Source organism: Streptomyces sp. NPDC030840, assembly GCF_055572015.1.
The window spans coordinates 57,672-486,532 of sequence record NZ_JBVIEE010000003.1; the positions used below are offsets into that span (position 1 = coordinate 57,672).

Annotated in this window: 367 protein-coding genes, 11 tRNA genes, 1 other RNA gene and 17 pseudogenes (1 of these 396 only partly in view); 216 read left to right on the top strand and 180 right to left on the bottom strand. The window is 70.4% G+C overall.

Annotation, left to right across the window (positions count from 1 at the left end; genetic code table 11):
* The 3 genes in view from purL to purS are tightly spaced (each overlapping or abutting the next) and all read right to left on the bottom strand, a layout consistent with a single transcriptional unit that may run on beyond the window.
* A protein-coding gene (purL, locus tag ACZ49J_RS07530) for a phosphoribosylformylglycinamidine synthase subunit PurL (protein ID WP_467446561.1) crosses the window boundary here: on the bottom strand, window positions 1–203 show its start. The gene continues 2,056 nt to the left of window position 1, outside the view; 203 of the gene's 2,259 nt are visible here — the first part of the coding sequence; the start codon lies at window positions 201–203; its stop codon lies off the left edge, out of view.
* The gene (purQ, locus tag ACZ49J_RS07535) at window positions 200–880 is read right to left on the bottom strand and encodes a phosphoribosylformylglycinamidine synthase subunit PurQ (protein WP_467446562.1); all 681 of its coding nucleotides are present in this window, start codon (window positions 878–880) and stop codon (window positions 200–202) included. The genes purL and purQ overlap by 4 nt, the downstream gene beginning before the upstream one ends.
* Window positions 877–1,143: a phosphoribosylformylglycinamidine synthase subunit PurS gene (gene purS / locus ACZ49J_RS07540; RefSeq protein WP_467446563.1), complete on the bottom strand. Its 267-nt coding sequence runs from the start codon at window positions 1,141–1,143 to the stop codon at window positions 877–879. The genes purQ and purS overlap by 4 nt, the downstream gene beginning before the upstream one ends.
* Before the next feature lie 362 nt (window positions 1,144–1,505).
* Here purS and ACZ49J_RS07545 point away from each other — a divergent pair, with 362 nt between their 5' ends.
* From ACZ49J_RS07545 to ACZ49J_RS07580, 8 genes are all read left to right on the top strand, one after another.
* Complete coding sequence (locus ACZ49J_RS07545) at window positions 1,506–1,823, top strand: histone-like nucleoid-structuring protein Lsr2 (RefSeq protein ID WP_467446564.1); 318 nt, start codon at window positions 1,506–1,508, stop codon at window positions 1,821–1,823.
* 214 nt (window positions 1,824–2,037) lie between these two features.
* Window positions 2,038–2,109, top strand: a tRNA-Gly gene (locus tag ACZ49J_RS07550).
* Between the two features lie 80 nt (window positions 2,110–2,189).
* A tRNA-Gly gene (locus ACZ49J_RS07555) sits at window positions 2,190–2,265 on the top strand.
* A 165-nt stretch (window positions 2,266–2,430) separates the two neighbouring features.
* Window positions 2,431–3,423: an ABC transporter ATP-binding protein gene (locus ACZ49J_RS07560; RefSeq protein WP_467446565.1), complete on the top strand. Its 993-nt coding sequence runs from the start codon at window positions 2,431–2,433 to the stop codon at window positions 3,421–3,423.
* Window positions 3,420–4,235, top strand: coding sequence for an ABC transporter permease (locus ACZ49J_RS07565; protein WP_467446566.1), 816 nt, complete (start codon window positions 3,420–3,422; stop codon window positions 4,233–4,235). Before ACZ49J_RS07560 ends, ACZ49J_RS07565 begins: the two co-directional genes overlap by 4 nt.
* Window positions 4,217–5,503: a sensor histidine kinase gene (locus ACZ49J_RS07570; protein ID WP_467447178.1), complete on the top strand. Its 1,287-nt coding sequence runs from the start codon at window positions 4,217–4,219 to the stop codon at window positions 5,501–5,503. The genes ACZ49J_RS07565 and ACZ49J_RS07570 overlap by 19 nt, the downstream gene beginning before the upstream one ends.
* Window positions 5,500–6,108, top strand: coding sequence for a response regulator (locus ACZ49J_RS07575; protein WP_467446568.1), 609 nt, complete (start codon window positions 5,500–5,502; stop codon window positions 6,106–6,108). The genes ACZ49J_RS07570 and ACZ49J_RS07575 overlap by 4 nt, the downstream gene beginning before the upstream one ends.
* Before the next feature lie 23 nt (window positions 6,109–6,131).
* Window positions 6,132–6,204: transfer RNA gene (locus ACZ49J_RS07580), tRNA-Gly, on the top strand.
* Between the two features lie 134 nt (window positions 6,205–6,338).
* Here the strand turns inward: ACZ49J_RS07580 and ACZ49J_RS07585 are convergent.
* The gene (locus tag ACZ49J_RS07585; RefSeq protein ID WP_467446569.1) at window positions 6,339–7,238 is read right to left on the bottom strand and encodes a phosphoribosylaminoimidazolesuccinocarboxamide synthase; all 900 of its coding nucleotides are present in this window, start codon (window positions 7,236–7,238) and stop codon (window positions 6,339–6,341) included.
* Window positions 7,239–7,380: 142 nt separating this feature from the next.
* Between ACZ49J_RS07585 and ACZ49J_RS07590 the strand changes: the two genes are divergently transcribed.
* Window positions 7,381–7,533, top strand: coding sequence for a hypothetical protein (locus ACZ49J_RS07590; protein ID WP_467446570.1), 153 nt, complete (start codon window positions 7,381–7,383; stop codon window positions 7,531–7,533).
* 18 nt (window positions 7,534–7,551) lie between these two features.
* On the opposite strand, the gene ACZ49J_RS07595 is transcribed toward ACZ49J_RS07590, so the two are convergent.
* The 5 genes from ACZ49J_RS07595 to ffs form a co-directional block, all read right to left on the bottom strand.
* The gene (locus ACZ49J_RS07595) at window positions 7,552–9,084 is read right to left on the bottom strand and encodes a N,N-dimethylformamidase beta subunit family domain-containing protein (RefSeq protein ID WP_467446571.1); all 1,533 of its coding nucleotides are present in this window, start codon (window positions 9,082–9,084) and stop codon (window positions 7,552–7,554) included.
* A gap of 493 nt (window positions 9,085–9,577) precedes the next feature.
* The gene (locus ACZ49J_RS07600; RefSeq protein WP_467446572.1) at window positions 9,578–11,671 is read right to left on the bottom strand and encodes a hypothetical protein; all 2,094 of its coding nucleotides are present in this window, start codon (window positions 11,669–11,671) and stop codon (window positions 9,578–9,580) included.
* Window positions 11,672–12,002: 331 nt separating this feature from the next.
* On the bottom strand, window positions 12,003–13,268 hold the full coding sequence (purD, locus tag ACZ49J_RS07605) for a phosphoribosylamine--glycine ligase (RefSeq protein ID WP_467446573.1): 1,266 nt from the start codon (window positions 13,266–13,268) through the stop codon (window positions 12,003–12,005).
* Window positions 13,269–13,487: 219 nt separating this feature from the next.
* A complete protein-coding gene (locus ACZ49J_RS07610) occupies window positions 13,488–15,995 on the bottom strand; it encodes a DNA polymerase III subunit gamma and tau (protein WP_467446574.1) in 2,508 nt (835 codons plus the stop codon).
* Window positions 15,996–16,106: 111 nt separating this feature from the next.
* An RNA gene (ffs, locus tag ACZ49J_RS07615) (signal recognition particle sRNA small type) lies at window positions 16,107–16,203 on the bottom strand.
* Between the two features lie 96 nt (window positions 16,204–16,299).
* Here ffs and ACZ49J_RS07620 point away from each other — a divergent pair.
* Both ACZ49J_RS07620 and ACZ49J_RS07625 read left to right on the top strand, forming a co-directional pair.
* Window positions 16,300–16,387 (top strand) — tRNA-Ser (locus tag ACZ49J_RS07620).
* 603 nt (window positions 16,388–16,990) lie between these two features.
* Window positions 16,991–19,579, top strand: coding sequence for a SpoIIE family protein phosphatase (locus ACZ49J_RS07625; protein WP_467446575.1), 2,589 nt, complete (start codon window positions 16,991–16,993; stop codon window positions 19,577–19,579).
* A gap of 30 nt (window positions 19,580–19,609) precedes the next feature.
* On the opposite strand, the pseudogene ACZ49J_RS07630 reads toward ACZ49J_RS07625, so the two are convergent.
* Window positions 19,610–19,959, bottom strand: a pseudogene (locus ACZ49J_RS07630) (tyrosine-type recombinase/integrase); the annotation flags it as partial.
* A 52-nt stretch (window positions 19,960–20,011) separates the two neighbouring features.
* Window positions 20,012–20,836: an IS5 family transposase gene (locus tag ACZ49J_RS07635; RefSeq protein WP_467446577.1), complete on the bottom strand. Its 825-nt coding sequence runs from the start codon at window positions 20,834–20,836 to the stop codon at window positions 20,012–20,014.
* 890 nt (window positions 20,837–21,726) lie between these two features.
* On the opposite strand from ACZ49J_RS07635, the gene ACZ49J_RS07640 reads away from it, so the two are divergent.
* From ACZ49J_RS07640 to ACZ49J_RS07650, 3 genes are all read left to right on the top strand, one after another.
* On the top strand, window positions 21,727–22,572 hold the full coding sequence (locus tag ACZ49J_RS07640; protein ID WP_467446578.1) for a MerR family transcriptional regulator: 846 nt from the start codon (window positions 21,727–21,729) through the stop codon (window positions 22,570–22,572).
* A 321-nt stretch (window positions 22,573–22,893) separates the two neighbouring features.
* On the top strand, window positions 22,894–25,329 hold the full coding sequence (locus tag ACZ49J_RS07645) for a helicase C-terminal domain-containing protein (protein WP_467446579.1): 2,436 nt from the start codon (window positions 22,894–22,896) through the stop codon (window positions 25,327–25,329).
* Window positions 25,330–25,390: 61 nt separating this feature from the next.
* Window positions 25,391–26,812, top strand: a complete 1,422-nt coding sequence (locus tag ACZ49J_RS07650; protein WP_467446581.1) for an ATP-binding protein — start codon at window positions 25,391–25,393, stop codon at window positions 26,810–26,812.
* A 501-nt stretch (window positions 26,813–27,313) separates the two neighbouring features.
* Here ACZ49J_RS07650 and ACZ49J_RS07655 read toward each other — a convergent pair.
* From ACZ49J_RS07655 to ACZ49J_RS07685, 7 genes are all read right to left on the bottom strand, one after another.
* Window positions 27,314–27,661, bottom strand: coding sequence for a DUF1330 domain-containing protein (locus ACZ49J_RS07655; RefSeq protein ID WP_467446582.1), 348 nt, complete (start codon window positions 27,659–27,661; stop codon window positions 27,314–27,316).
* 128 nt (window positions 27,662–27,789) lie between these two features.
* Complete coding sequence (locus ACZ49J_RS07660; RefSeq protein WP_467446583.1) at window positions 27,790–28,206, bottom strand: hypothetical protein; 417 nt, start codon at window positions 28,204–28,206, stop codon at window positions 27,790–27,792.
* A 95-nt stretch (window positions 28,207–28,301) separates the two neighbouring features.
* On the bottom strand, window positions 28,302–29,921 hold the full coding sequence (locus ACZ49J_RS07665) for an ABC transporter substrate-binding protein (RefSeq protein ID WP_467446584.1): 1,620 nt from the start codon (window positions 29,919–29,921) through the stop codon (window positions 28,302–28,304).
* A 5-nt stretch (window positions 29,922–29,926) separates the two neighbouring features.
* Complete coding sequence (locus ACZ49J_RS07670) at window positions 29,927–32,185, bottom strand: hypothetical protein (protein WP_467446585.1); 2,259 nt, start codon at window positions 32,183–32,185, stop codon at window positions 29,927–29,929.
* Between the two features lie 252 nt (window positions 32,186–32,437).
* Window positions 32,438–33,748, bottom strand: a complete 1,311-nt coding sequence (locus ACZ49J_RS07675; RefSeq protein ID WP_467446586.1) for a cryptochrome/photolyase family protein — start codon at window positions 33,746–33,748, stop codon at window positions 32,438–32,440.
* A gap of 24 nt (window positions 33,749–33,772) precedes the next feature.
* Window positions 33,773–35,284, bottom strand: a complete 1,512-nt coding sequence (locus ACZ49J_RS07680) for an SDR family oxidoreductase (RefSeq protein ID WP_467446588.1) — start codon at window positions 35,282–35,284, stop codon at window positions 33,773–33,775.
* A 430-nt stretch (window positions 35,285–35,714) separates the two neighbouring features.
* The gene (locus ACZ49J_RS07685; RefSeq protein ID WP_467446589.1) at window positions 35,715–36,503 is read right to left on the bottom strand and encodes an Fpg/Nei family DNA glycosylase; all 789 of its coding nucleotides are present in this window, start codon (window positions 36,501–36,503) and stop codon (window positions 35,715–35,717) included.
* 255 nt (window positions 36,504–36,758) lie between these two features.
* On the opposite strand from ACZ49J_RS07685, the gene ACZ49J_RS07690 reads away from it, so the two are divergent.
* Window positions 36,759–36,896: a hypothetical protein gene (locus ACZ49J_RS07690; protein WP_467446591.1), complete on the top strand. Its 138-nt coding sequence runs from the start codon at window positions 36,759–36,761 to the stop codon at window positions 36,894–36,896.
* A gap of 15 nt (window positions 36,897–36,911) precedes the next feature.
* On the opposite strand, the gene ACZ49J_RS07695 is transcribed toward ACZ49J_RS07690, so the two are convergent.
* Window positions 36,912–37,352, bottom strand: coding sequence for a hypothetical protein (locus ACZ49J_RS07695; RefSeq protein WP_467446592.1), 441 nt, complete (start codon window positions 37,350–37,352; stop codon window positions 36,912–36,914).
* Between the two features lie 124 nt (window positions 37,353–37,476).
* Between ACZ49J_RS07695 and ACZ49J_RS07700 the strand changes: the two genes are divergently transcribed.
* Entirely contained in the window at window positions 37,477–38,148 is a 672-nt protein-coding gene (locus ACZ49J_RS07700; RefSeq protein WP_467446594.1) for a helix-turn-helix transcriptional regulator, read from the top strand.
* Window positions 38,149–38,424: 276 nt separating this feature from the next.
* On the top strand, window positions 38,425–42,393 hold the full coding sequence (locus tag ACZ49J_RS07705; protein WP_467446595.1) for a glycoside hydrolase family 2 TIM barrel-domain containing protein: 3,969 nt from the start codon (window positions 38,425–38,427) through the stop codon (window positions 42,391–42,393).
* Between the two features lie 65 nt (window positions 42,394–42,458).
* Here the strand turns inward: ACZ49J_RS07705 and ACZ49J_RS07710 are convergent, their stop codons facing one another.
* From ACZ49J_RS07710 to ACZ49J_RS07725, 4 genes are all read right to left on the bottom strand, one after another.
* A complete protein-coding gene (locus ACZ49J_RS07710; protein WP_467446596.1) occupies window positions 42,459–44,390 on the bottom strand; it encodes a copper resistance CopC/CopD family protein in 1,932 nt (643 codons plus the stop codon).
* A gap of 765 nt (window positions 44,391–45,155) precedes the next feature.
* Window positions 45,156–45,956, bottom strand: a complete 801-nt coding sequence (locus ACZ49J_RS07715) for an SDR family NAD(P)-dependent oxidoreductase (protein ID WP_467446598.1) — start codon at window positions 45,954–45,956, stop codon at window positions 45,156–45,158.
* The gene (locus ACZ49J_RS07720) at window positions 45,953–46,432 is read right to left on the bottom strand and encodes a cupin domain-containing protein (protein ID WP_467446599.1); all 480 of its coding nucleotides are present in this window, start codon (window positions 46,430–46,432) and stop codon (window positions 45,953–45,955) included. The genes ACZ49J_RS07715 and ACZ49J_RS07720 overlap by 4 nt, the downstream gene beginning before the upstream one ends.
* Before the next feature lie 10 nt (window positions 46,433–46,442).
* Window positions 46,443–49,247 carry a GNAT family N-acetyltransferase gene (locus ACZ49J_RS07725; RefSeq protein WP_467446600.1) on the bottom strand — a complete coding sequence of 935 codons (2,805 nt, stop codon included), beginning with the start codon at window positions 49,245–49,247 and terminating at the stop codon, window positions 46,443–46,445.
* 74 nt (window positions 49,248–49,321) lie between these two features.
* On the opposite strand from ACZ49J_RS07725, the pseudogene ACZ49J_RS07730 reads away from it, so the two are divergent.
* The 5 genes and pseudogenes from ACZ49J_RS07730 to ACZ49J_RS07750 form a co-directional block, all read left to right on the top strand.
* A pseudogene (locus tag ACZ49J_RS07730) lies at window positions 49,322–49,519 on the top strand (siderophore-interacting protein); the annotation flags it as partial.
* Window positions 49,520–49,659: 140 nt separating this feature from the next.
* Window positions 49,660–50,244: an HhH-GPD-type base excision DNA repair protein gene (locus ACZ49J_RS07735; protein WP_467446601.1), complete on the top strand. Its 585-nt coding sequence runs from the start codon at window positions 49,660–49,662 to the stop codon at window positions 50,242–50,244.
* Between the two features lie 176 nt (window positions 50,245–50,420).
* A complete protein-coding gene (locus ACZ49J_RS07740; RefSeq protein ID WP_467446602.1) occupies window positions 50,421–51,116 on the top strand; it encodes an HdeD family acid-resistance protein in 696 nt (231 codons plus the stop codon).
* Window positions 51,117–51,488: 372 nt separating this feature from the next.
* Window positions 51,489–51,785, top strand: coding sequence for a type II toxin-antitoxin system VapB family antitoxin (locus ACZ49J_RS07745; RefSeq protein ID WP_003999914.1), 297 nt, complete (start codon window positions 51,489–51,491; stop codon window positions 51,783–51,785).
* 156 nt (window positions 51,786–51,941) lie between these two features.
* On the top strand, window positions 51,942–52,586 hold the full coding sequence (locus ACZ49J_RS07750; protein ID WP_467447179.1) for a LytR C-terminal domain-containing protein: 645 nt from the start codon (window positions 51,942–51,944) through the stop codon (window positions 52,584–52,586).
* A gap of 182 nt (window positions 52,587–52,768) precedes the next feature.
* Here ACZ49J_RS07750 and upp read toward each other — a convergent pair whose 3' ends face one another.
* Window positions 52,769–53,404, bottom strand: coding sequence for a uracil phosphoribosyltransferase (gene upp, locus ACZ49J_RS07755; RefSeq protein ID WP_467446603.1), 636 nt, complete (start codon window positions 53,402–53,404; stop codon window positions 52,769–52,771).
* A gap of 138 nt (window positions 53,405–53,542) precedes the next feature.
* Between upp and ACZ49J_RS07760 the strand changes: the two genes are divergently transcribed.
* The 9 genes from ACZ49J_RS07760 (at window position 53,543) to ACZ49J_RS07800 (ending at window position 59,344) form a co-directional block, all read left to right on the top strand.
* Window positions 53,543–53,725, top strand: coding sequence for a hypothetical protein (locus ACZ49J_RS07760; protein ID WP_467446604.1), 183 nt, complete (start codon window positions 53,543–53,545; stop codon window positions 53,723–53,725).
* A 360-nt stretch (window positions 53,726–54,085) separates the two neighbouring features.
* The gene (locus ACZ49J_RS07765) at window positions 54,086–54,622 is read left to right on the top strand and encodes a tRNA adenosine deaminase-associated protein (protein ID WP_467447181.1); all 537 of its coding nucleotides are present in this window, start codon (window positions 54,086–54,088) and stop codon (window positions 54,620–54,622) included.
* Between the two features lie 83 nt (window positions 54,623–54,705).
* Complete coding sequence (gene tadA, locus ACZ49J_RS07770; RefSeq protein ID WP_467446605.1) at window positions 54,706–55,137, top strand: tRNA adenosine(34) deaminase TadA; 432 nt, start codon at window positions 54,706–54,708, stop codon at window positions 55,135–55,137.
* Window positions 55,138–55,305: 168 nt separating this feature from the next.
* Window positions 55,306–55,390 (top strand) — tRNA-Ser (locus tag ACZ49J_RS07775).
* 149 nt (window positions 55,391–55,539) lie between these two features.
* Window positions 55,540–55,716 (top strand): hypothetical protein, encoded by a 177-nt coding sequence (locus ACZ49J_RS07780; protein ID WP_467446606.1) that lies wholly within the window; start codon window positions 55,540–55,542, stop codon window positions 55,714–55,716.
* A gap of 25 nt (window positions 55,717–55,741) precedes the next feature.
* Window positions 55,742–56,035, top strand: a complete 294-nt coding sequence (locus ACZ49J_RS07785; protein WP_467446607.1) for a Dabb family protein — start codon at window positions 55,742–55,744, stop codon at window positions 56,033–56,035.
* A gap of 171 nt (window positions 56,036–56,206) precedes the next feature.
* The gene (locus ACZ49J_RS07790) at window positions 56,207–57,136 is read left to right on the top strand and encodes an RNA polymerase sigma factor SigF (protein ID WP_467446608.1); all 930 of its coding nucleotides are present in this window, start codon (window positions 56,207–56,209) and stop codon (window positions 57,134–57,136) included.
* A gap of 406 nt (window positions 57,137–57,542) precedes the next feature.
* Window positions 57,543–58,469 (top strand): RNA polymerase sigma factor SigF, encoded by a 927-nt coding sequence (locus ACZ49J_RS07795; RefSeq protein WP_467446609.1) that lies wholly within the window; start codon window positions 57,543–57,545, stop codon window positions 58,467–58,469.
* Window positions 58,470–58,564: 95 nt separating this feature from the next.
* Window positions 58,565–59,344, top strand: coding sequence for a hypothetical protein (locus ACZ49J_RS07800; protein ID WP_467446610.1), 780 nt, complete (start codon window positions 58,565–58,567; stop codon window positions 59,342–59,344).
* 56 nt (window positions 59,345–59,400) lie between these two features.
* Here ACZ49J_RS07800 and ACZ49J_RS07805 read toward each other — a convergent pair whose 3' ends face one another.
* Window positions 59,401–59,592, bottom strand: a complete 192-nt coding sequence (locus ACZ49J_RS07805) for a hypothetical protein (RefSeq protein WP_467446611.1) — start codon at window positions 59,590–59,592, stop codon at window positions 59,401–59,403.
* Between the two features lie 246 nt (window positions 59,593–59,838).
* On the opposite strand from ACZ49J_RS07805, the gene ACZ49J_RS07810 reads away from it, so the two are divergent.
* The 4 genes from ACZ49J_RS07810 (at window position 59,839) to ACZ49J_RS07825 (ending at window position 64,459) form a co-directional block, all read left to right on the top strand.
* On the top strand, window positions 59,839–60,408 hold the full coding sequence (locus tag ACZ49J_RS07810) for a MarR family winged helix-turn-helix transcriptional regulator (RefSeq protein WP_467446612.1): 570 nt from the start codon (window positions 59,839–59,841) through the stop codon (window positions 60,406–60,408).
* A 96-nt stretch (window positions 60,409–60,504) separates the two neighbouring features.
* On the top strand, window positions 60,505–62,943 hold the full coding sequence (locus ACZ49J_RS07815) for an MFS transporter (protein ID WP_467447182.1): 2,439 nt from the start codon (window positions 60,505–60,507) through the stop codon (window positions 62,941–62,943).
* Between the two features lie 104 nt (window positions 62,944–63,047).
* The gene (locus ACZ49J_RS07820) at window positions 63,048–63,872 is read left to right on the top strand and encodes a YceI family protein (protein ID WP_467446613.1); all 825 of its coding nucleotides are present in this window, start codon (window positions 63,048–63,050) and stop codon (window positions 63,870–63,872) included.
* Between the two features lie 116 nt (window positions 63,873–63,988).
* Window positions 63,989–64,459 (top strand): PPOX class F420-dependent oxidoreductase, encoded by a 471-nt coding sequence (locus ACZ49J_RS07825; RefSeq protein WP_467446614.1) that lies wholly within the window; start codon window positions 63,989–63,991, stop codon window positions 64,457–64,459.
* A 160-nt stretch (window positions 64,460–64,619) separates the two neighbouring features.
* Here ACZ49J_RS07825 and ACZ49J_RS07830 read toward each other — a convergent pair whose 3' ends face one another.
* The 8 genes from ACZ49J_RS07830 to ACZ49J_RS07865 all read right to left on the bottom strand — a co-directional run bounded on the left by ACZ49J_RS07830 (window position 64,620) and on the right by ACZ49J_RS07865 (window position 75,019).
* Window positions 64,620–65,411, bottom strand: coding sequence for a TetR/AcrR family transcriptional regulator C-terminal domain-containing protein (locus ACZ49J_RS07830; protein ID WP_467446615.1), 792 nt, complete (start codon window positions 65,409–65,411; stop codon window positions 64,620–64,622).
* A 190-nt stretch (window positions 65,412–65,601) separates the two neighbouring features.
* Window positions 65,602–67,092, bottom strand: coding sequence for an MFS transporter (locus ACZ49J_RS07835; protein WP_467446616.1), 1,491 nt, complete (start codon window positions 67,090–67,092; stop codon window positions 65,602–65,604).
* Between the two features lie 173 nt (window positions 67,093–67,265).
* Complete coding sequence (locus ACZ49J_RS07840; protein ID WP_467446617.1) at window positions 67,266–69,488, bottom strand: ArnT family glycosyltransferase; 2,223 nt, start codon at window positions 69,486–69,488, stop codon at window positions 67,266–67,268.
* Complete coding sequence (locus tag ACZ49J_RS07845; RefSeq protein WP_467446618.1) at window positions 69,485–70,939, bottom strand: bifunctional glycosyltransferase family 2/GtrA family protein; 1,455 nt, start codon at window positions 70,937–70,939, stop codon at window positions 69,485–69,487. The genes ACZ49J_RS07840 and ACZ49J_RS07845 overlap by 4 nt, the downstream gene beginning before the upstream one ends.
* A 14-nt stretch (window positions 70,940–70,953) precedes the next feature.
* Window positions 70,954–72,549 (bottom strand): sensor histidine kinase, encoded by a 1,596-nt coding sequence (locus tag ACZ49J_RS07850; RefSeq protein WP_467446620.1) that lies wholly within the window; start codon window positions 72,547–72,549, stop codon window positions 70,954–70,956.
* Window positions 72,546–73,286: a response regulator transcription factor gene (locus ACZ49J_RS07855; RefSeq protein ID WP_467446621.1), complete on the bottom strand. Its 741-nt coding sequence runs from the start codon at window positions 73,284–73,286 to the stop codon at window positions 72,546–72,548. The genes ACZ49J_RS07850 and ACZ49J_RS07855 overlap by 4 nt, the downstream gene beginning before the upstream one ends.
* Before the next feature lie 350 nt (window positions 73,287–73,636).
* On the bottom strand, window positions 73,637–74,518 hold the full coding sequence (locus tag ACZ49J_RS07860) for a DUF2797 domain-containing protein (protein WP_467446622.1): 882 nt from the start codon (window positions 74,516–74,518) through the stop codon (window positions 73,637–73,639).
* Between the two features lie 87 nt (window positions 74,519–74,605).
* Window positions 74,606–75,019: an HGxxPAAW family protein gene (locus tag ACZ49J_RS07865; protein WP_467446623.1), complete on the bottom strand. Its 414-nt coding sequence runs from the start codon at window positions 75,017–75,019 to the stop codon at window positions 74,606–74,608.
* Between the two features lie 110 nt (window positions 75,020–75,129).
* On the opposite strand from ACZ49J_RS07865, the gene ACZ49J_RS07870 reads away from it, so the two are divergent.
* The gene (locus ACZ49J_RS07870; protein ID WP_467446624.1) at window positions 75,130–75,606 is read left to right on the top strand and encodes a MarR family winged helix-turn-helix transcriptional regulator; all 477 of its coding nucleotides are present in this window, start codon (window positions 75,130–75,132) and stop codon (window positions 75,604–75,606) included.
* A gap of 66 nt (window positions 75,607–75,672) precedes the next feature.
* Here ACZ49J_RS07870 and ACZ49J_RS07875 read toward each other — a convergent pair whose 3' ends face one another.
* Window positions 75,673–76,497, bottom strand: coding sequence for a DUF2637 domain-containing protein (locus ACZ49J_RS07875; protein WP_467446625.1), 825 nt, complete (start codon window positions 76,495–76,497; stop codon window positions 75,673–75,675).
* A gap of 587 nt (window positions 76,498–77,084) precedes the next feature.
* Between ACZ49J_RS07875 and ACZ49J_RS07880 the strand changes: the two genes are divergently transcribed.
* Window positions 77,085–77,546 (top strand): hypothetical protein, encoded by a 462-nt coding sequence (locus ACZ49J_RS07880; RefSeq protein ID WP_467446626.1) that lies wholly within the window; start codon window positions 77,085–77,087, stop codon window positions 77,544–77,546.
* 372 nt (window positions 77,547–77,918) lie between these two features.
* Here ACZ49J_RS07880 and ACZ49J_RS07885 read toward each other — a convergent pair whose 3' ends face one another.
* The 6 genes from ACZ49J_RS07885 to ACZ49J_RS07910 all read right to left on the bottom strand — a co-directional run bounded on the left by ACZ49J_RS07885 (window position 77,919) and on the right by ACZ49J_RS07910 (window position 86,596).
* Window positions 77,919–78,569: a hypothetical protein gene (locus ACZ49J_RS07885; RefSeq protein ID WP_467446627.1), complete on the bottom strand. Its 651-nt coding sequence runs from the start codon at window positions 78,567–78,569 to the stop codon at window positions 77,919–77,921.
* Between the two features lie 72 nt (window positions 78,570–78,641).
* Complete coding sequence (locus tag ACZ49J_RS07890; RefSeq protein WP_467446628.1) at window positions 78,642–80,201, bottom strand: type I restriction-modification system subunit M; 1,560 nt, start codon at window positions 80,199–80,201, stop codon at window positions 78,642–78,644.
* Entirely contained in the window at window positions 80,198–81,700 is a 1,503-nt protein-coding gene (locus ACZ49J_RS07895; RefSeq protein ID WP_467447184.1) for a restriction endonuclease subunit S, read from the bottom strand. Before ACZ49J_RS07895 ends, ACZ49J_RS07890 begins: the two co-directional genes overlap by 4 nt.
* A gap of 14 nt (window positions 81,701–81,714) precedes the next feature.
* Window positions 81,715–85,278, bottom strand: a complete 3,564-nt coding sequence (locus ACZ49J_RS07900) for a DEAD/DEAH box helicase family protein (protein WP_467446629.1) — start codon at window positions 85,276–85,278, stop codon at window positions 81,715–81,717.
* 101 nt (window positions 85,279–85,379) lie between these two features.
* Window positions 85,380–85,850 (bottom strand): NUDIX domain-containing protein, encoded by a 471-nt coding sequence (locus ACZ49J_RS07905; RefSeq protein ID WP_467446630.1) that lies wholly within the window; start codon window positions 85,848–85,850, stop codon window positions 85,380–85,382.
* Between the two features lie 2 nt (window positions 85,851–85,852).
* The gene (locus ACZ49J_RS07910; RefSeq protein WP_467446631.1) at window positions 85,853–86,596 is read right to left on the bottom strand and encodes an XRE family transcriptional regulator; all 744 of its coding nucleotides are present in this window, start codon (window positions 86,594–86,596) and stop codon (window positions 85,853–85,855) included.
* 95 nt (window positions 86,597–86,691) lie between these two features.
* Between ACZ49J_RS07910 and ACZ49J_RS07915 the strand changes: the two genes are divergently transcribed.
* The 3 genes from ACZ49J_RS07915 to ACZ49J_RS07925 all read left to right on the top strand — a co-directional run bounded on the left by ACZ49J_RS07915 (window position 86,692) and on the right by ACZ49J_RS07925 (window position 88,544).
* Window positions 86,692–86,946: a hypothetical protein gene (locus tag ACZ49J_RS07915; RefSeq protein ID WP_467446632.1), complete on the top strand. Its 255-nt coding sequence runs from the start codon at window positions 86,692–86,694 to the stop codon at window positions 86,944–86,946.
* A 247-nt stretch (window positions 86,947–87,193) separates the two neighbouring features.
* The gene (locus ACZ49J_RS07920; protein WP_189818398.1) at window positions 87,194–87,637 is read left to right on the top strand and encodes a glycine-rich domain-containing protein; all 444 of its coding nucleotides are present in this window, start codon (window positions 87,194–87,196) and stop codon (window positions 87,635–87,637) included.
* Window positions 87,638–87,707: 70 nt separating this feature from the next.
* Window positions 87,708–88,544 carry a protein kinase domain-containing protein gene (locus ACZ49J_RS07925; protein ID WP_467446633.1) on the top strand — a complete coding sequence of 279 codons (837 nt, stop codon included), beginning with the start codon at window positions 87,708–87,710 and terminating at the stop codon, window positions 88,542–88,544.
* A gap of 1,057 nt (window positions 88,545–89,601) precedes the next feature.
* Here ACZ49J_RS07925 and ACZ49J_RS07930 read toward each other — a convergent pair.
* Window positions 89,602–90,051 (bottom strand): GntR family transcriptional regulator, encoded by a 450-nt coding sequence (locus ACZ49J_RS07930; protein ID WP_467446635.1) that lies wholly within the window; start codon window positions 90,049–90,051, stop codon window positions 89,602–89,604.
* 160 nt (window positions 90,052–90,211) lie between these two features.
* Between ACZ49J_RS07930 and ACZ49J_RS07935 the strand changes: the two genes are divergently transcribed.
* The 7 genes from ACZ49J_RS07935 to ACZ49J_RS07965 all read left to right on the top strand — a co-directional run bounded on the left by ACZ49J_RS07935 (window position 90,212) and on the right by ACZ49J_RS07965 (window position 96,215).
* A complete protein-coding gene (locus ACZ49J_RS07935) occupies window positions 90,212–90,598 on the top strand; it encodes an SCO3933 family regulatory protein (RefSeq protein WP_467446636.1) in 387 nt (128 codons plus the stop codon).
* A gap of 162 nt (window positions 90,599–90,760) precedes the next feature.
* Window positions 90,761–92,173 (top strand): FtsK/SpoIIIE domain-containing protein, encoded by a 1,413-nt coding sequence (locus tag ACZ49J_RS07940; RefSeq protein WP_467446637.1) that lies wholly within the window; start codon window positions 90,761–90,763, stop codon window positions 92,171–92,173.
* Between the two features lie 13 nt (window positions 92,174–92,186).
* Complete coding sequence (locus tag ACZ49J_RS07945; protein WP_467446638.1) at window positions 92,187–92,357, top strand: hypothetical protein; 171 nt, start codon at window positions 92,187–92,189, stop codon at window positions 92,355–92,357.
* 47 nt (window positions 92,358–92,404) lie between these two features.
* On the top strand, window positions 92,405–93,163 hold the full coding sequence (locus tag ACZ49J_RS07950) for a DUF2637 domain-containing protein (RefSeq protein ID WP_467446640.1): 759 nt from the start codon (window positions 92,405–92,407) through the stop codon (window positions 93,161–93,163).
* A 132-nt stretch (window positions 93,164–93,295) separates the two neighbouring features.
* Complete coding sequence (locus ACZ49J_RS07955) at window positions 93,296–94,753, top strand: replication initiator (RefSeq protein WP_467446641.1); 1,458 nt, start codon at window positions 93,296–93,298, stop codon at window positions 94,751–94,753.
* Window positions 94,750–94,932 carry a helix-turn-helix domain-containing protein gene (locus ACZ49J_RS07960; protein ID WP_043407193.1) on the top strand — a complete coding sequence of 61 codons (183 nt, stop codon included), beginning with the start codon at window positions 94,750–94,752 and terminating at the stop codon, window positions 94,930–94,932. The genes ACZ49J_RS07955 and ACZ49J_RS07960 overlap by 4 nt, the downstream gene beginning before the upstream one ends.
* Window positions 94,932–96,215 (top strand): site-specific integrase, encoded by a 1,284-nt coding sequence (locus tag ACZ49J_RS07965; protein ID WP_467446643.1) that lies wholly within the window; start codon window positions 94,932–94,934, stop codon window positions 96,213–96,215. Before ACZ49J_RS07960 ends, ACZ49J_RS07965 begins: the two co-directional genes overlap by 1 nt.
* Window positions 96,216–96,511: 296 nt before the next feature.
* On the opposite strand, the gene ACZ49J_RS07970 is transcribed toward ACZ49J_RS07965, so the two are convergent.
* Window positions 96,512–97,129, bottom strand: a complete 618-nt coding sequence (locus ACZ49J_RS07970) for a GNAT family N-acetyltransferase (protein WP_467446645.1) — start codon at window positions 97,127–97,129, stop codon at window positions 96,512–96,514.
* Window positions 97,110–97,868, bottom strand: coding sequence for a GntR family transcriptional regulator (locus ACZ49J_RS07975; protein ID WP_467446647.1), 759 nt, complete (start codon window positions 97,866–97,868; stop codon window positions 97,110–97,112). Before ACZ49J_RS07975 ends, ACZ49J_RS07970 begins: the two co-directional genes overlap by 20 nt.
* Before the next feature lie 400 nt (window positions 97,869–98,268).
* Between ACZ49J_RS07975 and ACZ49J_RS07980 the strand changes: the two genes are divergently transcribed.
* The 12 genes and pseudogenes from ACZ49J_RS07980 to ACZ49J_RS08035 all read left to right on the top strand — a co-directional run bounded on the left by ACZ49J_RS07980 (window position 98,269) and on the right by ACZ49J_RS08035 (window position 107,485).
* The gene (locus tag ACZ49J_RS07980; RefSeq protein WP_467446648.1) at window positions 98,269–98,538 is read left to right on the top strand and encodes a DUF6284 family protein; all 270 of its coding nucleotides are present in this window, start codon (window positions 98,269–98,271) and stop codon (window positions 98,536–98,538) included.
* A complete protein-coding gene (locus ACZ49J_RS07985; protein WP_467446649.1) occupies window positions 98,535–98,870 on the top strand; it encodes a DUF6303 family protein in 336 nt (111 codons plus the stop codon). Before ACZ49J_RS07980 ends, ACZ49J_RS07985 begins: the two co-directional genes overlap by 4 nt.
* A complete protein-coding gene (locus ACZ49J_RS07990; RefSeq protein WP_467446650.1) occupies window positions 98,867–99,718 on the top strand; it encodes a protein spdB in 852 nt (283 codons plus the stop codon). The genes ACZ49J_RS07985 and ACZ49J_RS07990 overlap by 4 nt, the downstream gene beginning before the upstream one ends.
* A complete protein-coding gene (locus tag ACZ49J_RS07995) occupies window positions 99,718–100,110 on the top strand; it encodes an RRQRL motif-containing zinc-binding protein (RefSeq protein WP_467446652.1) in 393 nt (130 codons plus the stop codon). Before ACZ49J_RS07990 ends, ACZ49J_RS07995 begins: the two co-directional genes overlap by 1 nt.
* Window positions 100,110–100,427, top strand: a complete 318-nt coding sequence (locus ACZ49J_RS08000) for a hypothetical protein (RefSeq protein ID WP_467446653.1) — start codon at window positions 100,110–100,112, stop codon at window positions 100,425–100,427. The genes ACZ49J_RS07995 and ACZ49J_RS08000 overlap by 1 nt, the downstream gene beginning before the upstream one ends.
* Window positions 100,428–100,532: 105 nt before the next feature.
* A pseudogene (locus tag ACZ49J_RS08005) lies at window positions 100,533–102,660 on the top strand (FtsK/SpoIIIE domain-containing protein).
* 207 nt (window positions 102,661–102,867) lie between these two features.
* Window positions 102,868–103,332: a hypothetical protein gene (locus tag ACZ49J_RS08010; protein ID WP_467446655.1), complete on the top strand. Its 465-nt coding sequence runs from the start codon at window positions 102,868–102,870 to the stop codon at window positions 103,330–103,332.
* A gap of 86 nt (window positions 103,333–103,418) precedes the next feature.
* Entirely contained in the window at window positions 103,419–104,327 is a 909-nt protein-coding gene (locus ACZ49J_RS08015) for a bifunctional DNA primase/polymerase (protein ID WP_467446656.1), read from the top strand.
* The gene (locus ACZ49J_RS08020; RefSeq protein ID WP_467446658.1) at window positions 104,324–104,680 is read left to right on the top strand and encodes a hypothetical protein; all 357 of its coding nucleotides are present in this window, start codon (window positions 104,324–104,326) and stop codon (window positions 104,678–104,680) included. Before ACZ49J_RS08015 ends, ACZ49J_RS08020 begins: the two co-directional genes overlap by 4 nt.
* Entirely contained in the window at window positions 104,677–105,822 is a 1,146-nt protein-coding gene (locus tag ACZ49J_RS08025; protein WP_467446660.1) for a DUF3631 domain-containing protein, read from the top strand. The genes ACZ49J_RS08020 and ACZ49J_RS08025 overlap by 4 nt, the downstream gene beginning before the upstream one ends.
* A 182-nt stretch (window positions 105,823–106,004) precedes the next feature.
* Window positions 106,005–106,202 (top strand): helix-turn-helix domain-containing protein, encoded by a 198-nt coding sequence (locus tag ACZ49J_RS08030; protein WP_467446661.1) that lies wholly within the window; start codon window positions 106,005–106,007, stop codon window positions 106,200–106,202.
* Window positions 106,202–107,485 carry a tyrosine-type recombinase/integrase gene (locus ACZ49J_RS08035; protein ID WP_467446662.1) on the top strand — a complete coding sequence of 428 codons (1,284 nt, stop codon included), beginning with the start codon at window positions 106,202–106,204 and terminating at the stop codon, window positions 107,483–107,485. Before ACZ49J_RS08030 ends, ACZ49J_RS08035 begins: the two co-directional genes overlap by 1 nt.
* Window positions 107,486–107,565: 80 nt before the next feature.
* Here ACZ49J_RS08035 and ACZ49J_RS08040 read toward each other — a convergent pair.
* A tRNA-Arg gene (locus tag ACZ49J_RS08040) sits at window positions 107,566–107,638 on the bottom strand.
* Between the two features lie 262 nt (window positions 107,639–107,900).
* Window positions 107,901–107,991, bottom strand: a tRNA-Ser gene (locus ACZ49J_RS08045).
* A gap of 251 nt (window positions 107,992–108,242) precedes the next feature.
* Here ACZ49J_RS08045 and ACZ49J_RS08050 point away from each other — a divergent pair.
* Both ACZ49J_RS08050 and ACZ49J_RS08055 read left to right on the top strand, forming a co-directional pair.
* On the top strand, window positions 108,243–108,755 hold the full coding sequence (locus ACZ49J_RS08050; RefSeq protein WP_467446663.1) for an SSI family serine proteinase inhibitor: 513 nt from the start codon (window positions 108,243–108,245) through the stop codon (window positions 108,753–108,755).
* Between the two features lie 297 nt (window positions 108,756–109,052).
* Window positions 109,053–113,951 carry a PAS domain-containing protein gene (locus ACZ49J_RS08055; protein WP_467446664.1) on the top strand — a complete coding sequence of 1,633 codons (4,899 nt, stop codon included), beginning with the start codon at window positions 109,053–109,055 and terminating at the stop codon, window positions 113,949–113,951.
* Between the two features lie 96 nt (window positions 113,952–114,047).
* Here ACZ49J_RS08055 and ACZ49J_RS08060 read toward each other — a convergent pair whose 3' ends face one another.
* The 7 genes from ACZ49J_RS08060 to ACZ49J_RS08090 all read right to left on the bottom strand — a co-directional run bounded on the left by ACZ49J_RS08060 (window position 114,048) and on the right by ACZ49J_RS08090 (window position 121,420).
* Window positions 114,048–115,703 carry a long-chain fatty acid--CoA ligase gene (locus tag ACZ49J_RS08060; RefSeq protein ID WP_467446665.1) on the bottom strand — a complete coding sequence of 552 codons (1,656 nt, stop codon included), beginning with the start codon at window positions 115,701–115,703 and terminating at the stop codon, window positions 114,048–114,050.
* Window positions 115,704–115,914: 211 nt separating this feature from the next.
* Window positions 115,915–116,469, bottom strand: coding sequence for a SigE family RNA polymerase sigma factor (locus ACZ49J_RS08065; protein ID WP_467446667.1), 555 nt, complete (start codon window positions 116,467–116,469; stop codon window positions 115,915–115,917).
* Between the two features lie 177 nt (window positions 116,470–116,646).
* The gene (locus tag ACZ49J_RS08070) at window positions 116,647–117,813 is read right to left on the bottom strand and encodes a lipid-transfer protein (protein WP_467446668.1); all 1,167 of its coding nucleotides are present in this window, start codon (window positions 117,811–117,813) and stop codon (window positions 116,647–116,649) included.
* Window positions 117,810–118,205: a MaoC family dehydratase gene (locus ACZ49J_RS08075; RefSeq protein WP_467446669.1), complete on the bottom strand. Its 396-nt coding sequence runs from the start codon at window positions 118,203–118,205 to the stop codon at window positions 117,810–117,812. Before ACZ49J_RS08075 ends, ACZ49J_RS08070 begins: the two co-directional genes overlap by 4 nt.
* Window positions 118,202–119,272: an acyl-CoA dehydrogenase family protein gene (locus tag ACZ49J_RS08080; RefSeq protein WP_467446671.1), complete on the bottom strand. Its 1,071-nt coding sequence runs from the start codon at window positions 119,270–119,272 to the stop codon at window positions 118,202–118,204. Before ACZ49J_RS08080 ends, ACZ49J_RS08075 begins: the two co-directional genes overlap by 4 nt.
* A gap of 1 nt (window position 119,273) precedes the next feature.
* Entirely contained in the window at window positions 119,274–120,260 is a 987-nt protein-coding gene (locus ACZ49J_RS08085) for a bifunctional MaoC family dehydratase N-terminal/OB-fold nucleic acid binding domain-containing protein (protein WP_467446672.1), read from the bottom strand.
* On the bottom strand, window positions 120,257–121,420 hold the full coding sequence (locus ACZ49J_RS08090; RefSeq protein WP_467446674.1) for an acyl-CoA dehydrogenase family protein: 1,164 nt from the start codon (window positions 121,418–121,420) through the stop codon (window positions 120,257–120,259). Before ACZ49J_RS08090 ends, ACZ49J_RS08085 begins: the two co-directional genes overlap by 4 nt.
* A gap of 170 nt (window positions 121,421–121,590) precedes the next feature.
* On the opposite strand from ACZ49J_RS08090, the gene ACZ49J_RS08095 reads away from it, so the two are divergent.
* Complete coding sequence (locus ACZ49J_RS08095) at window positions 121,591–122,460, top strand: bifunctional DNA primase/polymerase (RefSeq protein WP_467446675.1); 870 nt, start codon at window positions 121,591–121,593, stop codon at window positions 122,458–122,460.
* 257 nt (window positions 122,461–122,717) lie between these two features.
* Here ACZ49J_RS08095 and ACZ49J_RS08100 read toward each other — a convergent pair whose 3' ends face one another.
* From ACZ49J_RS08100 to ACZ49J_RS08115, 4 genes and pseudogenes are all read right to left on the bottom strand, one after another.
* Window positions 122,718–122,933: a zinc ribbon domain-containing protein gene (locus ACZ49J_RS08100; RefSeq protein ID WP_467446676.1), complete on the bottom strand. Its 216-nt coding sequence runs from the start codon at window positions 122,931–122,933 to the stop codon at window positions 122,718–122,720.
* Between the two features lie 62 nt (window positions 122,934–122,995).
* Window positions 122,996–123,862, bottom strand: a pseudogene (locus ACZ49J_RS08105) (transposase); the annotation flags it as partial.
* 384 nt (window positions 123,863–124,246) lie between these two features.
* Window positions 124,247–124,333, bottom strand: a tRNA-Ser gene (locus ACZ49J_RS08110).
* Between the two features lie 42 nt (window positions 124,334–124,375).
* Window positions 124,376–125,920, bottom strand: coding sequence for a S1C family serine protease (locus ACZ49J_RS08115; RefSeq protein WP_467446677.1), 1,545 nt, complete (start codon window positions 125,918–125,920; stop codon window positions 124,376–124,378).
* A 274-nt stretch (window positions 125,921–126,194) separates the two neighbouring features.
* Between ACZ49J_RS08115 and ACZ49J_RS08120 the strand changes: the two genes are divergently transcribed.
* The 3 genes from ACZ49J_RS08120 (at window position 126,195) to ACZ49J_RS08130 (ending at window position 129,080) form a co-directional block, all read left to right on the top strand.
* Window positions 126,195–127,004, top strand: a complete 810-nt coding sequence (locus ACZ49J_RS08120) for a glycerophosphodiester phosphodiesterase (RefSeq protein WP_467446678.1) — start codon at window positions 126,195–126,197, stop codon at window positions 127,002–127,004.
* Between the two features lie 201 nt (window positions 127,005–127,205).
* Window positions 127,206–127,838 carry an ATP-binding protein gene (locus ACZ49J_RS08125; RefSeq protein WP_467446679.1) on the top strand — a complete coding sequence of 211 codons (633 nt, stop codon included), beginning with the start codon at window positions 127,206–127,208 and terminating at the stop codon, window positions 127,836–127,838.
* 252 nt (window positions 127,839–128,090) lie between these two features.
* A complete protein-coding gene (locus ACZ49J_RS08130; RefSeq protein ID WP_467446680.1) occupies window positions 128,091–129,080 on the top strand; it encodes a DUF5926 family protein in 990 nt (329 codons plus the stop codon).
* Between the two features lie 244 nt (window positions 129,081–129,324).
* Here the strand turns inward: ACZ49J_RS08130 and ACZ49J_RS08135 are convergent, their stop codons facing one another.
* Window positions 129,325–129,945, bottom strand: coding sequence for a hypothetical protein (locus ACZ49J_RS08135; RefSeq protein ID WP_467446681.1), 621 nt, complete (start codon window positions 129,943–129,945; stop codon window positions 129,325–129,327).
* 289 nt (window positions 129,946–130,234) lie between these two features.
* Window positions 130,235–130,900 carry a bifunctional DNA primase/polymerase gene (locus ACZ49J_RS08140; RefSeq protein WP_467446682.1) on the bottom strand — a complete coding sequence of 222 codons (666 nt, stop codon included), beginning with the start codon at window positions 130,898–130,900 and terminating at the stop codon, window positions 130,235–130,237.
* 495 nt (window positions 130,901–131,395) lie between these two features.
* Between ACZ49J_RS08140 and ACZ49J_RS08145 the strand changes: the two genes are divergently transcribed.
* The 3 genes and pseudogenes from ACZ49J_RS08145 to ACZ49J_RS08155 form a co-directional block, all read left to right on the top strand.
* The gene (locus ACZ49J_RS08145; RefSeq protein WP_467446683.1) at window positions 131,396–132,964 is read left to right on the top strand and encodes a PP2C family protein-serine/threonine phosphatase; all 1,569 of its coding nucleotides are present in this window, start codon (window positions 131,396–131,398) and stop codon (window positions 132,962–132,964) included.
* 93 nt (window positions 132,965–133,057) lie between these two features.
* Window positions 133,058–134,536 (top strand): aminopeptidase P family protein, encoded by a 1,479-nt coding sequence (locus ACZ49J_RS08150; RefSeq protein WP_467446684.1) that lies wholly within the window; start codon window positions 133,058–133,060, stop codon window positions 134,534–134,536.
* Between the two features lie 78 nt (window positions 134,537–134,614).
* Window positions 134,615–134,892, top strand: a pseudogene (locus tag ACZ49J_RS08155) (PLP-dependent aminotransferase family protein); the annotation flags it as partial.
* Window positions 134,893–134,997: 105 nt separating this feature from the next.
* Here the strand turns inward: ACZ49J_RS08155 and ACZ49J_RS08160 are convergent.
* Window positions 134,998–135,414, bottom strand: a pseudogene (locus ACZ49J_RS08160) (triphosphoribosyl-dephospho-CoA synthase); the annotation flags it as partial.
* Between the two features lie 11 nt (window positions 135,415–135,425).
* Window positions 135,426–135,878, bottom strand: coding sequence for an ATP-binding protein (locus tag ACZ49J_RS08165; RefSeq protein ID WP_467446686.1), 453 nt, complete (start codon window positions 135,876–135,878; stop codon window positions 135,426–135,428).
* A 287-nt stretch (window positions 135,879–136,165) separates the two neighbouring features.
* Between ACZ49J_RS08165 and ACZ49J_RS08170 the strand changes: the two genes are divergently transcribed.
* The 9 genes from ACZ49J_RS08170 to ACZ49J_RS08210 all read left to right on the top strand — a co-directional run bounded on the left by ACZ49J_RS08170 (window position 136,166) and on the right by ACZ49J_RS08210 (window position 147,220).
* The gene (locus ACZ49J_RS08170) at window positions 136,166–136,987 is read left to right on the top strand and encodes a hypothetical protein (RefSeq protein WP_467446687.1); all 822 of its coding nucleotides are present in this window, start codon (window positions 136,166–136,168) and stop codon (window positions 136,985–136,987) included.
* A gap of 272 nt (window positions 136,988–137,259) precedes the next feature.
* Complete coding sequence (locus tag ACZ49J_RS08175; RefSeq protein WP_467446688.1) at window positions 137,260–138,012, top strand: YcnI family copper-binding membrane protein; 753 nt, start codon at window positions 137,260–137,262, stop codon at window positions 138,010–138,012.
* Window positions 138,013–138,240: 228 nt separating this feature from the next.
* On the top strand, window positions 138,241–138,930 hold the full coding sequence (locus ACZ49J_RS08180) for an SCO family protein (protein WP_467446690.1): 690 nt from the start codon (window positions 138,241–138,243) through the stop codon (window positions 138,928–138,930).
* Window positions 138,927–139,475: a copper chaperone PCu(A)C gene (locus ACZ49J_RS08185; protein ID WP_467446691.1), complete on the top strand. Its 549-nt coding sequence runs from the start codon at window positions 138,927–138,929 to the stop codon at window positions 139,473–139,475. The genes ACZ49J_RS08180 and ACZ49J_RS08185 overlap by 4 nt, the downstream gene beginning before the upstream one ends.
* 23 nt (window positions 139,476–139,498) lie before the next feature.
* Entirely contained in the window at window positions 139,499–141,616 is a 2,118-nt protein-coding gene (locus ACZ49J_RS08190; RefSeq protein WP_467447186.1) for a copper resistance CopC/CopD family protein, read from the top strand.
* 8 nt (window positions 141,617–141,624) lie between these two features.
* A complete protein-coding gene (efeB, locus tag ACZ49J_RS08195; protein WP_467446692.1) occupies window positions 141,625–143,169 on the top strand; it encodes an iron uptake transporter deferrochelatase/peroxidase subunit in 1,545 nt (514 codons plus the stop codon).
* Between the two features lie 167 nt (window positions 143,170–143,336).
* Window positions 143,337–144,272 (top strand): prephenate dehydratase, encoded by a 936-nt coding sequence (gene pheA / locus ACZ49J_RS08200; protein ID WP_467446693.1) that lies wholly within the window; start codon window positions 143,337–143,339, stop codon window positions 144,270–144,272.
* An 855-nt stretch (window positions 144,273–145,127) separates the two neighbouring features.
* Entirely contained in the window at window positions 145,128–146,405 is a 1,278-nt protein-coding gene (gene serS / locus ACZ49J_RS08205; RefSeq protein WP_467446694.1) for a serine--tRNA ligase, read from the top strand.
* On the top strand, window positions 146,402–147,220 hold the full coding sequence (locus ACZ49J_RS08210) for an HAD family hydrolase (RefSeq protein WP_467446695.1): 819 nt from the start codon (window positions 146,402–146,404) through the stop codon (window positions 147,218–147,220). Before serS ends, ACZ49J_RS08210 begins: the two co-directional genes overlap by 4 nt.
* A gap of 750 nt (window positions 147,221–147,970) precedes the next feature.
* On the opposite strand, the gene ACZ49J_RS08215 is transcribed toward ACZ49J_RS08210, so the two are convergent.
* The 5 genes from ACZ49J_RS08215 to ACZ49J_RS08235 form a co-directional block, all read right to left on the bottom strand.
* The gene (locus ACZ49J_RS08215; protein WP_467446696.1) at window positions 147,971–148,252 is read right to left on the bottom strand and encodes an SGM_3592 family protein; all 282 of its coding nucleotides are present in this window, start codon (window positions 148,250–148,252) and stop codon (window positions 147,971–147,973) included.
* Window positions 148,253–148,344: 92 nt separating this feature from the next.
* Window positions 148,345–149,064, bottom strand: coding sequence for an ABC transporter permease (locus tag ACZ49J_RS08220; protein ID WP_467446697.1), 720 nt, complete (start codon window positions 149,062–149,064; stop codon window positions 148,345–148,347).
* A gap of 10 nt (window positions 149,065–149,074) precedes the next feature.
* Window positions 149,075–149,986, bottom strand: coding sequence for an ABC transporter ATP-binding protein (locus tag ACZ49J_RS08225; protein ID WP_467446699.1), 912 nt, complete (start codon window positions 149,984–149,986; stop codon window positions 149,075–149,077).
* Entirely contained in the window at window positions 149,983–150,891 is a 909-nt protein-coding gene (locus tag ACZ49J_RS08230) for an ABC transporter permease (RefSeq protein ID WP_467446701.1), read from the bottom strand. Before ACZ49J_RS08230 ends, ACZ49J_RS08225 begins: the two co-directional genes overlap by 4 nt.
* The gene (locus tag ACZ49J_RS08235; RefSeq protein WP_467447187.1) at window positions 150,881–151,843 is read right to left on the bottom strand and encodes an ABC transporter ATP-binding protein; all 963 of its coding nucleotides are present in this window, start codon (window positions 151,841–151,843) and stop codon (window positions 150,881–150,883) included. Before ACZ49J_RS08235 ends, ACZ49J_RS08230 begins: the two co-directional genes overlap by 11 nt.
* A 334-nt stretch (window positions 151,844–152,177) precedes the next feature.
* Here ACZ49J_RS08235 and ACZ49J_RS08240 point away from each other — a divergent pair, with 334 nt between their 5' ends.
* The 5 genes and pseudogenes from ACZ49J_RS08240 to ACZ49J_RS08260 all read left to right on the top strand — a co-directional run bounded on the left by ACZ49J_RS08240 (window position 152,178) and on the right by ACZ49J_RS08260 (window position 157,432).
* Window positions 152,178–153,959, top strand: a complete 1,782-nt coding sequence (locus tag ACZ49J_RS08240; protein WP_467446702.1) for an SDR family oxidoreductase — start codon at window positions 152,178–152,180, stop codon at window positions 153,957–153,959.
* Window positions 153,960–154,107: 148 nt separating this feature from the next.
* A pseudogene (locus ACZ49J_RS08245) lies at window positions 154,108–154,326 on the top strand (MerR family transcriptional regulator); the annotation flags it as partial.
* A gap of 616 nt (window positions 154,327–154,942) precedes the next feature.
* On the top strand, window positions 154,943–155,491 hold the full coding sequence (locus ACZ49J_RS08250) for an RNA 2'-phosphotransferase (protein ID WP_467446703.1): 549 nt from the start codon (window positions 154,943–154,945) through the stop codon (window positions 155,489–155,491).
* A 46-nt stretch (window positions 155,492–155,537) separates the two neighbouring features.
* Complete coding sequence (locus tag ACZ49J_RS08255) at window positions 155,538–156,440, top strand: LLM class flavin-dependent oxidoreductase (RefSeq protein WP_467446704.1); 903 nt, start codon at window positions 155,538–155,540, stop codon at window positions 156,438–156,440.
* A 116-nt stretch (window positions 156,441–156,556) separates the two neighbouring features.
* Window positions 156,557–157,432, top strand: a complete 876-nt coding sequence (locus ACZ49J_RS08260) for an HAD family hydrolase (protein ID WP_467446705.1) — start codon at window positions 156,557–156,559, stop codon at window positions 157,430–157,432.
* An 87-nt stretch (window positions 157,433–157,519) separates the two neighbouring features.
* Here the strand turns inward: ACZ49J_RS08260 and ACZ49J_RS08265 are convergent, their stop codons facing one another.
* The 5 genes from ACZ49J_RS08265 to hisC form a co-directional block, all read right to left on the bottom strand.
* Entirely contained in the window at window positions 157,520–158,584 is a 1,065-nt protein-coding gene (locus tag ACZ49J_RS08265; RefSeq protein ID WP_467446706.1) for a M23 family metallopeptidase, read from the bottom strand.
* Window positions 158,585–158,792: 208 nt separating this feature from the next.
* Window positions 158,793–162,299, bottom strand: coding sequence for a thiol reductant ABC exporter subunit CydD (gene cydD / locus ACZ49J_RS08270; RefSeq protein WP_467446707.1), 3,507 nt, complete (start codon window positions 162,297–162,299; stop codon window positions 158,793–158,795).
* 97 nt (window positions 162,300–162,396) lie between these two features.
* On the bottom strand, window positions 162,397–163,401 hold the full coding sequence (cydB, locus tag ACZ49J_RS08275; protein WP_467446708.1) for a cytochrome d ubiquinol oxidase subunit II: 1,005 nt from the start codon (window positions 163,399–163,401) through the stop codon (window positions 162,397–162,399).
* Between the two features lie 20 nt (window positions 163,402–163,421).
* On the bottom strand, window positions 163,422–164,930 hold the full coding sequence (locus ACZ49J_RS08280; RefSeq protein WP_467446710.1) for a cytochrome ubiquinol oxidase subunit I: 1,509 nt from the start codon (window positions 164,928–164,930) through the stop codon (window positions 163,422–163,424).
* Between the two features lie 316 nt (window positions 164,931–165,246).
* Window positions 165,247–166,326 (bottom strand): histidinol-phosphate transaminase, encoded by a 1,080-nt coding sequence (gene hisC, locus ACZ49J_RS08285; protein WP_467446711.1) that lies wholly within the window; start codon window positions 166,324–166,326, stop codon window positions 165,247–165,249.
* 417 nt (window positions 166,327–166,743) lie between these two features.
* Here hisC and ACZ49J_RS08290 point away from each other — a divergent pair, with 417 nt between their 5' ends.
* The 3 genes from ACZ49J_RS08290 (at window position 166,744) to ACZ49J_RS08300 (ending at window position 170,238) form a co-directional block, all read left to right on the top strand.
* Window positions 166,744–167,856 (top strand): LacI family DNA-binding transcriptional regulator, encoded by a 1,113-nt coding sequence (locus ACZ49J_RS08290; protein ID WP_467446712.1) that lies wholly within the window; start codon window positions 166,744–166,746, stop codon window positions 167,854–167,856.
* Window positions 167,857–168,077: 221 nt separating this feature from the next.
* Window positions 168,078–169,172 (top strand): metallophosphoesterase, encoded by a 1,095-nt coding sequence (locus ACZ49J_RS08295; RefSeq protein WP_467447189.1) that lies wholly within the window; start codon window positions 168,078–168,080, stop codon window positions 169,170–169,172.
* Window positions 169,173–169,365: 193 nt separating this feature from the next.
* Complete coding sequence (locus ACZ49J_RS08300) at window positions 169,366–170,238, top strand: hypothetical protein (RefSeq protein ID WP_467446713.1); 873 nt, start codon at window positions 169,366–169,368, stop codon at window positions 170,236–170,238.
* Window positions 170,239–170,394: 156 nt separating this feature from the next.
* Here ACZ49J_RS08300 and thiC read toward each other — a convergent pair whose 3' ends face one another.
* Window positions 170,395–172,206, bottom strand: coding sequence for a phosphomethylpyrimidine synthase ThiC (thiC, locus tag ACZ49J_RS08305; protein WP_467446714.1), 1,812 nt, complete (start codon window positions 172,204–172,206; stop codon window positions 170,395–170,397).
* A gap of 220 nt (window positions 172,207–172,426) precedes the next feature.
* Between thiC and ACZ49J_RS08310 the strand changes: the two genes are divergently transcribed.
* The gene (locus ACZ49J_RS08310) at window positions 172,427–173,959 is read left to right on the top strand and encodes a YibE/F family protein (RefSeq protein WP_467446715.1); all 1,533 of its coding nucleotides are present in this window, start codon (window positions 172,427–172,429) and stop codon (window positions 173,957–173,959) included.
* Between the two features lie 72 nt (window positions 173,960–174,031).
* Here the strand turns inward: ACZ49J_RS08310 and ACZ49J_RS08315 are convergent, their stop codons facing one another.
* The 4 genes from ACZ49J_RS08315 to ACZ49J_RS08330 form a co-directional block, all read right to left on the bottom strand.
* The gene (locus ACZ49J_RS08315; RefSeq protein WP_467446716.1) at window positions 174,032–174,469 is read right to left on the bottom strand and encodes an SsgA family sporulation/cell division regulator; all 438 of its coding nucleotides are present in this window, start codon (window positions 174,467–174,469) and stop codon (window positions 174,032–174,034) included.
* Between the two features lie 99 nt (window positions 174,470–174,568).
* On the bottom strand, window positions 174,569–175,360 hold the full coding sequence (locus ACZ49J_RS08320; RefSeq protein ID WP_467446717.1) for an IclR family transcriptional regulator: 792 nt from the start codon (window positions 175,358–175,360) through the stop codon (window positions 174,569–174,571).
* A gap of 421 nt (window positions 175,361–175,781) precedes the next feature.
* Window positions 175,782–175,994: a DUF5326 family protein gene (locus ACZ49J_RS08325; protein ID WP_467446718.1), complete on the bottom strand. Its 213-nt coding sequence runs from the start codon at window positions 175,992–175,994 to the stop codon at window positions 175,782–175,784.
* A gap of 163 nt (window positions 175,995–176,157) precedes the next feature.
* A complete protein-coding gene (locus ACZ49J_RS08330) occupies window positions 176,158–176,475 on the bottom strand; it encodes a cupin domain-containing protein (protein WP_467446719.1) in 318 nt (105 codons plus the stop codon).
* Window positions 176,476–176,535: 60 nt separating this feature from the next.
* On the opposite strand from ACZ49J_RS08330, the gene ACZ49J_RS08335 reads away from it, so the two are divergent.
* From ACZ49J_RS08335 to ACZ49J_RS08355, 5 genes are all read left to right on the top strand, one after another.
* Window positions 176,536–176,913 carry a phage holin family protein gene (locus ACZ49J_RS08335; RefSeq protein ID WP_467446720.1) on the top strand — a complete coding sequence of 126 codons (378 nt, stop codon included), beginning with the start codon at window positions 176,536–176,538 and terminating at the stop codon, window positions 176,911–176,913.
* 9 nt (window positions 176,914–176,922) lie between these two features.
* The gene (locus ACZ49J_RS08340) at window positions 176,923–177,414 is read left to right on the top strand and encodes a low molecular weight protein-tyrosine-phosphatase (protein ID WP_467446721.1); all 492 of its coding nucleotides are present in this window, start codon (window positions 176,923–176,925) and stop codon (window positions 177,412–177,414) included.
* The gene (locus tag ACZ49J_RS08345; RefSeq protein WP_467446722.1) at window positions 177,411–178,547 is read left to right on the top strand and encodes a cystathionine gamma-lyase; all 1,137 of its coding nucleotides are present in this window, start codon (window positions 177,411–177,413) and stop codon (window positions 178,545–178,547) included. Before ACZ49J_RS08340 ends, ACZ49J_RS08345 begins: the two co-directional genes overlap by 4 nt.
* 211 nt (window positions 178,548–178,758) lie before the next feature.
* The gene (locus tag ACZ49J_RS08350; protein WP_467446723.1) at window positions 178,759–179,664 is read left to right on the top strand and encodes a LysR family transcriptional regulator; all 906 of its coding nucleotides are present in this window, start codon (window positions 178,759–178,761) and stop codon (window positions 179,662–179,664) included.
* Between the two features lie 105 nt (window positions 179,665–179,769).
* On the top strand, window positions 179,770–180,252 hold the full coding sequence (locus ACZ49J_RS08355; RefSeq protein ID WP_467446724.1) for an NUDIX domain-containing protein: 483 nt from the start codon (window positions 179,770–179,772) through the stop codon (window positions 180,250–180,252).
* Between the two features lie 29 nt (window positions 180,253–180,281).
* On the opposite strand, the gene ACZ49J_RS08360 is transcribed toward ACZ49J_RS08355, so the two are convergent.
* Both ACZ49J_RS08360 and ACZ49J_RS08365 read right to left on the bottom strand, forming a co-directional pair.
* Window positions 180,282–181,721, bottom strand: coding sequence for a globin domain-containing protein (locus ACZ49J_RS08360; RefSeq protein WP_467446726.1), 1,440 nt, complete (start codon window positions 181,719–181,721; stop codon window positions 180,282–180,284).
* A gap of 418 nt (window positions 181,722–182,139) precedes the next feature.
* Window positions 182,140–182,772: an HAD family hydrolase gene (locus ACZ49J_RS08365; protein ID WP_467446727.1), complete on the bottom strand. Its 633-nt coding sequence runs from the start codon at window positions 182,770–182,772 to the stop codon at window positions 182,140–182,142.
* Between the two features lie 186 nt (window positions 182,773–182,958).
* Here ACZ49J_RS08365 and ACZ49J_RS08370 point away from each other — a divergent pair, with 186 nt between their 5' ends.
* Window positions 182,959–183,825, top strand: coding sequence for a GNAT family N-acetyltransferase (locus tag ACZ49J_RS08370; protein WP_467446728.1), 867 nt, complete (start codon window positions 182,959–182,961; stop codon window positions 183,823–183,825).
* An 86-nt stretch (window positions 183,826–183,911) separates the two neighbouring features.
* Here the strand turns inward: ACZ49J_RS08370 and ACZ49J_RS08375 are convergent.
* A pseudogene (locus ACZ49J_RS08375) lies at window positions 183,912–184,133 on the bottom strand (MFS transporter); the annotation flags it as partial.
* Between the two features lie 55 nt (window positions 184,134–184,188).
* Here ACZ49J_RS08375 and ACZ49J_RS08380 point away from each other — a divergent pair.
* Window positions 184,189–184,640 (top strand): annotated as a pseudogene (locus ACZ49J_RS08380) (GNAT family N-acetyltransferase).
* A gap of 97 nt (window positions 184,641–184,737) precedes the next feature.
* Here ACZ49J_RS08380 and ACZ49J_RS08385 read toward each other — a convergent pair.
* Window positions 184,738–186,126, bottom strand: a complete 1,389-nt coding sequence (locus ACZ49J_RS08385) for a serine hydrolase domain-containing protein (RefSeq protein ID WP_467446729.1) — start codon at window positions 186,124–186,126, stop codon at window positions 184,738–184,740.
* A 580-nt stretch (window positions 186,127–186,706) separates the two neighbouring features.
* Here ACZ49J_RS08385 and ACZ49J_RS08390 point away from each other — a divergent pair.
* A complete protein-coding gene (locus ACZ49J_RS08390) occupies window positions 186,707–187,036 on the top strand; it encodes a DUF805 domain-containing protein (RefSeq protein WP_467446730.1) in 330 nt (109 codons plus the stop codon).
* 58 nt (window positions 187,037–187,094) lie between these two features.
* On the opposite strand, the gene ACZ49J_RS08395 is transcribed toward ACZ49J_RS08390, so the two are convergent.
* Both ACZ49J_RS08395 and dnaB read right to left on the bottom strand, forming a co-directional pair.
* On the bottom strand, window positions 187,095–187,247 hold the full coding sequence (locus ACZ49J_RS08395; RefSeq protein ID WP_467446731.1) for a hypothetical protein: 153 nt from the start codon (window positions 187,245–187,247) through the stop codon (window positions 187,095–187,097).
* A 310-nt stretch (window positions 187,248–187,557) separates the two neighbouring features.
* Entirely contained in the window at window positions 187,558–189,033 is a 1,476-nt protein-coding gene (gene dnaB, locus ACZ49J_RS08400; RefSeq protein ID WP_467446733.1) for a replicative DNA helicase, read from the bottom strand.
* 444 nt (window positions 189,034–189,477) lie between these two features.
* Here dnaB and ACZ49J_RS08405 point away from each other — a divergent pair, with 444 nt between their 5' ends.
* A complete protein-coding gene (locus ACZ49J_RS08405; RefSeq protein ID WP_467447190.1) occupies window positions 189,478–190,830 on the top strand; it encodes an MATE family efflux transporter in 1,353 nt (450 codons plus the stop codon).
* Window positions 190,831–190,978: 148 nt separating this feature from the next.
* On the opposite strand, the gene rplI is transcribed toward ACZ49J_RS08405, so the two are convergent.
* The 4 genes from rplI to rpsF all read right to left on the bottom strand — a co-directional run bounded on the left by rplI (window position 190,979) and on the right by rpsF (window position 192,698).
* A complete protein-coding gene (gene rplI / locus ACZ49J_RS08410) occupies window positions 190,979–191,425 on the bottom strand; it encodes a 50S ribosomal protein L9 (RefSeq protein ID WP_467446734.1) in 447 nt (148 codons plus the stop codon).
* An 18-nt stretch (window positions 191,426–191,443) separates the two neighbouring features.
* A complete protein-coding gene (gene rpsR / locus ACZ49J_RS08415) occupies window positions 191,444–191,680 on the bottom strand; it encodes a 30S ribosomal protein S18 (RefSeq protein WP_003949403.1) in 237 nt (78 codons plus the stop codon).
* Between the two features lie 81 nt (window positions 191,681–191,761).
* Window positions 191,762–192,334 carry a single-stranded DNA-binding protein gene (locus tag ACZ49J_RS08420; protein WP_467446736.1) on the bottom strand — a complete coding sequence of 191 codons (573 nt, stop codon included), beginning with the start codon at window positions 192,332–192,334 and terminating at the stop codon, window positions 191,762–191,764.
* Between the two features lie 73 nt (window positions 192,335–192,407).
* Window positions 192,408–192,698 (bottom strand): 30S ribosomal protein S6, encoded by a 291-nt coding sequence (rpsF, locus tag ACZ49J_RS08425; protein ID WP_100827172.1) that lies wholly within the window; start codon window positions 192,696–192,698, stop codon window positions 192,408–192,410.
* A 268-nt stretch (window positions 192,699–192,966) separates the two neighbouring features.
* On the opposite strand from rpsF, the gene ACZ49J_RS08430 reads away from it, so the two are divergent.
* The 3 genes from ACZ49J_RS08430 to ACZ49J_RS08440 all read left to right on the top strand — a co-directional run bounded on the left by ACZ49J_RS08430 (window position 192,967) and on the right by ACZ49J_RS08440 (window position 195,739).
* Window positions 192,967–193,281 (top strand): hypothetical protein, encoded by a 315-nt coding sequence (locus ACZ49J_RS08430; RefSeq protein ID WP_467446737.1) that lies wholly within the window; start codon window positions 192,967–192,969, stop codon window positions 193,279–193,281.
* A 209-nt stretch (window positions 193,282–193,490) separates the two neighbouring features.
* On the top strand, window positions 193,491–194,609 hold the full coding sequence (femX, locus tag ACZ49J_RS08435; RefSeq protein ID WP_467446738.1) for a peptidoglycan bridge formation glycyltransferase FemX: 1,119 nt from the start codon (window positions 193,491–193,493) through the stop codon (window positions 194,607–194,609).
* Between the two features lie 98 nt (window positions 194,610–194,707).
* The gene (locus ACZ49J_RS08440; protein WP_467446740.1) at window positions 194,708–195,739 is read left to right on the top strand and encodes an alanine racemase; all 1,032 of its coding nucleotides are present in this window, start codon (window positions 194,708–194,710) and stop codon (window positions 195,737–195,739) included.
* A 130-nt stretch (window positions 195,740–195,869) separates the two neighbouring features.
* Here the strand turns inward: ACZ49J_RS08440 and ACZ49J_RS08445 are convergent, their stop codons facing one another.
* Both ACZ49J_RS08445 and ACZ49J_RS08450 read right to left on the bottom strand, forming a co-directional pair.
* A complete protein-coding gene (locus ACZ49J_RS08445; protein ID WP_467446742.1) occupies window positions 195,870–197,378 on the bottom strand; it encodes a glycosyltransferase family 87 protein in 1,509 nt (502 codons plus the stop codon).
* A 154-nt stretch (window positions 197,379–197,532) separates the two neighbouring features.
* Entirely contained in the window at window positions 197,533–200,178 is a 2,646-nt protein-coding gene (locus tag ACZ49J_RS08450; protein ID WP_467446744.1) for a transglycosylase domain-containing protein, read from the bottom strand.
* A 372-nt stretch (window positions 200,179–200,550) separates the two neighbouring features.
* Here ACZ49J_RS08450 and ACZ49J_RS08455 point away from each other — a divergent pair, with 372 nt between their 5' ends.
* The 3 genes from ACZ49J_RS08455 (at window position 200,551) to ACZ49J_RS08465 (ending at window position 203,740) form a co-directional block, all read left to right on the top strand.
* Entirely contained in the window at window positions 200,551–201,231 is a 681-nt protein-coding gene (locus tag ACZ49J_RS08455; protein WP_467446746.1) for a PadR family transcriptional regulator, read from the top strand.
* A gap of 44 nt (window positions 201,232–201,275) precedes the next feature.
* A complete protein-coding gene (locus ACZ49J_RS08460) occupies window positions 201,276–202,358 on the top strand; it encodes an inositol-3-phosphate synthase (protein ID WP_467446748.1) in 1,083 nt (360 codons plus the stop codon).
* Between the two features lie 119 nt (window positions 202,359–202,477).
* Window positions 202,478–203,740, top strand: a complete 1,263-nt coding sequence (locus ACZ49J_RS08465; protein ID WP_467446749.1) for an MFS transporter — start codon at window positions 202,478–202,480, stop codon at window positions 203,738–203,740.
* A gap of 172 nt (window positions 203,741–203,912) precedes the next feature.
* Here the strand turns inward: ACZ49J_RS08465 and ACZ49J_RS08470 are convergent, their stop codons facing one another.
* A complete protein-coding gene (locus tag ACZ49J_RS08470; protein ID WP_467446750.1) occupies window positions 203,913–205,379 on the bottom strand; it encodes a CCA tRNA nucleotidyltransferase in 1,467 nt (488 codons plus the stop codon).
* A 221-nt stretch (window positions 205,380–205,600) separates the two neighbouring features.
* Between ACZ49J_RS08470 and ACZ49J_RS08475 the strand changes: the two genes are divergently transcribed.
* The 7 genes from ACZ49J_RS08475 (at window position 205,601) to trxA (ending at window position 215,344) form a co-directional block, all read left to right on the top strand.
* Complete coding sequence (locus ACZ49J_RS08475; RefSeq protein ID WP_467446751.1) at window positions 205,601–207,991, top strand: DUF6049 family protein; 2,391 nt, start codon at window positions 205,601–205,603, stop codon at window positions 207,989–207,991.
* 46 nt (window positions 207,992–208,037) lie between these two features.
* Window positions 208,038–210,272 carry a murein biosynthesis integral membrane protein MurJ gene (gene murJ, locus ACZ49J_RS08480; RefSeq protein ID WP_467446752.1) on the top strand — a complete coding sequence of 745 codons (2,235 nt, stop codon included), beginning with the start codon at window positions 208,038–208,040 and terminating at the stop codon, window positions 210,270–210,272.
* Window positions 210,273–210,390: 118 nt separating this feature from the next.
* Window positions 210,391–212,118 carry a protein kinase family protein gene (locus tag ACZ49J_RS08485; protein ID WP_467446753.1) on the top strand — a complete coding sequence of 576 codons (1,728 nt, stop codon included), beginning with the start codon at window positions 210,391–210,393 and terminating at the stop codon, window positions 212,116–212,118.
* Window positions 212,119–212,145: 27 nt separating this feature from the next.
* Window positions 212,146–212,859: an RNA polymerase sigma factor SigM gene (gene sigM / locus ACZ49J_RS08490; protein WP_467446754.1), complete on the top strand. Its 714-nt coding sequence runs from the start codon at window positions 212,146–212,148 to the stop codon at window positions 212,857–212,859.
* Window positions 212,860–212,972: 113 nt separating this feature from the next.
* A complete protein-coding gene (locus ACZ49J_RS08495) occupies window positions 212,973–213,821 on the top strand; it encodes a hypothetical protein (protein WP_467446755.1) in 849 nt (282 codons plus the stop codon).
* Between the two features lie 175 nt (window positions 213,822–213,996).
* Window positions 213,997–214,968 carry a thioredoxin-disulfide reductase gene (trxB, locus tag ACZ49J_RS08500; RefSeq protein ID WP_467446757.1) on the top strand — a complete coding sequence of 324 codons (972 nt, stop codon included), beginning with the start codon at window positions 213,997–213,999 and terminating at the stop codon, window positions 214,966–214,968.
* 43 nt (window positions 214,969–215,011) lie between these two features.
* Window positions 215,012–215,344, top strand: a complete 333-nt coding sequence (gene trxA / locus ACZ49J_RS08505) for a thioredoxin (RefSeq protein ID WP_366826018.1) — start codon at window positions 215,012–215,014, stop codon at window positions 215,342–215,344.
* A 129-nt stretch (window positions 215,345–215,473) separates the two neighbouring features.
* Here the strand turns inward: trxA and ACZ49J_RS08510 are convergent, their stop codons facing one another.
* The 9 genes from ACZ49J_RS08510 to rpmH all read right to left on the bottom strand — a co-directional run bounded on the left by ACZ49J_RS08510 (window position 215,474) and on the right by rpmH (window position 222,466).
* Complete coding sequence (locus ACZ49J_RS08510) at window positions 215,474–216,091, bottom strand: GNAT family N-acetyltransferase (RefSeq protein ID WP_467446758.1); 618 nt, start codon at window positions 216,089–216,091, stop codon at window positions 215,474–215,476.
* 327 nt (window positions 216,092–216,418) lie between these two features.
* Window positions 216,419–217,516, bottom strand: a complete 1,098-nt coding sequence (locus tag ACZ49J_RS08515) for a ParB/RepB/Spo0J family partition protein (protein ID WP_467446760.1) — start codon at window positions 217,514–217,516, stop codon at window positions 216,419–216,421.
* A complete protein-coding gene (locus ACZ49J_RS08520) occupies window positions 217,513–218,586 on the bottom strand; it encodes a ParA family protein (RefSeq protein WP_467447191.1) in 1,074 nt (357 codons plus the stop codon). Before ACZ49J_RS08520 ends, ACZ49J_RS08515 begins: the two co-directional genes overlap by 4 nt.
* A gap of 309 nt (window positions 218,587–218,895) precedes the next feature.
* On the bottom strand, window positions 218,896–219,615 hold the full coding sequence (rsmG, locus tag ACZ49J_RS08525) for a 16S rRNA (guanine(527)-N(7))-methyltransferase RsmG (RefSeq protein ID WP_467446761.1): 720 nt from the start codon (window positions 219,613–219,615) through the stop codon (window positions 218,896–218,898).
* A gap of 118 nt (window positions 219,616–219,733) precedes the next feature.
* Window positions 219,734–220,246 carry a Jag family protein gene (locus ACZ49J_RS08530; protein WP_467446763.1) on the bottom strand — a complete coding sequence of 171 codons (513 nt, stop codon included), beginning with the start codon at window positions 220,244–220,246 and terminating at the stop codon, window positions 219,734–219,736.
* A gap of 19 nt (window positions 220,247–220,265) precedes the next feature.
* Window positions 220,266–221,570, bottom strand: coding sequence for a membrane protein insertase YidC (gene yidC / locus ACZ49J_RS08535; RefSeq protein ID WP_467446764.1), 1,305 nt, complete (start codon window positions 221,568–221,570; stop codon window positions 220,266–220,268).
* 3 nt (window positions 221,571–221,573) lie between these two features.
* Window positions 221,574–221,939, bottom strand: a complete 366-nt coding sequence (gene yidD / locus ACZ49J_RS08540) for a membrane protein insertion efficiency factor YidD (RefSeq protein WP_467446766.1) — start codon at window positions 221,937–221,939, stop codon at window positions 221,574–221,576.
* Window positions 221,936–222,307: a ribonuclease P protein component gene (rnpA, locus tag ACZ49J_RS08545; protein ID WP_467446767.1), complete on the bottom strand. Its 372-nt coding sequence runs from the start codon at window positions 222,305–222,307 to the stop codon at window positions 221,936–221,938. The genes yidD and rnpA overlap by 4 nt, the downstream gene beginning before the upstream one ends.
* A gap of 21 nt (window positions 222,308–222,328) precedes the next feature.
* Window positions 222,329–222,466: a 50S ribosomal protein L34 gene (gene rpmH, locus ACZ49J_RS08550; RefSeq protein WP_003956500.1), complete on the bottom strand. Its 138-nt coding sequence runs from the start codon at window positions 222,464–222,466 to the stop codon at window positions 222,329–222,331.
* Between the two features lie 416 nt (window positions 222,467–222,882).
* On the opposite strand from rpmH, the gene dnaA reads away from it, so the two are divergent.
* The 10 genes from dnaA (at window position 222,883) to ACZ49J_RS08600 (ending at window position 236,544) form a co-directional block, all read left to right on the top strand.
* On the top strand, window positions 222,883–224,880 hold the full coding sequence (gene dnaA / locus ACZ49J_RS08555) for a chromosomal replication initiator protein DnaA (RefSeq protein ID WP_467446769.1): 1,998 nt from the start codon (window positions 222,883–222,885) through the stop codon (window positions 224,878–224,880).
* A 987-nt stretch (window positions 224,881–225,867) separates the two neighbouring features.
* Window positions 225,868–226,998: a DNA polymerase III subunit beta gene (gene dnaN, locus ACZ49J_RS08560; protein ID WP_467446770.1), complete on the top strand. Its 1,131-nt coding sequence runs from the start codon at window positions 225,868–225,870 to the stop codon at window positions 226,996–226,998.
* Between the two features lie 209 nt (window positions 226,999–227,207).
* A complete protein-coding gene (gene gnd, locus ACZ49J_RS08565; protein ID WP_467446772.1) occupies window positions 227,208–228,083 on the top strand; it encodes a phosphogluconate dehydrogenase (NAD(+)-dependent, decarboxylating) in 876 nt (291 codons plus the stop codon).
* 53 nt (window positions 228,084–228,136) lie between these two features.
* On the top strand, window positions 228,137–229,261 hold the full coding sequence (gene recF / locus ACZ49J_RS08570; protein WP_467446773.1) for a DNA replication/repair protein RecF: 1,125 nt from the start codon (window positions 228,137–228,139) through the stop codon (window positions 229,259–229,261).
* Window positions 229,258–229,815, top strand: coding sequence for a DciA family protein (locus tag ACZ49J_RS08575; protein WP_467446774.1), 558 nt, complete (start codon window positions 229,258–229,260; stop codon window positions 229,813–229,815). Before recF ends, ACZ49J_RS08575 begins: the two co-directional genes overlap by 4 nt.
* Window positions 229,816–230,237: 422 nt before the next feature.
* Window positions 230,238–232,301 carry a DNA topoisomerase (ATP-hydrolyzing) subunit B gene (gene gyrB, locus ACZ49J_RS08580; protein ID WP_467446775.1) on the top strand — a complete coding sequence of 688 codons (2,064 nt, stop codon included), beginning with the start codon at window positions 230,238–230,240 and terminating at the stop codon, window positions 232,299–232,301.
* Between the two features lie 42 nt (window positions 232,302–232,343).
* Window positions 232,344–234,956, top strand: a complete 2,613-nt coding sequence (gene gyrA / locus ACZ49J_RS08585; protein WP_467446777.1) for a DNA gyrase subunit A — start codon at window positions 232,344–232,346, stop codon at window positions 234,954–234,956.
* An 18-nt stretch (window positions 234,957–234,974) separates the two neighbouring features.
* A complete protein-coding gene (locus ACZ49J_RS08590; RefSeq protein ID WP_467446778.1) occupies window positions 234,975–235,847 on the top strand; it encodes a DUF3566 domain-containing protein in 873 nt (290 codons plus the stop codon).
* Window positions 235,848–236,000: 153 nt separating this feature from the next.
* Window positions 236,001–236,077: transfer RNA gene (locus ACZ49J_RS08595), tRNA-Ile, on the top strand.
* Between the two features lie 113 nt (window positions 236,078–236,190).
* Window positions 236,191–236,544, top strand: coding sequence for a VOC family protein (locus ACZ49J_RS08600; RefSeq protein WP_467446779.1), 354 nt, complete (start codon window positions 236,191–236,193; stop codon window positions 236,542–236,544).
* A 115-nt stretch (window positions 236,545–236,659) separates the two neighbouring features.
* Here ACZ49J_RS08600 and ACZ49J_RS08605 read toward each other — a convergent pair whose 3' ends face one another.
* Window positions 236,660–236,998, bottom strand: coding sequence for a DUF6344 domain-containing protein (locus ACZ49J_RS08605; protein ID WP_467446780.1), 339 nt, complete (start codon window positions 236,996–236,998; stop codon window positions 236,660–236,662).
* A 337-nt stretch (window positions 236,999–237,335) separates the two neighbouring features.
* On the opposite strand from ACZ49J_RS08605, the gene ACZ49J_RS08610 reads away from it, so the two are divergent.
* Complete coding sequence (locus ACZ49J_RS08610) at window positions 237,336–237,464, top strand: DLW-39 family protein (protein WP_003999697.1); 129 nt, start codon at window positions 237,336–237,338, stop codon at window positions 237,462–237,464.
* 241 nt (window positions 237,465–237,705) lie between these two features.
* Window positions 237,706–239,205 carry a hypothetical protein gene (locus tag ACZ49J_RS08615; RefSeq protein ID WP_467446781.1) on the top strand — a complete coding sequence of 500 codons (1,500 nt, stop codon included), beginning with the start codon at window positions 237,706–237,708 and terminating at the stop codon, window positions 239,203–239,205.
* A 16-nt stretch (window positions 239,206–239,221) separates the two neighbouring features.
* On the opposite strand, the gene ACZ49J_RS08620 is transcribed toward ACZ49J_RS08615, so the two are convergent.
* Window positions 239,222–241,123: a serine/threonine-protein kinase gene (locus tag ACZ49J_RS08620; protein WP_467446782.1), complete on the bottom strand. Its 1,902-nt coding sequence runs from the start codon at window positions 241,121–241,123 to the stop codon at window positions 239,222–239,224.
* A 408-nt stretch (window positions 241,124–241,531) separates the two neighbouring features.
* Window positions 241,532–242,080, bottom strand: a complete 549-nt coding sequence (locus tag ACZ49J_RS08625; RefSeq protein ID WP_467446783.1) for a helix-turn-helix domain-containing protein — start codon at window positions 242,078–242,080, stop codon at window positions 241,532–241,534.
* A 182-nt stretch (window positions 242,081–242,262) separates the two neighbouring features.
* Here ACZ49J_RS08625 and ACZ49J_RS08630 point away from each other — a divergent pair.
* A tRNA-Ala gene (locus ACZ49J_RS08630) sits at window positions 242,263–242,335 on the top strand.
* Window positions 242,336–242,745: 410 nt separating this feature from the next.
* On the opposite strand, the gene ACZ49J_RS08635 is transcribed toward ACZ49J_RS08630, so the two are convergent.
* Entirely contained in the window at window positions 242,746–243,447 is a 702-nt protein-coding gene (locus ACZ49J_RS08635) for a DUF5324 family protein (protein WP_467446784.1), read from the bottom strand.
* Between the two features lie 523 nt (window positions 243,448–243,970).
* Here ACZ49J_RS08635 and ACZ49J_RS08640 point away from each other — a divergent pair.
* Window positions 243,971–244,504, top strand: a complete 534-nt coding sequence (locus tag ACZ49J_RS08640; RefSeq protein ID WP_467446785.1) for a peptidylprolyl isomerase — start codon at window positions 243,971–243,973, stop codon at window positions 244,502–244,504.
* A 179-nt stretch (window positions 244,505–244,683) separates the two neighbouring features.
* On the top strand, window positions 244,684–245,598 hold the full coding sequence (locus ACZ49J_RS08645; RefSeq protein ID WP_467447192.1) for a rhomboid family intramembrane serine protease: 915 nt from the start codon (window positions 244,684–244,686) through the stop codon (window positions 245,596–245,598).
* A 312-nt stretch (window positions 245,599–245,910) separates the two neighbouring features.
* Here the strand turns inward: ACZ49J_RS08645 and crgA are convergent, their stop codons facing one another.
* A complete protein-coding gene (crgA, locus tag ACZ49J_RS08650) occupies window positions 245,911–246,165 on the bottom strand; it encodes a cell division protein CrgA (protein WP_467446786.1) in 255 nt (84 codons plus the stop codon).
* A gap of 143 nt (window positions 246,166–246,308) precedes the next feature.
* Here crgA and ACZ49J_RS08655 point away from each other — a divergent pair, with 143 nt between their 5' ends.
* The 6 genes from ACZ49J_RS08655 (at window position 246,309) to ACZ49J_RS08680 (ending at window position 251,055) form a co-directional block, all read left to right on the top strand.
* Window positions 246,309–247,121, top strand: coding sequence for a DUF881 domain-containing protein (locus tag ACZ49J_RS08655; protein ID WP_467446787.1), 813 nt, complete (start codon window positions 246,309–246,311; stop codon window positions 247,119–247,121).
* A gap of 26 nt (window positions 247,122–247,147) precedes the next feature.
* Entirely contained in the window at window positions 247,148–247,870 is a 723-nt protein-coding gene (locus tag ACZ49J_RS08660) for a class E sortase (protein WP_467446788.1), read from the top strand.
* A gap of 9 nt (window positions 247,871–247,879) precedes the next feature.
* Entirely contained in the window at window positions 247,880–248,086 is a 207-nt protein-coding gene (locus ACZ49J_RS08665; protein ID WP_467447221.1) for a hypothetical protein, read from the top strand.
* Complete coding sequence (locus tag ACZ49J_RS08670) at window positions 248,083–248,721, top strand: aminodeoxychorismate/anthranilate synthase component II (RefSeq protein WP_467446789.1); 639 nt, start codon at window positions 248,083–248,085, stop codon at window positions 248,719–248,721. The genes ACZ49J_RS08665 and ACZ49J_RS08670 overlap by 4 nt, the downstream gene beginning before the upstream one ends.
* Before the next feature lie 269 nt (window positions 248,722–248,990).
* Window positions 248,991–250,235, top strand: a complete 1,245-nt coding sequence (locus tag ACZ49J_RS08675) for a class E sortase (protein ID WP_467447193.1) — start codon at window positions 248,991–248,993, stop codon at window positions 250,233–250,235.
* 37 nt (window positions 250,236–250,272) lie between these two features.
* Window positions 250,273–251,055: a class E sortase gene (locus ACZ49J_RS08680; RefSeq protein ID WP_467446790.1), complete on the top strand. Its 783-nt coding sequence runs from the start codon at window positions 250,273–250,275 to the stop codon at window positions 251,053–251,055.
* 138 nt (window positions 251,056–251,193) lie between these two features.
* Here ACZ49J_RS08680 and pknB read toward each other — a convergent pair whose 3' ends face one another.
* From pknB to ACZ49J_RS08710, 6 genes are all read right to left on the bottom strand, one after another.
* The gene (pknB, locus tag ACZ49J_RS08685) at window positions 251,194–253,173 is read right to left on the bottom strand and encodes a Stk1 family PASTA domain-containing Ser/Thr kinase (protein ID WP_467446791.1); all 1,980 of its coding nucleotides are present in this window, start codon (window positions 253,171–253,173) and stop codon (window positions 251,194–251,196) included.
* 170 nt (window positions 253,174–253,343) lie between these two features.
* Window positions 253,344–254,810, bottom strand: coding sequence for a peptidoglycan D,D-transpeptidase FtsI family protein (locus ACZ49J_RS08690; protein ID WP_467446792.1), 1,467 nt, complete (start codon window positions 254,808–254,810; stop codon window positions 253,344–253,346).
* Complete coding sequence (locus tag ACZ49J_RS08695) at window positions 254,807–256,246, bottom strand: FtsW/RodA/SpoVE family cell cycle protein (protein WP_467446793.1); 1,440 nt, start codon at window positions 256,244–256,246, stop codon at window positions 254,807–254,809. The genes ACZ49J_RS08690 and ACZ49J_RS08695 overlap by 4 nt, the downstream gene beginning before the upstream one ends.
* Before the next feature lie 27 nt (window positions 256,247–256,273).
* Complete coding sequence (locus tag ACZ49J_RS08700; protein WP_468348435.1) at window positions 256,274–257,800, bottom strand: Stp1/IreP family PP2C-type Ser/Thr phosphatase; 1,527 nt, start codon at window positions 257,798–257,800, stop codon at window positions 256,274–256,276.
* Window positions 257,801–257,920: 120 nt separating this feature from the next.
* Window positions 257,921–258,442, bottom strand: a complete 522-nt coding sequence (locus tag ACZ49J_RS08705) for an FHA domain-containing protein FhaB/FipA (RefSeq protein WP_467446795.1) — start codon at window positions 258,440–258,442, stop codon at window positions 257,921–257,923.
* A gap of 10 nt (window positions 258,443–258,452) precedes the next feature.
* A complete protein-coding gene (locus ACZ49J_RS08710) occupies window positions 258,453–259,295 on the bottom strand; it encodes an FhaA domain-containing protein (RefSeq protein ID WP_467446796.1) in 843 nt (280 codons plus the stop codon).
* Window positions 259,296–259,918: 623 nt separating this feature from the next.
* Here ACZ49J_RS08710 and ACZ49J_RS08715 point away from each other — a divergent pair.
* Window positions 259,919–260,002, top strand: a tRNA-Leu gene (locus ACZ49J_RS08715).
* A 382-nt stretch (window positions 260,003–260,384) separates the two neighbouring features.
* On the opposite strand, the gene ACZ49J_RS08720 is transcribed toward ACZ49J_RS08715, so the two are convergent.
* A complete protein-coding gene (locus ACZ49J_RS08720; RefSeq protein ID WP_467446798.1) occupies window positions 260,385–261,038 on the bottom strand; it encodes an FMN-dependent NADH-azoreductase in 654 nt (217 codons plus the stop codon).
* Window positions 261,039–261,289: 251 nt separating this feature from the next.
* Between ACZ49J_RS08720 and ACZ49J_RS08725 the strand changes: the two genes are divergently transcribed.
* From ACZ49J_RS08725 to ACZ49J_RS08740, 4 genes are all read left to right on the top strand, one after another.
* On the top strand, window positions 261,290–261,658 hold the full coding sequence (locus ACZ49J_RS08725; protein WP_467446799.1) for a winged helix-turn-helix transcriptional regulator: 369 nt from the start codon (window positions 261,290–261,292) through the stop codon (window positions 261,656–261,658).
* 204 nt (window positions 261,659–261,862) lie between these two features.
* Window positions 261,863–263,293: a DUF2252 domain-containing protein gene (locus tag ACZ49J_RS08730; protein WP_467446801.1), complete on the top strand. Its 1,431-nt coding sequence runs from the start codon at window positions 261,863–261,865 to the stop codon at window positions 263,291–263,293.
* A gap of 324 nt (window positions 263,294–263,617) precedes the next feature.
* A complete protein-coding gene (locus ACZ49J_RS08735; protein WP_467446802.1) occupies window positions 263,618–264,649 on the top strand; it encodes a J domain-containing protein in 1,032 nt (343 codons plus the stop codon).
* A 105-nt stretch (window positions 264,650–264,754) separates the two neighbouring features.
* Window positions 264,755–265,084: a rhodanese-like domain-containing protein gene (locus tag ACZ49J_RS08740; protein ID WP_467447196.1), complete on the top strand. Its 330-nt coding sequence runs from the start codon at window positions 264,755–264,757 to the stop codon at window positions 265,082–265,084.
* A gap of 58 nt (window positions 265,085–265,142) precedes the next feature.
* Here the strand turns inward: ACZ49J_RS08740 and ACZ49J_RS08745 are convergent, their stop codons facing one another.
* The 6 genes from ACZ49J_RS08745 to paaA form a co-directional block, all read right to left on the bottom strand.
* Window positions 265,143–266,282 carry an acyl-CoA dehydrogenase family protein gene (locus ACZ49J_RS08745; protein ID WP_467446803.1) on the bottom strand — a complete coding sequence of 380 codons (1,140 nt, stop codon included), beginning with the start codon at window positions 266,280–266,282 and terminating at the stop codon, window positions 265,143–265,145.
* 130 nt (window positions 266,283–266,412) lie between these two features.
* Window positions 266,413–267,477: a 1,2-phenylacetyl-CoA epoxidase subunit PaaE gene (gene paaE, locus ACZ49J_RS08750; protein WP_467446805.1), complete on the bottom strand. Its 1,065-nt coding sequence runs from the start codon at window positions 267,475–267,477 to the stop codon at window positions 266,413–266,415.
* A complete protein-coding gene (gene paaD, locus ACZ49J_RS08755; RefSeq protein WP_467446806.1) occupies window positions 267,477–268,052 on the bottom strand; it encodes a 1,2-phenylacetyl-CoA epoxidase subunit PaaD in 576 nt (191 codons plus the stop codon). Before paaD ends, paaE begins: the two co-directional genes overlap by 1 nt.
* A complete protein-coding gene (gene paaC, locus ACZ49J_RS08760; protein WP_468348444.1) occupies window positions 268,046–268,828 on the bottom strand; it encodes a 1,2-phenylacetyl-CoA epoxidase subunit PaaC in 783 nt (260 codons plus the stop codon). Before paaC ends, paaD begins: the two co-directional genes overlap by 7 nt.
* Window positions 268,829–268,860: 32 nt before the next feature.
* Complete coding sequence (gene paaB, locus ACZ49J_RS08765; RefSeq protein ID WP_467446809.1) at window positions 268,861–269,148, bottom strand: 1,2-phenylacetyl-CoA epoxidase subunit PaaB; 288 nt, start codon at window positions 269,146–269,148, stop codon at window positions 268,861–268,863.
* On the bottom strand, window positions 269,145–270,155 hold the full coding sequence (paaA, locus tag ACZ49J_RS08770) for a 1,2-phenylacetyl-CoA epoxidase subunit PaaA (protein ID WP_467446811.1): 1,011 nt from the start codon (window positions 270,153–270,155) through the stop codon (window positions 269,145–269,147). The genes paaB and paaA overlap by 4 nt, the downstream gene beginning before the upstream one ends.
* A 739-nt stretch (window positions 270,156–270,894) precedes the next feature.
* Here paaA and ACZ49J_RS08775 point away from each other — a divergent pair.
* The 3 genes from ACZ49J_RS08775 to ACZ49J_RS08785 are packed head-to-tail and all read left to right on the top strand — an operon-like array spanning window position 270,895 to window position 273,790.
* Complete coding sequence (locus ACZ49J_RS08775) at window positions 270,895–271,737, top strand: DUF5819 family protein (protein ID WP_467447197.1); 843 nt, start codon at window positions 270,895–270,897, stop codon at window positions 271,735–271,737.
* Window positions 271,734–272,999, top strand: a complete 1,266-nt coding sequence (locus ACZ49J_RS08780) for an HTTM domain-containing protein (RefSeq protein ID WP_467446812.1) — start codon at window positions 271,734–271,736, stop codon at window positions 272,997–272,999. Before ACZ49J_RS08775 ends, ACZ49J_RS08780 begins: the two co-directional genes overlap by 4 nt.
* Complete coding sequence (locus ACZ49J_RS08785) at window positions 272,996–273,790, top strand: TrmH family RNA methyltransferase (protein ID WP_467446813.1); 795 nt, start codon at window positions 272,996–272,998, stop codon at window positions 273,788–273,790. Before ACZ49J_RS08780 ends, ACZ49J_RS08785 begins: the two co-directional genes overlap by 4 nt.
* A 7-nt stretch (window positions 273,791–273,797) precedes the next feature.
* Here ACZ49J_RS08785 and paaN read toward each other — a convergent pair whose 3' ends face one another.
* Window positions 273,798–275,504 (bottom strand): phenylacetic acid degradation protein PaaN, encoded by a 1,707-nt coding sequence (gene paaN / locus ACZ49J_RS08790; RefSeq protein ID WP_467446815.1) that lies wholly within the window; start codon window positions 275,502–275,504, stop codon window positions 273,798–273,800.
* A gap of 168 nt (window positions 275,505–275,672) precedes the next feature.
* Here paaN and ACZ49J_RS08795 point away from each other — a divergent pair, with 168 nt between their 5' ends.
* Together ACZ49J_RS08795 and ACZ49J_RS08800 are read left to right on the top strand one after the other, a co-directional pair.
* Window positions 275,673–277,190, top strand: coding sequence for a 3-hydroxyacyl-CoA dehydrogenase (locus ACZ49J_RS08795; RefSeq protein WP_467446816.1), 1,518 nt, complete (start codon window positions 275,673–275,675; stop codon window positions 277,188–277,190).
* Window positions 277,187–277,774, top strand: a complete 588-nt coding sequence (locus ACZ49J_RS08800; protein ID WP_467446817.1) for a TetR/AcrR family transcriptional regulator — start codon at window positions 277,187–277,189, stop codon at window positions 277,772–277,774. The genes ACZ49J_RS08795 and ACZ49J_RS08800 overlap by 4 nt, the downstream gene beginning before the upstream one ends.
* A gap of 64 nt (window positions 277,775–277,838) precedes the next feature.
* On the opposite strand, the gene ACZ49J_RS08805 is transcribed toward ACZ49J_RS08800, so the two are convergent.
* On the bottom strand, window positions 277,839–278,324 hold the full coding sequence (locus ACZ49J_RS08805; RefSeq protein WP_467447198.1) for an Lrp/AsnC family transcriptional regulator: 486 nt from the start codon (window positions 278,322–278,324) through the stop codon (window positions 277,839–277,841).
* A 188-nt stretch (window positions 278,325–278,512) separates the two neighbouring features.
* Between ACZ49J_RS08805 and pdhA (ACZ49J_RS08810) the strand changes: the two genes are divergently transcribed.
* From pdhA (ACZ49J_RS08810) to ACZ49J_RS08835, 6 genes are all read left to right on the top strand, one after another.
* Window positions 278,513–279,652: a pyruvate dehydrogenase (acetyl-transferring) E1 component subunit alpha gene (gene pdhA / locus ACZ49J_RS08810; RefSeq protein WP_467446819.1), complete on the top strand. Its 1,140-nt coding sequence runs from the start codon at window positions 278,513–278,515 to the stop codon at window positions 279,650–279,652.
* Window positions 279,652–280,656 (top strand): alpha-ketoacid dehydrogenase subunit beta, encoded by a 1,005-nt coding sequence (locus tag ACZ49J_RS08815; RefSeq protein WP_467446820.1) that lies wholly within the window; start codon window positions 279,652–279,654, stop codon window positions 280,654–280,656. The genes pdhA (ACZ49J_RS08810) and ACZ49J_RS08815 overlap by 1 nt, the downstream gene beginning before the upstream one ends.
* A complete protein-coding gene (locus tag ACZ49J_RS08820) occupies window positions 280,656–282,179 on the top strand; it encodes a dihydrolipoamide acetyltransferase family protein (protein WP_467446821.1) in 1,524 nt (507 codons plus the stop codon). The genes ACZ49J_RS08815 and ACZ49J_RS08820 overlap by 1 nt, the downstream gene beginning before the upstream one ends.
* Window positions 282,180–282,204: 25 nt before the next feature.
* The gene (locus ACZ49J_RS08825; RefSeq protein ID WP_467446822.1) at window positions 282,205–283,122 is read left to right on the top strand and encodes an NTP transferase domain-containing protein; all 918 of its coding nucleotides are present in this window, start codon (window positions 282,205–282,207) and stop codon (window positions 283,120–283,122) included.
* On the top strand, window positions 283,119–284,501 hold the full coding sequence (locus ACZ49J_RS08830; RefSeq protein WP_467446823.1) for a molybdopterin molybdotransferase MoeA: 1,383 nt from the start codon (window positions 283,119–283,121) through the stop codon (window positions 284,499–284,501). The genes ACZ49J_RS08825 and ACZ49J_RS08830 overlap by 4 nt, the downstream gene beginning before the upstream one ends.
* Window positions 284,502–284,577: 76 nt before the next feature.
* Entirely contained in the window at window positions 284,578–285,675 is a 1,098-nt protein-coding gene (locus ACZ49J_RS08835) for a potassium channel family protein (RefSeq protein WP_467446825.1), read from the top strand.
* A gap of 69 nt (window positions 285,676–285,744) precedes the next feature.
* On the opposite strand, the gene ACZ49J_RS08840 is transcribed toward ACZ49J_RS08835, so the two are convergent.
* Entirely contained in the window at window positions 285,745–286,593 is an 849-nt protein-coding gene (locus ACZ49J_RS08840) for an ABC transporter permease (protein ID WP_467446826.1), read from the bottom strand.
* Window positions 286,590–287,594, bottom strand: a complete 1,005-nt coding sequence (locus ACZ49J_RS08845) for an ATP-binding cassette domain-containing protein (protein ID WP_467446827.1) — start codon at window positions 287,592–287,594, stop codon at window positions 286,590–286,592. Before ACZ49J_RS08845 ends, ACZ49J_RS08840 begins: the two co-directional genes overlap by 4 nt.
* A 295-nt stretch (window positions 287,595–287,889) precedes the next feature.
* On the opposite strand from ACZ49J_RS08845, the gene ACZ49J_RS08850 reads away from it, so the two are divergent.
* Window positions 287,890–288,870 carry an NAD(P)H-quinone oxidoreductase gene (locus ACZ49J_RS08850; protein ID WP_467446828.1) on the top strand — a complete coding sequence of 327 codons (981 nt, stop codon included), beginning with the start codon at window positions 287,890–287,892 and terminating at the stop codon, window positions 288,868–288,870.
* 32 nt (window positions 288,871–288,902) lie between these two features.
* Here ACZ49J_RS08850 and ACZ49J_RS08855 read toward each other — a convergent pair whose 3' ends face one another.
* The gene (locus ACZ49J_RS08855; protein WP_467446829.1) at window positions 288,903–289,379 is read right to left on the bottom strand and encodes a hypothetical protein; all 477 of its coding nucleotides are present in this window, start codon (window positions 289,377–289,379) and stop codon (window positions 288,903–288,905) included.
* Window positions 289,380–289,603: 224 nt separating this feature from the next.
* Here ACZ49J_RS08855 and ACZ49J_RS08860 point away from each other — a divergent pair, with 224 nt between their 5' ends.
* Window positions 289,604–290,143, top strand: coding sequence for a bacterial proteasome activator family protein (locus ACZ49J_RS08860; protein ID WP_467446830.1), 540 nt, complete (start codon window positions 289,604–289,606; stop codon window positions 290,141–290,143).
* A gap of 60 nt (window positions 290,144–290,203) precedes the next feature.
* Here the strand turns inward: ACZ49J_RS08860 and ACZ49J_RS08865 are convergent, their stop codons facing one another.
* Window positions 290,204–291,892 carry a Stk1 family PASTA domain-containing Ser/Thr kinase gene (locus tag ACZ49J_RS08865; RefSeq protein ID WP_467446831.1) on the bottom strand — a complete coding sequence of 563 codons (1,689 nt, stop codon included), beginning with the start codon at window positions 291,890–291,892 and terminating at the stop codon, window positions 290,204–290,206.
* Window positions 291,893–292,250: 358 nt separating this feature from the next.
* Here ACZ49J_RS08865 and ACZ49J_RS08870 point away from each other — a divergent pair, with 358 nt between their 5' ends.
* The 4 genes from ACZ49J_RS08870 (at window position 292,251) to ACZ49J_RS08885 (ending at window position 297,976) form a co-directional block, all read left to right on the top strand.
* Window positions 292,251–293,804: a protein kinase domain-containing protein gene (locus ACZ49J_RS08870; protein ID WP_467446832.1), complete on the top strand. Its 1,554-nt coding sequence runs from the start codon at window positions 292,251–292,253 to the stop codon at window positions 293,802–293,804.
* Window positions 293,805–294,307: 503 nt separating this feature from the next.
* A complete protein-coding gene (gene pdhA / locus ACZ49J_RS08875; RefSeq protein ID WP_467446834.1) occupies window positions 294,308–295,534 on the top strand; it encodes a pyruvate dehydrogenase (acetyl-transferring) E1 component subunit alpha in 1,227 nt (408 codons plus the stop codon).
* A 26-nt stretch (window positions 295,535–295,560) separates the two neighbouring features.
* A complete protein-coding gene (locus ACZ49J_RS08880; protein ID WP_467447199.1) occupies window positions 295,561–296,526 on the top strand; it encodes an alpha-ketoacid dehydrogenase subunit beta in 966 nt (321 codons plus the stop codon).
* A 10-nt stretch (window positions 296,527–296,536) separates the two neighbouring features.
* Window positions 296,537–297,976: a dihydrolipoamide acetyltransferase family protein gene (locus tag ACZ49J_RS08885; RefSeq protein ID WP_467446835.1), complete on the top strand. Its 1,440-nt coding sequence runs from the start codon at window positions 296,537–296,539 to the stop codon at window positions 297,974–297,976.
* An 84-nt stretch (window positions 297,977–298,060) separates the two neighbouring features.
* Here the strand turns inward: ACZ49J_RS08885 and ACZ49J_RS08890 are convergent, their stop codons facing one another.
* A complete protein-coding gene (locus ACZ49J_RS08890) occupies window positions 298,061–298,963 on the bottom strand; it encodes a D-alanyl-D-alanine carboxypeptidase family protein (RefSeq protein ID WP_467446836.1) in 903 nt (300 codons plus the stop codon).
* Window positions 298,964–299,180: 217 nt separating this feature from the next.
* Here ACZ49J_RS08890 and ACZ49J_RS08895 point away from each other — a divergent pair, with 217 nt between their 5' ends.
* The 3 genes from ACZ49J_RS08895 to ACZ49J_RS08905 all read left to right on the top strand — a co-directional run bounded on the left by ACZ49J_RS08895 (window position 299,181) and on the right by ACZ49J_RS08905 (window position 302,122).
* Entirely contained in the window at window positions 299,181–299,852 is a 672-nt protein-coding gene (locus tag ACZ49J_RS08895) for a GntR family transcriptional regulator (protein WP_467446838.1), read from the top strand.
* Window positions 299,849–301,156 carry an MFS transporter gene (locus tag ACZ49J_RS08900; RefSeq protein ID WP_467446839.1) on the top strand — a complete coding sequence of 436 codons (1,308 nt, stop codon included), beginning with the start codon at window positions 299,849–299,851 and terminating at the stop codon, window positions 301,154–301,156. The genes ACZ49J_RS08895 and ACZ49J_RS08900 overlap by 4 nt, the downstream gene beginning before the upstream one ends.
* Window positions 301,157–301,354: 198 nt before the next feature.
* A complete protein-coding gene (locus ACZ49J_RS08905; RefSeq protein ID WP_467446840.1) occupies window positions 301,355–302,122 on the top strand; it encodes a hypothetical protein in 768 nt (255 codons plus the stop codon).
* Between the two features lie 18 nt (window positions 302,123–302,140).
* On the opposite strand, the gene ACZ49J_RS08910 is transcribed toward ACZ49J_RS08905, so the two are convergent.
* Window positions 302,141–302,965: a maleylpyruvate isomerase family mycothiol-dependent enzyme gene (locus ACZ49J_RS08910; protein WP_467446841.1), complete on the bottom strand. Its 825-nt coding sequence runs from the start codon at window positions 302,963–302,965 to the stop codon at window positions 302,141–302,143.
* A 240-nt stretch (window positions 302,966–303,205) separates the two neighbouring features.
* On the opposite strand from ACZ49J_RS08910, the gene ACZ49J_RS08915 reads away from it, so the two are divergent.
* A complete protein-coding gene (locus tag ACZ49J_RS08915; RefSeq protein ID WP_467446842.1) occupies window positions 303,206–304,006 on the top strand; it encodes a carbon-nitrogen family hydrolase in 801 nt (266 codons plus the stop codon).
* A gap of 453 nt (window positions 304,007–304,459) precedes the next feature.
* Here ACZ49J_RS08915 and ACZ49J_RS08920 read toward each other — a convergent pair whose 3' ends face one another.
* Together ACZ49J_RS08920 and ACZ49J_RS08925 are read right to left on the bottom strand one after the other, a co-directional pair.
* Window positions 304,460–304,957: an LURP-one-related/scramblase family protein gene (locus ACZ49J_RS08920; protein WP_467446843.1), complete on the bottom strand. Its 498-nt coding sequence runs from the start codon at window positions 304,955–304,957 to the stop codon at window positions 304,460–304,462.
* Entirely contained in the window at window positions 304,954–305,961 is a 1,008-nt protein-coding gene (locus ACZ49J_RS08925; RefSeq protein WP_467446844.1) for a GlxA family transcriptional regulator, read from the bottom strand. The genes ACZ49J_RS08920 and ACZ49J_RS08925 overlap by 4 nt, the downstream gene beginning before the upstream one ends.
* 51 nt (window positions 305,962–306,012) lie before the next feature.
* Here ACZ49J_RS08925 and ACZ49J_RS08930 point away from each other — a divergent pair, with 51 nt between their 5' ends.
* A complete protein-coding gene (locus tag ACZ49J_RS08930) occupies window positions 306,013–306,438 on the top strand; it encodes a cupin domain-containing protein (RefSeq protein ID WP_467446845.1) in 426 nt (141 codons plus the stop codon).
* Window positions 306,439–306,532: 94 nt separating this feature from the next.
* Here ACZ49J_RS08930 and ACZ49J_RS08935 read toward each other — a convergent pair whose 3' ends face one another.
* Window positions 306,533–306,718, bottom strand: a complete 186-nt coding sequence (locus tag ACZ49J_RS08935; protein WP_467446846.1) for a hypothetical protein — start codon at window positions 306,716–306,718, stop codon at window positions 306,533–306,535.
* Window positions 306,719–306,869: 151 nt separating this feature from the next.
* On the opposite strand from ACZ49J_RS08935, the gene ACZ49J_RS08940 reads away from it, so the two are divergent.
* Window positions 306,870–308,732 (top strand): NHL domain-containing thioredoxin family protein, encoded by a 1,863-nt coding sequence (locus ACZ49J_RS08940; RefSeq protein WP_467446847.1) that lies wholly within the window; start codon window positions 306,870–306,872, stop codon window positions 308,730–308,732.
* Between the two features lie 17 nt (window positions 308,733–308,749).
* Here the strand turns inward: ACZ49J_RS08940 and ACZ49J_RS08945 are convergent, their stop codons facing one another.
* From ACZ49J_RS08945 to ACZ49J_RS08960, 4 genes are all read right to left on the bottom strand, one after another.
* On the bottom strand, window positions 308,750–308,986 hold the full coding sequence (locus ACZ49J_RS08945) for a DUF6458 family protein (RefSeq protein ID WP_467446849.1): 237 nt from the start codon (window positions 308,984–308,986) through the stop codon (window positions 308,750–308,752).
* Window positions 308,987–309,089: 103 nt separating this feature from the next.
* Window positions 309,090–310,727, bottom strand: a complete 1,638-nt coding sequence (locus ACZ49J_RS08950; RefSeq protein WP_467446851.1) for a hypothetical protein — start codon at window positions 310,725–310,727, stop codon at window positions 309,090–309,092.
* A 112-nt stretch (window positions 310,728–310,839) separates the two neighbouring features.
* Window positions 310,840–312,228, bottom strand: coding sequence for a M18 family aminopeptidase (locus tag ACZ49J_RS08955; RefSeq protein WP_467446852.1), 1,389 nt, complete (start codon window positions 312,226–312,228; stop codon window positions 310,840–310,842).
* A 177-nt stretch (window positions 312,229–312,405) separates the two neighbouring features.
* Window positions 312,406–314,232, bottom strand: a complete 1,827-nt coding sequence (locus ACZ49J_RS08960) for an acyl-CoA dehydrogenase (protein WP_467446853.1) — start codon at window positions 314,230–314,232, stop codon at window positions 312,406–312,408.
* 153 nt (window positions 314,233–314,385) lie between these two features.
* Between ACZ49J_RS08960 and ACZ49J_RS08965 the strand changes: the two genes are divergently transcribed.
* The 4 genes from ACZ49J_RS08965 (at window position 314,386) to ACZ49J_RS08980 (ending at window position 318,992) form a co-directional block, all read left to right on the top strand.
* Window positions 314,386–314,853, top strand: a complete 468-nt coding sequence (locus ACZ49J_RS08965; protein ID WP_467446854.1) for an SseB family protein — start codon at window positions 314,386–314,388, stop codon at window positions 314,851–314,853.
* A 150-nt stretch (window positions 314,854–315,003) separates the two neighbouring features.
* Window positions 315,004–315,975 carry a pirin family protein gene (locus ACZ49J_RS08970; protein WP_467446856.1) on the top strand — a complete coding sequence of 324 codons (972 nt, stop codon included), beginning with the start codon at window positions 315,004–315,006 and terminating at the stop codon, window positions 315,973–315,975.
* Between the two features lie 265 nt (window positions 315,976–316,240).
* Window positions 316,241–317,440, top strand: coding sequence for a hypothetical protein (locus tag ACZ49J_RS08975; RefSeq protein WP_467446858.1), 1,200 nt, complete (start codon window positions 316,241–316,243; stop codon window positions 317,438–317,440).
* A gap of 319 nt (window positions 317,441–317,759) precedes the next feature.
* Window positions 317,760–318,992, top strand: a complete 1,233-nt coding sequence (locus tag ACZ49J_RS08980; RefSeq protein ID WP_467446859.1) for a hypothetical protein — start codon at window positions 317,760–317,762, stop codon at window positions 318,990–318,992.
* Window positions 318,993–319,221: 229 nt separating this feature from the next.
* On the opposite strand, the pseudogene ACZ49J_RS08985 reads toward ACZ49J_RS08980, so the two are convergent.
* A pseudogene (locus ACZ49J_RS08985) lies at window positions 319,222–320,244 on the bottom strand (ISAs1 family transposase); the annotation flags it as partial.
* 142 nt (window positions 320,245–320,386) lie between these two features.
* Complete coding sequence (locus tag ACZ49J_RS08990; protein WP_467446860.1) at window positions 320,387–320,971, bottom strand: hypothetical protein; 585 nt, start codon at window positions 320,969–320,971, stop codon at window positions 320,387–320,389.
* A 221-nt stretch (window positions 320,972–321,192) separates the two neighbouring features.
* On the opposite strand from ACZ49J_RS08990, the pseudogene ACZ49J_RS08995 reads away from it, so the two are divergent.
* Window positions 321,193–321,339: pseudogene (locus tag ACZ49J_RS08995) on the top strand (AI-2E family transporter); the annotation flags it as partial.
* A 1-nt stretch (window position 321,340) separates the two neighbouring features.
* Here ACZ49J_RS08995 and ACZ49J_RS09000 read toward each other — a convergent pair.
* Window positions 321,341–323,455, bottom strand: coding sequence for an ATP-binding SpoIIE family protein phosphatase (locus ACZ49J_RS09000; RefSeq protein ID WP_467446861.1), 2,115 nt, complete (start codon window positions 323,453–323,455; stop codon window positions 321,341–321,343).
* Window positions 323,456–324,297: 842 nt separating this feature from the next.
* Here ACZ49J_RS09000 and aspS point away from each other — a divergent pair.
* The 3 genes from aspS to ACZ49J_RS09015 all read left to right on the top strand — a co-directional run bounded on the left by aspS (window position 324,298) and on the right by ACZ49J_RS09015 (window position 328,163).
* A complete protein-coding gene (aspS, locus tag ACZ49J_RS09005; RefSeq protein WP_467446862.1) occupies window positions 324,298–326,061 on the top strand; it encodes an aspartate--tRNA ligase in 1,764 nt (587 codons plus the stop codon).
* Window positions 326,062–326,557: 496 nt separating this feature from the next.
* Window positions 326,558–326,971: a YciI family protein gene (locus ACZ49J_RS09010; protein ID WP_467446863.1), complete on the top strand. Its 414-nt coding sequence runs from the start codon at window positions 326,558–326,560 to the stop codon at window positions 326,969–326,971.
* A 1-nt stretch (window position 326,972) separates the two neighbouring features.
* Window positions 326,973–328,163 (top strand): RNA polymerase sigma factor, encoded by a 1,191-nt coding sequence (locus ACZ49J_RS09015; RefSeq protein WP_467446864.1) that lies wholly within the window; start codon window positions 326,973–326,975, stop codon window positions 328,161–328,163.
* A 90-nt stretch (window positions 328,164–328,253) separates the two neighbouring features.
* Here the strand turns inward: ACZ49J_RS09015 and ACZ49J_RS09020 are convergent, their stop codons facing one another.
* Window positions 328,254–328,706, bottom strand: coding sequence for an ATP-binding protein (locus ACZ49J_RS09020; protein ID WP_467446866.1), 453 nt, complete (start codon window positions 328,704–328,706; stop codon window positions 328,254–328,256).
* A gap of 242 nt (window positions 328,707–328,948) precedes the next feature.
* Here ACZ49J_RS09020 and ACZ49J_RS09025 point away from each other — a divergent pair, with 242 nt between their 5' ends.
* Window positions 328,949–329,791, top strand: a complete 843-nt coding sequence (locus ACZ49J_RS09025; protein WP_467446868.1) for a helix-turn-helix domain-containing protein — start codon at window positions 328,949–328,951, stop codon at window positions 329,789–329,791.
* A gap of 3 nt (window positions 329,792–329,794) precedes the next feature.
* Window positions 329,795–329,986 carry a DUF397 domain-containing protein gene (locus tag ACZ49J_RS09030; protein WP_467446869.1) on the top strand — a complete coding sequence of 64 codons (192 nt, stop codon included), beginning with the start codon at window positions 329,795–329,797 and terminating at the stop codon, window positions 329,984–329,986.
* On the opposite strand, the gene ACZ49J_RS09035 is transcribed toward ACZ49J_RS09030, so the two are convergent.
* The gene (locus ACZ49J_RS09035) at window positions 329,955–330,407 is read right to left on the bottom strand and encodes a GNAT family N-acetyltransferase (RefSeq protein ID WP_467447200.1); all 453 of its coding nucleotides are present in this window, start codon (window positions 330,405–330,407) and stop codon (window positions 329,955–329,957) included. The genes ACZ49J_RS09030 and ACZ49J_RS09035 overlap by 32 nt on opposite strands.
* Window positions 330,408–330,448: 41 nt before the next feature.
* The gene (locus ACZ49J_RS09040) at window positions 330,449–331,048 is read right to left on the bottom strand and encodes a TetR/AcrR family transcriptional regulator (RefSeq protein WP_467446870.1); all 600 of its coding nucleotides are present in this window, start codon (window positions 331,046–331,048) and stop codon (window positions 330,449–330,451) included.
* A gap of 153 nt (window positions 331,049–331,201) precedes the next feature.
* On the opposite strand from ACZ49J_RS09040, the gene ACZ49J_RS09045 reads away from it, so the two are divergent.
* Both ACZ49J_RS09045 and ACZ49J_RS09050 read left to right on the top strand, forming a co-directional pair.
* Window positions 331,202–332,224 (top strand): aldo/keto reductase, encoded by a 1,023-nt coding sequence (locus ACZ49J_RS09045; RefSeq protein ID WP_467446872.1) that lies wholly within the window; start codon window positions 331,202–331,204, stop codon window positions 332,222–332,224.
* 51 nt (window positions 332,225–332,275) lie between these two features.
* A complete protein-coding gene (locus ACZ49J_RS09050) occupies window positions 332,276–333,112 on the top strand; it encodes an LLM class flavin-dependent oxidoreductase (RefSeq protein WP_467447201.1) in 837 nt (278 codons plus the stop codon).
* A 137-nt stretch (window positions 333,113–333,249) separates the two neighbouring features.
* On the opposite strand, the gene ACZ49J_RS09055 is transcribed toward ACZ49J_RS09050, so the two are convergent.
* The gene (locus ACZ49J_RS09055; RefSeq protein WP_467446874.1) at window positions 333,250–334,080 is read right to left on the bottom strand and encodes a nucleotidyl transferase AbiEii/AbiGii toxin family protein; all 831 of its coding nucleotides are present in this window, start codon (window positions 334,078–334,080) and stop codon (window positions 333,250–333,252) included.
* Window positions 334,081–334,454: 374 nt separating this feature from the next.
* On the opposite strand from ACZ49J_RS09055, the gene ACZ49J_RS09060 reads away from it, so the two are divergent.
* The 3 genes from ACZ49J_RS09060 (at window position 334,455) to ACZ49J_RS09070 (ending at window position 337,212) form a co-directional block, all read left to right on the top strand.
* Entirely contained in the window at window positions 334,455–335,798 is a 1,344-nt protein-coding gene (locus ACZ49J_RS09060) for a pectate lyase family protein (protein WP_467446876.1), read from the top strand.
* 676 nt (window positions 335,799–336,474) lie between these two features.
* The gene (locus tag ACZ49J_RS09065) at window positions 336,475–337,059 is read left to right on the top strand and encodes a hypothetical protein (RefSeq protein ID WP_467446878.1); all 585 of its coding nucleotides are present in this window, start codon (window positions 336,475–336,477) and stop codon (window positions 337,057–337,059) included.
* Between the two features lie 15 nt (window positions 337,060–337,074).
* The gene (locus ACZ49J_RS09070; protein WP_467446880.1) at window positions 337,075–337,212 is read left to right on the top strand and encodes a hypothetical protein; all 138 of its coding nucleotides are present in this window, start codon (window positions 337,075–337,077) and stop codon (window positions 337,210–337,212) included.
* 449 nt (window positions 337,213–337,661) lie between these two features.
* Here ACZ49J_RS09070 and ACZ49J_RS09075 read toward each other — a convergent pair whose 3' ends face one another.
* Together ACZ49J_RS09075 and ACZ49J_RS09080 are read right to left on the bottom strand one after the other, a co-directional pair.
* On the bottom strand, window positions 337,662–338,927 hold the full coding sequence (locus ACZ49J_RS09075; protein ID WP_467446881.1) for a hypothetical protein: 1,266 nt from the start codon (window positions 338,925–338,927) through the stop codon (window positions 337,662–337,664).
* Window positions 338,928–339,185: 258 nt separating this feature from the next.
* On the bottom strand, window positions 339,186–339,338 hold the full coding sequence (locus ACZ49J_RS09080) for a hypothetical protein (protein ID WP_467446883.1): 153 nt from the start codon (window positions 339,336–339,338) through the stop codon (window positions 339,186–339,188).
* Between the two features lie 445 nt (window positions 339,339–339,783).
* Here ACZ49J_RS09080 and ACZ49J_RS09085 point away from each other — a divergent pair, with 445 nt between their 5' ends.
* From ACZ49J_RS09085 to ACZ49J_RS09095, 3 genes are read left to right on the top strand one after another with little or no spacing between them, the layout of a single operon-like run.
* Window positions 339,784–340,389: a tyrosine-type recombinase/integrase gene (locus ACZ49J_RS09085; RefSeq protein WP_467446884.1), complete on the top strand. Its 606-nt coding sequence runs from the start codon at window positions 339,784–339,786 to the stop codon at window positions 340,387–340,389.
* A gap of 30 nt (window positions 340,390–340,419) precedes the next feature.
* Entirely contained in the window at window positions 340,420–340,947 is a 528-nt protein-coding gene (locus ACZ49J_RS09090; RefSeq protein WP_467446885.1) for a hypothetical protein, read from the top strand.
* Window positions 340,948–340,960: 13 nt separating this feature from the next.
* Complete coding sequence (locus ACZ49J_RS09095) at window positions 340,961–341,200, top strand: hypothetical protein (protein ID WP_467446887.1); 240 nt, start codon at window positions 340,961–340,963, stop codon at window positions 341,198–341,200.
* A 29-nt stretch (window positions 341,201–341,229) separates the two neighbouring features.
* Here the strand turns inward: ACZ49J_RS09095 and ACZ49J_RS09100 are convergent, their stop codons facing one another.
* Window positions 341,230–341,745 (bottom strand): hypothetical protein, encoded by a 516-nt coding sequence (locus tag ACZ49J_RS09100; protein ID WP_467446888.1) that lies wholly within the window; start codon window positions 341,743–341,745, stop codon window positions 341,230–341,232.
* Window positions 341,746–341,849: 104 nt separating this feature from the next.
* Between ACZ49J_RS09100 and ACZ49J_RS09105 the strand changes: the two are divergent.
* Window positions 341,850–341,999: pseudogene (locus ACZ49J_RS09105) on the top strand (GntR family transcriptional regulator); the annotation flags it as partial.
* A gap of 28 nt (window positions 342,000–342,027) precedes the next feature.
* On the opposite strand, the gene ACZ49J_RS09110 reads toward ACZ49J_RS09105, so the two are convergent.
* From ACZ49J_RS09110 to ACZ49J_RS09145, 8 genes and pseudogenes are all read right to left on the bottom strand, one after another.
* Entirely contained in the window at window positions 342,028–342,783 is a 756-nt protein-coding gene (locus tag ACZ49J_RS09110) for a hypothetical protein (RefSeq protein WP_467447222.1), read from the bottom strand.
* 487 nt (window positions 342,784–343,270) lie between these two features.
* Window positions 343,271–343,690 carry a DUF7919 family protein gene (locus ACZ49J_RS09115; RefSeq protein ID WP_467446889.1) on the bottom strand — a complete coding sequence of 140 codons (420 nt, stop codon included), beginning with the start codon at window positions 343,688–343,690 and terminating at the stop codon, window positions 343,271–343,273.
* Window positions 343,691–343,708: 18 nt separating this feature from the next.
* Window positions 343,709–348,460, bottom strand: a pseudogene (locus ACZ49J_RS09120) (putative T7SS-secreted protein).
* Window positions 348,460–349,065 (bottom strand): hypothetical protein, encoded by a 606-nt coding sequence (locus ACZ49J_RS09125; protein ID WP_467446891.1) that lies wholly within the window; start codon window positions 349,063–349,065, stop codon window positions 348,460–348,462. Before ACZ49J_RS09125 ends, ACZ49J_RS09120 begins: the two are co-directional and overlap by 1 nt.
* Complete coding sequence (locus tag ACZ49J_RS09130) at window positions 349,062–349,493, bottom strand: SseB family protein (protein ID WP_467446893.1); 432 nt, start codon at window positions 349,491–349,493, stop codon at window positions 349,062–349,064. Before ACZ49J_RS09130 ends, ACZ49J_RS09125 begins: the two co-directional genes overlap by 4 nt.
* A gap of 186 nt (window positions 349,494–349,679) precedes the next feature.
* Window positions 349,680–350,579 (bottom strand): hypothetical protein, encoded by a 900-nt coding sequence (locus ACZ49J_RS09135; RefSeq protein WP_467446894.1) that lies wholly within the window; start codon window positions 350,577–350,579, stop codon window positions 349,680–349,682.
* 58 nt (window positions 350,580–350,637) lie between these two features.
* A complete protein-coding gene (locus tag ACZ49J_RS09140) occupies window positions 350,638–351,546 on the bottom strand; it encodes a helix-turn-helix domain-containing protein (protein ID WP_467446896.1) in 909 nt (302 codons plus the stop codon).
* 159 nt (window positions 351,547–351,705) lie between these two features.
* The gene (locus tag ACZ49J_RS09145; protein WP_467447202.1) at window positions 351,706–352,158 is read right to left on the bottom strand and encodes an ATP-binding protein; all 453 of its coding nucleotides are present in this window, start codon (window positions 352,156–352,158) and stop codon (window positions 351,706–351,708) included.
* A 333-nt stretch (window positions 352,159–352,491) separates the two neighbouring features.
* Between ACZ49J_RS09145 and ACZ49J_RS09150 the strand changes: the two are divergent.
* Both ACZ49J_RS09150 and ACZ49J_RS09155 read left to right on the top strand, forming a co-directional pair.
* Window positions 352,492–352,614, top strand: a pseudogene (locus ACZ49J_RS09150) (transcriptional regulator); the annotation flags it as partial.
* A pseudogene (locus tag ACZ49J_RS09155) lies at window positions 352,611–352,807 on the top strand (DUF397 domain-containing protein). The pseudogenes ACZ49J_RS09150 and ACZ49J_RS09155, both read left to right, overlap by 4 nt.
* On the opposite strand, the gene ACZ49J_RS09160 reads toward ACZ49J_RS09155, so the two are convergent.
* Window positions 352,785–353,150, bottom strand: a complete 366-nt coding sequence (locus tag ACZ49J_RS09160) for a PH domain-containing protein (protein WP_467446897.1) — start codon at window positions 353,148–353,150, stop codon at window positions 352,785–352,787. The pseudogene ACZ49J_RS09155 and the gene ACZ49J_RS09160 sit on opposite strands and share 23 nt — an antisense overlap.
* Window positions 353,151–353,253: 103 nt before the next feature.
* On the opposite strand from ACZ49J_RS09160, the gene ACZ49J_RS09165 reads away from it, so the two are divergent.
* Window positions 353,254–354,330 carry a protein kinase family protein gene (locus ACZ49J_RS09165; RefSeq protein ID WP_467446898.1) on the top strand — a complete coding sequence of 359 codons (1,077 nt, stop codon included), beginning with the start codon at window positions 353,254–353,256 and terminating at the stop codon, window positions 354,328–354,330.
* 42 nt (window positions 354,331–354,372) lie between these two features.
* Here the strand turns inward: ACZ49J_RS09165 and metG are convergent, their stop codons facing one another.
* The gene (gene metG, locus ACZ49J_RS09170) at window positions 354,373–356,094 is read right to left on the bottom strand and encodes a methionine--tRNA ligase (RefSeq protein ID WP_467446901.1); all 1,722 of its coding nucleotides are present in this window, start codon (window positions 356,092–356,094) and stop codon (window positions 354,373–354,375) included.
* Window positions 356,095–356,217: 123 nt separating this feature from the next.
* Window positions 356,218–357,834: a VWA domain-containing protein gene (locus tag ACZ49J_RS09175; protein ID WP_467446902.1), complete on the bottom strand. Its 1,617-nt coding sequence runs from the start codon at window positions 357,832–357,834 to the stop codon at window positions 356,218–356,220.
* A 246-nt stretch (window positions 357,835–358,080) separates the two neighbouring features.
* On the opposite strand from ACZ49J_RS09175, the gene ACZ49J_RS09180 reads away from it, so the two are divergent.
* Entirely contained in the window at window positions 358,081–360,177 is a 2,097-nt protein-coding gene (locus tag ACZ49J_RS09180) for a PhoX family protein (RefSeq protein ID WP_467446903.1), read from the top strand.
* A gap of 106 nt (window positions 360,178–360,283) precedes the next feature.
* Here ACZ49J_RS09180 and ACZ49J_RS09185 read toward each other — a convergent pair whose 3' ends face one another.
* The 4 genes from ACZ49J_RS09185 to ACZ49J_RS09200 form a co-directional block, all read right to left on the bottom strand.
* Window positions 360,284–360,481: a hypothetical protein gene (locus ACZ49J_RS09185; protein ID WP_467446905.1), complete on the bottom strand. Its 198-nt coding sequence runs from the start codon at window positions 360,479–360,481 to the stop codon at window positions 360,284–360,286.
* Window positions 360,482–360,642: 161 nt separating this feature from the next.
* Complete coding sequence (locus ACZ49J_RS09190) at window positions 360,643–361,635, bottom strand: endonuclease/exonuclease/phosphatase family protein (RefSeq protein ID WP_467446906.1); 993 nt, start codon at window positions 361,633–361,635, stop codon at window positions 360,643–360,645.
* 142 nt (window positions 361,636–361,777) lie between these two features.
* Window positions 361,778–362,632, bottom strand: coding sequence for a hypothetical protein (locus tag ACZ49J_RS09195; RefSeq protein WP_467446908.1), 855 nt, complete (start codon window positions 362,630–362,632; stop codon window positions 361,778–361,780).
* Window positions 362,633–362,744: 112 nt separating this feature from the next.
* On the bottom strand, window positions 362,745–363,206 hold the full coding sequence (locus tag ACZ49J_RS09200; RefSeq protein ID WP_467446909.1) for a hypothetical protein: 462 nt from the start codon (window positions 363,204–363,206) through the stop codon (window positions 362,745–362,747).
* Between the two features lie 301 nt (window positions 363,207–363,507).
* Here ACZ49J_RS09200 and ACZ49J_RS09205 point away from each other — a divergent pair, with 301 nt between their 5' ends.
* Window positions 363,508–365,136, top strand: coding sequence for a hypothetical protein (locus tag ACZ49J_RS09205; protein ID WP_467446910.1), 1,629 nt, complete (start codon window positions 363,508–363,510; stop codon window positions 365,134–365,136).
* 203 nt (window positions 365,137–365,339) lie between these two features.
* Here the strand turns inward: ACZ49J_RS09205 and ACZ49J_RS09210 are convergent, their stop codons facing one another.
* Window positions 365,340–366,665: a sensor histidine kinase gene (locus ACZ49J_RS09210; protein WP_467446911.1), complete on the bottom strand. Its 1,326-nt coding sequence runs from the start codon at window positions 366,663–366,665 to the stop codon at window positions 365,340–365,342.
* Complete coding sequence (locus ACZ49J_RS09215; protein ID WP_467446913.1) at window positions 366,653–367,384, bottom strand: response regulator transcription factor; 732 nt, start codon at window positions 367,382–367,384, stop codon at window positions 366,653–366,655. Before ACZ49J_RS09215 ends, ACZ49J_RS09210 begins: the two co-directional genes overlap by 13 nt.
* Before the next feature lie 609 nt (window positions 367,385–367,993).
* Here ACZ49J_RS09215 and ACZ49J_RS09220 point away from each other — a divergent pair.
* The 6 genes from ACZ49J_RS09220 (at window position 367,994) to ACZ49J_RS09245 (ending at window position 374,129) form a co-directional block, all read left to right on the top strand.
* The gene (locus ACZ49J_RS09220; RefSeq protein ID WP_467446914.1) at window positions 367,994–369,346 is read left to right on the top strand and encodes a helix-turn-helix domain-containing protein; all 1,353 of its coding nucleotides are present in this window, start codon (window positions 367,994–367,996) and stop codon (window positions 369,344–369,346) included.
* A 192-nt stretch (window positions 369,347–369,538) separates the two neighbouring features.
* A complete protein-coding gene (locus ACZ49J_RS09225; RefSeq protein ID WP_467446915.1) occupies window positions 369,539–370,570 on the top strand; it encodes a permease in 1,032 nt (343 codons plus the stop codon).
* The gene (locus tag ACZ49J_RS09230; RefSeq protein ID WP_467447203.1) at window positions 370,567–371,328 is read left to right on the top strand and encodes a TIGR03943 family putative permease subunit; all 762 of its coding nucleotides are present in this window, start codon (window positions 370,567–370,569) and stop codon (window positions 371,326–371,328) included. The genes ACZ49J_RS09225 and ACZ49J_RS09230 overlap by 4 nt, the downstream gene beginning before the upstream one ends.
* A gap of 360 nt (window positions 371,329–371,688) precedes the next feature.
* Entirely contained in the window at window positions 371,689–372,192 is a 504-nt protein-coding gene (locus ACZ49J_RS09235; RefSeq protein ID WP_467446916.1) for a SigE family RNA polymerase sigma factor, read from the top strand.
* Entirely contained in the window at window positions 372,182–373,078 is an 897-nt protein-coding gene (locus ACZ49J_RS09240; RefSeq protein WP_467446917.1) for a L,D-transpeptidase, read from the top strand. The genes ACZ49J_RS09235 and ACZ49J_RS09240 overlap by 11 nt, the downstream gene beginning before the upstream one ends.
* 175 nt (window positions 373,079–373,253) lie before the next feature.
* Entirely contained in the window at window positions 373,254–374,129 is an 876-nt protein-coding gene (locus tag ACZ49J_RS09245; RefSeq protein ID WP_467446919.1) for a hypothetical protein, read from the top strand.
* Window positions 374,130–374,141: 12 nt separating this feature from the next.
* Here the strand turns inward: ACZ49J_RS09245 and ACZ49J_RS09250 are convergent, their stop codons facing one another.
* Window positions 374,142–375,266, bottom strand: a complete 1,125-nt coding sequence (locus ACZ49J_RS09250) for a hypothetical protein (RefSeq protein WP_467446921.1) — start codon at window positions 375,264–375,266, stop codon at window positions 374,142–374,144.
* 327 nt (window positions 375,267–375,593) lie between these two features.
* Here ACZ49J_RS09250 and erm point away from each other — a divergent pair, with 327 nt between their 5' ends.
* On the top strand, window positions 375,594–376,394 hold the full coding sequence (gene erm / locus ACZ49J_RS09255; protein ID WP_467446922.1) for a 23S ribosomal RNA methyltransferase Erm: 801 nt from the start codon (window positions 375,594–375,596) through the stop codon (window positions 376,392–376,394).
* Here the strand turns inward: erm and ACZ49J_RS09260 are convergent.
* From ACZ49J_RS09260 to rpmF, 4 genes are all read right to left on the bottom strand, one after another.
* Window positions 376,391–378,949 (bottom strand): SpoIIE family protein phosphatase, encoded by a 2,559-nt coding sequence (locus tag ACZ49J_RS09260; protein ID WP_467446923.1) that lies wholly within the window; start codon window positions 378,947–378,949, stop codon window positions 376,391–376,393. The genes erm and ACZ49J_RS09260 overlap by 4 nt on opposite strands.
* Before the next feature lie 302 nt (window positions 378,950–379,251).
* Complete coding sequence (locus ACZ49J_RS09265) at window positions 379,252–379,644, bottom strand: SCO5389 family protein (RefSeq protein ID WP_467446924.1); 393 nt, start codon at window positions 379,642–379,644, stop codon at window positions 379,252–379,254.
* 80 nt (window positions 379,645–379,724) lie between these two features.
* On the bottom strand, window positions 379,725–380,684 hold the full coding sequence (locus ACZ49J_RS09270) for an ATP-binding protein (protein ID WP_467446925.1): 960 nt from the start codon (window positions 380,682–380,684) through the stop codon (window positions 379,725–379,727).
* Between the two features lie 147 nt (window positions 380,685–380,831).
* A complete protein-coding gene (rpmF, locus tag ACZ49J_RS09275) occupies window positions 380,832–381,002 on the bottom strand; it encodes a 50S ribosomal protein L32 (RefSeq protein WP_467446927.1) in 171 nt (56 codons plus the stop codon).
* 258 nt (window positions 381,003–381,260) lie between these two features.
* On the opposite strand from rpmF, the gene ACZ49J_RS09280 reads away from it, so the two are divergent.
* The 7 genes and pseudogenes from ACZ49J_RS09280 (at window position 381,261) to ACZ49J_RS09310 (ending at window position 387,011) form a co-directional block, all read left to right on the top strand.
* Window positions 381,261–381,647 carry an effector-associated constant component EACC1 gene (locus ACZ49J_RS09280; protein ID WP_467446929.1) on the top strand — a complete coding sequence of 129 codons (387 nt, stop codon included), beginning with the start codon at window positions 381,261–381,263 and terminating at the stop codon, window positions 381,645–381,647.
* 1 nt (window position 381,648) lies between these two features.
* Window positions 381,649–382,965: a caspase family protein gene (locus ACZ49J_RS09285; RefSeq protein WP_467446930.1), complete on the top strand. Its 1,317-nt coding sequence runs from the start codon at window positions 381,649–381,651 to the stop codon at window positions 382,963–382,965.
* A pseudogene (locus ACZ49J_RS09290) lies at window positions 382,965–383,615 on the top strand (Clp protease N-terminal domain-containing protein); the annotation flags it as partial. The gene ACZ49J_RS09285 and the pseudogene ACZ49J_RS09290, both read left to right, overlap by 1 nt.
* Window positions 383,616–383,810: 195 nt before the next feature.
* Entirely contained in the window at window positions 383,811–384,470 is a 660-nt protein-coding gene (locus ACZ49J_RS09295) for a UvrB/UvrC motif-containing protein (RefSeq protein ID WP_467447204.1), read from the top strand.
* 421 nt (window positions 384,471–384,891) lie between these two features.
* Complete coding sequence (locus tag ACZ49J_RS09300; RefSeq protein WP_467446931.1) at window positions 384,892–385,824, top strand: LAETG motif-containing sortase-dependent surface protein; 933 nt, start codon at window positions 384,892–384,894, stop codon at window positions 385,822–385,824.
* Window positions 385,825–386,016: 192 nt separating this feature from the next.
* Window positions 386,017–386,445, top strand: a complete 429-nt coding sequence (locus ACZ49J_RS09305) for a nuclear transport factor 2 family protein (RefSeq protein WP_467446933.1) — start codon at window positions 386,017–386,019, stop codon at window positions 386,443–386,445.
* Between the two features lie 98 nt (window positions 386,446–386,543).
* Window positions 386,544–387,011 (top strand): hypothetical protein, encoded by a 468-nt coding sequence (locus tag ACZ49J_RS09310; protein ID WP_467446934.1) that lies wholly within the window; start codon window positions 386,544–386,546, stop codon window positions 387,009–387,011.
* Window positions 387,012–387,044: 33 nt separating this feature from the next.
* On the opposite strand, the gene ACZ49J_RS09315 is transcribed toward ACZ49J_RS09310, so the two are convergent.
* Window positions 387,045–387,671, bottom strand: coding sequence for a Uma2 family endonuclease (locus ACZ49J_RS09315; RefSeq protein WP_467446935.1), 627 nt, complete (start codon window positions 387,669–387,671; stop codon window positions 387,045–387,047).
* A 138-nt stretch (window positions 387,672–387,809) separates the two neighbouring features.
* Here ACZ49J_RS09315 and ACZ49J_RS09320 point away from each other — a divergent pair, with 138 nt between their 5' ends.
* Window positions 387,810–388,760 carry a hypothetical protein gene (locus ACZ49J_RS09320; RefSeq protein WP_467446936.1) on the top strand — a complete coding sequence of 317 codons (951 nt, stop codon included), beginning with the start codon at window positions 387,810–387,812 and terminating at the stop codon, window positions 388,758–388,760.
* Between the two features lie 20 nt (window positions 388,761–388,780).
* Here the strand turns inward: ACZ49J_RS09320 and ACZ49J_RS09325 are convergent, their stop codons facing one another.
* The 4 genes from ACZ49J_RS09325 to ACZ49J_RS09340 form a co-directional block, all read right to left on the bottom strand.
* On the bottom strand, window positions 388,781–389,647 hold the full coding sequence (locus ACZ49J_RS09325; protein WP_467446938.1) for a carbohydrate ABC transporter permease: 867 nt from the start codon (window positions 389,645–389,647) through the stop codon (window positions 388,781–388,783).
* A 2-nt stretch (window positions 389,648–389,649) separates the two neighbouring features.
* Window positions 389,650–390,648 carry a carbohydrate ABC transporter permease gene (locus ACZ49J_RS09330; protein ID WP_467446939.1) on the bottom strand — a complete coding sequence of 333 codons (999 nt, stop codon included), beginning with the start codon at window positions 390,646–390,648 and terminating at the stop codon, window positions 389,650–389,652.
* Between the two features lie 80 nt (window positions 390,649–390,728).
* Entirely contained in the window at window positions 390,729–392,081 is a 1,353-nt protein-coding gene (locus ACZ49J_RS09335; RefSeq protein WP_467446941.1) for an ABC transporter substrate-binding protein, read from the bottom strand.
* Window positions 392,082–392,176: 95 nt separating this feature from the next.
* Entirely contained in the window at window positions 392,177–393,199 is a 1,023-nt protein-coding gene (locus ACZ49J_RS09340; RefSeq protein WP_467446943.1) for a LacI family DNA-binding transcriptional regulator, read from the bottom strand.
* 204 nt (window positions 393,200–393,403) lie between these two features.
* On the opposite strand from ACZ49J_RS09340, the gene ACZ49J_RS09345 reads away from it, so the two are divergent.
* Entirely contained in the window at window positions 393,404–394,765 is a 1,362-nt protein-coding gene (locus ACZ49J_RS09345) for a glycoside hydrolase family protein (protein ID WP_467446944.1), read from the top strand.
* A 592-nt stretch (window positions 394,766–395,357) separates the two neighbouring features.
* Here ACZ49J_RS09345 and ACZ49J_RS09350 read toward each other — a convergent pair.
* On the bottom strand, window positions 395,358–395,996 hold the full coding sequence (locus ACZ49J_RS09350; protein ID WP_467446946.1) for a PucR family transcriptional regulator: 639 nt from the start codon (window positions 395,994–395,996) through the stop codon (window positions 395,358–395,360).
* A gap of 786 nt (window positions 395,997–396,782) precedes the next feature.
* Between ACZ49J_RS09350 and ACZ49J_RS09355 the strand changes: the two genes are divergently transcribed.
* From ACZ49J_RS09355 to ACZ49J_RS09365, 3 genes are all read left to right on the top strand, one after another.
* Entirely contained in the window at window positions 396,783–397,337 is a 555-nt protein-coding gene (locus ACZ49J_RS09355; protein ID WP_467446947.1) for a hypothetical protein, read from the top strand.
* Window positions 397,338–397,392: 55 nt separating this feature from the next.
* Window positions 397,393–397,758 carry a DUF4180 domain-containing protein gene (locus ACZ49J_RS09360; RefSeq protein ID WP_467446948.1) on the top strand — a complete coding sequence of 122 codons (366 nt, stop codon included), beginning with the start codon at window positions 397,393–397,395 and terminating at the stop codon, window positions 397,756–397,758.
* 234 nt (window positions 397,759–397,992) lie between these two features.
* Complete coding sequence (locus tag ACZ49J_RS09365) at window positions 397,993–398,844, top strand: calcium-binding protein (protein WP_467446949.1); 852 nt, start codon at window positions 397,993–397,995, stop codon at window positions 398,842–398,844.
* A gap of 65 nt (window positions 398,845–398,909) precedes the next feature.
* Here the strand turns inward: ACZ49J_RS09365 and ACZ49J_RS09370 are convergent, their stop codons facing one another.
* On the bottom strand, window positions 398,910–399,827 hold the full coding sequence (locus ACZ49J_RS09370) for a MerR family transcriptional regulator (protein WP_467446950.1): 918 nt from the start codon (window positions 399,825–399,827) through the stop codon (window positions 398,910–398,912).
* A gap of 128 nt (window positions 399,828–399,955) precedes the next feature.
* Between ACZ49J_RS09370 and ACZ49J_RS09375 the strand changes: the two genes are divergently transcribed.
* A complete protein-coding gene (locus tag ACZ49J_RS09375) occupies window positions 399,956–401,485 on the top strand; it encodes an alpha/beta hydrolase (protein ID WP_467446952.1) in 1,530 nt (509 codons plus the stop codon).
* Window positions 401,486–401,501: 16 nt separating this feature from the next.
* On the opposite strand, the pseudogene ACZ49J_RS09380 reads toward ACZ49J_RS09375, so the two are convergent.
* The 6 genes and pseudogenes from ACZ49J_RS09380 to ACZ49J_RS09405 form a co-directional block, all read right to left on the bottom strand.
* Window positions 401,502–401,971, bottom strand: a pseudogene (locus ACZ49J_RS09380) (NUDIX hydrolase).
* A 198-nt stretch (window positions 401,972–402,169) separates the two neighbouring features.
* Window positions 402,170–403,711, bottom strand: a complete 1,542-nt coding sequence (locus ACZ49J_RS09385; protein WP_467446953.1) for an MFS transporter — start codon at window positions 403,709–403,711, stop codon at window positions 402,170–402,172.
* A 180-nt stretch (window positions 403,712–403,891) separates the two neighbouring features.
* Window positions 403,892–407,017 (bottom strand): beta-N-acetylglucosaminidase domain-containing protein, encoded by a 3,126-nt coding sequence (locus ACZ49J_RS09390; protein ID WP_467446954.1) that lies wholly within the window; start codon window positions 407,015–407,017, stop codon window positions 403,892–403,894.
* 109 nt (window positions 407,018–407,126) lie between these two features.
* Window positions 407,127–407,774 (bottom strand): glyoxalase, encoded by a 648-nt coding sequence (locus ACZ49J_RS09395; protein WP_467446956.1) that lies wholly within the window; start codon window positions 407,772–407,774, stop codon window positions 407,127–407,129.
* Window positions 407,775–407,834: 60 nt separating this feature from the next.
* Complete coding sequence (locus tag ACZ49J_RS09400) at window positions 407,835–408,029, bottom strand: DUF397 domain-containing protein (protein ID WP_467446957.1); 195 nt, start codon at window positions 408,027–408,029, stop codon at window positions 407,835–407,837.
* Window positions 408,030–408,040: 11 nt separating this feature from the next.
* Window positions 408,041–408,892, bottom strand: a complete 852-nt coding sequence (locus ACZ49J_RS09405; protein ID WP_467446959.1) for a helix-turn-helix domain-containing protein — start codon at window positions 408,890–408,892, stop codon at window positions 408,041–408,043.
* Between the two features lie 223 nt (window positions 408,893–409,115).
* On the opposite strand from ACZ49J_RS09405, the gene ACZ49J_RS09410 reads away from it, so the two are divergent.
* The 6 genes from ACZ49J_RS09410 to ACZ49J_RS09435 all read left to right on the top strand — a co-directional run bounded on the left by ACZ49J_RS09410 (window position 409,116) and on the right by ACZ49J_RS09435 (window position 412,521).
* Complete coding sequence (locus ACZ49J_RS09410; protein ID WP_467446961.1) at window positions 409,116–409,625, top strand: ATP-binding protein; 510 nt, start codon at window positions 409,116–409,118, stop codon at window positions 409,623–409,625.
* Between the two features lie 68 nt (window positions 409,626–409,693).
* Window positions 409,694–410,053: a hypothetical protein gene (locus ACZ49J_RS09415; RefSeq protein ID WP_467446962.1), complete on the top strand. Its 360-nt coding sequence runs from the start codon at window positions 409,694–409,696 to the stop codon at window positions 410,051–410,053.
* Complete coding sequence (locus ACZ49J_RS09420; protein WP_467446964.1) at window positions 410,050–410,199, top strand: hypothetical protein; 150 nt, start codon at window positions 410,050–410,052, stop codon at window positions 410,197–410,199. The genes ACZ49J_RS09415 and ACZ49J_RS09420 overlap by 4 nt, the downstream gene beginning before the upstream one ends.
* Before the next feature lie 241 nt (window positions 410,200–410,440).
* Window positions 410,441–410,668 (top strand): hypothetical protein, encoded by a 228-nt coding sequence (locus ACZ49J_RS09425; RefSeq protein ID WP_467446965.1) that lies wholly within the window; start codon window positions 410,441–410,443, stop codon window positions 410,666–410,668.
* Window positions 410,669–410,827: 159 nt separating this feature from the next.
* Window positions 410,828–411,523: a type 1 glutamine amidotransferase domain-containing protein gene (locus tag ACZ49J_RS09430; protein ID WP_467446967.1), complete on the top strand. Its 696-nt coding sequence runs from the start codon at window positions 410,828–410,830 to the stop codon at window positions 411,521–411,523.
* Window positions 411,524–411,636: 113 nt separating this feature from the next.
* Complete coding sequence (locus ACZ49J_RS09435; RefSeq protein ID WP_467446968.1) at window positions 411,637–412,521, top strand: NAD(P)-dependent oxidoreductase; 885 nt, start codon at window positions 411,637–411,639, stop codon at window positions 412,519–412,521.
* Window positions 412,522–412,524: 3 nt separating this feature from the next.
* Here ACZ49J_RS09435 and ACZ49J_RS09440 read toward each other — a convergent pair whose 3' ends face one another.
* Window positions 412,525–413,808: a PP2C family protein-serine/threonine phosphatase gene (locus ACZ49J_RS09440; protein WP_467446969.1), complete on the bottom strand. Its 1,284-nt coding sequence runs from the start codon at window positions 413,806–413,808 to the stop codon at window positions 412,525–412,527.
* 234 nt (window positions 413,809–414,042) lie between these two features.
* Between ACZ49J_RS09440 and ACZ49J_RS09445 the strand changes: the two genes are divergently transcribed.
* The 4 genes from ACZ49J_RS09445 to ACZ49J_RS09460 all read left to right on the top strand — a co-directional run bounded on the left by ACZ49J_RS09445 (window position 414,043) and on the right by ACZ49J_RS09460 (window position 418,035).
* Window positions 414,043–414,822, top strand: coding sequence for a YsnF/AvaK domain-containing protein (locus ACZ49J_RS09445; RefSeq protein WP_467446971.1), 780 nt, complete (start codon window positions 414,043–414,045; stop codon window positions 414,820–414,822).
* Window positions 414,823–415,103: 281 nt separating this feature from the next.
* Window positions 415,104–415,850: a phosphotransferase family protein gene (locus ACZ49J_RS09450; protein ID WP_467446973.1), complete on the top strand. Its 747-nt coding sequence runs from the start codon at window positions 415,104–415,106 to the stop codon at window positions 415,848–415,850.
* 350 nt (window positions 415,851–416,200) lie between these two features.
* Window positions 416,201–417,517 (top strand): serine hydrolase domain-containing protein, encoded by a 1,317-nt coding sequence (locus ACZ49J_RS09455; protein WP_467446974.1) that lies wholly within the window; start codon window positions 416,201–416,203, stop codon window positions 417,515–417,517.
* A 155-nt stretch (window positions 417,518–417,672) separates the two neighbouring features.
* The gene (locus ACZ49J_RS09460; RefSeq protein ID WP_467446976.1) at window positions 417,673–418,035 is read left to right on the top strand and encodes a DUF952 domain-containing protein; all 363 of its coding nucleotides are present in this window, start codon (window positions 417,673–417,675) and stop codon (window positions 418,033–418,035) included.
* A gap of 59 nt (window positions 418,036–418,094) precedes the next feature.
* Here the strand turns inward: ACZ49J_RS09460 and ACZ49J_RS09465 are convergent, their stop codons facing one another.
* The gene (locus ACZ49J_RS09465) at window positions 418,095–419,027 is read right to left on the bottom strand and encodes an SCO2400 family protein (protein WP_467446978.1); all 933 of its coding nucleotides are present in this window, start codon (window positions 419,025–419,027) and stop codon (window positions 418,095–418,097) included.
* Between the two features lie 412 nt (window positions 419,028–419,439).
* Between ACZ49J_RS09465 and ACZ49J_RS09470 the strand changes: the two genes are divergently transcribed.
* Window positions 419,440–421,134 carry a lysyl oxidase family protein gene (locus tag ACZ49J_RS09470; RefSeq protein ID WP_467446979.1) on the top strand — a complete coding sequence of 565 codons (1,695 nt, stop codon included), beginning with the start codon at window positions 419,440–419,442 and terminating at the stop codon, window positions 421,132–421,134.
* An 85-nt stretch (window positions 421,135–421,219) separates the two neighbouring features.
* On the opposite strand, the gene ACZ49J_RS09475 is transcribed toward ACZ49J_RS09470, so the two are convergent.
* Genes ACZ49J_RS09475 through ACZ49J_RS09485 form a run of 3 tightly spaced genes read right to left on the bottom strand, consistent with a single transcriptional unit; the run spans window position 421,220 to window position 424,847 of the window.
* A complete protein-coding gene (locus ACZ49J_RS09475) occupies window positions 421,220–423,820 on the bottom strand; it encodes an FtsX-like permease family protein (protein WP_467446980.1) in 2,601 nt (866 codons plus the stop codon).
* A gap of 2 nt (window positions 423,821–423,822) precedes the next feature.
* On the bottom strand, window positions 423,823–424,575 hold the full coding sequence (locus tag ACZ49J_RS09480; protein ID WP_467446982.1) for an ABC transporter ATP-binding protein: 753 nt from the start codon (window positions 424,573–424,575) through the stop codon (window positions 423,823–423,825).
* Window positions 424,572–424,847, bottom strand: coding sequence for a hypothetical protein (locus ACZ49J_RS09485; protein ID WP_467446983.1), 276 nt, complete (start codon window positions 424,845–424,847; stop codon window positions 424,572–424,574). Before ACZ49J_RS09485 ends, ACZ49J_RS09480 begins: the two co-directional genes overlap by 4 nt.
* A 193-nt stretch (window positions 424,848–425,040) precedes the next feature.
* On the opposite strand from ACZ49J_RS09485, the gene ACZ49J_RS09490 reads away from it, so the two are divergent.
* The 4 genes from ACZ49J_RS09490 to ACZ49J_RS09505 all read left to right on the top strand — a co-directional run.
* Entirely contained in the window at window positions 425,041–426,318 is a 1,278-nt protein-coding gene (locus ACZ49J_RS09490; protein WP_467447205.1) for a sensor histidine kinase, read from the top strand.
* Window positions 426,319–426,355: 37 nt separating this feature from the next.
* Window positions 426,356–427,015, top strand: coding sequence for a response regulator transcription factor (locus tag ACZ49J_RS09495; RefSeq protein WP_467447207.1), 660 nt, complete (start codon window positions 426,356–426,358; stop codon window positions 427,013–427,015).
* Window positions 427,016–427,132: 117 nt separating this feature from the next.
* Complete coding sequence (locus tag ACZ49J_RS09500) at window positions 427,133–428,089, top strand: CPBP family intramembrane glutamic endopeptidase (RefSeq protein ID WP_467446985.1); 957 nt, start codon at window positions 427,133–427,135, stop codon at window positions 428,087–428,089.
* A 72-nt stretch (window positions 428,090–428,161) separates the two neighbouring features.
* A partial coding sequence (locus ACZ49J_RS09505) for a DUF4328 domain-containing protein (RefSeq protein WP_467447209.1) occupies window positions 428,162–428,861 on the top strand: 700 nt, incomplete at its 3' end.

The window sequence follows — 428,861 nt, forward strand, 5'->3', positions numbered from 1 at the left end:
AGGTGGACCTTGGAGGACTTGTACGAGCAGTGCTCGGACCACATCACCGAGTACATGGCGAGCTCGGCACCGGTGGGCCGGCGGCCGAGGATCTCCACGATCCGCTCGTACTCGTCCTTCTTCAGGCCGAGTTCGGCCCAGGGCAGCTCGACGTCGGGGGTCGCGGCCGCGTGCTCGACCGTGTCCAGAGGCGTCCGGCTCATGCGTTGACCAGCTTCTTGAGGATCGAGGTGAAGAACGGGAGGCCGTCGGTGCGACCGGTGCCGATGAGCGGCTCGACGGCGTGCTCCGGGTGCGGCATGAGGCCCACGACGTTCCCGGCCTCGTTGGTGATGCCGGCGATGTCCCGGAGCGAGCCGTTGGGGTTGAAGTCGAGGTAGCGGAACGCGACCCGGCCCTCGGCCTCCAGCATGTCGAGGGTGCGCTCGTCGGCGACGTACCGCCCGTCCATGTTCTTCAGGGGGATGTGGATCTCCTGGCCCTCGCTGTAGTCGCTGGTCCAGGAGGACGTGGCGTTCTCCACCCGCAGCTTCTGGTCGCGGCAGATGAAGTGCAGGTGGTCGTTGCCGAGCATCGCGCCGGGCAGCAGGTGGGCCTCGGTGAGGATCTGGAAGCCGTTGCAGATGCCGAGGACCGGCAGGCCCGCCTTCGCCTGCTCGATCACGGTCTCCATCACCGGCGAGAAGCGGGCGATGGCCCCGGCGCGCAGATAGTCGCCGTAGGAGAAACCACCGCACAGCACCACGGCGTCGACCTGCTTCAGGTCCTTGTCCTTGTGCCAGAGAGCGACCGGCTCGGCACCGGCGAGCCTGATCGCGCGCTGCGTGTCCCGGTCGTCCAGGCTGCCCGGAAAAGTGACGACGCCAATACGTGCGGTCACTTTCCTGCCTCCGTCTTCTCTTCCTCCACCTTCACGGTGAAGTCCTCGATCACGGTGTTGGCGAGGAAGGATTCCGCCAGTTCGTGGATGCGGGCGAGCGCGGCGTCGTCGACCGGTCCGTCCACTTCCAGTTCGAAACGCTTTCCCTGACGTACGTCGGAGACGCCCTCGAAACCGAGGCGCGGCAGCGCGCGCTGCACCGCCTGGCCCTGGGGGTCGAGGATCTCCGGCTTGAGCATGACGTCGACTACGACGCGTGCCACTGGCACTCCCGGTGTGTGGTGCTGAGCAGGTTCCTTCAGACTACCCGCACAAAATTTCTACGCGGGTAGATTCGTAGGAATCTACGTGAGCACCGTCACGATCCGGTATCGAGCGGCTGCCATGACGGAAAGTTCTGGGAAAGATCCGGGATACCTATTGTGCAACGGACGCCCGGACGGTTTTAGTCGGGGTTCACATTGCAATGCCGGGCTCTGTACAAATGAATTGGCAATAGCCGATACTTTGCCCAATAGCCCAATTACTGCCGGACAGCCGACATCTCGTCCGACTCCCCATGACGTACCAGCACGTCATCGAGGTGATCGCAGCAACGAGGTGTCGCACGAAGGGACCGATATTCGTGGCGCAGCGTGTCGTAGTCACTCTCTTCGACGACATCGACGGCTCGGAAGCGGCGGAAACGATCGCCTTCGGACTCGACGGCACGTCGTACGAGATCGACCTCAACCCAGCCAATGCCGAGGGACTGCGCAAGGCCCTGGCCCCCTACGTGGAGGCCGGCCGCAAGCGCTCGCGGTCCGGCAAGGCCTACAAGCAGACCGACGTCGCCCCCGACCCGTCCGCCGTCCGCGCGTGGGCCCAGTCCCACAAGATGGATGTCCCCGCACGCGGGCGGATCCCCAAGAGGGTTTACGAGGCGTTCGCGGCGGCGCACTGATGCGCGCGGCGTACTGATGCGCGGCCGTGCACTGAGCCGACTCACGTCTCCCGGAGCCGGGTGCCTGCGGGCCCCGGACCCCGGGGGCCCTGCGAGCTCCGACGACCGGTCATCCGCCCCTGGCGGCAACCGACTTGCGCAGCACCCCCGCTGATCAGCTAGAGTCTGGAGCACGCCGAGGGGCGAGGCCGAAAGGCCCGGCTCACGGAGTCACGCGGGTGTAGTTCAGTAGTAGAACATCCCCCTTCCAGGGGGAAGGCGCAGTGTGCAATTCCTGTCACCCGCTCTGCATCGCCGGTCCGACCACCTTTGTGGATCAGGTAGGCTGGTGCTCGCGCCGATCGGTGAGAGCCGGTCGGATGCAATGCGGACGTAGCTCAGTTGGTAGAGCGCAACCTTGCCAAGGTTGAGGTCGCGAGTTCGAGCCTCGTCGTCCGCTCCAGGAAGTAAGGCCCCGGCCACTCGGCCGGGGCCTTTTCGTGTGCGCCCGTTCATGCCCCTTCATGCACACATGCGCGCCCACCGGCAGTTCGCGACTGACATTTGTCATGGGGAGTGATGACAGGTCCCACTGCCGCCGACGCCGGACGGCGGGGATGCTGAAGGCATGAACACGAACGGGCACGAGGACGTGATTGAGGTCACTGACCTGCGGCGCGTGTACGGGGGCGGTTTCGAGGCCGTGCGGGGGATCACGTTCTCCGTGGGCCAGGGGGAACTCTTCGCGCTCCTGGGCACGAACGGCGCCGGGAAGACGTCGACGGTCGAACTGCTGGAGGGCCTGGCACCACCGGCCGGGGGGCGGGTGCGGGTCCTCGGGCACGACCCGTACGAGGAGCGGTCGGCCGTCCGGCCGCGCATCGGCGTGATGCTGCAGGAGGGCGGCTTCCCCTCCGAGCTGACCGTCGCGGAGACCGTACGGATGTGGGCGGGCTGCACGAGCGGGGCGCGCCCCACGGGGGAGGCCCTGGAACTCGTCGGTCTCGGGAAGCGGTCCGGGGTGCGGGTCAAGCAGTTGTCCGGAGGTGAGAAGCGGCGCCTCGACCTGGCGCTCGCGCTTCTCGGTCGCCCCGAGGTCCTCTTCCTCGACGAGCCGACGACCGGGCTCGACGCCGAAGGACGCCAGGACACCTGGGAGTTGGTGCGGGAGCTTCGCCACGGGGGTACGACGGTCCTGCTCACCACGCACTACCTGGAGGAGGCCGAGGGCCTGGCCGACCGCCTCGCGATCCTCCACGAGGGCCGTATCGCGGCGACCGGCACCCCGGCGGAGGTCACCGCGTCCCAGCCGTCACGCATCTCCTTCGACCTGCCCGACGGCTACTTCCTGGGCGACCTGCCCCCGCTGGCCGAACTGGGTGTGACCGACCACGAGACGACCGGCCGCACGGTCCGGCTCCGTACGCAGGAACTCCAGCGCACCGCCACCAAGCTGCTGTTGTGGGCCGAGCGCACCCGCGTCGAGCTGGGCAGCCTCGACATCCGCTCGGCGTCCCTGGAGGAGGCGTTCCTGCGGATCGCCCGTGAGGCCTCCGGTGCGTCAGGCGGCGTCGAAGGGGCGCGTGGTGACGCGAAGTCCGGGAAGGCGGCCACGGTATGAGTGCGGCGACAGGAGTGCGGGCGGGTGCTCCCGCGGGGACGGCGGGGAGGACCACCCCCGCCGGACGCATGGCCGCCCTGGCGCGGGCCGAGTTGACGCTGCTGGGCCGTTCGAAGGCGACGCTGGTGACGGCGCTGCTCGTGCCGTTGGTGATGCCGTTCAGCGTGCGCTCGGCCGTCAACGAGAGGGACCTGGAGGCGGCCGGACTCTCGGTGGGCTCCGTGCTGTTGCCGGCCGCCGTCGGCTTCTCACTGCTCTTCGCGGTCTACAGCTCCCTGGTGAGCGTGTACGCGGCGCGGCGCGAGGAGCTCGTGCTGAAGCGGCTGCGCACCGGGGAGTTGCGGGACGTGGAGATCCTCGCCGGTGCCGCGCTGCCGGCGGTCGTCATCGGCCTCGTCCAGTGCCTGGTCCTGGTGGCGGCCTGCACCGCGCTTCTCGACGTCGGGGCGCCCGAGGCACCTCATCTCGCCCTCCTCGGGTTGCTGTTGGGGCTCGTCACGTGGCCCGTGCTCGCCGCCGTCGTGTCGAGCTTCAGTAGGAGCGTGGAGGGCGCCCAGGTCGCCGCCATGCCGCTGCTGTTGGTGTCGATGCTCGGGTCGGGCACGATCGCGCCGCTGGAGGTCATGCCCGACCGCCTGGCCTCGGTGTGCGAACTGCTGCCGCTGACACCGGTGATCACACTGCTGCGGGGCGGCTGGACCGGGGAGTTGTCCGCGTACGACGCCCTGGGCGCCGTCGCCACGGCGGTGGCCTGGATCGTGGTCGCGGTGTTTGCTGTACGGCGGTGGTTCCGTTGGGAGCCGCGGCGCTGACGTACGGGGAGCAGGGGGACGAGCAGGGGATGCGCATGCCGGGGGGATGGTGGCGGCGGAAGAACACGCCGGCGAAGGTCGAGACCTACACGCGCTGGACGTTCCACTCCTTCGTGGTCATCGAGTTGGCCACGATCGGGCTGACGGCGCTGACCGACGCCGACGTGGACGCGCGGACCGCGAGCTGGGTGGTGCCGATGGGGTGCGCGCACGCCGCGGCCTGCGCCGTGACCGCGTCGCGAGCACTCGACTGGACGCGTGGCCGCCGCAAGCAGCCCGTGGAGCTGCTGTGGATACTCGCATTCGTCACCGCGGTGATCGCCGGGGCAGGGCTCCTGATCGTGGAACACGGCCCGGGTGACGACAGCGTCGACACCGCGACGGGCACGCTCGTCGGGGTCGTGCTGACCTTCGGCCCCGGCACCATGGCCCTCGGGATCCGCACCCGGCGGCGCATGGCCGCGACGGTCGCGGGCTTCGCGGCGGGCACGGGAGCCGTGGCGCTGGCGATGGGCCGCCCTGCCGTCGGCTCCCTGGTCACCGCGGTCATGGTTCTGCTCGGCGCCGGGTCCATCGCCTTCACCTCCGCCTTCTCCGTCTGGCTCCTCAACGCCGTCTACGAACTCGACGAGGCCCGCGAGACCCGCGCCCGGCTCGCCGTCGCCGAGGAGAGACTGCGCTTCGGGCGCGACCTGCACGACGTGATCGGCCGGAACCTGGCCGTGATCGCGCTCAAGAGCGAGCTGGCGGTGCAGCTGGCACGCCGGGAGCGGCCCGAGGCCGTGGAGCAGATGATCGAGGTGCAGCGGATCGCGCGGGAGTCGCAGCGCGAGGTCCGGGACGTCGTACGCGGATACCGGGAGGCCGACCTGGGGGCCGAACTCGCCGGTGCGCACGGGGTGCTGACCGCCGCCGGAATCGCGTGCGAGGTGCGCGGGGAGACGGCCGGGCTGCCCGCCGAGGTGCAGTCGGCCCTGGGATGGGTCGTGCGGGAGGCCACCACGAACGTGCTGAGGCACGGGGACGCCGGACGGTGTGAGGTGGGGATACGGGTGCTGGAGGGGCGCGTGGTGCTGACCGTGGAGAACGACGGGGCGTCCGACGTCCCGCCGGAGGGCCGGGGCTCCGGGCTCGTCGGCCTGCGGGAGCGGCTCGCCGCGGTGGACGGGACGCTGGAGGCCGGCCGGGTCCGCGAGGGTGTGTTCCAGGTGGTGGCCGAAGTGCCGTTGGCAGTGAGCGAGGTCTCGGCGAGCGAGGTCACGGCGTGAGTGTGCGGCTGCTGCTCGCCGACGACGAGCACCTGATCCGGGGCGCCCTCGCGGCCCTGCTCGCGCTGGAGGACGACCTGCTGATCGTCGCCGAGGCCGCGTCCGGACCGGAGGCGCTGGCCATGGCCCTGGCGCACGAGCCCGACGTCGCCGTCCTGGATCTTCGGATGCCCGGCGCGGACGGTGTGAAGGTCGCCACATCCCTGCGCGCCGAGCTGCCCGATTGCCAGGTGCTGATCGTGACCAGCCACGGGCGGCCGGGACATCTCAAGCGGGCCCTGGAGGCGGGAGTGCGCGGCTTCGTCCCCAAGACCGTCAGCGCCCAGCGCCTCGCCGAGATCATCCGCACCGTGCACGCCGGGAACCGTTACGTGGATCCGGAGTTGGCCGCCGACGCGATCTCCGCCGGGGACTCGCCGCTGACCGCGCGGGAGGCCGAGGTGCTGGAGCTGGCCGCCGACGGGGCGCCCGTCACGGAGATCGCCGAGCGGGCCGGGCTGTCACCGGGAACCGTACGGAACTACCTGTCGTCGGCCGCCACCAAGCTCGGGGCCGAGAACCGTCATGCCGCGGTACGTCTCGCACGTGAGCGAGGTTGGGTATAGTTGCTCTCGCGCCACGGCGCAGTGCGGACGTAGCTCAGTTGGTAGAGCGCAACCTTGCCAAGGTTGAGGTCGCGAGTTCGAGCCTCGTCGTCCGCTCGGTTTTCGAAGGCCCCGGTCATCCGACCGGGGCCTTCGTCGTGCGGCCTGCGCCCCCTGCGGGCAGGGCTCAAGGGGGCAGGGCGTCAGGGGGGCAGGGGGTCAGGGGGGCAGGGGGTCAGGGGGTCAGGGGGTCAGCTCCAGGTCGTGCCCGTCAGTCGTTCGTACGCCTCCACGTACTTCGCGCGGGTCGCGGCGACGATCTCCTCGGGCAGGGGCGGCGGGGGCTGCTCACTGGCGCGGTCCCAGCCGGAGGCCGGGGAGGTGAGCCAGTCCCGTACGAACTGCTTGTCGAAGGACGCCTGGGGGCGGCCCGGCTGCCACTGGTCCGCCGGCCAGAAGCGTGAGGAGTCCGGGGTGAGGACCTCGTCGGCGATGACCAGGGTGTCGTCCTCGAAGCCGAACTCGAACTTGGTGTCCGCGAGGATGATGCCGCGGTCGCGGGCGATGTCGCGGGCACGGTCGTAGACGGCGAGGGTCACCTGGCGCAGCTGGGCGGCGGTGTCGGCGCCGACCTGGCGGGCGACCTCCTCGTACGAGACGTTCTCGTCGTGGTCGCCGACCGCGGCCTTGGTGGCGGGGGTGAAGATCGGGGCGGGGAGCTCCGAGCCGTCGACGAGGCCTTCGGGCAGGGCGAGACCGCAGACCGTGCGGGTCTGCTGGTACTCGGCGAGGCCCGAGCCCGTGAGGTAGCCGCGGGCCACACACTCCACCGGCACCATGCTCAGGGACTTGCAGACCAGGGTGCGGCCCTCCCACTCGGCCGGGGCGCCCGCCGGGAGGTTGGTGCTCAGGACGTGGTGGGGGACCAGGTCGGCGATCTGGTCGAACCACCACAGCGAGAGCTGGGTGAGGATGCGGCCCTTGTCCGGGATCTCGGTCGGCAGCACCCAGTCGAAGGCGGACGTACGGTCACTGGCGACCATCACGAGGTCGCCCGCCTCGTTCTGGTACAGCTCGCGCACCTTGCCGGTGTGCAGATGCACCAGACCCGGAACCTGGATCGGCTCGGGCTTTTCAACGAATCCGGACACGGTTCCTCCCCGTGTTGATGTCCAAGTGGCTCGATTCTCCCGTATGCGGAGGGGCGGTCGAGCTGGGGGCGGGGCGGGGGGCGCGGAAGAGGGGACGGAAATGGATGTAAGGGGATGTAAGGGGATGTAAGGGGACGAAAGGATGCGGAAGGGGGCCGGGGAAGGCGCGGGGAAGGCGCAGGGAGAAGGCAGGGAGGCGCGGAACGGAGCCGGGGAGATCCGGAACGGAGCCGGGCAGGTCCGGAACGGAGCCGGGGAGGTCCGGAACGGAGCCGGGCAGGTCCGGAGGAGGTGATGCGCGCTTGCAGTTGGGTCATTCGCGCTTGCAGATGCGGTCCAGGAGGTTCGCGGTGGCTCGCTGGACACGGGTGTCGACGTGGCCGGGGCGGTCGAGGGCCGGGGACCAGGCGAACGTTCCGGACGCGAAGACCCAGGCGCCGGAGGGGGCCCGGTAGAGGGAGGTCTCCTGGTGGCGGATGACGCCCTCGCTGTCCCGGTACGGGGAGTGCGCGAGGAGGATGCGGCCCTGGTGCTCGGGGAGCGGGGCGCGCGGGAAGTACCGGTCGGCCTCGCCCGCGACCATGCCCTCCAGTTCGTCACCCTCCTGGGTGCCGGTCGCCTCCCACAGCCAGTGGTCCGCGTTGCGTACGACCAGCGGGTGGGCCTCGGGCACCCTCCCCTCGTACTGGATCCCGATGACTTCCTGCTCGGCCCGGTCGATCTCGCGCCACAGGACGGGCTTTCCCGGCCCCTTGCGCTTACGGCAGGTCAACAGCCGGTCGGGGACGCCGGACGGGGACGGGGCCAGCTCCACCTGCCAGTACATGGTGTTGGCGGAGAGGAAGACGAGGGAGGTGCCCTGCTCGCGGGCGAGTTCCACGGTGCGTCGCATGGCGTGCGACCAGTACTCGTCGTGGCCGGGGAAGACCAGGCCGCTGTAGCGGGTGGGGTCGACGCGGCCGGCGTGCAGGTCGCGGGCGTCGGCGTAGGCGAGGTCGTAGCCGTAGCGCTCGGCCCAGCGGATGAAGTCGTAGGCGTGGCCGACGTGGAGGGGGAGGCCCGCGCCCGCGTACGGGCGGTCGAAGGACACCGTCGTCGCGGCGTCCGCCTCACCGAGGAGACGGCCCTCCTCGTCCCAGGCGTGGTACAGGCTGGCGCCGGTGCGACCGTCCTCCGGGTAGAGGTTGTACGCCTGCCAGGTGACGTCCGGCAGGACGAGGAGCAGGTCGGCCGGATGGTTGGCGCGGATGGTGAACGGGACGTGCGAGCGGTAGCCGTCGGCAGTGGTGAGGACGGCCACGTACGCGCCGGCGTTCCAGTAGCTCGGGACCTGCAGACGCCAGGAGAGCCACCAGTGGTGACAGGAGACCGTGCGGTCGGCGGTCAGTGGCGGAGGCTGGACGATGCCGGAGAGGCGCGGGCTGGTGGTGATCTTGCTGGCGCCGTCGCCTCCGTAGTGCCCGATCCGGTAGATGTCGACGCTGAACTCCTGGGGCGGGTCCACGGTGATGTGGAAGTCGATCGACTCGCCGGGGGCCGCGGCGCCGGTCGTCGTGAAGCCCTTGATCTGGCGGCGTACGTCGTCGGCGGCGCGAGGGCCGTTGACGTGCTCGGGTTCCCTCCGGGGGCCGGGGACCCGGGTGCGGCCTGCTCCTTTGTGCGGTGAGGAGCGGGGCGGGGCGTCGTACTGGTCCACCTGGTCCACGTACCAGGGGACGATCTGGCCGCTGTCGTCGAAGTACGTCTCGGTGCCCCGGAGCCAGGGGACGGGACCCTGGCCGAAGGGGTCCGTCACGGCGTGTGCGAGTGCGCCCGACTCCCAGCGGCGGATCTTCTCAGATCCCATACGTGCTCCCCTCCCTGGTGCCCCCGTAGTCCTGCGCTGACGTTCGTGGTGGTGGCTGTGTTTGTGGGTATCTGTGGCCGTGTTTGTCGCTGTGCGTGGTGGCTGCGCTTGTGGCTGCTGGGTGTCTTTGCTTGTGGTTCTGCGTGGTGTCTTTGTTGGTGTGGTGCGTGGCGCCTGTGCTTGTGGTTGTGCGCGGTGGCTGTGCTTGCGGTGTCTGGTGCTTGTGGGCCGCCGCCGGTGGTGGGGCCACTTGCTCCGAGCTCTTGAGGGCGGCTTGCGGCGCGGACGGCGGGTCGTCGTACTCCGATCCGTCTATGCCCGTGCCATGTGCTCGAACGGTCCCAGCACATCACATTAAGCACGCGCTCCGTCACCGTTCGTCGTGAATTGACGTGAACGGACCGTGGGGCTCCGCCCAAAGGTGATGTCTCGCTTGCCCCGTGGGGGCGGTGGGGCGCGTTGTACTCGCGCTCAGAGGGCGGATCGCTGTCGTTCAGACGAGGCGGACCGGCTTCTCCGGGCGGACGCCCAGGTGCCGGAGCCAGTCCCGGAGCGGGTCCGGATCACCGTCCTCGACGAGGGTCAGGACCCGGGGGGCGAGGTCGACGGCTCGCTCGCCGTTGATCAGCAGGGACGGGCCGTCCAGCCAGTCCAGCCCCGGTGTCGCGCCGGCCGTGTCCATCGCCGCGCAGCACACCATCGCCGTGACGTGGTCGGTGAGGAGCTCGCGGCCCGTGCGAGGGGGCTGCATGGGGAAGAGCGGGAGTATGTCGTCCCACAGGGCTCGGTCCGGGCCCTGTGGTTCCGCCGCGCCGCCGTTCACCGTGGGCGTGCCCGCCGACGCCTCTTCCCGGGCCACCTCGGCGCTCAGCCCGGCCGCCAGCGCGGCTGCCTGCTCACTGCGCAGGCCCGGCTCGTCGCTCGGGCCGAGGTCGTCCGGTCCGGCCTCGGCGGGGGTGGCCTTCGAGGTGGGGGGCTCGGCAGCGGGGGGATTGAGAGCGGAGGGCTCGGCAGCGGGGGGATTGGTTATGGGAGGCGGGGATGGGGCTGGCCCACCTTGCAGGGGCTTGGGCTCGGGGTCGGGCTCGCTGTCTGCCGTTCCCGCTGACCGGCTGCCTCCTGCCCAGGTCAGGTGGTTGAGCACGCGGGCCAGGGTCGGTCCGCCGGGGTCCGCCTCCCCCGAACCCGCCGCCTGCCGGACTCCAAGGGCGTCCAGGACACGGTGGAGCCGGGCCGCGTCCGTGCGCCACTTCCGGTCGACGACCTCGTCGGGGTACTCGCGCCAGTCCACCGGTGCCCAGTCGGGCCCCGACTCGGCGGGGCCGCCGTGGAAGAGGCGGGCCGCGAGCAGGGACGCGGCCTCGTCGACCACGCCGGGTTCCTCCAGCAGGTCGCAGGCCGGCCGCTCGCCCAGCCGGGAGGCGAAGCCCTCGGCCAAACGGTCCCGACGGGACAGCTCCGTGAGGGCCGCGACGACGCCCGCGTCGAGGCGGGACGGCCAGCGGCCCATCCGCCAGGCGGGCAGCGCGACCCGGGTGAGCAGCCGGTCCCAGCCCGCGTACGCGAGGCCCACCTGCTCCTGGGCGACGATCCGCAGACCGTAGTCCACAGTCTGTGCGCGCTCGGCCGCGGCGGCCGCCACGCCCCGCTCCATCTCGGCCGCGTGACCACGGCAGCCGCGCAGCAGCAGGCGGGCCACCCAGCCCACCCCGTCCATCGCCGTCCGGGCCAGGGGCCCCCGTGCGGGTGCCGCCGTCACCGCCACGGCCGCGTCCAGCCCTCGTACGAAACGGCGCGCGGCGGCTATGTCCGGGTGGGCCGACGGGCCCGTACCCGCCACCACCGGGGCGAGAACCGCGCGCAGCTCCCCAACCCGCATCCACCACAGGAAGGGGGAGCCGATCACGAGCACGGGTGCGGTGGCCGCGTCGCGTCCGTTGGGCATCGTCGTGTCTCTCCCCATGCCACCGCTTCCGCCGCTTCCGCCGCTGATGGCCGACAGGCCGTCACCTATGCCCTCCAGGCCCGTACTCTCACCCGCGTCAGCTCTGCCGGCCCAGGGCCCCTGGCCACCCCGGGCACCCCGGGCACCCCGGGCACCCCGGGCACCTCGTGCACCCCGCCGGTCCCTGTCACCCCTGTCGGCCCTGCGCTCCCGCGTCGGCCGCGCACCGTGCGAGCGGTGGGTGCGGTCCTCCAGCCAGCTGTCGCAGTCAGGGGTCAGCGCTATCGCGGAGGGGGCCGGGACATCGAGTCTGTCGGCCAGGTCCCGCACCAGGCGGTACAGGTCGGGGGCCGACTCCTCGTTGATCGGGACCGTCGGACTCGTGGCGGGCCTGGCGCGGGCGACGACGAGCGAGACGCCCGCGGCGCAGAAGAGGACCACGGCCGCCAGCACCGCCATGATCCAGCGCGTCACCGGCCAGCCACCGCCGGTGATGTGGCCGGTGCTCCCGCCGACGAACAGCACGACGGCGACAGCAGCCGGCAAAAGGGCGAGGGCCACCGCCCGGCTGCGGACGCGCAGCACGGCGACGGCCCGGGAGCGCGCTGCCTGCGCGCCCACCTCCACACCCATACCGGTCACGACCGGCCCTCACCCCCTACCGTCCCGACTGTCCCGTACACCGCGGGGCGTCCGCCGTGACGGTCTACGTCACCGCGCTCGCCTCCGGATGGCCTGGCGTTGCTCACTCCCCCACTGTGGCACCCACCACTGACACCGCAATGCCGGGTGGGCCAAGTGCCGGACCGCTTGCGCCGCACCCTAGTTGGGGCTTTTGGGCCCCGTCAGCCGGATGGGCCATCGGTCACTCGATGGAATGGCTCTGGGGAGAGGTGGATGACGCTGAGCAAACATGGGGCCCCGGATTCCCAGAGGAAACCGGGGCCCATGAGAGGGGAGGGAGCACCCGGGGTCACGCAGACCCGTGCGCTCCGGCGGCCGCCTTCGCCGCGATGTCGGTCCGGTGTTGCGAACCGTCGAGCCCGATGCGCCCGACCGCCGCGTACGCCCGCTCGCGCGCCTCGGCCAAGTCCGTGCCGACCGCCGTGACGGACAGCACCCGGCCGCCCGCGCTCACCACCGCGTCACCGTCGCGCTTGGTGCCGGCGTGGAGGACGTACGCCTGCGGGGCGTCCTGGGCCGCGACCTCGTCGAGCCCGGTGATCGGGTCGCCGGTGCGCGGGGTGCCGGGGTAGTTGTGCGAGGCCACGACCACGGTGACGGCCGCGTCGTCGCTCCAGCGGAGGGGTTCGAGGTCGGCGAGGGTGCCTCGGGCGGCGGCGAGCAGGACGCCGGCCAGCGGGGTCTTCAGGCGCGCCAGGACCACCTGGGTCTCGGGGTCGCCGAAGCGGGCGTTGAACTCGATGACCCGTACGCCACGGCTGGTGATCGCCAGACCCGCGTACAGCAGGCCGGAGAACGGTGTGCCGCGGCGCCGCATCTCGTCGACCGTCGGCTGCAGCACGGTCTGCAGCACCTCGTCGACCAGCTTCGGGTCGGCCCAGGGGAGCGGGGAGTACGCGCCCATGCCGCCTGTGTTCGGTCCTTCGTCACCGTCCAGGGCGCGCTTGAAGTCCTGGGCGGGCTGGAGCGGGAGGACGGTCTCGCCGTCGGTGATCGCGAAGAGCGACACCTCGGGCCCGTCGAGGTACTCCTCGATGACGACGCGCTCACAGGCGTTCGCGTGTGCCGTGGCCTGCTCGATGTCGCCGGTGACGACGACGCCCTTGCCCGCGGCGAGACCGTCGTCCTTCACGACGTACGGCGCGCCGAACGCGTCGAGCGCCTCCTCGACCTCAGCAGGCGTCGTGCAGACGTACGAGCGAGCCGTGGGAACGCCTGCTCCGGCCATCACCTGCTTGGCGAAGGCCTTGGAACCCTCCAGCTGAGCGGCTTCCTTGGACGGGCCGAAGCAGGGGATGCCGGCCTCGCGCACGGCGTCGGCGACACCGGCGACGAGCGGAGCCTCCGGCCCCACGACGACGAGTTCGGCACCGAGCTCCGTGGCCAGCGCGGCCACCGCCCTGCCGTCCAGGGCGTCGACCTGGTGCAGCTCGGCCACCTCCGCGATGCCGGCGTTGCCGGGGGCGCAGTACAGGGCGGTGACGTCGGGGTCGAGGGACAGGGAACGGCACAGGGCGTGTTCGCGGGCGCCGTTACCGATGACGAGGACCTTCACGGGGTCAGCCTAACCGGCGCGGGAGGCCGCGCTTGTGGGGGATGCCGAAGGGGGTGGGGTGGGAAGCTTGTGCGTTCGTCCAAGTCCTGTCACTTGAGCCTTCGTTCAGTCCCCTTATTTCAGCGTCCTGCGTTCAGTTCCCTTTCCTTGGTTCCCTTCCGTCAGCCCCCCTGCGTGCAGCCATCTCCTTCAGTTCAGTCCCCTTGCGGCAGCGGCCCGCTACTCGTTGGTGAACTCCTCCACCACCGTCGCGCCCAGCTCCCGCACGATCAGCTCGTGCCCGGAGAGGACGGACTCGTCGAGGTCGGGATCGTCGTCCTCGGGCATGTCGTCCTCGATCGAGACGGGCGGAGGCTCCGGGGCGGGGCGGGTTGGCATGGGCGCCGACGCGGTGGCCGGAGCCGGTCCGCCCTGCCCGGCGGCGGATCCCTGGCCCGCCTGGGACGAGGGGCGCGATGCCGGTGCCTGTCCCGATGCGGGGGCCGGGGACTGGGGTGGGAACGGACGCGGGGACGAGCCGGGCGCCCCGCCGTATCCGCCACCGCCGCCGGCCCCGCCCCCTCCGCCGTAACCACCAGGACCTGCCGAACCACCCGCGGGACCCGGCGACGGCGCCGAGCCACCCGACGGATCGACGACCGCCTCGATCTTCCAGTGGACGTTGAACTGCTCGGCCAGCGCCTGCCGCAGTACGTCCTCGCTGCCGCTGCTCGCGAAGTTGTCCCGGGCCCCGGCGTTGACGAACCCGATCTGCAGGGTGGTGCCGTCGAAGCCCGCCACCTGTGCGTTCTGGCTGAGCAGGATCCAGGTGAAGCGGCGGCGGTTCTTCACCGCCTCCAGGATGTTGGGCCAGAGCATGCGGGGGTCGAGCCCTCCGCCGGCGGGACCGGCGGGACCGGTGGGAGCGGCGGGAGCGGGAGGTGGGGAAGCAGGGGGCGTGGAACCCCCGGGCGTGGATGCCGGCCCTGAGCCGGGACCGGCCGCGGCAGGGCGTCCCCCCTGGCCGCCGTTTGCTCCTGGCGTCCCGCCCGATCCCCCACCCGCAGGGGTAGCCGTGGGCCAGCCACCGGGCCGTCGGCCGCTGCCCGCGGGGGCCGCGGTGGGCCAGGCACCAGGAGCGGCCGGAGCGGCAGGAGCGGCAGGAGCGGACGGCTGCTCGGCGGTCGGCGCAGCCCCCGGTGCCGCAGCAGGCGCCCCCGGGCCCGGGCCCGTGTCGGCGCCCGCAGGCGCGGTGGCCGCCCCGGCAGCGGCCGGTGCCCCGGCACTCCCAGGCCCACCAGCGCCCCCAGCTCCACCGGGCCCGTTGGGTCCGCCGGGTCCGTTGGGTCCGCCGGGTCCGTTGGGTCCGCCGGGTCCGCCGGGTCCGCCGGGCCCACCCGCCGACCGCACGGCGGCGCGGGCCGCCGCAGGCCCGCCCCCCGGCGGGACCACAGGCTCGGCTCCAGCCGCGGCGGCACCAGCGGCACCCGGCCCAGTGGGCCCCATGGCGGGCGCCGCCCCCGCGTACCCGTGAGCGTCTGGCCCTGGCACGTAGCCCATGGCGGGCCCGGCACCGCCCCCGGCGAAGTTCACACCGCGCTCGATCCGGTCGAGGCGGGCCATGACGGAACGCTCGTCGCCGTACGCCGCCGGCAGCATCACACGCGCGCAGATGAGCTCCAGCTGCAGCCGGGGCGAGTTCGCCCCGCGCATCTCCGTCAACCCTTCATTGACGAGATCGGCGGCCCGGCTGAGCTCGGCGGCACCGAAGACCCCCGCCTGCGCCTGCATCCGCTCCACGACGTCGGCGGGCGCGTCGATGAGCCCCTTCTCGGCCGCGTCCGGGACGGCGGCCAGGATCACCAGGTCCCTGAGCCGCTCCAGAAGATCCGCGACGAACCGCCGTGGATCGTTCCCGCCCTCGATGACCCGGTCCACGACCTCGAAAGCGGCTGCCCCGTCCCCCGCCGCGAACGCCTCGACGACGGAGTCGAGCAGGGAGCCGTCCGTGTACCCCAGCAGCGACGTGGCCATGGCATACGTGACGCCGTCCTCGGTCGCCCCGGCCAGGAGCTGGTCCATGACGGACATCGAGTCACGCACGGACCCGGCCCCCGCCCGCACCACCAGCGGGAGCACCCCCTCTTCGACGGGGATCTTCTCCCGCCCGCACACATCGGCGAGGTAGTCCCGCAGGGTCCCCGGCGGCACGAGCCGGAACGGGTAGTGGTGCGTACGCGACCGAATGGTCCCGATGACCTTCTCGGGCTCGGTGGTCGCGAAGATGAACTTCAGATGCTCCGGAGGCTCCTCGACCACCTTCAGCAGCGCGTTGAACCCGGCCGACGTGACCATGTGGGCCTCGTCGATGATGTAGATCTTGTACCTACTCCCGGCCGGCCCGAAAAAGGCCTTCTCCCGCAGCTCACGAGCATCATCGACACCACCGTGCGAGGCGGCGTCGATCTCGATCACGTCGATCGACCCCGGCCCGTTCCGCGCGAGGTCCTGACACGACTGGCACTGGCCGCAGGGCGTCGGCGTGGGCCCCTGCTCGCAGTTCAGACACCGGGCGAGGATCCGCGCACTGGTCGTCTTGCCGCACCCACGCGGACCGCTGAACAGGTACGCGTGATTGACCCGGTTGTTCCGCAGCGCCTGCTGCAGCGGATCAGTGACATGCTCCTGTCCGATGACCTCGGCGAACGACTCCGGGCGATAGCGGCGGTACAGCGCGAGAGACGACACGCATACGAGGTTATAGCCGCCCACTGACAACCCGGCCTGCCCAGGGCCCACCCCGGAAACCGCCGCAGGTCAGCCCCGCGCCGAGGTTCTTCGACGGGCCCCCGCGGCCCAACAGAAGACCCCCCACGCACCCGCCAGAGCCAACCTACCCTTGCTGCCTTCCGGCCCTGGGGGAGTTCAGTCAGATAGCGCCGCGTGAGGGGCTGCCCCCAGCCTACCCGATCCACCGACCCCGCCCGTCCCCCTCCCCCGGCCCCTCGAACGAGTTCGCAAGCACTCCCCGCCGTCATGTAATGTTTCCGGCGGAGGATTCGCCTAGAGGCCTAGGGCGCACGCTTGGAAAGCGTGTTGGGGGCAACCCCTCACGAGTTCGAATCTCGTATCCTCCGCCAGTGCCTCACCGGGCACGATGTCGAAGGGCCCCACCTCACGGTGGGGCCCTTCGACGTTGTCCTCAGCCCTCGTTGTCCTGGTTTTTGTCCACAGCGGGTGTGATGCGAGCCGAGGCAGATCGGTTCGGCGCATGAGAGCCGGGGTCGGCCAGCGAGAGCTTCGAAGATGCGGAGGCGCTGCTGCCGAGACCGGTCGGCCCGAGGAGGCCGGTGTAGTTTAGCTATATGGACGTTTTGCCCGTTTATAGATGCATGTGAGCCGCGCATCGAGAGCAGAGGCGACGTGGCATGACAGATCGGGCAGCAGCGGACTCGGAAACCACGGAGTTCACGCAGCGCGGGCGGCTTCATACGCTCCGTGCGGTCTGTGCCGGGCTCACGGCCCGCGAGATGTTGTGCTGTGTTGCGGACCAGGCGATGGCCGAACTCGGCGGGTTCGCGGGGATGGTCCATTGGTCTAGCGGGCCGGGACGCAGTCGGGGCCTGCGCTTGGTGACCGTCAGTGGACTGCCCCGACCAGCCCTCCAGGAGTGGGCGGAGATCGCCGAGGACGACCCTCAGAGTGCTCCCGCCAGCGCGCTCCGTGACGGTAGGTACGTGTGTATGCCCGCCTCCTGCGGCATCCGGTCGCTGGACGGGGAGCCGCTCGCCGCCATGGTGGCGGCAGTCCCGCTGGCCGGATCGGATGCACAGCTGGGGACGCTGTCCGTCCTGACGGCGCAGGGCGAGCCGACACTCGAGCAGCGGGCGTTCCTCGATGAGACAGCCCGTTGGGTGATGACGCATATCTCGCCCGAAGGAGTGGACGACCTGCCATGGCGGCACACGCAGCCCGACGGCTCCCACCTCCGGATGGCGCGGGACGCTGTTGAGGTCGGTTCGTGGCAGTGGAGCATCCGCACCGGAGACATGTTCTGGGACGAAGTTGGGCTCAGGCTGCTCGGCGTGTCCGGCAAAGGCGTCCGCCGGATCGGGAGCTGGCCCGACTTCGTACACCCCGATGACCTGCCAAAGGTGATGGCCGCCGTCGAGGAGTCGCTGCACACCGGTGACATCTACGAGGCGGAGTACCGAATCCGCCAGCCGGACGGGACCACGCGTTGGGTGCAGAGCCGGGGCCGGCCGGTACCCGGCGACCGCGGCGCAGCGGAACACGTGGTCGGCACGGTTTGGGACACCACCAAAAGCCGAGTCGCCCGGCAGGCCGTCGGCGACGCGATGAGGCACATGGGCGATGCCTTCCTCGGGGTCGACCGGGACTGGCTGATCACCTTCCTCAATGGCCCGGCCGAACACCTCCTCGGCCGGGCCGAGGACATCGTGGGCCGGGGACTGTGGGAAGGCCCGGCAGGGCAGGTGGCGGGCCTGGAGGAGCGGTGCCGTCAGGCCGCTGCGGACAACGTACCCGTGGGTGTCGACGTCCGGTGGCCGACGGACGGGCACTGGTACCACATGCGGCTGGCCCCTTATCCCGAAGGACTGACGGCGTACTTCACCGACGTCACCGACAACCGGGCGCGCGCCGTGCGGCGCGAGGCCGGGAGACGAGCTCACGCCGTGCGGCAGGATGTCGCCGACCAGGCGGGTCCGATCGGCGCACTGGCCATCGCCTTGTCCGAGGCGGTGACGATGCAGGACGTCGTCGATGTCCTCGCCGACCATGTGATGCCGCGGTTCGGGTCGGCCGGGCTGCTGGTGCAGGCGGTGGAGGGCGGCCGACTGGACGTGGTCGGATCCGTCGGGTACTCCGAGGACCACATCCGCAGCCTCGAGAAGCTGCCGCTCAGCGGCAGCGGGCCGGTCGAGGAGGTGGCCCTTACCCGCAAGCCGCAGTTCATCGGTTCACCGGCCGAGTGGGCCGCGCGGTATCCGTGGCTGGCCCACCTGCTGGGCACCTCCGGCAAGCAGGCATGGGCGTTCCTGCCGGTGGTCGCCTCGGGCCACCCGGTCGGCTGCTGTGTGTTGTCCTACTACGAGCCCCGCCGCTTCACCCGCTATGAGCGGGACCTGCTCACCGCGTTCAGCGGAATGTTCGCCCAGGCCCTGTCCCGGGCCCGGTTGTACGACACCGAGCATGCCCGCGCCCAGACCCTGCAGCGCGCTCTGCTCCCGCGCGCCCTGCCCTCGACGCCCGCGCTGACCACGGCGGCCCGCTACCTGCCCGCCAGCAGCACCGAGGTCGGCGGCGACTGGTACGACATCATCCCCCTGTCCGCGGACCGGGTCGCTCTCGTCATCGGCGATGTCATGGGCCACGGACTGGCCGAGGCCGCGACCATGGGGCGGCTGCGTACCGCCGTACACACCCTCGCCGACCTGGATCTGCCGCCCAGCGAGATTCTCGCGCACCTCAACGACCTCTGCACCGACCTGGGCGACGAGTTCTATGCGACCTGTCTGTACGCCGTCTACGACTCCGTCACCGGCGACTGTTCCATAGCCCGGGCGGGCCATCCGCCGCCGGGCATCATCCTGCCCGACGGCTCGGTCAGCTTCTCCGACCTGGTGCCGGACCCGCCCCTGGGCGCCGCCGAACCTCCGTTCACCAGCCTGCGGACCCGCCTGCCCGAGGGCAGCCGCCTCGTGCTCTACACCGACGGTCTTGTGGAGTCCGCCTCCCGGGACCTGGACAGCGGCATGGCCGAACTCGCCAAGGTCCTCACCGAACAGCCCGGCCGAACCACCACCGAGGGCGACAGCCAAGCACAGCTGGAGCAGCTGTGCGACGCCGTCACCGGCGCGCTCCTGCCCGCCGAGCAGCCGACCGCGGACGACACCGCGCTGCTCATTGCGTGTACCCACCGGCTGTCTCCCGACTCCGTGGCCTGCTGGGAGCTGCCCGACGGACCGGTGGCCGCCGCTGTGGCCCGCGCCCATGTCCGCGAACAACTCAGTGTCTGGGCGCTCGACGACCTGGTGATGACCGCCGAACTACTGGCCAGCGAACTGGTCGGCAACGTGGTGCGGCACGCAAAGGGCCCCGCGCGGCTGCGTCTGCTGCACAGCCGGACCCTGGTCTGCGAGGTCTCCGACGGCAGTGCGACCACACCCCGGATACGCCGAGCCACCGACACCGATGAAGGGGGACGCGGCCTGCAGCTGGTGGCCGCGCTCTCCGAGCGCTGGGGCACCCGCTACACGCCCGACGGCAAATGCATCTGGACCGAGCTGCCTCTCCCCACCCAGCCGTAACCGACCACCCGGAGACCTGGTGCCGTGACTGGAGCCGTTCCGGCGCTTGTTGGCTTCGAGCAACAGGCACTGAACCTCTTCCACGGAGTAGGGCTCTACCTCGAATTCGTTTTCTTCCATCCGAGGCGGTTTCGCCAGCGCGGCGGCGTTCTTCGCCGCGTAGCCTCCCCCAGCGCGGTTCGGGCGGTGCGGTGGGCCTGATGAGCCGTGCCCGCCTTGCGCTCCCCATTCGCCTGCATACGGCGGTACAGACTTTCCAGGTGTTCGGGCTGCAAGCGGTCAAGGCGGTGCTTGCCGACACCGGGCACGAGGTGGACGCGAACGGCGACCTCGTAGCCGTCGTAGGTGTTCTCGCTGACGGTCGGTTTGGCGATGTTCTCAAATCCCAGTGCTGAGTGAGCGTTTGGTTCTTGCTTGTCCGTTTCATTGGGCTTAGCTGTAGCGCCAGTTCGGGGTGGCTTCATGGGTGAGGCGGCGGGTCATGAGGTTGATGGCGGCGAGCTGGATCATTGCGGCTGAGCGGTGGGGGTGGGTCTCATGGTCGCGGGCCAGGCGGCGGTGGTTCATGAGCCAGCCGAGGGTGCGTTCGATGACCCAGCGGCGGGGTTGGACGCGAAAGCCGCGGACGGCGGGGTCGCGTTGGACGATTTCCAGGTCGATGCCGAGCTGGGCGGCATGTTCGACGGCTTTGGTTTTGTAGCCGTTGTCGGCCCAGGCTTTGGTGACGGTGGGGTGGCGTCGGCGGACCTGGCCGAGGAGCTGAGTGCCGGCGGCGGAGTCGTGGACGCTGGCGGCGGTGACGGCGACGGCCAGCAGGAGGCCGAGGGTGTCGGTGACGATGTGCCGTTTGCGTCCGATGATTTTCTTGGCCGGGTCGACTCCGTGGCTGGTCAGGTGGACGGTGGCGGAGGTTTTGATGCTCTGGCTGTCGATCAGGCAGGCGGTGGGTTCGCTGGTGCGGCCTTCGGCCTGGCGGACCTTGCCGCGTAAGAGGCCGGTGAGCTGGTCGAAGATGCCGTCGGCTTCCCAGTGGGCGAAGTAGCCGTAGACGGTCTGGTGGGGCGGGAAGTCGTGGGGCAGGTAGCGCCAGGGGATGCCGGTACGGTCGACATAGAGGATGGCGTTGATCAGGGTGCGCAGGTCGTGGGTGGGTTTGCGGATGCCGTTGCGGGCCTGGCGCCAGGCTTCGAGGGTGGGGCGGATGAGTTCCCAGCGGGCATCGGACAGGTCGCTTGGGTAGGGCCGTGAGGACTGCATGATGCCTGGGTATGCGGTGGCGGCCGGCCTGGGCAGGGCGTGTGCGGGGGTGTCCGGCCTGGGCAGGGCGTGTGCGGGGGTGTCCGGTGCACAGGGGCGCGGGTTCGCGGTCCCATATGAACTGGGTGGTTTCTAAATGAGATGGGAGCTCTTGTAAGGAATCCGGCGCATTGCCAGTCTTCTCATTGCCGCATAAGCCGTTTTTCCGGCAGATCGACGGACCGACCCCCACACGTGGCCGCCCAGAACTATCCCAGAAATCCCGAAAAGCGAATCAAACGCCCACTCAGTTTCCTTCTCATTCAGCAGCGTTCATGCTCGTTCAAGGGAGACCCGCCCGCGTACACGTCCCGAGTTCGAATCTCGTATCCTCCGCAGCCGCCTGCACAGGCGAAACGAAGAGCCGAGCCACGAATGTGGTTCGGCTCTTCGGTGTGGGATTGATTGCCTTTTTGGTTGCGTTTACAGCAGGTACTCAGGACATCTCGGCGAACAGTCAGACGCACGCTCCCGCATGGATGGCTCGATGTGGAACCCAGTCGCGGACCCCAGCATCCATCGCCTTCTGGGGTTCGGCTAGGTGGTCCAGGGGTGCGCGGGGAGTCCGGGCACGGGATCCGGTCGGGCGTCTCGCGCCGAGTCACGTCCGCGGTTGAGGCGAACCCACGCCGGTGGTGATGGGGTTTCTTGAAGATTCCCGACCCCTGCTCGGGGTGTCATCAGACGCGCTCGACGGATCTCCCCACCCATTCCGGGCCTGTGCTGGGACGGGACACCGATGGCGAGGGGCCGCCCGACAGCCCGTCAGGTCCGGGTGGTGTGTTGTTGCACATGCCGTAGCGGCATGTGGTGTCGTCGAGGGCACCACAGCACGAAAGGCCCTGTCTGCGATGTACCCCTTCGTCACGCCTCCCCGCGAGGTCAGGATCGGCGATGCCGCCGCCTTCGCCGGAACCACCCCGCGCGCCATTCGTCACTACCACCAGATCGGTCTGCTGCCGGAGCCCGAGCGAGGCGGAGACGGACGCCGCCGCTACGGCTACGACGACATGGTCCGCCTGCTGTGGATCCGCAAGATGTCCGAGGCCGGCATCAGCCTGGACGACATGCGGGCCGCTTTCGACGAAGCCCGTGACGTCGAGGACGTCCTGGGCCGACTGGAGGAGACCCTGGCCGCCCAGGAGGCCGACATCAAGCGTCAGCGCGCGGCAGTCCAGCGCCTGCGAGCCGTGGGCAGCCCACTGGGCCTGCTCTCCCCGCTGGTCACGGACCGGCTCAGCCACCTGCCCCCGGGCGCACTGCGCCCCTCCGACCTGGACGACCTGCTGGTCACGGAACGGATCTTCGGGCCGCTGGGCGCCGCAATTCGGGCCGGCCTGTTCATCACCCTGGCGACCCATCCCGGCCTACGGGCCGAGGCAGACCGCCTCGACGCGGCCGACGCCGCCCTCGATGACACCGTCGACCCCCACGACCCGCAGGTCGAGGAACTCGCCGCGCAGCACTGCGCCCACCACAAGGCCCTGGAACAGGCCATGGAAGCGGCCGGAATGGACGAGGCCGAGGAGAAGCTCTTCGAGATCTACGACGGCGACCTGACGGGCGACGAGGAGGACACCCCGATGAGTGCCTTCGAAGCGATAACCAAGATGCCCTATGGCTTCTCCGCCGCCCGGACGCGGTGCATCGAACTCACGGGCCGGCTCCTTTACGGGGACCTCTCTGCCGGCAGCTGATCGCTGGTGCGGCCGTGCGCGAGGATCCCGGATCGGCCACCGACACGAAGCCGGCGTCTCGACGTCTCGACACGGCCGGCACGCTCACGAGCGGGAAACCCAAGCCGACGACCCGGGCCACGCTCCTTGAAACTCCCCACTTCGTTGAACACCAGAGCGAGCGATCCGAGGAGCATCCCTGGCCGTTTTCAAGAATCCCCATCAGTGGAGGAACCTGCCCCCAGGCGGCACCCGCTGATCACGGGGTTACGCCATTCTTGAACCCGGCGCCGAGACTCCGGCCCGCTGCGACACTCCCTGGCTCAACGAGGTGCATACCGCGTGAAGTCCCGATCAACGCTGGCGACATGGCTGGGCAGCCTCGACAGCTCTCGTCTGGCACGCGTGCTCAGAGCGCGAGAGGACGCCATGTCCCCTCCGGAGCCGCGCTCGGTGGGGGAGCTGGCGGACCGTCTTCAGCGCCCCGGATCGGTGGCCCTGTCCCTGCCGCGGCTCGCGCTGCCGCATCTGCAGGTGGCCGAGGCGCTGGCGGCGCTGGGTGCGCCCGCGTCGCGCGAAGCCCTGGCGGAGCTGTTGGGGGCGTCGGACGGGGAAGCCACTCGCGCACTGGACGCCGTGCTGGAAGTGCTGGCCGATCATGCTCTGGTCTGGCCGGACGGCGCGGGGACGCTCCGCATGGCCGGGCCGTTGCGGCAGGCGTGGGACGCGCCCTTGGGACTGGACGCTCCGTTGGAGCAGCTGCTCACGGGCGCGACCTCCGACGAGCTGCGCGGCATGCTGGCGGCACTGGGCGTCAAGCCGCCGCGCACCAAGCCGCAGCGACTGGCCGCACTGGTGGAACACCACAGCGACGCGGAACAGGTTGTCTCTGTGGTTGCCAGAGCCCCTGCGGCGGCCCGGAAGCTACTCGAACGCCGAGCGGAGGGTGAGCAAGGGCAGCCACAGTTCATCGTGTTCCGCACTACCGGCCGCAGCCTCGATCCGGGCGAGCGATGGGCGCTGGACCGGGGCCTCCTGGTCCAGGACCGTCACGGCTACGGTCCGGCCCGTATGCCGGCCGAGGTGGCGCTCGCGCTGCGCGGGCCGGGCTGGCACGCTCCGTTCGAGCCCGTACCGCCTACGGCGCGATTGGTGTCTGTCACCCCGGCAGAGGTGGACCGCGAGGCGTCCGCCGCGGCCACGGTGTTCGCTTCGCACGCCGCTTCGGTCCTGTCGGCGTGCTCTGCGGCCGCGCCGGCCCGGCTGAAGTCCGGCGGGATCGGTGCGCGTGAACTGGCCCGGATCGGCAAGGCCGCCCAGGCCGATGACGCCGTCGTGCGCCTTGCTCTCGAGACCGCTTACGCTGCCGGGCTCCTGGGGCGGGACGGCGATCGCGTGGCGCCCACCGACGCGTATGACACCTGGACGCAACAGGAACCCCCGGACCAGTTCGCCGTGCTGCTTCAGGCATGGCGGAACCTGCCTCTCACCCCGACCCAGGCGCGTGACGAGGACAACAAGACGCTTCCCGCTCTCGCGGGAGCACCGCCCTGCAATGGCTGTGTGCAGGCTCGCCACGGGTTGTTGGACGCAGTCGCACAGCTTCCGGCAGGGCAGGGCACGGCGGTCACGTCGGATCTGGGGCCCCTGATCACCTGGCACCGCCCGCTCGCCCACCCGTCGCCCCCGGACGGGGCACCGTTCGCCATCGTGATCCGTGAGGCCGAAATCCTCGGCGTACTCGCTCGCGGTGCCCTGTCCGCCTTCGGCATCCACCTGCGCGCCGGCGACACGGAGGGGCTGGGAACCGAGTGCCGGCGGCTGCTGCCCTCGGCCACCGCGACGGCACGGATCGGCGCCGACCTCACCGCCGTCGTCACCGGCGCACCGTCCGCGCGGCTGGCCTCCCTGCTGGACTCCGTCGCCGACCGGGAGACCAGCGGCACGGCATCGGTGTGGCGGTTCAGCTCCGACAGCATCCGCCGGGCACTGGATGCCGGCCGTGTCCCCGACGCCATCGCCGCCGACCTGGCCGCTGTCGCAGCCGGGCCCCTGCCGCAGCCTCTGTCGTACCTGATCACCGACACCGCACGTGGCCACGGGCGCGTGCGCGTCGCCCCCGCCGCCTGCGTCCTCCACGGCGACGAGCCCGCGCTCTTGGCGGAACTCGCTGCCCACCGCAAGCTCGCCAAGCTCGGGCTACGGCAGCTGGCGCCGACGGTGCTGGTCAGCCGCAGCCCGCTCGACACGACTGTCGCCGCACTCCGGGCCGAGGGATACGCCCCCGTCGCCGAGACCGCCGAGGGCACGGCACGGATCGAGAAGACCCGGCTTCAGCGGGCCGCCGCTCCTGTGCCGGTTCCGCGCCGCACGGGCGCAGGAGGCAGTGGCCGGATCGCTGCCACAGGCGTGGCGAAGACAGCCTCCGCGGCAGAGCCGGGCAGCTTGGCAGCCCGGCTGCTGAAGGCTCCGCCGACGCCTCCCGAACCCGCGCCGTTCGACGGAGGAGCGGCCTTCGCCACGGACACCGAGGAGATCGTCGCAGGGTGGGCGAAGCAGCTGCCGTACAGCGACGTCCGTCAGCTCGCCCATGCCATTGATACCGGTGAACCCATCACCGTCGAGTACGTCGCCGCCTCGGGGAACAGGACGGTGCGCACCCTCAGCCGCCTCATGCTCGACCCGCCCTACCTCGAAGCCTGGTGCCACCTGCGAGACGACGAGCGCGTTTTCACCCTCTCCCGCGTCCACAGCGTCGTGAGCTACATGCCCGAGTGAGAGAAGATGGTATCGATGGAGATACTATCCCTGCCGATACTATCTCCGTCGGGGGGTTGAGATGCGTCGCTTCATCGGGCGGGACCGTGAGCTGCGCGTGCTCGGCAACGCTTTGCAGGCGGTGCAGGATGCCGTCGGGTCGGCGAAGCCGGGGCAGTGCGTCCTCATGCGGGGGAGACGGCGGGTGGGCAAGTCCAGCCTCGTCGAGGAGTTCCTCCGGCGGACCGAGACTCCGTACCTCTTTTTCACCGCTGCGGGCGGCACGGCGGAAGACGAGTTGTCGGAGCTGCTCGACACCGTTGCCAGGTCCACTCTGCCGGAGCGGGGGTTGTTCGCGGAGGAGACCCCCGATCAGTGGAACGCAGCATTCAGACTCCTTGCGGAGGTCCTGCCCGACGACACCCCCAGCGTCGTCGTCATCGACGAGGTTCCGTATCTCATGGACCGCATCGACGCCTTCGAGGGGATGCTTCAGCGGGCATGGGACCGGCTGCTCAGCCGCAAACCCGTGCTTCTCCTCCTGGTCGGATCCGATCTGTCGATGATGGAGGCCCTGAACAGCTACGACCGCCCCTTCCACCAGCGGGGCCGGGAAATGATCGTGGGACCGCTGAACCCTGCTGACATCGGCGAGATGCTCGGCCTGTCACCGGCAGCCGCGTTCGACGCCGCTCTGATCACGGGGGGTCTCCCCCTGATCTGCGCCGAGTGGCGGGCCGGAGCGGATGTCTGGGAGTTTCTCGGCGACTCGCTGGACAACCCGATCTCGGCGCTGCTGGTCTCCGCCGAGCGCTCTCTGGCTGCGGAGTTCCCACCACAGGCGATGAGCAGGGAGGTCCTGCGTGCCATCGGATCCGGGGAGCGAACCTTCACCAACATCGCGCGCGCGGCCGGCGGCATCGCCCACACCACACTCACCCGGGCCACTGACGTCCTGACCGAGAAACGGGTCGTGGCCGCCGAGCTGCCCCTCTCACTGCGACCCTCGAAGGAACGTCGCTACCGAGTGGCCGACCCCTACCTGCGGTTCTGGCTCGCGTTCCTGGATCCGCACATGGCGGAGATCGAACGGATGCGGGGAGACCTCACACTGAGCCGGATCAAGGAGCAGTGGACGAGCTGGCGTGGCCGCGCGATCGAGCCCCTGGTCCGGGAATCCCTCGCCCGCCTCCTGCCGGACGGGCTCCTGCCCGCCGCCCCGGCGATCGGCGGGTACTGGACCCGAAGCAACGACGTCGAGATCGACTTGGTGGGCGCCGACCGGCAGCCGGTGGCCAAGCAGTTGCTCTTTCTCGGCTCGGTCAAGTGGCTGGAGAACTCCGCGTTCGACAACCACGACCTGGCCGCGCTGCAGAAGCACCGGGCAGCGATCACCGACGAGCCGGTGCCACTCGTGGCGGTCTCCCGCAGCGGGATCGGTTGTTCCGGCCTTCAGGCGGTGTACGGCCCCGAGGAACTGCTCAGCGCCTGGCGCAGGGCGTGAGCAGGAACTGATCCCTGGTTGCAGTTCCGGTTGCATTCACTGCTGTTCAGCACCGTCCACCGCCTGCCGTCAGCCGCATTCCGTCGCAGGTCAGGACCCCGCTGATCAATCCCGAACCCTCAGGCGAACAGGTGGAAAGCGTGTTGGGGGCAACCCCTCACGAGTTCGAATCTCGTATCCTCCGCAGCCGCCGAACTGGGCGAGCCGAGATGGTCACCTCTCCGATGGCGCTGGTCGAGGCATACGACGGCAGAACCACCGAGCAGCGCTGGGACTGGGTACTCTCGCTCCTCAAGGTTCCCGAGGTCGGGAAGGACGACTTTCGTGTGACCTCATCGGCGTTGTCCGTCCGCCATCCTTGAATCCTGTGTGTGGCGGCGCCGTTGCGGACCCATCGTGCTCTTCGACGGCGAGGTGTTCCCCATCAGTGAGCCCAGCGGATCAACACTGGCTGCCCGGCTGCTCAGCCTTGACGCAGAGCGGCTGGAGACGGGCCCAGGGCTACTCCGCAGCCAGTGACTCGCGCATCGCCTTCGCGGTGGTCGCCGGGTCGTAGCCCTCGGGGACGCCTTCGACCAGGATGATGTCGCCCTTGATGTGGCGGGAGCGCAGCGGGGCGATCTCCTGGTAGGCGGGGGAGTCCCACCAGGCACGCGCCTCGGCGATGCCGGGGAAGCCGATCATCACGACGCTCCCGGGCCAGCTGCCCTCCTTCACCTCGTGCGGGGTGACGTGCACGAGGAAGCGGCCGCCGTACGGCTCGAAGGTGGCGGGGATGCGCTCGATGTACTCGGCGATCTCCGGGTGCGGGGCGGCGTCCTGCAGGTGGGCTATGGCGTACGCGGGCATGGTGTCGGTGTCCTTCCCGGTCGGTCGAGCTCCGTATGCCGAGAGCGTCGCACGGCGGTGCGGCGGGGTCGATTACCTCACGGGTAATCGACCCCGGTCGCCGTCGGGGAGCACGGCGGGCGCCGCCGTCAGGCTCCGGCTCGTCGTCCGTCTCCTCGCACGGAGGCGATCACGCCGGTGGCGACGGCGGTCGCGGCGAGGCTCCCCAGCATGACCATTCCCACGCCGATCACGAAGAGGCCGCTGGCGTCGTCGGACCAGTCGTAGTACGCGGCGGCGGTGAGGCCGGCGGTGGTGCCGAGTACACCGGCCGCCATGTAGCGCCGGGACGCCGCCCAGTACACCGGGACGAGAAGGGTCAGCACCAGTCCGATCACCTGCCACGCCTCGTACGGGCCGGTCGTCGTACCGTCGGGCTGCACGTCACGCTGCTGGTCCCAGCCCAGCCAGGCAGCCCACATCGTCAGCGTCACCGCGGCCAGCGCGAGGGTCGACAGCAGCTCTCGACCGGGCCGGTGACCGGGGTTCACAAGTCCTTGGCTCATGGTTCAAGCCTTCCGGCCCGGCCCGTGGACGGACAGAGCTCATGTACTCAGCTTCATCCGAGTACATGAGCCCTGAGTACCTGTGCTCCCCGCCTTCAGGGAGTGCTGCTGGGGATCACGCAGTTCTTCGGCTGTTCCCGGCCCGTGGGCCAGCCCAGGCCGACGAACTTCAGCTTGCCGGAGCCCTCCCGGCCGGGGTCGAGTTCGACGACCGCGGCCGGCTTGTCGTACGCGTTCCCGCCGCTGGTCAGGCATATCAGGCCGCTCGTGCCGGGTACCCGGTGGCGGGAATGGAGCAGGGACCACTGCCTGCCCACGTCCTCACGGCCGGGCACCGCCTCGGCGCCGCCCCTCTGCGCCTGGTGCAGGGCCTTGCCGATGGTGACGAGGCCGTCGTACACGAGCATCGTCCGGGAGTCCTCCAGGTTGGGGACGGAGCCGAGGTTCGTGCCCTCGCCGCGCGTGGTGCGGATCCGGTTCCTCAGGGTCTCCAGGGCCTGCTGGGGTTCCGTGAGGTACTGGGGGAGTTCCTGATCAGTGGGTTTGCGGTTGTGGTCCGTCTCCCACTTCCTGCTCCAACGAGCCAGCTCGGTGCTCCAGGCGTCCGGGTGGGCGGGGGCGGCGTACTGCACCGTCACCTTCGCGAGGCCGTCCTCGCCGCGCAGCCGCGCCCAGTCCTTCTCCGTCATGATCTGCCGCAGTGAGGCCGCGTCCGAACCGCTGACGATGGTGTAGTGCCGGTCCTTGCATCCCACCTGGGCGAGCTTGAGCGCGAAGATCCGCAGGTGCAGGGTGCGTCCCGCGAAGTAGACGGTGTCGGCCTCGGAGTCGCAGATGTTGTTGGCCGTCTGCGTGAACTGGTTGCCGGTCGAGCCCGGCTCGTCGATCGCCGGGGACTCGAAGGACATCGCGGCGGGGCCGGGCGGGCCCTGCTCCTCGATCCCGCTGAACGCCTTCGCCAGCGACTCGGTGTAGGCGTCGGGGCGCTTGTCGTAGACCAGCACGGTTCTCAGGTTCTGCCGGCCCCGTTCACCGTTGAAGTTGGCCAGTGCCTGGGCCGCGTCGTGGTTGGTGGCGATGATCCGGGCCAGGCCGGGGAAGCGCAGCTTCGCCATCCCGTCCGCGGCGTCCTCGTTCGCGATCCGGTCCCCGCTGATCCGGGAGGCGAGCACCGGGACCTTGTGTTCGGTCAGGCGTTTGACGGCCGCCTCGGTGGCGTCGAGGCTGAGGTTGAAGCCGGTGACCGCGCGCAGCCGGTCCTCGGGTGAGGAGGCCATCCGCAGGAGGGTGTCGACGACCTTCGCCTGATGCCCGTAGTTCCGCCCGGGGTTGGCCAGCACCAGCCGGATCTTCGGCGGTTCGCCCTCGCCCTCGTTGGCCTGCCGCTGGCCCAGATAGGCGCCCTGGAGGTCACTGCGCATCTGCCGGCGCAGCGCCGGTCTGTCCGACTGGAGCGGCAGCATCATCGCCACCGTGACGTACGGCTGGTCCTCGATCCTCTTGTTCTCGCGTGCGATGGCCCGGGAGACGTCGCGGATCTCGGGGGTGCCGAAGTCGTAGCCGTCGCCGTTGACGCCGACGCACTCGCCGTCGATCCGCTCGATGCCGTCGGCGCAGGTGTCCGGTTTCTGGAGGACGGAGGTGAGGAGGAGGACGCACGCCACCGCGGCGCCCGCGCCCAGCAGCGCGTAGAGGAACTTCTTCCATCTGGGCATCCCCGTTACCTCCGTCGCCCGAGCTGTTGGGTACAGGTGCAGCGCAGCAACGGCTGCTCGTTCTCCGCCAGGCCGCTCCATTCCGTGGCCGTCCTGCTGAGTTGTCCCGCGCCGTCGAACTCCATGATCGAGAGGAGGTCCAGCAGCTTGGCCAGGGTGCGGGCCGTCTCCCTGCCGGTCGGCCTGGTCCGCTCCTCGCACAGCCACACCGCGTGCAGCAGCTGGTCGACGGTGCGGCGCAGTGCCGGTCCGCGCGGGGTCGTCAGGCCCTGGGCGCGCTCCCGCCGGGCGTCCGCCCCGCCGGGATACGGCGCCTGGGCGATCTCCAGCAGCTCCGCGCACCACTCGCGGGGGCGGCCGGGCAGGGTGGCGGCCAGATGGCGGACCACGTCGCCCACACCGCCGGACACCAGGTGGTGGTTCATCCGGTGCGCCGTGACCGAGCGGAACGCCTCGCCGCCCGGGGCCCCGTCGCCGCCCGGCGACGCCACGCCGTCCGGCACACTCCCGCCGCCCGGCGCCCCCTCGCCGCCCCGCACGTTCCCGCCGCCCGGCGTCCCGTCGCCCTCCGCCGCGCGGCCCGCGTAGTGGTCCCGAAGCAGGTGGTGGTCGGCGTACCAGGCGGCGCCGTCGGGGCGCAGCCCGTACAGCCGGTGCACCAGCAGCTGGCGCAACCCGAAGTCCCCGATGAAGTGCCGCTCGCAGCTGGGCCACCCGGTGTCGACGAGCAGCTGGGAGACGTGGTGTGCCGTCAGATGGTGGACGCGGCCCGACTGGTGGTGGCTGAGCAGGACGCCCGCGCACTCCTCGTCGTGCGCCACCGACAGATGGGTGAGCAGATCGAGCCACTGGTCGTGGTGCTCTTCCGGCAGCCGCACCGGCATCTGGTCCAGGACCAGCTCCCTCAGCAGGATGTCCGCCACCGGTCGCTGGTCGGACGCGCCGTCCCCGGAGAGTCGTAAGGGGGCGTCCAGGATGTCCCGGTCATTGGCGTCCGCCGGCATGCGGAACGCGGCGGCAGCGGCGGCCAGCCGGATCACGGTGTGCGGTCGCCCGCCGCTCAGCCGTGCCACGGCGGCGTCGACACGGCGGCGGTTCATGCCGCCCTCGGGCTCCGTGCGCCCCTGTCTTCGCTCGGTCTCCCGGCGGATCTGGTCGCCGGTGAGAAGGGGCATGCGCAGCAGGAGCACCCCGTCGGCCAGCGTCGGCAGGCCCGCCGCCGCGTCCATGGGCCGGGTCCACGCGGGAGGGCCGCCGTCGGCGGGCCGGAACTCCGCCGGGGGCGCCAGCGGCGGCAGACCGCCGTGCAGGAAGGCGCCGCCGTCCGCGCGGCGGGCCGTGCCCACGACCACCACGCGGTCGCGCTGACCGCCCCGGCGGTCGGTGAGGACGGCGCGCAGCAGCCGCTCCCCCAGGGGCGACTCGGCGTGGTCCAGCAGCAGTCCTGGCCGGCCGACCCGGCGCATGTAGCCGGACAGCGAGGCATACGCGGCCTCCAGGTCCTCGCGCAGCGCCCGGAAGAGGAAGCTCTCCGCGAGCTCGCGGTCCTCGCCTCCGGCCTGGAAGTCGGCGGCGAGGATGCGCAGCCCGTGCAGGGGCTGGCCGGCCGCGCCGGGATACGCGCCGTAGATCCGCTCCAGTTCCGCCCTGCCCCGGGGCGCGAGGCGTTCGAACAGGGCGTCCAGCAGCGCGTTGCTCACCGCCGCCGAGTACGGGTCGAGTGCCTGCCCGGACAGGGTCGTCATCAGGTTCCGGATCGTTCCGCGGAGTACGCCCCGCCAGAAGTCGCCCGTCCTCAGGCCGGGCAGGCGCTGTTTCTGGGGGAGCTCCTCGTACCGTTCGACCTCTGTGGCGACCGCCTCGGGGGTGCCCTCCGCGACGCCGGTGGCGATCAGCGCGAGGCCCGCGAAGAGGCGCGGGAAGGCGAACGAGCCGCCCGTCCCCTGCCAGGTGCTCAGCCGCCGGGCGACCTCGACCAGGACCTCGGTCGCCTCCGAGCGGGCGCCCGGCTCCGGCTGGGCCCGGTCCCCGTACACCGGTGAGCCGCAGTCCAGGTGGATGACGGGCACCTTGGTGGCGAAACGGTCCCGCACCGCACGCAGCAGCCGGCCCTTGCCCATGCCCGGGCCGCCGGTGAGCAGCACCACGGGAAGGTCGGGGCCGTACAGCGGCTCGCGGCCGGCGCCCGACGGTGATCGCGCGAACAGACGCGCGAAGAAGCCGTCCTCGCTGAGGAGTTTCTCGAACCCCAGGTCTTCACACACGGACCCCCCACGTATCGCTCGTCCGCCCGGGGACGGATGACCGGTGACCGATGTGCCAGAAAAGAATCAGTGGAACACGAACCCATCTGGTCGGACAACGATGCTGACGTGAAGAGGGAGTTGGGGGGCGGTGAGTGCGGCCGGACCCTGGCGCGCCACGGCGACGGGCTCGCTCGGTTCCGGTCGTCGGGTCGGCCCGGACCGCCTCAGCCGGGCCCCCGGGCCCCCGGACTCCCGCGCGCGAGGGTGGCCTCAGCCGGACTCCCGCGCGCGCTGGAACCGGGCGGCCGCCTCCGCGAGGTCCACGATCGGGGCCGGGTGGCCCGTACCGGCGGCGTCGGGAAGCCAGCGGCGTACGTACTGCCCGTGGGGGTCGTGGCGGCGGGCCTGGGCCAGCGGGTTGAGGACGCGGTTCGGGCGGGTGTCCGTGCCGGTGCCGGCGGCCCACTGCCAGTTGAGCTGGTTGTTGGCGATGTCGCCGTCCACGAGGAGGTCCAGGAAGTGGCGGGCTCCCACCCGCCAGTCCACGTACAGCGTCTTGGTGAGGAAGCTCGCCGTGAGCAGCCGGGCGCGGCCGGGCATCCAGCCCTCGTGGCTCAGCTGCCGCATGGCCGCGTCGACGACGGGGTAGCCCGTGCGGCCCTCGCGCCAGGCGTCGATCTCCTTCGTGACGTGGCGCCAGCGGTCGTGGTGGGGGCGGTAGTCGTGACGGGCGGCGTCGGGGCGGGCCGACAGGACCTGGTAATGGAAGTCCCGCCAGGCCAGTTGGCGGACGAAGGCGCGTGCCCCGGGGTTGTCCTGTGCGCGGGACCGGTCCAGCAGTTCGGCCGGTGAGAGGCAGCCGAAGTGCAGGTACGGGGAGAGCCGGGAGGTCGCGTCGGCGGCCAGGTCGTCCTGCCGGTCCTCGTAGTCGGCGAGCGGGCCGGAGAGCCAGCAGCGCAGCCTGCGGCGGGCCTCGGTCTCCCCGCCCGCGGGCAGGCCCGGCGACGGGGGCCCCGGCGCGAGGGACCGCGCGCTCGGCAGGCCGGCCGAGCGGACGTCCGGCACCCGTACGGTGTCCGGTGCCGGCAGGACGTGACGTACGGCGAAGCCCTCCCAGCGGCGGAAGTACGGGGTGAAGACCGCGAAGTGGTCCTTGCCCGCGGGTGTCAGCGCCCCTGGGGGGACGGCGGTGACCGAGGCGTCGTGGACGTGCAGGACGCGTCCGTCGCCCGACAGCCGCGCGCGCAGCCGGGTCTCGCGCCGCGCCGCGTACCGGCTCACCCCGCCCGCGAGGTGCACCGCCCGGGCCCCGGTCTCCGCCGCGACCCGGCAGGTCTCCTCGACCACGTCGCCCGCGCGCACCACCAGCCGGCCGCCCCGGGCGCGCAGGGCCGCGTCGAGGTCGGCCAGGCTGTCGGCGAGGAACGCCGCCCGGTTCGGTACGACGAAGCCGGTGCGGCGGATGCCGGTGTCGACGACGAAGAGGGGGACCACGCGTTCGGCTTCCTTCAGGGCGGCCCACAGCACGGGGTTGTCGTGCACCCGCAGGTCCTGGGTGAACAGGGCGACCGACACACTCACCCTTCCTCGCCTCCTCAGTGCCCCTCAGTCCGTACGGGCCGGGTCCGGAACCGCCGTCTCCGCCGCGGTGGCGATGTTGCGGGCCATGCCGCCGAACACCGTGGCGTGGAAGGGCGCCACGCCCCACCAGTACGCGTGTCCGGCCAGGCCGCGTGGGTGGAACAGGGCCCGCTGCCGGTACACCGTGCGCCCGCGCGGGTCCTGGTCGACGGTCATCTCCAGCCAGGCCAGGCCCGGCAGCCGCATCTCCGCGCGCAGCCGGAGCAGCCGGCCCGGTTCGATCTCCTCGACCCGCCAGAAGTCCAGGCTGTCGCCGATCCGCAGCCGGGTGGCGTCCCGGCGGCCCCTGCGCAGGCCCACGCCGCCCACCAGCGTGTCCAGCCAGCCCCTCAGGGACCAGGCGAGCGGCGAGGAGTACCAGCCGTTCTCGCCGCCGATCGCCTCCACCACCCGCCACAGTGCCTGCGGCGACGCCGCGACCGTGCGTTCACGGTGATCGGTGTAGAGGCTTCCGCCCGCCCAGTCGGGGTCGGTGGGCAGGGGATCGCTGGGGGCGCGGGGAGTGGAGGCCGAGGACCATCTGGTGGCCACGTCCGCGTCCTGGACGCGCCGCAGCGCCAGCCGGATCGCCCGGTCGAGGGTGACCGGTCCCTCCGGCGGGTCCGGCACGTACCGGACGATGTCCCGCTCGGTGGCGACCACCTCGTGCTTCAGGGACTCGACGAGCGGGCGCGCGAGGGCGCCCGGCACCGGGGTGACCAGACCCACCCAGAGGCTGGACAGCCGGGGGGTGAGCAGCGGCACGGGCAGGATGACCCGCCTCCGCAGCCCGGCGACGGCCGCGTACCGCCGCATCATGTCCTCGTACGTGACGATGTCCGGCCCGCCGATGTCGAAGGCGCGGTTCACGTCGTACGGCAGCCGCGCGCATCCCACGAGCAGGCGGAGCACGTCCCGCACGGCGATCGGCTGGATGCGGACGCGCACCCAGCTCGGGGTGACCATCACGGGGAGCCGTTCGGTCAGGTACCGCAGCATCTCGAACGAGGCCGAGCCCGAGCCGATGATCACGGCGGCCCGCAGGACGGCGGTGGGCACGCCCGAGGCCAGGAGGACGCGGCCCACTTCGGCGCGGGAGCGCAGATGGGGCGACAGGGTGTGCTCGGGCACTCCGGAGGGGGTCAGCCCGCCGAGGTAGACGATCCGCCGGACTCCCGCGGCGCGCGCCTGCTCGCCGAAGATCCTGGCGGCGCGCCGGTCGGTCTCCTCGAAGCCCCGCCCGGTGCCCAGCGCGTGCACCAGGTAGTACGCGACGTCCATGCCCTCCATCGCGGCGCGCACGGACGCCTCGTCCGTCACGTCACCGCGCACGGCCTCCGCCCGCCCGGCCCACGGGTGGTCGCGCAGCCTGCCCGGGGAGCGCGCCAGGCAGCGCACGGAATGCCCGGCGGCCAGCAGCTCGGGCACCAGCCTGCCGCCCAGGTAACCCGTGGCCCCGGTGACCAGACACCGCAGCGGCCGGCCGTCCCCGGTCATATCGGCTCCGGACACCGTGTCCGGTGGCGGCCGCGGCCCCGGGCCACCTGCGGACTCCGTGTCCGACGGGGCCCGCGGGACCGGGCCAGGCGAACGTCCATGTCTCTCCCGGGCGGGCGCTGACGGGCGGGCGCGAAGAGGCGGGCGCTGACGCGGACCTCTCAGCCCATGCTTGGGCGGGGGGCCGGGGCGCGCAACCCGATCGGGACGCGGTCGGGCCTTCGCCCGCGCCAGGGCCGTCCGGTCACATCAGCCATACATCCGCTCACGTCAGCAACCATCTGGTCACTCCACGAACCTTCCGGTCACGTCACGAACCCTCCGGTCACGTCACGAACCTTCCGGTCACGTCACGAACCCTCCGGTCACGTCACGAACCCTCCGGTCACGTCACGAACCCTCCGGTCACGTCACGAACCCTCCGGTCACGTCACGAACCCTCCGGCTGGCAGCGTGGGCACCACACCGTGCCGCGGCCCGCGACGCGGGAGCGGCGCAGGGGGGTGTCGCAGCGCGGGCAGGCCGGGTCGGGGTCGTCGCGGTGGCCGGTCAGCCAGGAGTCGCGGGGCGGGACGCAGCCCGCGGCGACCGCCGAGCGCAGGGTGCGGCGCATCTGGGTGTAGAGGCGGCGGCGGTCGGGCTCGGTGAGATCGTTCGCGGGGAGGGTGGGGCGCAGCCTCGCGCGCCACAGGATCTCGTCGGCCAGCAGGTTGCCGAGTCCGGCCAGGACGGCCTGGTCGGTGAGGACCGTCTTGACCCGGCCGCGGCGTGCGCAGAGCGCGGCCGTGAACTCCGCGCGGTCCACCGCCAGCGCGTCGGGCCCCTGGTCGTCCAGCAGCCGCGCGACCTCGGAGTCGTCGTGGGCGAGCCAGAGGCCCCGGAGCTTGCGCTGGTCGCGGTAGCCGAGCCGGCGCCCGCCGCTCAGGGTGAACAGGACGCGGTCGTGGGCCTCGACCGGGTCGTCGGGAGAGCCGCACACCAGACTGCCGGTCATCCCGAAGTGCAGCAGGAGCGTGGGGCCGTCGGTGCGGGCGAGCAGCCACTTCCCGTGCCGCTCCGGCTCGGTGAAGCGGCGGCCCACCAGCGCGTCACGCAGCCGCCGTGCGCTCACGCCGTGCAGCACACCCGTGTCACGTACGGCGACGTGCTCGATGGCCCGGCCCTTCGCGCAGGCCCCGAGCGCCTTCCGGAATCCCTCGACGTCTGGCAGCTCGGGCATGGAGGCCGTCCTTCCGTCACGGACCGGGCGGGAACCCACAGGTCCATGGTGGCCTCCCCGGCGCGATCCCTCTCGCCGGGCCCTGTCCGGCTCCTGCGCACGTCCCTACGGTTCTTCGTGCCCGGTTCCTCGTGCTCGAAGGACAGCGCGTCCAGGTCCCCGTCGAAGCCGTCCGCGCCCAGGAACATCAGCTCCAGGGCGTCGGACGGCCGGTCCCCTCGGCTGTCCGAGCCGTGCAGTGCCTGCTCGGTCCGGATGCACTTGCCCTTGGCGGTCGCCGGCACCAAGGGGATCATGCTGGTGTTCGACGACTTCCTCGAAGGCATCGACGACTTCGGCACGCGTGTCCAGCCGTTGATGAGGTCGAGGCAGGGCCACTCGGCCGCGGCCTGAGCCCTCGCCCGGGCCTCACGACCACCGCCGCTCGTCCCGGTAACGCCGGGCCAGCCGGGCGAGGGCGACCGCGCCGAGGAGCAGACCGAAGTCACGCAGCGCGATGTCGTAGTAGCCGGGGATGGACAGCAGGTTGACGATGATGCCGCCCAGCCAGGCGGCGACCAGCCAGCCGCCGAAGCGCGGGGCCACGGCGACGACGAGTCCTGCCACGATCTCGATCGCGCCCACCGCGTACATGGCTGTCTGGGCGCTGCCCGGAACGATGTCGTCGATCCAGGGCGCGAGGTAGACGGGCCAGTCCACGAGCAGGTTGGCGAACTTGTCGAGCCCGAACAGGATCGGCGCCACCGTGAACCCGGTGCGCAGGATCAGGAAGGCCTGGTAGCCGGGGTCGGCGAGCCGTGACCGGCGGTTGGCGGGTGTGGTGGTCGTGGTGGTGGTCGTGGAAGTCATGACCACTCCTCCTGTCGGTGTCCCTGAGCTTCTGTGAGGACGAGGCTCTATCAACAACTTCTATTAACGATAGAAGCGCGCATCGGTTCTTTAGTCAAGAAGAGTGGGTTTTAGACTGGGGTGCGTGAGCGACCCGAAGCAGCCACACGACACCGACGTCTCCGCCGTCGCCGCCCTCGACGAGCCGACCCGCCGGCGGCTGTACGACCACGTCGTGCGCCGGCCCGACCCGGTCAGCCGCGACGAGGCGGCCGCGGCCCTGGGCCTGGCGCGCCAGACGGCGGCCTTCCACCTGGACCGGCTGGCCGACGCGGAGCTGCTCGACGTGGTCTACGAGCGCCGCAGCGGGCGCACCGGCCCGGGCGCGGGCAGGCCGGCCAAGCTGTACCGGCGCTCACCGAAGCAGGTCGCCGTGAACCTCCCCGACCGGCGCTACGAACTGGCCGGACGGCTGCTCGCCCAGGCCGTGGAGGAGTCCGACGCGACCGGCGAGCGCGTACGGGACGTACTGCACCGCAAGGCCGGGGAACTGGGCGAGCAGCTCGCCGGGCAAAACGACGCGGACACCTTCGAACTGCTGGAGCGGTACGGGTTCGAACCGTGCCGTGAGGGCGACGCCGTCGTCCTGGCCAACTGCCCCTTCCACGCACTGGCCCGCGAGCACACGGACACGGTGTGCGGCATGAACCTCCACCTGCTGCGCGGCATGCTGCACGGCCTCCACGAGAGCGACCTCGAAGCGCGCCTCGCCCCCGCACCCGGCCGGTGCTGCGTCCGACTGGAGCCGACGGCCTGACGCCCCGGGCGGAGCGCGTGTTCGACCTGCGGAACACCCGCCCACCAGAACCGAACAAAGTCCGACGGAGACATTGCTCGGGTTCTGTTCGAAGTCCTAGGGTGAGCTCGCTCAGTGCTCAACAGTTGTTCCCCTCTCACCAGTTGCGATCTGACTCGACATCAACTTCCGCCCCGCACGGCGAGTTGAGCCCCGCCAGTTGAGCCCTGCCGGCTCCGTTGCTCCCGCTCGCCTCAGCCCGTGCGGCGCGCCGTCGTACCGAGGAAGGCCACGGTCATGCCGCACCCGCACGACTCGCACACCTCGCACAGCCAGCCCAGCTCGCACGTGTCTCCCCTCCCTCGGCCGGTGGTCAGCCGCCGGCGTCTGCTGGAGGGCGGAGCCGCCGTCCTCGGTGCGCTCGCCCTGGCCCCGTCGCCCGCGTCGGCGCTCCCGGCCGGCACCCGCGCCGCGGCGGACGGCACCCCGGAGTGGAACGGCCACATCGACCTCTTCCAGGTCGGCACCCAGCCACCCCACACCACCCTCATGCCGTACGCGGACGTCAAACAGGCGCTGGACGGTGACCGCACGCGCTCCCCGTACCGGCTGAGCCTCGACGGGAAGTGGAAGTTCGCGTACGCGGACCGGCCCGACGACCGCGACGCCGACTTCCACCGCACCGACGTCGACGACAGCGACTGGGACACCATCCCCGTCCCCTCCGCCTGGCAGCTGCACGGCCACGACTTCCCGATCTACGTCAACATCACCTACCCGTGGTGGGGACCCAACGGGCTCGGCGAGGAGGCGCAGCCGCCGGCGGCACCGACGCGCTACAACCCGGTGGGGCAGTACCGGCGGACCTTCACGGTGCCGCGCGGCTGGGCGGGGCGGCGGACGTTCCTGCACTTCGAAGGGGTCAAGTCCGCCCACTACGTCTGGATCAACGGGGAGTTGGTGGGGTACTCCGAGGACTCGTTCGCCCCCGCCGAGTACGACATCACCCGGTACCTGAAGTCCGGGACCAACCAGATCGCCGTGGAGGTGTACCGCTACTCCGACGGGGACTGGATGGAGGACCAGGACATGATCCGGCTGAGCGGGATCTTCCGCTCGGTCTACCTCTACTCCACGCCCGAGGTCCACCTGCGCGACTTCAAGCTGGACACCCCGCTGAGCGACGACTACAAGGCCGCTGAGCTGTCCGTGACCGCGAGTGTGCGCTCTTACGGGGATGGGGAGCGGAACGAGGGCCGGTACTCCGTCGAGACCCAGCTGTACGACTCCCGCGGCCACGCCGTGTGGCCCAGGCCGCTGCAGCAGGCCGTCGACCTCGCGTCCTCGCCCGCCGGTGAGGACGTGACCGTCCGGGCGAGCAGGGCCGTGCCCTCCCCCAGGCTCTGGTCGGCCGAGCATCCGAACCTCTACACCGCCGTGCTGCGGCTGCGCGACCCGGCCGGCAAGGTGATCGAGACCCTCTCGCACCGGGTCGGGCTGCGCGAGTTCGCGCTCAGGGACGGGCTGATGCGGATCAACGGCAAGCCCGTGTCCTTCCGCGGCACGAACCGGCACGAGATGCACCCCGACGTCGGCATGTCGCTGACCCGTGCGCACATGGTCAAGGACATCGAGGTCATCAAGCGGATGAACATGAACACCGTCCGCACCTCGCACTATCCCAACAACCCGCTGTGGTACGAACTCGCCGACGAGTACGGCCTGTACCTCGTCGACGAGACGAACCTGGAGACGCACGGCATCCGCGACAAGTACCCCGGCGACCACGCCGACTGGACCAAGGCCTGCGTGGCCCGGGCGCAGGCCATGGTCCACCGCGACAAGAACCACGCCTCCGTGGTGATCTGGTCGCTCGGGAACGAGGCCGGGGGCGGCAGCACGTTCGTCGCCATGCACGACTGGATCAAGTCCTACGACCCGACACGCGTCATCCAGTACGAGGGCGACGACCGGCCCGCGATCAGCGACATCCGCTCGGAGATGTACGACAGCCCCGCCCGCGTCGAACAGCGGGCGAAGGACACCACCGACACCCGGCCGTACGTCATGATCGAGTACTCCCACTCGATGGGGAACTCGACCGGCAACTTCAGGAAGTACTGGGACCTCGTCCGCCGTTACGACGTCCTCCAGGGCGGCTGGATCTGGGACTTCGCCGACCAGTCGCTCAGCTGGCCCACCCCCGTGCGCAAGCTGTTCACCGAGACCGGGCCGCGGGGGGTGCGCGGTGAGCTGCTCGCCTCCAGCGGCTCCTTCGACCGCGCCAAGGGAGTCTCCGGGGGCACCGTCTTCGAGCGGGACCCCGGCCTCGACCTCACCGGCTCACTCACGCTGGAGGCATGGGTCACCCCGCACGTGACCGGAGGCCACCAGCCCATCCTCGCCAAGGGTGACACCCAGTACGCCCTCAAGCAGACGAGCAAAACCCTGGAGTTCTTCATCCACGGCGAGGGCCAGTGGGTCACCGCGAGCTGGGCCCTCCCGGACGGCTGGACCGGCAGCGAGCACCACATCGCCGGTGTCTTCGACGCGGACGCCGGCACGCTGACCCTCCACGTCGACGGTGCGGTGAAGGCCACCAGGACCACCTCGCGCAAGCCCAGCAGCAACACCGCGCCCTTCGCCCTCGCCGTCGACGTGGACAACCACACCCGGGAGTTCAGCGGCACGATCCGCCGGGCACGCGTGTACGCCCGTGCGCTCAAGCCGGGGGAACTGGCCTCCGACAGCCGCGGTCCCGGTGACGAGGGCGTACGGTTCTGGTTCGACGCGGCCACCGTGGAGGTCACCGAGAAGCGGCCCCGCGAGAAGACCTTCTTCGCGTACGGCGGCGACTGGGGCGACCTCCCCAACGACGGGGCCTTCGTCGCGGACGGCATCGTCACCGCCGACCGCGCGCACACGGGCAAGGCCGCCGAGGTCAAGCAGATCTACCAGGCCGTGGGCGTGGCACCCGCCTCCGGCGACTCGCTCACTCCCGGCGCCCGGGGAGCGGCGGTCACCCTCACCAACGAGTACCTGTTCACCAACCTCCGCGAGTTCGACGGCCACTGGTCCCTCGTCGCCGACGGGAAGGCCGTCCGGCGCGGCAGGCTGAGCCGCTCCCAACTGGACGTCCCGCCGCTCAGCAGCAAGGACGTCACGGTGCCGGTGAGACTGCCGGACGATCCGGCTCCGGGCACCGAGTACTTCCTCCAGCTGTCCTTCACCACCAGGGAATCCGCCCCGTGGGCGAGGGCCGGCTTCGAGGTCGCCAAGCAGCAGCTGCCTGTCGACGCCGGCAGCCCGGCCGTGAAGCCCGTACCGCTGGAGAGCGTCCCGGCACTCCGCCACGAGGACGGCGAGGAGTCCGTCACGGTGAAGGGGAAGGGCTTCTCCGTCACCGTCGACAAGAGCAGCGGCGTCATCACCTCGTACGAGGCCCGGGGCACACGGCTCATCACCTCCGGGCCCGCGCCCAACTTCTGGCGGGCGCCCACCGACAACGACCTCGGCAACGGCCAGCACACCCGCAACCGGACCTGGCGCGACGCGGGCGCCCGGCGGAAGGTGACGGCGGTGGGCGTGCGCGCCCTGCGGGACAAGGCCGTGGAGATCAAGGTCAGCGGCACGCTGCCGACGACCGTGGAGTCCACCTACACCACCACGTACACGGTGTTCGGCAACGGCGAGATCAAGGTCGACAACACCCTGCACCCGGGCGCCGCGTCCCTGCCGTACATCCCGGAGGTCGGCACGCTGCTGTTCCTGCCGGGGCGTTTCGAGCGGCTGCGCTACTACGGCCGCGGCCCCGAGGAGAACCACTGGGACCGCAACGACGGCACGGACGTGGGCGTGTACTCCGGAACCGTCTCCGGCCAGTGGACCCCCTACATCCGCCCCCAGGAGAACGGCAACAAGACCGACGTCCGCTGGATCGCCCTCACCGACCGCGGCGGCTCGGGCCTGCTCGTCTCCGGTGAACCGCTGCTGGAGGTCAACGCCTCGCACGTCACCCCGGAGGACCTGTCGTGCGGGGTGCGCCACGACTACCAGCTCACGCCCCGCGACGAGGTCGTCCTGCGCGTCAGCCACCGGCAGATGGGCGTCGGCGGCGACAACAGCTGGGGCGCCCACACCCACGACGAGTACAAGCTCTTCGCGAACCGCGACTACGCGTACACCTACCGGCTCCGCCCCCTGACCGACGTCGACGAGGCGATGAGGGCCTCGCGACGGCCCACGGCCGGGGACTTCGCCGACTAGCTGTGCTGTGAGGGGATGGTGCCCGTCCTGGGACAGGCACCATCCCCTCACGGACAGGAGCTCGGCTAGGAGACCTTCACGTCCTTCTCCACGGTGACCTGGTCGATGTCCGTCGTACGGATGGTGATCCTCATCGTCCAGGTCCCGGGGAGCGGCAGCTGGAGGGTGTCGGTCGCCCAGTAGCCGCCCCTGTTCTCCATCCTGGCGTCGATGGGGCCGACGTCCTGGGACTTCAGGGTGAAGGTCACCCGCACCTCGGGGACGGTGGCGACGCCGCCGTCGGGGCCGAAGATCACGGCCTGGATGGAGTTCTTGCCCACCGTGCCGGGCGCGACGTCGATCTGGATCTTGCCGTGGCCGTTCGGCGTGCCGACGTCGAACGGGATGAGGTTGCTGGAGGCGGTGGGTTCGCCGGGCGCCGTCGTCCTGCCCGAGGCCGCCGACTCCGCCTCGGCGCGGCCGGGAAGCGTCACGGTGAGCACCGTCGTGATCACCATCACCACGACGGCGACGGCGAACTCCGCGAGGACCGACCGGCGGAGGGCGAGGCGGTGTGCGTCGGCGTCGTCGGTGTTCTCGGGGCCGTCGGCGTCGGCAGGGGTGCCGGTGTCCGTCGCATTCCCGTCCGCCGCCCCGTCCGTTGTCCCGTCCGCCGCCTCGGTCGTCCGTACGGTGATCCCGTCGCCCTCGGCCCCGGGACCATCGGCCGCGCTCGTGTCCGCCGAACCGCCGCCCACCCGCTCGGGCACCCGCACCTCCACCCGCGTCTCTTCGCTTTCGGGCTGCCGCTCCCGTACGCCCGCCGTCGCTCCCGCCGTCACCCACCGGGCCGTCCAGCGCCGGGAGAAGCCCGCGGCCGCGAGCAGCAGGACCACCGCGCACAGCTTGGCGACCAGGAGCCTGCCGTAGTTCGTCCCCGTGACCGCGTCCCAGGAGCCGAGGCCGCGCCACGACTGGTACACGCCGGTGACGACCAGCACGCTCACCGAGAGGAGTGCGAGCCGGGAGAAGCGGGCGACCACGCCGGCCGAGAGGTCCGCCGGGGCGCGGTGCAGCACGGTGAGCAGTGCCGTCAGACCGCCCAGCCAGGCCGCCATGGCGAGCAGGTGCAACACGGAGGACGTCATCGCGGCGGGCACCTGGATGCCGGCGGAGGCGTGCTCGGCAGCCGCCCAGGTCAGCGCCAGGCCGACGGAGAGGGCGACTCCGGCGGCGAGGACCGCCTTCTGACGGGGCCCGGTCTCCCTTACGGTTCCGACGGCCTGGACGGCGGTACCCGCACCGCGTACGAAGAAGAAGGCCCCCGCCAGCAGGACCAGCCGGGCCAGCAGGGCCAGGCCCGGCCTGCTCGTGACCGTGTTCCCCAGGACGGACATGTCGAGGATCTCCGTGATGCCGGTGCCCCGTTCGTAGGCGCCGCGCAGGAGGAGCAGGGCCACCGTGGAGACGAGGAGGGCCGACCAGCCGGCCAGGAGCAGCATGCGGAGCGCCGCGCTCCGACCACCGAGCAGCGCGGTGAAGACGGTCACGCCGATGAGGAGCGCGAGGCCGCCGTACGCGACGTACCGGGCGATGTTGTAGAAGGAGGCGACGATCGGGTCTTCCGTGGGCGTGGTGGCGACGGCCTTGGTCTCCGACCGCTCGCCGACCGAGAAGAGCAGCGCACCGGAGACCGGGTGGCTGTCGGCCGAGACGACCCGCCAGGCGATCGTGTAGGTGCCGTTGTCCAGGTCGTCGGGCAGCGTCACGCGGACCGTGTCGGAGCGTTTGCCCGCGCGTCCCGGTTCGCCCGTCTCCACGGGGCGGTTGTCCGGGTCGACGACGCGGATCGAGTCGTCGAGGAGGCTCACGTTCTCGGTGAAGCTGAGGGTGATCTGCCGGGGCGCGGACTTGAGGACTACTCCGTCGCGGGGGTCGCTGTCGCGGAGTGCGGCGTGCGCGGACGCCGTCCCCGCGCCGCCGAGGAGGAACAGGACCAGCACGGTGCCCAGCAGCACCAGGCGCTGAAGCCCGCGGCGCCGGCACCGGGCGCCGGGAAGGCCTCGGAGGTCTCGGCTGCCTCGAATGTCTCGGCGGTCTCGTCGGTCTCGGGAGTCTCGGATGCCTCGGGCGTCTCGGAGGTCTCGCTGGGCATGGGCTCCGGGGGCGCGGCAGGTGACGGCACCGCTCCCAGCAGATCCGCCCTCCGGGCCGCTCCCCTCTCGTTCAGGACTGCGCCGGCTTCCGAGTGGCCCGCTGGTGGCGACACCGCCGTACGTCCCGTCGTCCCGTCGCCCACCATCTCGCCCTTCGCCCCTCGACTGGCCCACGTCGTGTCTCCGGATCCGTCGTTCATGGCTGTCACATACATACGGATGGGGAGGGCCGCGTGCTCAGAAGGGGCCCGGGGGGTTTCGCCCCCGCCGCCCCTACCCATTCCCGTCCCCTGAGGGCTGAGCCCCCAGCCCCCCGCTGGCTGAGATTTCAGCCCCTCCGGCGTTCGAGGAGCGGGGTCCGGGCGGAGCCCCGAAACGGGGCCCGAGGGCTGGCCCACAAATGGGGCCCGGGGGCTGACCCCCGAAGACAGAGCCCGGGGACTCACCCCCGAAACAGAGAGCCCGGGGCGGAGCCCCGAAAGGGTGGAGGTTCAGGGGGCGCAGCCCCCTCAGCCGCGGTCCAGAAGGGCGCAGCCCCCTCGATGGGGGTCGAAGGGGCGGAGCCCCTGGGGATGGGACGGGTAGGGGCGGCGGGGGCGAAAAACCGGGCCGGTCCAGGGACTCCCGTCACCAGCTCGGCCGCGCCGACACCCCACCATCCACCACGAGGTCGTGCCCACTGATCCAGGACGCCATCGGTGAGGCGAGAAAGACGCACGCGTCGCCGACGTCCTCAGGCCGGCCCAACCGCCCGGTAGGGACGGCCCGCCGCCAGCGCCGCACCCCCTCCGGCCAGTCCTCCTCCAGCCCGTGGCGGTCGATCAGCCCCGGAGAGACGGTGTTGACGCGGACCCCGTACGCCCCGTACTCCAGCGCCGCCGACCGGGCATGCATGACGACGGCGGCCTTGGCGGCGGAGTAGTGGGCGTGCAGCGGGGCAGGGCGACCCGCCTCGATGGAGGCGATGTGCGTCACCGACCCCCCGCCTCCGGCGCCTCCCGCACCTCCAGCGCCTCCCACGCCCTGCGCCCGCATCACCTCGACCGCCGCCTGCGTACACGCGAACACGCTCGCCAGATTCGTGTCCACCACGGCCCGCCAGTCCGCCGCGGTCATGCCGGGCAGGGCCTGCACGGGCTGTACCCCGGCGTTGTTGACCAGGGCCGTCAGCCGCCCGCCACCCCACTCGGCCGCGTCGTGGACCAGCCGGGCACACGCGTCCTCGTCCGTCAGTTCGGCCCGCAGGGCGATCGCGCGCCCGCCGGACTCCCGTACCCGCTCGACCAGGTCGTCCACGCCCCGCGTCCGGTGGTGGAGGGCGACCGCCGCCCCCTCGGCGGCGAACCGCAGCGCGATCCCCCGGCCGATGCCTCCCCCGGCGCCCGTCACCAGCGCGACCTGCCCGGCCAGCAGCCCGCCGCCGCTCAAGGCCGCCCCAACTCGGCGATCCGGGCGGCCTGTTCCGGGTACCGCGCCGCCAACTCGGCGGCGTCCCCGTGCTCGTACCCCTCGTACGTGAAACCCGGCGCCATCGTGCAGCCGAAGAGCGACCAGGCACCGCCCGCGAGGACCCGCGCGCCCATCCAGGTCCCCGCGGGCACGGTGTACTGCACCCACTGCCCGCCGACGACGTCCGGACCGAGCAGGACCGTACGGGACGAGCCGTCCGGGGCGAGGAGCAGGACCTCCAGCGGGTCGCCGAGGTAGAAGTGCCAGACCTCGTCGGAGGGCAGCCGGTGCAGCGCCGAGTAGTCGCCCGGCTCGGCGGTGAGCAGGGCGACGATGGCGGTGCCCTCCGGCCGGCCGTCGGATCGCTCGGGCCCCGCCCACGTACGGCGGAACCGGCCGCCTTCGCGGGGGATGGGCTCCAGTCCGTAGTGGGCGACGAGGTCTTCGGGGGTCACCCGGCCCAGGTTAGCGACCGGCGGCCTCGTCCCTTCTCAGGAAGGCGAGTCGCGCCCGCTTCCGCGGCAGGTACACATCCGGCAGGTCGACCTCCGGCAGGACCACGACCGGCCCGCGTTCGAAGCCCTGCCGGACGAACCGGTCGATCGCCTTCTCGTTGCGCACGTCGGGGTCGACGACGACCCGCCGTCGGCCCAGCCCTGCGAAGACGTACGTCGTGAAGGCGGTCAGCAGTGCGGCCGACCAGCCGGAACGCCCACCGCCCGGCCCGGCGGGCGCGAGCAGCACGTGCATGCCGATGTCGCCGGGCTCCACGTCGTAGCACTCGCTGACCCGGTCGGCGTCCGGCTCGTACGTCTGGAACAGTCCGACGGGTTCGCCGTCCCGCAGGGCCAGGAAGGCGTGATGGGTGTCCAGCGTGTCCATATGGGCGTAGATCTCCTGGACCTGCTCCTTCGTCAGCCCGTTCATGCCCCAGAAAGACGCGCGTTCCGCGCTCACCCAGCCGTGGACCACGTCGATGTCGGCGTGCGGGTCGAGCGGCAGGACGCGGACGGTGCCGAAGCCGTCGATCACTTGCTCGTGCACGGCTTCGCGGGCGCCGTAGGGGAGGGTCACCTGGGTCTCCTTGGTCAGCCGGGCCCAGTCGGTGACGACCGGGACGAGGTCCCCCGTGAGCCACCGGGGGAGTTGGTCGCGGTGGTGGGCCGAGCCCGGGACACCCGAGGCGCCGAACGGCACCACCCACAGGCTGTCCTCACGGCGGGCCAGGTCCCAGACGTAGCGGGCGGCGGGCCCGCGCGCGGCCAGGTCGGTGACACCGGGCACGGCCGAGGTGCACAGCACGCAGTCGTGGTCGCCGGACAGGCCCGGCTCGGCGACATCCGGGGAGCCGGGGAGCGCGCGCCACGGGGCCAGACGGTGGGTGTCACCCCAGGTGCCCGACCCATTCCCACCCGACCCGTCCCCGCCCGACCCGCTGGCGGCCGCCTCCTCGACCGCCTCCCGCACGATCGCGGCCCGGTCGATGCCGTACAACTCCTTCGCACCGAGCAGGTGTTCGAGGGCGAAGCCGATGCGGACGGTGAGGGACAGCCAGGGCGAGAAGACCTCCGGGTACGCCGGAGGGACGGCCAGGGCGGCGAAGGCGGGGTGGGCGGCGAGACGCCGTACGACCGCGCCGCGCACCACCGCGTACGCGGCCGCGTCGTGGCTGGCGGCCTCCATCCGGCGGTCCCAGCGCAGGAGCCGCAGGCGCAGTGTGTGGGCGGCCGGGGTCAGCTCGTCGAGGGCGGCCAGGTGGTCCAGCAGGGGTCCGGCGGAGGCGAGCAGGGTGTCCATATGGACGGCGGGCATGCCGGGGGCCGACCACACGGGCCTCTCGGCGAGCACCGCGCGGATGCGCTCGGCGCGGTGCGGCGGAGCGAACTCCACGCCGAGGGGGGTGGCGAGGCCGCGCGCGTTCGCCATCACCGCGATGCCGCCGTCGACGGTGCCGCGCGGCGGCTCGTGCCAGCCGCGCCACTCGTGGCCCGGCTCCCAGGCGGGGACGATCCGGACGCGGTTGTCCTCGGCGCGCACCGGAACCCGGCCGGCGACCCGGTGCAGCAGGCCGCCCTCGGTGTCGGCGGCCTGGACGACGTTCACGGGCTCGGCCCAGTCGTCGAACGCCCGGTCCACGTCGGCGACCCGGCGGGCGCGCAGGAGGGGGAGGAGGGCGCTGATGCCGAGGTCCTCGGTGACGCGGGGAGGGTAACGGAGGCTGATGGGGCCGGGCGGGTCACCGGCGCGGCCGGTGCCGGGCCGCTCCGCACGATCACCGTCCGGTGTCCGTCCTTGCCCGTCCGGTGTCCGTCCTGGCCCGTCCTCCGGCCGGTCCGCCGACCCGTCCTCCGGCCCGCCGATGACGACGGGCCCGCGCGCGGTCTCGATGACCTCCACCTCGACGGGCTCGCCGCCCGCCACCTCCACGACCTCCGTGTGCCGCGCGGCGACCCGCCATGCCCCGTCCGGGTCGAGGGCCTCGACGCCCCCGTCCTCCGTACGCCTCAGCCGCTCCCGGTACAGGTCCTGATAGTCCGCCATCGCGTTGGTGATCGCCCAGGCGACCGTGCCCGTGTGCCCGAAGTGGGCGATGCCGGGCAGGCCGGGCACGGCGAGGCCCACGACGTCGAACTCGGGGCAGGAGAGGCGGATCTGCTGGTAGACGCCCGGGTCCTCGATGAACCGATGGGGATCTCCCGCGATGACTGCCTGCCCGGAGGCGGTCCGCGCACCGCTCACGAGCCACCCGTTGCTCCCGGACGTACCCGGCCCGTCGGTGGCGAACAGACCGACGGCGTCCGCACCGAGGTGCCGTACGACCTCCTCACGCCAGAGCTTGGCGGGGAACCCGGCGAACAGGATGTGGGTGGAGAGCCAGACGCCGAGGGGATGCCAGGGCTCCCAGACGCCGGGGGCGAGGCCGACGGCCGCGAACTCGGGTGCCCGCAGCGCCCCTTCTGCCAGCCCGGCGTTGACGCCGTCGACGTACGCCCGTACCCAGCCGGCCGTCTCGGGGTCGCGTCTGTCCAGGGCGGCGAAACAGCGCCTCGCGGTGTCGTCGAGTCGCGCCCGTCTCGCGAACCGGTCCCAGGCGATGGCCCCGGCACCGAGGAAGGCGGCCGTGGTGCCCTGGGCGCGGTGGCGCTCCGTCTCGAGCTGCCAGGCCCGGTCAAGGGCCGTGGCCAGGCCCTGGGCGTGGGCGAGTTCGCGTGCGTCACCCGCACGCAGGTGCGGGATGCCCCAGGCATCGCGGTAGATCTCGACGGTCATCCCTGCGACTCCCTTGAACATTAGGTTAGGCTCACCTAAATGACAGTGATCTGTGGCGGAATCGTACGCGAAGGGTGAAAACCCATGGGCAGGGGCGGCACGGCTGGGAGGGCGCGGTCCTCCGACTGTCGCGTGCGAAGGTTCCGTGTTCACCCGTGACGGGCGCCGAGGACGCCACCCCGCACCACCGGCGGCTGCGCCTCACCGACGGGGGCATGCCGACGGAGACCAGGGCCCGTCCGACCATGTCGGTGCGCGGACACGGCCGACCCTGGTGAACGTGGCCTGGTACTTGGGGTACTGGCGGACGGGGTGGCCCGGCGCCCGAGGCCTTCGGCATCCCCGGAGGACACTCGGTGAACATGCGCACCCCCGCCGGGCGATCACCGGCGCCCCGAGCGATTATCGAGGCATGAACGTCACCCTGCACCTCGCCCAGGACCCCGAGGCCGACGAGCTCCTCGGGCGCAGTCCGCTCGCCGCGCTCGTCGGCATGCTGCTCGACCAGCAGGTCCCGATGGAGTGGGCGTTCAGGGGCCCGGCCACCATCGCCCAGCGGCTCGGCACGGACGACCTCGACGCGCACGAGATCGCCGTGCACGACCCGGAGGCATTCGCCGCCCTGCTCGCGCGGAAGCCGGCGGTGCACCGTTACCCGGGCTCCATGGCGAAACGGATCCAGCAACTGTGCCAGTACCTCGTGGAGCACTACGGCGGGGACGCGAGCGCGGTGTGGGACGGGGTCGCCACGGGCCGGGAACTCCTGGCGCGCCTCCGTGAACTCCCCGGCTTCGGCGCCCAGAAGGCCCAGATCTTCCTCGCCCTCCTCGGCAAACAGCTCGGCGTACAGCCCGAGGGCTGGCGCGAGGCCGCGGGCGCGTACGGCGAACGCGACTCCTTCCGTTCGGTCGCCGACATCACCGGACCGGAGTCCCTGGCGAAGGTCCGGGCGCACAAGCAGCAGGTCAAGGCGGCGGCGAAGGCCTCCGGCAAGTAGGCGAAGGCCTCCGGCATATCCGCCATATCCGCGAAGGCCTCCGGGGGGCAGGTCAGCGAAGGGTGGGCGGAGGCGTCCGGCAGGCAGCCGGGCAGCCGACCGGGCGAGCCACGCTCCCTCCACCGCATGGCCCGCCCCGGATGGCACCCCGCTCTCCCCCGGCCCGACCATGGACCATGACCGAGCCGCCGAGCAGTTCCCCCTGGGGCCCGGAGTACGACGACCGCCGGGTCCACGCCGCCCGTGACCCGTACGGCCCCGGCCCCACGGCCCCGTACGACACCTCCGGCAGGCCGCCGGAGGCCCCCTTCGAAGGCCCCCTGCACCTGCTCGCGCGCACGGCGTGGCAGACGGTCATGCTCGCCGGTGCCGCCTCACTCGTCCTCGGCGTACTGGTCCTGGTCCGGCCGTGGGCCTCCCTGGCGGCCACCGGGGTGCTCTTCGGCCTCTACCTCCTCGTCAGCGGCGTCCTCCAGCTGGCGTCCGCCTTCGGCACCCACACCACGACCTCCCTGCGGGTCATGGCCTTCGTCAGTGCGACGCTGTCGGTCCTGCTGGGCCTGTTCTGCTTCCGGGACGCGATGCGGTCGGTCCTGCTGCTCGCCCTCTGGATCGGCATCGGCTGGCTCTTCCGGGGGCTGACCCAGACGCTGGCCGCCGCGTCCGACCGGACGATGCCCGCCCGCGGCCCGCAGATCCTCCTCGGCGCCGTCGGCTTCGTGGCCGGTGTCGTCCTGGTCGCCTCCCCCTTCGCGTCGGTCGCCGCCCTCGCCCTCGCCGGCGGCTGCGCGCTCCTCGCGGTAGGTGCCGCCGAGATCCTCACGGCGGTCCGGATCCGCGAGCGTGTTCACCGGGGTCCGCGCGCGGTGTGAACGGTGGGGCCGGTGCGTCGCGTCCGGCGCACCGCACCACCACGCGCCCCGCGCCCGGTACGCGCACCAAGGCAACACCGACGCGCAGGCGCCCGGCCGACGACGGACCCGACACCCCACACCGCACCTTCACCCGCACCGCACCTTCACCCGTATCCGTATCCGCACCCGCACCCGCACCCGCACCGGCACCCGCCATGTCACCCCCTCTTCCCCTCGCGTCAGCCCTCCGTCAACGGTGTCGGCGCCCCCGTGGACGCCACAGCACCTTGCAGGATTCACACACTTCGCCCAAGTTCCTCATGTCTTTTCCGGCGCCACACTCCGCCGCCATGGCTGCGCCCGGAACGTCTGGGCCGGTAGGCTTTCCGTGTGATCTTCAAGCGCATCGGAAACGGCCGGCCGTACCCCGACCACGGCCGGGAAAGCACCCGGCAGTGGGCGGACGTCGCGCCGCGCCCGGTCCGCCTCGATCAGCTCGTGACGACCAAGGGCCAGCTCGACCTGGAAACACTGCTGGCCGAGGACTCGACGTTCTACGGCGACCTCTTCGCGCACGTCGTGAAGTGGCAGGGCGATCTGTACCTGGAGGACGGTCTCCACCGAGCCGTCCGCGCGGCCCTGCAGCAGCGCCAGGTCCTGCACGCCCGCGTCCTCGAGCTCGACTGAGCCCGACCGGGCCGGCGGGGCGGCACGCGGCGACCCGCCCGCCACCACCCCCGGTTGGCCCTTTCGGGTTGGACCGGCCTCGGTAATGATCATCTAGTAGGAATCGCCGCCCGGGCGCACTACGCTGCGTCCATGAGCATGCTGACTCCTCCCGGCATGGGCGGCCAGTACCGGATCACGGGGGACAAGTACCCGCGCATGCGCCGCCCCCGGAAGCGCCGCAGGCTCGTGCTCACGGTCATCGCGTCCATGACCGTGGTCGGGCTGATCGGCTGGGGAACACTGCAGCTCATCGACGTCTTCACCGGTGGCGACAAGACGTCCGCGGCCGGCGCGGGGACGGACTGCCCGCCGGAGTCGACGACGAAGGCGAAGCCGGGCACCGAGGCGAGCCCGTCCCCCACGGGGACCACCACCCTGCCCCGCCCGGACGGGATCACGGTGAACGTACTGAACGCCACGCCCCGCAGCGGCCTCGCCAAGAAGACCGCCGAGGAGCTGAAGAAGCGCGGCTTCCGCATCGGCGACGTGGGCAACGCGACCAAGGAGTACGACAAGAAGGTGGACGGCCCGGCCGTACTGCTCGGCGCGAAGACGGCCACCGGGTCGGCGCTGCCCGTCCTGCGCACCCAGCTGCCGGGCGCCGAGCTGAAGACCGACGACCGCGCGAAGGCCACCGAGGTGGACCTCGTCATCGGCACCGGCTTCAAGGCGCTCCTGCCGGAGAAGGACGCCGCCAGGGCACTCACCGCCCTGGCCAAGCCGTCCCCGACCCCCACCGCGACCCGAAAGGGCTGCTGAAGCGCGCCACCGAACAGCGACTTCGCCGAGGAGCCGCCGAGGGGCTGCTCGCTCACCGCTCGGCGGAGCCACTGACTACTCGGCGGAGCCAGAGCCACTGACTACTGGACGGAGCCACTGACTGCCGGGCAGAACCCGCTGACTACTCGGCGGAAGCGCTGCCTACTCGGCGGAACCGCCGGCTACTCGGCCGCCCCGTACAGCCGGTCCCCGGCGTCCCCGAGCCCCGGCACGATGTACCCGTGCTCGTTGAGCCGCTCGTCGACGGACGCCGTCACGACCGTGACCGGAGTGCCCGCCAGCTCGCGCTCCATGACCTCGACGCCCTCGGGGGCCGCGAGGAGCACCACCGCGGTCACGTCGTCCGCGCCGCGCTTGATCAGCTCCTGTATCGCCGCGACCAGGGTGCCGCCCGTGGCGAGCATCGGGTCGAGCACGTACACCTGGCGCCCGGAGAGGTCCTCGGGCATGCGCGAGGCGTACGTGGAGGCCTGGAGCGTCTCCTCGTTGCGGATCATGCCCAGGAAGCCCACCTCGGCGGTCGGCAGCAGGCGGACCATGCCGTCGAGCATGCCGAGACCGGCGCGCAGGATCGGCACCACCAGCGGGCGTGGATGGGAGAGCTTCACCCCGGTGGTGGGGGCGACCGGGGTCACGATGTCGACCGCCTCGGTGCGCACGTCGCGGGTGGCCTCGTAGGCGAGGAGGGTGACCAGCTCGTCGGCCAGCCGACGGAAGGTCGCGGAGTCGGTGCGCTGGTCGCGCAGCGTGGTGAGCTTGTGGGCGACCAGAGGGTGGTCGACGACGTGGAGACGCATGCCCATCAGAGTATCCGGGCCCTCGCTGCACTCCACCGGCGCGCTCGGCAAGAGCGGGACCGCGAACGTCACCCCTCGGTTCGCATCAAACCGCCCATCCGGGGGAATGCGGGAAGAACTGACTGGGGTGGTGTGTCTATGCCGGACGTGGACGAGGGGTCGCCGGAGCAGCCGGAGACCGAGGCCGAGCGCAGGAGGCGCCGGGCCCGGTTCCTGAGGGAGCTGGCAGAGGCCCGGGAACTGCGCGACCGTGTCCAGCCCCGCCGCGCCAAGGTGGCCCGACTGCGCCACGTGATGCGTATGCGCACGTTCCGCTGGTAGCAACACGCCGTACCCGCCGGTCCACACAGCCGTACCCGAAGGAGCCGCGTGCGGTCCCGGTGCCCGGAGCCGCGTACGATCACCACGGCAGCAGCAAGCGCCCAGGTACACCCCTTCTCCAAGCCGGTGAGCACTGGTTCTCCGAGCCGGTGCGCACAGGTTCCCGCCTCCCGCAAGTGGTCGAGCGATCAGCGACGCGCGATCGGCAGTGTGGGGACACAGCGGGGCGAAGACGTCCCCAGAGCGCTCTGTTTCTGCCACGATTCCGAGTGGGTGGGGCTCGGAGCACGCACTCCCCGCCCGCAACCTCCGCCGGGGGGAACCCCAACCGGCACGCCTATGACCAGTGGGAGAGTCACGGTGTACTTCGCCGCACTGCTCGCGCGCACCGAAGACGGGTGGGAAGCGAGCGACACAGAGCTCGACGATGTGGAAACGCTGTCGGATCTCGCCGACCTGGCCCGTGAAGCCTCCCCCGAGGACGACACGGTGCTGGTGCTCATCGAGCAGGAGGACGCCTGGTTCGGTGTCGTCCGCGTCGACGGCGAGGACGACCCTCGGATCTACGTCTCGGACGCCGCCGCAGCCGCCCGCAGCTCGTACGGCGAGATCCTGCTCACCGACGAACTGCTCGGAAGGGAGCCCGGCGACGACGGCGCCGACCTGGACTCCCTCGACCTCGACGGCACCGAGGACGGTGAGCCCGAGAACGACGACGACGATGACGACGGCGCGGCCTCCGACGCCGCCGTGCCGCACGGTCCCGTCGGGGACAGCGAGGTCCTCGACGACCTGGGCGTCAGCGAGAAGGAGCTGCGCTCCCTCGACGCGGACGACGCGCTGAACACGATCGCCGAGGCCCTGGGCGCCTCGGAGGTCCTGGAGACGGTCCGCTGAGCCCCTGCCCGGCCCACCGGACCCCACAAGCGGAGGAGACACCGGTCGCCACGGACCCGGTACGTGACCGCTGGCGGGCCGCGATGCGGCTCGCCCTGGACGAGGCGGAGCGCGCGACCGCGGGCGGAGACGTCCCGGTCGGCGCTGTCCTGCTGGCCCCGGACGGCACGACCGTGCTGGCCGCCGGGCACAACGAGCGGGAGGCGACCGGTGATCCGACGGCCCACGCCGAGGTGCTCGCCCTGCGCCGGGCGGCGGCCGGACTGGGAGAGTGGCGGCTGACCGGCTGCACACTGGTCGTCACCCTCGAACCCTGCACGATGTGCGCGGGCGCCCTCGTGCAGTCCCGGGTCGACCGGGTCGTCTACGGCGCCCGCGACGAGAAGGCCGGCGCGGCGGGCTCCCTCTGGGACGTCGTACGCGACCGGCGCCTCAACCACCGCCCCGAGGTGATCGAGGGCGTGCTCGCCACCGAGTGCGCCCAGCTCCTCACCGACTTCTTCCGCACCCGCTGAGACCCGCGGCCACTGGGACCCGCGGCCACGGACAACCGCACCCACTGACAACCGCACCCACTGAGACCCACACCGCTGAACCCGCTCGGTACCCCGGCGCCGAGCGGGAACCCCGGCCCACGGATACCGATTTCAAACCAGGGCCCACCTTGGGGTAGTGTCTCCCTCGGTAGCGTGTCCGAGCGGCCGAAGGAGCTCGCCTCGAAAGCGAGTGTGGCGCAAGTCACCGAGGGTTCAAATCCCTCCGCTACCGCTGATGAAGGGCCCCGTCGAGAGATGGGGCCCTTTGTGCGTGGACCTCGTGAGCATCAGGATCAGCACAATTCCCCCGAACACATGCCCGGGATACACTCACCGCCGTCAATCAGAGGCCCATGGGGCGCAGGAGACGGGGGAGGCCTCGTGGCAGTGCAGGGAAAGAAAGTCGCGGTGTACGTGCTGGTGGTCTTCGTGCTCTACGTGATCATCACCGACCCGGCCCAGGCCGCCAAGTACGTCCAGATAGGGTTCGAGGGCATCTCGAACGCCGCCCAGGCCATCGGCGACTTCATGACGTGGATCGCCAACGGGGCGAAGTGACCGACCCGAATCCCCCGGAGCATCCATGATCCGCCACCTGGTCCTCTTCAAGCTCAACGACGGTGTCGAGCGCGACGACCCCCGCGTCGTGGCCGGCGTCGAGGCCTTCCGCGGCCTTGGCGGGCTGATCGAGGAGCTGCGCTTCTGGGAGCTGGGCTGGAACATCTCCGAGCGGCCCATCGCGTACGACTTCGCGATCAACTCGGCGGTCGACGACACGGACGCGCTGAAGCGGTACCTGGAGCACCCGGCGCACCAGGCGGGCGTCGCGCTGTGGCGCGAGTTCGCCACCTGGGTGGTCGCCGACTACGAGTTCTGAGCCGTCACTCTCCACTGCGTCGTACGGCCCAACCGCCGTCCCTCGTCCCCGCGCATCCTCAACACGGCGATATGCGGTGCTTGATCGCAACACGCATTACTTGTGATGCTATGACCGGTTTTGCCGGATGCGTTGACGGATTGCGAGGTGGAGTCGGAGGTGGAGTTGACCGTGCCGGCCAGCACTGCGCCTCAAGCACCACCCCGGTCGGCAGACGAAGCGTCCCGCCTCCAGGGCGAGCCTCCCGAGCCGCCGGCCGAGCCCTCCGAGCCACCGCCCAAGCCTCCCGGGCCGCCGGCCGAACCACCCCCGGAACCCGAACCCGCTCCGCAGCGCAGCCGGGGCGCCGACACCCGCGCCCTCACCCAGGTGCTCTTCGCCGAGCTCAAGCACCTGGAGCCCGGCACCCCCGACCACGACCGCGTGCGGTGCGCCCTCATCGAGGCGAACCTCCCCCTCGTCCGCTACGCCGCCACCCGGTTCCGCAGCCGCAACGAACCCATGGAGGACGTGGTCCAGGTCGGCACGATCGGGCTGATCAACGCCATCGACCGGTTCGACCCGGACCGGGGCGTGCAGTTCCCCACCTTCGCGATGCCGACCGTGATCGGCGAGATCAAGCGCTACTTCCGCGACAACGTACGAACGGTCCACGTCCCGCGCCGCCTGCACGAGCTGTGGGTGCAGGTCAACAGCGCGACCGAGGACCTGACGACCTCCTTCGGGCGCACCCCCACGACCGCCGAGATCGCCGAACGGCTGCGGATCACGGAGGACGAGGTCCTCTCCTGCATCGAGGCCGGACGCTCGTACCACGCGACCTCACTCGAGGCGGCCCAGGAGGGCGACGGACTGCCGGGCCTGCTCGACCGGCTCGGCTACGAGGACCCGGCACTCGACGGCGTCGAGCACCGCGACCTCGTACGCCACCTCCTCGTCCAGCTTCCCGAACGGGAGCAGCGCATCCTTCTCCTGCGCTACTACAGCAATCTGACCCAGTCGCAGATCAGCGCCGAACTCGGCGTCTCCCAGATGCACGTCTCGCGGCTACTCGCCCGTAGCTTCGCCCGGCTGCGGTCGGCGAACCGGATCGAGGCCTGACCACCGCCAACGGTGGTGTCCAGCATCCGGGACGACCTGCGAAAGCGGAGGTGGCACGCGGGGCACGCGGGGCGCACAAAGGCAGACGGGGCGCACAGAAAGGCCGGCTCCGACATGGTCCCAGGCCATGACGGGTAACCGAAAGTAAGACCGGGTCATCACCGGCCCGAGCGAATCGCACATCGGGCCACATACTGGAACTTGGGGGCTGAAACCCCCTCAGACCAGCACCAACCAGGGCTTATTCCCCTTTGGCATGTCGACATGTCACTACAGCGTGTTGCCGACATGTGACATTCTCCCGGAAGCGCGTTTGCCGCGGCCTCGCAGCCGGTATTCAGGTGGAGGCTGCGTTCCTTACGACGGAGCGTCCGCCGCGTTCCGTCCGCGACCCAAAGGGGGTGGCATGTCCGCAGACCAGGGCAGCTCGAAGGTGCTCACGCTCGACAAGAGCGAGTCCGCGCCCGGCGCTCTCCAGGCCCCTCAGGACCCGCAGGACCTTCCGGGTCCTCCGGTCCTCCCGGCTGCTGATGTTCCGGCCACTGATGTCCCGGCCGCGCCGGCCTCGGCGGACATCGACACCCGCACCCTGTCCCGCTCCCTGTTCCTGCGGCTGGCCGCACTGGACGAGAACAGCCCCGAGCGCGCCTACGTCCGGGACACCCTCATCGAGCTCAACCTCCCGCTGGTGCGTTACGCCGCCGCCCGCTTCCGGTCGCGCAACGAACCGATGGAGGACATCGTCCAGGTCGGCACGATCGGCCTGATCAAGGCGATCGACCGCTTCGACTGCGAACGGGGCGTGGAGTTCCCGACGTTCGCGATGCCGACGGTCGTGGGCGAGATCAAGCGGTTCTTCCGCGACACCTCGTGGTCGGTCCGGGTCCCGCGCCGCCTCCAGGAGCTGCGCCTGGCCCTGACCAAGGCGAGCGACGAGCTCTCGCAGAAGCTCGACCGCTCCCCGACGGTCACCGAACTCGCGGCCGTGCTGGGTGTGTCCGAGGAGGACGTGGTCGACGGCCTGGCCGTGGGCAACGCGTACACGGCGTCCTCGCTGGACTCCCCGGCCCCCGAGGACGACGGTGGCGAGGGCTCCCTGGCGGATCGCCTCGGCTACGAGGACACCGCGCTGGAGGGAGTCGAGTACCGCGAGTCCCTCAAGCCCCTGCTCGCCAAGCTGCCGCCCCGCGAGCGCCGCATCATCATGCTCCGCTTCTTCGCGAACATGACGCAGTCGCAGATCGGCGAGGAGGTCGGCATCTCCCAGATGCACGTCTCCCGCCTCCTCACCCGCACGCTGGCCCAGCTCCGGGACGGCCTGATCTCCGACTGACCGAGGGGCCTTCCCCCCTCCTCGCCAACAGGGCCTCACGCGCCGGCTGCTGCCTACGGGTTCCTCATTGACGAACCGTCAGTCACACTGGCGCGATGCCTCACACGACGTGGACACGGGACCGCCGGGCCGCCGTCATCGGCGCCTCGGCGGTTCTCGTGTGTCTGGCCGGCGCGGTGGCGTCCTGCGGGAGCGCCGGCGGCGACGGTTACGTGGCCGTGGACTCGGGGACCGGCTCGCCCCGGCCGGCCGTGGCACCGACGGGGGACGTGACCTTCGTACCGCTGGAGGGCGAACGGCCACCGCCGGATTCCAGGCGCCCCGACTCGTCCGGACCACCCGACGGGAAGGGCGCTTCGGACACGCGGAACGGACCGGCTGCCGAACCGGCCCTGCCCAGCGCACAGGGCGACTCGGGCTCCGGCTCCGGCTCCGCGGCGGACGGCACAGGTCCCGGCTCCGGCTCCGGCTCCGGTCGTACGACGACGGACGCGCCCTCAGCGTCACCGCCGACGGCCTCCTCCGGCCCGCCCACCGGCGGCGCCACGACGGCACCCTCTCCCACGGCCCCCGCCGGACTGAGCCTGAGCGAGCCCGAGCGGGAACCCACCGACAGGCGCTGGTGCGAGAAGGTCACCGTCGAGTTCCACAACACCGGTGGCACCACGGTGCGTTCGGGCAGGGTCACCTTCGGCACGCATGTCATCGGCCCGCTCGGCGTCGACTGGGCGACCGTGGAGTCGACGAGGAAACTCCCCGCACCCATCGGCGCCGGAGCCCGCCGCGAGAAGACCTGGACGGTGTGCGTCGAGGAGTGGCGGGTACCCGTGGGCATGCACATCGAGACGCAGGACGTCTCGGCGAAGTGGAAGTGACGGCCGAGGTGACTACGGTCCCAGTGACTGGAGCCGAAGTACCGCTGCCGAAGTGACTACTTCAGCGCGAGCCAGGCGACGGCCACGACGACCGCCACGGCCGCGATGACGCCGACGATCAGGCCGATGCGCGGGCCGGAGGACGCGGCGGCCTGCTGACGGCCCTGCGGCTCGTCGACGAAGGCGCGGAACATCTGGGTGCTGCCGGCGGGGTCGTGGTTGCCCTGGGGGCCCTGGATGTTAGCCATGGCCCAGGACCCTAGCGAACGCGGGGGACACTCCCAACCGTGGGTGCGCTGTCCCGCTTGATGCGGTAAACGCCGTGGCTGGACCGAGTGTTCCGCACCCGGGACCTTCCGCGCCATCTGCACATTTACGCTCGCCAATACTTGTCTTTGCCAAGCTTTTATCACCAGCACCCTCGAATCCATTTGCCTGCAGCAACCAATCACTCGTACGGTTGCCTTAAGCAACAAAGGTGGGAGGCAACTTCGATGGCCGAGAAGGCGCAGTACGAGGAGCTGGCGCGTTCGCTCAGTGCCATCGGGGTCGTCAAGCGGGACATGGAGCGCACCATGCCGCCGGACTGCCCGGGCGGTTCGGCGGGCGTGCTCACGCTGCTCGGGCGCCACGGCGACATGCGGATGAGCAGGCTCGCGGAACTGCTCGCCGTGGACATGTCGGTGACCAGCCGCCATGTCGCCCACGTCGCCGGGCGCGGCTGGATCGAGCGGCTCCCCGACCCGGCAGACAAGCGCTCCCGCATCCTGCGCCTGACCCCTGCGGGCCGGGCCCGGCTCGACGAGCTCTACGAAGCCACCACGCACCTGCTCGCCGAGCGGCTGGGCGACTGGTCGGACGACGAGGTCGGGCAGCTGATCCGGCTCATGAACCGGCTGCGCGCGAGCTTCGGCGACTGCCGGACGGGCCCGCGGGTCCCGCAGACCGCATCCGTCACCGCATCCGTGGCCGCACCCGTCACCGCACCCGTTGCAGAAGAGACCACCACCGAAAAGATCGTCACCGGGCACAGCTCCGGTAACACCCCCCGTACACCCGCATAAGCAGCAACGAAGAGAAGGAAGTCCATGGCAACGACCACACCAGCCGGTGTGCGGGCCCATGCCAAGCACGCGGGTACCGCCCCGGGCGGCGCCCCGATGTCGCACCGGCAGATCATGGAAGCGCTGACCGGGCTGCTGCTCGGCATGTTCGTGGCGATCCTGTCGTCGACGATCGTGTCCAACGCCCTGCCCCGGATCATCGGCGACCTGGGCGGCGGCCAGAGCGCCTACACCTGGGTCGTGACCGCGTCGCTCCTGACGATGACCGCGTCCACCCCGCTGTGGGGCAAGCTCGCCGACCTGTTCTCCAAGAAGCTGCTGATCCAGTGCGCCCTGATCATCTTCGTACTGGGCTCGGCGGCGGCCGGCCTGTCGCAGAACCCCGGCATGCTGATCGGGTTCCGCGCGGTCCAGGGCATCGGCATGGGCGGCCTGTCCGCGCTGGCCCAGATCATCCTCGCCGCGATGATCTCCCCGCGTGAGCGGGGCCGTTACAACGGCTACCTCGGCGCCACCTTCGCCACCGCGATGGTCGGCGGCCCGTTGATCGGCGGTGTCATCACCGACACCAGCTGGCTGGGCTGGCGCTGGTGCTTCTACGTCGGCGTCCCCTTCGCCGTGATCGCCCTGATCGTGCTGCAGAAGACCCTGCACCTCCCCGTCGTCAAGCGGAAGGTCAAGGTCGACTGGGCGGGCGCCTTCTTCATCACCGCCGCCGTCTGCCTGCTGCTGGTCTGGGTGACCTTCGCCGGCGACAAGTACGACTGGCTGTCCTGGCAGACCTACGCGATGACCGGCGGCTCTCTGGCGCTGCTGCTGCTCTTCGTCCTCGTCGAGGCGAAGGCGAGCGAGCCGATCATCCCGCTGCGGCTGTTCCGCAACCGCACGATCACGCTGGCCTCGCTGGCGTCGCTGTTCGTCGGTGTCGCGATGTTCGCGGGCACCGTCTTCTTCAGCCAGTACTTCCAGCTGGCCAGGGACAAGTCGCCCACGATGTCCGGCGTCATGACCATCCCGATGATCGCCGGCCTGTTCGTCTCCTCCACCGTGTCCGGTCAGGTCATCACCCGGACCGGTCGCTGGAAGGCGTGGCTGATCGCCGGTGGCGTGCTGGTGACCGCGGGCCTCGGCCTGCTGGGCACGATCCGGTACGACACCGAGTACTGGCACATCGCGGTCTTCATGGCCCTGCTGGGCCTCGGCGTCGGCATGATGATGCAGAACCTGGTGCTGTGCACGCAGAACCAGGTGGCCCCCACCGACCTGGGTGCCGCGAGCTCGACGGTGACCTTCTTCCGGTCCCTCGGCGGTGCCATGGGCGTCTCGGCGCTCGGCGCGGTCCTCGCGAACCGGATCACCGACTACGTCAAGGACGGCCTCGCGGATCTCGGTCCCCGGGGCTCCGCCCTCGGCCACGCCGGTACGGGCGGAGGGGGCATCCCCGATCTGGCCGCCCTTCCCGCACCGGTGCGCACGGTCGTGGAGAGCGCCTACGGCCACGGCGTCGCGGACGTCTTCCTCTACGCCGCGCCCCTGGCACTGGTCGCACTCCTGGTGTCCTTCTTCATCAAGGAGGTCCCGCTGAAGACCAGGGTCGCGTCCGCCGAGCCGGCCGAGGCCGAGGAGTTCGCGCCGGTGGCCGAGGCGGCCGCCCGTCCCGAGGGGCAGGCGCCGGCCGGCACCACCGCGACCACCGCGACGGCGCCCGCTCCCGACGGCACCCGGCGGCTCGCCGCGGTCGCCACCGTGGCCACCGACGAGCGCCCCTCCTCCGGCGGCACCCCGATCCACGGCCACGTCCGCGGCGCCGAGAGCACACCCGTGCCGCAGGCCTCCGTCACGCTGATCTCCCTCGGGGGACGTCAGCTGGGACGCGCGGTCGCCCAGGCCGACGGCGCCTACGCCGTGGACGCGCCCGGCTCGGGCAGTTACGTCCTGATCGCCGCCGCCGACGGCTTCCAGCCCCAGGCGTCCACGATCGTGGTGGACGGCGAGCCGGTCACGTACGACATCCTGCTCAGCGGGACCAGCGGGCTGAGCGGCGCGGTCCGCGACGCCGGGACGGCCCTGCCGGTCAAGGACGCGATGGTCGTCGTCACGGACGTGCGCGGAGACGTGCTGGCCACCGGGACCACCGGCGAGCAGGGCGAGTTCACCTTCGCCGACCTCGTCCCCGGCACGGTGACGGTCGCGGTGACCGCGGCGGGCCACCGCCCCCGCGCCCTCCCCGTCGACATCAGCGGCACCGGCGTCACCCGGGTCGAGATCGACCTCCCCTCCGGGGCCCGCCTCCAGGGTGTCGTACGGGCCTCCGGCGGCCCCCTGACCGACGCCCGCGTCACCCTGGTCGACGCCGCGGGCAACGTCGTCGGCACGGCCACGACCGGCACGGACGGTGCGTACGCCTTCACCGACCTGGACGGCGGCGAGTACACCGTCATCGCGACGGGCTACCCCCCGGTGGCGACCGCCCTCACGGTCACCGGCCCGGGAGTCGACGGTCACGACATCGAACTGGCCCACCCCGGCGAGTAGTCCACCGGCGGGTTCCCGAGCCATCCACCGAACCCCGGCCCGTGGAGCACGCGCAGAGCGGACGCGCGCTCCACGGGCCGGCCTCATCCAAGGAGTGACCCACGATGGGACTGACCGCGAAGATCCTCACCCGTGACGGTTGGGCCGTGTCCCACGCGGTCGTCACGCTGATCGACATGACCGGAGCGCAGGTGGTGCGGGCGGCGGCCTGCGAGGAGGGCACGGTGCACGACACCACCGCCCTCACGCCCGGCGCGTACACCGCGATCGTCACGGCCGTCGGCTACGCGCCCTCCGCCTCCACGGCGATCGTCACGGCGAGCGGACGGGCGGAGATCGGCACCGTGACCCTGACCCGCCAGGGCGGCACCGAGCTTCCCCCGCCCGGTCCCTGGACCATCGATCCGGCCCATTCCTCGGTCACCGCCGTCACCCGCCACCTGGGGATCTCCACCATCCACGGCCGTTTCACGGACTTCTCCGGCCGGATCGAGGTGGCCCCCGACGACGTGGCCACGTCCCGTGTGGAGGCCGTCATCACCGCTGCCTCCATCGACACGGGCAACGGGATGCGGGACGACCACCTCCGCTCCCCGGACTTCCTGGACGTCTCGGCCCACCCGACGATCACCTACCGCTCGACCGGCCTCACCCCGGCGGCCGGCCCCGACCAGTGGACGCTCCACGGCGAACTCACGATGCACGGCGTCGCCCGCCCCGTCGACCTCTCCCTCACCTACCTGGGCACCGGCAAGGACGCCTGGGGCGGCATACGAGCCGCCTTCCACGCCACGGCCCAGCTCCACCGCGAGGACTTCGCGATGAACTACAACCAGGTGCTGCAGGCCGGGATCGCCGCGATCGGCACCACCCTCAAGGTGGAACTGGACATCCAGGCGGTCCAGGGCGAGACACTGCCGCAGATGTAGACCTTCCGGAGATGTAGACCTTCCGGAGATGTAGACCTTCCGCAGACGGAGGACTGCCGCAGACGTAGGAACGGCAGGGTCAGGCTCGGCGGGCTCCGAGGGCCTAGGCTGCGACCATGGCACCGAACATCGCGACGAACACCGCCGTCGGCCTCGACGAGCTGCTGGACTTCGTACGCCCGCGCCACCGCGCGATCCTGCTCACCCGCCGCTCCGACGGCAGCCCCCAGGGTTCGCCCCTGACCTGCGGCGTCGACGACTCGGGCCGCATCGTGGTCTCGACCTACCCCGAGCGCGCCAAGACCCGCAACGCCAAGCGCGACCCCCAGGTCAGCCTGATCGTCCTCAGCGACGACTGGGACGGCCCCTGGGTCCAGATCGACGGCACGGCCGAGGTGATCGACTCCCCCGACTCGGTCGAGCCCCTCGTCGAGTACTACCGGAACATCGCGGGCGAGCACCCGGACTGGGACGAGTACCGGGAGGCCATGGTCAAGCAGGGTAAGTCGATCATCCGCGTCACGCCCGTGAAGTGGGGGCCGGTGGCGACGGGCGGGTTCCCCGCGCGGCTTGCTCCGCAGGATTAGCGGGGTAGCGTCTGCCCCGCTGGGGCGGTGGTCGGGTGCGGGTGCGTCGTGGCTGGTCGCTCCCCCACTCTCGGCTTCGCTCGAGCGGGGGGACCCCCTTCGCGGCGGAGCCGCATATCGATACAGCCCCGCGCCCCAGCGGTGGCAAGCCGGCTCGAACTCAGCCGGCCCGTGCCACCCTCGCCTCGATTCCCCCGATCACGATCTCCAGCGCGGTGGAGAAGTCGCGATCGAACATCTCGGCCACCGTGTCGCCGCCACGGGCATCCATGATCGCCTTCGATCCCTCGATGACGTGGCTGATCTCCGGAAGCCGCGTCACCACGGCCATCGCATCGCTGAGGAACTCGTCGCGGCTCACCCCGGCCGCGGCGCAGCGCTCCACGAAGTGCCCCTCGATCGTGCCGAACCCGTACACGAACTGGAAGACCGCCGAGATCGCCCCCGTCTGCTCGGACAGCGGCAGCCCCGTCCGGCGGATCACGCGTTGCACGGCGAAGGAGAACTCCAGGTAGTTCGGCCCGATGTTGAGGAAGGTCCCGGCGAGCGGCGACACCCACGGATGGCGGACCAGCACCGACCGGTAGTCCACGGCGAGCTCCCGCAGCAGATCGCGCCAGTCCGCCGTGGAGTCCTCCTCGTCGCCCGGGATGCGGGCCGGCGTCCGCATCTCACCGAACACCGCGTCGAGGGCCAGTTCCAGCAGATCGTCCTTCGTGTCCACGTACCAGTACACGGACATCGCGGTCACGTTCAGCTCCGCGGCCAGCCGGCGCATCGAGAACTTCGCCAGCCCCTCGGCGTCCAGCAGGGCCGCCGCCGCCGCGGTGATCCGGTCCCGGTCGAGGCCGGAGGGCTGCCCGCCGCGTGCCGTCCCGCCGCGCCGCGCCCTGTCCTCCAGCCAGACACTGGCCCGCGCCGGACGGCGCTTCGCCCCCTCGGCTGCCACCATGGCGCACCTTCCTCGCACTTCAACAGCAGATCACGATGCTAGGCGCCGCGCGCCCCGAAGGGGCGCGTGGCGCTGTCGATATGCGGCTCCGCCGCGATGGGGGTCCCCCCGCTCGAGCGAAGCCGAGAGTGGGGGAGCGATCAACCACATCGAACCCCGCAGCCGCCCAAGCACCGCACGACCCGAGTTCCTAGGCGCCCGCCCTCTCAGCCCTGCGCAGCAGCATCGCCGCGACCACACCCCCGAGCAGCACGGCAATCGCCCCCACCAGCTGACTCGCCGACAAGCCGGAGGCGAACGCGTCGGTGATCCGCGCCCGCTCCCGCGCCGACGACGCCGAGGCCAGCGCCGCCGGCAGCGAACTCGCCGCCACCGGAATCAGCGCCGCGAACCGCGAGTTCAGGACGGCGCCCAGCACCGCGACGCCCAGCCCCTGCCCGAACTCCGCCACCGTGCCGTTGATCCCGGCCCCGGTCCCCGCCTTCTCCGGCGGAATCGCGCTCATGATGGCGTGCGCCATCGCCGGGTTGGCGATCGCCGCGCCCGCGCCGATGAGCAGCAGTCCCAGCAGGGTCCCGGCGTAACCGCCGGAGGCGAGCGTGGCGATCGACGCCAGGCCCGCGGCCATCAGCGTCATGCCCAGGCCGATGGCGGCCGGGTTCCCGAGCCTGGTCGCCCACTTCGCCGCCAGGCCCGAGAAGTTCAGGGCCACGATCGTCAGCGCGAGCGGTGCCGTGCGCAGGCCCGCCTCCAGGGGGCCGTATCCCAGGACGAACTGCATGTGCTGGGTGAGGAGGAAGAGCGAGCCACCCATGCCGAAGGTGATCAGGACCGCACCGGAGACGGCTCCGGTGAACCGGCGGTCCCTGAAGAAGTGCATGTCGAGCATGGGGTACGGGATCCGGCTCTCCCAGTACGCGAACGCCGCCAGCACCACGACCGCGACGGCCGCCGTCACCAGGACGCGGCCCGAGGTCCAGCCGTGCTCGGGACCGGAGATGATCGCGAACACCAGGGAGACCATGCCGACCGTGGACAGCAGGGCACCGAACAGGTCGGGCCGGTCGCCCCGCGGGTTCTTGGACTCGGGGACGAGGACCACGACCGCCACCAGGGCGAGCGCCGCGACCGGCAGGTTGATCAGGAAGATCGCGCCCCACCAGAAGTGGTCCAGCATGAAGCCGCCGAGCAGCGGGCCGCTGGCGAAGCCGAGGGCGTTGACCGCGGCCCAGATGCCGATCGCTTTGGGCTGCTCCTCGGGCGTGAAGATCTGCATCGCGACGGCCAGGGTGGTGGTCATCAGCAGCGCCCCGCCGACGCCCATGCCGGCCCGCGCCGCGATCAGCTGGGCCGTGGAGTCGGCCAGCCCGGCGACCAGCGAGCCCACACCGAACAGGGCCAGGCCCGCGGCCAGCATCTTCTTGCGGCCGTAGCGGTCGGCGGCGCTGCCCAGAGTGAGCAGGAGTCCCGACTGCACCAGCGAGTAGGTGTTGATCATCCACTGGATGTCGGAGGTGGCCGCGCCGAGTTCCCTGGTGAGTGAGGGGATCGCGACGTTCAGGACGGTGTTGTCCAGCACCACGGTGAGCAGCGCGGTCGAGATGACGCCGAGGATCAGCCAGCGCTGGGGGTGCCCTTGTGGGGCGGTCGGGGAGGTCTCGGCGGTCGCCGGCGCCGTCATGGATGGGCCCTTCTACGGTGTACGGGGAGAGTGCCATACAGCGTAGAACGCCTCCCATACGCTGTACAAGGCAGTATCGGCCGTGGCAAAAGGCGGTGGCCCGAGGCGCCATGCCCCGGGCCACCGCCTTGATCAGGGGAACTGTCTCCCCGCCGAACCCCCGGAGGGAACCGTCAGTTGCCGCCGCTCGTCGGCTGCGTCAGGTCGTAGAAGGTCGAGCTGCCCACCGTGACCTCCCTGAAGTTCTCCTGGACCCAGGAGCTGATCTGCGAGGAGGTGCCGTCGCTGTTGCCGCCCATGCCGCCGCGGGTGCCGCTGGAGATGAAGTAGTGGATCTTTCCTTCCTCCACGTACTTCTTGAACTCGGCCAGCGTCGGGGACGGGTCGGTGCCATTGAAGCCGCCGATCGCCATCACCGGCTCGCCGGTGGAGAGCTGGTAGCTCGCGGCGTTCTGGGCACCGATGGCCGCGGCGGCCCAGGTGTAGTCACTGGCGTCCTTCTCCAGCAGTTCCCTGGCCTCGGAGCTGACGGACGCGCCGTTGAGCAGGCCGCCCATGCCGCCACCGCCGCCCACACCGCCCCGGCCGTCCTGCTGGGTCTGGCCGCCGCCGGGGAAGCCACCGCCGTTGCCGGGGAGGCCACCGCCGTTGCCGCCGGTCGGGGGCCGGCCCATCTGACCGTTCTGACCGCCCTGCTGACCGTTCTGCTGGCCCTGCTGGTTCTGGCCGCCCGGGAAGCCGCCGCCACCGCCGGGGCCACCGCCCATGCCGCCACCGCCGCCGGGGCCGCCGCGACCACCCGCGACCGCCGGACCGGCCGTGACGATCGAGCCGGTGTGGCCCTCGTTCAGGGTGGTGAGTGTGTAGGCCGTCGGACCGGCCAGCGCGGCGACGAAGCCGAGTCCGAGGACCCCCATGGTGAGTTGACGGCCGAGCTTGTTGACGAAGATCAGGCCCAGCGCGGCGACGAGACCGCCGACGAGCACCAGCCACTTCAGCCAGGGCAGGTAGTCGGAGGAGCGGTTGAGGAGGACGTACCCCCACACCGCGGTCGCCGTCATCGCGCCCGCCAGCGTCAGCGACGCCCAGGCCCTGCCGCGTTCCTCCCACAGGACGGCCGCGCCCATGCCGATCAGCGGCGCGACGTAGGGGGCGAGGGCGACGGTGTAGTACTCGTGGAAGATCCCCTGCATGAAGGTGAAGATCACCATGGTGATCAGCAGCGAGCCGCCCCAGAGGAGGAAGGCGGAACGGGCCGTGTCGGTTCGCTTGGCCTTCCGCGTCATCCACAGGGCGGCCACCAGCATGATCAGCGCTGCCGGGATCAGCCAGGAGATCTGGCCGCCGATGCTGGAGCTGAACATCCGGTCCCAGCCGGTCTCGCCCCAGTTGCCGCCGCCCCTGCCACCGCCGCCTCCGACGCTGCCGGTCTCCTCGCCGTTGATGCGGCCGAGACCGTTGTAGCCGAAGGTCAGCTCCAGGAAGGAGTTGTTCTGCGAGCCGCCGACGTACGGGCGCGACGACGCCGGCCACAGCTCGACGATCGCCACCCACCAGCCGCCCGCGACGACCACCGCGAGCCCGGCGAGCAGCACCTGGCCGACGCGCTTCTTCCAGCTCGCCGGCGCGAAGACGACGTACACCAGCGCGAGAGGCGGCAGGATCAGGAAGGCCTGCAGGGTCTTGACCAGGAAGGCGAGACCGATCGCGACACCGGCCCACACCAGCCACTTCGTCCGGGCCTTCTCCAGGGCGCGCAGCGTGCAGTAGACCGCGGCGGCCATCAGCAGCGCGAGGGCCGCGTCCGGGTTGTTGAAGCGGAACATCAGGGCGGCGACGGGCGTGAGCGCGAAGACCGCCATGGTGACGAAGCCGGCCGCGGCACTGAACCGGCGCCGCACGGCCCCGTACAGGACGGCCGCCGTGGCGACCGCCATCAGAACCTGCGGGAACAGGATCGCGAAGGAGCTCAGACCGAAGACCCGGACCGACAGGGCCATCGGCCACAGCGAGGCCGGGGGCTTGTCGACCGTGATGGCGTTGGCCGAGTCGAGGGAGCCGAAGAAGAACGCCTTCCAGGACTGGCTGCCGGCCTGGACGGCCGCGGAGTAGAAGGAGTTGGCGTATCCGGAGGCCGTGAGGTTCCAGGTGTAGAGGCCGCCGATCACCAGCAGCGCGAGGAGGAAGGCCGGACGCACCCAGCGGTGGTCCTCGGGGCGGCCCCTCCACAGGCGTCGGCCGAACGGCTGCTTCGGCTCACCGGCGCCGGGGGCGGTCGGGGTGCCGGGGGTCTGCGGAACCACCGGCTCCTGGAGGGCTGTTCTGGTGGGCGGCGCCCAGGCCTGCGCGGCGGGGCTCACCCCGTGCTGGGGTGTCGTGTCGTACTGCGCGGTCATCGTGCGTTCCTCGAATCGTGATCGTGCGGGCGCACCGGCTGCATCGGCGTGGTTGCGTCCCCCCAGGTGCGGTCCGCGGCGTCACCGGCGCGGAACTGGGATGCGGAGTAAGGGGAGTAAGGAGTGGTGACGTACGGCGCGGGGGCCGTCGCGTACGTCGGTGAGGAGGGGGTGTGGGAGGCGGCGACGGTCGAGGACACGGGGGCCTCGTCACGCCGGTCGGGGAACACCCACGCCCGGAAGAGCAGGAACCGCAGCACCGTCGCCGCGAGGTTGGCGGCGATGAGGACCGCCAGTTCCGTGGAGTGGGAGGGGCTGGACGTCGCCGCGTTCAGGGCGGCGAGCGAGCCGCTGGTGAGGGCGAGCCCGATCCCGAACACCACCAGGCCCTGGGCCTGGTGCCGTACGGCTCGGTCCCGGCCGCGGACGCCGAAGGTCAGGCGCCGGTTGGCCGCCGTGTTGGCGATCGCCGAGACGAGCAGGGCGAGCGCGTTGGCGAACTGCGAGCCCATGAAGGGACGGAAACCGCTGTAGAGCAGGAGATAGAAGAGGGTCGACATGCCGCCCACGACACAGAACCCGACGAGTTGGCGGGCGAGGCCGCGCGGCACGTCCTTGATCTCCCCGTCGCGGGGGTCGTCCCCGAAGGGCCGGGCGAGCCGGTCCAGCGGCAGCGAGCCGGTGGCCAGGGCCCTGCCCACCCGCCACACGCCCTTGAGGTCGTCGGTCGCGGTCCTCACGATGTGGACGGTCGAGTCCGGGTCGTCGACCCAGTCGACCGGCACCTCGTGGATCCGCAGGCCCGCGCGCTCGGCGAGGACCAGCATCTCGGTGTCGAAGAACCAGCCGGTGTCCTCCACCAGCGGCAGCAGCACCTGCGCGACGTCACGGCGTATCGCCTTGAAGCCGCATTGGGCGTCCGAGAAGCGGGCCTGCAGCGAGCCGCGGAGGATCAGGTTGTACACGCGGCTGATGAACTCCCGCTTGGGGCCGCGCACCACCCTGCTGCTGCGGCTGAGCCGGGAGCCGATCGCCAGGTCGGAGTGGCCCGAGATCAGCGGCGCCACCAGCGGCAGCAGCGCGTTGAGGTCGGTGGACAGGTCCACGTCCATGTAGGCGAGGACCGGCGCGTCGGACGCGGACCACACCGTCCGCAGGGCCCGCCCGCGCCCCTTCTGCTCCAGCCGGAAGGACATGACCTCCGGGAGCTCCGCCTCCAGCCGCGCGGCCACCAGCGGGGTGGTGTCCGTCGACGCGTTGTCCGCGATCGTGATGCGGAACGCGTACGGGAAGGTGCGCGCCAGGTGCTCGTGCAGTCTGCGGACGCACGGCTGGAGGTCCTTCTCCTCGTTGTAGACGGGGATCACTACGTCCAGGACAGGCGTACCGGCGTCTCCGGCCGGGAGGTGCTCCCGCGCCGGCAGGTTGCCGGGAGAAGAGTCGGTTCGCATGGGAACGACTCTCGTCAGGCCCCCTGTCGTGCCCATGTGGTGGTGCTGTGCTGTGCCTGTGAGTCCGATTCCCAGTTCGTCGCCTGGTCGAGCGAGGGCATGGGCCGGGCAAGGGCAGGCAGGTGAACCGTGAAGACGGTCCGCCCGGGAACGCTGTCGACGGTCACGGCACCGCCGTGCGCGGTCGCCACGGCCTGCACGATGGCGAGGCCCAGACCGGTCGACCCGGAGGCGCGGGAGCGCGAGGAGTCGCCGCGCGCGAACCGTTCGAAGACGTGCGGCAGCAGAGACTCCGGGATGCCCTGCCCGTCGTCCTCGACGTCCACGCACATCCACGGCCCGCGCCGCTGCACGCGCGCGGTGACGGTCGTCCCCGGTGGGGTGTGCGTACGGGCGTTCGCGAGCAGGTTGACGAGGACCTGTTGGAGGCGTGCGGCGTCGGCCGGCACGAGCGCGGGCTCGTCGGGCAGGTCGAGCCGCCAGTTGTGCCGGCGTCCGGCGGCCCGGGCGTCGCTGATGGTGTCCACGACGAGCGGGATGAGGTCGGTCTGCTCGAACTGCAGGGGCCGGCCCGCGTCGAGCCGCGCGAGCAGCAGCAGATCCTCGACGAGCAGCGTCATACGGCCCGACTCGGACTCGATCCGCCCGAGCGCGTGCCGGGTATCGGGCCCGATCTCCTCTCTCCCTCGCCTGGTCAGCTCGGCGTAGCCCCGGATGGAGGCGAGCGGCGTCCGCAGCTCATGACTGGCGTCCGCGACGAACTGCCGTACGCGCGTCTCGCTCTGCTGACGTGCGTGCAGGGCGCTGTGGACGTGGTCGAGCATGCGGTTGAGCGCCGCGCCGACCTGCCCGACCTCCGTGTGGGGGTCGGTCTCGGACTCGGGGACCCGCTCGTTGAGGGTGACCTCGCCGGTGTGCAGGGGCAGTTCGGAGACGCGGGTCGCGGTGTGGGCCACCTTGCGCAGGGGACGCAGGGCGACACCGACCATGACGGCCCCGGCGATACCGGCGGCCACGAGACCGGCGGCGGTGACGCTGACTTCTACGAGGATGAGGGTGTTGATGGTCTCGGTGACGGACGTGGTGGGCATGGCGACGTAGAAGTCGCCCTTCGGGCCCTTCGTGTACTTCACACGGTACTCACCCAGGCCTGTGAGGGTGATCGTGTGCATGCCCCGGTCGCGTGGGACCTTGGCGAGTTCGTCCTTCTGCGTCTCGGTGAGAGCGATGGCCGCGGATTCGCCGTTGAACGTGTTCGTCGACTCCGCGCTGCGGAGCGCACTCGAGATCTGACCGTTCTCGACCACGGCGCCGATCGTGCCGAGCTCCTGCGGGCCCTTGGTGACGAAGTCGAGCGGTTCTTCGGGCCTCTGGAAGTTCGGGTCCTTGGCCATCTCCGGCGGACCACCTGCGCGCTTCGCGACCTCCGACACCGTGTCGTTCAGCTGCTCGTTCAGGCGCTGCTGCATCGCTATGGTCGTCACCGTGCCGATCACGGCGGCCACCACCGCGATCAGCGCCACCGCGGAGACGACAAGTCGCGTGCGCAGCGTACGCGGCCGGCTCACTCGCCCCTGTCCCTGCGTACGCGACCGTCGTCGTCCGCTCATGACACCGCGGGCTTGATCAGGTAGCCGGCCCCGCGCCGGGTGTGGATCATCGGCTCGCGCCCGGCGTCGATCTTCCGGCGCAGGTACGAGATGTAGAGCTCGACGACGTTGGCCTGGCCACCGAAGTCGTACGACCACACGCGGTCGAGGATCTGCGCCTTGCTGAGCACGCGCCGCGGGTTGCGCATCAGGAAACGCAGCAGCTCGAACTCGGTGGCGGTCAGGTGGATGTTCTCCCCGCCCCGCGACACCTCGTGGCTGTCCTCGTCGAGCGTGAGGTCACCCACGACGAGCACGGAGTCGGAACGCCGGTCCGCCGCACCCGAACGCCGGATGAGCCCGCGCAGCCGGGCGACGACCTCTTCAAGGCTGAACGGCTTGGTGACGTAGTCGTCACCGCCGGCGGTGAGCCCGGCGATACGGTCCTCCACCGCGTCCTTGGCGGTCAGGAAGAGCACCGGCACGTCCGGCAGCTCACGGCGCAGCCGCCCGAGAACGGCCAGGCCGTCCATGTCCGGCAGCATCATGTCGAGGACGACGGCGTCGGGCCGGAACTCGCGAGCGGTCTGCACCGCCCCCTGTCCGTCCCCCGCGCTGCGGATCTGCCAGCCTTCGTAACGAAGGGCCATGGACAGCAGTTCGGTGATCGACAGCTCGTCGTCCACCACAAGCACTCGGACGGGGCTCCCGTCCGGCCTCAGCAGTTCGGTGCGCCCCTGGGGCGAGGTCGTGGTCATGCCGGAAACCATGGCGCCCCGCTCTGAGAGCACCCTTTCGGCAACCTGTGATTTCCCTGAGAAACTCACAGGCGTCTCTCAGGCAGCCCCTGGGGACCGCTCGTTCCGCCTCCCCTCCCCGATGCGCTGTCCATTCGCCGCCATACCGAGCTGACCAGTCCTTTCGCCCTGCTGGTGCGTCCTGCCGGGACTCCGCCGCGTGCGACACCGGCATCCTGTGCTTCTGCTGGGTGAACCCGATCCCCGGACACAGCATCCTCAGACGGCACTCACTGCTCGCCCGTCCCGTCGGGTCGGGACGGGCCGGGGCGGGCCGAGGTCAGCCGCCGAGCCGACCTTCGGCCGGACCGTCAGAAAAGCCCGTCCTGAACACCTCCCCCGTTCCTCCTCACCTCCCGTACCGGCACTCCGAGGACCCCTTCTTCCCCCGCCTCCACCGCCACCAGCTCCCACCCCGTCGTCAGCCGCGTGTCGAGGACGACGACCCCGCGCCCGGTGGCCAGATGCAGATCGGGCCCGGCGGCGGCGAGGACCACACCGCCCACGGTCCCGCCCGCGACGAGCTCGCTCACCACCGCGTCGGCGCCCGGCAGACCGTCCAGCCCGAACACCTCCGCGTGGTCGACCGTCCGGCACGGCAACCGCTCCAACGACTCCGGCCAGCCGTCGAGTGCCACCGCCCGCGCGTGCAGCTCCGCCACCTCCGCCGCCCGCTCCCCGGCCGCGGGCAACGCGGCCCGTACGACCCGCTTGTCGGCGTACGGAATCCGGTCCGGCACCCCGAGCGCGGCCCGCAGAACCTCCTCCGCCCGCCGAGCCGCCATCAACGGCCCGCGCCCCAGCAGGCTGAAGCAGACGGCCCCCTGCTCCAGCAGTCGTGCGGCCCCCCGCTCGACCGCGGTGATTCCCACCTTCACCATGCCGGGCCCGAACCACGCGAGGTACACGTGGTACGGCCGCGGATCGTCCGCGATGGTGTCCGCGGCGACGGAGTGCGCCCGATCCAGCCGCGCACACTCCTCACACCGCGCGCCAGTGCTCCGCCCCGACACCCCCGCCCGTGTGGGGCACCCGTGCCCCCGTGCTCCCACACACGTGCGCACACCCCCTGTCACCACCCCAAAGGCCACCTTCTTCCCCCGTGGCAGAGCACTCCCGCGCCCGCCTTCCCACACCAGTACGGGCTCCACGCCGACCCACCGCAGACCCGCGCATCTCCACGCCTGTGCCATCACCCACGAGACTACGTGCTGCCACTGACAATGCGCCTGACCTGGGTAAATGGCCTCACGGAACGGCTGTCCGGGCCCAGAGCGCGATCAGCCGACGACCTCGACGCTCCCCGGGGTGCTCCCGTCGGCGGCCCCGGAGCCCGGGAGCGGCGACGCCTCAGCGGGCACGACGACGACCACGGCTTCCTTCGGCACATCCTTCGGCCCCCGTCCGGCCAGCCGGCATCCCACGCACCCGGGATGGCCCTTCCGGGCGGAGAGGTCCCGTACCCGCATCCCCCACTGGTCCGCGGGCCGCACCCCAGGCGGTTTGCCCCACCCCGCCAGATGCAGCACCCACGTGACGATCACACTCGCCCCGACGACGGCGACCCCGCCCCCCAGCCCCACCGCGTTCCCCGTACACATGCCGACCCCTGCCACCGCCGCGCCGGCAGTGGCGATCCCGAACCCGGTCCACCCCGCGACCGTGTGCCCTTCGTCGTACTGGTGCGCGCCCACGATGTACCGCCCCCTCCGCGTCGACCCTTTAGAATCCCTCGGCCCCTCACTACCTAAGAGATTAATAACATAAACCTCTCACGCACTAAGAGAAATGCCGAGGAACCGCCATGCAGGGCAAGCCGCGACCGCCCGCCACCCCCGAGCAGACCCTGTCCGCGATGGACCACCTGATCGCGACGAGCATGATCGGCCAGCAGGAAATGGCCCAGCGCCTGGGCCTGACCGTCACGGACCTCACCTGCTTCGCGTACGTCCTGGAGGCAGGCGACGACCTGCTCACCGCCGGCGACCTGGCAGCCCGGGCGAACGTCACGACGGGCGCGGTGACCGGCGTCCTCAACCGCCTCGAACGCGCCGGCTACGTCACCCGCCGCCCCGACCCGGAGGACCGCCGCCGTGTCCGCGTGGCCGCCACCGCCTGCGCCGCCGAAGAGGTCCAGGCCCTCTACGCACCGTTCTACGCCCGCCTCGCGGAGGTGTTCGCCGACTACTCCCCGGACGAGATCGCCGTCCTGCACGACTGGTTCACCCGCACGGGCAGTGTGCTGAAGCAGTACCTGGCAGAGCTGCGCGAGGGTCGGTGACGCCCGTGACGCCCCGCGGCGCGCCGGGGCTCGCCGCCGGGGATCAGTGGACGCGGTCAGGGGAGCTCAGGCACCGGTCTTCTGCTGTGGGGGACGGTAGGCGGTGAAGGGCGGCGTGGACGTACGGTGCCGGCGGACGGTCTTGCGGGGCGGACGGGTCAGGGTGATCTGGCGGACGAGCTGCTGGAAGCAGGCGAGGGCGGCGAGAGAGGGAAGAGCCGCGGTCGCCACACCGGTGATGGTCCTGGGCGCCTCGGCGATGCACAGGAGCATGGCGATGCCCGAGAAGAAGAGCACGACGGACCAGGAGTGCGCGGCACGACGCCGATGGAGAGCGGCCCGCAGAATGGACAAAGTGGCCACCGTCCAGGGGCCGTAGACAAGCAAGGGCCACAAAGCTCCGGCTCCATACGCGGCATGGGGGCCGGGAAGACGGCGGAGCGGATCGTACGTGATCACCCCGCCGAGCACGCTGACCATCGAAACGACGACAGCCGCAATGGCGACGATCAGATAACTGGTCTTCTGCAGCGCACTGAGCGTGGGTTTTCGCGGTGCGACACGGCGATGGCCGGGCACCGGACGCACGCGCGTCAGTTCGTCGCTGACCTGCGCCAAACCGGCGAGACGTTCGGCCGCGGGAATTTCCTCGCCGGATTCGCCCGCGGCCGGTTCCGGGGGAAATACACCGCTCTCGGCCGCCGCCTGATCCCGCAGCAGATACGCGAGTTCCTCCGCCGGATCCCATGACGCGTCCAGAGGGGCGAACGGTGGAAAGGGCTGCTGCACGGGCGCCGGGGAGGAACTCTCGTAATCCGTGTACGGCCACGCCCGCACGCCCGGCTCGAGGTGGGCCCCACCGATCCCATGGCCGCTGTACGTCTCAGACATGGCGGCTCTTCCCCGCCCAGCCACGATGATGTGAGCCGACCGGTTCCCCGGTCCACAGGCGCTCGAACTCGTTCTGAATCGCGCCCATCTCCGCCAGGAAACCCTCAAGGACAGTGGACGAGTACAGCAATTCAATGCGATTACCGCGAAAACTCAGGTAGGCGTTCGTGTCCGGGGCGGACGTCGGTCGCGGTGTGAAGGTCCACCCTCCCTTCAAGAGCACACGCGCATGGAGACGGGAATCCGCGCTGCTTGAAGAACCCCATGGCGCCGGAGAGGACGTTGCTGCAGTCATACCCCTCCAACGCGGGACACAATGCTGCAGATGCGTGGCAATCAGGTGATGGGGTTGGGCCATACAGGCGTTTCACGGGAAGGAAAGGCCGGTTCCGCATGGCGCAGCGCCACTGATGTGATCTTGGGTGTTAGTGGGACGGTTCTGGTCGACAGGGACGACAGGCCGAGGTCCGTCGGGGAAGATGCGCGTCGCCCGGTGTCAGCAGGAAGGGAGCGGTCCGTGAAGAGGCTGCGGCGAGCGTTCCTGGAGTTCGAACCGACGCCACGGCGGTACCGAGCCTCCCCCCAGGGTGCAGGTGTTACTGGCCCGGCATCCCGTGGCCACCGGAGTAGTGGCCGGCGCCGTGAATGGACTGCTGCTCGCCTGGGTGCTCTCCGCCTTCGGCGATCTGGTGCTCATGGTGCAGGCGATGCTGTGGGGGCTGGGTGCCGGGCTGTTCTTCTGGCTCGTGTGCCGGCTCGAACGCCGGCGCCAGGCTCACTACGAACGCACCGGAGGGTGGCAGTCGGCTCCGCCGTCCGCCGCCGCACAGGACGCGCCGCCCCTGTGGTTCGAGGGCGTCCATTGGATCAGCGTCTGGTCGATCTGCACAGCGGTCCTGTGGCTCGGTGGCCGACTGAGCGATCCGCACCGCAGCTGGCTCTGGAGCGCGATCTTCGCCGGGTTCGTAGTCGTCGGGGGCTGGGTCGCCCGACTGCTCCGGGAGCGCAGACAGCGCCGCCCTCCTTCTCGGCGACCGGGCCGGGGGTGACACGAATCGAGTCCGCGCCGGTTCTCGCGTGGGCAGGCAGGGGGGCCGAGATGGGCGCGCTGACACGCTCTCAGGTCACGGCGATCACCAGCGAGGTTTCCCGGAAGGCTGTGCGCCGCCGCTGTACGGCCCGAAAACGCCAGAGGCCCCGGATCTCTCCGGGGCCTCTGGCCTGTGCGCACTCGGCAGGATTCGAACCTGCAACCTTCTGATCCGTAGGATCGGGCACCCCGCCGTGAGGAGTGCCGGCGGCCTCCTACACCGATCGCCTAGCTAAGCGATCATACGCCTCTGTGTGCCGTCGTTGCCGTCAGAGCTGCCGTCAACTCCGAGCGGTGGCGTTGCCGCAATGACGGTGCCTGAGAGGTCGACTCATCCCAGCACAGTGGCGATGGCGAGGGCGATTCGCTCGATCCAGTCGATCGCGTCGGTAACGTCGGCGTCGGAGATGGGGCGGCGACGCTTGAGGTCGCCGTCCAGCAGGTCCGCGTCGTGGGCGATCCTGTTGCGGCGATCGGTGATCGAGTTGTACTTCTGCTTCAGTGTCTGCGCGTTCATGGACGTACGGCCGTGGTTCCACTCGTTGAGCTGGACGGCGGCCTTGGCCCAGATGTCCTCTTCCGTCACCAGCTTCAGCGCCTCGCTGATCTTGCGAGGGTTCTGCAGTGCCGCGTTGCCCCACTTCGCCTTGACATGCTCAGAGACGGCGTCGGCGAGCGTGGTCGTGCCGCGCCGGACTTCCTCCACCTTGACCAAAGGCAGCTCGAACTTCGTTAACTGGTAGGGCATTCCGGGACCGTCCTCTGCGGCCAGCTCGGCCACGCGCCGGTACAGCTCCTCGTGGAACCAGTGGTCGATGGCGCTGACGGCCTGTACCCAGGCGGCCCGGTAGAAGTCGCCGATGTCGATGACCGGGGACTGGAAGGCAGCCAGGCTCTTGCCCGCCACGATCATTTTCCGGGCGTACTCGAGGTTGGTCAGGAACGCCCGGAACTCGCGTGTCTGCGGATGTGCGGCCGACATGGAACTCCCCCGTCTCGCTGGACTGAGAATCAGGATTCCGGCGGGACGGGGGAGGGGCAACCCAGTTGTGGATCAACCACTCTCAGTTGGCTCAATTGCGTCGGTGTCGGCCGATACCTCACCACCGAGGGCCTCGGCGATGGCCGCGAACTCGCTCAGCGCGGCCTGCAAGTCCTCGACGATCTCCTGGGCGATCACCTCGGGCGGCAGAAGGCTGTCGGCGTCGTCGAGCGCCGGATCCTTCATCCACGTGATGTCGAGATTCACCTTGTCGCGAGCGATGAGCTCGTCGTAGTCGAAGGACTTGAAACGCTCCGACTCCACCCGCTCGCTGCGCGGCCTGCCGGGCAGGTACGCCTCGACGAACTCGTCGAGAGCCGCACGGGTCAGCGGGTGTTGCTTAAGCGTGAAGTGCTTGGCGGTGCGGAAGTCGTAGACCCAGAGCTTCGAGGTGTTGTGGGCACCCCCGCTGCGGGGCGGCTTCTTCTCGAAAAACAGGACGTTGGCCTTCACGCCGCCCGCATAGAAGATGCCGGTGGGCAGGCGCAAGATCGTGTGCAGATCGAACTCGTCGAGCAGGCGTCGGCGCACCTTCTCGCCCGCGCCACCTTCGAAGAGCACATTATCCGGAAGGACCACGGCCGCTCGGCCGTTCATCTCCAGCAGCGACATGATGTGTTGGAGGAAGTTGAGCTGCTTGTTGGTGGTGGTAGCGCGGAAGTCGTCCCGCTCGTATGAGATGTCTTCCTTCTCGGCCTTGCCGTCTGTGCCGACGATCGTGATCGCAGACTTCTTACCGAAGGGCGGGTTGGCGAGCACGAGCGACGCATGACGGTCAGGCTTGTCGGCGAGAGCGTCGCCCACGGTGATGAGGGACTTGCCATCAGCGTCACCGATGCCGTGCAACAGCATGTTCATGGCGGCCAAGCGGGCAGTGCCTGTGACCAACTCATTGCCCCAGATCTTGCCGGACCCGAGCTCGAGCCGCTGCTCCCGTGACAGGTGCTGTATGTGGCGCCTGCGGATGTAGCTGTGCGCGGCGATCAGGAAGCCGCCGGTACCGCAGGCGGGGTCGGTGATCGTGTCCTCGGGCCTCGGCTGCATCACGTCGACCATCGCATCGATGAGTGCGCGCGGCGTGAAGTACTGGCCAGCACCCGTCTTGGTGTCCTCGGCACCCCTGGCGAGCAGACCCTCGTAGGCGTCACCCTTCAGGTCCGTCCCTTGGATCGTCCAGTCCTCCTTGCCGATCAGATCGATGACCAGCTTTTCGAGGAGGGCGGGCTCGGTGATTCGGTTCTGGGACTTGGCGAAGATGGTGCCGAGGGTGGTGCCGGGCTTCTTGGCAAGCTCTTCGAGGATCTTGCGGTAGTGGACTTCGAGGTCGATGCCCTTGAGGCGGGCGAGGGACTGCCAGTCGTACTGGGGGGGTACAACGGCCTTTGCCTCCTGCTCAGTGAAAGGATCGGAGGCGATCTCGTCGGCCATCTTGAGGAAGAGCAGGTATGAGAGCTGCTCAACGTACTCGATGGTGGACAGCCCGTTGTCCCGCAGGACATTGCAGTAGTTCCAGAGCTTGGCGACCAGCGTGTTGGTCTGCGCGTGTGCCAAGGCGAGGGATGCGGGGGTCACAGCGGAAGCTCCTGCTGAACGGCGGCGACGGGGGACGGAGATGAGGAAGCGGGGGGCGGGGGTGGGGTGTCTGGGGCGGCCGTCTTGTGGACGCGGCGTGCGGCCCCCCTGGACTTGGCTCCCTGCGCCTCGCGCTCGCTGCGGATGCGGTCGAGAAGTACGGAAGCGGGCTCGTCGGCGGGGTCCTGGGAGACGAGCTGTCCGGAGAATGCATGGCTTAGCAGAGACCGTCGAAGGTGCGCGGAACGCTTCAGCGCGCGCTGGGCGATGCTTGCTGTTCGTTCGACGGTTTCGCGCCATTCATGCAATTCTGCGAGCAACCTGAGCTGTTCACCGTGGGGTGGCACGGGGATTGGGAAGGCCGCCAGTTTAGTTCCGTTCACGTTTGCCTGCCCTACCTGCTGAGCAGCGACAGAATTGATGTAGCGTCGCCCCTCAGGACTGTTGATGCACAGGTTCACCCATTCTGGCTCGATACCTTGGGCGAGCTGGCAGCGAATCAGATACGAGGCGAAGGTAGCAGGGCCCTTCATGGAACGATAAACGGCCGCCTTGCCGACCAACTCCGCACTATTCGTGCGATTGAAAAGAAGGTCGCCATCACTAAGCGCTAGCTTTGATGTGTCGAGATGGTCGGCAGGCAGGTATTTCAGGTTTTCGAAATTCAGGCGGCCATCCTGAATATTCCCCATGCGCAAAACGGGTACATCCGTGGCGGCCGGATGGGCATGGGCCTTGGCGGATGTCCCGTACTCGATCTTGCGGGCTAGTGATCCGAGCGGCTGCACGGCCCAGTGTGCGGGCACGCGTGCATGCGGGCTGAGTTTCGCAGGCTCTGGGGCACTCCGACGCCTCCCCTTTGTTGCCTGAGAGACTTCAGCCTCGACTCTCCCGAGAAGGACGTCAACCGGTTCGTCATTGTCACTCTGGGCAGCGAATTCTCCGTTCATTGCCCTCTCGAGAGCGGACTTCTGAAGAGACTTGGCGCGGACTTGCGCAGTATTGAGATCCTGTTCCCCTGCATCAAGGCGGGAGAGGTGGGATTCGAGGGCCTCGACGATTCGATACTGCTCCGCGATCGGCGGCAAAGGAACCGGGATCGAAGCCATTGACGACTTTGTGAGTTTTAGGCGAGTTGTCCCATTTGCGTAGCCCTCATAGTCAAAGCTGTTCAGATAATGGACCACGAAACGGCTGAGCGTGACACCCTCACGCACTCGCAGGACATGTGCATGATTATTTACCCATGAGGGACCTGAAATTCTGTATGCCTTGGATTTGTGGCCGTCGAAGAATTGCACACCGTCTTCGCCGAGGAGCACCAACTCCTCGTTGAATAGCGCGGTATCGATCCAGCCGACCTGTCCAGTGGCTCCGTAGTAGGGAACTCTTCCAGGGCGCTGTGCCCGTTCCTTTGCACTGACCGGAACTCGCTGATGGTCGAGTACCTCAACGATCTCGTCAAGGCGGGCCCAAACCCACCCCACCGGAAGCTCCACGTCACTCAACCCGCTCAAGCCAACTCTCGATTCAGCTCACTCAACAACGACCGAACATCCCGCCCCGGAAACGCATGAGCGAACCCCCGCCCCCCGCCCTTCCCCTTAAAGGGCTCGGCGTTGAACTCCGCTGTACTAATTCCGACGTCGCTCGCCACTACGTCCCGTATGGACCGCAGCCACCACAGCTGCTCCTTCGAGAAGTCCGCTCCCGCCTGTTGCTGCTTGAGAAGCCACCCCTCGAAGCGCTCCTCCACCGTCTCACGGTAGGGACGCAACTCCTCATCCACCCCAAGCTCGTACCGTATGAGCGAGATCAGGTCAGGGACGCCCGCCTCCCGGCCGCCGTCGGAGTGGGCCGCCGCGCCCAGGTCCTCGTAGTACGTCCACAGCACCTGCGGTGTCCACGCGTATTGCGGGCGGCGGATCTCCAGTGCCAGTTCCTTCAACGCGGCGTACGTCTCCGCAGGAGAAACCGACCGGGGGCTCGTCAGCGCGATACTGACCGCCGCGATGCGGTCACGCTCATCCTTCAGGAGCTGGCTCCAGCGGCCGACCTCTTCCCGGGCCCGCTCCTCGCGCGGGATCTCGTCGAGGTCCGTCACCTCGACGGCTGTGAACTCGTCGAAGAGGTAGTCCTTGTCCCGCCGGATCTCGATGATGTGGCGTCGCAGATCGGGATAATCCGTCAGCGGTGCGATCGCGTCCTCCACGAGCCGCCTGGCCGCCGCCTGGCCGCCCTCTTCCAGCGCACGCTCCTGCCGGTCCGGGTCCACTGCCTTCACGATGGCGCCAGCGATCTCCGACAGGGTGCGGCCACCCGACGCCCGCGTCAGTTGCTCGCGTTCCTCGTCCGTCAGCTGCTGGTTGAGCCGGGCCAGTCGTCCCGCAAGAATCTCGGCCTCACCAGTACTGATCGACTTCGTACTAGCCTTGTCCAGCAGCTTGGCCAGCGAGACCTGCCGCTCGCCCGCTGGCACCAGTGGCTTGGCATCCACCAGCGGGGAGTCCGTCACGCCGACCGCGTCGACGAGTACGAACCGGTCTTTGCGGACTGATACGTCCGCGTCCGGCGTGACTTCCTGGAGCTCGGTCGCGTCGATGGTGCGGGCGCCGCGGCCCTTCATCTGCTCGAAGAGGACGGCGCTGCGCACCTCGCGCAGGAAGATCACGCACTCCAGGGCCTTCACGTCCGTACCGGTCGCGATCATGTCGACGGTGACGGCAACCCGCATCCGGGGCGACGTCCGCAGGGCGCGGATCAGCTCGTCCGGGTCCTCACCGGCCTGGCGGCTCTTGTACGTGATCTTCTTCGCGAAGTCGTCGCCGCGCCCGAAGACCTCTTTGACCTGGGCGAGGACATCTTCGGCATGGTCTTCGCCGACCGCGAAGATAAGGGTCTTCGGCAGTTCACTCCGGCCAGGGAACCAGCGCCGCCAGTTGTCCCGGTACGCGGTCAACACCGCTCGGATCTCGTCCACCGTCACCACCGAGCGGCCGATCTGCCCGGTCGTGTAGGTGAAGTCGTCGTCCAGTTCCTGGTAGCGCTGCCGACGCGTCTTGCGGTCTTTGACCCGTACCGTCGTCCCCGACTCGATGGTCGCAGCGCCCTTCTCCCGCAGGTCGGTGCGCATTCGGACGACGTCAAAGTCGACGTTCACCCCGTCCGCGACGGCCTGCGGATAGGTGTACTCGGACACCAGGTTGCGACCGAAGAAGCCGAGGGTCTGGAGTGTTGGGGTGGCGGTCAGGCCGACCAGGTGTGCGTCGAAGTACTCCAGCACGCCCCGCCACAGGCCGTAGATCGAGCGGTGACACTCGTCCACGATGATCAGGTCGAAGGACTCGATCGGGACCTTCGGGTTATAGGAGACCTCGATAGGCAGGTCCGTCGCGTACGTGTCCTCAAACGCCGTGCTGTCCGAGGCATCGTCCGCCTGCTCGTCATTGACGAGAGTCTCGCCGCGCAACAGCGAGTACATCTTCTGGATTGTGCAGATGACCACCGACGAGGTGCCTTGGAGGCCGGCCGCCCCGAGCCGGTCGACGTTGTAGATGTCGGACAGCTTGCGGCCGTCGTCTGGTGTCGTGAACTTGCGGAACTCGTCGTACGCCTGCCTGCCCAGGTTGTTGCGGTCGACGAGGAACAGGACCCGGCGCGCCTTGGCGTGCTTGAGCAGCCGGTAGGTCTGTGCCACGGCGGTAAAGGTCTTACCCGCACCCGTCGCCATCTGGATCAGTGCCCGCGATCGGTCCTCGCCCAGGGACTTTTCGAGGCCGCTGATGGCATCGATCTGGGCGAGACGCAGCCCATTCGGCTCCAGTACGGGCATTCGACGCAGGGCAGCCCGAAACGTCGGGGCAGCCGGTGTCTCGTCGGCGCGACGCATCCAAGCGGCCACCGTCTCGGGGCGGTGGAAGGAGAACACCTCGCGGGATCGGGCATCGGGGTCGAGGCGGTTAATGAAGTAGGTCTCGGTGCCGGTCGTCGCGTAGCGGAACGCGAACGGCTCCGTCTCCCGCCACACGGTGAGCCGGTACTCCTTGAGGACACCGGCCGCGTACCGGTCGTTCTGCTCCACGGCGCTGGAGAGGTGGTCGCCCTCCCGCTTGGCCTCGATCACACCGACGATCCTGCCGTCGACATACAGGACGTAGTCCGCGCGGCCGGTGGCCAGCGTGAACTCACGTACAGCCACGCCCTGGCTCTCTCCCGGGTTGACCTGGTCGCGGTTCTGGACGACCCAACCCGCCGCCTGCAGCATCTCGTCAATGGCCTCGCGGGCCTGCACCTCGTTGAGTGCGGCGGGCCGCTGGGCGCGGTGGATGATCGCTTCGCGCCGCTTGGCGTCGACCGTGCGCGGCTGCCTGCGAGCGGCCTCGTACTTAGCCTGCTGGGTGGCGCGCAGCTCCTCGATTTGGGTGCTCAACTGCTCGACCTGTGCGAGCAGTTCAGTCTTGTTGGCGTCGGCGCTGGCGATCAGGTTCTCGGCCTCGGCCCGCGCCCTACGCTCGGCTTCCAGCGCGTCGCTGGCCTCGGCGAGCCGCATGCGGGCCTGCGTGAGCGCCTGGCGGTGGCCGTCGAGGGCCTCGCGCAGCTCGGCCAGCTCGGCCGGGTCCGTGATCTGAGCGCTGTCACCGGGGTCCGTGGGCGGCACGAACTCGGCGACGGTCCGCCGGCCGTCGATGGCATCGTGGAACCAGAGGCCGAGCCGGTAGCAGATCCGCACGGCGGCCAGAGCCCGCGCCGTGTCGAAGAGGTGGCTGTGGGCGGCCTTGTTCCGGTCGCGGCGCAGCCGGTCGAAGTCGTCGCGGATCTCCGGAACGAGGACTCCGGCCCTGGTCAGAGCGGTCAGCCGGTCGATCTGCCGGTCGCCCTCGATCCGCATCCCGATACGGGCGACCAGTTCCTCGGCGAGGACTTCGCCGAACTGGCCCGCCTGGACCAGGGAGGAATTGGGGTTCGTGAACACGGTCGCTTCGGCGGAAGCCCCGTACAAGCAGAGCAGCGGCTGGTGCAGATACAGCAACCCAAAGTTGGGTGAGCCCTTCGCGAAGTCGCGAAGCCGGTCGTCCATGCTGCCCTACCCCCCGCTATCCCGCCTTACCAAGGTGGCTCTAGCTTACGCAGCGGCATGTGGGGCGGGCTGAATATCGTCGGAGATCTATACCTACGAGGTCAGCCGAGATAGGGCTGCTCACGGTGCTCCAAGAAGTGACGGATCCGGAGGCGCTGCGTGTGGTGCATCGGTAGCTGATCGATCTCCTTCGGCTGAACGAACCGCAGCTCCGTGGACTCATCCGAGATCGCGAGCCGGCCCCCGACCACACGGGCGGTGAAGCAGACGTTGAACTGCCTGCGCACCTCACCGTCCGAGTAGGCGATGACGTGGCGAGGGTCGGTGTACGTGCCTACAAGCCCAGTGATCTCTACGTCCAGACCGGTTTCTTCCTTCACCTCGCGGACGGCCGTTCCTGGGAGTGAATCGGTCATCTCCATGCCGCCGCCAGGTAGCGCCCAAAGATCGTTATCCCTGCGGCGCTGAAGGAGTACGCGCCCTTCGTCGTCGGTGACCACGGCGGACGCGGCGACCACCAGGTTGTTCGGCTCCGGTGCCGCTGGGTCGTCGTAGTACTCGGTCCGTGCCATGGTCACCCTTCTCGTACCGGCGTCGCGGTTTCCCACACCGCGTCGAAGCTGCTGGCGTAGGTGTCGAACATGCCGCCCTCACCGCTGCGACGGAGATGCCACACGGGAGCACCGTAAGCGTTCACGCCCCAGACATGGGCATTGACCAGTGCCTGGTCATCCGCACGATAGATCGAGTTGTAGAGCGTGGTGGCATGGGTTCGAACCTCGATGCCAGGTACCCCGGCAAGCGGGCGGTAGTGCAAGAGGGCGAGTCGGCAACGGGACTCGATCCCGTGGCCGAACCTCTCCTCCGCGCCGCGCTGTTGGACATTCGTACTGTCCGGGTCGCCAATCGCGATACGGACCGCGCACCCGTCGTCCGCTCGCTCTCGCAACAAGTCGTTGAGCCGCGGGTACGCCTCGTGCAGGAAGACGGCGGCGTACACCAGCACGTCGATGTGCTCGCGCGCCTGGGTCAGCATGTCCACGAAGGTGGACACGGGGATGTCCGCCCGCTGATCGTAGAGAGCCACAAGTTCCGGACTGACAGCGCGGGCAGGGCGTGCCTGCCGGAGCGCGGGCCATAGAGCGTGCACGTCTTCTCCTAGTATTTCCGCTGCCAGCATGGCCGTGGCCCGGCGCGGCGTACGCCCCAGATTGACCCATCGTTCAACGGACTTGGGGTCGACTTCGACCTTGTCCGCAAGGGCGGCGTAAGTCCAGCCGCCGACCGCCATGGCAGCACGTAACCTCTCGTTCGGCATCCCAATCTCTCCTAACAGCCGGGGACGGCACTAGGGACGTTCTACCCGACGCGGGACGTCCCGAAGTGGGGTTTGTCGGAGGTTCCGACGTCCTGATGAGCGGCAGGATCCTCGTCCGCATGGCGAGCAACCAGCAGACCAGACCAGGCATCGGTGAACTGGCGAAGGACACTGCCAGTGGACGTATCGGCGTCGTCATGGGCGAGGTCGGCGCCCGGGTGCAGATAAGGCCGGTCGGCGGCGGCGTCGAGTGGGATGCCCTGCCGGACAACGTGGTGGCCCCGACCGCGCGGGAAGAACTGAGCGCCCGCCTGGCCATCAAGAACGGCAACAGCCGGGACGGCCTGTGATGCGCGCCATCGGCCGGTATGCCGGGGTCCTGTTCATCATCATGATCAGCGGATCGTGTGGCCTGGTGATCGGCATGGCCCTCGGCACTAGCCAGTAGACCGGCCGCCCCGAACGGGGTGCCACCTTCCCTGGCTCCCCTTTCCCCGTTCGGGGTCGGCCTTCCATCCCTCGGTCGCCATAGGCCGTGCCTCGGCGACCGATGCGGGCGCAAGTGCCAGAGCACAGCGACACTCAAGGAGTATTCGCATGACGGCAACGGCCAACGATCAGAAGACCGGTCGCGCGGTGGCTGGTGAGGAACTGTTCGACAGCCTCACCCACTTCGTGATCGTCCACAACGGGCAGTCCCGCGAACGGGCCGAGCGGATCGCGGACCAGGCGGTGGCCTTCGTGGTCACCGCCGCGACCGCGACCGTCCCCATGGTCCCGTCCGACGACGTGGACCTCGGTCTGCACGCACTCATCCTGCACACGAAGGAGTACGCCGCGCTCTGCGACCGGTACGCGGGCCGCTTCCTCCACCACAACCCCATGCCGGGTGGAGGGCCCCGTGACCCTAAGAAGGTCGCCGCATCCGCACACGCGATGAAGGCGGCCGGGTTCATGGTCTTCGACGACCTCTGGACCGTGGACGGCACGAACCTCGCGCAGTGCGACGCGGACTGCGGCCGTCCGTACGGTCAGGCGTAGCGACACGACACCAGCGACGCGGCCGGCCTCGATGCGGGGTCGGCCGCGCCGCCCGGAAGGAGAACAGACGTTGTCCGGGACACCCCCTGAACTGCCGATCGTCGTGCTCGACGCACTGATGCCCAAGGATCAGCGCCTGGTCGTCAATCGTCGGGGCTCGATGGTCTGGGAGGTCGAGAGCCATCGGGGGCAGTACGCCGTGAAGGTCGGTTACCCGATCGAGGCCACGGCCGGCTGGCCCGCACAGCCTTGGACGGCACTTGCCCCCGCGCGCGAAGGGGCCGTGCTGTACCGACTCGGCCTCGATGACTTCGCGTATGGCGAATGGGAGCTGGGCACCTGGAACTTCCAGCCGTGGCGCGAAGGGCCCGACCTGTACGAGCTGTGGAAGCCCTGTCGTGAGCCGGACTCTCGTACGGAACCTCATACCAGCGCGGCCCTCGGCTGCGTAGAGGCGCTGGCCGAGCTACATGGCAAGGGCTGGGCCCACGGTGACGTGCAGCCCGCACACTTCATCATCGGCCCGGATCGCACGCACCTCATCGACCTGGCCTTGGCGCGCGGCGGACACGTCCCCGAGGGGTACGACTTCCCGTTCCGCGGCTGCCTCGTCCACTACGAGGCGCCGGAGATCGCGCGCAGCGTGCTTGCGACCGGAGAGGCGCAGCCTACGCAGGAAGCGGACATCTATGCGCTCGGCGCGTCCCTGCTCATTTCCGCCACGGGCTGGCGGGCCGTCGAGTACCCGGACGACGCACCGCGCCCCGAGCAGAGACAAGCCGTCGCGAGTGGCAAGCGCCGGCCTGTGAAGGTGCATGGCGAGCTGGGCGAACTGATCGACGCCATGCTCAGTCCGGCGCCCGAGGACAGGCCCACGATCTACGAGGTCGGTAAGACCCTGAGCTGAGCCGTAGATCCACAAGCAGAAGACCGGACCACCCCCCGCCTGGACAGCATTCAGGGTGGCCCGGTCGCGGAATCCCTGGTCAGGACCCCGGTGCCGATGGTACCGGGGCGGTTGGCGTGCTCGTGTGCGGGTGCTGGAACCCCTGTTCCTCGTTGTCGAGTTGGAGAGGAGTTCTGACCTGAGCCACCGAAAGTCAGCCACGACGGCGGGTGCGCCGAACGAGCACCCGTCACGTGTGTTTCCAGCAACCACCCGCCGGCCTCGACCACGCTTCTTCAATGCGTCACGGTCCTCGGTCCCATTCCGGCCAGAGCGTTGTCAGCGCTGCATGACGCATGGGCACTGCCTGCGGCTCTGCGACCCATCCGGCTTGGAACGATGGCCGGTTGGGCGGTGTGGTCACGCTTGGTCGGCGTCGGCCTGGTCCTGGTGCTCGGGGAGGTCGGGTTTCCTCCTGGCCTGGTCGACCGCCTCGGCGGTGCTGCGCGCTGAGCGGCGGGGGGCCGCCGGAGCGGTGGCGGAGACAGGTAGCGGCGGCGGCCACGGGCCGCCAGCGCGCGCGGCCCGCCGCAGGCGGGCCGCCTTGAACCAGTAAAGAAACTTTGGACAGCTCGAGCCCCTTCGGCCTGTCCGATCCCGGGTGATGCTTGACAGTTCTGTCCCAGCTGATGGTTGACAGTGCCGGGGATGGATGGCGGTCTGCGCCAGTCGCAGCAGTTGATTGCTTCCCGCCAGGCGGTGCGGTGCTGCGTCTCCGCCGCCCGCACGACGGGAAGGCACGAGGGATTTCCCTGCCCACTCCCGCCCGACGGGCACATGGGTTGCGGCAGGAAGACCGGATTCAGCAGGCTTCCCGGACGAGCGGCCGAATGGTGCACGCGCGCTTCACCAGGGCGGGCCACCGAGGGGTTTTACGAGGCGATACGGAAGAACGACACAGCGATGGACGGGGAAACAGTGGACGAGCGGGAGATCGCAGCGCTGGAAGCGGACCTGAAGCAACTGGCTGGCGAGATAGCCGAGTTTGCGAAACTCATGCAGCAGGCAGCGCGGGAACTCAACTCTCTTGCCCGTCGATGTGGTCTGCCATCTTCTGCATCAGAGTGAACATCTTGGCCATGTCCTGCTTCAGGCCCGCCAGTTCATGCTTCAGCTCCTCAACGTCCATGGCGAGGTTGAAGTAGCGAGTCTCGGAAGGCGTCGGCTTGGGGGGCGCACTCTCGGGTGCACCCTCTTCGGCCTGTTCGTCCTGAGCCTGCTCGGGTTCACCTTCAGGCCGGCGCACGAAACTGCCCCTGCCCTGGACGCCGTAGATGAGCCCCTCGTTCTTGAGCATGCGGAACGCGTTCTGCACGGTGGCGCTGGCGATGCCGAACTTCTCCTGCAGTTCCCGCGACGGGGGGATCTGGTCACCGGGCTTCAGGACGCCGGTCTGAATCTGGCGTCGCAGGTACTCGGCGACCTGCACATAGGGAGGCCGGTGGTCCCGATCGAGGGGCAGTGTCATAGCCGCAGGATACGGCCACCCAGCTAGATCACGCGGGAGTACCAGCAAACTCCCACCCCAGCGTTTCAGTTGTCTAGCGTTGCAGCCAACTGAAACATGTGGTTGTATCTGATCCTGGCCGGAGATCACCGGCCACCCCTACAGAAAGGGCCTCTCTGTCATGGCCAGGACCGTTATCCGCGTGCACGTGCTGGACTCCACGAACGTCATGGTTGGCACGCCGACGGTGCCGAAGTGGAAGGACCAGGAGAACGGCGTCCGCGCGGTGGACTTCGAGACCGGTGCGCCGCTGTGCACGCTGACCCTCTTCGTGATGGAGGGCGAGCGCGCCGAGGCGATCAAGGTGACCGTCCCGCAGACCGGTCTGCCCAACGGCCTGCACCCGGGCCGGTTCGTCCGCCCGGTGGACCTCTTCGCAAGCCCGTGGGCGCGGATCTTCAACGATCAGCTTCAGGAGGGCGTGGCGTACCGCTGCTCCGCGCTGGAGCTCGTCGACGGTCCGCACGTGCAGCAGGACAAGGCCGCGCCCGAGTCCGCTGCGGCGTGATGCCGCTCCCCGCACGGCTGGGGTGAGGCCCCAGATGGCAGCCGCCCGCTCGCAATCTTCATCGACGGAGCGGCTGCCCGCCCGGGGCGCGCGCCCGCATCCCTTGTGCTTCTCCGCGCGTCCGGTGCCGCGCGATTTCCCGAACGACACGAAGGAAGACCGGTGAACGAACTCAACGAAGCGTTTGGTTGGCTCCGCGGAGCGATGTGGCTGGGCATCGGACTGATCGCCCTGTGGGCCGTGGTCTGGGTCGTCCGCTACCTGCGGGCGTCGCCCATGGAGCGGATCAGTATCCGGCAGGCGATACGGATTCGCTGGGGATGGAACCGGCTCGCGCAGATGTGCGGACTATCCGTCACGGACAAGATGCCCACCCCGCTGGCCTCGCTCGCGAACACGGACGGCACGCCGCCCAAGCCCCGGGTCCTGGTTCCGGCCCTCAAGGTCACGCCGGACGCCTTCGGGGTGATGGCGTGGGCGAACTGCTTGCCGAAGGTGGGTCTGGCGGAGTTCCAGAAGGCAGCTCCCTACCTGGCGGACGCCTGGCGCATGACGCGGGTGTCCGCGCTCCCCGGGGACAGGCCGGGACAGGTTCTGCTGCGCGGGGTGCGGGTGGACCCGCTGATAGTGCCGACCGTGCACGTGCCCACCGGCCGCCCGCCGGAGGAGTACGCGAAGTGGAACCTGGGGGTCGACGAGTTCGGTATGCCCGTCGTCGTGCCCCTCAGGGAGGTACCCGGCATGGCTGTCGGCGGCCTGCCGGGCTTCGGGAAGACCTCGTGCGTGAACCGGCTGGTGTGCGACTGGGCACCCTCGCCGTCCGTACAGTTCGTCTTCTTCGACGGCAAGGTCTCCCATGCTTATGAGGGCGACTACTCCGACCTCGTCCAGCGGGCGTTCGCGTTCTGCGGCGACGACCTGGAGCAGGCGAACAAGCTGCTGAAGGAACTGGTGCAGCTGCGCCGCGCCCGCTCCGCCTCCATCCGCAGCGTCCTGGGCGTGAAGAACATGTGGCACGTCGGCCCGTCCGCCGACTGGCCACTGATCGTCATCGTCATCGACGAAGCCCACACCTACTTCCGCGATCACAAGGGCTCCGACCCGGCCACCAGGAAGCTCGCCGCGTTCGCGGCGGACAACGCCCGCTTGACGGAGGACCTGGTGAAGAAGGGCCGTTCGGTCGGCTTCCTGACCGTGCTGACCACACAGAAGACCACCGGGGACGCCATCCCCACCTTCATCCGGGACGTGTGCCCGGTCGGGCTGTCCTTCGCGCAGAAGACCGCGGATGCCGCCGTGGCCGCGCTCGGCGACGACATCCGCGAGTGGCCCGACGCCAGCCCGGTCAACCTCCAGGACCCCGCCTACGTCGGTGTCGCGGTCATGTCCCAGCACGGGCGCCCCGGCTTCGTACGCATCCGTACCCCCTACGTCGCCGACGAAGACGCCGCCCGCATCGCCGAGCAGACCGCCCACCTGACGCAGCACCCGGCCCAGCTGCTGGAGAACCTGACCGGCCGCCCGGTCGTGGACCTCACCAAGCCCGACCCCGAGCCCCCGACAAAGGCAGCCTGACATGCGCCGCGTCATGAGGATCTACATCCGGCACATGCGCAAGGCGATCACCGCCCAGGACTACGACCAGGCCGGTCGGATCGGCATCGCCGCACACCGCGTCGCCAACGCCAGCGAACGCCGGGGTCTGGGCACCTACCTCGGGCCGAATGTCGCCCACTGGGCCGGCTTCGACCGTGACTGACCCCCTGCTCTTGCCCCCAACTCGTCCTGGGAGAGGTGAAACCCCTCATGTCAGAAGACCAGATCACTCAGCGCACGATCACCGTGGTCATGGCGGTCATCGCCCTGCTGGCGTTCGTGTTCTCCTTCGGCAACGTCTGGAACCTCGCCCTGCGCCTGGGCGTCCCCAACTCGATCGCACCCCTGATCGCCCCCATGGTTGACCTGTCCGTCCTCGGTCTCCTGGTCGCCCTGCGCTATCTGTCCCTGCACGGCGTCCCCGCTGACGACCTCAAGGGCGCAACCCGGCTGATGCACATCTCCGGCCTCTTCACTCTCGCCCTCAACATCGCCGAACCCATCATCGCCGGGCACTACGGCCGCGCCTGCGTCGATGCTGTCGCCCCGCTGCTTCTCCTCGGCTGGGGCGCTGTCGGCCCCGCACTGCTGCGCCACTTCCATGCCGTCACCACCCCCGCCCCCGCCCCCGCCGGTGTACCGTCTGGGCACCCGGCCCCCGTAGCTCTTCCGGAGCCGAGCAGGGAAACCGCACCGGAAGACGACCCGACCGAAGCCGCTCCCGCCTCGGAGCCTGCCCCGGAACCGGCGATGCCCTCGGCTCCCGCTCCGTTGGCCCCCGCCCTTTCCCCAGACGCTGCGCCGCATTCACCGGTCAAGGTGGCCCCGGCCCTGCTGGACGCCGCCCGCGAGATCGCCGACGCCCACCGCGCCGCACACGGCCAGCCGATCACCGCGGCCCAGCTCAAGGCTCGCCTCGGCGTAAGTCTGCCTCTGGCCACCGCCGCACACGCGGCCCTGACGGCCTGAACCTCCCGCCGGCCTCCCGGCGCTTCCCCTCCCTGGCCCCCTGGGCCTGACTCGTCACGCCCTCGGGCAGCACTCGGCCCCCGTCTCGGTGCTGCCCTGGGCCCTCCATCAGCGGAAAGGATGCACCTGCCGATGCCCCGCGACCTCGACCTACGGCACGTGATCAGCCCCGCAATCCGGGACCTGATCGAGCTGGCCAACCTCGGCGACTTCGACCGCACCCGCGAGCAGGTCTCCCGCCTGCGTGGCTGCACCCGCCCCGTCAACCTCGTCGGCCACAGCCACACCCGCGACGCTGCCACCGGCGAATCGATCCGCTCGTACTCCACCAGCGACGAACCCACGGGACGCCTGCTGACCACCTGCGGCAACCGCCGCGCCTCCCGCTGTGCCACCTGCTCCCGCGTCTACGCTGCCGACACCTACCACCTCATCCGCGCCGGACTCTCCGGCGGCAAGAGCGTCTGCGAAACCGTCCGCTCCCATCCCCGCGTCTTCGCCACCCTCACCGCCCCTTCGTTCGGGCCCGTCCACAACCGGCCCACCACCAAGGACGGCAAGCCGCACGCCTGCCGCTGCGGCCAGCACCACGCAGACGACGCCCCCGAACTCGGCACACCACTACACCCAGCCACTTACGACTACACCGGCGCCGTGCTGTGGAACGCCCACGCCGGAGCCCTGTGGGCTCGCTTCACCCTCAACCTCCGTCGCGCCCTGGCCGCCCACTTCGGCATCACGCAGAAGGACATGAAACAGGTTCTGCGGGTGTCCTTCGCCAAGGTCGCCGAGTACCAAAAGCGCGGCCTGGTCCACTTCCACGCCGTCATCCGCATCGACGGCCCCGACGGCCACACCAGCTCCCCACCGTCCTGGGCCACCGTGGACGACCTCACCCACGCCATCCACAACGCCGTCCCCCGCACCGCGCTCACCGTCACCTCCGACACCGTCGGAGACCACGAGATCCGCTGGGGACAGATGCTCGACGTACGGGAAATCACCGCGCTCGGCGACGGCGAACTCACCGACGCCGCCGTGGCCGGATACGTCGCCAAGTACGCCACCAAGAGCGCTGAGGACTCCGGCACCGTCGACCGTTCCCTGGTCTGCCGCACCTGCTCCGGCCGCGGCACCGTCGGCGGCCGTATTCGGGACCTGTGCCCCGACTGCGAAGGCACCCGCCAGGCCGAACCTCTGCGGGATCTGCCTGTCCACCAGCACGTTCGGCAGATGATCCGCACCGCCTGGGACCTCGGTGGCCTGCCCGAATTCGCGGACCTCAAGCTCTGCAAGTGGGCCCACATGCTCGGCTTCCGCGGCCACTTCTCCACCAAGTCCCGCGCCTACTCCACCACCCTCGGCGCCCTCCGCGACGTACGCCGAGCCTGGCGCCTCGCCCAGGCCGAAGCCGCCCGCACCCGCGCCGGCCTCCCCGTACCCACCCCGGACACCGTCCTCGTCACCGAAGCCTCCTGGGCCTACCTCGCCTCGGGCTACCGCCCCGGCGAAGAACTCCTCGCCAACCAGACCCGCCACGACATCAACCAAGCCCAACGCCGCAAGCACGAAGGGGCGGAGCCTGCATGACGACCGCCGTACTCACCGTGGACCAGGTCGCGACGCGCCTCGGCATCAGCCGCTGGAAGGTCCACGACCTGATCCGCTCCCGCGAACTCGCCTCTTTCAAGATCGGCCGCTGCCGCCGCATCAGCGAAAAGGCACTGGACACCTACGTATCCCTCCGCACCGAACAGGAAGCCGCCTGATGGCAACGCCGAAGAAGAACGCCAACAACGAGGGCACCATCTACCAGCGCAAAGACGGGCGTTGGGAGGGCAGTGCGTACGTCCTGACGACGGACGGCACGTACAAGCGGCGCAGCGTCTATGGCAAGACCTGGGACGAGGCGCACGAGAAGCTGACCAAGCTCAAGGCTGACTCCCTCAACGGCCTGCCGGTCGCCACCAACAAGATGACGATCGCCGAGTACCTGACGTACTGGCTTACGAATGTCGCCAAGGGCAAGGTCCGCAGGACGACCTACGTCAACTACGAATCCCTCGTCCGTAACTACGTCACCACGGAGTTCGGCAAGAAGAAGCTGGTCCGGCTCACCGCCCGCGACATCCGCGCCTTCCTCGCGAAGACGGCGGTCACCTGCCAGTGCTGCGCACAGGGCAAGGACAAGAAGCGACCGGAGCACAAGCGGCGCTGCTGCGCCCTCCGGAAGTGCTGCAAGAAGCTCCCGTCTGACCGGACCGTGCGCTTCCTGCTGGTGATCCTGCGGGCCGCCCTTCAGCACGCCGTACGCGAAGACGAGTTGCCCCGCAACGTGGCCCGGAACGTGGAGCTGAGCATGGGAACCAAGCGCGAGATCGAACCGCTCACCGCCAAGGAGGGGCGTCAGCTCCTGGCGGCGGCCCGGGACAACCGCCTGTGGGCCGCGTACGAACTGGCGGTCCGCATCGGCCTCCGGCGCGGTGAGCTGCTGGGGCTGCGCTGGTCGGATGTGGACCTTCACGAAGGCGTGCTCACCGTTCGGCAGGCTCTACAGCGCGTCGGCGGTGAACTGCTGATCGTCGCGCCGAAGACTCAGCGCTCGGCCCGTCGCGTGGCCCTGCCGTCCGAGTGCGTCACGGCGCTCCGTGCCCAGCGTGCACAGCAGATCGCCGACCGGAAGGGCGCGGGGGACAACTGGAAGGGCACGGGCCAGGGCCTCGTCTTCACCACCAAGAACGGAACCCCCATAGAGCCGCGCAACCTGAACCGCTCCTTCGAGGTGCTGTGCGTCCGCGCCGGCGTCCGTAAGGTCCGCTTTCACGACCTGCGCCACACCTGCGCCTCGCTCCTGCACGAACAGGGAGCCGACGCCCGCATGATCATGGAAGTCCTCGGCCACAGCTCGATCCGCGTGACCATGGACATCTATACCTTCGTCCGGCTCGACTCTCAGCGCTCCGCGTTCGACCGCGTCGACGACGCGCTGAGGGGTGACGGCAACGATCCGGACGACGATGACGGCGCGGCCGGTGTCCCCGTAGCCGTCTGATCGGCTCCCGAATCCGGTTGCCGTCAAACACTGCCGTCAGGACATAAAGCAGAGGGCTTGTGGAGTGATCCACAGGCCCTCTGCCATGCTGTGCACTCGGCAGGATTCGAACCTGCAACCTTCTGATCCGTAGGCGCGTGCGCCCCCGATGCGCGCTCCATCAGCCAGCCATTCAGTGCCGTTGAGCCACGCTGTCGATCCCGTGTCGGTCCATGCCTGTGCCCTGTTGTACGTGGCTGTTGATGTCAGGAACTGATGTCAGACGACAGGGTCTTGCCTTCCGGCTGACCAGCGCGTTAGCGCCTTGGAAGCGGCACCGCGACGCGCGCAGCCACGTCCGCGTGCCGCCCCTCGGGGAGGCCGACGGGCAAGAGGTCGTCGGGCATGGCCAGTTCGCCCGCCGGGCGCTGCGCGAGCCACCCGGAGCGCCTATGTGACGGAGCCTCAGTGCGTACGTGCTTGAAGCCAAGCCGTTCGTAGTAGGCGTGCAGCCCCGTGTTTGTGCGCCATGTGTCGATGCGCACCCAGGTTCGCCCTTCCAGCGCTGCAAGGCGAGACATCCAGTCGATGACCCGTGCGCCAAGCTGTCGCCCGGACGCGTTGCGCGCGACCATCAGCTTGTACAGGTACAGCGCTGTTTCGGGGCGGTCGTCGTCCGTCCAGAAATCCCGGTCGACGGGGCCCCGACTGACCGTTGCGAGCACTTCGTCAGACTCGCCGACGACGACCCATGCGCGCCCCTCGTCTATGCTCGCGCGCCATTTCGAGATGGCCCGCTCGCCGGTTTCAGGGTCACTCCACTGGTCGGTGCCCTTGGTGCGTAGCCACCCCTCAGCCTCTGCGCGCAGAGCCAAGAGGGCGGGTACGTCCTCCGCCGCCGCAGGGCGGAGGTACTCAGTCTGTGTCGACTTCATAAAGGATCTTGTGCCTGTCTCCGGGAAGAATGGTGACCATGCAGCGGAGGGGACGCCCGTCCGCGTCGTAGCCCGTTCGGGTGTGCTCCGCGACCGGCGTTGCCGCTGGAAGGGCAAGTAGCTCAGCCTCCTGATGAGTTGGCATTCGGACTGAGATTTCGTCCCTGTACTTGGCTTGGACAAGGCCCACGGAAGCCAGTACCCCGCCAGGCGCCGATACGTCACGCGGCTCCATCAACGGTGTGCCGCTGACGAGTTCCTGGGGGAAGTATGAATCAGCCAGTGCGTACGGCTGGTTGTCTATGAACCGGACGCGCTTGCGCGCCACGGCCAGGCCGTCAGCAGGGAGTTCGAGACATTCGCGCACGTGGGGCGGGGGTTCCACGATCGAGACCGTGATGTCTTGGCGGGGGGCGTTCCCGTTCTCGGCAATCGCACTTGCCCACTGGTCACCAGCGGTTCGCCCTTCGACCGCCGTGGCGTGGCGGCTCCGGCTCTCCAGAGTCGTCCAGTTCCACACGACCGGCGGATAGTCCTGCCGGACGTACTTCCCCTGCCCCTGTCCCGTGACGACTAGGCCCTCTTCAATCAAGAGGCGGACGCCGGCGCGAACAGTCTCGCGGCTGTAGCCGTACTGGCTCATCATCTTCGACTCACTGGGGAGGGCCTCACCCCCCGACAGTCGACCCGACTGGATCTGTTCGCGCAGGTCATAGGCGATTTCCTGCGCCTTCGTCATACCGCGTCGCACCGGCAATGTGACTCCTCTGCTCCGACTCCTCCGTACAAGTTAGACCAGGGGGCTTGACTCTCCAAGCGCGACTCATGCAGTCTCTTGCTCAGCGGCACTCCTCCAGACAAGCCGGACGGGGTGTCACGTACGGTTCCGCCGTACAAGAACGCCCGGAGGAAAGCCCAGCTGGGGCGAGTACGAGGGAAGCGTCCGTTGCTTGAGAACTGAACACAGGGAACTGCCGGTAACCCGTGGTCCGCCTGCCCGAAGGGGTCGGAAACAAGGCGGAGAAGACCGGCGTGCCGCGTACCTCGCGCGGCTATCCACCCACAACGGCGCGCACCCCCGGAGTTGCAGCTCCGGGGGTGCTGTTCGGGCCGTTCACCTGCTAGGGAGACCACGACCCATGAACCACATCGTCACTGTTCAGGACGCTGTTACCGCGTTCGCCGACTTCATCGAGCCGACGGACGCCGAGCTCGACGCGATCGAGCAGGAGATGCCCGCGATCCTCGCGGAGGTCGACCTGTTGGACGCGCAGATCATCACGCTCGACCGCACCCCGACCGAGCTGGACGCGCGGCGCATCCGCCGGGCCCGGAACCGGGTGCTGGCCGCCCGGCGGGACCTGGTCAACCGCACGTCGGGCGCGAGCCTTGCGGGGGGTGCGGCATGACGACCCCGACAGGGCGTGTGCTGCGTGCGCAGATCACGATCCGCTGCTGCGGCACCACGGCCCCGGTTCACATCGCTGGGCCGTGCTGGCAGTTGTTCGTAGTGATGACCGGGCGAGTGGATGACTGGCCTGTGTTCACGTGGCCCACGTCGTCCCAGGTACCGACGGTCGACGAGCGCGCGGCGGCGCTGGCTGGGCTCGGCTACCGGCTCGCCGATGGTGCCGAGTGGGAGTGGTGCGAGGACACCACTCCGGACTATCACCCGCACCCGGTGCGAGTGGCACTGATTGCCGCTGCCGAGATCCGACCGCTGAACGGGGGTGCAGTATGAGGGGCAAGACCGTTCTTCCCGCCGTCGCGATGACGGCTGTGTCCATGGTGCTCACCCTCGCGGTGGTCGTGATGTGGCTCGGTACGGCGGTGCCGTGGCCCGTCGCCCTGGTCGTCGGTCTGGGGATCGACGGCGGATGGCTGGCCACCCTCGCCTATGAACGCCGTCTCGCCGCGCAGGGCGACCACAACCGGACGGTGACCGGTGTGGGCTGGTTCTTCGGCGCGGTGGCAACCGGCGTCCTGGTCGCCCACGCGCTGAGCGAGGAGTCCGCCGCCGCGTGGCTGGCCGTGGCGTGGCTGCCCCTCGCGGCTAAGGCGCTGTGGCTCGTGCATGGGCTGTGGGAGCGCACCGCGCTCACTGCAACAGCGCTCGGGGCGATTCGCGGTATCCAGCAAGAGGCCCGCGACGAAGCGGCCGTGGCCCGTGCCCGGCTCCGTGCCGAGGCGGTGACCGAGGAGACGCGGCTGACGGCCGTGACGCAAGCCGGAGCACGCGTCGCACGCGTCCAGGCCAAGACCGCCGCCACCCTCGCCGAAGCGTGGTCGACGCTGGAGACGGCGCGGGATGGAGAGGACACCGGACGCGCGCTGACCAGCGTGACGGCCCGCGTCACGCCCGGCGTCACACCCCGCTGGGAACTGCCGGTGTGGGGACCCATCGAGCCGGTTGCCGCGCTGGAGGCGGGGCCCGCGCTCACCGATGAGGCACTTGACGTGCTGGTCGACGAGATCCGGCACAGCCAGGTCCCGGCCCTGTCCTACCGGGAGATGGCCGCCCGCTTCCGCGCTGCTGGCCACTCCGCTTCTGAGGTCCGGTTGCGGGCCGCGTGGAAGCGGGTGGCCTGATGTCCGCCGCGTGGGGCAAGTGCTACGACCCCTCCGGCGCCCGCTACGGGGTGCCCACCTACCCCTGGAAGCTCGCCCCGGACGGGTTGGCCACGCGCCGACAGTTACGGGCGCAGGGTCTGCGTCCGGGGGGTCAGGAGGTAGCGGCGCAGCTCATGCGGGTCAACCGCCGCCAGGGCGGGGTGCGCGTCGCCTACCTGTACCGCGTCGACCTCGCCCGCCCGGTGCGGCCGATGACCTCCCGGAAGTGGGGCGCGCTCGCCCTGGCGATGCTCGCCCGCCGCACCTGCCCGAAGTGCCAGATCACCTACAGCTACTGCATGCCGCGCTCGCTCGGCTGCTGCGTGCTGTGCGCCTACCCCGACCCCGACCACGCTCCGAGGAGTACCTGATGGGCAACGCCGACATCCGCCGCCTTGACCGCGCGATCCGGGCGACGACGAAGAAGCTGGAGGCCGTGCGGCGGGGTGAGTGGTGGCCGCTGACCAGCCGTGAACGGCTCTCGATGGCCCGTGCGATGGCGGGCGGCGCCCGCAGCGTGCACCGGGGCCGCAGCACGAGTGGCGCGGAGGACCGGATGGACTCCATCGGCTCCGCCGCCGAGACGCGGCTGAACGCGGAGCTGACGGCCCTGCACGGCGAGCGTCAGCGCCTGATCACCGAGGCCGCCCGCGCCAAGGCGAAGAAGAAGTCTTCCGGCTGGTTCTGACCAGCCACGGGCGCCCGGGGTGACCGCCTCTTTCCACGGACACGGCCACCCCGGCTCTCCCTCCACAATCCCGCCCCACATGGGGCAGTCAGGAGAACTGCCAGCATGACCGAGAACGTCGTCCACCTCCACAAAGACCCGCAGCCCACCGCCGACGTGCCTGCTGAGGACGTGGCACCGACGGTGCTGACCGTCGTCCCGGACGCCCCGCCGACCCCGAACCCGCCGCTGTGGGTGCGCTCCGGGCGAGCGGTGAAGCACGCTGTCACCCACGAGACCACCAAGACGACCGTCCGCGCGGCGGCCCGCCACAGCCTCTACACCCTCAACGGCGGGCGGATCGTGGCCCGCCGCGCGTGGGACGGCCGTACCGGCGCCCGCTACGAGCGGATGATCCGGGCGGCGGAAGCCGCGGGGAACCTGGAAGCGGCCGAAGAGTGGGAGGAGCGCCTGCAGCGCTTCCGTGCCGCCCGCCACCACCGCCGCATGGACCTGCTGCACTCCCCGGTGGAGGCCGCCAAGGGCGTGGCCGTCGGCGCCGGTATGAGCGTTGGCGTGCTGGTCGCCCTCGGAGTCGTCATGGCCATCAACACCGGCCACGTCGGCGACGTGGTCACGCCCCTGTCGGCCACCATCGACTTCATTCGCCCTGCTGATCCGAATCGTGCAAGTCGTGTGGGGTCCGGCGCTCACCATCGGCCCGTTCCTGGCCCTGCTCGCCCTGTGGTCGGTCGGCCGTAAGCAGCAGGCCGCACCTACCTGGGCACTCCCGGCGAACGTCCGCAACGGCGAGGGCGAGCCGATCACGCCGTCGATCGTGGTCAAGGCCCTGCGTGACCTCGGGGTGCCCGCCCTGGCGCGAGCCATCAAGGAGATGGGCGACGCCGGCGCATCCATGCTCGGACCGATCACCATCGCCGGATGCGGCGTGGAAGTCGACGTGACCCTGCCCTCCGGGGTGGCGACCAACGAAGTGCAGAACAAGCGCCGCAAGCTCGCCGAGAACCTGACCCGGCACGAACACGAAGTGTTCATCACCATCCCCCAGGCCGCCCGCACGGTGCGGCTGTGGATCGCCGACTCCGGCGCGCTGGACGAGCCGATCGGCCCGTCTCCGCTGGTCACCGACGACACGATGACCGCCGACTACGCCAAGGGAAAGGCGCCCTGGGGGCAGGACCTGCGCGGCGACGCCGCCGCGCTGAGCCCCTACCAGCGCCACCTCCTCATCACGGGCCTGTCGAACCAGGGCAAGACCGTGGCCCTGCGCTCCCTGGCCCTGTGGCTCGCGCTGGACAAGTCGGTGCAGTTCCTGATCGGTGATCTCAAGGGCGTGGGCGACTGGGCCATGTTCGACGGCCTCGCCACCACCCTGATCCAGGGTCCGACGGACGAACACGTGATCCAGGTGACCGAGATGGTTGAGGGCGCGGTGGACGAGATGAACCGCCGTATCCAGGCGCCCCCCGGCACCACCTTCCCGCCGCTGATCGTGCTGGTCGACGAAGCGCAGGTGGCGTTCATGTGCCCCGCCAAGGACGAGGACAGGCGCCCCTATGGCGGGTCCAAGGCCAACTCCCGGTACTTCATGGCCGTCCGGAAGATCCACAACCAGGGCCGTGCGGTGAACGTGCTGATGTGGCAGGGCACCCAGGACCCGACCAACGAGAACCTTCCCAAGCTGGTCCGCGAGGGCGCCCACACCCGCGCATCCCTCGCCCTGGGCACCGAATCCCAGGCCCGCATGGCCCTGGGAGACAAGGCCGTCGACGGCGGGGCGGCTCCGAACCTGCTGCGTCCGGGGCTGGATAGGGGAACCCTGGTCGTCGCCTCCGACGGCATCACCATCCCGGCCGGACAGTCGTCCATCACGGTGCGCACGCACTACATCGACGACGACGCCGCCGAGGCCATCACCGACCGGGCCAAGGCCCTGCGCGACGGCGTCACCACGCTGCACGCCATCGAGCGGGGCGAAGAGCGTGACCCGCTCGCCGACATCGCCGCTGTCATCGGCGACGCGCCCCGCGTGCGGACCAAGGATGTGCTGGCGCGGCTGGCCACGCGGAACGCGGACGCCTACGGCGGCTGGTCGTTCATCGACCTCAAGCGCGTCCTGGACGACGCCGGAGCCGAGCCGTACAAGTCCGACGGCGTCATGGTCGTCGCCCGCGACCGGCTCGCCCGCGCCCTCGCCAACCGCGACAACGAGGGTTCCGCTTCCGCCGACTGACGGCAGGGAGCGCACCGCCGACGGGTCAGGGATGCAGGGAGAACTCCCTGACCGCCTCCCTGACCCGCCTCCCTCGCGCTGACCTGCACGAATGATCGTTCAGGGAGTCAGGGAGGCCCGCAGGTCAGACCCCCCGAACACCCCTCCACACGGCACCCCGAAGGGGGTGTCTCTGCCTCCCTGACCAACGTTCGGAAGGGATTCCGCATGCACCCCGAACAGTCCCGCCCCGCGCCCCATGAGCGGGCCGTAGAGGTCCACCAGCCCACCCCCATCACCCCCGCCCCCGTCCAGTCGGCACCGATGGTTCCCGTCCAGCCGGGCCCCATCCCGACGGTGGCGAGCGTCGTCCTGCCCGACGGGCGAGTCGTCACCGGCTACGCCATCGAGCCCACCAAGCCCGAACCTGTGACCGCCAAGCCGCCCGTCTCCCGCGCGGCGGTCAACGTCGCGCTCGGGGGCGTGGGGTTCCTCGCCGTGTGCGGCGGGCTGCTGCTGCTCACCACGTTCATCACCGCGCTGACCGCGCTGATTACTCAGCTCATCACCCTCGCCGCCGTCATCTTCGGCGGATGGATCGCCGTTCAGGTGTTCAGCGCGTCCGGCCACAAGGGCGGAACCACGGTCAACATCCGCAAGGCCGTGATCAAGCGCAGCCACTTCCACGGCTAGCTACGCCAAGGGCGGCCCCCCTCTCGCCAAAGACCGGGGCCGCCCTTGCTCGCCAGCATCCACCCAAGGAACTGGAGACACCCAGCATGACCCATGACCCCCGTTCCGCGCTGCTGCGCGCGGCGCTGGACGCCGCCGAACGCGGCTGGCACGTCTTCCCCCTGCGCCCCGGCACCAAGCGGCCCGCCCTCCACGGCGAGACCGCATGCCCCCGCACCGGCGAGTGCGCGAGCGGGCACCGCAAGTGGGAGCAGCGCGCCACCACCGACCCCGACCGCATCCGCGCCGCCTGGTCGCAGGCCCCGTTCAACGTCGGCATCGCTACCGGCCCCTCGGGGCTGGTCGTCGTCGACCTCGACATGCCCAAAGACAAGGGCAGTTCGGACGCGCCTGACGGCGCGACAACCTTCCGAGCGCTCTGCGAGCGCGCCGGGCACGCCGTCCCCGACACCTACCGGACGCGGACCGCGAGCGGCGGTGAGCACCTGTACTTCACCGCCCCCTCGGGTGCGCGGCTGACCAACACCGCAGGAACCGTGGGCGAGTTGATCGACACCCGGGCGGGCGGCGGGTACGTCGTCGGCGCCGGTTCCCGCACCCCCGCCGGACCGTACGAGGCGCTGTGCGGCTCTGTGGTGGCCTCTCTGCCCGCGTGGCTGCAAAGCATCCTGGGATCGCCCCGCAAGCCGTCTCAGGCGCCCTCAGTGGCCATCACGGCGCAATCCCGCCGATATGCGGATGTAGCGCTCGCCAACGAGGTGCGGGCCGTGGCGACGGCCGCCGACGGCACCCGCAACACGACACTGTTGCGGGCCGCCCGCGCCCTGGGTCGGTTCATCCCGTCCGGCGACCTCACCCGGACGGCGATTGAGCAGGCTCTTAGTGAGGCGGCGGGGGCCAACGCCACCGAATCCCAGCGCTACTACGACGACGTGATCCGGCGAGCGCTGGACTGGTCCATCGCCCGCAACTCCCCACGCGGGAGGGCCGCATGAACCACCCCCTCACCTCCTCCCCTAAGAGCCTCACCACCACCCCGAACGGCCCGCGCCCCGCCGAACCGGCCGCACCCCGTACGGCCGTAGGCGAGCCGACAGGCGCCGCCCGCAAGGGCGTCCGAACTGCCCTTGGTTCTGACCCGCAGCAGGGTGACGGCCGCTACCCCGTGGCGTGGCTGCACATCGTGGCACCGCGCGGTGCCACCCCCACCGCCACCTCGAAGTGCCTGTGCGGCCGTGACCGCAGCGCCGTAGGCCACCGCCGCGTACTCGCCCTGATCACCGACCACGAAGCCCACCGCGACACCTGCCCGCTCCGCACCCCCCAGGAAGGGAGGTCCGCCGCATGACCGACACCATCGACGGCGCCGCGCTGCTGGACGAGGTGGAAGCCTTCCACCGCCGCTTCAACGTCTTCCCCACCGAGGCCGCCTACGTCGCCGTCACGCTGTGGGACGCGCACGCTCACCTGCTCGACTGCTTCGACTCCACCCCGCGTCTGGCGTTCCTCAGCCCGGAGCCGGGATCGGGGAAGTCGCGGGCACTGGAGATCGTGGAAACCCTCGTTCCCCAGCCCATGACGGCCGTGAACGCGTCCGCCGCCGCCCTGTTCCGGTCCGTGTCCAACCCCAACGGACGGCCCACGATCCTGTTCGACGAAATCGACACGATCTTTGGTCCGAAGGCAGGCGACAACGAGGAACTGCGCGGGTTCCTCAACGCCGGACACCGCCGCACCGGCGTCACCTACCGGTGCATCGGCGACAACGGCAACCAGACTGTTCAGGCCTTTCCCTCCTACTGCGGGGTGGCCGTCGCCGGACTCGGTCACCTGCCGGACACGATCATGACCCGCTCGGTCATCATCCGCATGCGCCGGCGGGCCCGCAACGAGCACATCGAACCCTTCCGGGCCCGCATCCACGAGGCCGAAGGGCACAAGCTCCGTGATCGGCTCGCTCAGTGGGCCGAACACGCCCGAGGGTTCGTCATGGGCGCCTGGCCGGACATGCCCGACGGCGTCAGCGACCGCCCGGCCGATGTGTGGGAACCCCTGCTCGCCATCGCCGACGCGGCCGGCGGCGCCTGGCCCGAACGGGCACGCGCAGCATGCGTGACCTTGGTGACCGCCTCGAAGGTCAACGACAAGGGCAGTCTCGGTGTCCGGCTGCTGACCGATCTGCGCGATCACGTCATGGTCGGCATCGACCGCCTGCCCACCGTCGCGATCCTCGACCGGCTCAACGCCCTCGACGACGCCCCGTGGGCCGACCTCAACGGCAAGCCGCTCGACAACCGGCGCCTGTCGAAGATGCTCGCCGAGTACATGACGGCCGACAACGAGCCCATCGCCTCCCGCAACATCAAGACCGCCGGAAGCGTCCTCAAGGGCTACTACGCCGCCGATCTCTGGGACGCGTGGGCCCGCTACTGCCCCCCACCCCCGGAAAGTCCGCTACCTCCGCTACCCGGCACAGAGAACGTGGCCTGACCAGCGACAACGGGGTAGCGGCTAGCGCCACGGCGCCCCGCTACCCCGCCGCTACCCATCCGCTACCGCTACCCCTTCCCGCTACCTCGAACAGGCTCCTGACCTGCGCGGTAGCGGCGGTAGCGGAGGTAGCGGCCCTCAGAGACCCCCTCCGAAGGACTGCCCTAAGAGGAGTCACCCGCATGACCACCGCCACGCCCCCGAGCCACGAAGCGCTCAAGGTCCCCGAAGTCATGTCCGCGCTGCGTCTCAGTCGCAGCAAGGTCTACGACCTCATTCGATCGAAGCAGCTCGAAAGCTTCACGTCCGGACGTGCCCGCCGCGTTCCGGTCGACGCCGTACGCCGGTACATGCAGAACCGCATCGAGGAGAGCGACTGATGGCCAAGCGCCGCGCCAACGGCGAAGGAACAATCACCAAGCGCGCGGACGGCCGTTACCACGCCGCCGCCTACGTCTACCGCCCCGACGGGACGCGCACCAGGAAGTTCGTCTACGGCAAGACCCGTGAGGAAGTGGCCTACAAGCTCACGGAGTTGCAGGAGAAGACCCGTCAGGGCATCCCGGCCGCAGAGTCCACGATGGCGTTCGGCGACTACCTCACGTACTGGCTCGCCGCCATCGCGCCGGAGCGACTCAAGCCCGCCACGCTGAACAGCTACGAGGGTTTGACCCGCCTGTACATCCGGCCCGCCCTCGGCAAGAAGCGGCTCAACCGGTTGTCGCCGACAGACGTGCGCCGGTTCCTCCTGGAGTTCAAGAACTCCTGCCTGTGCTGCCTCCGGGGTGCGGACAAGGAGCGCCCGGAGGAGAAGCGCTCGTGCTGCGCCGTGGGCCGTTGCTGCGAGCGCCGTCCGTCGGCCCGCACCGTTCAGTACATCCACGCCGTCATGCGGTCCGCGCTACAGCAGGCGATCCGAGAGGAACTGGTCGCGCGGAACGTCGCTCGGGTCGTAGAGACTCCCACTGTCACCCCCAAGGAGGTGCGTCCGCTGGACGCCGCCGAAGTCCGCCTGTTGCTCAAGATCGCCCGGTCCCACCGTCTCTATGCCCTCTGGCTGCTGCTCGTGTCGACCGGCCTGCGTCGGGGAGAGGCGCTGGCGCTCACCTGGTCGGACATCGATCTCGCGAACGGTCAGCTCCGCGTCCGTCGGAACGTGCAGCGCATCCGGCGTGAGCTGATCTTCGGCACTCCGAAGACCAAGCGATCCATCCGTACGGTGTCCCTGCCGAAGCACTGCGTCCGGGCGCTCAGGCAGCACCGCGACCACCAGGAGTGGGAACGCAAGATCGCTGGCAAGAAGTGGCAGCCTGCTCCGGGGCAGCCGGACGGACTGATCTTCACCACAACGACCGGTCGTGTCACGGACCCCCGAAGCCTGAACCGGATGCTCACCATCCTGTGCCGGAATGCCAACGTGCGGCGTGTGCGGGTGCATGACCTTCGGCATACGTGCGCGTCGCTCTTGCTCGCTCAGGGTGTCGATGCCCGCACGATCATGGAGACGCTCGGGCACAGCACGATCACCATGACGTTGGACACCTACGCGCACGTGATGGGGACGACGCTGCGGGCAGCCGCCGATCAGATGGACGACGCCCTTGGGTTGGACGACTCGGAGGAAAGTTCGGACGGCGAGACGGAGCCGGACACCGAGGAGTGAGCCCCGTTTCCAGCCGCGTTGATGTCACGCGCTGATGTCAAAGGCCCTCCGGGGTAATCCCGGAGGGCCTTTGACCTGTGCGCACTCGGCAGGATTCGAACCTGCAACCTTCTGATCCGTAGTCAGATGCTCTATCCGTTAAGCTACGAGTGCTTGCGTGTTCTGTTGTGTTGGCGCTTCCTTCCGGGCTTTTCGGCCCGGTCGGCGTTGCGGGAACAACATTACATGACTGGCGGCGTGAGGCGAAATCCGTTTGCCGCACCCGGCCTGACCTGCGAAAACGTTCCTGGGGCGGCCCTGACGTCGTCGGCCTCATAGGGTCGGCTCCCCGTCTCCCGTCCCGTCCTGCACCCGCGTCGGCCCGCGGAACGACCGAAGCCCCGGTCGTCGGGGACCAGGGCTTCGGGATCAGACGCGGAGGCGGAGGGATTTGAACCCTCGATGGGCTTTAAGGCCCAAACCGCATTAGCAGTGCGGCGCCATAGACCGGACTAGGCGACGCCTCCAGCACAGCCGCCCGCGCGAGCGCGAGTGGTGCGTGCAGATGATGACACAGCCCAGTGGGCCGTCACCAATCGCCCCCCACGGTACTAGGCGGAGAGGCCGCAGAGCAAAGCCGTATGGCGGCGGTTCGGCGGGGCGGGGGATCTTCGGCGCGGATGATCGGATTGTCGTCACCGGTGATCGCCGCGAGCCGGGAGCCGAGGGCCCGCAGCCGGTGGCGCAACCGTGCGCGCACGCCTGCGTTAGGCAGATCATGGTGCGCCCCGCTTCCTCCGTTCCCCGTCGTCCCGCCGCCGCTCTCCGGCGGTTCCTCGTCGGCGCCGCCGCTCTCGGCGCGGTCACCGGGCCGGCCTTCGCGCCTCCGGCGGCGTACGCCGAGAGCGGTGGACCGAGGCCGCTGCCCGCGCCGGCCCCCGTTCCCCCGCCGGCTTCCGAACATCGGCTGACCATCACGATCGAGGGCACGGGCCGCGCCGCCGACGGGACGGTCGCCCTGGAGTGCCGCCCTGAGGGCGGGAACCACCCGGACGCCCGAGGCGCCTGCGGGAAGCTCGAACGGAGCACGGTCTGGGGACGCGACCCCTTCGCCCCCGTGGCCCCTGGAACCATGTGCACGATGCAGTACGGCGGTCCGGCCACCGCCCACGTCACCGGCACCTGGGCCGGCCGCCCCGTCGACGCCCGCTTCGACCGCCGGAACGGCTGCGAGATCGCCCGGTGGGACGCCCTCGTCCCCGTGCTGCCCAGGCTCGGCCGGCGCGGCTAGCCGGGACAGGGGGGCGGGGAAGAGGTCCGTCGCCGCGCATCCCCCGAATCGCACACAGGTACGGCCAATCGCCCAGAGCCGAATCTTCACGAAGTCGATCATCCCGCCCCCGTGAGGCGAAACACACGGTCACAGGTCCGTCGCAGATCCCCATGAAGATCCACGTGCGACCTCCCTCTCATCCGGCGTCGCGAGCGCAACCACTGCCCGTAGACTCCCTCGCGTGACACGTTGCGGGCCGGTTGGCAAGATGGCCCAGGCGGTCGGCAGGATGCGGTAACAGGGAGGAAGCGTCTCGTGAGCAGCAGGCCATCCCGAGGCGCTGCTCGCCTCGCAGCCATACTCGACGCGCTTCCCGATGCGTTGGTGCTGGTCAACGCCAACGGGACCGTCGTCAACGCGAACACCATCGCCCTGGAGGCCTTCGAGACCCCGGGGACCGCGCTGGTGGGGCGCGGGCTGCTCGATCTGCTGCCCGAGTTCGACTCCCGGCTCATCCCCGGCTCCATGCGGCGGCCCGACTCCGTCGATCCACGCGGACGCACCAAGCCGGCCCGCATGATCGCGCGGCGGACCGACGGGAGCGAGTTCCCGGTCGAGGTCACGAGCGCGAACCTGGAGAACGGCCAGCAGGCGTACGACGGATACGGCTACACCGGCGACGAGCTGCTCATGATCGTCGTGCGCGACCTGTCCGGCACGGTCGACACCGAGGCCGAACTCGCGCGTGCGCAACGCCAGACCGAGATGATCCTCCGGGCCGCCTCCGAGGGTGTGGTGGGCACGGACACGGACGGGCGCATCGTGCTCGTCAACCCGGCCGCCGCTCAGATACTGGGCTACCGGGCCAGTGATCTCGGTGGGCGCGAGCTGCACACCCTCGTCCTGCACTCCCGTGAGGACGGCGCCCCCTTCCCGTACGCGGAGTCGCCCCTCGCCGACACCCTGCGCTCGGGTCGCAAGCACCGGGTGCGCGGGCAGGTGCTGTGGTCGAAGAGCGGCGACAAGGTGCCGGTCGACCTCACGACCGCGCCCGTGCGCGACGGTGACCAGCTCGTCGGCGCCGTCATGACCTTCACCGACCGGCGGCCGTACGACGCGCTCGCCGAGGAGAAGCAGGGCGAGGCCGCCAAGCACGCGGAGGAGATCGAGAAGCTCTCCGCCGAGCATGCCGACGAGCTGGCGAAGCTGCGCGAGGAGCACGCCCGTGAGCTCGACGAGCTGCGCGAGCGCCATGCCGAGGAACTCGCCGCCGGCGACGAGCGGTACGCGGCGCTCGGCGAGCGCGAGAAGGACCGGTTCGAGGCGCTCGCCGCCCGGCACGACCAGCTCCTCGCCGTGCTCGGGCACTCCCTGCGCGGCCCGCTCGACCAGCTCCGCGGCGAACTCGGCAAGCTCGCCGCGGACGACGCCGGCCAGCTCTGGCCGGAGGCCAACCAGGTCCTGCACCATCTGGCGGCGGGGTACTCGCGCATCACCACGCTCGTCGACAACGTCCTCGGCTACCAGCTGCTCGACTCCGGCGACGACGATCTCGTACGGACCGCGGTGATGCTCGACGCGGTCGTCGCGGCCGGTGTCGACGGGGCCGTCGAGCTGATCGGGCCGGGGCGGGTGCAGTTCGCCGTGCACGCGCCGCCCATCGAGGCCGAGGTCGACCAGCGGCGGCTCGCGACCGCGCTCGCCCACCTCATCGCGGACGTGGCGGGGGTCGACGCGACGGGCAACTCGCCCATGTCGGTCGGTGGGTACATGGACAACACGGTGGTCGTGGCCGCCGCCCAGCGCGGTGAGGGCGTCCGTATCGAGGTGCGTGGCCCGTATGCCGGGGGAGACCCTGTGCACCAGCCGATCGTTCGCGGGATCGTGCGGGCGCACGGCGGTGTGCTGCAGACGCACGAGGTGCCCGGCATGAGCGGCAGCGCGTACGTGCTCGAGGTACCCATCGGTGGCGCTGCCGGGGCGGTTCCCGCTCAGCAGCAGCCGGCAGCCGACGTGGCCGCTGCCGCCGAGGGCGTGGGTGCCGACGTTGCCGGTGTTCAGGGCGTCGGTGCCGAGGTCGCGCTGCCCGAGCAGGCCCCGGGCGCTGCTGCGGGGAACGCCTCCCGGCGCGGCCGGCGGCGGGCTCAGCGGTCGTCGGTGGACGCGTTCCTGGAGAGCGAGGAGACCGAGGCAGAGGCCGCGGCGGAGGCGGAGGCGGAGGCCGCCGCGCCCACCGGACGGCGCAGGCGGCGGACGGAGTCCGCGGACGGTGAGCCCGAGGCCCTTGAGGTGCGGGGCGACGGGCACGAGGAAGTGTCCGGCGCCGAACCCGGTGCCGGGTCCGGTGGTACGGGGCGGCGGCGTGGGCGGCCCAGCCCCGCCGAGAGCGGCGGCCAAGGGGTCTCCGAGGGATCGGTGGTCACCGCTGCCGAGCATGCGGCGGGTGCCGCGGCCACGGGACTGGGTGAGACGGTGCCGCCGCAGGGTGTGCCCGTACCCACCGGGCGACGGGCACGCCGGAACCCCGAGCCGCACGCCCTGCCGCCGGCCCTGCCCGCCGCCCAGAGCACGTCGGCGGCCGACGGAGCGGGCGCCGCCGACCGACAGCCCCAGCCGACCGGGCGCCGCCGCCGGGCACTCGCCAACGCGGAGGAGCGCGCCGCCGCGCAGGCCCAGAGTGCCCCGGGCCGCACCGTGTTCGCCCTGCCGCCGGCCGAAGCCGACCGCACGCCCGAGTACGAGGCCGCGCACGGCGCAGCCGCCGCCGGGCAGGGGAGTGGCGTTCCCGTGGCGCCCGCCCAGGCCGCCGGGCAGGCCCCGGGGCAGCCGGTGGGACAGGCTCCTTCCGCCGGGCCCGGAGCAGGTGCCGGCCAGGTGGCCGACGTGCCGGGCGCGCCCGGTGCCGGGATGCCCGCTGCCGGGCCGCACGGTGGGGGCCAGGTCGACGACGGGCGCCACGACCCGGCGCTGCGTGATCCGTCCGACGACCACACTCCGCCGCAGCCGCACCCCCTGCCCGCACCGACAGGTCGCCGCCGGGCACGCCGTGCTCCGGAGCAGGCCGAGACGGCACCCGCGCCCGCGCAGGGTGTCCCTGCGCAGATGCCCTCCGTGCAGGGGCCGGTGTCGGGAGGCCCGGCCGCGCAGCGGCTTCCGGCTCAAGCGGCAGCCCCACAGGCCGTAGCCGCGCAGGCGGCTCAGGGGCAGTCGGCCCCGGGGCAGCAGCCCGTGCCGCCGCACGGAGTGCCGGCTCCGGCCGCGCTGCCGGTCGGCGCGCACGGAGTGGCCGTGCCCACCCAACAGCCTGTGCCCGCGCAGGGCGTGCCGGGTTCCGCCCAGCCTGTGCCCGCGCAGGGAGTGCCAGGAGCCGCCCAGCCCGTGCCCGCGCAGGGCGTGCCGGGTTCCGCCCAGCCTGTGCCCGCGCAGGGAGTGCCAGGAGCCGCCCAGCCCGTGCCCGCGCAGGGAGTGCCAGGAGCCGCCCAGCCCGTGCCCGCGCAAGGGATGCCCGGCGCGCCCGCGGAGGGGCAGCCCATGCCTGTTCAGGGCGTTCAGGGTGTTCAGGGCGTGACTGTCCCCGCCCAGTTCCCGCTGCAGCTCGGCCCCGACCCGGCGCTCGCCGCACAGGCGGCTCCCGCGGGCGCCGCGTTCGTACCGCCGAACGCCCAGCCGCAGCCCCCGCCCGCCGCCGGCCCGGCCCCGCAGGCGTGGCCGGGTGCGCAGGGCGCACAGGACACCCCAGCCCCGGGCACCCCCGCCCAAGGCGCCGGCCCCGTACCAGCCGCCGCTCCTGCACCGGCCGCGTCTCCCGCTCCGGCGGAGCAGGCCGCCCCGGCGCCCGGCACCCCGCTCCCGCCCGAGCAGCCGCAACAGCAAGGGCAGCAGCAGGGGCAGGCACCGGCGCAGACGCAGGCGCAGACACAGGCACAGGCACAGCGGACCGCGCAGCCGCTGCCCGCCGAGGCCGCCGCCCCGGTCGACCCCAACTCGACCCAAGGGCGGGCGATCAGTGTGCGCACGCTCGGCCAGGGCGTGCCGTTCGCCCGCCAGCCCCAGCCGGGTACCCCCGGCACGCCTCCCCCGCACCAGAGCAACGGCTCCGGCCGCCGCCGCAAGCTGGGCACGCCTCCGGAGCCCGGCGCGCGTCCGGAGACGGCGGCACGCCCGCACCCGCAGCCGGGGCAGGCCCAGACGGTCTCGGCCCCGTCCGCGCAGGCACCCGAAGCCGCACAGCCCTCCCTGGCCGGACAGTCCTCTCTGGCCGGACAGTCGTCCCTGGCCGGACAGTCGTCCCTGGCCGGACAGGTCCCGCTGCCGCCGCAGTCCTCGCTCGCCGGCCAAGCCCGTCCGGCCGGTGTCACCGAGGGCGCCGGGCGCTCGTACGCCATAGGCGCGCCCGACGAGAACGCCGACGAAGGCCCCGAGCCGCTCGACGGTCCCGGTGGTGCCGTGGAGGTCTCCGACCAGCCGCTCCCGCAGCCGATGGACGACGAGCTCCCTCCGGAGCCGCTGGACAACCCGCGCCGCCTCCTCGTCTGGCCCGCGCCCGACGTCACCACCCAGCAGGCGCTGAGCGACCGCGGCTACCGACCCGTCATCGTGAACTCGCGCGAGGAGGTCGACGCACAGATCGCCGCCTTCCCGGCAGCCCTCTTCGTCGACCCGCTCACCGGCCCGATCACGCGTACGGCCCTGCAGTCGCTGCGCCAGGCGGCCGTCGCCGCCGAGGTCCCCGTGCTCGTGACGGCGGGCCTCGGGCAGGCGTCGCGGGACGCGGCGTACGGCGCCGACCCCGCCGTACTGCTGAAGGCCCTCGCTCCGCGTGACTCCGAGCAGCACCCGCCGCGCGTTCTGCTCATCGAGGAGCACGCGGAGATCGCGCTGGCGTTGACCGCGACGCTGGAGCGGCGCGGGATGCAGGTCGCGCGGGCGGCCTCCGACGCGGACGCGGTCACACTCGCCGCCCAGATGCGGCCGAACCTCGTGGTGATGGACCTGTTGCAGGTGCGCCGCCGCCGTGCCGGAATCGTCGACTGGCTGCGCGCGAACGGCCAGCTGAACCGGACGCCGCTCGTCGTCTACACCGCCGCGGTCGACCAGACGGAACTTCCGCGCCTGGCCTCGGGGGAGACGGTCCTGTTCCTCGCGGAACGCTCGACGAGCCCCGAGGTGCAGACCCGGATCGTGGACCTCCTGGCCCGCATCGGCACGAACTGATCGCTGATCACGAGCCGGGCACGCCCCGCACACGACTGGGGCGCTGTTTCACGTGAAACAGCGCCCCAGTGACCTGTGCTCAAGCCGTGCGACACATCAGATCTGTGTGACGTCCAGCTCTCCCTCGGCGTACTGCCGGCGCAGCACCTTCTTGTCGAACTTGCCGACGCTCGTCTTCGGCACGGACTCGATGATCGTCCAGCGCTCGGGGAGCTGCCACTTGGCGATCTTTCCCTCATCGGCGAGGAAGGACCGCAGGACCGCGAAGTCGGCGGTCGCGCCCTCCTTCAGCACCACCGTGGCGAGGGGGCGCTCGCCCCACTTCTCGTCCGGTACGGCGACGACGGCGGCCTCGGCGACGTCCGGGTGGGCCATCAGGGCGTTCTCCAGCTCGACCGACGAGATCCACTCGCCGCCCGACTTGATGACGTCCTTGGCGCGGTCGGTGAGGGTCAGGAAGCCCTCGGGGCTGATGGTGCCGACGTCACCGGTCTTGAGCCAGCCGTCCTCGCTGAACTTGTCGGCGGGACGCAGGGGTTCGGCGCCCTCCCCGCCGTAGTACGCGCCCGCGATCCACGGCCCGCGCACCTCCAGCTCGCCCGCCGACTCCCCGTCCCAGGGCAGTCGCTCGCCGCCGGGGCCGGTGAGCCGGGCCTCGACGCCGGCGGGGAAACGCCCCTGGGTGAGCCGGTACTCGAGCTCCTGCTCGGTGCCGATGACATGGGCCGGCGGACGCGCGATCGTGCCGAGCGGCGAGGTCTCCGTCATGCCCCAGGCGTGGCAGACGCGCATGCCCAGCTTGTCGAACGCCTCCATCAGCGAGGGCGGACAGGCCGAGCCTCCGATGGTGACCTGGGTGAGCGAGCTGACGTCCCTGGGGCGTGCGCCGAGCTCGACGAGCAGCCCCTGCCAGATGGTGGGGACGGCGGCCGCGTGCGTCGGCTTCTCCTTCTCGATCATCTCGGCGAGCGGCCCGGGCTGCAGGAACCGGTCCGGCATCAGCATGTTCACACCGGTCATGAAGGCGGCGTGCGGCAGGCCCCAGGCGTTGACGTGGAACTGCGGGACCACGGCGAGGCTGGTGTCCTGGTCGGTCAGGCCCATGGACTGGGTCATGTTGACCTGCATGGAGTGCAGGTAGATCGACCGGTGCGAGTAGACGACGCCCTTGGGGTCGCCGGTCGTGCCGGAGGTGTAGCACATGGCCGCGGCACTGCGCTCGTCCAGCTCCGGCCAGTCGTACGTCGTCGGCTTGCCGGCCACCAGCTCCTCGTACTCGTGCACCCGCGCGCTCGCCCCGTCCAGCAGCGAACGGTCGCCCGGTCCGCAGACGACGACGTGCTCGACCGTCTTGAGGTGCAGGAGCAGCGGGGCGAGGAGGGGGAGCAGCGAACCGTTCGCGATGACCACACGGTCGGCGGCGTGGTTGACGATCCACGCGAGCTGCTCGGGTGGGAGGCGGAGGTTGAGCGTGTGCAGCACGGCGCCCATGGAGGGGATCGCGAAGTACGCCTCGACGTGCTCGGCGTTGTTCCACATGAGTGTGGCCACGCGGTCGTCCCCGTCGACCCCGAGGTCCTCCAGCAGGGCGTGCGCCAGCTGGGCCGCGCGCGTCCCGATCTCGGCGAAGGAACGGCGTTCCGGTTCGCCCTCACCGGTCCAGGTGATCACCTGCGATGTCCCGTGCAGGGCCGAGCCATGACTCAGGATCCTGGAGATCAGCAGCGGTACGTCCTGCATCGTGCTCAGCACAGGGGGCCTCCTCATTGAAGCGGCTACGCGAGGGTAGGTGTCCCGCGATTGTGCTGGCATACCGCGCAGTATGTCACTAGGTCATGGTGGATTTGTTCGCCAGTGTCGGAGCTTGGCGGGAGGCGGTGAACGAGTGAGCGAGTGTGTGCGGTCCGGGGCGCGGCTGCCGGACAGGCCCCGGCCCACAGGCGCCCGCGTCGCACGGGCTCCCCTACCGCACGGGCTCCAGCTCGGGGTCCTCGCGCAGTTTGCCCAGGGCGCGCGACACCGCCGACTTGACGGTGCCCACGGACACGCCGAGCACCTCGGCGGTCTGCACCTCGCTCAGGTCCTCGTAGTACCTGAGGACGACCATCGCCCGCTGCCGTGCCGGCAACCTCATGATCGCCCGCCACATCGCGTCGTGCAGCGCCTGCTGCTCGGCGGGATCCCCGGCGGGCGCCGCCTCCGGCTCCGGCAGCTCGTCGCACGCGAACTCGTCCACTTTGCGCTTGCGCCACTGGGACGTCCGCGTGTTGACAAGAGCGCGCCGGACGTAGCCGTCGAGGGCCCGGTGGTCCTCGATCCGGTCCCAGGCGACATACGTCTTGGTGAGCGCGGTCTGCAGCAGGTCCTCCGCGTCGCTCGGGTTCGCGGTCAGCGACCGGGCGGTACGCAGCAGCACCGGCTGGCGGTCCTTCACGTACGACGAGAACGACGGGTACGAAAGGGTCTGCCTCGCCGGCGTGGCGGCGTTCGAAGCGCTGGTGCAGACGGGTGTGGTCATGGCTCCACGCTATGAGCGACCCCCGTTCGAGCGGATCGGCCGGAGGTCCTGAAGGCGGGTCCCCCTCAGGTTGTAGGAGGGGGGCGGGCTCCACCTCCTGGAGGTGGACGAGCGGCCCTCACGTACTGAGGGTGCACCCCTGAGAAGCGCCTGCCGTCGCAGTAGGCGCCGCACCGCTCACCCCTCCGCTCCCAGCACCAGCCCGGACGTCGGCACGCCCGTCCCCGCCGTGACCAGCACGCTCCGGGCACCCGGTATCTGGTTCACCGCCGTACCCCGCACCTGCCTCACTCCCTCCGCGATCCCGTTCATCCCGTGGAGGTACGCCTCCCCGAGCTGGCCCCCGTGCGTGTTGACCGGCAGCCGCTCCTCGGCCACGAAGTCGGCGGCCTCCCCCGCCCCGCAGAACCCGAACTCCTCCAGCTGCATCAGCACGAACGGCGTGAAGTGGTCGTACAGGATGCCCACGTCGATGTCCGCCGGGCCCAGCCCCGACGTCCGCCACAGCTGCCGCGCCACCACCCCCATCTCGGGCAGTCCGGTGAGGTCGTCCCGGTAGAAGCTGGTCATCTGCTCCTGCGCCCGCCCCGCGCCCTGGGCGGCCGCCAGGATCACGGCGGGCGGGTTCGGCAGGTCGCGCGCCCGCTCCACCGAGGTGACGACGACCGCCTGGCCGCCGTCCGTCTCCTGGCAGCAGTCCAGCAGCCTCAGCGGCTCGACGATCCACCGCGAGGCCGCGTGGTCGGCGAGCGAGATGGGCCGACCGTGGAAGTAGGCCGCCGGGTTGGTCGCGGCGTACCTGCGGTCCACCACCGCCACGTGCCCGAACGCCTCGGGGGTCAGCCCGTACGCGTGCAGGTACCGCTGGGCCGCCATCGCCACCCACGACGCCGGCGTCAGCAGCCCGAACGGCAGCGACCAGCCCAGCGCGGCGCCCTCGGCCGAGGGTTCGCGGTGCTGTACCCCCGAGCCGAAGCGCCGCCCCGACCGCTCGTTGAACGCCCGGTAGCAGACCACGACCTCGGCCACCCCTGTCGCCACCGCCAGCGCCGCCTGCTGGACCGTGGCGCACGCGGCCCCGCCGCCGTAGTGGATCCGCGAGAAGAAGGACAGCTCCCCGATCCCGGCGGCCTGCGCGACGGTGATCTCCGGGCTGGTGTCCATCGTGAACGTGACCATCCCGTCCACATCGCCCGGCGTCAGCCCCGCGTCGTCGAGCGCGGCCCGCACCGCCTCCACCGCCAGCCGCAGCTCACTGCGCCCCGAGTCCTTGGAGAACTCGGTCGCCCCGATCCCGACGACCGCCGCCCGCCCGCCGAGGGCGTCCCGCGCCGTGACGCTCATGAGGAGCCCCCGGAGGACAGGGTGACCGTCACCGTGCCCGTCACATGTCTGCCGATGCCGTTCTCCCCGACGACCCTCAGCGTCGCCGTACCGTCCTCGACCGACATGACCGACCCGGTCAGCACCATCGTGTCGCCCGGGTAGTTGGGGGCGCCGAGCCGTATGGCCACCTTGCGCAGGACGGCGCCCGGGCCGCAGTGGTCCGTGACGTACCGCCCGACCAGGCCGTTGGTCGTCAGGATGTTCATGAAGATGTCCGGCGAGCCCTTCTGCCGCGCCAGCTCCGCGTCGTGGTGCACGTCCTGGTAGTCGCGCGAGGCGATGGCCCCCGCGACGATCAGTGTGCGGGTGATCGGGATCTCCAGCGGTGGCAGTTCCTCACCCGTCCTCATGCCGCCTCGCCTCCCCCGGCTTCGCCGGTGCCCTCGATGCCGCTCGCGATCAACTCCCCCAGCTCCTGCAGCGCTTCGCTCCCGCACCCCAGGTACGCGTCCAGCTGCCGACCCCACAGGAAGTGCCGGTGGACGGGATGCTCCAGGTCGGCCCCCGTGCCGCCGTGCAGATGCTGTCCCGTGTGGACCACCCGCTGCCCCGCCTCGGACGCCCACCAGGCGGCGGTCAGCGCGTGCGTGGCGCAGGGCAGGCCCTGGTCGCGGCGCCAGGCCGCCTCGTACGCCGTGACGCGGATCGTCTCCGTGTCCATGTACGCGTCGGCCGCCCGGAGTTGGACGCCCTGTTTGACGGCGAGGGGACGCCCGAACTGCTCCCGGGTGTTCGTGTGGGTCACGGCGCGCGCCAGCGAGCCCGCGCACACCCCGGCCTGCAGGCCGGCGAAGGCGGTACGGGCGGTGGCGAGCACGTCGTCGTAAGCGGCGCCGTGAGCCCCCGGTGTCCCGAGCGGCTCCCCCGGCGCCCCGTCCAGCGTCAGCCGCCCCGCCGCCCAGGGCGCCGTCGACTCGACCGGCTCGCAGCCCGCGTCTGCGGCCCGCACGAGCCACAGTCGCCGCCGCTCGTCGGGCACGAGGACATGCGTGGCGTCCCTCAGCCAGGGCACGAGCGGCACCGTGCCCGTCAGCGCACCCCGCTCCGACGCCCGTACGCCCCCGGCGGCCGGGAACGCACCGCACACCACCACCGAGCCGTCGCGGATACCCGGCAGGAGCCGCCCCCGCTGGTCCGGTGAGCCGTGCTCCCGCACCGCCAGCAGCCCGTACACGCAGCTCGCCGCGAACGGCACCTGGGCCGTGGTGCGGCCCTGCTCCTCCAGCACGAGGACCAGGCCGAGCAGGCCGATCTCCTCCACGGCGCTCACCAGTCCGGCCGCGCACAGCGCCTTCCACAGCTCCATGTCGCTGCCGGTCCCGGCGGCGGTGAGCCGCTCGTGCGTGGCGAGATCGCCGAAGATCCGCGCGGCCAGGTCACGGGCGGCGGTCTGCTCCTCCGTGGGCGTGAAGTCCATGTCAGCCCTCCCCACCCTCCTGGACCCGGAAGACGGGCAGCACCAGCACCCCGTCATCCCTGTCCTCCCCGCCCGCCCCGTCCTCGTCGCCGAACCGCGCGAACTCCAGCCGCACCGGCAGCCCGATCCGCACCTTGTCGTACGGCACCCCCACCACGTTGCTGACGATCCGCACGCCCTCCGCCAGCTCGATCAGTCCGACCGCGTAGGGAGGGTCGAACGCCTCGAAACGCGGGTGGTGCATGACGACGTACGAGTAGACCGACCCCTCGCCGCTCGCCTCGACCGTGTCCCACTCCGGGGAGCCGCACGCCGCGCACCCCGGCAGCCAGGGGAAGCGGAGCGTCCCGCAGTCCCCGCAGCGCTGGATGAGCAGCCGGCCACGGGCCACGCCCTCCCAGAACCCGGCGTTGTCCCGGTTGACCACCGGGCGTGGGCGCCTGGCCCGGGGGCTCTTCGGCTTCCGCCGCGCGGGCGCGTACTTCAGGATCCGGAACCGGTGCGTCCCCGCCGGTTCGCCGCCCGCCCGCACGTCCGTCCGCGTCGTGACGAAGTACCCCGTCCCCAGCTTGGTCGTCTTGCGTTCCGAGACCGACTCGATCACCGAGTCGAAGCTGATCTCGTCCCCCGGCCGCAGGGGACGCAGATACTCCTGCTCGCAGTCGGTGGCGACCACCGAGGTGTACCCCGAGGCGTCCAGGAGCCCCAGCAGCTCGTCGTACGCCTCCGAGCGGCCCGTGTGCCCGGACAGGCCGCCCATCGTCCACGCCTGGAGCATGGTGGGGGGCGCGACGGCGTCCGGCCCCGCGTACGCCGGGTCGGTGTCGCCCATCGCCTCGCACCAGTGGCGGATCATCGGCTCGTTGACCGGGTCCTTGCCCACACCACCGACCGCCGCCGGACGCCCCTCGTACGCCTTCAGCCGCACGGACAGCTCGTCCTGCTCCGCGGACTCCGTCCGTACCCGCCGGCGCGACTCGGCGCTCACCGCCGCCCCCTCGTCATCCCGAGCCGCATCGTCGCGACAATCTCCCGCTGCACCTCGCTCACCCCGCCCCCGAACGTGTTGATCTGCGCCGCCCTGTTCATCCGTTCCAGCTCGCCGTCCCCGAACGCACCCGGCGAACCGGAGCGGATCAGCGCGTCCGCTCCGACGATCTCCTGACACATGCGATACGTCGCGACTGCCGATTCCGTTCCCGCGAACTTCACCCCGCTCGCGTCCCCGGGGGCCAGTCGGCCGGCCCCCACGTCCCCCACCAAACGCCAGCTGAGCAGGCGCGATGCCGCCAGCCGTGCATGCACCTCGGCCAGCCGGAAACGCACCCACGGCTCGTCAACCCTGCGCCTGCCCGTCACTGGATCAGGTGTACGGGCCGCTTCCAGCGCCGCCGCGTAGAAGTCCTCCGCCTGCATGCCGATCGCGGCGAGGGCGACGCGCTCGTGGTTCAGCTGGTTGGCGATGAGCCCCCAGCCGCCGTTCTCCTCGCCGACGAGGTGGGCGGCGGGCACGCGGATCCCGTCGTAGTACGTCGCCGTCGTCGTCAGCCCGCCCACGGTCTCGATCGGCGTCCACGAGAACCCGGGCGCGTCCGTGGGGACGAGGAGGATGGAGATGCCACGGTGCTTGGGCGCGTCGGGGTCGGTCCGGCAGGCCAGCCAGATCCAGTCGGCGTTCTGGGCGTTCGAGGTGAAGATCTTCTGCCCGTCGATCAGCCAGCCCTCGCCGTCACGGACGGCCCGGGTCCGCAGCGCCGCGAGGTCCGTGCCCGCCGACGGCTCGCTGTACCCGATGGCGAACACGAGGTCCCCGCTGAGGATGCGGGGCAGGAAGAACGCCTTCTGCTCCTCGCTCCCGTACTTCATGAGGGTCGGCCCGACCGTGTTCAACGTGACCATCGACACGGGCGCGCCCGCCCGGTAGGCCTCGTCGAAGAACACGAACTGCTCGTCCGCGCCGCGCCCCTGGCCCCCGTACTCCTCGGGCCAGCCGAGCCCCAGCAGACCGTCGGCGCCGATACGGCGCAGCAGGGCGCGCTGCCCCTGCGGGTCGTCCTGACCGGGAGGCCCCTCCGGCATCAGGTCCCGGAAGTACGTACGGAGTTCGGCGCGCAGCCGGCGCTGGCGCTCGGTGGGGGCGAGGTGCACGGCTTAGGGCCTCCAGGACCTCGACGAGCAAGAGTTTCTGACTGTCCGTCAGATAGTGTCCGCTGTCAAGGTCGTCGGGCACGTGCGCGTGGGGCGCGAAACAGGGTGTGCGACCCGCGCCCCGGCCAAGCCCTCTTCCCTTTTTCGAACACAAGTACGAACATGGAGTCATGGCCACCACAGACCGGCAGGCCACGACCCTGGCCCTGGCGCACGCCCTGTCCGCCGCCGAACGCGGACTGGCGGTGATCCCCCTGACCCGGACGAAGCTCCCGGCCCTCCGTTCACCCCATCGCGACAACCCGACACCGACCCCCTGCCACGGCGAGTGCGGCAGCTTCGGACACGGCGTGTACGACGCCTCGACCGACCCCCACCGGGTCCGTGAACTCTTCGCCGCGGCTCCCTGGGCGACCGGCTACGGCATCGCCTGCGGACTGCACCCGCACCATCTGATCGGCGTGGACCTCGACACCAAATCAGGCACGGACTCGTCCGCGGCCCTGCGCGAACTGGCCCTCAGACACCTCTTCACGATCCCCGAGACAGTCGTCGTCCTGACCCCCAGCGGCGGCCGCCACCTCTGGCTCACCGGACCACCGGACGTGGTCGTCCCCAACTCGGCGAGCCGCCTGGCCCCCGGCATCGACATCAGGGGCGCCGGCGGCTACCTGGTCGGGCCCGGCTCCCGCACCGACCAAGGCGTCTACAGCACCGCCCCGGGAACCGCCCACCTGGCCCCCGCCCCCTGCCCACCGGCCCTGCTGCGCCTCCTGCTCCCCCCACCACGCACCCACCACCCGACCACCTCCACCCCCACCGCGCACCACGGCCAGGGCCTGGTCCAGTTCGTCCTCGCCGCACACCCGGGGCAGCGCAACACCCGCCTCTTCTGGGCAGCCTGCCGCGCCTACGAGAACGGCATCGGCCCGGACCTCGCCGACGCCCTGACCGACGCGGCGGTCCGCACAGGCCTCACGGAACGCGAGGCCCGCTCGACCATCGCCTCGGCGGCACGGATGTCGGGGCGGCAGCCTTGAGCATGTGAGGGCTCGGCAAGGGCGGGCGAGCCGGCCTGCGCCGGGCTCCTGGCCACGCGGGCCCGGCCGTCCACTCATCGACCATCAAGCTCTCGCCCCTGGAGCAGTGTTGTACGCCATCGGTCGGACCTGCCAGGGTCAGGTCCGACAAGGGTCTGCATAAGGGTGGGTGTGGGATGTCAACTGCCTGAGACCGAGATCCCGGCTTGCAACTCGGTGGGCGTCGATGGCTTCGACGCATCGGCCGCGTCCAGCCCTCAAGCAACCAGCTTGAGAACAGGGGCCGTTGGCGGAGCCTCGCCGACCCACGTCCACCAGCCTCTTTGACCGATGTTGTGGGACGCGTTCAGGTCGGCGTGCTCAACGAAGCCGCAGGACCTGCAAGCGAACACAGCCTGTGAAGGCCGGTTCCGTCTGTCGATGTGGTGACAGTGCGAGCATTGCCTGCTGGTGTACCGAGGGTCCACATACACCAGCGAACCCCGGCGAGCCTCGCTTTGTAGGCAATGAACTCGCCGAGCAGCTGCTGGAATGTCCAGGAGTGCAGCGTGACACGTTGGGGCTTCTTGAGCCGTACCCGCTCACGGACGCCCGTCAGGTTCTCCAGGGCGATCCCGCGACCGGTGCGTTGAGCCTCTGCCACGATGCTCTTACTGATCTTGTGATTGATGTCGCGAGCTCGTCGTGCTTCCTTGCCCGCGTGCTTCCTGGCCCGCCGCTTGGCTGACTTGGTGCCCTTCTTCTGAAGCTTTGTACGCAGCCTCCGGTCATTCTCACGGCGGCGGTTCAGGCGTCGTCCACTGTGCCGCGTACCAGTCGACGTCGTGGCGATGTTCACGATCCCGAGGTCCACCCCGAGAAACGCCACCGGCGTGGCATTCAGCTCAGGTTCGGGAACTTCACACGTCGCGACCAGGTACCACTGCCCGTTCCGGCACAACAGGTCCGACTCACCTTGCCGGTAACGACGCAGCGCCTCGAGCTGGTCGGCATGGCCGGTGAACTCCACACCCTTCAGTCGACCGGTGGTCGTCCAGATCGACACGGTGCAGACGTCCATCTGCCAGGACAGGCAGCGGTCGTCGAAAGGCTGAGCCGCGTCCTGGCGAAAGGAAATCGGCTTGCTGGTGGCCCTGACGTACCGCTTGCAGCCGATCTTGCCCAAATTCCCTGCACTCAGGTTTCCCCTCAGGGTGGTGTAGGCATCGGCAACCTTCCGCAGCACATGCAACGAGGGCTGTGCCGACAGCCCTCGTGCGCGCAGGGCGGCGTATGCGAGTCTCTGCAGCCCCTTGCGGGAAGTCACTTGCCGGTTGAAGGCCTCTACCGACAGCCAGTTCGCCGCCTCGTTACAGGTACGAAGGGTCGCTTCCAGCGCCAACGCCTGCTCGAGCGTTGGCATCAACCGGACTTGCACGACCAGCTTCACAGGTCACGACCCTAGAGGGCCGCACCCCCTCGGGTCGGCCAACGCAGGCGCTTCACCCGAACGAATGATCGCATCTCGAGCATGCACACTCGGACAACCGGAGGCTCTATCGAGTACTCGCCCTTCATTCACGAAATGCGATATGTCTCGCGGCGTCCCGTCGAGCCCGCCATGCGCCCCGTATGACCGTCACTGGCCGATCCACATAGAGCTACGGATCAGAGGTTGCTCGCACGCCCCAGCCGTGCCCGCTACAACGGGGACCCACAGGAAGCACCGGGCAGCCACCATAGTCGGATACAAGAACGGCCCCCGACCAAAAACCCAGGTCAGGGGCCGTTCTCACTGCTCAGCGAGCGGAGGCGGTGGGATTTGAACCCACGGTGACATCGCTGCCACGACGGTTTTCAAGACCGTTCCCTTAGGCCGCTCGGGCACACCTCCCCGCGCGCCCACGATCGTAAGCGCGCGGGACAAGACTAACCGTTAGCTGTCGCCCTCGCGTTGGCCCAGGGTTACCTCGGCCGTGCGGGTCTTGCCGTCGCGGGTGTAGGTCAGGGTGACCTTGTCCCCGGGCTGGTGGGTCCAGATCTCGCCGATGAGGGTGGGGCCGCTGTCGATCGGGGTGTCGTCGAGCTTGGTGATCACGTCACCGGGCTTGAGGCCCGCCTTGTCCGCGGGGCCGCCCGGGGTGACCGAGTCGGAACCGCCCTCGCCCTGGTTGGTGATCGTCGCCCCGCCGGCGCCCTCCGAGAGGGAGACCGACGCGCCGATCACCGGGTAGACCGGCTTGCCCGTCCTGATCAGCTGCTGGGCGACGTTCTTGGCCTGGTTGATCGGGATCGCGAAGCCCAGTCCGATCGAGCCGGACTGGCCGGTGCCGCCGAGGCCGCCGTTGCTGGAGGACTGGATCGCGGAGTTGATGCCGATGACGTTGCCCTGCGCGTCCAGGAGCGGGCCGCCGGAGTTGCCGGGGTTGATGGACGCGTCCGTCTGCAGGGCGCTCATGTAGGACGCCTTGCTGCTGGAGCTGCCGTCGCTGGAGGCCACGGGGCGGTTCTTGGCGCTGATGATGCCCGTGGTCACGGTGTTGGACAGCCCGAAGGGCGCGCCGATCGCGATGGTCGAGTCGCCGACGGCGACCTTGTCGGAGTTGCCGAGGGTCAGCGGCTTCAGGTCGGAGGGGGCGCTCTTGAGCTTGATGACCGCGACGTCGTAGCCCTGTGCGTGCCCGACGACCTCGGCGTCGTACTTCTTGCCGCTGGGGAAGGTCGCGGTGAGCTTGCCGCCGTCGACGGCGCCCGCCACCACGTGGTTGTTGGTGACGATGTGGCCCTGCTTGTCGAAGACGAAGCCGGTGCCGGTGCCGCCCTCGCCGCTGCTGCTCTCGGCCTCGATCGTGACCGTGCTGGGCAGTGCCTTGGCGGCGACGGCGGCCACGGTGCCCGCGTCGCGCTTGAGGTCGCCGCCGCTCTGGGTGGCGGAGACCGTGGTCGAGTCGGTGGCGCTCTCGTTGCGGTCGGCCAGCGTGTAGCCGATTCCGCCGCCCACGCCGCCGGCCACGAGGGCGGCCACGAGGACCGCGGCGAGGAGCCCGCCGCGCTTGCCGGACGGCTTCGCGGCGGGCTGCTGGTAGGCGGTGCCCCAGCCGGCGCCCGAGCCGCCGCCGTCGGCGTACGACGGCGTGGCCGGCGGGGGAGGCGGAGGCCAGCCGGCGGCCGCGGGCGAGGGGGGCCCGCCGGCGGGCGCTCCGGGGGCTCCGTGCGGCTGTGTGTGGCCGTCGGCGCCCTGACCGCCGGCGGCCCCGTACACCGGCGCCCCGGAGTGCACCAGTTCCTGCTCGGTGGTTCCCGGAGCGCTCGGGGGCACCGCCGGGATCGGGGCCTGCGGCGCGCCCTGTGCGGCGGTGTCGCCGGCGGGCGCGCCCGGCTCGGGCGCCTGGGCCGGCGTGGAGGCAGCGGGAGATTCCACCGGCACGGGAGGTGCGGACGGGGCGGGGGGTACCGCGGTGCCCTCGTTCTCGGTGCTCACAGCTCTTCTCCTCGATCCACGGCTGTTGATTCTCGGTCGCACTCGGTCACACGCGCTCACGCTTCGACGGTCCGGCGCGATGAAGCTGTGCATCTGTGCATGTGCTTGTCATGTGTTGGTGTCTGCCGTCAGCTTTTCCCATGGACCGTCAGAGCACCATAAGCGGTGACTGTGGGTCCGCAGCCATCCTTTATATAGGACCTGTCGGACTAAACAGACCGTTTGTGACGCGATCGACCAGACGCGTACCCCGCCACGGTGGCACCATGACGCGGTGACCCACGCACGACAGCATCCGATTCAGGTGGTGGCCCACCGCGGCGCCTCCGAAGAGGCCCCCGAGCACACCCTGGCCGCGTACACGAAAGCGATAGAGGCCGGTGCGGACGCCCTCGAATGTGATGTACGGCTGACCGCGGACGGCCATCTGGTCTGCGTGCACGACCGTCGCGTCAACCGGACGTCCAACGGTCGCGGCGCGGTCTCCGCCCTGGAGCTCGCCGACCTCGCCACCCTGGACTTCGGCTCCTGGAAGAGCCGCGACGAGGAGCCCGACTGGGAGCACCGCCCCGAGGACCGGGAGCACACCTCCGTGCTCACTCTGGAGCGCCTGCTGGAGCTGGTCGCCGACGCGGGCCGCCGGGTGGAGCTGGCCATCGAGACCAAGCACCCGACGCGCTGGGCGGGCCAGGTGGAGGAGCGGCTGCTGCTCCTGCTGAAGCGGTTCGGCCTGGACGCACCGGAGTCCGCCGCCGACTCGCCGGTGCGGATCATGAGCTTCTCCGCGCGTTCGCTGCACCGCGTCCGGGCCGCCTCACCGACGCTGCCCACGGTCTACCTGATGCAGTTCGTCTCGCCCCGGCTGCGCGACGGACGACTGCCCGCCGGTGTCCGGATCGCCGGCCCGTCCATCCGGATCGTGCGCAACCACCCCGCGTACATCGAGCGCCTGAAGCGGGCGGGCCACCAGGTGCACGTGTGGACCGTGGACGATCCCGAGGACGTCGACCTCTGCGCCGGCCTGGGCGTCGACGCCATCATCACCAACCGCCCGCGCGCGGTGCTGGAGCAGTTGGAGCGCTGACACCGGCGCCCGGCCGCGCGAGTCGACCAATATCACCCTCCGGACAGCACGCCGATAAAGGAAAAACTCTCCCAAGAAGATCCTTCGGAACCGCCAAGAGGGCCGGAAAGCACCCCGAGAAGCCACAGAACACCACCGAAATCCAGCCATGCGGTTACGGGGAGTGCACCGGCGCGTTCGGTCCGTATTTGATCGTTACGAGTGCGTCAGCGGACGTGGATTGGCCGGTTTCCAGTCCAGTCCAATGGGGCATTCACACCGTGGCGTGGGGCAAAGGAGGTCTCGGGGGTGGCGTTGGTGGTGGCACAGGAGGTGCCCACGTCGTCGAGCATGGCCGTACCCCATGGCCCTGCGGGCGTGGGGGAAGCAAGACACAGGATGCGTGACCAGCTGCGCACCGGTGGTGTGGCCGAAGCGGTCATCGACGATGCCGTACTGATCCTTTCCGAACTACTCAGCAACGCCTGCAAACATGGCAGACCACTGGGTGACGACACACTTGCCGGGGACGGCGACGTGCGCGCGGCGTGGTGCGTCGACCCGTCGGGCCGGCTCACCGTCGAGGTGACGGACGGAGGTGGTCCGACCCGCCCGGTTCCGGCCACGCCCTCGGTCACCGCACATGGCGGCCGTGGGCTGAACATCATCACCGCGCTGGCCGACGACTGGGGCGTCCGGGACGACGCGCGCGGGGAGGTCACCGTGTGGGTCGTCGTCCAGGACAACGTGGACCGCGCCCGCCGACGCGACGACTTCGTCACCCGGGTCACGGCACCACCGGTCTCCGCGATACCCGGCCTGGAACTGGCGGACGCCTTCGAGGACATGGACTAGAGGCCGTGGCCCCAGTGGCCATGGATCAAAGGCCGGGGCCCCAATGGCCATGGATCAAAGGCCGTGACCCCAGTGGCCATGGATGAGAGACCGTGGCCCCGACCACCTCGTCCCCCGGCCCGCGACCACCCCGCCGCGAACCGGTGGTTCCGGTGACGGCCCGGTGCGTTGTCCACAGGGTCCCGTCGGTTGGCGTACGAGCGGCTAGGCTCGCGATCGTACGAGACGAGCCGTAACCGGGAGACACCCACGATGGCCAAGAAGCGACCCCAGACGAAGGCCAAGCGCCCGCAGAACACGGGCGGAGCCGGCGCCGCAGGCGCTGACGGCCAGGTTCCGGTTGTCGGCGCGCGCGAGCCCTGCCCCTGTGGCAGCGGCCGCCGTTACAAGGCCTGCCACGGCCGGGCCGCCGCCCACGCGGTGACCGAGCTGGTGCAGCGTCCCTTCGAGGGCCTGGCGGGGGAGTGCGACTGGATCGCGCTGCGCGAGCTGGTGCCGGCCGCGACCGTCGAACTGACGCTGAAGGAGGGCCTCCCCGAGAGCGTCCCGTCGGTCACGCTCGCCACCGTCCTGCCGATGGCGTGGCCCGCGCTGCGCCGCGACGACGGCTCGGTGCTGCTCGGCCTGCAGAACGACACGGCGTCCGGTGACATCAGCCGCGACCTGGCCGACACCCTCCAGCGCGCGCTCGTCGCGGAGCCCGGCACTCCGGTCCAGGGCCGCCGCGCCCCGGCCGAGTCACCGAGGCTGCAGGATCTGCTCGATCCTGAAGGCGCGTTCGAGCCAGTTGTGCACACGGGCTTCGAATTCTGGGTTCCGGACGCGGAGAACGCGGCTCCGGACGTGGCCGCGTCCCTGGAGCGGGCCAACGCCGCCGCCATCCCGACCGTGAAACTGCAGGGTGTGGACGCCGCGTACTGGTGCGAGACGCCCGACAAGAACCACCTGCGCTGGGTCATGCCCCACGCCGAGGAGCAGCTTCTGGACGCCCTGGCGCGGCTGCACGCGGCCGGGCAGTCGGGGCTCGGCGAGGGCACCCGTCTGGTGGGTTCCTTCCGTGCGCACGGCCTCACGGTCCCGGTCTGGGACCTGCCGAGCGGCATTGGAGCGGACGACATCGAGAAGCCGGCCGCCGAGTTCGCCGAGCGCCTCGCCACCGCGCTGGCCTCGGACGCACCGCTCACGGCGGACGAGCGGCGGGCCCGGGGCGGGCTGACCAACCGGCAGGTCACGCTCAGCTGACGCGCTGGGTCGGCTCATTACTCGGTGCAGCCGACCCGGCAGTCACAGAACAGGTGACTCCTGTCACAACTCCCCTCCGTGACAAGGAAATCGGTGTCTGAATAGCCGAGATCGAATTTGCTAACCGCCGATCTCTTGTTACCGTTCCAGTAGCCCGGTTGCTGGTGCATCCCCCGTCGCCAGCAACCGGGTCTTCTCATGTCCGGCTTCGGGACAGGTCAGTCGTACGGCACCGGGGCGGACGTCAACCGCCGCTTCGCTGGGGTGAGTTGCTCCCGGAGCGCAGCAGCAGGGGCCCCTGCCCGTCGCTCGACGCGAACTCCGCGACGGCCGTGTACGTCTCCAGATCGCCGCGTGTGCGCTCCCGAGGTGTCTCGCACACCCCCGGCTCGTCCTGCGCGCCCACGACGCAGTGCATCCGTACGGAACGCCCGTCGGGGGCCAGGAGGCTGAGGGCCGAACTCAGCTCTCTTCCCGTCGCGTTGCGGTAGTACGTGCGTGCCCAGGTCTCCTCGTCCCGCTCCAGCACACAGGTCTGTGCCTCGATGCCGTCGGGCGACGAGAGGTCGGGGCCGCAACGGGTGAGGGTGGCCAGGGCACTGCCGAGCGCCAGGTGCGACCACGAGGGGGCCGATGCCTCCTCGCCGCGCGCATCCTCGCCGCGCGCCTCGCTGCCGCGCTCTTCGTCACCGCGCACCTCGCCCACGCGGGGCTCACCGGCTCCATCCGCGGCCCGCGCCCTGTCGCCCTCGTCCGCGGTTGGCACCTCGCCGTCCGTGAACCCCGACATCCGGGCGACCATCCGCCCGGCGTCGCCGACAGGCCCAGCGGAGGCGACGGCGAGCGGCAGGGCGACCGCGGCCACGGCGCCGGCGATCAGCGCCGCAAGGCGGACCCACCGGGCACCCGGACCACGACGGCGCGGCCACGAGGCGGCCCTGTGCCGGCCTGAACGACCGGAGGGGCCGTATCGACCGGAACGAGTAGACCGACCGGATCGGTTGGACGGAGCGGACCGACCGGATCGAATGGAGGGAGCGGACCGACCGGATCGAATGGAGGGAGCGGACCGACCGGATCGGCCGGAATGAGACTGCATGAACGGAAGATAACGACCCACAACGGGCGCCCGGTTCCCCGCGCGCCCGACACCCTCACAACTCGGGTGCGCTCACACCCGTACGAGTGAGGGCCTCCACCACCGCGTCCACGACGGCCTCCACATCGGGCACCCAGGGCGCGGCCGAGCCGGGCAGCGGCGCCCGCTCCCAGCGGACCTGGCCGAGGCCGGTCTCGGACGGAGGCAGCGCCAGATAGCCGCCCTCGCCGTGGAAGCGCAGGGAACCCGGCACGAAGTCCTTGGCGTACAGCAACTCGCCCAGCTGCTCCATGGAGTAGGGCGCCACGAGAATCGCCCAGCGCGCGGGGGTGGCGACGACCGGGCCGAGACGCATCCCCTTGTGGTCGAGCGCCTCCAGGGCGCGCGCCGCCGCGAGGGCCGGCAGGCTCACCGCACAGGGTGCCCGGCCGCCCGTGGCCAGCACGATGGGCGCCGCAGGCCGGTTGCCCCACCACCAGCGCACCATGCGCTCGTCGGTGGTGGCCGCGAGGAGTCCGGGATCGAAGGGGTGGGCGCCGGGCACCACGCACTCCGCGTCGGGGCACTGGCAGCGGGCCCGCCCCTGCGGGTCCGGAGCCACACCCGGGAGTACGGGCCACTGCCATTCGGTCGCGAACGTCAGGGCCTGGTGGAGCATCTCAGACCTCCCGCCGTTCCGCTTGGACAGGAGCCTGCGTCGCTTTCCGGGGATCTCGCGCATGAGCGCTCGTCCTTTCCGTTGCACGCCTGGCAACACCGCGGTCCAGATCACACCATGTGTCGATCACTTCACTGTGCGTACCTGCTGGCGCATCACGCCCCTGCCCGAGACAAGGAGAACCCCTGAAGGAGAACCCCTGCGGGTCGAACTCTGGCAGCTTCCGTGTCCATACTGCGTCTGCTCTCAAGCATGAGCATGGCGTAGGGGTGGCGACGCCTGGCGTTTTGCCGTCCCGCTGTTGCTCGCCGCCTCCGCCACGGGAGGATGGGGCACGGTCGTCGGTGGATAGGACGCCCGGTTCCGGTGCCGGGTTCCGGGCGGCCCCCGTCACCTCTGGCTTTCACCGAGTACGTACCCATCACGACCGCTGTGACGCTCTGTCGAACAAGGCCAGTCGACCGCAATACGCCGTTCCCTGAGGCAGTTTTAAGCCAATTTTATTGTTTCGCAATCAACTCGGACAGCCCCTCGGACACCAGATATCCCAGCAGGACAATGCTGGACATCCCCTTACGAGTGCGTGTACATGTGGAGACACCGCTAGCGGCGCAAAATGACATGGGGGTTTGCGATGCTATGGAGCAGAACGCGCCGGTCCGGAAGCCGCACACCATGAACGCCCCTCACCTTCCGAAAGTGGCCGGAATCGATTCAACCGTTCCTTCGCCCGCACACACTGTCGCGCCCGCGACCACCGCCACGGGCGCCGCCACAGGCGTCCCTCCGGCCGCGCCGCCCCTCGCCCCCGGGGCCGTTCTCCAGGACAGACTCGCGGGATGGGTCTCCGATCTCACGACCCTCCACGAACTCACCGAGCGCCTGGCACGCACCGGCTCACTCCCCGACGCGCTCCAGGAGCTGCTGCGCGCCGGAGCGGCGCTCGTGGGCGCCCGGCGCGGTCTCGTCGTACTCGAACCGGGCGACGGACTAGGCCCGGACACGACCATCGGCCTCGGCCTCGGCCGGGCCGATCTCGGCCACATCGAGACGGTGCCGCGCGCCTCCATGTCGTACGGACGGCTCCTCGACACGCCCGCCGGACTGCCCGGCGGCGACGGCGGGATCACACAGCCCGACCTGTTCGCCGAGGACGGGCTCGACCCCCGCCACCGCGAGGTGGCCGCCCGGCTCGGCTACGCCGCCAGCTACGCGCTGCCCCTCGCCACGGAGAGGGCGGGCCGCCTGGGTGCCGCCGTCTGGCTCTACGACGAACCGGCCGAGCCGGTCGAGCGGCAGCGCCACCTGGCCGGCCTCTACGTCCGTTACGCCACCGAGCACCTGGCCCGCACCGTCGAAACAGAGCGCACGCGCGCGTGCGTCAGGACGATCTCCGAGGAACTGCTCCCCTCACGGCTGCCCCGGGTCGCGGGCGTCCAGATCGCGGCGCGCCACCGCACGGGGCCGCGCGGCGGCGGCGACTGGTACGACGCCCTGCCGCTGCCCGACGGCGGGCTCGGGCTCGCGGTCGGCTCCGTGACCGGGTCGGGGCCCAGCGCGGTCGCCGCGATGGGGCGGCTGCGGGCGTCGCTGAGGGCGTACGCCGTGATGGAGGGCGAGGACCCCGTCGCCGTCCTGTCCGACCTCGAACTGCTCCTCAGGCTCACCGAACCCGCCCGCTCGGCCACCGCCCTCTTCGCCTACTGCGAACCCGCCCTGCGAAGGATCACGCTGGCGGGGGCCGGGCACAGCCCGCCGCTGGTGATCGGCGAGCGGCGCACCGAGTTCGTGGAGACGTCCCTGTCGGCCCCCTTGGGGATGCTCGCCTGCTGGGAGGCGCCCAGCGTCGAGCTGTGCGCCGAGCCGGGCGAGACGGTGCTGTTCTACACGGACGGACTGCTGCGGCGCACGGGCGACCCCATGGACCGTGCCTTCGCCCGGCTGCACGCCGCCGCCGCGAGCGCGCCCAGAGCGGTGCGCGCCGACGCCGGAGCGGTCGCCGACCACATCCTGCGGAGCGTGCTGCCCGACGGCCTGGACGTGCGCGCGCCCCACAACCGGGCGGAGCCGGGACCGGCCGACGACAGCGAGGAGGACGTGGTGCTGCTGGCGGCCCGCTTCGAGTGACCGGACGACGAGGCCCGCCCACGTGTCCCAAGGCCCGGGGCCCTCTTCCGTACGACCGTACGATGGAGGAGGTCCAGCGCCGTATCGAGGAGGATGACCGTGGCGGACGAGCTCGAGCCGGAGACCCCGGAGACCGAGGCGGCCGAAGCCGAGGAAGAGCCGATCAAGCAGCGCAAGAACGGCCTGTACCCGGGCGTGTCCGACGAGCTGGCCGAGAACATGAAGTCCGGCTGGGCCGACACCGAGCTGCGCGACCTGGAGCCGATCGCCCAGGCCGCCGAGACCGCCGCCCGACGCGCCGCGCTCTCCGCGCGCTTCCCGGGCGAGCGTCTGGTCGTCCCCGCGGGGAACCTGAAGACCCGCTCGAACGACACGGAGTATCCCTTCCGCGCCTCCGTCGAGTACGCGTACCTCACCGGCAACCAGACCGAGGACGGCGTCCTGGTCCTGGAGCCGACGGCCGGGGGCCACAAGGAGACGATCTACCTCCTGCCGCGCTCCGACCGGGAGAACGGCGAGTTCTGGCTCTCCGGCCAGGGCGAGCTGTGGGTCGGCCGCCGCCACTCGCTCGCCGAGGCGGAGAAGCTGTACGGCATCGAGGCCTCGGACGTGCGCGAGCTGGCGGACAAGCTGAAGGAGGCCACGGGCCCGGTCCGGGTGGTGCGGGGCTACGACAAGGGCATCGAGGCGGCGCTGCACGACAAGGTGACCGCCGAGCGCGACGAGGAACTGCGTGTCTTCCTCTCGGAGGCCCGGCTGGTCAAGGACGACTTCGAGATCGGCGAGCTGCAGAAGGCCGTCGACTCGACCGTGCGCGGTTTCGAGGACGTGGTGAAGGTCCTCGACAAGGCGGAGGCCACCTCCGAGCGCTACATCGAGGGCACGTTCTTCCTGCGGGCGCGTGTCGAGGGCAACGACGTCGGCTACGGCTCCATCTGCGCCGCCGGCCCGCACGCCTGCACGCTGCACTGGGTGCGCAACGACGGCCCCGTCCGCTCCGGGGACCTGCTCCTGCTGGACGCGGGCGTGGAGACCCACACCTACTACACCGCGGACGTCACGCGCACGCTGCCGATCAACGGCCGCTTCAGCGAGATCCAGAAGAAGATCTACGACGCCGTGTACGACGCCCAGGAGGCCGGTATCGCGGCCGTGAAGCCGGGCGCCAAGTACCGGGACTTCCACGACGCCGCGCAGCGCGTGCTGGCCGAGCGGCTCGTCGAGTGGGGCCTGGTCGAGGGTCCGGTCGAGCGCGTCCTGGAGCTGGGCCTGCAGCGCCGCTGGACCCTGCACGGCACCGGTCACATGCTCGGCATGGACGTCCACGACTGCGCCGCCGCGCGCGTGGAGTCGTACGTCGACGGCACGCTGGAGCCCGGCATGGTCCTGACGGTCGAGCCGGGGCTGTACTTCCAGGCCGACGACCTGACCGTGCCCGAGGAGTACCGGGGCATCGGCGTCCGCATCGAGGACGACATCCTGGTGACCGAGGACGGCAACAGGAACCTGTCGGCGGGGCTGCCGCGCCGCTCCGACGAGGTCGAGTCGTGGATGGCGTCGCTGAAGGGCTGAGGAAGTGCTGAGGCCGCCGGGGTGATCCGAGGGGGCCGGGTCAGTAACTCGGTAACCGGCTTCTGGTCCGGCGTCGGAGTGGACCTGCGTCTGGAACCGGACGCGGCGGCGGGCCCGCAGGGCCGGTCTGGAGCGGCCCTGCGGGCCCTGTGGGGCGCCGTGGGCGACGGCCGGCGTCCCACAGGGCCCCGCCTGCCCGCCACCCGGCGCCTGACGGCCGAGCTCGGCATGGCGCGGGGCGTGGGGGCACGGCGAATGCCGTGTACGACCGGCTGGGCGCCGAGGGCTGCCTGACCGCCCGCCAGGGATCGGGCACGCAGGTGGCGCCGCTGCCCCGGCCCGCTGCCCCCGGCCCGCTGCTCCTGACGGGATGGGCCCGGCGGTGGCATGGGCGGAGAAGGGGCGCGGTGGCCCCTGAGCGGCACGGGCGTCGGCCGTGCCGCTCACAGCACCGCCGGAGGTCACGCAGCCGCGGCCGGCGCTCCCACCACGACCGGCATCGCGTCCGCGAACAGGGCGCCCGCCAGCAGGGAGGCGCTGCCGCGCGGGCTCCACGCGCGCGCGTGCAGGTCGGCGTCGAGGGCGGTCAGCGCCTCGCGGCCGGCGCCCGTGGACGCACCGCCCGCCTCCAGGACCGCGCGGGCGCCCGCCTGCACATGACGGAGGCCGTGCGGGCCCGCCGTGTAGAGCAACTCCGTGTCCTGGAGGGTGGACATGACGGTGAGGAGGGCGTCGAGCCGGGCGTGCTCCTCGGGCGCGCCCGAGGAGCACGCCTTGGACAGGGCGTCCAACGCCCGCCGGACGTGCGGGAATCCAGCCCGTGCCTCGCCCCGCGCCCCGGCCGCGCCGTACTTCGCGGAGACGGACGAGCCCCGGGTGTGAGGGTGTCCTAGACCGCCATCAGCGGAGCGGCGCCCTCGCGCCACTTGAGGATCTTGTCGAAGCTCACCACGGCGCCACCCCGGCCCGGCTTGTTGCCGATGTGGACGTGGTCGGCGAGTTCATGGATGAGACAGAGGCCACGGCCGTGCTCGGCCTCAGTACGGGCCGGGCGGATCGGCGGGCGCTCTCTCGTGGCGGGAAACCCCGGCCCGGAGTCGGTGACCTCGATGCGGCACTTCTCGCCGTCGAGGTACGCGGTCACCCGGAACGCCTCGGACGAGCCGGGCGCCTCCCCACCGTGTTCGACGGCGTTGGCACAGGCCTCGCTCAGGGCGACGGAGAGGTCGTAGGAGATGTCCGGGTCGACGCCGGCGGTCTCCATGGTGCCGATCAGGAGCCGTCGGGCGAGCGGCACGCTGGCGGCGTCACGCCGCAGATGCAGTGACCACCAGATGCTCATGCTCCAGCCTCCTGGCCGCGGCTCGACATACCGTTACGTATTGCCCCCGCTACGGTTGTGTAAGCGCACGGATCGCGTGATGCCGCCCATACAGCGGATGCGCGGAGGGCGGACATGGGTGTATGCGGGCTCCTCGGGCGCACGATCCGCCGGTTTGCCGTGCCCGGGAACACCCAGCTCACGACAGGTGCCGGGCTTCCACTGAACGCGCCCCCCCTTCCGGCCGTACGTCACGTCGTGGACCTGCCGAATGGGGCGAGTCGGGCCAGTGCGATGATGAGCCGGCCATGACTGCCCCCCACGAGCGCACGGCGCGCGCCGGAGGTGATCTCCGGGTTCTGAGGGCCGCGGTGTTCGCCGCGGTCTGCGTCGTGCTGGCCGCGGGAGGTCATGCGCTCGCCTCCTGCGCCACGGTCCCGCTGTGGACTCTGGGCGCCGGGTTCGCCGCCGTCTTCGCCGTCGCGGCCCCGCTCGCCGGGCGCGAGCGGTCGCTGCCGGGCATCGCGACCGTGCTGGCGCTGGGGCAGACCGCGCTGCACACGCTGTTCGGGCTCGGCCAGCACCGCACGTCCATCCCGTCCGGCGCCTCCGACGCCCTGGACGCCTCCCTCGTCGAGCGCGCCGCGCGCCTGGTGTGCGGGGCGACCGCGGCGGCGATCAGCCCGGCACAGGCCCACCGCATCCTCATGGACGCCGGCCTCGCCCCGCACGCCGCGCACGGCCCCTCGGGCGGCACGACGGGCATGGCGGACATGACGGACATGACGACGGCAACGGGCTCCTCGGCGTCCGTCCTTCCGACGCTGCCCATGCTGCTCGGCCACGTCCTGGCGGCCGTCGCCGCCGGATGGGTGCTGCGGCACGGGGATCTGGCGCTGCTGCGGATCGTGCGGCTCTCCGCGAGGGGGACGCTCGTACGGTCCCTGCGCGCGGCTCTCGCACTGATACGTGCCCTGCGCTCCGGGCTCCCGGGCGCACCGGACACCACGCCCGGCACTCCGCCGGGTGCCCACGCGGCGCCACCGGCACCGCGTACGGCCGCGCTCCAGCACACGGTGATCCGGCGCGGCCCGCCCTCCCTCACCGCCGTGCTCATCCTCGCTGCCTGACGCGACGCGCCGCTCCACCGGAGGGGACGTAGCCGTCGGCACGCGCGCGTGCCCGTCGTTTTCGGCGTTCCGGGGCTCCGGCTGTTCTTCGATGCCCCGGGGACCTCGTTTTCGACAGGCCTCCTTGTGGAGGCGGCTTTCCAAGGCCACCTCCCAGGAGAGCGACGTTCCGGGCCCGCTCGGGAGCCGTTTCCGCGGTCCCGATGGCACCGGCACGAACGCGCATCCCTCTTCTTCTCCGGACCATCCGTCACTGTGGAGTGTCATCCGCCATGAAGGCTTCTCGTTTCGCCGCCGCCGGTGCCGTCGCCGCCTCGGCCGTCGTCGTCCTGTCCTCCCCCGCGTTCGCCCACGTCAGCGTCTCGCCCGAGGGCACCGCCGCCAAGGGCGGGTACGCGACCGTCAACTTCAAGGTCCCCAACGAGCGCGACGACGCCTCGACCACCAAGCTGGAGGTGACCCTCCCGACCGACCACCCGCTCGCCTCGGTGCAGCCGGAGGCGATCGACGGCTGGAAGGTCGAGGTCACCCGCTCCAAGCTGGCCAAGCCGGTCGATCTGCACGGCGAGAAGATCGACGAGGCCGTCTCCAAGGTCACCTGGACCGCCACCGGCAAGGGCATCGAGCCGGGCTTCTTCCAGAAGTTCCCGCTCTCCATCGGCCAGCTCCCCGAGGACACGGACGACCTGGTCTTCAAGGCCCTCCAGACGTACTCCAACAAGGAGGTCGTGCGCTGGATCGAGGTGCCGAAGGAGGGCGAGGAGGAGCCCGAGAACCCGGCCCCGGTACTCGCTCTGTCCGCCGCCACCGAGGACCACCACGGCACGTCCGGCACCGACGCCGACCAGGCCTCCGACTCCAAGGACTCCGACGGCGCCGAGGCCTCCTCCGCCAACACGTCCGCCGCCGAGCCCGCCGACAGCTCCGACACCACGGCCCGCGTCCTCGGCATCGTGGGCATCGTCGTCGGCGCCGCGGGCGTTGCCTACGGCGTGCTGGCCGGTCGCCGCCGTACGAGCGCCTGACCTCTCCGCCTCCGGCAGGCGCACCGGGGTCGTACGGCCCAGTCGGAACGGTGGCGCGTCGCGTCACGGGTGGCGCATCACCGCCCGAGTCACGGGCGGCGCAGCCCTCCGTGTCACGGGCGGTGCAGCTCTCCGTGTCACGGGCGGCGCATCGCTGTCGCACCACCGCCGACCGCCGTCGTACGACCCCGGTGCGGGCCGGACAACGAACATCTGGGACATTTTTCTATGCGCACCAACAGCCCCAAGAGCACGAAGAAGACGTACGCGGCGGCCGCCCTGGTCGCTGTCGCCGCCCTCACCCTCTCCGCCTGCGGCAGCAGCGGTGACGACGCCAACGCGCCGGTCGCCGAGGTGTCCGCGGAGTCGGGAACGGCCAAGGCGGCGACGGTCCTCGACAAGCCGTTCGAAAAGCCGGACCTCGTCCTCACCGACACGCACGGCAAGTCGTACGACTTCCGCAAGGAGACCAAGGGCAAGCCCACGCTGGTCTACTTCGGCTACACCAACTGCCCCGACGTCTGCCCGCTGACCATGAACAACATCGCCGTCGCCAAGAAGGAGGTGTCCAGGAAGCTGCCGAAGTCGGAACTGGCGAACCTGCGCATCGTCTTCGTCACCACCGACCCGGAGCGGGACACCCCGAAGGCCCTCGGCGAGTGGCTCAAGGGCATCGACTCCGACATCGTGGGCCTGACCGGCGACTTCGACACGATCCAGGCCGGCGCCCGCACCATGGGCATCTCCATCGACCCGCCGACGAAGGGCAAGGACGGCAAGGTCACCTCCATGCACGGCACCCAGGTCATCGCGTTCTCACCGAAGACCGACGGCGGCTACGTGCTGTACGGGGAGGACGCGACGGTCGAGGACTACGCCAAGGACCTGCCGAAGCTCCTCAAGGGTGAGAAGCCGTGAGGAACCTCACCGGGGCGGCCGTGGCCATGGCCGCCGTACTCACCCTCGCCGGCTGCGGCGGGGACGACACCGGCGGGAGCGAGGGGGCCGGCCTGAAGGTGGAGTCCGCCTACATGCCCCAGCCGGTCACCGCCGCCATGGCGGCCGGCTACCTGGTCGTCGAGAACGACAGCGACACCCCCGACACCCTCCAGTCCGTCACCAGCGACATCGCCCAGGACGTCACCATCCACACCACGTCCGGGCAGACGATGGAGAGCGCCGGCAGCAAGGACCGCGGCGTCCCCGCCCACGGCAGGCTCGTTCTGGAGAGCGGCGGCACGCACCTGATGTTCGAGAAGCTGAAGCGCAAACCGGAGGAGGGGGAGACGGTGTCCGTGGAACTGCACTTCGCCAAGGCCGATCCGGTCGAGGTCGAGATGCCGGTGAAGTCGGCCACCTACCGGCCGGCTTCGGCCATGTCGTCGACATCTTCGTCTTCGTCGTTGTCGTCCTCTTCCTCGTTGTCATCCTCTTCGTCTTCGTCGTCGTCTTCGCATCAGTGAGGGAGGGACCACCGTTGAGCCCCGTGAGACAGGCCACCGTTCCCCGTTTCCGGGCGCTGTTGCTGCTGTTCTTCGCCGTGACCGGCGCCCTGTTCGCCGGCGCCGTGCCGGTCTCCGCGCACGCCGCGCTGACCGGGAGCGACCCTCAGCAGGGGGCGGTGGTCAAGGAGGCGCCGAGTCAGGTGTCGCTCACCTTCTCCGAGAAGGTCGCGATGTCCGACGGCTCGGTGCGGGTGTACGACCCCAAGGGCAAGCAGGTCGACACCGGCAAGACGTCCGACCTGGGCGGCAACAGCTACGGGGTGGAGCTGCACTCGGGGCTGCCCGAGGGCACGTTCACCGTCACCTACCAGGTGGTCTCGGCGGACAGCCACCCCGTCTCCGGCGCGTTCACGTTCTCCGTGGGCGCGTCCTCGAAGACCACCGCCGCGGTGCCCGACCAGACGGCGGGCGGCGGGGTCGTCGGCGGTCTCTACGGGTTCGCCCGCTACACCTCGTACGCCGGTTTCGTCCTTCTGGTCGGCGGCGCCGCATTCGTGCTCGCCTGCTGGCAGCGGGGCGCGGCGGTACGGCCCGTGCAGCGGCTCGTGGTGTCCGGCTGGCTCGCGCTGACCGCGGCCACGCTCGCGATGCTGCTGTTGCGCGGCTCCTACACCGGGTCCGGCAAGCTCGGTGACGTCTTCGAACTGAGCCTGCTCGGGACCGTGCTGCAGACAAAGGCGGGCGCGGCACTGGTGTCCCGGCTGCTGCTGCTCGCTGCGGCGGCTCTGTTCATCGCGGTGCTCTTCGGGGCGTACGCGCGACGGGACGAGGCGGAGGAGAACGTCGGCGGTGACGCCGGTGCGGACGGCGACGACGCCGAACGCGAGGACGCCGATGCCGAACCCGCCGACGCCGAACCGTACGCCGACAAGAAGGACCTCACCTTCGGGCTCGCGATCGGCGGGAGCGTGGTGGCGGCGGGTCTGGCCGCGAGCTGGGCCATGGCCGAGCACGCCTCGACGGGCATCCAGACCGGGATATCCATGCCCGTCGACGTGGTGCACCTGCTGGCGGTCGCCGCGTGGCTGGGCGGGCTCGCGGCACTGCTCGTCGCGCTGTTCCGGGCGCCCGCCGAGGCCCCGATCGAGGCGGCGGCCGTACGCCGCTTCTCGCGCGTCGCGTTCACCAGCGTGCTCGTGCTCGCGGCGACCGGCATCTACCAGTCGTGGCGTCAGCTCGGCTCCTGGTCGGCGCTGACCGGTACCTCGTACGGACAGCTGCTGCTGGTGAAGCTCGGGCTCGTCGCGGTGCTCGTGGGCATCGCGTGGATCTCCCGGCGGTGGACCGGCAGGCTGGCGGACGCGCCGGCGGAGAACGCGATTCTCCCTGCGTCGGTGGCGGTCGGGGCGGCGCGGCCTACGAGCGGGACCCGTACGGCCGTGACCTCGGGCGAGGGCGCGAAGTCTCCGAGCGCGCCCCTGGAGGACTCCGCCACGGAGGACTCCGCCCTGGACGTGGAGGACGAGGGCCGCGGATCCGCGGACTCGGGGGACTCCGGGCAGGACTCCGAGGACCCCGAGCGCGCCGCTCAACTCGCCCGGCAGCGAGCCGCCATGGCCAACGCGCGCGAGAAGCGCATACGGGACGCCGATCCGGGACGCGCGGGACTACGACGGTCCGTGCTCGCCGAGACGGGGGTGGCCGTCGTCCTGCTGGCCGTCACGACCGTGCTGACGTCGACCGAGCCCGGGCGCACCGTGGAGGAGGCCAAGGCGGCCACGTCCGCGGCACAGCAGTCCGACGTGGCCGGGGACTCGGGGGCACTGGCCCTGGACATTCCGTTCGACACGGGGGGCCAGGACGGCAAGGGCGTCGTACGGGTCGACATGGACCCCGCCACCGTGGGCGCCAACGAGATGCACGTCTACGTCCAGCGGCCCAACGGCAGGGTCTTCGACGTCCCCGAGGTGAAGGTCGCCTTCACGCTCAAGGCGAAGAAGATCGGTCCGCTGCCCGTGGCCCCCGACCGCATCGCCACCGGACACTGGACGGCCACGGGGGTGCAGATCCCCATGGCGGGCAACTGGGAGATCGCGGTCACCGTACGGACGTCCGACATCGACCAGGTGACCGTCACCAAGAACGCGCAGATCGGCTGAACCACACCATGGCTGACCAGTCCACACCCGAGGCTCCGGCGACGGGACCGGACCCCACGGACGCTACGGACGCCGCGACTCCCGAACGCTCCGCGACCTCTGTGGGCGCCACGGACACCGCGATCACCGTCGGTGCCGGGGACACCGCGAGCACCGGGGACACCGCGAGCACCGGGGACACCGCGAGCACCGGGAAAAGAGGCTCCGTGGGCTCCGCGGGCGCTCCCGCGAGGGCGGCTTCCCGGCGGACCGCTCCGAGCGCTGCCGCCGGGTCCGTCCCCGGCGCGCCCTCCCCGAAGGGGGCGCCTTTCCGGGAGGTGCCCCCAGAGGGAGCCATCTCACGGCGGCGTCTGCTGGGCACCGCCGGAGCGACCGGGCTCGCGTTCGGCGCCGTGGGCGGAGCCGCCGGATACGCGGCCGCGCCCACGGCCGACAAGACCACCCCGCTCAGCTCCGTGGGCGCCGGCCAGGTGATGTTTCACGGGAAACATCAGCCCGGAATCACCACCGCCCTCCAGGCCCGCGGGCATCTCGTCGCCTTCGACCTGACCGCGGGCGCGGGCCGCAAAGAGGCGGCCGCGCTGCTGCGCCGCTGGTCGGAGACCGCACGGCGGCTGATGGCGGGCGAGGCGTCCGCACAGGACGACACGGACGTGGCGCGCGACGCGGGCCCCTCGTCCCTGACGGTCACCTTCGGTTTCGGGCACAGCTTCTTCGCCCGTACGGGACTGGAGAAGCAGCGTCCGGACTCCCTGGACCCGCTGCCCGACTTCTCCTCCGACCACCTCGACAAGGCCCGCAGTGACGGCGACCTGTGGGTGCAGATCGGCGCCAACGACGCGTTGGTCGCCTTCCACGCCCTGCGCGCGATCCAGAAGGACGCGGGCAGGGCGGCACGCGTGCGCTGGCAGATGAACGGCTTCAACCGTTCCCCGGGAGCCACCGCCCAGCCCATGACGGCCCGCAACCTGATGGGCCAGATCGACGGCACCCGCAACCCGAAGCCGACCGACAAGGACTTCGACCAGCGCGTCTTCGTGCCCGCGTCCGGCTCCGGCGACCCGCAGTGGATGGCGGGCGGCTCCTACGCCGTCGTACGCCGTATCCGCATGCTCCTCGACGACTGGGAGAAGCTCTCGCTCAAGGACCAGGAGGACGTCATCGGACGCAGGAAGTCCACCGGCGCACCCCTGACCGGCGGCAGCGAGACGACCGAGCCGGACCTGGAGAAGACCGACGCCGACGGCAGGCTGGTCATTCCGATCAACGCCCACGCCCGGATCACCCGTCCCGACCAGAACGGCGGTGCGGCCATGCTCCGCCGCCCGTTCTCCTTCCACGACGGCATCGACACGGACGGGGTGCCCGACGCGGGCCTGCTCTTCGTCTGCTGGCAGGCCGACCCGCTGCGCGGCTTCATCCCGGTACAGCGCAAGCTCGACCGGGGAGACGCCCTGTCGAAGTTCGTCCGCCACGAGGCGAGCGGCCTGTTCGCGGTGCCGGGCGGGGCCGCGGAGGGCGAGTACGTGGGGCAGCGGCTGCTGGAGGGATAGACGGTACTCCTGCGCTTCCTGTGGCAGGGCAGGGACATGACCGGCCGCCGTGCGTGCGTCCTCGCGGCCGTACCGGCGGGTGCGCTCTCACGGCCGTGCATCGCCCTCAGGAGTGGTGGAGAGGAGAAGCGTGCGCCGGGCCCCGCAAGGCCCATTAGGGTGAGGCCATGCCAGCCAGCTACGCGTACCTCGGTCCCGAGGGCACCTTCACCGAGGTCGCCCTGCGCACCCTGCCGGAGACGGCGACCCGTGAGCTCGTGCCCATGGTCTCCGTCCCCGCCGCGCTCGACGCCGTCCGCAACGGCGAGGCCGAGGCCGCGTTCGTACCGATCGAGAACTCCGTCGAGGGCGGCATCACGACCACGCTCGACGAGCTGGTCGCGGGTGCCCCTCTGATGATCTACCGCGAGGTACTCCTCTCGATCACCTTCGCCCTGCTGGTCAGGCCCGGGACGAAGATCTCGGAGATCAAGACCGTCACCGCGCACCCCGCCGCCCAGCCGCAGGTCCGCAACTGGATGAAGGCCAACCTGCCGCCCGACGTCGTCTGGGAGTCGGCCGCGTCGAACGCGGACGGCGCCCGGCTGGTCCAGGAGGGCCGGTACGACGCCGCTTTCGCCGGCGAGTTCGCGGCGGCCCGCTACGGCCTGGAGGCCCTGGAGACCGGGATCCACGACGCGGAGAACGCCCAGACCCGCTTCGTGCTCGTCGGCCGTCCGGCCCGCCCGGCGGCGCCGACCGGCGCGGACAAGACCTCGGTGGTCATCTGGCAGCGCGACGACCACCCCGGTGGGCTGCGCGACCTGCTGGGCGAGTTCGCCGTGCGGGGCGTCAACCTGATGCTGCTGCAGTCCCGCCCCACCGGCCAGGGCATCGGCAACTACTGCTTCGCCATCGACGCGGAAGGGCATATCTCCGACCGGCGGGTGGCGGAGGCCCTGATGGGGCTCAAGCGGATCTGCCTGGAGGTGCGATACCTCGGGTCGTACCCGCGCGCGGACGCGACGGCGAAGGACGTCCGCGTCCCCCTGCCAGGGACGTCCGACACCGAGTTCGTCGCGGCCGCGGACTGGGTGGCGCGCTGCCAGGACGGCAGGTTCTAGACCACGGACAGGCCACCGGCGGGCCACCGGGCCGGTCATCGACAAGCCACCGAGCCCGGCACCGAAGGCCACCGACAGACCGGGGGCAGGCCGTGGACGGTCATCGGCAGGCCCTCGGCAGGCCCTCGGCCGGCTCTCGGCAGGCCCTCGGCAGGCCGCCGGGCCGGTCACCGCAAGCCACAAGCCCGGCCACCGGCGGCTGCGGCCCGTACCCACAGCTCCCCGGCCACCTCACAGCCGGGTGAGCGCCGCTTTCAGGCCACCTCCAGGCCGTTTCCGCGAGGAGGCGATTCCGGTTGTGCACAGCCCCTCACAACCGGTCCTACCTGCTGATTTTCTCCGTCCACAGAAGTTATCCACAGGCTGGCGTCTCGACCTGGGGACAAGTCGACAAGGCAGTGCCACCCAGTCGACAAATCTCCCTATTGACCCCATCTGCGTCCACAGACCGGTACATCACCCTTCGTCCACCCGTTTCCCTCGGGCAATCCTTTGGAGCTACCCGTTTCCACTCGAAAGTGGGCATGAAGACGGTTTGAGTCGGGAATTCCCCACTTCGCCCGCCACCTTCGAAAGGAGCGCCCCCGAAGTCCACAGATCTTTCGCACAGCCTGTGGATAACTTCCCAAGGGCTGTGGATTCCTGTGGACAGCCGACGCCAAGTCCCGTTGTCCTCAAGGAAATAGAGTCAACGCGAGACATCGGGCCTGCCACCTTTCAGGGAGGCCGCTCCCCTTTCGATTGACGGTCCGCAGCGGTTCTCGCAGGGATCGATATTCCGGGCAAAGATCCATAAAAGCCGCGTACTGCAATTCTGAGTCGTGGGCCGGAACCGTGCACCGGTAGCCTTGAGGGGTGATTGACCTTCGCCTGCTCCGTGAGGACCCCGACCGTGTGCGTGCGTCGCAGCGCGCCCGTGGAGAGGACGTCGCACTCGTCGACGCCCTCCTGTCTGCCGACGAGCGGCGCAGGTCGTCCGGCGTCCGCTTCGACGAGCTCCGCGCCGAGCAGAAGTCACTCGGCAAGCTCATCCCGAAGGCCTCCGGCGACGAGAAGGCCGAGCTGCTGAAGAAGGCGAGCCAGCTGGCGGCCGACGTCAAGGCGGCCGACGCCGAGCGCGACGAGGCCACGGCCGAGACCCAGCAGCTCCTCCTCCAGCTCGGCAACCTCGTCCACCCCGACGTGCCCGTCGGCGGCGAGGAGGACTTCGTCACGCTGGAGACCCACGGCGAGATCCGGGACTTCGACGCCGAGGGCTTCGCTCCCAAGGACCACCTGGAGTTGGGCCAGATCCTCGGTGCGATCGACGTCGAGCGCGGCGCGAAGGTCTCGGGCTCGCGCTTCTACTTCCTCACCGGTGTGGGCGCCCTGCTGGAGCTGGCCCTGGTGAACGCGGCGATGGCCCAGGCCACGGCCGCCGGTTTCACCCCGATGCTGACCCCGGCGCTGGTCCGCCCGCAGTCGATGGCCGGCACCGGCTTCCTCGGCCAGGCCGCCCAGGACGTCTACCACCTGGACAAGGACGACCTCTACCTGGTCGGCACGTCCGAGGTGGCGCTGGCCGCCTACCACTCGGACGAGATCCTCGACGGCGACCGCCTCCCCCTGCGCTACGCCGGCTTCTCGCCGTGCTTCCGCCGCGAGGCCGGTTCGCACGGCAAGGACACGCGGGGCATCTTCCGGGTCCACCAGTTCGACAAGGTCGAGATGTTCTCGTACGTCGCTCCGGAGGACTCGCAGGCCGAGCACCAGCGCCTGCTGGAGTGGGAGAAGCAGTGGCTGACGTCGCTGGAGCTGCCGTTCCGCGTGATCGACGTGGCGAGCGGTGACCTGGGCTCCTCGGCCTCGCGCAAGTTCGACTGCGAGGCATGGATCCCGACCCAGGGCAAGTACCGCGAGCTGACCTCGACGTCGGACTGCACCGAGTTCCAGTCGCGTCGGCTGTCGATCCGCATGCGTGACGGCAAGACGGTCCGCCCGCTGGCGACGCTGAACGGCACGCTGTGCGCCGTCCCGCGCACGATCGTCGCGATCCTGGAGAACCACCAGCAGGCCGACGGCTCCGTACGGGTGCCCGAGGTGCTGCGCCCCTACCTGGGCGGCCGCGAGGTCCTGGAACCGGTAGCCAAGTGAGCGAGGCCGCCTCCCACGACCTCCCGTACAAACTGATCGCGACCGACCTCGACGGGACACTGCTGCGCTCCGACGAGACGGTCTCGGAGCGCACGCGCGCTGCGCTCGCCGCCGCCACGGCGGCGGGCGCAGCGCACATCGTGGTCACGGGCCGCGGGGTGCCGTGGACGAAGCACATCCTGGACGACCTCGGCTACCGCGGTCTCGCGGTCTGCGGCCAGGGCGCGCAGGTGTACGACGCGGGGGAGCACCGGCTGCTGACCTCGGTGACCCTGGACCGGCAGATCGCGACGCTGGCCCTGGCCAAGATCGAGGCGGAGGTCGGGCGTCTGCTGCTGGCCGCGAGCCGTGACGGCCTGGACGGCGAGGTGCTCGTCGGACCCGGCTACCGGGTCCACGACGGTCCTCTGCCCTACGAGCCGATCCGGGACCCCGCGGACCTCTGGGCCGCTCCCCTGAACAAGGTGTACCTCCAGCACCCGACCCTCTCCGACGACGAACTCGCCGACGCGGCCCGCCAGGCCGCGGGAGGCCTGGTGGGTGTCGTCATGGCGGGCGAGGGCATCGTGGAGATCCTCCCCCTCGGCCTGACCAAGGCCACCGGTCTCTCCCTGGCCGCCCGCCGCCTCGGCTTCCGCGCCGGCGACACCGTCGCCTTCGGTGACATGCCCAACGACATCCCCATGTTCGCCTGGTCGGCACACGGCGTCGCCATGGCCAATGCCCACGAGGAACTCAAGGCTGTCGCCGACGAGGTGACCGCCTCCAACGAGGAGGACGGCATCGCGGTGGTCGTGGAGCGGTTGCTGGGCTGAGGCCCCTGAGGGTCAGGCGTGTTGAGGAGGCGACGCGTGCCTCCTGCCCGTCCGCAATGTCTGGCGCGCGCTTGTTGCCACCCGCGCGCCTGAGACGTGCTTGTTCCTCACCCGCGTGCCGGACGCGTACTCGTCCCACCCGCGACGGCAGGGCGCGCCGGGTCGCGGGCACGTGGAACTGGCAGGTGGGACACGCCGCTGTGGCCCGGCGGAGCCGAGTCCGCCGGGCCACAGGGGCCAAGCCCGGGTGGGGCGGCCCGCGCGGGATCGCGCGCTCGAAGCGGCCGCCCCGGGCAGCTCCCCCGTACGGAACGGGCTCGACGGAGAGGTGCCTCTCCGGAGCCCACCGCGGGCTGCCCTGCCGGGAGCCCGGCGCAGGACGCGCCTGGCCCCGCTCCCAGATCGTGACGCCGGCTCACACCGGCGTCGGGGACGGATCCACTGTGCATGCTGGGCCAACCCGGACGCCACCGAATAAAACGGCACCCACCGGCACCCAACGGAACTCAGCGGCTCCCAATGGATCCCGGCGGAACCCGGCGGCCCACATGCTCCTGTGGCCGGCCCACACGCTCCGGGCCGAACACCCGGCCTGATCGGCCAAGTCCCAGTCGGCCACGCCCAGTCAGCCAAACCCAGTCGGCCAACCCCATTCGCACAGGGGCCAGTTCTCCCGGCCTCAGCCGACGGAACTCAGCCCCGGCCGGCCGCCGATATCCGGTGGCTTGTAACCGGGGCCTGTGGCCAGAGTTACCGGCGGCGCCACTTCCGGCGGCGCGCCTTGCTGAAGAACCAGCCCGCGGGCGGCTCGTCGGACCGCCAGGGCTGGGGATCGGGGGCCTGGTCGCGCCAGCGGGCGGCGAGCATCCGGGCCCGCGCGGACGGCTCGGACGTCTCCGCCGACCGTATGAAGTCCTCGTCCAGCTCCACGCCGTCCCAGACGTCACCGGCCCCGGACCCGGACCCGGGGCCGTGACCAGCACCGGCTCCCGCGGCCCCCTCGCCCTCGCCCTTCGACTCCTCCGCTGCCATCCCCGATCCTCCTGGTCGTCCGTCCCCTTTGCCCAGTGTGCCCGGACACGTGTGAAGCCACCGTCAAGACCGGGAGGCCCCCGGGCGTCCGGTCACTCCTCCCCGGCCAGCTTCAGCGTCCGCAGCTTCTGGCCCGCGTACCAGGTCGCTCCCGCGGTGACCGCGGCCAGCAGGATCACCGCGGTCGGCAGTCCGACGTCCGAGGTGACGAGTTCCCCGCCCGCGACCTTCTGAGCGACCGCCAGGGCCCACTGCTGGACGCTGAGCGTGCGCGCACCGGCCACCAGGGAGCCGAAGAGGGCCTCCCAGACGAGCGCGTAGACGAGGCCGAAGACGACCGCGTGCCGTGTCACCGTGCCCAGCAGCAGGAAGATCGCCGCGTACGCGATCGAGGCGACCAGGGCCGCCACCGTGTAAGCGACCGCGATCTGCTGGCCGTTGCCGTTGAGGATCAGGCCCGCGACGAGCGTCGGGACCGCCGAGAAGACCATCGTCACGGCGATCGCCACGATCAGTTTGGTGAAGATGATCGTCGGGCGCTTCACGGGCTTGGACAGCAGGTACACCACCGAGCCGTCGTCGATCTCGGGTCCGATCGCGCCGGTTCCCGCGATGACGCCGATGATCGGCACCATCGTGGCGAGTGCGAACCCGCCGAGCACGTCCGCGGCCACCTGGTCGTCGGCGCCGCTGAAGCCGCGCACGGCCACCGAGATCACGATCAGCAGCAGGGGCAGCGCGCCCAGGATGAGGGCCCGGCGGCGGCCTAGCAGGGCCCGGTACGTGAGCCGGGCGACTGTGGGGTCGTACATCTTCGGCCTCCTACGCCGCGACCAGATACGAGAAGACGGACTCGAGGGACTCGTCCGACGGCGAGACCGTCAGCAGACGGATGCCGTGGTCCCTGGCCACCCGGGGCAACAGCGCGGTGAAACGGGGGAAGTCGACGGCCTGGATGCGCAACGCGCCCTCGGCGAGGTCGACTTCGATGCCCGAGGTCGACGGGTCCGCGATCAGCGCGGCCGCCAGGGCACGGTCGTCGCTGGAACGCACCAGGTAGCGGTGCGGGCGGTCGGTCATCAGGCGGCGGATGCGGCGGAAGTCGCCGCTCGCCGCGTGCCGCCCGGCGACGATCACCTCGATGTGGGCGGCGAGTTGCTCGACCTCTTCGAGGATGTGGGACGAGAACAGCACCGTGCGGCCCTCGTCGCCCATGCGCCGCAGCAGGTCCATGAGCTGCATCCGCTGACGCGGGTCCATCCCGTTGAACGGCTCGTCGAGCAGGAGCAGCGACGGCTCGTGGACGAGGGCGCTCGCCATCTTCACGCGCTGGCGCATGCCCTTGGAGTACGTCGAGATCTTGCGGTCCTGCGCGTACTCCATCTCGACCGTGGCCAGGGCCCGCGCGGCGGCCTTCTCGCCGAGGCCGTGCAACTCCGCGTTGGCGACGACGAACTCGCGGCCCGTGAGGAAGTCGTACATCGCCTCGCGCTCGGGGACGATGCCGATGTGCTGGTAGATCTGCTCGTTGCGCCAGACCTGCTCGCCGTCGAGTGTGATGGAGCCCGTGGAGGGGGCGAGGAAGCCGCCCATCATGTTGATGAGGGTGGACTTTCCGGCGCCGTTCGGGCCGAGCAGGCCGGTGACGCCGGGGCCGACCGTCATGGTGATGTCGTTGACGGCGACCACGTTGCCGAACCAGCGGGAGACGTGGTCGATGGACAGTGTGGTCACAGTCCCACCTTCTTGTAGCGGCGCATCAGGAGGCCGTAGCTGGCGGCGATGAGCCCCAGGACGACGAGGACGTAGACGACGCCCTCACCGGTGCCGGGGCCGGCCCCACCGGGGAACGCCGAGCTCGCGCCCAGGAAGGCGGTCTGTACCCCGTCGATGAGCGTGATGGGCGAGAACAGGCCGATCCAGGGGATCGCTTCGGTGCTCGTCTGGGCGTCCGCGATGGCCTGGAGCGTGGACACGGCGCCGTAGGAGATGGTCAGTACGGCGATCACGGCCGCGATGCCGAAGCCGCGGCGCGGGGTGACCGACGCGATGACCAGGCCGATTCCGGCGAAGAGCAGCGAGAGCAGTGCCACGGACACCAGTCCCTGTGCGAATCCCTTGGTCTGATCGGTGAAGTCGAGCTTGGCCAGCAGCGCGCCCACATAGAGCACGACCAGCGGCGCGGCCGTCAGGACGAACAGCGCCGAGGCCAGCGCCGCGTACTTCGCGCGCACGTAGTCGGCTGTCTCGATGGGGCGCGAGAAGTACAGCGGTACGGTCTTGAAGCGCAGGTCGCGTGAGACGGCCTGGGGCGCCTGGGAGGCCACGTACAGGCCGATCATGGCCTGCATGATGACGGCGTAACCCGTGTACTCGACGGGCAGGTCGTTCGCCTTGGTGGTGACCGCGACCGCGACCATGATCAGCGCGGGGGCGCACATCACCACGAAGAGCAGCATCGGCAGGACCTTGGACTTGGCCGAACGGCCCAGCCCGTACGCGCCGCGCAGGGACTGCGAGTAGAGGGAGCGGCGGGCGTAGGCGCGGCCCAGGCGGGGGCCGTCGTAGTTGCGGTAGCCGATGTCGTGGATGCGGGTCTGTTCACCCGGCTGTGTGACAGGGGGGTGCTCAACCGCCATGGCCGACCGCCTCCTTCGCTCGCGCGTCGTCGTCCTTGAAGACCTCCGCGATGTGGTGCCTGCGCTGCTCCATGCGGACCAGGCCGAGGCCGAGGTCGGCCACCACGTCGCGCACCAGGTCGTATGTGTCCTCGCCCTGCGCGGTGATCAGGAGGATGTGTCCCGCACCGGGGAGCCCGTCGCCCTGGTGGGTCTCCAGCCCACGCGCGTGGAGCGCCTCGCGCATCACCCGGGTGCCGTCGGGGTGCTCGTCGGTGTCGGTGACCTCGATCGCGAGCGTGGTCGTGGTCTGCGTGAAGTCCGTGGTGGAACTGGAGCGCAGGAGCTTGCCGCCGTCGATGACGACCACGTGGTCGCAGGTGCGCTCCAGTTCGCCCAGCAGGTGGGAGGTGACCAGGACCGAGATGCCGAAGTCCGTGTGGATGCGGCGGATCAGGCCGAGCATCTCGTCGCGGCCGACGGGGTCGAGGCCGTTGGTCGGCTCGTCCAGGAAGACCAGCCGCGGGTCGTGGACCAGGGCCTGGGCGAGCTTCACGCGCTGCTTCATGCCCGTCGAGTAGCCGCCGATGGGACGGTACCGCTCCTCGTACAGGCCGACGTGGCGCAGTGTGTCCGCGGTGCGCTCGCGCGCGGCGGTGGGCGGGAGGCCGGACATGCGGGCCATGTGCACGACGAACTCGGTGGCCGAGACGTCGGGCGGCAGGCAGTCGTGCTCCGGCATGTACCCCACCCGCTCGCGGATGGCGCCGCCCTTGGTGGCGACGTCGAGTCCGAGCACTTCGGCACGGCCCTCGGTGGCGGGGGACAGACCCAGCAGGATCTTGATCAGTGTGGACTTGCCGGCCCCGTTGGCTCCGACGAGGCCCGTCACACCGGGTCCGACGTCCACGGAGAGCCGGTCAAGCGCGGTCACCCTCGGGAACCGCTTGCTCAGGCTTTCGGTCGCGATCACAGTCACGACGTCGACGGTAGTGGCGCGGACCACAGCCGGTCGTCAGCCCGCAGAGCTGTCTGTGGGTCACTCTCGAGTATTACGGCCCCGTAGGGGTCACCCTGAGGTCGAACAACCGGGCGTTGTCCAGGGGCATCGACGACGGGCATCGACGACGGTGCTCACGGGCACGGAGTTGTCCACAGGCGCTCGGCACGGCTCTTGACGCAGCCGCCGGCCATTGTCACATTCGTCAGTGTCAGGTTACGGACGCGTAGCGCAGTCAGGCCACCGCGAGCGGGGACGTCGCCGTACGGGTTCCGCGGCCCTGGCGCCGGGCCGAGAAGGGACACGCATGAGCGACAGGGGACAGGTGCCGGGCGGCGGCCTCGACGGCGCGCGCGAGCGCCGGGTGCTGTCGGGTGACGTCGAGCTGTGCGTCGCCGAGCTGGGCGACCCGCGTCGGCCCACGGTCGTCCTCGTGCACGGCTACCCCGACTCGAAGGAGGTCTGGTCCGAACTCGCGCCGCGGCTGGCCGGCCGCTTCCACGTCGTCCTGTACGACGTTCGCGGGCACGGCGGTTCGACGGCTCCGCGGCCGCTGCGCGGCGGGTTCACCCTGGAGAGGCTGACGGACGACTTCCTGGCGGTCGTGGACGCGGTCAGTCCCGGCCGGCCCGTGCATCTGGTGGGACACGACTGGGGTTCGGTGCAGGGCTGGGAGTTCGTGACGACCGGGCGTACCGAGGGCCGGATCGCCTCCTTCACCTCGATGTCCGGCCCGTCCCTCGACCACCTCGGGCACTGGATCAGGCAGCGCGTGAGGCGTCCGACACCGCGCCGGGCGGGCCAGCTCCTCGGCCAGGGCGCCAGGTCCTGGTACGTCTACCTGCTGCACACCCCGCACCTGCCCGAGCTCGCCTGGCGCGGCCCGCTCGGCAGGCGGTGGCCCCGGATGCTGCAGCGGGGTGAGAACCTCCGGGCGGGCGGCTACCCGACCCCGTCGGTGGGCACGGACGCGGCGCACGGCGCGTGGCTGTACCGGGACAACGTCCGGGCCCGGCTGTCCCGGCCGCGCGACGACGCGTACGCGCACGCGCCCGTGCAGCTCATCACGCCCTCGGAGGACACGTTCCTGTCGGAGCGGCTCTACGACGGGCTGGAGAAGTGGGTCCCCCGGCTGACCCGTCGCACGCTCCGGGCCCGGCACTGGCTCCCGCTCACGCGCCCCGATCAGCTGGCCGCCTGGATCACCGGGTTTGTGACGGCCACCGAGGACGGCACGCCCGTTCCGGCGGGCACCGGGACGTACGGCGACCGGTTCGGCGGGCAGCTGGTGCTGGTCACCGGCGCGGGCAGCGGCATAGGGCGGGCCACCGCCCTCGCGTTCGCCGAGGCGGGGGCGCGCGTGGTGGCCGTCGACCGGGACGCGGAGAGCGCGGCCCGTACGGCGGAGCTGTGCCGGTCGGCCGGCGCTCCTGAGGCGTGGGCCGAACCGGTCGACGTCTCCGACCAGCAGGCCATGGAGAGGCTCGCCCAGCGGGTCGCCACGCGGTACGGCGTGGTGGACGTCCTGGTGAACAACGCCGGGATCGGGCTGTCGGGGCCCTTCCTCGACACCACTCCCGACGACTGGAGGAAGGTCCTCGACGTCAATCTGTGGGGCGTCATCCACGGCTGCCGGCTCTTCGGACGGCAGATGGCGGAGCGCGGCCAGGGCGGCCACATCGTCAACACCGCGTCGGCGGCGGCCTACCTGCCGTCGAAGTCGTTGCCCGCCTACAGCACGTCCAAGGCCGCCGTCCTGATGCTCAGCGAGTGCCTGCGCGCGGAGCTGGCCGGGCACGGCATCGGTGTGTCGGCGATCTGCCCGGGGTTCGTGAACACCAACATCACCTCGACCGCGCACTTCGCGGGCGTCGACGCCGACGAGGAGAAGCGGCGCCGGAAGAAGGCCGCGCGGCTGTACGGACTGCGCGACTATCCGCCGGAGAAGGTCGCGGACGCCGTCCTGCGCGCCGTCGTGCGCGACGAGGCCGTCGTCCCGGTCACCCCTGAGGCGCGCGGCGGCCGTCTCCTGTCCCGCCTGTCACCGGGGACGGCGCGCGCCCTCGCACGACTGGAGCCACCGCTGTGAGCGGTCCGGGAGGACCGGGCCGGCGGCGACGGACGAAAGAGCTTCGCGCGGGAGCACCGAGCGGGACCGCCGAACGGCATCACGCGGGGATCAGCGCACCAAGTCGCATCACGCGGGCACCACGCGGGGATGCGGAAAGGCAGGGGCCGTGAACGACGAGCCGGTCGGCGTCTCGTACCGCATAGAGGACCTCGCGCACCACAGCGGCGCCACGGTCCGGACGATCCGCGCCTACCAGGACCGCGGACTGCTCCCCCGTCCCGAGCGCAGGGGCCGGGCCAACGTGTACGCGGACGCCCATCTGGCCCGCCTCCGCCAGATCGCCGGTCTGCTGGACCGCGGCTACACGCTGGCCTCGATCAAGGAACTCCTGGACGCCTGGGACATGGGCCGCAGTCTCGGCGGGATACTCGGCCTGGTCGCCGGGACCGAGGGGCCGTTCTTCGAGGGTGCGTGGACCGACGAGCAGGCCCCGCGGATCTCGCGGAGCGAACCGGGCGAGCGGTTCGGCGGCCGACCGGACGACGGGGCGGTGGCGGACGCCATGGAGCCGGGCGCACCGGAGCCGGGCGCACCGGAGCCGCGCGTAGTGGAGCCGCGCGTACTGGAGCAGGGCGTTCCGGAGCCGGGCGCCCCGGAGCCGGTGCCCTGCCGCGACGGCGTGCGATCGGTGCCGCTACCGGAGGCCACCATGAGGGCGGTGGAGGAACTGGTGGGCGCCGAGCGGGCCGCCGAGTTCGTCGCGATCGCCGCTGAACGGGAGGTGCGGGCGAGGACACTGGACTCACTCGCGGCACATCACACCAGACATGCCAATTCATGCGAAATGCCCTGAATGACCGGTCGAGTTGTCCACAGGATCGCCAATTCCCCTGTGGATAACCGCACTTGGCTGTGGATCAAACATCCGGAACAAACTCACGTGCGTGATCCACGTCTCTCCCGGCACCCTGGCGGGATGATAGAAGGAACGGACGAAACGGATGGATGACCGACGCACCGTCAAGGTGTCCAAGTACCTTTCGAAGCACCTGCGCCACCAGCCCGGGAGGATCGGGCTGACACTCGCGGACGGCGGCTGGGTCGAGATCGACACCCTGCTCGCGGCGGCCGCCTCGCACGGGTTCCGGATCACCAGGGCCGAGCTCGACCATGTGGTCGCCGCCAACGACAAACAGCGCTTCGCCGTCGAGGGCACGCGGATCCGCGCCAACCAGGGCCACACGGTCGAGATCGACCTCGGCCTGCCCACGGCGGCACCGCCGCCGTACCTCTACCACGGCACCGTGACCCGCAACCTGGACGCCATCCGCGTCGAGGGGCTGCGCGCCATGAACCGGCACGACGTGCACCTCTCGCCCGACCGCGAGACGGCCACCCGCGTCGGCGCCCGCCGCGGCCGACCGGTCGTCCTCTCCGTGGACGCCGGCGCCATGCACCGCGACGGCCACGTGTTCCACGTCAGCGCCAACGGTGTGTGGCTGACCGAGGCCGTGCCGCCGCGGTACCTGCGTTTTCCCCAACCTCACTGACCTGCGCACTCCTCACCCCACCGCACCGCGGCTTAGGCTCTGAGCCATGAGTCTGCGTCTGAGCACCGTGATCCTCCCGTACGTCCGCTGGCAGGAAGGCGGGCGTGCCGCGTGGCAGCGGGCCGAGCAACTCGGATTCCACGCCGCGTACACGTACGACCATCTGTCGTGGCGGAGCTTCAGGGACGGCCCGTGGTTCGGGGCGATCCCGACGCTGACGGCAGCGGCCTGCGCCACCGAGCATCTGCGTCTGGGCACCCTCGTCACCTCGCCGAACTTCCGGCACCCGGTGACCCTCGCCAAGGAGCTGATCTCCCTCGACGACATCTCCGGCGGCCGCCTCACGCTCGGCGTCGGGGCCGGCGGTACGGGCTTCGACGCCACCGCGCTCGGCCAGGATCCGTGGGCGCCGCGCGAGCGCGCCGACCGCTTCGCCGAGTTCGTGCGCCTGCTCGACCGGCTGCTGTCCGAGGACTCCGTGTCGTACGAGGGCGATTTCTACTCCGCGCACGAGGCGCGCAACATTCCCGGCTGTGTGCAGCGCCCCCGGCTGCCCTTCGCGGTGGCCGCCACTGGACCGCGCGGGCTGAGGCTGGCGGCCCGGTACGGCCAGGCGTGGGTGACCACCGGAGACCCCCGGCTCTACGAAACGGGTACGCCCGAGCAGTCGGTCCAGGCCCTTCGCGGACAGACCGAGAAGCTGGCGGACGCGTGCGCCGCGATCGGCCGGGACATGGCGGACATCGACAAGGTCCTGCTCACCGGCTTCACCCCGGACCGCGGTCGCCCGCTCGAGTCGCTGGACGCCTTCGTGGACTTCGCCGGCCGCCACGCGGAGCTGGGCTTCACCGACATCGTGATCCACTGGCCGATCCCCGGATCGGACTTCGCGGCGGACGAGAAGGTCTTCGAGCGCATCGCCATGGAAGCGGCGGCACAGCTGGGGTGAGCACGCACGGAACCGGTTCGGCCATACCGGGCGGTAACGGCGCTGATGGGGACAGTGGTCACTCAACCGTGCGGGCCCCCGCACGGGCGTGCGCACACCTGCGCGAGAATGAGGCCGTGACCTCAGCGACGAGACAGCCCGCGACCCCGGCCCCGACCGTCCCGCCCCGACTGATCGCCACGGACCTCGACGGCACCCTCCTGCACGACGACAAGACGGTGTCCCCGCGCACGGTCGACGCGCTCGCGGCCGCCGAGGAGGCGGGTATCGAGGTCTTCTTCGTCACCGGCCGGCCGGCCCGCTGGATGGACGTCGTCAGCGAGCACGTCCACGGCCACGGCCTGGCGATCTGCGGGAACGGGGCCGCCGTGGTCGACCTGCACGGCGGTCCCGGCACCCACCGCTTCGTCAAGGTCCGCGAACTCGCCCGCGAGAACGCGCTCGACGCGGTACGGCTGCTGCGAGCGGCCGCGCCGGGAACCGTGTACGCCGTTGAGCAGACGTACGGCTTCCATCAGGAGCCCGAGTACCCGAAGCTGCACATGGAGATTCCCGACACCCTCGCGCCCGCGGAGAAGCTACTGGCCCAGGACGGGGTCACCGCCGGCGAGCCCGTGCTCAAGATCCTCGCCTACCACCCCGAGATCGACCCCGACGACTTCCTCACCACCGCTCGCATCGCCGTCGGCGACCGGGCCACGATCACCCGCTCCAGCCCCAGCGCGCTGCTGGAGATCAGCGGCCCCGGCGTCTCCAAGGCCAGCACGCTCGCGCTGTGCTGCGCCGAGCGCGGCATCTCCCACGAGGAGGTCGTCGCCTTCGGGGACATGCCGAACGACGTCGAGATGCTGACGTGGGCGGGCCGGTCCTACGCCATGGGAAACGCCCACCCCGATGTGATCGCCGCGGCCTCGGGACAGACCGTCGCGAACAATGACGACGGAGTCGCGGTCGTGATCGAGCGACTGGTGGCGGAGCGGTTGCGGGCGTAGCGGGAGCGGGCGCGGCGGGGAGGACTCAGCCGGGGGCGGGCGCAGAGTGGGCGGGCGCAGAGGGCATCTCACAGCTCCGCTCCCTCTCTAAAGCTCCACTCCGCGCTTGAGCAGCCACGGCACCGGATCGACGCCCGACCCCAGCTCCGGCGTCACCCGTACTTCGAAGTGCAGGTGCGGGCCGGTCGAGTTGCCGGTCGTGCCCGCCTGTCCGATCCACTGCCCGGGAGCCACCCTCTCGCCCTGGTCCACGGCCACGGAGGCGAGGTGCGCGTACTGCGTGTAGTAGCCGTTGGTGTGCCGGACGACGATCTGGATGCCGAAGGCGCCCCCGCAGGACACCCGCACGACCCGCCCCGCCCCCACGGCCCGGACCGGCGTTCCGATGGGCACCGCGAAGTCCTGCCCGGTGTGCCGGTTCGCCCAGCGGGCACCGCCGCTGCCGAAGCCCGCGGAGAGCACGTACTTCTCCAGGGGGGCGACCCACGCGCGCCCGGCACGCGTGGGCGGCTGGTCCAGCCGGGTGGCGCCCGGGCACGCACCCGCTGCCGCGGACCGGTCAGCCTGTCTCTGGAGCGTCCACCGCGCCTCTTCGAGCTTCTTCTCGATGGCCCGCCTCGTCCCGGCGAGTTCGGCGTTGCGCCGCTTCAGTTTCCGCCATATGGCTGCCGCCTGCTTCTCGTCGGCCGCGAGCCTCGCCTCCGCTCGGCGGCTCCTGGACACCGCCTCGTCGGCCTCCAGGTGCGCCTGCCGCACGACCCGGTGCCCGCGCATCAGTTCCTCCGGGCTGTCCGCGAGCAGCAACCGCACGGTGTGCGGCAGTCCGCCGCCCTCGCGGTACCGGGCACGTGCGATCCGCCCGAGATCCTCGTGCAGCACCTCGATCTGGTCCCGTTCGCGCGCCAGGAGCCTTTCCAGCCGCTGTGCCTTCGCCCGCTGCGCCTCGGCTTCGGTCCGGCCCAGTTCGTACTGCTGCGTCGCCACGGCCGCCTCCTCGTACAGGGCGGCCACCCGGGCGCTGTACCCGGAGCCACCGGAGATCCGCGTGCCTCCCCTGTCGCCCTCGGCAGCCGCCGTCGGTGCGGCCAGGACCGCGCAGGCGCTGAGCAGCACCGGGACGAGCAAGGGGTGACGTCGACAAGTTGAGCGCATGCCAGCGATCGTGGCGCGCTCCAGGGCGCGAGGTCGTGCTCGAGTCGTACGGCCGGGGGATCCAATGCCACGAATGGACCAGCCACGCTGAGCCGAACAGGGCCCCACCACGGGGAGTTCCGCACGGCGGCTTGCTACGTACGCGTGTGCGCATCCGTCAGCGTCCCGACGGCCGTGCACGACCGTCGGCCACGCGCCCTCGCGACGGTCAGTGTGCCCGCGCTCCGGCCAGCAGTTCCCCGGCCGTCTCCCGCTCCATCATCGACCGCAACACCCCGTCCACGGCAGCCAGTTCCGCGAAGGGGCCACGCTGCGCCACCCGTCCTTCCGCAAGGACGACGACCTCGTCCACGGCTTCCAGTCCGGCCAGCCGGTGGGTGATCAGCAGGGTCGTACGGCCCTCGGTCGCGGTCAGCAGGTCCGCGGTGAGCGCGTCGGCGGTCGCCAGGTCGAGGTGTTCCGCGGGCTCGTCGAGGACGAGGACGGGGAAATCGGCGAGCAGCGCACGAGCGAGGGCGAGCCGCTGGCGCTGGCCGCCGGACAGCCTCGCCCCGTGCTCGCCGATGAGGGTGTCGAGCCCGTCGGGCAGTTGGTCGGCCCAGTCCAGGAGCCGCGCCCGTGCGAGCGCGTCCCGCAACTCGGCCTCCGTGGCGTCCTTCCGGGCCAGCAGCAGGTTCTCGCGCACCGAGCTGTCGAAGAGGTGCGCGTCCTGGGCGCACAGTCCGACGAGTCGCCGTACGGCGTCCCCGTCGAGCGCGTGGGCGTCCACACCTCCCAGCGTGTACGTCCCCTCACGCACGTCCAGGAACCGCAGCAGCACTTGCGCGAGCGTCGTCTTGCCCGCCCCCGAGGGGCCGACCACGGCGATCCTGCGGCCCTGGTCGAGAGTGAGGTCGAATGCGGCGAGGGCGTCCCGGTCCTGCTCGGCGTACCGGGCGGCGAGCCCGCCGAGGACGAGGGGGAACGGCGACCGTGGAGGAGGCACGGGCCGTTCGGGCTCGCGTACGGGATCGGGAGCGTCCACCACCTCGTACACGCGCTCCGCGCTCTTGCGCACCCGCTGCCGGAACTGCACGGCGAGAGGCATCCCCAGGGCGGCTTCGAAGGCGGCGAGGGGAGTGAGGACGACGACCGCCATCGCGACCCCGCCGAGCCGGCCGTCGGCGACTGCCTGCGCCCCCACGAGCGCGGCGGCGGCCACAGTGAGGCCGGTGACGAGGGCGGTGAGTCCGTCGCCCAGCGCGGTGGCGGTGGCGGCACGGGACGCGATCCGGGTCAGTGCCGCGTCTGCCCGGCGTGCCTGAGCGGTACGGGTGGGCAGGGCGCCCGCCACGGTCAGCTCGGCGGTTCCGGTGAGCAGATCGGCCACGCGGGTGGCCAGCGTGCCCCGGGCGGGGGCGAGTCGGCGTTCGGCTCGCCGCGCCACGGCTCCGGTGACCAGCGGCACCCCGGCCCCCGCGGCGAGCAGCCCCAGCGCGAGGACCACGCCGGCCTCGGGCAGCAGCCACGCCGTGAAGCCGACCGAGGCGGCCGACACGACGGCCGCGGCTCCGGCCGGCAGCAGCCACCGCACCCAGTAGTCCTGCAGCGCGTCCACATCCGCGACCAGCCGCGAGAGCAGGTCCCCGCGCCGGGTGCGCCGCAGACCGGCGGGCGCCAGCCGCTCCAGCCGCCGGTAGACGGCGACCCGGGTGTCGGCGAGCATCCGCAGCACGGCGTCGTGCGACACGAGCCGCTCCGTGTACCGGAACACCGCCCGCCCGATCCCGAACGCCCGCGTGGCCGTCACGGCCACCATCAGATAGAGCACCGGCGGCTGTTGGGAGGCCCGCGAGATGAGCCACCCGGAGGTCGCCATCAGGCCGACGGCACTGCCGAGTGCGAGGCTGCCGAGCAGCAGGGCCAGGGCGAGACGGCCACGACGGGGGCCGGCCATGGCGCGGACACGGGCCAGCACGGAGTGACGCCCAGCCGGCAGCGGCTCGTCCTCGCGAGCGGGCGGCAAGGGGGCCCCCTCTGCTCGCGCGGCTGTCTGCGTCCCACTGGTCCGCGCGGCAGCGGGGACCGTTGCGGGTGCCCCGGGCTCCAACCGGACCACCCGATCGGCCACCTCCAGAAGCGCCGGCCGGTGCACCACCAGCAGCACGGTCCGGCCGACCGCGAGTCGCCGCACCGCGTCCACGACCTCCGCCTCGGTCTGCCCGTCCAGGGAGGCCGTCGGCTCGTCGAGCAGCAGCACCGGCCGGTCCGCGAGGAACGCCCGCGCCAGGGCCAGACGTTGGCGCTGCCCGGCGGAGAGCCCGGCGCCGTCCTCGCCCAGGACCGTGTCGAGCCCGGCGGGCAGCGCGTCGACGAAGTCCAGCGCTTCCGCGTCGGCCAGGGCCCGCCGCACGTCCTCGTCGTCCGCGCCCGGCCGCGCGAGCCGTACGTTCTCCGCGACGGTCCCGGCGTAGAGGTGGGGCCGCTGCGGCACCCAGGCCACCCGTGAGCGCCATTCCTCCAGATCGAGGGCGGCCAGGTCGGCGCCTCCGATCCGTACCCGCCCCGCGGTCGGCTCCACAAAACCCAGCAGCACGTTCAGCAGCGTGGACTTGCCCACCCCGCTCGGCCCGACCAGCGCCACCGTCTCCCCGGGTGCCACCTCGAAGGTCACGTCGGCGACGGCATCGTCGGACCGGCCCGGGTACCGGACGGTCACCCCTTCGAAGCCCACCCCGCCGTCCGGCACTGGCAGCGACCCGGAGGCCCGTACCGGCGTTTCGAGCACCTCGAAGATCTCCTCGGCTGCCGCGAGTCCCTCGGCAGCCGCGTGGAACTGCGCCCCCACCTGTCGCAGCGGCAGATACGCCTCGGGCGCGAGGACGAGGATCACCAGTCCGATGTACAGGTCCATCTCACCGTGCACGAGCCGCATTCCGATCGTCACCGCGACCAGCGCGACGGAGATCGTGGCGAGCAGCTCCAGCGCGAAGGAGGACAGGAACGCGATCCGCAGCGTCCGCATGGTCGCTCGCCGGTACTCACCGGTGATCCGCTTGATCGACTCGGCCTGCGCCTTGGCCCGGCCGAACACCTTGAGCGTCGGCAGCCCGGCGACCACGTCGAGGAAGTGCCCGGACAGCCGGGACAGGAGCCGCCACTGGCGGTCCATCTGTGAGCGCGTGGCCCAACCGATCAGCACCATGAAGACGGGTATGAGCGGCAGGGTGCCGACGATGATGGCCGCCGAGACCCAGTCCTCGGTGACGACTCGCGTCAGCACTGCCGCCGGCACCGCCACCGCCAGCCCCAGTTGCGGCAGGTAGCGGGAGAAGTAGTCGTCGAGAGCGTCCACGCCCCTGGTGGCGAGGTTGATCAGCGAACCCGTGTGCTGCCCGCTCAGCCAGCCGGGCCCCAACGCGGCGGCCCGCTCCAGCAACCGCCCCCGGAGCTCCGACTTCACCGCCGCACTCGCCCGGTGCGCGGCGAGCTCGGTGAGCCAGGAGACCACCGCCCGGCCACCCGCGACAGCGACCAACAGCAGGAGAGAGGTCCGGAGTTCAGCGACTCCCATCCCGTGCTGGAAGGCGCCGACGACGACTTCGGCAATGAGCATCGCCTGCGCGATGACGAGTGCAGCACCGGCGACACCCAGGCCGACCACCGCCCCCAGAAAGAGGCGAGTGGCGCGGGCGTACCGGAGCAGTCGCGGGTCGATCGGTTTCACGTGAAACACACCCTCTTCTCAGCAGGCGCGTTCCACGTGAAACACGCCCTTCGGCCCGGGGAGGTGTGTTTCACGTGAAACCGTGCTCCACACCTCCCTGCCGGTGTCAGTGCGCGAGGTCGGCGATGTGATGCGTACCGATCCGCTTGCGGAACACCCAGTACGTCCAGCCCTGGTAGAGCAGCACGATCGGCGTCGCGATCCCCGCGCACCAGGTCATGATTTTCAGGGTGTACGGGCTCGATGAGGCGTTGGTGACCGTGAGGCTCCAGTCCGCGTTCAGCGAGGACGGCATGACGTTCGGGAACAGCGTCAGGAAGAGCATCGCGACGGCCGCCACGATGGTGAGCCCCGAGAGCGCGAATGCCCAGCCCTCACGGCTCGCTTGAGCAGCGCCCAGCGCGGCGACGAGCGCGACCACCGCCACGATCAGGGCGACCAGTGACGCGGTGTCGCCCTTGTCGGCCTGCGTCCAGAGCAGGAAGACGAGTGCCAGCCCGGCGGTCACCAAGCCGACTCGCAGCGCGAGCTTGCGCGCCCTCTCCCGGATGTCCCCCACGGTCTTGAGCCCGACGAACACCGTCCCGTGGAAGGTGAACAGCGACAGGGTGACCAGACCGCCCAGAAGGGCGTACGGGTTGAGCAGGTCCGCGACACTGCCCACGTACTCCAGGTCGGAGTCGATCTTCACTCCGCGCACGATGTTGGCGAAGGCCACGCCCCACAGGAACGCGGGGAGCAGCGAGGTCCAGAAGATCGCGGTCTCCCAGTTGCGCTGCCAGCTCTCCTCCGGCCGCTTCGCCCGGTACTCGAAGGCGACGCCGCGGATGATCAGGCAGACCAGGATGAGCAACAGCGGCAGGTAGAAGCCGGAGAAGAGCGTGGCGTACCACTCGGGGAAGGCGGCGAAGGTGGCGCCGCCCGCCGTGAGCAGCCAGACCTCGTTGCCGTCCCAGACGGGTCCGATGGTGTTGATGAGGACCCGCTTCTCCGGGCGGTTCCGGGCGAGCAGCTTGGTGAGGACGCCGACCCCGAAGTCGAACCCTTCCAGGAAGAAGTAGCCGATCCACAGGACCGCGATGAGGACGAACCAGACGTCGTGAAGTTCCATGACTGTGCAGCTCCCTCGGCCTAGTAGGAGAAGGCCATCGGCTTGTCGGCGTCACGGGAGTCGCCGCCGATCTTCGTGGGCGGGTTGAGGTCGGCCTCGGTGAGCTCGGGCGGCCCGGCCTTGACGTACTTGGCGAGCAGCTTGACCTCGACGACGGCGAGGATCGCGTACAGCGCCGTGAACACGACCATCGACGTGAGGACCTCGCCCTGCGAGACACCGGGGGAGACCGCGTCACGGGTGCGCAGCACTCCGTAGACGACCCACGGCTGGCGGCCCATCTCGGTGAAGATCCAGCCCCAGGAGTTGGCGATCAGCGGGAAGCCCAGAGTGAGGATCGCGATGCGCCAGTACCACTTCGTGAGCGTCGGACCGAGAGCCTTGGTGGGCAGCAGCACGAGATGGGGCACCTCGTCGTCGCCCACCCTCAGGTGCTGGGGCAGCAGGAACTTCTTGCGGGTCAGCCAGAGTCCGGCCAGACCCAGGGCGAAGGACGCCATGCCGAACCCGATCATCCAGCGGAAGCCCCAGTAGGCGACGGGGATGTTGGGCCGGTAGTCGCCGGGTCCGTACTTCTCCTGCTCGGCCTTGTTGACGTCGTTGATGCCGGGGACGTACGAGCTGAAGTCGTCCTTCGCGAGGAAGGACAGCAGGCCCGGTATCTCGATGGCGACCTTGTTGTGGCCCTCGTCGACGTCGCCGACGGCGAAGACGGAGAACGGCGCGGGGGCCTCCCCGTCCCACAGCGCCTCGGCAGCGGCCATCTTCATGGGCTGCTGCTCGTACATGACCTTGCCGAGGAGGTCACCGCTGATCGCGGTGAGCATGCCACCGATGACCACGGTGACCAGACCGAGCCGCAGCGAGGTCTTCATCACCGGTATGTGCTTCTTGCGGGCCAGGTGGAAGGCGGCTATGCCGACCATGAACGCGCCACCGGTGAGGAAGGCCGCGGAGAGGGTGTGGAAGACCTGGGTCAGCGCGGTGTTCTGGGTCAGGACGAGCCAGAAGTCGGTGAGCTCGGCCCGGCCCTTCTGCTCGTTGATCCGGTAGCCGACCGGGTGCTGCATCCACGAGTTGGCGGCGAGGATGAAGTACGCGGACAGGATCGTGCCGATGGAGACCATCCATATGCAGGCGAGGTGGATCTTCTGCGGCAACTTGTCCCAGCCGAAGATCCACAGGCCTATGAAGGTCGACTCGAAGAAGAAGGCGATCAGGGCCTCGAAGGCCAGCGGGGCGCCGAAGACATCGCCGACGAAGCGCGAGTAGTCGGACCAGTTCATACCGAACTGGAACTCCTGCACGATGCCGGTGACGACACCCATCGCGATGTTGATCAGGAAGAGCTTGCCCCAGAACTTGGTGGCCTTGAGGTACTTCTCCTTGTTCGTGCGGACCCATGCGGTCTGCAGGCCGGCGGTGAGCGCGGCGAGCGAGATCGTCAGCGGGACGAAGAGAAAGTGGTAGACGGTGGTGATGCCGAACTGCCATCGCGCCAGAGTCTCCGGCGCCAAAGCGATGTCCACGTCTTCTCCTTACGTGCCGTGGTCATGGCGGCAGTTTTGCCCTGCGCATCCCTGGCAGACCGGGAGCAACCGAGCGAGCTTGTGAACGCGTTCACATTCACAAGCAATTATGCCCCATGGCCATTCCTCGCTGGAGGGGTGGGGGGTCCCCTTGACTGGCCCGATGGACCCCTGGCCAAAAAAGGTCTCTCCGCCTATGCGGTCACGGCGCCGCCACGCCCCACCACCCCACACCACCACGTCCGTCCCACGGCCTGGAAGGCCGAGCGGTCTCCGGAGGCGACCGACCCTCGCGGCCCACCGGAGCCCGCAGGACCTACATGTCCTTGCGGACCGACTCCGTCGTCTTCAGGAAGATGTCGTTCGCCTCGGGTTCGCCGATCGTCACGCGAACGCCCTCACCGGGGAACGGCCTGATGACGACGCCGGCCTGCTCGCACACCGCGGCGAATTCGGCCGTGCGGTCCCCCAGGCGCAGCCACACGAAGTTCGCCTGCGTCTCCGGCACCGTCCAGCCCTGCGCCCGCAGGCCCTCGGTGACCCGCGTGCGCTCGCAGACCAGCGAGCCGACGCGTCCGAGGAGTTCGTCCTCCGCGCGGAGCGAGGCGATGGCCGCCTCCTGTGCGAGCTGGCTCACTCCGAACGGCACGGCGGTCTTGCGCAGGGCGGCCGCCACCGGCTCGTGGGCGATCGCGAATCCCACACGGAGCCCGGCGAGGCCGTACGCCTTGGAGAAGGTCCGCAGCACACAGACGTTGGGCCGCTCACGGTAGAACTCGACCCCGTCCGGGACCTCGCTGTCGCGGATGAACTCCCGATACGCCTCGTCCAGCACCACCAGCACGTCGCCCGGCACCCGGTCGAGGAAGCGCTCGAGCTCGGCCCGGCGCACTACGGTGCCCGTCGGGTTGTTCGGGTTGCAGACGAAGATCAGCCGCGTCCGGTCGGTGACGGCGTCCGCCATCGCGTCCAGGTCGTGCACCTCACCCGGCGTCAGCGGGACCTGCACGGACGCGGCCCCGCTGATCTGCGTGATGATCGGATACGCCTCGAAGGACCGCCAGGCGTAGATCACCTCGTCGCCGGGGCCGGAGGTCGCCTGGATCAGCTGCTGGGCCACGCCGACCGAGCCCGTGCCCGTGGACAGGTGGGAGACCGGCACTGCGAAGCGGTCCGACAGCTCGTTCACCAGGGCCGTGCACATCATGTCCGGGTACCGGTTGAAGGACCCGGCCGCCGCGGTCACTGTCTCCAGCACGCTGGGCAGCGGCGGGTAGGGGTTCTCGTTGGAGGACAGCTTGTACGCCACGGGGCCACCCGCCGCGGCAGCCCTGCCGGGCTTGTAGGTGGGGATTCCCTCCAGCTCGGCTCGCAGCTTGGGGCTCGTCTCGCTCACCGCAGTCCTCCTCGTCGACACCTCGTGCCCCTCACCTTATGAGGAGGGGGCGCCGCTGCGAACGGCCTGTGGACAACCCCCTGACGTCCCCGTCTCTCATGTCCCCTCGGTCACGCATGCCCCAGGAGCATCACCGTACGAAGGCGTACGAAACGGGGGGCGCGCCACTCACCGTCGCACGCGCCGGTGGCTCGCGCCGTGGCGCGCATCCCCCGTGAAGGTGAGTTGAGACCTCTTCGAGACATGAGCTACTTGGCAGGCCCATGCGCGCCGACAAGTCACCTACTGATATTGGTGAGGTCAAGTCCCTTGTATTCCAAGGCATTTGATGGAGACTGACCTTGCAGAAACGTGCCTGTCAACGTGTGCATATGCGTCCGCACTACCCCACCGCATGAGCCCTACTATCGGCTCGCCATGACAGCAGCAGGGAAGCACCAGGTGAGCCGGGCAAAGACTCCCCGCCGGGGCAACCGGCCTGGCCGGGCGGGCATCAGAGACGTGGCCGCAGCAGCCGGGGTCTCCATCACGACCGTCTCCGACGCCCTCAACGGCAAGGGCCGGCTCCCGGACGCCACCCGACGCCATGTCCGTGAGGTCGCCGACCGGCTGGGCTACCGCCCGTCGGCCGCGGCCCGGACACTTCGTACCGGCAAGTCGGGGCTGATCGGCCTGACCGTGACCACCTACGGGGATGAACCTTTCACCTTCACCGAGTTCGCGTACTTCGCGGAAATGGCGCGAGCCGCCACCTCGGCCGCGCTCGCCCGGGGCTACGCCCTGGTCATCCTCCCCGCGACCTCACGCCACGACGTCTGGTCGAACGTGGCCCTGGACGGCACCGTGGTCATCGATCCCTCCGACCAGGATCCCGTGGTCAGCGAGCTGGTCCGTCAGGGGCTGCCGGTCGTCTCCGACGGCCGCCCCGCCGGATCGCTCCCGGTCACCGCGTGGGTCGACAACGATCACGAGGCCGCCGTCCTGGGCATCCTCGACCACCTGGCCGACGCCGGCGCCCGCCGGATCGGCCTTCTGACGGGGACCACGACGGACACGTACACCCATCTGTCCACCACCGCGTACCTGCACTGGTGCGAGCGCGTCGGACAGGATCCCGTGTACGAGGCCTACCCGGCACACGACCCGTGCGCCGGAGCCGTGGCCGCCGACCGGCTGCTGGCCCGCCCCGACCGCCCGGACGCCGTCTACGGTCTCTTCGACCCGAACGGCACCGACCTGCTGGCCGCGGCCCGGCGGTACGGCCTGCGTGTCCCCGACGACCTGCTGCTCGTCTGCTGCAGCGAGTCGACCGTGTACGCCAGCACCGAGCCGCCCATCACCACGCTCTCCCTCAAGCCGCGCCGGATCGGCACGGCTGTGGTCCAGCTCCTCATCGACGCGATCGAAGGAGTGGAGGGCGACCATCCAGTCGAACAGGTGATACCGACGGAGCTGATCGTGCGGACCTCTTCCGAGCGACGTTCGCCGCGCACGACGGTCAGCCCACCCCGGTCACCCGAGGAGGGATGAGCACCGAACGAGGATCCGGTGAGGGCCCTTCGGGGATCCGATGAGGAGTTGGGCGGGAGAAGCCCCGCCCAATTCGGGAGAAATCCGTGGTGAAACGGGGTCCAGCGCCATTTCACCACCCCTGGGTCATCACATGGCGCGATCCGCATTCCTATGATGGGCGCACGACACCGCGGGCCGCCACGACCAGGCAGTCCGATCCGGTGCAGATGCGGGCGATGGTGGTGGAGGGGTCGATGACTCAGGGGGCCGGTCAGGGACCCGAGGTGCGGACGCCGACGGCGCGCGACTTCCGCGTGCCCGCGTACGTCCACGAGGCCGGTCCGTACGCGCACAGCACGCACCCCGGCGACGTGGCCCCACCACTCGACCAGTCCGAGGGCTACCCCGACGGGTACACGCCGACCCAGCGCGACCTCCCCGTGATCAACCGCGGTGACACCGTTCTGGTCTCCGTCGATCCCGAGGCCGTGGAGGCCGGCCAGCCCGTGACCGGGCCGGGCCCCCTGTACGTCGTCGGGGATGTGCACGGCTACCTCGACCAACTGGTCGCCGCGCTCCAGGCGAAGGGTCTCGTGGACGCCGCGGGCAACTGGTCCGCGGGCACCGCGCGGCTGTGGTTCCTGGGCGACTTCACCGACCGGGGCCCGGACGGCATCGGGGTGATCGACCTCGTGATGCGGCTGTCCGCCGAGGCGGCGGCGGCCGGCGGCTACTGCAAGGCCCTCATGGGCAACCACGAGCTGCTGCTGCTCGGCGCCAAGCGGTTCGGCGACACGCCCGTCAACTCCGGCGCGGGCACCGCCACCTTCCAGGCGGCCTGGCTGCTCAACGGCGGCCAGAAGACCGACATGGACCGCCTCCAGGACCACCATCTGCAGTGGATGGCCCGTCTGGACGCCATGGAGCAGGTCGACGGCCACCTGCTGGTGCACTCCGACACCACCGCCTATCTCGACTACGGCGACTCCATCGAGGCGGTCAACGACACCATCCGCGAGACCATCGCCCGCAACGACGCGGACGAGGTCTGGGACCTCTTCCGCAAGTTCACCAAGCGCTTCGCCTTCCGCGACGAGGGCGGCGCCGACGCCGTCCGCTCCCTCCTCGACGTCTACGGCGGCACGCGGATCGTTCACGGCCACAGCCCCATCCCGTACCTCCTGGGCGAGGTCGGCTCGGAGGACGGCGAGGACGAGTCGGGCCCCGTCGTCGACGGACCGCACCTCTATGCCGACGGTCTGGCCATCGCCATGGACGGTGGAGTGACCATGGCCGGAAAGCTGCTGGTCCAGCAACTGCCGCTGATTGGCTGAACGTACTCGGGGCAGGCGTCCTGTCACCGAGGAACGTCGACGGACTGTGCTGGCCAGGGGTCATTTTCTTCAAACCCCCTGTCACCGCCTGCCTTCATCGCTCTACCATCGGCTTATCCGTAGCAGGCTCCCCTCCGTTTCTGCCCGACGGCTCGTCAGCATGCCGAGCCCCAGCCCTACGGAGCATCGGGGGATGCACATGAACAGCGTTCCGCAGCACCTGCTGAGCGAGGACCGCCAGGATTTCGAGCGGCTCCTCGGCGAGGCGCTGCGCTCCGCACCACACCATCCGGAACTCGCCGCTGTCGGTCAGCGGCTCAACGCGGAACAGCTGCGCACCATGGCGCTCAACGCCACCGCGCTCATCGCGGCCGCCGCAGCAACCGAATACCAGTACTACGTGAAGGTCCGCGAGGAACTGCGCCATCCGGCGTCGTCCACCCCGCCGTCCCGCGAAGGCACCTCCGGCTCGGCCGAGCCGGGCGGCGCCGCGGTGGGGCTCGCGACCACCATGGGAGAAGTGACCGAGACGGCCGGGGCGGGCGCCGGAGCCGTCGTCGCCGTCCTCGCTCCCGTCCTCGCCGGCACCGCCGCGGCGATCTTCCTGCTCGTGGGGTACGTCCTGAAGGTGCTCGACCCCGAGCCGGGCATCGCCCAGACCCTCACGACGACCGGGTGGATCTTCGGGGCCGTCACGGCAGCGGCCATCCTCGTGGCCGCGGTCGGCCTCCTCCTCGCCGCCCTGCGCAACGGCGCCACCTCGCTGGACGCCGAGGCCCAGGGCGAGTTGAACGAAGAGGTGGCCCGGGCGAGGAAAGCCTGGCTCGAGGCCCTGCTGGAGCGCGGCATCCTGCCGTTCCTCCGCGAGGCCCTCACCGACCCGGGCTCCGCCGTCATGGGCCGTACGGTCCCGTCACCCCCGCCCAGCCGCATCCCGCACCTGGGCTACAACCGGCCGGGCTTCAGCAGCCCCGACGGCGGCCCCGCCGCGGGCCCTCGCCCCAGTTTCTCCAGCCCGGACTTCACGAGCCCGGACTTCGGAGGACCGGAGCACCAGCCGGAGTGACGCGCCGGGGACCGGGCCGCCGCCAAGCCGGAGCCACACTCCGGCCCCGGCGGCCGCCCCGGAGCGTTGCTCCGGCCTGTCGGCCGAGACCGACAGGCCGGCCGGCCACCGCGTGGAGCCACCCGAGCTGCGCAGGAGGCTCTCCTGGTCCGCCGCTCAGTCAGCGATCGGCAGGTACACCCGGTTCCCACTCGCCGCGAACTCCTTGGACTTCTGCACCATGCCTGCCTCGATCTCGGCCTGGGACCCACCGTGTTCTCGACGGATGTCCTGGGAGATCTTCATCGAGCAGAACTTCGGCCCGCACATGGAGCAGAAGTGGGCCGTCTTGGCGGGTTCCGCGGGAAGCGTCTCGTCGTGGAACTCGCGGGCGGTGTCGGGGTCGAGGGCGAGGTTGAACTGGTCCTCCCAGCGGAACTCGAAGCGGGCGTCCGACAGCGCGTCGTCCCACTCCTGTGCGCCAGGGTGTCCCTTGGCGAGGTCCGCCGCATGCGCCGCGATCTTGTAGGTGATGACGCCTGTCTTCACGTCGTCACGATTGGGCAGGCCCAAATGCTCCTTGGGCGTGACGTAGCAGAGCATCGCCGTGCCCCACCACGCGATCATCGCGGCACCTATGCCTGAGGTGATGTGGTCGTACGCCGGTGCGACGTCGGTGGTCAGCGGGCCGAGGGTATAGAACGGAGCCTCATCGCAGATCTCCTGCTGAAGGTCGATGTTCTCCTTGATCTTGTGCATCGGGACATGTCCCGGGCCCTCGATCATGGTCTGTACGTTGAAACGCTTGGCGATCCGGTTGAGTTCCCCGAGCGTGCGGAGTTCCGCGAACTGCGCCTCGTCGTTGGCGTCCGCGATCGAGCCGGGCCTGAGTCCGTCGCCGAGCGAGTACGTGACGTCGTACGCGGCGAGGATTTCGCACAGTTCCTCGAAGTTCTCGTACAGGAACGATTCCTTGTGGTGCGCCAGGCACCACGCCGCCATGATCGAGCCGCCGCGCGAGACGATGCCGGTCTTGCGGTTCGCCGTCAGCGGAACGTAGGGGAGGCGCACGCCCGCGTGGACCGTCATGTAGTCCACGCCCTGCTCGGCCTGCTCGATGACCGTGTCCTTGTAGATCTCCCAGGTCAGTTCCTCGGCCCTGCCGTCGACCTTCTCCAGTGCCTGATAGAGCGGCACGGTGCCGATGGGCACAGGGGAGTTGCGCAGCACCCACTCGCGCGTGGTGTGGATGTTGCGCCCCGTGGACAGGTCCATGACCGTGTCGGCGCCCCAGCGGGTCGCCCAGGTCATCTTCTCGACCTCCTCCTCGATGGAGGACGTGACCGCCGAGTTGCCGATGTTGGCGTTGACCTTCACGAGGAACCGCTTGCCGATGATCATCGGCTCGATCTCGGGGTGGTTCACGTTGGCCGGCAGTACCGCCCTGCCCGCCGCGATCTCCTCGCGGACGACCTCGGGCGAGACGTTCTCCCGGATCGCCACGAACTCCATCTCAGGCGTGATCTCGCCGCGCCGCGCATAGGCGAGCTGTGTCACGGCCTTGCCGTCACGACTCCGGCGCGGTTGCCTCGGCCGCCCAGGGAAGACCGCGTCGAGGTTGCGCAGCCCGCCGCGCGGGGACGTGTGCTTGATCCCGCCGTCCTCGGGCCGGACAGGGCGGCCCGCGTACTCCTCGGTGTCTCCGCGAGCGATGATCCAGCTCTCGCGGAGAGGGGGTAGCCCGCGGCGGACGTCGGTGTCGACGCTCGGATCGGTGTACGGGCCGGAGGTGTCGTACAGGGTGACCGACTGCCCGTTGGTGAGGTGTACTTGCCGGACCGGCACCCGCAGGTCGGGACGCGCTCCCCCGACATACGCCTTGTGCCAGCCGATGGACTTCCCGGCCTCTTGCGGCTCTTCGCCCGCAGATGCGGCGGACGAGCCGTTCATCTGCTGGGAGGCAGGCGTGCGTGTGTCCTTGTTGGTCATGAGACCTACTCCCTACGCCGGCATTACCCGGTAACAGGTTCAGCGGTCGACGCAGCGGTTTCCGCCCGGCGATGTTCCACGTGAAACATCGCGTCTGCGGAGGTCAGCGCCCTCTCAGCCCGGTGCTCCGAGCTCCCGCGTGTGCAAAGGTGCCTCCACGCTAGCGTCCAATGTGGCGCGGTGAACAGTGGGCCCCCGCGGTTCTTGCGATGATCGGTCGGTGACCACGATGCGACAGCCCCCACTCCCGCCCTCGGAACCCCCACACGGACACGGTCCCGGCTACGGCCAAGGACACGGCGCCGGGGGCGGCCACGGAGGTCCCGGTGGCGGGCATGGATCCGGTGGCGGCTGGGGTCCCGGCGGAGGCGGCGGGCCTGGTGACGGCCAGGACCCCGGTGACAATCACGATCCCCACGACGGGCAGGGGCGTGGCCACGGCCCGGGTTCCGGCACGAGCCACGGGCACTCCCACAGCCACAGCCACGGCCCCGCCACCCCCGTCTCCCAGCACCTGCGCAAGGTCATCGCCGCGGTGCTGATCCCCTTCGCCACGGCGGTCGTCGTGGGCCTGGTCGTGCTCTGGCCAGGGGGCGCCCCACCGCACGAGCGCACCGGCGTCGGCTTCGACCGGCAGACCCAGCAGGCAACGGTCACCAAGGTCGTGGAGGTTGACTGCAAGTCCGTGAACGCCTCGGGGGAGACGCCGACCGGCGACACGTCGACCGCCGAGGGCTCCTCCGCCCAGCAGCAGGCGAACGGCACCTGCAAGAAGGCGACGATCAGGGTCGACACCGGCAAGGACAAGGGCCGCACGTTCACGGAGATCGTCCAGCCGGACCAGTCACGGCAGTTGGAGCAGGGCCAGGAGGTCGTGGTCGCGTACGAGCCCTCGGCGCCCAAGGACCTGCAGTACTCCGTCACCGACGTGAACCGGAAGTTCCCGATGGCGTTGCTCGCCGGAATCTTCGCGCTCGCCGTCGTGCTGGTGGGCCGCATGCGCGGTGTCATGGCGCTGGTCGCCCTGACCATCAGCTTCCTGGTGCTGACCTTCTTCATCCTGCCCGCCATCCTGCAGGGCTCGAACCCGCTGGTCGTGGCGGTGGTCGGAGCGAGCGCCATCATGCTGATCGCGCTCTACATGTGTCACGGTCTCTCCGCCCGCACCTCGGTCGCCGTGCTCGGCACCCTGGTTTCGCTGCTGCTGATCGGAGTGCTCGGCTCGCAGTTCATCGGATGGGCCTCACTCACCGGCAACACGGACGACAACACGGGCCTGATCCACGGCCTCTACCCGTCGATCGACATGAGTGGTCTGCTGCTCGCGGGCGTCATCATCGGTTCGCTCGGTGTGCTTGACGACGTGACGGTGACGCAGACCTCGGCGGTCTGGGAACTGCATGACGCCAATCCCTCGATGGGCTGGCGCGGCCTGTACCGCGCCGGCATCCGCATCGGCCGCGACCACATCGCCTCCGTCGTCAACACACTCGTCCTCGCCTACGCGGGTGCCGCGCTGCCCCTGCTGCTGCTCTTCTCGATCGCGCAGAGCAGCGTCGGCACGGTCGCCAACAGCGAACTTGTCGCCGAGGAGATCGTTCGTACGCTCGTCGGCTCGATCGGCCTCGTGGCCTCGGTTCCGGTGACCACGGCCCTGGCCGCGCTGGTGGTCTCGGCCGATCGCCCGGGTGATGAGCCGGCAGCGGCAGCCGCGCCCGCCCGCGCGGGGAGGGGCCGCCGCCGCAAGCGGTGACACGGGCGTACGGAAGTGCGGCAGCGCTCACGCAGAAGCGTTACGGCACCCCCTGGGCGCGCGGCGCGCGGCTCAGCCCGCGCTCTGCTCCTCCGCGAGAATGCGGTCCAGCGCCTCGTCGAGGTGTGTCTCGAAGTCGGCGAGGGAACGCTCCTGCCCCAGTGGCACCAGTTTGTCCGTACGGTCCAGGAAGGCCACGAGCGGTGCCGTCCCGGAGCGGAACAGCGCCTGGTCACAGCCCACCTGAAGTCGGATCAGCACCTCTCCGAACGACTCCGGATCGGCGGGCGCGATGTGTACGTCACCATCACCGCACGGCCGCCCCACGCCGTCGACCAGCAGCTCCCGCCCGAAGGCCCAGGTAACGGGGGCATCTCCGGGGAGATGGAAGGTCAGCCGTACGGCATAGGGATCACACGTCTCGTAGCGCAGCTCCACCGGGATCCGGAAGGAGAGCTCATCCGAGACGAGGAAGCTCATCATGACCTCTGCCTGTACTGACTCGCGCATTCGCCTACCTCGTCAGTTGCCGTCGACTGGCCGGGAATCAGCCCTGACACTGTCCCGCAGTTTGCTGAAAGTACACGGGAGATCACAAGGAGTGATTTTTCAGATGCTGATAGAGAGCGCGAGTGTTCCCAGCAGCCTTCCGATCTCGTCCTGCAACTGCTGCGCCGCGGGCAGCAGTCGATCGGCCTGGTGGGACGGCAGGGAGATGGCCATGGTCGCGGCGGTCGTTCCGAGCGTGAGGGGGATCGCGGCGCAGACCGTACCCAACGCGTACTCCTGGCGCTCGACGACCGGTTCCATCCGGCCGATCCGGTTGAGGCGCCGCAACAGGGTCTGCTCGTCACGCACCGTGTAGGGAGTGAGCGCCCGCACGGGATAGCGAGCGAGGTGGTCGCGCCGTGCCTCCTCGCTCAGCTGGGACAGCAGACACTGTCCGATTGCGTGCGCGTGCCCGGTCTCGCGGAAGTCGGCCCACTCCTCGACCGCTGGGTTTCCCGGGCTGTCGGCGACGCACATCACCTCGATCTCGCCCTCGCGGTAGATCGCGTAGTACACGGGCACGCCGATGGTGTCCCGCCAGTGCGCGAGGACGTCGCTCACCGTGCTGCGACGTTTCTGCTGCGCCCCGCTGCTGCTCAGCCTCTCGGCCGCCTCACCGAGGAAGAACAGCCCCTTGTCCCGGCGGAGATAGCCCTCGTGCGTCAGCGTGCGGAGCAGGTGATACGCCGTGGGCAGCGCGAGTCCTGCGTCCCGGGCCAGCTGCTTGGCGGGGGCCCCGTGCTGACGTGCGGCCACGGCCTCCAGCAGTCGCATCGCACGCTGCACCGAGCCGATGAGGGTCGTGGGATGCGACTCCGCGGCCGCTTCCGCAGCCGACGCCGAGGTCGACACCGGAGGCGGCTTCGGGGCCGGAACACGCACCACGGGTGCCGTCCCGACGCGCGACGAACGCGGCTCTGCCGGTCGAACGGGGGGCTCCCCGGGTGACGAACGAGGCTGCACGGGGGGAGCCGGGGCCCTGGTGGGTGTCGTGGGTCGGGTCAGCGGTTCCGCGGGTGCGGTGTCAGCCGTGGCCAAGGGTCACTCCCGAAGCGCGAGGAGGGCCGCCCGTGCGAGGGAACACGGGAGGGATGTGCGCCGCCCGCGGGGTCGCCCCCGCAGCGAGTTCCGGACTTTAACGGCCCGTCACCACCCGCAGACGGTCGCGCTGGGAAACTTCCCTCCCCCGAGGGAACCTCGGGTTCCTGTAGGCACCTCGCCCGTTACCGGCCGCTCACCCGGTTCGTGTCACTCGGGGCCGCGTGCTGACGCGTCACCAGTCACTGCGCGACGACGACCCCGCCATGAACTTCCGGACGACGTAGATCAGCCCGCCGACCAGTGCGACGAACACCAGCACCTTGAAGAGCAGCGCCACGACGACCTGCAGCACGCTCAGTATCACGCCGCCGAACACGACCAAGGCGATGATCGGCACCGCGACCCACTTCACCCACCACGGCAACCCCGCGAAGATCTCCCGCATCGCCCTTGTCCTTACGTGTCTCCACCCGTGACCCCGTGTTCGGGGCCTGCGTCCGGGTTCTCTGTGTCCTGCCTTCGATGCTAGGGCGGCGCAGGGCGGGTGCGGGGGTCTCGCGCCCCTTGTCCGTCCCTGATCGTTCCCCTAGGGAACCCTGAGGCCCGGCTCAGCTCTCGGGTGGAGAGAACACCACCATGACCCGCAGGTCCTCGGTGATGTGATGGAACTTGTGGGCGACCCCGGCGGGCACGTACACGACACTGCCACGCGCCACCTGTGTCGTCTCCATACCGACCGTGAGCGAGGCGCGGCCGCTCACGACGAAGTAGACCTCGTCCTGCTTGTGCGGGTTCTGTGGGTCGTGCTCGCCGGCATTGAGCGCGTACAGACCGACCGACATGTTGCGCTCACGCAGAAACTGCAGGTAAGCCCCGTCATGGGCGGCGCGTTCCGCCTCCAGTTCGTCCAGCCGGAATGCCTTCATCGTCCTTGTCCGCCCCTGCCCCGGTCCTCGTGTCCGATCTCGTCTGCCACGATCAGACACATGAAGAATTTCGTAGTCAAGACGATCGCCAACGCGGGTGCCCTCGCGGTCGCCGTATGGCTCCTCGACAAGATCACTCTGACCGGTGACAGCACGGGCAAGAAGGTCGGGACGCTCCTGCTCGTCGCACTCGTATTCGGCCTCGTCAACGTCGTGGTCAAGCCGATAGTCAAGCTGCTGACCTTCCCCTTGTTCATACTGACACTCGGCTTGTTCACGCTGGTGGTCAACGCACTGATGTTGTTGCTGACCTCGTGGCTGGCCGACACACTCGACCTGAGCTTCCATGTGGAGGGCTTCTGGACCGCGGTCCTGGGTGGCCTGGTCATCTCGGTCGTCGCCTGGGCGCTCCACGTCGTCCTCCCCGACGAGGACTGAGCACCGGTTATGACCTACCGCGTCTGTTTTGTCTGCACTGGCAACATCTGCCGTTCCCCGATGGCCGAGTCCGTTTTCCGCGCGCGCGTGGAGGAGGCCGGACTCGGTGGCCAGGTCGAGGTCGACAGTGCGGGCACGGGCGGCTGGCACGAGGGCGACGGCGCCGACCCGCGGACCGTCTCGGTCCTCGAGGTGAACGGTTACGGCAGCGAGCACACCGCCCGCCAGTTCCAGGACTCCTGGTTCGCCCGCCTCGACCTCGTGATCGCCCTCGACTCCGGCCATCTGAGGGCCCTGCGCCGTCTCGCGCCCACCGCGGAGGACGCCGCCAAGGTCCGGCTCCTGCGCTCGTACGACCCCGCCGCGGGCGACGACCTCGACGTACCCGACCCGTACTACGGAGGCATGGACCGCTTCGAGGAGTGCCTCGAGATGGTGGAGGCAGCGAGCCCCGGCCTGCTCGCCGCCGTGCGGGAACAGGTGGAAGGACGGGCGGCATGACCGATTCGGCGGCGTTCGGTGACGGCACACGCGCCGTGCGGGCGGGACTGCCCGAGCCCGTCAAGCACGAGCCCAGCGTGCCGGGGCCGGTCTTCGCCGCTCACTACCACCTGCCGGGCGACGCGACGGGCCCGTACACCTACGGCCGCGACGAGAACCCCACCTGGACGCTCCTGGAGCGTGCCATCGCCGAGCTGGAGGCTCCGGGACGGGACAGCGCCGAGACGCTCGTCTTCTCCTCCGGCATGGCGGCCATCTCCGCCGTTCTCCTCTCGCAGCTCCGCGCCGGTGACGTCGCCGTGCTGCCGAGCGACGGCTACCAGGCAATGCCGCTGGTCATTGAGCAGATGCGGGCGTACGGCATCGAGGTGCGCACCGCGCCGACGGCCGGCGACGCGCAGCTCGATGCCCTCGACGGCGCGAAGCTGCTGTGGATCGAGACGCCGTCGAACCCGGGGCTCGACGTGTGCGACGTCCGGCGGCTCGCCGAGGCGGCCCATGGGCGCGGGTGTCTTGTCGCCGTCGACAACACACTGGCGACCCCTCTCGGGCAGCGGCCGCTGGAGCTGGGCGCCGACTTCGCCGTGGCCAGCGGCACCAAGCAGCTCACCGGGCACGGCGACCTCCTGCTGGGGTACGTGGTGGCCCGCGACGCCGGCCTGATGACTGCTGTACGGCGCTGGCGCAAGATCGCCGGGGCGATTCCGGGGCCGATGGAGGCCTGGCTCGCCCACCGTTCGCTCGCGACGCTGCACCTGCGCGCCGACCGGCAGTGCGCCAACGCCCTGGCCGTCGCCGAGGCGCTCAAGGGCCGGCCGGAGGTGACCGGCCTGCGCCACCCGGGACTGCCCGACGATCCCGCGCACGAGGTCGCCTCCCAACAGATGCGGCGCTACGGGTGTGTGGTGTCGTTCTCGCTTCCCACGCGCGCGCGTGCCGACCGCTTCCTGGGCGCCCTGCGCCTGGTGGACGAGGCCACGAGCTTCGGCGGAGTACGGTCCACCGCCGAGCGGCGCGGTCGCTGGGGCGGGGACGCCGTTCCGGAGGGCTTCATCCGGTTCTCGGTGGGCGTCGAGGACACCCACGACCTGGTGGCCGATGTGCTGCGCGCGCTCGACGAGTCGGCGGGGTGAGTCGGCAGTTGTTACCAACTAGTACCCCACTCTGCGCAGCGGACGGTCCGAGCCTCCCCCCTCGTGGCTCGGACCGTCCCGGTTCTGCGCGCGAAGAACCGCGCCAACAAGGCTAGTTGACTCTGTGTCAGTGTCCAATCACAGTAGCGACAGAGACCTATCGACTTATTTATAGTTGGGCGCTCCGGGGAGGGGAGGGGAGGGGAGGATCATGGACTTGGCCCTGCTGCGCACGTTCGTCACCGTGCACCGGGCCGGCTCCTTCACCCGCGCCGCCGCGCTGCTCGGTCTCTCTCAGCCGGCCGTCACGTCGCAGATCCGTACGCTGGAGCGGCAGCTGGGCCGCCCTCTGTTCCTGCGTCAGGCGCGGGGCGTGACACCCACGACCATAGGCGACGAGCTCGCCCACAAGGCGGCCCCTCATCTCGACGCCCTGGTCGAGATCGCCGAGACGGGGCTGGACGAGGACTCCTCCTTACGCACGCTGCATCTCGCCGGCCCACCGGAGTTCACGGCCGAGCGCGCCCTGCCCGCCCTTGCCGAGCTGACCGGGGACCACGGGCAGGGTTTTGCGTTGCGGGCCTCGTTCGGGAACGCCGAGGAGACGCTGGAGGGACTTGCCGCCGGACATCATGATCTGGCCATCACCACGGCCCGGCCCCGGGGCACTTTGCTCACCTCGACTCCGCTCTGCGACGAGGAGCACGTTTTGATCGCGGATCCGCGCTGGGCTTCCCGCGTCAGCGCGGCCCGGTTCCGCCGCAAGGGCGCTCGTGCCCTGGAGAACCTCCCCGTGGTCGAGGTGCACGAGTCGCTGCCCTTCGTCACCCGCTACTGGGCCTCCGTCTTCGACTCCCGGCCCGCCGCCTCGGGCACTGTCATCGTGCCCGACCTCCGCGCGGTCCTCGCCTGTGCCGCCACCGGCGCGGGGCTGGCCGTACTGCCCCGCTATCTGTGCGCCTCCGCCCTGGAACGTGGTGACGTCGTGGCGCTCCTCGAGCCCGCGGTGCCCCCGCTGCGTACGTACTTTCTGGTGGTCCGGACGGGAACGCTGGCCATGGGGCACATCGCGCGGGCGCACGAGCAGCTGCTGCGGACGGCCTCGGGCTGGTCATAGCGCGACCGGCATGCGGGCCCAGTCCTTCTCTCATGGATCGTCCGGCCCTTCTTTTCCGGGCCCGTGCGATGTTTCACGTGGAACCAGCCGGGCCACATTTCTCCCATGACCGTCCGACCCGTGGTCAAGCGCACCGCCCGCGCCATCCTGCTCGATGGCGACGACCTGATCCTGATCAAGCGGACCAAGCCTGGCGTCGATCCCTACTGGCTCACACCGGGTGGCGGGGTCGAGCCGGAGGACACCACCGTCGTCGACGCGCTCCATCGCGAGGTGGACGAAGAACTCGGTGCCAAGATCACCGATGTGGTGCCCTGCTTCGTGGACACCGTCGAGCACATCGGCGAGGACGGCGGCGCGACCGGTGTGAAGGTCCAGCACTTCTTCGTCTGCCGTCTTGAGTCCATGGACACCTCCCAGCGGCACGGTCCCGAGGTCGACGCACCGCAGGGCGAGTACGAGATCGTTCGTGTGCCGTTCACCCGGGTGGGCATCGCGTCCGTCCACCTCGTACCGCTGTCCCTGCGGCACTACCTCGACGGGAACATCGAGGGCGTACGGGCGATGCACGCGCCCGACCTGGGCTGATCCTGGCTCCGGGCTGGGGCCGACGAGTCTCAGTCCCCTGCCGCGACCAGTTCCTCCACCGAGTCGTGCCGTATGCGGTTCCACGGAATGCCGATGTCCTTCAGCGTCTCCACGCCGCTGCGGATCATGCCGGGCGGACCCGAGAGGTACGCGTCGTACTCGTTCCACGGCCCGTACTCGCGTACGGCGTCGGTGAGCCGCAGCAGCCCGTGCCGGTCCACCACTGCGCGGATCTCCAGCCATGAGTGGCTCTGCGACAGCCGCAGCAGCGTGTCGATGTCGTACAGGTCGTGATCGGTACGGGCGCCGTAGAACACTTCGACGGGACGCCGTTCACCGTGCTCCGCGACGTCCTCGATCAGCGCCTTGATGGGCGCTATACCGGTGCCACCCCCCAGGCACAGCAGTCCGCTGTCGGTGGTGTGGTCGACAGTCATCGAACCCGCCGGTGGCCCGAGCCGGACGACATCGCCGGGGCGAGCACGGTGCACCAGCGCATTGGACACCCAGCCTGCCGGGATCGCCTTCACGTGGAACGACAGCAGGCCGTCGGAGCGGGGCGCCGAAGCGAACGAGTAGTGCCGCCATATCCGCGGCCACCAGGGCGTCTCCAGGCTCGTGTACTGCCCGGCGAGGAAGGGGTACGGCTGGTCGGGCCGGACGGTGATGACCGCGATGTCCGGCGTTCTGAGATCGTGCGAGACGACCTCGGCCATCCACCAGGGTGGGGACCGCAGCTCGTCCGCGGCCGCCGCATCGATCATGACCTGGGAGATCGTCGTGTACGCCCGCACCCAGGCCGCCTCGGTCTCGTCGTCCCAGACGGGCTCGGCGAACCGGCTCAGCGCCCCGATGAGGCACTCGCCGACAGCCGGATAGTGCTCGGGTCGAGTGCCGTACTTGCGGTGCCCCCGGCCGAGACCCTGGAGGTAGTCGACCAGAACCGCGGTGTTGTCGATGTGCTCGGCCGCGGTCAGCAGCGCCTTGAGCAGGCGGTCGCGCTGCGTGTCCATGGCCGCCGGGAAGAGTGAGCGCAGCTCGGGGTGGCGCACGAAGAGCATGGCGTAGAAGTACGAGGTGACCTTGTCGGCGATCGGGCCGACCTCCGCCATGGTGCGGCGGATGAGCACGGCGTCGGGGGAGGCCTGGGAAGCGGAGACGGCGCGCTGGGCGAGGACGCGTTCCTGCTGGAAGATCGACCCCGGCGCCGGATCCTCGGCGGGTGTCGGCGCGCCCGCGCCCGGTATTCGTTCCTCGGCGCCGTCGCTTCCGCCTGCTGCGAGACTGCCGCCGCCGGACGCGGGCTCACCCTCGGCGGGCCGGCCCACAGTGTGCAGCCCGGCCAGGCGGCTGCCTTCGCTCTGCTGTTCTCCGGTGGGTGCGGGCTGCTTACGGGGGGTGAACCAGCCGCCCACGCCGTCGCCGCCGGACGTGCCGTTGTCGGCCGACGTGGTGGTCGGAGCGTCCATGCTGTGCCTCGCCTCGAACTTCTTTCGGTCGTTCCGCGTACTCCCCTGCGGGGAGTTGCCTGCTGTCCCCCCGCAGATGGCCTTGCGTTCCCCGTTCGCTCCCAGTCGGCCAAGCGGCCACATTCAACCCGGATTTCCACTGTGTACGGACAAGTAGGCGAGAGTGTGAGATGGACCGCAGTACTCACACCGCAGCGTCCCACCGCGCACCCGGCAGCCCGGTCGGTTAACACAGAATGCGGGTCTTCGATCTCTCCGTCCCGTTATGCTGCATTGGCCTGCGCTCCTGCCCTCATGAGGTCAGCGCATCTCACACTGGACAGGAACCGGACTCGACCATACCGGCAGGCGTCGCACACACAAGTCCCCCCTTCCTCCCTCACGATCAGGACGGGGAGCGAACCTTGCGTTCCTTCAACTACCGGCCGTGGCGCACCAGTTCATAGGCATCCCAGAGATCGCGTCCCACGTAGGAGTGCGTGGCGAGACCCATCAACTGCTGGTCCGCGTTGACGGCGACCGATACCGGTACGGCAGCGAAGAGCTCGGCATCGGAGAGGGAGTCCCCGTACGCGACGCAGTCGGCGCGGGCCACGCCGAACTCGGCGCAGAGCTGTTCCGCGATCCGCACCTTGGCTGCCGGCGTCAGTATCCCTTCGGGGGCGACAGGTTCGGTGAACGGCACGGCCGGGAACCGGGACCCGTACGCGGCATGCGCGCCCCACGCCATGAGCCTCTCCACGAAGAAGGAGGGCGAGAGCGAGACGACAGCGCAGTATTCCCCTCGTTCCCTGATTTCCGCCCAGGTGTCCCGGATGCGCCGTAACCAGGGCGCGCCCTCGAAGGCAGCCACGACGTGAGCCTCGGTGAGCCCGCCCCACAGGCCATGCACCCGCCGCGCGTAGTCCCAGGTGTCGATGCGCCGCGCCACGAAATCCCGTTCGAGATCGATGATGTGCGTGTCCAGGCCGAGCTGCCGAGAGATCTCCACGGGGGCCGCTGTCCCGTGCAAGAGAGTCCCGTCCAAGTCGAAGAGGTGCAGTCGGGTCATGAGGGTTGAGGCTATCGGTGCGTTCTGTGGAGGAGCCCAAGCACGTCGGTGCGCCAAACCCGCCCGTTGTTTCACGTGAAACACTCCCCGCCCTGCCATGGATTTGGGCACGACATGGCCAAAAGCTCATGCATCGTCCCGCAAACCGGTAGACGTCGGGCACGCAGGTCAGACAGCCTGATCTGCGTGCCGACACCTTCCCTCACCACTCTGCCCATTCGCCGTCTGACGCCTCGCGATCTCACCGCCTGCGCCGACTTGTCCGAGGACCGGGGGTGGCCCCGTGAGGAACACAAATGGGGGTTGCTTCTCGCGGCAGGCCAGGGATACGGCATCGACGACCCCGGCGGCGGCCTCGTCAGCGCCTGTGTCGTGACCGAGTACGGCCCGCCAGGCCGCCCCGCTCTGGGGGCGATCGGCATGGTCCTGGTGGCCGAGCGTCATTCCCGCCGGGGGGTCGGCCGCCGCCTGATGCACCATGTCATCACGACGATGGGCACGACCCCTCTGACCCTCCATGCGACGCCCTACGGCCGGCCTCTGTATGAGGAACTGGGATTCAAAGTCACCGGCCGGGCCGAGATGGTCAGCGGGGACTTCACCCCTGGCGGCAGGCCACCCGCGATCGCCACCCGGCCCGCCACGGCGGAGGACGTCGCCACGGTCCTCCGACTCGACGAAGAGGCTTTCGGCGCCGACCGCACTCATGTGATCACGCGCCTTCCGGCCTTCGCCGACCACCTTCACGTCGCCGTGGAGAACGACCGGATCATCGGATACGCGGCTGCCTGGCCGAACATGGCCACCCATGTCGTCGGCCCACTCATCGCACGGGACACGGAGACGGCGAAGGCGCTCATCGCGTCCCTGGCGGCTCGCACCGACCGCCCCCTGCGGACCGACATCGACGTACGTCACGAAGAGCTGTTGACGTGGGTGAAGGAACGCGGTCTGACGTCGGTTGCCTACAACGCGGTAATGACATACGGGATCGCTGAACTGCCGGGAGACTGGACCCGGCGGTTCGCTCCCCTGACGGTGGCAGCGGGCTGAGGGCATCCACGAGCAGCGGCGCGAGGGCCGGTCCTTCCTCCGCGCCGCCGCTCGTGAACCGGGATATGGCCGAGCCGACGCAGCTATCAGCTCCGAGCGGCCTGCTGTTGCCCGGCCGGGCTCACGCCCACCCCTCCGTCGCCTGCTCCTGCCCCGGCCACGATCGTGCCGGGTCCACTCTTCCGGCGTTCCAGAGCGGCTGACAGGACGGCCAGGACGACGGCCGTCCCGGCGAGTGCGGAGCCGACCCAGTTGGGAGCCGTGTAACCGAGACCCGCGGCGATGACGAGGCCGCCGACCCCCGAACTGGCTCCCCTCGTCCGGGTCGTCGAGTCACTGAGCACGCCCGCATAGGCTGCGGCCATGGGAGATCTTGAGATACGTCCCGCCATCACCGACGACGTTCAGGCCATCGTCGCCATGCTCGCCGACGACCCCCTCGGCGCCGAGCGGGAGTCACCGGACGATCTGGCGCCTTACCTGGCAGCTCTGGAACGCCTCAGCGGCGACCCGAACCAGCACCTGGTTGTCGCCGTACGCGAGGGCCGCGTCGTCGGCACGCTCCAGTTGACGATCATTCCAGGGCTGTCCCGTAAGGGGGCGACCCGCTCGGTCATCGAGGGAGTCCGCGTCCACAGCGACGAGCGTGGCAGCGGCCTCGGCACGAGGCTCATGCACTGGGCTGTCGAAGAGTCCCGTCGCCAGAACTGTCAGTTGGTTCAGCTCACCTCCGACGCCAGCCGCACCGACGCCCACCGCTTCTACGAGCGACTGGGCTTCCAGGCCTCACACGGGGCTTCAAGTTGGTGCTCTGACGTGCCGTCCGTATGACGGTGCTGACGTCCTGCCCGCATGCCGGTGGGGTGCTGTTTCACGTGAAACAGCACCCCACCGGCATGCCCTCGTCCGGGGCTACGAGACGCCTCGCCACCCCTCAGGATGAATCCCACCCGGCACCGAAGCCCCCTCGTCGTACGGCTGCCTCGTGAACACGAACGACCCGATGTCCAGATGGTCCACGGACCCGTCCGGCCGCCTCAGGGCCCGCAGGCACTCACCCGCGAAATAGCCGTCGAGTCCGGTCCACGTGCCGTCCCCGTTCACCCTGAACCGTGTGCTCCTGCCACCGCTGCCCGACAGCGGATCCAGCGAGAGGCCTCCGCCGGCCACTAGCCGCAGCGCGAAGGCATGCGTACCCCAGTACCACTGGCCTGCCAACTCCAGCACGGACCGGTCGACTTCAGGCAGTGGCCGCCACGGCTCAGGAATCCGGGGCTCGGCCTCCGCCACGATGCGGACGAGGTCGGCGGCGACGTTCGACGTGACCGGGCCTGACGTGCAGTTGACCAACACGACAGCCGCCACGTCGTCCTCCACGCTGATCGTGACGTTCGCGAGGAAGCCTGGCACAGATCCGGAGTGGCCCACGAGGAGGCGACCCTCACGCTGCTGGAGTTGCATGCCGAGTCCATACGCCGCTCCCGCTGCCACATCCGCCACTTCTGCCGGCGCAGCGGGCGTCCGCATCTCCAGAAGGGACTGCGTACTGAGCACCCGGTCGTCGCCGTTGGCGAGGAATGCCGCGAAGCGGGCCAGGTCTCCGGCCGTGGACCAGAGTTGTCCGGCGGGTGCCATGCGTCCGTAGTGTTCGATGGGCTCGGGCAGCATCACGTCCGCCCAGGGATGGACGGCCCAGCCACCAGCGTGGGGTGCCTGCGGCTCGCAGCTCGTACGGTGCAGGCCCAGCGGTTCGAGTACCTCGCGCAGCAGCACATCCTCCCAGGACGCGCCCCGCAGCTCCTCGACGAGGGCACCCAGGAGGCCGTAGCCGGGGTTGGAGTAGTGGAAGCGGCGGCCGACGGGATGCCGGTGGGGCTGTTCGCCCAGGACATCAGCGAGTTCCGGACGCAGCGAGCCGGGTGTGCGCTCCCACCAGGGCGCGGGTGTCTCCGCCGCCAGCCCACCCGTATGCGCGAGCAGTTCGGCAACGGTGGCCTCCCCCGCGCCGGTTCCCGGCAGATGCTTCTCCAGCGGGTCACCGAGGTCCAGTGCGCCCTCGTCGCGCAGCCGAAGCACCAGGACGGCTGTGAACGTCTTGGTGATCGACCCGATTCTGTACTGCGTGTCCTCGTCCGGCGCGTGTCCCTCCACGCAGGCCCGTGCCCCCGTCCAGACCGTCCGGCCCTCACGGACGACCGCCGCGACCAGCGACGGCGCCCGCCCCTCGGTCTGCGCCACAGCGATGCGGTGCAGCAACGCGCGACGGGTGGCGGGCAGCAGCTCTTCCTGTGGTGTCGTCATGCGGCCAGTCCACCGGGCCCGAAACCGCAAGTCGAGCGGATTTGCAGGTTCTCGCGTTCGACGGCACCAGACAGACCGTTGACCTGGTGCTGGGCAGCCTGTCTCACCAAGCGGCCCGGTACATCTGTCTCACCAGGTCGTCCACTTCCTCAGCCCAGACGGCAGACGGCAGCGGAGGCTCTGGTCCAGGTGAGCCGGGCGCGGCCAGCTTCGTGCCGGCCAGTACCCATGTGCCGTCAACGCCGCGACACCGGCCGGTCGCTCAGTGCTGTTTCCCGGTCGCGGGGGAGCTCATGCCGTGGCTGGCACGGCGCATGGCCTCGTACAGCGCGGGGTCCTCCGGCGGCTCCGGTAGCGGCCTGGGGCCTGGGGCCTGGGGCCTGGGGCCTGGATCATGACACCAACATGACCCAATCGACCGGAACGGGGCTATCCGGATCAAGATGTGGGTCTTTGCGAAAGGATCGCCATGACCAGCATGTCGTTCGCCGGCGCGGTACGCGTGTGCCGCACCGCCAAGTACGCAACGTTCTCCGGTCGCGCCCGACGCGCGGAGTACTGGTGGTTCTCACTGCTGTAAGTGATCGCCGCCGGCGCCGTCCTCGGAATCAGCTTCGCGACCAGGGCCCCGCTGCTGAGCGTCCTCCTTGTGCCGTTCGCCGTGCCCATGCTGAGCGTCTCCATCCGCCGCTTGCACGCCACCGGCAAGCCGGGGTGGAGGATGTTCGTCGCCCTGATCCCCGTCGTCGGCCTGATCATGTACCTCGTGGCCATGGCGGCGGACGGCGCCCCGGCCGCCAACCAGTACGGCCCTCCCCCCAAGGCCGTCGGCCAGTCCGCCGGCTGCCAGGTGAACGAGGGATCCGTTGTCGGTACGGCGATGCTGCCCCTGCGTCGTCGTGACGGGTGACCGGGTCTCGCTCGCAGCGCATGAGCGCGACCCGAACCGATGAGGCCATTCGACCTGGCTACGTCCGTTCAGTCCATACGGTGGGGAGCGCACTCGCGGCTTCGGCGGGATCGCCCTGGCCGTCGTACTGGGCGACGAAGGGGTACGCGTACACGGGCCGGCTCATCGTGCCCTCGCCGATCCCGGGGTCGTAGGTCTGACCGAGGATCACCTCGGGGGCCTCGCGCTCTTACCCCTTGCATCAGCGCGGCCATGCCGCCGCTGGGGGTCTACGCGATGTCCACGGGTGCACTCGACCAGCTCACACTGCACCTGGCCCGGCACCTCACCCCTCGGCCGGGGCGCTTCGCTCCCGGCTGTCGTGGTTCACCGTCAGTCTCTGTGCGGCGTCGTCAGCGCGCGAGGCCGATCGCTCGGGAGATGACCGTGTCGAAGGCGCGGTCGGGCAGGTATGTACGCCATCGCTCGGCCATCGCTCGTGAGATCTGGCCACGACATCCGAGCTTCTACAGGGTGATGGCTCAGGTCTGGGCCATGTCCACGAAGCGTGAGTAATGGCCCTGGAAGGCCACGGTGATCGTGGCCGTCGGGCCGTTGCGGTGCTTGCCCACGATGATGTCCGCCTCGCCCGCGCGCGGGGACTCCTTCTCGTACGCGTCCTCGCGGTGCAGAAGGATCACCATGTCCGCGTCCTGCTCGATCGACCCGGACTCACGCAGGTCGGAGACCATGGGCTTCTTGTCCGTGCGCTGCTCGGGGCCACGGTTGAGCTGGGACAGCGCGATCACCGGCAGTTCCAGCTCCTTGGCCAGCAGCTTGAGGTTTCGCGACATGTCGGAGACCTCCTGCTGGCGGCTCTCGGACCGTTTGCCACCGGACTGCATCAGCTGCAGGTAGTCGATGACGACCAGCTTCAGGTCATTGCGCTGTTTGAGACGGCGGCACTTGGCACGGATCTCCATCATCGACAGGTTCGGGGAATCGTCGATGTACAGCGGGGCGGCCGAGACGTCCGGCATACGGCGCGCGAGGCGGGTCCAGTCCTCGTCGGTCATCGTGCCGGAGCGCATGTGGTGCAGGGCCACGCGCGCCTCGGCGGACAGCAGGCGCATCGCGATCTCGTTGCGGCCCATTTCGAGCGAGAAGATCACGCTCGGCATGTTGTGCTTGATCGAACACGCCCGCGCGAAGTCCAGCGCCAACGTCGACTTACCCATGGCGGGACGGGCGGCGATAATGATCATCTGGCCCGGGTGCAGACCGTTCGTGAGCTGGTCGAGGTCGGTGAAGCCGGTCGGCACACCCGTCATCTCCCCCGACCGCGAACCGATCGCCTCGATCTCGTCGAGCGCGCCCTCCATGATGTCGCCGAGCGGCAGATAGTCCTCGGTGGTGCGCTGCTCGGTGACCGCATAGATCTCCGCCTGCGCCCTGTTCACGATCTCGTCGACGTCGTCGTCGGCCGCGTATCCCATCTGAGTGATGCGCGTGCCCGCCTCGACCAGACGGCGGAGGACCGCCCGCTCATGGACGATCTCGGCGTAGTACTCGGCATTGGCCGCCGTCGGCACCGTCTGTACGAGAGCGTGCAGATACGCGGCGCCCCCCACCTTGGTGATCTCGCCGCGCTTGGTGAGCTCGGCGGCGATCGTGATGGGGTCGGCCGGCTCGCCCTTGGCGTAGACGTCGAGGATGGCCTGGTAGATGGTCTCGTGCGCGGGCTTGTAGAAGTCATGGCCCTTGAGGACCTCGACCACGTCCGCGATGGCGTCCTTGGACAGGAGCATGCCACCGAGGACGGACTGCTCGGCATCGAGGTCCTGCGGCGGTACCCGCTCGAACGACGGCCCCGCGCCGTCCCATGCACTGTCCTCACGGCCCCGGTCGTGCTGTTCGTCGCGTCCCCGGCCACCATTGCCGTGGCGACGGGAGGCCGGCAGACGATCGCTGGGTCCGCTGCCGGCCCACGGCTCGTCCAAGGGCTCGGAAATGCTCACCGGCCACCTCCTCGCGTCCGCCCCCGCGGACTTCGCCGTGCCCCTCTTTCTTACGGCACGGCACTGACAAATAAGAGGCCCAACTCCGCTTCCGGCACGTCGGTCCTTCACCGATCCCGAGCCCGGAAGACAGGGCGGGCGCCGGACCACGGTAGGCCCGTCGGCAGCGTCAGCCAATCTGGTTATCCACAGGCCATGTGGACGACGGGCCCAATGCTGTGGAGAACCCCGCGAAACCTGTGCACGACACGGTGGACAGGCCTGTGAACAAGCCTTGAGCGGCCCGACATTCAGGTCCCTGACCTGCGCATTTCCGATCCACCGGCTGTGCAGAAGAAAAACTTGCGCAGCCGGGCCAAGATCCGCTCGGAAGAGCCGCCGCGACACGCCCACACAAGACATGGGTAAGGGTCACAGACCCATTGCATCTCTTACCTGTGGACGATTAGATTGGTGGCCATGACACACGCTCCCGCGGCAACCAGGGCCGCCCGGCGACAGCACGACCGAGAGATCGTCGCGCTGGCCGTTCCGGCCTTCGGCGCACTCGTCGCCGAGCCTCTCTTTCTCATGGCGGACACCGCCATCGTCGGCCATCTCGGCACCGCCCAGCTGGCCGGCCTCGGTATCGCTTCCGCCCTCCTCACCACCGCGGTGAGCATCTTCGTCTTCCTCTCGTACGCCACGACCGCCGCGGTCGCCCGACGTGTGGGCGCCGGCGAACTGCGGTCCGCCATCCGCCAGGGCATGGACGGCATCTGGCTCGCTCTTCTTCTCGGTGCGGCCGTCGTGGTCGTCGTCCTGCCCGGAGCGCCCGCTCTGGTGGACCTGTTCGGGGCCTCTGACACCGCGGCCCCGTACGCGACCACGTACCTCCGCATCTCGGCACTCGGCATTCCGCCGATGCTGATGGTGCTCGCCGCCACAGGCGTCCTGCGAGGGCTCCAGGACACAAGGACCCCGCTGTACGTCGCCATAGCGGGCTTCGTCGCCAACGCCGCACTCAACGCGGGTCTCGTCTACGGCGCCGATCTGGGCATCGCGGGCTCGGCGTGGGGCACGGTCATCGCCCAGTGCGGTATGGCCGCCGCCTACCTCTGGGTGGTCGTCCGCGGTGCACGCAGGCACGGTGCCTCGCTGCGGCCGGACGTCGCAGGGATACGAGCCTGCGCCCAGGCTGGAGCCCCGCTCCTGGTCCGTACGCTCTCACTGCGGGCCATCCTGATGATCGCCACCGCGGTCGCAGCGCGCCTCGGGGACACGGACATCGCAGCCCATCAGATCATTCTCTCCCTGTGGAGTCTGCTCGCCTTCGCACTCGACGCGATCGCCATCGCAGGGCAGGCCATCATCGGCCGTTACCTCGGCGCGGGTGACGCCCAGGGTGCGCGAGAAGCGTGTCGCCGCATGGTGCACTGGGGCATCGCCACCGGGGTCGGGCTCGGCCTGTTGGTACTCATCAGCCGCCCCCTGTTCATCCCGCTCTTCACAGGCGATCCGGTCGTCCAGGACGCCGCCTTGCCCGCCCTGGTGGTGGTGGCACTCTCCCAGCCGATCTCCGGCATCGTGTTCGTTCTCGACGGCGTACTGATGGGTGCGGGGGATGGTCCCTATTTGGCATGGGCGATGGTGCTGACCCTCGCGGCCTTCGCCCCGATAGCCCTGCTCGTTCCGGCTCTTGGCGGTGGACTGACCGCGCTCTGGGGAGCCATGACCCTGATGATGGCAGTGCGCATGCTGACGCTGTGGCTGCGTTCCCGCTCGGGTCGCTGGATCGTCACCGGGGCGACGCGCTGAGCAAGGCGACGGCACCCGGTTCGCCTGCCTCGGCATGTTGTCGTACGAGTCGACCCGCCCGTGTTTCACGTGAAACACGGCCAAGCACGGATCCGGGGCCGCACCCCGAAGGGTGCGGCCCCGGATGCCGCTTCAGCAAGCGCGACGCTTACGCCGCTACGACCTCGACGCTGACCTTGGCGGCCACCTCGGGGTGCAGACGCACGGACGTCTCGTGGGCGCCCAGCGTCTTGATCGGCGCGGCCAGCTCGATGCGACGCTTGTCGACCTCGGGGCCACCAGAAGCCTTGATCGCCGAAGCGATGTCGGCCGGGGTGACGGAACCGAAGAGACGACCGGCGTCACCGGAGCGGACGGCCAGGCGGACCTTGACACCCTCGAGCTGCGTCTTGACCTGGTTGGCCTGCTCGATGGTCTGGATCTCGTGGATCTTGCGAGCGCGACGGATCTGCTCGACGTCCTTCTCGCCGCCCTTGGTCCAGCGGATCGCGAACTTCCGCGGGATCAGGTAGTTGCGGGCGTAACCGTCCTTGACGTCGACGACATCGCCCGCAGCGCCGAGGCCGGAGACCTCGTGGGTGAGGATGATCTTCATGAGTAGGTCACCCTCCCCTTAGCGCGCGGTGGACGTGTAGGGCAGCAGCGCCATCTCACGGCTGTTCTTCACGGCCGTGGCGACGTCACGCTGGTGCTGCGTGCAGTTGCCGGTCACGCGGCGGGCACGGATCTTGCCGCGGTCGGAAATGAACTTCCGCAGCATGTTCGTGTCCTTGTAGTCCACGTACGTGACCTTGTCCTTGCAGAAAGCGCAGACCTTCTTCTTCGGCTTGCGCACAGGCGGCTTCGCCATGGTGTTTCTCCTGTGTGATCAAGAAGTTTGGGGTGCGGCCCCGCCCTCGCCACAAAGGACCGGCCTCCCGGTCCCCAGGGCCTAGAAGGGGGGCTCGTCCGAGTAGCCGCCACCGCCGCCGGAGCCACCGCCCCAGCCGCCACCACCCTGGTTGCCACCGGCGGGAGCGCCGGTCGCCCAGGGGTCGTCGGCAGGAGCGCCGCCGCCCTGCTGGCCGCCGCCGGGGCCACCGCCCCAGCCGCCACCACCCTGGCCGCCACCGCCGCCGTAACCACCCTGGCCACCGCGACCGGCGGTCTTGGTGACCTTGGCCGTGGCGTTGCGCAGGCTCGCGCCGACCTCGTCGACGTCGAGCTCGTAGACCGTGCGCTTGACGCCCTCACGGTCCTCGTAGGACCGCTGCTTCAGCCGACCCTGCACGATGACGCGCATGCCTCGCTGGAGCGACTCGGCGACGTTCTCCGCCGCCTGACGCCAGACAGAGCAGGTCAGGAAGAGGCTTTCGCCGTCCTTCCACTCGTTTGTCTGGCGGTCGAAGGTGCGGGGAGTGGACGCGACACGGAACTTCGCGACCGCCGCACCGGAAGGGGTGAAGCGCAGCTCGGGATCGTCGACAAGATTGCCGACGACCGTGATGACGGTCTCGCCTGCCATGGGGAACCTCTCGGCGGGATTGCTGCTGGCTGCTGGTGCTACTCGAGTCCCGAGATCAGCTGAGCGGAAGCGCTCAGTGGGTCTCGGGGCGGAGGACCTTGGTCCGGAGGACCGACTCGTTCAGGTTCATCTGGCGGTCGAGCTCCTTGACGACCGCGGGCTCGGCCTGCAGGTCGATGACCGAGTAGATCCCCTCGGGCTTCTTCTTGATCTCGTACGCGAGACGACGACGGCCCCAGGTGTCGACCTTCTCCACCTTGCCGTTGCCCTCGCGGACCACCGACAGGAAGTTCTCGATCAGGGGGGCGACAGAGCGCTCCTCCAGATCGGGGTCGAGGATGACCATCACCTCGTAGTGACGCATGTGGAACCCACCTCCTCTGGACTCAGCGGCCACGGTCGTTCCGTGGCAGGAGGGTTGTGATGCGTACGCAACGGTATAGGCCGCCACTGACAATCGGAGATCCCGGCCGGGACTCCCCGGCGTGGCCAGCGCGGACAGACACCAATGCAGACGGTACAGAGTACCCGCACCCGCCCTCCCGGTTGAAATCAGGCGGCGCGGGCCGTCAATCTGTACGGATCGGGTGTGTAAGGCGCTACGATGCGCCGCCTTCCGCAGGAGGTGCCCTATGGCACAGACAATGCGACCCAACATCGCCGGATCCCTGTTCGCCACCGATCACAAGCCCCACCCCGTGCAGGACACCCTGCTTGCCGTGACACTCGTGCTCGGGGCGGTCTCCTTCGTCACGGCGATGTTCCACCATCTGCACCTGCTCAGTTCCTGGACAGGTCTGGTGGGAATCCTGACCGGCGCGTACGGGCAGTTCATCTCCGAGACGACCCGTGAGCGCTTCGGTCTGATCCTGGGTCTCGGCGCCTCGGCCGTCGGCTTCTTCCTCGGCATGGCACACGGGGGACTCTTCGGCGGGCTCATCGGCTGATCCCGTCGCGGGGCTGACGGGGCATCGGCCGCTGCCTCGCCGACGACCCGTCAGCCGGCCGACCACACCTCCCGGCGCCCCGGCCGCGTACCGGTCGGAGCCCAGGTGGCCTACGGCCAGACGGCGCGCTCGCAGGGCGCAGTAGGCTTCGGCGCTAGAGCCGGAGCCCCTGTACCCATGGGGACACACCAGCCCGAGGAGCGCCCCGAATGAGCCTGACCCTGAGGACGATCAGCCGAGAGCAGCATCTGGCGTACATCCAGAGCCTGCCGTCGGCGAGCCACATGCAGGTCCCGGCCTGGGCTGACGTCAAGGCGGAGTGGCGCTCCGAGAACCTCGGCTGGTTCGACAAGACGGGCCAGATGGTGGGCGCGGGCCTCGTCCTGTACCGGCAGCTGCCCAAGATCAAGCGCTATCTCGCCTACCTGCCCGAGGGCCCGGTCATCAACTGGTTCGCGCCGAATCTGGTCGACTGGCTGGAACCGATGCTCGCGCATCTCAAGCAGCAGGGCGCGTTCTCCGTGAAGATGGGCCCGCCGGTGATCATCCGGCGCTGGGAAGCCACGTCCATCAAGAAGGGCATCCAGGACCCGGACGTGAAGCGACTGCGCGACATCGAGGCCGACTTCATCGAGCCGCGTGCCTTCGAGGTCGCCGACAAGCTGCGCCGCATGGGCTGGCAGCAGGGCGAGGACGGCGGGGCCGGCTTCGGTGACGTCCAGCCCCGCTACGTCTTCCAGGTGCCGCTCGCGAACCGCTCCCTGGAAGAGGTCCACAAGAACTTCAACCAGCTGTGGCGGCGCAACATCAAGAAGGCCGAGAAGGCGGGCGTCGAGGTCGTCCAGGGCGGCTACCAGGACCTGGCGGAGTGGCAGCGGCTCTACGAGATCACGGCCGTGCGCGACCGCTTCAGGCCCCGCCCACTGTCGTACTTCGAGCGCATGTGGACGGCCCTCAACACAGAGGACCCCAACCGCATGCGGCTGTACTTCGCGCGGCACAACGGCGTGAACCTGTCGGCGGCGACGATGCTGGTCGTCGGCGGACATGTCTGGTACTCGTACGGCGCCTCGGACAACATCGGGCGTGAGGTCCGGCCATCGAACGCGATGCAGTGGCGGATGCTGCGCGACGCCTACGCCCTCGGTGCGACCGTGTACGACCTGCGCGGCATCTCCGACTCGCTGGACGAGACGGACCACCTTTTCGGTCTGATCCAGTTCAAGGTGGGCACGGGCGGGCAGGCCGCCGAGTACCTGGGCGAGTGGGACTTCCCGCTCAACAAGCTGCTCCACAAGGCCCTCGACATCTACATGTCGCGTCGCTGACCCAGCCTTGTATCGCCCCGCCGGTCCGGCGGATGCACCACAATTGCGCTTCACACCCCTGACAGACGGCAGCCACGAGAAAGGTTCCGGGACCGGCCATGGCGCTCACGCTCTACGTCGACACCGCGCGCTGGCGGGCACACCACAAGCACGTGCAGGAGCAGTTCCCGGGGCTCGTCCCCGTCTGCAAGGGCAACGGCTACGGCTTCGGCCACGAGCGGCTGGCGGAAGAGGCCACGCGCCTCGGATCGGACATCCTCGCCGTCGGCACCACATATGAGGCCGCCCGGATCAAGGACTGGTTCAGCGGCGACCTGCTGGTGCTCACGCCGTTCCGGCGAGGTGAGGAGCCGGTGCCGCTGCCCGACCGTGTCATCCGCTCCGTGTCGTCCGTGGACGGCGTGTACGGCCTTGTGGGCGCCCGCGTGGTCATCGAGGTCATGTCCTCGATGAAGCGCCACGGTGTGAACGAGCAGGACCTGCCCCAGCTCCACGCCGCCATAGAGAACGTCCGTCTGGAGGGATTCGCCCTCCACCTGCCGCTGGACCGCACCGACGGCTCGGACGCCGTCGAGGAGGTCATCGGCTGGATGGACCGTCTGCGTGCGGCCCGTCTTCCGCTCCACACGATGTTCGTCAGCCACCTCAAGGCCGAGGAGCTCGTCCGCCTGCAGCAGCAGTTCCCGCAGACCCGGTTCCGCGCCCGCATCGGCACGCGGCTGTGGCTGGGGGACCACGAGGCGACCGAGTACCGCGGTGCCGTCCTGGACGTCACCCGGGTCTCCAAGGGCGACCGCTTCGGCTACCGGCAGCAGAAGGCGGCCTCGGACGGCTTCCTGGTGGTCGTGGCGGGCGGTACGTCGCACGGGGTGGGCCTGGAGGCCCCGAAGGCGCTGCACGGCGTCATGCCGCGCGCCAAGGGCGTCGCACGTGCCGGCCTCGCCACGGTCAACCGGAACCTCTCTCCGTTCGTCTGGGGCGGCAAGCAGCGCTGGTTCGCGGAGCCGCCGCACATGCAGGTGTCGATCCTCTTCGTGCCCGCTGACGCCCCGGAGCCGAAGGTCGGCGAGGAGCTGGTGGCCCACCTGCGGCACACCACCACGCAGTTCGACCGGATCGTCGACCGCTGACCCGGCGGCCGTCGGCAGCGCTGAGCGAGATATCGGCTGCCGGCTCGCTCTCAGGAGGCATCACTACGCCGAAGGCCGTGCACGGAGTCCGTGCACGGCCTTCGGCGTACGCCTCCTCCAGGGTGTTCGCTCAGGGCGAACTCTCTGTCGTGCCACAGCTGCCCCACTCCACGTGCGGCCCGTCGACGTGCGCCGCGTGGCGCGGCGGGTGAGCCGCCGCACCGAGGACGAAAACGTCTTCCGCGCCGTCCAGTACGCCACCCGCGGGATCGTCGTCGCCGGTCCGGCGCACCACGTCACGTTCCGGCAGGTAGATGTCCCGTACGACGACGGCGCACAGGTACAGCGTGCCCAGTAGATGGACGGCGATGGCGAGTTGGTAGCCCTCGGTCGGCAGTCCCTTGTGGGCGTCCCCGCTGGTCGTGTACGCGAGGTACATCCAGATCCCGAGGAAGTACGCCACCTCGCACGCCTGCCAGATCAAGAAGTCCCGCCAGCGCGGCCGGGCCAGCACGGCGAGCGGGACCAGCCAGAGCACGTACTGGGGCGAGTAGACCTTGTTGGTGAGGATGAAGGCCGCGACGATCAGGAAGGCGAGTTGGGCGAGGCGTGGGCGGCGCGGGGCGGTGAACGCGAGCGCCGCGATACCCCCGCAGACGAGCACCATCATGATCATCGCGGAGGTGTTGGCCGCGTCCGGGGTGATCTGGATGTCGAACCGCTGCGAGAGGATCAGGAAGATCGAGCCGAAGTCGACTCCCCGTTCATGGCTGAAGCTGTAGAACTTCGCCCATCCCTCCGGCGCGAGAATCATCACCGGAAGGTTCACGGCGAGCCAGGCGCCGACAGCGCCGAGCAGTGCCGTACCGAACTCACGCCATTTGCCGGCCCGCCAGCACAGGACGAAGAGCGGCCCGAGCACCAGGAACGGATAGAACTTCGCGGCCGTGGCGAGCCCCACCAGCACGCCGAAAGCGAGGGGGCGCCGCCGTGACCACATCAGCATCGCGGCGGCCAGCAGGGCCACAGCGAGCAGGTCCCAGTTGATGGTCGCCGTCAGCGCGAACGCGGGCGCGAGGGCGACCAGCAGGCCGTCCCAGGGGCGTCGACGCTGAGTACGCACGGTGCAGACGGCGATGACAGCCGCACACACCATCAGCATCCCGGCATTGACCATCCAGTACCACTGCTCCTGGTGCTGGATGCTGCCGCTGCCGGGGGTGAGCCAGGAGGCGACCTCCATGAACACACCGGTCAGCACCGGGTACTCGAGGTACTCCATGTCACCGGAGAGCTTGTCGAAGTACGGCACCAGGCCGTCGGCGAAGCCGCGTCCCTGATAGAGGTGCGGGATGTCCGAGTAGCACGCGTGCGTGTACTGGGAGCTGGCCCCGAAGAACCAGGCACCGTCGTAGCAGGGCAGCTTCTGGACCATGCCGAGGGCGAACATGCCGATCGCGACAAGCGCGACCACCCGCACGGGAGTCCACCAGGACGTCCCCAGCAGTGCGCGCTGCCCGATGGGGCCGCCGATCAGCTCACTGCCGCTCGCGGCGACCTCGTCCTCCTTGGTCGGCCGCACGGGCTCCGGCTCGTCCACGCTCACTGGCGTCGTGTCTGCACTGGGCATGTCGCACATCCTGCCGTACGCACCTAGGTATACGCCGAGGGCCGCCGCACCCGGTCAGGTGCGACGGCCCTCGTTTCACGTGAAACACCTCACGGCGGGTCACGAAGGATGTTTCACGTGAAACACCCTTGACGGTGACCACCGGCCGGTAGCCGGCGTTCGGTCATCCGAAGATGCCTCCGCCGTTGCCATTGCCTCTCGTGCCGCCCTCGGATTCGGTCGGTGACGGACTCACACCGCCGTCCGTGCCGCCGGCATCCGTACCACCCGTATCGTTGCCGCCCACGTCGTTGCAGGTCGGGTCGAACGGGTTGCTGCAGCTCTGGCTCGGTGTGGGCGACGGCGAGACCTCGGACTCACTCGGCGACGGGCTGGGCGAGGTGGCCTCCTCCTCGGACTCGGTCACCGACGGGGTCGGAGTCGGGTCCGGCTCGTCATTGATGACCTCACCGATGGGCTCGGGCTCGGGGAAGTCGATGGCCTTCTTGCCCTTGAGCGCCTGCTCCATGTAGTCGTGCCAGATTTCTGACGGGAACGAGGCACCGTGGATCGACTTCTGACCGCCGGTTCCGTACATCTGCAGGAACTCGCGGTTCTTGATCTTCTCGTTGTCGTCCATGCGGTACATGCCGATGGCCGTCGACAACTGCGGGGTGTACCCGACGAACCAGGCGGACTTGTTGCCGTCGGTGGTGCCGGTCTTACCGGCCACCTCACGACCCGGCAGCCGGGCGTTGGTACCGGTTCCCTCGTCGACCACGGTCTTCAGGACATCGGTGACGTTGTCGGCCACCTTGGCGGTGAAGGCCTGCTTGGTCTTGGCGATGTCCTGATGGTTGAAGACGACACCGTCCTCACCCTCGATCTCCTTGACCGAGTAGATGTCGCGCTGCTTGCCGCTGTCGGCGAAGGTGGCGTACGCCCCGGCCATGCGGATGGCACTCGGGTCGGAGATACCGATCGAGAAGGACGGGTAACTGGTGCCCGTCAGGCTGCTCTCCAGGAGGCCCGCGTCCATGGCGGACTCCTTGACCTTGTCCAGACCGACGTCCATGCCGAGCTGGACGAACGCGGAGTTCGCCGAGACCCTCATCGCCTCACGAAGGCTGATGTCGTAGTTCGGCGGGCTGCCGTACGACTCGTCCCCGTCGTTGGCCTGGAGCCACTCCTCGCCCTTCTCGTTCGTCCAGACGTCGCCGTTGTATTCCTGGATCTTGAGGTTGTTCTTGCCGCTGAACAGGCTCTTCGGGGAGACGATGGTCCGCTCGTCCTGAGGCTGCTCCTCGTCGCCGTCCTTGTCGCGCACGCCCCACTTCATGGCGGCCGCCAGCACGAAGGGCTTGAACGTCGAGCCCACCTGGGCACCCGTCTGGTCGGCGTTGTTGGTGAAGTGCCGGGTCGCGTCCGCGCCGCCGTAGATCGCCCTGATCGCACCGGTGGCCGGATCGACCGAGGCCCCGCCGAACTCGACGTGGGTGTCCGTCTTGGGGCGCTCCTTGGGCTTGATGTTCTCCTTGCGGACCTTCGTCACGGCGTCCGAGAGCTGCTTGACCATCTTCTTGTCGAAGGTCGTGTGGATCTCGTAGCCGCCCCGCCGCAGCTCGGTCTCCGAGATCTTGGTGTTCTTGATGATGTACGCCTTGGCGAGGTCGACGAGGTACCCGACCTGACCCTTCAGGTCCGTGTTCGAGCGAGGGCTCTGGACCTTGGGGAACGTCGAGTACTTGGCCGCCTCCGCCCGGCTGAGGTGACCGTCCTTGACCATCTCGCCGAGGATCCACTCCCAGCGGTCCTCGGCCCGCTTGCGGTTGGCCTGAGGAGTGGCAGCGGGGTCGATCTCTACCGAGCCCGCCGGGTCGTAGTAAGTCGCTCCCTTGAGCACGCCGGCCAGGAAGGCACACTCACTCGGGTTCAGGTTCTCCGCGTCCTTGTTGAAGTAGGCGCGGGCGGCAGCCTGGATGCCGTAGGCGTTGCGCCCGTAGTAGGCGGTGTTCAGGTAGCCGCTCATCACCTCCTCCTTGGACTTCTTCGCGCCCACCTTGATCGAGATGAAGAGCTCTTTGAACTTCCGGGACAGGGTCTGCGACTGGTCGTCCAGCATCGCGTTCTTCACGTACTGCTGGGTGATGGTCGAGCCACCCTGGGTGTCGCCGCCCTTGGCCATGTTGAACAGGGCGCGAGCGATACCCATCGGGTCGACGCCGCTGTCGGTCTCGAACGTCTTGTTCTCGGCCGAGATGACCGCGTACCGCATCGCCTTGGGGATCTTGGAGTACGCGATGATCTGCCGGTTGGTCTCACCACCGGTGGAGACCATCTGGCTGCCGTCGTCCCAGTAGTAGACGTTGTTCTGCGCCTGGGCCGCCTTGGCCGGGTCAGGAACACCCACGAGCGCGTAGCCGATCCCCGCCACCGCCACCAGGCTCCCGAAGAACCCGATGAACAATCCGGTCACGAGCCGCCACGACGGCACCCAGCGGGCGGCCCCGTACTTCCCCGCGCGCGGGTAGTCGATGATCCGCTTTCTGGAAGGCGGCGCGGCACGCCCTCTCCCTCGCCCGGGACCACGCCCCGCGCCCTCGGGTGCAGCTCTGCGGCGGCTGCCCCCTGTGCTTCTCTGCGCCGCCCGCCGGGCCTCGGCACGGCCGCCGTACGGGCGCTCCTCACCTCCCGCCCCATAGGAGCCGGAAGGAGACCCGGTGGCGCCTCGCGGTGCCGCGCGGCGGCCGGAGGACGCCGACTGGCCGCGTCGGGCCGCGGCACGTCCGCCTCCCTGCGGCTGCGGCGGTTTGCGACGGTGCTCGCTCATCGAACGACTACTCCTCGGGCAGGCGCACCCTTGCGCGCCTGGAAACGGCGGCTGGTTTCCTGTCCCCCCGAAGTACGGATGCGGTCGTGTTGGCATTCATCCGTACTGCACCAAGGACGACGACGTGCTCAGACGTCACTCGGTTCCCGGTGGTGTGCATGGCGCACAGACTACGCACCGCCAAAACCCCCGAGGACCGAACTTCACCCCAAACCAGGCAACTTGCCTGCAACGAAACGGTGATGTGATCCCGTTCACCGTGCACCCTCTTGTCGCATCCGGAGGGGCGTTCTATCGTCGTGATGTATCGAGTCGATACATCAGCTCGGAATAAAGACGTGAAGACGAGGCTGCGGCAGAGAGGAGGCGACGATGAGCCGGCGCTCCGGAATCCTCGAGTTCGCCGTACTCGGCCTGCTCCGCGAATCTCCGATGCACGGCTATGAGCTGCGCAAACGACTCAACACGTCACTGGGTGTGTTCCGCGCCTTCAGCTACGGGACGCTCTACCCCTGTCTCAAGACGCTGGTCGCCAACGGCTGGTTGATCGAGGAATCGGGGGGCGCGCAGGAAGAATCTCCCGCCGCCCCGCTCACCGGGCGCCGGGCAAAGATCGTCTACCGGTTGACGGCGGAAGGTAAGGAGCACTTCGAGGAACTGCTCTCGCAGACGGGCCCCGACGCGTACGAGGACGAGACCTTCGCCGCTCGTTTCGCCTTCTTCGGGCAAACCTCCCGCGACGTGCGCATGCGCGTCCTGGAGGGCCGTCGCAGCCGCTTGGAGGAGCGGCTGGAGAAGATGCGCGCCTCTCTGGCGCGCACCCGGGAGCGCCTCGACGACTACACGCTTGAGCTCCAGCGCCACGGGATGGAGTCCGTGGAGCGCGAAGTGCGCTGGCTGAACGAGCTCATCGAGAGCGAGCGGGCGGGCCGGGACCTCAGGGGACGCGCCCACGGAGAACCCGCTCGCGACACCACAGAGGGAGCGCCGGGCGTCCTGCCCCGGACCGGGGACGACCCCGGTCCGGATACGCCCGGCGACACTGCCACGTGAGACCCCTGCCAGGGCCTCACTCGTACACACAGGGAGCAACCGGAATGGGTTCGGTTCGCGTAGCCATCGTCGGCGTGGGCAACTGCGCCGCTTCGCTGGTGCAGGGAGTCGAGTACTACAAGGACGCCGACCCGGCGTCGAAGGTCCCCGGCCTGATGCACGTCCAGTTCGGCGACTACCACGTCCGTGATGTCGAGTTCGTCGCCGCGTTCGACGTCGACGCCAAGAAGGTGGGCCTGGATCTCGCCGACGCCATCGGCGCCTCCGAGAACAACACCATCAAGATCTGCGACGTGCCCAGCACCGGCGTGATCGTCCAGCGCGGCCACACCCTCGACGGCCTCGGCAAGTACTACCAGGCCACCATCGAGGAGTCCGGGGAGGAGCCGGTCGACGTCGTCAAGATCCTCAAGGACAAGCAGGTCGACGTGCTCGTCTGCTACCTGCCGGTGGGGTCCGAGGACGCGGCGAAGTTCTACGCCCAGTGCGCCATCGACGCCAAGGTCGCCTTCGTCAACGCCCTCCCGGTCTTCATCGCCGGTACCAAGGAGTGGGCGGACAAGTTCACCGAGGCAGGCGTCCCGATCGTCGGCGACGACATCAAGTCGCAGGTCGGTGCGACGATCACGCACCGCGTCATGGCGAAGCTGTTCGAGGACCGGGGCGTCATCCTGGACCGCACGATGCAGCTGAACGTCGGCGGCAACATGGACTTCAAGAACATGCTCGAGCGCGAGCGCCTGGAGTCCAAGAAGATCTCCAAGACGCAGGCCGTCACCTCGCAGATCCCCGACCGGGACCTCGGCGAGAAGAACGTGCACATCGGCCCGTCCGACTACGTCGCCTGGCTCGACGACCGGAAGTGGGCGTACGTCCGTCTGGAGGGTCGTGCGTTCGGTGACGTCCCGCTGAACCTGGAGTACAAGCTCGAGGTGTGGGACTCCCCGAACTCGGCCGGCGTCATCATCGATGCCCTGCGTGCCGCGAAGATCGCCAAGGACCGCGGCATCGGCGGCCCGATCCTGTCCGCCTCGAGCTACTTCATGAAGTCCCCGCCGGTCCAGTACTTCGACGACGAGGCCCGCGAGAACGTGGAGAAGTTCATCAAGGGCGAGGTCGAGCGCTAGCAGCGCGGCCACCGCTGCGCGCCCGCGCAACAGGGCCCTGAAGTACTTCACTTCGAGTCCTACGGGGGTCCCCGGGTCGCATGACCCGGGGACCTTCCCCGTATGTGAGGCTGTGCCCCATGTCCGTCGTGCGTGACCTGCGCGTCCTGCTCCGCTTCCGGAACTTCCGGCGCCTGCTCGCCGTACGGCTGCTCTCCCAGGGCGCCGACGGCGTCTATCAGGTAGCGCTCGCCACATATGTCGTCTTCTCACCGGAGAAGCAGACGTCGGCCGCCGCGATCGCCTCGGCGATGGCTGTCCTGCTCCTGCCGTACTCGCTCGTCGGCCCATTCGCCGGAGTCCTGCTGGACCGCTGGCGACGCCGTCAGGTCTTCCTCTACGGCAACGTGCTGCGCGCCCTCTTGGCCGGTGTGACGGCCGTCCTGATGCTGAGCGATGTGCCGGACTGGCTCTTCTACGTTTCCGCGCTGTGTGTCACCGCGGTCAACCGCTTCGTCCTGGCCGGGCTCTCTGCCGCCCTTCCACGCGTGGTGGACGCCGATCGCCTGGTGATGGCCAACTCCCTATCGCCGACAGCAGGAACGCTCGCCGCCACCGCCGGCGGCGGAATCGCCTTCGTCGTACGACTGGTGGTGGCGGACTCCGACGCCGTGGTGGTCCTCGTCGCCGCGGCCCTGTACCTGTGCTCGGCCCTCGCTTCCCTGCGCATGGCACCGGAACTGCTCGGGCCCGAATCCGACCTGGTGCGCGTACGGCTGCGAGCGGCACTCACCGGCACCGCACGGGACCTGGTGGCGGGCGTGCGGCATCTCGCTGAGCCCCGAAGGCGGGAGGCGGCCTGGGCGCTGGCCTCCATGACGCTGATGAGGTTCTGCTACGGCGCTCTGACGGTCATGGTGCTGATGCTGTGCCGGTACGCCTGGTCGTCCGGCTCCGACGAAGGACTGGCCCTGCTGGGCCTCGCTGTGGGGGTCTCGGGCGCTGGTTTCTTCGCCGCAGCCGTGGTGACCCCGTGGGCAGCGGGGCGGCTGGGCCCAGGCATGTGGATCGTCACCTGTGCGGCTGCCGCTGCCGTCCTCGAGCCCGCGCTGGGACTGCCGTTCGCTGAAGTTCCCATGCTGATCGCAGCGTTCGTTCTGGGCCTCGTCACCCAGGGAGCAAAGATCGCCACCGACACGATCGTCCAGTCCTCGGTCGACGACGGTTTCCGCGGCCGGGTCTTCTCGGTCTATGACGTGCTGTTCAACGTCGCGTTCGTCGGAGCCGCCGGAGTCGCTGCCCTGATGCTTCCGCCTGACGGCCGCTCGGCCGCTCTGGTGATGACCATCGCCGTTATCTACGCGACGGTCGCTTCGGGTCTGGCTCGCTATGAACGGCGGTAAGTGCCACGTCAAAGACGGCCGGTGAGCCCCCAGCAGCCACACACCACTCGAGGAGCGATGTTTCACGTGAAACATCGCTCCTCGACCCGTGTGCGTCCCGCTTGTCCGGGGCGATGTTTCACGTGAAACATGGCCCCGGTCTTTCGGCGCGCCCTCCAGGTCTGCCCAGGTTTCAGTCCTGCCCGGCCCACCACTCCTTGAGCGCCGACACCGCCGCATCGTGCTCCATCGGACCGTTCTCCAGTCGCAGCTCCAGCATGAACTTGTAAGCCTGCCCGACGACCGGGCCGGGACCGACGCCCAGGATCTCCATGATCTGGTTGCCGTCGAGGTCCGGGCGGATGGCTTCCAACTCCTCCCGCTCCTGGAGCTGAGCGATGCGTTGTTCCAGGCCGTCGTACGCCCGGGAGAGAGCGGCCGCTTTGCGCCTGTTGCGCGTGGTGCAGTCGGAGCGGGTCAGCTTGTGGAGGCGGTCCAGGAGCGGGCCCGCGTCACGTACGTACCGGCGGACCGCCGAGTCCGTCCATTCCCCGGTCCCGTAGCCGTGGAAGCGCAGGTGGAGCTCGACCAGACGCGAGACGTCCTTGATGAGCTCGTTGGAGTACTTGAGGGCGGTCATCCTCTTCTTGGTCATCTTGGCGCCCACCACCTCATGGTGGTGGAAGGAGACCCGGCCGTCCTTTTCGAAGCGGCGCGTCCTCGGCTTACCGATGTCGTGCAGCAGCGCGGCGAGCCGAAGTGTGAGATCGGGACCGTCCTCCTCCAGCGCCATCGCCTGCTCCAGCACGATCAACGTGTGGTCGTAGACGTCCTTGTGCCGGTGGTGCTCGTCACGCTCCAGACGCAGCGCCGGAAGCTCGGGCAGCACATGGCCGGCGAGCCCGGTCTCGACCAGCAGCGTCAGACCCTTGCGCGGATACGCGGACAGGATCAGCTTGTTCAGCTCGTCCCGGACCCGCTCAGCGGAGACGATCTCGATCCGCCCTGCCATCCCGGTCATCGCCGAGACCCCGTCAGGAGCCACCTCGAAGTCGAGCTGGGCGGCGAAACGCGCGGCCCGCATCATCCGCAGCGGATCGTCGGAGAAGGACTCCTCAGGAGTGCCAGGCGTGCGCAGCACCCGCTCCGCGAGGTCCTTCAGACCACCGTGGGGATCGATGAACTCCTTCTCAGGGAGGGCCACGGCCATCGCGTTCACCGTGAAGTCGCGCCGTACGAGGTCCTCCTCGATGGAGTCTCCGTAGGACACCACCGGTTTGCGTGAGGTTCGGTCGTACGCCTCCGACCGGTACGTGGTGACCTCGATCTGAAAGCGCTGAACAGCCTCTCCGACGCGGGCGTCCTTCTGAGCCCCCACCGTGCCGAAAGCAATGCCGACCTCCCACACGGCGTCCGCCCAGGGTCGCACAATCTTCAGTACGTCCTCAGGACGCGCGTCCGTCGTGAAGTCCAGGTCGTTGCCGAGTCGGCCGAGGAGCGCGTCCCGTACCGAGCCGCCGACGAGGGCGAGTGAGAACCCGGCCTCCTGGAAACGGCGGGCGAGATCGTCGGCGACAGGAGACACCCGCAGCAGTTCACTCACCGCGCGGTGCTGCACCTGGCTCAGGGCACTGGGCTTGTCTTCGTTGGCGTTCGGCACAACAGAAAAGGGTACGTGCCCCCGGCCACCGGAAGCGCCTCCATCAAACGTCCACAGTCGTCTCCACCGTCGCTCCCCTTAATACGTGCACATACGGGGCACGGTGGCTCTGTCCGTCGATCTTGTGAGGCAGACCGCGGCACTTCCCCTCGGCGCACATCGTTACCATGCGTGGACGCACATTCCGACGACCACTGACACGACAAGGGACGGGCGAGCGCGTGGCCGAGGCGGCAGACACCCAGGGGATGAGTGCCTCACCTGCCCGTCGGTGGCTCCGGCGTACCGGAGCGCTGTTCGCCGGGGCGCCTCTGCTGGCCTGTCTGCTCCAGCTGCCCACCGCCCCGGAGGCCCACTCCGCGGAGAAGTCCTCGCCGACCGAGGCCACCGGGTCGAACACGGTCGACGTCTCCTTGGACTCGCTCGCCCCCAGCGTCCCCACGGACGGCGACACCCTCACCGTCTCCGGCATGGTCAGGAACAACGGCAAGCAAGCGGTCACGAGCGCCCACGTGGGCCTCCGTATCGGCGGGACCGTGTCCGGCCGTACGGCGATCGACGAAGCCGCCAAGCGCGGCGGCTTCAACCCGTACGCGGACGGGACGGAGGTCGGAGGCAAGTACGTCGAGAAGTTCTCCCGGCTCGCCCCCGGCGTCGCCCAGTCCTTCAGCATCTCGGTGCCGGTCGAGGAGCTGGACCTGAGTGCCGACGGCGTCTACCAACTCGGTGTCTCCCTCTCGGGCCGGACCGCGTCCGCACCGTACGACCAGGTACTCGGCATCGAGCGGACGTTCCTCCCCTGGCAGCCGGAAACGGCGGACACCAAGACGAAGACGACATACCTATGGCCGCTGATCTCCACCTCCCACCTGACGGCGGAGACGGGACCGAGCGAACAGCAGACGCCTGTCTTCCAGAACGAGGACCTGGCCGACGAGATCTCTCCAGGCGGCCGTCTTGGCCAGATGCTGAGCCTGGGCAAGGCGCTCAACATCACCTGGGTGATCGACCCGGATCTCCTTGCCTCCGTGGACGCGATGACGCGCAGCTACCGCGTCAAGAGCGGCACCGAGACCGTCGCGGGCAAGAACCAGGCGGTCGCCAAGCGGTGGCTCGGCGAACTGGAGGAAGCCGTCCAGGGCGAGGAAGTCGTCGCCCTTCCCTTCGCCGACCCCGACATCGCCTCGCTGGCACACAACGGCAGGAACGTCTCGGGCTCGCTGAGCCACCTGAAGGACGCCACCGACGTGGCCGCCGACACCGTCGAAACCGTGCTCCACGTGAAACCGGAGACGGACTTCTCCTGGCCCGTGAACGGTGCTGTCGACCCCTCGATCGTCAAGGTCGCCACCTCGGCGGGCGCCGACAAGGTCATCGCCCGCAGTGACAGCTTCCAGGAGAACGGAAGCCTGACCTACACGCCGAACGCGGCCCGCCCCATCGGTGGCGGGACCACGGCGGTCGTCGCGGACGCACGGCTGTCGACGGCGTTCCAAGGCGATATGACAAAGGCCGGCAACGCGACCCTGGCCGTGCAGAACTTCCTCGCACAGAGCCTGGTGACCAACCTGCAGACCCCGGACAAACAGCGCAGCGTGGTGGTCGCCCCACAGCGCATGCCGTCCGTGAGTCAGGCCCAGACGATGGCGCAGGCCCTGGCAGATCTCCAGAACGGAAACTGGACCCAGTCGCAGGAACTGTCGGCGGCCGCCGACGCCAAGCCCGACCCCAGCGCCGCCACGAAGGTCCCGGCGGCATCCTCGTACCCCAGGTCCCTGCGCAAGCAGGAACTGCCGACCTCGGCCTTCGAGACGATCCTGGGCACGCAAACGGATCTCGACCGTTTCAAGATGATCCTCGACGACAAGTCCCGGGTCGTCACCCCCTTCGGACGGGCCATGAACCGGGAGATGTCCACCTCCTGGCGCGGCCGTGCCACCGAGGCCGGCGCCTACCGCGACAGCGTGCGGTCGTACCTCGGCACGCTCACCGACCAGGTCAGGCTGATCAAGAAGTCGGAGACGAAGCTCTCCGGCCGCAGTGCCACGATCCCGGTGACGGTGCAGAACAACCTTGTGCAGGGCGCCGACAAGCTGGTGCTGCGCCTGACGTCGTTGCAGCCGAAGCGCCTGGAGATCGACGGCGAGGACTACGCGGAGAAGACCATCAAGGTCTCCGGCGGACACAGCCAGTCAGTGAAGTTCGACACCAACGCCAACGCCAACGGCGAGGTCGAGGTGGTGGCGCAGCTCTACACGGAGGACGGTCAGAAGTATGGTCCCTCCGTCAGGTTCGACGTGAACGTCACCGAGTTCACGCCCACGGTGATGCTGGTGATCGCCGGCGGAGTCCTGCTGCTCGTGCTCGCCGGCTTCCGGATGTACACGCAGCGCAAGCGCGCGGCTGCGCGGCAGGCCGAGGAGGACGGTGCCGCGGAAGAGACCGCGGCCGAGAAGCCCGGCGACACCGCAGGCCTCGCCGCGGACGAACCCGAGGTGGAGTCCCGCGTGCTGTCCGGGGCAGGCGATCCGGAGCACCCGAGTGACCCGCCCGCGGACACCGCACAGGAAAGCGCCGACCCGTCCGGCACGGGTGAGAGAGTGGACCGTTGAGCGATGTCGTGGCCAATGGGCCAGGGGACGATGAGGTGGGGCAAGGATGAACGCGCCGTACGACGGTGACCACGGTCAGGGCGCGGCCGACTCGGGACATCCCGAGCGTCCGCAGCCCGGGCCGGGCCATGTCCCGCCGCAGCCCCACACCGACATGTACCTGCAGGACGCCCCAGGACCGGACGCCTACGGCCAGGACCCCTACCGGGCGCAGGACCTCTCCGCCCAGGACCCCGTCGCCGAGGCGTTCTACGACCGCGCCGCCCACCCCCCGCCGCCCCCGGGCACCTACCAGCCACCGCAGCCGCTCTACGGCCGGCCTCAGTCCTCCCCCTACGCTCCCGACCCGAGGGTGTGGGCACAGACCCCACCGCCGGAGCCCGAGGGGCCGTCACAGCATCTGCCCTACGGCGACGATCCCCGTACGACGCAGTTCGTCGGCGTGGACGATCTCGTCACACGGGCCGGGGAGCAGCGACACGAGCCGGACGCCTTCGCCCACCTCTTCCGCGACCAGCAGCAGAGCGGCGCACACACCCCCATGGAACAGCCCTCCGTACCGGGCCCGGCCCAGCCGCCGAGGCCCGCCCAGAGCGCCGAACCCCAGCAGACCGCCCCTGCGCCCGCTCCCGCCCCTGCGGCCAAGAAGGGCGGCCGTGCCTCGGGGCTGCTGAAGTCCAGCGCCGTGATGGCGGCCGGCACCATGGTGTCCCGTCTCACCGGGTTCATCCGCTCGGCGATGATCGTCTCCGCCCTGGGCCTGTACCTGCTGGGCGAGTCCTTCCAGGTGGCGTACCAGCTGCCGACGATGATCTACATCCTGACCGTCGGCGGCGGCCTGAACTCTGTCTTCGTGCCCCAGCTGGTGCGCTCCATGAAGGAGGACGACGACAACGGGGAGGCCTACGGCAACCGGCTGCTGACCCTGGTCATGGTGGCCCTCGGCGCGCTCACCGTAGCCGCCATGTTCGCCGCGCCGCTCCTTGTCCGTGCCCTGTCGAACCCGCTCGCGACGAACGCCTCGGCCAACGAGGTGGCGGTCACCTTGACCCGCTACTTCCTGCCGTCGATCTTCTTCATGGGCATCCACGTGGTGATGGGGCAGATCCTCAACGCCCGCGGCCGGTTCGGCGCGATGATGTGGACCCCGGTCCTGAACAACATCGTCATCATCGTGACCCTGGGAGCGTTCCTGTGGGTCTACGGCAGCGCCGCCAACTCGCACATGACCGTCGAGAACATCCCCCCGGAGGGGGTGCGGCTCCTCGGCGTCGGTGTGCTCCTCGGCCTCGTCGTCCAGGCCCTCGCGATGATCCCGTACTTGCGGGAGACCGGCTTCAAGCTGCGCCTGCGCTTCGACTGGAAGGGCCACGGCCTGGGCAAGGCCGCGATGCTCGCCAAGTGGACGATCCTGTTCGTCCTCGCCAACCAGGCGGGCGCCCTCGTCGTCACCCAGCTCGCCACCGCGTCGGTCACGGACTCGCAGGTCGACGGCACCGGTTACAGCGCCTACGCCAACGCCCAGCTCATCTGGGGCCTGCCGCAGGCGATCATCACGGTCTCCCTGATGGCCGCCCTGCTGCCGCGGATCTCACGCTCGGCCGCCGAGGACGACACGGGCGCCGTCCGCGACGACATCTCCCAGGGCCTGCGCACGACCGCCGTCGCGATCGTGCCCATCGCCTTCGGGTTCGTCGCGCTCGGCATCCCGATGTGCACCCTGATCTTCGGCTCCTCCGGCACCAGCTCCGCGACGAACATGGGCTACATGCTGATGGCGTTCGGCCTCGGCCTGATCCCGTACTCCGTGCAGTACGTCGTGCTGCGCGCCTTCTACGCTTACGAGGACACCCGGACGCCCTTCTACAACACGGTCATCGTGGCGGCCGTCAACGCCGGGGCTTCCGCGGTCTGCTTCCTCGTGCTGCCGGCGCGGTGGGCGGTGGTGGGCATGGCTGCCGCGTACGGCCTGGCGTACGTGATCGGCGTCGGGGTGGCCTGGCGTCGGCTGCGCAAGCGGCTGGGCGGTGATCTGGACGGGTCCAGGGTGCTGCGGACGTACGCCAGACTGTGCATCGCCTCGGTGCCCGCCGCTCTGCTCAGTGGTGCCGCCTGCTACGGCATCAGCCGCAGTCTGGGACAGGGCGTCGGCGGCTCGATGCTCGCGCTCGTCGGCGGCGGAATCGTTCTGCTCGGTGTCTTCTTCGTCGCGGCGCGGCGGATGCGCATCGAGGAGCTCAACTCAATGGTCGGTATGGTCCGCGGGCGCCTTGGGCGCTGAGGCGGGGGTAAGCGCACAACCATCGTCCGCCGCCGTGTGTCGCTCATAGCGGCGGACTGTGGGCACAATTGGCTTGGCGTCGGACAGCGCGCAAATGGATGGGGAGGCAGGAACGACGGTGGCGGAACGGAGCACGGCTGCCGTCGACGTGGCAGACAACAGCGGCGACGAGCCGCTGACCGCAGAGGCGGACCAGTCCACGGCCGACGGGGTGGCCCAGAACCGGGAGCGGGACACGGACAGCGCGGCGAGCGAAGAGGCACAGGGGAGCGGCGGCACGGAGGTCGGGAAGACCACGCCGCCCGAACTGCACAGCGGCCACAAGCTCGCCAGACGCTACCGTCTCGAAGAATGCGTCACCCGTCTGGACGGATTCAGCAGCTGGCGTGCGGTGGACGAGAAACTCCGCCGCGCCGTCGGCGTGCACATCCTGCCGGCCGACCACACACGGGCCCGTTCCGTACTGGCGGCGGCACGTTCGTCCGCCCTGCTGGGCGACCCTCGCTTCGTCCAGGTCCTGGACGCGGTCGAGGAGAACGACCTGGTGTACGTGGTGCACGAGTGGCTGCCGGACGCGACGGAGCTGACGACGCTGCTCGCCTCGGGCCCGCTGGAGCCGCACGACGCCTACCAGATGGTCACGCAGATCTCCCACGCCATGGCCGCCGCGCACCGCGAGGGCCTCGCCCATCTGCGGCTCAACCCCAGCGCCGTGCTCCGCTCCGGCTCCGGTCAGTGGCGCATCCGCGGGCTCGCCGTGAACGCCGCGCTGCGCGGGATCAGCTCCGACACCCCGCAGCGCACCGATACGGAGGCGATCGGCGCCCTGCTCTACGCCGCGCTCACCCAGCGCTGGCCGTACGAGGAACACGCCTACGGCCTCTCCGGGCTGCCGAAGGATGTCGGGCTCATCGCTCCCGACCAGGTACGGGCCGGTGTCCACCGCGGTCTGTCAGAACTCGCCATGCGCGCTCTCGTCAACGACGGCGCGACCGCCTCCCGCCACGAGTCCGCCTGCACCACGCCGGAGGAACTGGTGAAGGCGGTCAGCGAGATGCCCCGCATCCGCCCGCCGGAGCCGGCCTTCACCGCGCCGCCCGAGTACCAGCGCACGAGCTACCAGCAGGGGACGTACGGCCGTCAGACGCCCCACCCGGGCGCCACGCAGCCGATCACGGCGCCGCCGCCCCCGCTGCAGAGCCGTACTGGCAAGGCCCTCAAATGGGCTGTGTCGGCACTTCTCATCGCCGCCCTGGGTCTGGGCAGCTGGCAGCTCGCCGATGCCCTGATGGAGCGGGGCGGCAAGCCGTCCGATGACACGAACACGAACCAGACGTCGGGCGGGAACGACAAGGACGGCAACAAGACCGAGCCGACCAAGCCCATAGCGATCAAGAACGCCGAGGAGTACGTGGCCGAGGGCTCCGCCCAGGCGGCTGCGGACGTGGACCTCACCTACGACGGCAAGTCTTCCACGTACTGGCGCACCAAGCGGTACAACGAAGGGCCGAAACTGGCGCCGTACAAGCCCGGCGTCGGCATCGTCTACGACCTCGGATCGGCCCAGCAGATCGCGTCGGCGTCGATAGGGCTTCGGTACAGCGGGAACCACACCACGGTGCACCTGTACGCCACGGACTCACTGACTCCGTCGACGTCCGTCAGCGACATGAAGGAAATCGGCACTGTCACCACGGACGGCACGACCGCCACGGTGAAGGCATCGAAGTCGCTGAAGACGCAGTACGTCCTTCTGTGGATCACGGACGTTCCGTACGCGCCGACCGACGGATACAGCGGCGCCGGCTACAAGCAGGCCATCACGGACGTCAAGTTCACGGGCTGACGGCTCACGGTCGAGGGGAGGGGGTCCATGGCGGACGGCGCCGGTTACGGCGAGGCGAGCGATCAGGATCTCCTCGCCCGCCATGTCGAGGGCGACCCGGAGGCATTCGGAGAGCTTGTGCGGCGGCACCGCGACCGGTTGTGGGCGGTGGCGCTGCGCACGCTGGGGGACCGTGAGGAGGCGGCCGACGCGGTCCAGGACGCGCTCGTCTCCGCCTACCGGGCCGCTCACACCTTCCGCGGCCAGTCGGCCGTCACGACCTGGCTGCATCGCATCACCGTGAACGCCTGTCTCGACCGCGCTCGCAAGGCCGCCTCGCGGAAGACGGCACCCGTCGACGACACGGAGCGGCTGGAACAACTCTTGGAGCCGCACGAATCGGCATCCGCTCCGGCGGAGCGCAACGACCTGCACCGCCAGCTCCTGGAGGCTCTGGGAACCCTGCCCGCCGACCAGCGAGCCGCCCTGGTCCTGGTGGACATGCAGGGCTACCCCGTGGCGGAGGCCGCCAGGATCCTCGACGTGCCGACCGGCACCGTGAAAAGTCGTTGTGCTCGTGGCAGAGCCAGACTCCTCCCCTTGCTCACCCATCTCCGTGTGGACGGCGGAGGCGAGGACGGCAAGAAGTCTGCGGGCAGAAGGAACCGGACGCAGGGGACATCCGTCCCACCCGCAGCAGGACCACACGATGCAGGGCCAAGCGATTCAGCTGCTGTGAAGGGCGGAGGTGGGCGAGCGTGACATCCACGACCGATACGGCCGAGCACCCGGAGGTCACGGAACTCTCCGACCTCACCGAAGGTCTGCTCCCGCCTTCCCGTAGCGCGGATGTACGACAGCACCTGGACGAGTGCGTGCTGTGCGCCGACGTGTACGCCTCGCTGGAGGAGATCCGCAGCATGCTCGGCACGCTGCCGGGCCCTCCACGCATGCCTGCCGAGATCGCCGGCCGCATCGACGCCGCCCTCGCCGCCGAAGCGCTGCTGAATTCCACAGCACCCGGCCCCCGGGCGACGACGAGCCTGGAAGCAGCCGATGCGTCGCGTTCGGAAGTCGACCAGAACAGCGGCGTGCATGTTTCACGTGAAACATCGACCCCTACGGACCGCCCGGCCGGTCACTCCCGCGCGGCCACGGGCCCTGGCCGTCCAGGCCGCAGGCGCAACGTTCGCCGGAAGTCCATCGTTCTGGGCACGGTGTTCTCGGTCGCTGCCCTGGGGCTCGGCACGCTGCTCGCCCAGTCGATGGGGGACTCCGACTCCGGAGGCGGCCCCGCGGCAGGGCGCAGCGAGGACGCCTCCGTCAGCACGTTCGCCGGGGACACGGTGAAGAACCAGGTGGAGAGTCTCCTCTCCCAGGATCACCCCGAGGGGAAGACCTCAGAAGGCCGGGACGACTTCGGCACCAGCACCAAGCCACCAGGCGCCAAGACCGATGGGCCGAACATCAAGGTCGCGATCGACGTCCCGGACTGCATCACAGAGGGCATCGGCCGCAGCGAAAACCCACTGGCGGCGAAGGAAGGCGACTACAAGGGCGCGACCGCGTATCTCGTGGTGTTGCCCGACGCCTCCAACACCGACCGCGTCACGGCATACGTCGTCGACGCCGCCTGTGTGGGCAAGGCTCCTGCCTCCCCTGGCGACGTCCTGCTGAAGCGCTCGTATCCACGCCCCTCAGCAACGACCTCCACTGGTCGCTGAACGGCCGCGTCCGGACCCCTACCCCCCTTGCATCCCTGCGTGGTGCCATGGCTCCGTGTGCCCGGACACACCGGGAATGCACGCCCCGTAGGATCCGTTGGGTGGGGTGAGAGTTGTGAGAGAAGCTCCCACCGGCAGCAGTACGCAGCAGTCTCCAGAGACGAGGAATCAAGCCGTGAGCGACGTCCGAAACGTGATCATCATCGGGTCCGGGCCCGCCGGCTATACGGCGGCGCTCTACACCGCGCGCGCGTCGCTGAAGCCGCTGGTGTTCGAGGGCGCCGTCACCGCGGGTGGCGCGCTCATGAACACGACCGACGTGGAGAACTTCCCCGGCTTCCGGGACGGCATCATGGGCCCGGAGCTCATGGACAACATGCGTGCCCAGTCCGAGCGCTTCGGTGCCGAACTCGTTCCGGATGACGTGGTCGCCGTCGACCTCAGCGGTGAGATCAAGACCGTCACGGACACCGCGGGTACCGTGCACCGCGCCAAGGCGGTCATCGTCGCGACCGGCTCCCAGCACCGCAAGCTCGGACTGCCCAACGAGGATGCTCTCTCCGGTCGAGGAGTCTCCTGGTGCGCCACCTGCGACGGGTTCTTCTTCAAGGACCAGGACATCGCGGTGATCGGTGGCGGTGACACCGCAATGGAGGAGGCCACGTTCCTCTCCCGGTTCGCCAAGTCCGTGACGGTCGTGCACCGCCGGGACACTCTGCGAGCGTCCAAGGCCATGCAGGAGCGTGCCTTCGGCGACCCGAAGATCAAGTTCGTCTGGGACAGTGAGGTCGCCGAGATCAAGGGCGACCAGAAGCTCGCCGGTCTGACGCTGCGCAACGTGAAGACGGGCGAGACGTCGGAACTGCCGGTGACGGGCCTGTTCATCGCGATCGGCCACGACCCGCGTACCGAGCTCTTCAAGGGCTCGCTCGACCTGGACGAAGAGGGCTATCTGAAGGTCGAGGCCCCCTCCACCCGGACGAACCTGGCCGGTGTCTTCGGTGCCGGTGACGTCGTCGACCACACGTACCGCCAGGCGATCACGGCAGCCGGCACCGGCTGCTCCGCAGCCCTCGACGCCGAACGCTACCTCTCTGCTCTCGCGGACGGCGAGCAGGCCGCCGAGCCCGAGAAGACCACCGTCTGACCCTCATCCGCCCCACCGCACCAACCATTTAAGGAGCCCAGCCGTGGCCGGCACCCTGAAGAACGTGACTGACGACTCCTTCGAGCAGGACGTCCTCAAGAGCGACAAGCCCGTCCTGGTGGACTTCTGGGCCGCCTGGTGCGGTCCGTGCCGCCAGATCGCGCCGTCCCTGGAGGCGATCGCCGCCGAGTACGGCGACAAGATCGAGATCGTCAAGCTCAACATCGACGAGAACCCGGGTACGGCCGCCAAGTACGGCGTGATGTCCATCCCGACCCTGAACGTGTACCAGGGTGGCGAGGTCGCCAAGACCATCGTCGGCGCCAAGCCGAAGGCCGCGATCGTGCGCGACCTTGAGGACTTCATCGCCGACTGACTCGGTCGTCAGCGCCGCTGTTTCACAACAGCAGCGATGTTTCACGTGAAACACGAATGGGCCAGCCCTTGAGGGCTGGCCCATTCGTGTGTGGCCTCCGTATGCGGAGGCGGAGAAGCTCAACAGCTCTTACAGCGGGCGCAGCGCGGGTTCCTTTTGTACGGCCCCGAGCAAACGGTCCAGCGCCATCTCGACGTCCTCCTTCCAGGAGAGCGTTGTCCGCAGCTCCAAGCGAAGCCGGGGGTACGTCGGATGGGGCCGAACTGTCTTGAAGCCCACCGCCGTCAAATGGTCGGCTGGCAGCACACACGCCGGTGTCTGCCAACGGGCGTCCCCGAAGGCCTCAATGGCCCGGAAACCCCTGCGCAGCAGATCCTTGGCCACCGTCTGCACCATCACACGGCCCAGCCCCTGTCCCTGATAGCCCGGCATGATGAAGGCAGTCATCAGTTGCACTGCGTCGGGAGCCACCGGGCTCGTGGGGAACGCCGTTGAACGGGGGACATAGGCAGGCGGCGCGTACAACACGAAACCAACCGGCACCTCGTCCACGTAGACGACCCGGCCACAGGAACCCCAGTCCAGTAGAACAGCGGAGATCCATGCCTCTTTCTCCAGAGCCGGGGTGCCCGCCTTTACCGCAGCCTCACCACTGACTGGGTCCAACTCCCAGAAGACACACGAGCGACAGCGCTTGGGAAGGTCCTTAAGGTTGTCCAGGGTGAGCGGTACAAGCCGACGCCCCATGGGGGATGTTCCTCGCTTCCTTCGCCCGCTGCGTCGCGGGCGGCTGTCAGGACGCTCCGCTCTCTCAGCAGACTGCCGACGAAACCGCCAACCGCCCCCAGACCAAGGCCTGCCGTCACCAGCCCGGAACGGCTCATGGTTCGCATGACCCCCGCCTCCCCAATCAAGGTGCCGCCAGGTGGATGCGCCATACCCGAACGCATCGTATCCACGATGTGATTCCATCGATACCGCCTGAAAGCAAAGAGCGGGCCGTGTTCCGGTACACACCGGACATGGCCCGCTCTGCCGGTCGACCGGTCGAAAGTCGTCCTACAGTCTGAAAGCTCAGGATTCCGTCTCGTCGGATTCAGTGTCCAGGAGGCCCCTCTGAAGAACGGGTCCCTCGCCGGGGGCAAGGCTGCCAAGGATGCGTTCAAGGTCCTCCATCGAGGCGAACTCGACTGTGATCTTGCCCTTCTTCTGACCGAGGTCGACCTTCACCCGGGTCTCGAAGCGATCCGAGAGCCGGGTCGCCAGCTCGCTCAACGCCGGGGAGACCCGTGCACCGGCACGCGGTCCCTTGGAACGCGGGGCACTCTTCGGGTGCGAACCCATGAGGGTGACGATCTCCTCGACCGCCCGCACCGAGAGTCCTTCAGCGACGATCCGATGAGCCAGCCGGTCCTGCTCCTCCGAGTCCTCCACGGAGAGCAGTGCCCGGGCGTGCCCAGCAGAGAGCACACCGGCAGCCACACGGCGCTGTACGGCGGGCGAGAGCTTCAGCAGACGCAAGGTGTTGGAGACCTGCGGACGGGAGCGACCGATACGGTCGGCCAACTGGTCATGCGTGCAATTGAAGTCCTTGAGCAGCTGGTCATACGCGGCCGCCTCTTCCAGCGGGTTCAGCTGAGCTCGGTGCAGGTTCTCCAGGAGCGCGTCCAGGAGGAGCTTCTCGTCGTCCGTGGCGCGCACGATCGCCGGGATAGCCTCCAGGCCGGCCTCACGGCAGGCCCGCCAACGGCGCTCACCCATGATGAGCTCGTACCGCGCCGGACCCAGTTGCCGCACGACGACGGGCTGGAGAAGACCAACCTCCTTGATGGAGGTGACGAGCTCCTGCAGAAGGTCCTCGTCGAACACCTCGCGCGGCTGGCGGGGGTTCGGCGTGATGGAGTCGAGGGGAAGCTCGGCGAAGTGAGCGCCGAGAGGCGCCGCCGCTGTCTCCGCGGCACCGGTCACCGACGGGTCCTCTGTTTCACGTGAAACATGAGGCAGTGTCGCTACCTTCGCCGCCGCCACTCCTCGTTCCGAGGTGAGGGTGGGCACAGCCGCGGGAGTCGTGGCTCCTCCACCCCCCGCCGACGGTGTCGGCTTCTCCCCTGTCGGGGCTGCGGGGATCAGTGCGCCGAGACCACGACCCAGCCCCCTCCGTCGCTCGCTCACTGCGTCCCCTCCACCATGCTCGGGTTGTTCTGTGCGCCGATGTGGGCCTGCGTCGGGTCGTACCCGACGCCGACACCCTTCAGCGCGATCTCTCGTGCCGCCTCAAGATAGGAGAGGGCACCGCTCGATCCAGGATCGTAGGTCAGCACCGTCTGCCCATAACTCGGTGCCTCGGAGATTCGGACGGAGCGCGGAATGCTCGTCCTCAGCACCTCGTCACCGAAGTGGTTGCGCACCTCGTCTGCGACCTGGGACGCGAGGCGCGTCCGGCCGTCATACATGGTGAGCAGAATGGTCGACACATGCAGGGCGGGGTTGAGGTGCCCCCGCACCAGGTCGACGTTACGAAGCAGCTGGCCAAGGCCCTCAAGCGCGTAGTACTCGCACTGAATCGGGATGAGGACCTCCGCGCCGGCCACCAGCGCATTGACGGTCAGCAGACCGAGTGAGGGCGGGCAGTCAATGAGGATGTAGTCCAAGGGCTGCTCGTAGGCCTGGATCGCTCGCTGCAGTCTGCTCTCCCGTGCCACCAAGGACACCAGCTCGATCTCCGCACCGGCGAGATCGATCGTGGCGGGGGCGCAGAAGAGCCCTTCCACATCGGGCACAGGCTGGACGACTTCGGCAAGCGGCTTGCTTTCGACCAACACGTCGTAGATCGAGGGAACTTCGGCGTGGTGATCGATACCCAGGGCAGTGGACGCATTGCCCTGCGGGTCAAGGTCGATCACCAGGACACGTCCACCATGCAGAGCCAGTGAAGCAGCAAGGTTGACCGTCGTCGTGGTCTTCCCCACCCCGCCCTTCTGGTTGGCGACCACGATGACGCGCGTCTGCTCGGGCCGTGGCAGGCCCTCGCCGGCGCGGCCTAGAGCCTCCACCGCCAGTTGGGCAGCACGACCGATGGGAGTGTCGTCCATCGGAGGCGGTGTTTCACGTGAAACATCCTCCCCCATCGACTCGGTACGGGGACCGGGGACCGGATCGGTCATCGGTCCCGCGATGTTGGCGTCGGACCGCAAGGATTCACTCTCCTCGACTTCAGGCTCGCAATGAACAGAGCCTCCCATGTCTTCGGGGTCGCGAACCAGTGAGGCCTGGTGTTCTGTGGAGAAATCCACCTCTGTGGACAACTCCGCTACCTCTCCGAGTGACCCGAGAGGCTTACGGTCGCGAGGTCCGGCCGCGGCGCGACCGCGGCTGATGATGCCATGCAGCAGTGAGCGACGTTTCACGTGAAACACGATGCACAGCAGCTGTCGCCTCGCCCGCGCGACACTCCGAGTTGGGTAGGTTTGGCAGCTTGTGTGGAGTACCGCTGGTCCTCAGGACGGATGAGCCCACGGCCGGACCAACGGAGTCAGCGCTCGCCGGGCGCCCTAGCCTCGACGTCGACGAGCCCGTCCGGTCCGGGCCGCCTTCGCCCGCTTGGCGGCGAAGCGCACACCGCCCGGGCTTTCCCCGACCTCAACCCGGACGACCGTGGACATCGGTTCCACGACACCTTCACCGCAATGGAGGATCGACGTCTCGACCGCACCGAGCTTGCTCAGCGCCGTGGACGCGCTCTTCAGCTCCTCCTCAGCCGTGTCGCCCTTGAGCGCCAGCATCTCCCCGTACGGGCGCAGCAACGGAATCCCCCAGGTGGCCAGCCGGTCCAGCGGCGCCACTGCTCGCGCGGTCACGACATGGACGGGCTGCAGCTGCCCCATGACCTCCTCCGCACGCCCCCGGACGACCGTCACGTGGTCGAGACCCAGGAGCTCAACGACCTCGGTGAGGAAATTCGTGCGCCGCAGCAGCGGCTCCAGCAACGTGATCTTCAGGTCCTCTCGAACGAGGGCCAGCGGGATACCCGGCAGCCCTGCGCCCGAGCCCACGTCGCACACCGTCACGCCCTCGGGCACGACCTCCGAGAGCACCGCGCAGTTCAGCAGATGCCGCTCCCACAGGCGGGGCACTTCCCGCGGACCGATGAGCCCCCGCTGCACTCCCGCCTCAGCGAGCAGCTCCGCGTACCGGACCGCATCAGCGAAGCGGTCACCGAACACGTCACGCGCCTGCTCGGGCGCAGGGGGAAGCTCCGCTGCCTCCGTCACGGGAACCGTCCTTCCATAAGCGCATCAGCGCACCCCAGCGCCGACCACCAGAAACCAGGCTGACAAAGTTCGGCCCCGCCTGCGCAACAGACGGGGCCGGAGGAACGTACGAACCGAATCAGGCGGGAAGCACGACGACGAAGCGCTGCGGCTCCTCGCCCTCGGACTCGCTGCGCAGGCCCGCGGCCTTGACCGCGTCGTGCACGACCTTGCGCTCGAACGGCGTCATCGGCTTCATCTTGACCGGTTCACCGGAACTCTTGGCCTCGGCCGCGGCCTTGGCGCCCAGCTCGGAGAGCTCGGCCCGCTTCTTGGCGCGGTAGCCGGCGATGTCCAGCATCAGACGGCTGCGGTCTCCGGTCTCCCGGTGCACGGCCAGGCGTGTGAGCTCCTGAAGCGCCTCCAGCACCTCGCCGTCCCGGCCGACCAGCTTCTGCAGGTCGCGGCTGCCCGCGTCGCTGATGATCGAGACAGCGGCGCGGTCGGCCTCGACGTCCATGTCGATGTCACCGTCGAGGTCCGCGATATCCAGCAGACCCTCGAGGTAGTCCGCCGCGATCTCGCCTTCCTGCTCCAGGCGGGTCAGGGTGTCGCCACCCTCGGTGGCGGCGGAGGTGGTGCCTTCCGTCACGGGATGGACTCCTTCTTGCTTACTTCTTGGACGGGGACTTGGGACGCTGCTGGCCCTTGCGCTGGCCGGACTGGGCCTTGCTGCGGGTGCCGGAGCCAGGCTTCGAGGCCGCGTTCTTGGCGTTGGCGGCACCTGCGGGCTTGGCGTCCTTCGGCTCATCGGACGGCTCGTCGGACTTGCTCAGCGACGTCGAGGAGGTCGTCGGCTCGGCGCCGCCCGCCGGCTTGGCCCCACCGGACTGGCGCTGGGCCTTGCTCTGCCGCTTGGGCTGCTGACGCTTCGGAGCACCGGCGGTGGTCGGCGTACCGTCCTCGGCGGTGGCGACGGCTCCGGCCTCGCCCTTGACCACGGTCCCGTCGGCCTGGGCCGCGAGACCCGCTTTGGTGAGACCGTTGATGAACTTGCGCTCGTACTCGTTGCGGTCACGGCCCTTGGCGACGATCGCCTTCACGATGGCGCGCTCACCACGGCCGCGCGTCTTGCCGTGGTGCGTGACGTGCTTGTAGAGGCGCTCCAGGTAGGCGGCCTGAGCCTTGGAACCCGGGGTCGGGTTGTTGTGGATCACGTACATCTGCTGGCCCATGGTCCACACGTTCGTGGTCAGCCAGTAGACGAGGACACCGACCGGGAAGTTGATGCCGAAGACGGCGAACATGACCGGGAAGATGTACATCAGCATCTTCTGCTGCTGCATGAACGGCGTCTTCACCGTCGTGTCGACGTTCTTCGTCATCAGCTGGCGCTGCGTGTAGAACTGCGACGCCGACATCAGGACGATCATGACCGCGGTGACGATGCGGACGGTGGTCAGCGAGGCATCGAGCGCCGCGACCTCCGCGGAGCTGTCGGTGAACTTCGCTGCCAGTGGGGCCCCGAAGATGTGCGCCTTCTGCGCGCTGTCCAGCAGGCTCTGGTTGATCGAACCGATGGTGTCGTTGTTCGCGATGCTGTTGAGCACGTGGTACAGGGCGAAGAAGAACGGCGACTGCGCCAGGATGGGAAGGCACGAGGAGAGCGGGTTGGTGCCCGTCTCCTTGTACAGCTTCATCATCTCTTCGGACTGACGCTGCTTGTCGTTCTTGTAGCGCTCCTGGATCTTCTTCATCTCGGGCTGGAGCGTCTGCATGGCCCGGGTCGCCTTGATCTGCTTCACGAAGAGCGGGATCAGGCAGATTCGGATCAGGATCACCAGGGACACGATGGACAGGCCCCAGGCCCACCCGGTGTCATCGCCGAAGATGGCGCCGTACACCTTGTGGAACTGGACGATGACCCAGGAAACGGGTGTCGTGATGAAGCTGAAGAGACTGGCAATCGTGTCCACTAATCATGCTCCTTGGGCATGGGACGGGCTCTCGGCGGCCGGGCTCGAGGAGCGGTCGGGCACCCCGTGCCCCTCAGTGGCCGGTTCGGCGGCGGAGGTCCCGCCCTTGCGTGCGCGCCAGGCGTTGCGCAGCATCTCGTGCCATCGCGGTCGCTTGCGCGGCGGGACGTGGTCCACACCGCCCAGTGACCACGGATTGCACCGGAGGATGCGCCAGGCGGTGAGTGCCGTGCCCTTGATCGCACCATGCCGGTCGATGGCCTGGTAGCCGTAGTGGGAGCACGACGGGTAGTACTTGCAGACCGGCCCGAGCAACGGACTGATGGTCCACTGGTACAGCTTGATCAGCGCCAGCAACGGGTACTTCATCGCGCGCCCCCTCCCATCAGCCGCTGCAGAGCGGCATCCAGGTCTCGGGCCAGCTGTGCGTGGTCGGCGTCGCCCGCACCGGGCAGCGCTCGTACGACTACCAGGCTACCGGGGGGCAGCAGAGCCACTCGCTCACGCATCAGATGACGAAGTCGGCGCTTGACCTTGTTCCGTATGACCGCGCCTCCGACGGCCTTGCTCACGACGAAACCCGCACGCGTCGGGGGAGCGCTCTCCCCAGGCGCGTGCGGGTCCGTGGCACCGCTTCGAAGGTGGACGACGAGGAGCGGGCGCCCGGCCCGGCGACCTCGTCGTACCGCGGTCGCGAAGTCCTCGCGCCGCCTCAGCCGGTTCTCGGTGGGCAGCACGACGTCATGACCTGACCGGGATCAGGCGGACAGACGGGCGCGACCCTTGCTGCGGCGGGACGCGAGAATCGCGCGGCCGGCACGGGTGCGCATACGCAGCCGGAAGCCGTGGGTCTTGGCGCGACGACGGTTGTTCGGCTGGAAGGTGCGCTTGCTCACTCGGGGGCTCCAGAAAGAATCGGTGGTTGCGGGGTGCCGTCCTGGCTGTCACCGTGCGCCCACGAGTAGCTCGCGTCAACGCCCGAGTGCACCGCTTACCGATCACCCAAAGCGATCTGTGCCCATCGGAGGCAGGCGGCAGCAGCCATCGACAACTCGACCTGGTTACGGTACGCGGGGCCGCGCCATCAGGTCAAACCAGGGGTCACCGGGAGACACTATCCACAGCCTGGGGACAACAACTTGAACCGCACCGGCCGCCCTGACTACCGTGACTGGACTCCGATTCGTTCCCTTCTCCCCGACCCAACGGCTTTCCGCCGGCCCGACCGCCGGGAACAGACGTTCCCACCCGATTCGAATCCCGACCTGTCCCAGAACCACACGTTCGTGGGACCCGTGAGAGAGCGTGCCCTGTGGCTGACCTACCTGCCGATCTTGCCGCAGTGTGGCCACGAGTACTGGAGCAGCTCCTCGGTGAGGGCGGCGGGCAGGGCGTCGAGGTCAAGGACGAGCGCTGGATCAGGCGCTGCCAGCCGCTGGCACTGGTCGCGGACACCGCGCTGCTCGCGGTCCCGAACGAGTTCGCCAAGGGCGTACTGGAAGGCCGGCTCGCGCCGATCGTCAGCGAAACCCTGAGCCGCGAGTGCGGCCGCCCGATCCGAATCGCGATCACCGTCGACAGCTCGATCGGCGAAAGTCCCGCCCCGGCGCTCCCGTCGTCCCCGGTACAGCCCCGTTACGAGGAGCCCGAGCTTCCCTCCGTACCGGCGCAGAACCGTGACGGCTACGACGCTCCGCGCCCGGACACCTACGAGAGCCGGGCGCGGGACCCCTACGAGAGCTACGGCCGCCACCGCGCCGACGACCTCCCGCCCAGCCGTTCCGAACACCTGTCCGGGGGTTCCGGCGACCAGCTGCCGCCCCCGCGCGCGGACCAGCTCCCGACGCCCCGCCCCGCGTACCCAGGGGACTACCAGCGCCCCGAGCCCGGCGCCTGGCCCCGCCCGCACCAGGACGACTACGGCTGGCAGCAGCAGCGGCTCGGCTTCCCGGAGCGCGACCCGTACGCGTCCCCGTCGCAGGACTACCGCCCGCAGTCGATGGAGCGGCCGCCGTACGAGCAGCAGCGGTCGGAGTACGACAACTCCCGCGCCGATTACGAACAGACCCGCTCGGACTTCGACCACGGGCGAGGGGACTACGACGCGAAGCGGGGCGACTACGACCAGCGACCCGACCGCCGTGAGCTGCCCGACCCCCCGCCGGGCTCCGGGCATGTGCACCGCGGCGGACCGGTCGGCTCGGCACTGCCCGCGTCCAGTGGCGCCCCCGGCCCGCTGGCCGCACAGCCCGCGCCCGCGACGGGTCCGGGCGAGCCGACCGCACGGCTGAACCCCAAGTACCTCTTCGACACCTTCGTCATCGGCGCCTCGAACCGATTCGCGCACGCCGCCGCGGTCGCGGTCGCCGAGGCGCCGGCCAAGGCGTACAACCCCCTCTTCATCTACGGGGAGTCGGGACTCGGCAAGACCCACCTGCTGCACGCCATCGGGCACTACGCGCGGAGCCTCTACCCGGGCACACGCGTGCGCTATGTGAGCTCGGAGGAGTTCACCAACGAGTTCATCAACTCCATCCGCGACGGCAAGGGCGACAGCTTCCGCAAGCGCTACCGCGAGATGGACATCCTGCTCGTCGACGACATCCAGTTCCTGGCGGACAAGGAGTCGACGCAGGAGGAGTTCTTCCACACCTTCAATACCCTCCACAACGCCAACAAGCAGATCGTGCTCTCCAGCGACCGACCGCCCAAACAGCTGGTGACGCTGGAGGACCGGCTGCGCAACCGCTTCGAGTGGGGCCTGATCACCGACGTGCAGCCACCCGAACTGGAGACGCGTATCGCGATCCTGCGCAAGAAGGCGGTGCAGGAGCAACTCAACGCCCCACCGGAGGTGCTGGAGTTCATCGCCTCCCGGATCTCGCGCAACATCCGTGAGCTGGAGGGCGCGCTGATCCGTGTGACGGCGTTCGCGTCGCTCAACCGGCAGCCGGTGGACCTCGGCCTGACCGAGATCGTCCTCAAGGACCTGATCCCGGGCGGTGAGAACGCGGCACCCGAGATCACCGCGACCGCCATCATGGCCGCGACCGCCGACTACTTCGGTCTGACCGTCGAGGACCTGTGCGGCACCTCGCGCGGCCGCGCCCTGGTCACCGCCCGGCAGATCGCCATGTACCTGTGCCGCGAGCTCACCGACCTGTCACTGCCCAAGATCGGCGCGCAGTTCGGCAACCGCGACCACACGACCGTCATGCACGCCGACCGCAAGATCCGCGCGCTGATGGCCGAGCGCCGCTCCATCTACAACCAGGTCACGGAGCTCACGAACCGCATCAAGAACGGCTGACGACCACAGGCCGTCGACCACGGCCACACGTACGCCCCTGAAGGCGCCCCGGGACGAGCGTTCCGAGGGCGCCTTCGCCTTTGCCGGCATGTCCCACACAACGCCCCGAAGGGCGCCCATCGCACCGCTCCAGCGCGCCGCCCACCGCATCGGGACCCGCGCCGAGGGGCACCGGCCGTCGTTCCCCGTCCTCGCACCCGACACCCGCTGTTCGAATAGTCGTGGAGTTACGGCCTCTCTCCACAGATTCAGGGACTTTCTCCCGTCCACACCCTGGGGACTGGGAAGTTATGCAGATCATGTCCACAGGCCGCCCTGCCGGAGGGCCATCAGGCAAGGTCAGGTGCTTGTGGATTCGTGGACGAACGATCTCCACAGACTGTGGACGACGAGGAGATCCACAGCCTGTGCACGAAGTTGTCCACCGACAACCCACAGGCTGTGGTCAGTTGTCCCCAGCGCATCCCGGCTTCTCCACATGCCTGTCCACTGTTCGGCAACGTGACGTCGCCTCTCACCGCACGGAGTGAAAGGCGTCACACGAAGGTGCCGGGTTGGGCTGTGGGAAAGATGGGTAAACCTGGGGACGCCGCTGGGGAGAACTGCCCCGAGGCTGTGCATGGGGTGTGCAGAACTTTCTGTTCTCCACAGGGACACCTGGTTGTCCACTGCCTCCACCCACAGGACCGGTGGACAAAATCTTGGCCCTGAGCTGCGAAAACAGGGTTATCCACGGTTTCCACAGGCCCTACTACTACTCCCAACTAGAGAGAGCTGGGAATTCGTTTCGAAGCGGGCCCTGTGCACAACTCGCCGTCCGGCTCCCGGCTGCCGCGCATCACGACTTGACCCCGAGAGGCACCTACTGTCAGTGGGGTGCGTCAGACTGTTCCCGGTGTCCTTCCCCTCACAGGGGCTGAGGACACCGAGTCAGACGACGAAGCCAGGCAGGCCGAGAAGCGCCGGCAACAGCAGGAGGCGGCAACAGTGAAGATCCGGGTGGAACGCGACGTACTCGCGGAGGCAGTGGCCTGGGCGGCACGCAGCCTCCCGGCCCGTCCGCCGGCGCCTGTCCTCGCCGGCCTCCTTCTGAAGGCCGAGGAAGGTCAGCTGAGCCTGTCCGGCTTCGACTACGAGGTCTCCGCGCGTGTGTCGGTGGAGGCGGAGGTCGAGGAGGAGGGCACCGTCCTCGTCTCGGGCCGTCTCCTCGCGGACATCTGCCGCGCGCTGCCCAACCGTCCGGTGGAGATTTCCACAGACGGTGTACGGGCGACCGTGGTCTGCGGCTCCTCGCGGTTCACACTCCACACACTGCCTGTGGAGGAGTACCCCGCGCTGCCGCAGATGCCGAGCGCGACGGGCACGGTTCCCGGCGAGGTCTTCGCCTCCGCCGCCGCTCAGGTCGCCATCGCCGCCGGGCGTGACGACACGCTGCCGGTGCTCACCGGTGTGCGCATCGAGATCGAGGGCGACACGGTGACGCTGGCGTCCACGGACCGCTACCGCTTCGCGGTCCGGGAGTTCCTGTGGAAGCCGGAGAACCCGGAGGCCTCCGCGGTCGCCCTGGTGCCCGCCAAGACGCTCCTGGACACCGCCAAGGCGCTGACCAGCGGTGACAGCGTGACACTCGCGCTGTCCGGCTCGGGCGCGGGCGAGGGCCTCATCGGCTTCGAGGGCGCCGGCCGCCGTACGACCACGCGACTGCTGGAGGGTGACCTCCCGAAGTACCGCACGCTGTTCCCGACGGAGTTCAACAGCGTGGCCGTCATCGAGACCGCCCCCTTCGTGGAGGCCGTCAAGCGTGTGGCCCTGGTCGCCGAGCGCAACACCCCGGTGCGGCTGAGCTTCGAGCAGGGCGTGCTGATCCTGGAGGCCGGCTCCAGCGATGACGCACAGGCTGTGGAAAGGGTTGACGCCCAGCTGGACGGCGACGACATCTCGATCGCGTTCAACCCGACGTTCCTGCTGGACGGCCTGAGCGCGATCGACTCGCCGGTGGCGCAGCTGTCCTTCACGACGTCCACGAAGCCGGCGCTGCTCAGCGGCAAGCCCGCGGTCGACGCGGAGGCGGACGAGGCGTACAAGTACCTGATCATGCCGGTGCGGCTCAGCGGCTGATCCGTCGATGGTTGTCCACAGCCCGGGACGGGTCCGGTGGATCACCGGGCCCGGTGCTTGACCGTTTCGGGCGAGCAGCCGGCGAAACCGCAGGTCGGGGTGTGACGTTTGAGCGCGTATGCCCACGGATGTGCGTGAGCGTCCGGGTTTAGGCTCGGACACGGGTACGAAGGTGCCCTCATGCCACGTCGCAACCTAAGGAACAACTGATGGAGCTCGGTCTCGTCGGCCTCGGCAAGATGGGCGGCAACATGCGCGAGCGCATACGCCGCGCAGGCCACACCGTGATCGGATACGACCGCAATCCGGACCTCGCCGATGTCCACAGCCTCGAGGAGCTTGTGGGCAAACTGCAGGGTCCGCGCGTGGTGTGGGTCATGGTCCCGGCCGGCGCGCCGACCCAGTCGACCATCGACGAGCTCGCCGAGCTCCTCGAGCCCGGCGACGTCGTCGTGGACGGCGGCAACTCGCGCTGGACGGACGACGAGAGGCACGCGGAGGAGCTGGCCGCCAAGGGCATCGGCTTCGTGGACTGCGGAGTCTCCGGCGGTGTCTGGGGCCTCGAGAACGGCTACGCGCTGATGTACGGCGGCGACGCCGAGAACGTCGCGAAGGTGCAGCCGGTCTTCGACGCGCTCAAGCCGGAGGGCGACCTGGGAGCGGTGCACGCGGGCAAGGTGGGCGCCGGGCACTTCGCGAAGATGGTCCACAACGGCATCGAGTACGCGATGATGCAGGCCTACGCGGAGGGCTGGGAACTGCTGGAGAAGGCCGACTCCGTGACGGACGTGCGCGAGGTCTTCCGCTCCTGGCAGGAGGGCACGGTGATCCGTTCCTGGCTGCTGGACCTGGCGGTGAACGCCCTCGACGAGGACGAGCACCTTGAGAAGCTGCGCGGTTACGCACAGGACTCCGGCGAGGGCCGCTGGACTGTGGAAGCCGCCATCGACCACGCCGTTCCGCTGCCGGCGATCACCGCGTCGCTGTTCGCGCGGTTCTCCTCCCGGCAGGACGACTCTCCACAGATGAAGATGATCGCGGCGCTGCGGAACCAGTTCGGCGGCCACGCGGTCGAGACGAAGTAATCCACAGGACCGCGTCGCCGGTCCACAACCTTGGGGGAGGTCGGCACCCGACCATGCACGTCACGCACCTGTCGCTGGCCGACTTCCGCTCGTACGCCCGGGTCGAGGTCCCGCTCGACCCGGGCGTCACCGCGTTCGTAGGCCCCAACGGGCAGGGCAAGACGAACCTGGTCGAGGCGATCGGCTACCTCGCGACCCTCGGCAGCCACCGGGTGGCGTCGGACGCGCCCCTGGTCCGTATGGGAGCCGAGCGCGCGGTCATCCGGGCCCAGGTCCGGCAGGGCGAGCGCCAGCAGCTCGTGGAGCTGGAGCTGAACCCGGGCCGGGCCAACCGGGCACGCGTCAACAGGTCTTCGCAGGTCAGACCGCGTGATGTGCTCGGCATCGTACGGACCGTGCTGTTCGCGCCCGAGGACCTCGCCCTGGTCAAGGGTGACCCGGGCGAACGGCGCCGCTTCCTCGACGAGATGGTGACCGCCCGTTCGCCGCGCATGGCGGGCGTCCGCTCCGACTACGAGCGGGTCCTCAAGCAGCGCAACACCCTGCTGAAGTCGGCCGCGTTGGCGCGCCGGCACGGCGGCCGCTCCATGGACCTGTCCACGCTCGACGTGTGGGACCAGCATCTCGCGCGCGCGGGCGCGGAGCTGCTAGCGCAGCGCCTCGACCTGGTCGCCGCGATCCAGCCGCTGACCGACAAGGCGTACGAGCAGCTCGCGCCCGGCGGCGGTCCGGTCGTCCTGGAGTACAAGCCGTCCGCGCCCGGCATCGTCGGCCAGGCGCGTGAGGAGCTCTACGAGCAGCTGATGACGGCCCTGAGCGAGTCCCGCAAGCAGGAGATCGAGCGGGGCGTCACACTGGTGGGGCCCCATCGTGACGATCTCGTTCTCAGACTCGGTGAGTTGCCCGCGAAGGGGTACGCGTCCCACGGCGAGTCCTGGTCGTACGCCCTGTCGCTGCGGCTCGCCTCGTACGATCTGCTGCGTGCGGAGGGGAACGAGCCGGTGCTGGTGCTCGACGACGTGTTCGCCGAGCTGGACGCCCGCAGGAGGGAGCGCCTCGCGGAGATCGTCGCTCCCGGGGAGCAGGTTCTGGTGACCGCCGCGGTCGAGGACGACGTACCGGATGTACTGACAGGGACGCGGTACGCCGTGTCGGACGGCACTGTGGAGCGCGCATGAGCACCGACGGATCCGCATCGGACACCCCTGGACCCGCACCGCGGAAGGCCCCCGAGCCCTCTGGCGTCGATCTGGCGCGCGTGGCGCTGCGGGCCGCGAAGGAGGCGGCCCGTGCGCGTGGGGATGCCGCCCAGCAGAAGAAGCAGGCGCGGCGCGGCGGTGGGCTGCGCTCCGGTGCTCGTGCCGACGGCCGCGACCCCATGGCCCTCGGTTCCGCGATCAACCGTCTGATCACCGAGCGCGGGTGGGAGGCTCCGGCCGCGGTGGGCGGGGTGATGGGGCGGTGGCCGCAGATCGTCGGCGAACAGCTCGCGGACCACTGCGTGCCCCAGAAGTACGACGAGGACGAGCGCGTGCTGGTCGTGCAGTGCGAGTCGACGGTCTGGGCGACCGAGGTGCGCCGACTCGCACCGGCCCTGGTCGCCCGTCTCAACGAGGATCTGGGCCACGGCACGGTGCGGCAGATCAAGGTCCTCAACCCCGGGGGCCCGGTCCGCCGTTACGGCCCGCTGCGCGCGCCCGGGAGCAAGGGTCCGGGCGACATCCACGAGTAGGCCCGCGGGCTCCCCGGAGCACCAGGTGAGCGGATTCACACGGACGAATCCGTCACGGGATGGTTGAGGGCGTTTTGATGGGTGTTCGCCCATCTGTTCGCGTTGACTCGTGCGATCGCACTCCCTTGCGAAGGCCGCCCTCGCAAGGGAGTAGCGATGGGTTGACGCCCGGAAGCGCTGAGTGGCTCCGTGAGCCTCTTGGAGCCCCGCTCCGCATATGGGGAGTCGCGAGAGACCGGTTCAGGGCGGCACATGCGGACTCAGGTACCCGCAAAGCCCCATCACTGTCGGCGCTACCGGTAGACTGGGAGCGAATCCCGCCCCACTTGTGGGGACCGCTTCGGAAACACTGTGCAACGCTGACAAAGGCTTCCACGCAACATGCCGCAGCCGCTCCGGCAAACCCGCCGGGAGCCTGGCTTGTGCTGTGCCAGAAAGGGCGCTTCGTGGCCGATTCCGGCAACCCCAACGAGAACATCCCGTCCATCGACGCCGGCGAGAACGGCGAGGTCAACGCCTCGTACGACGCCAGCGCCATCACCGTCCTCGAAGGGCTGGACGCGGTCCGCAAGCGACCCGGCATGTACATCGGCTCGACCGGTGAGCGCGGGCTGCACCACCTCGTCTACGAGGTCGTCGACAACTCCGTCGACGAGGCGCTGGCCGGGCACGCGGACACGATCGACGTCACGATCCTCGCCGACGGCGGCGTGCGCGTCGTCGACAACGGCCGTGGCATCCCGGTGGGCATCGTGCCGTCCGAGGGCAAGCCGGCCGTCGAGGTCGTGCTGACCGTTCTGCACGCGGGCGGCAAGTTCGGCGGCGGCGGCTACGCGGTCTCCGGCGGTCTGCACGGCGTCGGCGTCTCCGTGGTGAACGCCCTGTCGACGAAGGTCGCCGTCGAGGTCAAGACCGACGGATACCGCTGGACGCAGGACTACAAGCTCGGCGTCCCGACTGCCCCGCTCGCCCAGCACGAGGCCACCGAGGAGCACGGCACCTCGGTCACCTTCTGGGCCGACCCGGACATCTTCGAGACCACCGACTACTCCTTCGAGACGCTCTCGCGGCGCTTTCAGGAGATGGCGTTCCTCAACAAGGGTTTGACGATCAAACTCACTGACGAGCGCGAGTCGGCCAAGGCCACCGCCGGTGCGGACGAGGCGGGTGCCGACGAGAAGGACGAGGCCAAGACCGTCACGTACCACTACGAGGGCGGCATCGTTGACTTCGTCAAGTACCTCAACTCCCGCAAGGGAGACGTGGTGCACCCCTCCGTCATCTCGATCGACGCCGAGGACAAGGAGAGGCTCCTGTCCTGCGAGGTCGCGATGCAGTGGAACAACGGCTACAGCGAGGGCGTGTACTCCTTCGCCAACACCATCCACACGCACGAGGGCGGTACGCACGAGGAGGGCTTCCGGGCCGCGCTGACGGGTCTGATCAACCGCTACGCGCGTGACAAGAAGCTGCTGCGCGAGAAGGACGACAACCTCACGGGTGACGACATCCGCGAGGGTCTGACCGCGATCATCTCGGTCAAGCTCGGCGAGCCCCAGTTCGAGGGCCAGACCAAGACCAAGCTGGGCAACACGGAGGCGAAGACCTTCGTCCAGAAGATCGTGCACGAGCACCTGACGGACTGGCTCGACCGCAACCCCAACGAGGCCACGGACATCATCCGCAAGGGCATCCAGGCGGCCACCGCGCGCGTGGCGGCCCGCAAGGCGCGCGACCTGACGCGCCGCAAGGGCCTGCTGGAAACGGCCTCCCTTCCGGGCAAGCTGAGCGACTGCCAGTCGAACGACCCCACCAAATGCGAGATCTTCATCGTCGAGGGTGACTCCGCCGGTGGCTCGGCCAAGTCCGGCCGCAACCCGGAGTACCAGGCGATCCTCCCGATCCGCGGCAAGATCCTCAACGTCGAGAAGGCGCGGATCGACAAGATCCTGCAGAACCAGGAGATCCAGGCGCTGATCTCCGCCTTCGGCACCGGAGTCCACGAGGACTTCGACATCGAGAAGCTGCGCTACCACAAGATCATCCTGATGGCGGACGCCGACGTCGACGGCCAGCACATCAACACCCTGCTGCTGACCTTCCTGTTCCGCTTCATGCGGCCGCTGGTCGAGGCCGGGCACGTGTTCCTGTCGCGCCCCCCGCTCTACAAGATCAAGTGGGGCCGGGACGACTTCGAGTACGCCTACTCGGACCGCGAGCGCGACGCCCTGATCGAGCTGGGCCGCCAGAACGGAAAGCGCATCAGGGACGACTCGGTCCAGCGCTTCAAGGGCCTCGGTGAGATGAACGCCGAGGAACTGCGCATCACGACCATGGACCAGGACCACCGTGTCCTCGGCCAGGTCACGCTCGACGACGCCGCCCAGGCCGACGAGCTGTTCTCGGTCCTGATGGGCGAGGACGTCGAGGCCCGGCGCCAGTTCATCCAGCGCAACGCCAAGGACGTCCGCTTCCTCGACATCTGAGTCGGTCTCAGCTGACCGCACCAGGAAGGATCTTCACCAGCAATGGCCGACGAGACCCCCAATCTTTCTTCTGGCCCAGTCACGCCCGAAGAGGCCGGCGAGACGACCCTGCGCATCGAGCCCGTCGGGCTCGAGACGGAGATGCAGCGCTCGTACCTCGACTACGCGATGTCCGTCATCGTCTCGCGCGCGCTGCCGGACGTACGGGACGGCCTGAAGCCCGTCCACCGCCGCGTCCTGTACGCCATGTACGACGGCGGCTACCGCCCCGAGCGCGGCTTCTACAAGTGCGCCCGCGTCGTCGGCGACGTGATGGGTAACTACCACCCCCACGGCGACTCCTCGATCTACGACGCCCTGGTCCGCCTCGCGCAGCCGTGGTCGATGCGCATGCCGCTGGTGGACTCCAACGGCAACTTCGGCTCTCCGGGCAACGACCCGGCGGCGGCCATGCGCTACACCGAGTGCAAGATGGCGCCGCTGTCGATGGAGATGGTCCGTGACATCGACGAGGAGACCGTCGACTTCACGGACAACTACGACGGCCGCTCCCAGGAGCCGACCGTCCTGCCGGCCCGCTTCCCGAACCTGCTGATCAACGGTTCGGCCGGTATCGCGGTCGGCATGGCCACCAACATCCCGCCGCACAACCTGCGCGAGGTCGCGGCCGGCGCCCAGTGGTACCTGGAGAACCCGGAGGCCTCCCACGAGGAGCTCCTGGACGCCCTGATCGAGCGCATCAAGGGCCCGGACTTCCCGACCGGTGCCCTCGTGGTCGGCCGCAAGGGCATCGAGGAGGCCTACCGCACGGGCCGCGGTTCCATCACCATGCGCGCGGTCGTCGAGGTCGAGGAGATCCAGAACCGCCAGTGCCTGGTGGTCACGGAACTGCCCTACCAGGTCAACCCGGACAACCTCGCGCAGAAGATCGCCGACCTCGTGAAGGACGGCAAGATCGGCGGCATCGCCGACGTCCGTGACGAGACCTCGTCCCGTACGGGCCAGCGCCTGGTCATCGTCCTCAAGCGGGACGCGGTCGCCAAGGTCGTCCTCAACAACCTCTACAAGCACACCGACCTGCAGACGAACTTCGGCGCCAACATGCTGGCGCTGGTCGACGGCGTGCCGCGGACCCTTTCCCTGGACGCGTTCATCCGCCACTGGGTGACGCACCAGATCGAGGTCATCGTCCGCCGTACGCGCTTCCGGCTGCGCAAGGCCGAGGAGCGGGCGCACATCCTGCGCGGTCTGCTGAAGGCCCTGGACGCCATCGACGAGGTCATCGCCCTGATCCGGCGCAGCGACACCGTCGAGATCGCGCGCGAGGGCCTGATGACCCTCCTGGAGATCGACGAGATCCAGGCCAACGCCATCCTGGAGATGCAGCTGCGCCGCCTGGCCGCCCTGGAGCGCCGGAAGATCGTCCAGGAGCACGACGAACTGCAGGCGAAGATCCGCGAGTACAACGAGATCCTGGCCTCTCCGACCCGCCAGCGCGGCATCGTCAGCGAGGAACTGGCCGCGATCGTCGAGAAGTACGGTGACGACCGCAAGACCAAGCTCGTCCCGTACGACGGCGACATGTCCATCGAGGACCTGATCGCCGAGGAGGACATCGTCGTCACGGTCTCGCGCGGCGGCTACGTCAAGCGCACCAAGACCGACGACTACCGCGCCCAGAAGCGCGGCGGCAAGGGCGTCCGCGGCACGAAGCTGAAGGAAGACGACATCGTCGACCACTTCTTCGTGTCCACGACGCACCACTGGCTGCTGTTCTTCACCAACAAGGGGCGCGTGTACCGGGCCAAGGCGTACGAGCTGCCGGACGCCGGCCGGGACGCGCGCGGCCAGCACGTCGCGAACCTCCTCGCCTTCCAGCCGGACGAGTCGATCGCCGAGATCCTCGCCATCCGCGACTACGAGGCGGCGCCGTACCTGGTGCTCGCCACGAAGGGCGGGCTGGTGAAGAAGACGCCTCTGAAGGATTACGATTCGCCTCGCTCGGGCGGAGTGATCGCGATCAACCTTCGCGAGAAGGAGGACGGTTCCGACGACGAACTGATCGGAGCCGAGCTCGTTTCGGCGGAGGACGACATCCTTCTGATCAGCAAGAAGGCGCAGTCCATCCGGTTCACGGCCACCGACGACGCGCTGCGGCCCATGGGCCGTGCCACCTCGGGCGTCAAGGGCATGAGCTTCCGTGAGGGAGACGAGCTGCTCTCGATGAATGTTGTTCGAACCGGTACGTTCGTGTTCACTGCCACCGACGGCGGGTACGCGAAGCGGACCGCCGTCGACGAGTACCGCGTCCAGGGTCGCGGCGGCCTCGGCATCAAGGCCGCCAAGATCGTGGAGGACCGCGGTTCTCTCGTCGGCGCGCTGGTGGTCGAGGAGACCGACGAGATCCTCGCCATCACGCTGGGCGGCGGCGTGATTCGTACGCGAGTCAACGAGGTCAGGGAGACGGGCCGTGACACCATGGGCGTCCAACTGATCAACCTGGGCAAGCGCGATGCCGTCGTCGGCATCGCACGTAACGCCGAGGCGGGACGCGAGGCCGAGGAGGTCGACGGTGACATCGCCGTGGACGAGCCGGTGGCCGAAGCCGTCGCGCCCACCGGCACGGACGAGGGCGAGCCGTCCTCGGCCGAGTAGCGCGAGGAGTGAGTCATCGTGAGCGGAGCCACGGGCCCCGGATCGACCGGTACCGGTACCTCCACCGGTACGGAAACGAACGGCGGCCGTGGCTCCGCCGAGCGTGTGACGGAGGAGCGTGTGACGGACACGCACACGACCCAGCTGAAGGCGATCAAGCCGAACGCGGCCGAGTCCGGCTCGCCTGACGCTGCTGGATCCCAGGGCAGAGCCGGGGCGGACACCCGAGGCTCGCAGAGCGGGCCGTACGAGGCCGGCGCGGGTCCGGCCGGCCCGAGCGCACAGCCGCAGCCGCAGGCCCAACGGCAGGCACGGCCCGCGCCGCAGCAGGCCGCCTCGCCGCCGAACTCCGGGCCGTCGGCCCAGCGGCCGTCCGCGCCCACGCCGTCGGCCTCGCCGCTTCCGGGTGAGCGGCAGTCGCAGCAGGCGGCAGCCCCCTACCACCCGCCGCAGGCCTACCCGGCGGAGGCGCCCGACAGCGCCGTTCGCCGGCCGCGTACGGGTGCGCGCACGATGCCCCGCACCCGCAAGGCACGTCTGCGGGTGGCCAAGGCCGACCCGTGGTCCGTGATGAAGGTCAGCTTCCTGCTCTCCATCGCGCTCGGCATCTGCACAATCGTCGCGTCGGCGGTGCTGTGGATGGTCATGGACGCGATGGGAGTCTTCTCGACGGTGGGCGGCACCATCTCCGAGGCCACCGGCTCCAACGAGTCGAACGGGTTCGATCTGCAGGCCTTCCTGTCCCTGCCGAACGTCCTGATGTTCACGTCGGTGATCGCTGTCATCGACGTCGTCCTCGCGACGGCACTCGCGACGCTCGGCGCGTTCATCTACAACCTCTCGGCGGGCTTTGTGGGCGGCGTGGAGCTCACGCTGGCCGAGGACGAGTAACCGCGCGGGACGCTGCCATGGGGGTGCCACGCGATCACTCCATCGGGCACCCCCTGCACCCGGCCGGCCCACCCCGGCTATCGATTTTGGGACTGCCCAGGTCGTGCGCTAACCTTCAGGAGTCAGCGCGCGGGACACACCGCAGAGCGCGGCGGGGCTATAGCTCAGTTGGTTAGAGCGCATCCCTGATAAGGATGAGGCCACAGGTTCAAATCCTGTTAGCCCCACCAGCGAGAAGACCCCCGGTCCACCAGGACCGGGGGTTTTTGTCAGTCGTTGGTCGGCCTCCCTCCAAGCGCTTCAAGCGCCTGTTTCCGAAGCCCGGTCGGCCTAGACTCGCAAGATGACCTTGGAATGGGAACAGGTAATCGTTCACTCGGTGGATCCGGTTGCCTTGGGGCAGTGGTGGGCCGAGGCTCTTGGCTGGGTGGTGGTCCACTCCTCGGATGAGGAGTTCGAGATCCGCCCGGAGCCGGATCGCCTTCCTGGGCTGGATTTCGTTCGCATCGAGGAGAGCAAGCAGGCCAAGAGCCGGCTGCATCTCGACTTCAGGCCCGATGACCAGGACGCCGAGGTGGCTCGCCTTGAGGCTCATGGCGCGAAGCGTGTCGACATTGGTCAGGGTGACCAGTCGTGGGTCGTCATGGCGGACCCCGAGGGCAACGAGTTCTGCATTCTCGGCCAACGGCGTCAGTGAGAACCGCTGAGAGTTCCTGCTGACCCCACCAGCCGGAAGACCCCCAACCGGACGGTTGGGGGTCTGCGTGTGTGGCGGTGTACGCGGGCCGCCCGTGGCTGAGGGGGAGGGGGCGCTAGGGCAGAGGGCCCGTGCCCGGTGGGAGGGCGAGGGCGGCGGCTGGGCCGGGGGTGTCCGCGACGACCTGGCTGTGGGCGCGGTGGCGGCAGGACGGCGAGGCGCCGTGGGCCTCGGCCCGGATGCGCTGCTTCATGGTGGGGGGCAGAGAGCGGGCGTAGGACACGATCCAGGGGACAGACGCCGGTGCCGTCGCGTCCGGCATGCCCTTGCAGGCCGGCCCGCTCTGCGGTACTGCCGCCGAGGCCGTGGTCGTGATGAGTCCGAGCGCCGTGCACAGCGCGAGGAAGGCGGTGACGACGGCGGTCCACAGCGTCCTGACCTGGTTGCGGGCCATGAGCCCCTCACTTTCGGGTTGGGCGATTTGCGTACTTTCCTCATGATGTGTATGTGGGCCGCGAAGTGGTGGATCGACGCTCGTCGCGTGCCGCTCTTCAGATGAACTGCACCCGGATGGGCGCACGGGAGTGGCAAAGTTGGTAACGAGTGTGGTTTGCCTGTGAATGTCGCGCTCTGCGTGGTGTGATCAGCCTGCCATCGGAACAGCGCCGTCCGGTCTACTGCGGTGTGCCGGGCGGGAGTTGGAGGCCGACGTAGGTCACCGATCGATATCGATCGGTGTGTATAGTCGGGCGCCAGAGGTCCCCTACGTCAAGGAAAGACGAGGTCGCGCGGTGAAGAAGCTTCTCCTGGTCGCACTGGCCGCCATCGGCGGGCTCCTCGTGTACCGCCAGATCCAGGCGGATCGCGCCGAGCAGGATCTGTGGACGGAGGCGACTGACTCCGTGCCCACGGGTTCGTGAGTGCCGACAGCACTGACATCAGTCCCAGAGCAGACCCCGACCGCGAGGCGGTCGGGGTTTTGTGTTCTCGGCGGACCTGGCCACCCAGCCTCACCGCCCAGCCTGACCGCCCAGTCTGATCACCTGGCCTGTTCGCTTCTGTGACTGATTCAGTTGCGGAGGCAAAATGGGGATCTTCGTGAAGGGCCGTTATGGGTCCGCGTCCGCATAGTGCGGGTGGCAGGCCCTCCGGCGGGGCAGGATGGGCGGCGTCCGGGGCTACGACGAGGGGTGGCGCGTGATGGGGCGGCGCACGGTCTGGTGGCGAGCGTTGGCAGCCGTGGGAGCGGCTCTGTGCGTGACGGCGGCGCTGCCCACACCGGGCATGGCAGCCGGTACGCCCGACCCGTACGCCTACACCTACGCCGAGGACGCCATCAGGGTCGACGGCATGCCGAGCACCACGGCCGCCGCACTCCTGGCGCCCGGGAAGACGTACCGCGGCTCCATCCGCGAGGGCGGCAAGCTCTACTACCGCCTCGAACTCGGCGCCGACGCCAACGCGTACGTCTCCGCCACGGCCGTACCCGGGCCCGGGACGACGGTCGCCTCGGCGGAGGGCGTCAAGGTGACCGTGCAGGACGCCGACGGCCACCGGTGCTCCTCCGAGACCGCGCGCTTCGGGACCACCGCCGACCCGCACCCCGTCACCGCCTGGGCGTCGCGCCAGATCGGCCGCGACCCCTACATGTGCCAGGAGGCCGGAACGTACTACCTGCTCGTCGAGCGCGTCGGGACGGTCACCCCCAGCGGGGGCACCCAAGCAACCCCCGGCACGCAGGGCACCCAGGGGTCGTCGGACGACGAGGAAGCCTGGGGACTGGAGCTCGGCTACGTGCTGGAGCCCGCCGTGAAACAGCCCGGCACCACGAGCCGACCCGAGCCATGGGACTCCGCGCAGCCCGAGGCCGTCACGGGCGACACCAAGCGCCGTAAGGGCGGTACTGGCTTCACGACGGCGAGCCCGGTGGCCCAAGGAGTCTGGGAGGACACGGACGGCATACGGGCCGGGCAGACCCTCTACTACAAGGTGCCCGTCGACTGGGGACAGCAGCTGTACGTCACGGCCGAGCTGGGCAGTGCCGACGGGAACGGCGACGGCTACGTCGGCAACGCGCTGGTCATGTCCCTCCACAACCCCGTACGCGGATCCGTGGACGACGCGACGGCCGGCTACGACGGCCGTCAGAGGTCCGTGGACCTGGACCCGCTGCCTCCCGTCCGCTACGGCAACCGCTTCGCCGCCGCCGACGAGACGAGCGGCATGCGGTTCGCCGGCTGGTACTACCTCGCCGTCCATCTCGGGGCCACCGTCGCCGACCGGTTCGGCGACGGGCCCTTCGGGCTGACGCTCCGGGTACGGGTGGCCGGATCGGCGGCCGAGGGGCCGGACTATCCGGTGGACTCCGAACCGAGAGGCGTGTTCGAGGTCACAGCCGAGGACCGGGAGGCGGCCAGGAGCGCGTCGGTGGACAGTGGAGACTCTCGCGCCGACGCCGAGGACGCCGCCCGGTCCGGGAGTACGAAGGCCTCGCAGGACACTCGGGGCATCACAGACGACCCCGCCGCGATGAAAGCGGTCGCCGCGGGCGGCATCGGTACCGGCAGCCTGCTGCTCCTGTGGCTCGGCCTGTGGGTGGTCCTGGCCCGGCGGCGGGCGGCGGCTCTGAGCAGGAGTGGGCACGGGGCGTCACGGGAGTAGCACGGGGCCGTGTCGGTCAGAGGTGGGCCAGGGCCCAGAAACCCACCGCGAAGCAGGCCAGGGCCAGCAGGACGACCGGTACGGCCACCTTGGCGGGCGGACCCGGACGGCGTCGTGCGATTCTCCTCGACCGGCGTGACTGCTGAGGGGGCCGCGCGGCGTGCGGATCAGTGGAGACATGAGCGTGCTGCCGCACCGCGGTCGTCGGAGCCTGCGGGGCGCTGCCGGTGGGCAGGCCGCTCCAGGGAGCGTGCGGCCGGGGGGCAGGCGCGGGCTCGGAGTGGTGCGGCGCGGGGCCGAGGACCTGGGCCGACAGCGCGGTCGGTGTGGCGGTCGGTGTGGAAGGAGCGGACGGCTGCTCGGGCTGCTGGTGAGCAGGGTGCGGTTCGTGGTGCTCCGCGTCCCGCGTCGGCGCCTGTACGGGGACAGGCACGGAGGGCACCTGGCCCTGCGGCGGCGGGAGATGGAAGCTACCGGTGTCCGACATCGTGGACGGCCGCACGGGCTCGGGGTCGTGCTCGGGGCGCGGGGGTACGGCGAGGGGCGCGGACTCCGGTGGTACGGCTAGCGGCGCGGCTTCCGGGGATACGGCACCCGCGGCACTCTCCGTCCGTACGGGCTCGAACGGGCGTTCCTGGGGTCCCGTAGCCGCCCCGTGCTCCCACGGCACACCGCCTGAGCCGGCCGGAGACGGCGCGCTCCGGGGTATGGGCGGGGGCGTGGACGGAGGCCGGGGCACGAAGCCCGGTGAGGGAGGCAGCGGTACGGCTCCCGGGCCGTCGCCCGCCGTGACCGACGGCGGGGCGTGGGGCGGCATCGGCGTGACATCCGCGCCGCCCGACGGCATGGCACTCGCGCCACCCGGCGGTATGACGCCCGTGCCGTCCGGCGGTATGACGCCCGGGTTCGACTGCGACGGTGGCACGTCGGCGCCCGTAACCGCCCGCCAGGACGGGGTACCGGTGCTTGTGCCCGAGCCTCCGAGTGTGTTCGCGCTGGTGCCGCCGCCCCCGGCCGTGTCCAGTCCCGACGCCCTCCGCACGGGCCCGTTTGGACCGAACCCCTCGGGAAGCGGGCCGAGTTGGTCGAAGACCTCCACCAGCTCGTCGTCCGGGCCGGGCCCGGGGAGGAGTTCGGCGGCGGAGGCGAGGGCCTTGCGGGCACCCGTGGCCGTACGGAAGCGGGCGGCGGGGTCGGGCTGCAGAAGCGTGGCGACGACCTGCCACAAGGGTTCCGGGATGCCCTTCGGAGGCCCCGGTGTGCCGTTGTCGGCGAAGTACTCGATGAGCGCCCTGGCATCAGGTTTCGCACCCTCGAGGAGGTAGAGGGCGACCAGGCCCACGGCGAACAGATCGGCGGGGAAGTCCGGTTCGGAGCCCAGCATCTGCTCGGGCGCGAAGTAACCGGGCGTCCCCACCACGTAGTTGGTCTCGGTCAGCCGCGGTTCGCCCAGGCGCATGGCGATGCCGAAGTCGGACAGGCGCAGGTGTGGCCGGGCCGTTCCCGTGGCCTCCAACAGGACGTTCGCGGGCTTGATGTCGCGGTGCACGACGTCCTCCGCGTGCACCGCGGCGAGCCCGGAGAGGAGCTGGTCGAGCAGGGTGCAGACGAAGCCGTGCGGCAGAGGGCCGTAGTCGTTGACCAGGTTGACCAGTGAGCCTCCGGTGACCAGCTCCATGGTGAACAGGACCTGGTCGTCGTCGGCGGCCCAGCTGGTGGGCGCCAGCACATGAGGGTGATCGATCCGCAGGGCCTGCTCCCGTACGAAGCGCAGCAGGGAGTGCGCGTCGCGCTGCTGCAGGACCTTGGCCGCCACATAGCGGCGCCGACGGTGGTCCCAGGCACGCCAGACGGCGCCGACTCCTCCGCGTCCGACCGGGTCGACCAGTTCGTACCGGCCGGCGAAGACCTCACCCATGGTTGTGCGTCGCTCCCCCTTCGGCTCCCCCCTCGACTGGTTCCCCGGGCGGGCGCCGGCTCCCTTCGGCCCGCTCGGTGCTCCGGATATCCGGCTTCCCTGCCCTGACACGGCTCATGCGGCGTCCCGGGTTCCGCACCGCCTGAGCCGCCCGCTTCCTGACCCTCGCTGCGGGCTCCCGAGCCGGCTCGTGTGCGAGCTCGTGCGCCGGCTCCTGTTCCGCTCCTGTTCTGTTCGGCTCCTGTGCCGTGTTCGCGCTCCGGCTGATGCTGCCGCTGCTCCCGCCCTCGACTTCCTCCCCCTCCGACTCACTTCCCCCGAATTCCCCCGGCTCCCCCTCGGCTTCCCCCGGCTCCCCCTCGGCCGTCGTCCCGGTCGCCGACCCCCTTCGGCGACCGGGAATCCGGCTCAGCTCTGGTGGGCCTGGTAGTGGGCGACCGCGTCGGAGGTGCGGCCGGCGCCGTACACCCGGAGGAACTCTGCCAGTTCCGGGTGGGTCGGGGCGAGAGTGTCGGCCGCCTCGATGATGTCTCCGGCCGCCGCCACCGAGCGCAGCAGCGACTGGATCTCGCGGACCACCCGCTTGACCGTGGGCGCCCCCGAACTCGTCGTCGACTGCGTGGTGTTGTTGAGCACCGAGCCCCCCTGCGACTTCTTGATCTCGTCCATGCGCTCGGTCGCCTCGGCGGCGCTCACGCTGCCGTCGGCGACCTGCCCCGCCAGGTCCTGCAGCAGCTGAACCCGCTGGACCACCGCAGGATTTCCGATCTTGGCGCGCTGACCGCTCATCAGCTGCGACAGCATCGGCGCGGACAGACCCAGCACCCCCGCGAGACGAGCCTGGTTGAGACCCAGGTCGTCGATGAGCCTACGGAAGAGCGCCCCCAACGGCTCTCCGTACCAGTTCCGCTGCAGCTCCCGGGCTCTTGCGGTCGCTTCCTGCTGTGCGGCGTCCATTGCGTCTCCCCATCGCTTCCCCAAATACCGCGGTTCGCTGTAGCGAACCACGACGAGCATCTTACGGAGAGTGGTCGTTCACGGGGACCCCCAATCTTTTTGCGAGATCCCGGGGGTGACCCGCTACTCTGGTCTGCGGCACCTTCCGGTGGCGGAATCCACCGGGCGGACGCTTCCCTTCCGGGGCCTTAGCTCAGTTGGTAGAGCGCTGTCTTTGCATGGCAGATGTCAGGGGTTCGACTCCCCTAGGCTCCACACCACATGACCGGCCTGGTCGTCCTGCGACGACCAGGCCGGTTCTTCTTGTACGGCCCGGCACCGGAACCAGAACCGGCGCGCACACGGTCGTCCGGGCGGCCGTCGCGATCGTGTCTGTGCTGGTGGAGGCGGCGCGGGGCATATGCCGAGGTGAGGCGGGAGCCGGCGCCCTGACGTGCGCAGTAGCGAAAACCGTGTTTTGGGTCACATCAGGGACGGAGAAATATGAAAGCCGCTCTCCGCAACCGGATCAATGTATTCCGCTTGAGGGATGCCCTTGAGGGATGTTCCACGTGAAACAGCGCTGTGGGGCAGAAGAACCTCAAGTCTTCTGCCCCACAGCGCTGTCGCGCGCCAGCGGACGGACTGGCGTCGTGGGATGAGGAGTGGCTGCGCCCGGTGTCGGATCAGCGGCGGTCGTCCTTGTCCGCCGCTTCCTCCTCCGCCTCCTTGGCCTGCACCTCGGGGTCCAGGACGGACTGACCGCTGCCGTCGACCGACGCGAGACGACCGCTGTCGGGAACCTCGGTGGCGGCGGGCGGCTCGACGAGCCAGTCGGGGTTGGCCTGCTTGTCCCACCACTTCCAGGCGGCGAAGGCGCCGCCCGCCAGGGCACCCAGCACGGCCAGCCGCTTGGCGACCCGGCCGGCCCTGGCCCGCCGCTGCTGCCGGCGCACCAGCTTCTGGATCTGCCGGGACGAGACCTGCCCGCGCAACGCGGCCACCGCCGCGGCGCCGCGGGACGCCGCCTCCACCCGGGCGGGCCCGGCCGCGGCCACGGCCCGCTCCACGCGAGGCGCGGTGTACACGGCGGCCTGCCGAGCCGCCTTGCGCGTCCTGAGGGCGGCCTCATGGGCCGCCTGGTCGACCTTCGGCGGCACGTGTGAACGGGCCTGCTCCAGTCGCGGAGCCACATGGGCGCCGTACTGGTGGCGAGCCTGTTCCGCGGCCTGCGACACCTTCGGCGCGAGCCGCACACGCGCCTCGTGCGAGTAGTGCACGGCCCTGTCCTTGGCGGTGTCGGCGTAGGGCGCCACCACTTCCGCGGCGTGCCGCACGCTGCCCTTCGCCGACTCGGCCGCTGCGCGCACGCTGTCTTTGCGGGTCACGGGATCCTCCTCCTCGGTGGCGTATGGTAATTCGACTTTCCACCCTTTTACGGATCATGCCTGTCCAAACGCTCCTGGGCATGTGCGGACAGGCATCCGGGTCACATCCGGGTACCCAGGCGGGCTCGGACGCGATCGTGCGGGTCGGGTGCCGAGGCCCCGACACGAGGTCGGTGCCGAGTCCGTTACCGATTCTGTGAGATGTCCATGAGGGTTCGGTGCGGGTCAGGTACGGATGCGGCCCGAGTGGGTGATGGGTCACGAGCGACGATCCGTGCAATAGCGGATGAATGCGGGGCAACAGCCGCTTGACGACGACAATGCCACGGATCGCCGTGACGCGCTCCCGTCCGTGGCGACTCGACCGGTTTTCAGCGAGTACGACCAGGGAATCAGGACGTACCACTTCCCGTAACCGCAAGCGCGAGCCCCGGATATTCGCTCGGATGTGGTGGCCGGGCGACGCCTGGCGCCGTCCGTGCGAGGATCAGGGGAGTCACAAAGGGACAACGGAAGGCAGATCGTGGCTGAGCAGCTTTACGCCACCCTGAAGACCAACCAAGGCGACATCGAGGTGCGGCTGCTGCCGAACCACGCGCCCAAGACGGTCCGGAACTTCGTCGAGCTCGCCCAGGGCGAGCGTGAGTGGACCAACCCGGCAACCGGCAAGAAGTCCACGGACAGGCTCTACGACGGCACGGTCTTCCACCGGGTGATCAGTGGATTCATGATCCAGGGCGGAGACCCCCTGGGCAACGGCACCGGCGGCCCCGGCTACCAGTTCGAGGACGAGTTCCACCCGGACCTCGCCTTCGACAAGCCCTACCTGCTGGCCATGGCAAACGCCGGCCCGGGCACCAACGGCTCGCAGTTCTTCATCACCGTCTCCCCGACGGCCTGGCTGAACCGCAAGCACACCATCTTCGGCGAGGTCCTCGACGCCTCCAGCCAGAAGGTCGTGGACGCCATCGCGACCACCCAGACCAACCCCCGCACCGACCGCCCGGTCAACGACGTCGTCATCGAGTCCGTCGTCGTCGAGACCCGGCAGGGCTGAGCCCCGACGCCCGCCAGGGCCCGGCCCGCACAGCGCGCGGCACCCCCGAAGGGCTCGCACAGCCCGAGGGGAACCAATCGCCCCGCTCAACCGTAAGGATGAGCGGGGCGCGACGTTGCGCGTACGGACCCTCGTGCGCCCGCCGCCTGCCGACGTACGGAGATGAGGGGACCCCCATGGTGGACCAGGCGCCGGGCAACCCGCAGGGCCCGCACAACCAGGGCCCGCAGGACGCCCACAGCCTGCCCGGCTGCTACCGGCACCCGGACCGCGAGACCGGAGTGCGCTGCACCCGCTGCGAGCGGCCCATCTGCCCGGAGTGCATGGTGAGCGCCTCCGTGGGTTTCCAGTGCCCCGAATGCGTCCGCGACGGCTCCGGCACGGGCCACGCCCCGAACGCCTCCCAGCCACGCACCCTCGCGGGCGGCACCGTCACCGCCGACCCGCGGCTCCTCACCAAAGCCCTCCTCGGCATCAACCTGCTGATCTTCCTGCTCCAGCTCTCCCTCGGCGACCGCTTCACCGACCGCTTCGACCTCATCGGCCTGGCCTACGTACCGGAACTCCGCTCGATCGAAGGAGTCGCCGACGGACAGTGGTACCGCCTGCTGACAGCGATGTTCCTGCACAGCGGCTACGTCCACATCATGTTCAACATGCTCAGCCTCTGGTGGATCGGCGGGCCCCTGGAAGCAGCACTGGGCCGCGCCCGCTACCTCACCCTCTATATGGTGTCCGGCCTCGCGGGCAGCGCCCTCACCTATCTGATCGCCGATGCCAACCAGCCCTCACTCGGCGCCTCCGGCGCCATCTTCGGACTCTTCGGCGCCACCGCCGTCCTCATGCGCCGGCTCCGCTACGACATGCGGCCGATCGTCGCGCTCCTGGTGATCAATCTGATCTTCACCTTCAACCCGGCGTTCAACATCTCCTGGCAGGCCCATGTCGGCGGCCTCGTCGGCGGCGTCGTGATCGGCTACGCGATGGTCCACGCACCACGCGAGCGCCGCGCCCTGATCCAGTACGGCGCCTGCGCCCTCGTGCTGGTCGCCGTGGTGGTCATGACGCTGGTCAGAACGGCTCAGCTCACCTGAGGGGCCGCTCGGCCCGGTCGTGGTCATGGTCGTGGCCTGTTGTCCACAGACGGTGGCGGATCTTGTGCATACCGTGCGGGAACAGCTGTGCCCCCTGTCGCTCACCTGCGTTTCCGCAGGTGAGGCAGGGGGCGAACGTACTTGCGGGTGGCGGTGTGCCAGTCGTACCGGCGTCAACGCCCGATGGGTTATCCACAGATCGTCTTTTCTTTTCCACCCCGTGTGGATAACGCCTGTGGATAACTCAGTGGATAGTCCTGGGCAGAACTGGGTCCACCAGGTGGCGACCCGTGCGTCACCTGCGCCGGAGCACTACTTCCACTGGGTGGAGACGCCGAATCCCGCCGCGATGAACCCGAAGCCGACCACGATGTTCCAGTTGCCCAGCGAGTCGATGGGCAGCGAGCCGTCGGTGACATAGAAGACGACGATCCAGGCGAGGCCGATGAGGAACATGGCCAGCATGACGGGGGCCACCCAGCCGCGGCTGTCCAGCTTGATGTTCGTCGCCTGCTTGGTCGGCGGCGGGGTGTAGTCGGCCTTCTTGCGGATACGTGACTTCGGCACGAGGGTCTCTCCTGTCGATGCGCTGCGTGGCCGCGCAGGGAACTGGGGGCGGGCTCCGGGGCAGCGTACAAGGGGACACTGAATGCTCCCCCGGGCGTCCGTTAGCGTAGTGCTTCCGCGGCGCCGAAGGAGATAAGGGTACGTTGAGCAATTCCGCCGACACACCCGGATCGGGTCAGGGCACCCCGCCCACGAAGGATTCCGGCCGGGCCGAACAGCCCGCGCCGCGCCGTTTCCCGCCGGTGCGGGTGCTCACCGTCGCCGTGTTCGCCCTCGCCGGGCTGATCTTCTTCACGAGCTTCAACACGGCCAAGGGCACCAACATCCGTACCGACACTTCCCTGCTGAAGCTGTCCGACCTCATCCACGAACGCAGCCAGAAGAACGGTCAGCTGGATGAGTCGAACGCGGCCCTCCGGGACGACGTGGAGGCCCTCGCCGAGCGTGACAACGGCAGCACGGAGGCGGAGGACGCCAAGCTGAAGGCGCTGGAGAAGAACGCGGGCACCCAGAAGCTCAAGGGCGAGGCCATCACGGTGACCCTCAACGACGCCCCGCCGGACGCCACGGCCAAGCTGCCCGGCTACCCGGAGCCGCAGCCCGACTACCTGGTCATCCACCAGCAGGATCTCCAGGCCGTGGTGAACGCCCTGTGGCAGGGAGGCGCCAAGGGCATCAAGGTCATGGACCAGCGGCTGATCTCCACCAGTGCCGTGCGCTGTGTCGGCAACACGCTGATCCTTCAGGGCCGCGTCTACTCGCCCCCGTACACGATCCAGGCGGTCGGCGACCCGGAGAAGCTGCAGAAGGCCCTCACCGCCTCCCCCGCGATCCAGAACTACATGGTGTACGTCAATGTCTACGGGCTCGGCTGGAAAGTCACCGAGGACGGGACGGTGACTCTTCCCGGCTACTCGGGCACAGTGGATCTGCACTACGCGAAACCTGTGGAGTAGCTGCCGCTGGGGGACTCTCTGTGTCGGTGCGGATGATCGTCAGGACGGTCAGCGAGCTGTGCATCACCGTGGGTGCCCTGATCGTTCTGTTCGTGGCCTACGTGCTGTTCTGGACGGGTGTGAAGGCCGACAGCGCGATGGACCGGCAGGTCGACCGGCTCCAGGAGCAGTGGGCGAGGGGGGAGGTGAAGCCCTCGCCGGCGCCCGGAGGCTCGGCGGCGCCCGGGGAGTCGGCGGTGCCGGGTGGTTCGGCCGCTCCGGCCGCGCCCGGCCCGTACAAGGCCGGGGAGCCCTTCGCCCTGATGTACATCCCGCGTCTTGGTTTCACGTGGAACAAGCCCGTGCTCGAGGGCACGGGGGTGAACACCCTCAAGAAGGGGCTCGGCCACTACGCGAACACGGCACGGCTGGGGCAGAAGGGGAACTTCTCGGTGGCCGGTCACCGGCGTACGTACGGTGATCCTTTCAAGGACTTCCCGAAGCTGCGGGCCGGTGACGCGGTGGTCCTGACCGACGGGACGACCTGGTTCACCTATCGGATCGACAAAGGACCGTACAAAACGCTGCCCTCGGACATTGAGGTGATCGACCCTGTCCCACGTAAGTCCGGGTACACCCGCCCGGGTCGTTATCTGACGCTGACCACCTGTGAACCGGAGTGGGGGCACAGCCACCGGCTGATCGTGTGGGCTCATCTTGACTCCACACAGCCTGTGGAGGCTGGGAAACCGGAGGCGTTGCGCCGTTAGTCTGGAGGCGTGAACGGCGTGAGTCTGGTGCCGTGGTGTGAGGGAAGGGACGGCATGTACGGCTGGATCTGGCGGCATCTGCCGGGGAACGCATGGGTGAGGGCGTTGATTTCCGTCGTCCTGATCCTGGCCGTGGTCTATGTCCTTTTCCAGTACGTCTTTCCCTGGGCCGAGCCCCTGTTGCCCTTCAACGATGTGACGGTGAACGACCAGTGAGTGCCCGGATTCTCGTCGTCGACAACTACGACAGCTTCGTCTTCAACCTGGTCCAGTACCTGTACCAACTGGGTGCGGAGTGCGAGGTGCTGCGCAACGACGACGTGGCGACCTCGCACGCGCAGGACGGTTTCGACGGTGTGCTGCTGTCGCCGGGGCCGGGCACGCCGGAGGAGGCGGGTGTCTGCGTCGACATGGTCCGCCACTGTGCGGCGACCGGTGTGCCGGTTTTCGGGGTGTGCCTCGGGATGCAGTCGATGCAGGTGGCGTACGGCGGTGTCGTGGACCGGGCGCCCGAACTGCTGCACGGCAAGACGTCGTTGGTGGAGCACGAGGGCAGGGGCGTCTTCGCCGGCCTGCCGTCTCCGTTCACGGCGACGCGCTACCACTCGCTGGCGGCGGAGCCGGCGACCGTGCCGGCCGAGCTGGAGGTCACCGCGCGCACGCACGACGGCATCATCATGGGGCTCAGGCATCGTGAACTCGCGGTCGAGGGTGTGCAGTTCCATCCCGAGTCGGTGCTGACGGAGCACGGGCACCGGATGCTCGCCAACTGGCTGGTGGAGTGCGGGGACCGGGAGGCAGTGGCCCGGTCGTCCGGGCTCGCGCCGGTCGTGGGCAGGGCCACGGCGTGACGGCGCTGCGCCCCGAGCGTGACAGCTCCCCCTACGGCGGCGAGGCCGCGTACGGGGGAGCCGACGCGTTCGAGGCGGAGACCTTCGACGGTTTCGACACGGGCGCGTTCCAGGCCGCGGTCGAGGGCCTGTCGGACCCGCTGACGGACCCTCTGCCGGGCGTAACCACCGACTGGTCCGGGCGGGATTACGCGCAGCCGCAGCCGCAGCCGCAGCCGCAGCCGCAGCCGCAGCCGCAGCCGCAGCCGCAGCCGCAGGCGTCGGCGCCGATGTCGGCGCAGGTGTCGTACGAGCCGGGAGGAGCAGGGGGCTCCTACGAGCCCGCGCCTTCCGCGCCCACCGCCTCTTCCGCGCCTTCTGCGTCGTACGCGTTCGGCGCGGAGGGGCTGGAGCATCCGGTGGTCGACGAGGGGACGGTCGGATACCGGCCGCTGCCGGTCGACGAGGAGACGGTCGCGCTGCGTGTGGAGGACGCGCGGCGCAGGGTGCGGGAGGCCGAGGAGGCGAATCCCGGGGCGGGCTCGGCGCCCGGTGCGGCGGGAGCGGCTGCTGCGACACCCCCGGCTCCGGCTCCCGGCGGCCGTGCGGCCCGTAGGAAGGCCGCCAAGCGGCATGGGCGGCACGGAGGCGCGGGAGGCGCTCACAGCGCCCATGGGGGCGCTGGAGGGGGTCAGGAGGCCCCGGGAGCCACGGGTGGCCGAAGGGCGGCCCGGCGCGGTGCTCACGGGGCGCCAGGCGCTCAGGGCGCCCATGCCGCTCGGGACGGCGAGAGGGCCGACGGGACGCCTGCGGCGGCGCCCCGATCGCGGGTGGAGGCCCGGCGGGCGGCGCGGGCGAACAAGCCCAGCGCGGGCGTCGTGGCGAGTCGGCTGATCGGCGAGGTGTTCATCACCACGGGTGTGGTGATGCTGCTGTTCGTGACGTACCAGCTGTGGTGGTCGAACATCCGGGCGCACGCGCAGGCGGGCAGGGAAGCGAGCAGCCTTCAGCAGGAGTGGGCCAGCGGCAAGCGCGCGCCGGGGGCGTTCGAGCCCGGACAGGGGTTCGCCATTCTGCACATCCCGAAGCTGGACGTCGTCGTGCCGATCGCCGAGGGCATCAGCAAGTCGAAGGTCCTGGACCGTGGCATGGTCGGGCACTACGACGAGAACAGCATCAAGACGGCGATGCCCGGGGACAAGACGGGCAACTTCGGTATCGCGGGGCACCGCAACACGCACGGTGAGCCGTTCCGGTACATCAACCGTCTCAAGCCGGGTGATCCGATCGTGGTCGAGACGCAGGACAAGTACTACGTCTACGACATGGCGTCGATCCTGCCGGTGACCTCCCCCTCGAACGTCAGTGTCCTCGATCCGGTCCCCGCGGGGTCCGGTTTCACGAAGGCGGGGCGCTACATCACCCTCACCACCTGTACGCCGGAGTTCACCAGTAAGTACCGGATGATCGTGTGGGGCAAGATGGTCGAGGAACGGCCGCGCAGCAAGGGCAAACCGGACGCGCTCGTCCAGTAGGAGCCCGCGGTACCTGGAACAGACGGGGCGGATTGAAGTGGCAGCGACCACCGGTCACGGCGAGCAGCAGGAGGAACAGGACGAGCGGGCCGATGGCGTGCCCGTGTCCTCGGCCGCGGTGCCGCGTCGCCGCCGTATGGGCCGGGTCGCGATGGCGGTCAGTGTCTTCGGCGAACTCCTCATCACGGCGGGTCTGGTGCTCGGCCTGTTCGTCGTCTACTCGCTGTGGTGGACGAACGTCGTCGCGGACCGTGAGGCGGACAGGCAGGGCGACAAGGTCCGTGACACCTGGGCGCAGGAGGAGGACCGGGACACCGGCCCCGGGGCCCTGAACACCAAGAACGGCATCGGGTTCCTGCACGTCCCGTCGATGTCGAAGGGCGAGATCCTGGTCCGGAAGGGCACGTCGACGAAGCTGCTGAACGACGGCGTCGCGGGCTACTACACCGACCCGGTCAAGGCGACCCTCCCGACCAGCGGCAAGAACGGCAACTTCTCCCTGGCCGCCCACCGCGACGGCCACGGCGCCAAGTTCCACAAGATCGACAAGATCAGGAAGGGCGACCCCATCGTCTTCGAGACGAAGGACGACTGGTACGTCTACAAGGTCTACGCGATCCTCCCCGAGACCTCGAAGTACAACGTCAAGGTCCTGGCCCCCGTCCCGAAGGAGTCGGGCAGGAAGAACCCGGGCCACTACATCACGCTGACGACCTGCACGCCTGTGTACACGTCCACGTACCGGTACGTCGTGTGGGGGGAGTTGGAGCGGGTGGAGAAGGTGGACGCGGATCGGACGTTGCCGGAGGAGTTGCGGTGAGGTGACGGTCCTCTGTGAGAGGGCCGTCACCCTGCCTCCACAGGCTGTGTCGAGGTCCCGCCGGGCCTCAACAAGAGGGCCCCCGACACCATGTGCAACTCGGTGTCGGGGGCCCTCCGGGCAAAGAGGTGGGTCTGCCTAGCCGATGCCTCCGAAGAAGCCGCCTCCGTTGCCGTTGCCCCCGTTGTTGCCGCCCTGGTCCTGGGTCACGAGGGTGACCGCCGTGCCCTCCGGTACCTGGCTGTTGGCGCCGGGGTTCTGGGCCAGGACGATGGCGTCGTCGTTCTGGGAACCCTGGATGTTCACCGACAGACCCTCGTTCTCCAAGGCCTCCCTGGCGTCCTCCAGGCGCTGGCCGGTGACGTTGGGCACCGTCACGACCTCCTGCTCGGCCTTCTTGCCGATCTGGATGGTCACCGTGGAGTTCTTGTCGACCTGGGTGTTGGCAGCGGGAGAGGTGGCGATGACCTTGCCGACCAGGTTGTCGTCGTCGGTCTCGACCTCGGTGCAGGTGCCCGTGAGGTCGTTCTGCTCCATCTGCTGCTTGGCGGCGTCACAGGTCTGACCGGTGACGTCGGGGACGGTGGACTTCTCCTCTTCCTTGGCGATGGTGAGGGTGATCGTGGAGCCCTTCTCGAGCTCCGTGCCGGAGGTCGGGTCCTGCTCCAGGACCTGGCCCGGGTCCTCCGGGGACTCCTTCGCCTTCGTCTCGACCTTGAACTGGTACTTGTCGCCCTCCAACGTGGCCCGCGCCTTGTCGATGTCGTCTCCGATGACGCTGGGAACGGCGATCTTGGGCGCGCCCGTGGACACGACCAGGTTGATCGTCTCGCCCTTCTTGACGTCGGTCTTGGCCGGCGGGTCCTGCGAGCAGACGTTGCCCTTCTTCTGGTCCTCGCAGGCCTTCCTGGTGATGTCCACCTTGAGGTCGACGTTGGTCGCCATCCGCTCGGCTTCGCTCTGGGTGGCGCCGACGAAGTTGGGGGTGGCGACCGTGTCGCTGGGGCCCGCGCCGCCGCTGAAGGCCCACTTGCCGATCAGGATGGCGCCGACGAGGACCAGGACACCCGCGACGACCAGCAGAATCGTCGAGGTGTTGTTCTTCTTCGGGCGGCGCCGGCCCTGGCGGTCGTCGTAGCCGAAGCCGCCGTCGTCCGGGTTCATCGGCGGCAGCATGGTGGTGGCGCCCGCGTCCGTGGCGCGCAGGGCCGTCGTCGGCTGGTCGTCCGGGTAGGCGCCGTAGCCGACGGAGCCCATGGCCGCGGTGGCCGCGACGGGCTGGCCGTCGAGGCAGGCCTCGATGTCGGCGCGCATCTCGTCGGCGGACTGGTAGCGGTAGTCCGGGTCCTTGACGAGGGCCTTCAGCACGATCGCGTCCATCTCGGGCGTGATCTCGGGGTCGAAGACCGAAGGAGGCTGGGCCTCTTCCCGTACGTGCTGGTAGGCGACGGCCACCGGGGAGTCGCCCACGAAGGGCGGGCGGACCGTCAGCAGCTCGTAGAGCAGGCAGCCGGTCGAGTACAGGTCGGATCTGGCGTCGACCTGCTCGCCCTTGGCCTGCTCGGGCGACAGGTACTGGGCGGTGCCGATGACCGCCGCGGTCTGGGTCATCGTCATGCCGGAGTCGCCCATGGCGCGGGCGATGCCGAAGTCCATCACCTTGACCTGGCCGGTGCGCGTCAGCATGACGTTGGCCGGTTTGATGTCGCGGTGGACGATGCCGTTGCGGTGGGCGTACTCCAGGCCCTGGAGGATGCCGATGGTCATCTCCATGGCGCGCTCCGGGAGCAGTTTGCGGCCGGAGTGGAGCAGTTCGCGCAGCGTGGAGCCGTCCACGTACTCCATGACGATGTACGGGATCGAGACCCCGTCGATGTAGTCCTCGCCCGTGTCGTAGACCGCGACGATCGCGGGGTGGTTGAGCGAGGCGGCCGACTGGGCCTCCCGGCGGAACCGGGCCTGGAAGGTGGGGTCGCGCGCGAGGTCCGCTCGCAGCGTCTTCACCGCCACGGTGCGGCCGAGGCGGGTGTCCATAGCGAGGTAGACCTCTGCCATGCCACCACGGCCGAGCACCTGGCCCAGCTCGTACCGGCCGCCGAGGCGACGCGGCTCTTCCATAGCTTCCTACCAGCCCTCTCCGTCGGTCCCGACCGCACCCACGTGTGGTCCGGCGGTGTGCTGTCCGGGCATACGGTACCCGGCTCGCCTTGCGTGACCTGGTGGGTCGCGTCACTCGATACAGGACCGGTATCGCAACGTGCGCTGTTGCGAAGGCGACGTGACAGGGGTCACTTCTTGCTGTCGATCACTGCCTTCATCACGTTCTTTGCGATGGGTGCGGCGAGACCGCCACCCGAGATGTCGTCACGGTTGGCGCTGCCGTCCTCGACGACGACGGCCACGGCGACGGGGGAGCCGCCGTCGCCGGTCTTGGCGTATGAGATGAACCACGCGTACGGCTTCTCGCTGTTGTTGAGGCCGTGCTGGGCGGTTCCGGTCTTGCCGCCGACGGTGACACCGGGGATCTGCGCGTTGGTGCCGGTACCGGACTTGACGACGGTCTCCATCATGTCCTGCAGCTGCTGCGCGGTGTCGCCTGAGACGGCCTGGGAGAGTTCCTCGGGCTCGTGGGTCTCGATGACGTCGAGGTTGGAGGCGCGCAGCTGGTCGACCATGTAGGGCTTCATCAGCTTGCCGTCGTTGGCGATGGCGGAGGCGACCATGGCCATCTGCAGCGGGGTGGCGCGGTTGGAGGCCTGGCCGATGCCGTCCATGGCGTTCTGCGGCCGGTTGTCCTTGGGGTAGACGCTCTCGGCGGCGCGGACGGGGATGTCGAGCTTGGATTCGTTGAAGCCGAACTTGTTGGCCTGCTCGATCATCTTGTCGTTGCCGACCTTGTCGGCGAGGTTGGCGAAGACGGTGTTGCAGGAGACCTCGAGTGCGTCGCGCAGGGTGGCGTTCTCGCAGTCGCCGTGCTCGTTGGTGAGGGGTTTCGCCCCGGTCGTCAGGGGCAGCGGGTACGGGTCCGGGGTGTCGGTGGCCTCGTCGATGCCGCCCACCTCGCCGTTCTCCAGCGCGGCGGCGGCGGTGACCACCTTGAAGGTCGAGCCGGGCGGGTACGTCTCGCGCAGCGCCCGGTTCAGCATCGGCTTGTCCTTGTCCTTCTCCAGCTTCTGGAAGGTCTCGCCGTCCTTGGAGCTGACGCCGGCGAAGGTGGACGGGTCGTACGAGGGGGTGGAGGCCAGCGCCAGGATCGCGCCCGTGGACGGGTCGATGGCCGCGACGGCGCCCTTCTTGTCACCGAGGCCCTCGAAGGCCGCCTTCTGCGCGGCGGCGTTGAGGGTGGTGACGACGCTGCCGCCCTCCTTCTTCTTCCCCGTGAGCATGTCGAGGGTGTTGCGGAAGAAGAGGCGGTCGTCGTTGCCGGTGAGGATGCCGTCCTCGAGGCTCTCCAGCTGGGTGGCGCCGACGGCCTGGGAGGCGTATCCGGTGACGGGCGCCCACATCTCGCCGTTCTTCCAGGTGCGCTTGTACTTGAAGTCGGTGCCCTCGGTGGCGACGGACCCGGTGATGGCCTTGCCGTCGACGATGATGTCGCCGCGGGGGGTGGCGTAGCGCTCGATGGAGACGCGGCGGTTCTCCTCGCGTGTCTGCAGGGAGTCGGCCTGGACGTACTGGATCCAGTTGTCGCGGATGAGCAGGGCGAGGACGAGGAGCCCGCAGAAGATCGCGATGCGGCGCAGGGGCTTGTTCACGGTCGGACCACCTGGGTCATCTCGGCGTCGGGGTTGGCGGCGGGAGCGGGTGCCGGGCGGCGGGCCGTGTCGCTGATGCGGATCAGGATGCCGATGAGCGCCCAGTTCGCGATCACGGAGGAGCCACCGGCCGCGAGCCACGGCATGGTCATACCGGTCAGCGGAATGAGGCCCATGACGCCACCGGCGACCACGAACACCTGCAGGGCGAAGGCGCCGGACAGGCCGACCGCGAAGAGCTTGCCGAAGGGGTCGCGGGCGGCCAGCGCGGTGCGCACACCACGCTCGATGATCAGGCCGTAGAGCAGGAGGAAGGCCATGACGCCGGCCAGGCCCAGTTCCTCACCGACGGTGGAGAAGATGAAGTCGGAGTTGGCGGCGAAGCCGATGAGGTCGGAGTTGCCCTGTCCGAGGCCGGTGCCCATGACACCGCCGGACCCGAAGGCCATGATCGACTGGCCGATCTGGTTGCAGGCGTTGGAGTCCTGGTAGCAGCTCCAGGGGTCCAGCCAGGCGTTGACACGGGACTGGACGTGGCCGGCGAACGAGGCCACTGTGACGGCGCCGACGGCGGACATCAGCAGGCCGATCACGATCCAGCTGGTGCGCTCGGTGGCGACGTACAGCATGATCACGAACATGCCGAAGAACAGCAGTGACGAACCGAGGTCGTTCTCGAAGACGAGGATGAGCAGGCTGACGACCCAGATGGTGATGATCGGGCCGAGGTCGCGGCCACGGGGCAGGTAGAGGCCCATGAAGCGGCGGCTGGCCAGTGCCAGCGCGTCGCGCTTCACCATGAGGTAGCCGGAGAAGAAGATCACGATGATGATCTTCGCGAACTCTCCGGGCTGGATCGTGCCCGCACCGGGGATCCTGATCCAGATCTTGGCGCCGAAGGTGTCGGCTCCGAGTCCGGGTACCAGCGGCAGGAGCAGCAGCACGATGGCGACGGCCATCGAGATGTAGGTGTAGCGCTGCAGGATGCGGTGGTCCTTGAGGAGGATGAGCACCGCGACGAACAGCGCGAGACCGGCGGCCGCGAACATCAGCTGTTTCGGGGCCGACGGGGTGAAGACCCCGTAGACGCTCTTGGCGAGCTGTTGCAGCCGCTCCGACTGGTCGAGGCGCCAGATGAGCACAAGCCCGAGCCCGTTGAGCAGTGTGGCCACTGGCAGCAGCAGCGGGTCCGCGTAGGCCGCGAACTTTCTGACGACCAGATGGCCCACGCCCGCCAGGAGGCCCAGCCCGAGCCCGTAGCCGAGCAGGCCGGCGGGGACCTCGTCGTTGATGGCGAGGCCCACGTTGGCGTAGGCGAACACCGGGATCACCACGGCGAACACCAGCAGCGCGAGCTCGGTGTTGCGTCGGCTCGGTGCGCCGATGGCGCCGATCGTGGACGTGTGGTGCGTCGGTGAGTTGGTAGTACTGCTCATCTTGTGACGAGGCCCCTCACGGCTTGCCTACTGCTTCCCGCACAGCGAGACCAGCTTCTGCTCCTCCTCGGAGAGGCTGGGGCCGGGTGTGGGTGTCGGTGTGGGTGATGGCGTCGCTGACCCCGATGGCGTCGACGTCGGCGACGGTGATGCCTTTGACGTGAGGGAGGACCGAGTGGTTCCCGTGACCCCTCCGGCCTCGCCCTCGCCCGTCTTTGAGTTATTACGGCTCTCGGCCTCGCGGCGCTCAGCGTCCTTCTTGCACGCGGACGCCTGGGTGGAGAGCTCCTCGATCTTCGCCTGGGCGTCCTTGAGGCCGCCTTCGGCGATCGTGGCCTTGACCTGGTTCTGCTGGTACGGCGGCAGGTACTTGAGTTCGATCTCGGGGTGGTCCTTCGCGACCTTCGAGAGCGAGACCCAGGCCAGGTCCTGGCTGATGCCCTGGTAGAGCGCGACGTGGTCGTCCTTGGTGCCGACGTAGTACTGGGTCTGCGTCCACTGGTAGCCGCCGTAGGCTCCGCCGCCGATCACGGCGAGGGCGAGCAGGGAGTAGAACGATCTCTTCAGCCACCTGCCCTTCTTGCGGGGCTTGACGAAGTCGTCGTCGGTGTACGAGCCGAAGCTGTCGGAGGGGGCGTAGCCGGTGGTGTCGCCGGAGCCGGGCGGGCCGAACTCGCCGCCGCCCTGTCCGGGCGCCTGGCGGCCGAGGCTGGACGCGCGGCCGGCCGGGGTCTGCATGGCGCCGTTGTCCTGCAGCTGGTGCTGGTTCTCGGCGACGGCGCCCACCACGACGGGGGTGTCGGAGAGCTGGGCGGCCAGGGTGTCGCCGGAGTCGATGTCGAGGACGTCGGCCACGATGACCGTGATGTTGTCGGGTCCGCCGCCGCGCAGGGCGAGCTGGATCAGCTCCTGCACGGTCTCCTGCGGGCCCTGGTAGCTGGCGAGGGTGTCCTCCATCGTCTGGTGGGACACGACGCCGCTCAGGCCGTCGGAGCAGATCAGGTAGCGGTCGCCGGCGCGGACCTCGCGGATGGAGAGGTCGGGCTCGACGTGGTCGCCGCTGCCCAGCGCGCGCATCAGCAGGGAGCGCTGCGGGTGGGTCGTGGCTTCCTCTTCGGTGATGCGTCCCTCGTCGACGAGGCGCTGCACCCAGGTGTGGTCCTGGGTGATCTGGGTGAGGACGCCGTCGCGCAGGAGGTAGGCGCGGGAGTCGCCGACGTGGACGAGGCCGAGGCGCTGGCCGGTCCACAGCAGGGCGGTCAGGGTGGTGCCCATGCCCTCGAGCTGGGGGTCCTCCTCGACCATGGCGCGCAGCTGGTCGTTGGCGCGCTGTACGGCGGTGCCGAGCGAGGTGAGGATGTCGGAGCCGGGGATGTCGTCGTCGAGGGCGACGATGGTGGAGATCACCTCGGAGGAGGCGACCTCACCGGCGGCCTGGCCGCCCATGCCGTCGGCGATCGCGAGCAGGCGCGGTCCCGCGTAGCCCGAGTCCTCGTTGCCCTCGCGGATCATGCCTTTGTGCGATCCGGCGGCGAAGCGCAGTGACAGACTCATGCGCACCTCGCCCGTCGGCTCCGGGTACATCCGCACGGTGCCCACCCTCCGGTCGGGAGCGCGCCGGGGCCCGGAGTGTGGGCCGCCGTTGCGTGCTCGCTCCGCTCGCTCATTGTCGTACTACTTCCGCAGCTCGATGACGGTTTTGCCGATGCGGATCGGCGCTCCCAGCGGGATCGGCGTGGGGGTCGTCAGTCGGTTCCGGTCGAGGTACGTGCCGTTGGTGGATCCGAGGTCCTCGACGATCCACTGGCCGTCACGGTCCGGGTAGATCCTGGCATGCCTGCTGGAGGCGTAGTCGTCGTCCAGCACGATGGTGCTGTCGTGGGCGCGGCCCAGCGTGATGGTCTGCCCCTGCAGAGCGACGGTCGTGCCCGCGAGGGTGCCCTCGGAGACGACGAGCTTGGTGGGGGCTCCGCGGCGTTGGCGGCCACCGCCGCCACCGCCGGACTGCTGGCCGCGCTGCTGCGGAGGTGCCTGGCGCGCGACCTGCTGCGGCCGCGCGCTCTCACGCCTGGACCCGCGCTGGGTGACGCGCGTACCGAACAGGTCGCTGCGGATGACCTGCACGGCCACGATCACGAACAGCCACAGTACGGCCAGGAAACCCAGCCGCATGACCGTGAGGGTCAGCTCTGACATTGCCCCCGCTTCACCCTTCGGCTTGCCGGTAAATGATGGTGGTGCTGCCCACGACGATCCGCGAGCCGTCGCGGAGCGTAGCGCGGGTGGTGTGCTGCCCGTCCACCACGATGCCGTTGGTGGACCCGAGATCCTGGATCGTCGAGGGCGTTCCGGTCCGGATCTCGCAGTGCCGGCGGGACACGCCGGGGTCGTCGATCCGCACGTCGGCTTCGGTGCTACGGCCGAGCACCAGCGTCGGGCGGGAGATCTGATGGCGGGTGCCGTTGATCTCGACCCAGTGGCGCGTGCGACCGCCCGCCGCGGGGGCGGGCCGCTGGCCGTAGGGCGCGGCGCCGGGGCGGCTCCCGGGCGGCGGCGCGGACGGCATGGGCGGAGCGCCCGCGGGTGCGGCGGCCGGCGGGTAGCCGTAGCCGCCCTGGCCACCGGCGCCGGGGCGGCCGCCGGCCGGTGCGGACGCGGGGGCCTGCTGGTTGCTGGAGGAGGCGAGCGTACGGCTGCGTACCCGGTACAGGCCGGTGTCGAGGTCGTCGGCCTTCTCCAGGTGGACCTTGATGGGGCCCATGAAGGTGTAGCGCTGCTGCTTGGCGTAGTCGCGCACCATGCCGGCGAGCTCGTCGCCGAGCTGGCCGGAGTAGGGGCTGAGGCGCTCGTAGTCGGGCGTGCTCAGCTCCACGATGAAGTCGTTGGGGACGACGGTCCTGTCGCGGTTCCAGATGGTCGCGTTGTTGTCGCACTCCCGCTGGAGCGCGCCGGCGATCTCCACCGGCTGGACCTCGGACTTGAACACCTTGGCGAAGGTGCCGTTGACCAGACCTTCGAGGCGTTGCTCGAACTTCTTCAGGACTCCCATGGGGCACCTCCTCCGTCGCTGTCGTCCTGCATCCTGCGTCCGTACTGCTTACTGATCGTATCCACGCGCCGGGAAATCGGCTGGTTCCCCCTGTCGGCCCGGTCGACGGGTGTCGACGCCCACTGAAGTCCTCTGCCGGATTCCCTGCGGAGCACCCCTTCGAACTCTTCGTGGCGTACTCCTGCCGACGTTTCTGCCATGGATCGTAGAGGGGGTGCGAGACCAGTGTCCCGCACCCGGCTGTGGACCCTGCCCGCCTCATGGGGAGATGGCCGGGACCGGTACGAGGTTGATACGTGAACCGGGACACGTTGAGACACGGGCGGAGGTGTGGCGCTGCACACGGACGCGGGGCCGGCGGGCACGTCGGTAGGGGCCCGGGAGGGTGCGACAGGGTTTGGGGCGGCGGGGCCGGCGGGCGGGCGGCGGCGGGCGTCTCGTGGTGCGCGCGAGGGAGGGGGAAGGGGAAAGGCATGCGGACGCCGCTCTGACGAGGGGTGGAGGTTCGTCCTGGCGGCGGCCCGGGACAAGTGATGTGAACCCACCGTCTGCAGCGTGCTAATCTTCTGGATGTCGGAAGGCGCCGGCGCCGCAAGGAGCAGGAGCCCGAGGACACACCCAATGCGCGGGTGGCGGAATAGGCAGACGCGCTGGATTCAGGTTCCAGTGCCCGCAAGGGCGTGGGGGTTCAACTCCCCCCTCGCGCACAGCGAAGAACCGATGGAACGGGTCTTCACCACGGACGAAAGTCCTGGTGGAGGCCCGTTTCTCGTTGTGTTGGCAGGGGTGCGTGCGTTATCCGTGCGTGCGTATTCGTGCGTGCGGTGCGGGTGCGGGAGCGCCGGCGAGGTGCGTACTGAGGGGCGTGGGCTGTGGTGCTGCGGCACCACGACGGTCGCAGCCGTGGGCGCGGGTCGTGGGCGCGGGTCGTGGGCGCGGGCCGGGTTGGAGATGTGAGGCATCGCACGGCCGGGGCGGTCGTGCGGCAGGGCCCTGACCGTGACAAACCTCACGGTCAGGGCCCTGCCTCTGTGCGGGGTGTGTCCGGTCACCGCGGCTGCTAGCCGTGCCGCCGTGACCGGGCGCGGGTCACGCCGCAAGGCGCTCCGCGAGGGTCTTGGCCTTGGCGGCGGCATCCTCCAGGGCCTTGGTGCGCGAGGCCTCCGCGAGCGGGACCAGTTCGGCCATCTCGGGCCTGGACGCGGCCAGCGTCAGCTCGGGGACGATGAAGTCGACGTCCAGTTCGAGCATGTCCTTGAGGACGGCCTGCAGGTAGTTCTGCACGTACTCGTACGGCTCCCGGGGAGTGCCCGGCGCGTACGAGCCGCCGCGGCTGGCGATGACCGTCACCGGCGTTCCCTTGATCTTCGAGTTCTCGGCACGGGCGGTGCGCCCCATGAGGATCACGTTGTCCAGCCACGCCTTGAGGGTCGAGGGGATCGCGAAGTTGTACATGGGGGCGCCGATCAGGACCGCGTCCGCGCTCTCCAGTTCCTCGATGAGCCGCACACGCTCGGCGAAGGCCGCGGCCTGCTCGGGTGTGTGCGCGGCTGGATCGGCGAAGCCGGCGGTGAACGAGTCGGCCGTGATGTGCGGGACCGGGTCCACGGAGAGGTCGCGGTAGATCACCGTGCCTTCCGGGTGCTGCTCCTGCCAGGCCTTGCGGAAGGTGTCCGTCACAGCGCGTGAGGCGGAGGTGCCGACCGGGAACACGGAGGAATCCAGGTGCAGAAGGGTGGCCATGGGGTTCTCCAGCGCTTCTTGGGTTGCGTTTCGTGGGGCTTGCGTCTTTGGGGGCTGCGTCTGGGGGGGCGTTGCTTGGGCGTGCGTCTTTGGACGTGCGTTGCTTGGGGCTGCGTCGGTGCGGTGCAGTGCGGTGCAGTGCGGTGCGGTGCGGTGCGCTTGTGACGCTGCTGCACCTCCGTGCGTAACTATGAATAACACAGTCACTTACTTTTTTTCATCCCCTTGCGGGGGGTCAGTACCCTGGACCCATGGCGGAGCAGCAGGAGGGGCACGGCCCCGAGGCGTGCCGGAGGGTCGACGGCGGCATTACGCGTGTCTTCCAAGTGCTCGGGAAGCGCTGGACCGGCCCGATCGTGTCCGTGCTGATGCCGCGCCCCGCGTACTTCTCCGACCTGCGCAGGGCGATCCCGGGCATCAGCGAGCGCATGCTCTCCGACCGCCTCACGGAACTCGGCGCGGCCGGTCTGGTCGTGCGCGAGGTGGACGAGGGCCCGCCGCTGCGGGTGACGTACCGGCTCACGGAGGCCGGGGCCGCGCTGGAACCGGCGCTCAAGGAGCTCGAGATGTGGGCGGCGACGTATCTGCCGGAAGGTGCGCTGCGCAAGGCGGGCTGCTGAGGGCTGGACCTGGGACTGGACCTGGGACTGGGGCGGGAGACGGGGCGAGGACTGTGCCGCCCCGACGTTTGTCCACAGCCGGGAGTTGTCCACAACCGGGGAGTTGTCCACAACCGGGGAGTTGTCCACAGGGTCTGACGGGTTTCGGCCAGTGGCTGTACGGTCGTCCCGAGTTGATGTTCGTGCGCGGGGGAGGCGGTCGGAATGACCGAGGTCGATGCGGTGCCTCAGGCACAGGCTGCTGCCGGGGCGCGGGTGCCCTGGGTGCGTGGTTTCGCGCGGTGGCCCGAGGAGGGTGGCTCGCCCAAGGAGGAGGGGAAGACGCTGCGCGCGCGGGTGCGGCGCGGTGCGCACTCGGAGCTGACCCTCGACGCCGGCCGGCCCGACGCGGCGGCCGCGGTCGAGGAGTCCAACCGCGGTCGGCTCCCCGAGCTCACACCGATCCGGGTCGGCAGGATGGCGGCGACCCCCTTCGCGTTCCTGCGCGGATCGGCCGGCCTCATGGCGTACGACCTCGCGCGCACGCCGGTGACCGGCATAGGCGCCCAGATCTGCGGTGACGCGCACGCGGCGAACTTCGGCCTGTACGCGGACGCGCGCGGCGGACTGGTCATCGATCTGAACGACTTCGACGAGACCGTGCACGGCCCCTGGGAATGGGATCTCAAGCGGCTCGCCACCTCGCTCGTTCTCGCGGGCCGGGAGGCGGGCGCGGATGAGGAGCGATGCCGCAAGGCGGCGCACGACACGGTGGGGGCGTACCGCCGCACCGTGCGCCTGCTCGCCAAGCTGCCGGTACTGGACGCGTGGAACGCCATCGCGGACGAGGAACTGGTCTCCCACACCGACGCACACGACCTGCTCGGCACGCTGGAGCGGGTGTCGGAGAAGGCGCGGGCCAACACGAGCGGGCGGTTCGCGGCGAAGTCCACACAGGTGCTGGAGGACGGCAGCCGCCGCTTCGTGGATGCCGCGCCGGTGCTGCGCCGCGTGCCGGACGAGGAGGCCGCGGCGGTGGCGGCCTCCCTGGAGGAGTACCTGACGACGCTGTCCGAGGACCGCCTGCCGCTCCTCGCCCGGTACGCGGCGCACGACGTCGCGTTCCGCGTGGTCGGCACGGGCAGCGTGGGCACCCGCTCCTACGTCGTCCTCCTGCTGGACCACCGCGGGGAGCCGCTGATTCTTCAGGTCAAGGAGGCCCGTCCCTCGGCGCTGCTCCCGCATCTGGCGGCGGCCGGCTTCGAGGCGCCTGAGGTGCCCCACGAGGGCCGCCGGGTAGTTCTCGGACAGAAGCGGATGCAGGTCGTCAGCGACATCCTGCTCGGCTGGACCTCGGTCGAGGGACGCCCCTTCCAGGTACGGCAGTTCCGCAACCGCAAGGGCAGCGTCGACCCGGCAGCCCTCGCCGCCGACCAGATAGACGACTATGCCCGCATGACCGGCGCTCTGCTGGCCCGCGCCCACACCCACACCGCCGACCCGCGGCTCCTCGCCGGTTACTGCGGCAAGAGCGAGGAACTGGACGAGGCGATCGCGTCGTTCGCGGTCACGTACGCGGACCGCACGGAAGCCGACCACAGCGCGCTGGTGGCAGCGGTCCGGGCGGGGCGGATCGCGGCGGAACCGGGTGTGTGATGGGGCCGGGGTGTGATGGGACCGGGGCGTGGGAGGGGACCGGGGCGTGGGACGGGACCGCGACCGGGAGCGTGACCGACCGGCGCGGCTGAGCTTGTGGGCGTGCAGGCCGCCGGAATCGAGCGGGCTGGGCTCCGGTGGCGGGCAGGCTTGGGCCAGGGGCTGGGCCCGTCCTGCGGGATCGGGCGGCCGGTCCTTCGGTGTCGGGCGGCCCGTCCATCGGTGTCAGGCGGTCCGTTTTTCGGGATCGGGCGGGTGTGGCCGCCGGTCCTGCAGGGTCGGTGAACCTCCGTGGGCCATCGGGCCGTGGCCTACGCTGGTCGGGTGACGACCCCGGAAGCCGATCAGTCCCAGTCCGCCCCCCGAGCGGGAGGTCCGCAGGAGGAGGCGGCCGCGCCTGCGGAGGTGCCGTCCGGTGCTGCCGAGCAGGGTGGGCAGCACGGGAACAGCTCCGGCGAGCGGCGGCCACCGTTCACGGACCCCCTGGGCTCCGGCCATGACGCGGGTGGCTCCGAGGCGGCCGCGGATGACCGGAGCGGTTCCGGAGGGGTGGGGACGAGCGGAGTCGGCGAGTCCGGGGCCGCGCGGCCCGAGGAGCGGCTGGAGCGGGCCGTGCGTGCGGCCGAGCAGGCGCTGATCGAGTACGAGATCGCCGTCGAGACCTTCCGGGTCGAGGTGGAGAACTTCTCGCGGCTCCACCACCAGAAGCTCGGGCCGATGTACGCGCGGCTCGACGAACTGGACGCGCAGATCGCCGAGGCGCGGGCCGCCCGCACCGGCGCCCCGGAGGACATCCGTGCCGCCCAGGAGGCCCGCGCGCGGGTCATGCCGATGCCCGGTGTGGAGGAGCTGTTCCACGGCTGGATGGACTCGGACGGACTGTTCCCGGAGGCCGCGGCGATGCTCACGGACCAGCCGGTACGGCCCCCGGAGCGGGTACGCCCCAGCGAGGAGGCCCGCAAGCTCTACCGCGAACTCGTCCGCAAGGCGCACCCCGACCTGGCGCGGGACGACAGTGAGCGCAAACGGCGCGACGAGTTCATCGCCCGGGTGAACGCGGCGTACGGCCGGGGCGACGAGGCGCTGCTGCGGGAGCTCTCCGAGGAGTGGGACGCGGGTCCCGTTCCCGAGGAGCGCAGGCCGAGCCGCAGCGAGGAGCTCTACGCCCGCCTCGAATGGCTCGCCCAGCGCAAGGAGATGCTCACCCTGGTCGCCCGGGAGCTGGAGGAGGGCGCGATCGGTGCGATGCTGCGCTTGGCGCCGGACGATCCCGACCGCCTCCTCGACGAGATCGCCGAACAGCTCCTCGCCCAGGTCGCCGCACGCGAGGCTGAACTGGCGGAGCTGCTCGGCTAGGCCGCTCGGCCGGCAGGACCACGATCGCGGACCACGCGGATGCCTCGGCCCACACGGCGTCGTGCTCGGTCGGGTAGCGTCGGGTCCATGCATTTCGGAGCTGGTGTGCCCACGGTCGAGGTCGCGGACCTCGCGGACGGTGACTTTCTGCTGGATGTCCGTGAGGACGACGAGTGGCAGGCGGGTCACGCCGAGGGAGCGCTGCACATCCCCATCAGTGAGTTCGTGGCCCGCTACGGCGAGTTCACCGAGGCGGCACCGCGGGACGGGCGCGTCCATGTGATCTGCCGCAGCGGCGGACGCTCGGCACAGGTCGCGATGTACCTGGTCCAGCAGGGCATCGACGCCGTGAACGTCGACGGCGGCATGCAGGTCTGGGCGGCCAGCGGACGTGCGGTCGTGGACGAGAAGGGGCAGCCCGGCTTCGTGCTGTAGGCAGAGCTGGGGCGGGTCCGGCCCGGCCGGGCGGCGTTATCCGCGCGCCGGCCGGGCGTCACCCGAGGGGGTGCGTCGCCAGCAGGTCACCCAGGGCCTCCTCGTGCGCCGCCGCCGGGCCGAGGGACAGCTCCAGATGCTTGGCCCAGGCGTGGTACCGGTGGAGCGGGTAGTCGGTGTCGGCGCCGAAGCCGCCGTGCAGGTGCTGGGCCGTCTGCACGACCCGGCGCACGCCCTCCGAGGCCCAGATCTTGGCCACCGCCACGTCCCCCGCGGGCGGCAGTGCGCCCGCCGCCCCCGAACCGACGCGCCACGCCGCCTGCCACAGGGTCGCCTCCATCGCGCGCAGGTCGATGTAGCGGTCCGCCGCCTGCACGGCGACGGCCTGGAACGTGGCGATCGGGAACCCGAACTGCTCACGCTTCCCCGCGTACTCGCTGGTCATGCCGAGCACGCCCTCGCCCAGACCGAGCGCCAGCGCGCAGGTCCCCGTGGCCAGCAGCGCACGCAGCCACTCCCACGCCCCGTCGGCGTCGAGGACGTCCCGAGAGGAGAGCCTCACGGACTCCAGGCACAGCTCGCCGAGCCGCTCGCCCGATGTCGAGAACTGCTCCGCGATCACGACTCCCTCATGCACCCGGGGCACGAGCGCGAGCACGGTGCGTCCGGTGGCCGGGGCGTGTGCGGGGACGAGGACGAAGTCGGCGTTGTGCGCCCAGGGCACCGCCGTCTGCACTCCGTCCAGGACCCAGGTCCCGTCGCCCTCGTGTCGTGCGGTCACGGCGAGCTCGGCCGGGTCGTGGCCGGTCCGGCCGTTCGCCGCGACGGTCAGCACCGTCTCGCCCCGGCCCGCCCGCGCCAGCAGCCCGGCCTTCAGCTCCTCGCCGCCGTGCGCCTGTACGGCCACCGCGGCGGCCGTGCTCTCCAGCAGCGGCACCCGCGCCAGGACCTTCGCCGATTCGCGCAACACCAGGCACAGCGCGACGCTGTCCAGCCCCGCCCCGCCGTACTCCGGCTCCAGCAGCAGGCTCAACAGGTCCGCGTCGGCGAGCTTCGCCCACAACGCGCGGTCGAAGTCGTCGGCCACGGCACCGGGAGTGAGCGCCGGACTGGGCACCCCGTCCGGCGCGACCCCGGCGAACACCGCCTGAGCCGCCTCGACCGCCGCCTGCTGCTCCTCGGTGAAGGTGAAGTCCACGGTCCTGTCCCCTTCCGCCCCGACTTGACGGAGCGTCAAGATAGAACAGGTTCTAGAAGAAGGGAATGTCCAGGGAGTGTCTGTGGACAGTCCGTGGACTGACCGCGGGACGTTTCGGCCAGGTCCTCGCTCAGCGGTCGAAGTCCAGCTCCACCTTCTCCGTCGCTGGATGCGACTGGCACGCGAGCACGTATCCGGCCTCGGTCTCATCCGGTTCCAGCGCGAAGTTGCGGTCCATCCGGACCTCGCCCGCCACCAGGAAGGCCCGGCAGGTTCCGCACACGCCGCCCTTGCAGGCGTAGGGCGCGTCAGGACGGTTGCGCAGCACGGTGTCCAGCAGTGATTCGCCCTCCCGCACCTCCCAGGTCCCGCCACGGCCGTCGAGCCGGACGGTCACCGAACTGTGGGCAGGAGCCGGGGAGACCGGGACCGGCGCCGGTGCGGCGTCCACGTGGAAGATCTCCTCGTGGATCCGGGCCCGCTCCACGCCGAGCCCGCGCAGTGCGCGCTCCGCCCCCTGCACCAGGCCGAACGGCCCGCACAGGAACCACCCCGCCACCTTCTCCACCGGCAGCAGCACCGGCAGCAGCCCGCTCAGCCGCTCCTGGTCGAGCCGCCCGGACGGCAGCCCCGCCTGCTGTTCCTCGCGGGAGAGCACCGTCACCAGCTGGAACCGCTCGGGGAACCGGTCCTTGAGGTCGGCGACCTCCTCCAGGAACATCATCGAGGCCGACGTCCGGTCGCTGCGTATGAGGCAGAACCGCGCCCCGGGCTCCCGCGCCAGCAGCGTCGTCACGATGGACAGCACCGGCGTGATGCCGCTGCCGCCGACGACCGCCGCGTACTGTCCGAGAGCCGGCTCCAGGGTGAAGCGGCCCGCGGGGGTCATCACCTCCACCTCGTCGCCGGCGATGATCTCCTTCAGCGCGTAGGTGGAGAAGGCGCCGCCCTCGACCAGCCGCACCCCGACCCGCAGGGTCCGGGGGCCGTCGGTGCTGGGTGCCGGTGCCGGCGAACAGATCGAGTACGTACGGCGGATCTCCGTGCCGTCGACCGTGCGGCGCAGGGCCAGATGCTGGCCGGGGGCGTGCCGGTACTCCGCGCGGAGCTCCGGTGGCACGGTGAAGGTGAGGGCCACGGAGTCGTCGGTGAGCCGGTCGACCGCCGCCACCCGGAGTGTGTGGAAGCGGGCCATCACAACTCCTTGAAGTGGTCGAACGGTTCACGGCAGTCCAGACAGCGCCGCAGCGCCTTGCACGCGGTGGACGAGAAACGGCTCAGCAACTCGGTGCCGGCCGAACCGCAGTGCGGGCAGCGCACGGGGTCGGGGTCCCGTGTGTCCATGTCCCGTGTGCCCGCGTTCATGTCCGGCGCGGTCGTGCGGGTCGGGCCGAGGGTCACCGGGACCGCTCCGGAGGCCCGGCCCGTCCGTGGGGGCGCGATTCCGAACTCCCGCAGCTTGCGACGGCCTTCGGGCGAGATGTCGTCCGTGGACCACGGCGGAGTGAGCACCGTGTGGACGGACACCTCTCGGATGCCGTGCTCGTGCAGCACCCGCTCTATGTCGAGCGACATCGCCTCAATGGCGGGACAGCCCGTGTACGTCGGGGTCAGCTCGACCTCGACCGAGTCCTCCGAGCGGACGTGGACCGAGCGGACCACGCCAAGCTCCTCCAGGGTGAGCACGGGCAGCTCGGGGTCCGGCACGGAGCCGGCCAGCCGGAGCAACTCCGCCTCGAGGGAGGTCGCGGGCGTCGGCGAGGTCACCACGACGCCCCCGGGTGACTGCGGTGCAGATGCTGCATCTCGGCGAGCATCCGCCCGAAGGGCTCGGTGTGCAGGCCCTGCCGCCCGGCGCCCGCGCTCCACCCACCGGACTGCGGCCCTTCGGGAACGTCCAGCGTCGCGCGGCGCAGGACGGTGGACACGGAATCCAGCCAGGCGGCCCGGATCGCCTCCACGTCGACGTCGAGGCCCTCCACCGGCTGGAACATCTCACCGGTGAACCGCCACAGCGCCTGGCACGCCCGCTGCATCCGCTGGTGGCTGACGTCCGTGCCGTCGCCGAGCCGCAGGGTCCACTGCTCGGCGTGGTCCTGGTGGTAGGCCACCTCCTTGACCGCTTTGGCGGCCAGCCCGGCGAACGCGCCGTCCCCGGCGGCGAGACCGGCGTAGAGGAGTCGCTGGTAGGTGGAGAAGTACAGCTGGCGGGCGATCGTGTGGGCGAAGTCGCCGTTGGGCTGCTCGACGAGCTGGAGATTGCGGAAGGCGCGCTCCTCGCGCAGGTAGGCGAGCTCGTCCTCGTCCCCCGCCATCGACAGCAGCACCCTGGCCTGGCCCAGCAGATCGAGCGCGATGTTGGCGAGCGCCACCTCCTCCTCCAGGACCGGGGCGTGGCCCGCCCACTCCCCCAGGCGGTGCGAGAGCACCAGCGCGTCGTCGCCCAGGGCCAGGGCCGCGGCGCGGGGAACGGGACCACGGGGCCGAGGTGCCCTGGCCGCTGCCGCGGTCTCCGGTGTCTCCTTGGTGTCCATCGTGTCAATCATGTCCATCGTGTCCGTAGTGTCCGGCGTCTCCGTCACAGGTGCTTCACCCCCTCCGGGATCTCGTAGAACGTCGGGTGGCGGTACGGCTTGTCGGCGGCCGGTTCGAAGAACGGGTCCTTCTCGTCCGGTGAGGAGGCCGTGATGGCGGTGGAGGGGACGACCCAGATGGAGACGCCCTCGCCACGCCGGGTGTACAGGTCGCGCGCGTTGCGCAGGGCGAGCTCGGCGTCCGGGGCGTGCAGGCTGCCGGCGTGGGTGTGCGAGAGACCGCGGCGCGAGCGGACGAAGACCTCCCACAGGGGCCATTCGCTGGTGGTCATGCCGCCGCCTCCCCGCTCCCGGCCGCGCGCTTCTCGGCGTACGCCGCGGCCGCTTCCCGTACCCAGGCGCCCTCGTCGTGAGCTCGTCTGCGCTGGGTGATCCGTTGTTCGTTGCACGGGCCGTTGCCCTTGAGGACCGCCCAGAACTCCGTCCAGTCGATCTCGCCGAAGTCGTGGTGCCCGCGCTCCTCGTTCCACCTGAGGTCCGGGTCCGGGAGCGTGAGGCCGAGTGTCTCGGCCTGGGGGACGCAGATGTCCACGAAGCGCTGGCGCAGCTCGTCGTTCGAATGGCGCTTGATCTTCCACGCCATCGACTGCGCGGAGTGCTGCGACTCGTCGTCGGGCGGACCGAACATCATCAGCGACGGCCACCACCAGCGGTTCACCGCGTCCTGGGCCATCTCGTGCTGTTCGGGGGTGCCGCGGCTGAGGGCCAGCAGCAGCTCGTACCCCTGGCGCTGGTGGAAGGACTCCTCCTTGCAGATGCGGACCATCGCGCGCGCGTACGGCCCGTAGGAGCAGCGGCACAGCGGCACCTGGTTGGTGATCGCGGCGCCGTCCACCAGCCAGCCGATGGCGCCCACGTCGGCCCAGGTGAGCGTCGGGTAGTTGAAGATCGACGAGTACTTCTGGCGGCCGCTGTGCAGCTTGTCGAGCAACTCGTCGCGGCTGGTGCCGAGGGTCTCCGCCGCGCTGTACAGATACAGCCCGTGCCCGGCCTCGTCCTGGACCTTGGCCATGAGGATCGCCTTGCGGCGCAGGGAGGGCGCCCGCGTGATCCAGTTGGCCTCCGGCTGCATTCCGATGATCTCGGAGTGGGCGTGCTGGGCGATCTGCCGGACGAGCGTGGCGCGGTAGGCGTCGGGCATCCAGTCCCGCGGCTCGATGCGCTCGTCGGCCGCCACCGCGGCGTCGAACGCCGTCTCGTACGCCGCCGCGAGTGCGGTCTCGTCCGCCGGGCCGTCCGCCTCCGGCGTCCGGGTAGTCCGGTGCGCTGCTGTCGTCATCGGTCCCCCTCGACCCTCACTCCCTTGCTCCCGACCGATCGTTCGGTCCGCTCGGTTCAATGGTGGGGCGGCCCGCGTAAGGTGTCAACAGCTGTGGATAACTCATGGTCGCCGGTATTACTGGTCTGCTGATGCGACCGCTGTCGCCGGTGTGGCTGCGCCGGGTGGGCGGGCCTGAGTACCGTTCCGGTTGCGAACACCGCGGTACGGCGCCCGCGGCCGGACGAGGCGGCACGCAGCACGCCCTCGACCAGGCGGGGACGACAACGGACCGGGAGACGGGCAAGCGGGCCGGAACATCGGGAATCGGGGCGGAATGGACGCGTACGACGAGGGCGAGAACGCCTCGCACGGGCCGGACGCCCAGTGCGGGCCGGATGCCCCGGGCGGGCCGGACGCCCAGTGCGGGCCGCATGCCCCGTGCGAGCCGGACGCCTCGCGCGGGCCGGACACGTCCGACGGCTCCGCCTCGGATGTCGGCCTCGTCTCGGAGGCCGCCTCTGCCTCGGACGCCGCCCCTGTCCCTGACGCCGACCCCGCCCCGGATGTCACCTCCGCGTCGGAGACAGCCTTCACCTCGAGTCCTGACTCCGCGTCGGACACAGCTTTCACCCCGAGTCCTGGCTCCGCCCCGAGTCCTGGCTCCGCCCCGAGTCCTGGCTCCGCCCCGGACAAGGCGCCCGCATCGGGCCCTGGCCCCGGCCCGGACGCCGGTGCACGGGCCGGCACCGCACCCGGCATCCCGGCGCCGGGCGGACCGGCGGAGCCCGAGGTCCTTCAGGCCGGCGGCGGCATACGCAGCGGAACACGCGGCCACCTCGACAGCGCGAGCAGCGGCGGCACGGACGGAGCGCACCTCGGATCCCCCGAGTCCTCCCAGCCGCTGGAGCCCTCCGAGCGCACCGATCCCCCTGGGCCCCCTGAGCCCCCCGAACGCACCGGCATAACCGCCCTGTCCCTCCCCTACCAGATCGTCGCCGCCCTCGCGCTGGCCGTCGTCGCGGTGGGCGCCTGTGTGCACCTCGGGATGGTGTTCCTGCACGTGGCGCCCTCGAACACGGTCACCAGGACGCACGGCCGGGCGATCGACGAGTGGGTCTACCCGGAGTTCGAGCAGAACTGGAAGCTGTTCGCGCCCAACCCGCTGCAGCAGAACATCTCGGTGCAGGTCCGCGCCGAGGTCCGCGCCGCGGACGGGAGCGTCCTCACGACCGGCTGGTACGACCTGTCCGCGATGGACGGCGCCGCGATCGACGGCAGCCTCCTGCCGAGCCACACCCGGCAGAACGAGCTGCGCCGGGCCTGGGACTTCTACGTCGCCTCGCACGACAACGAGGACCGCCCCGCGGGCCAGCGCGGCGATCTGTCCGAGCGCTATCTGCGCCGGATCGTCGTGCTGCGCCTCGAACGCGAGAACGCGGCCGGACCCGGCGGCGTCCTCGAAAGCGTCCAGGTCCGTTCCCGCACCACCAACGTGCCGCCGCCGGAGTGGAGCGAGGAGCAGGTGTCCGACAAGCCCGTCGTCCGGGAGCTGCCCTGGTGGAAGGTCACCGAACGGGACCGGACGGAGGCGGGCGCGTGACGGGCAGGCCCGCCGCCGCGATCGGACGCGGCATCACCCGGATCACGGACGCGGCCCTGGGCCCGTACCAGACAGCTGTCGTGCGGATCGGCTTCTCCGCCACCTGGCTGCTGTTCCTGCTGCGGGAGTTCCCGCACCGGCGGGAGATGTACGGGCCCGACGCTCCGTGGAGCTGGGACCTCGCCCAGCAGCTCATCGCGGGCAACGGCGCCTTCACGGTCCTGATGTGGTCCGACAGCCAGGTGTGGTTCGAGATCGTCTACGCCCTGGCCGTGCTCTCCTGCGTTCTGCTGCTCCTGGGCTGGCGCACCCGCACCGTGAGCGTGCTGTTCATGGTGGGCGTCCTGTCGCTGCAGAACCGCAGCATCTTCATGGGCGACGGCGGCGACAACGTCATCCACCTGATGGCGATCTACCTCGTCCTCACCCGCTGCGGACTGGTGTGGTCCTTGGACGCGCGCAGGGCGAGGCGCGCGCGGGAGGCACGCGCGCGTGGAGGGCTGCCGGGCCCCGACCGGGTCGGCCCCGCCCTGTGGTGTGCACTCGGGCTCCTGCTGGCCGCGGCCACGGCCGTCGGCAGGATCGACGGCGGGCTGCTGGGCGGCTGGCTGACGGTCTTCTGGGGACTGTGGGCCGTGCAGGCCCTGTGGTGGGCCGTCGGACGGTACAGGGGCACGGGGCAGCTCCGTGTCCTGCTCGACCTCATGGCCAACCTGACCCACAACGCGGCCCTGCTCGTGATCATGGCCGAGGCGTGTCTGATCTACGCGACCGCCGGCTGGTACAAGATCCAGGGCTCGCGCTGGCAGGACGGCACCGCGGTGTACTACCCGCTCCACCTGGACTACTTCTCGCCGTGGCCCGCCCTGTCCGACCTGCTGTCGGCGAACGGCACGCTGGTGCTGCTCGTGACGTACGGGACGGTCATCGTGCAGGTCGCCTTCCCGTTCACCCTCTTCAACCGGCGCGTCAAGAACGTCCTGCTGGGACTGATGATCACCGAGCACGCCGTGATCGCCGTCGTCCTCGGGCTGCCGTTCTTCTCGCTCGCGATGATCGCCGCGGACTCCGTGTTCCTGCCGACGTCGTTCCTGCGGCGCCTGGGCGACGGGGCGGCACGCGCGCGGGGGAGGCTGCCGCGGGGCGTGCTGGTGCGGGGGAGGCTGCTTCCGGGCCGCGACAGCGCCTCGCCGGGGCCGGGCACACAACGGCCCCGCGCCCCGGAGCCGGCCGAGGAACCGCACGTAGGCTTCACGGCATGAACCATCCGGTACGGGCCATGGACGATCCGGTACGTGCGTGGCGGCGGATCACCGACACCTCCGTTCTGCTCGACGGCTTCCACGCCCTCAAGCACGCGGTGCGCTTCCGGGCCGAGATCCCGGTGGCGGTCACGGCCGACCGGGCCGCCGCGCTCGCGCTCGCCGACGAGCTGGCTCCCGACGTACGGGACACCCTTGAGGCGCTCCTGGTGGAGGTGCCCGAGGCGACCTACGCGACCCTCGTCGCCCGTCCGCACCCCACGGCGGTGGCCGCCCTGGCCGTGCGGCCCCAGCGGGAGGCCAATCTGCGGGTGCTGGCCCGCGTCCCCCGCACCGCTCCGGTCGTCGTCCTCGACAATCCGCGCAACCTCGGCAACGCCGGAGCGGTGATTCGTCTCGCGGCCGGATTCGGGGCGGCGGGGGTCGTCACCACCGGCACGCTCGACCCCTGGCACCCCACGGTCGTCCGCGGTGGGGCCGGACTGCACTTCGCCACCGCCGTGGAGCGGCTGGACGTGGCGGAGCTGCCGCCCGGCCCGGTGTTCGCGCTGGACCCGGAGGGCGACGACATCCGCGGGGTGAAGATCCCGGACGACGCCGTCCTCGCCTTCGGCTCGGAGCGCAGCGGACTGTCCGCGGCCCTGCGGGCCCGCGCCGACCACCTGGTGTCCCTGCCGATGCGCCCCCAGGTCTCCAGCTACAACCTCGCGACCAGTGTGGCCATGACGCTGTTCCACTGGAGTACCACAGGGGGCGCTCCGGCCGGCCCGTGGAAGACTCCGGGCTCCTAGGACCGTCCTAGACCTCCCTGCGGACCTCGACGACCCGGAAGCGGTTGGCTACGAACGCCCCGTCGCACAGCGCCGCGTTGGCCGCCGGGTTGCCGCCCGAGCCGTGGAAGTCCGAGAAGGCGGCCGTCTGGTTGACGTACACCCCGCCGGTGAGGTTGAGGGAGAGCTGGGCGCACTCCTCCAGACAGGCCTCCTCGATCGACGAGGCGACCTCCTCGGAGGTGGTGTACGCGCCGACCGTCATCGCGCCCTTCTCCTGGACGGTCCGCCGCAGCAGCTGCACCGCGTCGGCCGCCGAGTCGACGGCCACCGCGAAGGAGACCGGGCCGAAGCACTCGCTCAGATAGGGGGCCTCCTCGTCGGCGCCGTCCCAGTACTTCCGCGCGCCGTCGAGCTTGACGATGACCGGGGTGCGGACCGTCGCCTTCGGGAACTCCGGGTTGGCGACCTCCCGCGAGGCGAGCGCCACCTCGCCGAGCCCGGACGCGGCCTCCAGGCGGGCCTTCACGTCCGGGTTGACGATCGCCCCGAGGAGGGCGTTCGCGCGCGCGTCGTCGCCCAGGAGGCCTCCGACGGCCTTCGCGAGGTCGGCGACCACCTCGTCGTACGACTTGGGGCCGGCGTCCGTGGTGATGCCGTCGCGGGGGATGAGCAGGTTCTGCGGGGTCGTGCACATCTGGCCGCTGTAGAGGGACAGCGAGAAGGCCAGGTTGGCGAGCATCCCCTTGTAGTTGTCGGTGGACTCCACGATCACCGTGTTGACGCCGGCCTTCTCCGTGTACACCTCGGCCTGGCGGGCGTTGGCCTCCAGCCAGTCGCCGAAGGACGTGGAGCCGGTGTAGTCGATGATCCGGATCTCCGGGCGCACGGCCAGCGTCCTGGCGATGCCCTCGCCCGGGCGCTCGGCGGCGAGCGCCACCAGGTTCGGATCGAAGCCCGCCTCGGCGAGGACCTCGCGGGCGACCCGCGCGGTGAGCGCGAGCGGCAGCACCGCGCGCGGGTGGGGCTTCACGAGTACCGCGTTGCCGGTGGCCAGGGACGCGAACAGGCCCGGGTAGCCGTTCCACGTCGGGAACGTGTTGCAGCCGATGAGGAGCGCGATGCCGCGCGGGACCGGGGTGAACCGCTTGTCCAGGGCGAGCGGGTCGCGCTTGCCCTGGGGCTTGGTCCACTCGGCCGCCTCGGGGGTGCGGACCTGCTCCGCGTACGCGTACGCCACCGCCTCCAGGCCGCGGTCCTGTGCGTGCGGGCCGCCCGCCTGGAAGGCCATCATGAAGGCCTGGCCAGAGGTGTGCATGACCGCGTGCGCGAACTCGTGCGTGCGGTCGCTGATCCTTTTCAGGATCTCCAGGCAGACCAGTGCGCGCGTCTGCGCGCCCGCGTCGCGCCACGCGCGCTGCCCGGCCCTCATGGCGGGCAGCAGGACGTCGACGTCCGCGTGCGGGTACGTCACGCCCAGTTCGATTCCGAAGGGGGACACCTCTCCGCCCACCCAGTCGTCCGTGCCGGGCTGGTCGATGGTCAGGCGGTCGCCCAGGAGGGCCTCGAAGGCGGCCTTGCCCTCCTCGGCGCTCAGGCTGCCGTTCTCGCCGTAGGCCTTCGGGTGCTCGGGGTGCGGGGACCAGTACGCGCGCGTGCGGATCGCGTCCAGCGCCTTGTCGAGGGTGGGCCGGTGCTTGGCGATCAGCTCGGGCGCGGTCAGTTCGGCGGCCATGCGGGACCAACTCCTCGTCTGAAGAACTCTTCGTTGAGCTCTGACCTGGGCAGAAACAGGCGACACCTGGGCAGAAACATGCCGACAGAGTTAGAGTAACCGAACGATCGGTCGGGACAAGGGGGACCGGCGCATCTGTGGAAAACCCCGTGCGGGAGGATCGCGCACATGACAGCACTCGACCTCAGCAGCCCCGTGGCCGTCGTCGGTACCGGCACCATGGGCCAGGGCATAGCCCAGGTCGCGTTGGTCGCGGGCCACTCCGTGCGGTTGTACGACGCCGTCCCCGGGCGGGCCCGGGACGCGGCGGCGGCGATCGGCGCCCGCCTCGACCGGCTCGTCGAGAAGGAGCGGCTCACCGCCGCCGACCGGGACGCCGCACGGGCGAGGCTGCTCCCGGCGGACAGCCTCGCCCAACTCGCGGACTGCGCGCTCGTCGTCGAGGCGGTGCTCGAACGGCTGGACGTGAAGCAGGAGCTGTTCCGCGCGCTGGAGGACGTCGTCGGCGAGGACTGCCTGCTCGCCACCAACACCTCGTCCCTGTCCGTCACGGCCATCGGCGGCGCCCTGCGCCACGCGGGCCGCTTCGTGGGCCTGCACTTCTTCAACCCGGCGCCTCTGCTGCCGCTGGTGGAGGTCGTCTCCGGGTTCGCCACCGACGTCACGTCGGCCACGCGCGCGTACGAGACGGCCCGCGCCTGGGGCAAGACGCCGGTGGCCTGCGCGGACACGCCCGGCTTCATCGTCAACCGCATCGCACGGCCCTTCTACGCCGAGGCCTTCGCGGTGTACGAGGCCCAGGCCGCCGATCCCGCCACCATCGACGCCGTCCTGCGTGAGTGCGGTGGCTTCAGGATGGGCGCCTTCGAGCTGACCGACCTCATCGGGCAGGACGTCAACGAGTCCGTCACGCACTCCGTGTGGCAGGCCTTCTTCCAGGACGTGCGCTTCACGCCCTCGCTGGCCCAGCGGCGGCTCGTCGAGTCGGGCCGTCACGGACGCAAGACCGGACACGGCTGGTACGACTACGGGGACGACGCCGAGCGCCCCGAGCCGCACACCGCGGAGAAGGCCCCGGCCCCCGCGTACGTCGTCGCCGAGGGCGACCTGGGCCCCGCGTCCGAGCTGCTCGCACTGGTCCGCGAGGCCGGCATCAGCGTGCGCGAGGACGAGGAGGACCACGGCACGCGGCTCCTCCTGCCGAGCGGCGGCCAGCTGGTCCTCGCGGACGGCCAGACCTCCGTGGAGTTCCGCGACGTCGTGTACTTCGACCTGGCGCTCGACTACCGCAAGGCCACCCGCGTAGCCCTGTCCGCCTCCCAGGACACCTCCCCGCAGACCCTCTCCGAGGCCACCGGGCTCTTCCAGGCGCTCGGCAAGGACGTCAGCGTCATCGGGGACGTGCCCGGAATGATCGTCGCCCGCACGGTGGCCCGGATCGTCGACCTCGCGCACGACGCCGTCGCCAAGGGCGTGGCCACGGAGGAGGACATCGACACGGCGATGCGCCTCGGCGTCAACTACCCCCTCGGCCCCTTCGAGTGGAGCCGCAGGCTCGGCCGCAACTGGGCGTACGCCCTCCTCGACGACCTGCACCTGCGCGACCCCTCGGGCCGCTACGCGCCGTCCCTCGCGCTCTATCGTCACGCGTACGCCTCGGACAAGCGGGAGGGCACCACCTCATGACCACGGCCAAGCGCGACACGTACACCCCGGACACGCTGCTCTCCGTCGCCGTCCGCGTCTTCAACGAACGCGGCTACGACGGCACCTCCATGGAGCACCTCTCCAAGGCCGCCGGTATCTCCAAGTCGTCGATATACCACCACGTGGCGGGCAAGGAGGAGCTGCTGCGGCGTGCCGTCAGCCGGGCGCTCGACGGCCTCTTCGCGATCCTCGACGAGGAGCACGCGCGCGAGGGGCGTGCGGTGGAGCGCCTGGAGTACGTCGTGCGGCGCATGGTCGAGGTGCTCACGGCCGAGCTGCCCTACGTGACGCTGCTGCTGCGCGTGCGCGGCAACACGGACACGGAGCGGTGGGCCCTGGAACGGCGCCGCGACTTCGACCACCGCGTCGCCGAGCTGCTCAAGGCCGCGGCCGCCGACGGGGACGTACGCGGTGACATCGAGGTCCGGCTGGCCACCCGGCTCGTCTTCGGAATGATCAACTCCGTGGTGGAGTGGTACCGCCCGGACGGTCGGGGCATGGGCGAGCGGGAAGTGGCCGACGCGGTGGTGCAGCTGGTGTTCGGAGGGCTGCGCGAGGACTGAGGGCTGCCGGCAGGGCCCCTGGGCCGGCCCTGTGGCTCCCCGGGCTTGCCTTGTGGCTCCCGGGTCAGCCCTGTGGCTCCAGGTCCTCCTCCTCGAACACCAGCAGCGTCCGCGTGCTGAGGACCTCCGGGATGGCCTGGAGGCGGGTGAGCACCAGCTCGCGCAGGGAGCGGTTGTCCGGGGTGTGCACGAGCAGCAGGACGTCGAAGTCGCCGCCCACCAGGGCGATGTGCGAGGCGCCGGGCAGCTGTCTCAGCTGTTCCCGGACCGTGCGCCAGGAGTTCTGCACGATCTTGAGGGTGATGTAGGCCGAGGTGCCCTGGCCGGCGCGCTCGTGGTTCACGCGCGCCCCGAAGCCGCGTATCACGCCGTCATCGAGGAGGCGGTTGATCCGGGCGTAGGCGTTGGCGCGGGAGACGTGGACGCGCTCGGCGACGGAACGTATCGAGGCGCGGCCGTCCGCCTGGAGCATCCGCAGGATGTCCTGGTCTATGGCGTCCAGCGGGCGAGGGGGAGGCGACACCGGGCCGTGCTCCGCAGGCTCGGCCATTTGTTCAGGTGTCATGTCCCCCCGCCTCTCTAGCATGGACGTACTGCGTACATCTCAGGCTGTGCAGAACCGTTTGTCCACAGCCTGGCGGTGCCCGTAGCCAAAATGTGCCGACGACCGAACAATCGGTAGGTGAGGCGCGTCACAGCCGCGGCGTGCCCGAAGCCACTCCCACGAGGAGGTGCCGTATGACGGTCATGGAGCAGCGGGGCGCGTACCGGCCGACACCGCCGCCCGCCTGGCAGCCCCGCACGGACCCCGCGCCGCTGCTGCCCGACGCGCGGCCGCACCGCGTGCTGGGCACCGACGCGGCGGCCGAGGCCGACCCCGCGCTGTTGCGCCGGCTCTACGCGGAGCTGGTGCGCGGCCGTCGGTACAACGCGCAGGCCACGGCCCTCACCAAGCAGGGCCGGCTCGCCGTCTACCCCGCCAGCACCGGTCAGGAGGCCTGTGAGGTGGCCGCGGGCCTCGTGCTCGAGGAGCGCGACTGGCTCTTCCCCAGCTACCGTGACACCCTCGCCGCCGTCGCCCGCGGACTCGACCCCGTCGAGGCCCTCACGCTCCTGCGCGGCGACTGGCACACCGGCTACGACCCGCACGAGCACCGTGTCGCGCCTCTGTGCACGCCCCTCGCGACCCAGCTCCCGCACGCCGTGGGCCTCGCGCACGCCGCCCGCCTCAAGGGCGACGACGTGGTGGCGCTCGCCATGGTCGGCGACGGCGGCACCAGCGAGGGCGACTTCCACGAGGCGCTGAACTTCGCCGCCGTGTGGCAGGCCCCGGTCGTCTTCCTCGTCCAGAACAACGGCTTCGCGATCTCCGTCCCGCTCGCCAAGCAGACCGCCGCCCCGTCGCTGGCCCACAAGGCCGTGGGCTACGGGATGCCGGGCCGCCTGGTCGACGGCAACGACGCGGTGGCCGTGCACGAGGTGCTCAGCGAGGCCGTGGCCCACGCGCGCGCGGGCGACGGTCCCACGCTGGTCGAGGCGGTGACGTACCGCATCGACGCCCACACGAACGCCGACGACGCCACCCGCTACCGCAGCGACACCGAGGTCGAGACCTGGCGCGCCCACGACCCGATCGCCCTGCTGGAGCACGAGTTGACCGAGCGCGGCCTCCTCGACGACGACGGCGTCCGGGCCGCACGCGAAGCCGCCGAGACCATGGCGGCCGACCTGCGCGAGCGCATGAACCAGGACCCGGTGCTCGACCCCATGGACCTGTTCGCCCATGTGTACGCCGAGCCCACATCGCAGCTGCGGGAGCAGCAGGCCCAGTTGCGGGCAGAGCTCGAAGCAGCGTCGGACGCGGAAGGGACGGGCTGATGACCACCGTCGCCCTCAAGCCCGCCACCATGGCCCAGGCCCTCACGCGCGCGATGCGGGACGCCATGGCCGCCGACCCGACGGTCCACGTCATGGGCGAGGACGTCGGCACGCTCGGCGGTGTCTTCAGGGTCACCGACGGCCTGGCCAAGGAGTTCGGCGAGGACCGCTGCACGGACACGCCGCTCGCCGAGGCGGGCATCCTCGGGACGGCCGTCGGCATGGCGATGTACGGCCTCAGGCCGGTCGTGGAGATGCAGTTCGACGCGTTCGCCTACCCGGCGTTCGAGCAGCTGATCAGCCACGTCGCGCGCATGCGCAACCGTACGCGGGGCGCCATGCCGCTGCCGATCACGATCCGCGTCCCCTACGGGGGAGGAATCGGCGGCGTCGAGCACCACAGTGACTCCTCCGAGGCCTACTACATGGCGACTCCGGGGCTCCACGTCGTCACGCCCGCGACCGTCGCCGACGCCTACGGGCTGCTGCGCGCGGCCATCGCCTCCGACGACCCCGTCGTCTTCCTGGAACCCAAGCGGCTGTACTGGTCGAAGGACTCCTGGAACCCGGAGGAACCGCAGGCGGTCGAGCCCATCGGCCGCGCGGTCGTGCGCCGGACCGGCCGCAGCGCCACGCTGATCACGTACGGTCCCTCCGTGCCCGTCTGCCTGGAGGCGGCCGAGGCGGCGCGGGCCGAGGACTGGGACCTCGAAGTCGTCGACCTGCGCTCCCTGGTGCCCTTCGACGACGACACGGTGGCCGCGTCCGTACGGCGCACCGGGCGGGCCGTGGTCGTCCACGAGTCCGGTGGCTTCGGCGGCCCGGGCGGCGAGATCGCGGCCCGTGTCACGGAGCGCTGCTTCCACTATCTGGAGGCGCCGGTGCTGCGTGTCGCCGGGTTCGACATCCCGTACCCGCCGCCGATGCTGGAGCGGCACCACCTGCCCGGTGTCGACCGGATCCTGGACGCCGTGGGGCGTCTGCAGTGGGAGGCGGAGAGCTGATGGCCCAGGTGCTGGAGTTCAGGCTGCCCGACCTCGGTGAGGGGCTGACCGAGGCGGAGATCGTCCGCTGGCTGGTGCGGGTGGGGGACGTCGTCGCCGTCGACCAGCCGGTGGTGGAGGTCGAGACGGCCAAGGCCATGGTCGAGGTGCCGTGCCCGTACGGGGGCGTGGTGACCGCCCGCTTCGGCGAGGAGGGCACGGAACTGCCCGTGGGGGCGCCGCTGCTGACCGTGGCCGTGGGGGCGCCCGCCGAGGACGACCAGGGCTCGGGCAACGTGCTGGTGGGCTATGGCACGGGGGCGCCTCCGGCGCGGCGCCGAAGGGTGCGGCCCCCGGGCGGAGCCGTGCCGGGCGGGTCCGTGCCGGGCGGGGCGAGTCGTGCTGCCGCCGAGTCTTCCGCTTCCCTCCAGTCTTCTGCCGCCGAGACCGCTTCTGCTGTCGGGACCGCGCCGTCCGCGGCCGCCGAACCGGCCGCGCACGTGCCGTCGGCGCCGACGCCGTCCGCGCCCGCGTCGCCCGCGCCCGCCGTGGCCTCGAAGCGCCCCGACGGCCCCGTCCCGGTCATCTCGCCCCTCGTGCGCCGGCTCGCCCGGGAGAACGGGCTGGACCTGCGGGACCTGGTCGGATCCGGGCCCGACGGGCTGATCCTGCGGGCGGACGTGGAGTACGCGCTGCGGGCGGCGGCCACCTCCGCTCCGGGGGCGGAGATGCCGGCGGCGCCGGCCCGGACCGCCAGCGTCTCGGCGCCCCCGCGCGCGGAGCGCACGGAGAGCGCGGAGCGCGCCGCCCCGCCTGCCCCGGCCGGGCTCCAAGGGCGGCCCGCGACCGTCTCCCCCGGCACCCGCGTCCCCCTCCGCGGAGTGCGCGGCGCCGTCGCAGACAAGCTCTCCCGCAGCCGGCGAGAGATCCCCGAGGCGACCTGCTGGGTGGACGCGGACGCCACGGAGCTCATGAGGGCGCGCGCCGCCATGAACGCGACGGCCGGGCCCAGGATCTCGCTGCTCGCCCTGCTGGCACGGATCTGCACCGCCGCGCTCGCCCGGTTCCCCGAGCTCAACTCCACCGTCGACATGACGGCCCGCGAGATCGTCCGCCTCGACCGGGTGCACCTCGGTTTCGCCGCGCAGACCGAACGGGGGCTCGTCGTCCCCGTCGTCCGGGACGCGCACGACCGGGACGCGGAGTCGCTCACCGCCGAGTTCGCGCGGCTGACCGAGGCGGCACGTGCCGGGACCCTCACTCCCGCGGAGCTCACCGGCGGGACCTTCACCCTCAACAACTACGGGGTGTTCGGCGTCGACGGCTCCACGCCGATCATCAACCACCCCGAGGCGGCCATGCTCGGCGTCGGCCGCATCGTCCCCAAGCCCTGGGTGCACCAGGGTGAGCTGGCGGTGCGGCAGGTCGTGCAGCTCTCGCTCACCTTCGACCACCGGGTCTGCGACGGCGGTACGGCGGGCGGTTTCCTGCGGTATGTGGCGGACTGCGTAGAACAGCCGGCGGTACTCCTGCGTTCCCTGTGATCGCCGCGGCACGCATACTCGGAGGGTGACCGCCCACGACCCCCAAGGCCGGCCGCAGCCCGCCGCCGACGATGCGTACGGCGCTCCCCGGACCGTGTACGACGCCGTCGTGCTCGCCGGGGGCGCCGCCAGGCGGCTCGGCGGCGCGGACAAGCCCGGCGTGAGCGTGGGCGGCCGGGCACTGCTCGACCGCGTGCTGGCCGCGTGCGCCGGTGGCGGAACCACGGTGGTCGTGGCCGAGCCCCGGGCGACCGCGCGGCCCGTGGTGTGGGCCCGCGAGGACCCGCCCGGCGGCGGCCCGCTCGCCGCGCTGGAGGCCGGTCTGCGCCGCACCACCGCGTCGTACGTCCTCGTGCTCTCCGCCGATCTGCCGTTCCTGGAGGAGGCGACGGTACGGCGGCTGGTGGACGCTCTCGGAACGCACGGGTCCGAGGGTGTGCTGATCACCGACCCCGATGGCCGCGACCAGCCTCTTGTCGCCGCGTACCGGGCCGCCGCGCTGCGGCGCGAACTCACCGCGCTCACCGCCGAGTACGGCGGCCTCACCGGGCTGCCCCTGCGGCGGCTCACCGGCGCGCTCAAGCTGACCCGCATCGCCGACCCCGTCGCGTCGTTCGACTGCGACACCTGGGAGGACATCGCCGCCGCCCGGGAACGTATCAGGGAGCATGGGAACGTGTTGGATGAATGGATTTCCACAGTCAAGGACGAGCTGGGTATCGACCTCGACGTCGACACGGGCACCCTGCTCGACCTCGCCCGCGACGCCGCGCACGGAGTGGCCCGGCCCGCGGCGCCGCTGACCACGTTCCTCGTCGGGTACGCCGCGGCCCGCGCCGGGGGAGGACCGGAGGCGGTCGCCGAGGCCGCCCGCAAGGCCGCCGCCCTGGCCCTCCGCTGGGCGGACGAGGACACGCCCGACGCCGAACCGGACGCCGGATGACCCCCCGGGACGCCGAAGAACTCGACGTGGAGGAGACGCTGGCCATGGTGAACGACAGGGGCGGCCGTCCTTCCGGCATGCCGTCCACTCCGTCACCGCCCGCCCCGTCGCCCTCTCCGCCCGCCGCCCAGGCACCGCACACCCCCCAGGCATCGCACTCCGCCAAGGACACGCGCCACGGCGGCACGCCCTGGCCTGAGGCACGGGCCCTCGCCGAACGTGCCGCCCGTTCGGTGCGGCGCCGGACTCCCGTCTCCGTCACTCTCGACGACGCACTCGGCCTGGTCCTCGCCGCCCCCCTCACGGCACTCACCGACCTGCCGTCCTTCGACACGTCCGCGATGGACGGCTGGGCGGTCGCGGGACCCGGCCCCTGGGAGGTACGTGAGAACGGGGTGCTGGCAGGGCAGGCGCGTCCCGAGCCCCTCACCGACGGCGAGGCCGTCCGTATCGCCACCGGCGCTCGGGTCCCGCAGGACACCACAGCCGTCCTGCGCAGTGAGCACGGCCGCGCCGACGACGGCGCCCGGCTGTACCCGACCCGGGAGGTCGCCCCGGGGCAGGACATCCGGCCGCGCGGCCAGGAGTGCCGCAGCGGTGACCAGCTTCTGCCCCTCGGCACCCTGATCACCCCGGCGGTGCTCGGGCTGGCGGCGGCAGCCGGCTACGACACGCTCTCCGTCGTCCGCCGCCCGCAGGTCGAAGTCCTTGTCCTCGGGGACGAGTTGCTCACCGAGGGCCGCCCGCACGACGGACTGATCCGGGACGCGCTCGGCCCCATGCTGCCGCCCTGGCTCCGTGCGCTCGGCGCCGAGGTCCTGACCGTCCGCAGGATCCGGGACGACGCCGACGCCCTGTACGAAGCCCTGAAGAGCTCCCCCGCCGACCTGATCGTCACCACCGGCGGCACCGCCTCGGGCCCCGTCGACCACGTCCACCCCACGCTGCGCCGCCTGGGCGCCGAACTCCTCGTGGACGGAGTCCAGGTCCGTCCGGGCCACCCGATGCTCCTGGCCAGGACGCGGGAGAACCAGCACCTCGTCGGGCTCCCCGGCAACCCCCTGGCGGCGGTCTCCGGCCTGCTCACCCTTGCCGAGCCCCTGCTGCGGACCCTCGCGGGACGTGCCGCACCGGAGTCGTACGGGATGCCCCTCAAGGACGCCGTGCACGGTCATCCGCGCGACACCCGGCTCGTCCCGGTCGCCCTCCGCGCCGACCAGGCCCTACCGCTGCACTACAACGGTCCCGCCATGCTGCGTGGTATCGCCGCCGCCGACGCCCTGGCCGTCGTGCCGCCGGGTGGTGGCCGTCCCGGACAGGAGCTTGAGCTTCTCGACCTGCCGTGGACGACGGCGGGAATTCAGGTGTGTTTCACGTGAAACGGAGAATGCGCGGGATCGTGGAGACCGCATCGGGGATTGTGGATACCGCATCGGGGATCGGAGAGCGTTTCACGTGAAACTTCCGGGCCAGGACGTGATCGCTCGGCAGGCGGACGAGCGTCTCGTGACTCACCAGGTAAAGATTCCGAAGCGCGCCATCGAGCGCCCGATACGGCAGGTCGGCAAGCGGCTGGCGATGGCCTTGTTCGTGCTGGTCGCGACCGCCTTCATCGTCTATGCCGACCACGACGGCTACACGGACAACTCCGATGGCGGTGTCGACCTCCTCGACTCCTTCTACTACGCGACGGTCACGCTCTCCACGACCGGTTACGGCGACATCACCCCGGTCAGTGACGCCGCCCGGCTCACCAACATCTTCGTGATCACACCCCTGCGCGTGCTGTTCCTGATCATCCTGGTCGGTACCACGCTCGAGGTCCTCACGGAGCGCACACGTGAGGAATGGCGACAGAACCGCTGGAGGGCGGCCTTGAGGGAACACACCGTTGTTGTCGGTTTCGGCACGAAGGGGCGGTCGGCCATCCAGACCGTCTGCGCGCAGGGGCTCAAGAAGGAGCAGGTCGTCGTCGTGGACCCCAGCTCCAAGGTGGTCGAAGCCGCGGCGGCCGACGGGTACGCGGGGGTCGTGGGGGACGCCACCCGCAGTGACGTACTGCTGCGGGCCGAGTTGCAAAGGGCACGGCAGATCATCGTCGCCACGCAGCGGGACGACACCGCGGTCCTCGTCGTGCTCACGGCCCGGCAGCTGAACCGCTCGGCGAAGATCGTGGTCGCCGTACGGGAAGAGGAGAACGCGCCGCTGCTGAAGCAGTCCGGTGCCGACGTGGTCATCACCAGTGCCAGCGCCGCCGGACGTCTGCTCGGGCTGTCGGTGCTCAGCCCGGCCGCGGGCATGGTCATGGAGGACCTCATCCAGCAGGGCAGCGGGCTGGACATCGTCGAAAGGCCGGTCATAAAGGCCGAGGTGGGAAGCCGCGTCAGGGAGATCGGCGACCTGGTGATCAGTGTCGTACGCGGGCACCGGGTGCTCGGCTACGACGACCCGTCCGTGGGCGAACTCCGGCTGACGGACCGGCTCATCACCATTGTCCGGGCCACTCCGAGCACCAAGGTCGCACCCGACATGCGGCCACTGCCCCAGGACTGACCGGTCCCCAGGTACAGAAGAAGAGGGGGCACCCACGCGGTATCGGTGGGCGCCCCCGGTGCCGTAGGGCTACTTGCGGTTGTAGAGCCGCATCGTGATCGGGCCGAAGACCAGCACGAACAGTGCCGACCAGCCCAGCGACCAGGCGATCTCCGCGGTCGGCCAGTCACCGGCCATCAGTTCCCGCACGGCCGAGGCCAGATGGGTGATCGGGCTGTTGTTGACGAATGCCTGGAGCCAGCCGGGCATGGTCTTCGGGTCGACGAAGACGTTGGACAGGAAGGTCAGCGGGAAGATCACCATCATGCTGACGCCCATCACGGACTTCTCGGTGCGCAGCATCAGACCGAACATGGTCCAGATCCACGAGAACGCGAACGAGAAGACGACCAGCAGAGCGATCCCGGCGAGCACGCCGACGACCCCGCCGTCGGGGCGGTAGCCGAGGATCAGGCCGACGGTGAGCATCACCACGGACGCGATCGTGTAGCGCAGCGCGTCGCCCAGCAGATAGCCGACCATCGTCGACGGCCGCCAGATCGGCAGCGAGCGGAACCGGTCGAACACACCCTTCTCGATGTCCGTGTTGACCGAGACACCCGTGTACATCGTGATCATCACGACCGACATCACCAGGATGCCCGGCAGCAGGAACTGGATGTACTCGCTCGGAGAGCCGGCCAGGGCACCGCCGAAGAGGTACGTGTACATCAGCACCATCATGATCGGGAAGGCGGTGACGTCGAAGAGCTGCTCCGGCACGTGCTTGATCTTGAGGATCGCCCGCCAGCCGAAGGTCAGCGACGCCGACAGGGCGCTGGGACGCGGCGGCCGCTCTCCGGCGACGAGCAGCGCGGAGAGCGACTCGGCACTGACGGGGGCGAGGTCCTTGGTCTCGGTCGGAGCCGCGGTGCTCATGCCGCCACCTCTTCGTCCTTCTCTTCGTCCTTGTGGGTGTCGTGTCCGGTGAGGGCGAGGAACACCTCGTCCAGGCTGGGCTGACCCAGCGAGAAGTTGTCCACGGTGATGCCGGTACGGGCCAGTTCGGCGAGCGCGCGCGAGGCCTGCTCGGCCGCCGAGTCGCTGGTCGTGCCGCTGAGGCGGGCCGTCAGAGCCACCGGATCGGGCTCCAGCTGTACGTCCGTGTCGAGGGCGAGCCGCAGCACGCTCTCCGCCTGTGGCCGCTGTGCCGCGTCGCGCAACCGCAGATGCACGGAACCAGCGCCGACGGACGCCTTCAGCTCGCCCTTCGTGCCCTCCGCGATCACCTTGCCGCGGTCGATGACGGCGATCCGGGACGCCAGCTGGTCGGCCTCGTCGAGGTACTGCGTGGTCAGCAGCACGGTCGTGCCCTGGGCGACCACCGCGCGGACGATGTCCCACACCTGGTTCCGGCTGCGCGGGTCGAGCCCGGTCGTCGGTTCGTCGAGGAAGAGCAGGTCGGGCGTGTTGAGGATGGACGCGGCGATGTCGATTCGGCGCCGCATGCCGCCCGAGTAGTGCTTGACCTGCCTGCCCGCCGCCTCGGTCAGCCCGAAGGCCTCCAGGAGCTGTTCGCCGCGCCGGCGGGCGGCCTTCTTGTCGTGGCCGAGGAGGCGGCCGAGGAGCACCAGGTTCTCGATGCCGGTCAGGTCCTCGTCCACGGACGCGTACTGGCCGGTGAGGCTGACCCTGCTCCGTACCTCGTCGGCCTCCCGCACGACGTCATGGCCGAAGACGTGGGCCTCGCCGCCGTCGGGGCGCAGCAGGGTGGCGAGCATCTTCACGGTGGTCGTCTTGCCGGCGCCGTTCGGCCCGAGGACGCCGTACACCGTGCCGGTGGGCACGGAGAGGTCGACGCCGTCGACGGCACGGGTCTCGCCGAACGTCTTCACCAGGCCCGCGGTCTCGATCGCGAGGCCTGACGTCTGTGCGCTCATGTCGTGGAGTCCTTCCGCGTACGGGCCCGGTTCACGGGGCCTTGCAAGAGGAGACCGCCCGGATCTCCGGAACTCATCGGTCGACGCGGGAGCACTTCGCGGGCATGGCGGGACGCGCACGGGAGATACGCCGTCCCACGGAGAGCTCTTGCGGCCGTAGGACTCCACGGTCCCTCTCCTGGAGATCGACCGCACCCCCATTACGACCAAGGGACCAGGACATCTGGAACCCGCGACGTACCAGGGCGGGCCGGGGCCTGGGACGCGGGACGGTCACCGGAGTAGCGTCCCCCTCATGTATGCGATCACGATTCCCGAACCCGGTGGACCCGAGGCCCTGGTGTGGGACGAGGTCCCGGACCCGGAGCCCGGCGAGGGCGACGTGCTCATCGAGGTGACGGCGAGCGCGGTGAACCGCGCCGACCTGCTCCAGCGGCAGGGCTTCTACGACCCGCCGCCCGGCGCCTCCCCGTACCCCGGCCTGGAGTGCTCCGGGCGGATCGCCGCGCTGGGCCCCGGCGTCTCCGGGTGGCGGGTCGGCGACGAGGTGTGCGCGCTGCTCTCGGGCGGCGGATACGCCCAGAAGGTCGTCGTCCCCGCCGGTCAGGTGCTGCCCGTGCCCGACGGTCTCGACGTGCGCCAGGCGGCCGCGCTGCCCGAGGCGACCTGCACCGTCTGGTCGAACGTCTTCATGATCGCTCATCTCCGCCCCGGCGAGACCCTCCTCGTGCACGGTGGCTCCAGCGGTATCGGCACGATGGCGATCCAGCTCGCGAAGGCGGTCGGCGCGAAGGTGGCCGTCACGGCGGGCAGCAAGGAGAAGCTGGACCACTGCGCCGAGCTGGGCGCGGACATCCTGATCAACTACCGCGAGCAGGACTTCGTCGAGGAGATCAAGCGGGCGACGGACGGCGCGGGCGCGGACGTCATCCTCGACATCATGGGCGCCAAGTACCTCGAACGGAATGTGAAGGCTCTGGCCGTCAACGGCCGCCTCGCGATCATCGGCATGCAGGGCGGCGTCAAGGGCGAACTGAACATCGGCGTTCTCCTCAGCAAGCGCGCCGCGATCAGCGCGACCACCCTGCGCGCCCGCCCGCTCGGGGAGAAGGCGGCCATCGTCGCGGCCGTGCGCGAGCACGTGTGGCCGCTCGTCGCCTCCGGTCACGTGCGTCCGGTCGTCGACCGCGAGGTGCCGATGAAGGACGCGCCGGAGGCCCATCAGGTGCTGGAGGACAGCGGGCACATCGGGAAGGTGCTGCTGGTCACGCCGTAGGACCGACGGCTCGGGGCGAGACCCGAAGGGCCTCATGGCTGTCGTAGGCGCAGCCCGACGAAGGCCAGTCCCAGGCCGAGGCCGATGAGGATCAGGCCGCCGCCGAGCGGAAGGACCCGAAGCCCGGTGCCCCCGGCGGAGCCCGGCTGGGCGGCACCGGGCCGAGGGGTGTCGGTGGCGCCCGAGTCCCGCGGGGCGTCGGGGTCACCGGTGGGACGAGCCTGTTCCGGCTGTGTCCGGCCCGCGTCCGCGTCCGTGCCCGCGCCCGGATCGGTGGCCGTCGGCTCGTCCGCCTCGCCGGGCTCGGTGTCCACACCGGCCCGCCCCGGCCGTTCCCGCCCCTCGCCCGCGCGGCTGCCGGCGCGGGACGACTCGGGGCGGGGGGTGGGCGAGGCGGCGTACGCGTGAGGGAGGACGCCCGCATCCGGCACCAGAGCTGTCCCGACCGGGACCACCGGGACCAGGAGCGCCAGTGCCGTCAGAGACCGAACCGTGAGGAACGGAGCCACGTCGGTGCCCCCTTCCCGGGGCGAAGGGCGAAGGGCCGCGCCCTCAGCGTCACACGCCGCGACCGCCCCGGCATCCCGGAAGTCCAGGCAATCCCGGCAATCCCGGTCTCCCGGTACCCGGGTATCCCGGCCCTTGGACGCGGACAGCCCTCACGTAAAGGGTGGATCACCCTTCACCGGGGGCACCACGGTGATGAGGCGTACGGGTGCGAGAGAATGGCGGCATGGAGATGCCGAGGAACGACAGGCCGTCCGAGAACCCACAGATCCTGGTCGTAGGCCAGGACGGCATGGCTCTCGGGGGCGGAGGAGACGACGACTCCCGCGAGGTCCCGGTGACGGAACAGGTGGAGCAGCCCGCGAAGGTCATGCGCATCGGCAGCATGATCAAGCAGCTCTTGGAGGAGGTGCGGGCGGCACCTCTCGACGAGGCCAGCAGGGCCCGCCTCAAGGAGATCCACGCCAGCTCGGTGAAGGAGCTGGAGGACGGCCTGGCTCCCGAGCTCGTCGAGGAGCTTGAGCGGCTCTCCCTGCCCTTCCTGGACGAGGCGATCCCCAGCGACTCGGAACTGCGGATCGCGCAGGCACAGCTGGTCGGCTGGCTCGAAGGGTTGTTCCACGGGATCCAGACGACGCTGTTCGCCCAGCAGATGGCCGCGCGCGCCCAGCTGGAGCAGATGCGCCGCGCCCTCCCGCCGGGTATCGGCGGCGAGGGTCTGGAGGACCCGCGCACGGGCGGCCGCTCGGGCGGACCGTACCTCTAGCACTCATGGGAAGGGGGCCCGGTGGTCGCACCGGGCCCCCTTCCCATGTCGTGAACGCCGTCAGGCCGGATCGCCCGTCGAGACCTTGAGGATGATCGTCGGCATCTCCTCGGGGTCCACGTTCTCGTCGCTCGTGGGGTACTGCTCCATGACCGTGTCCTCACCGTACGTGTTCTCGTCGATGTCCACGGTCCGGTAGCGCCAGCCCGCCGCCTGGAGGCACTTCTTCACCGAGTCGATGTTCTTGAACTCGAGGCTCGGGAGATGGATCCTGCCGGGCTCCGTGTACGACTTCAGCGGCTCCGTGCACTTGGTCGTCTCGATGGTCTTCGTGGTGTCCGGACCCTTGTGCCCGGAGACTTCCGAGGCCGGGGCGGAAGCGCCGACGGTCGTACCGCCGCTGGTCCCGCTGCCCTCGTCGCCGCCACCGCCCTCACCTTTCAGCAGCAGGGCCCCGAGCAGACCGGTGACCGCCACGAGCGCGACGACGCCCGCGACGACGACACCCGTGTTGCTCCGGCCGCCGCCGGAGGATCCCACGGCGGTCACCGGCTGCTGTGGGGTGATGTTGTACGGAGGCGGGGTGGCCGGCCCCGGCTGCGGCGCGTACGGGGCGTTCCGCGGCGCCATCTGGTAGCCGCTTGGCTGCTGCGGGTAGCCGTACGGCGGGGAGTGCGGCTGGGGGGACGGGACGGGCGTCGGCGGGCCGTACGGGCCGGGCTGGTACGGCGTCTGCACGCCACCCTGCGGTGCCGGGGCCGACTGGTCGACCGGCGGGAACACGGCGGAGCCGACACCGGCGCCGCTCGACGTCCGTGCGCCGGGGACGATGCTCGGCGGCGGTGCGGCCTGCAGCGAGGCGGCCACCCGCAGGCACTCGTCGCGCATGGCCACGGCGCTCGGGAAACGCTCGTTCGGGTTCTTCCTCAGCGAGCGGGCGACCAGCGCGTCCACCGCCGGAGGAAGGGACCGGTTGATCGAGGAGGGGGCGACCGGCTCCTCCTGGACGTGTGCGTACGCGATCGCCAGCGGTGAGTCCGCCTCGAACGGCAGCCGCCCGGTGGTCAGCTGGAACAGCATGATGCCGACCGAGTAGAGATCGCTGCGCGCGTCCACGGCCCGGCCCAGGGCCTGCTCCGGCGAGAGGTACTGCGGTGTGCCGACGACCATGCCGGTCTGGGTCATGGACGTGACCCCGGACTGCATGGCGCGGGCGATGCCGAAGTCCATCACCTTGACCACGCCGCGCTTGGTCACCATCACGTTGCCCGGCTTGATGTCGCGGTGGACCAGGCCCATCTCGTGGCTGATCTCCAGTGCGGCCAGCACGTCGGCGGTGATCCTCAGCGCCTTGTCGGCGGGCATCGCGCCGTACTGGCCGATGTCCGCGTCGAGCACCGAACCGAGCGGCCTGCCCTCGACGTACTCCATGACGATGTACGGCGTCGGCGTGCCGCTCGCGGAGCCGCCGTCGACGGGGACGTCCTCGCCGGTGTCGAAGACCGAGACGATGTTCGTGTGCGTGAGCTTTGCCACGGCTTGGGCCTCGCGGCGGAACCGCTCACGGAAGGCCTGCTCCCGGCCGAGCTCCGTGTGAAGTGTCTTGATCGCCACCTGCCGGTCGAGCACCGAGTCGTACGCGAGGTGCACCGAGGCCATACCGCCCTCACCGAGCAGATCGCGAAGCTCGTACCGGCCGCCGGCGAGTGAACGCCCCGCATACCGGCCCTGTGCGCCGTCGTGGCTCATGTGTGTGCGTCCCCCATCGGCGCGGGCGAAGTTGCCGGCGTGGCTCCCGCGTTCGGCCATCCTCATGCTGCTCCGAGCGATTACCGGCCAAGTCTGCCGGAGGGCACTGACACGTCAAGCGAGGTGCCCGATCCGTGACCGTACGCGAAGGAAGCGTCGCGGAAGCGTTACCGGGGTCGTACGAGCGGTACACAGAATTTGCACGAGAGACGCCATGGAAGGTTTCATGGCCGTCCCATCCTGAATCCTTCGCGCGTCCGAGTCGGACCGTGGCCTTGCGCAGAGGCTGTAGCGTGGCCCGACGGAAGACCGTAACAACGACCGCGCGGACCGCGGGCAGAAACGACGGCGAGGACTGATGGCACAGCAGCGCGCTCAGGGCCCGTCCGACCCCGAGGCGGCTGGCGGCGGTATGTCAGACGCGCCGGAGATGTGGGGCAATGGTGGGCTTGTCGGGGACGGCCGTTACCGGCTGACCGGCAGACTCGGCCGTGGCGGCATGGCCGAGGTGTTCGCGGCCGAGGACGTGCGCCTCGGCCGTACGGTCGCGGTCAAGCTGCTGCGTTCCGACCTCGCCGAGGACCCCGTCTCCAAGGCGCGCTTCACGCGCGAGGCCCAGTCGGTGGCGGGGCTCAACCACCATGCGATCGTCGCGGTGTACGACTCCGGTGAGGACGTCGTGAACGGCACTCCCGTGCCGTACATCGTGATGGAGCTGGTCGAGGGCCGCACCATTCGTGATCTGTTGATCAACGCCGAGGCCCCGGGGCCCGAGCAGGCGCTGATCATCGTCTCCGGGGTGCTTGAGGCGCTGGCCTACTCGCACCAGCACGGCATCGTGCACCGCGACATCAAGCCGGCGAACGTCATCATCACCAACACCGGCGCCGTGAAGGTGATGGACTTCGGCATCGCGCGTGCCCTGCACGGGGCGTCCACGACGATGACGCAGACCGGCATGGTCATGGGCACGCCCCAGTACCTGTCTCCGGAGCAGGCGCTCGGCAAGGCCGTCGACCACCGCTCCGACCTGTACGCGACCGGCTGCCTGCTGTACGAACTTCTCGCGCTGCGGCCGCCGTTCGTCGGCGAGACCCCGCTGTCGGTGGTCTACCAGCACGTTCAGGACATCCCCGTGCCTCCGTCCGAGGTCGCGGACGGGGCCCCGCCGGAGCTCGACGGGCTCGTCATGCGCTCGCTCGCCAAGGAGCCGGACGACCGGTTCCAGACGGCCGAGGAGATGCGCGGACTGGTCCAGTACGGCCTGCAGATGCTGTACGACCAGGGCGGCCACACCGGTACCTGGAACACCGGGCCCGTGACCACGCACGACGGCAGGCAGACCCCGGCCGGTGGTTTCGCGGGCACGGCCGCGCTGCCGCACCCCGGGCAGTCGGGGACCACGCAGATCCCGCAGCCGATCCTGCCGAACGGCGGAGGCCGGGACGACGGGGGCTTCGAGGGCCACGGCAACCGGGGCAGCGGCCGCGGCAAGCTGTGGATCCTCGCCGTGCTCGCGGTCATCGCCGTCGTGGCGGGCGTCGCGCTGGCGCTGAACAACACGGGCGGCGGCGGAGGCGGCGGCGGGACCAAGAAGACGCCGACCGCCACGCAGTCCAAGGAGACGAAGGACTCCAGCGCCACGCCCAGCGAGGAGGCGACGGGCGAGGCCACGGAGGAGGACACCGGGTCGGGCACGGGCTCGGACTACACGCCGTCCTACACGCCGTCCCCGAGCTCCACCCCGTCCTACACGCCGAGCCAGCCGTCGGGCGGCCAGCCTTCGAGCAGCCCGACCCAGAGCGAGGAGGAGCCGACGGGCGGGCAGACGACACCGTCGGACGACGGAGACACCCCGAGCCTGCCGACGGGCGAGGTCACGGGCGACGGGGACGAGGAAGGCGGTAACTGACGAGGTTCCGGACCGGACGGCCGGCTATCCCTCTCTCTCCACGCGCGCGTGCGGTCCGGAAACGGGCTCCACGCGCGCGTGCCGTTTCCCCGGCCCCGCGGTGGGCCCGCCCCACTCCTTCAGCGCGGCCGTTCCGCCGTCCGGGCGCAAGGTCTCCAAAACGAGAACTCTTCCCGAGCCGAGGGTGACCGGGATAACGTGCCGGTGTTCCGGCCCCCTGCGAGGCTGTAACCAGTGCTGTGACCAGCAAGTGTTCCCGACGAGGCGATCTACTTGGAAATCCGAGCAAAAAGTACTTGGATATCCAAGGAAAAACGCAGGTCAGGAGGGGTTTCACAGGAATGTGAGGCACTGGGTAACGTGCCTTCTGCAGGGCGCTCGCCGGGGCACCTGTCACGCCTGTTCCCGGCCGAGGGCACCCACCCCGTGCACGGGTAGCGGGACCAGGCGAGCCGCACTGGCCACCCGGCAACCCCGGGGGCCGGACCGACGGAGGAGCACACGTGAGCGTGGAGAGCACTGCCGCGCGCAAGCCGCGACGCAGCGCCGGGAGCAAGACCGGCACGACCGGTACCAAGAGCAGCACCGCCGGCACCAAGCGCACCACCACCCGCACCGCCGCCAGGAAGGCGTCGAGCACCGAGCCCGAGCTCGTCCAGCTGCTGACGCCCGAGGGCAAGCGGATCAAGAACGCCGAATACGACTCCTACGTCGCCGGCATCACCCCCGAAGAGCTCCGCGGCCTCTACCGCGACATGGTGCTCACCCGGCGCTTCGACGCCGAGGCCACCGCCCTTCAGCGCCAGGGCGAGCTGGGCCTGTGGGCCTCTCTGCTGGGCCAGGAGGCCGCCCAGATCGGCTCGGGGCGGGCCACCCGCGAGGACGACTACGTCTTCCCGACCTACCGCGAGCACGGCGTCGCCTGGTGCCGCGGCGTCGATCCGACGAACCTGCTCGGCATGTTCCGCGGCGTCAACAACGGCGGCTGGGACCCGAACAGCAACAACTTCCACCTCTACACGATCGTCATCGGCTCCCAGACGCTGCACGCCACGGGCTACGCCATGGGCGTCGCCAAGGACGGCGCGGACTCGGCCGTCATCGCCTACTTCGGCGACGGCGCCTCCAGCCAGGGAGACGTCGCCGAGGCGTTCACCTTCTCCGCGGTCTACAACGCACCCGTCGTGTTCTTCTGCCAGAACAACCAGTGGGCGATCTCCGAGCCCACCGAGAAGCAGACCCGTGTGCCGCTCTACCAGCGTGCCCAGGGCTACGGCTTCCCCGGCGTCCGCGTCGACGGAAACGACGTCCTGGCCTGCCTCGCGGTCACCAGGTGGGCCCTGGAGCGCGCCCGCAGCGGCGAGGGCCCCACCCTCGTCGAGGCGTACACGTACCGCATGGGCGCCCACACCACCTCCGACGACCCCACCCGCTACCGGCACGACGACGAGCGGGCGGCCTGGGAGGCGAAGGACCCGATCGCGCGCCTGCGCGGCTATCTCGAGTCCGAAACTGACACGAACGAGGGATTCTTCGCGGAACTCGAAGCCGAGAGCGAGGCGTTGGGAAGGCGAGTGCGCGAAGCGGTTCGTGCCATGCCGGACCCGGACCACTTCGCCATCTTCGAGAACGTGTACGCGGACGGTCACGCCCTCGTCGACGAGGAGCGCGCCCAGTTCGCCGCGTACCAGGCGTCGTTCGCCGATGTCGAGGAGGGGAAGCAGCGATGACCGCACAGGCTGTGGCAGTGAAGAGCATGGCGCTGGCCAAGGCGATCAACGAATCGCTGCGCAAGGCCCTCGAGTCCGACCCCAAGGTCCTGATCATGGGCGAGGACGTCGGCAAGCTCGGCGGTGTGTTCCGGGTGACGGACGGACTGCAGAAGGACTTCGGCGAGGACAGGGTCATCGACACCCCGCTCGCCGAGTCGGGCATCGTCGGCACGGCGATCGGCCTCGCCCTGCGCGGCTACCGCCCGGTGGTGGAGATCCAGTTCGACGGCTTCGTGTTCCCGGCGTACGACCAGATCGTCACCCAGCTCGCCAAGATGCACGCCCGCTCGCTCGGCAAGGTGAAGCTGCCGGTCGTCGTCCGCATCCCCTACGGCGGCGGCATCGGCGCGGTCGAGCACCACTCCGAGTCCCCCGAGTCGCTGTTCGCGCATGTCGCGGGCCTGAAGATCGTCTCGCCGTCGAACGCGTCCGACGCCTACTGGATGATGCAGCAGGCCATCCAGAGCGACGACCCGGTGATCTTCTTCGAGCCGAAGCGGCGCTACTGGGACAAGGCCGAGGTCAGCTTCGAGGCGATCCCGGGCCCGCTGCACAAGGCGCAGGTCGTCCGCGCGGGCAGCGACCTCACGCTCGCCGCGTACGGCCCGATGGTCAAGCTCTGCCAGGAGGTCGCGGACGCGGCAGCCGAGGAGGGCAGGTCCCTGGAGGTGCTGGACCTGCGCTCCGTCTCCCCCCTGGACTTCGACTCGATCCAGGCCTCGGTCGAGAAGACGGGCCGCCTGGTCGTGGTGCACGAGGCACCGGTGTTCTTCGGCTCGGGCGCGGAGATCGCCGCCCGGATCACCGAGCGGTGCTTCTACCACCTGGAGGCGCCCGTGCTGCGGGTCGGCGGCTATCACGCCCCGTATCCGCCGGCGCGGCTGGAGGAGGAGTATCTGCCGGACCTGGACCGGGTACTCGACGCCGTCGACCGCTCGCTGGCGTACTGAGGAGAGGGTCGTGACGACGATGACTGAAGCGTCCGTGCGGGAGTTCAAGATGCCCGACGTGGGCGAGGGACTCACCGAGGCCGAGATCCTCAAGTGGTACGTCCAGCCCGGTGACACGGTCACCGACGGGCAGGTCGTGTGCGAGGTCGAGACGGCGAAGGCCGCCGTCGAGCTGCCCATCCCCTACGACGGGGTCGTGCGCGAGCTTCACTTTCCCGAGGGCACCACGGTGGACGTGGGCACGGCCATCATCGCGGTGGACGTGACGGGCGGTGCCGCATCCGAGGCCCCGGCGAAGCCCGCGCCGGCCAAGGAGGAGCCGGCCAGGCCCGAGGGCCGTAAGCCGGTCCTCGTCGGCTACGGGGTCGCCGAGTCGTCCACCAGGCGCCGCCCCCGCAAGGGGACCCGGCCCGTGGAGCCCCCGGCCGCCGAGGACCAGCCGTACGCGGCCTCCGCCCTCCACGGCGTGCAGGGCGAGCTGAACGGACACGGGACCGGCGCGCCGGCGGGGCCCGCAGACCGCCCCCTCGCGAAGCCGCCGGTGCGCAAGCTGGCCAAGGACCTCGGGGTCGATCTCGCGACCGTCACACCGTCCGGCCCCGACGGCATCATCACGCGGGAGGACGTGCACGCGGCGGTGACCCCGCCGCCGACCGCCGAGCCGGCCGTGGAGGCGGCCGTCGCAGCGCCCGCAACGCCCGCGGTGCCCGCGGGGTCCGTCGCGGCGCCGGTGGTGTCGTACGACGGCGCACGCGAGACCCGTGTCCCGGTCAAGGGCGTCCGCAAGGCGACCGCCCAGGCCATGGTCGGCTCCGCGTTCACGGCACCGCACGTCACGGAGTTCGTGACCGTCGACGTGACCCGGACGATGAAGCTGGTCGAGGAGCTGAAGCAGGACAAGGAGTTCGAGGGGCTGCGGGTGAACCCGCTTCTGCTGATCGCCAAGGCCCTGCTGGTCGCGATCAAGCGAAACCCCGAGATCAACGCATCCTGGGACGAGCCCCGCCAGGAGATCGTGCTCAAGCACTACGTGAACCTGGGCATCGCGGCCGCGACCCCCCGCGGCCTGATCGTGCCGAACATCAAGGACGCGCACGACAAGACGCTCCCGCAGCTGGCCGGGGCGCTGGGCGAGCTGGTGGGGACGGCGAGGGAGGGCAGGACCTCCCCGGCGGCGATGCAGGGCGGCACGATCACCATCACGAACGTCGGCGTCTTCGGCGTCGACACGGGCACGCCGCTGCTCAACCCCGGAGAGTCCGCGATCCTCGCCGTCGGGGCCATCAAGCTCCAGCCCTGGGTCCACAAGGGCAAGGTCAAGCCCCGCCAGGTCACCACCCTGGCGCTGAGCTTCGACCACCGCCTGGTGGACGGGGAGCTGGGCTCGAAGGTGCTGGCCGACGTCGCGGCCATCCTGGAGCAGCCGAAGCGGCTGATCACCTGGGCCTGAGCCGGCCCGGGCGGAGAAGGCAGTGGGAAGGGGCCCGTCGCGGGTGTGCGGCGGGCCCCTTCCCGTTGTGCCGGAGGGCGTCGGCTACAGCTGCCCGAAGCCGTAGTTCATGATCTTCTTCGCGTCCGACTCACGCGCCGCGATGGAGGTCGAGGCCAGCACGGTGCCGACGACGGTCTTGCCGCCCCGGGTGGCGGCGAAGACGAGGCAGTACTTGGCCTCGGGGCCGGAGCCCGTCTTCACGCCGATGGTGCCGCTGTAGCCGCTGAGGAGACCGTTCGTGTTCTCCCACGGCGCCATGGTGCGGGTGCTGCCCGTCCTGGTGATCGTCTTCGCCGTGTACTTCTTCGTCTTGACGACCGTGCGGAACGTGGAGTTCTTCAGCGCGGCACTCGCGAGTTTCGTCAGGTCCCGCGGCGTCGAGTAGTTGGCGCCGTTGCCGATGCCGTCGAACGAGTCGAAGTGGGTGTTGGTCAGGCCGAGGTCCCGGGCGGTCGTGTTCATCTTGCCGATGAACGACTTCACGCGCTTCGCCCGCGTCGAGCCCGAGCCGAACTTGTCGGCGAGGGCGTACGCCGCGTCGCAGCCGGACGGCAGCATCAGGCCGTACAGCAGCTGGCGGACGGTGACCTTGTCACCGACGATCAGCTTGGCGTTGGACGCCCAGTTGTTCTCGACGATGTAGTCGCTGTACGCCTTCTGAATCGTGACCTTGGCGTCCAGGTTGAGGTTCTGCTGCTTCAGCACCACCAGAGCGGTCATGATCTTCGTGGTGGACCCCGTGGAACGCCTGGTGTCCGCCGCCTTGGTGTACAGCGTCTTGCCGTTCGCGTTGTTCATCGCGTAGCCGCCCTTGGCCGCGATGGTGGGCTTTGCCGCGGCGTGCGCCGGGGCCATGCCGAGGGCGCCGCTGGTCAGGAGCGCGCCAGTGGTGACGACTACGGCGGCGGCTCTGCGGACACGCCCATCCCTGATGGCGGTAATCAAAATCAGTACCCCGATTGCGTCAAATGTCTGAGGAACGCGGCCACTTGGGCGAAGACGCGAAAGGGCCGCTCTCTTGTGACACGTAGGTAGCACAAAAGGTTGTGCCGTCGACGAGGGGGGTGCCCGTTACACGTGCGATCTACCGCGTGCCGGCCGGCTCCGTCCCGGATCGTGGACGGCGGCAGCCATGCGTACGTGTTGTATCTATGCTGTGGACATGCCTTCCGCCCCGCCCGCTGAGAAGTCCGCCGTGAAGCGTCCCCCCGCCGCCGACCGCGTGTACGCCCATGTCAAGCAGGGTGTTCTGGAACGCCGTTACGAGGGCGGGACGCTGCTCACCGAGGGTGAGCTGGCCGAGGCGGTCGGGGTGTCCCGGACCCCCGTGCGGGAGGCGCTGCTGCGGCTGGAGGTCGAAGGGCTGATCAAGCTCTACCCGAAGAAGGGCGCCCTCGTCCTGCCCGTGTCCGCGCAGGAGATCGCCGACGTGGTCGAGACCCGCCAGCTCGTGGAGGAGCACGCGGTCCGCAAGACGGCGCCGGCCTCGCCGCGGCTCATCGCCCGCCTGGAGGAACTCCTGGAGCAGCAGAGGGCGCAGGCCGCCGCGGGGGATCTCGCGGGAGCGGCCGTGACGGACCGCTGCTTCCACGCCGAGATCGTCCGCAGCGGCGGGAACGAGATCCTCTCCCGGCTCTACGACCAGCTGCGCGACCGGCAGTTGCGCATGGGCGTGGCCGTGATGCACGCCCACCCGGACCGCATCACCAAGACGCTGGTCGAGCACAGGGAGATCCTGGAGGCGCTGCGCTCGGGCGACGCGGAGGCGGCGGTGGCCATGGTCCACCGGCACGTCAGCTGGTTCTCCGACCTGGCGCGGGGCGAGGTGCGATGAGTACGCGTGCGAGCGCGGGGACCACCTCGCTGCCCGGAGACCCGCCCGGCGGGCGCCGCGCGGTCGTCGTCTGGGGCATCGGCGTCTCCGTCTACTTCGTCGCGGTCATCTTCCGCACGTCCCTCGGGGTCGCCGGCCTCGACGCGGCCGACCGCTTCCAGGTGAACGCCTCAGCCCTGTCCACCTTCTCGATCCTGCAGTTGCTCGTGTACGCGGGCATGCAGATACCCGTGGGACTGCTGGTCGACCGGCTCGGCACGAAGAAGGTGCTGACACTGGGCGTGGTGCTGTTCACGACGGGCCAGCTGGGGTTCGCCTTCTCCCCCTCCTACGGCATGGCACTGGCCTCGCGCGCGCTGCTGGGCTGCGGTGACGCGATGACGTTCATCAGCGTGCTGCGGCTCGGCTCACGCTGGTTCCCGGCCCGGCGCGGGCCGATGGTCGCGCAGCTCGCGGGGCTCGCGGGCATGGCGGGCAACCTGGTGTCGACGCTGGTGATCGCGCGGCTGCTGCACGGTGTGGGCTGGACGGCGGCGTTCGCGGGCAGCTCGGTGGCGGGCGTCCTGGTCCTCGTCCTGATGCTGCTCTTCCTGAAGGACCATCCGGAGGGACACGAACCGGAGCCGTTCCCGCACCACGGGGCGGCGTACGTGCGGCGGCAGATCGCGGCGGCCTGGCGGGAGCCCGGCACACGGCTCGGAATGTGGGTGCACTTCACGACGCAGTTTCCGGCGATGGTGTTCCTGCTGCTGTGGGGCCTGCCGTTCCTGGTCGAGGCGCAGGGGCTCACCCGGGCGACCGCCGGTGACCTGCTCACCCTGATCGTGCTGTCCAACATGCTCGTCGGCCTGGTGTACGGGCAGATCGTCGCCCGGCACCACGCGGCGCGGCTGCCGCTGGCGCTGGGCACGGTCGGGACGACCGCGGCGGTGTGGGCGGCCGCGCTCGCCCAGAACCGCGCGCCGATGTGGCTGCTGGTCGTCCTGTGCGCCGTCCTGGGCGCGTGCGGTCCCGCCTCGATGATCGGCTTCGACTTCGCCCGCCCGGCGAACCCGCCCGAGCGTCAGGGCACGGCCTCCGGCATCACCAACATGGGTGGTTTCGTGGCCTCGATGACGACACTGTTCGCGGTCGGTGTCCTCCTGGACGCGACCGGCGACGACTACCGCGTCGCCTTCTCGGCGGTCTTCGTGCTCCAGGTCCTGGGCATCGCCCAGATCCTGCGGCTGCGCCGCCGCGCGGCCCGCCGGGAGCGCGAGCGCCTGGTGGCGAGCCGGGTGGAGACGGTGCACGTGCCCGCGTGACGCGGGTGGTTCATCGCAGGAGCTGTTCGGAGTCGAGGTGTTGCTCTGTCACAGCCGTGCGACGGCGGCGTAGTGGAGCAACGACGGGCGTGACCTGAGGGTCTGACGGGCCCTCATAGTCATCACAGAGCGGGAACGCCGACGGGAAAAGCCGTCGGCACCCCGCCCCACCTCGTCGTTCTGGAAGGAACTCCCGTGATGAACCGCCACCTGCGCAAGGCCGTTGTCGTCACCGCCGCGATCACTGCCGGGCTGCTGATGACGGCCTGCCAGAACGGTCCCACCGCCACGGACGGCTCGTCGTCCAAGTCCGCGCCCCAGTCCCAGTCCCAGGCGCAGTCCCAGTCCCGGCCCGAGTCGTCCGGCTCCTCCACCGGCAAGGACGGCTCGGCCGCGGTCGCGGACAACGCGTCGGTCTCCAGGGGCGGCGTCAGCGGGACGTTCAAGAACGGCACCGTCAGCTACCTCGCGCCGGGCAAGTACATCGTGACCGTCCCGGGACGGACCGCGCAGCAGTTCTGGGTCGCCGACGACACCGTGGTGCGCGGCGCCGGCACCCTCTGCTCCGGTCCGACGTGCACGCTCGACCAGCTGGAGGCGGCCACCAAGAAGGGCGCCGTCCCCGCAGACGTGACGCTGAAGGACGGGATCGCCACGGTGATCACCGAACGGCCCGCCGCGGAGCAGGGCACCGGCTCCGGGAAGGGCGTCAGCGGGACCTGGCTGGGCGCCGTCACGTACCTGGCGCCGGGCAAGTACCTGGTCTCCGGCCCGAAGGGCGCCCAGCAGGCGTTCTTCGTCGCCGAGGACACCGTTGTCCACGGCGCGGGCACCATATGCGGCACCGAGGGGTCGGCCCTGACGCGGTGCACCCTGGACGAGCTGGAGGCCGCGGCCAAGAAGGGCCTGACCGCCAAGGTCGAGCTCACCGGCGGCATCGCCACCACGATCACCGAGGACCACTGAGCGGGGCGCCGGACCTCGCTACACCGTCACCGCGAACGACCGCAGGATCGCCGACACCAGCTGGGAGTCGCCCTCCGCCTTGACGCGGTCGGCGGCCCCTTCGGCGGTGACGCGGCCGCAGGCCAGGCGGACGTAGGTCTCCCAGTCGAGGGTGAGCGTGGCGGCGGGGCCGAGGGCGGGAGCGGTTTCGAGGGTGCCGCGGCCCTGGATGTCCACACGGACGGTACGGATGAACTCGACCGGCCCGTGCACGTCGAAGACGACCGCCGAACTGCGGGGCGCCTGGGCGTCCTCGGCGACGACCTTCGGCAGGACGGAGAGCAGCTCGTCGCGGACCACGTGGGCGCCCGGCGAGTCGAGGTTCCCCGGGCGGCCGAGGGCCGTGCGCAGGTCCTGCTCGTGCACCCAGACGTCGAACGCCCGGTTCCGCATGGCCTGCTCAAGGGTGAGCTCGACACCGAGAGGGCCACGCACCTTGGTGCCCGGGTCCCGTGACTCGTTCCGCAGCTGGCGGTTGCGGCGGATGATCGTGTACTCCAGCTCGGAGGTCATCTCCGGCGCCGTGTGGTGGCGGCGGACGTCGACCTGCATCTCCATGTACCGCTGGTGGTCGTTGGTCACGTGGTACAGGTCGCGCGGCAGCGTGTGGATGGGGCGCGGGTCTCCGAGCATCTCGCAGTCCATGCCGATGACGTGGGAGACGATGTCGCGGACGGACCAACCGGGGCACGGGGTCCTCCGGTTCCACTCGCCCTCCACGAGCGGCTGCACCAGCTCGGATATCGCGTCCACGGAGTGGGTCCAGGCGTCGGCGTAGGGCTGAAGAGTGGGATGCAGACTCACGGAACGGGACCCCTCGGGCGGTCGGTACGGGAAGTACGTGGCTGGTGGTGTCGGTTGGGGGGTGTGGGTTGCGGGCGTCGGCGTCGTCGTTGACGGGTGTGCACGGGCGTCGGTGGCTGTCGGCGGCTTTCGGTGAGTGCGTGGAACGTTAAGTTACGCTGCTACGGGGCAGCCCGGCAGTGCTTTCGTGTGACGATCGTAGGCCCGTATGGACGGCTCGAATGCCAGGACGGTGGTAGTGTGCGCGCCTCGCTCATCCAGATCAGCGTAGAAGAGGACGAATCTGTCGCTTCTCGTCGGCAGCGCGTCTCCTCCCTGGTCCGCGACCAGGCCGGTGCGGATCTCGTCGTCCTTCCCGAGCTGTGGACGACCGGTGCCTTCGCGTACGAGGAGTTCGCGGCCGAGGCCGAGCCGCTGGAGGGCCCCACGTACGAGGTGATGGCCAAGGCCGCGAGTGACGCGGGCGTGTGGCTGCACGCGGGTTCGATTCCCGAACGGGACCCCGACGGCCCCCTCTACAACACCTCTCTCGTCTTCTCCCCCTCCGGTGAGCTCGCCGCCGCCTATCGGAAGATCCACCGCTTCGGCTTCGACAAGGGCGAGGCCGTGCTGATGGGGGCGGGTGGTGAGCTCGTGACGGTGAGGCTGCCGGGACTGGGCACGACCCTTGGCGTCGCGACCTGTTACGACCTCCGCTTCCCCGAACTCTTCCGTGGTCTCGTCGACGCCGGTGCCGAGGTCCTCGTCGTGCCGGCGGGGTGGCCCGAGCGGCGGAGGTCCCACTGGACGCTGCTGGCTCAGGCGCGGGCGGTCGAGAACCAGGCGTTCGTCCTCGCGTGTGGAACGGCCGGTACGCACGCGGGGGTTCCCCAGGCGGGTCACTCGATCGTGGTGGATCCGTGGGGTGAGGTGCTGGCGGAGGCGGGCTCCGGTGAGGAGGTTCTCACGGTGGAGTTCGACGAGGGGAAGGTGGCGAGTACGCGGGAGCAGTTCCCGGCGCTCAAGGATCGGGTGCTGGGGCTCGGGGTTCCTCGGCGCTGAGTGCGGTGCGGGGGTGCCTGCGGTGGATGGGCCGGCGGCGGGCCGGCTGCGGTTGGTCGCGCAGTTCCCCGCGCCCCTTAAAAGCCGCGCAGTTCCCCGCGCCCCTGAAAAGCTGCGCAGTTCCCCGCGCCCCTGGGACCGCGCAGTCCCCGGCGCCCAGCAAACAGCCCCTCCCGGCCTGACTTCAGCCCCTCCGGGCCTTGATCTTCCAGCCCCTCCGGGCTCTGATCTTCCAGCCCCTCCGGCGTTTGAGGAGCGGGGGTCCGGGGGCCGGCCCCCGAAGCGGGGTCCGGGGCGGAGCCCCGAGAGGACGGGGTCCGCGGGCGGCCCCGAAGCGGGGTCCGGGGCGGAGCCCCGAAAGGACGGGGGTCCAGGGGGCGCAGCCCCCTAGGCCGGGGTCGAAGGGGCGGAGCCCCTGGGGATGGGAGGGTAGGGGCGGCGGGGGCGAGGCAATCAGTCGTCAGGCCCGCGCTCCTTGTCGGCCATGTGGATCGCGCACACCGTGACCGCGACGAGCAGAGCCGGATCGGCGTCCTCCCGCACGATGTCGACGCCGTACGTCTCGCGGACCCGCAGCCAGCGTCGGGAGACCTGGGCGAGGAGTTCGCCGTCGTACTCGATGGCGAACTCACGGTCGAGGATCTTGCCGCTGACGTCGAGTTCGGTGCCGTCCACAAGGGACACCCGGTAGTGGTTGCGCAGCAGGGACAGGCGCTTGCGGCGGACGGTCGCCAGGGGCTCCCCGTCCCGCTCGATCACCATCGCCTCCCGCAGGGCGAACATCTTCTGGTGGATGTCGATCAGGACGTGCCCCTGGGTGTCCTTCAGCTCGAAGGTGTCCCGCAGCCGCAGCGCCTTGCCGTCGACGAGGAACACCTTGGTGCCGTGCTCGTCCTCGATCCAGTAGTCGTCACCGATACCGAGGATCCGGTCGCGTACGAGGAGTCTCATGCCGAGACCGGTTCCCCGGGCGCCGGTCCGTAACGCCGGCGGTAGGCCGAAGGGCTCAGTCCCGTCTCCCGCCGCAGCCGTGCCCGCAGGTTGGCCGCGGTGCCCAGACCGCAGCGCTCGGCGACCACGTCCAGCCGCTCCTCCCCGCGTTCGATGAGCCGGCAGGCCAGCGCGACCCGTTCGCCGGTGAGCCAGGCCAGCGGGGTGGTCCCGAGCTGGGCGCGGAAGCGGCGGTGGAGCGTGGCCGGGCTGACGGCAGCGTGGGCGGCGAGGTCGGCCACCGTCAGCGGGTCGCCCAGCCGCTCCTGGGCCCACGCCAGCAAGGTGGACAGGGACTCGTCGGGTGCCTCGGGCAGGGGGCGTTCCACGAACTGCCGCTGGCCGCCGTCCCGGTGGGCGGCGAACACCAACCTCCGGGACACCGCGTTCGCGATCTCCGCGCCGTGGTCGCGGCGGACCAGGTACAACCCCAGGTCGAGCGCGGCCGCGCTGCCGGCCGCGCTCAGCACGTCGCCCTCGTCCACGAAGAGCACGTCCGGCTCCAGCAGGACCTTCGGATGGAGCTCGCGGAAGAGGTCGGCCCAGCGCCAGTGCGTGGTGGCGCGGCGGCCGTCGAGCAGTCCGGCCTCGGCGAGCGCGAAGGAACCGGTGCAGAAGCTCACGACGCGGGCCCCGCGCGCGTGGGCACGGCGGATGGCGTCCCGTACGGGGGCCGTGCGGGGCACGACGTTGTCCGGGCGGCCCGGTACGACGAGGGTGTCGGCGACGTCGACGGCGTCGAGCCCCGCCACACCGGAGAGGTGGAAGAAGCCGTGGTTCATCCGGACGTCCGGCGCCGGCGCGCACAGGGTGAGCTCGTACAGCGGCTGCGGGAGCCCGAGTTCGGGCCGCGGGAGGCCGAACAGCTCCGTGGCGACGCCCATCTCGAACGGGTTCGTGCCCTCGTCGACGATCACCACGACACGGTGGGGCCGGCCGGGGGCTTGCGAGGATCCTTGCGGCATGTGCGATTTCTAGCACTCGTGGGGGAGGACGGCAGCCCCGACGATGACCGTATGGAACCCACCGAAGACCGCATGGAACCCACTGAACCCGCGGAACCGATCTCTCTCGGCAAGGCCCTCGCGTCCTTCGACGCCCTGTGGAGCCCCCGCATCGTCACCACCGTCAACGACTACGACGTCCGCGTCGCCAAGGTGGCGGGCGAGCACCTCTGGCACGCGCACGACGACACCGACGAGTTCTTCCTGGTGCTGGAAGGCGAGCTCCACATCGCCCTGCGCGAGCCGGCCGGTGAACGGACCGTCGTGCTGCCCAAGGGGTCGGTCTTCACCGTCCCGCGCGGGACCGAGCACAAGCCGATCGCCCCGGAAGGCGCCTCGATCCTGCTGCTCGAGCTGTCGGGGACCCTCACCGTGGGCGACCGCCACGACGAGGTCCCGGACCACGTGGACGCGACGACCGGACACGCTCTGGGCTGAGCCTGAGCGACTGACGCCGACGCCACACGCACCTACCGCCAGCGTGCGCGGTGGGCGCCCGGAGCACTCCGGGCGCCCACGCCCGGCCCGCCGCTTACCGGTAGCCCTCCCGTATGTCCGCGTCCCGATCGTCGTCGTACGAGCGGCGCGGTTCCTCCGGGGTGCCGTGGAGTTCGGGCATGTCCCTCGGCTCGCGCTCGTGCTCCTTGTGCGGGGCGTGCCTGTCGTTCTGGTACGCGGCGCGGTTGCGGGTGCCGGAGCCGCCGGTCTCGTGCGTCATGAAACTGCTCCTCGAAGTCGGCCCCCCTGCCTGCGTCGAATATCCCTCCACCACTGCCCGGACGCATCCGGTACAGGTGCGCTCACTCACGGTGGCGAAAGTTATCCACAGGCTTGCGAGGGCTGTTCGCGGAAAGTGGCACGCTTGATCCATGACCAACCCCGTAACCGGCACCGCCTCAGCTTCCGCGTCCCGCTCACCGCGCCGCGTCCGTGTCCGCGCCCCCGAGCTGACCGGCAAGGGCGGCTGGATCAACACAGGCGACAAGGAGCTCGGTCTCTCCCAGCTCCGAGGGCGCATCGTAATTGTTGATTTTTGGACCTTCTGCTGCGTGAACTGCCTCCACGTCCTGGACGAGCTTCGTGAGCTGGAGGAGAAGCACCGGGACACGGTCGTGGTCATAGGTGTCCACTCGCCCAAGTTCGTGCACGAGGCCGACCACCGGGCGGTCGTGGACGCGGTCGAGCGGTACGGCGTGGAGCATCCCGTCCTCGACGACCCGGAGCTCGCCACCTGGAAGCAGTACGCGGTGCGGGCGTGGCCCACGCTGGTGGTGATCGACCCCGAGGGCTACGTCGTCGCGCAACACGCCGGCGAGGGGCACGCGCACGCGATAGCGCGGCTGGTCGAGGAGCTGGAGGAGGAGCACGCGGCGAAGGGCACACTGCGCCGCGGCGACGGTCCGTACGTGGCCCCGGAGCCCGAACCCACGGTGCTGCGCTTCCCCGGCAAGGCGCTGCCGCTGCCGTCCGGCACCTTCCTGGTCAGCGACACCACCCGGCACCAGCTGGTGGAGCTGGCGGCGGACGGGGAGACCGTCGTGCGGCGCGTCGGCTCGGGCGCCCGGGGCTTCGCGGACGGTACGGGCGAGACGGCGAGCTTCAGCGAACCGCAGGGCCTGGCGCTGATGGCCGACGGCTCGGTCGTCGTCGCCGACACCGTCAACCACGCCCTGCGGCGCCTGGACCCGGCCACCGGCGAGGTCACCACCCTCGCGGGCACGGGACGCCAGTGGTGGCAGGGTTCGCCGACGTCCGGTCCCGCGCGCGAGGTGGACCTGTCGTCACCGTGGGACGTCGCGGTCTTCCAGGAGCGGGTGTGGATCGCCATGGCGGGCGTGCACCAGCTGTGGACGTACGACCCCGCCGAGGGCACCGTCGCGGTGGCGGCGGGCACGACCAACGAGGGGCTGGTCGACGGCCCGGGCCCGGAGGCCTGGTTCGCTCAGCCGTCGGGGCTCGCGGTGTCGGCGGACGGGGACCGGCTGTGGCTGGCCGACTCCGAGACGAGCGCCCTGCGCTGGGTCGACATCGAGGGCACCGTCCACACCGCCGTCGGCACGGGGCTCTTCGACTTCGGGCACCGTGACGGCGCCGCCGAACAGGCCCTGTTCCAGCATCCGTTGGGTGTGACGGCCCTGCCCGACGGCTCGGTCGCGGTCAGCGACACGTACAACCACGCCCTGCGCCGCTACGACCCGGCGACGGGCGAGGTGACGACGCTGGCCACGGATCTGCGGGAGCCGTCGGACGCGGTGCTGGACGGCGAGGACATCGTGGTCGTCGAGTCCGCTCGCCACCGGCTGACCCGGCTGCGCCTGCCGGAGGAGGCCGTGCGGGTCGAATCGGTCGCCCACCGAACCCAGCGCGCCGCCACCGACGTGGCGCCCGGCACGCTCCGCCTGGACGTCGTCTTCCAGGCCCCGAAGGGCCAGAAGCTGGACACCCGGTACGGCCCGTCGACCCGCCTCCTGGTCTCCTCCACCCCGCCCGAGCTGCTCCTGAAGGGCGACGGCGCGGACACGGACCTCTCCCGCACCGTCGAGCTCAACCCCTCCATACCGGAGGGCGTCCTGCACGTGTCGGCGATGGCCGCGTCCTGCGACGACGACCCATCGAACGAGTACCCGGCGTGCCACGTCCACCAGCAGGACTGGGGCGTGCCGGTCCGCGTCACCGAGGGTGGGGCGGACCGGCTGCCGCTGGTGCTGGCGGGGATGGACGACGACGCCTGATCAGGCGCGCGGAGTTCCTAGATACCGCCGTACTCGTCGCGGTGGTGCCGTTCCTCGCCGACCACCGGTGTCGTGGGCGGCACCACCACGCGCCTGCGCTTGGCGATGCTGCTGAACGTCGCGACCCCGATCAGGCCGACGATCATGAAGATGACGCCGACCAGGTCGAGGTTGACCCCCTGCATGTCCCAGTCGGTGGCGAAGGTGAGGATGGCCCCCACGGCGATCAGAATGATGCATCCGCCCAGGCCCATGAGTTCACTGCCTCCCTGTTCGGTCCGGTCCCTGCCGGACCCTCCGGTCGTTCCGGTCAACTCCGGGTACCCGGCAGGGCGGTGCCCATGCGGAGGCGGGCGGTCACGTAACGTCGACGTAGTCCTCACGGCCGGAACCGACCAGGTGGGAGCTGTTGGGGTAGAGGAGCACGGCGACCCAGGTGCCGTCCTTCTGGGCCGTGAGGCCCTTGCTGAAGGAGCCGTTGGAGCGGGTCGTGGCGTTGCCCATGTCGTACCAGGTGCTGGAGCCCTTCGGGCGGAAGAGGATCTTCACTTTCTGGTCGGCGTACGCCCTCCAGGCCGACGAGGTGTAGTGCTGCAGCGTGCCCTTCACCGTGATGGTGCGCCCCTTGCGGACGGGCTCCGGCGAGGCGTTGCCGTCGATGATCCGCGTCTTGGTGCGCTTGGCGTACTTCACCTCGCTGTAGGCCGGCTGCCAGCTGCGGTTGCCCGCGAAGTACGCCCGGTAGTAGCCCTTCGAGGGCGCGGCGAACGTGCCCTTGAACGGGTTGCCCTCCTCCGGGTCATGGCTGGTCGGGGCGACGGTCTTGAGGGTCTTCCAGTCCGTCCGGCCGTCCGCCGAGTACTGCAGCCGGATCTTGTCGTACTCCTCCGAGGGATGGCTCGACCCCGTGAACATGCGGCCCTTGGCGGTGAGTCGGGAGTACTTGTTCAGGGACACCGTGAAGCCGCCGATCGACGTCTCGCGGGCGACGTACACCTTGACCGTCTGCGTCGGGCTGGTGGCGAGATACGTGCCGCCGGCGACGTTGACCTCCACGGTGCCGGTCTGAGGCATCGCCAGGCTGCCCGAGAACCGCCCGTCCGCGCCGGTGACGGGCCGGTCCCGGACACCGCCGAACTCGGTCGACCACGCCTCGGACACCGTGGCCCCGGCCAGCGGTTGCCATGAGCCGCCGAGCAGCACTTCCGCGCGGCCGGAGATCTCGGCCGTGTCGCCCTCCTCGATGGCGAGTACGGGGTCGTCGAGAGTGACCCGGGTCTCGGCCCGCACCGGACGCACGGAGACAGTGGTCGCGTTCTGCGACATCGGTTCCCCGGCGCTGAGCCGCAGCCAGCTGCTGACGGTGCCGCCGTACTCGTACGTGTGCGTGTACGAGACGGAGAAGTCGCCCTCGGCGTCGGTCCGCGTGGTGCTGATGTCACCGAAGTTGGAGGTGTGCACGTCCACCTCGCCGTCGGCGGGCGTCGTCTCCCCGGTGCGCGGATCGGTGATCGTGTACCGGCCGGAGACGGACACCTGCTGATGGGTGTGGTCGGGCTGCTCGGGCGTGACCTGGTAGTCGGTGAGGTTCGCCGTGAGCCAGTACGCGAAGCCGTCGCTGTCCTCGGTCGTCGAGGTGTCCCCGTCGGCGTCCGTCAGGTCGACCACGATCCGGTAGGTGTCGAGATCGGCGAGCCGGAGCGGGCTCGTCGCCTTCCAGACGCCCTGCTGACCGGTGCCCGACTCCAGCGTGAAGTCCTCGACACGGGCGACCTCGGCGGCCCCCTCCGGGGCGTCGGGGGCGAACAGGTGCGCGGTGATCGATGTGATGGCGCTGTCGGACTGCGCGGACAGCTTCACCACACCGCTGGACGGCCCGTCGCTGCCGGCCCACACCAGCTTCGGCGCGACCGCGGCGCTCGCGGCCGGTACGGGGCCCAGCAGCAACCCCGCCGCGACCGACGCGCAGGCGAGCACCATGAACTGTCTTCTCATGCCGAGTCCCCCCACGAGACCGAGGAGCGATCCCCGGACGCGGAGATCGACACGCGCGCATCGTACGACGTGCGCGGGCTCACCGGCACGGGTCGGGCCGGAGGCCTCCGCCTCAGCCCTCCAGGAACGCCACCAGCGAGTTCGCCAGCAGGAACGGGTCGTCGGCGCCGCAGAGTTCGCGGACGCTGTGCATGGAGAGGATGGCGACGCCGATGTCGACGGTCTTGATGCCCTGGCGGGCGGCGGTGATGGGGCCGATGGTGGTGCCGCAGGGCATGGAGTTGTTGGAGACGAAGGACTGCAGCGGCACACCGGCCTTCTCACAGGCGGCGGCGAACACCGCACGGCCCGAACCGTCCGTGGCGTAGCGGTTGTTGACGTTCACCTTGAGGATGGGGCCGCCATTGGCGCGCGGGTGGTGCGTCGGGTCGTGCCGCTCGGCGTAGTTGGGGTGGACGGCGTGGCCCGTGTCGGAGGACAGACAGACGGTGCCGGCGAAGGATCTCGCCCGGTCCTCGTAGGAGCCGCCGCGGGCGAACACCGAGCGCTCCAGCACCGTACCGAGCAGCGGGCCGTCCGCTCCGGTGTCCGACTGGGAGCCGTTCTCCTCGTGGTCGAAGGCGGCGAGGACCGGGACGCAGGGCAGCTTCACGTCGCCGGCGGCCTCGGCGGTGGCGATCGCGGCGAGCGCCGCCGTGCCCGCGTGCACGGACAGCAGGTTGTCCATGCGGGGGCCCGCGACAAGCTCCTGGTCGCGACCGAGGTAGGCGGGTGCCTCGACGGAGTGCGTCATCAGGTCCCAGCCGGTGACCTCGCCGGCGGGCAGGCCCGCCTCGTGCTCCAGGAAGGCGATGAGGTCGCCGTCGCGGACGTCGTTCCCGAGGCCCCAGACCGGCTGCAGGTGGCGCTGCTTGTCGAGCTTGAGTCCCTCGGCCGACACGGAGCGGTCCAGGTGGATGGCGAGCTGGGGCACGCGGAGCAGCGGGCGGTCGATGTTCACCAGGCGCGTCGAGCCGTCGCGGAGGGAGAGGCGGCCGGCGAGGCCGAGGTCGCGGTCCAGCCAGGAGTTGAGCAGCGGGCCGCCGTAGATCTCGACGGCGACCTGGCGCCAGCCGTGCGCGCCGGTGTCGGGCAGCGGCTTCACCCTCAGGTTGGGGGAGTCGGTGTGCGCGCCGATGATGCGGAACGGGGTGTGCGGCTCGGCGCCCTCGGGGACGTACCAGGCGACGATCGCGCCACCGCGCAGTACGTACCGGCCGCCGGCCCCCCTGGCGGACGCCGCTGATGTGTCCGTGTCCCACGCGTCCGTCTCCGCGACCTGGCGGAAGCCCGCCTTCTCCAGCCGTTCGGCGGCGTTCGCCACGGCGTGGTACGGCGACGGACTCGCCGCCAGGAAGGTCATGAGGTCGTCGGTGTGGCCGCGATCGAAAGTGTGAGGGGCGCGCGAAGCGCTCCTTGGAGGGGCGGCGGCGGGAGACGGGTGGGGGCTCGTGCTGCTCATGGGGTTCACCTTAACGACGTACGAGGGCCCGCTCCCGGCGATGGGAGCGGGCCCTCGTAAGGGGGGTGTGGAGAGTCGGGCGGCTGAACGGACGGACAGGTTCCGTTCAGCCGCCCAACTCGGTCGGAAGGGGTAGCAACCGCCCTCGCATGGCCCGAGCGGCCCCGCGGGAACCGCTCAGAACGCGGCCTCGTCCAGCTCCATCAGGTCCAGCTCCACGCCCTCGGAGAGCTTGCGGGCGAGGGTCACACCGGGCAGGACGTTGGCCGCGAAGAACTTCGCCGCCGCGATCTTGCCGGTGTAGAAGGCCTTGTCCTTCGCGGGAGCGGAGGGCAGCTTCTCGGCCGCGACAGCGGCGCCCTTCAGGAGCAGGTAGCCGACGACCACGTCACCGGAGGCCAGCAGCAGGCGGGTGGTGTTGAGGCCGACCTTGTAGATGTTCTTGACGTCCTGCTCGGTGGCCGCGAGGTCGGTGAGCATCAGGCCGACGATGGCCTCCAGCTCGACGGCCGCCTTGGCCAGCTGGTCGCGGGCCGGGGCCAGCTCCTCGCCGCCCTCGCCGAGCGCCAGGAACTTCTTGATCTCCTCGGCGAGCGAGTTCAGCGCGGCGCCCTGGTTGCGGACGATCTTCCGGAAGAAGAAGTCCTGCCCCTGGATCGCGGTCGTGCCCTCGTAGAGGGTGTCGATCTTGGCGTCGCGGATGTACTGCTCGATCGGGTACTCCTGCAGGAAGCCGGAGCCGCCGAAGGTCTGCAGCGACTGGGCGAGCTGCTCGTAGCCCTTCTCGGAGCCGTAGCCCTTGACGATCGGCAGGAGCAGGTCGTTCAGCGCTTCGAGGGAGGAGGCGTCCTCGCCGGCGGCCTCCTTGACGGCGATCTCGTCCTGGACCGACGCGGTGTAGAGGACGAGGGCGCGCATGCCCTCCGCGTACGCCTTCTGCGTCATCAGCGAGCGGCGCACGTCCGGGTGGTGCGTGATGGTGACCTTGGGGGCGGTCTTGTCCATGAAGTTCGCCAGGTCGGGGCCCTGGACGCGCTCCTTGGCGTACTCCAGCGCGTTGAGGTAGCCCGTCGACAGCGTCGAGATCGCCTTCGTGCCGACCATCATGCGGGCGAACTCGATGATGCGGAACATCTGGCGGATGCCGTCGTGCCGGTCACCGATCAGCCAGCCCTTGGCCGGGTGGCGGTCGCCGAAGGTCATCTCGCAGGTGTTGGAGGCCTTCAGGCCCATCTTGTGCTCGACGTTCGTCGCGTACACGCCGTTGCGCTCGCCCAGCTCGCCCGTCTCGAAGTCGAACAGGTACTTCGGGACGAGGAAGAGGGACAGGCCCTTGGTGCCGGGAACGGCGCCCTCGGGGCGGGCCAGCACGTAGTGGAGGATGTTCTCCTCCATGTCGTGCTCACCGGAGGTGATGAAGCGCTTCACGCCCTCGATGTGCCAGGAGCCGTCCTCCTGCTGGATCGCCTTGGTGCGCCCGGCGCCCACGTCCGAACCGGCGTCCGGCTCGGTGAGCACCATGGTGGAGCCCCAGGTCTTGTCGACCGCGATCTGGGCGATCTTCTTCTGCTCCTCGGTGCCCTCCTCGAAGAGGATGCGTGCGAACGCCGGGCCGGAGGAGTACATCCACACGGCCGGGTTGGCGCCGAGGACCAGCTCCGCGAAGGACCAGATCAGGGACGGAGGGGCGGTCGTGCCGCCGATCTCCTCGGGCAGGCCGAGCCGCCAGTACTCGGAGTCCATGAAGGCCTTGTAGCTCTTCTTGAAGGACGCCGGGACCGGTGCGGTGTTGGTCTCCGGGTCGAATACGGGCGGGTTGCGGTCGGCGTCCGCGAAGGACTCGGCCAGCTCGTTCTCCGACAGGCGGGTGAGCTCCTCCAGGATGCTCTTGGCGGTGTCCGTGTCCATCTCCGCGAACGGGCCCGTGCCGTACAGCTTGTCGCGCCCGAGCACCTCGAAGAGGTTGAACTCGATGTCGCGGAGATTCGACTTGTAGTGCCCCATGGCGACGGCTCCGTAGAGAGAGTGGGCGAGGCACTGACTCCTCGCGTCCAGTTCACGTAGTTCGCATACCAACAAGTAGCACCGATGATGCTACCCGTCGGTAATAAGAAGCAACCCCGAGCGGGTCATCTGTGACTCGTTACTCTTTGCGGCATGTACGGCTACGACCAGACCGCGGGCCCTCAGCAGCAGTACGCCCCGCCGCCGCAGCAGCCGATGAACGGCGGATACGGGCAGCAGCCGCCGCTGTACCCCGAGCCGTCGCCGCCGTCGCTCGCGGACGCGGTGCGCGCCTTCACCACCGGGCAGATGTCCGCCGAGGACTTCCAGCAGGTCTTCGCGACATCCAAGGTCTACTGCCCGCGCGGTGACAACCCCGGCTTCCTCGCGCTGCACAACACCCAGCAGCCCGTGATCCCGATGTTCACCTCGCTCAAGGAGCTGCGCCGGTACGCCGGCAAGGAGTCCAAGTACTTCGTGATCACCGGCGCCGAGGTCATCGACCTGCTGCCCACCGGCTACGGCTTCGTGCTCGACATGGAGGGCGAGCACCGGATGGTCTTCGACGCGAAGGCGGTCGAACAGATGGTCGAGTTCGCGATGCGGCGCATGTACGGCTAGACGCCGTTGCCGGATGCCGTCGCATCGCCGACGGACAGCGCCTCTTCTGCGCCGGCTGACGCCCGGAGGGAATGCCCTCCGGGCGTTCTGTGTTGAGGCTGGCAGAAAGTTCAACAATCAACTAACCTGAGCGCACAAGGAGGTACCGACATGCCCGCAGTGACCGTCGAGAACCCGCTGACGCTGCCCCGCGTGGCCGCGCCGGCCGATGCCGTGGCACGTCCCGTGATCGGTGTGACGACCGCGCCGAGCGGGTTCGAGGGCGAGGGCTTCCCGGTGCGCAGGGCGTTCGCCGGGATCCACTACCGCCACCTCGACCCGTTCATCATGATGGACCAGATGGGCGAGGTGGAGTACGCGCCCGGGGAGCCGAAGGGCACCCCCTGGCACCCCCACCGCGGCTTCGAGACCGTCACGTACATCATCGACGGGGTCTTCGACCACCAGGACAGCCAGGGCGGTGGCGGCACCATCACCAACGGCGACACCCAGTGGATGACGGCGGGCGCGGGCCTGCTGCACATCGAGGCGCCGCCGGAGCACCTGGTCATGTCGGGCGGTCTCTTCCACGGCCTGCAGCTGTGGGTGAACCTCCCGGCCAAGGACAAGATGATGCCCCCGCGCTACCAGGACATCCGCGGCGGCAACGTCCAGCTGCTGACCACGCCCGACGGCGGCGCGCTGCTGCGGGTCATCGCCGGTGAGCTGGACGGGCACGCCGGTCCTGGCATCACGCACACGCCGATCACGATGATCCACGCGACGGTGGCGCCGGGCGCGGAGGTCACGCTGCCGTGGCGTGAGGACTTCAACGGCCTCGCGTACGTGCTGGCGGGCAAGGGCTCGGTCGGTGCCGAGCGCCGTCCGATCCACTTGGGGCAGACGGCCGTCTTCGGCGCCGGATCCTCGCTGACCGTCCGCGCGGACGAGAAGCAGGACTCGCACACGCCGGACCTGGAGGTCGTCCTTCTCGGCGGACAGCCGATCCGTGAGCCGATGGCCCACTACGGCCCGTTCGTGATGAACACCCGTGAGGAACTCCAGCAGGCGTTCGAGGACTTCCAGAAGGGGCGGCTGGGGACGATCCCCGCGGTGCACGGGATGTCGGAGAACGGAATCTGATCTCGGTCAGACCAGCGCGGAGCAGACCTGAGCAGAGCGGCCCCCTTCAACGACCGGGGGCCGCTCTGCTGTGTAGGCACAGGTGGCTGCCTTTCATCACTCGTCAACCACGGGCCTTGAGTTGCGAAATGCACTGATGAGGCGAAAAGTGGTTCATGTAACGCAAGTGCACTGTTGAGCCAAGCGGCTCCAGTGACCTTGGGCTGCCTCCGGGGGGCCAGCCCACAAGGGCAATTCACCCATGACACAGGCACCTGGATTCGTCATGCCCAGAAACGTCCGGCGACAGATCTCCCGCCTTGTCGGCACATCCTGCTTGGCTGCGGCGCTCGCCATTTCGACGGGCGTGACCGCCGGGGCAGCGCCTGATGCCACTCGTCATGTGACCGAAGCACAACCCACACCGCCGTCACCGGAGCCGACGGATACCCCGGAGCCGACCGATACCCCGGAGCCGACGGATACACCGGAACCGACGAAGCCGACCGATACCCCGGAGCCGACCGATACCCCGGAGCCGACGGATACACCGGAACCGACGAAGCCGACCGATACACCGGAACCGACGGAGCCGACCGATACGACGCACACAAGCGACCCAACGGATCCAGCGGAGCTGGGGGAGGAAATGGAGGATCAGATAACGGAACTGAACGCACCGACGGGTGTGAAGGAGAACCTTCAGGAAGCACTGACCATGACGCTGGAGGCAATCGATGACCTGGACACGACGTCGGGGGACCGGGCCAGGTTCGTCGGAATCCTGGAAGGGATGAACAAAACGCTGGAAGGTATCAACGACCCGAATACGACGCCGGAGGACCGGGACACATACATGAGAATCGTGGAGGGGCTGAGCGAATCGCTGATACTGAGCCTGGACCCGGCGACATCCTCGCAGGATCGGGCCAGGATCGCAAAGGCCCAATTTTTCACCGCCAAAGGTACGGGAGACCTCCAGAAGTCAAATCAACGATCGTACCATCCGGATGCCTTTGTATCGTTCAGCCAGGGACTGGTGTCCGTCCAGGACGAGCAGACGAGGCCGAAAGATTCGAAGGACCGAGCGAAGATCCAGAAGATCCTGGAGAAGTCCAGCAAAGCGGTGGTGACACTCCAAAATCCGAAGGCGTCGCCGAAGGAGCTGACCAAGGCAAGGAAACAGCTCACTACGCTGACCGGCTCCTCCTCCGGCCCGCCCGGCTCACTGCATAACTCGCAATACCTGGAATTCATCGAAGAGCTCGAAGGATACGAGGCACCTGAGGCCTGTATCGAGGTGGTAGAGAACCGGGCCCGTGAGATTGGCTGGCCAGACGGATCTCTCTGGGGTGTCTCTGATTCATCGTGTGCTGGAACGGTAGCCGAGGGCGCCAGGGACAGCGACAGCCGCTGGAATGCACTGTTTGAATGCGTGCAACGAAACAAATTCTCTTCGTGTGCGGTTCACGTCCCCAGTGACTGAAGGCGGAGCTGCCGGCCGACGTTCGCGAGGGCTGCGAACGGAGTAGCACCACGTGCGCGTCGCTCGTTCCAGGGCCGACTCTGGTCTGGTGAGCATCCGTCCATGGGTAATCGTGGAGCCTCCGGACAGCCGCGGCCTTCGTCAGGTCAGCATCAGCGGCGAGACCGTGGGCAGCGCCTGGTCGTTGCGAGAGTTGCGGGAGTTGCTCCGTCGCCTCGGTTATCCGGAAGACATGCGTATGGACGACCGGGCATCCATATACTGGCGCGGAGGGGGCAGTACCACGTGGCCTGACCGTGCCTGGAGGAGATACAGCATCATGGTCCTGATGCTGTCGGGACTGCTCGTTTCCATGGCGCTGAATTTCGTTATTGGTTTCCCAGATTTCCTCGGGGCGCTGACTTTCGCGCAACGACTGGCCGGAGCGTTGATCGTCTTTTCCGGTGTCGTGCAGGCGGTGGCAGCGCCCGCAGTGTTCGACTACTGGGGCAGGCGGCGGGGGAAGCTCTCCGGAGCACTCATTCTGATAGGGGTATTCATAGCGCTGGCCATCAGTGGCCTTCTTCTCTCCATTTGGCTCGAAGAGCGAGAATACACGCCTCACATGCTGGTGTTTCTTCCGCTCTTCTGCTGGTCCCTATGGGCGCTTCCGCTGCTCATTCGTGAGAAGCCGTGGAGAGGATTGCCCCTGCCCAAGACGTTTGCAGTCGGTGTGGCTGCCACAGCGTCACTCACTGCTCTCAGCTTGATTTATTCAATCCTGTACCAGCCTGCGGCAGCTCCTGTCCAGTTTCGCTTGGAGGCAAAATTTGAGAAGCCGCACGCAGACGACAAGGGTCCATTCGCGCACATACCATTGCGGCTCTACGTGAAAAACGCCGGGACGGTCCCGGCGTACATCGTCATGGATGACTACAAGGTTGAGGGCAGGCGGAGTGAACCGTTCAATGACGGCGACGGGGACATAATGCACGGCTGGAGAGAGGATATGGAAAGCGAAAGCGGGGAAGAGGACGCACAGCTTCACGTCAAGAAAATCATACACACTCCAATAAGTGTTGGGCAATTCCAGGGTCCCGGCAGCTGGTTGGTTCCTGGCGAGGAATACACCCGGCAGAAAATGATCCACGTGCCGAAGGGGGCCGACTACGACACCATAGAGGTCAGATTGGAGGTAGGGTACATGAGAAAGGATCGCAGCAGGCTTGGTTCCGAGTTCGGGGTCCCCAAATACTCGTGGAGCAAGAGTGCGGGTCCGCACTACTGCCCGGCGAACAAGTGCGGCGAATATCTCATCTATCAAGGGCGAGTGAAGCATAACAACAACCTTGTGAATGTGACGCGCAAAGACCGCTATGTGACCGCGATCTGGAGTCCGATGCGCTACGACTTCTTCATTTCTTCATTCCGTAGTGATGCGGCGCTGAGCAAGGCGGAACTAAGGGAACTCATTGAGGAAAGCGAAAGGGAGCAAAGGAGGTACGGAATCACCTGGGTCGAGGCCAACGCGGTGATGTCTTTTGCAGAAGTGCTGGGCCGGTCGTCGACGTGAAGGGACACGATTCGGTCCAGATGCACCCGGCCCAGGGCTTCGGCGTAGTTGCATGACGTCCGGTTCGTGATCATCCGAGGCCGAGGAGTGCGAGGGGGCGGCGAGGGTCGCGGGCGTTGCGGCGAAGACCGGCCGCGATGTTCTTCACTCCGGCCGTACGGAGGGCTCCGATGGCGAGGTTGCGCCAGGTGGCCATCGCGCGGGGCGCGTTGCCGGTCCGCAGCTGAGAGGCGTCCTCGGTGAAGGTGGTGTCGCGGACGTGGTGCAGGGCCTCGATCGTCCAGTGGTCGCGGACGAGTCGGGCGAGCTGGGCCGGAGTGGCCTGCCCGGCGGTCAGGCTGGTAACGGCGTAGACCGTCTTGACGGTGGTCTTGCCGGTCTTGCGGTCGGTGCGCCGGCGCTTGATCTGGACGGCCTGGCGGGCTCCGGGGAAGAGGAGGCTGTTCATGGTGGCGGCCTTGATCCGGCGGATCCCGGAGCGGCCGTGGCCGGTTCCCCGGGTGCGTCCCTGAAGCGGGATGTCCTTCCAGGGAAGGGACTTGAGCTGTCGGCGCAGCTTCTTCTGCTTGCCCTTGACGATCACGATGTAGTGGGCAGCCCGGCCGAGGAGGTAGTCGGCGTGCTCGCGCTGGGTGTGCATGGCGTCGCTGGTGACGACGGCTCCTGCCAGGTCTGCGACGGTGTCCAGCAGCGGCGGGTAGCAGGTGATCTCGTTCGTCTTCTCGCCGACGTCCAGCTGGGCCAGGACCAGGCCGATGGCGTGCTCCGGTGCGGCGAGCAGGTGGCTCCTGCGGCCGTTCGCTTTTGCCGCGCCGCGCAGGCTTTTGGCGTCCACTGCGAGGCCGCGCAGCCCGGTCGCCTTCGGGCGACGGTCGGCGAGCCAGCGTCCGACCGCCCGGTCCAGCGCGTCGCCGTCGATGCGGGCCAGCAGACGGCGGACCGTGGTCTCTGCGGGCACAACCCGCCTGGGCAGAAGCGGATCAGGGTCCGCACCGACCTGTTCCAGCACATGCCCAGGGGCATCGGCGATCCATTCGCCGACCGCCAGCAGCGAGGTCGCTCCGGCCAGCACCGCGCACGCGGTGAGAGTAAGCACGACGGCCAGGCGGTGGCGCACCCCGCGTGGGTCACGCGGGTCCGGCACCTCGGCCAGCCGCTCCAGCAGGCCCGGGACCTCTTCGGGTCCGGCCTGCGGTTTCTCGCGCAGTTGGTCAAGGGCAGGCGGGATCAGAGACGATGCGTCGGCAGGCACGGTCTTCCACTTGGGTCACGGGGCGTAGAGAACTCCATGATCTTCGAAGCCCGTGCCTGCCACGTTCCGGGTACCACCGAGCTGACAGACCGCCTGAACTGGGCCCCGCACGACAACGTCGAAGCCCTGAAAGCATGGCCGGTCAGTTGACGTCGAAACTGCCCGAGTCCACGTCGGCGCTGTCTCCGCTGTCCCCCCAGTTGGGCCCGCCCGGCGGCCCGGCCGCTTCGCGGAGCTGTGTGCTCGCCTTGGCGGAGAGGAATATCCCGGTGATCCCGCCCGCTATGCAGGCCATCATGAGGGCCATTCCCGAGAAGAACAGGGCGGCCCACGGCGGCCTGTTGGTGTCCACGTCGAAGAACATGAGCAGGAACCCGCCGGGGAATACGCCGAAGACCCACGAACCGCAGACGGTAGCCACTGTCAGGCCCTGGTGGAGATCGGAGAAATCGGCGTCGTCCCGTCCCGGCCACACGACCGGGATCAGGGCGACCGCCTGACAGACCAGGCAGGCGAGTTGGATGACGGCGTAGCCCGCGAACCAAATCGGGCGCGACCAAAAGTACACCAACCCGGCCAGGGCGCTGAGGAATGTGCCCGCGTTGCCCACCGTCACCCACACCGAGCGGGACCGTACGAAATCGGACACCACGTCGAACGCCTCCACCCAGAACCATCCCTGGGTGAAATCTCTCCGCCTGAGGTTGTTCTTGATGCTGTTCAGCATGCGCCCCCCGAGTGTGCCTGTCTTGTCCCTGCCCTGCATCATGCCCACCTCAGGGGACCTTCGACCTAGCGCAACCTCGCTGTCGGAGCCCTCCGCACGGCCGCAGTGCAGAACATCGCGGCCGGCCTCCGCCGCAAGCCCGCGACCTTCGCCGCCCCCTCGCACTCCTCGGCCTCGGATGATCACGAACCGGACGTCATGCAACTACGCCGAAGCCCTGGCACCCGGCCCTCGTCATGGTCGCGATCACCGCGGGGGCGTCCGTCGCCGGGATCCTCGGCATGCTGCTCGCCGTACCGGCGACCGCGGCCGCCTTCGGGGCCGCCCATGAACTCCGTACGCGGCAGGCGCCCGACGCGCCCTCGTGATCTACCCCCTGGCCGCCGCCTCGTACAGCTCGAACCAGATGCTCTTGCCCTCGCCCCGTGGGTCGACTCCCCACGCGTCCGCGAGCAGTTCGATCAGCAGCAGCCCGCGCCCGGAGGAGGCGAGTTCGCCGGGGCTGCGCTTGTGGGGGAGGTCGTCGCCGGCGTCCGTGACCTCGACGCGCATCCGGCGCCGGTCCGGCCCGCCGGTGACCTCGGCGACGAGGAGGGCGTCGGCGTCCGTGTGGACCAGCACGTTGGTGACCACCTCGGAGACCAGGAGGACGGCCGAGTCGACCTGGTCGGCGCAGGGCCAGTCGTGCAGGAGCTCGCGCACGTGCCGGCGGGCCCCGGCGACCCGCTCGGGCTCGTCCTGGGCCACCGTCAGGGCCGTACGGCGCACGGTGGGACGTACGAGGGCGGTGTCGCCGCAGCCGCAGCCCTCGCCCTGCCGGCACAGCAGCAGGACCGCGATGTCGTCCTCGCGGCGGTCGGCCAGCGGGCCGGGGCTGTGGTGGGACGACGGGCCGTGCACGCCCTGCACGAGGGCGTCAGCCAGCGCCTCCAGGTCGCCCTCGTGCGACTCCAGGATCCGGCGGATGCGGCGCCAGCCGGTGTCCAGGTCGTGGCCGCCGGTCTCGATCAGGCCGTCCGTGCAGATCAGCATGGTCTCGCCGGGCTCCAGGACGATCCGGGTCGTCGGGTAGTCGGCGTCCGGGTCGATGCCGAGGGGGAGCCCGCCCGCCGTGTGCCGCGTCAGGACCGTGCCGTCGGCCATCCGGACCGCCGGGTCGGGATGGCCCGCGCGGGCGATCTCCAGCGTGCCGGTCTCCGGTTCGACCTCGACGTACAGGCAGGTCGCGAACCGCAGGTCGATGCTCTCCTCGTCGTACGTGATCCCGTACAGGAAGCGGGAGGCGCGGGAGAGGACCGCGTCCGGGCGGTGGCCCTCGGAGGCGTACGCGCGCAGCGCGATGCGGAGCTGGCCCATCAGGCCGGCGGCGCGTACGTCGTGGCCCTGGACGTCGCCGATGACGAGGGCGAAGCGGCCGCTGGGCAGCGGGATCAGGTCGTACCAGTCGCCGCCGACCTGGAGGCCGCCGCCGGTCGGCACGTAGCGGGCGGCGACGCTCATGCCGGGTATCTCCGGGCCCAGGGTCGGCATCATCGAGCGCTGCAGCCCGTCGGTCAGCTCGCGCTCGGTCTCGGCGGCGCCCGCGCGGGAGAGGGCCTGGGCGAGCATGCGGGCCACGGTCGTGAGGACCGAGCGTTCGTCGGGCGTGAAGGAGACGGGATGGGCGAAGGCCGCCATCCAGGCGCCCATCGTCTGCCCGGCGACGGTGAGCGGGATGAAGGCCCACGACTGGCGGCCGAAGTGCTCGGCGAGAGGCCAGGAGGCGGGGTAGCGGAACTTGTAGTCCTCGGGGGAGGAGAGATAGACGGCACGGCCCGTGCGCACCACCTCGGCGGCCGGGTAGTCCATGTCCAGCGAGATCTGGGTGAACGGGCGCTCGTCGCCCGGTTTCTGGCCGTGGTGGCCGATGACGGTGAGCCGGTCGGCCTCCACGCCGAAGACGGCGAGGCCGTCCGGGGAGAAGCCCGGCATCGACAGCCCGGCCGCGACCCGCAGCACCTCCTCCGTGGAGCGCGCCTCCGCCAGCGCGCGGCCCGCGTCCAGCAGGAACGCCTCGCGGGAGCGGCGCCAGTCGCCGGTGACGGGGGTGCGGGCGGCGGTTCCGGGCGGGGGTTCGGAGACCTCCTGCAGGGTGCCGATCAGCTCGTAGTCCCCGGTGAGTCCGTCGACGACCGGCTTGGTCCGGCTGCGCACGATGCGCACCACGTGCCCCTGGTCGTCCACGACGCGCATCCGGACCTCGGCGATGGTCCCCTCGATGATGGCGAGGCGGACGATGCTGTCGACCTCGATCCAGTCCTCGGGGTGGAAGCGGGCGCGGATGCCGGCCTCGGTGATCGTCGTCGGCTCCGGCGGCAGCCCGACGAGGCGCGCGGCCTCGGCGTCGAGAGTGACGAGCCCGGCGCGGGGTTCCGAGCGCCACAGGCCGGTCGCGAGGGCGGAGAGGACGTCCCCTACGGCGGGCAGGGGCTCACCAGTGAGCATTGACCCACTTTAAGAACAGCTGATCGGGCACTGCCACCGAAGCTGTACATCCCACCCAGCCACCGTGGCCGGGACCCGCCCCTGTCCCGGGGGCCGCGGGGGGCGGGGAAAGCGCTGTCTCCGGTCGGGCGTACGCGCTGCGGTGGCGCTGCCGCGCGGGGACAAGGGTGCGCGGGGTGAAGGTCATTGGCGGGGAAGCGCCGTTGCGCTCCGCCGGGTGGAGCGGGGCACCTGCTGTTGGTAGCGGGGCACCTGCTGTTGGTGTCGTGGGCCGGGGGCGCGCCGGGAGGTCTCCGTCCTCGGTCCGGCGGTGCCAGGGAGCTCCGTCCTCAGTCTGGCGGCACCGAGGGGTCTCCGTTCTGGGGCTGGCGGCGCCGGGGGTCTCCGTTCTCGTCCGGCGGTGCGGCGCTGGGGGTGCGAGGTGCTCGGTGGCGGTTCCTGTTGGTGCGGGTGCGGGTGCGGGTGCGGGTGCGGGTGCGGTGGGGCGGCGGTGCCTCGTGACGCCGGGTGCGCGGCTGCGCCCTTCAGGGGCGCGGGGAACCGCGCGACAAGCCGCGACGAACCCGCAGCCGTCCGTCGGCGTCAACCCCGCAGCCGCCCGGCCGGCGTCAACCCCGCAGCCGTCCGCCGGCATCAACCCCGCACACGACACGCCCCCGACCCCGTGGTCGCCCCGGGAACACACTCCGGCACACACCCCGGCACACCCCCGGCACACGAAAAGCCCTCGCCTGACCGCCGGAGGCGGCCGGTACCCTTGGGAGCTCCGGGCCCAACCCCGCCCGGCGCTCCGGGACGCACCCCCGGCGAGACCCACATCAGCGAAGACTGGATGAACGACGATGCATCGGTACAGGTCCCACACCTGCGGCGAGCTCCGCGCCTCTGACGTCGGCACCGACGTCCGGCTGAGCGGCTGGCTGCACAATCGGCGCGACCTGGGCGGCATCCTCTTCATCGATCTGCGCGACCACTACGGCATCACGCAGCTGGTGGCCCGTCCGGGCACGCCCGCGTACGAGGCGCTGGACAAGCTCTCCAAGGAGTCGACCGTCCGCGTCGACGGCAAGGTCGTTTCACGTGGAACGGAGAACGTGAACCCCGACCTGCCGACCGGCGAGGTCGAGGTCGAGGTCGGCGAGGTCGAGCTGCTGGGCGCGGCGGCCCCCCTCCCGTTCACGATCAACACCGAGGACGGGGTGAACGAGGAGCGGCGCCTGGAGTACCGCTTCCTGGACCTGCGCCGCGAGCGCATGCACCGCAACATCATGCTGCGTACGGCGGTGATCAGCGCCATCCGTCACAAGATGACGGCGCTCGGCTTCAACGAGATGGCGACCCCGATCCTCAGCGCGACCTCCCCTGAGGGCGCGCGCGACTTCGTCGTGCCGTCGCGGCTGAACCCGGGCAAGTTCTACGCGCTGCCGCAGGCCCCGCAGCAGTTCAAGCAGCTGCTGATGATCTCGGGCTTCGACCGCTACTTCCAGATCGCGCCCTGCTTCCGTGACGAGGACGCCCGCGCGGACCGTTCGCCGGGCGAGTTCTACCAGCTCGACGTGGAGATGTCCTTCGTCGAGCAGGAGGACGTCTTCCAGCCGATCGAGAAGCTGATGACCGAGCTCTTCGAGGAGTTCGGCAACGGGCGGCACGTCACCTCGCCCTTCCCCCGCATCCCCTTCCGCGAGGCGATGGCCAAGTACGGCTCCGACAAGCCGGACCTCAGGGCCCGGCTGGAGCTCGTGGACATCACTGACATCTTCGAGGGCTCGGAGTTCAAGGCGTTCGCGGGCAAGCACGTCCGCGCCCTGCCGGTGCCGGACGTGGCCGCGCAGCCCCGGAAGTTCTTCGACCAGCTCGGTGACTTCGCGGTCTCGCAGGGCGCGAAGGGCCTGGCCTGGGTGCGGGTGACCGAGGACGGCTCGCTGACGGGCCCGATCGCGAAGTTCCTGACCGAGGAGAACGTCGCCGAGCTGACGAAGCGGCTGTCGCTGGCCTCCGGCCACGCCGTGTTCTTCGGCGCGGGTGAGTTCGACGAGGTCTCGAAGATCATGGGCGCGGTGCGGGTCGAGGCCGCCAAGCGTGCCGGGCACTTCGAGGAGGACGTCTTCCGGTTCTGCTGGATCGTCGACTTCCCGATGTACGAGAAGGACGAGGAGACCGGGAAGATCGACTTCTCGCACAACCCGTTCTCGATGCCGCAGGGCGGTCTGGAGGCCCTGGAGACCCAGGACCCGCTGGACATCCTCGGCTGGCAGTACGACATCGTCTGCAACGGCGTCGAGCTGTCCTCCGGCGCCATCCGGAACCACGAGCCGGAGATCATGCTCAAGGCCTTCGAGATCGCGGGCTACGACCGGGAGACCGTCGAGGAGCAGTTCGCGGGCATGCTCCGCGCATTCCGTTTCGGCGCCCCGCCGCACGGTGGCATCGCCCCCGGCGTCGACCGCATCGTCATGCTGCTGGCCGACGAGCCGAACATCCGCGAGACGATCGCCTTCCCGCTCAACGGCAACGCCCAGGACCTGATGATGGGCGCGCCGACGGAGCTGGACGAGACGCGGCTGCGGGAACTGCACCTTTCGGTGCGCAAGCCCCAGCCGAAGTAGACATCGGATCCGAAGCGTAAATCGGACCCAGTGAACAAGTAAGGCATGCCCTTACCGATGGATTCGCGGAAAAGGGGCTCGAAACCAACGTAGGTTTCGAGCCCCTTTTCCCTCCGCGCAAGAAGGACGCGCTGAGTTCGACGGTCGCCCGCGACGAGGAGGCCCGCAGCCGCGCGCCCGGGGTGTCCCGGCTCAGGCTGCTGATCCACCCCCAGGCCGCGATGCTCACCACGGTCTTCTTCGCCACGTGACCGTGTCGGGCAGCTCGTCCTGACCGCGTTCCAGCAGGTGTGTCGTCGACGCCGGATCCGCTGGCGTCGGCGCTCCCGCACCGGCGTGCTGAAGCAACACCGCGAGGCGGCGCATCCCGGCTCGTCCGGGCCCACCCACAAGACCGCAAAAAAACCTTGGCCGAGGATGTCGAGAACCCGCGCCCGGCTCCGTCCCCGTGGTGAAGGCGACCACAATGGGTCGCACGGACCCGAGGGGAAACACGATGGCCAAGTACTTGCTGCTCAAGCACTACCGCGGCGCTCCCGCCGCGGTCAACGACGTGCCGATGGACCAGTGGGCACCGGAGGAGATCTCGGCGCACGTGCAGTACATGCAGGACTTCGCGGCCCGGCTGGAGAAGACCGGCGAGTTCGTGGACGGTCAGGCGCTCGCTCCCGAGGGGACGTGGGTCCGGTACGACGGTGAGGGGCGCCCGCCGGTCACGGACGGCCCGTTCGCCGAGACCAAGGACCTCATCGCCGGCTGGATGGTGATCGACGTCGACAGCTACGAGCGCGCCGTCGAGCTGGCCGGGGAGCTGTCGGCCGCGCCGGGGGCGGGCGGGAAGCCGATCCACGAGTGGCTCGAGGTGCGCCCGTTCCTGACCGCGCCGCCGACCATCGCGGAGTGCCACTGAGATGGACGAGGCCCTGCTCCGGAGCCTCACGCCGAGCGTGCTCGCAGTCCTCGTCCGCCGCGGAGCCGACTTCGCGGCGGCCGAGGACGCCGTGCAGGACGCGCTGGTCGAGGCGGTCCGCGTCTGGCCGGCCGATCCGCCGCGGGATGCGAAGGGCTGGCTGGTCACCGTGGCCTGGCGCAAGTTCCTCGACGCGACCCGGGCGGACGCGGCCCGCCGCCGGCGTGAGGACCTTGTCGACGAGGAGCCGGAGCCGGGGCCGACGCCCGCCGTGGACGACACGCTCCAGCTCTACTTCCTGTGCGCCCACCCGTCACTGACCCCGTCGTCCGCGGTCGCGCTCACGCTGCGTGCCGTCGGCGGGCTCACCACCCGCCAGATCGCCCAGGCGTACCTGGTGCCCGAGGCGACCATGGCGCAGCGGATCAGCCGGGCCAAGCGCACCGTCTCCGGCGCGCGGTTCGACCAGCCCGGAGACGTCGCCACCGTGCTGCGCGTCCTCTATCTGGTCTTCAACGAGGGCTACTCCGGCGACGTCGACCTCGCCGCCGAGGCCATCCGCCTCACCCGGCAGCTCGCGGCGGCGATCGACCACCCCGAGGTGGCGGGGCTGCTCGCCCTCATGCTGCTCCACCACGCCCGGCGCGCCGCCAGGACCGCGCCCGACGGCAGCCTGGTGCCGCTCGCCGAGCAGGACCGCGGCCGGTGGGACACGCGCCTGATCGCCGAGGGCGTCGAGATCCTGCAGGCGGCCCTCGCCCGCGACCGGCTGGGCGAGTTCCAGGCCCAGGCCGCCATCGCCGCCCTCCACGCCGACGCGCCCACGGCCGAGGAGACCGACTGGGTGCAGATCGTCGAGTGGTACGACGAGCTGCTGCGCCTGACCGACAGTCCGGTCGTCCGGCTCAACCGCGCGGTCGCCGTCGGCGAGGCCGACGGACCGCGCGCCGGGCTGGCGGAGCTCGCGGCGCTGGACGCCTCACTGCCCCGCCACGCCGCGGTGGCGGCGTACCTCCACGAGCGCGACGGCGACCTGGCGACGGCGGCACGGCTGTACGCCGAGGCCGCCCACAAGGCACCCAGCCTCGCCGAGCGCGACCACCTGACCCGCCAGGCCGCCCGGCTCAACGCCCGCCGTCCCACGGCATCCGCGCCTGGACCGCGGCAAGCACCGCGTCGGCCAACTCGGTAGCACTCCCGGGAGTCAGGTAGATCTGTTCTACGTAGATTGAATCTACGTAGATCCCGTTCGTCCGGCTCCTGGCCATGCCAGGGGCCGCGTTCACGCTGCCCTTTCCAGCTCGCACCAGACGAACTTGCCGTTGCCGTCCGGGGGGTGGGTCGCCGTGCCCAGGGTGTACCACCCCCAGTTGTCGGCGCAGCCTTCGACGAGAGTGAGGCCGCGGCCCGATTCGAGGGTGGGGGTCAGGGTGGCGTCGGTCCTGGGCGCCGGGATCGGTGGCGTCGGGTCCGAGTCCCATACGCCGATCCGCAGAACCGGGTCCGACCAGCGGAGCCTTATGGCCGCGGGGCCCTTCGTGTGCAGTACGGCGTTGGCGACCAGCTCCGTCGCCGCGAGCTCGGCGGCTTCGGTGAGCTGGGGAAGGTCGTGGAGGGCGAGGACCAGGCGGAGGGTGCGGCGGCAGATCGTGACGGCGCGGGGGTCGTTGGGGATGGAGAGGGTGTAGGTCCAGGGTCCGTTGTCGGGTGCGGCGGATTCTCCGGTTTCGGGCATGCGTGACTCCTGGTGCGGAGGGGGGAGTTGGGGTGCGCTGTGGTCGCGGGCGGTGGCTTTGTCGCACCCGCCATGGCAGGGCGGGGCGGTGCGCTTCCGGGGTCCCGGCATTCCGCAGCGTGTGCGTTGCGTCACTGACAGTAGGGCTAAATATTTCTCCCTTGCAAGTCGTTCGCGTAACCTTGCACCTGATCGGGGCGTCTCACCGCCCGGACACCGGCTGTTGGGGAAGTGGGAGTCGTATGCCGGCGAGGATCCAGCCGACGGTTCGACAGGTTCGCCTGGGTACTGAGCTGCGAAGACTTCGGGAGGCCGCAGGTCTTTCCTCTCGGGACGCGGCGGGCCTGCTGGGGGTCAATCCGGCTCAGATGAGCCAGTTCGAGGCGGGGAACGCCGGGATCAACGAGGAACGCGTACGCAGACTGGCGGCGCATTACGCCTGTACCGACACCGGGTTGATCGAGGCGCTGGTGGGCATGGCAACGGACCGAACCCGGGGTTGGTGGGAGGACTACCGGGGCGTGCTGCCGCCGGTGTTCCTCGATCTGGCGGAGCTGGAGCATCATGCGACGTTCATCGAGGAGATCTCGACTGCGCACGTCCCCGGCCTGCTCCAGACCGAGGAGTACGCACGAGCTGTCATCACCTACTGGCGACCGGAGCTTCCGGAAAGCGAGGTGCAGCCGCGGGTTGAGCATCGAATGCGCCGTAAGGCGGTTCTGGAGTGTTGCCCGTACGAGGTCTTGCTGCACGAGCCGGTGTTGCGTACGCGAGTCGCCGACCGGCGCGTGGCGCGTGCCCAACTGGACTGGCTCCTCGCGCAGTCGGAGGCGCCCAACGTTACGGTGCGGGTCATCCCGTTCGACGTCGACGGTTTCGCCGGGGCCAGTGCGGAGTTGCTGTACGCGGGTGGCCAGGTTCCCGCGTTGGACACGGCACAGCGAGACACTCCCCAAGGACCGGCCTTCATGGATGCGGCGGCACAACTGCAGTCCATGCGAACGCTTTTTCGTAAGGTGGAAGGGGTGTCCCTCGACCCCGCTCAGTCCCGGGACTACATCCACCGCCTGGCCAAGGAGCTGTGAGACGTGACTCAGTGGCAGAAGTCGACCTTCTCCAGCGGGACCGACGGAAGTAACTGTGTCGAACTCGCCCACGTCAACACCCAGTTGCTCCTCCGCGAGAGCGACACCCCCACTCGAATACTCCCCGTCACCCCCACCGCCCTGGCCGCCCTCCTCCGGGAGATCAGGAGCACCCGGACGCCTGCCCGTCCGTGAACGCCCCGGAGGGGGCCGGGGGCCGGAGCATGAACACGTCCACGGGGTCCTCCGTCTCAAGAACGAACCCGTGTCGCTCGTACAGGCGTCGGGCCGGGCTGCCCCGCAGTACGTTCAGCCGGACGGGGACGCCGTCGTGGTCGCACCGGTCCAGCAGTTCGCCCAGGACGCCCGAACCGATGCCGCTGCCCTGGAGGCGCGGGGCCAGGTAGAAGTGCTCCAGCCAGTGGGCGTCCCTGGCCGGGCGCAGTGCCACGCTGCCGGCGAACGTGCCGTCCACCTCGATGATCCACGTGTGCGCCGGGTCGAACCCGTCCCGCAGACGTCGCCGTACGCGCTCCTCGTCGTACCGCCCGAGCCGTTCGAGATCGGGCCGCATCACCACGGCGCGCAGTTCTGCCACAGCCGTCACGTCCGACATCGACGCCGGCCGCATCCGCCAGTCCGCCACGGTCCCCTCCGTCACTCCGGTCGGCGCAGGCCCGCGATGAGGAGGCCGACCACGCGGCGGGCGTCGTAGTGCGGATCGCCCTCCGCGCCGATGCAGAGGTTGCCGACGCCGCGCATGAGCTCCAGGGCCTCCATGTCGGAGCGGATCTCACCGGCGGCGGCCGCGGCGTCGAGCAGGTGGGCGCACACGGGCACGAGGCGGTCGATGAAGTAGGCGTGCAGCGTGTCGAAGTCGGCGTTGCGGGACTGCAGCGCGGCGGCGAGGCCGTGCTTGGTGACCAGGAAGTCGACGAAGAGGTCGATCCACTGTCCCAGCGCGGCGTAAGGAGTCGCGCTGGTCTCCAGCAGGGCAGGACCGGCCTCGGCGCAGGCCTCCACCTGGTGCCGGTACACGGCGACGATGAGGTCCGCGCGCGTCGGGAAGTGGCGGTAGATCGTGCCCATCCCGACGCCCGCCTTGGCCGCGATGTCGCGCACCGGCGCTTCCACGCCCGACGTGACGAAGACCGCGGCGGCCGCGTCGAGCAGCGCCTTCTGGTTGCGCCGGGCGTCCGTCCGTTTGGGCTGCCGGGCCGCGCCCCGTGCGACCGCGCCCTTGTCGCTGGCGTTCACCGCGCCGCTCCTTCCGCTGCCAAGCCCTGTCGGGCGCTGTCAAGGCTACGAGGGTATCGAGCTTGCCGAAACGGAGCGTTGTTCCGTATCGTAAGCGGAGCGCTGTTCCGCTTTGTGGGCGGCGCCCTCACCTTCCTTGGAGGAGACCCAGTCATGCAGTACCGCACCTTGGGCCGCACCGGTGTGCAGGTCAGCTCCCTCGCGCTCGGCGCGATGAACTTCGGCAGCATCGGGCGCACCACCCAGGAGGAGGCCACCGCCCTCGTCGACGCCGCCCTCGACGCCGGGATCAACCTCATCGACACCGCCGACATGTACGGCGCCGGCGAGTCGGAGGAGATGGTCGGCAGGGCCATCGCCGGCCGTCGCGACGACATCGTGCTGGCCACGAAGGCGGGCATGCCCATGGGCGAGGAGCCCAACCACCGGGGGAGCTCGCGCCGCTGGCTGATCACCGAGCTGGACAACAGCCTGCGGCGCCTCGGCGTCGACCACGTCGACCTGTACCAGATCCACCGCTGGGACCCGGCCACCAGCGACGAGGAGACGCTGTCGGCCCTGACCGACCTTCAGCGCGCGGGCAAGATCCGCTACTTCGGCTCCTCGACCTTCCCCGCGTACCGCATCGTGCAGGCCCAGTGGGCCGCCCGTGAGCACCACCTGAGCCGTTACGTCACCGAGCAGCCCAGCTACTCCGTCCTGCAGCGCGGGATCGAGACCCACGTGCTGCCCGTGACCGAGGAGTACGGGCTCGGGGTGCTGGTGTGGAGCCCGCTGGCCTCGGGCTGGCTGTCGGGCGCGGTCCGCGCGGGCCGGGAGATCACCACGAGCCGGTCGGCGTTCATGCCGGACCGCTTCGACACCGCCCTGCCCGCCAACCGGGCCCGGCTCGACGCCGTAGAGCAGCTGGCCAAGGTCGCCGACGAGGCGGGCCTGACCCTGATCCAGCTCGCGCTCGGCTTCGTGACCGCGCACCCCGCCGTGACCAGCGCGCTCATCGGCCCCCGCACCCTGGACCACCTGCACGCGCAGCTCGCCGCCGCGGACACCGTGCTCTCCGCCGACGTGCTCGACGCCATCGACTCGATCGTCGCCCCTGGCACCGACCTGGCCGCACACGAGAAGTACGACACCCCGCCCGCGCTGCTCGACGCGTCACTGCGCCGACGCCACTGACCGAGGGAAGCATCCCCAGTGACACCCCGAACCCGGCCCGCCTTCGGCATCATGACCGCCCCCTCACAGGTCGACTACCAGGACATCCTGCGGGTCTGGAGCGAGGCGGACGCGATCCCGGAGATCGAGCACGCCTGGCTGTACGACCACCTCATGCCGATCTTCGGCGACCCGAACGGGCCGACCTACGAAGGCTGGACGCTGCTGGCGGCCCTCGCCGCCCGGACCCGCCGGCTGCGCCTCGGCGTCATGGTGACCAGCAACCGGTTCCGGCCGCCCGCGATGCTGGCGAAGATCGCCACGACCGTCGACGTCGTCTCCGGCGGACGGCTCGACTTCGGCATCGGCGTCGGCTCACGCCCCCACCCTCCCGCGGCCCACCGTGAGTACGCGGCCCACGGCCTGCCCTTCCACGACCCCGCGCAGGCGGTCGAAAGCCTCGCCGAGGCCTGCGCGTTGATCCGCCGCCTGTGGACCGAACCCGAACCCTTCGACTTCCACGGCGCACACCACCACCTCACCGGAGCGTTCGGCAGCCCCAAACCCGTCCAGCGACCCCACCCGCCCCTCCTCATCGGCGGACGCTCGTCCGCGACCCTCCGCGTGGCCGCCGAGCACGCCGACCTCTGGAACATCCCGGGCGGCGACATCGACGACTGCGTCCGCCGCGGCGCCCTGCTCGACCGCTACTGCTCCGAGACCGGCCGCGACCCCGCATCGATCACCCGTTCGATCCACCTGTCCGTCTCCTACGACCGGCCCGGCGACACGCGGCGCGCGATCCGCGAAGCCGTCGACGCCGGTTTCCACCACGTCGTCCTGGGACTCGGGGCGCCCTACCCGGTCCACGTCGCACGGTGGGTCAGGGACGAGCTCATCAGCACGTAGGTCCAGCCCCTGCCCGCCTAGGGCTGCTTTTCGGGGACTGCTCCCTCTACGCCGAGTTCCCCGGGGGCGACCACGATCGTCCTGCTGGAGATCCATGGCCTGTCGCCGAGGTGTGCCGGTGGCGCCCTCCCGCGGCGTCACTCCTCGGGCGGGGGTTCCATCGCCTTCTCCTCCAGGAGGCGTTCGGCGATGTCGTCGGCCCAGGACTGGGCCCACTGGCGGAGGGCCGTGACGGCCTGTTCGTCGAGGCCGAAGTCGGTGAAATCCCTGTCGGAGATCCACTCCATGCCCTCAAGCCGGGACTGCAGGTCGGCGAGGTCGAAGGCGTCGAGGGCGTGGCGCCGGCCCAGTTCCTCCAGCTCGGGGAAGCTCCAGCGGTCCGCGGCGGCGTGGACGGCCACGAGGTCGCGGGCGAGGCCGCGGTCGGCCAGGGCCCGGACCTTCGTGCCGGTGACGTCTTCGAGGGAGAGGGCCGGGCCGAGGGCGGTGTCGACCGGCGGGCGCCAGAGGGTTTCCTTCACGATGTCGAGGAGGGTGTCGGGCGGATGCTCCGCGTCCGTGGCCGGGTCGGTGACGAGGAGGCGGGCGGCGAGAGGGGTCGTCTGCGGGGGGCGCACGCGGTGGCCCCGGTCCTCCAGGCCGGACCGGAGCGCCGCCGCGATCGCCTCCATGGGCTCCGGACTCTCGGTGGCCACCTCCAGGGCTGCCCCGCCCGCCTTCGCGACCAGTCCGTGGGCGAGGACCGCGTAGTCACCGGCGACGGCCAGGCGGTAGGGAGCGCCGATGGAGAGGGTGTCGGCCAGGAGGCGCGGCAGAGGTCCGGGCGGGGTGGGGTCGGTGTGCCGCTGGTCGCCCTTCCGGTCGTCCCTCTGGTCGTCCGTCCGGTTGCTCGTCTCGTCGTCCGTCTCGTCGTCCGTCCGGTTGCTCGTCCGGTCGTCCGTCCCGTCGTCCGTCTCGTCGGCGTTCATGTAGCGGCTCGTGTGGGGGGAGTGGCCATGCGCCGATTATCGCGGCGGGGTGGTGTGCGGCACGTCGCCTCCGCCGTGCGCGTCACCCAACCTCGTGCGCGTCACCCAAGCTCACGTGCGCCACCCAATCTCTCGCGCGTCCCCCACGTAGTGCGCGTCCCCCACGTCGTGACGCGTCACCCACGTCGCCGAACACTCCGCGCGGCGGGTGAGCGGCTGGTGGTCGTCCACATCAATCCCACCGGACCTGGCAACCTTTCAACCCGGCGGCCACAGATGAGTTGGAGCTCCCTTCACCGGAGCTCCACGCGAACCACGTGTTCATCCGAACCGCGTGTTCATCCGAACCACGTATGTGACGTAAGGACTCATCCGTGGCCTCTGCCTCTCACCGCCGGTCCCTCCGCAAGCGCCGCACTCTCGTCGTCACGGCGGCCGTCGCCGCCGCGGGCGCCGGTGCCGGTGTCTTCGTGATGAACGCGAACGCGGGCCCGGTCGACCTCTACCACCAAGTGCTGCCCGCCAAGGACGGCTGGGCGGCCTCCGGCTCGGGGACGACGGGCGGCACCCAGGCCGACTCCGCGCACACCTTCACGGTCAGCACCCGGGCCCAGCTCGTGAAGGCGCTGGGCTCCGCCTCCGACGCCACCACCCGGGTCATCAAGATCAAGGGCACCATCGACACCAACACGGACGACTCCGGCAAGAAGCTGACCTGCGCCGACTACGCCTCCGGCACGGGCTACTCGCTCTCCGCCTACCTGAAGGCATTCGACCCGGCGACCTACGGCAAGAAGGCACCCGCGGGCACGCAGGAGAACGCCCGTGCGGCCGCCTCGGCCAAGCAGAAGAAGAACATCGTCTTCAGGGTGCCCTCCAACACCACCATCGTGGGCGTACCCGGGACGAAGGCCGGGATCACGGGCGGCAGCCTCCAGATCCAGAACGTGAAGAACGTCATCGTCCGCAACCTCACCTTCGCCGCCACCGAGGACTGCTTCCCGCAGTGGGACCCGACCGACGGCTCGTCCGGCGAGTGGAACTCCAACTACGACTCCGTCAGCCTGCGCGGGGCGACCAACGTCTGGGCCGACCACAACACGTTCACCGACGCGCCGTTCTTCGACAGCCAGGAGAAAACGTACTTCGGCCGCAAGTACCAGATCCACGACGGCGCCCTCGACATCACCAACGGCTCCGACCTGGTGACCGTGGAGCGCAACCAGTTCACCAACCACGACAAGATGATGCTGATCGGCAGCAGCGACACCGACAGCACGGGCAAGCTGCGCGTGACGATCCATCACAACGTCTGGAAGGGCATCGTCCAGCGCGCCCCGCTGGCCCGCATCGGCCAGATCCACCTCTACAACAACGTCTACGACACGACCACGCTCAACGGCTACGCGCCCAAGTACAGCCTCGACTCCCACGCCAAGGCCCAGGTCGTCGCCGAGCGCAACGCCTTCAAGCTCCCCTCCGGCGCGAAGGTCGCCAAGCTCCTGAGCGGCGACGGCACCGGCTCGGTCGCGGGCGGCGGCAACCTCGTCAACGGCACGGAGACCGACCTGGTCGCCGCGTACAACGGCGCGAACTCCTCCAAGAAGCTGAAGACGACCGTGAACTGGACGCCCACCCTGACGGCCGGCCTCCAGACCTCGGCCAAGAACCTGGTCACGGCACTGGCGAACACGACCGGAGCCGGGGTCCTGGACTGAGGGGAGTCCGTCCGGGACAGCACAGAGGGGCCCGGGAAGCGTTGGGCTTCCCGGGCCCCTCTGTGCGGTGTACTTGGCGATGACGCCGACTGGCTACGCGATTACCTGCTGGCTGCCGAGCAGGCACGACGACGGTGGTCAGGGGGTTGCGGTCGGCGTGTCCGTCGCGGTGGCGAACAAGTCCTCCGCGCGGGTGACGGTGGCGGCGAGGGTCAGCCACTGAGTAAGCCTGGCCAGGTCGGAGCAGGCGGTGACGCGCTCCCAGGTGTTGCCGGTGACCTCGATGCCCCGGCTCTGCAGGATGCGTAGAACCGCGGTGGCCCGTCCACCCGCCGCTCCGCTCCGGGGCTACGGCAGAGCCGGGCCGACAGGGGCGTCGATCACTCCACGGACACCCTCCTGGCCGGCCTTTTCCCGGGCCTGTAGAGACGGCCGGGCGGCCCTTCCCGGACACTCGCGGCCCCTCCACGCCCCGAACACCGCACTGTCCCGCCCCTACGGCCCTTGCCACGACCAGGCCCTTTCACGTGCTGCTCACTGGGTGACAAGGGATGCGAACAAGGACACAACCCCATCAGGAGGAGCCGATGGCGTCCGCCGCCCAGCTCGCCGCCGTCCCGTCATCCCGCGCCTGCCTGACGGCACGTACGCCGTGCCCGACCCCCACGACTCGGAGGTGACCACCCTGTGGCGCGTCACCGGGGGCGGGCTGCACCCGTGGCCGCTACGGCAGCGCTGGCCACCCCGGCCTCCGGCCGCCGACCCGGACGTCCCACCCGAGGAACGCCGCGCCCGCCGTGAGCGCTGGTACGCAGAGGTCTACTGGCCGTGGAAGGTCGCTGTCGCCGAGGAGATCCGCCGCGCGCCCCTCACCGCGGCCGACCTCTTCGACCGCTTGGTGCCCGAGCATGAACGGCCCCGAGCCGTGTTCGCCGCCCTCCTGGACGGGCGCCCGACCCGTGAGGAGCTGGACGAGGTGGAGCGCCAGGAGGAGCGCGCCGACCGGGACCACCTCCGCGTCGTCGCGGTCCTCGCGGCCGCCGGCCTCCCGTACCGGCACATCGCCCGGCGTTCCGCGTCTCGCCGTCGACCGCGTGGCACTGGGCGCGGCGCGGCACGGCGCTATGGCACCAGGAGAGCGACCCGGAGGGCCTGGCGGCCGCTCTCGCCGCGCTCCCGCCCCTGGACGACCTCAAGCCCGCACAGCCGCTCCACGGCCCCCACAGCGCCCGGCACCCGCCCCGCCGCCCGAGGACCCTGACGAGGCGTTCACCGCGTGGGCACGGGCCCGGTTCGGCATCGACTGGAGGCCGCCGGAACCGACTGGGCGGAGCTGGACGCCCTGAACGAGGCCGACGCCGACCAGCTCGCCGCGCTCCTGGACGACCTCGCCGACGAGGAACCCGCCGCCTGACCCGCCGCGCCAGAACACCCGCCGCGGCCGCTGGGTTGAATCGGGTCACGCGAAGGTTGAACCTCCGGGCCCCGCGTACCCGCGCCCGTACGCGTAGAGCTGCGCAAGTAGCGGAACAACCCGGCGATCCGTCCCGGTTCGGCACGGTCCGCAGCGGCGACCGCCGGAAGTGGTTCCGGTGGATCTGGTTGCCCTTTCTCTAGTTCCGTTGCGGTCTACCCGCAGTCCGGAGTTGCGGTAGAGCGCAACTCCGGAGTGACGCTCCACCGGCACTCGCGGCTGCGGTCCCCGGGTGCCGGCGTCTGGGCCGGGCCGTACGTGAACCGGTTGACGTACGGCGGCCGCCGATGATGTACGCGACCGTCCCGGCCGAGGACCGCGCGGCCCGAACTGATATCAGTTCGCACTATCTCGCTGAGACTTCCTGTGCTCCTGGCCCCGAGCCCGCCTCAAGAGGTAGAGGCAGGGCGTACCCGCCTCGGAACGGAGTGCACCATGATCGTGCGATTCACGGGCGGCCCCCTCGCCGGACGCGTCCTGTGGACGTCCTGGACGGCCTGGCCCGGCGGCTGGCTCAGGCCCGAGGGAGGGGATTGGGCGCTGTACCGCCCCGTCCACCGTGACCAGGCGAGCGGCATCGTCCTCGCGGAGGTCCAGGAGACGGGGGCGGTCGCGTTCGGGCGGGGCCCCGTCGACGGGTGAACGTGGCCCCGCCCGAACGGGTCAGTCCTTGCTGCCGGGGCGTACTCCTGGCAGTCGGCGGCCGGGGCCAGGACGTCACTCGTCAGGGACGGCACCAGGCGGCCCGCGTTACCGTGCCTGCCGGGCTCCAGCTCCCGCACCCGGTAGGCGACGGGCGGGCCGTCCTCGCCCCACTCCACGGCATACACCAGGGCGGGGCGGCCGTCGCCGAGGCGGACCCGGCCGCCGGGTGCGTGGCCGCCGTGCCGGTCGACCAGGAGGGCATCAAGCCACCCTTTGACCGCGACCCACAACACGCCCGGCGCTTCCAGGACGCCCGACGCGTTCCGCACGGTCGGCTCCCACGTCCGGCGCCACTGGTCGACGAGGCGGCCCATGACGTGCCGGGCGTCGATCTCCTGCCAGGTGCTCAGCTCCCGGTCGTCGTTCTCCACGGCGTCGGCGTACGCGTCGATGCGCGGCTTCACCTCGCCCCACCAGACCGTCGGCACCTTCGTCATGAGGCGCGCGGCCGCGCGGTCCAGTGGCTCCATGGCCGCGTCGACCGCCGCCAGGTCGTCCGCCTCGACGGCGGCCCGCAGTCGTGCCCGGTCCGGTAGCAGCTCGGGCCGCTGGTCCGTGAACATCGCGTAGACCAGGGCGAGCAACCACTTCGTTTCCCAGGCGTGGAGCCGCGCCCACCTCGAGGACGCGTTCTCCTTGGCCTCCTCGTCACGCCGCATGACCTGGTCTGCCCGACCGCCCGGGAGTTCTGCAGCGCGCCGGACCTCCCACCGCACGCCGGTCGTCGCGTCGGCCGGCCTCCACGTCCAGCACGCGGTGCCCGGGTGCCCGGACCCCTCGCAGCCCTCAGGGCACGGCGTGCTGGTGGTCGGAACGACGACCGGCGGCTGCGGCTCCTGGTCGACGTCGACCGCCCCGGCCGCGGGGCGTCGGCGGGCGGCGGTGTACGAGATGCCCTCTCGGACCGCGAGGTCGCGGGCGGCTCGCTTGGCGTGCTTGTCGTCGGTCATGACCGGTCGCTCTCCCGCGGCGGACCCCACGCGTCGGCCGCCGTGGCGTCGGTGTGGACCACGGGAGGCACTACGGAGTGTTGCTGACGTCGCGTGAGGCTGAGCCCCTTGTCCTCGGTCACCGCTCCCGGCGTGGGCGGGCACGGCTCGGAGTCGGGCCGACGCGAGGGCGGCCGTCATCACCGTAGCGGTCAGGGGGGCGCAGCACGGGAAACGGGCTGGCCTGCTCCTGGGGGATCAGAAGCAGGCCAGCACTGGTCAAAGGCCCAGCAGGAGCCACAGCAGTGTGATCACTACCGCGCCGACCACCAGCGCGGCCCCGAGCTTCTCGTCCTGATATGCGAGGAACACGGCGAGCCCTCCAAGGGACAGGAGGACAATGGTCGTGAGGTCGATATGCGAGCCGTGCAAAACGGTTTCCTTCGACTGGAGGGGCCCCGTCACACGTGAGCAACTTGCCGGAAGCAGCGTGCGACCGGGCCCCGTCTTCTTCTCGGGCCAACAACCCAAGGCATTGATAAGCATGCAGAACTCCCAACTCTCCCTGAAAAAGGCCAAGTCGGGTCTTTCTGCCTTCGCTCGGCAGCCTACCGAGGCGGGCCCATCGGCCCTTTGTGTCCGCCGTCACATCTCGCACGTCGCCGCAGGTCACAGGCTCGGCAGATGGTGCCCGCCTTATCCGATATCGGGCAGCGGGCATCGGTCGAGCCGTCCTCGAGCCACCTCGGCCGGGCGGGCGCCGAGTCGCGCTCCCCGCCCGGGGTGCTCTTCGCGATGTACGTGGTCGGCACTCCCCGGGCGGTGATGTTGCGGTCTGCTGCAGGCGACCGCGGCCCTCCCCCCGCAGATCCGCGCCATGCTCGCCGGGGTCGACCGGTCCACCCTCGCCGGGAAGCGGAACGCGGCCCTGGTGCTGCTCGGGTTCGCCACGGCGGCCCGCGTCTCCGAGCTGGTCGCCCTGGACGTCGCCACCGTGAAGGAGGCGGAGCACGGCTACGACGTGACGCTGTACCGGAAGAAGGGCCGCAAGCACACCCCGAACCCCGTGCTGTACGGCACCGACCCGGCCACCTGCCCCGTCCGCGCGCTGCGCGCCTACCTCGCCGCCCTCGCGGCCGCCGGGCGCACCGACGGCCCTCTGTTCGTCCGCGTCGACCGGTGGGACCGCCTGGCCCCGCCGATGACCCGGGGCGGCCGCACGATCGGAGACCCGGCCGGGCGGATGCCGGCGGAGGCCGCCGCCGAGGTGATCGAGCGCCTGGCCGTCGCCGCCGGCCTCTCCGGCGACTGGTCCGGGCACTCCCTGCGCCGTGGCTTCGCCACCGCCGCCCGGGCCGCTGGACACCACCCGCTGGAGATCGCCCGCGCGGGCGGATGGGTCGACGGCTCCCGCGTCCTCGCCCGGTACATGGACGACGTCGACCGCGTGACGAACTCCCCGCTGGTCGGGATCGGCCTGTGACTGACCGTACGGAAGAGGAGACACGGCAGTATGAGCGGCATGGGGGAACTTCAGATCGCGTTGATCGCAGCTGGCTCTGCTCTGGCAGGTAGCGGCCTCACGGGATGGTTCACCGCGCTAGCAGGCCGACGGCAAGCGGTCGCTGCGGAATACGCAGGCGAGAAACAGGCCGAGGCACTCATCTTGACGGTGAGGCAGACGTTGGACGAGCAGCGCATCGCGCGGGTCCAAGACGTTCGACGCGCGGCCTATGCGGATTTCTTGATGGCTGCCGATCATGCATACGCCGAACGTGTCGCCCAATTGGGCGATGGCCCGCAGCCCGAGCGCCCTACTCCGGCGAAGAGCTTCCGTACCGCGCTGGCCAACGTGGCGATCGAAGGGCCGGCGGAGGTTGAGAGATACGCCGTGACGCTGTTCTTCTCCCTGGAAGACGAGCGATGGCGCGCCGGGTTCCCGCTCGGGCGGGCGAACTTCGTTGCCGCTGCGCGGAGGGCGCTGGGCAACTGGGATCCTGCACAGGGCTCCTCACCGCAGCCCGCCCCGCCAGTCGCCTGACAATGAGCGGGCCGTGCGGGTCCGCGAGGCGCTGGAGCTGGGCGCCACCTGGTCCGAGGTGGCCGCCGCCTCCGACGACTGGTCCGGGCACTCCCTGCGCCGTGGCTTCGCCACCGCCGCCCGGGCCGCCGGACATGACCCGCTGGAGATCGCCCGGGCGCGCGGATGGGTCGACGGCTCCCGGGTCCTGACCCGGTACATGGACGACGTCGACCACGTGAAGAACTCACCGCTGGTCGGCATCGGCCTGTAAACGCGCCTACCGCTCACCAGGGCCCCGGTTCACCCCTTGATCTTCCTGTAGGCCACCCTCAGCGACGTGACGTCGTCATCATCCAGCTTGTGCCGGATCCTCCGTCCGTCGCTGAGGGTGGCGTCGATTCGTCCGGAGTCCACAGAGAAGTTGTGGAGGTTCAGCCGCTGCATGTCGAAGTGGGCTCTGAACTTCACGCCGTCCATCGGCTCAATGACCAACGGCTCCTCCAACTCGCACCGTTCGAGGCCATCGGTGCTCTTCTTCATGCCGCTCGGATAGGTGGCGCCCTTGCTGTCGAAGTTGAGCCGGAGCCAAAAGCCCTCTACACGGGCTGCGCTGGCGCTGCGGTTAATCAGCCTCATTCTCGCGACCACGTGGGGCCTGCCGTCAGCAGTCAGAGCACCTTCGAGGGTGTACAACGACTCCAGTTTGATGATGACGCGCGGTCGCAATCGCCGGTACGTCAGGTAGGCGACAAGCATGCTCAGGGCCGCAGCACCAGCGGCTATCCCGGCGATGACCCGGGCCGTCGTGTCGGTCATCCGCACAGTCTGATCGGAACCCAGTGCCCGGTAGGGGCGTCCCCGAATGTTCGCGTGCAGTAACCTCCCCGAACCTATCGAGTGGACTAGATAGGTTCGCTACGGTGAGCACTCTCACCGAGACACCCGCCGAACGGATCGCCGGTGGCCTCGCCCTGGCCATACACCAGCGGCTCATCCGGCCCGGGGAGCGCCTGCCGTCGCAGTCCAAGTTGATGGCGTCGTACGGCGTCGCCATGGGCACCGCGTCCGCCGCGCTGGGCAAGCTCGCGGCCGCCGGCCTCATCCGGACCGTGCCCGGCGCCGGGATGTACGCGGTCCGCCCGAACCCCTTCGAGCCGAACCCTGTGCTGGACCTCTTCGCGGCCGCCTCCCTCTGCCGGGCCCTCGCCGCGCCTCGGCGAATCCGGCCGCCCACCCCTCCATGTGTTCCTCGGTCCAGTTTCCTGCCATGGCACGAAGACCGACAACCTCGTCCAGGTGCAGGGAGTCCCGTCGGCTGATCTCGTTCAGGTGTGCGTTCTGGTCGGCGATCGCTTCCTCCGGGGCCAGTCCAAGAGCCATGCAGAAAGCCGTGACCATCGTTCGGCCCCTCACCTTCTCCTGCAGTTCCGGACTCATGCGGCTGATGAGAAGACGATGCGATGTGCGCGGGGGTTCAACCATCGCGAGGCGTCTCCTTGGACGTCTCCAGGCCCTCCGTGAACAGCTCTTCCGCGCGTTCGATCGTGCCGGCCCTGGGAGCCAGTCGCCCACACGGTCGGGGTCGGTGCAGGTGATGATGGCTTCGCGGATGTCGTCGGAGACGGGAATGTTGCGTACTTGCAGGACGGCCAGGACTCCCTTGGCTTCGCCTCTTGCTTCGCCCCTTGCCTCTCCCGTCGCTTCGCCTTCGAGGTACGCCTTCTTCAGGACCGTGCCTCGGCCGGAGAAGTAGTTGACGAACGTCATGATGTCCCTCCACTTGTCTCCGGCGGGGGTCTTCCCCAGGGCCGAGTCCAGGAACTGGTAGAAGTAGGCGGCAGCGTTCCAGTCCATCCACGTAGGGAATGGCCCAGTGCGTCCAGTATGGCGTCGATGTCGGGGCTGTTGGCGTGTGCCAGGGCGGAGAACGCGGCCATCGCGGGCTTCCTGGCCGCGGTTCTCTCCTAAGTCCGCAACGCGGCCTCATAGCAGCCAAATTGATGACGTCCATCCGAAGGAGTGAGCACGGGCACGGAGTCGATCTCCCGTGGACGCCGAGGCCTCGTGGTCTCCGTCAGCTAGTAGGGGGATCGGCTGCAGGAGCCCCTGGCAGCCCCCGATATCCCGGGCCCGGGCGAGGCGTCCGACAGTGGATCTGCGTCCGGAGGACGTGGACAGGGCCACCGCTGCCTGGCTCGACGGCTTCGAGGTCGAGGTTCACGGCGATGTGGAACCGTACGGGAACGGGGTGCGGATGAAGGGGGGGAGGGCGTTTGTGGTCAGGGCGGAGTGATGCGAAGCCGACAGCTGGCGCACGCCTTGCGACCCGTCTCTGAAGCGTTCACGAATGGGGGGCAAGGCGTTTCCTGATCACTGCTTCAATAAATTTCGCTGGTGGTGCATAAGCGTGATCCTTGACGTAATGGAGGATCAGGTCCGGCGCGATCATCCACTCCCCGGAAGTTGAAACAACTCGAATTTCTGCCCCGCCGAGCGAGATCCTTTGGCCGTCGATTGTGGCGGTGGCCGGATACCTTTCCTCTTCGTTGGCGTGGGGGAGTTGACACCTGTGCCAACCGCGCATTTTCATCTGACGATCACTCTTGACCGCGCTGGACAGTGCCTCGATGAATTCTTCAGGGACACTCCCCCGGGGAAACTCCTTGCCGACTTCCAGCCACCCTACATTGACGGCCGTCACTCCGTCCGGGATGGATTCGCTGACATATTCGTAGGGAGACAGGTCTTCATAGTATGGCATGGGTACTTTCCTCGGTGCTTAGAACACGGACCTGCATGCGGCCCAATGTACCGGACCCATGTTGGGGCGGAGCAGGTCCGACAAATACGTCTCATCGGTCACTGTGACATTGCGTGGTGTTCCCTTGATGTTCAAATCTTCCGGCGGGAACAAGGAGTAATCGGGAAGTTTTTCCCCGGGGCCGTAAATCTCGAGTGGTTTAGGGTTCGCTGTCTCAATCTTGTTTCCAAGTGAATCCAAGATTTCATCCCCGTGCTTGCCGTACATGTGGACGCTTGTGCCTTCGGGAACAGTCACCGCAGCACCGTCCCCGGCGCGTATCCCGCCATGCCCGCTCAAGACGAGCTGGTTGTCCGGCCGCCCCACCTTGCGGACATCGATGATTCCGTCGCTACCGCCGGCAACGAAATTGGGAGCTGCCCGGGTCTTGGCCTCCGGCAGGCAGGGAGACAGACCTGCATAATCTATCCAAGCGTGTGGGTTGTCGACGTAGGTCGTGGGATTGGGATCCGGTGTGAGTCCGAGGGGGTCGGGGGTGCAATAGCGGGCGGTTTCGGGGTCGTAGTACCGGAAGTAGTTGTAGTGGAGGCCGGTTTCGGGGTCGTAGTACTGGCCTGGGAAGCGGAGGGGTGTGTACGTGGTGCTGTTGGTGGCCCAGGCGGTTGTGCCCCACAGGGTGCTGCGTGTGCGCCAGGCGATGTCGCCGTGTTCGTCGACGAGTTCGGTGGGTGTGCCGACGAGGTCGGTGACTATGGCGAAGAAGCGGGAGTCGAGCTCCTCCTGTGAGGCATCGGCTGCGGTGATGCGTTCCGTCTGGGCTACGGGCTGGAGGCCCTGGTGGTCCCAAGTCAGGGTGACTGGGTTCGGCAGGTCGGGAGACCCCGTGGTCTGTTCGCACAGCGTGCTGCCGTCCCAGGTGAAGACGGTGCGTTCGACAACCGTTTCGCCATCACCAGCCAAGCGAAGTTTTGCGGTGCGGCGACCGTACGGATCGTAGGTGTAGCGCCAGCGGGTGCCATCCGGTGTGATCACATGGGTGAGGCGGTCCTCGGCATCCCATTCGTAGCGCCAAGTATCGGGTTTACGGGACAGGCGGGTTTTCTGGCGGAGTGTGATGCGGCCCAGGGCGTCGTGTTCGTAGCGGACGCTGCCAGCGCGGATGATGCGGGTGCCCGTGTAGCTTCGTTCGCCCACGGCCTCGTGGCCCGGGTGGTTGGAGGGCCAGGTCGCCGAGGTCTGGTTGCCTGCTTCGTCGTAGGCGTACGTCTCGGTCCAATTCGCCGCGTGCACCGCCGTCACGCGGCCCGCGGCGTCCAGGTCGAAGCGGCGGTGGCCATTCAGGTGATCGTCGATGCCGATCAGGTTGCCGTCGGCGCGGTACGTATATGAGCGGTGCTGGACGGTACGGCCGTTCGCGCCTGTCACCGACTGCGTGGTCAGGCGGCCCGTGGGATCGAAGGCCTGGTCCAGGTGATCAGTTCGCCGATGCTGCGGGTCAGTTCCCGGCCGGCCTCGTCATACGTGTAGTCGACGGTGCGGCCCGAGGCCACCATGCCCGTGCGGCGCCCGGCGGCGTCGTAGTTCCACGTGGTCATCGCGCCCGTGGGTGTCGTGCGGCTCGTTCGGCGACCCAGCTCGTCGTAGACGTACGTCATTTTCCTGCCGTCGACCGTCTCGGACGTCAGCCGTCCGCATTCGTCGCGCTGCAGTGTGAGCGTCGTGCCGTCTGCCCCGGTCGCCTGGGCGATTTGATCTGTCGTGTCGTACGAGTACGTCGTAGTGCAGCCTGCGGCGTCCTTGCGAGTGACCTGCCCCAGGGCGTTGCGTTCGAAGGACACCGTCTCGCCGAACGCGTTCGTGCGGGATACCAGGTGGCCGGCTGCGTCGTGCGTGTAGGTGAGGGTGCGGCCGTCGAAATCCGTCTCGGACACCAGGCGGCCGGTTGGGTCGTACTGATAATTCCACGTCAGACCCTGGGGGTTACTCACCTGGGTGACGCGTAGCTCGGTGTCGTAATGGAACTCATGGCGTACGCCGTTCGGGCCGGTGCGGGCGGCGAGGAGGTCGAAGTGGGTGTACTCGTAGCGGGAGACCATGCCCCGGGGGTCGGTGTGGGTGGTGCAGTTGCCCTCGCCGTCGTAGGTCCACGATTCTGTGCTGCCGTCCGGGGCGGTGCGGCGGGCGGGTTTGCCCTCCACCGTCCATTCCAGGCGGGTCACCGCGCCGAGTGGGTCCGTGAGGGTGACAGGTCGGCCGAAAGTGCCCCGCTCGTAGCGGGTGACCGCGCCGAGGGGGTCGGTGATCTCCAGGGGCAGGCCCGCGGCATCGCATCGCACCTGTGTTGTCGCGTTCAGCGCGTTGGTGACCGATGCCAGGTGGCCCATGGCGTCGTAGGTGAAGCGTGTGGTGGCTCCGGAGGGGTCGGTCACCGCCGTGCGGTTGCCGTCCGTGTCGTACTGCTGCAGGGTCCGGGTGGGCGACCACCACCGGTAGGCCCTGGTCGTTGTAGCCGATGCTCGTGTAGCGGCCGTCGGGGCGGACGACCATGATCGGGCGGCCGGCCTTGTCGTAGGCGTAGCTGGTGGTGCGGCCCAAGGGGTCGGTGATGGTCAGGGGGCGGTCGTCGCGGTCGTACGTGGTGTGGGTGGTTGCGCCGTCCGGGGTGCTCACCGCCACCACCTGCAGGTGGTTGTCGATCAGGTAGCGGGTGGTGTGGCCGAGTGAGTTGGTACGGGTGGTGACCTGGTGGCCGGTTTCGGTATTGGTGTTGTCGTAGGTGTAGGTGTTGCTCAGGTGGCCCGCCTCGCCTGTCTGGAAGGTGCAGCGGTCCTGGTCGTCGTAGACGTAGCGGTACGCCGAGCCGTTCGTGTCCGTCCATGACGTGATGCGCCCCAGCTCGTCGCTGGTGAACTTCGTCGGTATCCCTGATGACTTGGTCACCGTCGCCAGGTGGCCGTGCTCGTCGTAGCCGAAGCGGACCAGCTGCTGATCGGTACCGTCGGCCGCCGCTCCGGCCAGGTGCAGGGCGGTGATGCGTTCGCCGTCGTTGGTGATCTGCAGGTGGTAGCCGGAGGAGTGGACGATGCCCGTGGGGGCGCCCTCGCTGTCGTAGTCGAAGGTGAGCCACTGGCTGCCGGAGCGGTCGGTGATCTGTTCCAGCAGGGCGATTCCGTCGCCGTCGGCGCCCGGGGACGCGAAGTGCCAGGTGCGGCCGGATTCGGGGTCGGTGACGGTGTAGTCGCCCCACGCGTCGACGGTCAGCGGGTGGCGGTCGCCGTCCAGGGGGAGTACCGGTACGCCGGGGGCAGGGTGGGGGTAGGCCAGCAGCGAGCCGTCCTCGCGGATGAAGATGACACCCTCGGCGTCGATCTCCAGGCGCTGGTCGGCGGTGGAGGTCCAGGTGGGGCCGAACCAGCGGCCCGCCCTGTAGGACGACTCGAAGCAGCGGGAGAAGGCCAGGGGGAGCCGGGCCGGCAGAGACACGTCTGTCTGGGGCAGGGCCATGCGGCCGGTGGCCATGTCGACCGGGTCGCCGCCGAATGTCTTCCTCGTCAGTTCTCGGCCGACGTCCCGCAGCCCAGCATCGACACTCTGACGGGCGGCCCCTGTGGCAGTTTCCCGAGCGGCTCCGCGCAGTGCCCCTCTGCCCGCGGCCCCCGCACCCTTGCCCCCGATCAGGTTCGAGGCCAGGTAGCCCATGGCGTCGCCCGGGTCGCTGCGCCAGCCGGTGCCCAGGACGGACATGGGCAGGCGTTCGGGGTGGGCCGCCGTGCCGACCAGGCCGGCCAGGAGCATGTTCGAGTTCTTCAGCCACTCGCCCGGGTGGGTGAGGTTGTAGGAGTCCACCGGGTTGACCGTGCGGGCCAGCTTCACCATGTCCGCGCCGCCCTTGAGCAGACCGCCCAGGACATGGACCTGGTTCAGCTGTACGCCTACGAACGCGTCCGCGGCGTTGGCGCCCAGACGGTCGGTGAACTCCGGCTTCGGCGGGGCCAGTTCCAACGCGCCCGCCACCCGCCGCTCGGCGTCCCGGGCCGCGGCCGTGCGCTGGCGGCGGGCCTCGGTCAGGATTTCCGCCGCCTCCCGCCGGGCGCCCGTCGACGGGTGGGCGAAATCGCCCGGATCGGTCGGGCGCGGGCCCGGGTCGCGTCCCGCCAACGCGGCCGCGTTGTACCGCTCGGCCGCCTGGTTGAAGGCCTCCACCTTCGCGTTGTGCGCGTCCGCCGCCCGCCGGTACGCCTCCTGAGCGTTGCGGAAGGTCTCGATCGCCGTCCGCGCCTGCTGCTGCGCCCAGCGCACCGTGTCCGCGTACGCCTCCAACGCGCCGGCCGCGCTCTCGCAGGCGTCCGCCGCCGTCAGCCACTGCTTGGGCTGCATGTCGAACTTCGCCCGGAACGCGTCCCCCGCCTCACCCTGCCAGCCGCCCGCATCCAGCTTCCGCAGGCCCTGGCCGACACTGTCGAACGCCCGGGAGAAGTCGCGCAGGTGGCGGGCCCGTGCGGTCAGCGCGTCCGGGCTGCCGTGGATCAGCTCCTTGGGGTCCTCGGTTTCTCCCAGCTCGCGTTCGGCGACCTCGCCGCCCAGCCGGTTGTTCACGCCCTCGCCGAAGTCGCGCACCCCCTCGGCCATGCCGTCCGCGCCGAGGGCCGACAAGCCGTCCGCCGTCCGGTCCGTGCCCCAGTTGACGGCCTCCCCGAGCCCCTTCGACGCGCCGTCGACGGCGCCCTCCAGGCCGTCGCCGAGGTCGTCGACCATGTCCCCCAGGCCCATCAGCCCTCACCCTCCCCCGAGGCCGGGGCCTGTGGTGGGCCACCCCACTGCCAGTCCGTGCGCGGGTCGAGCATCGCGTCCGGAGTCACCGTCGAACTCGCCAGGTCATCCCCCGCCCGCGCCCACGCCTGCCCGACCTCCTCCTCACCCTCCGTGAAGGACTCCGCGCTGTAGTCCGCGTCCCTCGCATGGGAGTACGCGTTGTCCCTGACGGTGTCCGACCAGGAACGCTGCTCGATCTCCTCCGGGGAGAGGTTGGGGTTGCCCGCAGCGGCCGCCCACACCGTCTTCATGGTGTTCGAGACGTACTCCTCCTGCTCGTGATACAGCCCTGCCGACAGGTTCAGCCGGCCCGCGAACTCGTTCGCGTCCCGCATCAGGGAGCGCACACCCCAGCCCCACCGCTCACAGAAGTCCGCGAACACCTGACGCAGGCCCCCGTCGCCCACCTCCAGGCCGGCCAGTTCCAGGTCGTCGAAGCCGCGCCCCAGGTTCGCCTCGATGCCGAAGCCGAGCTCCTTCAGCTCGTCCATCGCCAGGTTGATGCCCCGCGTGATCCGCGCCAGCGCCTCCGCATCGACCCGATACCCACTGCCGCCGCTCACGCCGAGGCCCCCTCGGCGTCCAGGGCAACGGACTCCGGCACGACCCCCGCCACCGGCGGCAGCACCAACCCCGCCGCACTGCCCGCGTCCACCGCGATCCCTATCGGACCGTCCACCTGCGGGATCACCTGATCCAGCAGCCGCGCCCCGTACACCGGCACCCGCTCCGGCACCGCCTCACCCCGCGCCTTGGCGAAACGCGCCAGCGCCGCGTCGTCCGTGAACACCAGCAGCCAGCGGATACCGCCCGCCTCCACCGAGAGCAGCGTGTCGTCCACCACCGGCACCAGCACCTCACCGCGCCGGAAGTCCCCGACCACCGCACGCAGATCGCCCCGCCCGGCCGCGGCCAGGTCCGCCAGCCGCAGCCGCAACGCCTCGGCTCCCGCCCCGGCTCCTGCTCCGGCTCCCGCTCCCGCCCAGGCCATCCCCGTCGCCCCTCGTACGCCCATTCATCGCACAAACGGCCGATCACGTTAGTCGGTTGGGCCTGGAAGCACCACAGCGCTCTGCCTGAAGAGAATGTCTTGCTCTCGTATCCGGAAGACTCCGCGTCCCAGACCATCAGGTCTGGACGCGCGCTCCCCGGGCCCGGGAGGGCCGTCGGTTCGGGCTCAGGTGTCTTCTGTGAAGATCTGGTCGGCGGAGGGAGCGATGACGGCCCGCCGGTGCCAGTGGCGCAGGGTCTCGGGGTCGTTGCAACTGGTGACGCGTTCGCGGACCGCTTCGGGGATGTGGATGCCGCGCACCTCCAATACGTCCAGGACATCCACGGCCGCGCGCCGTGCTTCGCCCTCGGCACGGCCCTCGGCTCGGCCTTCGTCGCGGATTTCCTCGGAGAGCGGCGACTTGTAGAAGGAGAGGTCCACGGCCACCAGTTTCCTCCAGATTTCTGCGGCTGGGTGCTTGCCCATGCCTTGGGCGATGAACTCGATGATCGGGTTGGCGAGAACTGCGGGCGTGTCCTGCAGCACGTTGGTCATTGCTTTGAGTATGGCTCCGATGTCCGGATTCGTGGCGTGCGTGATCGCCGACAGTGTGGCGAGCGCGAGGTCCTTGCGGGCGTCGGCGGGCTTGGTGATCACTGGCATGTTGTGCGGGCCGGCGACCAGAGGACGCAGGGTGAGCAGGGGCCACTGGGGAGGGCCGAAGCTGACCGGACGCGCTGCCCATTCGGCCGTCACGCGGTCCTGGCAGACGACCAGCAGCATCGGCTGCAGCCGGTACTTCGTCAGCAGGTACGAGGCGTAGTACGCCCAACTGGCGGGCTTGTCCGGGTCCTTCTTGCCCTGGGCCTCGACGGCCAGGAGGAGTGGCTCGTCGTTCTCCGTCTCCAGCCGCAGCAAGGTGTCGAGGCGGCGTTCGAGCGGGTGGAGCTCGGTGAGATCGGTAGGCAGGACGGTGACCGAGGTGGGTGGGGCGAAGTCGACGCCCAGCACTTCGGAGACCCCGGAGAAGAGGCCCGGGTATTCCTGGAAGATGCGGTGCATCGCCTCGTGGGGCGAGCTGACCATGGGGGTTCCTGTGGGGGTGAGGTGAACTCCGTCGGAGCCCTGAGTCCGGATGGCTCCGTCAGGCAGTGGTGGGTGTGCGGTGCCGGGACTTGCGGCAGTCGCCGCAGTGGCCCGGTTCGGGACCGCGGAAGCCTCGGTCGCAGTTGTCGCAGTTCTGCATGGGGTGCCTGACGGGCGGGGGTGATTCGGGGGCGCGGTACGGCGGCAGGGGCGGCAGTTGGGCCGTGAGGCGGTGGGCCAGGAGGGCGGCCGGGCGGCGCAGGGGGTCGGGTGGGAGGTCGCTGGTCAGGGCGTGGCGTACGGCGGTGGGGGTGAGGTCGCGTTCCAGCCACGCGGCGACACCGGGGGCGAGGTGCTCGGCGTCGGTGGCGGAGAGGAGGAGGCGGGGGTCGTGGCGGCGGAGGCCGGCGAGGACCTCGGTGGCGGTCTGGAGGAGGGTGGGGGACGCGTACGCGGGTTGGGGTACGGCGGGGAGGGCTGCTCGGCGTGGGGGCTTCTGCTGTGGGGCGGTGGTTGCCGCCCGGCGGGCTGTTGGCTTGGGCGCCCTTGGTGTCTCGGTCGTGCTGCCTGACCGGCCCGGCTGGTTGCAGGAGACCGTGCGCGTGACGATTCGGCCGTTCGCGGTGCGCTCCCGGGTGCGGCGCAGGTAGCCGTGGGCTTCGAGTTCGCGCAGGGCGGCGGCGATACGGGCCGGGCTCTCGGGGAAGCGGGCGGCGAGGGTCCTGATGTCCACGGGGGTGCCGGTGGGGAGGGACTGGATGTGCACGGCCAGCCCGATCGCGAGCCCGGACAGTTCCGGGTGCTGGGCGAGGTGGTTGCCGACCACCGTGAAGTGGCTGGTGTGGCGGGTGTTGTCGTGGATGACGCCGACGGGGTGCGCCTTCGTGTGAGCGGGTCGGCGGGGGTGGCTTTTCCCGGTGATACGGGACTGGGCGTGCGGGGGCGCGCTAGGGTTTTGGGTATCCATCGGGAAGGGTTCGGCTTCCTTGGTGGTCAGGCCCTCGCACTGGGATTGCAGTCCCGGCGGGGGCCGTCGTCTTTTGACTGTGGTGGTGGGTGCTGCGTGTGGTGCCGCGCTGAGCGTAGAGCAGCCAACCTGTTTCGAAGCCAGCCCACTTGGTGATGTTCACTCGCGCGAGTGAGCCGATGCCGTGGGCGGGAGGGGTGGGGCTTGGTCGGGTTTCTTTCCCCGGTGTGTTCCTTTGGAGAGAGCGCCGGGCGCACCGAAGTTCAGGTTCCTGGGCTTCGGTGACAGGTCGAGTTCGGCCCAGACGGTCTTGCGGGGAACGGGGCCCAGTTCGATTCCCCAGCGGTCGGCGAAGGTCTCGACGATGAGGAGACCGCGGCCGGACTCGGCGTCGGGTGTGGGTGGTTGGTGGCGTGGGAGGTCGTCACCGCGTGTGTCCGTCACCTCGATGCGGAGGATGTCGGCGTCGGCCAGGAGCGCCAGGCGGAAGTCGCGGCCGGTGACGCGGCCGTGGGTGGCGGCGTTCGTGGCGAATTCGGCGACGAGGTGTTCGGCGGCCTCGGTGGTGCGGTGCGGCAGGTCCCACGTGCGGAGCCACTCCGTGGAGAGCAGGCGCGCGAGGCGGGCGCCTCGCGCGGGTCGGTGACAGGAGCACGCTGAAGTGGCTTGTGGGGGCGAGTAGTTGGGTGGACTTTTTCTCGTTCACGTCACTGAGCGTGGCCGCGCGCACTTACCGTGAACAGTGACGACGCCGATGCGTAGGGTGACTGTCCGGAGCTTGGCCAGCGCTGTCCGGGCTGTCGGAACCGGCCCTTAGGGCCCTACTGGTACGGGTGTTGCGGCACGGCGGTACGACGGAGGGGTGCGTATGTCGGTGGACGGCGAGGTACGGCGGCTCAGGAGCGAGGCGGACGAGCCGGGGTGGGAGGAGGTGGACCCGGACGACGACTAGTCACCGAGCCCAGGCAGCTCCGTATCCTTGAACTGCGGTATGGCATCGTCCGGGCCCAGGCCCTCACGCCGCGTGAGTCGACCGCCTTTATCGAGCAACTGCTGAGGGAGACATGATCCACGACCTGGTGTGGTTCAAGAGCAGCTACAGCAGGGCAGCGAAGGTGACTCCTGCGTAGAGATCGCCACCACCCCCGGCACCATCCACGTCCGTGACTCCAAGAACACCGGCGGCCCCCAGCTCGCGCTGACGCCCGACGCGTGGGCGGACTTCGTGGCGTACGCCGTTACCTCGCCACGAACTCTGTGAGGATCGCCTGCACCTCGTAGATGTCGACGCCCTTGGTGAACGTCTTCTCGATCGGCTCGGGGGTGCCGGAGATCCAGATCTTGAGCTCGGCGTCGAGGTCGAAGTGGCCGGCCGTCTCGACCGCGAAGTGCGTGATGCTGCGGTAGGGGACGGAGTGGTACTCCACCTTTTTGCCGGTGAGACCCTGCTTGTCGACCAGGATCAGGCGCCGGTCGGTGAACAGGATGGTGTCGCGGATGAGCAGGTACGCGGCGTGCACCTGCTCCCCGTGCCCCAGCAGGCGCTCGTAGTCCTGCTGGGCCTTTCCGGGATTGACGGTGTGCGCGTTGCCGAACAGTGCCATGTGGGAACCCCCGCTCCGGTGACTTACCGTGTCGAAAGACGCGGGCGGGGGTCCGGAGGGTTGCGTACGACCGAGGTGGAGGCCAGCAGTGCAAGTCCCCGACATGTCGCGCCCCGCGCGTCTCAGCGCCCATGGTGCCGTCTCCACCTCCCTGGCCCTGTGCAGCGATCGCGCCCTGCGTGAGCTCGTGGACACGGCCGTGCCGGTCGGAACCGGAATCGGCGGGACGTCGGCCCTCCTGGAGGTCGCCGGAACCCCGGTCTTCGTGAAGCGGGTGCCCCTCACCGACCTGGAGAGGCAACCCGAGCACGTCCGGTCGACGGTGGATCTGTTCGAGCTGCCCGTCTTCTGTCAGTACGGCATCGGCACCGTCGGCGGGCCGGGCGGCGGGGCCTGGAGAGAGCTCGCCGTGCACACCATGACGACGAACTGGGTGCTCGCGGCGGAGTACGACGGCTTCCCCCTGATGTACCACTGGAGGGTGCTGCCCGACTCGACGCCCCTGCCCGAGGAACTGGCCGACGTCGAACGCGCTGTCGCCTACTGGGGCGGCGGATCGCAGGTGCGCCGCCGGATCGAGGCTCGCCGGCAGTCCTCGGCGAGCGTCGCGCTGTTCCTGGAGTACATCCCGCAGAACCTGCACCAGTGGCTGAGCACTCAGGTCGAGGCGGGCGACGAGGTGGCGGACCGGGCCTTCGCCATGGTGGAGACAAAGCTGGAAGCCGGCATCTCGTTCATGAACGCCCGGGGGCTCCTGCACTTCGACGCGCACTTCGAGAACATCCTCACCGACGGCCGGCGCCTCTACTTCGCCGACTACGGCCTGGCGATGTCATCCCGCTTCGAGCTGTCGCAGGACGAGGCCGACTTCTTCGGCCGGCATCAGGTCTACGACCGCTGTTACACCGCGACGTATCTGGTGAACTGGCTGGTCACCGCTCTGTGCGGCTACCAGGCGCGGGACTGGGAGGACCGCTTGGCGCTGGTGCGCGCCTACGCCGAGGGCAGACGTCCCACGGGAATCCCCGAAGAGGCCGCGGCGATCATCGCCCGGCACGCGCCGATCGCCGCCGTGATATCGGACTTCCACCTCAGGTTCCGGTGCGAGAGCAGGCAGACCCCGTACCCGCTGGAGGAGATCGGGCGGATCGGCGGTTCGTACAGCCCGTCCGTCGGGTGACGGGCTGTACGGGGGCCTGGGGTGCGGAGGGCTGCGTACGGACTACTCGGCGGGCTCGCCGCCGAAGCGCTCCCTGTACGTGTCCAGGTCCTCGTCCGTGAGCTTGGCGAAGAGGACCGGCGGGACCGTGAAGGGGGTGCCGGCCGGGACGGAGGTGAGCGTGCGGGCCTCTTCCGGTGTCACCCAGGTCGCCGTGTCGTCCTTGAGGGCGAACGCGGTGCGCATGGCCGCCGAGGACGTCGGGATGAAGGGCTCGGAGACCACCGCGTAGAGGTGGATGAGGTTCATCGCCGTACGGAGGGTGAGGGCGGCGGCGTCCTTGTCGGTCTTGATCTCCAGCCAGGGGGCCTTCTCCTCCAGGTAGGAGTTGCCCGCCGACCACAGGGCGCGCAGCGCGGCCGCCGCCTTGCGGAACTGGATGGCCTCCATCTGGGACTCGTACTCGGCGAGCAGGCGGGCGATCTCCTCGCCCAGCTTCGCCTCCGCCTCGCCGGGCTCCGCGCCCGCCGGGACCTCGTCGCCGAAGCGCTTGCGGGAGAAGGACAGGACGCGGTTGACGAAGTTGCCGAGGGTGTCCGCCAGGTCCTTGTTCACCGTGGCCGTGAAGTGCTCCCAGGTGAAGGACGAGTCGTCCGACTCCGGGGCGTTCGCCATCATGAAGTAACGCCAGTAGTCGGCGGGGAGGATCTCCAGGGCGTCGTGGGTGAAGACGCCCCGCTTCTGCGAGGTGGAGAACTTGCCGCCGTAGTAGTTCAGCCAGTTGAAGGCCTTGATGACGTCGACCTTCTTCCACGGGGCGCGGGTGCCCAGCAGGGTCGCCGGGAACATCACGCTGTGGAACGGGACGTTGTCCTTGCCCATGAACTGCGTGTAGTGGACGTCCGCGTCGGACTCCCACCACCACGAGCGCCAGTCGCGGTTGCCGGTCGGGTCCTGGTCGGCCCATTCCTTCGTCGCGCCGATGTACTCGATCGGGGCGTCGAACCAGACGTAGAAGACCTTGCCCTCGGCGGCCAGCTCCGGCCAGGCGTCGGCCGGGACCGGGACGCCCCAGTCCAGGTCACGGGTGATCGCGCGGTCGTGCAGGCCCTCGGTGAGCCACTTGCGGGCGATGGAGGAGGCGAGGACCGGCCAGTTGTCGGCGCGCTCGTCGACCCAGGCCTCCACCTCGCCGGCGAGAGCCGACTGGAGGAGGAACAGGTGCTTGGTCTCGCGGACCTCCAGGTCGCTGCTGCCGCTGATCGCCGAGCGGGCGTCGATCAGGTCGGTCGGGTCCAGGACACGCGTGCAGTTCTCGCACTGGTCGCCGCGGGCCTTGTCGTAGCCGCAGTGGGGGCAGGTGCCGATGATGTAGCGGTCCGGGAGGAAGCGGCCGTCCGTGATCGAGTACACCTGGCGGATGGCCCGCTCCTCGATGAAGCCGTTGGACTTCAGCTCGCGGGCGATCTCCTGGGTGATCTCGTGGTTCTGCGGGGAGGAGCTGCGGCCGAAGTAGTCGAAGGCCAGGTTGAAGCCGTCGTAGATCGCCTTCTGCTGGTCGTGCGCCTGGGCGCAGAACTCGTCCACCGGGAGGCCCTGCTCCTTGGCGGCCAGCTCGGCGGGCGTGCCGTGCTCGTCCGTGGCGCAGATGTAGAGGACGTCGTGGCCGCGCTGGCGGAGGTACCGCGAGTACACGTCTGCCGGGAGCATGGACCCCACCATGTTGCCCAGGTGCTTGATCCCGTTGATGTAGGGGAGGGCGCTGGTGATGAGGTGTCGAGCCATTGGAGGCTGCTCCCAGGTCAGGTCTCGAATCAACGAACCTTGAAATCGTAGCCGACATGGGCAGGCCGCCCGCCTCCCGTTTTGTGGGGTGGGAAGGGGCGGCCGGCTGGTGATCGGTGGTGGCTACGGGCGCCAGTTCGCCAGTACGCCCTCGTAGAGCTCCTTGTCGGTCAGCTCGCGCGGGGTTTCGCCGGCCAGGAAGTGGGCCGTGTTGTCCGTCTTGAGCTTGCGGAGGTAGTCGAAGGCCTTGTTCTCCGGGTCACCGAAGGCGACGAAGGAGAAGAAGACGGCGGGGTGGTTCTTCGCCGCGTCCGTGAGGGACTGGGTGGCGGGGGTCTTCGCGTCCGGGGCGCCGTCCGTCTGGAAGATCACGAGGGCGGGGTCCTTGGTGCCGGACTCCTCGTAGTGGGCGAGGACCTGTTCGACGGCGGCGTGGTAGCTCGTACGGCCCATGCGGCCGAGGCCCGCGTGGAGGTCGTCGATCTTGTTCTCGTGCGCTTCGAGGGTGAGCTCGCCGGTGCCGTCCACTTCCGTGGAGAAGAACGTGACGTGGACCGTCGCCTCGGGGTCGAGGTTCGCGGCGAGGGCGAGGGCCTGCTCGCCGAGGGCCTGGGCGGAGCCGTCCTTGTAGTACGGGCGCATGGACGCGGAGCGGTCGAGGACGAGGTAGACCTTGGCGCGGGTGCCGGTGAGGTCGTGCTTCTTGAGGGCGGCTGCGGCGGCCTTGTAGGCGGTGGTGAGGGCGGGGGCGCGGGTCTTGAGGCGAGTGAGGGTGAGGGCGGGGGTCGCGGCTGCGGGCTCGGGGGTCTCGGCCTCGGCGGGGGTCGCGGCTGCGGGCTCGGGGGTCTCGGCCTCGGCGGGGGTCGCGGCTGCGGGCTCGGGGGTCTCGGCCTCGGCGGGGGTCGCGGCTGCGGGTTCCGGCGTCTCGGCCTCGGCTTTGCCTTCGGCCTGCGGCTCGGGCGCCTCCGTGGCGGCGCTGACGGGCTCCGGCTCAGCCGCTGCCACCGGCTCGGGCTCGGGGGTCTTGTCGGCCTCGGCTTCGCCTTCGGCCGGGCTTTCGTTCCCACCCGCACCGCCCGTGCGGCTTTCGTCCTCGGGTGCGGGTGGCCCCTGTGGGGCCTCGTCGCCGTCGGCGGCTGCCGGTTCGTCCGTCTTCTCGGTCGCCTCGGCGACAACGGGCTCCGGGGCCTCGGCCACCGGCTCCGGCTCGGCAGCGGGCTCGGCCACGGCCCCGGGCGTCTTCTCGGCGACGGCCTCGGTGGGCTCCGGCTCCGGCTCGGGGGCCTTCTCGGCCACCGGCGCTGCAGGCTCGGGCTCGGTGGCCTCCGGCTCCGGCTCGGGGGCCTTCTCGGCGACGGGCTCCGGCTCCGGCTCCGGCTCGGGCTCGGGGGCTTTCTCGGCCACCGGCGCCGCGGGCTCCGGCTCCGGCTCCGGCTCCGGCTTCGGCTCAGGGGCGTCCTCGTTCGCCGGAGGCGTGGGCTTGGGGACCGTGACGTTGTCGAAGGCCGCCGAGACCAGGTCGTCCACCACGGACGGGGACTGCTTGGCGGCAGCCGTCGGCTCGGGCTCGGGGGTGGTGGCCGTCGGCTCCGGCGACGGGGCCGGGATCCTCGGCTCCGGCTCCGGCGTCGGCTCCGCGGAAGCGGTCGGCGAGGGCTCCCGGGAAGAGGCCGTCGCGTCGGCGTCGCGCCCCTTGCGTGAGCGGCCGAACGCGTTCCGCAGGAGAGAAAGAATGCCCATGTTGCGCAACCCTTCGCGTGAGGTGAAGCCCGTCGATCCCTGGCCAGGACGGACACGTAAGGTTAGCGGCCGATCTCGGTGATCTTGGGATGGGGCGGGGGCGGCCAGTAGCCCCAGCCGGGATCCGGTGTCAATACCGCCTCAACTTCCCCACATTCACCCTCCGTTCACCCGCTATCCGCGTACTCGAACGCGTTCGCCCCTACGGTCACATTTACATCAAGGGCACGTATGGGGAGAGCAAAAGTGCGCAAACTGCTGCCGATGGTCGGAGTGAACGGGGCGAGCGCGTCCCACCCCGGCGGGCGGTCCGCCATGACCTGCCGGTTCCGGTGTGGTGACGCCTGCTTCCACGAGGTGCCGAACACCACCACCAACGAGTATGTCGGCGACGTCATCGCCACGGCCCTGAGCCGACGGTCGATCATGCGTGCCGCCGCCGTCGTCACCGTGGCCGGTGCCGCGGGCGGCGCCGCCCTCACGCCCGCCGCCGCGGCAGAGACCGGGGCCGAGACCGAGACCGGGGCCGGTACCGGTGTCGCCACCGCCGACAGGGCCCGCAAGGGCGCCCGCGGCCTCCGTTTCTCCCCCGTCGCCCCCAACACCGCCGACGCCGTGGTGATCCCCGACGGGTACCAGCAGAACGTCGTCATCCGCTGGGGCGAGCCCATCCTGCGCGGCGCGCCCGCCTTCGACCCCGACAACCAGACGGCGAAGGCCCAGGCCGGGCAGTTCGGTTACAACAACGACTTCCTCGCTCTCCTCCCGCTGCCCGGCGAGCGCGGCCGGCAGCTCCTCGTCGCCAACCACGAGTACACCGACGAGATGCTGATGTTCCGCGGGTACGACCCCGCGAACCCCACCCGTGAGCAGGTCGAGATCGGCTGGGCCGCCCACGGTCTGTCCGCGGTCGTCGTCGAGGGCGACAAGCGCACCGGCAAGCTCACCGCCGTGCCCCGGCACCCCCTCAACCGCCGTGTCACCGCCACCACCGAGTTCCGGCTCACCGGTCCCGTCGCCGGGTCGGACCTCGTGAAGACCTCCGCCGACCCGACCGGTACGAAGGTTCTCGGCACCCTCAACAACTGCTCGGGCGGCACCACGCCCTGGGGGACCACGCTCCACGGCGAGGAGAACTTCAACCAGTACTTCGCCAACAGCAGCCGCGCCACCGACAAGCGGTACGGCATCGGCACCGGGGCCTCCGAGCGCAAGTGGGAGAGGTTCGACAAGCGGTTCGACGTCGCCCAGGAGCCGAACGAGGTCCACCGCTTCGGCTACGTGGTGGAGTTCGACCCGTACGACCCCTCGTCCACGCCCCGCAAGCACACCGCCCTCGGCCGCTTCAAGCACGAGGCCGCGACCATCCGGCTCACGGCGGACGGCCGTCCCGTCGTGTACTCCGGTGACGACGAACGCTTCGACTACTTCTACAAGTTCGTCAGCAGCAAGCGGATGAAGCACGGTACGTCGCGGTCCGTGCGCGAGCACAACATGTCCCTCCTCGACGAGGGCACCCTGTACGTCGCGAAGCTGACCGGTGACTCCCCGGCCATCGAGATCGACGGCACCGGCAAGCTGCCGGGCGACGGCGAGTTCGACGGCAGCGGGGAGTGGATTCCGCTGGCCACCGCCACCGCGAAGGGCGCCGTCTCGCACGTGGACGGGATGACGGCCGAGGAGGTCTTCGTCTTCACGCGCCTCGCCGGTGACAAGGTGGGCGCCACCAAGATGGACCGGCCCGAGGACATCGAGCCCAACCCCGTCACCGGCAAGGTCTACGTCGCCCTGACGAACAACTCCAACCGCGGTGTCGGCACCAACGCCAAGGCCGACGAGGCCAACCCGCGCAACGCCAACAAGCACGGCCACGTGCTCGAACTCACCGAGCGCTTCAACCGGCCCGAGAGCACCAGGTTCGCCTGGCTGCTCTTCCTCGTCGCGGGTGACCCGAACGACCCGGCCACCTACTTCGCGGGCTTCCCGAAGGACGCCGTCAGCCCGATCTCCTGCCCGGACAACGTCGCCTTCGACCCGTACGGCAACCTGTGGATCTCCACCGACGGCGCCCAGCTCGGCTCGCACGACGGCCTCTTCGGCGTGGCGACCCGGGGCGAGCGGCGCGGTGAGCTCAAGCAGTTCCTGACCGTGCCGAACGGCGCCGAGACCTGCGGCCCGATCATCCAGGACCGCCGCGTCCTCGTCGCCGTGCAGCATCCGGGCGAGCTCGACGGCGCGTCCGTGGAGAACCCGAAGAGCGCCTGGCCCGACGGGGAAGGAAAGATCGTCCGGCCCGCCGTGGTCTCGGTGTGGCGCGCGGACGGCTGCGACATCGGCGTCTGACGGTCCACGGTCCGCGAGGACCGGCCGGCACGGCGGACCGGTACGGCGAAGGGGGCGCTCCCAGCCGGGGGCGCCCCCTTCGCCATGAACCGGACGGGCCGGTGGCTCACGGAGCCAGGCAGGACGTTCCCGGGACCTCGGTCGGTACGGAGGGGGCGGCCGGGTCGACGAGACCCGTGAGGTCGGACGGGGTCCCGGCGAGGCAGTTGACGGCCGTGACCGGGTCCGGCACCGCGGCGGCGGGTGCGGCCAGGGCGCCGACGAGGGCGAGGGTTCCGATCAAGACGGCAGCGGCACGCTGCATGAACATCCCCTTATCGGTAGGAAGCGTGACAAGGTCGATTCCTGCCCTCTCCCGGCGCGGCGCATGTGCCGCGTCACCCCTGCGGGAGTGACGTAACGATCCGCCAGGGGTACGGGGTTGACGGGCGGCGCCGGGGAACGCCCTGCCCGGGATCGGCTCCGTCAGCTCCGCCGGTGCAGGATGAGGTCCACGAGCAGGGCGCGGTGGTCGGTGCCGTCGAGGCCGAGGAAGCGGGCACGCCGTGCGGCGAAGTCCTCGGACACCAGGACGTGGTCGATCTGGACGCCGAACGCCGGGGCCGTCCGCGCGGGCCAGCTGGGCGTACGGGCCATGTCGGCGAGCCGGGCACCGTCACGCAGCCCGGTGTCGAGGATGCGGCGGAAGGCGGCGTGGTCCTGTGAGGCGTTGAAGTCCCCGGCGAGGATCGTGGGCGTGGAGGTGTCGGCGGCGGCGTACGCGCGCAGGCGGCCCAGCTCACGGCGCCAGGTGTCCACCTGCCCGGGCAGCGGCGGCATGGGGTGCGCGAGCTGGAGCCGTACCTCTTGGCCCTCCACCTCGGTGGTGGCGCCGGGCATGCCCATGATGCCGGGGACGGTGGCGGCCGGGGTGAGCGGGCGGCGGCTGAGGATGACCGAACCGTCGGAGCCGTACCCCTCGACGGCCTGCCGGTACGGGTATCCGTCCGCCTCGAAGGCGTCCCCGAGGGCCGCCGAGCACGTCCGCTCGCACTCCTGGACGAACACGATGTCGGGGTCGTGGCGGCGGACGGCCGCCACGAGCGCGTCGGTCCCGCGCCCGAACTGCACGTTCGACGTCAGCACCCGCAGCTCGGCGAGCGGCGGACCGCTCGGCTCGTCCGTCCTGCCGTACGGCTCGATGAACCACGCGAGGCCGCCGAGCACGGCGACGCCCCACACCAGGCCGGTCCGCCAGCGGGCGCGCAGGGAGAGGAGCAGCGCGAGAGCGGTGGGTGCGAGCAGCCACGGCAGGAAGGCGATCAGCTGGGGCACCGGGGTGACGCCGTCGATGTCGGCCACCCGGCAGCCGAGGACCACGCTGACCCCGGCGAGCATCAGTCCCGCGAACCAGGCGCCCGCCCGCCGCCCGGACGCCCGCCCGTCCTCCACCGGCCGTTCAGCCGCCACCGTGTCCACGTCCCGGCCTCCGCACGCTCGCTGGGTGACCGAAGAGGGGCCCTCGGTCAGGCCCCGCAGTCTTCCGCAAAGACGAGGTTGGTGGGGCGACGGTTGCGAGCGTGCCGTCGCACGCGACGGGTGACCGGGGCGGCCCGCCGCGTCACCGCGGGTCTGCCGGGTGGTGGTCGCGGAAGCCCGTGGTCCACGCCACCAGCGCCACCGACAGGCCCAGCACGACCAGCAGCCACGTCACCGTGCGCAGCGTGGCCGTCAGGGTGTCGTAGACGGAGGCCGCCGCGGCGCGCGACACGTCGGGCGGCAGGTCGGTGAGCGTCATGTGGCGGCCCACGGCCACCGCGATGCCCAGCAGGGCGCCGCCCAGCGCCGTACCGAGCCCCGTCGCGAACACCGCGCGGCGGCGGCAGGCGGACACGAGGAGACCGGCCGCGGCCAGGGTCAGGGTGAGCGCCGGCAGCCAGACCGAGGTGAGTTCGAGCACGCGGTATCCCTTCCGGAGCCGGTCCAGGTTCTCGGACGACAGCACGACGACCTCGGCGTGCTCGACCGGGATGCGGTGCGCGAACGGCACACCGTCGCGCACGAGCCGTTTCTTCACCCGCTCGGTGACGGGCGCGACGTCGAGCGTCACGGGCTCCGTGGCGTCGTCGCGCACCGCCCGCAGCACCGTGTCGTGCGCGGCCCGGTTCGCCGCGGTCCACGCCACGCGGTACGCCTCGGTCTGCGTGAAGGACCGCACGGCGTCGTGCGTGAACGCCCGCACCGGTCCCTTCAGCGGCGGCCCCACACGGATCTCCCGCATGATCCCGGCCGTGACGGCGTCCGCGATCGCGTTCCGTACGTGGGGGTCGGCGGCCAGCGGTGCCGTGGTCGCCTCGTACCGTGTCGTGTCCCCGAGCTCGTACGTCGCCCACGCCGCCAGCGCGCCGAGCGGCGCCAGCAGGCAGGCGAGCGCGGTCAGCACGGCCGACAGGGCGCTCCGTACAGGTCGAGGCACGCTTTCAGGCAAGGCCTCCGGGGCGGGGCGCGCTACCGGGCGGGCCGTCGATGACTGCGGATGGGCGCATACGGCACCCCGTACGGGTCGTACGGGGTGCCGTCATCGGTCGTCACCCGGCCCGGTGGCCCTCCGCGTCCTCGTGCGTGGCGTGCCAGTAGTAGGTCATCGCGCCCACCGCCGCGGCGACCAGCAGGGACAGGACCGAGGAGCGCAGGACGCTCTCGTCGGTCTGGCTGTGGAGGAAGCCGAAGGCGATCCCCGCGAAGGACGCCCACAGCGCGGCGTGCGGTTCGCGGCGGAGACGGGGGGCGGTCATGCGGACGGCGGTGAAGGCCAGCATGAACGCGAGGGCGGTCATGAAGCCGAAGAAGACGTTCCAGCCGGTGATGGGGCCGGCGTCGCGGGCCATGGCCGCGGCCCAGTAGCCGTATGTCAGGCCCAGGAGCAGGGTCAGGGCGCGGTGCGCGAGGGTGTGGGTGCGGGCGCTGAAGACGTCGGGGAGTGGTGCGGGTGGGGGCGGGGGCGCGGGCCTTTCGGGTGTCGCCGGCACGGGTGTCGTGTGGTGAGCCATCGGAGTGCTCCTCTCTGTCCACCCTCTCCCTGCACCGCTCTGTCTTCCAGCGCACACCTGGGCCGCGTGGCGGGCAAGTCGGGACAGGGGGTTTTCTCGCCCCCGCCGCCCCTACCCGTCCCTCCCCCACTCTCGGCTCCGCTCGAGCGGGGGGACCCCCATCCGGGGCGGAGCCCCCAGGGACAGGATGGGACGGGTAGGGGCGGCGGGGGCGAAACGACCCCGGAAACCTCACGGCGTCGCCCCTTTGCACGCGCACCGGTTACCGTGCTGCTGTACGTGATCGATGGGGGAGGAACCGATGCCCGGAACCGTCCTGCTGCTCGCCGCCTCGCCCACGGGCAAGGGGTGCCTGGTGGACGCGGCCTCCGTGCTGCCCGTTCTCGCCGCCGTCGCCCCGCCCGTCCTGTCCGGCACCGACACGGCCAACGTCGTCGAACTCGCCGACCCGCTGGAGCCGCAGGCCGTCCTCACCCGGCTCCGCGCCGCCGCCGGAGCCCCCGGCCCGCTCACCGTCTTCCTCACCGGCCAGCTCCAGCTCGACCGCCGCCAGCACCTGCCCCACCTCGCCCTCGCCCGCACCACCCCGGCGACCGTCCGCTACACCGGCTTCCCCTGGCACTGGCTCCGCGAGGAACTCCGTCTGCGCACCCCGGGTTCCACCGCCCTCGTCGCCGATCTCCACGCCGACGCGGAGACCTGGCAGCGCCTGCGCATCCTCTCCCTCGACGTGGGCCCCGGCGTCACCGTCCACGGCCGTGTCGCCCCGCCGCCCCCGCGCCGCGCCGTGGCGCAGCCGTCGTACATGAAGGCGATCGCGACGATCCTGCGCAGCGGCCGGCGGCCCCCGCTGCCGCAGCTCCACCACCAGGCGCTGTCCCGGATCGCGAGTGACGGACAGGGCGCGTACGGAGATGTCGTGCTGTCGTGGGGCCCGGCGGCGGCGCCGGCCGCCGGGGGCCGGGCCGCGGGTGACCCGGTTCCGGGTGGTCCGGTTCAGGGTGGCCAGGTTCCCGGCGCCCCCGCCTCCGGCGCCCCCGCCTCCGGTGCCCCCGCCTCCGGTGCCGCGGCCCCGTACCGTCCGGCTCCGCCGCGCCCCCGCACACCGCCCGCGCAGCCCGTCACCACCGGGGCCCCTGTCACCACCGGGGCCACCGGGGCCACCGGGGCGACTGTCACCACCTGGGCCACCCCGGCCACCGTGGCCACTGTCACTACCGAGACCACCCCGGCCAACGGAGCCACCGTCACCACCGGGACCAACGACTCCCCCGGGACCAACGACTCCCCCGGGACCAACGACTCCCCCGGGACCAACGACTCCCCCGGGACCAACGACTCCCCCGGGCCCACCGACTCCCCCGGGCCCACCGACTCCCCCGGGCCCACCGACTCCCCCGGGCCCACCGACTCCCCCGGGCCCACCGACTCCCCCGGGCCCGCCGAGACCGCCCAGGCGGCTGTCGTCGCGGGCGCCGACCCCCACGACGCCATCACCGCCGCCGTCCAGGCCGAGCGCCACGACGAGGCCGACGCGCTCGCCGCGCGGCACGAGGCCGAGGCCGTGCGTGTCCACGGGCCCGCGTCCGAGCAGGCGCTGCACTGGACGGAGGTGCGGGCGGACCTGGCGATGTTCGCGGGGGACGCGGCGCGCAGTTGCCGTACGTGGATGGCGGTCGCCGGCGCGCGGCTGGCCGCGGGGCAGGCACCGGACGCGCCCGCCGTCGAGACGGCCGTCGACCGGGCGCACCACCAGTGGGGACGTGTCGACGACGTGGCGCGGGCCCGTGAACTGGGGCCCGCGCTCGCCGAGTTGCGCCACCGGGTGCCGGGCCGCCGCGAGGGCGCGCTCCAGCACGTCCAGCGGCACCTGGAGGAACTCCGGGAGGACCCGCCGGAAGTGAGGCCGGCCCAGCACGTGCCGGGATAGCGGACCGATGAGCCGTCGGTCCACCGCCGGGCGATGAGCCGTCGACCGGGGCAGGATGCCGAGCCGACCCGCCAGGGGGAGAGGCGGGTCGCGGAGTACTCGGCCCCAGTCAACCGGGCGAAGGTGTCGGTGTGATCGGAGCCGCATCGGAATTCGTTCAGAAATCCCTTCGCGCGTAGAGCCGCCCGTCGCGCCCCACCTCGTCACGACGGTGCCGGCAGCCTCACTCTGAACCACGCCCCGCGGTCCGACGGTTCCAGCGTCACCGAGCCGCCGTGTGCCGTGGCGATGGCCGCGACGATGCTGAGGCCCAGGCCGCTGCCCGGGGCCCGGGTGTCCTCGCCGCGGACGAAGCGGTCGAAGATCACTGCCCGCAGGTGGTCCGGGACTCCGGGGCCGTCGTCGGTGACCTCGATGACGCGGTGGCCGTCCTCCGTGCCGAGGCCGAGCGTGGTGGTGGTGCCGTCGGGGGTGTGGACGCGGGCGTTGGTGAGGAGGTTGGCGACCACCTGGTGCAGGCGCAGGGGGTCGCCGGTGACGGTGTGTTCGCCGGGGCCCACGAGCAGGCGTACGCGGTGGCCGGGGTGGCACTGGCGCTCGGCCTCGACCGCGTCCCGGCAGATCTGTGCCAGGTCCACGCACCCGACGTGCAGGGGCTGGCCGAGGTCGAGACGGGAGAGCAGGACCAGTTCGTCTATCAGCGAGTCCATACGGCGTATCTCGGCCGCCACCCGGCCCAGCGCCTCCTGCCGCACGGGCTCGTACGACTCACCGTCGGTCCGGGCGAGTTCGGCGTACCCGGAGATGGTGGTGAGCGGGTTGCGCAGCTCGTGACCGGCGGCGGCGAGGAACTCGCGCATCCGCCGCTCCGACTCCGTCCGTTCCCGGGCCACCCGGCGCCCGACCCGCCGGGCGCCCACCAGCACGAGGCCGATCAGCGGCAGCGAGGCCGCGGCCTCGACCTGGACCAGGCGGCGGACCGCACTGTTCGTCTCGCTCATCGAGCGGGCGTGGATGACGTAGCCGCCCTTGTGGGCTATGCCCGGGGGCCGGGTGTCGCGCATCACCTGGGCCCGGTAGGCGCTGCCGAAGTCCACCGGGTGATCGAGCCGGGCGTAGGCCTTCAGCCGGTCCGCGGTGAGCGACGGGAAGTCCGGCAGGTCCCCGGTGCCCACGTACCGCTCCACGACCCGGCCCTCGGCGTCCACGACGAGGATCATGCAGTCGTCGAGCGGGTCGAACCGGGCGATGTCGGCGGGCAGCGGGGCGCCCTCGAACCTCTGGATCTCCTTGTCGGCGCGGGCCGCGAGATAGTGGCCGAGGAGCGTGGCGGAGAGGGTGGTGACCGCGCCGAGCGTGGCCAGGGTGGCGACCAGCCAGAGGACGACGGTCCGCCGGACCGTGCGGTCCCGGACGGACTCCTCGGCCGTCCGGCGGGCGTCGGTACGGCTCGTGCCGGTGCGTGGACGGTGCGTCCCCGGGCGGAGCAGTCCGATGGGCAGGGCCGGCCCGCCGCTCAGTCCGCGCACAGCCGGTACCCCACGCCGCGCACCGTCCGGATGAGCGACTGTCCGGTGCCGCCCAGCTTGCGGCGCAGGTAGTAGATGTAGGTGTCGACCGCCCCGGAGCCCTCGTTGCGGTGGTTCCAGACGCGTTCCAGGATCTGTGTGCGGGTCAGGACACGGCCGGGGTTCTCCATGAGGTAGCGCAGGAGGGCGAACTCCGTGGTCGTCAGGTCGACCGGCTCCCCCGCGGACCACACCTGGTGGGCCTCGGCGTCCAGGCGGAGGTCGCCGACGCGCAGCTGGCTCCGCTCGGCGTGCAGGCTGCCGGAGGAGCGGCGCAGCAGGGCGCGGATGCGGGCGGCCACCTCCTTCAGCTCGAACGGCTTGGTGAGGAAGTCGTCGCCGCCCAGGTCGAGGCCGCGCACCCGGTCGTCGACCCGGCCCACTCCGGTGAGGAAGAGCACGGGCACGGCGACCCCGCGTTCGCGCAGCGTCCGGCAGACGTCGAAACCGCTGACGTCCGGGAGGTTGACGTCGAGGAGCACGAGGTCGGGGCTGTGCCGGCTGACGGCCTCCAGTGCCTGCCGGCCCGTGGCGGCGCCGGTCACCGCGTAGTCGAGGAACTCCAGCGCCATGGTGAGCATGGAGCGGACGCTCTCCTCGTCGTCGACCACGAGGATGCGTGCGGTGGGGGTGGAGGTGGGGGCCAGGCTGTGGCCGACCGCGCGGACAGGCTTGGTCATGTCCTGTTCCTTTGCTGACCCGTGACCAAATTGAGGGCTCAAGTACCTGCGGTCTCGTATCGTCACACGTACCCGCAGGTAGGCAAGAGCTCTTCCGTAACCTGTCGTTCCGCGCGCGGACGGCCCGGCCCGGGGCCCGTCCATGCATCCCGCGTAGATTCACCGTCGGGAACTTCGCATACCGGCCCTCAACCGGGCGATTGTCTTCCTCGCGTGGTCGTTCGGTGCGGGAGGCGACGCGTTCGCGGTGTGGTGGACATCACCCGGGTCGCATATGCCCCGTGGTGGCGGTGTGGGGAGCCGGAGTTCGGGGCGGGAGCGCGCCCGGGAGGCCCCGCGTGGGCGTACGGCGCGGGAAGGCTCAGCGAGGGTGTACGGCGTTCGCCGCGGCGATGAGGGCCGTCATCGCGAGCAGTGCGGCGGCGAGGGGGCGGGCGTGGCGGGTGAGCAGGTGTCGGAGCACGGCGACCTCGCGGCGTTGGCGTCAGCAGCGCATTAAGCGGGTTTAACGCGCTGCTTAACGTAGGGGGTTGAAGGCTCAACAGCAAGAGTGACCGGGGGAGTTGAGGAAAGCACGAGCTCAAGTGCGTTTACTGGCATGCTTACCTCATGGCAGCCACGGCCGACCGCGACGACCCCGAGACCATTGGACGAAGAGTCCAGCAGCTGCGTGCGGAACGGGGGTTGACGCAGAAGCAGCTGGCCGACCAGGCCTACACACCCGCCTACATCTCCACCGTCGAGGCCGGGCGCGTGCGGGCCTCCGACGACGCGCTGAAGCACATCGCCGAGCGGCTCGGCGTCGCCTACGAGGAACTGGCGACCGGACGCCCGGCCCACCTCGCCGTCGACCTGCGGCTGAGGCTGACCGACGCGCAGCGCACGCTCGCGACCGGCGAGGCCGCGGTGGCGGCCGAGAGTTACGCGGCGCTCCTCGCGGAGGCCGAGACCCACGGACTCGTCGCCGAACAGGGCACCGCGCTGCTGGGCCTCGGGGAGTGCGGGCTGGACACCGGGGATCTGACCGCGGCCCTGCAGTACTTCGAGCGGGCGGAGAGCGTCCTGCACGACGCGCCGCTGACCGCCCGGGCGCCCGCCCTGCGCGGCCGGGCCGTCGCCCACTACCTGGCCGGTGAACTCCGGTACGCCTGCTACCTGCTGGAGTCCACGCTCGACGAGCTCAACCGCGGCGGCCTGCACGACCCGGACGTACTGCTCCTGCTCTACGCCAGCGCCATCGCCCCATACATGGACATGGGCGCGCACGCGCGGGCGGCCAAGGCGGCCGAGCTGGCCCTGGCGCTCGCGCCCCAGGTGGACGATCCGGCGCTGGTGGCCCGTATGCACCGCCAGGTCGCGCGTACCCTGGTCGCCGAGGGCCGGGTCGCCGAGGCCGATGCCTCCCTGGCCAAGGCCGCCGAGCTCTACCGCCGGCTCCAGATCCGCACCGAACTCGCCAACTGCCACTGGATGCGCGGCTACCTGTACGCACAGAACGGCGAACTGGAGCGGGCGGAGGGCGAGTTGCGCGAGGCGCTGGTCATGCACACCGGCCGCAACGCCGCGCTCTACAGCAGCCAGGTCGCGGTGGAACTGGCCGACGTCCTGCACCGGCTCGGCCGGTCCGACGAGGCCGCCGCACTGCTCCGCGACGTCCTGGGAAACCTGTCACCGGAGCGCGGCGCCGTCCACTCCGCGGCCGCGCACCGGCTGCTCGGCATCATCGCGGAGGACGCGCGGGACCCCGAGACGGCCGAGGAGCACTACGTCCGCGCCCTGAGCCTGCTGGAGCGGGCGGGCGCGGCGGGCGACCTGGCCGACCTGTGCCGGCTCCTCGGGGACCTGCTCCGCCGTACCGGGCGGGTGGAGGCGGCGCTGGACGCGTACCGCACGGGGCTCGGGCACCGTACGGCACCCGGGACGACGACCCTGGGACCGGCGCCCGCACAGCCGCCCCTCTGAGCGCGGCCGCCCCCCTGAGCACAGCCTCCTCCGCGGCGAACCGGGGGTGCCGCACAGTTCCGCCGGATAATCTGCCCACGGCGCACACACGCACAGGGCGTGAGGTGCGTGCTCGGAGCGGTGCGGACTCGGAGCGGTACGGGCTCGGAGCGGTACGAGGCGGAAGCAAGGCGCGTGGAGAACCAGCGGAGTGTGGCCGACGGCAGTCGGAGGGTGGCCGACGGGGTGCGCCTCGCCGTGCGCGCCCTCGTGTACACCGTCCTCGGCGGCGTCGCCCTCATCGCCATCGCCACGGTCGCCTCGGTCCTCGGCCCGGCGCTCGCGCTCGACCTCGCCACCCCGGCGATGGCGGCCTGGTGGACGGTCTTCACGGCGGTCGTCGTCCAGGGCGTGCCCTTCCTGCTGCTGGGCACCCTGGTGTCGGCGGCGATCGGCGTCTTCGTCCCGGAGCGGGTCTTCAGCCGTCTGCTGCCCCGCAACCCCGCGCTCGCCGTCCCCGTCGCGGGCGCGGCGGGTGTCGTCCTCCCGGGATGCGAGTGCGCCTCCGTCCCCGTCGCGGGGAGTCTGATGCGCCGGGGCGTCGCCCCCGCCGCCGCCCTCGCCTTCCTCCTCTCCGCGCCCGCGATCAACCCGGTGGTGCTCGTCGCCACCTCCATCGCGTTCCCGGGGCAGCCGCTGATGGTGGCGGGCCGGCTGGTCGCCTCGCTCGCCACGGCGGTGGTGATGGGCTGGCTGTGGGTGCGCTTCGGGAAGGAGGAGTGGCTGAGCCTGCCGAAGAGCCGCACGGCTCGTACGGCACCCAGGACAGCCTCATCCCGCTGGCCCCGGCTGCACGACTTCCGCTCGGGCCTGCAGCACGACTTCCTGCACGCGGGCGGCTTCCTCGTGGTGGGCGCGGCAGCCGCGGCGACCTTCAACATCGTCGTACCGCGCTCCGTCCTCGACGTCTTCACCGGCTCGCCCTGGCTGTCCGTCCTCCTCCTCGCCGCCCTCGCCGTGGTGCTCTGCGTGTGCAGCGAGGCGGACGCCTTCGTCGCGGCCTCCCTCAGCGGCTTCTCCCCGACCGCGCGGCTGGCCTTCATGGTGGTGGGCCCGATGGTGGACCTGAAGCTGATCGCCCTGCAGGCGGGCACGTTCGGCCGCGCCTTCGCGCTCCGCTTCTCCTCGGTCACCTGGCTCGTGGCCGTGACCAGCAGCGTGCTGGTGGGGTGGTGGCTCCTGTGAGGCGCTACGGCCCCGCCCTCGTGCTGCTCCTGTCCGGCGCGGCGACCCTGCGCATCTCGCTCCTCAGCGACCTGTACCTGCGCTACGTCCAGCCGGGCCTGCGCCCCTTCCTGATCGCCTCCGGGGTGCTCCTGGTGCTGCTGGCCCTGGCCTCGGGGATCAGGACGGCCCGCACGGGCGAGGCCCATGCAGACGAGCACGAGGGCCCGGAGGACGAGGGGGACGACTCCGGGCACGGTCACCGGCACACCGGCGGCGGCCCCCGGGTCGCCTGGCTCCTGGCCGTCCCCGCGCTCGCCCTCCTGCTGTTCCCGCCCCCGGCGCTCGGCTCCTACAGCGCGGACCGCGAGGCGGCGAAGTACGCGGCGCGGGGCGTGGGCACGTTCCCGCGGCTCCCGGCCGGGGACCCGGTCGAGCTGACCCTCGGCGAGTTCAGCTCCCGGGCGATCTACGACCGGGACAGGTCCCTCAGGGGCCGTACGGTCCGCATGACGGGCTTCGTCACCCACGGAACCGGCGACGACACCGGCACCTGGTACCTCACCCGCCTCCTGGTGTCCTGCTGCGCCGCCGACGCCAGCCCCTACAAGGTCGAGATCCGCGGCGCCGACGCCCCGCCCGCCGACACGTGGATCACCGTCACCGGCACCTGGCACCCCAAGGGAGCCCTCGGCTCGCAGGCGGCGTGGCCGCCGGTGCTGGACTCCGGGTCGGTGAAGAGGGTCACGGAACCGGACAACCCGTACGAGAAGCGCTGACCGGGCCCGAGCGCCGTGCGGTCCACGACGGCGCGGTCCACGACGGCGCGGTCCACCGGCGGCTCGGCCGGGTTCGTCTCGACGGAGGACACCTCGATGCCGTAGGCCGCTTCGCCCTGGACGACGGCGTACGACACCCAGGACGTTCCCGCCAGCACGGCGAGGAGCGCGGCGGTGGTGACGTAGGTGTCTCTCCGTGCCATGAGTGGACAACTCCAAGTGATCGACGGGCAGGGTGTGTTTCGATGTAGCCGTCGTACGAGATCGACGTACGAGACCGACGTACGGGACCTGTACGCACCACGGGGGCTGCCGGGTTGCATGGGAACTCGGAGAAAACGGGACACGCGTGGTGGGGGTATGACCGAGGAAGAGTTCGACGCGTTCTACTCCACCGCGTTCCCCCGGCTGACCGGGCAGCTCTACGCGTTCACCGGGGACCACGGCGAGGCGCAGGACGTGGTGCAGGAGGCGTTCGTTCGCGCCTGGGACCGGCGGCGGGAGTTCCTCCTCGACGGTGCGCCCGAGGCGTGGATCCGGACGGTGGCGATGCGGCTCGCGGTGAGTCGCTGGCGGCGGGCGAGGCGCTGGCTGGAGCTGGTCCGCCGTACGCCGCCGCCCCAGCACGCGCCCGGGCCCGATCCCGAACGGGCCGCCCTGGTTGCGGCGTTGCGCAAACTTCCCGAGGCCCAGCGGCTGGCGGTCGTTCTGCACCATCTGTGTGACCTCAGTGTTGAGCAGGTAGCCTCCGAGACCGGTGCTCCCGTGGGGACGGTCAAGGCCCGGCTGTCCCGCGGCCGGGCGGCGCTGGCGCGGGAGCTGGCCACCGGCGAGGGTGAGAGGGAGGACGAACGTGTCCGATGAACTCACCCGTGAGCTGAGCCGCGAACTGACCCGCGGACTGCGGGAGCTGGCGGAGGGCGCCGAGGCGCCGCCGCCCGTCCCGGGGGCCGAGGTCCGCCGTACCGCCGTACGCCGCCGACGCCGCCGCCGTGGGACCGCGGCCGTCGCCGGGGCGTCCGTCGCGGCCGCCCTGGCCGTGCTGCTGGCGGCGCACCTCACCGGCTCAGGCACCGAGGACCGCCCGGTCCCGCCCGCCGGCCCCGCCGGCAGCCCCTCGACTCCGGCGACCGCCGACGCGACGGTGGACCTGTCCCGCCGGGTGCTCGTCATCGGTGAACGTGAACTCCCCGTCTCCTCCGGCTCGCCGGAGGCGCCCACACCCACGGGCCGTATGACGGTCACGGGCAAGGTGCAGGCGAGGGCCGCGTCCGGCGTGGAAGCCGGGTTGGCCGACGACTACACGGTGAAGATCCCCTGGGTGATCACGCTCCGCGCGGCGGACGGCAGCACCACGTTCATCGGCGCCCTCACGTACGACGAGAAGGCGCCGGGCGCCTACGACAGGACGCGCGGCTGGATCGGCCTGCGCGAGGACGACGCGCGGTGGGTGTACGAGCGGCTGGCCGAGGGAGCGGTGGTGGAGGTGACGGGGACCCCACCGGAAGCCACACCCACACCGACACCCTCACTGGCACCGGGGCCGAACCGGGGCGCGACCCCCACGGGAAGGGCGGCGCCGGCCGAGCCGGCGACCAGGGCACCGGCCGAGGCCCCGGCCGCGATGCCGACCGGGACACCGAGCGACGCACCGAGCGAGACGTCGGCCGAGCCGGAGGGCGGGGCGGAGGCCCAGACACCGACGTCCTCGTCCACGGCGGGCGACGGGTTCTTCGGCGGAGTTCCCTAGACCCCGGGGCCGGGGCCGGGGCACACGGCCCGGGGCCCGGACGCGGGTGGGAAGGCCGTGCGAGCGCTGCGCCACCCGTGTGACCCGCTCACCCGGACGACCGCCCTGCGCTGGCGGGCGCTCCCCGGCGGTGTTGCCCTGGGACGAAACGTCACGTTCTCGGGAGACCGGCGCCATGCGACATCCGTATCGACTTCCCGCCCTGGTGTTCGTCGCCGCGGTGTTCATGGTGGGGGCGGCCTGGCTGTGGCAGGCGGGACGGTCCGGCCCCGAGCCCACCGCTCCGGCGTCCCGCCGGACCGCCGCCGCCGCACCGTCGACGCCGGTCGCCTCCACCGTCCCGGACGCACGGCTCGGACGCGCCCTCCTCGGCGCGGGCGACCTCGGCGCGGGCTGGGGCACGACGGAGGGCGCGGCCACCTGGCGGGACGGGCTGCTCAAGGGCCGGGCGGACCGGCCCGAGTGCCAGGAACTGCTCGACGCCGTGTACGCCGAGAACGTGCTGGGCGAGCCGAGCGGCGCGACGGCTGTCGCGGCGTTCGACGACGCCGAGTACGGCGCCCAGGTGCGGTACCAGGTGGGCGCGTACCGGAGTGACGCGATCGACGCGAGGATCAGTTACCTGGGCCAACTGGCCGAGGAATGCCAGGAGTTCACCTCCACCGGGGCCTCGGGGCGGACGCACGGCATCCAGGTGTCCCCCGTCGGGCTGCCGGGCGTCGGCGACGCCGGCCAGGCGCTCCGTATGACCGTCGAGGGCGATGTCGACGGCGAGCGGGGCGCGTTGACGCTGGACGTCGCCGCCCTGCGCGTCGGCGACGGTGCCGCCCTCCTCACCCACGGCGGCCTCCACGGCGTCGACGCCGAGACCACCCGTCAGGCCGTCCAACTCGCCGCCCAGCGCCTCCAGGAGACCTTCGCGGACGGGCCGGCCCGCTCCGCCGCCCCCACCGGTCAGCCGTACGAGGAGGACCCGGCGTACGAAGAGGCCGAGTCGGGCGAGGCCGGGCAGGAGCTGGAGCAGGGGCCGGGGCAGGAGCAGGAGCGGTAGGGGACTCGGGACTCAGGCCGGCGGTGCCGTCGGTGCCGCCGCCCTGCGCAGGTTCTCGATGCAGGCGGTGAGGGCCTGCTGCAGGGACTCCAGCTGGTCGAGCATGTCGGTCTCGTAGATGTCGTCGAGGTCGGTGGCGTCGTCGAGCGTCAGTTCCTCGAAGACCTTCGTGGCGCGCTGAAGGCTGTTGTAGAACTTCGTCCGGCGTTCCTGGACCCTGAGTTCCGGGTCGGCCTCGACGGTCTGGACGACGAGGGACTTCACGGTGTCGTAGGCCTCGGTCGCCCACTCGCCGGTGTCCTCGTCGTCGTCCAGCTCGTCGAGGAGGGAGAGGTGGCGCTCGGCCTCGGCGCGCAGATCGGCGGGGGCGTCGATCATCTGGCCCGCGGGGGTCTTGACCTGCCCGCTGTCCACGATCTGGCGGACGTACCCGATGCGGTCGGCGGCCCGGTTCTCGGTGGCGACCGCCTTCTTCAGCTCCTCGGTGCGGACGACGTCACGCGCGAGTTCGGCCTGGAGCGAGGGGTCCTCCCGCATCCGGTCGAGGAGCGCGGCACGGGCCGCCTGGGCGGTGGAGGGGTCGGCGAGGATCGCGGCACGCAGCGCGGTGGGGTTCTCCGCGACCTCCAGCGCCTTGGTCGGCCGGATGCCCTCGGCCTCGGCGGCGGCGGTGATCGCGGTACCGCGCACGGAGGTGGCGCTGTTGCGGGAGCTGTAGTACGACAACCACACGTCCGCGTCCGGCAGTTCGATGTCGTCCCCGGGGCTGAGTGCCTCGAACTGCGGGACGAGCCCGTCGTCGGCCGCCATGTCCCACGCCTTGTAGTAGCGCATGACCCGCTCCGGCGAGCACCCGGCCAGCTCGGCGAACTCCTTCGCCGACACCTTCGGGGTCTCCCCGGCCGCCTGCCCGCCGGGCCGCACACTCCGTGCCACCTTCAGCGCGAACGCCCAGCCGCCGGTCCGCGCGTACACCCCGAACTCCCGGGCGTCGGCGGCCACGAGCTCGTGCACACCGCCCTCCGGCGAGGCCTCCACCGGCTCGGCGGCGGGCTCGGTGGCGGATTCGGCGGCGGGTTCGACCCAGTACCCCTCGTTCTCGTCGTTCTCGGACGTCGGGTGGATCGCTACGGTCAAGGGACACTCTCCCGGCAAGTACGGTGCGAAGTGGCGCGTTCTGCCGGACACGACCGGCAGAACGCGCATCCTATAAGGGACCGGCTCAGGGAAAACCAGTTGCCCGAGGCGGTGTGACGCCTTGTAGCGTGGCCCGCATGTGTGGGATCGCAGTAAACATCAGGATCCGCCGCTCCTAGCGGTGGTGCTTCCGCGACTCCGGCTTGAGCGGCCGCCAACGCCGCTCGCCCTCTGACGAACTCGCTGAAGTGATCCGCCGCTCCCGAGAGACCTCGCCGGGCGGCCGTTCCGTGCTGCCCGGCTTCCCCTCGAAGCCGCGGAGATCCTGTGCGCACCCAGCGACCCGGCCGACACGAGCTCGGCCAGAACTTCCTCGTCGACCGCACCGTCATCGAGCGTCTCGTCGACACGGTCGGCGGCCTTCCGTCCCGCTCCGACGCGCCCATCATCGAGATCGGTGCCGGTGACGGCGCGCTGACTCTGCCGCTGGAGCGGCTCGGGCGGCCGCTGACCGGTGTCGAGATCGACGGCCGGCGTGCCGCGCGGCTCGCCCGCCGCACCGGTCAGGCGACCGAGATCGTCCACGCCGACTTCCTCGGCTTCCGGCTCCCGGCGACGCCGCACGTCCTGGTCGGCAACCTGCCCTTCCACCAGACCACCGCGATGCTGCGCCGCATCCTGCGGGCGCCCGGCTGGACCGAGGCCGTCCTGCTCGTGCAGTGGGAGGTGGCGCGGCGGCGCGCCGGTGTGGGCGGGGCGACCCTGATGACGGCGCAGTGGTGGCCGTGGTTCGAGTTCCGGCTCGTGTCCCGGGTGCCGGCCTCTGCGTTCCGCCCGCGCCCCGGTGTCGACGGCGGACTGATGACCATGACCCGCCGGTCACGGCCGCTCGTGCCGGTCCGCGATCGGCGGAGCTACCAGGACTTCGCGCACCGCGTGTTCACCGGCCGCGGGCACGGCCTGGAGCGGATCCTCGCCACCGCCGCCCCGGAGATCCCCCGCCGCGAGGTCCGTCGATGGCTGCGGCAGCACCGGATCGGCCCCACCGCCCTGCCCCGCGCCCTCGGCGCCCACGAGTGGGCGGAGCTGTTCGCCCTCCGGGACCTCGGAGGCCCCCCTCGTCCCTAGGCCGGTCCCGTCAGTGACTGTTCCGCCCAGATCACCTTGCCCTCAGGCAGGAACCGGCTCCCCCAGCGCTGGGTGAACCGGGAGATGAGGAACAGGCCTCGTCCGCCCTCGTCGGTGGTGCGCGGGTGGCGCAGGTGCGGGGCGGTGGGGCCGCCGTCGAAGACCTCGCAGATCAGGGTGCGTTCGAGGATGAGGCGCAGCCGGATCGGGCCGGCGGCGTGCCGGATGGCGTTGGTGACCAGTTCGCTGACGACCAGTTCGGTGGTGAACACCAGGTCCTCCAGGCCCCAGGCTTCGAGCTGCCGGGTCGTGGTCTTGCGGGCCTGAGCGACCAGCGCCGGGTCGGCCGGGATGTCCCAGTACGCCACCCGGTCCGCGGGCAGCCGCCGGGTGCGGGCCAGCAGCAGGACCACGTCGTCGTACGGGTAGTCGGGCACCAGCGTGTCGACCACGGTCTGCGCCCGGCGGTCGAGCGAGGCCGGGGCGACGTCCGGCGGGAGTCCCGGCGCAGGAGTCGTGCCCTCCGCGCGTACCCCCTGCGCGGCCGCCGACGGGCGCGCCCCCGCCGTCGCCGGCCCCGACAGCGCGCGGCACAGCGCCTCGGGGGTGGCCTCGGCGAGCAGGCCGTCGGTGTGGAGGGCGATCAGCGTGCCCGGCGGCAGGTCCAGCGTGAGGGACTCGAAGGGGGCGCCGTCCACGCCCAGGGCCGGCCCGATGGGCAGGTCGTCCGGGAACGACACCGTTCCGTCCGGTGCGATCAGCGCCGGCGCCGGATGGCCGGCCGCGGCCATCGCGCACTCGCCCGACACCGGGTCGTGGACCACGTACAGACAGCGAGCCCCGACCGTGTGGCCGCTGCCCGCGCCCGGTTCGGCGCCCTCCTGCCGGGCGGACTGGGCGACCAGGTCGTCGAGGTGGGCGAGCACCTCGTCCGGCGGCAGGTCGAGGTCGGCGAGGGTGCGTACGGCGGTGCGCAGGCGGCCCATGGCGGCGGCGCCGTCGATGCCGTGCCCCTCGACCTCGCCGACGACGAGAGCGACGCGGGCGCCGGACAGCGGGATGACGTCGTACCAGTCGCCGCCCAGGCCGGTGAGTTCGTCCGCGGGCCGGTAGCAGGCGGCCACGTCCACCGCGTCCTGCTGGGGCAGGCGGCGGGGCAGGAGGCTGCGCTGCAGGACCAGGGCCGCGCCGCGCTCGCGGGTGTAGCGGCGGGCGTTGTCGACGCAGACGGCGGCGCGGGCGACCAGCTCCTCGGCGAGGCTCAGGTCGACCTCGTCGAAGGGGTCCGGGTGGCCCTCGCCCCGGAAGAACGTCGTGATGCCGAGGGTGACGCCCCGCGCCCGGATCGGCACGATCATCACCGTGTGCAGCCCGAGGTCCAGGAACCTGGCCTCGCGGCCGCCGGGCAGGGTGTCGGACCACTCCTTGGCCAGCGGGTCGAGCCGCTCCAGGAGCCAGGAGGTGCCGCTGGTCAGGGTGCGCACCGGGGGTGTGCCCGGCAGGTACGAGGCGTGGCCGCCGACGCCGACGACGGACTCCGGCACGCCCGCGTTCACCGACTGCTGCCCGGCGCGCCGCAGCGGGACCGCGTCGGCGCCGCGCACCGGCCCGGGGTCGGCGCCCTTCACGACGGACTCCAGCAGGTCCACGGCGACGAAGTCGGCGAGCCCGGGAACGGCCACGTCCGCGAGCTCCTGCGCGGTGCGCACCACGTCGAGGGTGCGGCCGATCTGCTCGCCGGCGCGGTCGAGGAGGGCGAGCCGCATCCGGGCCCGATGGCGTTCGGAGACGTCGACGACCGTGTAGTACACGCCCAGCGGATTGCCCTGGTCGTCGTCGACCCGGGTGAACGACATCGCGTGCGCCGTCTCGCGGTGCGGGGACGACTGCACCCGGCCCACGTGCTCGTAGTCGACGACGGCCTCGCCGGTCTGCAGCACGCGCCGCATCACGCTCTCGATGCGCTGGGCGTCCAGGCCCGGCTGGACGTCGGCGAGGCGGAGCCCGATCCGCTCGTGCGCGGGGCCGCCACCGAACGCCTCCAGCGCGGTGTTCGACCACACGAACCGCAGGTCGGTGTCGACCATGGCGATCCCCACGGGCGACTGGACGACCATCCGCTCCAGCACGATCCGGCTCATGTCCCATCCGGGCGCGTCGGCCATGTCGGAGAGCAGCAGGACCCAGTGGGAGGTCCCGCCGCCCGCCGGTACGGGCCGCGCCGGGCTGCACCCCGGCCGGCTGCTCCCCCGCATCGGCACGGCCCGCACCATGAGCCGGACCCGGTGGCCGTCGCGGTGGCGGGCGGTGAGGATGCCGGACCAGCCGTCCTTGTCGCGGTACGCCTCGGCCAGCGGCGCGAGACGTGCCGCGTCCTCGGGGACCAGGAGTTCGGCGACGCTCCGGCCCAGCACCTCGGCGGCCGGATACCCGAGGAGGCGCTCGGCGTCCAGGGTCCAGCTCGTCACCGTCCCGCGCGCGTCGAGCAGTAACGGCGCGGCATCGGCCACGTCGAACCGCTGTCGGGTGACATCACTGTCCCTGTCGGTCCCCACGGCGACCCTCTCTGCTCCGAGGGGTCCTTTCACTATGCCCGTCCGGGTCGCGCGGCCTGGCACCGCACCTCGCCGCGTTGCCGGAAGGCCCTAGTAGCTCCTCCCCCGCTCTCGGCTTCGCTCGAGCGGGGGGACCCCCATCGAGGACCTTCCGGCGCCTTGCGATGCACGGCACCAGACCACGCGACCTGATCGGACGCTCATAGTGAAAGGACCCCTGAGACGCCCACAGGCACCATTATTCACCTGGTGTGATCGCCGGACAGCCCTTCTGTTCCTCTTGGACGGTCCATGTGGCCCGTTCAGCAGTCGCGGAACTCCGGTGACTGGTTCAGGATCTGGGAGCGCAGGGAGGTGAAGCGGGCGTACGTCTCGCCGCCGCGCGCCTGCGGCGGGAAGACGGCGACCCGGTGGCAGTTCTGGAAGGCGAGCGCGACACCGAAGTGGCGTTCCAGACTGCCCCTGATCGCGTCACTGGACAGCGCCCGCAGCAGCTGACCGCGCTCCTTCTCGGACGGCGGCGGGGTCTGGTTGTCGGCGAACTCCGCGGTACCGGCGCGCAGTTCGGTGACGAGGCCGGCGATCAGGTCGTAGGCGTAGGGCAGGGACGTGCGGACCGTTTCCACGAAGTCCTCCTCCCGCACCTCGCCGGTCTCGGCTTCGGCGAGCAACTGCGGGGAGACGTCGAGCGACATGGGGTGCTTCCTGTTCTGTGTGAAGTGCCGTGGGCGGTTCGGGGGGTTGGGGGGCGGGGCGTTTGGGGGTGCGGGGTGGTTCAGACGGAGGCCGCGAGCGCCTCGGGGCCGTGCCGGAAGCCGGGGTCGACCTGGGTGGCGAGGTTCTGGCCGGTGGCCTCGTCGGCCCAGGCGGAGGCGTTGCGGAGGTGGAACTCGACGGCGTGCCGCTGGAAGGCCGCCCAGTCCTTCGTACGGGAGTCGACGGCCGTACGGAGCCGGCGCAGCGTCTCGGTGTTGTGCGCTTCCAGCCGGCCCTCCTCGCGCCCCTGTTCCTGGGCGCGCACGAAGGAGGACTGGACGCAGTGCGCCAGCAGGTCGTCGCCGACGTGCTCCTTCAGGAAGAGCAGGTCGTCCTCGTCGGTGACCTTGTTGCCCACGACGGCGACGGAGATGCCGAACTCGGCGGCGTGGTCGCGGTACTGGCGGTAGACGGAGACGCTCTTCCTGGTCGGCTCGACGACCAGGAAGGTCATGTCGAACCGGGTGAACAGCCCGGAGGCGAACGCGTCGGCGCCCGCGGTCATGTCGACGACGACGTACTCCCCGGGGCCGTCCACCAGGTGGTTCAGGTACAGCTCGACGGCCCCGAGCTTGGAGTGGTAGCAGGCCACGCCGAGGTCGCTCTCGTCGAAGGCCCCGGTCACCATGAGCGGGACGCCGCGCACGTCCCGCACGTGGTGGCCGTGGATCTCGTCGTCGCCGAGCAGCCGCAGCAGCCGTGAACCGCGCCCCGGCGGCGTGGTCTTCACCATGGACTCCCGGGAGGCGATCCGCGGGTTCGTCCCGCGCAGGTAGTCCTTGATCTCCCCGGTCCGCGCGCTCAGCGGCGGCGCGGGGAAGGTGTCGTCCTCGTCGAGCCCCAGCGCGTACGCCAGATGCTGGTTGATGTCACCGTCGATCGCGACGACCGGAGCACCCGAGTCGGCCAGGTGCCGCGAGAACAGCGCGGACAGGGTCGTCTTGCCGCTGCCGCCCTTACCGACGAAGGCCACGCGCATGGCTCCGCACCTCCTCGAGCCCCTCAGACCTATTGAAAATGGCTTTCATGAGCTTAGGTTCGGGAGGGGCGGGACCCTTGTCAAATCGCCACGCGCCCCACTCGCCTGACCGGGCAACTCGCGGGACCGGGTGGGCAGTTGAGTGTCTCAGCGCTCCGGGCTCAGCAGCCCGCGCTCGTACGCCTTCACCAGGTGCTGCGGTACGAGGTGGGTCACGCCGTCGATCCTGACCGGCACCAGTCGCGGGGTGTTCGCCTTCCACTGGGCGCGGCGGTGGCGGGTGTTGCTGCGGGACATCTTGCGCTTGGGGACGGCCATGGGGGCTCCGGGGTCGTGGGGCGTGCGGTGTACGCCCAGTACGCTACCTGAAAATGAATCCCATTAAGAAGTGGGTGGCGGCTGCGGGGCTCGGACCCGTGGTTGTTCGCCCGGCAGCCGGCGGAACTCCCGCTACTGCTGAGGGGTGGCAGGACGCAGGGGAATTGTCAGCAAGAGGGAGGAGCGGGGTGCGAGGCCGGTCGTAGACTGATGCTCCTCAACTGAGCCGTTTTGCAAGGAAATCGGGGGAGCAGAGCGATGACGGCTGCACACATTTCGGTCCTGAGTGAGGACCCGGTCGCGGACACCGAGTCCCTTGCGGACTGGCTACGGGGAGAGCCGAAGCTCGCCGGGAGGGTCCGTTCGAGTGGAAGCGAACCCAAGGCGGGGGAGCTTGGCGCCGTACTCGACACCCTGACCGTCGCGCTGGGCACGGGCGGCCTGGTGACGGCGCTCGTCCCGGCTCTGCGTACGTGGCTCGCGCAGCCGCGCCGTAGTGACGTACGGCTGAAGATCGGGCGTGAGGGCGGGGCCACGGTGGAGATCGACGCGAAGCGCGTGAAGACCGGCGAGGTGGAGCACCTGCTGCGGCAGGCGCTGGAGCACGACAAGGACCACGACCACGACCCTGACGTACAGGAGTGACGTGCGCCTTCCCGACCGGCACCGTTCCCGGGTCGTGCTGATCGGCGCCAGTCAGTACTCCGACCCGAAACTGCCCGACCTCCCGGCCGTCCGGCGCACCATCACCGACCTGGCAGACCTGTTCACCGACCAGTACTACGGGCTCGTCCCCGAGGAGCACTGCACCGTCCTGCTCGACGAGGGCGACCTGCGGACCGTCGGCCAGCGGTTGAGGGCGGCGGTGGAAGAGGCCGAAGACCTGCTCCTCGTCTACTTCGCGGGACACGGGCTCGTCAGTGGCCGGCGCCACGACCTGTATCTGGCCCTGCCCGACAGTGAGTGGACCGGCCCGGAGTTCAACTCCCTCGAGTACGACAAGCTCCGCAACGCCGTGCTCGACAGCCCGGCGGACAACAAGCTGGTCATCCTGGACTGCTGCTTCTCCGGCCGGGCGGTGACCGACTCCCTGGCCGGAGCCGAGACCGAGCAGCTCGGGCAGCTCGACGTGGCGGGCACGTACGTGCTGACCTCGGCGCAGCGCGACCAGGTCGCCCTGGCGCTGCCCGGAGAGGAGCACACCGCCTTCTCCGGCCGGTTCATGCGACTCCTGCGTGAGGGAGCGGTCGGCGGACCCGAGCTCCTCACGGTGGAGGACCTCTACAAGCGCCTCAGAACGCAGATGGAGGCGGAAGGTCTCCCCGTGCCGCTCAACCGCGGCGCCGGGACCGCGAGCCAGATCGCTCTGGGCGTCAACCGGGCCTTCGCCGCGACCGCCGGACCCGATCTGCGCAAGCGCTACGTCGCCGCCGTGCAGCAGGGCGAGAACGGCGACTGGACTGGCGCCTCGGACGTCCTGCGGAAGATCCTCGACGAACAGACCCGCATCCTCGGCCCGGAGGACGCCGACACGCTGCGCACCCGTCAGTCGTACGCCCACGGCCTCGGCGGCGCGGGGAACCCGATGGAGGCCGCCCAGCTTCTGCGGCAGCTGCTGGCCGACCATGTCCGTGTACTCGGCCCCGATCACGAGGACACCCTGCGGACCAGGCAGTTCCTCGCTGTCAACCTCGGCGAGGCCGGCTACAGGGACGAAGCAGTCGGCATGCTGCGCGTCCTGCTCGCCGACCGCGGTCGCGTCCTGGGCGCCGAGGACCCGCACACGCTGCGGACCCGGCACATGCTGGCGCGCAATCTGACGCTGGTGGGGGCGAAGGACGAGTCGGTGGCGTTGTTGCGGCAGCTGGTCGCGGATCGGGAGCGAGTTCTTGGGACGGATCATCCGCATACGCAGCGGGCGCGGGACGATCTCGGCGTCCTGGAGGGGGAGGAGGGCGGATGATGTTCGAGAGGTTCACCGACCGCGCGCGGCGGGTTGTCGAGCTGGCTCAGGAAGAAGCCCGGATGCTCAACCACAACTACATCGGCACCGAGCACATTCTCCTGGGTCTGATCCACGAGGGTGAGGGTGTCGCCGCCACGGTCCTGGAGAGCCTCGGGATCTCGCTGGAGGCCGCCCGCCAGCAGGTGGAGGAGAACATCGGTGTGGGCCGCAAGACGCCCACGGCGCACCTCCCCTTCACCCCCCGTACCAGGAACGTCCTTGAGGTGTCGTGGCGCGAGGCCCTCAGCCTGGGCCACAACTACATCGGCACGGAGCACATCCTGCTCGGCCTGATCCGCGAGGGTCAGGGTGACGGTGTCGAAGTGCTGGTCGGGCTGGGCGTTGACCTGAACGGGGTGCGGCAGCAGGTCGTCCAACTGCTCCCCGGCCACCGGGGGACCGTCGCCACCGACGGTCCCGCATCGCCGGTTCTCCGCCAGTTCGGCCGGAACCTCACCGCGGCCGTTCGCGACGCGGAGATCGCCCCGGTCGTCGGGCGGGAAAAGGAGATCGAGCGGGTCATCCAGATCCTCACCCGGCGGAACCGGAACGTCCCGCTGCTCGTCGGGGAGCCGGGTGTGGGGAAGGAAGCTGTGGCCGAGGGCCTCGCGCAGGTGATCGTGGCCGGAGCCGTACCGGCGGCCCTCCAGGGCCGGACCGTCCAGTCCCTCGATCTGGGTGCCCTGCTCACCGACCCGCAGCACCGGGGCCGGGCCGTCACACTGATGGAGGAACTGCTGGGCGAGGTCCGTGCCCACCCCGCCCTCGTGCTCTTTCTCACCGAGGCCCTCACCCCCTTGCACATGCCGGACGGCGCAACGAACGCGTTCGCGCTGTTCCAGTCGCTGTTCAGCCACCCGGGCATCTTCGTCCTCGGCGCGAGCAGCCGGGCGGAGTACCAGCGACGAGACCTCCACTTCGGACTCGACCGGCTGATACAGACGGTTCAGGTGGATGAACCGTCGGCTGAGAACGTGCTGGAGATCCTCAAGGGACAACGTGATCACTTGGGGCGCCACCACCAGGTCGACATCACCGACGAGGCTCTCCAGGCCGCCACCTCACTGGCGCGCGACCACGTTCCCGATCAGCTGCTGCCCGGAGCGGCCATCGACCTCCTGGACGAGGCGAGTGCTCAGGCGCGGGTGCGTGCCGCAGCGCGGTCTCCTGAGCTGGAGTCGTACGACGAGGAGATCGCGGAGGTCCGGAGGATGAAGGAGGACGCCGTCAATCGACACGAGTTCGAGCATGCGGCCAGGCTTCGGGACCAGGAGAAGCAACTGCTCGTCTTTCGTCAGCAGACGGAAGAGAAGGCGCGCTCGGAACGGTTGAGGATCACCGAGTCCGATGTCGTCACCGCGCTGGCCGTGTACTCCGGCACTCAGTCCCCCGAGCCGTCGCGTCCCACCGCCCGCCGAATTCCGGTCATCGAGCACGACCCGTCCATCTGGTCCGTGAGCTGACCGTCGCACCGTACGGCCGCGATGAACGACCGCCGGGCCGCACGCCGGAACACGATCCCGGGCCCGTCAGGGTCAGGCCGCGCGGGCCCGGTGCGACTGGAGCGGGGAGACCGACGCGAACATGATGCTGCGTCAGCACCGGAGCCATGATCACCGAAGCCAGGCCGAAGCCCCGCCGGAGCGACCGCTTCCCTCTGTGTCGGAACTGTGATCGTAAATTGAACTACCCTTGGGTACACCGAGGTTGACAGCACTTTTCCCGGTGATCGACGATGTTCGCACGCTGCGGCTCATGTGACCGGTGAGCACGGCGTCTCTTCGACCATTTCACCCTGGCGTGCCCTGGCGGCGGCTGCTTCGTGCTGCCCGTCCGCTCCGCTGTCGTGCGCCACGGGTCTCGCACCTTCAAGATGGGGTCTGCATGTCCATAGCGAGACGTGTCGCCGTAAGCCGCCTGGTGGGGACAGGCGCCGCCGCGCTTGCCCTCACCGCCGTCTCGGCCGGTGCCGCCTGGGCGACCGGAACGCCCGGCGGTGACGGCTGGGGCACGAAGACGTACACGCCCGGCAAGGGCGCGGGCACGGTGACCGAGACCGATCGATGCCAGTTCTCCCTCGACGGGACGAACTTCTACGACTCGGTCAAGGTCGACGACCAGAACCTCAAGCCCACCGACGACGGCAAGGTCCACATCAAGGTCCGTACCGCCGGTGACGCCACCACCTGCACGGCATCCCTCGCCTCGTACCAGGCCCACGGAGCGACGTTCGCGACCTCGGGCGAGCAGGTCTTCGTCGACTTCGACACGGTCACGGTCAAGCCGGGCCAGACCGACTCGCTCGACATCGCGGTGCCGGACGCGGGGTGCTACGCGCAGATCGACCTGTACCGCGGTGCCGTGAAGTTCGACGGCAAGCTGGACGCGAAGGACGGCTTCGAGCACGGCGAGCTGCCCAAGGGCCCGGACCGCCCGGTCATCAAGGACAAGCTGATCGCGGCCTGGAACGGCGGCACGAAGGACTGCACGACCACCGAGAACCCGCCGCCCGCCGAGAACCCGCCGCCGGCCCCCTCCACGCCGACCCCGACCCCGTCCACCCCCGGCAAGGAGACGCCTTCGGAGCCCGACGAGCCGAAGACCGAGACCTCGACGACCCCGCCCGCGGACGCGTCGACGACTCCGGCCGAGCCCACCCCGAACGGCGGCTCGTCCACCCCGCCCGGCGGTGGTGACCTCGCGGAGACCGGTGGCGGCAACGCGATCCCGGTCGCCATCGGCGCGGCCGCCCTCGTCGCGGCCGGCGGCGGCATCTTCGTCGTGACCCGGCGCCGGGCGGCGGGCAACCGCGGCTGAGTGTCCGCCCCCGGGTTCGCCCGGTCCGAGGCCCCGGTGGTCCCGTACGACGTCGTACGGGACCACCGGGGCCTCATGTTCCTGTGACGCGGATCACTTCTAATTAAGTTTGAGTACTGACTCGGCGAGGCATATTGTTTCCGTCCCCAGCTAGTCAAACTTGATTAATCTCCCTTCTGGAGAGGAGACCTCTTGATCCATCTGCCCGAGACCGGATACGTCCCCACCGACGAGGACCGCGCGAGCCTGGACGCCTGGTTCGCGGAGTACGACGCGGCGAGTGCGAAGCGTGATGTCGAGCGCATGGCCGACATGGCCGTGTTCCCGCTCAACCTGGTGAGCGACGACGCGGCGGGCGACGGCCGTTCGGCGCAGTGGGACCGCGAGCGGTTCGTCGCCACGATGACGCAGGTCATGGGGGAGGGCGGCGAGGACATCACGTTCGAGTCCACGCGTACGCCCGTGTTCCTGTCCGCCGCCATGGCCGTGGTCTTCACCGACTCGACCATGACCATGGAGGGGCACACCCAGCAGCTCCGGTACGCCGACATCCTCGTCCGGCGGGGCGGGACGTGGGCGTTCCAGACGATGCTGCAGAGCGGCTGGGGCGACAACCTGTGAACCTCTGACGAAATCTCTGAACACCTTCCCGTCGTCGTGCGTACTTCCCGGGAGGGAGCTCTGCGAAGAAGGACGTACGACCGACACGGAGACGGGACGTGCTGAGGAAACAGCGGCTGGTGCGCCAGGCCGCGGCCGTGGTGGGACTGCTGGTCCTGCCGCTGGCCGCGGGCTGCAGCGGCGCGGACGACGCGGGGTCGGGCGGCAAGGCGGCGAAGACCACGCCGGTGCCGGACGCCGAGCGGGCCGCCGTGGTGGCGCCGGCGAAGGTCGAGGTGATAGCGGACCTCACCGGTTGCAAGGTGAAGATCCGCGTCGACGCGGACGAACTGCGGGAGGGTGTCTGCCACACGCCCGAGGGCGACTATCTCATCACCACGTTCCCCAAGGAGAAGTTCAAGCTGACCTGGCTGGACACCGCGTCCATCTACGGCGGCAAGTACCTCGTCGGGCCGCGCTGGGCCATCACCGCCAAGCCGAAGATGCTGGAGCCGCTGCGCAAGAAGGTCGGCGGCACGATCCAGTCCGTGGGCAACGGCAACGCCACGCCTCCGACGGCGCCGTGAGCGCGTCCGGCGGCGCCTCGCAGCGCAGCGGCGTCACAGCCGCTTGAGTGCTTCCAGGGTGATGTCGATGTCGATGTCGTACGGGGTGCTGAGGTCGAGCTTGTCGTGGTGGATGCCGGTCAGGGCGTATGCCCTGTTGACGGGGTCCAGTTCGTAGACCCGGACGACGGGGTGGGGATCCGTGTCGCTCATCTCGACCAGCCAGAAGTGAGGGATGCCGGCGACCGCGTACTTACGAGGTTTGGTGTCGTGGTCACGAGCTTCGGAGTCCGGGGAAACGACCTCGATGGCCAGCACCACGTCCTTGGCCTGGAAACGGGCCTGCTCCAGGCCAAGGACGGCTTCCGCGCGCACGATGCTGACGTCCGGCTCGGGCCCGTTACGGCGATCCAGGACCACGGTCATTTCCCGTTCGACGCCGAGGTGCTCCGGAAGCGTGGACCGCAGGCCGTTCACCAGGAGTTCCATCATCTTGCTGTGGAAACGCCGCTGCGGACTCACGAACACCAGACTCCCGTCGATCAGCTCAGTGTGCGGCGGGAGGCCGGGCAACGTGATCAGGTCGTCCACGGTGTAGCCCTCGGGCGGTGGCACAGGCCAACGGGTGCCGGGCTCGTCGGCGGGCTCGGGGGTCGGCTCGGCGATGGGCTCGGCGGTCATGGTCATTCCTCCCATGGGCGGGATTCAACGGCCTGCGTGTCCACCGTAGCCGCCGGAATACGAGAGCGTCATCACAAAGGGTGATCGGCGCCGCCGAGGGGGCTTGTCGTAAAAAATTGAAAATGTCAGGGTCGGCGCATGACCCCTCCTTCTCCTTCTCCCTCTCCCGTTCCCTTTCTCGGCTCCGTCCCCTACTGCTACTCCAACTCCCTCGCGATGGTGCTGGGCGCCGACACGCCGCCGGCCTCGGCGGTCGAGGTGCTGACCGGGTCGCCGTTCGGCGCGCAGGTCGTCGAGGGGGCGTTGCCGTACTTCGATCCGCTCGGGTGGGAGCCGGATCTCGGGCTTGACCAGGCGGTGGGGCTGCTGGGGTGGAGCTGCCGGAAGGCGGGGGGCGGGGAGGAGAAGGAGGCCGTCGCGCGGTTGCGGGAGGCGTGTGGGCGGGGGCCCGTGCTGGTCGGGCCCGTCGACATCGGGCTGCTTCTGCACCAGCCGTGGGCGGCTGGGACGGCCAGCGGGGGTGACCACTGGGTGGTCGTGCTCGACGTCGACGACGAGCGCGTGCTCCTGCACGATCCCGACGGTTTTCCCTTCGCCACCCTGCCCGTTGACGCCTTCGTGACGGCGTGGCGGGCGGAGAAGGTCGAGTGCGCGGGGCCGTTCACGATGCGCAGTGACTTCGCGCTGGTACGGGACGTCGACGTGATCGACGCGCTGCGGCAGTCGTTGCCCGTGGCGCGGCGGTGGCTGGCCGGACAGCACGGCGGGCCGGCCGACCGGCCGGGGGCGCTGGGCGGGGACGCGGCCGTGGAGCGTCTTGCCGAGTGGGTGGAGGGCGGGGTGGACGACCGTATGCGGGGGCACCTGGCCGGCTTCGCCGTTCGGCTCGGTGCGCGGCGGCTCGCCGACGCCTCGTACTGGCTCGCCCGCCTCGGGGCGGCCCCCGCGGCCGAGGTCGCCCACCGGCAGGCCCGGCTGCTCGGTGGGGTGCAGTACGGCCTCGTGACCGGTGACCGGAGGGCGGCCGCCTCCGGGCTCCGGCGACTCGTGGGCACGTACGGGGAGTTGGCGGCTGCCCTCGGGCGGTGAGTACGGGGCCGACCGCGCCCTCAGCCCTTCACCGCCGAGCTCGCCACCCCCTGCACGAACCACCGCTGGAAGAAGGCGAAGACCACGACGACCGGCAGGACCAGCAGGACGCCGAAGGCGAGGATCTGGCCCCAGTCAGGCGGCTGCTGGTAGGAGAAGACGCTCATCGCCAGGGGGAGGGGGCGCACCGACGGGTCGGACACCATCAGGACCGGCCACAGGAACGAGCTCCACTGGATCAGGAACGTCAGGATCGCGACCGAGGCGAACGCCGGCTTCGACATCGGCACGATGATCGCGAAGAAGGTCCGCCACGGGCCCGCGCCGTCCAGCCGGGCCGCCTCCTCGATGCTCGGCGGGATCGAGCGGAAGAACGTGTGGAACTGGTAGACGGAGAAGGCGTTGGCGATGAAGGGGAGCGCCTGGATGAAGAGGGTGTTGCGCTGGCCGTTGAACATGTAGAACAGCGGCACCGCCACCGACTCGAACGGCACCAGCATCAGCAGCAGGACGAGCGTGAAGACCGCCTCCCTGCCTCGCCACTTCAGCCGTGAAAGCCCGTACGCGGCCATCGAGTTGACGAACAGGCCGCCGGTGACGACCACGAAGGACAGGAGCAGCGAGACGCCCATGAAGCGCCAGAAGTAGCCGGTGGCGTCGGAGTTGAGGCTGTCGAGGACCGCCGCGTAGTTGTCGAAGGACAGGTGGGTCGGGAGGAAGCCGGACAGTCCGTTCAGGACCTCGTCGGACGGCTTGAGGCTGCCGAGGAAGAGGTAGAGGACGGGCAGGGTGAAGACGAACGCCAGGACGGAGAGGACCGCGTAGTCGAGAGCGCGGCGCAGCGGCGTACGGGTCAGGCCTGTGCTCCTGCTGGTGCTTGCGCTCATGATCAGTCCTCGTTGTCGGTGCGGACGACGCGGCGCTGGACGAGGGTCAGGACCACGACGATCAGGAAGAAGACGACCGTGATCGCGGACGCCTGGCCGATGTTGTTCTGGTCGAAGGCGGTGGTGACGGCCTGGTACATCACGGTGCGGGTGGAGTCCTCGTCCAGTCCGCCGCCGCGGATCAGGATGTACACCTGGTCGAAGACCCGGAACGACAGCACCGAGGTGAGCAGCGCGACGAAGACCAGGGTGCCGCGGATGCCGGGCAGGGTGACGTGACGGAACTGCTGCCAGCGGCTCGCCCGGTCGAGCTGGGCGGCCTCGTACAGCTCACCGGGGATCTGCTGGAGGCCGGCGAGCAGGATGACCATCTGGAAGCCGACGCCCTGCCACACGGACAGGACGATGATCGAGGCCATCGCGGTGGCACCGTCACCCAACCAGTCGAAGGCGCCCCAGTTGCCGAAACTCAGCACGTCCAGGAGGGAGTTGAGCATGCCCTGCTCGCTGCGGGCGAGGATCAGCCGCCAGACCACGGCGACCAGCGCCATGGGGAAGACGACGGGCAGGAAGAAGAAGGAGCGGAACAGGCCGATCGCCTTCAGCTTGCGGTTCAGCAGGATCGCGAGCCCCAGCGCCAGCGCCGTCTGGAGGGGGACGACGACCAGGGCGAACGTCAGATTGTTCAGCAGCGCCCGCAGGAACGGGCCGGACAGGTCGGGATCGGTGAACAGCCGCCGGTACTGCTCAAGACCGAAGAAGGTGGGCTCCAGCGGCGAGCCGAGGCGCACGTTGTAGAAGGACAGCACCACGGCGTAGCAGAACGGGATGCCGACGAAGGCGACGAGCCCGCCGACCGCGGGGGCGGACATGAGCAGTCCGTGCAGCCAGTCGCGGTTCTTGCGTCCGGGGCGCCCGGACTTCACGGAGGTCCTGGAGGCCATGGGTGGGGTCTGCTCCCGGCCGGAGGGCGTGGCGTGTGCGGGTTCCACGGTTTTCACGAGGGGGTCCTGTTCCCGGCGGGGGCGGGTGCGGCGTACGCGGGCCCGCCCCCACCGTTGGGGCCTGGGGTCCTGGGGGCCTACGGGATCTCGTAGCCGGCGTTGTCCGAGAAGTCGCGGTCGATGGCGCGGGCGGCCTTGGACAGGGCGGTCTTCGGGGCGGTGCCGCCGTAGATCGAGTTCAGGGCCTCGCTGAACTTCGAGGTCACCACCGGGTATCCGGCGGTCACCGGGCGGGTGACGGCCACACAGGACTTGCTGATGTCCGAGTCGCCGCAGGGCTTGGCGAGCTGGTCGGCGAAGAGCTGGAGCGGGCCGCCCTGCTTGTACAGGTCGCTGGCGGCGAGCGCGGACTTGGTGGCGGGCGGGGCGCCGTTGGCCTTCGTCATCGCGGTGACGCTGTCGTCGGCGAGCAGGTAGTCGAGGAAGGTGCCCGCGGCCTTGGCGTTCTTGGTGTTGGCGCCGATGCCCCAGGCCCAGGAGCCCTGGCCGGTCTTGGGGCCGTTGCCGAAGTCGGGCAGCGGCAGCACCACGAGGTCGTCGCCGAGCGCCTCGCTGTAGGCGGGGTACATCCAGTGGCCGACCCAGCTCAGCGCCACCCGGCCCTTGGCGAAGGCGTTCCCGTCGGTGTTGGCGTCGACGTACGGCTTCCAGGACTGGAAGGTCTTCAGCGCCGACACGACGGCGGGCGAGTCGACGGAGCCCTCCGCCTTGCCGTCCTTGAGCAGCGAACCGCCGGCCGACCAGACGATCGGGGAGAAGCCGTAGGTGCCCCACTCGGTGGCGAGTCCGTTGCCCTCCTGGATGTCGAGGACCTTGCCGTCGGAGTCCTTGGCCTTGAGCGCCTTCAGGGCGGCGTCGAACGTGTCCGCCGTCCAGGCGTCGGACAGGCCCTTCGGGTACTTCACGCCGGCCGCGTCCAGCAGCTTCTTGTTGCCGTAGACGCCGAGCCCGGAGTCGTAGACGCCCAGACCGTAGTGCTTGCCGTCGATCTCGCCCTGCGCCTTGCTGGCGTCGGTGGCGTTGTCCAGGGTCTTGGCGGAGAGGTAGGAGTCGAGCGGGGCGAGCTTGCTGTTGTAGACGAAGTTGCCCATGGTCGGGCCGTCGAACTCCAGGACGTCCGGCAGCTTGTCGGCGTCCGTGGTCGTGATGGTCTTGGTGTAGTCCTTCTCGGGTATCAGCTTCAGCTCGACCTTGACCTTGTTCTGGGAGGAGTTGAAGGACTTCACCGCGCTCTGCAGGGCGGCGGCCTCGCTCTGCTGGCCCTGGTGGGCCCAGACGCTGATGGTGCCCTTGCCGCTGCCGCCCTCGGCGGAGGCCCCGGTACCGCCGCCCCCGCCGCACGCGGCCAGCGCCGCCAGGGGGAGGAGGAGAGCCAGGCCCGTGCGGGCCGCGGGACGGTACCTCTTGGACCTCGGGATTCCGGCGATCATGGTTGGTGCCTCCGTGCGTCGGTGCGGTGATGAGGGTTTTTCGGGGACATGTGGGTTGGGGGAGCCGTCTGAGGGCCGGGCGGGGGCAGGGCGCGTCACTGCGGTCCGCGCGGGTTGGGCGGGGCCGTGGTCTCGCGCAGGACGAGACGGATGGGCATCCGCACCTTGTCGGCGGGTGGTTGGGTGCCCGGTTCGTCCAGCTGCCGCAGCAGCAGGCGGGCGGCCTCGGCGCCCTGGCCCGCGACCGGCTGGGCGACGGTCGTCAGCCCGACCACCTCGGAGAGTTCGTGGTCGTCGAAGCCGACGACCGACACGTCGTCCGGAACCGCGAGCCGGTGGCGGCGCAGGGCGCGCATCGCACCCATCGCCATCTCGTCGGACTGCGCGAACACGGCCGTCGGCGGCCGGGACGCGGCCAGCAGCTCGGTCATGGCGCGCTCGCCGCCCTCCAGGGTGTAGCCGCCGTCCGCCTCGAGGACCGGATCGTGTTCGATCCCGGCGTCGGCGAGCACCTCCAGGTACGCCTGACGCCGGTCGACGGGCGTCGTCCAGTGCAGGGGCCCGCTGGCGCCGGAGATCATGCCGATCCTCCGGTGGCCCAGGTTCACCAGATGCCGTACGGCGCTCTCGGCCCCCGCCCGGTCGTCGATGCCGACCACCGTGAACCCCTCCCGGGCGCCGCCGACGGTCGAGGCCAGCGGCACGCCGAGCGAGCGCAGCGCGGCGGTCTCGTCCGGGTCGGGGATCAGCAGCGACAGCACCGCGTCCACGCGCTTGCGGACCGGCAGCTTGGTGAAGAAGCGCTTGCGCGCCTCGGGCGAGCCGAGGTTGTACAGCAGCACGTCGTACCCGGCGGCGCTGAAGACCTGCTCGGCCGCGTCCAGCACGGTGCCGAAGAACCAGCGGCCGATGTACGGGGCGACCACCCCGATGGTGTAGGTGCGCCCGCTGGCCAGACTGGAGGCGGACCGCGAGGCGGTGTAGCCGAGCTGGGCCGCGACGGCCGCGATCTGCGCCCGCACTTCCTCGGAGACGCCCGGCCGGCCGCGCAGTGCGCGGGACACAGTGGACGCCGAGACTCCGGCGGCGCGGGCGACGTCGGTGATGCTGACCGTCACGGCGCGGTGCCTCCCGTCGGTTCACGTCGTTGTGGTGACTACTGGTCAAGTCGTGACGACTTGTGGGTGTCGTGACCGTAGACCCGCCCATCTTGTTGCGCAAGCGTTTGCGTTCAGATTTACTGGGGCCGATTTCGAATAGAGATCTTCTGGGTCAATGGACAGCGCATGCGTTTGCGCGCTCCGAGCCGACAGGAACTGTGCATGCGATACGCCCCGCCCGGCCTCTGCGTGAACGACTTCGCCCTGCTCCGTGACGACGACGGCACGTACGCGGTGCTGCACCTTCAGGGCCCCTGGACCGCGGAGTTCGACCATCTGCGGATGGAGACCTCCTACGGCAGGGCGACCTCCACCGACCTGGTCCACTGGCGACCGCAGGGCACCGCCTTCGGCAACGGGCTGCCGGGCCGCTTCGACCAGCAGGCGGTGTGGACGATGCACCCGTTCCGGCACGGGGACGGCATGGCGATGTTCTACACGGGGGTCTCCGGTCTCACGCCCGCCGGCTGGCCCCTCCAGTCCGTCGGGCTCGCGTACTCGGACCGCACCGACGGAACCGGCTGGCGCCGCCACGGCACCGGGCCGGTCGTCGAGGCGGATCCGCGCTGGTACCGCACGGGCGAGCGCATGGGCTGGCGCGACCCGTTCGTCGTACGCGACGACGAGTCCGACGGCTGGGTCATGGTGATCTGCGCCAGTGACGCCTCCCTCCCGGTGGAGGTCAGCGGCTGCGTCGCCCTGGCCACGTCCGACGACCTGGAGCACTGGACGGTGCACCCGCCGCTCGTGTCCCCGGGCGACGTCGACGAGCTGGAGTGCCCGGTGCTGGAACGGCTGGACGACGGCGGCTGGCTGCTGCTCGGCTCCATCGGCCAGACCCGGGGCTTCGAGGCGTGGACGGCTCCCCGGCTGCGGGGTCCGTGGACGCGGCACGGCATGCTCGGCCCGACGGGCGCGTACGCCCCCCGCGTGATCGAGGCTCCCGACGGCTCGCGCGTTGTCCTGCACACCACGCCCCGCCGTGTCGGTCTCAGTGACGAGGGGGAGCGGTGCCGCGGGATGCTCGCGCAGCCCAAGTCCCTTGTGGTGGAGGAGGGTTCGGCGCCGCGGCTGGAGTGGTGGGCGGGGATCGACGCCTGGCTCGGTGAGGTGACGGAGGGCCCGGCGCCGCACGCGGTGGGTGATGTCGTCGTGTCGGGGCGCGTGGAGGTCACGTTGCGTGCCGGTGGGGGCGGGGGTGGGGGCGGGGGTGGTCAGCCCGCTCTCGTCGTCGGCTGCGACGGGAAGGAGCTCTGGGTCACCGGGCCGGACGGGGTCCGCCTCGGCGAGACGGTTCTGGACGGACCTGTCGAGACGCTGCGGATTCTGACCGTCGGTGAGTATGTCGAGGTCTACGCCGACGGGGTGTTCGCGCTGACGACCCTCTGCTACTCGGGGAGGGCGGTGCCGTGGACGGCGGTCGGTGGTGGGTGGGTGCGGGCGGTGCCTGTGCGGGTGGTGCGTCTGCCTGATCCTGGTCGGGATGACGCGTCTGCGGTGTGGCCGGGGTTGCCGTTGGGGTGACGTCGGCGTCACCCGGTGGTTTCGCCCCCGCCGCCCCTACCCGTCCCATCCCTGGGGGCTGCGCCCCCAGACCCCGCTGGTCGGCCTTGCGGCCTCGTCCTCAAACGCCGGACGGGCTGGATATGCCTGGGCTCGGCCGGCCCTCCAGGCCCGGGCCTGGAAATGTCCAGAGCGGCCTCGCACGCTCCAGCGCGTCCTCGCACGATCCAGCGCCGCCCGCACCATCCAGTCCGGCTCGCACGATCCAGCGCCGCTCGTACCATCCAGTCCGGCTCGCACGATCCAGCGCCGCTCGTACCATCCAGCCACGCCCCAGCATCCAGCCCGGCCCGCACCATCCAGCCCCTCCGGCGTTTGAGGAGCGGGGGTCCGGGGGCTGGCCCCCGAAGCGGGGTCCGGGGCGGAGCCCCGAAAGGACGGGGATCCGGGGGCGGCCCCGCAACCGGGTCCGGGGCGGAGCCCCAGAGGGGCGGGGGTCCAGGGGGCGCAGCCCCCTTGGCGGGGTCGAAGGGGCGGAGCCCCTGGGGATGGGACGGGTAGGGGCGGCGGGGGCGAGGCACCGCCGAAGCGTGAACACTTCGCGGCGAAGTGTTCACGCCTCGGACGGCGACATGCCCCGGGGACGCGTGAGGGTGTGGGCGGCGAGGGCCGTGCACAAGGTCTGGAGTCCGCGGACGCGGACCGGCGAGTGGCCGGTCAGCGCCTCGATGCGGCCCAGCCGGTAGTCGATGGTGCTGCGGTGGATGATGAGGTCGGCCGCGGCCCGGGCGCGGTTGCCGTCGGCTGCGATCAGCGCCTCCAGGGTGCGCAGCAACTCCGGCCGTGCCACGACGGGTTCGATGAGCGCCACCAGGCGACGGGACACCTCGGGGTTTCCCGCAATGGCCAACTCCACTGCCACGTCGTCCAGTTGGTGCACGCCCGGCCGCCGCCCGAGCGCACACGCGACCCGCAGGACGTCCTCGGCCTCCCGTACGCCGCCCGCCAGTTCCTCGTACGGCCGCCAGGTCACCGAGATCCACACCGAGCCGCCGAACTCGGCACGCAGCCGGTGGGCCAGCCGCAGGGCGTGCTGCCGGTCCCCGGCGGGCGCCAGGACGTGCCCGTGGCCGCCGCTCAGCCGCACCAGGGTCCCGGCCCCGCAGAACCGCCCGATCACCCTGGTCAGGGCGTGATCGGTGAAGCCCATCGCCTGCACGCCCAGCACGGCCCAGGCCTGCGTCGGAGCCACGGGTCCGGTGGGCGTGGCCAGAGCGACGAACCCCGGGAGCAGGGGGCGCACGGGCGCCGACCGATCGGATGGGGCCGACCGGGCCGGTTCCGACGGGCGGAGAAGAGGCTGTGTGGCCATGGGCGTCGTCCTTGGACCAGGGGGCAGCGCCGCCGCCCGGCGCGGCCATCATGTACAGACAACAGGACGAGAGTCACAGGAACATCCGAGCCACATCAAAGCTTCATCAGAGCGGTCACAGGGCGGGCACGGCACGGTGCGGAGCGGGTCCGGGCGAGATACGGAGCGCGTGCGGACGGGATACGGGGTGAGGACGGAGGCCCCGGCCGTCGTCGTCACTCAAGATCACTCCAAACCCTCTGATCACACACCCCTCAGAGTTCTTCGGACAATCGCCGCACGGCCTTCCCCGGCCGCCGACCCGGCCCCAAGGATGCTTGTGGGCACCTCCCCGAGACCGTTCCCGCGCGGCAGGACAACTCCCCCTTGGTCCCGCCGCCCCGCTGGATCCCTCGTGGCGGAGTCCGGCAACGGGAACGGAACGCAGGTGTCCGGGCGCAGGCCGTACCAACGGGCCCGGACACCTCCGTCCTCGGCGGCCCCGCGACGGGCCGCTGACCCGCGCCCAGGCCGCCGATGAGTGGAATCCACCCGCGAACCTGGTCCAGGCGCTGAACGCGGGATTTGAGCTGCCGTTGGTGGACTGCGCGGTCCCGGCCCGACCATGCTGCAGCTCACGGCCGTGACGGGGCCGCGCCGAGTGGCTGAACGGGACGGTGGTGGGGCATGGAGCGGTCCACGAAGGGGGCGCCGACGCCGGAGAGGGCGCGCTACCGGCTGACCCCCGTACAGCGGGTGCTCCCGGCCCTGCCCCTCGCCGTCATGGGTGTGGCCGGCCAGATCCTCTTCCGGTTCCGGCTGGACGGGCCCCCGCCCCCCGGATTCGTCCTCACCACGAGCATGTGGATCGCCATGCCGTTGGTCGGCCTGCTCCTGTCCAGGCACTTCGGCGTCACCCTCACCCCGTCGGCGGCCGTCGTCCACAACCTGCGCCGGCGGACCATCCCGTGGCCGAACGTGCAGGCCGTCCTGGTCGAGCCGACCATGGGCACGCGGACGGTCGTCCTCTACGAGGCAGGAGGGCGCCGTACCGCCCTGCGCGCGCCCATCACCGGGTTGCTCGCCTGGGACAGCGGGTTCGAGGAGAAGTACCACACCGTCGTGAGGTGGTGGCTCGACCACCGCGGCCCCGACTGGACGCCCGTACCACCACCGTGGGCGGCCTGGTACAGCCCGCCGGCACCCGCCAACCCCTTCGCACCTCCCGCACAGACACCCTGAGGCAGGCGGAGAAAAGGCGTCGCCCTCTCCCGCGGGCGGAACTACCTTGGCGTGCATGAGCAGCCTGGAGAAGATTCTCGACGTGCCCGTCCTGGTGTGCGCCCCGGAGGGCGAGAGCATCGGCGGTGAGAGCGACGCCCTGGACCTCATCGGCAACGCCTCGTACCAGGGCGCCCAGTGGGTCGTCGTACCCGCCGAGCGGTTCGACGAGGCGTTCTTCCGGCTGCGGACCCGTGTCGCGGGCGACATCATCCAGAAGTTCGTCCAGTACCGCATGGGGCTCGTGGTGCTCGGTGACATCTCCCGGTACACGGAGGCCAGTTCGGCACTGCGGGACTTCGTCCATGAGTGCAACGGAGGCCGGCAGACGTGGTTCCTGACCGACATCGGGGAACTGCGGGAGAGGCTGGGGCGGTCCTGAGCGCCGGCGCCGCGGGGTTGCCCCCCGGTGGTCTTTGGCGGAACGGCGGGAATCCCCGCGGTGACATGTTCGCCCCAGGCAACTGAAGTGGCCCGCAGGACGCATCCCCGGCTTCCGGCGTGCTGTCTACGCGGGTGATCGAAGACAACGACCGGTCGGCGGACAACGCCCGGTCGCACGATCACTTCCCTGACCGCGATGGACCACCACCAGTTCCCGAAGGGGCACTTCTGCATGCGTAAGCACGGAATCATCGCCGCCACCGCCACGCTCGCCCTCGCCTTAGGAGGGGCCGTGTTCTCGGCCTCCGCCGCCCAGGCGGACACGGCGGCCGGGACGGGACCGGCCACCCTCCTCTACGAAGACGGCGCGCTCTGGTACAAGGCCGCCGCCGGACAGTCGAACCGGCTGAAGGTCTCCGTGGACATCGTCGACCTCGATCCCTCCCAGTTCGGGGACGACTTCCTCATCACCTTCCGTGACAAGTTCGACATGACCTTCGACGCGACCGCGGGCTCGCCGGCCGACTGCTCGTACCCCTCGGCGACCGACCGCACCGTCGTCCAGTGCACGGTCCCCACCCCGCTGGGCTCCGACGACTCGACCAACTACGAGGTCGACCTCGGCAACGGCGACGACACGGCGACGCTCGACGACCCTCAGGCGACCGCCGCGGTCCACGGCGGCTCGGGCGACGACGTCCTCAAGGGCGACGGACAGACGTTCTACGCGGGCGGCGACGGCGACGACCGCATCGACGGCGGCAATGGCATGGGCGCCAACGGCGGCAACGGCGACGACACCATCACCGGCGCCTGCGCCTACGTGTGCCACGGGGACGCCGGGAACGACACCCTCACCGGAACCGGCGAAATGAACGCCATGTACGGCGACGACGGCAACGACATCGTGCGCGCCGGGTCCGACAACGACGAGGTCTACGGCGGCAAGGGCAACGACACGCTGTACGGCGAGGACGGCAACGACACCATGTACGGCAACAGCGGCGACGACGTGCTGTACGGCGGCCGGGGCACCGACACGCTCTCCGGCGGTCCGGGCACCAACAGGGTGTACCAGGACTGAGATCCGGGCGGTCCGTCACCCGTGAGGGAGCGCGGCAGGGAGCGCGGCAGAGAGAGCGGCCTCCCTCACGGGTGACCCGCGCCGGCGTCCAGCGCGGCGCGGAGCCAGTCGTGGGCGGCGCCGAGAGTGGGGGCGTGCGGGGCGGCCAGTTCGCCGGCGAGCCGCCAGTAGTGGTCCATCACGGGGTGGGCCGAACGGTCGAGCCGACGGCTCAGCCGGCGGCGGAAGCCGGGTGTGTCCCGGGCGCCGTGCGCGTGGGCGTAGGCGGAGACGAAGCAGTCGAGTGCCTCGCCCTCGTGCGGCGCCCGCCCGGTGCGCAGGGCCGGCGCGGCCAGCTCGTACGCCTCGCCGAGACCGTCGTACAGCACCGTCGGACGGTACTCCGGGTCCTGCTCCGGAGGCGGGGGCCGCCAGTCGTGGCCCGGAGGGCAGGGGCTCGTGACCAGGGCGTGCAGCCGCGCGAAGGCCAGCACCTGGTCCGGGGTGGGGTCCTTGGGCGGCTGCGGTACGGCGGCGTCGAGGATCCAGGTGACCTGCCGGGCCGGAAGCCGTACGGGCAGCACACGCCGCCAGAAGCGGGCCGGCGCGGCCGTGTCGGGCGGGAGGGCGCCGTCGAGGAGGGCGCCGACCAGCCGCAGCCGGTCGGCGCGCTCCTCGGCGGTGCCCTCCCCCAGCAGGTGCAGCGCGGCCTGGCGCCAGCGCAGCGCGGCCAGTTGGGAGTCGAGCTGCTTCAGCTGCCCGGCGAGGACGTCCCCCCACGTGTCCTCCCGGTTGTCGGCGAGGACGCGGTCGATGTCGCCCACCGGCAGGTCGAGGGCCCGCAGCGAGCGGATCAGGCGGAGCCGGTCGAGCGCCTCGGGGCCGTACCGGCGGTGGCCCCCGGTACTGCGGGCGGCCTCGGGCAGCAGGCCGCGGTCGGAGTAGAAACGGACGGTCTTCACGGTGACGCCCGCCCGCTCGGCGAGCTCCCCGATGCTCAACATGCCGTCTGGCGCCACAGCTTGAACCTCCCTCAGGGGGAGTTCCTACCGTACCGGCGAGCGCGGGCGGCCGGAGGGGGCCGCCGCGGGCCGCGCGGACCGAACGGGCCGGCGGGGCGAGGAGGCGAACCATGACGGCGTTCGTACTGGTGTCGGGCTGCTTCACCGGCGGCTGGATCTGGCAGGAGGTGGCCGACGGGCTGCGGAAGGCGGGTGCCGAGGTGCACCCGGTGACCCTCACGGGGATGGGGGACCGCCGTGACGAGGCGGCGCCGGGCACCGACCTGGAGACGCACATCGAGGACGTGGTGCGGGTGCTCGACGGCGTGGACGCCGCCGAGGCGGTGGTCGTCGGCCACGAGTACGGCATCCACCCGGTGCTGGGCGCCGCCGACCGCCGCCCGGAGCGGATCACCCGGATCGTGTACCTGGACGCGGGCCTGCCCCAGGACGGCGACACGGCCCAGCTGTTGGTGCCGGACGAGGAGGTCCGCGCGCTGCTCCGCGACGGCCGGGCCGGTCACCACGGGCCCCGGGGGGACGACCGCCTGCTGATTCCCGCGCCGGCGTCCGCCGACGGCTGGCAGCGCTGGGGCAGCACCTCCGGTCTGACCGACGAGGCACTGGCCCGGCTGACCCGCCTCGCCGCACCGCAGCCGGCCTGCACGCTCACCCGTCCGCTCAGGCTCTCGGGCGCGGTCACCGCACTGCCGACCACGGGCGTCCTGTGCACCGCCAACGGACTGAACATCGCCCTGATCGAGGACCTGGTCGCGGGCGGGATGCCCCAGTTCCAGCCCCTCGCCAGGCCCGAGGTGGGCTTCTTCGAACTCGCCACCGGGCACTGGCCGATGCTCTCCTGCCCCGAGGAGCTGACCGAGGTGCTGCTCAGGGCGGCCGAGGGGGAGGGACACCGTGTCACCGCGGCCGACAGGACGCCCTCGTACCTCCGGCCCTTCGTACTGGACGTACCGGAACTCCCCCGCGAACGCACGGGACGGACGGACCTCTACCTGCCCGGCGAGCCCGCCGAAGGCCCCCGTCCGGCGGTGGTGTTCGTGCACGGCGGTCCGGTCCCCGCCGACCTGCGCCCCACACCGCGCGACTGGCCCGGCTTCGTCGGTTACGGCCGGTACGCCGCGAGCCTTGGCGTGATCGGCGTGACCGTGGACCACCGGCTGCACGGCCTCGACGACCAGGAGCGCGCCGCCCGGGACATCACCGAGGCGATCGAATCGCTCAGGGCCGACCCGCGCGTCGACCCCGACCGCATCGCGCTGTGGTGCTTCTCCGGCGCCGGGCTGCTGGCCGCCCACTGGCTCGCGGCGCCCCCGCCCTGGCTGCGGTGCGCGGCCCTGACGTACCCGGTTCTCGCCCCGCTGCCCGGCTGGGGAGCCATCGATCCCCGCTTCCGCCCGGCCGACGCGGTGAGCGGCGCGGGACGGCTGCCGGTCGTGCTGACCCGGGTGGGCCTGGAGAACCCCGAGATCGCCGCCACGGTCGAGGAGTTCCTGGCCGCCGCCAAGGAGTGCGAGGTGCGCGTCGAGGTGATCGACGTACCGGCCGCCCACCACGGCTTCGAGACGATCGACCACACCGAGCAGTCGCGCCGCGCCGTGGAACACGCCGTGCGGTCGGTGCTCGGCCACCTGCGCGGCTGACCCGCGCGGCCGGGCGTCAGCCGAGGTACGGACGCTCCCGGTGCTCGAGGAAGTGCGCCAGGCGCAGGCGCTGGGTCGGGTGCATGGGGAGGGCGGCCAGGTCCGCGGGGGCACGAAGCGCAGGTCCGTGGACTCGTCGGAGAGGGCGAGCCGGCCGCCGGTGACGCGGGCCGTGAAGCAGATGTTGAACTGGCGCCGTACCTCGCCGTCCGTGTACGCGATGATGTGCCGCGGGTCCGTGTACGTGCCGACGTGGCCCGTGATCTCCACGTCCAGGCCGGTCTCCTCCCTGACCTCGCGTACGGCTGCCCGGGGCAGGGACTCGGTGAGGTCCATGCCTCCGCCGGGCAGGGCCCACAGGTCGTTGTCCCGGCGGCGCTGGAGCAGGATGCGGCCCTGTTCGTCCGTGACCACGGCCGAGGCCGCGACGACCATGCTGTTGGGGCGGGGGGCGTTCGGGTCGTCGTAGTACTCGGTCCTCGCCACGGGCGCCCCTTCCTGTCGGGGACAGGGTAGGCAACTGTCCAGGAACGGTAGGCCGGATCCCCAGGGGGCCCGCGCGGGGTGCGCGGACCCTGGTCCCTGCCGCTTCCGCCGTGGCCGGAGCCCGCTGGGCCGGTCCGCGGGCGGCGCCCTCCGCTCAGGGTGCCGCCCGCGGCCGGGGCTGTCGGAGCCGTCGCGCGGCTATCGCTCGCCGTGGGCCAGTTCGATGTCGTGGTCGTCCACGCCCGAGCCGGAGACCGTGGTGTCAGCGGAGGCGGACGCGGACGCGGTCTCGGCCGGGTGGGCCGCGTGCTCCGACTCCCCGGCCGCGCGCCGGCGCGGAATGAACAGCGCGATGGTGAAGGCGAGGAGCGCGGCACCGGCGCCGACCGCGAGGACCACCTTGAAGCCGTTCTCGGACGGCAGGGCCGTGGTGCCGAAGGTGGTGGTCATCTGGGCGAGGATCACACCGGCGATGGCGCTGGCGGTCGACGTTCCGATGGACCGCATCAGGGTGTTGAGGCTGTTGGCGGCGGCCGTCTCGGACGGGGGCACGGCGCCCATGATGAGCGCGGGCATCGACCCGTAGGTGAAGCCGATACCGGCGCCGATGACGCAGGAGACCAGGATGAAGTGCCAGAGCTCCGACATCAGGACGATGTTCAGGCCGTAGCCGGCGGCCACGATCAGGGCGCCGATCATCAGCGTCACCTTCGGGCCCTTGGCCTTGGACACGGCGGCGGAGACCGGGGCGAGGGCCATCATCACCAAGCCGGACGGCGCCATGACCAGACCGGCCACGAGCATCGACCTGCCCAGACCATAGCCGGTCGCCTCAGGCAACTGAAGGAGCTGAGGAAGCACCAGGGACATCGCGAACATCGCGAACCCGACGGCGATCGAGGCGAGGTTGGTGAAGAGGACCTGGCGGCGGGCGGTGGTGCGCAGGTCCACCAGCGGCTGCGAGGTGCGCAGTTCGAACAAGCCCCACAGCAGCAGGACGAGGGCCGAGGCACCGAACAGGCCGAGGGTGGTGCCGGACGTCCAGCCCCAGTCGGCGCCCTTGGAGATGCCCAGCAGCAGGCAGACCAGTCCGGCCGCCATGCCGATGGCGCCGACCAGGTCGAAGCGCCCACCGGTGCGGACCCTGGACTCCGGCACGAAGCTCGGAACGAGGACGAGCGCGACGGCGCCGAGGCCGGCCGAGGTCCAGAACAGCACGTGCCAGTCGAAGTTGTCGGCGATGAGCGCGGCGGCGGGCAGGCCGAGGGCGCCGCCGATGCCGAGCGAGGCGCTCATCAGGGCGGTGGCGGAACCGAGCCGCTCGGCGGGCAGTTCGTCGCGCATGATGCTGATGCCGAGCGGGATGACGCCGGACGCCAGACCCTGCAGTACCCGGCCGACGATCATCGGGGTCAGCGAGTCGCTCAGCGCCGCCGTGACCGAACCGGCCACCAGCGTCACCAGGCTGACCAGGAGCATGCGGCGCTTGCCGTACATGTCGCCCAGCCGCCCCATGACCGGGGTGGCGACGGCGGCGGCGAGCAGGGTGGCGGTGACGGCCCATGCGGTGTCGGAGGCCGGGGCGTCCAGCAGCCCGGGCAGCTCGGGGACGATCGGGATCACGAGGGTCTGCATCAGCGAGACCACGATGCCGCCGAAGGCCAGCACCGCCACGACGAGGTTGGCCCGTGGTGCCGGGGCCCCCGCGTCGGGGGCGGGGCGGGCGAGGGCATGGGGCATGGTCGGGCCTCCGTTGGGGCGGGTCGGGGTGTGCGTGACTCGCCCAACGTAAGTCAATTGATTGACTTAAGCAAGCGCACTTCCAAGGCCAGTATCGGCTTCACCTACGGGGGAGGGGGAGGGCGGGGAAGCCGGTCCCGCCGCGCCCGTCGGCGTGGGCGGCGGCGGGACCGGGGGCCGCTACCCCACCGGCACCGGCGTCACCGCCGCGGCCAGGGGATACGCGCCCGTCTTCAGCGCCGTCCCCACCTTCCCCGTCGCCGTCGTGACCGGTACGAGCGCGCCGGCGTCGGCGGTCGTGACGTACGCCGTCGTGCCGTTCCAGTCCAGGGCGACGTCGAACGCGGACCGGCCGACGGTGACCGGGGTGCCCGGGGCGCCCGTGACCGTGTCGACCGGCGTGATCGTGTCGCCCGTGCTCGCGCTGACCCACAGCGTGCGGCCGTCGGGGGCGAGTGTGAGGCCGTACGCCTGACCGGTGACCAGGAAGGTCGGGCGGGTGTCGTTCGTGGCGGTGTCGATGGGGGTGACCGTGGAGCCGCCGGAGTTCGACACGTAGACCGTCCGTCCGTCGGGGGAGGCCACCACGTTGAACGGGTTCGGGCCGACCGGGATGGCCTTGCCCGCCGTGGCGGAGGAGCCGGAGGACCCGGAGAGGTCCAGCGGAGTCACCGTGCTGTCGTGGATGTTGGCCACGTACAGGGTGGAGCCGTCCGGGGTGATCGCCATGTTCTCCGGGCCGTCACCGACCGGGACCTTCGCGCCCGCCGTGCCCGTCGTGAGGTCGACCGGCTGCACCGCGTCGTCGGAGTAGTCCGCGACCCAGAGGGTCTTCCCGTCGGGGGTGAGAGCGAGACCGGCCGGTACGTCACCGACGCCCACCGTCTTCGTCACCGCGCCCGAGGCGACGTCGATGACGCTCACCGTGTCGGAGCCCTGGTTGGCAGCGTACGCGGTCCGGCCGTCCGCGCTCAGGACGACCTCGCCGGGGTTCCTGCCGACCGCGATCTCCGTCGACGTACCGGAGCCGAGGTCCACCGAACTGACCGACGCCCCACTGAAGTTGGCCGTCAGCACACGGTCGCTGCCCTTGCCGTCCGTGACCCGGACCGGGAGGGCCCGGCTGACCAGCCCGTCACCCGTCACGACGACGGACCGGACTCCGTCGCTCGCCCCGTCGGCGGCCGTGAGGCTCACCGTCGCCGTGGCCTTGCCGCCCGCCGGGACGGTGACGCTGCCCGAGGACGGGGAGACGGCCAGCCCGTCGGGGACGTCGAGGGCCCAGTGCACCGTCCTCTCCGCCGTGGAGCGGTTGTCCGCCACCGTGAGCGTGACCTCGCCGCTCTCCCCCGGAGCCAGCGACAGCGACGACGGCTCGAACGAGGCGTCCGGACCGGGGTCGGGCGCGGCCCGCAGCGTGGCGTCGAACAGGAAGCGGTCCATGACGCCGGGCGCGATCTGCTGCGGCACGGCGTCCAGCTCCTTCCTCTGCTGCTGGAGTCGGGCGTAGTACGTCGACACGGCCGCGTCGTCGCCGTCCGCCTGGGCGAGCATCAGCTGCACCGCCGTGCCGCCCGCCTCGCCGTACGCGCCGAGCTTGTCCAGCCACGCCTTCGTCTCCTCCAGGAACCCCGGGTTGCCGAGGCGGGCGCGGAGGTCGGCGGGGGCGGCGGCCATGGAGGCGAAGTAGGCGGAGAGCTCGCGCCCCGCCGCCTTGAGCCCCGGCCCGTCACCGCCCTCGTACGCCGTGGTGAAGGCCTTGATGAGCGGGGTGAGGGTGGGGGACTCGGTGGAGTCGAGGAGCGAGGAGTAGCTGTTCTCGGCGAAGACGCGCAGGGGTGCCGCCGCCGGGGGGCCGCCGAGATCGGCCACCGATGCGAGGAATGCGGCTCTCGGGTCGTAGGCCTCCGGGTTCCAGGCGTAGTCGGCCGACGTGAACAGGGCGAGCTTGCTGGCCTCGGCCTGGACCATCGGGTTGGCGGTGATGCCGGTGACCTCGGCCGGTACGCCCGGCTCGCGGCCCGTGTAGGGGCCGAGGAGGAGGCGGCTGGTGGTGTAGTCGTTGACCGGGTAGTTGTCCCAGATCAGGATCGGGTGCCCGAACACCTGCCGGGCCTGGCGGGCCTGTTGGGCGCTGATCGTGGGGGCGATGACCCCGACCCCGGTCCACTCCACGACCACCGAGGGGTCGAGCTTCTCGCGCAGGGCCGTCTTGTACGGGGAGTCGGCGAGGTCGGAGTACTCGGTCGGCACCATCTCCAGCGGCTGGACGTCGTCGTGGGCGTCGACGAAGTCCTTGACGACGGAGTTCAGCAGCGAGGCCTGCGCCGCGCCCGCCGCGCCGCCCCCGGTGCCGTACTCCTTCTCGTCCTCGGGACAGTTCCAGGTGGTGTAGCTGATGTCGTCCAGCGGGACGGCGAAGGAGCGCACGCCGATCGCGTACAGCGACGCGAACTTGGTGACCAGGGCCTTGCGGTCGCTCGCCGAGGAGTAGCAGACCGACAGGCCGGGCGAGAGGGCGTAGGTGAACCGGACGTGGTTCTCGGCGGCGCGGTCCACGAGCTGCTTCAGTCGGGCGAGCTGGTCGGCGGGGTACTCGTCGCGCCAGTTCGCGCGCAGGTACGGGTCGTCCTTGGGCGAGTAGACGTACACGTTCTGCTTGGTACGGCCGTAGAAGTCGAGCTGCGAGAGCCGGTCCCGCTGGCTCCAGGGGGCGCCGTAGAAGCCCTCGATGACGCCGCGCAGAGGGGTCGTGGGCCAGTCCCTGACCGTGGTGGCGGGGACGGACCGGCGGTCGCCGACCAGCTGACGGAGGGTCTGGGCGGCGTAGTACGTGCCGGTGGTGTCGACGCCGGACAGGGCGACCTTGCCCCGGCCGGAGGCGAGGGCGTAGCCGCCGGAGGGGAGCCCGGCGGGCGACTTGGCCCCGAGGCGGGAGAGGACCTTGGCGGTCGCCGGGTTCTCGGCCGGGCCGCCGACGTAGACGGTGAGGGCGGCGGGGGGTACGGGGTCCCCCGCCGTGACGGTGGTGATGGTGCGGGCACCGGCGTCCCGCAGCACCTTCTCGACGAGTCGGCGCGCGGGCGGGTCGGTGTCGCGGCCGACGACCTCGACGACGCGCCGGGGAACGGACTGGGAACCGTGGCCCGGCCGCACCTGCTGCGGGGTCGGCCACACGTGGGGGGCAGGGGCCGTGGCGTCGCGGTCCGCCGCCACGGCGGGGGCCGGGGTGAGGCCCGGCGCACAGAGAGCCAGGGCGGCCAGGAGGCCGACCACTGCCGGCCTCAGGGCCGGTCTCCGGTTCAATGTTTTATCCATCAAGGTGAATAGTGGTTGATGGATTCACCGCCGGGCAAGCCCCGCAGCGTGAGTAAGCGGCGTGAGGTGTGGGGGAGTTGGTCGGAGGGGGCCGCGGTCAGACGGCGGCTTCCCAGGTGAACCCGTCCGGGTCGGTGAAGGGGCGGGCCGTGCCGCCGAGGACGACGCGGTGCGAGCCGGTGCCGTCGGCGGGGACGCCGAGGTCCTTGGCCAGGCCGCGCCGCTTGTACAGCGCCAGCTTGACGCGGCCGGCCTCGCCGGTGGCGAACTCGGCGTACTTGCCGCCGAAGCTCCTGGCCACGGTCAGGCCCTGGCCGACGTAGAACTGCTTGCTCGCCTTCACGTCCTCGACGCCGAGCAGGAGGACGATCTCGTCGATCTCGCGGGTGGCCGGGCCGGTGTCCTTCTTCGCCGAGGTCGCGACCTTCCAGATGGTCCCGTCCGGCGCCTGGACGACACCGCCGTAGCCCCACAGCGACTTCGCGGCGGGCTTCAGCACGGTGGCGCCGGCGTCCACGGCGGCACCGAGGAAGCCGTCCACGGTGGCCGGCCCGGACACGGTGAGCGCCAGGGTGAAGCCGCGGAATCCGGTGGAGGGCGCCTCGGACGCCCGTAGACGGATGTGGGTCTCCACTCCGAACGCGGTGTAGAAGCGGTGGGCGGCCTCGGGGTCGGACACCTCAAGGGTGACGGACGCGAGGGAGGTGGTGGACACGAGGGACGTGGTGGATGCGGTGGTTGCCATGCCCCTCACGCTAGGGTCCGTCCCCCGGCCGGGGCTTCTCGATTCCTGACCGGTCTCGTCTCAGTGGGTTCCTTCGGGCGCGAGTGCCTTCAGGGTGTGTATGAGGGCGTGGAATGGGGCCTGGGTGGTGGTGAGGATGGTGTCGGGGGTGTCGCTTTCGCGGAGGTGGATGGTGGCCGGGGTGGGGGCGGCGACGTAGAGGCAGTTGGAGGCGTCGCCGCTGTAGGTGGACTTCTGCCACGGGTGCGTGAACATGCTGGAGCCTCTCAGAGGTTGTGCGCGATGCGGTGGATGAGGTCGCGTGACGCTTCGGGGCTCAGGGCGTTTCTCTCCATGTGGTCGATCACGGCTCGGTACTTGTTCAACTGGGCCTCACCGTCGAGGAACTCGCAGCCGTGGTGGGTGTCCAGTTGCACGGTGTCGAGTTGGGGGACTGCTCCCGCCACGTAGTCGATGCCCTGGCCGGTGCCGTGGAAGCTTTCCGTGCCGAAGGGGATGACGCGGACGGTGACGTGGGCGAGTTCGCTCATGTCGATTAGGTGCTGGAGCTGTTTGGTGGCCACCTCCCGGCCGCCGTATCCCATTCTCAGCGCTGCTTCGTGGATCGTCGCCGTGTACGGGGTCGGGTCGTCCCGGTGCAGAACCCCCTGCCGTTTGATGCGATGGGTGAGGCGGTGCTCGATCTCGTAGGGCCGCAGTGGAGGGAACACGCCGCGGAAAAGGGCACGGGCGTGGTCTGTTGTCTGAAGCAGTGCGGGGATGTGGATGACGAGGGCCACGCGCAACTCGGTGGCGTGGTGTTCCAGTTCCGCGAGGTCGATCAGCCCAACGGGCAGGTGCTCCCGGTACTCGTCCCACCAGCCGCGTGCTCGCCCGCCGGTCATCGCGGCCAGGGCGTCGACCAGTGCCGGGTCGGCGCAGCTGTAGGTGCGGGCGAAGGTGCGCACCCGGTCCGCGCCGACCGCGTAACGGCCGGTCTCGATGCCGCTGATCTGTGCCTGCTTGACGCCCAGCAGTCCTGCGGCCGAGCTGGATGTCAGCCCCGCCTGCTCCCTGAGTTTGCGCAGCTCGGCGCCCAGGCGCTGCTGGCGGAGCGTGGGTGTGGTGCTGGGTGGCACTGGGTTTCTCTCTCCGACTGTGCGTCTCCGTGGTCACCCACAGGAGGGAATTGTGAACTCTAGGCTTCGATCGACGTTAAGTATCACATCGCGCCCCGCTATGGTGTTCACGTACCGCTCAACTGGCCCCGCCCATAAGCCGGAAGCGCACCACCCCAGGCACTGCCACCGCTCGGCGCCCGCCGTTGAGTGATTCAAGTCCCCTTCCTCCCCAGAGGTGTTCATGGTCACCGTATCGCCGCCTGCCCGCACGTCGCCCGAAATCTCCACTTCCGAGAGCTGGTGCTACGTCCTCCGCCTCCCCCACGACCCCCGCTCGGCCCGCGTCGCCCGGATGACCGTACGGGCCGCCCTCACCAGCCACGGCATGCAGGAACTCCTCGACGTCACCGAGCTGTTGACGTCGGAGCTGGTCACCAACGCCTACCGGTACGCGGAGGGCCCGGCATCGCTGCGACTGCGGGCGCTCGGGGAGGGCCGGCTCAGGGTCTTCGTGTGGGACACCAATCCGTACATCCCGCCACCCTTCGACGAACCCCCGGCGATGGGCGCGCCACCCGCCCCGCCTCCGTCGGACGCCACTCGCGGGCGCGGCCTGCTGCTCGTACGCCAGTGCGCGGACGCGTGGGGCGGGTGGCCGCTCGGAGGGGACCGGCTCGGACGGAGCGCGGGGAAGCTGATGTGGTTCGAGGTGGGTGGGGCGGGCGCCCGGCGTCAGGGAGTGGCGGCGTGAGGCCGGCGCTGTTGTCCGACTGCACCGCTACCGTGGTCAGCACAGAGTACGGACCGAAGGAGCCTCGCGTGAGCACTCGGCCTGATCACGGGCAGGAGCTGATCCCCCGGCCGGAGCGAACTCCCGAGGCCGTTCGTGTCGCTCTGGCTCGTATCGCCCCCCCCCATCGGCTGGGCGAGCTGGAACGACACAAGGAGCAGGCGCTCACAGCCGCTATCGCAGACGGCAAGATCGGTCACCTCCAGCACTGGCTCACGTACTGGCACGCGCAGGTCGAGATCGAACGCCGCCCCGACCTGTCCGCCCGCTACCACGCCGCGCTCGCCGCAGTACACGGTACGGACGGCAGGGACGACCCGGCGTTCCGGTCCGGCATGAACGAACTGACTGCCGTCGAAGCGGAGGCCCAGCAGGCGGTGTCCGCGTGACCTGGCAGTGGGAGTACGACCCGGACGAACAGCACGTCGCAGGTGGCGCCCCTCCCGCGTTACTGGCCGAGGTCGAGAAGAAGGCCGACGAACTGGTCCATGCCGCTGCGGGGCGGCTCTACATCATGCAGGTGACCTTTCTGTGAAAGACCAGGGCTCGAGTACAGCCGAATGCTCGAGCTGAGGAGCCGGAGGGCTCACGAAACCTGCCCGGCCGGCACGTTCAGGTCTCGCTGAGCAGCGGCATGATCACCTTCGCGCGGCTAGCCTCACTGGATTTGGGCTAAGTGGAATCAGGCCAGGAACTGCCAGGTCAGGAGGCCCACCCCCAATCCGCTGCCTCAGCCCCTCGCCTTCCCGGCCGCCCCATCGGCCAGCAGCCCTTCCGTGAACCGGTGCAGTCGCCGGGCCTCTCGACCGCGAACCCGGACCTCGCAGCAGCTCGCGCTGGTCATCCTCTTCCAGGCGTTCGGCACGACGGTGGACACCACGGGTGCGCTGCAGCCGGCCTGCCGTGTTCTCGCCGGCGCGGTCGTGATGTTCGCGGCGCGATCGGCGCCAGCCGGGCCCCTGCTGCGCGCGGTCACCGCCGATCCGGCGCGGGAGGCGGACTGAGGACGCGGAAAGTCAGGACAGCGGATTCAGATCTCCGTGGGAGGGAAGCTGCCCAGCGGCGGGGACGCCAGGGTCCTCAAGGCGGTCCCCAGGCCCTGGCCGGGTACGCGGAACACCGGGTACGCGCGACACGCGGGGAAACGAGAACGGAGCAAGACCATGGCGAAGATCCTTTTCGTGATGACCGGCGCCGACCGGTGGACACTGGCCGACGGCAGCCCGCACCCCACCGGCTTCTGGGCCGAGGAGGCCGTCGTGCCGTTCGAGGCGTTCAAGGCCGCCGGCCACGAGGTCACCATCGCCACCCCCGGCGGCGTCGTCCCGCCGGTGGACCCCGCGAGCCTCGCCCCCGAGGCCACCGGCGGCCCGGAGGACGCGGCGAGGTTCGAGTCCGTCGTGCAGAACGCCGACGAGTTCCGGAAGCCGGTCGCGCTGGCCGACGTGAGCCTGGACGCGTACGACGCCGTGTACGTGCCCGGCGGCCACGGCCCCATGGAGGACCTGTCGGTCGACGCCGACTCCGGCCGTCTCCTCGCGCGGGCCGTGACCGGCGGGATGCCCGTCGGCGTGGTGTGCCACGGGCCGGCGGCGCTGCTGGCCGCGACGAACGAGGACGGCAGCAACGCCTACGCCGGCTACCGCGTCACCGCCTTCACCAACGCCGAGGAGGAGCTGGCCGGCAACGCCGCGAAGGCCCGGTGGCTGCTGCAGGACCGGCTGACCGAGGCGGGCCTGACGGTGGAGACCGGCGAACCCTTCGCCCCCCACGTCGAGGTCGACCGCAACGTGGTCACGGGCCAGAACCCCGCGTCCTCGGCCCCGCTCGCCACCGAACTGCTGAAGAAGCTCGGCTGACGGTCCTGGCCGTCCTGGCCGTCCCTACCGTCCTGAGCCTCCCGCCGCGGGATGGGGGCCTAACGTGTCCGGCGGCAGCAAGAACTCGCTTCACTGAGCAGGAAGTCGAAGCCATGACCGACAAGCTCACCGTGACCGTCCTGGGCACCGGCATCATGGGCGCCGCGATGGCCCGTAACCTCGCCCGCGCCGGACACGGCGTACGCGTCTGGAACCGCAGCCGTGACAAGGCCGAGCCGCTGGCCGCGGACGGCGCGCACGTCGCGGGCACGCCCGCCGAGGCGGTCCGGGGCGCCGACGTCGTCCTGACCATGCTGTACGACGGCCCGGCCGCCCTGGACGTGATGAGGCAGGCGGCCGATGCCCTGCGTCCGGGTGCCGCCTGGGCGCAGTCCACGACCGTGGGCATCGGGGCGATCGGCGAGCTCGCCGGCTTCGCCCGCGAGCACCAGCTGGTCTTCTACGACGCCCCGGTGCTCGGCACGCGGCAGCCCGCGGAGGCCGGACAGCTGACCGTGCTCGCGGCCGGGCCCGTCGAGGGCCGTGACACGGTGACGCCGGTCTTCGACGCGGTCGGCGCCCGTACGGTGTGGACCGGCGAGGACGGCGCGGCGGGCAGCGCCACCCGGCTGAAACTGGTGGCCAACAGCTGGGTGCTCGCGGCGACCAGCGCGACCGGCGAGGTCCTGGCCCTGGCCGAGGCCCTCGGCGTGGACCCGCGGAGGTTCTTCGACATCATCGAGGGCGGGCCGCTCGACATGGGGTACCTGCGGGCGAAGGCCGGGCTGATCCTCGACGGGAAGCTCTCCCCCGCGTCCTTCGCCGTGGCCACCGCCGTCAAGGACGCCCGGCTGATCGTCGCCGCGGGCGAGGAGAACGGCGTCCGGCTCGACGTGGCCGCCGCGAGCGCCGAACGCCTGGCCCGCGCCGCCGAGCAGGGCCACGGCGACGAGGACATGGCCGCCGCGTACTACGCGAGCTTCGACGAGGGACCGTAACCCTCACAGGCGCAGCACCACGAGCGCGGTGTCGTCGTCCGAGCCCTTCTCGGGGTCGGGGGCCAGGTGGTCCAGTACGGCGTCGGCGAGTCTCTCGGCGTCCAGGGCGTGGTGCCGTTCGAGGGAGTCGGCGAGGCGGCGCAGGCCCGTGTCGATGTCCTCGTCGCGGCGTTCGACGAGACCGTCGGTGTACAGGACGAGGGTGGCGCCGGTTGAGTAGGGCACCGTCGCCTCCTCCCGGGCGGCGAGGTCGTCGCCGGCGCCCAGGGGCGGGTCGGTGGCCCCGTCCAGGAATTCGACGGTTCCGTCAGCGTGCGCCAGGAGCGGGGGCGGGTGGCCGGCGCGGCTGTAGGTGACGGTCCGCCGGGAGCGGTCCACGACGGCCTGGACGACGGTCGTGGCGAGGGCGCCGTCGACGGTCAGCGCGTGCCGGGCGAGCGTCGTCAGCGCGGAGGTGGGCCGTCCGGTGGCCCGGATCGCGGCGCTGAGCGCGTTGCGCAGCTGGCCCATGACGCCGGCCGCCTCCAGCCCGTGGCCGACCACGTCGCCCACCGCCACGGCCAGCCGGTCCGCGTCGAGTTCGAACAGGTCGTACCAGTCGCCGCAGACATGGAGGAAGCCGACCGCGGGCCGGTAGCGCACGGCCACGGCGGGGTCCTCGGCCGACGCGGGCGCGGGCAGCATGGAGCGCTGCAGGGTGACGGCGATCTCGCGGAGCCGTGCCTGGTCCTCGCGCAGCCGTTCGTTGAGCTCCTGCAGTTCCTGGGAGCGGGTGATCAGGTCGGCGGCCATGGCGTCCTCGCGGCTGAGCACCCTGCCCGGGGTGACGCGGAGGGCCCGGCGGGGGCGGACGAGGTCGGTGACCTCCTCGACGCGGTGGACGACGAGCACGACCCGGCCGCCGGCGTCGAGGACCGGGACGTTGACCGGGCTCCAGTACCGCTCCTCGTACACACCGGGACGGTCCGGCACCTCCACGGAGTACTTCTGCAGGGCCATCGTGTCCGGTTCACCGGTGGCGAGCACCCGCTCCAGCGACGTGCGCAGGAAGCGCGGGCCGCTGGCCTCCGGGTCGGACGGGTCGTCGGGGAACACGTCGAACACGTACTGTCCGACCAGCTCCGCGAGGCTCCGCCCGGAGGTCCGCACGAAGGCCCGGTTCGCGTCGGCGATCACCAGGGCGGGCGTGAGCAGGAGCGTGGGCACGGGCAGCGCCTGGAAGACCGCCGCGTAGTCGACCGCGGTGCCCGGGCCGTGTCGGGCGGCAGGAGCGCCACCGCTGCTCATGCCTCATGTGTACTCCGCGCGCGGGAGCCGTGCGACCCGGCGCGTACGAGTGGCCGCGGGAGAGGGACGAGAGGGAGGTGGGGGCCGGTCGGCGGCCAGCACGCCCCATGTCCTTTTTATGGTGCTTTGCGCTGTTTTATCGGTCGGGTGGTGGTTAGTCGAGGGGTGAGGTACGGAGGCCAAGGAACAAGCCGGGAGGTCACCGACCACGTCGCGGCAACGAGAGGAACCCAGATGATCACCCGAGAGCAGATCCCCATGGTGCTTGACCACCCGGTCCACGACGCCAGGGGCGACAAGATCGGCGACGCCAGGCACGTCTTCTTCGACGACGTCACCGGTGAGCCGGAGTGGGTCAGCGTGAAGACCGGCCTGTTCGGCACCAACGAGACCTTCGTCCCCATCCACGACGCCTCCGTCGTCGAGGACCACCTCGAGGTGCCGTACGCCAAGGACAAGGTCAAGGACGCGCCCAACGTCGACGTCGACGCCGGCGGCCACCTGTCCGAGCAGGAGGAACACCGCCTGTACGACTACTACGGCATCGGCTGGGACACCGCCTGGCAGGAGCCGCGGGCGGCGCAGACGGGCACTGCCCCGACCACCGCCACCCCCACCGACGACGCGATGACGCGGTCGGAGGAGGAGCTGTACGTCGGCACCGAACGCCGTGAGGCCGGACGTGCGCGGCTGCGCAAGTACGTCGTCACCGAAGAGCAGCAGGTGACCGTCCCCGTACGCCACGAAGAGGTCCGCGTCGAGCGCGAGCCGATCACCGACGCCAACATCGACAAGGCGATGGCGGGACCGGAGATCTCGGAGGCGGAACACGAGGTCGTCCTCCACGAGGAGGAGGCGGTGGTGGAGACCCGGGCCGTGCCCAAGGAGCGGATCCGCATGACCACCGAGGAGGTCACGGAGGAGGAAACCGTCACCGGTGAGGTCCGCAAGGAACGCATCGAGGCCGAGGCCGAGGAAACCGAGGAGCCCGGAAAGCGGCGCCCCGGTCAGTGACCCTCGGCTGACTCCAGCACGCGAGCGCCCGGGACGGGAAGGGCGACGGCCCCCGCCCGGGTGCCCGTATGGGCACAGGGCTCCGGCCCGGGAGTCCGGATGGGCACAGCCCTCGCCTGGGCGTCCGGATGGGCGTAGGACTCCTAACACGAGTGGTGGGCTTGACCTGGTCAGAGGTCGGTGTCGTGCACGCGGCCGCCGGATGGCGACGCGGTCAGCCGCGTAGTCGCACGCGATAAACCTGGCGACGTCGGCGATCATCCCCGGGATACTGGTCGCCCATGGATCAGGTCAAAGTCGTCGTCGCCCATTCCGAGCGCGCGACTCTGCGCGTCGGCGACGTGTTCTTCAAGGTGGACGCCGATCAGGCGCGCATTGACGTCGAAGTCGAGGCGATGTCCCTCGCGCCGGTCCCGACCCCGGAGGTCCTGTGGCGCAAGCCGCCCGTGCTCGCGATCGCCGCACTCCCGGGGACGACGCTTGGGCGCCTCGGCGGGCCGTCGACCGGGTCGCCGGCGGCGTGGGCCGCGGCGGGCGCCGTCATCCGGAAGCTGCACGAAGCGCCGCTGCCGCCCTGGGCCGGCCGGCGCCGCCGGAGTCCCGACGAGTTGGTGGTGGAACTCGACGGCGAGTGCGAGTTGCTCGTGACGAACGGCGTCCTGCCCGCCGACCTGGTCACCCGCAACCGCCAGGTCGCCGAGGCCGCGCTCCGGCCGTGGACTCCGGCGTTCACGCACGGCGACCTGCAGATCGATCACGTCTTCGTCGACGGCGACGAGGTCACGGGCATCATCGACTGGTCCGAGGCGGGCCGGGGTGATGCCCTGTTCGACCTCGCTACTCTGACGCTCGGACACGAGGAGCACCTCGGCGACGTCATCGCCGGTTATGGCACCGACGTCGACCTCGACGTGATCCACGCGTGGTGGTCGTTGCGAAGCCTGCTGGGGGTTCGCTGGCTGGTCGAGCACGGCTTCGACCCGTTCGCGCCGGGCTGTGAGGTCGACGTGCTGAGATCCCGGATGTGACACTGCGCGGGCCCGACTGCTACGACTGCGTTCTGACGCATCGAGCAGGCCAACCCCTGGGACGATCGCTCGCCCTTGCGCGTCCGGCTCGGCGGCGGTCCCTCCTCACTGCCGAGTCCCGCGGCGCGGGCTGCGGCGGCCGCCGAGCACTGTTCTGCGGAACGGTGGCGCCGGCGGTGTCGGATGAGGCAGACGCTCCGTCATATCGGTCCGCTCCCTTGCGCGCTGGAGAGATCTCACCGGGTCTGATCCTCCGTGGGGAGGATGTAAGGCGCATGGTCAGTCCATGACAATTACGCGGTCAGTGCCTCGCAGGTACTCGCATGTCCGGACCTGGAAAGGAACCAACCTTGCGCATCACCCGGCTCATCGGCACCGTCCTGGGCACCACGCTCCTGCTGACCACCGCGTTACCCGCGGCGTCCGCCGGCACCGGAACCACCCCACCCGCGGACGGACTGGACCGCGCCGCCCTGCGCACCACGCTCGGCGCCGTGCACGAGGCCGGCATGTACGGTGCCTTCTCGTCCGTCCGTGAGGGCGACGACCGGTGGACCGGCGCGGCCGGGCTCGCGGACGTGGACACGAAACGCCCCGTCACCCCCGGCATGCGGCAGCGCGTGGGCAGCATCAGCAAGACCTTCACCGCCGTCGCCGTGCTCCAGCAGGTGGAACGCGGCCGGATACGCCTCGACGCGCCCGTCGCCGACTACCTCCCGGACCTCGTACCCGGTGAGCGCGGCCGGGAGATCACCGTCCGCATGCTGCTGAACCACACCAGCGGAATCGCCGACTACATCGCGGGCGCCTTCCCCTCCCTCGCGCAGGGCTCCACGTCCAGCCTCGACGAGGAACGTTTCCGCTCGATCCGCCCCGGCGAACTCGTCCGGCTCGGCCTGGAGGCGCCCGCCACCGGACGGCCCGGCGAACTGCCGGGGTCGTACTCCAACACCAACTACGTCGTCGCCGGGCTGATCCTGGAGAAGGTCACCGGCCAGGACGCGGGGACCTACCTCACCCGCAACGTCATCAACCGGGCCGGGCTGCGCCACACCACGTACCCGCGCACCCCGTACATCAAGGGCCCGCACGGCCGGATGTACGAGTCCTGGTACGGCCTGATCGACCCGCCCCGCGACTACAGCGTCTACGACATGTCGTGGGCGAACACGGCGGGCGCGATCGTCTCGACCACCGACGACCTCAACCGCTTCTACCGCGCCCTGCTGGAGGGCCGTCTGATCGGCCGGGCCGCCCTGGACGAGATGCGGCGCACCGTGCCGGTGCGCGTGGGCGCGGCCGTCCTCGACCACTACGGCCTCGGTCTCTACGCCCTCGACGTGCCCGGCTGCGGCCGGTTCTGGGGCCACGACGGCGCGGTCTTCGGGGCCGGCACGATCGCCCTGTCCAGCCCTGACGGCGAGCGCCAACTCGCCCTGGCCTTCAACCTGATGAAGTACCAGCGCCTCAACGAGGACGGCACCGCGTGGGAGCCGAGCCCGATCGACGACGCCCTCAACACGCACATCGCCCGCGCGCTCTGCCCGGCCACGGGGCCCGGGGCGGAGCCGGAGTCCCGGACGGCGACCGCCGACACCCGCCGGCTGCTCCCGGAGGTGCTGCCCGGTGCCGACCTGGCTCCCGGCACGTGGCTCAGCCGTCGCTGAGCACGCAGTAGTCGCTGGGCCGTGACAGGCTCGGAGGGGCGGTCGGCGCGCGCTTCCGCGCCCGGCCGCCCCTCGGTGTTGGTACGGAGAGGCTCGGCGCCGGTACGGAGAGGGCGGCGTGCCGCTCGTGGATCCCCGTGGCGTATAACCGCCCCATGCTCTACCACATAGTCCCGCTCGCCGACTGGACCGCCGACCCGGCCCGGCCGTACGCCCCCTCCTCCCTCGCGGAGGACGGATTCGTGCACTGCTCGCCCGACGAGCCGACCACGCTGGCCGTCGTCAACGCCTTCTACCGGACCGCGCCGAGGCCGCTGCTGGTGCTGCTGCTCGAAGAGGAACGGCTGACCGCCACGGTGGAGTGGGAGGAGCCGGTTCCCGTGCCGCCGCCCGGGGTCCCGGAGGACGTCCGGTTCCCCCATGTCTTCGGGCCGCTCGACCGCGACGCCGTCGTGCGGGTCCTCACGGTCCGGTGGGACGAGGAGGGGCGGGCGGCAGGGCTGGAGGAGTCGAGCTGACCTCCCGGTCGGGCCGGCCCTCCGGTCGGGCCGGCCTTCCGGTCGGGCCGGCCTTCCGGTCAGCCCAGGCACACCACGAGCAGGCAGAGCTGATCCGGTGCCGTCTCCTCCGGGGCCGGGGTCGACGGTGTCGTGCCGGAGCCGGAGCCGGAGCCGGTGCCGGAGCCGGAGTCCGATCCCGAGCCCGAGCCCGAGTCGTCGGGCGGGGCGGGCGTGGGGGTCTGCGCGTCCGAGCCCGTGTCGTCGCTCTGGCCGGAGCCCGATCCGCCGGTGGAGGGGGAGGTGGGCTGCGGCTTCGGGGCCGCCGGCGTGTCCGTGCGGGGAGCGGTGTCCGTGTCCGGCCGGGCCTGCTGGCGGGAGACATGCGGCGGGGCGGCGGCGGACTGCTCGCGCGGGGAGTCGGTCTCGGGCGACTTCGCGGGGGCGGGCGAGGAGCCGCGCGCGTGCTTCCCCGGCGACTCGGGGAGGGTGTACTCCGTCGTCGGCTCCTCGACTCCGCCGTTGGTGCGCGGGAGTTCCGGCGCGGTGGCCGCCTGTGCCTTGTCGGTGGAGGAGGAGCGGTCCATCGAGGCGAAGGTCAGGCCGCCCCCGATGAGGGCGACGGTGGTCGCGACGACGGCACGGCGCTGGCTCTTCTTCCAGCGGGCCCGCTGGCGCCGCCGCGCGGCCCGCCCCTCCGGTGCGAGCGGGGCGCCTTCGGGGCCGGCTACGTCCTCGACGTCACCGGACGGGCCGGTCGCCGGGGACTCGTGCACGCCGGCTCCGAGCGCCGCCGTGCTGCCGGGACCGCTCTCGAACCACGAGTTCCGCGACTCCGCGGGCTCCCACGGCGCGGCCGTGTCCGCCGGGTCGCCGGTCGGCGCCGTGGTGGTCCGGGGCGGGAGGGAAAGGCCGCCCGAGGTCGCCGGAGCGATGTCCGGGGCGTAGGCGCCGCACCCGGGGCACACCAGGGCGCCATTGAGATGTCGACGGCACGAGGAGCAGTAGTCCATCAGTGGTGTCTTCCCGGGTTGACAGGGCCCCCGTCGACCCAGCCGGGGGCGGCCTGGTCACGGTCGCGCGTGGTATCGGTCGGCCTGTAACCGTAACGAGACATTCGAATGCGTGTGTGGAGGCCGTGTGACACTCCTGCACGGATTCCCCGGCCCGAAGCATGGGTTTCGGCCATCCGTCACTCGACGGACAGCGGATGAACGGGGTGTTCCCGGACGTTCGGCCCCGGATGTATCCCTCATCCCTTCCCCCTTTTTTCGGCCTCACCAGGCAACCTCGGCGGTCTTTTCAGCTGTCTCACAGATTGCTCACAGTTTCGGCGCGGGGTGCGTGGGATGCGCCCTGCCGTCGGTCGGCCGTGGGCTGTCCAGTCCGATGCCACTGACCATGGCACTCGCAGACGAGGAACCGATGACCAGACAGGAACACCGCAGTCGCGCACGGCGTGTCGCGCTCTCCACCGGAGCCGCGCTCACCGTGGTCGCCGCCGTCGCGGGGGCCGCTCCCGGGGCCGGGGCGGGCACGGCGAGCACACCCGGGACGCCGAAGCTCAAGCTCATCGCCGCGTCGAACTCCGTGACCCTCGACCGCTGGGAGGGGGAGGGCGGTGTCTACCTCGACCTCGGCACGTATCTCACGGTCGACGGCGCGCCGTTCGAGTTCAAGGTGACCCGCAAGTCGTACAAGGACCCGGTCGTCGCCAAGCAGGTCCTCCGCGACGGCACGACCACGAAGACGAGGAAGCTGCCCGCCGGGATGGTGAAGGACTTCACCGGACTGTCCGGCTTCCTCAACGTGACGATCAAGAACACGGCCGGCGAGGTCGTGGCCAAGGACAAGGGCACCTACTGCCCGAACAACGCCGCGGGCCGTATCCGCCCGGACGCCCCGGCGACCTCGCGCTACCCGGAGAGCTGCCCCACCAACCCGTTCACGCTGGGCTCCGTCTGGGGTGTCGAGAACGGCTGGGCGTCCAACACCAGCACGTTCGACTACAACCGGCCGGTGGACCTGCCGGCGGGCGAGTACACGGCCACGGTCTCGGTGGCCAAGAAGTACCGCGATCTGTTCGGCATCCCCGACGAACGGCCGCGCATCAAGTTGACGGTGCGGCAGTTCGACGACGGCGAGGGCGAGGGTCTGGCCTCCTCGCGGTCCTCCGCCCAGCACGGAGCCGGCCACGGCTCCGGCCACGGCGCGCCCTCCGCACCGTCCGGCCGGGCCTCCCACCACTACGGCCCCCGCGGCGCCGACGCCCCCACCCCGGGTGCCCTGTCGCACGCGCTGGTGGACCGCGGTACGGCGTCCCACCTGGGTGACGGGCGCGGACACACCGACGGCTCGCGCATCGCGCCCGCGCTCAAGCCGAACGCCAAGCGGCCCACCGGCCGCGCGGGCGTCCCGGCGGACGTGCCGAAGCCGGACCTGCGGTCCCTGCCGGCCTGGGACATCGCCATCACCGACGGCGAGGACGGCGACGCGCCGGGCAAGGACTACCTCGCCTTCAGCGCCAACGTCTGGAACGCGGGCCCCGCGCCCCTCGTCGTGGACGGCTTCCGCAGCCCCGGCAAGGACCTGATGGACGCGTACCAGTACTTCTACGACGCGGACGGCAAGCAGGTCGGGTACACGCCCACCGGCACCATGGAGTGGGACCCGCGCGAGGGCCACGAGCACTGGCACTTCACGGACTTCGCCAGCTACCGGCTGCTGAGCGAAGACCAGACCAGGGAGGTGCGCAGCGGCAAGGAGGCGTTCTGCCTGGCCAACACCGACGCCGTCGACTACACGGTCAAGAACGCCAACTGGCATCCGTACAACACCGATCTGGAGACGGCCTGCGGTCAGCAGAACTCGATCTCCGTGCGTGAGGTCCTCGACGTCGGCTCCGGCGACACGTACACCCAGTACCGTCCCGGCCAGTCCTTCGACGTCACCGACCTGCCGAACGGCACGTACTACATCCAGGTGATCGCCAACCCGGAGAAGCGGCTGAAGGAGACGAACCTCAAGAACAACGTCGCCCTCCGCAAGGTGATCCTGGGCGGTACGCCGGGCGCCCGCACCGTGCAGGTCCCGCCGCACGACCTGATCGACGCCCCGTAACCCGGCCCCACAGGACGAGAACCAGGGCCCGCAGGACGAAACTCCCAGGTCACCGACCTGGGAGTTTCGTACGTCGCGGGTGCCGTCACGGCGCTCGCAGGGCCTCGGCGGGCGGGGTGCGCAGGGCCTGACGGGTGGGCAGGTCGATGGTGAGGAACGCCGTCACCACGACCGTGACCGCGATGGCCGGCAGCAGCCAGACAGGGCCCTCTGGCCAAGGCCGGCCGAGGAAGCCCTGGCCGAGCAGCGCGAGCGGGACGGCGGACAGCAGCAGGCCCGTGGTGAGCGCGGCGGAGGCGATCACCGCGGCCTCCCGGCGCATCATCACCCGGATCTGACGTGGCGTCGTGCCGACCAGACGCAGGGCGGCGATCTCGGCCCGCCGCTGGGCGGTGGCGGCGACGAGCTTGTTGGCGATGCTCAGCAGCAGGTAGCCGAGCAGGACCACGATGACGGCCAGGTTGATCCACACCTCGGGCGGAGTTTCCGTGCCGTCCGTGCCGCCCGTACCGGAGCCGGGACCGGTGTCCTCCGTGGCCACGGCCAGGCCGGGCCGGGCGGCGGCCAGCGCGTTCAGGGCGCGCCCGGCGGCGGCGGTGCCGTCGGTGCGGACGAGGATGCTCTGGTCCAGGTCCGTCGAGGTGTGGCCGGCGGCCAGGTCGTGGGAGAGGACCACCGGGCCGAAGCCGAGGCCGCGGTCGTAGACGGCGACGACCCGGGCGTCGACCCTGGCCCCGTCACCGAGGACCAGCCGCACCCGCTGCCCCTTCTTGGCTCCGCGTGAGCGGGCGACCTCGCTGTTCACGGCGACCGTGGCGCCGGTCAGGGCGGCCAGGCCGCCGTCCCGTACGCCGAGGTCGACGACGTCCGCCGCGTTCGGCGCCAGGATCACCGCGGAACTCGACTCGGCCACCGTGTCCCCGAACTGACGGTACGACCACACGACGCTGGTCGTGCTGACGGGTGCCGCCGCCCGTACGCCCTTCACGTCCTTCAGGGCGGACAGGGTGTCCGGCGGCAGTCCGCCCAGGCCCGGCGCGCTCACGCGGTACTGGGCGAGGGTGCCGGTGCGGGTGTCCTGCTGGGTGGCGGCCATGACGGTGGTCTGCGCGAAGGTGTACGTCAGCACGAACACGACCGCCATGGCGAGCGGGCTGACGACGCTCGCGATCCGCAACGCGTAGGCGCGGACGTTGGCCATCGCGAGCCAGGTGGGGGCGGGCGTGCCGGGCCGCAGACGCCGTACCGCGGCGGTGCCCGCGCCCTTGACCAGGGCAGGTCCGGCCAGCGCCAGTCCGATCGCGGCGACGATGCCCGCGATGGACGTGGTGGAGGCACCGAGGACGGTACGGGACAGCAGGGGGGCCGCCGACAGGACGGTCGCGGCGACGATCAGCAGCAGGCCGGCGCGGGTCCGCAGCCTCGACGGCCGGCGGGGCTCGCTGCGGGACTCGGCGACCGCCTCGGTGGCCGGCATGCGGGAGGTGCGCCAGGCCGCGCACCGGGCCGAGATCCGCACGGACGCCGCCATGAGCACGATGGTGGCGAGCGCGGGGAACGGGCTGATGGCCAGGGGGAGTTCGGGCGGGAGGATGCCCCGGTCCGCGAGCATGCTCCGGAACTGACCGGCCAGCAGATAGCCCAGGCCCACGCCCGGCGCCACGGCCACGGCGGCGACGAGGGTCGACTGGGCGGCGGCCAGGCGGCGGATCTGCCGCGGGGTCGCCCCCACGGCACGCATCAGAGCCAGGTCCCGGCGCTGTCCGGCGACGGCCACGCCCAGCGCGCCCGCCGTGACGAACCCGGTGATCAGCAGGACGATCCCGGCGAGCGAACCGGACAGCAGCACGAGCAGCGAGCGGGCCGAGCCGGCGCCGGGCGCCACGGCCTCGCCGCGGTCCGCGCCGGTGAGGACCTTCAGCCCGGTGTCGGCGATCCGGTGACGTACCGCCGAGGCGACCCGGTTCTCGGTACCGGGCTCGGTCCGCAGGCCGATCAGGTCGACGGTCCCGGCGCGCGGTCCCCCGCCGACCGCGCTGTCACCGCCGTCGCGGCCGGAGAGCCGCGTGGCCGTCGCGTCGGCGAAGTAGACGGCGGCATCCGGCGCCGGCGTGGGCCGAGTCGCGCCGACCACCGCCGAGACGCGGTAGGACGCGGCGGGCCCGCCGTTCGCGACGACCTTCACCCGGTCACCCACCTGGACACCGGCCGCGGCGGCGGTCGCACGGTCCAGCGCGACCTCGCCGGTCCCGGACGGCGCACGGCCCTCGACGCGCTCGTCCGCCAGCAGCTTCGTGGAGGACCAGCCGTGTCCGGCCGATGCGGGGTCCCCGGCCCGCACCGGTACGACCTGCCCGTGCGCGTCGACGAGCGCGGCCGGGAAGCCGATGTCACCGACGACGTCGGTGACACCCGGCAGCCCGGACAGCCGGTCGACCAGGCCCGCCGGGACCGGGGCACGCTCGGGCAGCGCGATCGGCAGGTCCTGGTCCGGGTGGTACTCCTGGTCGGCGGCGACCACGACGTCCGCCCCGGCGAGCCGTCCTGGCGGCAGCTGGGAGCGCAGCCCGGACTCGGCGAGCACCCCGGTGGCGGTGATCATCAGCGCGCCGCCGAGGACCGCGCACGCCACGGCGAGCAGCGCGGTGATCCGGTGGGCGGCCATGCGCAGGGCGAGACGCAGCATGGTCAGCGCTCCCCCAACGCGACGAGACGGTCGGCCAGTCGCGGCGCGGTCGGGGCGTCCAGGGACTCGACCACCCGGCCGTCGGCCATCACCAGCGCCTGGTGGGCGCGGGCGGCGGCGGCCGGGTCGTGGGTGACCATCACGACCGTCTGGCGCAGCTCGTCCACGAGGTCGCGCAGCAGGTCGAGGACCTGGTGGGCGCTGCGCAGGTCGAGCGCGCCGGTCGGCTCGTCCGCGAACACGACGGCCGGTCTCGCCGCCAGCGCCCTTACCACGGCGGCCCGTTGCTGCTGGCCCCCGGAGAGCTCGCCCGGGCGGTGGTCGAGCCGGCCGGCGAGACCGACCCGCTCGACCAGCGTGCGCACCCAGTCCCGGTCGGGGCGGCGGCCGGCCAGGCGCAGCGGCAGCGTGATGTTGTCCTCGACGGAGAGCGAGGGGATCAGGTTGTACGCCTGGAAGACGAACCCGACGCGTTCCCGGCGCAGTTCGGTACGGCGGGTCTCGTTCAGGCCGGCGATCTCGTGGCCGTCGACGCGGACGCTGCCCGACGTGGGGGAGTCCAGCCCGGCGGCGCAGTGCATCAGCGTGCTCTTGCCGGAGCCGGAGGGGCCCATCACGGCGAGGAACGTGCCGTGTTCCACGGTCAGTGACACGTCGTCGAGGGCGCGGACGCCGCCCGCGTAGGTCTTGGAGAGCCGCGCCAGCGCGATGGCGGGCGCCTTCCGGGCGGTGGCCGCCGCGGCGGGTGCGCTCATCGGGAGGCCCGCAGCCCGCGCACGACGAGGACGGCCGCGCAGAGGGCGGTGACGACGCCGAAGGCCAGGTGCACCCCGATGCCGGCGCCGCCGAAGGAGGCCACCGAGTTGCCGACCACGCTGATCACCAGCACGGTCCACAGCAGCCCACGGACGACGTCCCCACGGGAGACGGCGGAGTCGGCGGAAGCAGGGGAGTCGGCGGGCGACGCCGTGCCGGGCGCGCCGGCGGCGGTCGTGAGGCGGTACGGGTCCGTGTGCGTGCTCGTCATGAGGGCTTTCCTCTGCTCGGTTTCCTCGGTGGCGGTGTGTCTCCGACGCTATGGACCGGGCCCCCTCCCGGCCGATCCCGCAGCCGACCCGGTTCGAGGTACAGCAGGCTGTACTTCCGCCGCTCCCGGGCTGCGGCCGAACTCGCGGGCTGCATAAGGTCGTTCGCCAACAAGGAAGGGAGGGCGCATGGCCATGCGGGACATCGCGGCCCAGGAGCGGGCAGGGGAGCGGCACGCGAACCTCAAGGACATCGCCGTACGGACCCTGAGCGCGGCGGGCAGCGCGACCGGACAGCTCGGGAGCGGACTGACCACGGCCCTGCTCGCCCTGCTCGTGCTGGTCTGGCTGGCCGTCACCGCCGTGACGAGTCTCGCCGGGGTCGGGCTGCTGATGGCGCCCGCCGCACTGGGCGCGCTGCACGCCCTGGCCGGCCGGGAACGCGCCCGGCTCGCCCGCTACGGCCCCGAGGTGTTCGCGCCCGACCCTCCGCCCACGCGGCTGCGGCTCGCCCTCGTCGACCCCACCACCCGGCGGGAGCTGCGCTGGCTGGGCCGGCACGCCACGCTCGGGCTGCTGCTGGGCCTGCTCGGTGTGCTGCTGCCGCTGGTCGCAGTCCGGGACACCGTCTTCCCGTTGCTGTGGCCGTTCGCGCCCAGGGACGCGACCGCCACGTCCGTCGGCCTCGGCACCGCGCAGTCCTGGCCCGAGGCGCTGGCCGTGTCCCTGCTCGGCGTGGGCTGGACCGCCATCATCCTGGGGCTCTCACCCGGGATGGCGCGGTTGCAGGCGGGGCCCGGGCGGCGGCTCCTCGCGGCCGGACCCGGCACCGATCTCTCCCTCAGGGTCGCGGAGTTGACCGCCACCCGCGCCGCCGCCCTGGACGCCCACGCCACCGAGCTGCGCCGGATCGAGCGCTCGCTGCACGACGGCACCCAGAACCGGCTCGTCACGGTCACCGTTCTGCTCGGCGCCGCCCGCCGCCAGGTGGCCCGCGACCCGGCCGGCGCCGACGAGATCCTCGAACGCGCCCAGTCCGCCGCCGAACAGGCACTGGCCGAGCTGCGCACCGTATCGCGCAGCATCCTGCCCCCGGTGCTGTCCGACCGGGGGCTGGCCGGAGCGCTCGCCGGGCTGGCCGCCGAGTGCGCGGTGCCCTGCCGGACCGACGTCGAGGCACCCGAGAGATGCGCCGCGTCCGTGGAGGCCACCGCCTACTTCGTCGTCGCCGAGGCCCTGACGAACATCGCCAAACACAGCGGCGCCACCCAGGCGGCGGTGACGGTCCGCGCCCGCGGCGGCCGGCTGAACCTTCGGATCGAGGACGACGGCCGGGGCGGAGCCGCCGAGGAAAGCGGCTCAGGACTCACCGGGATCCGCCGCCGCGTGGCCGCGCACGACGGTACGCTCCGCGTGACCAGCCCGGCCGGCGGGCCGACGACGCTCGAAGTGGACCTTCCCTGTGGATCGTGACCTGCTGACGGACCGTGACCAGCTGACGGACCGTGACCTGCGGATCGTGATAGCCGAGGACGACCCGTTGCTGCGCGAGGGGCTCGCGCTGCTGCTGCGCGCGGAGGGGCTCGACGTGGTGGCCACGGCGGGCACTCCCGACGGGGCGCTGGACGCCATCGACACGCACAAGCCCGACGTCGCCATCTTCGACGTACGGATGCCGCCCACCCACACCGACGAAGGCGTCCGCGCGGCCGTGGAGGCCCGGCGCCGCCGCCCCGGCCTCGCCGTCCTCGTGCTGTCCGCGTACGTCGAGCAGTCCTTCGCCACCGAGCTGCTCACCGGCGGCGTGAACGGCCTGGGCTACCTGCTCAAGGAACGGGTCGGCCGGGTGGAGGAGTTCCTCGACGCGCTGGGCCGGGTGGCGTCCGGCGGCACCGCCATCGACCCCGAGGTCGTCGCCCAGCTGTTCACCCGCTCCCACCAGGACACCCGCCTGGAACGGCTGAGCCCGCGCGAACGGGAGGTCCTCGCCCTCATGGCCGAGGGGCTCGGCAACAGCGCCATCGCCGAACGGCTCGTGGTCACGGACGGCGCGGTGCACAAGCACATCCGCAGCATCTTCGCCAAGCTCGACCTGTCGCCGGCCGACCAGGTGGACCGGCGTGTGGCCGCGGTCCTGCGGTACCTGGAGGACGCTCGCCGCACGGCGTGACGACCCCGGCGGTACAGCCTGCTGTACCGCTCCTCGGGGCACGCACGGCAATGACCCCCGGACGCGTGGCTGATGTGCTGAATCCATCACGTCAGCCCCCTCCGAAGGGACATCGCGGTGAGCACCCAAGCACCCGTCAGCACCGAGACCGCACCGGCCGTCGCCGCCGCCGACGGCGTACGGGAGAACCGCACGACCGGCCTGCGGGGCAGCATCCGCCGACGCCCCCTGACCTGGTTCTTCTCGCTGGCCTACCTGCTGAGCTGGGCGGCCTGGACGCCGTACGTGCTGTCCGGGAACGGCCTGGGCCTGTGGCACTTCGCTTTCCCCGGGGGCAGTGGCGGCAGCCAGCTCCTCGGCGTCCTGCCCGGCGCCTACCTCGGCCCGATCACCTCGGCGCTGCTGGTCACCGGGGTCACCGAGGGGCGTGCCGGACTGCGGTCCTGGCGGCGCCGGATGACGAGGTTCGGCGTCAGCTGGCGCTGGTACGCCGTGGTCCTGGTCTCGGTGCCCGCGGCGCTGACCATCGTCTCGATGGAACTGGGTGACCGCGCACCCCAGGTGCCGTCCGTCATGATCCTGGCCGCGTTCCTGCCCGGCCTGCTCCTCCAGATGGTCACCACCGGTCTCGCCGAGGAGCCCGGCTGGCGCGAGTTCGCCATGCCGCGCCTGCAGGACCGCCACGGTCCGCTGGCCGCCACGCTCATCGTCGGCCCGCTGTGGGGCGTGTGGCACCTGCCGCTGTTCCTGACCGAGTGGGGCGGCGAGCACGTGACCTGGGTGACGGTGCTGAAGTTCGTCGGGACCGCGGTCGCCTTCAGCTTCGTGATGACCTGGGTGTTCAACCGCTCCGGCGGCAGCATGCCGCTGGTCATGCTGCTGCACTGCGGTGTCAACAACTACTACTCCCTCGCCTGGTCGGACATGTTCCCGGGGCTGTCCACCGAGACCGCGAGCAGCGCCACCCTGCTCTGCACCGTGTCGGGAGCCCTGATCCTGGTCGTCGCCACCCGGGGGCGGCTCGGCTGCCAGCCGGCGTCCCGGAGCGGCGCCCTGCCGGGCCGGGGGGTCTGAGTGCGGGGTGTGTGTGAATGCGTGCGACCCTGCATCCCGAGGAACCGAACGCTCGTCCCTAAGAGCATGGACATGAAGGTTGACCCGGTGAACGATCACCAGACCGAGCTCCCGCTGCGCCCGGTCCGCCGAAGCGCATACGTCGCCATCGCGGCCCTCGCCCTGGCGGCCGTCGCCTGGGCGGTGCGCGCCGTATGGCACGTACGACTCGCCGTGGCGGGGATGCCGGCGTCCGGGCCGATGGACCAGGGCGGCGGGCAGCACCGCCTGCCGACCGCGCTGGAGGACAGCTACCACATCGTCAACGCCCTGGGCGCCCCCGTCACGCTGCTCTGCGCTGTCACGTTCGTGTCCTGGCTGGAGCGGGTGCGCGACAACGCGCGCGCGTTCTCGGGGGAGCGCCCGCGCTACTCCGGGATCTGGGTGTACGCGGGCTGGATCGTGCCCGTCATGAACCTCTGGGTGCCCCGCGGCATCGTCGTGGACGTCCACCGGGCGAGCGCCCCGGGTGAGCGGCTGCCGAGCGTCGTGAACTGGTGGTGGACGCTGTGGCTGGCCGGGATGGCCGGCGGGGTGGGCCTGATCTACGCCGACGACGAGGACGACGTCATCGTGCGCGCCTACACGGAGGTATGGCAGCTGCTGCTGGCCGACGCGGCCGTCATCGGCGCGGCCGTGGCCGCCGCCCTCGTCGTCCGCACTCTCACGAGGACGCAGCAGGACCGCCTGGACGGCTCCTCACCGGCGGCCACCGCATCCGGATCCACCGCAT

What these genes read in the sequence shown, in the direction of transcription:
- ACZ49J_RS08355 (WP_467446724.1), top strand. Translation starts at nt 179,770, where the DNA reads ATGACCGTCCGACCCGTGGTCAAGCGCACCGCCCGCGCCATCCTGCTC.
- ACZ49J_RS08430 (WP_467446737.1), top strand. Translation starts at nt 192,967, where the DNA reads ATGGCACAGACAATGCGACCCAACATCGCCGGATCCCTGTTCGCCACC.
- ACZ49J_RS07910 (WP_467446631.1), bottom strand. Translation starts at nt 86,596, where the DNA reads ATGCCGAACGAGAGGTTACGTGCTGCCATGGCGGTCGGCGGCTGGACT.
- ACZ49J_RS08860 (WP_467446830.1), top strand. Translation starts at nt 289,604, where the DNA reads ATGGAGATGCCGAGGAACGACAGGCCGTCCGAGAACCCACAGATCCTG.
- ACZ49J_RS08865 (WP_467446831.1), bottom strand. Translation starts at nt 291,892, where the DNA reads ATGAGCCACGACGGCGCACAGGGCCGGTATGCGGGGCGTTCACTCGCC.
- ACZ49J_RS08020 (WP_467446658.1), top strand. Translation starts at nt 104,324, where the DNA reads ATGAACCACCCCCTCACCTCCTCCCCTAAGAGCCTCACCACCACCCCG.
- ACZ49J_RS08980 (WP_467446859.1), top strand. Translation starts at nt 317,760, where the DNA reads ATGGTCCTGATGCTGTCGGGACTGCTCGTTTCCATGGCGCTGAATTTC.
- ACZ49J_RS09360 (WP_467446948.1), top strand. Translation starts at nt 397,393, where the DNA reads ATGAGCAGCCTGGAGAAGATTCTCGACGTGCCCGTCCTGGTGTGCGCC.
- paaE (WP_467446805.1), bottom strand. Translation starts at nt 267,477, where the DNA reads ATGGCCCGCTTCCACACACTCCGGGTGGCGGCGGTCGACCGGCTCACC.
- rpsF (WP_100827172.1), bottom strand. Translation starts at nt 192,698, where the DNA reads ATGCGTCACTACGAGGTGATGGTCATCCTCGACCCCGATCTGGAGGAG.
- ACZ49J_RS07820 (WP_467446613.1), top strand. Translation starts at nt 63,048, where the DNA reads ATGGGACTGACCGCGAAGATCCTCACCCGTGACGGTTGGGCCGTGTCC.
- ACZ49J_RS09025 (WP_467446868.1), top strand. Translation starts at nt 328,949, where the DNA reads ATGCCGGCGAGGATCCAGCCGACGGTTCGACAGGTTCGCCTGGGTACT.
- ACZ49J_RS07830 (WP_467446615.1), bottom strand. Translation starts at nt 65,411, where the DNA reads ATGGTGGCAGCCGAGGGGGCGAAGCGCCGTCCGGCGCGGGCCAGTGTC.
- pknB (WP_467446791.1), bottom strand. Translation starts at nt 253,173, where the DNA reads ATGGAAGAGCCGCGTCGCCTCGGCGGCCGGTACGAGCTGGGCCAGGTG.
- ACZ49J_RS07785 (WP_467446607.1), top strand. Translation starts at nt 55,742, where the DNA reads ATGATCCGCCACCTGGTCCTCTTCAAGCTCAACGACGGTGTCGAGCGC.
- ACZ49J_RS07900 (WP_467446629.1), bottom strand. Translation starts at nt 85,278, where the DNA reads ATGGACGACCGGCTTCGCGACTTCGCGAAGGGCTCACCCAACTTTGGG.
- ACZ49J_RS08805 (WP_467447198.1), bottom strand. Translation starts at nt 278,324, where the DNA reads ATGGCCGAGCCTGCGGAGCACGGCCCGGTGTCGCCTCCCCCTCGCCCG.
- ACZ49J_RS09205 (WP_467446910.1), top strand. Translation starts at nt 363,508, where the DNA reads ATGCCCGGAACCGTCCTGCTGCTCGCCGCCTCGCCCACGGGCAAGGGG.
- ACZ49J_RS08220 (WP_467446697.1), bottom strand. Translation starts at nt 149,064, where the DNA reads ATGTACGACCCCACAGTCGCCCGGCTCACGTACCGGGCCCTGCTAGGC.
- ACZ49J_RS07960 (WP_043407193.1), top strand. Translation starts at nt 94,750, where the DNA reads ATGACGACCGCCGTACTCACCGTGGACCAGGTCGCGACGCGCCTCGGC.
- ACZ49J_RS08440 (WP_467446740.1), top strand. Translation starts at nt 194,708, where the DNA reads ATGGCGCTCACGCTCTACGTCGACACCGCGCGCTGGCGGGCACACCAC.
- rplI (WP_467446734.1), bottom strand. Translation starts at nt 191,425, where the DNA reads ATGAAGATCATCCTCACCCACGAGGTCTCCGGCCTCGGCGCTGCGGGC.
- ACZ49J_RS09480 (WP_467446982.1), bottom strand. Translation starts at nt 424,575, where the DNA reads ATGAGCGCACCCGCCGCGGCGGCCACCGCCCGGAAGGCGCCCGCCATC.
- ACZ49J_RS07855 (WP_467446621.1), bottom strand. Translation starts at nt 73,286, where the DNA reads ATGACCACGACCTCGCCCCAGGGGCGCACCGAACTGCTGAGGCCGGAC.
- ACZ49J_RS08700 (WP_468348435.1), bottom strand. Translation starts at nt 257,800, where the DNA reads ATGAGTCTGTCACTGCGCTTCGCCGCCGGATCGCACAAAGGCATGATC.
- tadA (WP_467446605.1), top strand. Translation starts at nt 54,706, where the DNA reads ATGCGGCTCGCCCTGGACGAGGCGGAGCGCGCGACCGCGGGCGGAGAC.
- ACZ49J_RS09175 (WP_467446902.1), bottom strand. Translation starts at nt 357,834, where the DNA reads ATGGGCATTCTTTCTCTCCTGCGGAACGCGTTCGGCCGCTCACGCAAG.
- ACZ49J_RS07805 (WP_467446611.1), bottom strand. Translation starts at nt 59,592, where the DNA reads ATGGCTAACATCCAGGGCCCCCAGGGCAACCACGACCCCGCCGGCAGC.
- gnd (WP_467446772.1), top strand. Translation starts at nt 227,208, where the DNA reads ATGGAGCTCGGTCTCGTCGGCCTCGGCAAGATGGGCGGCAACATGCGC.
- ACZ49J_RS08895 (WP_467446838.1), top strand. Translation starts at nt 299,181, where the DNA reads ATGCCTTCCGCCCCGCCCGCTGAGAAGTCCGCCGTGAAGCGTCCCCCC.
- ACZ49J_RS09135 (WP_467446894.1), bottom strand. Translation starts at nt 350,579, where the DNA reads ATGGTCAGCTCGCCCCACGAGGCGATGCACCGCATCTTCCAGGAATAC.
- ACZ49J_RS07955 (WP_467446641.1), top strand. Translation starts at nt 93,296, where the DNA reads ATGCCCCGCGACCTCGACCTACGGCACGTGATCAGCCCCGCAATCCGG.
- ACZ49J_RS07760 (WP_467446604.1), top strand. Translation starts at nt 53,543, where the DNA reads ATGCCGGACGTGGACGAGGGGTCGCCGGAGCAGCCGGAGACCGAGGCC.
- ACZ49J_RS07965 (WP_467446643.1), top strand. Translation starts at nt 94,932, where the DNA reads ATGGCAACGCCGAAGAAGAACGCCAACAACGAGGGCACCATCTACCAG.
- efeB (WP_467446692.1), top strand. Translation starts at nt 141,625, where the DNA reads ATGGCTGACCAGTCCACACCCGAGGCTCCGGCGACGGGACCGGACCCC.
- ACZ49J_RS07560 (WP_467446565.1), top strand. Translation starts at nt 2,431, where the DNA reads ATGAACACGAACGGGCACGAGGACGTGATTGAGGTCACTGACCTGCGG.
- ACZ49J_RS08450 (WP_467446744.1), bottom strand. Translation starts at nt 200,178, where the DNA reads ATGAGCGAGCACCGTCGCAAACCGCCGCAGCCGCAGGGAGGCGGACGT.
- ACZ49J_RS09010 (WP_467446863.1), top strand. Translation starts at nt 326,558, where the DNA reads ATGGCCAAGTACTTGCTGCTCAAGCACTACCGCGGCGCTCCCGCCGCG.
- ACZ49J_RS08000 (WP_467446653.1), top strand. Translation starts at nt 100,110, where the DNA reads ATGGGCAACGCCGACATCCGCCGCCTTGACCGCGCGATCCGGGCGACG.
- ACZ49J_RS09385 (WP_467446953.1), bottom strand. Translation starts at nt 403,711, where the DNA reads ATGCCCCATGCCCTCGCCCGCCCCGCCCCCGACGCGGGGGCCCCGGCA.
- ACZ49J_RS08075 (WP_467446669.1), bottom strand. Translation starts at nt 118,205, where the DNA reads ATGAGGACGGGTGAGGAACTGCCACCGCTGGAGATCCCGATCACCCGC.
- ACZ49J_RS09485 (WP_467446983.1), bottom strand. Translation starts at nt 424,847, where the DNA reads ATGACGAGCACGCACACGGACCCGTACCGCCTCACGACCGCCGCCGGC.
- ACZ49J_RS08035 (WP_467446662.1), top strand. Translation starts at nt 106,202, where the DNA reads ATGGCCAAGCGCCGCGCCAACGGCGAAGGAACAATCACCAAGCGCGCG.
- ACZ49J_RS08850 (WP_467446828.1), top strand. Translation starts at nt 287,890, where the DNA reads ATGTATGCGATCACGATTCCCGAACCCGGTGGACCCGAGGCCCTGGTG.
- ACZ49J_RS07985 (WP_467446649.1), top strand. Translation starts at nt 98,535, where the DNA reads ATGACGACCCCGACAGGGCGTGTGCTGCGTGCGCAGATCACGATCCGC.
- ACZ49J_RS07885 (WP_467446627.1), bottom strand. Translation starts at nt 78,569, where the DNA reads ATGTCGGCCGCACATCCGCAGACACGCGAGTTCCGGGCGTTCCTGACC.
- ACZ49J_RS07665 (WP_467446584.1), bottom strand. Translation starts at nt 29,921, where the DNA reads ATGCCCAGATGGAAGAAGTTCCTCTACGCGCTGCTGGGCGCGGGCGCC.
- ACZ49J_RS09265 (WP_467446924.1), bottom strand. Translation starts at nt 379,644, where the DNA reads ATGTCGCTCGACGTCTCCCCGCAGTTGCTCGCCGAAGCCGAGACCGGC.
- ACZ49J_RS07660 (WP_467446583.1), bottom strand. Translation starts at nt 28,206, where the DNA reads ATGAGCCAAGGACTTGTGAACCCCGGTCACCGGCCCGGTCGAGAGCTG.
- ACZ49J_RS08940 (WP_467446847.1), top strand. Translation starts at nt 306,870, where the DNA reads ATGACCAACCCCGTAACCGGCACCGCCTCAGCTTCCGCGTCCCGCTCA.
- ACZ49J_RS09085 (WP_467446884.1), top strand. Translation starts at nt 339,784, where the DNA reads ATGCTCGCCGGGGTCGACCGGTCCACCCTCGCCGGGAAGCGGAACGCG.
- ACZ49J_RS08625 (WP_467446783.1), bottom strand. Translation starts at nt 242,080, where the DNA reads ATGGACGCCGCACAGCAGGAAGCGACCGCAAGAGCCCGGGAGCTGCAG.
- ACZ49J_RS09295 (WP_467447204.1), top strand. Translation starts at nt 383,811, where the DNA reads ATGCCGGACGGCGCAACGAACGCGTTCGCGCTGTTCCAGTCGCTGTTC.
- pdhA (WP_467446819.1), top strand. Translation starts at nt 278,513, where the DNA reads ATGACGGTCATGGAGCAGCGGGGCGCGTACCGGCCGACACCGCCGCCC.
- ACZ49J_RS08140 (WP_467446682.1), bottom strand. Translation starts at nt 130,900, where the DNA reads ATGCGCGAGATCCCCGGAAAGCGACGCAGGCTCCTGTCCAAGCGGAAC.
- ACZ49J_RS07725 (WP_467446600.1), bottom strand. Translation starts at nt 49,247, where the DNA reads ATGACCGTCGAGATCTACCGCGATGCCTGGGGCATCCCGCACCTGCGT.
- ACZ49J_RS07800 (WP_467446610.1), top strand. Translation starts at nt 58,565, where the DNA reads ATGCCTCACACGACGTGGACACGGGACCGCCGGGCCGCCGTCATCGGC.
- ACZ49J_RS09375 (WP_467446952.1), top strand. Translation starts at nt 399,956, where the DNA reads ATGACGGCGTTCGTACTGGTGTCGGGCTGCTTCACCGGCGGCTGGATC.
- ACZ49J_RS08730 (WP_467446801.1), top strand. Translation starts at nt 261,863, where the DNA reads ATGACCGAGGTCGATGCGGTGCCTCAGGCACAGGCTGCTGCCGGGGCG.
- ACZ49J_RS08935 (WP_467446846.1), bottom strand. Translation starts at nt 306,718, where the DNA reads ATGACGCACGAGACCGGCGGCTCCGGCACCCGCAACCGCGCCGCGTAC.
- ACZ49J_RS09365 (WP_467446949.1), top strand. Translation starts at nt 397,993, where the DNA reads ATGCGTAAGCACGGAATCATCGCCGCCACCGCCACGCTCGCCCTCGCC.
- ACZ49J_RS09370 (WP_467446950.1), bottom strand. Translation starts at nt 399,827, where the DNA reads ATGTTGAGCATCGGGGAGCTCGCCGAGCGGGCGGGCGTCACCGTGAAG.
- ACZ49J_RS08465 (WP_467446749.1), top strand. Translation starts at nt 202,478, where the DNA reads ATGTCCGTCGTGCGTGACCTGCGCGTCCTGCTCCGCTTCCGGAACTTC.
- ACZ49J_RS08255 (WP_467446704.1), top strand. Translation starts at nt 155,538, where the DNA reads ATGAGTCTGCGTCTGAGCACCGTGATCCTCCCGTACGTCCGCTGGCAG.
- aspS (WP_467446862.1), top strand. Translation starts at nt 324,298, where the DNA reads ATGCATCGGTACAGGTCCCACACCTGCGGCGAGCTCCGCGCCTCTGAC.
- ACZ49J_RS08820 (WP_467446821.1), top strand. Translation starts at nt 280,656, where the DNA reads ATGGCCCAGGTGCTGGAGTTCAGGCTGCCCGACCTCGGTGAGGGGCTG.
- ACZ49J_RS08175 (WP_467446688.1), top strand. Translation starts at nt 137,260, where the DNA reads ATGAAGGCTTCTCGTTTCGCCGCCGCCGGTGCCGTCGCCGCCTCGGCC.
- ACZ49J_RS08945 (WP_467446849.1), bottom strand. Translation starts at nt 308,986, where the DNA reads ATGGGCCTGGGCGGATGCATCATTCTGATCGCCGTGGGGGCCATCCTC.
- ACZ49J_RS08345 (WP_467446722.1), top strand. Translation starts at nt 177,411, where the DNA reads ATGACCGATTCGGCGGCGTTCGGTGACGGCACACGCGCCGTGCGGGCG.
- ACZ49J_RS07980 (WP_467446648.1), top strand. Translation starts at nt 98,269, where the DNA reads ATGAACCACATCGTCACTGTTCAGGACGCTGTTACCGCGTTCGCCGAC.
- recF (WP_467446773.1), top strand. Translation starts at nt 228,137, where the DNA reads ATGCACGTCACGCACCTGTCGCTGGCCGACTTCCGCTCGTACGCCCGG.
- ACZ49J_RS07750 (WP_467447179.1), top strand. Translation starts at nt 51,942, where the DNA reads ATGGGCGGCCAGTACCGGATCACGGGGGACAAGTACCCGCGCATGCGC.
- ACZ49J_RS08950 (WP_467446851.1), bottom strand. Translation starts at nt 310,727, where the DNA reads ATGAGAAGACAGTTCATGGTGCTCGCCTGCGCGTCGGTCGCGGCGGGG.
- murJ (WP_467446752.1), top strand. Translation starts at nt 208,038, where the DNA reads ATGAACGCGCCGTACGACGGTGACCACGGTCAGGGCGCGGCCGACTCG.
- ACZ49J_RS08675 (WP_467447193.1), top strand. Translation starts at nt 248,991, where the DNA reads ATGTCGGCGCAGGTGTCGTACGAGCCGGGAGGAGCAGGGGGCTCCTAC.
- ACZ49J_RS08600 (WP_467446779.1), top strand. Translation starts at nt 236,191, where the DNA reads ATGACCTTGGAATGGGAACAGGTAATCGTTCACTCGGTGGATCCGGTT.
- ACZ49J_RS07740 (WP_467446602.1), top strand. Translation starts at nt 50,421, where the DNA reads ATGACCGAGCCGCCGAGCAGTTCCCCCTGGGGCCCGGAGTACGACGAC.
- ACZ49J_RS07625 (WP_467446575.1), top strand. Translation starts at nt 16,991, where the DNA reads ATGCCCGCCTCCTGCGGCATCCGGTCGCTGGACGGGGAGCCGCTCGCC.
- ACZ49J_RS07835 (WP_467446616.1), bottom strand. Translation starts at nt 67,092, where the DNA reads ATGACGGCGCCGGCGACCGCCGAGACCTCCCCGACCGCCCCACAAGGG.
- ACZ49J_RS07990 (WP_467446650.1), top strand. Translation starts at nt 98,867, where the DNA reads ATGAGGGGCAAGACCGTTCTTCCCGCCGTCGCGATGACGGCTGTGTCC.
- ACZ49J_RS07970 (WP_467446645.1), bottom strand. Translation starts at nt 97,129, where the DNA reads ATGAAGTCGACACAGACTGAGTACCTCCGCCCTGCGGCGGCGGAGGAC.
- ACZ49J_RS09045 (WP_467446872.1), top strand. Translation starts at nt 331,202, where the DNA reads ATGCAGTACCGCACCTTGGGCCGCACCGGTGTGCAGGTCAGCTCCCTC.
- pheA (WP_467446693.1), top strand. Translation starts at nt 143,337, where the DNA reads ATGCCAGCCAGCTACGCGTACCTCGGTCCCGAGGGCACCTTCACCGAG.
- ACZ49J_RS07565 (WP_467446566.1), top strand. Translation starts at nt 3,420, where the DNA reads ATGAGTGCGGCGACAGGAGTGCGGGCGGGTGCTCCCGCGGGGACGGCG.
- ACZ49J_RS08605 (WP_467446780.1), bottom strand. Translation starts at nt 236,998, where the DNA reads ATGGCCCGCAACCAGGTCAGGACGCTGTGGACCGCCGTCGTCACCGCC.
- ACZ49J_RS09220 (WP_467446914.1), top strand. Translation starts at nt 367,994, where the DNA reads ATGGCAGCCACGGCCGACCGCGACGACCCCGAGACCATTGGACGAAGA.
- ACZ49J_RS08170 (WP_467446687.1), top strand. Translation starts at nt 136,166, where the DNA reads ATGACTGCCCCCCACGAGCGCACGGCGCGCGCCGGAGGTGATCTCCGG.
- ACZ49J_RS09345 (WP_467446944.1), top strand. Translation starts at nt 393,404, where the DNA reads ATGCGATACGCCCCGCCCGGCCTCTGCGTGAACGACTTCGCCCTGCTC.
- ACZ49J_RS08025 (WP_467446660.1), top strand. Translation starts at nt 104,677, where the DNA reads ATGACCGACACCATCGACGGCGCCGCGCTGCTGGACGAGGTGGAAGCC.
- paaB (WP_467446809.1), bottom strand. Translation starts at nt 269,148, where the DNA reads ATGACCACCAGCGAATGGCCCCTGTGGGAGGTCTTCGTCCGCTCGCGC.
- ACZ49J_RS08930 (WP_467446845.1), top strand. Translation starts at nt 306,013, where the DNA reads ATGGAACCCACCGAAGACCGCATGGAACCCACTGAACCCGCGGAACCG.
- ACZ49J_RS07685 (WP_467446589.1), bottom strand. Translation starts at nt 36,503, where the DNA reads ATGCCCGAGCTGCCAGACGTCGAGGGATTCCGGAAGGCGCTCGGGGCC.
- ACZ49J_RS09335 (WP_467446941.1), bottom strand. Translation starts at nt 392,081, where the DNA reads ATGATCGCCGGAATCCCGAGGTCCAAGAGGTACCGTCCCGCGGCCCGC.
- ACZ49J_RS08300 (WP_467446713.1), top strand. Translation starts at nt 169,366, where the DNA reads ATGCACATGAACAGCGTTCCGCAGCACCTGCTGAGCGAGGACCGCCAG.
- sigM (WP_467446754.1), top strand. Translation starts at nt 212,146, where the DNA reads ATGGCGGACGGCGCCGGTTACGGCGAGGCGAGCGATCAGGATCTCCTC.
- ACZ49J_RS08695 (WP_467446793.1), bottom strand. Translation starts at nt 256,246, where the DNA reads ATGAGCAGTACTACCAACTCACCGACGCACCACACGTCCACGATCGGC.
- ACZ49J_RS08095 (WP_467446675.1), top strand. Translation starts at nt 121,591, where the DNA reads ATGGCCACCACAGACCGGCAGGCCACGACCCTGGCCCTGGCGCACGCC.
- ACZ49J_RS08800 (WP_467446817.1), top strand. Translation starts at nt 277,187, where the DNA reads ATGACCACGGCCAAGCGCGACACGTACACCCCGGACACGCTGCTCTCC.
- ACZ49J_RS09055 (WP_467446874.1), bottom strand. Translation starts at nt 334,080, where the DNA reads ATGAACGCCGACGAGACGGACGACGGGACGGACGACCGGACGAGCAAC.
- ACZ49J_RS09165 (WP_467446898.1), top strand. Translation starts at nt 353,254, where the DNA reads ATGTCGCGCCCCGCGCGTCTCAGCGCCCATGGTGCCGTCTCCACCTCC.
- ACZ49J_RS07945 (WP_467446638.1), top strand. Translation starts at nt 92,187, where the DNA reads ATGAGGATCTACATCCGGCACATGCGCAAGGCGATCACCGCCCAGGAC.
- ACZ49J_RS09440 (WP_467446969.1), bottom strand. Translation starts at nt 413,808, where the DNA reads ATGAGCAGCGGTGGCGCTCCTGCCGCCCGACACGGCCCGGGCACCGCG.
- ACZ49J_RS08365 (WP_467446727.1), bottom strand. Translation starts at nt 182,772, where the DNA reads ATGACCCGACTGCACCTCTTCGACTTGGACGGGACTCTCTTGCACGGG.
- ACZ49J_RS08955 (WP_467446852.1), bottom strand. Translation starts at nt 312,228, where the DNA reads ATGAGCAGCACGAGCCCCCACCCGTCTCCCGCCGCCGCCCCTCCAAGG.
- ACZ49J_RS08050 (WP_467446663.1), top strand. Translation starts at nt 108,243, where the DNA reads ATGGTGCGCCCCGCTTCCTCCGTTCCCCGTCGTCCCGCCGCCGCTCTC.
- ACZ49J_RS08080 (WP_467446671.1), bottom strand. Translation starts at nt 119,272, where the DNA reads ATGGACTTCACGCCCACGGAGGAGCAGACCGCCGCCCGTGACCTGGCC.
- metG (WP_467446901.1), bottom strand. Translation starts at nt 356,094, where the DNA reads ATGGCTCGACACCTCATCACCAGCGCCCTCCCCTACATCAACGGGATC.
- ACZ49J_RS08460 (WP_467446748.1), top strand. Translation starts at nt 201,276, where the DNA reads ATGGGTTCGGTTCGCGTAGCCATCGTCGGCGTGGGCAACTGCGCCGCT.
- ACZ49J_RS08150 (WP_467446684.1), top strand. Translation starts at nt 133,058, where the DNA reads ATGACCGTGGCGGACGAGCTCGAGCCGGAGACCCCGGAGACCGAGGCG.
- ACZ49J_RS08990 (WP_467446860.1), bottom strand. Translation starts at nt 320,971, where the DNA reads ATGCTGAACAGCATCAAGAACAACCTCAGGCGGAGAGATTTCACCCAG.
- rpmF (WP_467446927.1), bottom strand. Translation starts at nt 381,002, where the DNA reads ATGGCCGTCCCCAAGCGCAAGATGTCCCGCAGCAACACCCGCCACCGC.
- ACZ49J_RS07935 (WP_467446636.1), top strand. Translation starts at nt 90,212, where the DNA reads ATGGCCAGGACCGTTATCCGCGTGCACGTGCTGGACTCCACGAACGTC.
- ACZ49J_RS08920 (WP_467446843.1), bottom strand. Translation starts at nt 304,957, where the DNA reads ATGAGACTCCTCGTACGCGACCGGATCCTCGGTATCGGTGACGACTAC.
- ACZ49J_RS08145 (WP_467446683.1), top strand. Translation starts at nt 131,396, where the DNA reads ATGCTGGACATCCCCTTACGAGTGCGTGTACATGTGGAGACACCGCTA.
- ACZ49J_RS09445 (WP_467446971.1), top strand. Translation starts at nt 414,043, where the DNA reads ATGATCACCCGAGAGCAGATCCCCATGGTGCTTGACCACCCGGTCCAC.
- ACZ49J_RS09280 (WP_467446929.1), top strand. Translation starts at nt 381,261, where the DNA reads ATGACGGCTGCACACATTTCGGTCCTGAGTGAGGACCCGGTCGCGGAC.
- ACZ49J_RS07915 (WP_467446632.1), top strand. Translation starts at nt 86,692, where the DNA reads ATGAGCGGCAGGATCCTCGTCCGCATGGCGAGCAACCAGCAGACCAGA.
- ACZ49J_RS08785 (WP_467446813.1), top strand. Translation starts at nt 272,996, where the DNA reads ATGAACCATCCGGTACGGGCCATGGACGATCCGGTACGTGCGTGGCGG.
- ACZ49J_RS08795 (WP_467446816.1), top strand. Translation starts at nt 275,673, where the DNA reads ATGACAGCACTCGACCTCAGCAGCCCCGTGGCCGTCGTCGGTACCGGC.
- ACZ49J_RS09035 (WP_467447200.1), bottom strand. Translation starts at nt 330,407, where the DNA reads ATGTCGGACGTGACGGCTGTGGCAGAACTGCGCGCCGTGGTGATGCGG.
- ACZ49J_RS08250 (WP_467446703.1), top strand. Translation starts at nt 154,943, where the DNA reads ATGGATGACCGACGCACCGTCAAGGTGTCCAAGTACCTTTCGAAGCAC.
- ACZ49J_RS08705 (WP_467446795.1), bottom strand. Translation starts at nt 258,442, where the DNA reads ATGTCAGAGCTGACCCTCACGGTCATGCGGCTGGGTTTCCTGGCCGTA.
- ACZ49J_RS07705 (WP_467446595.1), top strand. Translation starts at nt 38,425, where the DNA reads ATGCCGCACCCGCACGACTCGCACACCTCGCACAGCCAGCCCAGCTCG.
- paaN (WP_467446815.1), bottom strand. Translation starts at nt 275,504, where the DNA reads ATGGCCGCCGAACTGACCGCGCCCGAGCTGATCGCCAAGCACCGGCCC.
- ACZ49J_RS07810 (WP_467446612.1), top strand. Translation starts at nt 59,839, where the DNA reads ATGGCCGAGAAGGCGCAGTACGAGGAGCTGGCGCGTTCGCTCAGTGCC.
- ACZ49J_RS09090 (WP_467446885.1), top strand. Translation starts at nt 340,420, where the DNA reads ATGAGCGGCATGGGGGAACTTCAGATCGCGTTGATCGCAGCTGGCTCT.
- ACZ49J_RS08710 (WP_467446796.1), bottom strand. Translation starts at nt 259,295, where the DNA reads ATGGGAGTCCTGAAGAAGTTCGAGCAACGCCTCGAAGGTCTGGTCAAC.
- ACZ49J_RS09140 (WP_467446896.1), bottom strand. Translation starts at nt 351,546, where the DNA reads ATGGATACCCAAAACCCTAGCGCGCCCCCGCACGCCCAGTCCCGTATC.
- ACZ49J_RS08240 (WP_467446702.1), top strand. Translation starts at nt 152,178, where the DNA reads ATGAGCGACAGGGGACAGGTGCCGGGCGGCGGCCTCGACGGCGCGCGC.
- ACZ49J_RS09355 (WP_467446947.1), top strand. Translation starts at nt 396,783, where the DNA reads ATGGAGCGGTCCACGAAGGGGGCGCCGACGCCGGAGAGGGCGCGCTAC.
- ACZ49J_RS09325 (WP_467446938.1), bottom strand. Translation starts at nt 389,647, where the DNA reads ATGAGCGCAAGCACCAGCAGGAGCACAGGCCTGACCCGTACGCCGCTG.
- ACZ49J_RS08975 (WP_467446858.1), top strand. Translation starts at nt 316,241, where the DNA reads ATGCCCAGAAACGTCCGGCGACAGATCTCCCGCCTTGTCGGCACATCC.
- ACZ49J_RS09160 (WP_467446897.1), bottom strand. Translation starts at nt 353,150, where the DNA reads ATGGCACTGTTCGGCAACGCGCACACCGTCAATCCCGGAAAGGCCCAG.
- ACZ49J_RS08925 (WP_467446844.1), bottom strand. Translation starts at nt 305,961, where the DNA reads ATGCCGCAAGGATCCTCGCAAGCCCCCGGCCGGCCCCACCGTGTCGTG.
- ACZ49J_RS09475 (WP_467446980.1), bottom strand. Translation starts at nt 423,820, where the DNA reads ATGCTGCGTCTCGCCCTGCGCATGGCCGCCCACCGGATCACCGCGCTG.
- ACZ49J_RS08900 (WP_467446839.1), top strand. Translation starts at nt 299,849, where the DNA reads ATGAGTACGCGTGCGAGCGCGGGGACCACCTCGCTGCCCGGAGACCCG.
- ACZ49J_RS07860 (WP_467446622.1), bottom strand. Translation starts at nt 74,518, where the DNA reads ATGGCACAGGCGTGGAGATGCGCGGGTCTGCGGTGGGTCGGCGTGGAG.
- ACZ49J_RS08360 (WP_467446726.1), bottom strand. Translation starts at nt 181,721, where the DNA reads ATGGACGCTCCGACCACCACGTCGGCCGACAACGGCACGTCCGGCGGC.
- ACZ49J_RS07595 (WP_467446571.1), bottom strand. Translation starts at nt 9,084, where the DNA reads ATGGGATCTGAGAAGATCCGCCGCTGGGAGTCGGGCGCACTCGCACAC.
- ACZ49J_RS09115 (WP_467446889.1), bottom strand. Translation starts at nt 343,690, where the DNA reads ATGCCATACTATGAAGACCTGTCTCCCTACGAATATGTCAGCGAATCC.
- ACZ49J_RS08510 (WP_467446758.1), bottom strand. Translation starts at nt 216,091, where the DNA reads ATGGGGCGTCGGCTTGTACCGCTCACCCTGGACAACCTTAAGGACCTT.
- ACZ49J_RS08815 (WP_467446820.1), top strand. Translation starts at nt 279,652, where the DNA reads ATGACCACCGTCGCCCTCAAGCCCGCCACCATGGCCCAGGCCCTCACG.
- ACZ49J_RS08030 (WP_467446661.1), top strand. Translation starts at nt 106,005, where the DNA reads ATGACCACCGCCACGCCCCCGAGCCACGAAGCGCTCAAGGTCCCCGAA.
- ACZ49J_RS08840 (WP_467446826.1), bottom strand. Translation starts at nt 286,593, where the DNA reads ATGAGCACCGCGGCTCCGACCGAGACCAAGGACCTCGCCCCCGTCAGT.
- ACZ49J_RS09130 (WP_467446893.1), bottom strand. Translation starts at nt 349,493, where the DNA reads ATGGCCTGGGCGGGAGCGGGAGCCGGAGCAGGAGCCGGGGCGGGAGCC.
- ACZ49J_RS08325 (WP_467446718.1), bottom strand. Translation starts at nt 175,994, where the DNA reads ATGCGGGAGATCTTCGCGGGGTTGCCGTGGTGGGTGAAGTGGGTCGCG.
- ACZ49J_RS08165 (WP_467446686.1), bottom strand. Translation starts at nt 135,878, where the DNA reads ATGAGCATCTGGTGGTCACTGCATCTGCGGCGTGACGCCGCCAGCGTG.
- ACZ49J_RS07655 (WP_467446582.1), bottom strand. Translation starts at nt 27,661, where the DNA reads ATGCCCGCGTACGCCATAGCCCACCTGCAGGACGCCGCCCCGCACCCG.
- ACZ49J_RS07735 (WP_467446601.1), top strand. Translation starts at nt 49,660, where the DNA reads ATGAACGTCACCCTGCACCTCGCCCAGGACCCCGAGGCCGACGAGCTC.
- ACZ49J_RS08960 (WP_467446853.1), bottom strand. Translation starts at nt 314,232, where the DNA reads ATGGGGCACTACAAGTCGAATCTCCGCGACATCGAGTTCAACCTCTTC.
- ACZ49J_RS09245 (WP_467446919.1), top strand. Translation starts at nt 373,254, where the DNA reads ATGCGACATCCGTATCGACTTCCCGCCCTGGTGTTCGTCGCCGCGGTG.
- ACZ49J_RS07795 (WP_467446609.1), top strand. Translation starts at nt 57,543, where the DNA reads ATGTCCGCAGACCAGGGCAGCTCGAAGGTGCTCACGCTCGACAAGAGC.
- ACZ49J_RS07590 (WP_467446570.1), top strand. Translation starts at nt 7,381, where the DNA reads ATGCGGAAGGGGGCCGGGGAAGGCGCGGGGAAGGCGCAGGGAGAAGGC.
- ACZ49J_RS07825 (WP_467446614.1), top strand. Translation starts at nt 63,989, where the DNA reads ATGGCACCGAACATCGCGACGAACACCGCCGTCGGCCTCGACGAGCTG.
- ACZ49J_RS09000 (WP_467446861.1), bottom strand. Translation starts at nt 323,455, where the DNA reads ATGCTCACTGGTGAGCCCCTGCCCGCCGTAGGGGACGTCCTCTCCGCC.
- ACZ49J_RS07650 (WP_467446581.1), top strand. Translation starts at nt 25,391, where the DNA reads ATGCGTCGCTTCATCGGGCGGGACCGTGAGCTGCGCGTGCTCGGCAAC.
- ACZ49J_RS08230 (WP_467446701.1), bottom strand. Translation starts at nt 150,891, where the DNA reads ATGGCGGTTGAGCACCCCCCTGTCACACAGCCGGGTGAACAGACCCGC.
- ACZ49J_RS08265 (WP_467446706.1), bottom strand. Translation starts at nt 158,584, where the DNA reads ATGCGCTCAACTTGTCGACGTCACCCCTTGCTCGTCCCGGTGCTGCTC.
- ACZ49J_RS08845 (WP_467446827.1), bottom strand. Translation starts at nt 287,594, where the DNA reads ATGAGCGCACAGACGTCAGGCCTCGCGATCGAGACCGCGGGCCTGGTG.
- ACZ49J_RS09470 (WP_467446979.1), top strand. Translation starts at nt 419,440, where the DNA reads ATGACCAGACAGGAACACCGCAGTCGCGCACGGCGTGTCGCGCTCTCC.
- ACZ49J_RS07995 (WP_467446652.1), top strand. Translation starts at nt 99,718, where the DNA reads ATGTCCGCCGCGTGGGGCAAGTGCTACGACCCCTCCGGCGCCCGCTAC.
- ACZ49J_RS08905 (WP_467446840.1), top strand. Translation starts at nt 301,355, where the DNA reads ATGAACCGCCACCTGCGCAAGGCCGTTGTCGTCACCGCCGCGATCACT.
- ACZ49J_RS07905 (WP_467446630.1), bottom strand. Translation starts at nt 85,850, where the DNA reads ATGGCACGGACCGAGTACTACGACGACCCAGCGGCACCGGAGCCGAAC.
- ACZ49J_RS08970 (WP_467446856.1), top strand. Translation starts at nt 315,004, where the DNA reads ATGCCCGCAGTGACCGTCGAGAACCCGCTGACGCTGCCCCGCGTGGCC.
- ACZ49J_RS09185 (WP_467446905.1), bottom strand. Translation starts at nt 360,481, where the DNA reads ATGCAGCGTGCCGCTGCCGTCTTGATCGGAACCCTCGCCCTCGTCGGC.
- cydB (WP_467446708.1), bottom strand. Translation starts at nt 163,401, where the DNA reads ATGGAACTTCACGACGTCTGGTTCGTCCTCATCGCGGTCCTGTGGATC.
- ACZ49J_RS09270 (WP_467446925.1), bottom strand. Translation starts at nt 380,684, where the DNA reads ATGCGCGTGGCCTTCGTCGGTAAGGGCGGCAGCGGCAAGACGACCCTG.
- ACZ49J_RS07815 (WP_467447182.1), top strand. Translation starts at nt 60,505, where the DNA reads ATGTCGCACCGGCAGATCATGGAAGCGCTGACCGGGCTGCTGCTCGGC.
- ACZ49J_RS09200 (WP_467446909.1), bottom strand. Translation starts at nt 363,206, where the DNA reads ATGGCTCACCACACGACACCCGTGCCGGCGACACCCGAAAGGCCCGCG.
- ACZ49J_RS09450 (WP_467446973.1), top strand. Translation starts at nt 415,104, where the DNA reads ATGGATCAGGTCAAAGTCGTCGTCGCCCATTCCGAGCGCGCGACTCTG.
- ACZ49J_RS08215 (WP_467446696.1), bottom strand. Translation starts at nt 148,252, where the DNA reads ATGGCAGCGGAGGAGTCGAAGGGCGAGGGCGAGGGGGCCGCGGGAGCC.
- ACZ49J_RS09320 (WP_467446936.1), top strand. Translation starts at nt 387,810, where the DNA reads ATGACCCCTCCTTCTCCTTCTCCCTCTCCCGTTCCCTTTCTCGGCTCC.
- ACZ49J_RS07840 (WP_467446617.1), bottom strand. Translation starts at nt 69,488, where the DNA reads ATGACCGCGCAGTACGACACGACACCCCAGCACGGGGTGAGCCCCGCC.
- ACZ49J_RS08010 (WP_467446655.1), top strand. Translation starts at nt 102,868, where the DNA reads ATGCACCCCGAACAGTCCCGCCCCGCGCCCCATGAGCGGGCCGTAGAG.
- ACZ49J_RS08350 (WP_467446723.1), top strand. Translation starts at nt 178,759, where the DNA reads ATGGACTTGGCCCTGCTGCGCACGTTCGTCACCGTGCACCGGGCCGGC.
- ACZ49J_RS07845 (WP_467446618.1), bottom strand. Translation starts at nt 70,939, where the DNA reads ATGCGAACCGACTCTTCTCCCGGCAACCTGCCGGCGCGGGAGCACCTC.
- ACZ49J_RS09050 (WP_467447201.1), top strand. Translation starts at nt 332,276, where the DNA reads ATGACCGCCCCCTCACAGGTCGACTACCAGGACATCCTGCGGGTCTGG.
- ACZ49J_RS07920 (WP_189818398.1), top strand. Translation starts at nt 87,194, where the DNA reads ATGACGGCAACGGCCAACGATCAGAAGACCGGTCGCGCGGTGGCTGGT.
- ACZ49J_RS07950 (WP_467446640.1), top strand. Translation starts at nt 92,405, where the DNA reads ATGTCAGAAGACCAGATCACTCAGCGCACGATCACCGTGGTCATGGCG.
- ACZ49J_RS08720 (WP_467446798.1), bottom strand. Translation starts at nt 261,038, where the DNA reads ATGGCCACCCTTCTGCACCTGGATTCCTCCGTGTTCCCGGTCGGCACC.
- yidD (WP_467446766.1), bottom strand. Translation starts at nt 221,939, where the DNA reads ATGAAGTACCCGTTGCTGGCGCTGATCAAGCTGTACCAGTGGACCATC.
- thiC (WP_467446714.1), bottom strand. Translation starts at nt 172,206, where the DNA reads ATGACCAACAAGGACACACGCACGCCTGCCTCCCAGCAGATGAACGGC.
- ACZ49J_RS08520 (WP_467447191.1), bottom strand. Translation starts at nt 218,586, where the DNA reads ATGGGAGGCTCTGTTCATTGCGAGCCTGAAGTCGAGGAGAGTGAATCC.
- ACZ49J_RS08455 (WP_467446746.1), top strand. Translation starts at nt 200,551, where the DNA reads ATGAGCCGGCGCTCCGGAATCCTCGAGTTCGCCGTACTCGGCCTGCTC.
- ACZ49J_RS08065 (WP_467446667.1), bottom strand. Translation starts at nt 116,469, where the DNA reads ATGACCACACCCGTCTGCACCAGCGCTTCGAACGCCGCCACGCCGGCG.
- ACZ49J_RS08015 (WP_467446656.1), top strand. Translation starts at nt 103,419, where the DNA reads ATGACCCATGACCCCCGTTCCGCGCTGCTGCGCGCGGCGCTGGACGCC.
- ACZ49J_RS09465 (WP_467446978.1), bottom strand. Translation starts at nt 419,027, where the DNA reads ATGGACTACTGCTCCTCGTGCCGTCGACATCTCAATGGCGCCCTGGTG.
- ACZ49J_RS09235 (WP_467446916.1), top strand. Translation starts at nt 371,689, where the DNA reads ATGACCGAGGAAGAGTTCGACGCGTTCTACTCCACCGCGTTCCCCCGG.
- ACZ49J_RS09400 (WP_467446957.1), bottom strand. Translation starts at nt 408,029, where the DNA reads ATGTTCACGCACCCGTGGCAGAAGTCCACCTACAGCGGCGACGCCTCC.
- ACZ49J_RS08575 (WP_467446774.1), top strand. Translation starts at nt 229,258, where the DNA reads ATGAGCACCGACGGATCCGCATCGGACACCCCTGGACCCGCACCGCGG.
- ACZ49J_RS07875 (WP_467446625.1), bottom strand. Translation starts at nt 76,497, where the DNA reads ATGTCTGAGACGTACAGCGGCCATGGGATCGGTGGGGCCCACCTCGAG.
- ACZ49J_RS07680 (WP_467446588.1), bottom strand. Translation starts at nt 35,284, where the DNA reads ATGACCGGGGACGGCCGGCCGCTGCGGTGTCTGGTCACCGGGGCCACG.
- ACZ49J_RS09460 (WP_467446976.1), top strand. Translation starts at nt 417,673, where the DNA reads ATGCTCTACCACATAGTCCCGCTCGCCGACTGGACCGCCGACCCGGCC.
- ACZ49J_RS09015 (WP_467446864.1), top strand. Translation starts at nt 326,973, where the DNA reads ATGGACGAGGCCCTGCTCCGGAGCCTCACGCCGAGCGTGCTCGCAGTC.
- ACZ49J_RS09395 (WP_467446956.1), bottom strand. Translation starts at nt 407,774, where the DNA reads ATGGCAACCACCGCATCCACCACGTCCCTCGTGTCCACCACCTCCCTC.
- ACZ49J_RS07690 (WP_467446591.1), top strand. Translation starts at nt 36,759, where the DNA reads ATGCACTTGCCCTTGGCGGTCGCCGGCACCAAGGGGATCATGCTGGTG.
- ACZ49J_RS07695 (WP_467446592.1), bottom strand. Translation starts at nt 37,352, where the DNA reads ATGACTTCCACGACCACCACCACGACCACCACACCCGCCAACCGCCGG.
- ACZ49J_RS08420 (WP_467446736.1), bottom strand. Translation starts at nt 192,334, where the DNA reads ATGGCAGGCGAGACCGTCATCACGGTCGTCGGCAATCTTGTCGACGAT.
- ACZ49J_RS09435 (WP_467446968.1), top strand. Translation starts at nt 411,637, where the DNA reads ATGACCGACAAGCTCACCGTGACCGTCCTGGGCACCGGCATCATGGGC.
- ACZ49J_RS08130 (WP_467446680.1), top strand. Translation starts at nt 128,091, where the DNA reads ATGGCCAAGAAGCGACCCCAGACGAAGGCCAAGCGCCCGCAGAACACG.
- ACZ49J_RS07975 (WP_467446647.1), bottom strand. Translation starts at nt 97,868, where the DNA reads ATGACGAAGGCGCAGGAAATCGCCTATGACCTGCGCGAACAGATCCAG.
- ACZ49J_RS09215 (WP_467446913.1), bottom strand. Translation starts at nt 367,384, where the DNA reads ATGACCAAGCCTGTCCGCGCGGTCGGCCACAGCCTGGCCCCCACCTCC.
- ACZ49J_RS07640 (WP_467446578.1), top strand. Translation starts at nt 21,727, where the DNA reads ATGTACCCCTTCGTCACGCCTCCCCGCGAGGTCAGGATCGGCGATGCC.
- ACZ49J_RS08725 (WP_467446799.1), top strand. Translation starts at nt 261,290, where the DNA reads ATGGCGGAGCAGCAGGAGGGGCACGGCCCCGAGGCGTGCCGGAGGGTC.
- ACZ49J_RS08335 (WP_467446720.1), top strand. Translation starts at nt 176,536, where the DNA reads ATGAAGAATTTCGTAGTCAAGACGATCGCCAACGCGGGTGCCCTCGCG.
- ACZ49J_RS09410 (WP_467446961.1), top strand. Translation starts at nt 409,116, where the DNA reads ATGGTCACCGTATCGCCGCCTGCCCGCACGTCGCCCGAAATCTCCACT.
- ACZ49J_RS07870 (WP_467446624.1), top strand. Translation starts at nt 75,130, where the DNA reads ATGCAGGGCAAGCCGCGACCGCCCGCCACCCCCGAGCAGACCCTGTCC.
- paaC (WP_468348444.1), bottom strand. Translation starts at nt 268,828, where the DNA reads ATGATTGACACGATGGACACCAAGGAGACACCGGAGACCGCGGCAGCG.
- ACZ49J_RS07635 (WP_467446577.1), bottom strand. Translation starts at nt 20,836, where the DNA reads ATGCAGTCCTCACGGCCCTACCCAAGCGACCTGTCCGATGCCCGCTGG.
- ACZ49J_RS07930 (WP_467446635.1), bottom strand. Translation starts at nt 90,051, where the DNA reads ATGACACTGCCCCTCGATCGGGACCACCGGCCTCCCTATGTGCAGGTC.
- ACZ49J_RS08965 (WP_467446854.1), top strand. Translation starts at nt 314,386, where the DNA reads ATGTACGGCTACGACCAGACCGCGGGCCCTCAGCAGCAGTACGCCCCG.
- ACZ49J_RS09075 (WP_467446881.1), bottom strand. Translation starts at nt 338,927, where the DNA reads ATGACCGACGACAAGCACGCCAAGCGAGCCGCCCGCGACCTCGCGGTC.
- ACZ49J_RS09100 (WP_467446888.1), bottom strand. Translation starts at nt 341,745, where the DNA reads ATGACCGACACGACGGCCCGGGTCATCGCCGGGATAGCCGCTGGTGCT.
- ACZ49J_RS08620 (WP_467446782.1), bottom strand. Translation starts at nt 241,123, where the DNA reads ATGGGTGAGGTCTTCGCCGGCCGGTACGAACTGGTCGACCCGGTCGGA.
- ACZ49J_RS07850 (WP_467446620.1), bottom strand. Translation starts at nt 72,549, where the DNA reads ATGAGCGGACGACGACGGTCGCGTACGCAGGGACAGGGGCGAGTGAGC.
- ACZ49J_RS08290 (WP_467446712.1), top strand. Translation starts at nt 166,744, where the DNA reads ATGACAGCAGCAGGGAAGCACCAGGTGAGCCGGGCAAAGACTCCCCGC.
- ACZ49J_RS08070 (WP_467446668.1), bottom strand. Translation starts at nt 117,813, where the DNA reads ATGAGCGTCACGGCGCGGGACGCCCTCGGCGGGCGGGCGGCGGTCGTC.
- ACZ49J_RS09490 (WP_467447205.1), top strand. Translation starts at nt 425,041, where the DNA reads ATGCGGGACATCGCGGCCCAGGAGCGGGCAGGGGAGCGGCACGCGAAC.
- ACZ49J_RS08615 (WP_467446781.1), top strand. Translation starts at nt 237,706, where the DNA reads ATGGGCGGCGTCCGGGGCTACGACGAGGGGTGGCGCGTGATGGGGCGG.
- ACZ49J_RS09315 (WP_467446935.1), bottom strand. Translation starts at nt 387,671, where the DNA reads ATGACCGCCGAGCCCATCGCCGAGCCGACCCCCGAGCCCGCCGACGAG.
- ACZ49J_RS09020 (WP_467446866.1), bottom strand. Translation starts at nt 328,706, where the DNA reads ATGCCCGAAACCGGAGAATCCGCCGCACCCGACAACGGACCCTGGACC.
- ACZ49J_RS08870 (WP_467446832.1), top strand. Translation starts at nt 292,251, where the DNA reads ATGGCACAGCAGCGCGCTCAGGGCCCGTCCGACCCCGAGGCGGCTGGC.
- ACZ49J_RS08315 (WP_467446716.1), bottom strand. Translation starts at nt 174,469, where the DNA reads ATGCGCGAGTCAGTACAGGCAGAGGTCATGATGAGCTTCCTCGTCTCG.
- paaA (WP_467446811.1), bottom strand. Translation starts at nt 270,155, where the DNA reads ATGACGACAGCAGCGCACCGGACTACCCGGACGCCGGAGGCGGACGGC.
- ACZ49J_RS09430 (WP_467446967.1), top strand. Translation starts at nt 410,828, where the DNA reads ATGGCGAAGATCCTTTTCGTGATGACCGGCGCCGACCGGTGGACACTG.
- ACZ49J_RS08330 (WP_467446719.1), bottom strand. Translation starts at nt 176,475, where the DNA reads ATGAAGGCATTCCGGCTGGACGAACTGGAGGCGGAACGCGCCGCCCAT.
- femX (WP_467446738.1), top strand. Translation starts at nt 193,491, where the DNA reads ATGAGCCTGACCCTGAGGACGATCAGCCGAGAGCAGCATCTGGCGTAC.
- ACZ49J_RS09300 (WP_467446931.1), top strand. Translation starts at nt 384,892, where the DNA reads ATGTCCATAGCGAGACGTGTCGCCGTAAGCCGCCTGGTGGGGACAGGC.
- ACZ49J_RS08445 (WP_467446742.1), bottom strand. Translation starts at nt 197,378, where the DNA reads ATGTGCGACATGCCCAGTGCAGACACGACGCCAGTGAGCGTGGACGAG.
- gyrA (WP_467446777.1), top strand. Translation starts at nt 232,344, where the DNA reads ATGGCCGACGAGACCCCCAATCTTTCTTCTGGCCCAGTCACGCCCGAA.
- ACZ49J_RS08385 (WP_467446729.1), bottom strand. Translation starts at nt 186,126, where the DNA reads ATGACGACACCACAGGAAGAGCTGCTGCCCGCCACCCGTCGCGCGTTG.
- upp (WP_467446603.1), bottom strand. Translation starts at nt 53,404, where the DNA reads ATGCGTCTCCACGTCGTCGACCACCCTCTGGTCGCCCACAAGCTCACC.
- ACZ49J_RS09110 (WP_467447222.1), bottom strand. Translation starts at nt 342,783, where the DNA reads ATGGACTGGAACGCTGCCGCCTACTTCTACCAGTTCCTGGACTCGGCC.
- rpsR (WP_003949403.1), bottom strand. Translation starts at nt 191,680, where the DNA reads ATGGCGAAGCCGCCTGTGCGCAAGCCGAAGAAGAAGGTCTGCGCTTTC.
- ACZ49J_RS08830 (WP_467446823.1), top strand. Translation starts at nt 283,119, where the DNA reads ATGACCCCCCGGGACGCCGAAGAACTCGACGTGGAGGAGACGCTGGCC.
- ACZ49J_RS08880 (WP_467447199.1), top strand. Translation starts at nt 295,561, where the DNA reads ATGGCGCTGGCCAAGGCGATCAACGAATCGCTGCGCAAGGCCCTCGAG.
- ACZ49J_RS08180 (WP_467446690.1), top strand. Translation starts at nt 138,241, where the DNA reads ATGCGCACCAACAGCCCCAAGAGCACGAAGAAGACGTACGCGGCGGCC.
- ACZ49J_RS08340 (WP_467446721.1), top strand. Translation starts at nt 176,923, where the DNA reads ATGACCTACCGCGTCTGTTTTGTCTGCACTGGCAACATCTGCCGTTCC.